The 461,373-nt window shown below is 37.7% G+C and carries 405 protein-coding genes, 6 tRNA genes, 3 rRNA genes, 6 pseudogenes and 1 riboswitch (1 of these 421 cut by a window edge); of the genes and pseudogenes, 247 read left to right on the forward strand and 173 right to left on the reverse strand.

The features are described 5' to 3' along the window. The first annotated feature begins 101 nt into the window (after positions 1 to 101). The 7 genes and pseudogenes from TOL5_RS07200 to TOL5_RS22715 form a co-directional block, all read left to right on the forward strand. Positions 102 to 1,208, forward strand: a complete 1,107-nt coding sequence (locus TOL5_RS07200; RefSeq protein ID WP_004829096.1) for a sugar ABC transporter substrate-binding protein — start codon at positions 102 to 104, stop codon at positions 1,206 to 1,208. A gap of 45 nt (positions 1,209 to 1,253) precedes the next feature. Then, a complete protein-coding gene (locus TOL5_RS07205; protein ID WP_228740313.1) occupies positions 1,254 to 2,783 on the forward strand; it encodes a sugar ABC transporter ATP-binding protein in 1,530 nt (509 codons plus the stop codon). A gap of 30 nt (positions 2,784 to 2,813) precedes the next feature. Then, on the forward strand, positions 2,814 to 3,809 hold the full coding sequence (locus tag TOL5_RS07210; RefSeq protein ID WP_121773890.1) for an ABC transporter permease: 996 nt from the start codon (positions 2,814 to 2,816) through the stop codon (positions 3,807 to 3,809). 28 nt (positions 3,810 to 3,837) lie between these two features. After that, positions 3,838 to 5,352: an aldehyde dehydrogenase (NADP(+)) gene (locus tag TOL5_RS07215; RefSeq protein ID WP_121773889.1), complete on the forward strand. Its 1,515-nt coding sequence runs from the start codon at positions 3,838 to 3,840 to the stop codon at positions 5,350 to 5,352. Between the two features lie 198 nt (positions 5,353 to 5,550). Continuing rightward, positions 5,551 to 6,732: a maltoporin gene (locus tag TOL5_RS07220; protein ID WP_121773888.1), complete on the forward strand. Its 1,182-nt coding sequence runs from the start codon at positions 5,551 to 5,553 to the stop codon at positions 6,730 to 6,732. A 99-nt stretch (positions 6,733 to 6,831) separates the two neighbouring features. Further along, on the forward strand, positions 6,832 to 7,896 hold the full coding sequence (locus TOL5_RS07225) for an NAD(P)-dependent alcohol dehydrogenase (protein ID WP_121773887.1): 1,065 nt from the start codon (positions 6,832 to 6,834) through the stop codon (positions 7,894 to 7,896). 312 nt (positions 7,897 to 8,208) lie between these two features. Beyond that, a pseudogene (locus TOL5_RS22715) lies at positions 8,209 to 8,316 on the forward strand (IS5/IS1182 family transposase); the annotation flags it as partial. A 93-nt stretch (positions 8,317 to 8,409) separates the two neighbouring features. On the opposite strand, the pseudogene TOL5_RS07235 reads toward TOL5_RS22715, so the two are convergent. Further along, positions 8,410 to 8,838 (reverse strand): annotated as a pseudogene (locus TOL5_RS07235) (IS982 family transposase); the annotation flags it as partial. 577 nt (positions 8,839 to 9,415) lie between these two features. Here TOL5_RS07235 and TOL5_RS07240 point away from each other — a divergent pair. The 8 genes from TOL5_RS07240 to TOL5_RS07275 all read left to right on the forward strand — a co-directional run bounded on the left by TOL5_RS07240 (position 9,416) and on the right by TOL5_RS07275 (position 16,602). Then, positions 9,416 to 9,952 carry a spore coat U domain-containing protein gene (locus TOL5_RS07240; protein WP_035300341.1) on the forward strand — a complete coding sequence of 179 codons (537 nt, stop codon included), beginning with the start codon at positions 9,416 to 9,418 and terminating at the stop codon, positions 9,950 to 9,952. Positions 9,953 to 10,014: 62 nt separating this feature from the next. Then, positions 10,015 to 10,569, forward strand: a complete 555-nt coding sequence (locus TOL5_RS07245) for a spore coat protein U domain-containing protein (RefSeq protein ID WP_121773886.1) — start codon at positions 10,015 to 10,017, stop codon at positions 10,567 to 10,569. Between the two features lie 9 nt (positions 10,570 to 10,578). Continuing rightward, positions 10,579 to 11,085 (forward strand): spore coat U domain-containing protein, encoded by a 507-nt coding sequence (locus tag TOL5_RS07250; protein WP_035300338.1) that lies wholly within the window; start codon positions 10,579 to 10,581, stop codon positions 11,083 to 11,085. A 4-nt stretch (positions 11,086 to 11,089) separates the two neighbouring features. Then, the gene (locus tag TOL5_RS07255) at positions 11,090 to 11,905 is read left to right on the forward strand and encodes a molecular chaperone (protein WP_121773885.1); all 816 of its coding nucleotides are present in this window, start codon (positions 11,090 to 11,092) and stop codon (positions 11,903 to 11,905) included. Then, positions 11,905 to 14,415, forward strand: coding sequence for a fimbria/pilus outer membrane usher protein (locus TOL5_RS07260; protein WP_121773884.1), 2,511 nt, complete (start codon positions 11,905 to 11,907; stop codon positions 14,413 to 14,415). Before TOL5_RS07255 ends, TOL5_RS07260 begins: the two co-directional genes overlap by 1 nt. After that, positions 14,412 to 15,452: a spore coat U domain-containing protein gene (locus TOL5_RS07265; protein WP_009584571.1), complete on the forward strand. Its 1,041-nt coding sequence runs from the start codon at positions 14,412 to 14,414 to the stop codon at positions 15,450 to 15,452. Before TOL5_RS07260 ends, TOL5_RS07265 begins: the two co-directional genes overlap by 4 nt. A 315-nt stretch (positions 15,453 to 15,767) precedes the next feature. Next, positions 15,768 to 16,352 carry a recombinase family protein gene (locus TOL5_RS07270; RefSeq protein ID WP_121773883.1) on the forward strand — a complete coding sequence of 195 codons (585 nt, stop codon included), beginning with the start codon at positions 15,768 to 15,770 and terminating at the stop codon, positions 16,350 to 16,352. A gap of 1 nt (position 16,353) precedes the next feature. Beyond that, positions 16,354 to 16,602, forward strand: coding sequence for a hypothetical protein (locus tag TOL5_RS07275; protein ID WP_004829055.1), 249 nt, complete (start codon positions 16,354 to 16,356; stop codon positions 16,600 to 16,602). Positions 16,603 to 16,792: 190 nt separating this feature from the next. Here TOL5_RS07275 and TOL5_RS07280 read toward each other — a convergent pair whose 3' ends face one another. The 4 genes from TOL5_RS07280 to TOL5_RS07295 form a co-directional block, all read right to left on the reverse strand. Further along, positions 16,793 to 17,626 carry a phytanoyl-CoA dioxygenase family protein gene (locus TOL5_RS07280; protein WP_121773882.1) on the reverse strand — a complete coding sequence of 278 codons (834 nt, stop codon included), beginning with the start codon at positions 17,624 to 17,626 and terminating at the stop codon, positions 16,793 to 16,795. 54 nt (positions 17,627 to 17,680) lie between these two features. Then, positions 17,681 to 18,313 carry a TetR/AcrR family transcriptional regulator gene (locus TOL5_RS07285; protein WP_042086608.1) on the reverse strand — a complete coding sequence of 211 codons (633 nt, stop codon included), beginning with the start codon at positions 18,311 to 18,313 and terminating at the stop codon, positions 17,681 to 17,683. Positions 18,314 to 18,819: 506 nt separating this feature from the next. Beyond that, positions 18,820 to 20,268 (reverse strand): amino acid permease, encoded by a 1,449-nt coding sequence (locus TOL5_RS07290; protein ID WP_121773881.1) that lies wholly within the window; start codon positions 20,266 to 20,268, stop codon positions 18,820 to 18,822. 370 nt (positions 20,269 to 20,638) lie between these two features. Then, on the reverse strand, positions 20,639 to 22,141 hold the full coding sequence (locus TOL5_RS07295) for a PLP-dependent aminotransferase family protein (protein WP_121773899.1): 1,503 nt from the start codon (positions 22,139 to 22,141) through the stop codon (positions 20,639 to 20,641). Positions 22,142 to 22,671: 530 nt separating this feature from the next. Here TOL5_RS07295 and TOL5_RS07300 point away from each other — a divergent pair. The 4 genes from TOL5_RS07300 to TOL5_RS07320 all read left to right on the forward strand — a co-directional run bounded on the left by TOL5_RS07300 (position 22,672) and on the right by TOL5_RS07320 (position 29,245). Next, positions 22,672 to 23,850, forward strand: a complete 1,179-nt coding sequence (locus tag TOL5_RS07300) for a hypothetical protein (protein ID WP_121773880.1) — start codon at positions 22,672 to 22,674, stop codon at positions 23,848 to 23,850. Positions 23,851 to 24,216: 366 nt separating this feature from the next. After that, a complete protein-coding gene (gene gabT / locus TOL5_RS07305) occupies positions 24,217 to 25,479 on the forward strand; it encodes a 4-aminobutyrate--2-oxoglutarate transaminase (RefSeq protein WP_121773879.1) in 1,263 nt (420 codons plus the stop codon). A gap of 15 nt (positions 25,480 to 25,494) precedes the next feature. Beyond that, entirely contained in the window at positions 25,495 to 26,943 is a 1,449-nt protein-coding gene (locus tag TOL5_RS07310) for an NAD-dependent succinate-semialdehyde dehydrogenase (RefSeq protein WP_198114686.1), read from the forward strand. 622 nt (positions 26,944 to 27,565) lie between these two features. Then, positions 27,566 to 29,245, forward strand: a complete 1,680-nt coding sequence (locus TOL5_RS07320) for a M43 family zinc metalloprotease (protein ID WP_009584563.1) — start codon at positions 27,566 to 27,568, stop codon at positions 29,243 to 29,245. Between the two features lie 51 nt (positions 29,246 to 29,296). Here TOL5_RS07320 and TOL5_RS07325 read toward each other — a convergent pair whose 3' ends face one another. Together TOL5_RS07325 and TOL5_RS07330 are read right to left on the reverse strand one after the other, a co-directional pair. Beyond that, the gene (locus TOL5_RS07325) at positions 29,297 to 30,655 is read right to left on the reverse strand and encodes an amino acid permease (protein ID WP_121773877.1); all 1,359 of its coding nucleotides are present in this window, start codon (positions 30,653 to 30,655) and stop codon (positions 29,297 to 29,299) included. Between the two features lie 124 nt (positions 30,656 to 30,779). Beyond that, positions 30,780 to 31,685 (reverse strand): acetoacetate decarboxylase family protein, encoded by a 906-nt coding sequence (locus TOL5_RS07330; protein ID WP_171428621.1) that lies wholly within the window; start codon positions 31,683 to 31,685, stop codon positions 30,780 to 30,782. A gap of 419 nt (positions 31,686 to 32,104) precedes the next feature. On the opposite strand from TOL5_RS07330, the gene TOL5_RS07335 reads away from it, so the two are divergent. The 6 genes from TOL5_RS07335 to TOL5_RS07360 all read left to right on the forward strand — a co-directional run bounded on the left by TOL5_RS07335 (position 32,105) and on the right by TOL5_RS07360 (position 39,059). Further along, entirely contained in the window at positions 32,105 to 32,935 is an 831-nt protein-coding gene (locus tag TOL5_RS07335) for an alpha/beta fold hydrolase (protein ID WP_121773876.1), read from the forward strand. 633 nt (positions 32,936 to 33,568) lie between these two features. Further along, positions 33,569 to 34,108, forward strand: coding sequence for a fimbrial protein (locus TOL5_RS07340; RefSeq protein WP_009584595.1), 540 nt, complete (start codon positions 33,569 to 33,571; stop codon positions 34,106 to 34,108). Positions 34,109 to 34,186: 78 nt separating this feature from the next. Then, entirely contained in the window at positions 34,187 to 34,918 is a 732-nt protein-coding gene (locus tag TOL5_RS07345; protein ID WP_004829024.1) for a molecular chaperone, read from the forward strand. Positions 34,919 to 35,056: 138 nt separating this feature from the next. After that, the gene (locus tag TOL5_RS07350) at positions 35,057 to 37,630 is read left to right on the forward strand and encodes a fimbria/pilus outer membrane usher protein (RefSeq protein ID WP_046761515.1); all 2,574 of its coding nucleotides are present in this window, start codon (positions 35,057 to 35,059) and stop codon (positions 37,628 to 37,630) included. After that, the gene (locus tag TOL5_RS07355) at positions 37,627 to 38,637 is read left to right on the forward strand and encodes a fimbrial protein (protein WP_005032557.1); all 1,011 of its coding nucleotides are present in this window, start codon (positions 37,627 to 37,629) and stop codon (positions 38,635 to 38,637) included. Before TOL5_RS07350 ends, TOL5_RS07355 begins: the two co-directional genes overlap by 4 nt. A gap of 116 nt (positions 38,638 to 38,753) precedes the next feature. Next, the gene (locus tag TOL5_RS07360; RefSeq protein WP_004829019.1) at positions 38,754 to 39,059 is read left to right on the forward strand and encodes a hypothetical protein; all 306 of its coding nucleotides are present in this window, start codon (positions 38,754 to 38,756) and stop codon (positions 39,057 to 39,059) included. A gap of 125 nt (positions 39,060 to 39,184) precedes the next feature. Here the strand turns inward: TOL5_RS07360 and TOL5_RS07365 are convergent, their stop codons facing one another. Continuing rightward, positions 39,185 to 40,105, reverse strand: coding sequence for a LysR family transcriptional regulator (locus TOL5_RS07365; protein WP_005032554.1), 921 nt, complete (start codon positions 40,103 to 40,105; stop codon positions 39,185 to 39,187). Positions 40,106 to 40,207: 102 nt separating this feature from the next. Between TOL5_RS07365 and TOL5_RS07370 the strand changes: the two genes are divergently transcribed. The 3 genes from TOL5_RS07370 to TOL5_RS07380 all read left to right on the forward strand — a co-directional run bounded on the left by TOL5_RS07370 (position 40,208) and on the right by TOL5_RS07380 (position 44,757). Next, on the forward strand, positions 40,208 to 41,584 hold the full coding sequence (locus tag TOL5_RS07370) for an aspartate aminotransferase family protein (protein WP_121775705.1): 1,377 nt from the start codon (positions 40,208 to 40,210) through the stop codon (positions 41,582 to 41,584). 51 nt (positions 41,585 to 41,635) lie between these two features. Further along, complete coding sequence (locus TOL5_RS07375; RefSeq protein WP_373467635.1) at positions 41,636 to 43,201, forward strand: CoA-acylating methylmalonate-semialdehyde dehydrogenase; 1,566 nt, start codon at positions 41,636 to 41,638, stop codon at positions 43,199 to 43,201. A 164-nt stretch (positions 43,202 to 43,365) separates the two neighbouring features. Further along, on the forward strand, positions 43,366 to 44,757 hold the full coding sequence (locus TOL5_RS07380) for an amino acid permease (RefSeq protein ID WP_121775704.1): 1,392 nt from the start codon (positions 43,366 to 43,368) through the stop codon (positions 44,755 to 44,757). Positions 44,758 to 44,928: 171 nt separating this feature from the next. Here the strand turns inward: TOL5_RS07380 and TOL5_RS07385 are convergent, their stop codons facing one another. Then, positions 44,929 to 45,270, reverse strand: a complete 342-nt coding sequence (locus TOL5_RS07385) for a DUF6616 family protein (RefSeq protein ID WP_058967487.1) — start codon at positions 45,268 to 45,270, stop codon at positions 44,929 to 44,931. A gap of 63 nt (positions 45,271 to 45,333) precedes the next feature. After that, complete coding sequence (locus tag TOL5_RS07390; RefSeq protein WP_058967486.1) at positions 45,334 to 45,828, reverse strand: MarR family winged helix-turn-helix transcriptional regulator; 495 nt, start codon at positions 45,826 to 45,828, stop codon at positions 45,334 to 45,336. A 608-nt stretch (positions 45,829 to 46,436) separates the two neighbouring features. On the opposite strand from TOL5_RS07390, the gene TOL5_RS07395 reads away from it, so the two are divergent. Further along, positions 46,437 to 48,539, forward strand: a complete 2,103-nt coding sequence (locus TOL5_RS07395) for a TonB-dependent siderophore receptor (protein ID WP_121775633.1) — start codon at positions 46,437 to 46,439, stop codon at positions 48,537 to 48,539. Positions 48,540 to 48,674: 135 nt separating this feature from the next. Here the strand turns inward: TOL5_RS07395 and TOL5_RS07400 are convergent, their stop codons facing one another. After that, positions 48,675 to 50,189 (reverse strand): PLP-dependent aminotransferase family protein, encoded by a 1,515-nt coding sequence (locus TOL5_RS07400; RefSeq protein ID WP_121775632.1) that lies wholly within the window; start codon positions 50,187 to 50,189, stop codon positions 48,675 to 48,677. A 416-nt stretch (positions 50,190 to 50,605) separates the two neighbouring features. Between TOL5_RS07400 and TOL5_RS07405 the strand changes: the two genes are divergently transcribed. From TOL5_RS07405 to aguA, 7 genes are all read left to right on the forward strand, one after another. Continuing rightward, on the forward strand, positions 50,606 to 52,333 hold the full coding sequence (locus tag TOL5_RS07405; protein ID WP_121775634.1) for an amidohydrolase: 1,728 nt from the start codon (positions 50,606 to 50,608) through the stop codon (positions 52,331 to 52,333). Positions 52,334 to 52,491: 158 nt separating this feature from the next. Continuing rightward, positions 52,492 to 53,247, forward strand: a complete 756-nt coding sequence (locus tag TOL5_RS07410; RefSeq protein ID WP_121775882.1) for a TorF family putative porin — start codon at positions 52,492 to 52,494, stop codon at positions 53,245 to 53,247. Positions 53,248 to 53,580: 333 nt separating this feature from the next. Next, on the forward strand, positions 53,581 to 54,840 hold the full coding sequence (locus tag TOL5_RS07415; protein ID WP_046761507.1) for a Zn-dependent hydrolase: 1,260 nt from the start codon (positions 53,581 to 53,583) through the stop codon (positions 54,838 to 54,840). Between the two features lie 77 nt (positions 54,841 to 54,917). Further along, entirely contained in the window at positions 54,918 to 56,318 is a 1,401-nt protein-coding gene (locus TOL5_RS07420) for an aminotransferase (RefSeq protein ID WP_121775585.1), read from the forward strand. A gap of 190 nt (positions 56,319 to 56,508) precedes the next feature. Beyond that, positions 56,509 to 57,924, forward strand: coding sequence for an aldehyde dehydrogenase family protein (locus tag TOL5_RS07425; RefSeq protein WP_221260688.1), 1,416 nt, complete (start codon positions 56,509 to 56,511; stop codon positions 57,922 to 57,924). A gap of 103 nt (positions 57,925 to 58,027) precedes the next feature. Further along, the gene (locus TOL5_RS07430) at positions 58,028 to 59,356 is read left to right on the forward strand and encodes an APC family permease (protein ID WP_151781002.1); all 1,329 of its coding nucleotides are present in this window, start codon (positions 58,028 to 58,030) and stop codon (positions 59,354 to 59,356) included. A 96-nt stretch (positions 59,357 to 59,452) separates the two neighbouring features. Beyond that, positions 59,453 to 60,538 carry an agmatine deiminase gene (aguA, locus tag TOL5_RS07435; protein WP_100885580.1) on the forward strand — a complete coding sequence of 362 codons (1,086 nt, stop codon included), beginning with the start codon at positions 59,453 to 59,455 and terminating at the stop codon, positions 60,536 to 60,538. Between the two features lie 100 nt (positions 60,539 to 60,638). Here aguA and TOL5_RS07440 read toward each other — a convergent pair whose 3' ends face one another. Then, the gene (locus tag TOL5_RS07440) at positions 60,639 to 61,655 is read right to left on the reverse strand and encodes an ABC transporter substrate-binding protein (protein WP_121775588.1); all 1,017 of its coding nucleotides are present in this window, start codon (positions 61,653 to 61,655) and stop codon (positions 60,639 to 60,641) included. 3 nt (positions 61,656 to 61,658) lie between these two features. Then, positions 61,659 to 62,246, reverse strand: coding sequence for an ANTAR domain-containing response regulator (locus TOL5_RS07445; RefSeq protein WP_121775589.1), 588 nt, complete (start codon positions 62,244 to 62,246; stop codon positions 61,659 to 61,661). A 450-nt stretch (positions 62,247 to 62,696) separates the two neighbouring features. On the opposite strand from TOL5_RS07445, the gene TOL5_RS07450 reads away from it, so the two are divergent. From TOL5_RS07450 to TOL5_RS07520, 15 genes are all read left to right on the forward strand, one after another. Next, entirely contained in the window at positions 62,697 to 64,076 is a 1,380-nt protein-coding gene (locus TOL5_RS07450; RefSeq protein WP_042085968.1) for an MFS transporter, read from the forward strand. Between the two features lie 46 nt (positions 64,077 to 64,122). Beyond that, positions 64,123 to 66,669 carry a nitrite reductase large subunit NirB gene (nirB, locus tag TOL5_RS07455; RefSeq protein ID WP_121775590.1) on the forward strand — a complete coding sequence of 849 codons (2,547 nt, stop codon included), beginning with the start codon at positions 64,123 to 64,125 and terminating at the stop codon, positions 66,667 to 66,669. Between the two features lie 17 nt (positions 66,670 to 66,686). Continuing rightward, entirely contained in the window at positions 66,687 to 68,312 is a 1,626-nt protein-coding gene (nirD, locus tag TOL5_RS07460; protein WP_121775591.1) for a nitrite reductase small subunit NirD, read from the forward strand. Positions 68,313 to 68,510: 198 nt separating this feature from the next. Further along, positions 68,511 to 71,303, forward strand: coding sequence for a nitrate reductase (locus TOL5_RS07465; protein ID WP_121775592.1), 2,793 nt, complete (start codon positions 68,511 to 68,513; stop codon positions 71,301 to 71,303). Then, positions 71,300 to 71,938, forward strand: coding sequence for a molybdenum cofactor guanylyltransferase (gene mobA / locus TOL5_RS07470; protein ID WP_221260689.1), 639 nt, complete (start codon positions 71,300 to 71,302; stop codon positions 71,936 to 71,938). The genes TOL5_RS07465 and mobA overlap by 4 nt, the downstream gene beginning before the upstream one ends. A 187-nt stretch (positions 71,939 to 72,125) precedes the next feature. Further along, entirely contained in the window at positions 72,126 to 73,271 is a 1,146-nt protein-coding gene (moaA, locus tag TOL5_RS07475) for a GTP 3',8-cyclase MoaA (protein WP_121775593.1), read from the forward strand. Between the two features lies 1 nt (position 73,272). Continuing rightward, a complete protein-coding gene (locus tag TOL5_RS07480; protein WP_009587086.1) occupies positions 73,273 to 73,581 on the forward strand; it encodes a MoaD/ThiS family protein in 309 nt (102 codons plus the stop codon). Between the two features lies 1 nt (position 73,582). Continuing rightward, the gene (locus TOL5_RS07485; RefSeq protein WP_121775594.1) at positions 73,583 to 74,191 is read left to right on the forward strand and encodes a molybdenum cofactor biosynthesis protein MoaE; all 609 of its coding nucleotides are present in this window, start codon (positions 73,583 to 73,585) and stop codon (positions 74,189 to 74,191) included. A 58-nt stretch (positions 74,192 to 74,249) separates the two neighbouring features. Continuing rightward, positions 74,250 to 75,173, forward strand: coding sequence for a bifunctional molybdenum cofactor biosynthesis protein MoaC/MoaB (gene moaCB / locus TOL5_RS07490; protein ID WP_046761495.1), 924 nt, complete (start codon positions 74,250 to 74,252; stop codon positions 75,171 to 75,173). Continuing rightward, entirely contained in the window at positions 75,170 to 76,420 is a 1,251-nt protein-coding gene (locus TOL5_RS07495; RefSeq protein ID WP_121775595.1) for a molybdopterin molybdotransferase MoeA, read from the forward strand. The genes moaCB and TOL5_RS07495 overlap by 4 nt, the downstream gene beginning before the upstream one ends. An 11-nt stretch (positions 76,421 to 76,431) precedes the next feature. Continuing rightward, positions 76,432 to 77,187 (forward strand): molybdate ABC transporter substrate-binding protein, encoded by a 756-nt coding sequence (gene modA, locus TOL5_RS07500; protein WP_121775596.1) that lies wholly within the window; start codon positions 76,432 to 76,434, stop codon positions 77,185 to 77,187. An 11-nt stretch (positions 77,188 to 77,198) separates the two neighbouring features. Further along, positions 77,199 to 77,897, forward strand: coding sequence for a molybdate ABC transporter permease subunit (modB, locus tag TOL5_RS07505; RefSeq protein ID WP_100885569.1), 699 nt, complete (start codon positions 77,199 to 77,201; stop codon positions 77,895 to 77,897). Then, positions 77,884 to 78,525, forward strand: a complete 642-nt coding sequence (locus TOL5_RS07510) for an ATP-binding cassette domain-containing protein (RefSeq protein ID WP_004828971.1) — start codon at positions 77,884 to 77,886, stop codon at positions 78,523 to 78,525. The genes modB and TOL5_RS07510 overlap by 14 nt, the downstream gene beginning before the upstream one ends. Positions 78,526 to 78,859: 334 nt before the next feature. Further along, entirely contained in the window at positions 78,860 to 79,855 is a 996-nt protein-coding gene (locus TOL5_RS07515) for a carboxymuconolactone decarboxylase family protein (RefSeq protein ID WP_121775597.1), read from the forward strand. A 174-nt stretch (positions 79,856 to 80,029) separates the two neighbouring features. Continuing rightward, entirely contained in the window at positions 80,030 to 81,418 is a 1,389-nt protein-coding gene (locus TOL5_RS07520; RefSeq protein ID WP_121775598.1) for a methylenetetrahydrofolate reductase C-terminal domain-containing protein, read from the forward strand. A gap of 6 nt (positions 81,419 to 81,424) precedes the next feature. Here TOL5_RS07520 and TOL5_RS07525 read toward each other — a convergent pair whose 3' ends face one another. Continuing rightward, complete coding sequence (locus tag TOL5_RS07525; protein WP_121775599.1) at positions 81,425 to 82,087, reverse strand: epoxyqueuosine reductase QueH; 663 nt, start codon at positions 82,085 to 82,087, stop codon at positions 81,425 to 81,427. A gap of 334 nt (positions 82,088 to 82,421) precedes the next feature. On the opposite strand from TOL5_RS07525, the gene TOL5_RS07530 reads away from it, so the two are divergent. From TOL5_RS07530 to uca, 4 genes are all read left to right on the forward strand, one after another. Next, positions 82,422 to 83,336 carry a LysR family transcriptional regulator gene (locus TOL5_RS07530; protein WP_004828965.1) on the forward strand — a complete coding sequence of 305 codons (915 nt, stop codon included), beginning with the start codon at positions 82,422 to 82,424 and terminating at the stop codon, positions 83,334 to 83,336. A gap of 1,069 nt (positions 83,337 to 84,405) precedes the next feature. After that, a riboswitch (guanidine-I (ykkC/yxkD leader) is annotated at positions 84,406 to 84,508 on the forward strand. Positions 84,509 to 84,538: 30 nt separating this feature from the next. Next, a complete protein-coding gene (locus tag TOL5_RS07535; RefSeq protein WP_121775600.1) occupies positions 84,539 to 85,294 on the forward strand; it encodes an urea amidolyase associated protein UAAP1 in 756 nt (251 codons plus the stop codon). A gap of 14 nt (positions 85,295 to 85,308) precedes the next feature. Next, positions 85,309 to 85,977 (forward strand): urea amidolyase associated protein UAAP2, encoded by a 669-nt coding sequence (locus TOL5_RS07540; RefSeq protein WP_004828962.1) that lies wholly within the window; start codon positions 85,309 to 85,311, stop codon positions 85,975 to 85,977. A 2-nt stretch (positions 85,978 to 85,979) separates the two neighbouring features. Beyond that, the gene (gene uca / locus TOL5_RS07545) at positions 85,980 to 89,585 is read left to right on the forward strand and encodes an urea carboxylase (RefSeq protein WP_221260690.1); all 3,606 of its coding nucleotides are present in this window, start codon (positions 85,980 to 85,982) and stop codon (positions 89,583 to 89,585) included. A 60-nt stretch (positions 89,586 to 89,645) separates the two neighbouring features. Here uca and TOL5_RS07550 read toward each other — a convergent pair whose 3' ends face one another. Continuing rightward, positions 89,646 to 90,182, reverse strand: a complete 537-nt coding sequence (locus TOL5_RS07550; RefSeq protein ID WP_121775602.1) for an NAD(P)H-dependent oxidoreductase — start codon at positions 90,180 to 90,182, stop codon at positions 89,646 to 89,648. 94 nt (positions 90,183 to 90,276) lie between these two features. Here TOL5_RS07550 and TOL5_RS07555 point away from each other — a divergent pair, with 94 nt between their 5' ends. From TOL5_RS07555 to TOL5_RS07570, 4 genes are all read left to right on the forward strand, one after another. Then, positions 90,277 to 90,636: a winged helix-turn-helix transcriptional regulator gene (locus TOL5_RS07555; RefSeq protein WP_121775603.1), complete on the forward strand. Its 360-nt coding sequence runs from the start codon at positions 90,277 to 90,279 to the stop codon at positions 90,634 to 90,636. Positions 90,637 to 91,047: 411 nt separating this feature from the next. Then, the gene (locus tag TOL5_RS07560) at positions 91,048 to 91,482 is read left to right on the forward strand and encodes a CopG family ribbon-helix-helix protein (RefSeq protein ID WP_121775604.1); all 435 of its coding nucleotides are present in this window, start codon (positions 91,048 to 91,050) and stop codon (positions 91,480 to 91,482) included. Positions 91,483 to 91,491: 9 nt separating this feature from the next. Then, positions 91,492 to 93,306: an allophanate hydrolase gene (atzF, locus tag TOL5_RS07565; protein WP_171428676.1), complete on the forward strand. Its 1,815-nt coding sequence runs from the start codon at positions 91,492 to 91,494 to the stop codon at positions 93,304 to 93,306. Continuing rightward, positions 93,303 to 94,325 carry an ABC transporter substrate-binding protein gene (locus tag TOL5_RS07570; protein WP_121775606.1) on the forward strand — a complete coding sequence of 341 codons (1,023 nt, stop codon included), beginning with the start codon at positions 93,303 to 93,305 and terminating at the stop codon, positions 94,323 to 94,325. Before atzF ends, TOL5_RS07570 begins: the two co-directional genes overlap by 4 nt. Before the next feature lie 785 nt (positions 94,326 to 95,110). On the opposite strand, the gene TOL5_RS07575 is transcribed toward TOL5_RS07570, so the two are convergent. From TOL5_RS07575 to TOL5_RS07600, 6 genes are all read right to left on the reverse strand, one after another. Beyond that, the gene (locus TOL5_RS07575; RefSeq protein ID WP_121775741.1) at positions 95,111 to 95,443 is read right to left on the reverse strand and encodes a DMT family transporter; all 333 of its coding nucleotides are present in this window, start codon (positions 95,441 to 95,443) and stop codon (positions 95,111 to 95,113) included. Positions 95,444 to 95,459: 16 nt separating this feature from the next. Further along, on the reverse strand, positions 95,460 to 96,347 hold the full coding sequence (locus TOL5_RS07580) for a hypothetical protein (protein ID WP_121775740.1): 888 nt from the start codon (positions 96,345 to 96,347) through the stop codon (positions 95,460 to 95,462). Then, complete coding sequence (locus TOL5_RS07585; protein ID WP_121775739.1) at positions 96,344 to 97,348, reverse strand: isopenicillin N synthase family dioxygenase; 1,005 nt, start codon at positions 97,346 to 97,348, stop codon at positions 96,344 to 96,346. The genes TOL5_RS07580 and TOL5_RS07585 overlap by 4 nt, the downstream gene beginning before the upstream one ends. Positions 97,349 to 97,428: 80 nt before the next feature. Continuing rightward, entirely contained in the window at positions 97,429 to 98,310 is an 882-nt protein-coding gene (locus TOL5_RS07590; protein ID WP_009587090.1) for an ABC transporter ATP-binding protein, read from the reverse strand. After that, on the reverse strand, positions 98,310 to 99,254 hold the full coding sequence (locus tag TOL5_RS07595) for an ABC transporter permease (protein ID WP_121775738.1): 945 nt from the start codon (positions 99,252 to 99,254) through the stop codon (positions 98,310 to 98,312). Before TOL5_RS07595 ends, TOL5_RS07590 begins: the two co-directional genes overlap by 1 nt. Before the next feature lie 764 nt (positions 99,255 to 100,018). After that, the gene (locus TOL5_RS07600) at positions 100,019 to 100,252 is read right to left on the reverse strand and encodes a hypothetical protein (RefSeq protein WP_004828949.1); all 234 of its coding nucleotides are present in this window, start codon (positions 100,250 to 100,252) and stop codon (positions 100,019 to 100,021) included. Positions 100,253 to 100,529: 277 nt separating this feature from the next. Here TOL5_RS07600 and TOL5_RS07605 point away from each other — a divergent pair, with 277 nt between their 5' ends. From TOL5_RS07605 to TOL5_RS07655, 11 genes are all read left to right on the forward strand, one after another. Continuing rightward, a complete protein-coding gene (locus TOL5_RS07605; RefSeq protein ID WP_042085885.1) occupies positions 100,530 to 101,141 on the forward strand; it encodes a LexA family protein in 612 nt (203 codons plus the stop codon). 274 nt (positions 101,142 to 101,415) lie between these two features. After that, the gene (rutD, locus tag TOL5_RS07610; protein ID WP_009587056.1) at positions 101,416 to 102,207 is read left to right on the forward strand and encodes a pyrimidine utilization protein D; all 792 of its coding nucleotides are present in this window, start codon (positions 101,416 to 101,418) and stop codon (positions 102,205 to 102,207) included. Between the two features lie 5 nt (positions 102,208 to 102,212). Continuing rightward, complete coding sequence (locus tag TOL5_RS07615) at positions 102,213 to 102,800, forward strand: malonic semialdehyde reductase (protein WP_004828946.1); 588 nt, start codon at positions 102,213 to 102,215, stop codon at positions 102,798 to 102,800. A gap of 329 nt (positions 102,801 to 103,129) precedes the next feature. Next, complete coding sequence (gene rutA, locus TOL5_RS07620) at positions 103,130 to 104,245, forward strand: pyrimidine utilization protein A (RefSeq protein ID WP_121775290.1); 1,116 nt, start codon at positions 103,130 to 103,132, stop codon at positions 104,243 to 104,245. 5 nt (positions 104,246 to 104,250) lie between these two features. Then, entirely contained in the window at positions 104,251 to 105,021 is a 771-nt protein-coding gene (gene rutB, locus TOL5_RS07625; protein WP_392390143.1) for a pyrimidine utilization protein B, read from the forward strand. A gap of 87 nt (positions 105,022 to 105,108) precedes the next feature. After that, positions 105,109 to 105,492 (forward strand): pyrimidine utilization protein C, encoded by a 384-nt coding sequence (gene rutC / locus TOL5_RS07630; RefSeq protein ID WP_004828938.1) that lies wholly within the window; start codon positions 105,109 to 105,111, stop codon positions 105,490 to 105,492. A gap of 94 nt (positions 105,493 to 105,586) precedes the next feature. After that, positions 105,587 to 106,144, forward strand: coding sequence for an NADH-dependent FMN reductase RutF (rutF, locus tag TOL5_RS07635; protein ID WP_058967501.1), 558 nt, complete (start codon positions 105,587 to 105,589; stop codon positions 106,142 to 106,144). 24 nt (positions 106,145 to 106,168) lie between these two features. After that, entirely contained in the window at positions 106,169 to 107,527 is a 1,359-nt protein-coding gene (gene rutG / locus TOL5_RS07640) for a pyrimidine utilization transport protein G (RefSeq protein ID WP_042085877.1), read from the forward strand. A 16-nt stretch (positions 107,528 to 107,543) separates the two neighbouring features. Next, on the forward strand, positions 107,544 to 108,443 hold the full coding sequence (locus tag TOL5_RS07645) for an NAD(P)-dependent oxidoreductase (protein ID WP_082186468.1): 900 nt from the start codon (positions 107,544 to 107,546) through the stop codon (positions 108,441 to 108,443). Between the two features lie 201 nt (positions 108,444 to 108,644). Beyond that, the gene (locus tag TOL5_RS07650) at positions 108,645 to 108,884 is read left to right on the forward strand and encodes a hypothetical protein (protein WP_004828927.1); all 240 of its coding nucleotides are present in this window, start codon (positions 108,645 to 108,647) and stop codon (positions 108,882 to 108,884) included. Between the two features lie 315 nt (positions 108,885 to 109,199). Beyond that, positions 109,200 to 109,952, forward strand: coding sequence for a class II aldolase/adducin family protein (locus TOL5_RS07655; RefSeq protein WP_058967458.1), 753 nt, complete (start codon positions 109,200 to 109,202; stop codon positions 109,950 to 109,952). Positions 109,953 to 110,052: 100 nt separating this feature from the next. On the opposite strand, the gene TOL5_RS07660 is transcribed toward TOL5_RS07655, so the two are convergent. Continuing rightward, positions 110,053 to 110,742 carry a pirin family protein gene (locus TOL5_RS07660; RefSeq protein WP_004828923.1) on the reverse strand — a complete coding sequence of 230 codons (690 nt, stop codon included), beginning with the start codon at positions 110,740 to 110,742 and terminating at the stop codon, positions 110,053 to 110,055. A 173-nt stretch (positions 110,743 to 110,915) separates the two neighbouring features. Then, a complete protein-coding gene (locus TOL5_RS07665) occupies positions 110,916 to 112,145 on the reverse strand; it encodes a L,D-transpeptidase family protein (protein WP_004828919.1) in 1,230 nt (409 codons plus the stop codon). Positions 112,146 to 112,417: 272 nt separating this feature from the next. On the opposite strand from TOL5_RS07665, the gene hemE reads away from it, so the two are divergent. The 4 genes from hemE (at position 112,418) to TOL5_RS07685 (ending at position 117,029) form a co-directional block, all read left to right on the forward strand. Then, positions 112,418 to 113,491 carry a uroporphyrinogen decarboxylase gene (gene hemE, locus TOL5_RS07670; RefSeq protein WP_009587053.1) on the forward strand — a complete coding sequence of 358 codons (1,074 nt, stop codon included), beginning with the start codon at positions 112,418 to 112,420 and terminating at the stop codon, positions 113,489 to 113,491. 21 nt (positions 113,492 to 113,512) lie between these two features. After that, entirely contained in the window at positions 113,513 to 114,319 is an 807-nt protein-coding gene (locus TOL5_RS07675) for a DUF817 domain-containing protein (protein WP_171428664.1), read from the forward strand. Positions 114,320 to 114,463: 144 nt separating this feature from the next. Beyond that, on the forward strand, positions 114,464 to 114,934 hold the full coding sequence (locus TOL5_RS07680) for a DUF3015 family protein (RefSeq protein WP_121775288.1): 471 nt from the start codon (positions 114,464 to 114,466) through the stop codon (positions 114,932 to 114,934). A 163-nt stretch (positions 114,935 to 115,097) separates the two neighbouring features. Further along, the gene (locus tag TOL5_RS07685; RefSeq protein ID WP_121775287.1) at positions 115,098 to 117,029 is read left to right on the forward strand and encodes a DUF4105 domain-containing protein; all 1,932 of its coding nucleotides are present in this window, start codon (positions 115,098 to 115,100) and stop codon (positions 117,027 to 117,029) included. A gap of 22 nt (positions 117,030 to 117,051) precedes the next feature. On the opposite strand, the gene TOL5_RS07690 is transcribed toward TOL5_RS07685, so the two are convergent. Continuing rightward, the gene (locus TOL5_RS07690) at positions 117,052 to 117,870 is read right to left on the reverse strand and encodes a helix-turn-helix domain-containing protein (protein WP_121775286.1); all 819 of its coding nucleotides are present in this window, start codon (positions 117,868 to 117,870) and stop codon (positions 117,052 to 117,054) included. Between the two features lie 303 nt (positions 117,871 to 118,173). Here TOL5_RS07690 and eat point away from each other — a divergent pair, with 303 nt between their 5' ends. From eat to TOL5_RS07730, 8 genes are all read left to right on the forward strand, one after another. Further along, positions 118,174 to 119,604 carry an ethanolamine permease gene (eat, locus tag TOL5_RS07695; RefSeq protein ID WP_121775291.1) on the forward strand — a complete coding sequence of 477 codons (1,431 nt, stop codon included), beginning with the start codon at positions 118,174 to 118,176 and terminating at the stop codon, positions 119,602 to 119,604. A gap of 2 nt (positions 119,605 to 119,606) precedes the next feature. Beyond that, entirely contained in the window at positions 119,607 to 120,989 is a 1,383-nt protein-coding gene (locus TOL5_RS07700) for an ethanolamine ammonia-lyase subunit EutB (RefSeq protein ID WP_004828909.1), read from the forward strand. Between the two features lie 14 nt (positions 120,990 to 121,003). Continuing rightward, positions 121,004 to 121,819 carry an ethanolamine ammonia-lyase subunit EutC gene (gene eutC / locus TOL5_RS07705; RefSeq protein ID WP_121775285.1) on the forward strand — a complete coding sequence of 272 codons (816 nt, stop codon included), beginning with the start codon at positions 121,004 to 121,006 and terminating at the stop codon, positions 121,817 to 121,819. 265 nt (positions 121,820 to 122,084) lie between these two features. Beyond that, positions 122,085 to 123,260 carry an acyl-CoA dehydrogenase family protein gene (locus TOL5_RS07710; RefSeq protein ID WP_004828905.1) on the forward strand — a complete coding sequence of 392 codons (1,176 nt, stop codon included), beginning with the start codon at positions 122,085 to 122,087 and terminating at the stop codon, positions 123,258 to 123,260. 61 nt (positions 123,261 to 123,321) lie between these two features. After that, entirely contained in the window at positions 123,322 to 126,393 is a 3,072-nt protein-coding gene (locus tag TOL5_RS07715) for a peroxisomal multifunctional enzyme type 2 (protein WP_221260691.1), read from the forward strand. Positions 126,394 to 126,501: 108 nt separating this feature from the next. Beyond that, positions 126,502 to 127,683 (forward strand): lipid-transfer protein, encoded by a 1,182-nt coding sequence (locus TOL5_RS07720; protein WP_004828901.1) that lies wholly within the window; start codon positions 126,502 to 126,504, stop codon positions 127,681 to 127,683. Positions 127,684 to 127,829: 146 nt separating this feature from the next. Beyond that, positions 127,830 to 128,702, forward strand: a complete 873-nt coding sequence (locus TOL5_RS07725; protein ID WP_005032431.1) for a metal-dependent hydrolase — start codon at positions 127,830 to 127,832, stop codon at positions 128,700 to 128,702. A gap of 403 nt (positions 128,703 to 129,105) precedes the next feature. Then, a complete protein-coding gene (locus TOL5_RS07730) occupies positions 129,106 to 129,792 on the forward strand; it encodes a TetR/AcrR family transcriptional regulator (protein ID WP_004828897.1) in 687 nt (228 codons plus the stop codon). Between the two features lie 24 nt (positions 129,793 to 129,816). On the opposite strand, the gene TOL5_RS07735 is transcribed toward TOL5_RS07730, so the two are convergent. The 11 genes from TOL5_RS07735 to TOL5_RS07785 form a co-directional block, all read right to left on the reverse strand. Next, positions 129,817 to 130,560, reverse strand: a complete 744-nt coding sequence (locus tag TOL5_RS07735; protein WP_121775283.1) for a hypothetical protein — start codon at positions 130,558 to 130,560, stop codon at positions 129,817 to 129,819. 314 nt (positions 130,561 to 130,874) lie between these two features. Further along, on the reverse strand, positions 130,875 to 131,234 hold the full coding sequence (locus tag TOL5_RS07740; RefSeq protein WP_004828890.1) for a cupin domain-containing protein: 360 nt from the start codon (positions 131,232 to 131,234) through the stop codon (positions 130,875 to 130,877). Positions 131,235 to 131,311: 77 nt separating this feature from the next. Further along, on the reverse strand, positions 131,312 to 131,860 hold the full coding sequence (gene folE, locus TOL5_RS07745; protein WP_171064926.1) for a GTP cyclohydrolase I FolE: 549 nt from the start codon (positions 131,858 to 131,860) through the stop codon (positions 131,312 to 131,314). Between the two features lie 128 nt (positions 131,861 to 131,988). Next, positions 131,989 to 132,690, reverse strand: a complete 702-nt coding sequence (locus tag TOL5_RS07750) for a Smr/MutS family protein (protein WP_005032424.1) — start codon at positions 132,688 to 132,690, stop codon at positions 131,989 to 131,991. Positions 132,691 to 132,804: 114 nt separating this feature from the next. Next, positions 132,805 to 133,788: a hypothetical protein gene (locus TOL5_RS07755; protein WP_042085855.1), complete on the reverse strand. Its 984-nt coding sequence runs from the start codon at positions 133,786 to 133,788 to the stop codon at positions 132,805 to 132,807. A gap of 248 nt (positions 133,789 to 134,036) precedes the next feature. Continuing rightward, positions 134,037 to 134,843 (reverse strand): indole-3-glycerol phosphate synthase TrpC, encoded by an 807-nt coding sequence (gene trpC / locus TOL5_RS07760; RefSeq protein ID WP_121775282.1) that lies wholly within the window; start codon positions 134,841 to 134,843, stop codon positions 134,037 to 134,039. Positions 134,844 to 134,861: 18 nt separating this feature from the next. Continuing rightward, positions 134,862 to 135,908 carry an anthranilate phosphoribosyltransferase gene (gene trpD, locus TOL5_RS07765; RefSeq protein ID WP_121775281.1) on the reverse strand — a complete coding sequence of 349 codons (1,047 nt, stop codon included), beginning with the start codon at positions 135,906 to 135,908 and terminating at the stop codon, positions 134,862 to 134,864. Positions 135,909 to 135,923: 15 nt separating this feature from the next. Continuing rightward, positions 135,924 to 136,511: an anthranilate synthase component II gene (locus TOL5_RS07770; RefSeq protein WP_121775280.1), complete on the reverse strand. Its 588-nt coding sequence runs from the start codon at positions 136,509 to 136,511 to the stop codon at positions 135,924 to 135,926. Between the two features lie 485 nt (positions 136,512 to 136,996). Then, positions 136,997 to 137,434 carry a hypothetical protein gene (locus TOL5_RS07775; RefSeq protein WP_121775278.1) on the reverse strand — a complete coding sequence of 146 codons (438 nt, stop codon included), beginning with the start codon at positions 137,432 to 137,434 and terminating at the stop codon, positions 136,997 to 136,999. Between the two features lie 599 nt (positions 137,435 to 138,033). Further along, entirely contained in the window at positions 138,034 to 138,462 is a 429-nt protein-coding gene (locus tag TOL5_RS07780) for a hypothetical protein (protein WP_121775876.1), read from the reverse strand. 213 nt (positions 138,463 to 138,675) lie between these two features. Next, positions 138,676 to 139,077, reverse strand: a complete 402-nt coding sequence (locus tag TOL5_RS07785; protein ID WP_227561474.1) for an EF-hand domain-containing protein — start codon at positions 139,075 to 139,077, stop codon at positions 138,676 to 138,678. A gap of 445 nt (positions 139,078 to 139,522) precedes the next feature. Here TOL5_RS07785 and TOL5_RS07790 point away from each other — a divergent pair, with 445 nt between their 5' ends. From TOL5_RS07790 to glnA, 10 genes and pseudogenes are all read left to right on the forward strand, one after another. Then, positions 139,523 to 140,098: a hypothetical protein gene (locus tag TOL5_RS07790; RefSeq protein ID WP_046761591.1), complete on the forward strand. Its 576-nt coding sequence runs from the start codon at positions 139,523 to 139,525 to the stop codon at positions 140,096 to 140,098. A gap of 219 nt (positions 140,099 to 140,317) precedes the next feature. Continuing rightward, a pseudogene (locus TOL5_RS22430) lies at positions 140,318 to 140,617 on the forward strand (transposase); the annotation flags it as partial. Between the two features lie 137 nt (positions 140,618 to 140,754). Then, positions 140,755 to 140,831 (forward strand) — tRNA-Met (locus TOL5_RS07800). Between the two features lie 326 nt (positions 140,832 to 141,157). Further along, on the forward strand, positions 141,158 to 141,409 hold the full coding sequence (locus tag TOL5_RS07805) for a transposase (RefSeq protein ID WP_121775878.1): 252 nt from the start codon (positions 141,158 to 141,160) through the stop codon (positions 141,407 to 141,409). A 208-nt stretch (positions 141,410 to 141,617) separates the two neighbouring features. Then, complete coding sequence (locus tag TOL5_RS22435; RefSeq protein ID WP_042086456.1) at positions 141,618 to 141,818, forward strand: hypothetical protein; 201 nt, start codon at positions 141,618 to 141,620, stop codon at positions 141,816 to 141,818. A gap of 514 nt (positions 141,819 to 142,332) precedes the next feature. Then, positions 142,333 to 142,593, forward strand: coding sequence for a hypothetical protein (locus TOL5_RS07810; RefSeq protein ID WP_121775879.1), 261 nt, complete (start codon positions 142,333 to 142,335; stop codon positions 142,591 to 142,593). Positions 142,594 to 142,705: 112 nt separating this feature from the next. Beyond that, positions 142,706 to 142,831, forward strand: a complete 126-nt coding sequence (locus TOL5_RS22440) for a hypothetical protein (RefSeq protein WP_009586673.1) — start codon at positions 142,706 to 142,708, stop codon at positions 142,829 to 142,831. A 687-nt stretch (positions 142,832 to 143,518) separates the two neighbouring features. Beyond that, on the forward strand, positions 143,519 to 144,460 hold the full coding sequence (locus TOL5_RS07815) for a hypothetical protein (RefSeq protein ID WP_121775148.1): 942 nt from the start codon (positions 143,519 to 143,521) through the stop codon (positions 144,458 to 144,460). A gap of 121 nt (positions 144,461 to 144,581) precedes the next feature. Beyond that, the gene (locus TOL5_RS07820; protein WP_034707885.1) at positions 144,582 to 145,115 is read left to right on the forward strand and encodes a GTP-binding protein; all 534 of its coding nucleotides are present in this window, start codon (positions 144,582 to 144,584) and stop codon (positions 145,113 to 145,115) included. A 409-nt stretch (positions 145,116 to 145,524) separates the two neighbouring features. Then, a complete protein-coding gene (gene glnA, locus TOL5_RS07825) occupies positions 145,525 to 146,940 on the forward strand; it encodes a type I glutamate--ammonia ligase (protein ID WP_009586679.1) in 1,416 nt (471 codons plus the stop codon). 458 nt (positions 146,941 to 147,398) lie between these two features. Here glnA and TOL5_RS07830 read toward each other — a convergent pair whose 3' ends face one another. From TOL5_RS07830 to TOL5_RS07850, 5 genes are all read right to left on the reverse strand, one after another. Next, the gene (locus TOL5_RS07830; RefSeq protein ID WP_004824664.1) at positions 147,399 to 147,806 is read right to left on the reverse strand and encodes a DUF3106 domain-containing protein; all 408 of its coding nucleotides are present in this window, start codon (positions 147,804 to 147,806) and stop codon (positions 147,399 to 147,401) included. Next, a complete protein-coding gene (locus tag TOL5_RS07835) occupies positions 147,796 to 148,122 on the reverse strand; it encodes a hypothetical protein (RefSeq protein WP_004824662.1) in 327 nt (108 codons plus the stop codon). The genes TOL5_RS07830 and TOL5_RS07835 overlap by 11 nt, the downstream gene beginning before the upstream one ends. Continuing rightward, entirely contained in the window at positions 148,115 to 148,729 is a 615-nt protein-coding gene (locus TOL5_RS07840) for an RNA polymerase sigma factor (protein WP_162987715.1), read from the reverse strand. The genes TOL5_RS07835 and TOL5_RS07840 overlap by 8 nt, the downstream gene beginning before the upstream one ends. A 156-nt stretch (positions 148,730 to 148,885) precedes the next feature. Beyond that, the gene (locus tag TOL5_RS07845) at positions 148,886 to 149,662 is read right to left on the reverse strand and encodes a TrmH family RNA methyltransferase (RefSeq protein ID WP_004824658.1); all 777 of its coding nucleotides are present in this window, start codon (positions 149,660 to 149,662) and stop codon (positions 148,886 to 148,888) included. 108 nt (positions 149,663 to 149,770) lie between these two features. After that, positions 149,771 to 150,745 (reverse strand): class 1 fructose-bisphosphatase, encoded by a 975-nt coding sequence (locus TOL5_RS07850; protein WP_121775150.1) that lies wholly within the window; start codon positions 150,743 to 150,745, stop codon positions 149,771 to 149,773. Between the two features lie 174 nt (positions 150,746 to 150,919). Between TOL5_RS07850 and TOL5_RS07855 the strand changes: the two genes are divergently transcribed. Both TOL5_RS07855 and TOL5_RS07860 read left to right on the forward strand, forming a co-directional pair. Further along, positions 150,920 to 151,105 carry an NF038105 family protein gene (locus TOL5_RS07855; RefSeq protein WP_004824653.1) on the forward strand — a complete coding sequence of 62 codons (186 nt, stop codon included), beginning with the start codon at positions 150,920 to 150,922 and terminating at the stop codon, positions 151,103 to 151,105. Positions 151,106 to 151,186: 81 nt separating this feature from the next. After that, complete coding sequence (locus TOL5_RS07860) at positions 151,187 to 151,792, forward strand: SMI1/KNR4 family protein (RefSeq protein ID WP_121775151.1); 606 nt, start codon at positions 151,187 to 151,189, stop codon at positions 151,790 to 151,792. Between the two features lie 125 nt (positions 151,793 to 151,917). Here TOL5_RS07860 and pal read toward each other — a convergent pair whose 3' ends face one another. The 10 genes from pal to TOL5_RS07910 form a co-directional block, all read right to left on the reverse strand. Then, a complete protein-coding gene (gene pal, locus TOL5_RS07865) occupies positions 151,918 to 152,487 on the reverse strand; it encodes a peptidoglycan-associated lipoprotein Pal (RefSeq protein WP_004824646.1) in 570 nt (189 codons plus the stop codon). Positions 152,488 to 152,537: 50 nt separating this feature from the next. After that, positions 152,538 to 153,821, reverse strand: coding sequence for a Tol-Pal system beta propeller repeat protein TolB (tolB, locus tag TOL5_RS07870; protein WP_199934812.1), 1,284 nt, complete (start codon positions 153,819 to 153,821; stop codon positions 152,538 to 152,540). Between the two features lie 221 nt (positions 153,822 to 154,042). Beyond that, complete coding sequence (locus TOL5_RS07875; RefSeq protein WP_121775153.1) at positions 154,043 to 154,522, reverse strand: cell envelope integrity protein TolA; 480 nt, start codon at positions 154,520 to 154,522, stop codon at positions 154,043 to 154,045. A gap of 71 nt (positions 154,523 to 154,593) precedes the next feature. Next, positions 154,594 to 155,040, reverse strand: coding sequence for a cell envelope integrity protein TolA (locus tag TOL5_RS07880; protein ID WP_227544072.1), 447 nt, complete (start codon positions 155,038 to 155,040; stop codon positions 154,594 to 154,596). A 63-nt stretch (positions 155,041 to 155,103) separates the two neighbouring features. After that, complete coding sequence (gene tolA, locus TOL5_RS07885; protein ID WP_221260692.1) at positions 155,104 to 156,423, reverse strand: cell envelope integrity protein TolA; 1,320 nt, start codon at positions 156,421 to 156,423, stop codon at positions 155,104 to 155,106. A gap of 3 nt (positions 156,424 to 156,426) precedes the next feature. Then, entirely contained in the window at positions 156,427 to 156,876 is a 450-nt protein-coding gene (gene tolR / locus TOL5_RS07890) for a protein TolR (RefSeq protein ID WP_004824636.1), read from the reverse strand. Beyond that, positions 156,876 to 157,574, reverse strand: coding sequence for a protein TolQ (gene tolQ / locus TOL5_RS07895; RefSeq protein WP_121775156.1), 699 nt, complete (start codon positions 157,572 to 157,574; stop codon positions 156,876 to 156,878). Before tolQ ends, tolR begins: the two co-directional genes overlap by 1 nt. 23 nt (positions 157,575 to 157,597) lie before the next feature. Beyond that, a complete protein-coding gene (gene ybgC / locus TOL5_RS07900; protein ID WP_004724526.1) occupies positions 157,598 to 158,005 on the reverse strand; it encodes a tol-pal system-associated acyl-CoA thioesterase in 408 nt (135 codons plus the stop codon). Between the two features lie 582 nt (positions 158,006 to 158,587). Then, positions 158,588 to 158,782 (reverse strand): hypothetical protein, encoded by a 195-nt coding sequence (locus tag TOL5_RS07905; RefSeq protein ID WP_121775157.1) that lies wholly within the window; start codon positions 158,780 to 158,782, stop codon positions 158,588 to 158,590. Between the two features lie 52 nt (positions 158,783 to 158,834). Beyond that, the gene (locus tag TOL5_RS07910) at positions 158,835 to 159,287 is read right to left on the reverse strand and encodes a hypothetical protein (RefSeq protein WP_121775158.1); all 453 of its coding nucleotides are present in this window, start codon (positions 159,285 to 159,287) and stop codon (positions 158,835 to 158,837) included. Between the two features lie 449 nt (positions 159,288 to 159,736). On the opposite strand from TOL5_RS07910, the gene TOL5_RS07915 reads away from it, so the two are divergent. The 5 genes and pseudogenes from TOL5_RS07915 to TOL5_RS07935 all read left to right on the forward strand — a co-directional run bounded on the left by TOL5_RS07915 (position 159,737) and on the right by TOL5_RS07935 (position 164,315). Next, positions 159,737 to 160,273: a PAAR domain-containing protein gene (locus TOL5_RS07915; RefSeq protein WP_121775894.1), complete on the forward strand. Its 537-nt coding sequence runs from the start codon at positions 159,737 to 159,739 to the stop codon at positions 160,271 to 160,273. After that, positions 160,260 to 160,793, forward strand: a complete 534-nt coding sequence (locus tag TOL5_RS07920) for a hypothetical protein (RefSeq protein WP_121775895.1) — start codon at positions 160,260 to 160,262, stop codon at positions 160,791 to 160,793. Before TOL5_RS07915 ends, TOL5_RS07920 begins: the two co-directional genes overlap by 14 nt. A gap of 9 nt (positions 160,794 to 160,802) precedes the next feature. Continuing rightward, positions 160,803 to 161,180 (forward strand): hypothetical protein, encoded by a 378-nt coding sequence (locus TOL5_RS07925; RefSeq protein ID WP_199934813.1) that lies wholly within the window; start codon positions 160,803 to 160,805, stop codon positions 161,178 to 161,180. Positions 161,181 to 161,238: 58 nt separating this feature from the next. Further along, complete coding sequence (locus TOL5_RS07930; protein WP_121774664.1) at positions 161,239 to 161,529, forward strand: hypothetical protein; 291 nt, start codon at positions 161,239 to 161,241, stop codon at positions 161,527 to 161,529. Positions 161,530 to 162,122: 593 nt separating this feature from the next. Further along, positions 162,123 to 164,315 (forward strand): annotated as a pseudogene (locus TOL5_RS07935) (TonB-dependent receptor domain-containing protein). 157 nt (positions 164,316 to 164,472) lie between these two features. On the opposite strand, the gene ruvB reads toward TOL5_RS07935, so the two are convergent. From ruvB to TOL5_RS07955, 4 genes are read right to left on the reverse strand one after another with little or no spacing between them, the layout of a single operon-like run. Continuing rightward, complete coding sequence (ruvB, locus tag TOL5_RS07940; RefSeq protein WP_121774662.1) at positions 164,473 to 165,474, reverse strand: Holliday junction branch migration DNA helicase RuvB; 1,002 nt, start codon at positions 165,472 to 165,474, stop codon at positions 164,473 to 164,475. Between the two features lie 17 nt (positions 165,475 to 165,491). After that, positions 165,492 to 166,094 (reverse strand): Holliday junction branch migration protein RuvA, encoded by a 603-nt coding sequence (gene ruvA, locus TOL5_RS07945; RefSeq protein WP_005032363.1) that lies wholly within the window; start codon positions 166,092 to 166,094, stop codon positions 165,492 to 165,494. Positions 166,095 to 166,117: 23 nt separating this feature from the next. After that, positions 166,118 to 166,783 (reverse strand): hypothetical protein, encoded by a 666-nt coding sequence (locus tag TOL5_RS07950; protein ID WP_121774661.1) that lies wholly within the window; start codon positions 166,781 to 166,783, stop codon positions 166,118 to 166,120. Further along, positions 166,783 to 168,123 carry a deoxyguanosinetriphosphate triphosphohydrolase gene (locus TOL5_RS07955; RefSeq protein ID WP_199934814.1) on the reverse strand — a complete coding sequence of 447 codons (1,341 nt, stop codon included), beginning with the start codon at positions 168,121 to 168,123 and terminating at the stop codon, positions 166,783 to 166,785. Before TOL5_RS07955 ends, TOL5_RS07950 begins: the two co-directional genes overlap by 1 nt. 311 nt (positions 168,124 to 168,434) lie before the next feature. On the opposite strand from TOL5_RS07955, the gene TOL5_RS07960 reads away from it, so the two are divergent. From TOL5_RS07960 to TOL5_RS07985, 7 genes are all read left to right on the forward strand, one after another. Continuing rightward, complete coding sequence (locus TOL5_RS07960) at positions 168,435 to 169,520, forward strand: hypothetical protein (RefSeq protein WP_121774659.1); 1,086 nt, start codon at positions 168,435 to 168,437, stop codon at positions 169,518 to 169,520. Then, positions 169,517 to 170,254: a hypothetical protein gene (locus TOL5_RS07965; protein WP_121774658.1), complete on the forward strand. Its 738-nt coding sequence runs from the start codon at positions 169,517 to 169,519 to the stop codon at positions 170,252 to 170,254. The genes TOL5_RS07960 and TOL5_RS07965 overlap by 4 nt, the downstream gene beginning before the upstream one ends. A 185-nt stretch (positions 170,255 to 170,439) precedes the next feature. After that, positions 170,440 to 174,273 (forward strand): phosphoribosylformylglycinamidine synthase, encoded by a 3,834-nt coding sequence (gene purL, locus TOL5_RS07970; protein ID WP_121774665.1) that lies wholly within the window; start codon positions 170,440 to 170,442, stop codon positions 174,271 to 174,273. A gap of 85 nt (positions 174,274 to 174,358) precedes the next feature. After that, complete coding sequence (locus TOL5_RS07975) at positions 174,359 to 174,838, forward strand: hypothetical protein (RefSeq protein ID WP_042086852.1); 480 nt, start codon at positions 174,359 to 174,361, stop codon at positions 174,836 to 174,838. 139 nt (positions 174,839 to 174,977) lie between these two features. Beyond that, the gene (locus tag TOL5_RS22610; RefSeq protein ID WP_009584508.1) at positions 174,978 to 175,103 is read left to right on the forward strand and encodes a KGW motif small protein; all 126 of its coding nucleotides are present in this window, start codon (positions 174,978 to 174,980) and stop codon (positions 175,101 to 175,103) included. 235 nt (positions 175,104 to 175,338) lie between these two features. Then, positions 175,339 to 175,851 (forward strand): hypothetical protein, encoded by a 513-nt coding sequence (locus TOL5_RS07980; RefSeq protein ID WP_121774657.1) that lies wholly within the window; start codon positions 175,339 to 175,341, stop codon positions 175,849 to 175,851. A gap of 3 nt (positions 175,852 to 175,854) precedes the next feature. Then, on the forward strand, positions 175,855 to 176,262 hold the full coding sequence (locus TOL5_RS07985; protein ID WP_121774656.1) for a hypothetical protein: 408 nt from the start codon (positions 175,855 to 175,857) through the stop codon (positions 176,260 to 176,262). 538 nt (positions 176,263 to 176,800) lie between these two features. Here TOL5_RS07985 and gltP read toward each other — a convergent pair. From gltP to TOL5_RS08010, 5 genes are all read right to left on the reverse strand, one after another. Next, a complete protein-coding gene (gene gltP, locus TOL5_RS07990; protein WP_121774655.1) occupies positions 176,801 to 178,090 on the reverse strand; it encodes a glutamate/aspartate:proton symporter GltP in 1,290 nt (429 codons plus the stop codon). Positions 178,091 to 178,360: 270 nt separating this feature from the next. Next, positions 178,361 to 179,476 carry an ABC transporter permease gene (locus TOL5_RS07995; RefSeq protein ID WP_058967428.1) on the reverse strand — a complete coding sequence of 372 codons (1,116 nt, stop codon included), beginning with the start codon at positions 179,474 to 179,476 and terminating at the stop codon, positions 178,361 to 178,363. Beyond that, complete coding sequence (locus TOL5_RS08000; RefSeq protein ID WP_121774654.1) at positions 179,469 to 180,602, reverse strand: ABC transporter permease; 1,134 nt, start codon at positions 180,600 to 180,602, stop codon at positions 179,469 to 179,471. The genes TOL5_RS07995 and TOL5_RS08000 overlap by 8 nt, the downstream gene beginning before the upstream one ends. A gap of 2 nt (positions 180,603 to 180,604) precedes the next feature. Next, the gene (locus TOL5_RS08005; RefSeq protein ID WP_121774653.1) at positions 180,605 to 181,837 is read right to left on the reverse strand and encodes an HlyD family secretion protein; all 1,233 of its coding nucleotides are present in this window, start codon (positions 181,835 to 181,837) and stop codon (positions 180,605 to 180,607) included. A gap of 14 nt (positions 181,838 to 181,851) precedes the next feature. Further along, on the reverse strand, positions 181,852 to 183,357 hold the full coding sequence (locus TOL5_RS08010) for a TolC family protein (protein ID WP_121774652.1): 1,506 nt from the start codon (positions 183,355 to 183,357) through the stop codon (positions 181,852 to 181,854). Between the two features lie 186 nt (positions 183,358 to 183,543). Between TOL5_RS08010 and TOL5_RS08015 the strand changes: the two genes are divergently transcribed. The 4 genes and pseudogenes from TOL5_RS08015 to serC all read left to right on the forward strand — a co-directional run bounded on the left by TOL5_RS08015 (position 183,544) and on the right by serC (position 186,061). Next, positions 183,544 to 183,954 (forward strand): SRPBCC domain-containing protein, encoded by a 411-nt coding sequence (locus TOL5_RS08015; RefSeq protein WP_004824604.1) that lies wholly within the window; start codon positions 183,544 to 183,546, stop codon positions 183,952 to 183,954. Between the two features lie 85 nt (positions 183,955 to 184,039). Continuing rightward, positions 184,040 to 184,126, forward strand: a pseudogene (locus TOL5_RS08020) (LysE family translocator); the annotation flags it as partial. Between the two features lie 218 nt (positions 184,127 to 184,344). Beyond that, entirely contained in the window at positions 184,345 to 184,836 is a 492-nt protein-coding gene (locus TOL5_RS08025) for a GNAT family N-acetyltransferase (protein ID WP_121774651.1), read from the forward strand. 145 nt (positions 184,837 to 184,981) lie between these two features. Continuing rightward, a complete protein-coding gene (gene serC / locus TOL5_RS08030; protein ID WP_005032331.1) occupies positions 184,982 to 186,061 on the forward strand; it encodes a 3-phosphoserine/phosphohydroxythreonine transaminase in 1,080 nt (359 codons plus the stop codon). 877 nt (positions 186,062 to 186,938) lie between these two features. Here serC and TOL5_RS08035 read toward each other — a convergent pair. After that, complete coding sequence (locus tag TOL5_RS08035; RefSeq protein ID WP_010591375.1) at positions 186,939 to 187,868, reverse strand: hypothetical protein; 930 nt, start codon at positions 187,866 to 187,868, stop codon at positions 186,939 to 186,941. A 270-nt stretch (positions 187,869 to 188,138) separates the two neighbouring features. On the opposite strand from TOL5_RS08035, the gene TOL5_RS08040 reads away from it, so the two are divergent. The 7 genes from TOL5_RS08040 to TOL5_RS08070 all read left to right on the forward strand — a co-directional run bounded on the left by TOL5_RS08040 (position 188,139) and on the right by TOL5_RS08070 (position 196,378). Further along, a complete protein-coding gene (locus TOL5_RS08040) occupies positions 188,139 to 188,609 on the forward strand; it encodes a YaiI/YqxD family protein (protein WP_004824594.1) in 471 nt (156 codons plus the stop codon). Positions 188,610 to 188,713: 104 nt separating this feature from the next. Continuing rightward, a complete protein-coding gene (locus tag TOL5_RS08045) occupies positions 188,714 to 189,628 on the forward strand; it encodes a DMT family transporter (protein WP_005032330.1) in 915 nt (304 codons plus the stop codon). Between the two features lie 209 nt (positions 189,629 to 189,837). After that, positions 189,838 to 191,229 carry an LLM class flavin-dependent oxidoreductase gene (locus TOL5_RS08050; RefSeq protein WP_009584506.1) on the forward strand — a complete coding sequence of 464 codons (1,392 nt, stop codon included), beginning with the start codon at positions 189,838 to 189,840 and terminating at the stop codon, positions 191,227 to 191,229. Between the two features lie 339 nt (positions 191,230 to 191,568). Continuing rightward, positions 191,569 to 192,819, forward strand: coding sequence for an SfnB family sulfur acquisition oxidoreductase (locus TOL5_RS08055; RefSeq protein WP_121774648.1), 1,251 nt, complete (start codon positions 191,569 to 191,571; stop codon positions 192,817 to 192,819). Between the two features lie 32 nt (positions 192,820 to 192,851). Beyond that, entirely contained in the window at positions 192,852 to 194,108 is a 1,257-nt protein-coding gene (locus tag TOL5_RS08060) for an acyl-CoA dehydrogenase family protein (RefSeq protein WP_121774647.1), read from the forward strand. A 353-nt stretch (positions 194,109 to 194,461) separates the two neighbouring features. Next, positions 194,462 to 195,289 carry an SDR family oxidoreductase gene (locus TOL5_RS08065; RefSeq protein ID WP_121774646.1) on the forward strand — a complete coding sequence of 276 codons (828 nt, stop codon included), beginning with the start codon at positions 194,462 to 194,464 and terminating at the stop codon, positions 195,287 to 195,289. A 138-nt stretch (positions 195,290 to 195,427) separates the two neighbouring features. Continuing rightward, positions 195,428 to 196,378, forward strand: coding sequence for a LysR substrate-binding domain-containing protein (locus TOL5_RS08070; protein ID WP_005032325.1), 951 nt, complete (start codon positions 195,428 to 195,430; stop codon positions 196,376 to 196,378). A 52-nt stretch (positions 196,379 to 196,430) separates the two neighbouring features. Here TOL5_RS08070 and TOL5_RS08075 read toward each other — a convergent pair whose 3' ends face one another. Further along, positions 196,431 to 197,051: a TetR/AcrR family transcriptional regulator gene (locus TOL5_RS08075; RefSeq protein WP_004824579.1), complete on the reverse strand. Its 621-nt coding sequence runs from the start codon at positions 197,049 to 197,051 to the stop codon at positions 196,431 to 196,433. A gap of 492 nt (positions 197,052 to 197,543) precedes the next feature. Between TOL5_RS08075 and TOL5_RS08080 the strand changes: the two genes are divergently transcribed. From TOL5_RS08080 to TOL5_RS08090, 3 genes are all read left to right on the forward strand, one after another. Further along, positions 197,544 to 199,325, forward strand: coding sequence for an acyl-CoA dehydrogenase C-terminal domain-containing protein (locus tag TOL5_RS08080; RefSeq protein ID WP_121774219.1), 1,782 nt, complete (start codon positions 197,544 to 197,546; stop codon positions 199,323 to 199,325). A gap of 83 nt (positions 199,326 to 199,408) precedes the next feature. Further along, positions 199,409 to 200,584 (forward strand): thiolase family protein, encoded by a 1,176-nt coding sequence (locus TOL5_RS08085; RefSeq protein WP_171428637.1) that lies wholly within the window; start codon positions 199,409 to 199,411, stop codon positions 200,582 to 200,584. 105 nt (positions 200,585 to 200,689) lie between these two features. Beyond that, a complete protein-coding gene (locus TOL5_RS08090) occupies positions 200,690 to 202,189 on the forward strand; it encodes a succinate CoA transferase (protein WP_121774217.1) in 1,500 nt (499 codons plus the stop codon). Between the two features lie 66 nt (positions 202,190 to 202,255). On the opposite strand, the gene cysS is transcribed toward TOL5_RS08090, so the two are convergent. Next, entirely contained in the window at positions 202,256 to 203,677 is a 1,422-nt protein-coding gene (gene cysS / locus TOL5_RS08095; RefSeq protein WP_004824572.1) for a cysteine--tRNA ligase, read from the reverse strand. Between the two features lie 196 nt (positions 203,678 to 203,873). On the opposite strand from cysS, the gene TOL5_RS08100 reads away from it, so the two are divergent. From TOL5_RS08100 to TOL5_RS08190, 9 genes are all read left to right on the forward strand, one after another. Further along, a complete protein-coding gene (locus TOL5_RS08100) occupies positions 203,874 to 204,866 on the forward strand; it encodes a KpsF/GutQ family sugar-phosphate isomerase (RefSeq protein WP_005032317.1) in 993 nt (330 codons plus the stop codon). Between the two features lie 3 nt (positions 204,867 to 204,869). After that, entirely contained in the window at positions 204,870 to 205,409 is a 540-nt protein-coding gene (locus tag TOL5_RS08105) for a KdsC family phosphatase (protein WP_004824568.1), read from the forward strand. Between the two features lie 39 nt (positions 205,410 to 205,448). Continuing rightward, positions 205,449 to 205,994: an LPS export ABC transporter periplasmic protein LptC gene (gene lptC / locus TOL5_RS08110; protein WP_004824565.1), complete on the forward strand. Its 546-nt coding sequence runs from the start codon at positions 205,449 to 205,451 to the stop codon at positions 205,992 to 205,994. Then, on the forward strand, positions 205,981 to 206,547 hold the full coding sequence (lptA, locus tag TOL5_RS08115) for a lipopolysaccharide transport periplasmic protein LptA (protein ID WP_004824563.1): 567 nt from the start codon (positions 205,981 to 205,983) through the stop codon (positions 206,545 to 206,547). The genes lptC and lptA overlap by 14 nt, the downstream gene beginning before the upstream one ends. Then, positions 206,547 to 207,290, forward strand: coding sequence for an LPS export ABC transporter ATP-binding protein (gene lptB / locus TOL5_RS08120; RefSeq protein WP_004824561.1), 744 nt, complete (start codon positions 206,547 to 206,549; stop codon positions 207,288 to 207,290). The genes lptA and lptB overlap by 1 nt, the downstream gene beginning before the upstream one ends. 571 nt (positions 207,291 to 207,861) lie before the next feature. After that, entirely contained in the window at positions 207,862 to 218,631 is a 10,770-nt protein-coding gene (locus TOL5_RS22445) for a BapA/Bap/LapF family large adhesin (protein ID WP_228740314.1), read from the forward strand. A gap of 111 nt (positions 218,632 to 218,742) precedes the next feature. Then, a complete protein-coding gene (locus TOL5_RS08180) occupies positions 218,743 to 219,339 on the forward strand; it encodes an IMPACT family protein (RefSeq protein WP_121775264.1) in 597 nt (198 codons plus the stop codon). Further along, positions 219,332 to 219,949, forward strand: a complete 618-nt coding sequence (locus TOL5_RS08185; RefSeq protein WP_121775265.1) for an acyltransferase — start codon at positions 219,332 to 219,334, stop codon at positions 219,947 to 219,949. The genes TOL5_RS08180 and TOL5_RS08185 overlap by 8 nt, the downstream gene beginning before the upstream one ends. 129 nt (positions 219,950 to 220,078) lie before the next feature. After that, entirely contained in the window at positions 220,079 to 220,921 is an 843-nt protein-coding gene (locus TOL5_RS08190) for a universal stress protein (protein WP_004824550.1), read from the forward strand. 414 nt (positions 220,922 to 221,335) lie between these two features. Here the strand turns inward: TOL5_RS08190 and TOL5_RS08195 are convergent, their stop codons facing one another. Beyond that, positions 221,336 to 222,001, reverse strand: coding sequence for an O-methyltransferase (locus TOL5_RS08195; RefSeq protein ID WP_004824548.1), 666 nt, complete (start codon positions 221,999 to 222,001; stop codon positions 221,336 to 221,338). Between the two features lie 206 nt (positions 222,002 to 222,207). Continuing rightward, positions 222,208 to 223,260, reverse strand: coding sequence for a Rieske 2Fe-2S domain-containing protein (locus TOL5_RS08200; RefSeq protein ID WP_121775267.1), 1,053 nt, complete (start codon positions 223,258 to 223,260; stop codon positions 222,208 to 222,210). A gap of 855 nt (positions 223,261 to 224,115) precedes the next feature. Between TOL5_RS08200 and TOL5_RS08205 the strand changes: the two genes are divergently transcribed. The 4 genes from TOL5_RS08205 to pstB all read left to right on the forward strand — a co-directional run bounded on the left by TOL5_RS08205 (position 224,116) and on the right by pstB (position 228,924). Continuing rightward, positions 224,116 to 225,123, forward strand: a complete 1,008-nt coding sequence (locus TOL5_RS08205; protein ID WP_121775268.1) for a substrate-binding domain-containing protein — start codon at positions 224,116 to 224,118, stop codon at positions 225,121 to 225,123. A 103-nt stretch (positions 225,124 to 225,226) separates the two neighbouring features. Then, positions 225,227 to 226,606, forward strand: coding sequence for a phosphate ABC transporter permease subunit PstC (gene pstC / locus TOL5_RS08210; protein WP_004824542.1), 1,380 nt, complete (start codon positions 225,227 to 225,229; stop codon positions 226,604 to 226,606). Beyond that, positions 226,603 to 227,997 (forward strand): phosphate ABC transporter permease PstA, encoded by a 1,395-nt coding sequence (gene pstA, locus TOL5_RS08215; RefSeq protein ID WP_005032298.1) that lies wholly within the window; start codon positions 226,603 to 226,605, stop codon positions 227,995 to 227,997. The genes pstC and pstA overlap by 4 nt, the downstream gene beginning before the upstream one ends. A gap of 15 nt (positions 227,998 to 228,012) precedes the next feature. Continuing rightward, positions 228,013 to 228,924 (forward strand): phosphate ABC transporter ATP-binding protein PstB, encoded by a 912-nt coding sequence (gene pstB / locus TOL5_RS08220; RefSeq protein WP_004824538.1) that lies wholly within the window; start codon positions 228,013 to 228,015, stop codon positions 228,922 to 228,924. A 358-nt stretch (positions 228,925 to 229,282) separates the two neighbouring features. Here the strand turns inward: pstB and TOL5_RS08225 are convergent, their stop codons facing one another. After that, the gene (locus TOL5_RS08225; protein ID WP_009585284.1) at positions 229,283 to 230,629 is read right to left on the reverse strand and encodes a dicarboxylate/amino acid:cation symporter; all 1,347 of its coding nucleotides are present in this window, start codon (positions 230,627 to 230,629) and stop codon (positions 229,283 to 229,285) included. A 660-nt stretch (positions 230,630 to 231,289) separates the two neighbouring features. Here TOL5_RS08225 and sohB point away from each other — a divergent pair. From sohB to TOL5_RS08240, 3 genes are all read left to right on the forward strand, one after another. Continuing rightward, complete coding sequence (sohB, locus tag TOL5_RS08230; RefSeq protein WP_257790589.1) at positions 231,290 to 232,261, forward strand: protease SohB; 972 nt, start codon at positions 231,290 to 231,292, stop codon at positions 232,259 to 232,261. A 559-nt stretch (positions 232,262 to 232,820) separates the two neighbouring features. Next, the gene (locus TOL5_RS08235) at positions 232,821 to 233,963 is read left to right on the forward strand and encodes an acyl-CoA dehydrogenase family protein (protein ID WP_005032291.1); all 1,143 of its coding nucleotides are present in this window, start codon (positions 232,821 to 232,823) and stop codon (positions 233,961 to 233,963) included. Positions 233,964 to 234,250: 287 nt separating this feature from the next. After that, the gene (locus TOL5_RS08240; RefSeq protein WP_121775270.1) at positions 234,251 to 234,556 is read left to right on the forward strand and encodes a DUF1905 domain-containing protein; all 306 of its coding nucleotides are present in this window, start codon (positions 234,251 to 234,253) and stop codon (positions 234,554 to 234,556) included. Between the two features lie 88 nt (positions 234,557 to 234,644). Here the strand turns inward: TOL5_RS08240 and TOL5_RS08245 are convergent, their stop codons facing one another. Beyond that, the gene (locus tag TOL5_RS08245; RefSeq protein WP_005032287.1) at positions 234,645 to 235,163 is read right to left on the reverse strand and encodes a DJ-1/PfpI/YhbO family deglycase/protease; all 519 of its coding nucleotides are present in this window, start codon (positions 235,161 to 235,163) and stop codon (positions 234,645 to 234,647) included. Positions 235,164 to 235,415: 252 nt separating this feature from the next. Here TOL5_RS08245 and pheA point away from each other — a divergent pair, with 252 nt between their 5' ends. The 4 genes from pheA (at position 235,416) to TOL5_RS08265 (ending at position 239,941) form a co-directional block, all read left to right on the forward strand. Beyond that, complete coding sequence (gene pheA, locus TOL5_RS08250) at positions 235,416 to 236,522, forward strand: prephenate dehydratase (protein ID WP_004824524.1); 1,107 nt, start codon at positions 235,416 to 235,418, stop codon at positions 236,520 to 236,522. 32 nt (positions 236,523 to 236,554) lie between these two features. Further along, on the forward strand, positions 236,555 to 238,801 hold the full coding sequence (locus TOL5_RS08255; RefSeq protein WP_121775271.1) for a bifunctional prephenate dehydrogenase/3-phosphoshikimate 1-carboxyvinyltransferase: 2,247 nt from the start codon (positions 236,555 to 236,557) through the stop codon (positions 238,799 to 238,801). A gap of 134 nt (positions 238,802 to 238,935) precedes the next feature. Continuing rightward, positions 238,936 to 239,316, forward strand: a complete 381-nt coding sequence (locus tag TOL5_RS08260) for a hypothetical protein (protein WP_004824521.1) — start codon at positions 238,936 to 238,938, stop codon at positions 239,314 to 239,316. A 40-nt stretch (positions 239,317 to 239,356) separates the two neighbouring features. Beyond that, positions 239,357 to 239,941 carry a GAD-like domain-containing protein gene (locus TOL5_RS08265; protein WP_009585273.1) on the forward strand — a complete coding sequence of 195 codons (585 nt, stop codon included), beginning with the start codon at positions 239,357 to 239,359 and terminating at the stop codon, positions 239,939 to 239,941. A gap of 77 nt (positions 239,942 to 240,018) precedes the next feature. Here TOL5_RS08265 and TOL5_RS08270 read toward each other — a convergent pair whose 3' ends face one another. The 10 genes from TOL5_RS08270 to TOL5_RS08315 form a co-directional block, all read right to left on the reverse strand. Continuing rightward, entirely contained in the window at positions 240,019 to 240,462 is a 444-nt protein-coding gene (locus TOL5_RS08270) for a DUF2147 domain-containing protein (protein WP_005032276.1), read from the reverse strand. A 196-nt stretch (positions 240,463 to 240,658) separates the two neighbouring features. Next, a complete protein-coding gene (gene rtcA, locus TOL5_RS08275; RefSeq protein WP_121775272.1) occupies positions 240,659 to 241,690 on the reverse strand; it encodes an RNA 3'-terminal phosphate cyclase in 1,032 nt (343 codons plus the stop codon). Positions 241,691 to 241,792: 102 nt separating this feature from the next. After that, on the reverse strand, positions 241,793 to 241,876 hold the full coding sequence (locus tag TOL5_RS22450) for a hypothetical protein (RefSeq protein WP_227544100.1): 84 nt from the start codon (positions 241,874 to 241,876) through the stop codon (positions 241,793 to 241,795). Positions 241,877 to 242,427: 551 nt separating this feature from the next. Next, on the reverse strand, positions 242,428 to 242,889 hold the full coding sequence (locus TOL5_RS08285) for a DIP1984 family protein (RefSeq protein ID WP_042089631.1): 462 nt from the start codon (positions 242,887 to 242,889) through the stop codon (positions 242,428 to 242,430). An 18-nt stretch (positions 242,890 to 242,907) separates the two neighbouring features. After that, positions 242,908 to 243,312, reverse strand: coding sequence for a DUF7684 family protein (locus tag TOL5_RS08290; protein ID WP_171428663.1), 405 nt, complete (start codon positions 243,310 to 243,312; stop codon positions 242,908 to 242,910). 15 nt (positions 243,313 to 243,327) lie between these two features. Beyond that, on the reverse strand, positions 243,328 to 243,741 hold the full coding sequence (locus TOL5_RS08295) for a hypothetical protein (RefSeq protein WP_151806529.1): 414 nt from the start codon (positions 243,739 to 243,741) through the stop codon (positions 243,328 to 243,330). A gap of 4 nt (positions 243,742 to 243,745) precedes the next feature. Next, on the reverse strand, positions 243,746 to 245,005 hold the full coding sequence (locus TOL5_RS08300; protein WP_121775277.1) for an RtcB family protein: 1,260 nt from the start codon (positions 245,003 to 245,005) through the stop codon (positions 243,746 to 243,748). Between the two features lie 723 nt (positions 245,006 to 245,728). Then, positions 245,729 to 246,010: a hypothetical protein gene (locus TOL5_RS08305; protein ID WP_058970784.1), complete on the reverse strand. Its 282-nt coding sequence runs from the start codon at positions 246,008 to 246,010 to the stop codon at positions 245,729 to 245,731. A 942-nt stretch (positions 246,011 to 246,952) separates the two neighbouring features. After that, complete coding sequence (locus tag TOL5_RS08310; RefSeq protein WP_121775275.1) at positions 246,953 to 248,584, reverse strand: TROVE domain-containing protein; 1,632 nt, start codon at positions 248,582 to 248,584, stop codon at positions 246,953 to 246,955. Positions 248,585 to 249,573: 989 nt separating this feature from the next. After that, positions 249,574 to 250,530 (reverse strand): ribonuclease Z, encoded by a 957-nt coding sequence (locus tag TOL5_RS08315; RefSeq protein ID WP_121775336.1) that lies wholly within the window; start codon positions 250,528 to 250,530, stop codon positions 249,574 to 249,576. 270 nt (positions 250,531 to 250,800) lie between these two features. Here TOL5_RS08315 and rtcR point away from each other — a divergent pair, with 270 nt between their 5' ends. Further along, positions 250,801 to 252,411 (forward strand): RNA repair transcriptional activator RtcR, encoded by a 1,611-nt coding sequence (gene rtcR / locus TOL5_RS08320; protein ID WP_121775337.1) that lies wholly within the window; start codon positions 250,801 to 250,803, stop codon positions 252,409 to 252,411. Positions 252,412 to 252,452: 41 nt separating this feature from the next. Here rtcR and TOL5_RS08325 read toward each other — a convergent pair whose 3' ends face one another. Continuing rightward, positions 252,453 to 253,085: an alpha/beta hydrolase gene (locus TOL5_RS08325; RefSeq protein WP_004824499.1), complete on the reverse strand. Its 633-nt coding sequence runs from the start codon at positions 253,083 to 253,085 to the stop codon at positions 252,453 to 252,455. A 125-nt stretch (positions 253,086 to 253,210) separates the two neighbouring features. On the opposite strand from TOL5_RS08325, the gene yaaA reads away from it, so the two are divergent. Continuing rightward, positions 253,211 to 253,990: a peroxide stress protein YaaA gene (gene yaaA / locus TOL5_RS08330; RefSeq protein ID WP_004824497.1), complete on the forward strand. Its 780-nt coding sequence runs from the start codon at positions 253,211 to 253,213 to the stop codon at positions 253,988 to 253,990. A gap of 31 nt (positions 253,991 to 254,021) precedes the next feature. Here the strand turns inward: yaaA and TOL5_RS08335 are convergent, their stop codons facing one another. Next, a complete protein-coding gene (locus TOL5_RS08335; RefSeq protein ID WP_121775338.1) occupies positions 254,022 to 254,600 on the reverse strand; it encodes a hypothetical protein in 579 nt (192 codons plus the stop codon). Positions 254,601 to 254,657: 57 nt separating this feature from the next. Between TOL5_RS08335 and TOL5_RS08340 the strand changes: the two genes are divergently transcribed. After that, entirely contained in the window at positions 254,658 to 255,302 is a 645-nt protein-coding gene (locus TOL5_RS08340) for a metal-dependent hydrolase (RefSeq protein WP_046761172.1), read from the forward strand. A 121-nt stretch (positions 255,303 to 255,423) separates the two neighbouring features. After that, complete coding sequence (locus tag TOL5_RS08345; protein WP_121775339.1) at positions 255,424 to 256,083, forward strand: hypothetical protein; 660 nt, start codon at positions 255,424 to 255,426, stop codon at positions 256,081 to 256,083. 34 nt (positions 256,084 to 256,117) lie between these two features. Here the strand turns inward: TOL5_RS08345 and TOL5_RS08350 are convergent, their stop codons facing one another. Continuing rightward, complete coding sequence (locus TOL5_RS08350; protein ID WP_005032254.1) at positions 256,118 to 256,555, reverse strand: PaaI family thioesterase; 438 nt, start codon at positions 256,553 to 256,555, stop codon at positions 256,118 to 256,120. A 99-nt stretch (positions 256,556 to 256,654) separates the two neighbouring features. Continuing rightward, entirely contained in the window at positions 256,655 to 256,900 is a 246-nt protein-coding gene (locus TOL5_RS08355; RefSeq protein WP_009584645.1) for a hypothetical protein, read from the reverse strand. Positions 256,901 to 257,083: 183 nt separating this feature from the next. Here TOL5_RS08355 and TOL5_RS08360 point away from each other — a divergent pair, with 183 nt between their 5' ends. Then, a complete protein-coding gene (locus TOL5_RS08360; RefSeq protein WP_121775340.1) occupies positions 257,084 to 257,500 on the forward strand; it encodes a GFA family protein in 417 nt (138 codons plus the stop codon). Positions 257,501 to 257,591: 91 nt separating this feature from the next. Here TOL5_RS08360 and TOL5_RS08365 read toward each other — a convergent pair whose 3' ends face one another. The 6 genes from TOL5_RS08365 to TOL5_RS08390 form a co-directional block, all read right to left on the reverse strand. Next, positions 257,592 to 259,604 (reverse strand): lipase family alpha/beta hydrolase, encoded by a 2,013-nt coding sequence (locus TOL5_RS08365; protein ID WP_046761094.1) that lies wholly within the window; start codon positions 259,602 to 259,604, stop codon positions 257,592 to 257,594. Positions 259,605 to 259,707: 103 nt separating this feature from the next. Next, positions 259,708 to 260,634 carry an ABUW_2363 family tetratricopeptide repeat lipoprotein gene (locus TOL5_RS08370; protein WP_121775341.1) on the reverse strand — a complete coding sequence of 309 codons (927 nt, stop codon included), beginning with the start codon at positions 260,632 to 260,634 and terminating at the stop codon, positions 259,708 to 259,710. 235 nt (positions 260,635 to 260,869) lie between these two features. Further along, a complete protein-coding gene (gene cysE / locus TOL5_RS08375) occupies positions 260,870 to 261,694 on the reverse strand; it encodes a serine O-acetyltransferase (RefSeq protein WP_004824485.1) in 825 nt (274 codons plus the stop codon). Further along, positions 261,694 to 262,527: an RNA methyltransferase gene (locus TOL5_RS08380; RefSeq protein ID WP_004824483.1), complete on the reverse strand. Its 834-nt coding sequence runs from the start codon at positions 262,525 to 262,527 to the stop codon at positions 261,694 to 261,696. The genes cysE and TOL5_RS08380 overlap by 1 nt, the downstream gene beginning before the upstream one ends. Positions 262,528 to 262,566: 39 nt before the next feature. After that, the gene (dnaE, locus tag TOL5_RS08385) at positions 262,567 to 266,139 is read right to left on the reverse strand and encodes a DNA polymerase III subunit alpha (RefSeq protein WP_121775342.1); all 3,573 of its coding nucleotides are present in this window, start codon (positions 266,137 to 266,139) and stop codon (positions 262,567 to 262,569) included. Between the two features lie 290 nt (positions 266,140 to 266,429). Continuing rightward, complete coding sequence (locus tag TOL5_RS08390) at positions 266,430 to 267,302, reverse strand: ATP-binding protein (protein WP_004824480.1); 873 nt, start codon at positions 267,300 to 267,302, stop codon at positions 266,430 to 266,432. A gap of 199 nt (positions 267,303 to 267,501) precedes the next feature. On the opposite strand from TOL5_RS08390, the gene TOL5_RS08395 reads away from it, so the two are divergent. From TOL5_RS08395 to TOL5_RS08415, 5 genes are all read left to right on the forward strand, one after another. Then, positions 267,502 to 269,013 (forward strand): DUF3336 domain-containing protein, encoded by a 1,512-nt coding sequence (locus TOL5_RS08395; protein ID WP_004824479.1) that lies wholly within the window; start codon positions 267,502 to 267,504, stop codon positions 269,011 to 269,013. Next, on the forward strand, positions 269,010 to 269,822 hold the full coding sequence (locus tag TOL5_RS08400; protein WP_121775343.1) for a protein kinase domain-containing protein: 813 nt from the start codon (positions 269,010 to 269,012) through the stop codon (positions 269,820 to 269,822). Before TOL5_RS08395 ends, TOL5_RS08400 begins: the two co-directional genes overlap by 4 nt. A 108-nt stretch (positions 269,823 to 269,930) precedes the next feature. Then, positions 269,931 to 270,015: transfer RNA gene (locus TOL5_RS08405), tRNA-Leu, on the forward strand. Positions 270,016 to 270,051: 36 nt separating this feature from the next. After that, a tRNA-Trp gene (locus tag TOL5_RS08410) sits at positions 270,052 to 270,125 on the forward strand. A 37-nt stretch (positions 270,126 to 270,162) separates the two neighbouring features. After that, positions 270,163 to 270,247: transfer RNA gene (locus TOL5_RS08415), tRNA-Leu, on the forward strand. Between the two features lie 142 nt (positions 270,248 to 270,389). On the opposite strand, the gene TOL5_RS08420 is transcribed toward TOL5_RS08415, so the two are convergent. The 6 genes from TOL5_RS08420 to TOL5_RS08445 form a co-directional block, all read right to left on the reverse strand. Continuing rightward, complete coding sequence (locus TOL5_RS08420; RefSeq protein WP_004719296.1) at positions 270,390 to 270,593, reverse strand: hypothetical protein; 204 nt, start codon at positions 270,591 to 270,593, stop codon at positions 270,390 to 270,392. A 1,085-nt stretch (positions 270,594 to 271,678) separates the two neighbouring features. After that, entirely contained in the window at positions 271,679 to 272,413 is a 735-nt protein-coding gene (gene gloB, locus TOL5_RS08425) for a hydroxyacylglutathione hydrolase (protein ID WP_042089646.1), read from the reverse strand. A 191-nt stretch (positions 272,414 to 272,604) separates the two neighbouring features. Beyond that, positions 272,605 to 273,234 (reverse strand): hypothetical protein, encoded by a 630-nt coding sequence (locus tag TOL5_RS08430; RefSeq protein ID WP_121775344.1) that lies wholly within the window; start codon positions 273,232 to 273,234, stop codon positions 272,605 to 272,607. A 159-nt stretch (positions 273,235 to 273,393) separates the two neighbouring features. Next, positions 273,394 to 274,089 carry a methionine ABC transporter permease gene (locus tag TOL5_RS08435; protein ID WP_004824474.1) on the reverse strand — a complete coding sequence of 232 codons (696 nt, stop codon included), beginning with the start codon at positions 274,087 to 274,089 and terminating at the stop codon, positions 273,394 to 273,396. Beyond that, positions 274,086 to 275,111 (reverse strand): methionine ABC transporter ATP-binding protein, encoded by a 1,026-nt coding sequence (locus TOL5_RS08440; protein WP_121775345.1) that lies wholly within the window; start codon positions 275,109 to 275,111, stop codon positions 274,086 to 274,088. The genes TOL5_RS08435 and TOL5_RS08440 overlap by 4 nt, the downstream gene beginning before the upstream one ends. Positions 275,112 to 275,186: 75 nt before the next feature. Continuing rightward, positions 275,187 to 276,059: a MetQ/NlpA family ABC transporter substrate-binding protein gene (locus TOL5_RS08445; RefSeq protein WP_004824470.1), complete on the reverse strand. Its 873-nt coding sequence runs from the start codon at positions 276,057 to 276,059 to the stop codon at positions 275,187 to 275,189. 1,034 nt (positions 276,060 to 277,093) lie between these two features. Here TOL5_RS08445 and TOL5_RS08450 point away from each other — a divergent pair. Next, entirely contained in the window at positions 277,094 to 277,714 is a 621-nt protein-coding gene (locus tag TOL5_RS08450; RefSeq protein WP_042089649.1) for an RBBP9/YdeN family alpha/beta hydrolase, read from the forward strand. A 157-nt stretch (positions 277,715 to 277,871) separates the two neighbouring features. On the opposite strand, the gene purD is transcribed toward TOL5_RS08450, so the two are convergent. The 7 genes from purD to TOL5_RS08485 all read right to left on the reverse strand — a co-directional run bounded on the left by purD (position 277,872) and on the right by TOL5_RS08485 (position 285,308). Beyond that, the gene (gene purD, locus TOL5_RS08455) at positions 277,872 to 279,155 is read right to left on the reverse strand and encodes a phosphoribosylamine--glycine ligase (protein WP_005032218.1); all 1,284 of its coding nucleotides are present in this window, start codon (positions 279,153 to 279,155) and stop codon (positions 277,872 to 277,874) included. A gap of 135 nt (positions 279,156 to 279,290) precedes the next feature. Continuing rightward, positions 279,291 to 280,865 carry a bifunctional phosphoribosylaminoimidazolecarboxamide formyltransferase/IMP cyclohydrolase gene (purH, locus tag TOL5_RS08460; RefSeq protein ID WP_004824458.1) on the reverse strand — a complete coding sequence of 525 codons (1,575 nt, stop codon included), beginning with the start codon at positions 280,863 to 280,865 and terminating at the stop codon, positions 279,291 to 279,293. A gap of 94 nt (positions 280,866 to 280,959) precedes the next feature. Next, complete coding sequence (gene fis, locus TOL5_RS08465) at positions 280,960 to 281,229, reverse strand: DNA-binding transcriptional regulator Fis (RefSeq protein WP_001086304.1); 270 nt, start codon at positions 281,227 to 281,229, stop codon at positions 280,960 to 280,962. A 374-nt stretch (positions 281,230 to 281,603) separates the two neighbouring features. After that, positions 281,604 to 282,461 (reverse strand): zinc-ribbon and DUF3426 domain-containing protein, encoded by an 858-nt coding sequence (locus TOL5_RS08470; protein WP_046761099.1) that lies wholly within the window; start codon positions 282,459 to 282,461, stop codon positions 281,604 to 281,606. A gap of 21 nt (positions 282,462 to 282,482) precedes the next feature. After that, a complete protein-coding gene (gene prmA / locus TOL5_RS08475; protein WP_004824454.1) occupies positions 282,483 to 283,385 on the reverse strand; it encodes a 50S ribosomal protein L11 methyltransferase in 903 nt (300 codons plus the stop codon). 125 nt (positions 283,386 to 283,510) lie between these two features. Next, positions 283,511 to 284,389: a bile acid:sodium symporter family protein gene (locus tag TOL5_RS08480; RefSeq protein ID WP_009584495.1), complete on the reverse strand. Its 879-nt coding sequence runs from the start codon at positions 284,387 to 284,389 to the stop codon at positions 283,511 to 283,513. Positions 284,390 to 284,882: 493 nt separating this feature from the next. Further along, positions 284,883 to 285,308, reverse strand: a complete 426-nt coding sequence (locus TOL5_RS08485) for a hypothetical protein (RefSeq protein WP_004824452.1) — start codon at positions 285,306 to 285,308, stop codon at positions 284,883 to 284,885. A gap of 255 nt (positions 285,309 to 285,563) precedes the next feature. Here TOL5_RS08485 and mnmG point away from each other — a divergent pair, with 255 nt between their 5' ends. Both mnmG and TOL5_RS08495 read left to right on the forward strand, forming a co-directional pair. Then, positions 285,564 to 287,444 (forward strand): tRNA uridine-5-carboxymethylaminomethyl(34) synthesis enzyme MnmG, encoded by a 1,881-nt coding sequence (gene mnmG, locus TOL5_RS08490; RefSeq protein WP_004824451.1) that lies wholly within the window; start codon positions 285,564 to 285,566, stop codon positions 287,442 to 287,444. A gap of 125 nt (positions 287,445 to 287,569) precedes the next feature. Beyond that, positions 287,570 to 288,514, forward strand: coding sequence for an ADP-ribosylglycohydrolase family protein (locus TOL5_RS08495; protein ID WP_121775671.1), 945 nt, complete (start codon positions 287,570 to 287,572; stop codon positions 288,512 to 288,514). Positions 288,515 to 289,013: 499 nt separating this feature from the next. Here TOL5_RS08495 and TOL5_RS08500 read toward each other — a convergent pair whose 3' ends face one another. Beyond that, entirely contained in the window at positions 289,014 to 290,009 is a 996-nt protein-coding gene (locus TOL5_RS08500) for a helix-turn-helix transcriptional regulator (protein WP_004824446.1), read from the reverse strand. 303 nt (positions 290,010 to 290,312) lie between these two features. Between TOL5_RS08500 and TOL5_RS08505 the strand changes: the two genes are divergently transcribed. From TOL5_RS08505 to TOL5_RS08530, 6 genes are all read left to right on the forward strand, one after another. Beyond that, positions 290,313 to 291,914: a circularly permuted type 2 ATP-grasp protein gene (locus tag TOL5_RS08505; RefSeq protein ID WP_121775672.1), complete on the forward strand. Its 1,602-nt coding sequence runs from the start codon at positions 290,313 to 290,315 to the stop codon at positions 291,912 to 291,914. Positions 291,915 to 291,950: 36 nt separating this feature from the next. Continuing rightward, on the forward strand, positions 291,951 to 292,559 hold the full coding sequence (locus tag TOL5_RS08510; RefSeq protein WP_004824443.1) for an alpha-E domain-containing protein: 609 nt from the start codon (positions 291,951 to 291,953) through the stop codon (positions 292,557 to 292,559). After that, complete coding sequence (locus TOL5_RS08515; RefSeq protein WP_005032206.1) at positions 292,556 to 293,335, forward strand: transglutaminase family protein; 780 nt, start codon at positions 292,556 to 292,558, stop codon at positions 293,333 to 293,335. Before TOL5_RS08510 ends, TOL5_RS08515 begins: the two co-directional genes overlap by 4 nt. 70 nt (positions 293,336 to 293,405) lie before the next feature. Further along, complete coding sequence (locus TOL5_RS08520) at positions 293,406 to 294,140, forward strand: proteasome-type protease (RefSeq protein WP_004824440.1); 735 nt, start codon at positions 293,406 to 293,408, stop codon at positions 294,138 to 294,140. Between the two features lie 90 nt (positions 294,141 to 294,230). Beyond that, positions 294,231 to 294,650 (forward strand): BLUF domain-containing protein, encoded by a 420-nt coding sequence (locus tag TOL5_RS08525; RefSeq protein WP_121775673.1) that lies wholly within the window; start codon positions 294,231 to 294,233, stop codon positions 294,648 to 294,650. 89 nt (positions 294,651 to 294,739) lie between these two features. Continuing rightward, positions 294,740 to 295,150 carry a BLUF domain-containing protein gene (locus TOL5_RS08530; protein WP_121775674.1) on the forward strand — a complete coding sequence of 137 codons (411 nt, stop codon included), beginning with the start codon at positions 294,740 to 294,742 and terminating at the stop codon, positions 295,148 to 295,150. Between the two features lie 297 nt (positions 295,151 to 295,447). On the opposite strand, the gene alr is transcribed toward TOL5_RS08530, so the two are convergent. Beyond that, positions 295,448 to 296,521, reverse strand: a complete 1,074-nt coding sequence (gene alr, locus TOL5_RS08535) for an alanine racemase (protein ID WP_121775675.1) — start codon at positions 296,519 to 296,521, stop codon at positions 295,448 to 295,450. A 293-nt stretch (positions 296,522 to 296,814) separates the two neighbouring features. Here alr and TOL5_RS08540 point away from each other — a divergent pair, with 293 nt between their 5' ends. Further along, positions 296,815 to 297,237, forward strand: coding sequence for a DUF4259 domain-containing protein (locus TOL5_RS08540; protein WP_004824431.1), 423 nt, complete (start codon positions 296,815 to 296,817; stop codon positions 297,235 to 297,237). A gap of 36 nt (positions 297,238 to 297,273) precedes the next feature. On the opposite strand, the gene dnaB is transcribed toward TOL5_RS08540, so the two are convergent. The 4 genes from dnaB to rpsF form a co-directional block, all read right to left on the reverse strand. Further along, complete coding sequence (dnaB, locus tag TOL5_RS08545) at positions 297,274 to 298,719, reverse strand: replicative DNA helicase (protein ID WP_004824429.1); 1,446 nt, start codon at positions 298,717 to 298,719, stop codon at positions 297,274 to 297,276. Positions 298,720 to 298,939: 220 nt separating this feature from the next. Continuing rightward, positions 298,940 to 299,386, reverse strand: coding sequence for a 50S ribosomal protein L9 (rplI, locus tag TOL5_RS08550; protein ID WP_004824427.1), 447 nt, complete (start codon positions 299,384 to 299,386; stop codon positions 298,940 to 298,942). Between the two features lie 9 nt (positions 299,387 to 299,395). Beyond that, positions 299,396 to 299,623 (reverse strand): 30S ribosomal protein S18, encoded by a 228-nt coding sequence (gene rpsR / locus TOL5_RS08555; protein ID WP_004719336.1) that lies wholly within the window; start codon positions 299,621 to 299,623, stop codon positions 299,396 to 299,398. 11 nt (positions 299,624 to 299,634) lie between these two features. After that, positions 299,635 to 300,021 (reverse strand): 30S ribosomal protein S6, encoded by a 387-nt coding sequence (rpsF, locus tag TOL5_RS08560; protein ID WP_004824425.1) that lies wholly within the window; start codon positions 300,019 to 300,021, stop codon positions 299,635 to 299,637. A 258-nt stretch (positions 300,022 to 300,279) separates the two neighbouring features. Here rpsF and TOL5_RS08565 point away from each other — a divergent pair, with 258 nt between their 5' ends. Next, a complete protein-coding gene (locus TOL5_RS08565; RefSeq protein WP_121775676.1) occupies positions 300,280 to 300,765 on the forward strand; it encodes a hypothetical protein in 486 nt (161 codons plus the stop codon). A gap of 422 nt (positions 300,766 to 301,187) precedes the next feature. On the opposite strand, the gene TOL5_RS08570 is transcribed toward TOL5_RS08565, so the two are convergent. Next, the gene (locus tag TOL5_RS08570) at positions 301,188 to 302,153 is read right to left on the reverse strand and encodes a GlxA family transcriptional regulator (protein ID WP_042089665.1); all 966 of its coding nucleotides are present in this window, start codon (positions 302,151 to 302,153) and stop codon (positions 301,188 to 301,190) included. A 109-nt stretch (positions 302,154 to 302,262) separates the two neighbouring features. Here TOL5_RS08570 and TOL5_RS08575 point away from each other — a divergent pair, with 109 nt between their 5' ends. Then, a complete protein-coding gene (locus TOL5_RS08575) occupies positions 302,263 to 302,901 on the forward strand; it encodes an HD domain-containing protein (protein WP_042089666.1) in 639 nt (212 codons plus the stop codon). 227 nt (positions 302,902 to 303,128) lie between these two features. Here the strand turns inward: TOL5_RS08575 and cyoE are convergent, their stop codons facing one another. The 7 genes from cyoE to ppsA all read right to left on the reverse strand — a co-directional run bounded on the left by cyoE (position 303,129) and on the right by ppsA (position 311,809). Further along, positions 303,129 to 304,007, reverse strand: coding sequence for a heme o synthase (cyoE, locus tag TOL5_RS08580; protein WP_042089667.1), 879 nt, complete (start codon positions 304,005 to 304,007; stop codon positions 303,129 to 303,131). A 6-nt stretch (positions 304,008 to 304,013) separates the two neighbouring features. After that, complete coding sequence (cyoD, locus tag TOL5_RS08585; protein WP_026040388.1) at positions 304,014 to 304,340, reverse strand: cytochrome o ubiquinol oxidase subunit IV; 327 nt, start codon at positions 304,338 to 304,340, stop codon at positions 304,014 to 304,016. After that, positions 304,337 to 304,957, reverse strand: coding sequence for a cytochrome o ubiquinol oxidase subunit III (gene cyoC / locus TOL5_RS08590; RefSeq protein ID WP_004824417.1), 621 nt, complete (start codon positions 304,955 to 304,957; stop codon positions 304,337 to 304,339). The genes cyoD and cyoC overlap by 4 nt, the downstream gene beginning before the upstream one ends. Before the next feature lie 4 nt (positions 304,958 to 304,961). Continuing rightward, positions 304,962 to 306,953: a cytochrome o ubiquinol oxidase subunit I gene (gene cyoB / locus TOL5_RS08595; RefSeq protein ID WP_004824415.1), complete on the reverse strand. Its 1,992-nt coding sequence runs from the start codon at positions 306,951 to 306,953 to the stop codon at positions 304,962 to 304,964. Positions 306,954 to 306,956: 3 nt separating this feature from the next. Beyond that, a complete protein-coding gene (cyoA, locus tag TOL5_RS08600) occupies positions 306,957 to 308,021 on the reverse strand; it encodes a ubiquinol oxidase subunit II (RefSeq protein ID WP_004824413.1) in 1,065 nt (354 codons plus the stop codon). Positions 308,022 to 308,315: 294 nt separating this feature from the next. Further along, positions 308,316 to 309,092 carry an RDD family protein gene (locus TOL5_RS08605; protein ID WP_005032196.1) on the reverse strand — a complete coding sequence of 259 codons (777 nt, stop codon included), beginning with the start codon at positions 309,090 to 309,092 and terminating at the stop codon, positions 308,316 to 308,318. A gap of 338 nt (positions 309,093 to 309,430) precedes the next feature. Beyond that, entirely contained in the window at positions 309,431 to 311,809 is a 2,379-nt protein-coding gene (gene ppsA / locus TOL5_RS08610; protein WP_121775677.1) for a phosphoenolpyruvate synthase, read from the reverse strand. 154 nt (positions 311,810 to 311,963) lie between these two features. Here ppsA and TOL5_RS08615 point away from each other — a divergent pair, with 154 nt between their 5' ends. Both TOL5_RS08615 and TOL5_RS08620 read left to right on the forward strand, forming a co-directional pair. After that, positions 311,964 to 312,800, forward strand: a complete 837-nt coding sequence (locus tag TOL5_RS08615; protein WP_004824407.1) for a pyruvate, water dikinase regulatory protein — start codon at positions 311,964 to 311,966, stop codon at positions 312,798 to 312,800. A gap of 112 nt (positions 312,801 to 312,912) precedes the next feature. After that, positions 312,913 to 313,665: a hypothetical protein gene (locus TOL5_RS08620; RefSeq protein ID WP_121775678.1), complete on the forward strand. Its 753-nt coding sequence runs from the start codon at positions 312,913 to 312,915 to the stop codon at positions 313,663 to 313,665. A 43-nt stretch (positions 313,666 to 313,708) separates the two neighbouring features. Here TOL5_RS08620 and TOL5_RS08625 read toward each other — a convergent pair whose 3' ends face one another. From TOL5_RS08625 to TOL5_RS08645, 5 genes are all read right to left on the reverse strand, one after another. After that, positions 313,709 to 314,269, reverse strand: coding sequence for a flavoprotein (locus TOL5_RS08625; protein WP_121775679.1), 561 nt, complete (start codon positions 314,267 to 314,269; stop codon positions 313,709 to 313,711). 977 nt (positions 314,270 to 315,246) lie between these two features. Next, positions 315,247 to 315,726, reverse strand: a complete 480-nt coding sequence (gene yiaA, locus TOL5_RS08630) for an inner membrane protein YiaA (RefSeq protein ID WP_042089671.1) — start codon at positions 315,724 to 315,726, stop codon at positions 315,247 to 315,249. Between the two features lie 227 nt (positions 315,727 to 315,953). Beyond that, positions 315,954 to 316,967: an LLM class flavin-dependent oxidoreductase gene (locus TOL5_RS08635; protein ID WP_121775680.1), complete on the reverse strand. Its 1,014-nt coding sequence runs from the start codon at positions 316,965 to 316,967 to the stop codon at positions 315,954 to 315,956. Between the two features lie 176 nt (positions 316,968 to 317,143). Continuing rightward, positions 317,144 to 317,695, reverse strand: a complete 552-nt coding sequence (locus TOL5_RS08640) for a glycine zipper domain-containing protein (protein WP_121775681.1) — start codon at positions 317,693 to 317,695, stop codon at positions 317,144 to 317,146. 606 nt (positions 317,696 to 318,301) lie between these two features. Continuing rightward, positions 318,302 to 318,733, reverse strand: a complete 432-nt coding sequence (locus TOL5_RS08645) for a hypothetical protein (protein WP_004824395.1) — start codon at positions 318,731 to 318,733, stop codon at positions 318,302 to 318,304. A 391-nt stretch (positions 318,734 to 319,124) separates the two neighbouring features. Here TOL5_RS08645 and prfA point away from each other — a divergent pair, with 391 nt between their 5' ends. Both prfA and prmC read left to right on the forward strand, forming a co-directional pair. Beyond that, positions 319,125 to 320,213 carry a peptide chain release factor 1 gene (prfA, locus tag TOL5_RS08650; RefSeq protein WP_005032188.1) on the forward strand — a complete coding sequence of 363 codons (1,089 nt, stop codon included), beginning with the start codon at positions 319,125 to 319,127 and terminating at the stop codon, positions 320,211 to 320,213. Then, the gene (gene prmC / locus TOL5_RS08655) at positions 320,213 to 321,031 is read left to right on the forward strand and encodes a peptide chain release factor N(5)-glutamine methyltransferase (RefSeq protein WP_121775682.1); all 819 of its coding nucleotides are present in this window, start codon (positions 320,213 to 320,215) and stop codon (positions 321,029 to 321,031) included. The genes prfA and prmC overlap by 1 nt, the downstream gene beginning before the upstream one ends. Positions 321,032 to 321,605: 574 nt before the next feature. Here prmC and TOL5_RS08660 read toward each other — a convergent pair. From TOL5_RS08660 to TOL5_RS08680, 5 genes are all read right to left on the reverse strand, one after another. Next, on the reverse strand, positions 321,606 to 322,517 hold the full coding sequence (locus TOL5_RS08660; protein WP_121775814.1) for a bestrophin family protein: 912 nt from the start codon (positions 322,515 to 322,517) through the stop codon (positions 321,606 to 321,608). 110 nt (positions 322,518 to 322,627) lie between these two features. Further along, complete coding sequence (locus TOL5_RS08665) at positions 322,628 to 323,443, reverse strand: ABC transporter permease (RefSeq protein ID WP_121775813.1); 816 nt, start codon at positions 323,441 to 323,443, stop codon at positions 322,628 to 322,630. Continuing rightward, entirely contained in the window at positions 323,443 to 324,414 is a 972-nt protein-coding gene (locus TOL5_RS08670; RefSeq protein WP_121775812.1) for an aliphatic sulfonate ABC transporter substrate-binding protein, read from the reverse strand. The genes TOL5_RS08665 and TOL5_RS08670 overlap by 1 nt, the downstream gene beginning before the upstream one ends. A 277-nt stretch (positions 324,415 to 324,691) precedes the next feature. Continuing rightward, positions 324,692 to 325,039: a hypothetical protein gene (locus TOL5_RS08675; protein ID WP_004824377.1), complete on the reverse strand. Its 348-nt coding sequence runs from the start codon at positions 325,037 to 325,039 to the stop codon at positions 324,692 to 324,694. A gap of 237 nt (positions 325,040 to 325,276) precedes the next feature. After that, the gene (locus TOL5_RS08680; RefSeq protein ID WP_100885430.1) at positions 325,277 to 326,314 is read right to left on the reverse strand and encodes an AraC family transcriptional regulator; all 1,038 of its coding nucleotides are present in this window, start codon (positions 326,312 to 326,314) and stop codon (positions 325,277 to 325,279) included. Between the two features lie 190 nt (positions 326,315 to 326,504). Here TOL5_RS08680 and TOL5_RS08685 point away from each other — a divergent pair, with 190 nt between their 5' ends. The 4 genes from TOL5_RS08685 to TOL5_RS08700 all read left to right on the forward strand — a co-directional run bounded on the left by TOL5_RS08685 (position 326,505) and on the right by TOL5_RS08700 (position 333,218). Then, positions 326,505 to 327,275, forward strand: coding sequence for a 3-hydroxyacyl-CoA dehydrogenase (locus tag TOL5_RS08685; RefSeq protein ID WP_004824374.1), 771 nt, complete (start codon positions 326,505 to 326,507; stop codon positions 327,273 to 327,275). Between the two features lie 215 nt (positions 327,276 to 327,490). Further along, the gene (locus tag TOL5_RS08690; protein WP_121775240.1) at positions 327,491 to 328,624 is read left to right on the forward strand and encodes an acyl-CoA dehydrogenase family protein; all 1,134 of its coding nucleotides are present in this window, start codon (positions 327,491 to 327,493) and stop codon (positions 328,622 to 328,624) included. A 264-nt stretch (positions 328,625 to 328,888) separates the two neighbouring features. Then, complete coding sequence (locus TOL5_RS08695; protein ID WP_121775241.1) at positions 328,889 to 330,535, forward strand: AMP-binding protein; 1,647 nt, start codon at positions 328,889 to 328,891, stop codon at positions 330,533 to 330,535. Between the two features lie 229 nt (positions 330,536 to 330,764). Beyond that, the gene (locus TOL5_RS08700) at positions 330,765 to 333,218 is read left to right on the forward strand and encodes an ExeM/NucH family extracellular endonuclease (protein ID WP_121775242.1); all 2,454 of its coding nucleotides are present in this window, start codon (positions 330,765 to 330,767) and stop codon (positions 333,216 to 333,218) included. A gap of 53 nt (positions 333,219 to 333,271) precedes the next feature. Here the strand turns inward: TOL5_RS08700 and TOL5_RS08705 are convergent, their stop codons facing one another. From TOL5_RS08705 to TOL5_RS08715, 3 genes are all read right to left on the reverse strand, one after another. After that, a complete protein-coding gene (locus TOL5_RS08705) occupies positions 333,272 to 335,215 on the reverse strand; it encodes an ATP-binding protein (RefSeq protein ID WP_121775243.1) in 1,944 nt (647 codons plus the stop codon). Next, a complete protein-coding gene (locus TOL5_RS08710; RefSeq protein ID WP_121775244.1) occupies positions 335,161 to 335,853 on the reverse strand; it encodes a response regulator transcription factor in 693 nt (230 codons plus the stop codon). The genes TOL5_RS08705 and TOL5_RS08710 overlap by 55 nt, the downstream gene beginning before the upstream one ends. Before the next feature lie 242 nt (positions 335,854 to 336,095). Continuing rightward, a complete protein-coding gene (locus TOL5_RS08715) occupies positions 336,096 to 337,562 on the reverse strand; it encodes a SulP family inorganic anion transporter (protein ID WP_100886301.1) in 1,467 nt (488 codons plus the stop codon). Between the two features lie 216 nt (positions 337,563 to 337,778). On the opposite strand from TOL5_RS08715, the gene gstA reads away from it, so the two are divergent. The 3 genes from gstA (at position 337,779) to TOL5_RS08730 (ending at position 339,537) form a co-directional block, all read left to right on the forward strand. After that, positions 337,779 to 338,390, forward strand: coding sequence for a glutathione transferase GstA (gene gstA / locus TOL5_RS08720; protein ID WP_004824362.1), 612 nt, complete (start codon positions 337,779 to 337,781; stop codon positions 338,388 to 338,390). Positions 338,391 to 338,598: 208 nt separating this feature from the next. Beyond that, the gene (locus TOL5_RS08725) at positions 338,599 to 339,180 is read left to right on the forward strand and encodes an NAD(P)H-dependent oxidoreductase (protein WP_058971623.1); all 582 of its coding nucleotides are present in this window, start codon (positions 338,599 to 338,601) and stop codon (positions 339,178 to 339,180) included. A 42-nt stretch (positions 339,181 to 339,222) separates the two neighbouring features. Further along, the gene (locus tag TOL5_RS08730) at positions 339,223 to 339,537 is read left to right on the forward strand and encodes a putative quinol monooxygenase (protein WP_121775245.1); all 315 of its coding nucleotides are present in this window, start codon (positions 339,223 to 339,225) and stop codon (positions 339,535 to 339,537) included. 42 nt (positions 339,538 to 339,579) lie between these two features. Here the strand turns inward: TOL5_RS08730 and TOL5_RS08735 are convergent, their stop codons facing one another. The 8 genes from TOL5_RS08735 to TOL5_RS08770 all read right to left on the reverse strand — a co-directional run bounded on the left by TOL5_RS08735 (position 339,580) and on the right by TOL5_RS08770 (position 344,732). Beyond that, on the reverse strand, positions 339,580 to 340,287 hold the full coding sequence (locus tag TOL5_RS08735) for a hypothetical protein (protein WP_121775246.1): 708 nt from the start codon (positions 340,285 to 340,287) through the stop codon (positions 339,580 to 339,582). A 90-nt stretch (positions 340,288 to 340,377) separates the two neighbouring features. Beyond that, positions 340,378 to 341,076, reverse strand: coding sequence for a hypothetical protein (locus tag TOL5_RS08740; protein ID WP_221260693.1), 699 nt, complete (start codon positions 341,074 to 341,076; stop codon positions 340,378 to 340,380). After that, the gene (locus TOL5_RS08745; RefSeq protein ID WP_308469056.1) at positions 341,060 to 341,728 is read right to left on the reverse strand and encodes a hypothetical protein; all 669 of its coding nucleotides are present in this window, start codon (positions 341,726 to 341,728) and stop codon (positions 341,060 to 341,062) included. The genes TOL5_RS08740 and TOL5_RS08745 overlap by 17 nt, the downstream gene beginning before the upstream one ends. Before the next feature lie 155 nt (positions 341,729 to 341,883). Then, positions 341,884 to 342,684 carry a thiazole synthase gene (locus TOL5_RS08750; protein WP_005032163.1) on the reverse strand — a complete coding sequence of 267 codons (801 nt, stop codon included), beginning with the start codon at positions 342,682 to 342,684 and terminating at the stop codon, positions 341,884 to 341,886. A 14-nt stretch (positions 342,685 to 342,698) separates the two neighbouring features. Next, positions 342,699 to 342,896 carry a sulfur carrier protein ThiS gene (gene thiS / locus TOL5_RS08755; protein ID WP_004824354.1) on the reverse strand — a complete coding sequence of 66 codons (198 nt, stop codon included), beginning with the start codon at positions 342,894 to 342,896 and terminating at the stop codon, positions 342,699 to 342,701. A 50-nt stretch (positions 342,897 to 342,946) separates the two neighbouring features. Continuing rightward, entirely contained in the window at positions 342,947 to 343,312 is a 366-nt protein-coding gene (locus TOL5_RS08760) for a DUF423 domain-containing protein (protein WP_004824352.1), read from the reverse strand. A gap of 157 nt (positions 343,313 to 343,469) precedes the next feature. After that, a complete protein-coding gene (gene rpoH, locus TOL5_RS08765) occupies positions 343,470 to 344,339 on the reverse strand; it encodes an RNA polymerase sigma factor RpoH (protein WP_004824351.1) in 870 nt (289 codons plus the stop codon). Between the two features lie 138 nt (positions 344,340 to 344,477). Further along, the gene (locus TOL5_RS08770) at positions 344,478 to 344,732 is read right to left on the reverse strand and encodes a sulfurtransferase TusA family protein (RefSeq protein WP_046761133.1); all 255 of its coding nucleotides are present in this window, start codon (positions 344,730 to 344,732) and stop codon (positions 344,478 to 344,480) included. 379 nt (positions 344,733 to 345,111) lie between these two features. Between TOL5_RS08770 and TOL5_RS08775 the strand changes: the two genes are divergently transcribed. Together TOL5_RS08775 and rhlB are read left to right on the forward strand one after the other, a co-directional pair. Further along, positions 345,112 to 345,324: a cold-shock protein gene (locus TOL5_RS08775; protein WP_004824348.1), complete on the forward strand. Its 213-nt coding sequence runs from the start codon at positions 345,112 to 345,114 to the stop codon at positions 345,322 to 345,324. Positions 345,325 to 345,431: 107 nt separating this feature from the next. Then, on the forward strand, positions 345,432 to 346,583 hold the full coding sequence (gene rhlB / locus TOL5_RS08780; protein WP_004824345.1) for an ATP-dependent RNA helicase RhlB: 1,152 nt from the start codon (positions 345,432 to 345,434) through the stop codon (positions 346,581 to 346,583). Positions 346,584 to 346,659: 76 nt separating this feature from the next. On the opposite strand, the gene TOL5_RS08785 is transcribed toward rhlB, so the two are convergent. Beyond that, on the reverse strand, positions 346,660 to 347,040 hold the full coding sequence (locus TOL5_RS08785; protein WP_121775248.1) for a hypothetical protein: 381 nt from the start codon (positions 347,038 to 347,040) through the stop codon (positions 346,660 to 346,662). 296 nt (positions 347,041 to 347,336) lie between these two features. Between TOL5_RS08785 and TOL5_RS08790 the strand changes: the two genes are divergently transcribed. The 9 genes from TOL5_RS08790 to TOL5_RS08830 all read left to right on the forward strand — a co-directional run bounded on the left by TOL5_RS08790 (position 347,337) and on the right by TOL5_RS08830 (position 356,503). Beyond that, a complete protein-coding gene (locus tag TOL5_RS08790) occupies positions 347,337 to 347,912 on the forward strand; it encodes a nitroreductase (RefSeq protein ID WP_005032158.1) in 576 nt (191 codons plus the stop codon). Between the two features lie 84 nt (positions 347,913 to 347,996). Then, positions 347,997 to 349,070, forward strand: coding sequence for an NAD(P)H-dependent glycerol-3-phosphate dehydrogenase (locus TOL5_RS08795; protein WP_004824339.1), 1,074 nt, complete (start codon positions 347,997 to 347,999; stop codon positions 349,068 to 349,070). Positions 349,071 to 349,149: 79 nt separating this feature from the next. Continuing rightward, entirely contained in the window at positions 349,150 to 349,605 is a 456-nt protein-coding gene (gene sixA / locus TOL5_RS08800) for a phosphohistidine phosphatase SixA (RefSeq protein WP_004824336.1), read from the forward strand. 37 nt (positions 349,606 to 349,642) lie between these two features. Further along, positions 349,643 to 350,785 (forward strand): type II secretion system protein GspL, encoded by a 1,143-nt coding sequence (gene gspL, locus TOL5_RS08805; protein WP_042089691.1) that lies wholly within the window; start codon positions 349,643 to 349,645, stop codon positions 350,783 to 350,785. Further along, complete coding sequence (locus TOL5_RS08810; RefSeq protein ID WP_010591075.1) at positions 350,785 to 351,264, forward strand: type II secretion system protein GspM; 480 nt, start codon at positions 350,785 to 350,787, stop codon at positions 351,262 to 351,264. The genes gspL and TOL5_RS08810 overlap by 1 nt, the downstream gene beginning before the upstream one ends. A gap of 90 nt (positions 351,265 to 351,354) precedes the next feature. Next, the gene (locus tag TOL5_RS08815; protein ID WP_009585152.1) at positions 351,355 to 352,359 is read left to right on the forward strand and encodes a quinone-dependent dihydroorotate dehydrogenase; all 1,005 of its coding nucleotides are present in this window, start codon (positions 351,355 to 351,357) and stop codon (positions 352,357 to 352,359) included. A 2-nt stretch (positions 352,360 to 352,361) separates the two neighbouring features. Beyond that, entirely contained in the window at positions 352,362 to 352,955 is a 594-nt protein-coding gene (locus tag TOL5_RS08820) for a CvpA family protein (protein ID WP_121775249.1), read from the forward strand. A gap of 24 nt (positions 352,956 to 352,979) precedes the next feature. Further along, a complete protein-coding gene (gene purF, locus TOL5_RS08825) occupies positions 352,980 to 354,524 on the forward strand; it encodes an amidophosphoribosyltransferase (protein WP_046761136.1) in 1,545 nt (514 codons plus the stop codon). Positions 354,525 to 354,610: 86 nt separating this feature from the next. After that, a complete protein-coding gene (locus TOL5_RS08830) occupies positions 354,611 to 356,503 on the forward strand; it encodes a M48 family metalloprotease (protein WP_046761137.1) in 1,893 nt (630 codons plus the stop codon). 152 nt (positions 356,504 to 356,655) lie between these two features. Here the strand turns inward: TOL5_RS08830 and bioB are convergent, their stop codons facing one another. Beyond that, a complete protein-coding gene (bioB, locus tag TOL5_RS08835; RefSeq protein ID WP_121775250.1) occupies positions 356,656 to 357,645 on the reverse strand; it encodes a biotin synthase BioB in 990 nt (329 codons plus the stop codon). Between the two features lie 298 nt (positions 357,646 to 357,943). After that, the gene (gene queG, locus TOL5_RS08840) at positions 357,944 to 359,044 is read right to left on the reverse strand and encodes a tRNA epoxyqueuosine(34) reductase QueG (RefSeq protein ID WP_046761175.1); all 1,101 of its coding nucleotides are present in this window, start codon (positions 359,042 to 359,044) and stop codon (positions 357,944 to 357,946) included. 44 nt (positions 359,045 to 359,088) lie between these two features. Here queG and TOL5_RS08845 point away from each other — a divergent pair, with 44 nt between their 5' ends. The 4 genes from TOL5_RS08845 to TOL5_RS08860 all read left to right on the forward strand — a co-directional run bounded on the left by TOL5_RS08845 (position 359,089) and on the right by TOL5_RS08860 (position 362,110). After that, a complete protein-coding gene (locus TOL5_RS08845) occupies positions 359,089 to 360,564 on the forward strand; it encodes a bifunctional ADP-dependent NAD(P)H-hydrate dehydratase/NAD(P)H-hydrate epimerase (RefSeq protein WP_046761139.1) in 1,476 nt (491 codons plus the stop codon). An 8-nt stretch (positions 360,565 to 360,572) separates the two neighbouring features. Next, entirely contained in the window at positions 360,573 to 360,845 is a 273-nt protein-coding gene (locus TOL5_RS08850) for an acylphosphatase (RefSeq protein WP_004824321.1), read from the forward strand. Positions 360,846 to 360,966: 121 nt separating this feature from the next. Next, entirely contained in the window at positions 360,967 to 361,767 is an 801-nt protein-coding gene (locus tag TOL5_RS08855; RefSeq protein ID WP_227544092.1) for a hypothetical protein, read from the forward strand. Position 361,768: 1 nt separating this feature from the next. Next, positions 361,769 to 362,110, forward strand: coding sequence for a hypothetical protein (locus TOL5_RS08860; protein ID WP_005032140.1), 342 nt, complete (start codon positions 361,769 to 361,771; stop codon positions 362,108 to 362,110). Between the two features lie 173 nt (positions 362,111 to 362,283). On the opposite strand, the gene ruvC is transcribed toward TOL5_RS08860, so the two are convergent. Next, positions 362,284 to 362,829, reverse strand: coding sequence for a crossover junction endodeoxyribonuclease RuvC (ruvC, locus tag TOL5_RS08865; protein ID WP_004824318.1), 546 nt, complete (start codon positions 362,827 to 362,829; stop codon positions 362,284 to 362,286). A gap of 121 nt (positions 362,830 to 362,950) precedes the next feature. On the opposite strand from ruvC, the gene TOL5_RS08870 reads away from it, so the two are divergent. From TOL5_RS08870 to TOL5_RS08880, 3 genes are all read left to right on the forward strand, one after another. After that, the gene (locus TOL5_RS08870) at positions 362,951 to 363,271 is read left to right on the forward strand and encodes a hypothetical protein (protein WP_227544095.1); all 321 of its coding nucleotides are present in this window, start codon (positions 362,951 to 362,953) and stop codon (positions 363,269 to 363,271) included. 140 nt (positions 363,272 to 363,411) lie between these two features. Further along, positions 363,412 to 363,981: an FxsA family protein gene (locus TOL5_RS08875; RefSeq protein WP_004824315.1), complete on the forward strand. Its 570-nt coding sequence runs from the start codon at positions 363,412 to 363,414 to the stop codon at positions 363,979 to 363,981. A gap of 304 nt (positions 363,982 to 364,285) precedes the next feature. After that, the gene (locus TOL5_RS08880) at positions 364,286 to 364,918 is read left to right on the forward strand and encodes a LysE family transporter (protein WP_026040320.1); all 633 of its coding nucleotides are present in this window, start codon (positions 364,286 to 364,288) and stop codon (positions 364,916 to 364,918) included. On the opposite strand, the gene TOL5_RS08885 is transcribed toward TOL5_RS08880, so the two are convergent. Then, positions 364,912 to 365,100, reverse strand: coding sequence for a hypothetical protein (locus tag TOL5_RS08885; RefSeq protein WP_042089700.1), 189 nt, complete (start codon positions 365,098 to 365,100; stop codon positions 364,912 to 364,914). The two genes, TOL5_RS08880 and TOL5_RS08885, sit on opposite strands and share 7 nt — an antisense overlap. Positions 365,101 to 365,408: 308 nt before the next feature. On the opposite strand from TOL5_RS08885, the gene TOL5_RS08890 reads away from it, so the two are divergent. Further along, positions 365,409 to 365,660 carry a hypothetical protein gene (locus tag TOL5_RS08890; protein WP_004824312.1) on the forward strand — a complete coding sequence of 84 codons (252 nt, stop codon included), beginning with the start codon at positions 365,409 to 365,411 and terminating at the stop codon, positions 365,658 to 365,660. Between the two features lie 193 nt (positions 365,661 to 365,853). On the opposite strand, the gene metK is transcribed toward TOL5_RS08890, so the two are convergent. After that, positions 365,854 to 367,020 carry a methionine adenosyltransferase gene (metK, locus tag TOL5_RS08895; RefSeq protein ID WP_004824311.1) on the reverse strand — a complete coding sequence of 389 codons (1,167 nt, stop codon included), beginning with the start codon at positions 367,018 to 367,020 and terminating at the stop codon, positions 365,854 to 365,856. Positions 367,021 to 367,541: 521 nt separating this feature from the next. Here metK and tkt point away from each other — a divergent pair. Together tkt and TOL5_RS08905 are read left to right on the forward strand one after the other, a co-directional pair. Next, positions 367,542 to 369,530, forward strand: a complete 1,989-nt coding sequence (tkt, locus tag TOL5_RS08900) for a transketolase (RefSeq protein ID WP_046761144.1) — start codon at positions 367,542 to 367,544, stop codon at positions 369,528 to 369,530. Positions 369,531 to 369,714: 184 nt separating this feature from the next. After that, positions 369,715 to 369,930, forward strand: a complete 216-nt coding sequence (locus TOL5_RS08905; protein ID WP_004824308.1) for a hypothetical protein — start codon at positions 369,715 to 369,717, stop codon at positions 369,928 to 369,930. A gap of 64 nt (positions 369,931 to 369,994) precedes the next feature. Here TOL5_RS08905 and TOL5_RS08910 read toward each other — a convergent pair whose 3' ends face one another. Further along, positions 369,995 to 370,405: an OsmC family protein gene (locus tag TOL5_RS08910; RefSeq protein WP_009584254.1), complete on the reverse strand. Its 411-nt coding sequence runs from the start codon at positions 370,403 to 370,405 to the stop codon at positions 369,995 to 369,997. A gap of 309 nt (positions 370,406 to 370,714) precedes the next feature. On the opposite strand from TOL5_RS08910, the gene TOL5_RS08915 reads away from it, so the two are divergent. From TOL5_RS08915 to TOL5_RS08925, 3 genes are all read left to right on the forward strand, one after another. Continuing rightward, the gene (locus TOL5_RS08915; RefSeq protein WP_004824302.1) at positions 370,715 to 371,299 is read left to right on the forward strand and encodes a YceI family protein; all 585 of its coding nucleotides are present in this window, start codon (positions 370,715 to 370,717) and stop codon (positions 371,297 to 371,299) included. Between the two features lie 1,005 nt (positions 371,300 to 372,304). Then, positions 372,305 to 372,736 carry a hypothetical protein gene (locus TOL5_RS08920; RefSeq protein WP_121775251.1) on the forward strand — a complete coding sequence of 144 codons (432 nt, stop codon included), beginning with the start codon at positions 372,305 to 372,307 and terminating at the stop codon, positions 372,734 to 372,736. A 155-nt stretch (positions 372,737 to 372,891) separates the two neighbouring features. Beyond that, positions 372,892 to 373,572: a superoxide dismutase gene (locus TOL5_RS08925; RefSeq protein WP_009584250.1), complete on the forward strand. Its 681-nt coding sequence runs from the start codon at positions 372,892 to 372,894 to the stop codon at positions 373,570 to 373,572. Positions 373,573 to 373,672: 100 nt separating this feature from the next. Here the strand turns inward: TOL5_RS08925 and TOL5_RS08930 are convergent, their stop codons facing one another. The 4 genes from TOL5_RS08930 to TOL5_RS08945 form a co-directional block, all read right to left on the reverse strand. Next, entirely contained in the window at positions 373,673 to 373,852 is a 180-nt protein-coding gene (locus TOL5_RS08930) for a hypothetical protein (RefSeq protein WP_004824296.1), read from the reverse strand. A 452-nt stretch (positions 373,853 to 374,304) separates the two neighbouring features. Beyond that, positions 374,305 to 374,547: a DUF333 domain-containing protein gene (locus TOL5_RS08935; protein ID WP_392390169.1), complete on the reverse strand. Its 243-nt coding sequence runs from the start codon at positions 374,545 to 374,547 to the stop codon at positions 374,305 to 374,307. Between the two features lie 228 nt (positions 374,548 to 374,775). Continuing rightward, positions 374,776 to 375,492 carry a glutamine amidotransferase gene (locus tag TOL5_RS08940; RefSeq protein WP_004824292.1) on the reverse strand — a complete coding sequence of 239 codons (717 nt, stop codon included), beginning with the start codon at positions 375,490 to 375,492 and terminating at the stop codon, positions 374,776 to 374,778. Positions 375,493 to 375,571: 79 nt separating this feature from the next. Next, complete coding sequence (locus TOL5_RS08945) at positions 375,572 to 376,126, reverse strand: TetR/AcrR family transcriptional regulator (protein WP_121775252.1); 555 nt, start codon at positions 376,124 to 376,126, stop codon at positions 375,572 to 375,574. Between the two features lie 89 nt (positions 376,127 to 376,215). Between TOL5_RS08945 and TOL5_RS08950 the strand changes: the two genes are divergently transcribed. Next, positions 376,216 to 376,962 (forward strand): SDR family oxidoreductase, encoded by a 747-nt coding sequence (locus TOL5_RS08950; protein ID WP_121775253.1) that lies wholly within the window; start codon positions 376,216 to 376,218, stop codon positions 376,960 to 376,962. 75 nt (positions 376,963 to 377,037) lie between these two features. Then, positions 377,038 to 377,631 (forward strand): 2-hydroxychromene-2-carboxylate isomerase, encoded by a 594-nt coding sequence (locus TOL5_RS08955; RefSeq protein WP_042089712.1) that lies wholly within the window; start codon positions 377,038 to 377,040, stop codon positions 377,629 to 377,631. A gap of 205 nt (positions 377,632 to 377,836) precedes the next feature. Here the strand turns inward: TOL5_RS08955 and TOL5_RS08960 are convergent, their stop codons facing one another. Further along, positions 377,837 to 378,754: an AEC family transporter gene (locus TOL5_RS08960; RefSeq protein WP_121775254.1), complete on the reverse strand. Its 918-nt coding sequence runs from the start codon at positions 378,752 to 378,754 to the stop codon at positions 377,837 to 377,839. Between the two features lie 137 nt (positions 378,755 to 378,891). Here TOL5_RS08960 and TOL5_RS08965 point away from each other — a divergent pair, with 137 nt between their 5' ends. The 3 genes from TOL5_RS08965 to TOL5_RS08975 all read left to right on the forward strand — a co-directional run bounded on the left by TOL5_RS08965 (position 378,892) and on the right by TOL5_RS08975 (position 380,663). Beyond that, entirely contained in the window at positions 378,892 to 379,764 is an 873-nt protein-coding gene (locus tag TOL5_RS08965) for a LysR family transcriptional regulator (protein ID WP_035300093.1), read from the forward strand. A 29-nt stretch (positions 379,765 to 379,793) separates the two neighbouring features. Continuing rightward, the gene (locus TOL5_RS08970) at positions 379,794 to 380,243 is read left to right on the forward strand and encodes a hypothetical protein (protein WP_227561481.1); all 450 of its coding nucleotides are present in this window, start codon (positions 379,794 to 379,796) and stop codon (positions 380,241 to 380,243) included. A gap of 81 nt (positions 380,244 to 380,324) precedes the next feature. After that, entirely contained in the window at positions 380,325 to 380,663 is a 339-nt protein-coding gene (locus tag TOL5_RS08975; protein ID WP_121775256.1) for a hypothetical protein, read from the forward strand. 578 nt (positions 380,664 to 381,241) lie between these two features. Here the strand turns inward: TOL5_RS08975 and TOL5_RS08980 are convergent. After that, entirely contained in the window at positions 381,242 to 382,753 is a 1,512-nt protein-coding gene (locus TOL5_RS08980) for an aldehyde dehydrogenase family protein (RefSeq protein WP_004824281.1), read from the reverse strand. A 358-nt stretch (positions 382,754 to 383,111) separates the two neighbouring features. Between TOL5_RS08980 and TOL5_RS08985 the strand changes: the two genes are divergently transcribed. Further along, positions 383,112 to 384,293 (forward strand): transcriptional regulator, encoded by a 1,182-nt coding sequence (locus tag TOL5_RS08985; RefSeq protein ID WP_005032098.1) that lies wholly within the window; start codon positions 383,112 to 383,114, stop codon positions 384,291 to 384,293. Positions 384,294 to 384,345: 52 nt separating this feature from the next. Here TOL5_RS08985 and TOL5_RS08990 read toward each other — a convergent pair whose 3' ends face one another. From TOL5_RS08990 to mdh, 3 genes are all read right to left on the reverse strand, one after another. Further along, positions 384,346 to 385,308 (reverse strand): alpha/beta hydrolase, encoded by a 963-nt coding sequence (locus TOL5_RS08990; protein ID WP_121775258.1) that lies wholly within the window; start codon positions 385,306 to 385,308, stop codon positions 384,346 to 384,348. 92 nt (positions 385,309 to 385,400) lie between these two features. After that, entirely contained in the window at positions 385,401 to 386,243 is an 843-nt protein-coding gene (locus TOL5_RS08995) for an SDR family NAD(P)-dependent oxidoreductase (protein WP_046761158.1), read from the reverse strand. Between the two features lie 204 nt (positions 386,244 to 386,447). Continuing rightward, on the reverse strand, positions 386,448 to 387,620 hold the full coding sequence (mdh, locus tag TOL5_RS09000; RefSeq protein WP_005032094.1) for an iron-dependent methanol dehydrogenase: 1,173 nt from the start codon (positions 387,618 to 387,620) through the stop codon (positions 386,448 to 386,450). 673 nt (positions 387,621 to 388,293) lie between these two features. Here mdh and TOL5_RS09005 point away from each other — a divergent pair. The 3 genes and pseudogenes from TOL5_RS09005 to TOL5_RS09015 all read left to right on the forward strand — a co-directional run. Beyond that, positions 388,294 to 389,244, forward strand: a pseudogene (locus TOL5_RS09005) (OmpW/AlkL family protein); the annotation flags it as partial. Between the two features lie 76 nt (positions 389,245 to 389,320). Further along, a protein-coding gene (locus tag TOL5_RS09010) for an IS3 family transposase (protein ID WP_085944219.1) occupies positions 389,321 to 390,465 on the forward strand; the annotation gives its coding sequence in 2 pieces (ribosomal slippage) (positions 389,321 to 389,585 and positions 389,585 to 390,465; 1,146 coding nt in all). Positions 390,466 to 390,484: 19 nt separating this feature from the next. Then, positions 390,485 to 390,697, forward strand: a complete 213-nt coding sequence (locus TOL5_RS09015; protein WP_267461061.1) for an OmpW family outer membrane protein — start codon at positions 390,485 to 390,487, stop codon at positions 390,695 to 390,697. Between the two features lie 148 nt (positions 390,698 to 390,845). Here TOL5_RS09015 and TOL5_RS09020 read toward each other — a convergent pair whose 3' ends face one another. Continuing rightward, positions 390,846 to 392,381 (reverse strand): acetyl-CoA C-acetyltransferase, encoded by a 1,536-nt coding sequence (locus tag TOL5_RS09020; protein WP_121775683.1) that lies wholly within the window; start codon positions 392,379 to 392,381, stop codon positions 390,846 to 390,848. Between the two features lie 225 nt (positions 392,382 to 392,606). On the opposite strand from TOL5_RS09020, the gene TOL5_RS09025 reads away from it, so the two are divergent. The 3 genes from TOL5_RS09025 to TOL5_RS09035 all read left to right on the forward strand — a co-directional run bounded on the left by TOL5_RS09025 (position 392,607) and on the right by TOL5_RS09035 (position 396,373). Then, on the forward strand, positions 392,607 to 393,998 hold the full coding sequence (locus tag TOL5_RS09025) for a 3-oxoacyl-ACP reductase (RefSeq protein WP_005032088.1): 1,392 nt from the start codon (positions 392,607 to 392,609) through the stop codon (positions 393,996 to 393,998). A 181-nt stretch (positions 393,999 to 394,179) separates the two neighbouring features. Beyond that, complete coding sequence (locus TOL5_RS09030; protein ID WP_005032086.1) at positions 394,180 to 395,034, forward strand: MaoC family dehydratase; 855 nt, start codon at positions 394,180 to 394,182, stop codon at positions 395,032 to 395,034. A gap of 76 nt (positions 395,035 to 395,110) precedes the next feature. Continuing rightward, entirely contained in the window at positions 395,111 to 396,373 is a 1,263-nt protein-coding gene (locus TOL5_RS09035) for a serine hydrolase domain-containing protein (RefSeq protein WP_121775684.1), read from the forward strand. Between the two features lie 14 nt (positions 396,374 to 396,387). On the opposite strand, the gene TOL5_RS09040 is transcribed toward TOL5_RS09035, so the two are convergent. Then, positions 396,388 to 396,972 carry a TetR family transcriptional regulator gene (locus TOL5_RS09040; protein WP_121775685.1) on the reverse strand — a complete coding sequence of 195 codons (585 nt, stop codon included), beginning with the start codon at positions 396,970 to 396,972 and terminating at the stop codon, positions 396,388 to 396,390. Positions 396,973 to 397,086: 114 nt separating this feature from the next. Between TOL5_RS09040 and TOL5_RS09045 the strand changes: the two genes are divergently transcribed. The 4 genes from TOL5_RS09045 (at position 397,087) to TOL5_RS09060 (ending at position 403,165) form a co-directional block, all read left to right on the forward strand. Further along, complete coding sequence (locus tag TOL5_RS09045) at positions 397,087 to 398,574, forward strand: SmvA family efflux MFS transporter (protein WP_121775686.1); 1,488 nt, start codon at positions 397,087 to 397,089, stop codon at positions 398,572 to 398,574. Positions 398,575 to 398,760: 186 nt separating this feature from the next. Beyond that, positions 398,761 to 399,504: a hypothetical protein gene (locus TOL5_RS09050; RefSeq protein WP_121775687.1), complete on the forward strand. Its 744-nt coding sequence runs from the start codon at positions 398,761 to 398,763 to the stop codon at positions 399,502 to 399,504. Between the two features lie 67 nt (positions 399,505 to 399,571). Beyond that, positions 399,572 to 401,803: a DNA polymerase III subunit gamma/tau gene (gene dnaX, locus TOL5_RS09055; protein ID WP_121775688.1), complete on the forward strand. Its 2,232-nt coding sequence runs from the start codon at positions 399,572 to 399,574 to the stop codon at positions 401,801 to 401,803. Positions 401,804 to 402,445: 642 nt separating this feature from the next. After that, the gene (locus TOL5_RS09060; RefSeq protein WP_005032074.1) at positions 402,446 to 403,165 is read left to right on the forward strand and encodes an MgtC/SapB family protein; all 720 of its coding nucleotides are present in this window, start codon (positions 402,446 to 402,448) and stop codon (positions 403,163 to 403,165) included. A 59-nt stretch (positions 403,166 to 403,224) separates the two neighbouring features. Here the strand turns inward: TOL5_RS09060 and TOL5_RS09065 are convergent, their stop codons facing one another. From TOL5_RS09065 to TOL5_RS09075, 3 genes are all read right to left on the reverse strand, one after another. Beyond that, positions 403,225 to 403,659 carry an acyl-CoA thioesterase gene (locus tag TOL5_RS09065; protein WP_121775689.1) on the reverse strand — a complete coding sequence of 145 codons (435 nt, stop codon included), beginning with the start codon at positions 403,657 to 403,659 and terminating at the stop codon, positions 403,225 to 403,227. A 483-nt stretch (positions 403,660 to 404,142) separates the two neighbouring features. After that, positions 404,143 to 404,949, reverse strand: coding sequence for an OmpW/AlkL family protein (locus TOL5_RS09070; RefSeq protein WP_221260694.1), 807 nt, complete (start codon positions 404,947 to 404,949; stop codon positions 404,143 to 404,145). A 711-nt stretch (positions 404,950 to 405,660) separates the two neighbouring features. Beyond that, the gene (locus TOL5_RS09075) at positions 405,661 to 406,815 is read right to left on the reverse strand and encodes an iron-containing alcohol dehydrogenase (protein WP_121775691.1); all 1,155 of its coding nucleotides are present in this window, start codon (positions 406,813 to 406,815) and stop codon (positions 405,661 to 405,663) included. A gap of 122 nt (positions 406,816 to 406,937) precedes the next feature. Between TOL5_RS09075 and TOL5_RS09080 the strand changes: the two genes are divergently transcribed. From TOL5_RS09080 to TOL5_RS09130, 11 genes are all read left to right on the forward strand, one after another. Then, entirely contained in the window at positions 406,938 to 407,450 is a 513-nt protein-coding gene (locus tag TOL5_RS09080) for a low molecular weight protein-tyrosine-phosphatase (protein ID WP_046761167.1), read from the forward strand. Between the two features lie 30 nt (positions 407,451 to 407,480). Next, a complete protein-coding gene (gene murB, locus TOL5_RS09085; RefSeq protein ID WP_121775692.1) occupies positions 407,481 to 408,509 on the forward strand; it encodes a UDP-N-acetylmuramate dehydrogenase in 1,029 nt (342 codons plus the stop codon). A gap of 14 nt (positions 408,510 to 408,523) precedes the next feature. Then, positions 408,524 to 409,672: a YdcF family protein gene (locus tag TOL5_RS09090; protein WP_005032067.1), complete on the forward strand. Its 1,149-nt coding sequence runs from the start codon at positions 408,524 to 408,526 to the stop codon at positions 409,670 to 409,672. Beyond that, complete coding sequence (locus TOL5_RS09095) at positions 409,672 to 410,700, forward strand: alpha/beta hydrolase (protein WP_004824246.1); 1,029 nt, start codon at positions 409,672 to 409,674, stop codon at positions 410,698 to 410,700. The genes TOL5_RS09090 and TOL5_RS09095 overlap by 1 nt, the downstream gene beginning before the upstream one ends. A gap of 445 nt (positions 410,701 to 411,145) precedes the next feature. After that, a 16S ribosomal RNA gene (locus TOL5_RS09100) occupies positions 411,146 to 412,684 on the forward strand. Between the two features lie 59 nt (positions 412,685 to 412,743). Continuing rightward, positions 412,744 to 412,820, forward strand: a tRNA-Ile gene (locus TOL5_RS09105). A gap of 44 nt (positions 412,821 to 412,864) precedes the next feature. After that, positions 412,865 to 412,940: transfer RNA gene (locus tag TOL5_RS09110), tRNA-Ala, on the forward strand. Between the two features lie 414 nt (positions 412,941 to 413,354). Continuing rightward, a 23S ribosomal RNA gene (locus TOL5_RS09115) occupies positions 413,355 to 416,245 on the forward strand. 170 nt (positions 416,246 to 416,415) lie between these two features. Continuing rightward, positions 416,416 to 416,530, forward strand: a 5S ribosomal RNA gene (rrf, locus tag TOL5_RS09120). The 16S, 23S and 5S rRNA genes sit together here with 2 tRNA genes alongside, the layout of an rRNA operon. A 220-nt stretch (positions 416,531 to 416,750) precedes the next feature. After that, on the forward strand, positions 416,751 to 417,254 hold the full coding sequence (locus TOL5_RS09125) for a DUF2004 domain-containing protein (RefSeq protein ID WP_042085621.1): 504 nt from the start codon (positions 416,751 to 416,753) through the stop codon (positions 417,252 to 417,254). 167 nt (positions 417,255 to 417,421) lie between these two features. After that, positions 417,422 to 418,612 (forward strand): hypothetical protein, encoded by a 1,191-nt coding sequence (locus TOL5_RS09130; protein WP_121775758.1) that lies wholly within the window; start codon positions 417,422 to 417,424, stop codon positions 418,610 to 418,612. A gap of 65 nt (positions 418,613 to 418,677) precedes the next feature. Here the strand turns inward: TOL5_RS09130 and TOL5_RS09135 are convergent, their stop codons facing one another. From TOL5_RS09135 to TOL5_RS09155, 5 genes are all read right to left on the reverse strand, one after another. Beyond that, complete coding sequence (locus TOL5_RS09135) at positions 418,678 to 419,784, reverse strand: porin (RefSeq protein ID WP_004830376.1); 1,107 nt, start codon at positions 419,782 to 419,784, stop codon at positions 418,678 to 418,680. Positions 419,785 to 420,003: 219 nt separating this feature from the next. Continuing rightward, entirely contained in the window at positions 420,004 to 420,420 is a 417-nt protein-coding gene (locus TOL5_RS09140; RefSeq protein ID WP_004830377.1) for an HIT family protein, read from the reverse strand. Positions 420,421 to 420,448: 28 nt separating this feature from the next. After that, positions 420,449 to 420,715, reverse strand: a complete 267-nt coding sequence (locus tag TOL5_RS09145) for a YARHG domain-containing protein (RefSeq protein ID WP_004830378.1) — start codon at positions 420,713 to 420,715, stop codon at positions 420,449 to 420,451. 81 nt (positions 420,716 to 420,796) lie between these two features. After that, complete coding sequence (locus tag TOL5_RS09150) at positions 420,797 to 421,669, reverse strand: NAD(P)-dependent oxidoreductase (RefSeq protein ID WP_004830380.1); 873 nt, start codon at positions 421,667 to 421,669, stop codon at positions 420,797 to 420,799. Between the two features lie 9 nt (positions 421,670 to 421,678). Further along, on the reverse strand, positions 421,679 to 422,770 hold the full coding sequence (locus TOL5_RS09155) for an alpha/beta fold hydrolase (protein WP_121775760.1): 1,092 nt from the start codon (positions 422,768 to 422,770) through the stop codon (positions 421,679 to 421,681). A gap of 141 nt (positions 422,771 to 422,911) precedes the next feature. Here TOL5_RS09155 and TOL5_RS09160 point away from each other — a divergent pair, with 141 nt between their 5' ends. The 10 genes from TOL5_RS09160 (at position 422,912) to TOL5_RS09205 (ending at position 432,889) form a co-directional block, all read left to right on the forward strand. After that, positions 422,912 to 424,099, forward strand: a complete 1,188-nt coding sequence (locus tag TOL5_RS09160) for an O-succinylhomoserine sulfhydrylase (protein WP_005032055.1) — start codon at positions 422,912 to 422,914, stop codon at positions 424,097 to 424,099. 111 nt (positions 424,100 to 424,210) lie between these two features. Further along, entirely contained in the window at positions 424,211 to 424,540 is a 330-nt protein-coding gene (locus tag TOL5_RS09165; RefSeq protein WP_004830383.1) for a YbaB/EbfC family nucleoid-associated protein, read from the forward strand. 10 nt (positions 424,541 to 424,550) lie between these two features. Further along, positions 424,551 to 425,147, forward strand: a complete 597-nt coding sequence (gene recR / locus TOL5_RS09170; protein WP_004830384.1) for a recombination mediator RecR — start codon at positions 424,551 to 424,553, stop codon at positions 425,145 to 425,147. Between the two features lie 350 nt (positions 425,148 to 425,497). Next, on the forward strand, positions 425,498 to 426,640 hold the full coding sequence (locus TOL5_RS09175; RefSeq protein ID WP_005032052.1) for a ribonuclease D: 1,143 nt from the start codon (positions 425,498 to 425,500) through the stop codon (positions 426,638 to 426,640). A gap of 204 nt (positions 426,641 to 426,844) precedes the next feature. Continuing rightward, positions 426,845 to 427,150, forward strand: coding sequence for a YcgL domain-containing protein (locus TOL5_RS09180; RefSeq protein WP_004830387.1), 306 nt, complete (start codon positions 426,845 to 426,847; stop codon positions 427,148 to 427,150). Beyond that, complete coding sequence (locus TOL5_RS09185) at positions 427,116 to 427,556, forward strand: hypothetical protein (RefSeq protein ID WP_042066816.1); 441 nt, start codon at positions 427,116 to 427,118, stop codon at positions 427,554 to 427,556. Before TOL5_RS09180 ends, TOL5_RS09185 begins: the two co-directional genes overlap by 35 nt. Before the next feature lie 20 nt (positions 427,557 to 427,576). Continuing rightward, a complete protein-coding gene (locus TOL5_RS09190) occupies positions 427,577 to 428,428 on the forward strand; it encodes an AAA family ATPase (protein WP_009584783.1) in 852 nt (283 codons plus the stop codon). 15 nt (positions 428,429 to 428,443) lie between these two features. Then, the gene (locus TOL5_RS09195; RefSeq protein ID WP_042085608.1) at positions 428,444 to 429,631 is read left to right on the forward strand and encodes a vWA domain-containing protein; all 1,188 of its coding nucleotides are present in this window, start codon (positions 428,444 to 428,446) and stop codon (positions 429,629 to 429,631) included. A 403-nt stretch (positions 429,632 to 430,034) separates the two neighbouring features. Further along, positions 430,035 to 431,243, forward strand: coding sequence for a tryptophan synthase subunit beta (gene trpB / locus TOL5_RS09200; protein ID WP_046760820.1), 1,209 nt, complete (start codon positions 430,035 to 430,037; stop codon positions 431,241 to 431,243). 212 nt (positions 431,244 to 431,455) lie between these two features. After that, a complete protein-coding gene (locus TOL5_RS09205) occupies positions 431,456 to 432,889 on the forward strand; it encodes a MoeA protein (protein ID WP_121775456.1) in 1,434 nt (477 codons plus the stop codon). 80 nt (positions 432,890 to 432,969) lie between these two features. Here TOL5_RS09205 and TOL5_RS09210 read toward each other — a convergent pair whose 3' ends face one another. The 3 genes from TOL5_RS09210 to TOL5_RS09220 form a co-directional block, all read right to left on the reverse strand. Continuing rightward, entirely contained in the window at positions 432,970 to 433,401 is a 432-nt protein-coding gene (locus TOL5_RS09210) for a CBS domain-containing protein (protein WP_121775457.1), read from the reverse strand. A 147-nt stretch (positions 433,402 to 433,548) separates the two neighbouring features. Continuing rightward, positions 433,549 to 433,926, reverse strand: a complete 378-nt coding sequence (locus TOL5_RS09215) for a DUF2750 domain-containing protein (RefSeq protein WP_004830394.1) — start codon at positions 433,924 to 433,926, stop codon at positions 433,549 to 433,551. A 178-nt stretch (positions 433,927 to 434,104) separates the two neighbouring features. Further along, on the reverse strand, positions 434,105 to 434,338 hold the full coding sequence (locus tag TOL5_RS09220) for a hypothetical protein (protein WP_004719607.1): 234 nt from the start codon (positions 434,336 to 434,338) through the stop codon (positions 434,105 to 434,107). Between the two features lie 223 nt (positions 434,339 to 434,561). On the opposite strand from TOL5_RS09220, the gene TOL5_RS09225 reads away from it, so the two are divergent. Together TOL5_RS09225 and TOL5_RS09230 are read left to right on the forward strand one after the other, a co-directional pair. After that, positions 434,562 to 434,921, forward strand: coding sequence for a hypothetical protein (locus TOL5_RS09225; RefSeq protein ID WP_004830396.1), 360 nt, complete (start codon positions 434,562 to 434,564; stop codon positions 434,919 to 434,921). Between the two features lie 260 nt (positions 434,922 to 435,181). Further along, a complete protein-coding gene (locus tag TOL5_RS09230; protein WP_121775458.1) occupies positions 435,182 to 435,508 on the forward strand; it encodes a hypothetical protein in 327 nt (108 codons plus the stop codon). Positions 435,509 to 435,518: 10 nt separating this feature from the next. Here TOL5_RS09230 and TOL5_RS09235 read toward each other — a convergent pair whose 3' ends face one another. Together TOL5_RS09235 and TOL5_RS09240 are read right to left on the reverse strand one after the other, a co-directional pair. Next, on the reverse strand, positions 435,519 to 437,129 hold the full coding sequence (locus tag TOL5_RS09235; RefSeq protein WP_042085600.1) for a M16 family metallopeptidase: 1,611 nt from the start codon (positions 437,127 to 437,129) through the stop codon (positions 435,519 to 435,521). 13 nt (positions 437,130 to 437,142) lie between these two features. Then, entirely contained in the window at positions 437,143 to 438,504 is a 1,362-nt protein-coding gene (locus TOL5_RS09240; RefSeq protein ID WP_121775459.1) for a M16 family metallopeptidase, read from the reverse strand. 208 nt (positions 438,505 to 438,712) lie between these two features. Between TOL5_RS09240 and ftsY the strand changes: the two genes are divergently transcribed. The 5 genes from ftsY to TOL5_RS09265 all read left to right on the forward strand — a co-directional run bounded on the left by ftsY (position 438,713) and on the right by TOL5_RS09265 (position 445,157). Further along, positions 438,713 to 439,822 (forward strand): signal recognition particle-docking protein FtsY, encoded by a 1,110-nt coding sequence (gene ftsY, locus TOL5_RS09245; RefSeq protein WP_004830400.1) that lies wholly within the window; start codon positions 438,713 to 438,715, stop codon positions 439,820 to 439,822. 415 nt (positions 439,823 to 440,237) lie between these two features. After that, positions 440,238 to 440,831, forward strand: a complete 594-nt coding sequence (locus TOL5_RS09250; RefSeq protein ID WP_004830401.1) for a nitroreductase family protein — start codon at positions 440,238 to 440,240, stop codon at positions 440,829 to 440,831. Positions 440,832 to 441,421: 590 nt separating this feature from the next. Continuing rightward, a complete protein-coding gene (locus tag TOL5_RS09255; protein WP_121775460.1) occupies positions 441,422 to 443,584 on the forward strand; it encodes a malate synthase G in 2,163 nt (720 codons plus the stop codon). Between the two features lie 178 nt (positions 443,585 to 443,762). Then, positions 443,763 to 444,383: a 2OG-Fe(II) oxygenase gene (locus tag TOL5_RS09260; protein WP_004830403.1), complete on the forward strand. Its 621-nt coding sequence runs from the start codon at positions 443,763 to 443,765 to the stop codon at positions 444,381 to 444,383. A gap of 108 nt (positions 444,384 to 444,491) precedes the next feature. Then, the gene (locus tag TOL5_RS09265) at positions 444,492 to 445,157 is read left to right on the forward strand and encodes an SOS response-associated peptidase (RefSeq protein WP_100885382.1); all 666 of its coding nucleotides are present in this window, start codon (positions 444,492 to 444,494) and stop codon (positions 445,155 to 445,157) included. A gap of 9 nt (positions 445,158 to 445,166) precedes the next feature. Here the strand turns inward: TOL5_RS09265 and TOL5_RS09270 are convergent, their stop codons facing one another. Beyond that, complete coding sequence (locus TOL5_RS09270; RefSeq protein ID WP_004830405.1) at positions 445,167 to 445,631, reverse strand: MarR family winged helix-turn-helix transcriptional regulator; 465 nt, start codon at positions 445,629 to 445,631, stop codon at positions 445,167 to 445,169. Positions 445,632 to 446,582: 951 nt separating this feature from the next. Here TOL5_RS09270 and TOL5_RS09275 point away from each other — a divergent pair. Beyond that, on the forward strand, positions 446,583 to 448,124 hold the full coding sequence (locus tag TOL5_RS09275; protein ID WP_004830406.1) for a TerC family protein: 1,542 nt from the start codon (positions 446,583 to 446,585) through the stop codon (positions 448,122 to 448,124). 117 nt (positions 448,125 to 448,241) lie between these two features. Here the strand turns inward: TOL5_RS09275 and TOL5_RS09280 are convergent, their stop codons facing one another. Then, positions 448,242 to 449,108, reverse strand: a complete 867-nt coding sequence (locus tag TOL5_RS09280) for an alpha/beta fold hydrolase (RefSeq protein WP_121775193.1) — start codon at positions 449,106 to 449,108, stop codon at positions 448,242 to 448,244. Positions 449,109 to 449,229: 121 nt separating this feature from the next. Between TOL5_RS09280 and TOL5_RS09285 the strand changes: the two genes are divergently transcribed. After that, the gene (locus tag TOL5_RS09285) at positions 449,230 to 449,688 is read left to right on the forward strand and encodes a hypothetical protein (RefSeq protein ID WP_005032019.1); all 459 of its coding nucleotides are present in this window, start codon (positions 449,230 to 449,232) and stop codon (positions 449,686 to 449,688) included. A 41-nt stretch (positions 449,689 to 449,729) separates the two neighbouring features. Here TOL5_RS09285 and TOL5_RS09290 read toward each other — a convergent pair whose 3' ends face one another. Further along, complete coding sequence (locus TOL5_RS09290; protein ID WP_121775192.1) at positions 449,730 to 449,966, reverse strand: hypothetical protein; 237 nt, start codon at positions 449,964 to 449,966, stop codon at positions 449,730 to 449,732. A gap of 633 nt (positions 449,967 to 450,599) precedes the next feature. Beyond that, positions 450,600 to 451,892 carry a branched-chain amino acid transport system II carrier protein gene (gene brnQ, locus TOL5_RS09295; RefSeq protein WP_035300475.1) on the reverse strand — a complete coding sequence of 431 codons (1,293 nt, stop codon included), beginning with the start codon at positions 451,890 to 451,892 and terminating at the stop codon, positions 450,600 to 450,602. 337 nt (positions 451,893 to 452,229) lie between these two features. On the opposite strand from brnQ, the gene map reads away from it, so the two are divergent. After that, on the forward strand, positions 452,230 to 453,024 hold the full coding sequence (map, locus tag TOL5_RS09300) for a type I methionyl aminopeptidase (protein WP_121775191.1): 795 nt from the start codon (positions 452,230 to 452,232) through the stop codon (positions 453,022 to 453,024). Positions 453,025 to 453,988: 964 nt separating this feature from the next. Here map and TOL5_RS09305 read toward each other — a convergent pair. From TOL5_RS09305 to TOL5_RS09320, 4 genes are all read right to left on the reverse strand, one after another. Further along, positions 453,989 to 455,161 carry a benzoate/H(+) symporter BenE family transporter gene (locus TOL5_RS09305; protein ID WP_121775189.1) on the reverse strand — a complete coding sequence of 391 codons (1,173 nt, stop codon included), beginning with the start codon at positions 455,159 to 455,161 and terminating at the stop codon, positions 453,989 to 453,991. Positions 455,162 to 455,524: 363 nt separating this feature from the next. Continuing rightward, positions 455,525 to 456,178 carry a leucine efflux protein LeuE gene (gene leuE, locus TOL5_RS09310; RefSeq protein ID WP_121775188.1) on the reverse strand — a complete coding sequence of 218 codons (654 nt, stop codon included), beginning with the start codon at positions 456,176 to 456,178 and terminating at the stop codon, positions 455,525 to 455,527. Between the two features lie 116 nt (positions 456,179 to 456,294). Next, the gene (gene tal, locus TOL5_RS09315) at positions 456,295 to 457,278 is read right to left on the reverse strand and encodes a transaldolase (protein ID WP_009584807.1); all 984 of its coding nucleotides are present in this window, start codon (positions 457,276 to 457,278) and stop codon (positions 456,295 to 456,297) included. Positions 457,279 to 457,366: 88 nt separating this feature from the next. Next, the gene (locus tag TOL5_RS09320; protein WP_004830417.1) at positions 457,367 to 458,257 is read right to left on the reverse strand and encodes a LysR family transcriptional regulator; all 891 of its coding nucleotides are present in this window, start codon (positions 458,255 to 458,257) and stop codon (positions 457,367 to 457,369) included. A gap of 156 nt (positions 458,258 to 458,413) precedes the next feature. Between TOL5_RS09320 and aceI the strand changes: the two genes are divergently transcribed. The 3 genes from aceI to TOL5_RS09335 form a co-directional block, all read left to right on the forward strand. Next, the gene (gene aceI / locus TOL5_RS09325; RefSeq protein WP_004830418.1) at positions 458,414 to 458,839 is read left to right on the forward strand and encodes a chlorhexidine efflux PACE transporter AceI; all 426 of its coding nucleotides are present in this window, start codon (positions 458,414 to 458,416) and stop codon (positions 458,837 to 458,839) included. A gap of 241 nt (positions 458,840 to 459,080) precedes the next feature. Continuing rightward, entirely contained in the window at positions 459,081 to 461,150 is a 2,070-nt protein-coding gene (locus tag TOL5_RS09330; RefSeq protein ID WP_121775187.1) for a hypothetical protein, read from the forward strand. Positions 461,151 to 461,261: 111 nt separating this feature from the next. Beyond that, positions 461,262 to 461,373 carry the 5' end (the start) of an AAA family ATPase gene (locus TOL5_RS09335; protein ID WP_004830420.1) on the forward strand. The gene runs 1,604 nt beyond the window's last position, so only the first 112 of its 1,716 coding nucleotides appear in the window; its start codon is at positions 461,262 to 461,264; its stop codon lies beyond the right edge, outside the window.

Genomic DNA, 461,373 nt, shown 5'->3' on the forward strand with positions numbered 1-461,373 from the left:
AGTTGCTCAGAATATTTAGAAATATTCAGCAGGCTTTGTTATTGACAGTGTATTTTGAAATGTAGTATTACTACATTCAAGGAATAAAAGGAGATGTTCCCATGACAAAATCAAATCAAGATGGAATTACCCGCCGTAATTTAATTATGAGTGCAGTAGCAGCGGGGATTGGGTTGAGCTTAGGTGGCAGTTTAACCGCTTGTAGTCGTTCTACATCATCGACTCGACTTTCAATTCCATATTCAAATAAAAGTTTGGATTACTATTTTTTCGTTATTCAGGAAGAGGCGGTTAAGCGAGCCGTTAAAGCCAATTCTGGTGAGTTCCAAGCCACCAATGCAAATTTTGATAGCACGCGTCAGCTTGAACAGTGGCAAAGCCTGCTTTTATCAAAACCGTCTGCAATTATTTCTGACTCAATTGACAGTCAGGCAATCATTTCTGCAATCCAACGTTATAACCAGCAGAAAATTCCTGTAGGTATTATCGATACACCAGCAGATGGGGGGGATGTCGCAATTACGGTGAGTTTTGATAATTTCCAAGGTGGTGTAATGGCAGCAGAGGAAATTGTAAATCAACTGATTAAAAAGCATGGACAGCCTAAAGGTAAGGTCTTGAATTGTTTTGGTGCTTTGGCTTCTGTGGCTTGGCGTTTACGCAAAGAAGGCATGGATTCAGTATTTGCCAAGTACCCAGAGATTACCTATCTATCTCGACCAACAGAGGGGCAGTTGGACAAGATGTTGGCAGTGACGTTATCAACATTGTCTGAACACCCAGATCTAGATGCGATTCATGCGCCTTCAGACTCTCCTGCACGTGGGATTGCCACGGCATTGCAGCAACGAAATCGTTGGAAGAAAGTTGGAGAAGAGGGGCATGTTATTTTTGTGACGATTGATGGTGAACCCATTGCATTGAAATGGATTCAGGAGGGGTATATGGATGCCTGTGTCTCGCAAGATCCGATTGCTTATGGTGAGATTGCAGTGGAAATGCTGACCAAACATGCTTTAAAAAATGAGTCTGTCCCCTTGGGCGAATACCAAAATAAAAAATACTTTTGGGAAAAGGGCAATATTGTGAAAGGGAAAACGGGTCCAACACTGATCATTCCAGCATTCATCATTAACAATAAAAATGCCAATGATCCTCGGCATTGGGGCACTGTTGCCGAAAAAGATTGGGGCGTTGCATATGCTTGATTGATGTTTGAGATACGTGCTTGTTCCAATGTTGATAAATAAGGAATGTTGGTGAATAAAATGGGTTTACATGAGCGCAATATTGAAAAAGTAGTTGAAAAGCAAATTCTTAAAATAGAAAACATTACCAAAAGCTATGGTCCTGTTCAGGCATTACGTGGTGTTTCGTTAACCATTCGAAAAGGCTCTATTCATGGATTGCTGGGTGAAAATGGTGCAGGTAAATCTACTTTGGTCAGCATCATTTCAGGACAAATTCCCCCAACATCAGGAAAGATTCTGCTCAATGAACAAGTGCTTGAGCGTGTAGATGTCAAGGCGATGGAAGCGGCAGGTGTGTTCTTGGTGACTCAAGAACCCATGATCATTGACAACATGACGGCTGAAGAAAATTTGATGCTCGGGATTTGGCCAAATAAGCATGGATGGATAGATTGGAAGGCTTTAACTGTCAATGCCAATCGAATGCTTGCTGAAACTGGTATAGATGCCAAAGCATTAGCAGGCAAGTTGGATGCAGTTGCGAGACGAAAACTGAATATTTTAAGAGCCATGTTTTCTGGCGGTAAAGTCATTATTTTAGATGAACCAACCGCTGCATTGACTGTTGCAGATCGCCGTCAGCTTTTTGCTTTTATGAATGAATTAAAAGCGACTGGTGTGACGTTTATTTTTATTTCTCATTATAACGATGAAATTCTTGAAATTTGTGATGCGGTCACAGTATTGCGAGATGGGCTTTTGGCTGGTGGTTCAGAGCATGTATCGAAACTGAGTTCTGAACAGTTAACTGAATTGGTCATAGGACGTGATCTAGAACTGTTTCAAAGAGAACGGCGAGATTATCGTGATTTAACACCGTCGATAAGTTTACGTGGAATATCTGGGAAATATTTAGATTTAGCACAATTGAATATTGGGCAGGGGGAAATTATTGGTTTCACAGGGTTGCCGGGTGCAGGTGCCAAAGAAATTACCCGTGCAATATTTGGTTTACACTCAGCGAGTGGCACGATCTCGATGCATGGTGAACCGCCGATGGCTTTAGCGACTTCACCACGAGAAGCTTTTGACATGGGGATCGCCTATTTATCGGATGATCGTCGTCATGATGGCGCTGTAGGCCAGATGTCTATCGGTTCCAATATCGCACTGTCGTCGCTTTCATTACGTTCAAAATTCGGTTTTATCAATCAAAAAACTGAAGACACTGTAATTTCACACTATTTTAAAGCGATGGATATTAAAGCATTCAGTGCTGAATATTCGGTGGATACTTTGAGTGGCGGTAATCAGCAAAAAGTTTGCCTTGGTCGTGTACTGGCGGCTCAACCCAAGTTGCTCATGGTGGATGAACCAACTCGGGGAATTGATATCGGGGTTAAACAAGATGTACTGCGTATTCTGGATGAACTGAGTCGTGCAGGCGTTACTGTGATTATTGTATCGACCGACTTGGATGAGCTGATTCGAGTTGTAGATCGGGTCTGTATTTTTGATCAAGGCAGGATCAAAGAAATTTTGGCAGGAACGGATATTACTGTCGAACGCCTACGTACATCGGTTCAAGCGTGATGCATTGAGGCATGTCTGAGAGGAACAGAAATGAATAATGAAATGATAAGCAAAAGCGTAGTCTCAATTGCACCTAAGAAAAATACACGGGAAATTTTAGGCTGGATATTACACAACGTGGTTTGGATTTGGCTGATCGCACTGGTGGTGATCTTTGGTGTGTTCAATGAGTATTTTTTCACCATATTCAATCTGCAAAATATTATGGTTCAAGCCACGGTGCTTGGACTATTAGGCTTGGCAGTGGCTTTACCGTTATTAATTGCTGAAATTGATCTTTCTATTCCAGCAAATGCAGGTTTTTCAGCAGCGGTTGGTGCAATTGCATATTCAGATTGGGGACTGCCTTGGGTGATTGCCATGTTACTGGGACTTATAGTTGGTACGGCAATTGGCTTTTTTAATGGTTGGTGTATCACGCGCTTAAAAATGGTGGCATTGATCGAAACCTTAGCCATGATGATCATCCTGCAAGGCGCACTGTTGGCATTCACTCAAGGCAAAACACTGAATAATTTTGCTGAAGGTTACACGTGGATTGGACAGGTGACAATTGCTGGATGGCCTTTGATGCCGATTGTTTTCTTATTGATGCTCATCATTGTTGGCATTCTTTTAAAAAATACGGTGTTGGGACGTTCAATTTATGCGGTCGGTGGAAATCCAGCGGCATCTCTTTCGGCAGGTATTCGCGTGAATCGCGTCAAAATCATGACCTATACCTTATCTGGTTTTCTTGCAGCACTCGCAGGATTTCTCTTGGCGTCTTGGCAAATGGCAATCACCTCAAACCAAGGTTCAAGCTATTTACTCTATGCCATTGCAGCACCCATTATCGGTGGAATCAGTGTATTTGGTGGTCGGGGCAATGTGAAAGGTGTGTTGGGGGGGGTGTTATTACTCACCGTCATTCAAGTCGGTTTAGCCATCGTCAATGTCCCGTCATTCTACGTGGGAATGATTGGTGGAATCATGATTTTTATTGCGGTCGCAATTGATGCAATTCGAGTGAGATACTTTGGATAATTTATCTATCTAAATACAGGAAGTTACTATGTCTTTTAAACCACAGGGCAAACATTTGATTGCTGGACAATGGGTTGCAACTGAGCAGACATTTGTCAGCCAGCCCATTGAAGGTCCTACTTATCATTTTTCAGTGGGAAATATTGAATTGGTCAATCAAGCATGTGAAGCTGCGGAGGATGCCTTTTGGAGTTATGGTTACTCAACAGTCGAACAACGCGCTTTATTTTTAAATACCATTGCAGATGAAATAGAGGTACGTGCAGATGCAATTACCGAAATCGCTAAGCAAGAAACTGGCTTACCGATTGCACGTTTGCAAGGTGAGCGTGGGCGTACAGTTGGACAACTTCGCCTTTTTGCAGCACATATTTTAAAAAAGGATTTTCTGGATCGCCGTCATGATGTTGCACTGCCTGAAAGACAGCCTTTGCCACGTCCAGAGCTACGTCTTATCCAACGTCCTATTGGTCCTGTTGTTGTATTTGGTGCATCCAATTTCCCCTTGGCATTTTCTACCGCAGGTGGAGACACCGCATCAGCTTTAGCGGCGGGATGTCCAGTGATCGTTAAAGGTCATGAGGCTCATCCTGGGACAGGAGAAATCATTGCTGAAGCCATTCATCATGCGGTTCAAAAATGTGGACTACATCAGGGGGTATTTAATTTTGTCCAAGGTGGAACATACGAGATCGGACAAGCACTGGTGCAGCATCCATTGATTAAAGCTGTAGGTTTCACAGGTTCGCTACGTGGTGGTCGCGCTTTATTTGATCTGTGTGTTACACGTCCAGAACCGATTCCATTCTTTGGTGAGTTAGGCTCAATCAATCCGATGTTTATATTGCCAAGTGCAATCGAAAATCGTGGCGAGGACATTGCTAAAGCTTGGGCAGACTCTTTGACCTTGGGTGCAGGACAATTTTGTACCAATCCCGGTGTGGTTGTTTCGATTGAAGGAGAACTTACCCAGCTATTTATTCAAACGGCAACCACAATGCTCTCTTCAATCAAATCACAAACTATGCTTAGTAAGCATATTGCAGCTTGTTATCACACAGCAGTGAAACGTTTTGCCGAGACCCAAGGTCTCAATCAATGCCTGATTGCATCAGAAGAAATTCGTCAGGCATCACCGTCAATGTTTACGACGACAGGTCAAGAATGGCTAAAAAATATTGATTTAGCCGAAGAAGTATTTGGTCCATTGGGATTGATTGTAGTGGTTAAAAATGAACAGGAAATGATGCAAATTGCAAAATCTCTACAAGGACAAATCACTTGCACAATTCATCTTGATGAAAAAGATAAATCGTTGGCAAAGATGTTATTGCCTGTGCTTGAACGTAAGGCAGGTCGTATTCTTGTCAATGGCATGCCAACAGGTGTAGAGGTTTGTGATGCAATGGTGCACGGGGGACCTTATCCAGCTTCGACTAATTTTGGCGCGACTTCTGTTGGGACAATGGCAATTCGCCGGTTTTTAAGACCCGTGAGTTATCAGAATATTCCAGAAGACATGCTTCCTAATGATTATCTATAAATAAAAATGAAGCTTTTAATCGGACGCGAAGGATCAATATTGGCAACAAATACTGAATAAAACCAAGGATCGTGTTTTATTCAGCTGTGATGAATAATTAATTTATTCAGATCAATTCAACACAATCGAAAAACTCTCATCTCTATTCATGATGAATCAGGGATTGGAGAAACTCATACTTAAAAAAAGGAATTAAACATGAAAAAAACTGCATGGATTGTTGGAACAGCGATTTTTATTGTCTCTCAAATTGCTTCAGCACTTGAGTTTCATGGCTATATGCGCGCTGGAATGGGAGCAACAGAGGATGGAAAAACACAAGAATGTTTTAAACTGACTGGCGCATCTTCAAAGTATCGTTTGGGGAATGAATGTGAGCAATATGCAGAATTGTTTGCTAAACAAAATCTTATAAAGTTAAAAGATAACTCAGAACTCAGTATAAATGGCATGCTTCAATTTTATAACCAATATGGGCAGACTTTAAGCTTTAATGATGACAATGGTTTTGCGCGATTAAATCAAATTTATTTAGATTGGCGCAATGTATCTTATCTGAATGGAGCGAATTTATGGGCAGGGCGACGTTTTTACAATCGTAGCGATATCCATATGTCTGATTTGTTTTATTGGAATCAAAGTGGTACAGGTTTTGGTATTGATGATTATAAAATCAATGATTTATCATTTAGTTATGTATTTTCAAGAAAAGATAACGTATTCCAAAAATCTTATGTAAATCGACATGATCTTACTGTTAAAGGTTTCGAGTGGACACCTAAAAATAAACTCAATACAGGGCTTTCTTTGATTGATGCAGATCAACTAGGTTGGTCACTCACTGTACAAAATATCACCTCAGATGTTTTAAATGGTAAAAATACCTTGGTCTTACAATATGGTGAAGGTGCGGGTGTGGGGCTGAGTTATACAGGAGATCCGACACTTGAACGTGACAATACATCACTGCGTTTCATTGAGGCGTTGGACTGGGAGTCAAACAATAAGAAACTCAATGGACAAGCCTTGGCACTTTATCAAAAAGATCAATTTAAGGATCAAGATAACCGTGATTGGATCTCATTGGGTTCACGAGTTGCCTATGTGGTTCAAGATCACTTTAAGGTTTCCACGGAAATTGGTTATGACCAGATCAAACAAAATGATCAAACACGTAACTTAACTAAACTTACACTTGCGCCAACATGGTCGATAAAAGGTACAGGGTATTATGACCGTCCAGAACTACGTCTGTATTATACCTATGCGTTTTGGAATGATGAAGAACAAAAATTACGAGCTTTGACCCAGCCCAATAGTCGTTTTCAAAATCTAAGCAATGGGTCGAATTTTGGAGCACAGTTGGAATATTGGTGGTAATCGACTTCTTTTATACAGTGCAGTGGATATTTTAAAAAATATTCACTTTCGCTGTGTAAAGGATGAGGCAGATCGATAACGTCATAAAAGGACATCATGATGAAAGCATTGGTACTAGAGGAAAAAGCAAAACTTCAAATTCGAGACATTGATATCAATGAAAGTTTAGGTGCGCAGGATGTACGGATTAAAATCTCGAAAGTTGGGATTTGTGGCAGTGACATTCATTACTATCAACATGGACGTATTGGTGATTTTATTGTCAAAGCACCAATGGTTCTTGGACATGAAGCCAGTGGCATCGTGACTGAGGTTGGGAGAGAAGTCAGCCATCTGCGTGTCGGAGATCGGGTATGTATGGAGCCAGGCGTTTTTGAACATGACTCCTCAGAAGCAATACAAGGTCATTACCACTTAGATCCCAACATTAAATTTTGGGCAACACCTCCTGTGCATGGTGTATTACGTGAAACGGTGATACATCCTGCACATTTAAGCTTTAAATTGCCAGATCATGTCAGTCTTGAAGAGGGGGCGATGGTTGAACCATTGGCTTCAGGTGTGCATGTGGCATGCAAAGTTGAAATTTCACCGGGTGATGTTGCCGTGGTTTCTGGTGCAGGAACAATAGGTGCATTAATGGCGCTTACTTTACTTGCTTCAGGCTGTAGTCAGGTCATCATCACCGATGTTAAACAGGAAAAACTTGATTTTTTAATACAGCATTATGGTCAACGTTTAATTCCTTGTAATGTCATTCATCAAGATTTAATACGATGTAGCCAACATCATTTTCCAAATGGAGCAGATTTATTTATAGATTGCAGTGGGAATCCAGATGCTATTGCTGTTGCACCCGCATGCCTAAAGCCATCTGGTAAAATAGTTTTTGTAGGTATGCCTCAAAAACCTGTACCGATAGATATCGTTGCCTTGCAAGTGAAAGAAATCGAATGTATTTCAATCTTTCGCTATGTCAATAATTATGACCGAGCACTGGCTTTAATTGCATCAGGGCAAGTTGATGTAAAGCCATTAATTTCGAAACGTTTTCATTTCAATGAAAGTATAAGTGCCTTTGACTTTGCAATATCTGCGCCTCCAGATGTCATTAAAGTGATGATCGACTGTGATGATCCAATGGACATTCGGCAAACAGAGTAAGTATCGTCATATTGGATGATTACATCGTCGATATCACCTTGTTTTTATCGTGTTGGTGCTTGGCTTATAAATCGTGCTGTTAAGATAAATCTGACAGTCAATGCAATGGGATAAAATGGTCAAATCATATTGGAACCAATACATAACCAGAGTTCAATATAAAAAAGCCTTAGTGTTTTTAATATATTGTTTATTAATATAAAATATTAGAACATAGGGCTTCCCCATGGATAATATTACTGGATTATTTGGTATAATTTTTGCAAAAGTTGAAAGCTATTTTACGTAATTTATCCATTCGCCATAACTCAATTTTGTGGATTAAAGTAATTTCGAGGAATAGCCACTTGATTTGACAAGTTAAAAAGGAACTATGAAAGTTCTGTCGCATTACTTATATATTTTTGGCTCCCCTTATAGGCTAAATTATGAATCCTGCATGTCAACAGACCCTAATTTATCGATGATGTTTGATATGGCTTGATTAAAATAACCTGAGTTCGAAGAAATATTTTAGCCATTTAGCATATTTCGGAAAGTTGGCTTATTCGGATTCAAGCAATAAGCGACTACAGCAGCCATCATATTCACCATAAAGTTATTCACTGAACGATGACGTGAATGTTCAAGTTGATGTAAATTTTTCAACTGATCATTCACTGTTTCGATTAGTCCTCTTTTGCAAAGCAGTTGTTTTTCTTCTTCCGTTCGAATGGGCTTATTTTTCATATTGCGGCGTGTAGGCTTCAATAGCTTTAATCCTCTTTTCGCTAAAGCATCAGTTTTTGCTTTGCTCAAATAACCTTTATCTCCGAGTAAAATCCCTTTTAGCTCTTGAGTCAGAGATTCCAATACAGCAACATCATGAACATTTCCTGATGTAAGTTTTAGATTAATGATTTCACCTAAATGATTGATTACCATATGCAATTTAAGCCCATAAATACAAAATAATTCGGTAATATAATCCATAGAAAAGCCTTGTGTTGTAATTTTTGTCTTTAGAACCAGAATATTACTAGCATAAGGCTTTTTTTTATAATTATTTTTTGATCGAACTCAGGTTAAAATATTTTCCAGCATTGAAAATCACTTCTTTAGACTATTTTCGCAAAAATCTAATACCTAGCATGTCGCTCATTCTTTGATCATTGAAGTCGCTGAATCAATACAACTCTTGATCATCATTCGATGAAGTCTTATTTTTAAGCTAACTATAAAAAAAGAATATAGGGAGCTGTATTTTTTGTTATATTTAATTTATTGATATTAAATAATAATTTTTAATTTTTTTACTAAAATTCTGATTGAAATATGTTTTATTCATATGTTTTAAACTATTGTGTAATTTAGTACATATGATTTTTTAAATTTTTATATAAAAATCAATAGTTTGTTTTGCATTTTTTTCTATTCTTTTGGGTGTTTATTGAGCGGTATTGAGTCGCATGTAATGATTTGTTCGCATTCACATTTAATGTGTCGCAGTTAACAAATAATACATATCATGGGATTTAGTATGAATATTCTTAAAAAATTAACACTTTCTTTACTGTTGGGCACAGGGTATATCGCAACTGCACAAGCGGCTGTTACTGGTCAGGTAGATGTTAAACTCAATGTTTCAACAGGTTGTACTGTAGAAGGCTCTACAGTTGCAGGCAGTATCAACCAGTTTGGTACATTGGATTTCGGAAAAACATCGGGCAATTGGGACAACATCCTGACTGCACAAGTTGCAGCTTCAGCAACGGGCAGTCATCTCAATGTAAAATGCGACAGTACGACACCTGTTAACTTTACCGTAGCGATTGATGGTGGGCAACGCGCTGATCGTAGTCTTAAACATACAACAGGTACAGACTTAGTCAGCTATAACGTATACCGTGATGCGGCACGTACAACGGCCTATGCAATCAATACACCGCAAAGCTTTAGCGCTGCTTCTGGCGTATCTGAACAGGTGCCAATTTTTGGTGCGATTGCTGCAAATAGCGGTACAGCAAAAGCACAAGGCGACTATCAAGATACTTTATTGGTGACTGTTAATTTCTAATCCGTATACGTAACAGTGAGCAGATTTGTTATGCGTAACAAATCTGCCTAGAGGAGGAGCGTATGCATCTATTTTTGAAACAATGTTTGGGGTTTCTAACTTGTGGTTTTATTGCAATGTTTGTACATGCAGGGCAGTTGGGTGCCAAGCTCAAATTGCAGATAGAACTTGAACCATCTTGTCAGGTGAATAACCAACCCATGAATAGTGGATCAAATGGGTTAAATCTAGGTCAATTGGATTTCGGCGAAACAATGGCTTCATTTAATCACGTTATTGAGACTCGCTTAACTAATGCTTCTGGTTCAGGTCTAACGATTCAATGTTTGACTAATTCGCCAATCAAAATCACTTTCGGAAATGGTCAAAATGATGGGCAAGTGCCATTGTCTTTCCGTACAAATTACTTCCGCGCAATGAGTAATGGCACCGATTATCTTGCTTACAACATTTTATATGGAAGTAATAGAGATGTGCTTAGACCAAATCAATTCATTACTTTGAATAACAATGGTCAACCACAGACACTTGATTTAATTGGGCAGACTGTCAATAACGGACAGCCAGTTTCTCTGGGTTATTATACCGATACGATTCCAATTACTATTGAATTTTAAAGAAAAATCATGAAAAAAATAGCTTTGAGTATTCTACTGATGTTGAATGCAGCGGGTGCTTACTCACAAACTACAGCCACTTTTCAGGTTCAAGCGACCATAGAAAAAGGGTGTGAGCTGAGCAAAGTTGAACAGTTAATTGATTTTGGTCGTCATCCTGTGATATCGCAGGATAAACTTTTGTGGGGTGGATCAAATACTGCACAAAGTTGGAATATTCGTTGTACTGATCAATTGCCTGTAAAAATTATGTTGAGTAGTGGAGATTACTTTTCAAATTCCTCTCGACGGATGAAACATGCTCAAGAAAATGAGTTTATATCTTATCAACTATATCGAGATACTAATATGCTGAGTGAGTATGTAAGTGGAAATGCCTACACACTTACCCCAACAACTGTTTCAGATCCGCTATTGAATTTTTCTGTATACGCTTTTGCAGATTTAGATAACAACAATCAACCACGATCGGCTGGACTTTATAAAGATATGGTCGCAATAACGATTACTTGGTGATGACATGAACGTATATAAAATGAAATTATGGTCAGGCAGAACATTATCTGCTGTATTTGTGTCGATAATGGCTTCATCTGTATTTGCCCAAGCGACTTTTTTGATTTGGCCCATTTATCCAAAAATTGAAGCAAACGAAAAAGCATCAGCAGTATGGTTAGAAAATACTGGGAAATCTGATGCAATGGTTCAAGTTCGAGTCTTTAAATGGGATCAAACGGATCAGCAAGATTCCTACCAAGAGCAAACTGAAATCATCCCAAGTCCGCCAGTCGCCAAAATAAAGGCGGGTGAAAAACATATGTTGCGATTAACGAGAGCGATCAACACGATTGCTGGAAAAGAAGATGCTTATCGAATCGTAGTTGATGAATTGCCCATTAAATTGGATTCAAATTCAGATCAGAATACGTCCACTGTAAGTTTTCAGATGCGTTATTCCATTCCGCTTTTTGCTTATGGAAATGGATTGGGGAGTGGTTTGAGTGAAAGCTCACAAAAAATAAATGCCAAAAATACATTGGCAAAGCCGATATTGAGCTGGTGGATTAAAAACAACCCACAAGGTGTACCAGAGCTTTATATTCAAAATAAAGGAATGAAATTCTCTCGGCTTTCGGGTATTCAGTTGAGTCCCAATTCAGAGCAAATCGTACTCGGGAAAGCAGCCTTTGGATATATCTTGGCAAACAGTACGATGAAATTTGAGTTGGATCAGTCAGTATTTACGCGTTTAAATCAGCAGAATACTTTGTATGGTGTAGATACCTCAGGTGCTAAACAAGATCTCATTGAAATGAAAAAAGAAGGAGGGCAGTAATGCGCTATATCTCCGACTCAAATCCACCTTCTTTTTTATGCAGAAGTCTCGCACTTATTTTGATGTCTAATCTTCCTGCATTTGCAACGCATGTATATGCAAATAGTTTACCACCACCACCGAAAGATGTTTCTGAAGTCAATGGGCTGTTTAAACTTTATTTAGACTTAGTCGTCAATCAGCATGCAACTCAACAGGTGGTTCCTGTGATTGTTAAGGGCGATTATTATTTTATTCAACAGTCTAAATTAGATGAATTGGAAATCAAAATCCCACTTCAAAATATAGACAGCCAGCCTGAAACAATACTGACTGATTTAGAGATTTTTACATTAGGGTTTTCAGGGAAGGCATCAGACTGGGTTGCCTTAAACCAAATCCCTGAACTGAAATATGATTACAATTCAGCAAAACAGTATTTTAGTGTGGATATACCTGCCAGTTGGATGCCTGTGCAAATGCGAGGACAGGATTCTTGGTTTAAGGCACAAACAGCAGAGTCTGGAACAGGTTTACTGAATAACTACGATTTTTATAGTTATCGTCCTGAGAAGGGGGGAAATAGTACATCACTATTTACTGAACAGCGTTTTTTCTCTCCTTATGGTGTACTGAAAAATACCGGTATTTATCAAAAAACAGATTTAAAATCTATTGTAAATGACTCGAAACTTAATCATGATGGCTATCGACGTTATGATACGACTTGGCAATATGATGATCCAACCACGGTATTGTCCTATTTAGCAGGCGATGTCACGACTGGCAATAAAAACGCTTGGGGGAGTTCTGTTCGCTTAGGTGGCTTACAAATTCAACGTAATTTTGGTACACGACCAGATTTGATTACTTATCCTTTGCCACAGTTTAAAGGAGAGGCGGCATTACCGAGTACAGTTGATTTACTGATTAATGGGCAAAAAACCAGCACTTCTGAAATACAATCTGGACCTTTTATTTTAAATAATATGCCTTTTATCAATGGTAAAGGCGAAGCTGTGATTGTGACGACTGATAGTGTAGGGCGTCAGGTATCTACTGCAGTTCCATTTTATGTTTCAAATACTTTGCTTAAACCTGGACTATTGGACTATTCATTATCCTTAGGGCAGATTAGAGAAGATTATGGAATAAAGAATTCTTCATACGGTAAATTTGCAAGTTCTGCCGATGCGCGTTATGGCGTAAATGACTGGTTAACCACTGAGGGGCGTGTAGAATTTTCAAATGCTCTTCGATTGGCTGGCGTTGGTTCAGTCATGAAACTTAAGCATTTTGGAGTGTTGAGCAGTTCTGTTTCTCAGAGTTGGGCTGACCGTGAATTAAACCGTTTTGAAAATAAAAATCTCAATGGAAATCAATATACATTGGGCTATAGCTATAATCAGAAACGTTTTGGTTTTGGTTTAAATCATTCTCAGCGTGACAAAGAATATGCTGATCTTTCAAAGCTTCAATACAGCAATTTGATTTCTGCAAATAGTACCAAAAATTGGGTAGCGAATACTTATTTTGCAACTGAAAACTCAGGTAGTTTTGGTGTTGCTTATATCCGTTCCAAAACCAATGATATTGAAAATAAATTAATGAATTTATCTTGGGCACCGATCTTACCTTCTTACATGCGCGGTGCAACTGTATCGTTAAGTGCTAGTCGTGACTTTGTTGAAAAAGATTGGAGTGCTGCATTTCAATTATCGGTACCCTTATCAAAACGCAATACCTCAACAAGTTTAGGTTACAGTAAACAGTCAAATGGAGACTATGGTTATATTAATTTTAACCAGAATATTCCAATGGGCGGTGGTTTTGGATTTGATGTGAGTCGACGTTACAATGAAAATAGCGATGATTTTAATCAGGCACGTGTAAGTTACCGTAACCGATATGTGAATACTGATGTTGGTATGTCAGGGGATAAAAATTATAACTACTGGTTAGGTCTAACAGGTTCAGTCATTTTAATGTCTGGAGACATATTTGCTTCAAATCGACTTGGACAATCCTTTGCTTTAATTGATACCAATAAAGTCGCTGATGTACCCGTACATTATGAAAATAATCTGATTGGACAGAGTAATTCTAAAGGTTACATTTTTGTACCCACTGTGACCCCTTATTACGCTGCTAAATACACTATTAATCCAATTAATTTAGCTTCTAACTACAATACAACTCAGGTTGAAAAACGGATTGCTGCAAAACTAGGCTCTGGTGTCGTTGTGAAATTCCCAATCAAACAGTCTTATGCTGCGAATGTTTATCTGGTTCAGGAAAATGGACAGCCGATTCCTGTCGGTGCCGTGGTTCATCGCGCTGATCATGAGTCGAGCTATGTGGGCATGGATGGGATTGCGTATCTTGAAAATTTAAAAGCTGAAAATAGCATCAGTATTCAACTATCAGATCAAAAACTCTGTAAAGCTAACTTTTTATTGGATCTCAAACAAGCACAACAGCAAATTGCTGTTGTTAAGCCTGTTGTTTGCCATGAGGTTGTACAACCATGATCTTTAATATAAAAACCTTTAATTTAAAAAAATTGATACCCACCAGTATCTTTATCACTGGGTTGATGCTTATGTCTAGTCAGAGCCAAGCGATTTGTTCAGTTAATTCCAGTGGAAATACCAGTATGGGAAATATTTCATCGATCAGTTTGCTGGAAAATGGGACACAATCCAATCAATTTAGTGCAGGCTTATCATGTGTAGGTTTTAGCTTAGCAGCAGCGAATAGAACCTATTTAAAATATATGGTGAGTGAAATGCCGACCAATTTTATTAATGACCAAACAGGTGAGGTTCTGATCGTCAATTATTTGGATATCAATAATAGTCCGATTGTTGTCGGTGAAGAACGAGATCTGAGTACTTTTTCATTGATTAATATTTTTTCCTCAGTTGATGGTTCATTACCATTTTATGCGAAAATAACACCTGGACAATCTATGCCTCCAGGAACATATAGAGCCAGTACACCTTTCAAAGTAAAGTGGTATTATTCTGTGCCTTTTCTTGCTGTAGGTGGAATAGGATTTTTTGAGGAAAGCCCTGGTTTCTATCGCGGTGTCTTTGGGGCTGGAATGAGTTGGGGTTCGGGACGTGATGCATCTCTGAACCTTAGAATTAATGTTTTACCAGATTGTCGTATTTCGACCAATGATATTAACTTTGGAACAGCTGCATTTGCCAATGAGTTTGAACCTGTACAGACTTCTATGGGTATTCGTTGCTCAGCAAAAACACCTTATATGGTGAGTTTGGATGATGGTTTATATCTACAAAATGGGTTTCAGCGTGCCATGAAGTCAAATAGTGGAAATAATTTTTTACTTTATGAAATTTATAAAAACTCAACGACTGAGCGATGGGGGAATTGGGGCAGTGAACGATGGTCAAGTGCCAATGCAACAACCAATGCTGGTAATTATGATGCAATAACGCAACAAGGATATGCATTTACAGCAAAAGTGCTTGATTTTAATCCAGATAACTTACCTGCAGGTAACTATAGCGATAAATTAACTGTTAAGGTCGAATTTTAAGATGAAAACCCCAAGATTAATTTATGAATAGATAAGTCATATTATCTGTATGATATGACTGATTATACTTAGAGCAGATTTAAATTTTTATTTAAAGCGCTGCTCTAATTGTGATTGGTAATTAAATTATATAATAATTAATAAATAAAATAAATTTTTAAACAATATATCTATCAGTTTTATAATGAACCCTTATTTTTGGTTAAGATTGTCTTGCTGATAAATAAATGTTCCATATGTGTTTTTAAATATTAGATGGTTCTAAATATTTCTTGAATTTTGGATGTAGGTATTGTTGTTTAAAGAGGAACTATTGTGCGTGCTTATGCATATTTTAGAACTGATGAGGTCTCAAAGGAGGATTTTAATTATGTTGATTATCTTAAAAAGTATGGTTATGAAATTCCAAAAAATAGATTTATTTTTGAGCAGGTAAAGATCGGGATACCATTAAAATTTAGACAAAAGTTAATTATATTAATTAATTATACACTTGAAAGTGGAGATCTTTTAATCATTGATGGAATAGATTCATTAGGAAGTGATTTTAAAGAAATATATTCAAATGTCAGTACTATTTTTAAAAAGGGGATACGTTTAGTGTGTTTAGAGTTTTCAAAAAAAGAAATAAAAGGAGATGTTAAAAAAATATTCTTCCATTTTTTAAAAATGTGTTCTGATTTTGATCGAAAAGTTAAACTCGAAAAAATGGGCGGGCGTAAAAAGATAAATAAAATAGGTCGACCCGAGATATTAACTAAAAAGAAGAAAAAAGAAATTATAGAAAAATTTAAAAATGGGCACAGTGTATATGCTTTAGCTCGACAATACGCTGTAGCTAGATCGGTTATTCAACGACTACTTTCTCAGGCAACTGCAAATATTAATTATGAGGATTAAAATGAAAAAGAAAACCAAAATAAATCGTTTAGTAAGAGCTAGGCATAAAGACAATATAGAAAAAACTATGGCTGTTCAATTAAGATATCATTTTAATAAAAATCCTTGGGTAAGTGATAAAATTCATCAAATTGAGATTTACTCTGTAGATGGTCTGATTAAGTATAAGGTTTTAAATGTTGCTTATGAGGGAAGGCGTATTACTTTTTTATATGGTTCTCTCACATATGCTGTTGATTTGAGAAATTAATTTTATATTTAACTTCTTTGATCAAAACATTTGTGTGTTGAGTGATATAAATATCGAAGGTAACTTCTCTCGATGAGAGAAGTTTAGGATAAAAGGAAAATTCATAATAAAAGCTACTATAAAAGTAAACGCATGAAGCCCTATAACCAAATGACGACATTCATTTGGTTATTTTAAAACTTAAAACCCATTATTCCAATGTTCTAAGTGGGTGCATACCATCGACCATGCCCATAAAGGGTGGATAGATGGAGTATCCTACTAGTGCCTGAAGGGTAGGTGAAAGCGATTTTACAGTCTCTTTTGATAGCTCAAGCAAATAGTTCTCTTGCTGTCGTAAATAAGCCTCACAGTACTGATGTGTCACCGCTAAGCGAGGTGCTTTGGTCTGGTTTTCTCCTCCACCATGCCATGTTGTACCCAGAAAAAACAATACAGAGCCTGCTGGCATTACAGCAGATATTGCTGCTGATCTTTGAGCAATTTGATCGTCACCCCAACAATGACTTTTCGGCACAACCACTGTCGCTCCATTGTGTTCAGTAAAGTCATCAATTGCCCAAATTGTTGCTGCACCGAGTGCTTTTCTAGGGCGAGGTAGGCGATAGAATGCATCATCATAATGTAAATGTTGTGCTGACTCTTCTGGAAGAATATTGATCATTTGGCTTTGTGAAAGTAGAAAGCCTGGTTCAAACAAACGATCCATTAAACCTAGAATTTGTGGGTGTACTGCAAGTTGATCAGTGATGCGCGTTTTAGCGAGGACATTATATACACGTTGTGTTTGCAGTCCCTCGAATGAATTTCGTCCTTTTCGCTCAAGCAAGGCATATGCTTCTTGTTTAATTGCTTGGCAGCTTTCTTGAGAAATTAAACTTTTGATAATGACATAGCCATCGCGCATCAATTTTTCGAAATCTTGATCAATTTCGGCTGTATTTCGCTCCGAACCTGTCTGTAACTGACGATATGTTTGTGCTTGATCACGCTGTTGATATTCATGAATATTGAATTGCTTCATCCTTCAAAACTCCCTTTTTGATGTTCCTTAAAACAAAATATTGATGCTCAGTATTTAGTTCAGTTTTTTATTCATAACTACTTTGGATGTATGGGGTGTTGGGATAGGTTCAAGTTGTAAAGTATTGCTGATCAGTAACCAAAGCTGTTCCAACAATGTTGTATCCGATGGCTTTTGCTCTGTAAGCAAAGCTTGATCTATGGCAAGGCGTAAGCCACCCATTAACATGGCTACTGTGATTTCAGGATCAAGAGTAAGAGGAATTAGTCCTAACTTTTGCCCTTGAGCAATATTGCGAACACCTTGTTCGATTAAAGCTTGGATATGTGCACGTTCGATATCGAGTACTTCAGGTTCACGAGCAAGACGACCTGCAATCAAGGGCGCTAAAGGATGACTATAAAAATAATCAATGATTGCTTTGGTACGTGCCTTTTCTCTTTCACGCCACTCAAGGTCTATTGAAATCCCGTTACCTAAAGCAATTTCTCTGAGTGGTTCATAAAATTGGTCAACAACTGCAGCGATTAAACCTGTTTTGGAACCAAAGTGGTGATAGGTGAGTCCTACAGAGCTATTTGCTCGTTTAGCAATCGCACTAATTTCCATATGACCATTGTTTGCGATTAACTCTTGTTCTGCCGCAGCAATGAGACGAAGGTAAGTGTCCATCTTTTTATCAGTCATTTTTTGTTCTTTAAAAATTGAATTGAATTCAATTTAGTTTGATTTTAGAAATAGATCAAGCCAATAGCCGTTATTTCTTAATTACATTTTTGTAATACACTAAAGCTTAATAGGTCTAGAAAAATGATCAGTCCTGTTGAATAGCGATGAGTCAATGATTAAATAGATCGGTTTCTTTATAATTTCTGGAAAGAAAGGAGAATAAGTACCCAAGCTATACATAGAGAATGTCTAGGCTTGTATGACGAACAAATGTTTGTTGTGTATTTATTTTGATGAAATGATGATTAGTCTTAGAATCTATATGACGCACTTTATATGAGTCGTAGTTGAGTTACTGTGATGCAATTTAATTCGACTTAGAGTCTATTGACACTTCGCTGTTGCAAGCATCTGTGAAGTGTCAACAGACTTTATCTATTTTCAAAATGCATAAGCCATATCTAAAGCGGTTTTAGCAATAAAATGGTGTTAGGGCTTGTGAATTTTTGTGCTAAATTGACTCTTCAAGAATGATCAGTTAGGTTGATTTTGTCTTGCTTCGTTTTGTTGAGAGAATCTTTACCCCAATTAAACTTTTGAGCACAGATGCCAAGAGCAACAATAAATACCGCAAGAAGGGTTGTATAGGAAACCTCTTTAAAATAAGTTCCTTCAATGACCATCGTAATTAAAGCAACAACAATAAAAATGATCACCACATAGGTTAGCCAAGGAAAGAACCACATTTTGAATGGAATTTCTTTTCCTTCAGCTTCAAGTTTTTTACGCAGTTTTAACTGTGAAATCGCGATAACGAGGTAGACATATAACGAAACGGTACCTGTTGCTAGCATAAGAACGTCATAAATATTCATACTTTCTGTTGCAGTTAGATATGCAGCAATAATTGAAAATATACTTGAAAAGATGACCCCAATCCAAGGACTATTATTGCGATTCGTTGATGCGAAACTTTTGGGCGCATCACCACGTTTTGAAAGGGAATACATCATCCGTGAACAGGTGTATAACGCAGAGTTAAAGCAACTACATACAGAGGTTAAAACGACAAAATTGACAATATGTCTAGCTTCTGGGATACCAAGCGCAGTTAAAGTTACACTGTATGTTCCCCAAGTCGGGTCTTTGAGTAAAGGGTTATTGTAAGGAATCAAACAAACAGTAATGAACATTGAACCAACGTAGAATAATATGATTCGCCATACAATTGAGTTTGATGCTTTTCGAATTTCTTTCGCAGGGTTATTTGTCTCGGCAGCTGCAACAGTGACAATTTCTGCACCCATGTAAGCAAACATAACACCAAGTAATGCCGTGATCACGGCTGAAAATCCATTGGGCATAAATTCATTAGAAGTCAAATGAGTAACACCACCTAGCATAGAGGCATCACCCCAAGGCCAAAGGTGTAAAACTGCTAAACTTCCGATCACCAAGAAGAGGACAATCGCAACTACTTTAATCATGGCAAACCAGAATTCAAACTCACCATAGTTTTTGACATTGCGTAAATTTACCCATACTAGGCTTATTGTCACCAGTAACATATAGCCCCAAATCGGAATAAATGGAAACCAACTATTAAGGATCTTTCCCGCAACAAATGCTTCCCAACCCATTAATAAAGTCCAAAATGACCAATATAACCACCCGATAGAAAATCCTGCCCAACGACCAATTCCTCGGTCTGCATAGGTTGAAAATGATCCACTGTCTGGGTTGAGTACAGCCATTTCACCTAACATTCTCATAATTAAAAGAACGAGAAGCCCTCCTAATGAGTAGGCTATAAGCGCAGCGGGCCCTGTGGAATAAATCACACTTCCTGAACCTATAAATAAAGCGGCGCCTATTACTCCAGCAATTGAAATCATTGTAAGATGACGTGGCTTTAGTCCACTTTTTAGACCTTGAGATGAATCATCTATTGAGTTAGGTTGATTTGTTATCATATTATTTCCCTTAATATTCTTTATATGGTTGCAAGGTATTGCTGTCTCCATCCTTGAACTACTTATCCATTGAAGCGATGACTGATGGCTTAAGTATCGACTTAAAATTTAGCCAGCTTAAAATGTGATAACACTACTGTTTGCTTGAGTGGTAACTGCTGCTATCTGATTGTTTTAAGCTATAGTGTTGGTAATCTCTCTTTTTTGTTATGAGGTGACTAGAGCCATTTTTTATGTATTTAAAGGAGCCAATTTATTTAAATAATGAAAAGTGTATTAAAAAACGAATTAGGCAGCGCATGAATAGAAAATTTATAAAGAGATTTTTTAAAGCTGAATTATGATTAAAATACTGAGTTACGATTATTTCTTAATTTAAAGTTTGAATACCTGCATCACGTAAACATTCTAATAAGATACCGAAAGCAATCAGTATCTTTTGTTCATTGACACAAGCAAAACCAAGCAATAGCCCCTTATGCTGGGTAGAATATTGTTTGGTGTAATATTGAGAAAGGGCTCGAACTTTTACGCCTTTCTCTAAGGCATTTGCAGCAATCAATACATCATTACTGTCACTTGGTAATTTTAAAATAAGGTGCAAACCCGCTGCTGTATTGTATTCGTGAAGAAAATTTTGTCCCAGATGCCTATGGATTAAGTCAACCAAGAAGGCATGGCGTTTACTGTATAGAAGGCGCATCCTGCGAATATGTGCTTCATAATGCCCTTCACGAATAAACTCAGCCAATATGGTCTGATCTAGTAAATGACCTCCTCGATACAATTCTGCGGCAGCCACTCGTAAAGGTGAAAATAGTTTTTTAGGGACAACCAGATAACCTATACGTAATGCAGGGTAAATTGTTTTACTGAATGTTCCCATATAAATGACGGGAGAATCATCTTCTAGACCTTGTAAAGAGGGATAAGGTTGTCCTGAAAATCTGAATTCACTGTCATAATCATCTTCGATAATCCAACTTTTGTGCTGACGAGCAAATGCGATGAGCTGCTTGCGTCGTTCAAGGCTCAAATGTGATCCCAAAGGATATTGATGCGAAGGCGTGACAAAGATTAACTTTGGCGATTCTTTAACATCAAGGTCAGGAATAATGCCATGTTGATCCACAGGCAGAGCACGTATGTGAACACCATTGATGCGTAAAATATTACGAATTCCCCAATAGGCAGGGTCTTCAATCCAGACATCATCTCCTAAATCACTTAAGGTACGTGAAACTAAATCAATGGCTTGATGTGTGCCTTCGGTAATGATGATTTGATCTGCATCACACTGCACAGACCGTGCAATCGTAAGATATTCGGCAAGTGCTTGACGTAATTCAATAGATCCACCTTCATTACTGTAAATCAATTGACTAACACTGGGTTCACGGCTTAAACGGGTCTGGATTCGACTGAATATATGATGCGGAAATTCGGTTACGTCGGGTGCACCTGGAACAAAAGCTCCCCATTGATAAGGAGATGCTGCCGAATAACCGACCAGATAAGAACCTCTTTGAGATAGGTTATAGGACTCGTTTTGTTTATTTTCTTCAGTGAGGCAAATGTTATTTTCTGCTTTTATCAAGAAGGATTCGGGTATTTTTTCTGCAATCCAAGTCCCTTGCCCTGTGCGGGCTTCAACATATCCTTGTGCTCTTAATTGTTCATAAGCACTTAACACTGTATTACGTGAGACTTTTATTTCTTTTGCAAGATCTCGTGATGCGGGTAAGCGAGTCTTGGGAGCAAGGACACCCTGAATAATGGCATTGCGCAAACAGCGAAAAACACGCAATTGTAGTGTTCCTTCAACATCTTGCTGCAAGCGTTGTAGTAAATAATCTCCAAGTAAGCTTTGCAAATTGGCTCTCTCCCAAAAATAAAAAGTGGCTCTCGCGAGCATAATATCAGCGATGCAAAATAATGAGATTAGGTCAATGCTCTGCGTATTTTTCTTAACAATCACGGCAAATATGATTTTTTTATATGTCAGAGCATATACAGACTTTTTGAGAAAAGCAAAAAATCTGAGCTTAATTTTTAGTAACACAGATTGTGTTATTAAAAACATGAGGCAATCAATTTATAGGTCCATTACTCAAAATGAATCACTTTTGCTGAGGCAAGGAAATGCAACAGCAGATAAAAAATAGGAATAAATAATGAACACTTTATCGCAATGTTTCTTAAAGCAACGGCTAATCGCGAAGGCTATGAAGCAAGATCTAAAACAGCAAGTCTATTCAAGGCAAGATTTTATTAATCCCACTAAAAGGCAGGATATTTTTCCTGTTGGATAAAATTCAATTTTGATTATTGAGAATGATTGAAACTCGAAATTCTAATTTTATAAATAATTTGATTTAAACATATTTTCATTAGGGAACTTTTATGACGTCACCACATTTTTTTATAAAGTTATTTGTATTGGTAAACAGTGCTGCATTAGTCACTATTCCAACTCTAGCAAAAGCGGAAATCGTGTCATGGGGCAATGCAGATACAAATTTAGGTAAACTTACGGTATCAGGATGGGTGAGGGCGAATTATCAGGATAAAGATTATTCTGATAATGACCACAAATTAAAATTCAATGCAGCCAAAATTGACTTGAAATATGATGCAAAACAATTTTATGGAAATGTGGAGTATCGTTGTTATCAAGAAGATACTTTGTGTGATTTTTCAACACTCGTGAACGCGAATTTAGGATATAAACTGACTGCTGATAGTCGAATCACGGTTGGTCTACAAGACATGCCTTTTGGTATTAGTCGATTTTGGACGAGCAGTTGGTATGGTAGTTCTCTGGATAATGTAGGGCTAGAAGACACTCATAATCTAGGGATAAATTGGCAGCAACAACTTGGACAAAATACTCGCTTAGATTTGGCTTATTTTGCTCGAGATGGGGGAAATTATGGAGGTCTTGGGGGCGCTGCTCGCTATTCTGCAAACTATGTTAAGCCTGATAATCCAAGTCTCGATGATACGATTAAAGAAAAAAATATGTGGGTGGCTAGAGTTAATCAAAAAATTCCACTAGATAGTTCTCCAATAAAACTGAATGTAGGAGGATCTTATTGGTATTCCGATTTAGAAAACAACAATGGACGAACAGGTCATCGAAATGCATGGAATATTTTTAGTCATTTAAATTATCAAAAGGCAAATTTGACAGTGACAGCTGGGCAGAATCGCGCCAAGAATGAATCTTTGGTTGAACCAAACTATACAACAGTAGGTTCATTCGAATCAAAATATTATGTGGCGAACAAAGCTAATTATTATGTCGCAAATTTTGATTATCACATTGATGATTTTTATAAAGACTATGATTTATCACCCTATATCAGCTATGCAGTGTTTGATAAAGATCAATCAGGTTTTGCGACATCTTTCCGAACTATTTTGGGGGCTCAATTGGATATTCATCAGTTTTCGTTAGTTACTGAATATATCATGGGCAAAAATGATGTATTTATTGGGGGAGATGCGAATTCTTTGGCTAAAGGGGATTTTGCTGGGAATAGTAAGTTGTTGAATTTATTGTTTATCTATAAATTCTAATTTTAAAGTTATAAACTTATTTTTAATATAAGCCAACAAAAATAATCCTTCTGCCTAAATCGTTTAGGGAGAAGGCGCTTTCAATATCTAAATGCTTCACTGTTCATACTTATCTTAATTCATAATAGCTCAACAAAAAAGCATCTATAAACAGATACTTTTTTGTTCAGAGCTTCGCAATTGATTAACTTTAAAACTTTATACATCTCTGAAAAATTATAAATTGGTTCTCTTTAACTCACCCAAAGTGGCTCTCGTCTCTTATTGCTAAAAGTGCAAAATTGGATCAATGACCTGCATCTCATCAACCATATGATCGAGATACTAAGATTTACCATTTATGAATGAAAAATAATGAGGTATGACATGAGTAGTAAGCACATTTCAATAAATACACGTAAACAACAAGCAACACCTCGAGGTGTTGGTGTGATGTGTCAATGGTATGCTGAAAAAGCTGAAAATGCGACAATCTGGGACATGGAGGGTAATCAATTTATTGATTTCGCTGGAGGAATCGGTGTATTAAATACAGGGCATCGCCATCCCAAAGTTATTAGTGCTGTTACTGAACAACTATCAAAATTCACCCATACCGCATATCAAGTTGTACCTTATGAAAGTTATGTCTCTCTTGCTGAGCATATCAATGAACGTGCACCAATTAATGGCAAGGCAAAATGTGCATTCTTTTCAACAGGGGCGGAAGCTGTAGAGAATGCAATAAAAATTGCCCGTTCATTCACTCAGCGTCATGGCATTATTACTTTTAGCAATGCTTTTCATGGTCGTTCATTTATGACCATGGCAATGACAGGTAAGACCGCGCCTTATAAAAGTGACTTTGGTTTAATGCCTGGAGGCGTCTTTCATGCACGTTATCCATCCGAGTTGAAAGGTATAACGGTAGATGATGCGATTCGAAGCATTGAAGATATTTTTGCAGAGGATATTGCTGCACATGATGTTGCAGCGATCGTACTTGAGCCTGTACAAGGCGAAGGCGGTTTTAACGTAGTGCCTGCTGAATTTTTAAAGCGTTTACGTTCCTTGTGTGACCTACACGGTATTTTACTGATCGCTGATGAAGTGCAGTCTGGTTTTGCGCGTACAGGTAAATTATTTGCGATGAACCACTATGAAACGAAAGCAGATTTAATCACCATGGCAAAAAGTCTGGGTGGTGGTTTTCCAATTTCTGGTGTTGTAGGGCGAGCAGATGTCATGGACGCTCCAAATCCTGGGGGGCTAGGTGGGACTTATGCTGGAAGCCCAATAGGTGTGGCTGCAGCACTTGCTGTTCTAGATGTGATTGAAAGTGAAGACTTGTGTAATCGTGCAAATGTATTAGGGGCAGAGTTAGTTGCACTTCTAAATACGATTAAAGCGACAACACATATGATTACAGATATTCGTGCACTTGGATCCATGATTGCAGTTGAATTAGAGACAGCTGAACAAGCCAAAATCATACAAAGTTATGCAATGGAAAATGGTTTATTGATTTTGACTTGTGGTCGTCATGGTAATGCGATTCGTTTCTTATATCCATTAACGATTCCTGCTACACAATTTAGCCAAGCATTGAATATTTTAAAACAAGGATTTGCAAACTTAATTGCATCATAAGCAAAAGGACTTGAAATGCTTCAAAATCACTTAAGATATTTATTACAGCATTCAGACGTTTGTTTCGAAATGCCTAAAGATGGCTGTTATATCGAAGTCAAAGATGCTGCAACACATCAATCATTAGCATGGATAAAAGCTTACAATCGTGAGGCTGTAGAGGACGTTATTACGCGTTCACAAACAGCACAAACGACTTGGAAAGCTCAAACAGCATTACAGCGCGCGGATATACTTTGGAATTGGTATAAATTAATCATAGATAATCAAGAGCATTTAGCGCAGATATTAACTGCTGAACAAGGCAAACCTTTGGCAGAGGCACGAGGTGAAATTGCTTATGCAGCATCGTTTATTCGATGGTTTGCAGAGCAAGCGCGCCGTATTGACGGTAATGTGCTTACACCAACGCAATCACATCAACGTTTATTGGTTATTAAACAGGCTATTGGTGTGACTGCAGCAATAACTCCTTGGAATTTTCCAGCAGCAATGATTACACGAAAAGCAGCTCCTGCTTTAGCCGCAGGTTGCTCTATGATCGTGAAGCCTGCTGAGCAAACGCCTTTAACTGCCTATGCTTTGGAAGTTTTAGCAGTTCAGGCAGGTTTACCACACGATGTATTACTTCATATCAGTGGTGATGCGATTGAAGTTGGTAAAATGCTGTGTGAAAGTGCCACTGTAAAAAAACTCAGTTTTACAGGTTCGACACAAGTGGGGCGTATTTTAATGCAACAATGCGCACCAACAATTAAAAAACTGTCCCTTGAATTAGGTGGCAACGCCCCAGTTCTGGTTTTTGATGATGCAAATCTTGAACAAGCTGTTCAAGGTATTATGCAGAGCAAATTCCGTAATAGTGGTCAAACTTGTGTGTGCGCAAATCGTATTTATGTACAAGATGGGATATACGATCAATTGGCTGAAAAATTAACTGAAGCTGTCGCAAAGTTAAAAGTTGGTGATGGTCGCCTTGAGGGTTCAACCCAAGGTCCATTGATTGATGAGAAAGCTGTTGCTAAGGTGCAATCTCATATTCAGGATGCAGTCAGTAAAGGTGCCAAGATAAAAGTGGGTGGGCATCGTTCAGTTATAGGTGGAACTTTTTTTGAACCTACTGTTTTGACTGAAGTGACTCAGGATATGGATGTAGCGAAGGAGGAAACCTTTGGTCCTTTAGCACCATTGTTCCGCTTTAGTCATGAAGAACAAGCTGTGGCGATGGCGAATTATACTGAGTTTGGACTAGCAAGTTACTTATTTACGCAGAATACTGCACGTCAATGGCGTGTTGGTGAAGCACTTGAGTACGGTATGGTCGGGATAAATACCGGTCTTATTTCAAATGAAGTTGCACCATTTGGTGGGATTAAGCAATCAGGTTTGGGACGTGAAGGTTCTCAATTTGGGATTGATGAATACCTCGAAATGAAATATCTCTGTGTAGATTTATCGGTATAAGCAATTTTTATAGTAGACCTCTTTCATAAATCAAAAAATGATTATGTTAAACCAATTACATGGGTTTCGATTTATTCCAAGTCATGACTTGGAATAATCCCAACTTAAAGCAAATAAAAATCATGGACTCTATAAAGCTTTGTGTCCACATCATATATAAAATCATCACGATAAAGAACAAATCACACTAATTTTCATATGACCATTGTTTGCAATCAACTCTTGTTCAGCTGTAGCAATGAGACGAAAGTAAGTGTCCATCTTTTTATCAATCATTTTTGCTCTTTAAAAATTGAATTCAATTTGGTTTGATTTTAAAAAGAGATCAAGCCAATAGCACTTATTTCTTAATTACATTTTTGCAATACACTAAAGCTTAATAGGTCTAGAAAAATGATCAGTGATTATGAAAGAATAGCATCTTTCATGTGATATATATCTAATTGATCATGCTTATGCACTATTCAGTTAATATTATTTGATATGAAAATTAGAATTTTATTTCTAAAGGGTTGAGATTATAAATATTTTTATTAACTACCACTTACGGTATCTTAATTTAGAATCACAACAATAAAATTTAAAAAACTCTCATCAAAATTCAAAAATTAAGGATTAATTCATGAGTAAAATTGAATCTAGCCCTAAATTAGGGACTTTAAGCGCAGATTGTGTAAGAAATTTTACTGTCCATTTTAGACGTCCATATGAAATTGGTCGACCTTCTGATCGATATCATGGAGAGTTTGGGTTTGATTGGGTGCGTGATGAATATATCTATCCTTTGCTTAATATTGAAGGGAAAAAAGATACGGTTCTAATCGTTCCTAACTACAGTTCACTTTATCAAGTTATGTATAGTAATACGGATAGTACTTATCATCTTAAAGATAATTTTTCATATTTCCCATCTTGGCTTTATTTTTTTGCTTCAAATTATAAAGGAATATATGGCAGTGAGGAAATAAATAAAGATGGTGTATGTTTAGATATAGAAATTCATCAGCAATTTACTGACAAAAATGACCCAGGACTGATTGATGAAAAAGAACCTCTGACAGATAATGGAACTATTCTAAAGTTTCAGGCTTCGAGTAAGTTCATCACACTATCAACATTTAATAATAATCAAAATGCTCAGACAGTATTTGAAAATGAAAATAGTATTGAATATAAACCCTTATGTGAACCTTTAAGTAGCTTTATCAACACAAAACGAGAATTTAAAAAACTAGATGCTCGTGAAGACATAACAACAGTTAATGGTGAAACTGTTAAAAAAATTGTAGAAACCAATAGATATAGTTATAAAAAAAATAATGCAATTACAATTCGTTGTTCGGGTGCAGTATTAAAAAAGAATGAATACATTAAAGTTATCGCATCACGAAATGGATGCCCGGATAAAGAGGTTGGGGTGATATATATTGGTCAAAATTCTGCGATCAGCGTCATTAGTATGGTTGAAGTTGATGTTAAAGTTAAAGGAGAAATTTTAGAAAAACCCAAAAACTATGAGTGGGAACTTAAAAACAGATATTTTAATCAATCTCTGATGGTATTTAAGGTTGTGAAAAGAGAGCTTTTTGATTTAGATTTATTGTCAAAAACAGATCCAGAAGTCCGAAGTTTTGTAAAAAAATGGTGGGAAGATGAGATAAAGAGTAAATATGGCATCAAATATTTGGAAAATATAACTGGTGAAAATGAAATTAAGGAAAATAATTTAAAAAGAAAGAAAAAGTTTAATCTAACTGAGGCTATTTATACAGAATTTATTAGAGAGTTAAAAGAACTCTATTGGCGTAAAATGTGGGTAGAATTACGATCGCCATATAGTGATTTAGAAAGAAGAACATTTATTTTTTTCACACCGATTCGTATGAGAGCTGTACCACCTGAAAATCGAAACGATAACTGGGGTGGAATCTCAGGAAGTGCAAGTTTTAAAGCTTATCCAAGTCTAAACTATTTTAAAGGAGAACTTTCTAGTCAAGATGAATTTGATAATGCTATTGTTTTCTTTAAAGATGGTGTTGAACAAGGCTTTTTGGAAACGTATGCCCATGAGCTTGGTCATGCATTAGGATTAACGCATATTTTTGAATATGGGGAATTATTTGAATCGTATCAGGGGTATACAGATAATTTAATGGATTATGACTATACTACAAGTAATGCTATATCTAAGTTTAAAAATAGAGTAAATATATTATCTAAATATCAAATTGATAATATTCGTCTAAATCAACGTATTACAGGTATATTATGGATTTGGGTCGGAAAAGAGGCTAATTATTGAATTGTAAAGAAACACAAACAGGCTTATTTTTCCTCATAAGCCTGTTTTAAATTAGTGTGATTTGTTCCAAGTCATGACTTTAAATAATCCAAACATCAAGCAAATCCAAATTGGAATTAAAATGACGGACTCTTTAAAGCCTTGTGTCCACATGATATATAAAATCATCACGATAAAAGTCAAGACGAGATAATTACTGAAAGGCGAAAATAACGCAGGGAATTTAGTCTGAGTACCTTCTATCTGAGCTATTTTTTTAAACTTTAAATGGGTAAAACTGATAATTGCCCAATTTAAAACCAACGCAGCAACAGCCATATACATAAGATGGCTCAATGCTTGTTCAGGTATAAAATAATTCAGCAAAACGCAACCAAAAATAAGAACTGAGGAGAATACCACCGCAGGCACGGGTACGCCTTGTTGCGTTACTTTGGCAAAAATCATAGGTGCATTACCTTGAATAGCAAGTCCGTGGAGCATACGGCTATTGGCGTACATACCACTGTTATAAACAGAAAGTGCTGCGGTCAAAATAATAAAATTGAGCAGATGAGCTGCCCATTCAATACCAAGCTGACTAAAAATCATCACAAATGGACTTTTGTCCAAACCACCCAAATCAAGTTGATTCCATGGAATCAAAGACATGATGATGGCAAGAGAAGCGATATAGAAGATTAGGATTCTAAAAATCACTTGATTGATGGCTTTAGGAATACTTTTCTCAGGATTTTCTGCTTCAGCAGCAGTCATACCAATCAATTCAATACCACCAAAGGCAAACATTAAAAAGGCAAGCATATAAAATAACCCTGAAAATCCATGCGGGAAAAACCCGCCGTGTTGCCATAGGTTATTAAAACTTGCTGTTGAATCTGCGCCTGCTGTAAGTAATAAGTATAATCCAAACACAATCATTGAAATGACGGCAGTCACTTTGATAATGGCTAACCAAAATTCAGATTCACCATAAAACTTAACATTGCCTAAATTAAAGCCTGTAACCACGATAAAGAAAAATAAAGTGGATACCCATGCAGGTATATGTGGCCACCAATAATGGATGTATTTGGCGATTGCGGTGAGTTCAGTCATCGCGACTAAAATATAGACGACCCAATAATTCCAGCCAGATAAAAAGCCTGGAAATCTTCCCCAATATTTCTGTGAAAAATAACTAAAAGAACCAGCCACTGGCTCTTCTACAATCATTTCCCCCATTTGACGCATAATTAAAAATGCAATCAAACCCACGATGGCATAGCCCAAAATAATCGAAGGTCCAGCAGATTGGATGACTTGTGCAGAACCTAAAAATAGTCCAGTACCCACAGCGCCGCCCATAGCGATCAATTGGATATGACGATTTTTAAGTCCACGTTTTAATTGGGGAGAAGATTGGTTCAAAATACAATGCGCTGACTAAAAACGGGTATTGTAATAGATAGATGATCAGCCGCCTAGTTCGAAAATGCGCTCAGTGCATGGATATTTTGGGTGAAAATTAAATTATATTTACATTGCAAAAAACTCATTTCAAATTGACTTGAGTTGGCAAATGCAGCACCACTTGTGCATCCTCAACAACATCTAAGCGTAAGATGGTGGATGCATCTAATTCATTTAATAACTGACTTAGTGGTCCACCATGACGAATCAATTTAACATGTTTTGGCAAGAGTTTTTGAGTGAATGAAAGTGTGTTGGTCAAAACCTGAGTTTGCTGCCATTGATGATCAACTTGATGCAACATCGTTGTTTTACTGATTCGAGATTCTGGTTTTAGTTTCTTTAATTTCGGTGTTGTTGTCGTTAAACTAAGATCTGGTTGACCTATAGTATCTGTGAGATATGCATGGATTGTCGATGTATTGATATTGACATGAATTTCAGTCAGCCATTTAGGAAGTTGATAGCCATGTACTCCTCTGATACGTGCAATTTCAGTATCTACAGGGAGCGCGACAACATGAGCATAGAAATGGCGTTGACGCATGGAACGGAATAATTCTAAGGCATGTGAAACTTTTGCTTGTGGTTGGCGTACAACAATTGCGACTGAAACTTCGTTATATGGGTCATTATCACAAACATCATAATGGAAAAATGTCAGTGCCACTAAGCCATAACCAGGGAGTGCTTGCAGTGGCTCTAATGGTTGTGGAAGTTTATTTCTGAGTTGTCGAATGGGTGCCAACATTAAAAGTTGAACATTTGAACTCTTATAATAGAAATTCGGTGCCCAAACCAGTCCGACTCTCGATGCTATTTGCTTCTTAGGAATTTTTCGAAAAAAATCGATATTTCCAACAGTAGCGTCTTGAGCGACTTGATCCAAATCGGGATTCATCCTAAAGCGATCATAATATCCACCTGCTGGGACTTTGACCTTATATTGTCCAAATTCAACTTCAGTAAACTGCTTATCAGTATTCATTTTAGTTAACCTTTACATGGGAAGCAGGACTAAACCATATGGATTGACTGGCTTAGAGCTTGATGTAATCACTATAAGTTTGAAGTGGACTTTAAGGTCAAGTCGAAAAAATATAACAAATAAATATCCTTGGGAAGCATGTTGCAAGATTGTAAAGTGAAGACCTTTTTTAAAACTGGAATTTAAAAATAAATTGATAGCGATTAAGGCTCAAACATAAAACTGTTATTTTCAACTGTTTTTTTGATTTACATTTTTGCTATCAGGCGATAACTAAAAGTGTTGACCATCAAGTTTACTTTAATCTTAGTATTGAAATGTAATCCAACAATTCATTTCCAATAGGAATGGGATTTGTACGCATTGATTAAAACATAGATCAACAATTGAAATGTAAATCTCAAACGGGAGAAATAAGCATGGCATATGTTACAACAAAAGATGGTGTGGAAATTTTCTATAAAGATTGGGGACCGAAAGATGCACAAGTTTTGTTTTTTCATCACGGATGGCCGCTTAGCTCGGATGATTGGGATGCACAATTATTGTTCTTTTTAAATGAAGGCTTCCGAGTCGTTGCCCATGACCGTCGAGGACATGGGCGATCAAGTCAGGTTTGGGATGGGCATGATATGGATCATTATGCGGATGATGTCGCAGAAGTGGTTAAGCATTTGCGAATAAAGAATGCTGTACATATTGGACATTCTACTGGCGGGGGTGAAGTTGTACATTACATAGCACGACATGGAGAGGAGAATGTTGCTAAAGCCGTCTTGGTCAGTGCAGTACCACCATTAATGTTAAAAACAGAAAATAATCCAAACGGTTTAGCTAAAGAAGTTTTTGATGATTTACAAAGTCAGTTATTTAAAAACCGTGCGCAGTTTTATTACGATTTACCAGCCGGTCCTTTCTACGGATTTAATCGTCCAAATAGCAAAAGGTTAGAGCCTGTGATTTTAAATTGGTGGCGTCAAGGTATGATGGGAGGTGCAAAAGCACACTATGATGGCATCGTGGCTTTTTCCCAAACAGACTTTACGGAAGACCTTAAAAAAATTTCAGTGCCAGTTTTGGTCATGCATGGCGATGATGATCAGATCGTACCCTATGAAAACTCAGGTGTTCTTTCTGCGAAACTGGTTCAAAATGGCACATTAAAAACCTATAAAGGTTACTCACATGGCATGTTGACCATTAATGCTGATGTGATCAATCCTGATCTTTTAGCATTTATTCGTGCTTAATCAAATCGACATGAATTTAAAATAGAGGCAGTGATGTCTCTATTTTTTTTGCTCGGTTGATGTAGTAAGGAGAAGAGTAATATCATCTAAAATTTAATTTAAGTGTTTGAAATTATTTTTAATTTAATTTTTATTCTGATTTTTAAGTGTATTATTTAATATATTAAATTTAATTTATAAAAACACACAATATTTGATCTCAATTTTGCGGCTCGTAATACAATAAAAAGGAAGTATTAATGTATGCTTTGTTTATTTTTTGTTCATTTTGGCCATTCAGTTATTTGCTAAGAAATAGCATGATTTTTATACATTAATAAGTAATCTATTCAATTCATTGAGCTTTTTAACTTGCTTATTAAAACTTCAATCTAAAGTTAAAATCACTTGAATTATGCTTGTTTACAACTCAGTTACAAAAAAATAATAATTTAATTAAAACTGAAAAATCAATTTAATGATTATTTAAGATATTAAAAAATATAAATAAATAATTTATCTCAAAAATTGATAGTTTTGCTAGGAATCGTATCTCTTTCTTTAAAAAGTGTGACATTGTTTACATTTTTGTCTGAGTGTGCATAATACACATCGACCAACACTAATCATTTTTGTTTGTATAGGACACTTGGTATGAAAAAGATTTTTTTAGCGGCATCAGTTGCAGTTTTAGGGGTTTCTAGTGCTTTTGCAGCAGATGGTACAATTACAATTAACGGTTTAGTTACTGATAAAACTTGTGACATCGTTACACCACAAGGTAAAGACTTTACAGTAAGCCTTCCAACTGTATCTAAGCAAACACTTGCTAAAACAGGTGATGTTGCTGGTCGTACTCCTTTCACAATCAACTTAGCAAACTGTTCAGAAGGTAAAGTTGCAACTTACTTCGAACCAGGTTCAACTGTTGACTTCGGTACTGGTCGTTTAAACAACCAAAATGCTACTGCGAACGGTGCTAAAAACGTTCAAGTTCAACTTTTAGGTTCTAACAACCAATTCATTCCAGTACTTGCTGCTGGTGCTTCTGGTGCGCAAACGAACTCTCAATGGGTAGACGTTGCTGATAAAGGTTCAGCTGATCTTAACTACTATGCTGAATACTATGCAACTGATGCTTCTGCTGCTGGTAAAGTTACAACTTCAGTTCAATATACTATTATCTATCAATAATTTTTATTGAATTGTGCAGAGCTAAAGTGGGTCAGCCCACTTAGCTCTTTTACTTTATTTTAGGTAGAGATAATCGTTATGTTCTTGAATCATTCCTTTTTTAAAAAAGGTTTACTGGCACTTTTAATTCCGTTTGGTGCAGCAAATGCTGAAATCATTATTCATGGTACTCGTGTGATTTATCCATCTGATTCACGTGAAATTACCTTACAAGTGAGTAATAACGGAAATAATCCTGCATTGGTTCAAGCATGGATTGATGAGGGGGATGCTAAATCTACACCTGATCAATCAAAAGCCCCTTTTATGATTGCACCACCGATTTCACGGGTGGAAGCAAAAAAAGGACAGTCTTTACGTATAAGCAGTATGCCTAAAGCAAATGAATTAAGTAAAACTCAAGAAACGTTATTTTGGTTGAATATTTTGGATATTCCACCGAAGCCTTCCGCCAAAGATCAAAATGTTGTACCAGAGAACTTTTTACAACTCGCGATTCGTTCACGTATTAAGTTTTTTTATCGTCCGAGCGGAATTAAAGAAGATGCTGCTTTAGCACCTGAAAAGTTGCAATGGAGCAGTAATGGAACACAGTTGGCAATTAAAAACCCGACGCCATTTTATATTACCTTGACTTCGATTATGCAAGATCAGTCAGGTAAACGCGTTGATTTACTTGCTGAAGGTTTAATGTTGAAACCGTTTTCTGATGGAACTGTGAACTTAAAAGGTTCGAATGTCGCAAAAATGACTTTCACCACAATCAATGATTATGGTGGTCGTGTAGAGCGCAATATTAAATTGCCTTAAATTGGCAAGGCTTTAAATTTCACTGTGATGCGTCATTTAAAGCACTTTTGAATAATGATGAAACACCTTTAATCATTCCATTTAACTGAGAGTAAGCGAATTAAAAACCTATTCATTTGTCAATAGGCAGACTTCTTTATGCAAAAAAATGAACAAAGCTATAAGTGGATCAAGCGACATATTCGTTATTATGTGGCTTGTGGCGTGATTACACTTAGCATTCCAGCTCTAGTTAATGCAACTGAAACTGACTTAGACGGGACAGAACAGTCTCCGACTGCTGCAGAAGCAGAATTTGATTCGGCTTTTTTAATTGGCGACGCTAAAAAGATTGATGTAAATCGTTTTAAATATGGTAATCCTGTTTTACCTGGCGATTACAATGTCGATATTTATGTCAATGGAAATTGGTTTGGCAAACACCGTATGGTGTTTAAAGCCACTGAAAATAATCAAAATGCCTATACCTGCTTTAACTCAAGCCAACTTTTAGAATATGGCGTTAAAGCAGAAGTATTAAAAAAAGGTGAAAGCACTTATCCAACTGGATGTCAGAAAATTGAACAGTGGGTAGAAGATTCGTTTTATGAATTTGATACCTCACGTTTACGTGTTGACATCTCTATTCCACAAGTGGCTATGCAAAAAAATGCACAAGGCTATGTTGACCCAAGTGTTTGGGATCGTGGCATTAATGCTGCATTTCTTTCTTATAATGCCAGTGCCTACAAAACTTTTAATAAATTGCAGGGTGGTGAAGAAACCACCAATGCCTTTACTTCAGTAACTGCTGGGGCAAATTTAGCGGGTTGGCAATTTCGTCACAATGGTCAATGGCAGTGGCAAGATCGAACAACGGTTGATCATACTTCTAAATCAAGTTATGACGCGATCAGCACTTATGTTCAACGTGCGTTTCCTCAATACAGAGGTGTATTGACCTTAGGTGAAAGCTTCACTGATGGTGAAATCTTTGATTCATACGGCTATCGTGGTGTCGATTTCTCCAGTGATGACCGTATGCTTCCAAACAGCATGATTGGTTATGCACCACGTATTCGCGGCAACGCAAAAACCAATGCAAAAGTCGAAGTACGTCAACAAGGTCAACTTATTTATCAAACGACGGTAGCGCCGGGTAGTTTTGAGATTAATGACCTCTATCCTACAGGTTTTGGTGGTGAGCTAGAGGTTTCTATTTTAGAAGCCAATGGTGAAGTTCAGCGTTATTCGATTCCTTATGCATCTGTTGTACAAATGCTACGTCCGGGAATGAGCCGTTATTCTGTTTCAATGGGGCAATTCCGTGATAAAGATATCGACCTTGATCCATTTATCGTACAGGGTAAATATCAACGCGGGGTCAACAACTCAATTACAGCGTATGGTGGTGTACAGTTCTCTGAAGATTATTCAGCTGTGACACTAGGAAGTGCATTTGCTACACCGATTGGTGCAGTCGCACTCGATGTGACACACTCTCAAGCTGATTTTGAGCGCCGTAAAAGTGAAAGTGGGCAAAGTTTCCGAATCAGCTACAGTAAGTTGATTACCCCTACAGATACCAATTTAACTTTGGCGGCTTATCGATACTCTACTGAAAACTTCTATAAGTTACGTGATGCTATCTTAGTTCAAGATTTAGACAAGAAAGGCATCAGTTCTACGCATGTTGGCAAACAGCGTAGTGAATTTCAGATCACGTTAAATCAAGGACTTCCAGAAGGCTGGGGGAACATGTACGTGACAGGTTCATGGGTAGATTATTGGAATCGTCAAGAAACGACACGTCAATATCAGGTCGGTTATAGCAATTCTTACCGTGGTTTGACTTATGGCTTGTCAGCGATCAATCGTAATATCGAAAATAAAGCCACAAAAGTAACCAGTAATGATACTGAGTATATGCTGACATTATCATTGCCATTGTCCTTTAAGAAAAGCTCAGCCAACTTAAACTCAATCATGACGCAAGATAATGCGACAGTGGGTGTGAGTGGTGTGGTTGGTGATCGTTTTAACTATGGTACGTCTGTATCGACGCGTTATGGCGACAATCCAAGTGCTAACTTGAATGCACAGTATCGTACAAACTATGCAACTGTAGGTGGTTCTTATAGTGTTGCTGATGGTTATGAACAAGCAATGTTGACAGCACGTGGTAATATTGTTGCACATCCTCAAGGCGTATTGTTTGGACCTGATCAAGGTCAAACCATGGTCTTGGTTTATGCTCCTGAAGCAGCAGGTGCAAAAGTCAATAATGCGACGGGTTTAAGTATCAATAAATCAGGTTATGCCGTTATTCCATATGTGACACCTTATCGTTTAAATGACATTACACTTGACCCTGAAGGTATGTCTGCGGATGTTGAGTTGGATGGTACCAGCCAACGTATCGCTCCTTATGCAGGTTCAATTTCACAAGTCAGTTTTGTGACTAAACTGGGTAAGGCAATTTATATTCACAGTATGAAAGAGAATGGTGACACGCTACCTTTTGCAGCAGAAGTATATGATACAAAAGGTGAAAATGTCGGTATGGTTGCGCAGGGCAGTATGGTTTACTTGAGAACCAATACCACGGCAGATACAGTAACGGTTAAATGGGGCGAAAATGCCGATGAGCAATGTCGCATTCAGTATGATGTTTCGGCGCAAGCAGCAGACAAAAAGCAAACCATGATCATGGCGGAAGGTGTGTGTCAATGAACTATAAAGTTTTAAACAGTGTATTCCTGCTTTTAGCTGGAGCAGTCAGTTCAGGGGCTTATGCTGCTTGTATACCTGATCGAGGGTTCTCAACAGTAGATGTCAGTATGGCAGTAGGACGTGTGGTTGTTCGACCAAGCGATGCTGTTGGCAAAGTTTTGAAAAAAGCGTCCTTTCCAATCAAACCGAATGGGTCAACCTATAGTTGTGGCAGTTCTGGTACGCTTGAGGCAGTTCATACTCAAAATTATTCATTGAGCCCTATCGGTAATTCTGTTTTTAATACCAATATTGATGGTATTGGTATCCGTTTATATCGAGAAGCACCGTCAGCTCCAGGTTTTGCTGATTATTATCCTTACCGACGTACTGCAACGGGTAGACGTGTTTTGGCTGAAGGTTTTTTTATTGTTGAAATTGTAAAAACTGGAACTTCTACAGGCTCGGGTGCACTTGTTCCGGGTACATATAGTAGCTATCGTTCAGCAGATCGCCCAAACCCACCTTGGTTAACCAGTACAGTTTATGGCAATGCCATTACCATTGCTTCGTCTTCATGTGAAATATTAGGTAATATCAATAAAACGGTAAACCTTCCAACCGTGAATAAAGCTGATTTCAAAGGTGTCGGTTCTACCCAAGGCGAACAAGCATTTGACCTGAACATTTTATGTAATGGCGGTAAAAATCCAACAGGTTATGAAGAAACCAATAAAATTAGCCTAAGTTTTGATTATGATGCGGTGAGTAGTAGCATGCAGAATGTCCTTGCCAATACTAACGCTACTGGAACCAGCGCTTCTGGTGTGGGCGTACAATTGCAGTCTCAATATAAAAATGCCAATCGTGTGATTGCTAAAAATGACAAGCTGGAATTGGGTACTTTAAAGTCAAATGACAACATTCAATACAATGTTCCAATGACTGCACGTTACTATCAAACAGCAACCAAAGTGACCCCCGGAAAAGTCCGAGCTATGGCAACCGTCACAATTGAATATGATTAATTGAAGTAAATCATATTTTACTTCAATTATTTTTTTATTTATCCACTGGATAATCTTGTATTAATAATAAGGTTATGTAATTAATTAACTACACCATTTCTTTAAAGGGGATTGAGATGGAGTTAATTAAAAAATTAGCCTTTTTATTAATAACATTTAGTATATCGATTTTAAGTTTAAATGCATCTGCTGAGGAGATCATGTTTTACGGGGATATAGTAGAATTTACCTGTGAAAGAGATTCAAATAATTCAAATTGCAAAATGATTGATAGCACTGTTGAAGCGATTAAAAGCAAAGCAAACGTTGATAGCCTTAGCTTTAACAGCTTGATTGAAAAGCAAGGCAATAGCATGGTTCACCTCAATATAGAAGATTTAGAAAGTGATCTACATAAAATATTGGTTGTGGATTATTACTAAATAGAAATTATGTTAATTGCATCACGTTTATTTTAATATTTATATTATGTTTGGCTTTAAATATGGTTTAGTTTTTAATTGGATTATATTTAAAGCGCTTTTTAATATATTTGTTGAAGTAAACATTATTGAATCGGTGGAACTATTCTTTTTAAAATATCCATAAAAGTCTTTAAAATAATATTAACATTTTTGCCTTTATGTGTAATAAGACATATAGGTGTACTATAATGCATAACATTTTGCATAATAGGTTTCATAAAGCCATCTACGACCCATTTTCTCGCATAGTGATCGGGTAAAAAACCAATAAATTTACCAGTCAGTATAAGAAAAGCGATTCCTTCTCGATCACTTGCAGTAGCAGAACAGTTTAATAACTGATGTAACTTCATTGCTTCTGGGCTGATGGCATAGTTTGGAAGCACTGTATTCCATTGCTTGAGGTCTTTTGGGTTGATTTTACCTGTGTGGTTGAATAAAGGATGATTTTCCCCACAATATAAAAATGAGTTTTCTTGATATAAATGAAAGTAATCCAATCCTGACAGTGGACTGACCAAGGGAATGGCACCTGCATGTAAACGGTTATCTAAAACACGACATTCGATATCGGACAATGTACTCATGCTGATATTGATCACCACTTCTGAATTTTCTTCAGCGAGTTGCGCCAAAGATTTGGTGATATAAGCACTTTGCATGGTGACCAGATTATTAATGATCCCAATGTTGAATTCACCTTTCAATTGATTGTGCATTTGATTGATTTTGGCACGAAAGTCTTCAATCGAGGCGGTCAACATTTCAATGTATTGTAAAACCTCACGCCCTTCATCGGTGAGTGCAAAGCCCGCTCGCCCTCGTTGGCAAAGCCGAATACCTAAACGATTTTCAAGATCACTCATATGTAAACTAATCGCAGATCGGCTAATGCCAAGGATACTTTCGGCAGCAGTAAAGCTGTGGCAATCACATACTGTTTTAAAAATTTTAAGCAACTTTATATCAAAATCAGTCACTTGGTTTAATTTTTTCGGTTTCATTTAGTTTTACTTTTTTATATCTAAACTCAAGATAATTTGAATTTATCAAAACTATATCGCTTTGTACACTCAAGACATAACCCTAAAACAAGAAGAGTGATTATGTTTGAGATCGATACATCAACTGACCGTGACTATGCAGCGGAAGCAAGTCAATCCAATACGCAGATGAATTTGAACTATCAAGCTTACTGGATGCCGTTTTCTGCAAATCGTAATTTTCATCAAGATCCACGTATGATCGTTGGGGCACAAGGATCGTATTTAATTGATAGCCATGGGCGTGAAATTTATGACTCATTGTCAGGTTTATGGACCTGTGGTGCAGGGCATACGAGAACTGAAATTCAACAGGCAGTCAGTCAACAACTGGCGAAATTGGATTATTCACCAGCGTTCCAGTTTGGTCATCCTCTGGCTTTTCAATTGGCTGAAAAAATTATTCAGCATATGCCTGAAAAACTACAACATGTTTTCTTTACGGATTCAGGTTCAGAATCCGCAGATACCGCGATCAAAATGGCACGCGCGTATTGGCGAATTCAAGGAAAACCAAGTAAGACCAAATTGATTGGTCGAGCACGTGGTTATCATGGGGTAAATGTTGCAGGTACCAGTTTAGGTGGCATTGGTGGGAACCGCAAAATGTTTGGGCAATTGATGGATGTTGATCATTTGCCTCATACTTTACAATCCCATTTGAGCTTCACCAAAGGCTGTGCAGAAACTGGTGGCGTAGCGTTGGCGGATGAATTGCTCAAGCTGATTGAGTTGCATGATGCTTCTAATATTGCAGCAGTGATTGTAGAACCAGTGTCTGGCTCGGCAGGCTGTATTGTGCCACCTACAGGGTATCTACAACGCCTAAGAGAAATCTGTGATCAACACGATATTTTACTTATTTTCGATGAAGTCATTACTGGTTTTGGACGTATCGGAAAATGGACTGCGTCGGAATATTTTGGGGTAAGCCCAGATATATTGACCTTTGCTAAACAAATTACCAATGGTGCAATTCCTTTAGGTGGCGTGGTGGCGAGCCATGAAATCTATGATGCCTTTATGCAACAAGATCTGCCTGAACATGCGGTTGAATTTACCCACGGCTATACCTATTCAGCGCATCCAGTGGCTTGTGCTGCAGCATTAGCAACCTTGGATGTTATCGAAAAAGAAAACTTAATTTCTCAGTCTGCAATTTTAGCGCCAAGTTTTGAAAAACTGATTCATGAATTAAAAGGTGCACCTCATATTCTTGATATTCGTAACTGTGGATTAATCGGTGCCTTACAATTAGCTCCTCGTGATGGAGATGCGACAATTCGTGGCTTTGAAATAGGAATGAAGTTGTGGAAAGCAGGCTTTTATGTTCGCTTTGGTGGTGACACCATTCAATTTGGACCGATGTTTAACAGTACTGAAGCACAGCTATCTCGATTAATGAATGCTGTTGGAGATACCTTATACCAAGTGAAATAAGTTTTGTAAATGAAATCAAAGCTCATGGAAAATGACGGTAGACAAGGAAAAGTGATGAATAATTTAGAAAATTTTAGTCCAGCATCATCAGATACAGATTTTACAGAAACAATCGAAACGGTTGATATCGTTGGACATTTTATTCAAGGTGGTCTGGTTGCTAACACCACCAGAAAACAAGCTGTGTATTATCCAGCAACAGGTCAGGTTAGCAAACAGGTAGCACTTGCTGATACTGCACTGGTCAATCAAGTCGTTGAGCTTGCGCAACAAGCATTCCCGGAATGGCGTGATACACCTGTGATTAAGCGAGCGCGAGTAATGTTTAAGTTTAAACAATTACTTGAAGAAAATGCGGACAAACTCTGTGAATTAATTGGACAGGAACATGGCAAAATTTGTCATGATGCCAAAGGTGAATTGCAACGTGGCATTGAAAATGTTGAATATGCTTGTGGAGCACCTGAATTTTTAAAAGGTGAATTTTCAAAAAATGTCGGTCCAGATATTGATTCATGGAGCGAATTTCAACCTTTAGGTGTGGTTGCTGGAATTACCCCATTCAATTTCCCTGCGATGGTGCCACTGTGGATGTTTCCAATGGCAATTGTCTGTGGCAACTGCTTTATTCTGAAACCCTCAGAAAAGACTCCATCCGCAGCCCTATATTTAGCTGAATTGTTGAAACAAGCGGGTTTACCAGATGGTGTGTTCAATGTGGTCAATGGTGATAAAGAAGCAGTCGATGCTTTGCTCCATCATCCAAAAGTACAAGCCATGAGTTTTGTTGGTTCTACCCCGATCGCTGAATATATTTATCGTACAGCAACCTCAACAGGCAAACGTTGTCAGGCATTAGGCGGTGCAAAAAATCATGCCATTATCATGCCCGATGCGGATATTGATAATGTAGTCAACTCATTGTTGGGTGCTGCTTTTGGCTCATCTGGTGAGCGTTGTATGGCATTGTCTGTCGCCGTGGCAATCGGTGATGAGGTTGCCGATCTTGTGATCGAAAAACTCAAACTGGAAATGCAACAGTTAAAGTATGGGCACTATGCCGATGAGCAAAATGACTTTGGACCGCTCATTACACAAGCACATAAAGAGAAAGTAGAAGCTTTTATCCAAAGTGCTGAACAACAAGGTGCTAAAATTGTTGTGGATGGACGCAATGCGAAGCCATTAGGTTATGAAACAGGTTTTTTTGTTGGTCCTACTTTGATTGATCAAGTCTCATCAGAAATGGTCAGCTATCAACAGGAAATTTTTGGTCCTGTTTTACAGGTGATCCGCGTAGCAACCATGCAAGAGGCGATGCAATTGATTAATGAGCATGAGTATGGAAATGGGACTTGTATCTATACACGTGATGGAGAAGCCGCACGTTATTTTACCAGCCATGTTCAAGTAGGCATGGTGGGCGTAAATGTACCATTACCTGTACCAGTCGCCTACCATAGTTTTGGTGGTTGGAAGCGTTCATTGTTTGGTGACTTATATGCTTATGGTCCAGATGGTGTGCGTTTTTATACGCGTCGCAAGACCATTACCCAACGTTGGCCCTCAGCTCAAATCCGTGAGTCCAAACAATTTGCAATGCCAACTTTAAATTAGCGTTGCGATCCAGAGAGAAAATCCTTAGTTTTCTCTCTTTATTTTTAATAGGAATTTAAAAATGTAATTCAAAGTTTTATAAAAGCATGACCATTTTCCAAAGCGTTGCGACAAAGCTCAGATTTGAAATGGAAACTGCTGCTGATTATTTTAAGGAATAAAATATGAATAGTGCAAAAACAACAAAACTAGGTGAAGGACTTTCCAACCGACATATCACGATGATTAGTATCGGTGGTGTAATTGGTGCAGGTTTATTTGTTGGTTCTTCTGCTGCAATTGCAAAGGCGGGTCCTGCTGCTGTACTTGCTTATATTATTACCAGTGTGATCGTTTTTTTAGTGATGCGCATGCTTGGAGAAATGGCCGTAGCTCAACCCGATACAGGTTCTTTTTCTACCTATGCACGTAAAGCGATTGGTCCTTGGGCAGGTTTTACTGTTGGATGGTTATATTGGTGGTTTTGGGTCTTGGTGATCCCGATCGAAGCGATTGCAGGTGCTGAAATTTTACATGCTTGGTTTCCACAAGTCTCCAGTGCGATTTATGCTTTTGCATTTATTATTTTACTGAGTCTTGCCAACTTCTTTAGCACAAAAAGTTTTGGCGAGTTTGAGTTCTGGTTTGCTTTAATCAAAGTGATTGCGATCTTGTTGTTTATTGTGATTGGTGCAACAGCAGTATTTGGACTTTGGCCTTTGGCTCGAGATGTAAGTGGTGTGGGAAATTTATTTTCCAATGGTGGATTTATGCCTCATGGCATGGGCGGTGTGTTGTCAGCGATCCTAATCTCAGCATTTTCATTTTTTGGTATTGAAATCCTCTCTATCGCAGCAGCCGAATCAAAAAATCCACAGGAAAAAATTAAACGTGCGACTAATTTAGTGCTCTATCGTATTATTTTATTTTTTGTTGTTTCGATATTTCTTGCCGTGGCCTTGGTCGATTGGCGTTCACCCGACTTACAAAAGTTAGGTACATTTCAGTATGTATTAGTGAGCCTAAATGTCCCTCAAACTAAATTGATTATGGATATGGTGGTGTTCATTGCGGTTGCGAGCTGTATGAATGCGGCGGTTTATACTTCTTCAAGAATGCTGTTTGCTTTGGGAGCACGCAACGAAGCACCAAGACTGGTCACTAAAATTAATGGTTCGGGTGTACCAACAATTGCAGTATTTGCTTCGACTTTTATTGGCTTGATTTGTTGTGCTGTGAATTATATGTTCCCAGGACAGGTTTTTGGCTTCTTACTGTCAACTACAGGCTCTATTGCTTTGGTGGTTTACTTGGTGATCGCTGTTTCGCAATTGCGTTCACGACATCAGTTGGAAAAAAGGGGCGCGCAGATTAGCTTTAAAATGTGGATGTTCCCTTGGCTGACTTGGTTTGTAATTGCCATCATCATGAGTGTGTTGTCTTATATGTTTTTATCACCACAGTACAGTTATGAAACAACCTTGTCCTTGGGTGTAACTTCTATCGTAGTGATATGTGGTGTACTGGTGACCCGTAAGAATAAAACAACCAAAAGAGTAGTCGTACAAGTAGATTAGAGAATTTGCTCCAGTTTGTTTAAAAGATCAAACATTGCTAAAGTGATTTAATTGAGCTGTCAGAATTTATCCACTTTGAAGCCTCTATTCGTTGGCTGATAAAGTGGATAAATTTTATTTAAAAAATAATTTGATTCGTTCAATCAATTGTAGGGATATTCTTGAGTGTTTCTACCCACCATTGACCAAAGCTTGAATATGTTGAGGGAAATTTGCTTCAGCACCTGCAGCATTCACATGGTCAAAATATTGATACCAACCACTGTTACGAATACCATCAAGGAGTGCTTCGCGCGCTTGTGAATTGGAAAAACGCCAAATTCCTAAATATTGATGAGCTGTACTTTGGTCAATTGGAGAAATGGTTTCCGTCAGAGTCAAAACTTCAACACCCATACTTGATAAGTTTCCTAAAGCCTCGCCAACTTTACTCAGATATTCCATTCTTTGTTCATTTGGAAGTGCCTGCCAAGTGGTCTTTGGTGTATATAATTCAACGAGATAGTGGTACATATTGTTTTCCTTTCTTGGGTCGTTTTAAAGTTTTAAATAGAGGTTTTGTTAGATCTTGATATTTTAAGCTTGTGGATGAATCAAGTTTTGAGAAACTTTCTCCAAAAGTGCGGTGAGCTGTATGCGTTCTTGTATCGTTAAGTTGCCAAAAATCTGTGCAATCCAACGACTATGTTGTTCAAACACAATTTTCGCTGTTTGTTTGCCTTGCTCGGTCAGATGAATCTTTAAAGCGCGTCGGTCATCATGGTCAGCATGACGTATGATCAGTTCATCCCGTTCTAATCCATCCAACAAACCAGTCACTGTTGCACGTGTAATACCTGCTTTCTCAGCAATATCTTTTGGAGCTAAACCTTGAGGTGATGCATCTAATAAGAATAGAACGATAAAACGACCTTCGGTTAAACCATGTGGGGCGAGTTGCATTGCACAGTCATGATCAATCAAAGATGCGAGTGAAAGGGTTTGAAAGCATAGTTTTATACTTTCAAGGTTCGCAATGTTTTGTTTGCTCGCTTCCTCCAAGAGGGCTCGGTATTTTTGTTCTAGCTTCATTTTATTAGCTGCTATATAGTATGGTGGCTAACTATATGCGTCATATCAAATATTGTCAACTTAATTGAGTCAAGGTTTAGTTAAATTTGAGTCAAAAAATATTGATGAAATTGTTGAATTTTGATTTAAAGAATAAATTTAAAATGATGTGTTTTAAGTTTTTTATAAAGATATTTTTGATAATCAAATTTTGATGATTGAATAAAAGTGGGTGATTGGATTGCTTTTTTGATCTTTATTTTTTTGGAGTCTAGAAATCAGTCAAAATAGGTATTTGCTAAAGTGGATCAAAAACAATCATGGATAGAGTAGTTAAAAGCTTAGAAAATTTGATAGGTTTTTTACAATTACTCTAAATCAATTAGAGCAGAATAGAATGAAAACCTTGGAGTGAGCATATCTTTAAGCTCATGGGTAGGTGTTAGATACGATTCAAGATATGTCCTGAGTTCAAGAATAACTATGAATATGTCAATAACTTAGCATTTCTATATTTTATTTAAAGGGCTAAATTTAACGATATTGAAAGTCAGTTTTTCATGTAAAATTATTAGAAATTTAAATGAAAATGATTATAATTGCGATTAAATTTTTTTGGCTGTTGTTTAATGCAATTTAATAAATCCTCCCTGACATTTTCTGTGCTTGCCATCATGGCAAGTACTGCCTATGCACAAACTGAAGTTGGTCTTGAACAGCATGCAGATACTCAGAAACTCCCCACCATTACGGTTCAAGCAGAAAATAATCAGCAGCCTTATGCAGCAAAAACAGCAAATGCTGTTTTAAGATCGAATACGCCTTTATTTGAAACAGCTCAGTCGATTAGTGCAATCGGTCAGCAACAGATTGAACAAAAGCAAGCGAAAACTGTGGCTGAGGCATTGGAAGGTGTGGCAGGGGTCACGTCAGGACAATATGGTCGCCGTGGGTGGGATGACTTTATTATTCGTGGGCAGATTTCAAGTTCGCAAACTTTTATTGATGGTCTACGGATACAGGCATCTGATAATGTTTTGCGTGCTGAAGATATTTCGGGTTTAGAATCCATCGAAGTAGTCAAAGGACCAACTTCCGTGGGCTTTGGACTTGCCTTGCCTGGAGGACTGGTAAATTTAACGACTAAGCGTCCACAAGCTGAAACAGCCTATAAAGCAACACTGAGTTATGGAAGTTATGGTTTAAAAGAAGGGACATTTGATCTTAACTATGCACCCAATAATAGTGCAAAAGGTGCTTTTCGAGTTGTCGGACGAGTATCTGATCAGGATGACCCTACTGATCACGTTTATTTTAAAAATCAATATATCGCACCATCTTACAATTTTGATTTAGGTGATAAAAACGATCTTTCTGTCATTGCCAGTTATCAACATCGTGAATATATTCGTCAACAAGGCATTCCATATAGCAAAGGCAATTATAAAAACTATCCATCAAGCCTATTTTTTGGTGAAACTGATCATGGTTATGATGTTGATGTTTATCGTCTCGGTGCAAATTATGCCCATTATTTTGACAATGACTGGGTGTTTAAACAGAACTTTGCCATCACTAAAACAGATACACAGGGCAATCCGATATTGGCATCAGGAAGCAATACATTACCGACAATAAAACGTGCAATTAACAACCAAGATAAACAGGACTTGAACTATACCTTAGACAACAATTTGCAACGTAATTTTGATCTTGGAAAGGTCAATTATGATGTGATGGTTGGGGTCGATATGATGCGTGAACGAAGTGATTATGCACGTCGAACAGATACCATTAATGCTTTTAATGCAGATCGTCCTGTCTATGGAATCACCAGCACAAAATTAGGTACGCCAACTCAAGCATTGACTTATAGTCAGTACGCAGGGCTCTATCTCCGCAATACCATTAAGGTGGATGATCATTGGATTTTCGGGCTATCAGGTCGTCATGATTGGACACAAATCGAAATTGATAATGTTTTAAAAAATACCAGCACTAAGAACTCAGATCGTGCATTTACTGGTAGTGGTTCAGTGATGTACCGCATCAATGATATGTTTGCACCTTACATCAGCTACTCTACTTCATTTATGCCTGTGACCGATGCAGGAGAAAATGGACAATTATTGAATCCTGAAAAGGGTAAACAAGCCGAGGTTGGGGTTAAATTACAAGCACTTGATCAGCGTTTACAAGGTTATGTAGCCTATTATGATTTAACTCGCAGAAATGTCACAGAAACAGATGCTTCTGGAAATTTTTCGATTCAAACAGGTGAACAAGTCACTAAAGGGTTTGAAGCTGAAATAGCAGCAGCAATCACCAATCAATGGAATATTTCAGCGAATTACAGTTATATCCCAACCGCAAAAGTGACTGAAAGTGTGATCAGCAGCGACATTGGTAAGCGTAGTAACCATGTGCCTAAAAATGCCAGTTCATTGTCGACTCAATATTATTTTAGTCCAGATAAATTAGGTTGGAATATTGGTGCTGGCATTCGTTATCAAAGTTCTCGAACTGCACAACGTAATGCTGACTTCGTCTATCTACCAAGTTATGCATTATTTGATGTCAATGCAGGATATGAGGCTAAAAATTGGGGTGCAGGGCTGAGTATTAAAAACTTATTTGATCGAGAATATCTAGCCGGAACGACACCGAATGCTCAATTGGTCAATTGGGGTGATCCAATGATGGTGCGCTTGAATGTGAAGTTTAAGTATTAAATAAAAGGCTATTTTCTAAATATAACGCATTATTTTAGTATTCAACTCAGTGGGTATACCTAAAACATATACCCACTTTGTATTTGAGCATTCAAAAATTTAGTTAGCCTGTTATAAAATTATTTTTTGATTGAGTTATACATTGATTTTTGGAACATTTGAATGAACACCATTTTCAATTAAACATTGTCGTAAAATACTAAATGTAAAAGTCATATCTTGTTCTTGAACACAAGCAAAACCAAGTAATAACCCTTGCTGAATAGGTGTATGAGTACCTGAATAATATTGTGAAAGTGGACGAACATTAATACTGCGAGAAAGTGCTAATCTGCAGATTTCAACATCATTCGCATGTTCAGGTAATTTAAGAACCAAGTGTAAGCCTGCATCATGATTATATTCATGTAAAAATTCTTCACCTAAATAACGATGAATCAATTCAATCAGGTATTTGTGCCTTTTAGCATAAAATAAACGCATACGACGAATATGTGCAGCATAATGACCTTCAACAATAAATTCAGCCAAAGCCTGTTGTGTCAATAAGTGTCCTCCCCGATATAGTTCTGCTGATATTGTTCGGAGGGGATGTACAAGTTGTTTAGGAACCACCATATAACCAATACGAAGAGCGGGATAGATCGTTTTACTAAAGGTTCCTATATATATGACGGGTGTATTTTCTTCTAAACCTTGCAATGAAGGATAAGGCTGACCTGAAAAGCGAAATTCACTGTCATAATCATCTTCGATGATCCAGCTATTGTACTTCTTTGCGATATCCAGCAATTTTCTTCGTCTCGATAAGCTTAAATGTGAGCCTAATGGATATTGATGTGAAGGCGTAACAAAAATCAATCGAGGAGTGATCTGGGGTTGTTCTTTCGGGATAATCCCCTCAGCGTCTACAGGAATTGGGGTAATAGATAAACCATTGATACGAATAATGTTTTTTGCACCCCAATAACCTGGATCCTCAATCCAAACCTCATCGTTCAAATCACACAAGGCACGAGATATAAGATCAACAGCTTGATGAATACCTTCTGTAATAATAATTTGATCAGTTTCACAATTGACTGAACGAGCAATCTTTAAATATTCAGCAAGCGCCTGTCGCAATTCAATACATCCACCTGCATTACTATAGATCAAATTTGAGATTTCAGGCTGGCGACTGAGGCGTGATTTAATACGATTAAATTCAACATGTGGAAATTCAGTGACATCAGGTACACCAGGAACAAAAGCACCCCATTGATAAGGGGATGCAGCTGCATGTTCAAGTAAGCCTACAGCACGGTCAGAAAGTGTAAAATTTGGCTCAATTTTGGCTGTTGAGATGGAAGTAGATGTTGAACCAACCTCAATATAGTGATCTGGTAAGGTTTCAGATACCCAAGTTCCGCGTCCGGTATGCGCTTGTATATAACCTTCAGCTCGTAATTTTTCATAAGCATTTAATACAGTATTACGTGAAACATTAAGTTCATTTGCTAAATCGCGTGAAGCTGGAAGGCGAGTATTGGGTAAAAGAACGCCTTCTAAAATAGCATCTCTCAAACAATTAAAAACTCGAGTGGGTAAAGTACCTCCACAGGTTTCTTGTAAATGTTGTAATAGATAGTCTGCTAATAGCGTATGCAATTGACTCTCTCCTTGAGCCCTAAAATGGTCTCTTTATTTGTTATAAAAGATACGCATTAATTCAAAATTATGCATTTGCGTGTTGTTTCCATATCGTTTGTTTAAAGCTATTTAAAATGCCGAATATTTTATTATTTTTATAATACAGCCATTAAATGGATACATAGCATATTGCAATAAATGTTCGTAAACAGCAAGCAAACTCTGGTAGTGTTGAAATAATACATTATCCAAGTCATCTAATTTTGCTGTTTTTCTATTTCATTATTGAGTACATAATTGGAGCGCTTTAACTGGCTTATCTTTTTGATGGTTTAAATGGTACCCATTATTTAATTAAATTGGTTCTCGGTTTTATTTCCAAATTAGTGACAATAAAAGACATAAATAAAAATATGGAAGATGGAAATAAAATGATGAAAAGTAAATCATGGCTAAGCCTAAGCCTCTGTCTCATGTCAGTTGCCACTCATGCGCAAGAAAGTCAGGTTGATGTCATTGTGATTAATGCTGATATTCGAACTTCTAATCCAGCTCAACCTAAAGCACAGGCTTTTGCAGTCAACAAAGGTAAATTTATAGCTGTTGGAAATAATGCTTTTATTAAAAATATGGCAACACAGAAAACGAAGATTATTGACGCAAAAGGCAAAACAGTGCTTCCAGGGCTGACGGATGCGCATACTCACTTATTAGGCGGTATAGAGTTGTGGCAGGGAGTAGATCTATTTGGTATTAAAGACCGTAAACAATGGTTCAAAATAATTGCAAAACGAGATAAAGAATTAGCAAAAGGCACTTGGTTAGTTGGAGGTCGTTGGGATGTAAGTGATTTGGATGACCCGAGTATGCCAACTCGTCAAGAACTAGATGCTATAGTCCCAGATCGACCAGTTGTATTACAGGATATTGATTACCATACAGTGTGGTTGAATAATAAAGCTATGCAATTATTGGGAATTGATAAAGATACACAGGCACCACAAGGTGGTGAAATTATTAAAGATTCTACAACAGGAGAACCAACTGGAATTTTTAAAGAAACAGCGGCTAATCAACTGGTTTTGTCACATCCTTTATATACAGCAGCCATACTTTCTGGGAATGATGCAATTCCAACTTTGCATCAGATCGTCGCACATTTTAATAGTTTAGGAATCACTTCTGTACATGATATGTGGGCTGAATTAGCAACAGTTTATACAACACTAGCTGATTCACAAAAGCAATTACCAATGCGTATTCACTTTGGGTTAATGGTCGCAGATGACCAAGCAAATTTAATCCAGTTACAGCGTTATGCTAAACAACGTGATGAGCTCAATCAACGATTTATAGAAAGAGAAAAACAGTGGCAGAATGGACCCACGTTCCGTTTTGGATACATGAAATATTTTGTTGATGGTACTTTGATGAGTTATACGGCTGCACTGAATAAACCATATTCAGATCGTCAACATTTTAATATTGATCCTATAACTTCACAGATTAAGCTCAATGAATTAGTAAAAAATACGAATGAAGTTGGATTTCCTGTTGCTATTCATGCAATTGGTGATAAGAGTGTTGATATTGCTTTAAATGCAATTGAAAGTACATCAAAGCATCTCCAGATGGCTAATCGTATTGAACATATTGAAGTTATTTCTAAGGTTGCTACTTCCCGTTTCGCTGAATTAGGCGTGGTTGCGTCAATGCAACCTGATCATGCTATTGCTGGAAATTATCAAGAATCTCGACTTGGTGCAGACAGGCTACCATACAGTTATGCTTGGAAAACATTATTAAGCTATGGTGCGTCAATGGTTTTGGGAAGTGACTGGCCGACGGCTCCTGAAAATCCAATGATTCAACTCAGTGATGTGATATTCAGAGAGTACAATGGTAAGACACGTTATAGCGATGATGCTTTAAGTCTAGACGAGGCTTTATATGCATATACACAAGCACCAGCGAATATCGCTGGCTGGGGGAATGAGATTGGTAGTATTAGTGTTGGAAAATGGGCTGATTTCTTGATTTTACAAGATACACTAAAATTACCATTAAATAAGAATATTAGAGATTGGAAAGTAATTCAAACTTGGTTTGCTGGTCAGAAGGTTTTTGATAGACAACTAAAACTAAATAATACCGAAAAATAAAAAAGCCAATCGGCTTTTTTATTTTTAAATGATTGTTTAAGTAATTTTAAGTGAGTATTTAAATGGTACCCATTATTTAATTAAATTGGTTCTCGGTTTAATTTTTAAATGAACGAAAATAAAAATTCAAAATAATTATCGACTCAAGGAATAAGTCAATGATAAAAAATACAGTGATGCTTGGGGTTTTCGCATCAACAATTGTCTCAAGTCTTAATGCCAAAGCGATTGAGGATAAGATATTAAAAGATCAGTTTGTGATCAGTGGCTCACTTTCATTTTTAACAGAATATTATTGGCGAGGAGCAACGCAAACACAAGGTAAACCTGCAGTTCAAGGTATTCTAAGAATGGATCATGATACAGGTGTATATGCACAAATTTTTGCATCAAATATACAGCTTGGAATTGGAAGTAGTTTAGAGTTTGATTATTTTCTTGGATATAATTATTCACTCAATGATCACTTAAAATTAAATTTACAGTATTTGGATGTGAACTATCCTGGCAAAGACAAAACTTTGCCACAGGTGGATTTTGAGGAATATTCACTCGGGTTAGCTACTTCAGATTTATTGCGTAGCGATGATCAACTGGACTTTTCGTTTTATTATTCACCTGACTACACTTTAGAAACGGGGAAAATGTTACGTTACGAAGCGGGTTACCGCTTTCCAATCAATGCAAAGTGGGGAACTTATACTCAAATTGGATATAATAAATATTCTAGTCTAGATGCGTATGCACGACTTTGGGACACGGATAAAAAGAAATATTTTTACGACTATAAAGTTGGAGTTGACTTAAGCTTTCAGAATTTTATTTTTGATTTGTATTATGCTGATGCAAATATAAATAAAGCTTTATCAAATGCAGATTCTACTGTGGTGTTTAGTTTAATTAGGATATTTTAAATAGGTGATAAATATAATATGGTTTAAAAATAATGATTTTATTTGCAAGCTTATGGATGGGTTGATTTTATATTTTTGTGTGAGAAATGACTCAAGAATGAGTTGGTTGATTATAAGATTATTTTAATTTTTTATATTTTCTCAATAGTATTTTATATGCTAAATAGTGTTTTAGTGCCAGTTAATTACACGTTTGTAATATATTTTTTTTGCTTGTTATTTTTAAATTGGTTCCTAAAAATGTAATGGAATTGGTACTCGTTTTTAAACTAATTATCTTTCAAAGTACATATTAAGCTAATTCTAAAAATATTTAAAAAGGATGAATAAAAAATGAGAGTAAATGCAGAGCGATTATGGCAAATGCTGATGGAAATGGCAAAAATTGGCGCCACTGACAAAGGTGGAAATACACGTCTTGCACTGAGCGATCAGGATATTTCTGGACGAAACTTACTTTTAGAATGGGCAAGAAAAATTAATCTTTCAGTACATTATGATGAAATAGGGAATCTAATTTTACGCCGTTCAGGTCAAAATGATGAGCGATTGCCCATTGTAATGGGAAGTCATTTAGATACTCAACCTAAAGGTGGACGTTTTGATGGTATCTATGGTGTTTTAGCTGGAATGGAGGTATTGCAACGGCTTACAGAGGAGAACATCACAACATCTCATCCGCTTGAACTTATCGTGTGGATGAATGAGGAAGGGGCGAGATTTACACCAGCGATGATGGGCTCAGCGACATTTGTTGGAATATTACCTAAACAACAAGCCTATGATACGACTGACAAACATGGTATCTCAGTATATGAAGAGCTCATACGTACCCAGCAATTGGGTAAATATCCGTTGGCGCGCCCATTTCAAGCCTATTATGAAGCCCATATAGAACAAGGACCAGTGTTAGAAAACAATCAAATTGCAATTGGTGTTGTGACTGGTGGACAAGCGATTCTTTGGTTAGATGTCGAGACCAAAGGTAAAGCTGCGCATGCAGGCACCACGCCTATGAATATGCGCAAAGATACCATGGTGGGTACTGCTGAAATGATTGTTGCATTAGAGCAACATATTTTAGAGAAGTTTCCACAAGGCTTAGTGACCTTTGGTGAAATGCAAGTTGCAAACTCTTCACGCAATACTATTCCGGGGCATCTTCAATGGACCATTGATTTACGTCATCCAGAGGATGACATATTAAAGGCAATGGAAGTTGCAACGCGTAACATCTTACAGTCATTCGCTATTCAAAGAGGCTTAGAGCTTCGGATTTCACAGCATTGGCTCAGTCCAGCCACTTATTTTGATGCTATGTGTGTTGGTACGGTTCAAGATGCAGTAGATCAACTGGGTTATAGCCATCAACCGATTGTCAGTGGTGCAGGTCATGATGCAATTAATATTGCAAAACATTGCCCAACCACCATGATTTTTATTCCTTGTATTGGTGGTTTAAGTCATAACGAAGCTGAGGACGTGCATTTCAAAGATGCAAGCCAAGGAGCTGATGTTTTACTCAATGCAATTCTAAATTATGACCAAAAGTGTGCAGGATCAATGCGACAAAAACAAACAGAAGCAATTTAACAATTCTAACAAGACGCAAAATGTAAGAAATACAGGATTTTAAAACGAAGTATTTTGATGAAAAAGGATAGATCATTATGAACTCTAAATTACCCGTTGCAATCGATATTCAAGAGATTTGGCAAAAAGATAAAGATCATGTGATTCACCCATGGACAGATTTTTCGACCTTTCAAGATGAAGGTTGTTTAATCATGTCTAAAGGTGAGAATGCTTATGTATATGACGCTCATGGTAATAAATACCTTGATGGTATAGGTGGATTATGGTGTGTCAATATTGGCTATGGTCGAAAAGAAATTGCAGATGCGGTTGCCGAACAAATCATGCAATTGCCTTACTATTCACCATTCGGTCATCAAACCACAGTACCCGCTGCAAAACTTGCCGCAAAGTTGGCTGAGTTGGCACCTGGAAATTTAAATCATGTCTTTTACGGCTGTGGTGGTTCAGTCGCAAATGATACGGCGGTGCGTTTAATTCACCATTATTTTTATCAAATTGGCAAACCTTCTAAGAAAAAATTGATTGCTCGTAAAGATGCTTATCATGGCAGTACTTATATCAGTATGACACTTACTGGAATCGAAGCAGACCACGTTGGATTCGAAATTCATAATGAACTGGTTCATCACGTTTCCTGCCCAAATCCATACCGCAAACCAGCATCACAGTCGATAGAAGATTTTTGTGATGAAAAAGTCAAAGAATTAGAAGATACAATTTTAGCATTGGGTCCAGATAATGTCGCAGCTTTCTTTGCTGAACCTATTATGGGAGCAGGGGGAGTAATTGTCCCGCCAGAAGGTTACCACGTTAAAACTTTGGCGATTTGTAAAAAATATAATATTTTATATGTCTCGGATGAAGTGGTTACTGGATTTGGTCGTCTAGGTCATATGTTTGCTTCTGAAGCCGTTTTTGGCATTGTCCCAGATATTATTACCTGTGCAAAAGGTTTGTCTTCAGGATATTTGCCTTTAGGCGCGACAATTATTTCAGATGAAATTTATGATGCGATAAGTAAACCACATCATGACGGAGGATTATTGACGCACGGTTTTACTTACTCAGGGCATCCTGTCAGTTGTGCAGCTGCGCTTAAAAATATTGAAATTATTGAAAATGAAAATATTTGTGAACATGTCCAAGATATGGGCTGCTACTTCGAAGAACAATTGAAGACTTTAGATGATCTAGAAATTGTAGGAGAAGTACGTGGTAAAAAATTCATGATGTGCATAGAAAATTTACGTGATAAGCAAACTAAAGAACTATTTGATCGTTCTGTAGGTGTGGGGAAGCGTATTGCCAATCATTGTCAAAAACTCGGTTTAATTGTACGTCCTGTAGGACATATGAATGTCTTATCACCGCCATTAATTTTAACACGCGAACAAGTTGATTTTATTGTGCAAACTCTACGACGAGCAATTCAAAATACGATTCAGGAATTAAAGTCTGAAGGCTATTTATAAATATATCGTTGTTTTTCAATTTTATTGGTCGATCAACCTGTCCAAAGTGAATGTTGATCGCCCAATGTGAACATGCTAAAGAAGTAGCGCGAAAAACGTAAAAATAACAACTAATTGAATGATTTATAGTTTTTAAAAAATACCAAAAAGTGAATGCCTAAAAGTGTATCGAAAAATGGAGAGTCAGCAGATGCAGAATTATATTAATGGAAGGTGGCAAAACACCACAGGAACATCAGAAATTGAACTGATCAATCCCTGCAATGAACAAGTGCTAATGCGCTATTTCACTGCTTCGACACAAGATGTAGATGCTGCTGTATTAGCCGCTCATCAAGCGTTCCATAGTTGGAGTTTGACTACACCTTTAGAAAGAGCAGATTGGTTAAACAAAATTGCGAACCAACTTGAAAAAGTACAATCTAAATTGATTGAACTTTCACATTTAAACAACGGTAAGTCATCTGAACAGGCACGAGTTGATATTGAAAACAGTATTCATTGCTATCGCTATTATGCAGATTTAGTTCAAAAAATAGCATTTAGCCAAATTACGCAGTGTGAAGATGGGACTGAATTGATCCATCAAAAAAATCCAATCGGTGTTGTTGCACTCATCACACCATGGAATTTTCCTTTAATTACCAGTGCATGGAAAATTGCGCCTGCACTTGCTGCTGGTTGTACTTTGGTTTTTAAGCCATCTGAGCTTGTTCCTTTACCTGAATATGAATTCACAAAGATGCTAGATGAAATCCAGTTTCCACAAGGTGTGTTTAACTTAATTTTAGCTGAAGCGGTTGCTGCACAACATTTAGTTGCCCATGATGAAGTTAATAAAGTCTCGTTCACTGGAAGTACAGAAGTTGGGATACATGTTATGCAGGCAGCCGCTCGATCAGTCAAACGTGTCACTTTAGAGCTTGGGGGAAAATCACCCATTTTAATTTTACATGATGCAGATTTGGATGAAGCAGTAGATAAAGCATTAGGCGGGATGTTTTATAACAGTGGTCAAATGTGTTCAGCTACTTCGCGTTTATTGGTACATCAGTCGATTGCAGATCGCTTTTATCAAAAGTTCAAAGCAGCTGTTGAATCCATGACTCTAGGCGCTGATCTCGTTGGACCTTTGAGTATGGGACCAATCACCACGCAGAAACAATTGAACAAGATACAAGAGTATTTAATGATTGCGCAAAATGAAAAACTGCAATCTTTAATTGATTTGAATCAAATTCAGTTGCCGAAATTAGGCTTTTTTATCAAACCTCATGTATTTATCGATGTGCCTACAGAAAGCAGACTTTGGAAAGAAGAAATTTTTGGACCCGTAATCTGTTGTCGAACATTCGAAAGTGAAGACGAGGCAATCCACTTAGCCAATGATTCAGATTTTGGTTTGGCTGCGACCATTATAACGGGTTCAGTTGCGCACGGTAAAACGCTTGCCAAGCGACTACGTTCAGGTCACATCTGGATTAATTCTTTTCAAATGATTCAACCCAACTCGTTATGGGGTGGATTCAAAAAAAGTGGTATTGGTCGAGAACTTGGAGAGTCTGGTCTCAGCGGTTATTTAGAAGAAAATGTGATCACAATTTAGTTTTTTAACACGTACCTGATTGAGAAAAGGACTTCTCTTTCAAGTACTCGATAGTCAATAAAAATCTACAAAAAGTATTTGCACGAATACAGGAGAAATATGCATGGAAAGCGAGAATAATCATAGAGGGCTTTCACTTTGGCAAGTCGTTGTGATCGGTGTGGCCTATATGGCACCCGCAACAGTGTTTGATACCTTTGGTATCATTTCAAGAGTCACTGAAGGTCGTGTACCTTTAGCTTATATGTTGGCATTGATCGCAATGTTGTTAACGGCTTTTAGTTATGCCCGTTTTAGTCGGTCTTCGCCAAAATCAGGTTCAGCCTACACTTATACCACTGAAACTTGTGGTAAGACGGCAGGTTTCTTTGTAGGGTGGTGCTCACTCATCGATTATCTATTGATTCCCCTCGTCAATGTTTTATTGGCATCATTTTATCTCAATGCCTTGATACCAGACGTATCTTACACGGGATGGGTCATCATCATGGTGGGACTTCTCACCTTGATTAATAGCTTTCGCATTAATATTCTTGCGAATTTTAGTTTTGTATTCATTGCTGCAACACTTTCAATGATGTTGGTTTTTATCTTTTTGGTTGTAACTGGGATTGGCAAATCAGAGGGGTATAGCCGTGTGATGACTTTAAGACCGCTTTTTAATGGTCATTCTGAATACCTGACCATACTGACCGGTGTTTCTTTGGTGTGTTTTTCTTATTTAGGTTTTGATGCTGTATCTACGTTGGCACATGAGAGCAAGAACCCAACCAAGACGATTCCTAGAGCAATTATGCTCACCACGTTATTGGGTGGTGTTATTTTTATTACAGTTTCATGGTTTGTTCAATTGTCATTTCCAACACTTGAGCAATTTAAAAAGCCAGATGAAGCATTACCTGAAATTGCTTTGTATGTGGGTGGTGTACTCTTTCAGTCAGTATTATTGACAGTACAAATTATGAATGCCTTTGCTTCAGGTTTGGCATCGCATGCCAGTGCTTCACGTTTGCTCTATATCATGGGGCGAGATGGAGTATTCAATAAAAGGATATTTGGTTCGGTAAATGCAAAATTAGGTACACCACTATATTCAATATTTTTTGTGGGTATTGTTTCTTTATTGGCGATTGTTATTGATTTAGCAACAGCTGTTAGCCTAGTGAGTTTTGGTGCCTTAATCGCTTTTACCATGGTGAACTTTTCAGTATTTATGAAGTTTTTTGTACTTCGTAAAGAGCGCGCAGGATTTAAAAACATTTTCTTGAACTTATTACTTCCTATGGCTTCAGTGTTGTCATTATTAGGGTTGTGGTTGCATTTAGAAAAATCTGCGTTGGAATTTGGTGCAATGTGGTTAGCTGCAGGAGCTTTATTATTGCTTTATAAAAAGTTGAGAAAGCAACCGATTTCTTTTGGGGCAACCACCTAAAATACTTAAACTCAAAACTTTGAAAGATTTAAAAATGAAAATTGAATTAGATGAATCATTATTTCTAAGGATGAAATTGTCGTGGATAAACAGAATATGGAACACAAAATAAATACACCGACTCAAGATGGTTTTCATATGCCAGGCGAATGGGACACTCAAGAAGCTGTATGGATGATTTGGCCATACCGTACAGATAATTGGCGTGCAAATGCTCAACCTGCGCAACATGCTTTTTCCCATGTTGCGAAAGCAATTGCTCAAACAACGCCAGTTTTTATGGCAGTACCAAGGGCTGAAATGGATAAAGCACGTGACCTCCTAACAGATCAGGTGGTGCTTGTTGAGATGGAGAGTGATGATGCATGGGCACGTGATATTGGTCCGACAATTGTGAAAAACATACAAGGTGAAAGGAAAGCAATTGACTGGGTATTTAATGCTTGGGGAGGAGAAAATGGAGGGTTATATTGCCCTTGGGATCGAGACCAGTTAATTGCAAGAAAAATTGCTGATATACATGGTTTTTCCACATATCCAACGCCTTTAGTGCTTGAAGGTGGTGCAATTCATGTTGATGGGGAGGGCACACTTTTGACTACAGCAGAATGTTTGTTACATCCAAATAGAAATCCTCATCTTAGCCAACATGAAATTGAGAAAATATTGACAGAATGTTTAGGTGTGACCCATTTTATCTGGCTACCTTTAGGTGTTTATAATGATGAAACGGATGGGCATGTCGATAATATGTGCTGTTTTGTTCGTCCTGGAGAAGTTGCTTTACATTGGACAGATGATATAAATGATCCGCAATATCTTCGTTCAGTTGCAGCATTAGAGGTGCTTAAAAATACCAAAGATGCTCAAGGAAGAAGCTTAAAAGTTTGGAAATTACCAGCACCCGGTCCACTCTATACTTATGAAAGTGAAACGATTGATATCGAAAAGGGAAATGCAATTGAACGTTTTGAAGGAAATCGTTTGGCTGGTTCTTATGTGAATTACTTGATAAGTAATCAACAGATTATTTTCCCGTTACTCGACCATAGGACTGATGAACAAGCGAAAGTGTTATTTCAAAAGATGTATCCTGACTATCTCATTACTGGTGTTCCTGCACGAGAAATTTTATTAGGTGGAGGAAATATTCACTGTATTACCCAACAGATTCCAGCTTAAAACTTATTGGAACAGCTATATCATTTTCTGATATAGCTGTTATTTCAGCATATAAATTTATAGTTAAAAACGACTTCGTTGTAGCGGTAATTCTATACATTCAATTAATAATATTTTTAGATGAAGTATTACTTTCTTTTCCTACACATTGAACAGCAATTGCTTTAATTTGTGATTGATCCAATTTTAAATTTTCCCACGCACACATCTGTTGCAATATCCATTCAAAATCTTCAGCTTTGGGTGCATCTTGCATTCCAAAAGATCGAATAATATTTTGAATCTTATAAAAGGCTTGGGTATGAATCAAATCAGAACAATTAAAACGGATAATTTCACTGCGTTCTAACATATCCCAGACCAGTTGTAGAGATTCAAGTGATCTCAAGTCTTGTTGTGCTTGTTGGATGGCAACTTCAAGTGCATGTAACGTATGAGGATGTGTTTGTGCCCATTCTTGCGTCGTTGCTAAAACTTTGTCTGCAACTTCAGGAATAATTTGCTTGCTTTCCGCAATGACCAGACCATGACCTTGAATTTGTGCTTGAATATTCCAAGGCTCACCAACACAAAAGCCATCAATCAGTTGAGTTGAAATGGCATCAACCATATAAGGTGGGGGGAGCGTTAACAGTTGATGTGTTTTTGCAATGTCTAAATCTGCCAAAGCTAACCATTCTCTTAAGCAATAGTGGTGAATAGACTGTTTAAATACATGCGCCAATTGGATTTGATGACCTAGTTTGATTGAATCAACAATTTTCCTTGCAGACTGTTGTGGTGTGTCTTGAGCAGAGATGTCTAAATCATAACAGAGCTTTTGACTGAGACTGATAAATGCGCGATTGGTGCTGAGTACTAATGTGCTTTGTAAAGGAATTCCCAATTGATCATTGCCTGTTGCAGCGGCTGGAAGCATTGCCGATAAACAATGTGCTGCATCTAAAAGACCAAAAGCCAAACGGTCACGCAGACTTGCCCAAGATGGCTCTTTGACCAATGTGACATTTAAACCTTGCGCCGTGAAATAGCCTTGATGCTGTGCCCAAAGGATTGCGGTACAGTCCAATAGTGGAATATAACCTAATTGAATATCAGTTTTTTCAAGTGCTTGCATAGGTTATTCCTTAAATTGGGATTGAAGCAACGCTTGAGCTTCAATTAATTTTCGTGCCATTTCGCCCATTGTCATGCGATGACTCATGGCATTTTTACGCAATAAACTGAATGCTTTTTCCTCTTCGATTTGATGCATGTGCATCAACATTACTTTGGCTTTTTCAATATCTTTACGGTCTGCAAGTTTGCATTTGGTCTCGTTTAAATCTTTGAGCAATTTTTTGTGTTTTTTAAATTGTTCGATTGATATCTCTAAGATACTTTCTAATTTTTCAGGATCGATTCCATCCACGATGTAGGCAGTTACACCTGCTTCAATGGCACTTTTTATGGTGTCTTTTTGCGAATTTTTAGTAAATAAAACAGTCGGCAAATCAAACTGACTGACGCAACTTTCGATGATGTCGCGATGAGGATGATCCATATCGAGCAAAATTACATCAGCATGTAACTGTTGTAAGTCTGTACTATTTAAATGGTCAATTATTAGGCAAGCAACAACCTCGAAGCCATGTTCGATTAACGATGATCTGATAAAAGATGCGCGTTCTATATCATCATCAATGAGTGCAATTTTTAATTTTGACATGCAACGACTTGAGTGTGTCTAGAGAAAAAGATTCACTCAATAATAAGCAATTAAGATGCCAATTTTTTTACAGCACTCTGACTTGTTTATGGATGATGGATTGGTTTGTGGATGATGAATTGGAAAAAGGGAAAAATAAAATGCACTCTATTGAAGCAAATCGCATTCTAAACATGCATGTGCAATGAATACAAAGGGGAGATTAGTGTTTAAGTCTTTATATTTTAATTCTGAAGTCATGATTATTTTTATTTAATAAAACCTAAAGGAATTAAATTAAATTTAAAAACAGTGGTTTAAAAATATTGGCACGAACTATGCTTATATCTGAGCAAGTCAAAGAAGACTTTCAAAATTTGTAAGACGGCCAACGACGTCCGTTCTGATCGTTACTGATATGCCTTGTGCATAGCAGCAACTTGTATGCGTTCAGTTCAGGAGATCGAAGCTATGTCTTCAAATTTAGATGCTAAAAAAGCAACAAAAATTAATCTGTTTAGTTTCAGCAGCGCAGCAATGCGAGCCTTCCATATGAGTTGGCTCGCTTTTTTTGTCTGTTTTTTTGCATGGTTTGCCTGTGCACCTTTAATGCCTGTGATTGCGGGTGAATTTCATTTAACCAAAGATCAAATCGCCAATATCAATATTGCTGCTGTTGCCATCACTATTTTAGTCCGTCTGATCGTTGGACCCTTATGTGATAAATACGGTCCACGTAAAACGTATACGGCATTGTTGATTATCGGCAGTATTCCAGTATTTGGCGTGGCTTCTGCAAATAGTTATGAGTCCTTTTTATTTTTTCGATTATTGATTGGTGCAATTGGTGCCAGCTTTGTCATCACGCAATACCACACCAGTATCATGTTTGCCCCAAATGTCGTAGGTACAGCAAATGCAACAACCGCAGGTTGGGGAAATGCAGGTGGTGGTGCAACTCAAGCATTGATGCCGTTGATGCTCGCTGCATTAGTTATGTTTGGTGTAGAGCAAGCGATGGGGTGGAGAGTTGCACTGGTTGTACCGGGTGTGCTGATGCTGATTGTTGGAGCGATGTACTGGAAGTTCACGCAAGATGCACCACAAGGGAATTTTAAAGAACTCCGTGCACAAGGACTACAGGTAGGCAGTGACAAGAAAGGCGGTATGGCGATTTTAATACATGCTGCAAAAAACTATCGAGTGTGGATCTTATTTGGTGCTTATGCAGCATGCTTTGGGATAGAAATTTTCATCCATAACATTGTCGCAATGTATTACGTAGACCATTTTAAATTTGGTTTAAAAGAAGCAGGAATGGCGGCAGGTATCTTTGGTTTATTGGCACTCTTTGCACGTGCCTTCGGTGGCATTGTTTCAGACAAAGTTGCGACCAAGAAAGGTTTAGACGGGCGTACGAAAGTGCTGTTCGCCATGATCTTGATGGAAGGTGTTTTTCTCATCGTGTTTTCACAAATGAATACAGCGATTTTAGCGATCCTTGCAATGACAGTATTTGCTTTATTTACCCATATGGCTTGTGGTGCAACCTATGCACTGGTGCCATTTATCGATCGTGATGCATTGGGTGGTGTTGCTGGAATCATTGGTGCTGGTGGAAATGTGGGCGCAGTCGCAGCGGGTTTTTTATTAAAAGGCATGTTGGATATTCAAACCACATTGATGGTATTGGGCGGTTTAGTGGTGATCGCTGCAAGTTGTGTGTTGATGATCCGCTTCTCAGTTGAACATAAAGAGAAAGAGCAAAAGTTATTTGAAGCCGCTGTACTTGAACGCAATAGCATGGAACAAAATGCGACCACAAGTATAAAACACAACAGTGCGGCTTAATTGAGTCACAAATAACAAAAGCAAAAGTGAATTGAGGAGAATGAAGATGAAACTTGTCATGATTGGTCATGGAATGGTTGGACACAAATTTATTGAATCTGTGTTAGAGCATGCGGGTGATGAAATTGAAATTACGATTTTGGCAGAAGAACCACGCCTCGCTTATGATCGGGTACATTTAACAGAATATTTCACTGGAAAATCAGCAAAAGATTTAACGCTTTGTCGCACAGACTTTGCTGATGCTTATGGCATAGATCTTCGTTTAAGTACCAAGGCCATCGCAATTGATACAGTCAATAAACGTATCACCACCAATCAGGGAGATGTCATTGCCTATGATAAATTGGTACTTGCCACAGGCTCTTATGCATTTGTCCCACCTATTCCGGGAAATGAGCGTGAAAACTGTTTTGTCTATCGAACCATTGACGACTTGGATGCAATTCGAGCAGCGAGTTTAAATGCCAAATCAGGTGTTGTTATTGGTGGTGGTTTGCTTGGTCTTGAAGCAGCAAAAGCTTTAAGAGATTTAGACCTTGAAACGCATGTGGTTGAGTTTGCACCTCGTCTTATGGCTGTTCAAATTGATGATTTAGGCGGTAAGGTTTTACGGGCAAAAATCGAAAATCTGGGTGTAAAAGTACATACCCAAAAAGCCACTTCTGCGATTGAAGCAGGTCAAAACAGCACGCACTTGATGAAATTTGGTGATGGCTCTGAACTAGAAACAGACATTATTTTATTCTCAGCAGGAATTCGCCCACGTGACGAATTAGCCCGTCAAAGTGGTTTAGTGTTGGGGGAACGTGGCGGTATTGTGATTAATGACTATTGCCAAAGTTCCGATCCAGACATTTATGCGATTGGTGAATGTGCATTATGGAATAATAAAATTTATGGTTTGGTTGCGCCTGGTTATGATATGGCACGTATTGCAGCCAAACACGTGATGCAACAAAGTTGTGGTGCCTTTGCTGGTGCAGACATGAGCACCAAGTTAAAACTGATGGGAGTAGATGTTGCATCCGTGGGCGATGCGCATGCTATGACACCGAATGCTTTAAGCTACTTCTACGCAGATGAAGATGCGATGGTTTATAAAAAAATCGTCGTCAATGCTGAGAAAACACAATTATTAGGTGCAGTACTGGTGGGCTGCGCCAAAGAATATAATGATTTATTGCAAATGATGCTGAATGGCTTGGCTGTTCCAGAAAATCCAGAAAGCTTAATCATGCCGGGATATGCTCAGTCTGCTGCTAAAGCAGGCGGGAGTGGAGTCGATCTATTGCCTGATAGTGCCACTATTTGTTCGTGTAATAACGTATCTAAGGCAGATATATGTCAAGCAATCGCTGATGGTTCGACTTCATTAGGTGCGTTGAAAAAATGCACCAAAGCTGCAACGGCATGTGGTGGCTGCGCACCTTTAGTTACACAAGTTTTAAAATCAGAGTTACAGCGTCAAGGCGTCACAGTCAATAACCATCTTTGTGAGCATTTTGCTTACTCTCGTCAAGAGCTGTATCACTTGGTTCGGGTCAATAAAATTAAAAGCTTTGATGATTTGATTCAACAGCATGGACATGGTTTGGGCTGTGATATTTGTAAACCAACAGTCGCCAATATTTTAGCCTCATGCTGGAATGATTTTGTATTGAAAGCAAATCATGCTGGACTGCAAGACAGCAATGACTATTATCTGGGCAATATCCAAAAAGACGGCTCTTATTCTGTCGTACCACGTATGGCAGGTGGTGAAGTAACACCAGATGGTTTAATTGCCATAGGTCAAATTGCTAAAGAATATGGTTTATATACCAAACTTACAGGTGGACAACGTGTTGATATGTTTGGTGCGCAAGTGCATCAATTACCTGAAATTTGGCAAAAACTAATTGATGCAGGTTTTGAGTCTGGACATGCCTATGGAAAGTCATTACGAACAGTAAAGTCATGTGTAGGCAGTACATGGTGCCGCTATGGTGTCGATGATTCTGTAGGTTTAGCAATTTTTCTTGAGAACCGCTACAAAGGCTTACGTTCACCACATAAATTAAAAATGGCGGTTTCAGGCTGTACTCGTGAATGTGCAGAAGCACAAAGTAAAGATGTGGGAGTGATTGCAACTGAAAAGGGTTGGAATCTCTATGTCTGTGGAAATGGTGGAATGAAACCACGCCATGCCGAATTACTGGCTTCAGATTTAGATACGCAAACTTTAATTCAATACATTGACCGATTTTTTATGTTCTATATCCAAACAGCCGATCGTTTACAACGTACTTCAGTGTGGCGTGACAATATGGAAGGTGGTTTGGATTATCTAAAAGATGTGGTGATACATGATTCTTTAGGCATTGCGACAGAATTAGAGCGCCGTATGAGCCATGTGGTTGGAACTTATCAAGATGAATGGCGCACTGCAATTGAAGATCCTGAAGTTCGTAAGCGTTTTGTGACATTTATCAATGCCAAGTCGCAACAACAACAAGACCCACATATCCAATTTGCAGAGGTTCGTGGACAAATTCGCCCTAAAACACAAGCGGAACGTGATCTTAGTCGTATTCCTGTAGTTGAAGCTTAAAGAAAAGGGAGAGTCTCATGACAATTTTAAAAGAAATGAATGAATTAGATTGGTTGGATATTTGTGCTTTGGACGATATCACACCGAATACTGGTGTCGGTGCTTTGTTAAATGAGCAACAAGTGGCAATTTTTCGTGTAGGGAATGAAAAGCGAGTATATGCGCTCAGTAACCAAGATCCATTTAGCCAAGCATTTGTAATGTCACGTGGAATTATTGGTGATCTTCAAGGTGAGCGTGTCGTAGCTTCACCCATCTACAAGCAACATTTTAGTCTCGCCACAGGACGTTGTTTAGAAGACAAAGACCAAAAGTTGTTGGTCTTCCCAAGCAAGATTGAAGATGGTCGAGTCTGGATTAGCCCAACGCCACAAAAAACCTATATCACTAACAATGGCATGACTCAGGAAAAAATGAAGCTGGTTTTGATTGGCAACGGTTTAGCAGGGATGCGTTGCTTAGAAGATCTGTTGGATATGGCACCTGAGCGCTACGAGGTCACGGTGATTGGTGAAGAACCATGGGGGAACTATAACCGAATTATGCTGTCACCTGTTTTATCGGGAGATAAAACGATAGAAGACATCATGTTACACCCACATGCATGGTATGCCGATAAAAATATTCGTTTCATCGCAGGTGATCCAGCCGTGCGTATAGATCGCCCTCGTAAGCAGATCTACACCCAAAAAGGTTTAATGGTGGATTATGATCGTTTGATTTTGGCCACAGGTTCTAAACCATTTATCCCACCTGTTCGAGGTTCTGATCTCAAAGGAGTATTGAGTTTTCGTGACATTTATGATGTCAACAAGATGCTTGAATATTGTCAGTCCAAACGCAATGCGGTGGTGATTGGTGGTGGCTTATTGGGCTTGGAAGCTGCTTATGGATTAAAACAACGTGGCATGAATGTCACAGTTTTACACTTGATGGATCGTATTATGGACCGTCAATTGGATGCCAAAGCCAGTCAAATGTTGCAAACAGCAATCGAGCAAAAAGGTATTTCAATTATCACGCATGCCAATACAGAAGAGCTGTTGGGTGAAGATGGTCATGTCAGTCAAGTGCGCTTAAAGGATGGCACGATATTGGCTGCCGATTTGGTTATTTTTGCCGTTGGTATTCGTCCAAATATGGCTTTAGCACAAAGTGCAGGATTACGTTGCAATCGCGGTGTGTTGGTCAATGACACCATGCAAACCTATGACCCGAGTATCTATGCTGTGGGTGAGTGTATTGAACATCGCCAGCAAACCTTTGGTTTGGTTGAACCACTATGGGGGCAAGCCTTTATCTGTGCATCACATTTGGCAGAGCATGGCAGTTTGACTTTTAAAGCACCCACTGTTCCAACTCAACTTAAAGTCAGTGGTTGTGATGTTTTCTCCGCTGGACGTATTGATATCGAAAATAGCCAAGAGAATGAAGGCTTTGAAGATATTGTGTTGAATGATGAAAAACGACAAATCTATAAACGCATTATTATTCAAAAAGACCATGTTGTGGGTGCGGTGTTATTTGGAGATACAGAGGACGGTGCATGGTATGCAGAGTTGATTGCTGATCAAACTCCGATTTCTGCAATTCGCAATAAGCTACTATTTGGTCGAGATTTTGCATTGAAAAAAGCAGGCTAATTTTATTCATGATTTTATCCCACCCACGCTGTATATGGCGCAGCTCAAGTGTTGTTTAAGGCAATTACAGCATTTAACTTCTCTGATTTTGAATACTTCGTTATGAACGAATGTTATTGATCCAGTCTAGTTATAGCGTGGGAATGAAAACCTCTAAAAATTGTTAACTCCATGCACAAGATAAGGAGCACCGCAGAAATGAATAGTATCCCTGTCGTGGAACTGCATAGCTCTACAGAAACTAACATCAAAATCACCCACACCACATGTCCTTATTGCGGTGTAGGTTGCGGTGTGAGTGCGACAGTTGAAGAGACTGCATTTGGGCAAAAGCTGTCTGTTGCAGGAGATATCGATCATCCATCCAATTATGGAAAACTTTGTATCAAAGGAAGTAACCTTGCTGATACTGTTGGTTTGGAAACACGTGTTTTACACCCCATGCTTGGAGGTAAAACAGGACGTCAAGAGAGTGACTGGGATACTGCAACTGATTTGATTGCAGATAAATTTCAACACTATATCCAGCAATATGGGCCCGAAAGTATTGCATTTTATGTCTCTGGGCAGTTATTGACTGAAGACTATTATGTGGTCAATAAATTTGTTAAAGGTTATTTGGGAACAGCCAACATCGACACCAACTCAAGGTTATGCATGTCTTCGGCCGTTGCGGCACATAAACGTGCTTTTGGTGAAGACTTAGTACCTGCCAGTTATGAGGATTTTGAACATACAAACATGGTGGTGTTGGTTGGGTCAAATACGGCATGGTGTCATCCTGTGTTGTATCAACGAATCATGCAAGCTAAAGAGCGTAGACAACAGCAACAAGATGATTTATTTGTGGTGGTCATTGATCCACGGTTTACCGCAACATGCGAAGCAGCTGACTTACATCTACCAATTCAAATTGGACAAGATGTCGCACTGTTTAATGGGTTACTCCAATATTTATATCAACATAACTATACCGATACCGAATTTGTAAATGCCCATACACAAGGGTTGAACGAAGCATTACAAAGCGCTGAAACGGAATCAAGCTTAGAAAATGTTGCGAGAAAAACAGCAATTTCACAGGAAAAATTACAGTTATTTTTTGAAAAATTTGCACACACAGAAAAAGTGATGACGCTTTTTTCAATGGGCGTTAATCAATCCTCTCGAGGTGTGGACAAAGCCAATAGCATCATCAATTGTCATCTGTTGACTGGAAAAATTGGAAAGTTAGGTGCAGCGCCATTTTCGATGACGGGGCAACCAAATGCCATGGGTGGACGTGAGGTGGGGGGACTTGCCAATATGTTGGCAGCACATTTGGATTTGGAGAATCCTCTTCATCAACAATTGGTACAAACATTTTGGAATAGTCCAACGATTGCTCAACAGGTGGGTTTAAAAGCAGTAGATTTATTTGAGGCAGTTGAACAAGGGAAAATTAAAGCCATTTGGATTATGGCAACTAATCCTGTGGTGAGTTTACCCAATGCAGATCAGGTTAAACGTGCTTTAACTCAATGTGAGTTTGTGGTGGTATCCGATATATGTAAAGACACAGACACTACAGCATTTGCAGATGTGCTTTTACCTGCTTTGGGGTGGGGAGAAAAAGATGGAACAGTGACCAATTCAGAACGGCGTATTTCAAGGCAACGGGCTTTTTTAGCAGCACCTGAACAAGCAAAAGCAGATTGGTGGTCTGTGTCGCAAGTGGCAAAAAAATTGGGTTTCTCAGGATTTGATTTTGAAAATAGCCATGAAATTTTTAAAGAACATGCACAGTTATCTGCATATCAAAACCAAAGACTGTCATCTCGTTCAGAGACCGGCACATTTCGATATTTTAATTTGGCAGGTTTAACTGGACTTTCATTTCAGCAATATCAAACGCTTGCACCAGTACAGTGGCCTATTTGGGATTCAGAACATCAGCAGGATGTTGCTCAATTATTTTCTTCTGGGCAATTCAGCCATACCAATGCACATGCCAAATTTATTGCTACAACAGCGATTGATCCAGTGCATTCAACAACACATGAATATCCTTTAATTCTCAATACAGGGCGGATTCGTGATCAGTGGCATACCATGACTCGCACAGGTCTTTCTGCAAATTTGTCTAGCCATAAGGCAGAACCTTTTTGTGAAATCCATCCTAATGATGCATTGAAGTATGGGGTGAAGGACGGTGAACTGGTTGAGATCAAATCCGCATGGGGCTTGTGTGTTTTAAGAGCAATACTGAGTGACAAAATTCGCCGTGGACAAATTTTTGCACCAATCCACTGGAATGATCAGTTTGCATCAGATGCACGGATTGGAAAAGTGGTCAATCCAGTTGTTGATGCGATCTCAGGAGAGCCTGAATTCAAGCATACTCCAGTGATGATTCAACCATTCTATACACAATGGCAAGGCGTGTTTTATGTACGAGTGGGTTATGAACATCTGGTTCAAAACAGTATCGAAAGTACAGTTTGGTGGACCAAAATTAAAACCATTCAGGCGATACGTTATGAATTGGCAGATCGGCGTCGTTTTGAACAAATTACCCAGCATTTAAAGCAGCTTTTACCTTTTCAAGATGAAAGCTTTGAATGGCTGAATTTAGAAGATCAAACCGCACATATCAGTCATAGTGTGGTGTTAAAAGATGGTCGCCTGATTGCGAGTTTATATATCGCACCAAAAGCTTTATTACCTGATCGGGACTGGGTTGCCAGTTTATTTAAGCGTGAACGACTCAGCGCAATGCACCGAAAAGCACTTTTGGCAGGACAAGCCATGTCGATAGCAAACAGTGATGGTCCTCAGGTTTGTAGTTGTTTTAAAGTGGGTAAAAATCGAATTATTGCCACCATTAAGGAAAAAAACATCCAACATGAAAAACAAGTAACTGCATGCTTAAAAGCAGGTGGTAACTGTGGTTCCTGTCTACCTGAGATACGTGGACTGATTAAAGCCTGTCAAGCGGAGGCAATAGAATGAAAAAAAATAGTGCAATAACAACAAAGCTGTCGACATACCCTCAAACTGATTTGGTGATCCTTGCCGGTGGTCAAGCAAGACGTATGAATGGAATAAATAAGCTTTTGCAAAAGTTTGATGATCAAATTCAGTTGCTAAAAATCCATCAACAACTGAAACATCAAGTTGCACAAGTCTGGGTCAACAGTCATCGTGATTATTCGATTTATCAAAAACTTATTCCCAATATTTATTGCTATCAAGATTATGAAAGAGGCTTTTTAGGTCCTCTCATGGGAATGAAAAGTGCGTGGTCTTATGTGAAATCTGACTATGTGTTGTTTGTGCCCTGCGATGTGACATTTGTTCCAGTACAGGTGGTTGAGAAATTACATCGGGCTTTAGCACGTGTCCCGTTGGCAGAGGTGGCTTATGTTGAGTTCAATGGCAAAGCGTTATACCCATTCTGTCTGTTAAAGCGTAGTGCATTCGCCATGATACGCACTCATCTTGAACAGGGACAGCGTAGTTTAAAACAGTGTTTTAGTGATTTGCACGCTCAAAAGGCAGCTTTTGAAAATCATGCACTATTTTTTCACAGTATAAATTCTTTAGATGAGCTACAGCAATATCGCCAGTTAAAACTGTTGTATTAAAAAATAGATTATTGTTTGAAATCATTGGGTTAGTTTTTGGTGAAAACAACAACAGTGGTTTTATTTTAAGTTCGCTTCGCAATGATTAAAGTTGGAACACTTTTTGCAATTTTAAGCTTAAGAAAATAGCGCAAATTTCAAGTTCAAGAACATTTTGAACTTAAACAGTGCTTCAAGGGATGTGTGTATGAATGCAATGACACCACATAAACAGAATACTGCCTTTATCGACCAACATGGTCGCATTAAGCGTAAGCTTCGAATTTCAGTAACTGATCGCTGTAATTTTAAGTGTGTTTATTGCATGCCTGAACATCCTAAGTGGATCAAAAAACATGATTTACTCAGTTTTGAAGAGCTGTATGTTTTTTGCGAATTTATGGTGCAGCGTGGAATCGAGCATATTCGTATTACAGGTGGAGAACCGTTGATGCGTCAAGGTGTAGTACATTTCATCGATGAATTACAAAAATTGAAAAAGCTGGGTCTAAAAAGAGTTTCGATGACCACCAATGCTTATTATCTTAAACAACACGCAGTGCAGTTAAAACAAGCAGGACTTGATGATTTAAATATCAGTCTAGACAGTTTGCAACCTAACCAATTTAAAGATTTGACCAAAAAAGAATTATTGCCTGTACTTGAAGGAATTCGTGTTGCACAACAGGTCGGATTAAAAATAAAGATCAATGCGGTACTCATCAAAGGTAAAAATGAAGATCAAATTTTACCTTTGGCACATTGGTCGATTCAAAATAATTGCGTCGTGCGTTTTATAGAATTTATGCCTTTAGATGGTGTAGGACATTGGACACAATCAGATGTTGTGAGTGAACAGTATATCTTAGCGCAATTAAAGCAAGATTTTGAAGTCAGCTTACAACAGGGGCAATCCTCTGAGCCTGCTCGACAATATTTAATTAATGGTTATCCGATTGGGATTATTTCAACCATCACTCATTCATTTTGTGGTACTTGTGATCGTGTGCGTCTGACAGCTCAAGGCGATTTCTTCAATTGTTTATTTGCCCCTCAAGGTATTGCCCTCAAGGCACAAATTAGAGCATTACAACAATCATCAGCTCGGATGCATCCAACATATTTCGCTCAAACACCTTCGGTGCAAACCATATCTTTTGCGGTACACGCTAGATTGCCTCAACGCTTTACTTTTTTTCCTAAGACTTTCAATTTACAGTCTAATTTACAACTTCAACAGACTCTGACTGATTATATTTGGCAGAAAAAAAGAGGTTTTCATGATATCGCTCAACAAGCAAAGTTAGATCACTCCCCATCCCGAAAAATTAGTATGTATATGATTGGAGGCTAATATGTTGAATTCTCTCGTTCTTTCAAAAACAGCAATAGACCATGATTCAAAGCAATCATCGTCAACGATTGAGATTAAAATTGAATGTTTTGGTGCGATAGAACGTTTATTACCTTCAGATTTAAGTCTGCAAACTAAATCTGGAATGACAATCTCAGACGTTTTAGATGACCTAATATGCCGTTATCCCAAGGCAGAATCATTGCTTGATCGTTGTGCCTGCGCGATTGGTGAAGACATTATTCCACGTCAAACTTTATTAGAATCAGACAGTACCGTGGTTTTACTGTCTCCAGTGGCTGGAGGTTGATATGAATACTTTTAAACATAGTCTCAAACAATTTAACCGTATTCAGGATTCAGCACTGAGCCTAGAAAGTTTTGACCCGATTCAAAACTTTCCTGAATGTGGTGGAATTGGTTTTTTTATTGGAACTGTGCGGAATCATCATGAAGGTAAAGCGGTTAAGTCATTAAAATATACTTCCTATGCGCCTGTTTCTGAAAAAATGATTCGTCAAATTGAACAAGAAATCCAACAGCAGTTTGCTGTGTCTTATGTTCGAGTGATCCATCGGATAGGGACTTTGGAGATTGGTGAAAAAGCCATTATTGCAGTGGCTTATGCAGCACATCGTCGTGAAGCTTTTGCTGCGTGTGAAGAAGCTGTAGAGCGAGTAAAACATGAGGTTCCTGTGTGGAAAGAAGAGTTTTATCAAGATGGAAGTAGCCAGTATGTTGCAGGCTGTTGTATCCGTAAGGACTATGTAGGATCAAGTCAAGTTTCACATAATGAATCTCACATGCAACAGCATTGTGAACATCAACATTCAGCACATAAATCATTGCAGTCAGATCGTGAGCAAAACGCTGTAATGAATAAGACCTGTGAACAGACTATTTATCAATGGCATATGTAAAGCATATTCAGCACAACACGATTTGCCTTGGAAAATATCGCAATAGAAGGAAGATGTAATGAAAAATGTGGGCATGAAAGCAGAAAGCTATCGTACAGCGGTTGCAACAGGAATATTACATGCACCTTCGCATTGCATCGAACTGTTAAGAAATGGCAATACTGAAAAAGGTGATGCATTAAAAACTGCCCGAATTGCAGGAATTTTGGCAGCCAAACGTACCGATGAGTTAATTCCACTGTGCCATCCTTTGCCAATCTATCGTGCAGATGTGGAATACGAGTTAAATGAAACCTATGTGGTGATCATGGCTACAGTTGAAACAATAGGTCCAACTGGCGTAGAGATGGAAGCATTAACAGCAGTGAGTTTGGCAGGTTTAACTTTGTACGATATGTTGAAACCGCATTGTGAACCCGAGGACTTATGCCTAGATCAATGCAAATTACAAAAGAAAAAAGGTGGGAAATCACACTTTACGCGTGTATTGAAAGAATCTTTGGCAGCTTCAATTATTGTTTTATCTGATACTGTTGCTTCAGGCAAAAAACCAGATACTGCTGGGCAAAATGTATTGGAGATCCTCGAACAAGCCAATTTTGTGGGAATTGACTATCAAGTGATTCCTGATTCACCTGAACAATTATTGGCTTTAATTGAACAACAAAAAAATCAATATCCACTGATTTTAACAGTGGGAGGGACAGGGTTAGGGTCAAAAGATCTTACTGTGGAAACCATTCAACCCTTACTTCAGCGTGAAATTCCCGGTTTGATGGAAGCTTCACGCAGTTTTGGTCAGCGCCGTACACCTTATGCTGCCTTGAGCCGTGGGGTTGCTGGCTATATTGAAAAAAGCTTGGTCATCACCTTGCCGGGAAGTAGACAAGGTGCGCAAGAATCATTGATTGCGATTTTACCTGCTTTGGTTCATCTCTTTGATGTGCAAAAAAACATCCCACATGCAGGAGGCTATCAATGAATCAACACGTTGTTAGTCAGGGTTGTGGTGTAGAGAAGGGCTTAATTTCTATTGATCATGCTTTAGCGCTTATTTTGACACATAGCCATTGTTTAGATACAGAAGTTTTACCACTGAGCCAAGCGCTTAATCGATATCTTGCAGATGATATTTTTTCAAAGATTGACTTACCTTTGTTTTCGCAAAGTGCTGTTGATGGATATGCATTATCTAGTCAAGAACTGGTAGAAGCAGGTACACAGTTTGATGTTGTGGGTGAGGTGCGTGCAGGGGAAACAGTCGATGTGAAACTGATACAAGGACAGGCCCTACGAATATTCACAGGAAGTCAAATACCGATAGGAACTACTACAGTTGCCCGTCAGGAAATTGTGGAAGTGCTTAGCACGCAAGTGATTAGAATTGATGAAAAATTAAAACAATATGCAGATATTCGTGAGAAGGGTGAAGAGGTGACGCAAGGTCAGCGACTTGCGCCTGCTGGTCAGAAGCTAAATACAGGGGTGATTGCTGCGTTGAGTATGGCAGGAGTAAAGCAATTAAAGGTTTTTAAATACCCTAAAATTGCTGTAGTAATAACAGGGGACGAAGTTGCTGAGACTGTCGAGTGTTTAAACTCAGGTAAAATTTTTGATGCAAATGGACCTTTGATTCAAGCATGGTTTCAAACACACAATCAAAGCATAGATGTGATTCATGTTGATGATCAACAACAACAAGTCCTCAATTTATTTGACGAACTCAAAAATCAATATGATTTGATTATTAGTACTGGTGGTGTCTCTGTTGGGGACTATGATTTTGTTAGACCTGTTGCACTCAAGTTAGGTTTTGAGCAAATTTTTTGGAAAGTCAAACAAAAACCTGGCAAACCGATGTTGTTTGCTAAATATCAGCGCAAAGATCAACGTCATTGTTATTTATTGGCATTACCGGGAAATCCAGCTGCGGTCTATATCGGTATGCAAGTCTACGTCTCAACTTTACTTGGCGCTTTGCAAGGGCATCAATCTCCCCCACATTGGCAAAATGGCATCATCAGTCACGCACTTAAATCTGATGCACGTGAACGATTTTTAAGAATGAGTGCTGTCTTTGAACAAGGTCACTTAAGTTTAAAAAATTTAGCAAAACAACAATCTCATATGCTCAGTAATCTCATCCATGCCAACTGTATTGTACGGGTTCCCGCAGAGCAAGACATACAGAAAGGACAGATTTTACCTGTGTTATTCATCCAAAACTGAGAGAACCAAAAATGCGTAGACCGATCAATTTTGTGCTTGCTTTCACGCTATTTTCGACGTTGTCACATGCTGAAACTGTTAAGGTTTATGCGGCAGCAAGTTTGACCAATGCTGTTACAGATATTGCCAAAGTATATGAAAAGCAAAATCCTGAGATTAAAATCGTGCCTGTGTTTGGTGCATCATCAGCTCTGGCAAAGCAGATTGAAGCAGGTGCACCCAGCGACATTTTCTTTTCTGCCGATCAGGATTGGATGAATTACTTGGTACAAAAACAAAAAATTCAACACAACCAAGTGAAGCCTTTTCTGTTTAATCAGCTGGTTTTAATCAGCCCAGTTCAAAGTAAGCAACAGTTTAAAGCTGTACCACAGTTCAATTTTGCGCAATCCTTTCAGGGTCGCTTGTGTACAGGACAAATGGAATCTGTACCCGCAGGTAAATATGCCAAACAAAGCTTAATTAAATTGAATTGGCTCGATAGTTTGAATGGTCGAATTGTTGGCACTGACGATGTTCGCTCAGCCTTAGCATTTGTTGAACGTGGCGAGTGTCAGGTGGGAATCGTCTATAAAACAGATGCGTTGATCAGTAAAAAAGTCAAAATTTCAGGAGTTTTTCCAAGCAATAGTCATCAACCCATCGTCTATCCGATTGCTTTGACTCAACAGGGACAAAATAATCCATCTGCAGTTAAATTTAATCAATACTTAAAGGAAAATCCGCAAGCTAAAAAAATACTGCTTCAATATGGATTTACACTTTAAGGTCATCGTCTATGTTAAGCCCTGAAGAGTGGAGTGCGCTGTATTTATCGGCAAAAGTTGCGATTTGTGCAACTTTATTCTGCCTGCCTTTTGCTGTGATGCTGGCTTGGATACTGGCGCGTTATGACTTTAAGTTGAAGTTTGTTGTTGAAGCATTACTACAGATGCCAATGGTCTTACCGCCAGTTGTTTTAGGTTATTTACTTTTAATCTTATTTGGTGCACAGGGTTGGATTGGTCAATATTTGAATCAACTCGGTATTCAAATGGCTTTTAATTGGAAAGGTGCAGTTTTAGCATCGATGGTGGTGGCTTTCCCACTTATGGTACAGCCGATTCGATTGTCTTTTCAAATGATCAATCAGCAATTAGAACAGGTGGCAGGCTCTCTAGGTGCCAGTCCATTCAAGGTGTTTAGAAGTATTAGTTTGGTTTTGGCGCTACCCGGAATTTTAATCGGGAGTATTTTATGTTTTAGCCGTAGTTTGGGGGAATTTGGTGCAACCATTACTTTTGTCGGGAATATTCCAGATGAAACACGCACTATCCCAATCGCCATTTATTCCTTGATTCAACAACCTGATGGTGAGCAGGCTGCCATGCGTTTGGTGGTGCTGTCTTTGTTAATCGCTTTCTCAGCATTGATTGCAAATTATTATATTTTGCAGAAGTATCAGCGAAAACTAGGAGGCAAAGATGCTGCAATGTGATTTTCAGTTTCAATATGCTGACTTGAATCTACAGGTACAGTTGCACATGCAACAACAATTACTCGGGATCATGGGACCTTCAGGATGTGGTAAATCAACCTTACTTAAAAATATCACTGGGTTATTACAACCGAGCCAAGGCTCAATATTACTGAACAAACAAGTATTATTTGATGATCAGAAAAAAATTCGTGTCCCGATGCATCAGCGTCGTATTGCTTTGGTTTTTCAAAAGGCATGGTTATTTCCACATATGAATGTTCAACAGAATTTAAAATATGCCGAACATTTACGCACTGATCTCGATAAAAAATTTGCTTTTGAGCAGATTGTGGATTTATTGGAACTAAGGAACTTACTTAAGCGCCATGCACATCAACTTTCTGGTGGCGAGGCGCAACGTGTTTCAATTGGACGAGCACTGTTGTCTTCTCCAGATTTATTATTGCTAGATGAACCTTTAACAGGTTTGGATCAACGCTTAAAACAGCAAATTTTACCTTTCCTTGATCGGGTAAAAACCCAGACTCAATTACCGATGATTTATGTGACACATCACGCCGATGAGTTGGCTTATTTAAATGCGCAAGTGCTTTATATGGATCAGGGAAAAATCTTGAAAATTTAAAAACAATTTAGCTTTGCCAAAAAAGTGCTGCTGTGTTTAATAGGCTATTGATTTGTTCCACTTTGAGACCTGAGGAGTGGTATAAAATGTTACAATAATAAGAATCTCTACACTTATATTTTAATAATATTTATATTTCTGTGTTAATTTAATCCATTGATAAGACATCTTGATGCAAGCTTATAAAAGTCGCCATATAAAAAATTAGCATTGAGAATTCAGCATGACTATTTAACTTTATATCCATCTGACTTTATTGGTCAGAAAAATATTCTTATTGATTTACATAGCAAATTAATAAACACAGCTTTATAAACACAGCAAAGAGAAAAAGATGTGCTTTAAACATGCAGTCATTTTGACCGTTTATTTTATCGGAATAGCATTGGCTCCATCTGTGCAAGCGATAAATGAAATCAATATAAACACCGATGGTCGTCTATCGATGCACCCATTCAATCATCAAATCAAAGGAGAAAAGATTATGCAGAAGAGTACACTGCCTGATTTTAGCCGCCCTGTTAAAAGCGAAATGCAATTAAGCCGATATGAAAGAGGTTGGGAAAAACTCAAAGAAATTGATGGCGAAGCAGGTGAAAAAGTCATTCAAAGTCTAAAAGATGTCTCGCCTGATCTAGGCACATACATTATTGAATACGCATTTGGTGATGTTTATTCAAGAACTGGGCTTGACCTTAAGTCTAAAGAAATCGCGGTTGTTGCTGCGTTGACGGCAATGGGTAATGCGCAACCACAATTAAAAGTTCACATCAACGGGGCATTAAATACAGGAACTAGCATCAATGAACTTAAGGAAGTCATTTTACAAATGTCTGGATATTCAGGTTTTCCAAGTAGCATCAATGCAATGAATATACTCAAAGATGTTTTAGCAGAAAGAAAAAAACAGGGTATCCATGATGAAATAGGTAAAACAGCGAGTAAAATTAATCATGTTGATCGATTAAAATTAGGGGAAGATGAATTATCACAGTTGGATAGTCAGCAAGTAGATCGGCTAAAAACAGCATATGCTGAATTCTCTCCCGAATTGCTCAAGTTTATCCTTGAGTATGGATATGCCGATATTTACGCAAGAGATAATTTAAGCAAGCAATACCGACAAATTGCGACGATTGCGGCATTAACTGCATTAGGAACAGCACAACCCCAACTCAAATTCCATATCCATGCAGGGTTGAATATTGGATTAAGTGAAACGGAAATCAAGGAAATTATGCTTTTGATGTCAGTTTATTCAGGTTTTCCCTCTGCAATCAACGGAACTAATGTACTTAAACAAGTCTTAGCAGAACGTATAAAAAACTAAAATTTTATAAAGAGTCTGATCGGAAATTTTTAGTATGGTCGCTTTCAGTTTATAAACAGCCCATTTGAAAAACTGCATGCCCGATAAAATTGTGTCTAAGCACAGTAATTTGATGCAAAACAATCTATAATTCTGACTTAATTTTTTGTTGTTTGTCCTTTTACATTTGCAATTATGTCTAAGCTTTCCCAGTATTTTGCTCAAAATCAATTTTGTTGCTTAGTAGAGTATCTCCCTACAAAAAATCAGGTACTGCCTGTAAGGGAAAGTTTGGCTGGTTTTCCAGCCTGTATGACCTTATCTGATCGTGTGCGCTCTGATGAGGATATTGCCCCTTTGATCGCTGCACAAGCATATCCAGATCATATCGAGAAAGTTTTACATTATGCCGGTAAGGGAAGAGACATTGATGATTTTAAATTATTTTTAAAGCAAGCAGATTCAGTCGGATTACGAGATATCTTGTTACTGACAGGTGATAAGCTTAAACAACACCATGATGGTCAGGGGCAACATGCCAGAACCCGCTATTTAGAATCGGTCAATGCGGTTATGGCTGCTCATCAATATGGCGGTTTCCATATTGGTGTAGCTTTTAATCCCTTTAAATATACGCCAGCTGAACAACAAGCACAGTATTTAAAACTACATAAGAAATTAAATGCAGGTGCAGATTACATCATTACTCAATTGGGTTTTGATTTGTCCGCTTTAAAACAACTGCAAACTTTTTTAGCCCAAGAAAAATATATCCAAAAAACGCTCGCTTGTGTCATGCCACTGACTTTAGCGCGAGCACAATTTATGGTGAAGCATAAAGTTGCCGGTATCGTGATTACCCCGCATATGCTAGAGATTTTAACACAGGATCAAGTCAATCATTGCCCAGAAAATGTGTATAAGCGCTGTGCTTTACAAATTCTGATTTGCCAACATTTGGGTTATGCCGGTGTACACCTTTCAGCATGTCATAAAGCTGATGAGCAAATGCTATTAGAACAGTATATTGAACAATATCGCGACCTGAATTTGTCTCAATGCGAGATACTTTGGAATCAATTGTGGCAGTTGGCAGAGGGTGAACAACTTCGACCAAAAGTGGCGGCTAAACGGATAAAGTCAGCATTGAACAACAAGGTGAAATATCAGTTTTTAGACCTGATTCATCGTGCTATGTTTCAGTCTAGCTTTATGAAAGGGGTGGGTACTTTTATTTTTAATGCCAGCTTCTGGAATAGAAAAACTGCCGCCAAAGTACTCTTACAGACTGAATATTTAAGTAAGCATTATTTGCTGGGCTGTGAAAGTTGTGGTCAATGTCGTTTGGCTGAAACTTTATACATTTGCCCAGAAACTTGCCCCAAAGGATTAGCCAATGGTCCATGTGGCGGTACCGATTTAGATCGCTGTGAGTTTGGCGATAGGGAATGCATCCATTCGGTTAAATCCCGTTTAGCGCATGATGTGGATCAAATTCAACTGTTAAAAGAACAACTGATTCCAACTGTACCGATCGAGGTACGAGGAACCAGCTCTTGGAAAAATTGGTATAAAGCAGAGTAGTTGAATTTAGTGCTCTTCATCCATAGCATTGCTATAGAATTTTTCACCTAATTTGATTCGATCACGACCATTTTTCATACGCCAGCGATTGGTATCACGTAACGAATACACACAGCCACAGTATTCCTGCTGGTAAAATTCTTCCCGTTTACTGATTTCAATCATACGATGCGCACCACCATTTTTGCGCCAGTTATAATCCCAATATTCAATTTCAGGATAATGTGTTGCTGCTCGGATTCCACAGCCATTGATCTGTTGCATGTCTTTCCAACGAGAAATACCCAAGGAACTACTGATTAAGCGAAAACCATGTTCATAAGCATATAGGGCTGTTCGTTCGAAACGCATATCAAAACACATGGTACAGCGAATACCTTTTTCAGGTACGTTTTCCATGCCTTTGGCACGGGCAAACCAATTGTCGGTATCGTAATCGCAGTCGATAAATTCAATATTGTGCTTCTCGGCAAAACGAATATTTTCTTCTTTTCGTATCAGATATTCTTTTACTGGATGAATATTGGGATTATAAAAAAAGATCGAAAAATCAATTTCTGATTCAATTAAGGTTTCCATCACCTCACCTGAACACGGCGCACAACACGAATGAAGCAACAATTTATTGTGACCTTGAGGTAATTCGAGTTTTTTTCGTTCCAGCGTCATGTTGAACAATATAAAAAGTGATGGATTGAGTATTGTAAAAGTTATTATGCGATATGGGATTGCGATTAGATGAAATGTTTTCATGTTAAACTGAATGATTTTATATTTAATCCTTTTTATTGAGAATTTTAACCGTTATATCTCAGTGCTTTATTTTAAAGTTGATGCACTTTAAAAGCTAAATAGAATATCGGAGCAGATTATTTCATTGTGCATTAAAGTGAAAAAAAATAATTATAATGAGCATTAGGTGAAAATAATTAAACATAACTTCAGTGAATCAGTTATGCTATAGGCAATAATCTGCGTCACAAACTCATCTGGTAATGACTGAATGTTAGAACTTCGACATCTAAAAACACTGACTGCTCTTCGTGAGCATGGCTCATTAGTGGCAGCCGCAGGAGATCTGTGTTTGACCCCATCGGCATTGTCGCACCAGCTCCGAGAGCTGGATCAATGGTTTGGTGTAGAAGTGGTTAACCGTCGTTCACGACCTGTCAGTTTTTCCAATGTAGGGCAGAGATTATTAAAATTGGCAGATGATATTTTGCCTCAAGTACAAATTACTCAATCTGATATTACCCGTATCGTACACGGTCAAACTGGACGAATTGTTTTTTCTTCTGAATGTCACAGTTGTTTTGACTGGTTAATGCCGTTGTTAAATCAATATCGTCAACAATATCCTGATGTAGACTTAGACTTTGCTTCTGGCTTTGAAGCAAATCCACATGAATTATTGCAAACAGGTGAGTTTGACCTGTTAATTACTGCTGATCCAATCGCACTGAAAGGCATCGAATATTTCCCAATTTTTGAATATGAATCACGTTTGGTTTTATCTCAGACCCATCCTCTGGTACGTATGAAGGAAATTACGGTTCAGGAATTAGCAGAAGAAACTTTGGTAACCTATCCTGTAGATAAGCATCGTCTTGATATTATGTCTAGACTGTTTATTCCTGCCAATATTCAGCCCAAACATATTCGTACTACAGATCTGACCCAAATGTTGATCCAGTTGGTTGCCAGTGGTCATGGTATTGCTGCTTTGCCAGATTGGGTGGTAAATGAATATGAGCAAAAAGGCTGGGTGGTGTCTCGACGTCTCGACTGCGTCGCACCTGAAGGTTTACGCCGAACTTTATATGCAGGCTATCGGATTGAAGAAAAAGAAAAAGATTATTTTGATGGTTTTCTTAAACAACTGGATAAATTTTCTAAGAAAAGAGCAAGTTATTATTAATTAATTTCACTTACCGTTGCTTGTCACTATTACAGAGCTAGGAGTAGTAAAACCTGATTGCTTGTAAAAATGGATCAGGTTTCTACCATAAATATGCTCATTTCTCTATAAACCTAGCTTTAACTTGCTATAAAAACTATGAAGAAATGTCTGAGTTTATAAAGTAGAAAAAATAACAATTTATAAGCCATGATGAAACATCCTTTCTTAGATGATTTATGAGAGACTTTTTATGACCGAACAGAATCATTCAGATTATCAAAATTTAAAAACCTTCATCGGTCAGACTTAAAAATAGTGTCTATCACAAAAGCAGAAGCAGTGAAATAAAACTAGATATGCAAAGTCGCTAAAACTTGTCTTTCACTTTTTTGATTCAGTAAAGTCATGACCGAATGTTTTTTAATGGCTTTACCTATCGAATCTATTCATCTAAATAACGTGAATTCGATACAATTAAATATTCAACTCATTGAAAAATAATAAATCTATGTGGATTTTTTCTGGATTTTCATCCGATTTTGGATCAGCCTGCGGCTCGACATACTTGTTTTGGCATGAGGAGCGAAGCTCCGTAAGCGCAACCATCAATATAGCTTCATTTCTCTTGATCAATAAAATGAAGGCGATCAATAGATTGTTTGATGATCTAAAGCTTGCACTGCCACGCTTTACTTCTAAAGTTTAAATTCTTTTGCGTCGGCGATGCCTCACTTTTCAGAGATGAAAAGTGACAAAAATCTTTCGTTGAGCGAGGGGTACATCCTTTACCTCCGCTCAACATGGCGACATCCATGTCGCCTCACGATAGCAAGACCATCAATGATTCAAAAAGTACAAAATAAATGAATCATCCAAATCACTTGTATGAATAATCAGGCGGTTTGACTGTATCATCTTTCATCAAGGATTTTTATCGAACTCAGGTTAAATAAAACGATTTTTGATCATAAATGGCGCTTCATTTTTAAAATAAGCCTAAAACGCACCCATATTGCTCAAAATAAGTATGACAAAAGCTGAAAATCGTAATACTGAATTGGCATAGCCTTTGCATTCCTTAGCCCTATAAAAAGTGATCTAGGGTTCCGATATTTGTACCATACAAATATGTCTGGACCGAGAGTTCGCGGTTCGCAAGAACTACACGGAGGGATAAAAGCCCGGGAGGAAGTCAATCAACTATCCGAACAGGAGGGGCTATGAACACGACACATTATCATGATCAGAATGAGATTTGGTCTGAAAAATTACCGGGTGGACATCACTGGTCAGGTCGTATTCCCAAAGGAACTGTACTTCAACTTAAAGCTTTAGCTAAAAATGCAAATGTGTCTTTGTTTTGTGTCAATGCGAATGACAGACTCGAACGCTTCAATATGCCCGACAGCCTAAAAGGGCAACATACTGCATATTTAACACAAGGTCATGTTTTATATTCTGATTTGGGACGAGTCATGGCATCAATTGTTCGTGATGATCATGGCTGGAATGATGTTTTATGTGGTGCAAGTCGACCTGAACAAATTCAGCGCACTTTTGGAACGAAAAGCTTTCAAGATGCCCGAAATCAGATGTATCAAAATGGTTTGGATGGTTTACTGATCGAAATGAGCAAGTATTCATTGGGACAAATTGATTTAAGTGCCACGATTAACTTATTTTCAAAAGTCAGTCCAGATCAAACAGGTGCATTGAGTTATGTTGCTTCGGATAATCAGGATCAAATCATTCAGCTCCGATTTGAAATGGATAGTTGGGTGTTTTTATCCGCTGCACCACATGCTTTAGATCATTCTGCGGATTATGCTCCAGCAGCTATTGCTTTAAGTCTTTTTACTGCTTTGCCTTTGTCAGAACATGATATCTGTCGGGATTCTTGTCCACAAAATCAACGCGCATTTAACAACAATGATCGTTATTTTGCACGCCATTCATCACATAACATTAACGCATAAAGAGGGCAACGATCATGACCATATTCAGTTCAATCGAGCATCGTGTGTTCGACCAAGTACTTGTTGATGACGTATGCCTTGCAGGTGAGGCATGGATGGGCGAAATTAAAAAAGGACAGTATTTTCGCATTGTTGATTTGGAAGGCAATCAAGCAGTCGATACTTTGTTCATATCTGCAGAAAACCCAGCTGAACGTTATAGTGCGACGGATACGTTGACCATCAATCAACATATATATTTAGAAAAAGGTACCACTTTATATAGCAATCATGGTCGTGCGATTGGCGTGATTCATGATGATAACTGCGGTCGACATGATACCTTGGGCGGTGCATGTTCATGTGAAAGTAATACAGTACGCTATGCACATGAGACTTATCCAATGCACAGTTGCCGTAATAACTTTATGTATGCATTGGCGAAACATCCGATTGCACAAAAACACCAATTGAATGTTCGACATATTGGTCCAAATATTAATTTCTTTATGAATGTCCCTGTGAGCTCTGAAGGTCATTTGACCTTTGCTGATGGTATTTCGGCAGCAGGAAAATATGTTGAAATCAAAGCAGAAATGGATTTGATTATATTGATTTCGAATTGCCCCCAATTAAACAATCCATGTAATGGCTATAACCCAACCAAAATTCAATTGATTGTCCATACTGGTACGGAGGCTTAATTATGTTTAAAAAAGTTCTCATTGCCAACCGTGGTGCAATTGCCTGCCGTGTCATACGCACACTGAAAAAATTAGGCATCGCTTCCGTTGCTGTTTACTCAGAAGCCGATCAAGATTCTTTACATGTGACCTTGGCAGATGAAGCATTTTGTATTGGTGCAGCGCCTGCGCAACAGAGTTATTTGAATATTGAAAAAATACTGGAAGTTGCAAAACAAACTGGCGCTGAGGCAATTCATCCGGGATATGGATTTTTATCTGAAAATGCGGAGTTTTGTGATCTTTGTGAAAATCAGGGGATTGCTTTTATTGGTCCAACATCCAGTCAAATGTTGGATTTTGGCTTAAAACATACTGCACGTGAACTTGCAATTCAAAGCCAAGTGCCTTTATTGCCGGGAAGTGCTTTGCTGGCTAATGAAAACGAAGCCATTACTGAAGCTACACGGATCGGTTATCCAGTCATGCTGAAAAGCACCGCAGGTGGTGGCGGAATTGGGATGCGTTTGGTTTGGAATGAAGCTGAGCTCAGAGATGCCTATCAAACTGTCTCTTATCTCGCTCAAGCAAACTTTAAAGATGCAGGTGTGTATTTAGAAAAGTTTGTTGAGCATGCTCGGCATATTGAAGTACAAATTTTTGGTGATGGTACAGGACAGGTATTGGCTTTGGGAGAGCGTGATTGTTCTGTACAACGCCGTAATCAGAAAGTCATCGAGGAAACGCCAGCACCTCTTTTAAATGCTGAACAGCGTGAATACATTCAAAAAATTGCAACTCAATTGATGCAATCAGTCAATTATCGTTCGGCAGGGACTGTTGAATTTGTCATGGACACGGAAACAGAGCAATTCTATTTCTTGGAAGTGAATACGCGTTTACAAGTCGAACATGGGGTGACTGAACAAGTTTATGGTGTTGATCTGGTTGAGTGGATGGTGACTTTAGCCAGTGGTGACTGGTCTGCTCCACAAGAAAAATTAGTCCCGAAAGGGCATTCGATCCAAGTACGTTTATATGCTGAAGACCCGATTAAGCAATTTCAGCCCAGTGCAGGATTATTGACGTATGTGCAATTTGATTCGCAGGCGCGGGTCGAAACATGGGTCGAAACCGGTTCTCATGTTTCTTCATTTTATGATCCGATGCTGGCCAAAATTATTGTCACAGCAGCAGATCGAAACTCAGCAATACACGCAATGCAAGCCAGTCTTGCAGTAACTCAAATCGCGGGTATTGAAACCAATTTGGAGTATTTGCAGAATATTATTGCAGGCGAAGTGTTCCAATCAGGAATGCAAACCACGCGTTTTTTAAATACTTTCGTATGGAAAACTCAAAAAATCGAAGTTTTACAATCAGGTATTCAAACTTCGATTCAAGACATCACTGGTCGTTTAGGCTACTGGGATGTTGGTGTACCACCGTCAGGTGCAATTGACCCTTTAAGCTTAAATGTTGCCAATCAACTTTTAGCAAATCCATACAACACGGCAGGACTAGAATGTACTTTACAAGGTCCAACTTTAAAGTTCCATTGTGATAGTCAAATTGCCATCACAGGTGGAGAGATGGCGGTTACACTTGATGGTATCGCTCTACCGATGTGGCAAACAATCAATGTTAAAAAATCTCAAGTCTTAAAGTGTGGCGCAATCAGCACAGGTTGCCGTAGTTATATTGGGATTAAAGGCGGATTTGACGTTCCAGAATACTTAGGTTCAAAAGCAACCTTTACCTTAGGTCAATTTGGTGGACATGCAGGTCGTAATTTATTGATTGGAGATATGCTTCCAATCACTGAGTATTGTTCTGCAGACAGTAAGTGTTTAGCCCCAGATCAAATTCCATGCTTTAGCCGAACTTGGGAAATCGCCGTGATGTACGGTCCGCATGGTGCTCCTGATTTCTTTACCACAAAAGACATTGATCAGTTTTTTACCAATACCTTTGAAATTCATTATAACTCCAGTCGCACCGGGGTACGTCTGATTGGACCAAAGCCTGATTGGGCACGCGAAGATGGCGGTGAGGCTGGCTTACATCCTTCCAATATTCATGACAACGCCTATGCAATTGGTGCAATAGACTTCACTGGGGATATGCCCATTATCTTGGGACCTGATGGTCCAAGCTTAGGCGGATTTGTATGTCCCGCAGTAGTAATTCATTCTGAACTTTGGAAAATTGGTCAGTTGAATGCAGGAGATAAAGTCAAATTTATACCTGTAGGTTATGCGCAGGCAAAAAGTCTCGACCAAAAATATCATCAAAGTTTAATCGCTACAGACACGACTACTGTTGATTTCCATCCTCTGATTCAGCCTGAGCATGAAACTTTAAGCAATGCTGTACTCGCGAACATAGAGGGGCAAGGCAAGTTGCCAAGTGTCTGCTATAGACCCGCAGGAAACAGTTATTTATTGGTTGAATATGGTGAACTGGTTTTAGATTTGAATTTACGATTCCGCATTCATGCCTTGATGCAATGGGTAAAAGCTCAAAATATTCAAGGGATTATTGATCTCACACCGGGTATTCGTTCTTTACAGATCCATTTTGATTCAATTCAAGTTGATCAATTGGAATTGTTAAAGATATTGCAAAGTGCTGAAGCTGAACTCGTTGATATTGATCAGATGCAAGTTCCTTCAAGAACAGTTTATTTACCGTTGGCTTGGGAAGATTCACAAACGCAGTTAGCGACTGAACGCTATACCCAAATTGTGCGTCCAGATGCACCTTGGTGTCCTGATAATATCGAGTTTATCCGTCGTATCAATGGTCTAGCTTCTAAGCAGGCAGTGAAAGATGTGGTATATAGTGCACATTATTTGGTGATGGGTTTGGGAGATGTATATCTAGGTGCGCCCGTAGCCACGCCACTTGATCCACGTCAGCGTTTGGTCACGACAAAATATAACCCTGCTCGAACTTGGACACCTGAAAATGCGGTGGGTATCGGCGGTGCCTATATGTGTGTTTATGGAATGGAAGGTCCGGGAGGATATCAGTTCGTTGGACGAACTACACAAATGTGGAGTCGTTATCGTCAAAACGCAAATTTTGAAGCAGGCAAACCATGGTTATTGCGCTTTTTTGATCAGGTAAAATTTTATGAAGTTTCCGAGTCAGAACTGCTGAAAATGCGTGAAGATTTTAAAGCAGGTCGTTTGCAACTTCGAATTGAAGAGGGCGTGCTCAACCTTAAACAATACAATGACTTCTTAGCCGAAAATCAAGACAGTATTCAGGCATTCAAACATACGCAACAAACCAATTTTGAAGCTGAACGTCGTCGTTGGCATGCGGCTGGTTTACAAGAATATGTTTCTGAAAGTCTGGATGCTGTAGACGATGCAGAAGCCGTCATTATCCCGCAAGGTGGGTGTGCTGTTGAATCACATATGCCCGGTTCAATTTGGAAAATAGAATGTGCTTCAGGTGACATTGTGGAAGAAGGCGCAACCCTTGCAGTGATCGAAGCCATGAAAATTGAAATTCCAATCATCGCGCCTGAGCGAATGAAAGTTGAAACTATAACCATCGAAAAAGGGCAGACAGTTAAAACAGGGCAGGTGTTGTTTACCTTAGCACCGGTGGTTTGAAAAAACCTCTAAAGAGAGAACAATACTAAAACAAAGGGCATCATTAAGATGCCCTTTTTATCAAGTATGAAGTAAATGTTTAAGAATTTTGTCACCGTGTTCGACCGCTTCCCGTTTGATTTTAGACGCTGAGTGACCAGATAAGGGGGACACATCAAAGAGTAAAAAAGTGCCACTTAAATTCATTTGACTATATTGAATGGAGTGATGAACAGATTTTAAAAAGCTTTCGATTAAATTTTCGTGTTCATTGATTAAATTTTTTTCTGGCTGTCCAACGGTCATACTCAGCAAAACTTTTTTATTTTTCAATTTATCTCCCTGTGAACCATAAGCAAATTGATAGCTAAAAACTTCATCAAACCATAATTTTAAAATAGCGGGCATATTAAACCAAAACATTGGATATTGCAGAATGACCGTTTCATGTCGCAGTAATGCCTGCTGTTCCGCAGCGACATCAATTTGATAATCAGGGTAGCGTTGGAAAATATCTCGAACTTCTAAATCTGGATACTTGTCTGTCAGTTCATTGACAATGGTCTTGTTTGCAATCGACCGTGTGTAGTAGGGATGCGCCAAAATGAGCAGTGCCATAATATGTACCTAGTAACTATAAAAATAATAGTCACTATATTTTTTATATGGATGGCGTACAATAACTATCAAAGTTGATAGCTTAGAGATATTGATGGAAACTGTTGAAAATAAATGTGAAATAAAAATGAATGGTAAAATCTATCCATGTCATATCAGTATGGCAATGGATTTAGTCGGGGGGAAATGGAAAAGTGTAATTCTTTACTATCTCAAAGATGGAGCAAAACGCTTTAATGAAATTAAACAATTGATGCCAACAATTACTGAGATGACACTCAGCCTGCAACTTAAGCAATTAGAACAAAGTGGATTGGTTTCTAGAACCGTGTACGGAGAAAAAGCACCAATCAAAGTAGTCTATGAAATGACCGATTTAGGACATTCTTTTAAGCCTGTTTTAGAATCATTGTCTATTTGGGCACATGGCATGCTTAATGAAGATTTAGATTAAAAAATAATTAAATGCTATTGCGGAATAGGACTAAAAACAAATCTGATTGAAGAATATAAAGACTTGAATATTTTCGCCCCATCACTGCGCATGGGGCATTTTTTTGCCCACAAAATAGTCATAAATTTTGATCAATCGCAGTAAAAGTACGCTTAGAAATTGGCACATTTTCTGCATCTATAGGGGCGTAATACAAAAATTTAATTTGGTAATACTGATGTCTATTCTTCTATGTGTACAAATGGCAGATGGTCATCAGACTCTTATGTAGGAGTGGTGCGATGAATCATGTAAAAACAGCAGACAAAAAAGTACATCCGCTCAAAACATTTTTTGTCGAATTATTCAGTGTACGCGCTGGTCTGTATATCAAACAAACACACTCAGTCCATAAATCAAAAGGATAGCACTGTGCCTAAACAAAAATTGGCTCGGATCAGTATTACTGTACCTGAAATGACACTCAATGCCCTCGACCAGAAAATTGTTGATCAACACTATGAAAGCCGATCACAAGCAATTGTGGACATGATCAACAAACATTTGATTGCAGAGCAGGTTCAAGCCAATGAAGTGATGGTGGGGACATTAACCATTCTTTATGATGCAGGGCAGATGCCACTTAGAAATCAACTAATTGATTTACAACAACAGTTTTTAACCCAAGTGATCAGTTCACTACATATTCAACTTGATCAGCAAAAAATCTTGCAGGTGATGTTGATGCAAGGTGCAAGCTCAGAGCTCAAGCAAATTAGTCAGCAATTTATTGCACTCAAAGGCGTGATTAAAGGGCATTTAGAACTTATGGATGCAGTGATGCCTCCGATTCTACAAAATGATTAAATCAGGAGTATGGTCATGCAAGACTTATGGACGATCCAAGATTGGAAAAATGCGTATGCAAATCAGCAAATCGATATTGATGGTTTAATCGACTATGTTAAAACCATAAAAAATGATGATCATGCTTGGATTGAAATCGCATCTTCAGCACAAATACAGATGCAAATTGAGTATTTAAAAACTCAAAATTGCGATGATCTACCTCTCTATGGTGTGCCCTTTGCAGTCAAAGACAATATTGATGTTGCTGGTTTTCATACAACAGGTGCATGTAAAGAAGCTGAATATTTAGCAAATACAGATGCTTTCGTTATTGCTAAGCTTAAACAAGCAGGTGCAGTCGTTGTTGGAAAAACTAATTTAGATCAATTTGCAACAGGTTTAGTAGGGGTACGTTCGCCGTATGGTGCAGTAAAAAATAGCTTTAATCCAGAATATATCAGTGGTGGTTCTAGTTCTGGATCGTCTGTGGCTGTAGCGAATGGAATTGTACCTTTTAGTCTAGGTACAGATACGGCAGGTTCAGGTCGAGTCCCAGCAGGTCATAACAATATAGTTGGATTGAAACCTACAAAGGGATGGTTTTCCACCACAGGTTTGATGCCTGCGTGTAGAACACTGGATGTGATTTCAATTTTTGCACTGACCAGTGATGATGCTTGGCTGGTTGCAACATTGATGCAAGGTAATGATAAAACAGATGCTTATTCGCGTAGTCATCCTGCCAATGTTGAAACACAATTTTCTAAAGGTAAAATTGCGATACCTGCTCAACTTGAGTTTTATGGTGATATTGAATCCGAGAAAGCATTTAAAATTGCCGTAGAACGTGTTCAGGCACTTGGATATGAGGTTGAATCTATTGATTTTACGGATTTCAACCTTTTGGCGAGAGCACTTTATAATGATGCTTGGGTTGCAGAGCGAACGGTTGCTGTCGAAGCGCGAGTCTCTCGGCAACAAGCGCATCCAGTGATTGCACAAATCATTGCGCAAGCAGATCAGTTTAAAGCTTCAGATACATTTAAAGCTGAGTATCAACGGGCTGAATTAGCACAAAAAATTAATCTTCAGTTACAAGCCTATGATGCATTGTTGGTACCGACTTCACCGACGATTTATCGGATCAGTGAAGTTGAAGCAGATCCACTCAATAAAAATTCACATATGGGGGCATATACCAACTTTGTAAATTTTGCTGATCTAGCTGCGATTGCCTTACCCAATATCATTCGTGCAGATGGTCTGCCAAGTGGCGTGACTTTTATTGCATCTGCTTGGTATGACCAAGCATTGGCAAAATTTGCCCAACAATGGCAAACACTCACAGAACTTCCTCTTGGCACGTCATCATATCGTTATCAAAAAAGCTTTGAAATTGAATCACAAAACTCGGTAAAGCTCGCTGTTGTCGGTGCGCATCTTTCAGGGATGCCTTTGAATTTTCAATTGACAACCCGGCAAGCGACATTGCTCGCAAAAACCCGAACGGCTAAAAGCTATAAGTTATTTGCTTTGAAAAATACTGTTCCACCGAAACCGGGATTGCAATTTGATGTTGATGGTACTGCGATAGAGGTTGAAGTTTGGGAGATTCCTTTGGCGAATTTTGGGGCAATCGTCGCTGAAGTTCCATCACCACTAGGCATTGGCAATCTACAGCTTGAAGATGGGACATGGGTGAAAGGTTTTATTTGTGAAGCTTATGCGATTCAAGAGGCTGTCGATATCAGTCACTTTGGTAGTTGGCGTGCCTACATCAAGTCACTCAGTCCGTCAAATACAAAATTTAACTGTGAGAACGTTGGGGGAGTTTCGGTATGATTCGTAAATCTTTTTTATCTATATCCATTTTAACTACAGTTTTAATATCAGGTTGTGACAACACAGCAAAAGTGCCAGAAGCCAAAGAAAATAAGCAAACCACAGCAAACGCACAACCGATTACGATTGGTTATAGTGATTGGCCGGGATTTGTTGCATGGCAAGTTGCGATTGAAAAGGGGTGGTTAAAAGAAGCGGGATTAAATGTTGATTTTAAATGGTTTGATTACTCCGCATCGCTTTCAGCTTTTTCAGCAAATCAATTGGATGCGGTATTTGTCACCAATGGAGATAATTTGGTGACTGCTTCAGGCGGTACGCAAGGCATGATGATTATGGCAACAGATTATTCTGCTGGAAATGATGTCATTATTGCCAAAGAGGGGATTAATCATATTCAGGATTTAAAAGGCAAATCGGTAGGTGTTGAAAAGGGATTGGTGGACCATTTACTGCTTGCAACAGCGATGTCAGATCAGAAAATTCCCATTAATGAAATCAAATTGGTGAATTCTGCGACCAATCAATTGCCTCAAGTGTTTTCAAGTCCTGATATTTCAGCAATTGCAGTTTGGCAGCCTGTTGCCAGTCAAGCATTAAAAGCCGTTGCAGGATCAAAAATCATTTATACATCGCAAGATAAACCGGGTTTAATCTATGACACATTAACGGTCAATATGAGTCATTTAACTGCGCATAAAGAGGAATGGAAAAAAGTTCTGCAAGTGTGGGATAAAACGGTGAAATATATCAACGATCCGGCTACACATGCAGATGCAGTCAAAATTATGGCAAATCGTTCAGGTGTCGATCCGAAACAATACGAAACGATGGTGAATGGTACACATTTACTGGATATTTCAGCCAATAAAAAAGTCTTTAGCAAAGGTAATGGTTTTGATTCGATATATGGTTCGTCCTATCATGTGAATAAATTTAATGTACAGAATGGCATCTATAAAACTGAGCAAAATGTAGATGGTTTGATTTATCCAACCTTATTACAAGACTTACCATAAAGGGATTTGCGCTAATTGGATTGGTCTGGAGAGACATCTTTATGACCAATCGCGAATTAGCTAAAGACCCAATAGCCTAAGCAGTATCCTTCTGGAAACTTAAATAATTAGATAAGAAGCTTCACTGCTTCTTATTTTGTGAAAAGCTTTGATCAATTAGTGCAGACGATGCCTTAGTTTTCAGAGATGAAAAGATACCATCTCGAACATCGAGCTAATTTATTCAAAATAACTCGAACGCATATTATTTTCTTCCTCTACTCATATTGATCCGTATCATCGCCTGACTCAGTTGGGCTTTTAATTGTTTAGATCAAATCAAGCATAACAATATTTAAATCTGTTCATTCAGTATTATCTTTTTAAATATAGTCAAACTGTTGAAAAATTCATACAGTAGAATATCATTTCTCTTGATCAATAAAATTAAAGCGATCAATATATTGTTCGATGAAATAAGCCTAGCACTGCCACGCTTTAGCTCTAGAGTTTAAATTGTTTTGCGTAGGCGATACTTTACTTTTCAGAGATGAAAAGTAACAAAAATCTTCTGTTGAGCGAGGGGTACATCCTAATACCCCCGCTCAACATGGCGACATCCATGTCGCTTCGTGATAGCAAGACTGTTTATGATTCAAAAGTACAAAATAAATGAATCATCCAAATCACTTGTATGAATAATCAGGCGGTTTGACTATATGAGTCCAAATTGACTAAAAAGGATTTAAAAAAAGAAGATTGAGGCAAATGAGTAAGCCTCAAAATTTCATCAGCATAAACTTTACTTAAGCGAGTTCTGTGCTGTTTGAGAAAAGATGAATAATTGAAATCCCAATAATCATCAGGGAAAGTCCAAGAATAGCAGCTAAATCCAAGTGCTGTTTATAATAAAAAAAGCCAACCAAAGACACCAAAATAATGCCAGCACCTGACCATAAGGCATAGGTAATACCGACTGGAATGGTTTTCATGGTCAGGGATAAGAAATAAATCGCCACGGCATAGCCACAGATGGTGATGATTGAAGGAAAGAGTTGACTAAATCCTTCTGAAGCTTTCATAGCAGAGGTTGCAATGACTTCTGCCACAATTGCAATAATTAAATAGATAAAAGACATGGTTAAAATATGCTTCCTAGACACTTATTTTTGCATGATGGAAAAGGTGGTTGTGTTCCTGATCAAACCAAGCAAGGCTGGCATTTGATGTTGCTGTCTCTGTGGAAAAACAAAAATCTTGCTCAAAAGTATCAATGGTGAAATATAACTGGCAACGTTGTCCTTGAATAAAGCGTTGCTGTACCAATGTGTTGTCATCCAACTGAGTAAAGTGATCAAGTTCCATTTGTGTGCCAACTTGCTCCGTCACAGTACTGAGATCAATCATTTGCTGTCCAAAACTAATCGATACTTCGTAATCTTGGATATCTTGAACAGTGAAATCTTGCTGAGCAAAGGCTTCGGTCAAGGATTTCTCCATTTCTAAACGTTGTTGGATCTCAGGACGGCGTGATCGTGCAAAGGCAATAAAATGATCACAAATAATTAAGCCACCATCCGCAGGGTAACTTGTATTTAAATCCATATTGTCAATTTTAAATAAACGTAAACCCAGAAAAAGCCCACGTTTGGCTTGCTGACGCCAATCTTCAACATAAGCATGGCTCGGGGAAAATTCTAAAATGGCATTGCCAATCGCATAAAGTTTTGCTGGTTCAGGCCATTGAACATGATTTTGATAATTACTGGTGATTTGCCAAGAAAGTAGTTGCTGTTGCTCATCCCACAGTGTATTGCCAACCCAGCCTTGTCGCTCCAAAACGGGTGTTGTGTTTTGGCTTTTTAAACGTAAATCGATGGTGAATGATTTAGACTGAAACCAATAGACCAGGGTAGTTTCGTCAGTGAGCCCATTGGCAAAGCTAATACTTTTACGGCGAAAAGCACCCAACAAATACTCAGGGAGTAGGCATGTTGAAGTAGCAGATACTTTGAGTTGAGTACAGAGTGTTATGAGATTCATTGTGACTCCTCGTTTTGGTTTAAACCAAAGGAGTAAAGTGGTCTGGCATTCTCAAGTTGAATTTCACCACGTGCGACTTTATCTTTGAGATATTGAAATGTTTGCGCTGTTTGATTAAATAAATGCTCCCCACCTTTTAATGGCGCATAGTGAGCAGATTCAGGATTGATCAATGGCTGAATGATGTAGTCATAATCACATGAGAAAAAGAATGGAAAAGAATAACGTTCCTCAGCCACTTTCTTCACCCGATGTTTGGTGGCTAAATAACGTCCATTGGATAAAATCTCCATCATATCGCCAATGTTCATAATCAAGGTATTTTCAAGCAATGGTACATCTATCCATTGTCCAGCTTTATTGAGCACTTGTAAGCCAGGTGCGGTCGGGAGAAGTAAGGTAAAACATTCATAATCCGTATGCGCACCTATACCTTCTTTATCCTGAATATCCGCAATATATGGATAATGTATTAAGCGAAGTTGACTGGGCGCTTTTGAAATATGTGCATCAAAATAATGCTCATCCAAGTCCAATGCTAAGGCAAAACTTTGAAAAATTTGCTGCCCAATTTTTTTAATGTGTTGATAATAATTGGAAACATGCAATTTAAAGCTAGGATCATCAGGCCACTGAGTTGGACCTACCAGTGGGCGTCGATCTTCCAAACTGAGGTGATCATAATTCACATCATAAGCTTCTTTGAGGTCATAGGTATTTTCTACAAAACGTTCTTCCCCAATGGGCACATAGCCACTGTGATTCTCCGATAGACCAATATAATTCTGCATCTTTAAGGCTGTATCTTGGGCAAAATACTGTTGCGCCGTTTGATGGAGTTTTTCAAATAATTCAGGCTTAAATTGTTCACCTTTTAGATAAAGAAAACCAACATCTTTACAGGCTTGATCTAAAGCACGTGCGACTTTCAAGCGTTCATTACGATCAGCGCTACACAATAAAGAAATATCCAAAAGTGGTAAAACATAGCGATTTGTCATGAATATCACCAAAGTTGGTCGTCCAACAAAGAACTAAGCAATTTGGGTCGTCCCAAATGCGATAAGAAAGCGTTTATGGCTTATTTATCCGTACTGATTTGTGTCATACGTGGAATTTTCGGTAAATTTTGTAGTGCTGGATCAAGTTCATCTTCTTGAGCATGCACTAACTGATCAACGCGAGCTCTGAGTTGTTTGAATGCAGAGCTGTTGATTAAGTCTGTTGAACGTGGACGAGGTAAATCGACTTCAATGATCTCTTTGATTTCACCGGGGTTGGCTTTGAGTGCCACAATACGATCAGCCAACAATATGGCTTCATCCATATCATGGGTCACAAAAATAATCGTGATGTCTATGTTTTGCCATAAATCCATCAGATGTTTTTGCATCTTTTGGCGAGTATGCGGATCTAATGCGCCAAAAGGTTCATCCATCAATAAAATTTTAGGTTCATTGACCAAAGCACGTGCAATAGCGACACGTTGTTTCATCCCACCTGATAACTGATGAGGATATTGATTTTCATATTTTTCTAAACCAATGATATTAATCCATTCACGTGCATGGGATTCAGCAGAGATTTGACTGATACCTTTCATTCGTGGGCCAAACATGACATTTTCTTTGACTGTTTTCCAAGGAAATAGCGTATAGCCTTGGAACACCATACCCCGTTCAGGACTAGGACCTGTAATACGCTCGCCATCGACCAAGACCTCGCCACTGTGATAAGGATCTAAACCCGCAATCACACGGCTTAAGGTGGATTTCCCGCAACCAGAAGGACCAATCACACAAACAAATTCTCGTTTATGGATTTTTAAATCAAGCTGTTTTAACACCACTCGTTCAGACTTGCCATGTTTAAATACTTGGCTGAGTTGTTTGGTCTCTAAAATGACAGGACGTGCATAGATCTTTTGAAAATATTCATGTGAGTTAAAAGTTGAATCATTCATTATTTTGCTCCTATTTTCCATGCAAACATACGCTCACCCAACTTCATCAACACCCAATCACAAACTAAGCCGATCACCCCAATAATTAAGATTGCGGCATACACATTGTCAAAGTTTTGATAGCGCGCTTGTTGGGTGATAAACCAAGTGATACCAGAGGTTGTTCCGATCAATTCAGAGACGATTAAATAGGTCCATGCCCAACCCAGTAGCACTCTTAAATCGCGGTAGATATCAGGAAATGCGGCGGGAATAACGACATAAAACAGACTTTTCAATTTATTGGTTCCTAGGGTATAACCCGCTTCAACCAATCCTTGATCAACCATGCGTGTGGTGTTGGCGATAATCAAAATTTGCTGAAAAAGTGTACCAATGACAATGATTGCAATTTTCGGTGCATCATTAATCCCTAAAATCGCTACAGCCAAGGCACCGAATGCAGGTGCAGGCAAATAGCGAAAGAATTCAACAAAAGGTTCAGTGAGTAGAGATATTTTTTGTGAGAAGCCACAAAGAATTCCCAGTGGGATACCAACAATTGAGGAAATCAGAAAAGCTGAAAAAACAATTTTAATACTGTGCCACAAACTTTGATGAAACCAAGGCGTATCAGGTTGTTCGGGTGGCGTGGTAAAAGCAGTTACCAATGCTTTAGCAACTTCATGTGGAGCTGGTAAGTAAATTGGATTGACCAAAACACCTTGTGGCGGTGCAGAATGGTGATCTACAGCATTTTGTGCCTCACTATAGAACACATTTTTATCGACACGGCTTCCGACTTGCAGATATGAAACACTTCCTGAATCGGTAATTTGCACTTGTGGATGCCAAATAAAAGGTAAATAACTAACAGCACACCAGAGACATATAGGGATCAGAAAAGAGCACAAGCTTAAGATCAGCTTGTTCTTTTGACCCATATCCTTTGCGACATAACCCATATTTGTCATCCTCATTCTTTGCTTGAGTATTACGATTATTAAAAAACGTAATATTGATTAAGCAAAATGAGTGCCATAAGGCAAAAGACATGAGATTGAAGTAAATAAAAAAGTAAGTGATGTGTTCAAACAGTTGAGAGGTTTGAAACATGATGCTTTTAAAAAGCATTTAAAATAAACAGATAATCAAATAGTGTTGAATGAAATTATTGAGAATGAAATATAGTCAAAACGTCTGATTATTCATACAAGTAATTTGGATGATTCATTTATTTTGTACGTTTTAATCATAAACAGTCTTGCTATCACAAGGCGACATGGATGTCGCTATGTTGAGCGGGGGTATTAGGATGTACCCCTCGCTCAACAGAAGATTTTTGTTACTTTTCATCTCTGAAAAGTAAAGTATCGCCTACGCAAAACAATTTAAACTCTAGAGCTAAAGCGTGGCAGTGCAAGGCTTATATCATCGAACAATATATTCATCGCTTTAATTTTATTGATCAAGAGAAATGATATTCTACTGTATGAATTTTTCAACAGTTTGACTATAGATAGAGTATTTAAGAATAAAGAGGACAAGCGTTGTGCGCTTTGAGGATGCTGTTCATGAATTGAATTCACACTTGTTGTTAAAATTGAACCATAAAGAAGCCGTTCTATTCAATTGAATACAACGGCATTTTGATTGCACAAAAATATAGATCATGATTCACTAAAGTTGAACATCAAAGCATATTCAATTTAGGTGGATAAAATTTAATTTAAAATGGAAGCGGTTCTAATCCTTTGACGATATCGTTAAATTCAGAACCGTTCAGCCAAAATGATTTCTTTAAAAATAGTGTAGTCATGATACTTTCAGCATCATCACTGTTGGTGTTTTCACAGAACAAACCATATTGACTGCCAAGCACATTATTGTCTTCAATTAAACGAATATAGTACGCATGTTGTTCATCAGCATAACCAAGAATTGCATCACGTTGAGTAGCCATTTTTATGTCTCCACATAGAAAATCAATCAAATAAGTGCATAACGATGACCAGAGAACTTGTTCAAAGAAATCAATAAAATAACATTGAGCTTATATTGTAAATTATTGATTTATGATAAGTATATTGATTGTCTTTGACATCCTTGTTCAAAGAAATGTATCAAAACTGATCGATAGGGTTATTGTTATTCAAAAAAAACTTGCCGTCAACTTGAATTTGTAACTTTTTCAAGGTATATTGATTTTACTGGTTTTTATGTAGCATACAGGATAAAAAATGACTAAAAAAGTAGAATTTGAACATGGAGGTGCGAGAGCCAATGCTGGACGAAAAGCACAATTCAGTGAGCCTACCAAAGTAATCCGTGTGCCTGAATCCCAAGTTGATTTTATCAAAAATTGGTTACTGAAAAATTTCAGCAATGCACAGCTAAGTGATTTTAGCTCGACTATGCATATCCAAACAGTTCAAGCAAAAAACGATAAGATTTATCAAATTCCTTTAGCGACCGAACGAGTTGCAGCAGGTGTGCCGTTTTCTGTTCAGGACACGATTGAACAATCTTTGGATATGAATGAATATCTGATTCGAAATGAAAGTTCGACTTTTATTGTTAAAGCCAATTCTCTTTCAATGTTGGATGTGGGGATAGATATTGAAGATCCGTTGATCGTCGATCGCAGTATCACGGCAAAGTCTGGTGATATCGTGATTGCGCGTATTGACAATGATTTTACCGTGAAGCGCTTAATGATTGATAAGCATTTTGATCCACCTAAAGTTTGGTTAAAAGCAGAAAACCCTGAATTTAAGAATATTTATATTGAAGAAGGGCAAGAGTTTGAAATTTGGGGTGTCGTCACCTATAACTTAAAGCGTATGCGTTGATGAGCTTCTTTTTTAATTGTCTCTAATTACTCAAGCTAGCAACATTCGTGTTGCTTTTTTTGATCGAATTTTAAGTAAAGTGAATGCATTACATGAAAAAATGAGTTGATATATTCACTACATTAAAAACCTGCCTTTAGCTGAATTAGCTGTTTATAAACATGCTCGCTTCAAGCAAGCATGCTCAAAATTCATAAATACCAAAATTTAAAAAATATTAATTCGGCATATTTCTTGCTGTTGTTCGCTTAATTAATTTATCGAATGGTAAAAAATGAAAGAGAAGATTTTTCCTTGTAGCAACGGACAAGATGCCGAATTCGTCATTTTGTCTTCAGGTTTAGGTGGACATGCAACATTCTGGCAACCGCAGATTGAGCCGCTAACGCAATATTTTCATGTCTTGGTTTATGATCAAGAAGGCTGTCATGCAGATTCAGCCCATTTGCCTCAATACTATTCCATTCAAAATATGGCTGAACAAGCCCTCGCAATTTTGCAAAAGTATAAAATCGATAAATGTCACTTTATTGGGCATGCCTTAGGTGCAGTGATTGGAGCTGAACTGGCTGTGCTGGTACAAAATACTTCGATTTCTTTATTGGGTTTAACCATGATCAATGCTTGGGATACTTTGGATCCCCACACACAAAAATGTTTTCAAACTCGAATCGCTTTATTAAAAGATTCTGGGGCAGAAGCTTATGTGCGTGCACAGGCTTTATTTCTTTATCCTCCTGCTTTTATTTCAAAAAATCACCAAGAAATACAACAGATAGAGAATATAGGACTACAAGACTTTCCTCCATCGCACAATGTAATGGCACGATTGAAAGCACTGATGGAATTTGAAATTTTACCCATTCATCGAAAGGCTTTATTGAATACAGACTTGTATTACATTGCCAATAAAGATGATTTTCTAGTGCCTTATCAAAAAAGTCACGATCTTCAAGCAGCATTAGGGCATGGGGACTTAACCGTATTGGACTATGGTGCACATGCTTCAACAATCACTGACAGTAAAACACTCAATTATTTGTTGATTAAAAACTTAAAAGGATAAGCGCGATGAGTAAGCAAGAAAATATAGATTTAGATCAATTGTTTCATCAAGCCAGAACACATAATGGCTGGTTAGATCAGCAAATCTCAACTGAACAAATTCACAAAATCTATGACTTGGTTAAAATGGGACCGACATCAGCCAATTGTTGTCCTGCACGATTTGTATTTTTAACGACGGCTGAGTCAAAAGCCCAGCTTAAACCTGCGTTGTCTACAGGAAATATTGAGAAAACCATGTCGGCGCCTTTGACCGTATTAGTCGCCACAGATCAAAAGTTTTATGATCAATTTGGTAAATTATTTCCGCATGCCGATGCGAAGTCTTGGTTTACGTCAAGCCCTGAACTGACACAAGAAACAGCGTTTCGTAACAGTTCAATGCAGGCTGCTTATTTGATTTTAGCTTGTCGGAGTTTAGGGCTAGATACGGGACCAATGTCTGGCTTTAATCCTCAAAAAGTAAATGATATTTTCTTTAAGAATACGGATTATCAAATTAATATGATCATTAATATTGGATATGGAGATCATACAAAAATATATTCAAGACTACCTAGGTTAGATTTTTTGGAAGCATGTAAAATATTATAAATAATATTTAAATAAGAAAGAATTAAATTAAACCGTATCTATTTTTGATGCGGTTTTTTATTTGATGTAAGTATTTAATTGAGAAGTTTTAGAAATGATCTAATTCGGCGCATTTTGCACCATTTTAGTTTATTGGTGTTTCCATAATATAAAACTATTTTTTACCAAAAGGTAAAATAAAAATTGAATATTAAAAATTAAATATAATAAACAATAGGATAAATTTAGTGGCACGCACTATGCATTATTAAAAATATCAAAGCATCTAAATTTTAGTTTATGGCGAAGTGTTTTTGATTAGAATATTTTTTATGCAGTGAGGTTTAAAGATGAAAATAGGTGTATTTTGTCCGATTGGAAACAATGGCTGGTTGCTTTCAGAAAATGCTCCGCAATATAAACCAACATTTGAGTTGAATAAACAGATTGTACAACGCGCTGAATATTATGGTTTTGATTTTGCGCTTTCTATGATTAAACTCCGCGGTTTTGGCGGTAAAACTGAATTTTGGGATTATAACTTAGAAACTTTTACATTAATGGCAGGTCTTGCGGCTGTGACCAGTAAAATTAAAATTTTTGCGACAGCAGCAACGTTGGTGATGCCTCCAGCAATTGTGGCACGAATGGCTTCAACCATTGACTCAATTTCGAATGGACGATTCGGTTTAAACGTTGTTACGGGATGGCAACCAACTGAATATACACAAATGGGCATGTGGCCTGAGAATGATTATTTTGCCAAGCGTTATGATTATTTGTCGGAATATGTCGAAATTTTACGTGAGTTATGGGCAACAGGAAAATCAGATTTTAAAGGTGAGTTTTTCCAAATGGATGATTGCCAAGTCAAGCCAACACCGCAAGCGGACATGAAAATTATCTGTGCAGGGCAGTCTGAGACAGGTCTCGCGTTCTCTGCACAATATGCAGACTATAACTTTGTTTTTGGAAAAGGGCTAAATACACCAACTGCCTATGCTGAAATCAATGATCGCTTAAAAGTACATACAGATCGAACAGGGCGTGAGGTTCAAACTTATGTGCTGTTTATGGTGATAGCAGCTGAAACAGATCAAGAAGCAATGGATAAATGGAAAAATTACAACGCAGGCGCAGATGTAGAAGCAATTAACTGGCTGATGAATCAAGGAGGTAAAGATCAAACATCTGGCACAGATACCAATATTCGTCAAATGGCGTCTAGCGTATCTCCTGTGAATATCAATATGGGTACGATCGTGGGGGCGTATGACAATGTTGCCAAGATGCTGGATGAAATTGCTGAAATAGATAGGACGGAAGGGATTTTATTAACTTTTGATGATTTTGTACAAGGTGTGGAGGATTTTGGTCAGCGTATTCAACCCTTGATGAAAAGTCGTGAAGCTGTTGTTGCAAGTTATCAAGAACCTAGCCAAACCATTTTGGAGAAAAGCGCATGAATATGATGGAAAACAAACAAGCTCTATCGAACATTGTTTGTGCTGATTTTACCTCTCAAGCAGGTACGGGAAAACTTTTAAAGGCTGAACCTGAATCTATTCAACTGGCACCTGAGCATACAGCACTTATTGTGATTGATATGCAAAATGCTTATACCTCGCTCGGTGGTTATTTAGATCTGGCTGGCTTTGATGTTTCAAAAACTCAACCTGTGGTCGCAAATATAAAAAAAGCGGTTAATGCTGCACATACTGCGGGTATCCAAGTGATCTATTTTCAAAATGGTTGGGATGATCAATATCAAGAGGCAGGTGGTTTAGGTTCACCGAATTTTCATAAATCCAATGCATTAAAAACTATGCGTAAAAAACCAGAGTTGGCAGGCAAATTATTGGCAAAAGGTGGCTGGGATTTTGCATTAATCGATGAGTTAAAACCTGAAGCTCAAGATATTGTTATTGAAAAACCTCGTTATAGCGGCTTCTTTAATACTGCTTTAGATAGCATGTTACGTGCTCGTGGTATACGAAATCTGGTTTTTGTCGGCATCGCCACCAACGTTTGTGTCGAGTCAACCTTGAGGGATGGTTTCTTTTTGGAATATTTTGGCATCGCGCTAGAAGATGCTTGTTATCAGGCAGGTCCAGAAGAAGCTCAAGTCGCAGCTTTATATAACATTAAAACTTTTTTGGGATGGGTATCAAATACCACTGCATTTGTAGAAACTTTTCAATCACCTCAAGAAACTACAGTGGTTTTAAGTCAATCTGCCTAAGTATTTTTTAATGATTTATCCATTTTTGCCACCTGTTAATGATTCAGTTTATGGCGGAGATGGACTTTGTAAAATAAGGAATTTTAAATGTCTAAACAAGTTGTAATCCCAGCAGGAACTTCTAAACCACTCGCCCCTTATGTTCCTGCAACTAAAGCAGACAATATCGTTTATGTTTCAGGCACTTTGGCATTTGATGAAAATAATGATGTGGTTTATGTCGGCGATGCTGCGGGACAAACTCGGCATATTCTAGAAACCATCAAAAGAGTGATAGAAACAGCGGGTGGAACGATGGATGACGTCACGTTTAATTCAATCTTTGTCAAAGATTGGGCAGATTATGCTGCGGTGAATACAGTTTATGCTGAATATTTTCCCAATGATAAACCCGCACGCTACTGTGTTCAGGTGGGGTTAGTCAAACCCGATGCTCTCGTTGAAATTGCATCTGTTGCACATGTGGGATAAGCCTTCGTTCAATTTTATTAATCACCTGAATTTAATTTCTCAACGATATTTTTAACCCCTTTGAACATTTGTGCATCGGGGTGGGAGAGCCATGATGCAAATGATCAAACCAACCAACACAGTCGTAGGTGAAATAATTGAATTCACTCAAGCCAATGTTCATTTAGAAGTCGATCAAACCTTATTCAGACAGGGGATGTCCAATTTAGGTGCGGCAGTCAATGTAATCACCACTAAAGGCAAGGCAGGGCAAGCAGGTTTTACAGCTTCCGCAGTATGTAGTGTGACTGATACACCACCCACTTTATTGGTCTGTTTAAATCGATCTTCTTCTGTATACAGTACATTTTCAGAAAATAAAGTTTTATGTGTCAACACATTAGGGTCAAATCAGGCAGATTTATCTAATTTATTTGGTGGAAAAACACCCATGCAAGAAAGATTTGCACAAGCCAACTGGAGTGAGCTGATCACTGGATCACCCGTGTTGGAGAGTGCATTGATTTCGTTTGATTGTGAAGTTGTTTCGAGTCAATCCGTAGGAAGCCATGATGTGCTGTTTTGCCAAGTCAAAGCGATAAGACACAATCCAGACTTAAATGCGCTTCTGTATTTTAAACGTAACTATTGTGAACCTCAAAACGTATGTTGATTTTTAAATATGGGGAATTAAAAAATGGCGACAAAAGAACCGTGGTTTGCTTCATTTAAACCTTATACAGGAAATTTAGACCAAACACCTGTGCAGATTGACGAGTATTTACCAGCAGGAAAAAGCATCGTACTGGGCTTACAACATGCTTTTGCAATGTTTGGTGCAACTGTTTTAGCACCTTTATTGATGGGTTTTGATCCGAACTTAACCATATTCATTACAGGGATTGGCACAATTTTATTTTTCCTCATGACTGGTGGAAGAATGCCGAGTTATCTCGGGTCGAGTTTTGCATTTATTGGTGCTGTAGCTGCAGCAACAGGTTACGCAGGTGTTGGAACAAATCCCAATATCGCAGTAGCTTTGGGAGGAACTATTGCCTGTGGTTTGGTTTACGCTGCCATCGGTTTAATCGTGATGAAAACAGGAACAGGTTGGATAGAAAAACTGATGCCTCCGATCGTTACTGGGGCAATTGTCATGATCATTGGACTAAACCTTGCACCGGTCACCATTAAAAGCGTTTCAGCCAATTCTTTTGATACTTGGATGGCAATTCTCACAATCGTGTGTATTAGTATCATTGCTGTGTTTACCCGAGGGATGATGCGTCGACTTTTGCTCTTGCTGGGATTGGTCTGTGCATATGTCTTGTATTTTATTCTTGCCAATGTCATGGGACTGGGCAAAGCCATTGATTTTGCCGTGATCAATAATGCCGCTTGGTTTGGATTACCACATTTTGTTGCACCGACATTTAATGCCAATGCGATGCTTTTGATAGCACCTGTTGCCATCATTCTTGTTGCGGAAAACTTAGGTCATTTTAAAGCGGTCTCTGCCATGACTGGGCGAAATTTATCACCTTATATGGGGCGCGCATTTTTTGCTGATGGTGTTTGTACAACTTTATCAGCATCAGTCGGTGGCACAGGAATGACCACTTATGCTGAAAATATTGGCGTGATGGCGGTGACCAAGATTTACTCGACGACCGTATTTGTGATTGCTGGTATTTTTGCCATCTTATTGGGGTTATCACCTAAATTTGGTGCGGTCATCAGTACCATTCCAGTCGCTTTACTGGGCGGAGCGTCTATTGTGGTGTTTGGTTTAATTACTGTGGCAGGCGCAAAAATTTGGATAGATAACAAAATTGATTTTACTAAAAATAGTACCCTTATCATTGCTGCTGTCAGTCTGATCATGGGAGCGGGGAATTTTAGCGTGCATATTGGTTCGTTTGATTTAGGCGGTATCGGTACAGCCACTTTGACTGCAATTATTCTAAATTTATTCCTCAACCGCGGCGAAAAGCCATCTGGTGCAGTGCAGACGGAATCTGATGAAAGTATCAAGTCATTTACGCATAGTGCTTAAAACGGAGATGGATGTGATGAGCAATAATACAAAAGACAGTGAGTTGCCCCATGTCGCATTCATCGGGCTTGGGGCAATGGGATGGCATATGGCTTCCCATCTGCCAAAGGTATGTAAAACAGTAAAAGTCTGGAATCGAAATTTTGAAAAAGCCCAACAACATGCGCAAAGCTTTGGAACAATTGCTGTAAATTTACAAGAAGCAGTACAGGCAGACATTATTTTTTCTTGTTTACCCACCAGTGCAGATATTGAAAACTTGATTGCAAGGGTCAGTTTAAAAGCTGGAAGTATTTGGGTGGATTGTACCAGTGGGGTTCCCAGTTCAGCGTGTCAATTGGCAGAAAAGCTAAAAAAGTTAAATATTGATTATTTGGATGCACCTGTTTCAGGACAAACCATCGGAGCAGAAAATGGCACTCTGACCGTGATGTTGGCAGGTCATTATGATGCCTGTCTACGTGCAAAGCCATTTATTCAAGCCTTTGCTGATCTCATTGAATATGTGGGCGAAAGTGGTTCTGGTTTTGCAGTAAAAGCTGTTAACAATAGTTTAATGGCTGTGAATCTTTGGGCAGCCGCCGAAGGGCTAAGTATTTTAAAAGCCCAACAAGTGGATTTAGCAGCGGCGCTTAACTGTATCAATCATTCCAGTGGGCGAAGTGGTATGTCTGAAACCATCGTTGCACAGAGAATCTTGAATGGTGCATTTGATCGAAGCTTTGCTTTAAACCTGCTTCAAAAAGATATGGGGATCGCTATAGATTTAATGCGTCATAGCCAGCTCGAACTTCAAGTATTGCAAACAACCCATGCTTGCTATGATCTGATTAAAACAACAGATGCAGCATCCATGGACTTTTCAGCAGCAATACAACGTTTGGAGCAAGACACAGGCTACAAATTACGGTTTTAATGACTTGGTTTTAAATATTTGAAATTTAAATAATATTTAATTTATCTTATTGCTATTCTAGCAATAGAAATATCTCAAAAATGTTGATCTCTATATTGAATGCCCTGTGCGACAATTTTTGTCGCACAGGGCATTTTTGTATCTAGTAATAGTTTTCCCAATTTATATAATAGAACCTGTAAGCACGATGAGATTTAAAATATGAATGATTTAATTAAAGTACGCGACGTTTTAAAGAATATTCAAAATCAACATAATAAAAATCGAGCCATTTCTTTGGTAGGAATGGTTGATTTAAATGAACTTGATATTACATGGTTGATTGAAGAAAATTATATTGAAATTGATGATGCTATTTCATATTTAGATAATAAAAACATTGTTTTTATTAAGGATTTAACTTTTAAAGGTAAAAAATTACTCTACCAACTTAGTGTCTAGTTAAGTTTTATAAAAACAATAAGACATGAATAAGAATAAGATAAAACAATAATCGTTTTTTATTTTTTTTTGAAAAAAATAATAATAAGAATATGGCTGAATAACAATAAGTGAAAAAGAAAAATAAATAACAATAAAATATGATAATTGATAATTTTAAATCCAAATCAATAGGTCAATATTGGTTTGGATTTTTTACGTTTAAAATAAGCAATATTATGCATGGGCGCGTCATTCACGAATTAAAACTTGTATCGTGGTGGAACACTGGTTAAAAATGAATAACGATCAATCGATACTAAAAAGGATTTTAGGATGAAACGACCAAAGTATATGCAAAAATCAGAATGGGAAGCACGTTGCCAGTTGGCAGCACTGTATCGTTTAATTGCATATTTTAAAATGACAGATTTGATTGATACACATATCAGTTTACGCGTTCCCGATGAATCTGATCATTTTCTGATTAATCGTTATGGCGTGACTTTTGATCAAATGACTGCTTCTGATTTGGTCAAAATTGACCATCAAGGCAATATCGTGGCGAAAGGTGATCAAGGTAAGATGGTCAATGTTGCTGGATTTGTGATTCATTCTGCCTTACACCATGCCAATGATCAGATTAACTGTGTGATTCATACCCATACAGCAGATGGTATTGCCGTTTCTGCACAAGAAAAAGGGTTATTGCCTTTGTCTCAACATGCACTGAAGTTTTATAACAATATTGCCTATCATGAGTATGAAGGGATTGCTTTTTCAACCGAAGAACGTGAGCGTTTAGTTAAAGACCTTGGTGAGCATCGTTGTATGATCTTACGCAATCATGGTTTATTGGCAACAGGGAATAGCATAGCTCGAGCATTTCATGAAATTTATTTTCTTGAACGTGCCTGTCAGATTCAGATTAAAGCCATGAGCAGTTCAAAGTTACATTATCCGAGTAGAGAGGTTTCAGAATATACTGTGAAGCAATTTGAAAGTGAAGCTGCTGAACCGATTATCTGTGCAGCTTGGAATGCTGCATTATCATTGATCAAAGATCAGAAAAAGGATTATTGTCGTTGAGTGGGGGAGTACTCGCCCTATCTTGAGCTGAATAGGCAGTTTTGAAATAGTATAAAAAAACCTCCATATATTGCATATGGAGGTTTTTATTTCAGCAGGATTAACTGTTTAAATCAAACCAAATAAATTGGCTGTTTTCATGTGCAGTGAGTGTTGAATCTTCATCAAATAAGTAAGCATCGCCTGCTTTCAGTACTTGACCGGCAATATCAATCTCACCTTCGATCACATGCACATAGTTAAATTTTTGAGTCGCTTTAACGTCTAAGCTGCGATCTTTTTCCAAATACGCTGCTTTGATTTCAGCATTTTGACGAATGTGCATAGGAGCATCATCATTTGGACCAACAATCAATTGCCATTCATTCGGTGATTTTTTAGGATCACGTTCGATTTGTTGATAATTCGGTTCAGCATCACGAACATTTGGAATCACCCAGATTTGAAGCATATGAACAGCTTCATCACCTTGGTTAATTTCGCTGTGTTGTACACCAGTACCTGCACTCATCAATTGCCATTCACCTGCATTGATATGACGTTCATTTCCCATACTGTCTTTATGTGAAATTGTGCCTTTCAATACACAGGTCAAGATTTCCATATTGTCGTGAGGATGAGTACCAAAGCCATTGTGTGCGGCAATCGTATCGTCATTGATTACACGTAAAGATCCTACACCCATGTATTTTGGGTCATACCAGCTACCAAATGAGAAGCTGTGTTTGGTGTCCAACCAACCCATTTTGACATGACCACGATTTTCGCTGTGATGTAAAAAAGTATTCATCTCAAATCTCCAATTCTTTATTTTTTAACATGAGTTCATATTAGTATTTAAATAATTGAGATGAAATAATGAAATTACAACACATTGTTTTGTTTTTGCAACGCTGTTTAACAGGTGCTTTAAATAAAAAAACCAGTGCATTAGCACTGGTTCTATACGGTTAAAGTCTTTGATTATTCAAGGAACTTAACGGTAACACCTGATTTCACTTTTTTACCGAGATCATTTGCATCCCAGTTGGTTAAGCGGATACAACCATGCGATGCAGTCTTAGAAATCGCAGATGGGTTTGGTGTACCATGAATACCAAATGATTTTTTGCTTAAACCAATCCAGATATTACCTACAGGTGCATTAGGACCAGGTGGTAATGACAGTGGTTTCAAGTTTTTACCTTGTACAAAGTTGCTCGGTGAGTAGCTGTACCACGGATTACGTGCTACACCAGTTACTTTATAAGTACCTGTTGGTGACGGAGTATCTGAACTACCAATGGTTGCAGGGAACGAGCCAACCATTTGGTTTTGCGCATTAAACAAATACAACTGTTTGGCGCCTTTATGCGCAACGATCAAATGAATGTTCTCAGGTAATTCGTTACGGATATTGGTAACAATGATTTTTTCGCCAACTTTGTTGAAGTTCGCTTTGGGATTAAGTTTCTTTAAGAAATCTTCATCCATATGGAACTTTTCGCCCAACATTTCTGTAACACGTGTGTAGTACAAACCCGGCATTTTTGCTTGTAATGCATAATCATGTGGGATTGATTTTGCATATGGACCTTTTAAGTCCTCCGCAGTGATAGCGTATTCAACAAAAGCTGGTTTGTTGCCTTGTTGAGTCACAAGTGCATCCCAAGTTTCTTTGGTTAATTCACCTGTCGGTTTAATACCATTCATTTGTTGGAATGAAGCAATGGCTTTCAAGGTGTTCATACCACTTGAACCATCAATAGCACCAGGAGAAGCGTGAGCATTATTTAACATGACATGCGCACGTGCATAAACAGGGAATTGTCCTCTGCCAATATTTTCATACCATTGAGCGTTGTTTATTCCGTCTAAAGTCCAAGATGCTTTAGCTGCATTTGGATTTGTAGGTGTTTTCGCTGGCGTAGTTTGTGGTGCAGATGGCGAAATTGCTGTATCTGAAGTTTTATCCTCAGTTTTTTCTAAATTCTGTAGCGTGTTTGCTGCTTTGTCCAAATCTTGTTGCTCTTGCGGACTGATCTGTGCTTCTACACTTGAAGCAGAACTGTCAATGGCAAGTGGATCGATAGGATCTTCAACAGGAGCAGCAACTTTTTTAGGCGTTAGCGGTTGCTCAGCTGTAGATGCAGCAAATGCTGTACCTGTTAACACACAGCTTAAACTCAAAGCAAGAATTGAGCGAACGAACATGTAGATCAACCTTAAGAATTATTCATAATTTATGACTAAAAATCTGCTTAAGTATTACAGAATTTATAAGGTGTTGCAGTATTTGTTTTGTGTTAATCATTTTTTTCTATAGACATTTTTGTCCCAGATGAGTTTTGTTTTGTTTTCGTATACAAAATTGCTGCTCAAATCAATAAGCTCAAAACTTTATTGAGAAAAATTTTCAAGAAATGAATATCAGTGGGACCTTTTTGTTATGATGGTGCGAAATTAATATTTGATTGGGAAAGTAAATGACGACCTTAAAAAATGATCGTTTTCTACGTGCCTTATTGCGTGAACCTGTAGATACCACACCAGTTTGGATGATGCGTCAAGCAGGACGCTATTTACCAGAGTATCGTGAAACACGTGCTAAAGCGGGTGATTTTCTTTCTCTTTGTAAAAATACTGAATTTGCTTGTGAAGTGACGTTGCAACCATTACGCCGCTATGAATTGGATGCTGCCATTTTATTTTCAGATATTTTGACAGTACCTGATGCTTTAGGTTTAGGGCTTTATTTCGAAACAGGTGAAGGACCTAAATTTCATAAAACTGTGCGTACCGAACAAGATGTCGCAAATTTACCCAAATTTAATGCCAAGTCTGATCTTGCCTATGTCATGAATGCAGTTTCAACTATTCGTTCTGCATTGGCGGGTCAAGTGCCTTTAATTGGTTTTTCAGGCAGCCCTTGGACATTGGCTACCTATATGGTTGAAGGTGGTTCAAGCAAAGACTTTCGATTCACCAAGCAAATGATGTATGCGCAACCCGAAGTCTTACATGCATTATTAGACCGTCTCGCTGATGCCGTAATTGATTATTTAAATGCCCAAATTGAGGCAGGTGCTCAAGCTGTTCAAATTTTTGATAGTTGGGGTGGTACATTAGCACATCGTGAATATCTAGAATTTTCACTGAAGTATATGCAAAAAATCGTTGCTGGATTAAAACGTGAAAATGAAGGGCGTAAAGTGCCTGTAATTTTATTTACTAAAGGTGGTGGTCAATGGTTGGAACCAATGATCGCGACAGATGCAGATGCGTTTGGTTTAGATTGGACAACACCTTTAAATGTTGCACGTCAAACAGTGAATGGACGAGCAGCATTACAGGGTAATTTAGATCCTGCAACGCTCTATGGTTCAGCCACGACGATTGCAAAAGCAACTCAGGCAATGTTGGATGATGCCTATGCGAATGGTGAAAAAACAGGTTATGTCGCCAATTTAGGTCATGGCATAACCCAGTGGGTGGATCCTGATCATCCAAAAATATTTATTGATACTGTACATGATTATAGTGCGAAATATTTAGGCTAAGTGTTTTTTATTAATCATATGATGAACTACTTTAAATCATTGTTTGAATTTCTATCTAAGGCAGCTTCAGCTGCCTTATTTGGTATTTTATTGCTGATCGCATTTATCATCACGGCTAAAATGGGAAGCCAAGAGTTTTACGGTTTTTTCCGTTATGACTATCTATTATTTTATGCACTCATTATTCAAGCCTGTTTGCTTTATCTAAAATTAGAATCATGGGCAGAAGCTAAAGTCATTGCTTTGTTCCATATCATGGCAATGGGCATGGAAATTTTCTTGACTCATCCGCAAATTGCTTCTTGGCAATACCCTCAACCTGCTGTATTTAAAATTTTAACTGTGCCTTTGTTTGCAGGGTTTATGTATTCAGCAGTCGGAAGTTTCTTTGCACGATCATTGCGCTTATACCAAGTCTCATTTTTAAATTTACCTCGTTTTGGCAATATGCTGAGTTTAGCTGTGTTGTCTTATATCAACTTTATGAGTAAATTTTTTATTCCAGATTTTCGCAATGTGCTTTTTATCTGGAGTGTAGTAATTTTCTGGAAAACTAAAATATCTTTCAGATTACAACAACATGAGTTTCAGCTTCCAATGTTGCCTGTACTGATTGTTTTGGCATTTATCATTTGGATTGCTGAGAATATCAGCACTTTCAATAAAATATGGCTGTATCCGAGTCAGGTCGATGCATGGCATATGGTGGGTTGGGGGAAACTCGGTTCTTGGTATCTGTTATTGCTTTTAAGCTTGGTCTTGGTGCTTAAGATTTTGGGAAATCGAATGGAAAATGGTGATTGGTCACTTAAAAAATACAATAATTAATTTTTAAGTGATTAAATTTTGATTTGCTTATCTGAATTTATGTGATAAATCTACGTGGGTGTAACATCCGTTGCATAGTTTGCAAAACAACAATTCACATATGTTGTATTAAAAATAATACATATGAAAATTCTGGAGACTTATATGTTAAAAAAAATCGCTTTAGCTACTGTATTGGCTGCGGGTTCTAGTGTTGCTATGGCTGATCCAGACGTCGGTTGTGGTGTGGGTTCTCAAGTTTGGGCTGGTCAATCTGGTAAAGTGCCTAAAATTTTAGCAGCTACCACAAATGGGCTGTTTACTAACCAATTACTCGGTATTACTTTTGGTACTTTAGGTTGTAATGGTAATGGTAAAGTGACTGCGCAAGTGGTTACTTTTACGAATGAAAACTCTGAATCACTGGCACGTGATATGGCTGTCGGACAAGGTGAAAGCTTAACTGTACTTGCATCTTTGTTAAATGTTAAAGATGCTGATAAGGCACATTTCTATGCTGTGGCTAAATCTAACTTTGCCAATATCTATTCAGTAGAAAATCAAAATTCTCTACAAGTATTGGCATCACTTCAACAAGTGATGGCAAATGATGCTGTTTTAAAAGCTTACGTTTAAGCCAGAAAAAACCCTGCTTTGGTGCAGGGTTTTTTTATTCAAAATTATTGCTCAATATACGATTGAAAATGAAACAAGATAAGCTACATGAAACAGGGAAAGTCGTGAGTTGATCCCAACTTATAATTACCGCATTTTATAACCATGATAAATTGATGATTGAATGAAATACATATCACTTAGTTTTAGCGTATTCAGCACATTACTGACCATTTATTCCCATGCAGAAACACCAACATTAGAACAACAGACCTTAGCGAACTATTTGCAACTAGCTCAACAAAAACAATTGGCTGCACAGGTAACATGGAAACGTTTACTTTATGCTGATGGCACTGCTGAACATGGATCAAATCAAAAAAAGCGCAATCAAAGTGAAGTCAGCTATTCAGGTTATTTCTATGCTCCAGATGGGCGAACCAATATTCAACATGAGTTAGATGCCGATATCAAAGCATTGTTCCAAAAGGCTGAACCGAATCAATCCATTCGCTGTAAATTTCCTGCCCGAAGCCAGTGGTTGATGCAGCAGTTAAATATTACTGAACAACAGTTACCTGTTATTTCTTGTCCGGAATTTGATCAATGGTTTGGACAAATTAAACCTTATAAAGCCACTTTGATCTATGCGACGGATTTTATGGGAAATCCAAGTTCAATGTTTGGACATACCTTACTTCGGCTTGATCCAAAAGATCAGAAGCAATTGAATTTGGTATCCTATGCAATTAACTATGCTGCCACCGTCAATAGTGAAGACAACTGGTCATATGCGTGGAAAGGTCTGGTTGGAAAATATCCAGGTGAATATTCATTAATGCCGTATTATCGAAAAGTAAAAGAATATGGTGATTTTGAAAGTAGGGACCTTTGGGAATATGAACTGAGTCTAAATCCAGAAGAAACAGCATTTTTAGTCAAACATATTTGGGAAATGCAAAAAGTTAATTTTCCTTATTATTTTGTCAGTGACAATTGCGCTTATCGATTGCTTGGTTTACTTGATCTTGTTCGCTCCGATTCAAATTTACGAAAAAAATTTACTTATGCTGCCATACCGATTGAAACCATTAAGGCAATTGATCAACAAGGGTTAATTCAAGAAACGGTGTATCGTCCTGCATTAGAAACACAATTAAATTCGCAAGCCAAACAGCATGGTCATCGGCTAGCTAAGATAGCACATGAAGTTGCATCATTAGAACCGCAACAGATGCCACAAGCGATTGCTGCCTATAATGAAGCAGATCGAGCTAAAATTTTAGAAATGGCGTATGACGATTTATACTTACAGTTTGTAGCGCGACAAGTCGATGCAGGCTATACACAGCCACGTTTTAGACAATTGCTCGGGTTGCGTAGTCAGATTTCAATTGCAAAGCAACGTCAAGCGCCCGCTGAACCTAAGATCAACCCCGTCAAAGGGCATGATGCACGTAAATGGTCAGTTGCTGTAGGTGAGGTTCAAGGAGATAAGTATGCTGAGCTTGGTCATCGACAGGCTTATCATGACTTAACTGATCCACAAGGTGGTTTCCGAATAGGGACGCAATTACAGTTCTTAGATGGTGCGGCGCAGTGGCGAAATGACCGTTTAAAGCTCGAACATCTTGATCTACTCACAGTGAACTCGTATAACCCGATCACCCCTTTTAAAACACCAATAACCTGGGGCTTTACTTTGGGTTGGCAACAAGAAGCAATTCAAAATGGGCAGTTTACGGACCAACAACAACATGGTGTCATGAGTGCAAAAGCGCAGTCTGGTTATACCATTGCAGATGATGATCGGAAACATTTGTGTTATGCCGAGTTGCAAACTCAGTTGCAAGCAGGAAAGTCATTGGATAAGGGATGGCGGCTAGGATTAGGTCCAACTGTAGGTTGTCAAAATATTTGGTCGGATCGGCTGAATAGTGTAGTTCAAGTGGAATTGCCATATTGGCAAGATACAAGTCAGTGGAATTTACGGGTGAATAGCTTGTTTCAATACGCAATAGATTCACAAAATAGTGTGCACCTAAAATGGGAATATCAACAACAAAATCAAATAGATTGGCAGAAAGTCGGTTTGGGTTTTATTCACTATTTTTAGGCAGTTACAATCATCGAAAAAATTATCCAAGTAGGTTTTGGATTCGTATTCGAAGAATTTGTTGCCACTTGCGTAAAAAAGGGCTTTTGCATTTTGTAAAATAATCACCTTGATCAAGCTCTCGGATTGTATCGAGATAACCTGCGTCAAGTGCTTCTTCGAGTAGTTTAAAATCCGCAAAAACTTCAGCCTGAATTTGATAAGTTCGGGCGCAGATCAATTCGCCAACTTTATTTTTTAAATATGAAATTTCAGATTTTAGTGTGTTGAGGCTGATATTTTCATCCTCATATAGATAAAGGTGTAATTGTTCTAAGCTTAAGCCCATCGGATTGAGAATTAAAATACAGATGATTTCAAATTGGCGTGGTGTTAGAAGTACAGGCTGGTGATTGATTTTTATTTCATATTGGTTTGAATAAGCTTGGATGGACAAACACTGTATTGGTTCTTGATTTATTTTTTGTACAATCATCTCTGCACATTGCGTTGCAGCCAATTGTCCAAAAATATTTTCTTGTTTAAAACGGTTAAATAAAATCACCTCGCCATAAATATAGTGAGTTTTTATGTCGAGAATAGGAGCTTTGTAAACATATTCATTCTGTGATTCAAAGGGATACTCTATGTGTTGTTGTGAAGGCAATTGACTCGGATGGGATGTACACCAAAACAAACCTTTATACATATCCCAAATTTGTATCGTAATTAAAGCCAAGGATGCGGTATTGAGTAAGTCATTTTTACAGGCAATTAACGCAAATCTTAGCTTTTGATTTGCAAGTGAATCCTTCTGTGTTTGTTTTAGATTTTGATTCAAAGCATCAGTTTTTTCATCCATGGTCTTGGTCACATTGCACTTTATTTGTGTATAAAATCTAAATACTATATTAATTTTATTAAATAAATAGCAACTATGTATTTTTACTCCTTTTAATTTTTGCTTGATGATCGTTTTGTCCAAGTTCTATTTTTAAAATGTTCTTCAACTTTTTTCCTACCTTTGTTTGTTAGATTGAAATTGAATCTGTTTTAACGGAAGAAACAGAACACTGATTAAAACAAATGAATAAAAATTGATGTGACCCAAGGAAAGGCACTTTTTTTGCTTATACAAGAAAAGGCAATTAAAAAAGGAACGATGATGAGCGATCACAATGAACCATTATCTGTCGGTAGGGCGGGTGATTCCAAAGATTATTTTGCACAAAGAGAACTTAAAAAAGGCGCAGTCGGCTGGCTGTTATTGGTTGGTTTGGGTGTTGCCTATGTGATTTCAGGAGATTTTGCGGGTTGGAATTTCGGGATTGCACAAGGCGGTTGGGGCGGGATGTTTGTCGCGGTTGTTCTTGCTGCCATTATGTATTTATGCATCTGCCTTTCCATGTCTGAAATGTCGACCATGATGCCCACAGCAGGGGGAGGTTATAGTTTTGCTCGGATGGCTTTTGGTCCATTTGGGGGTTATCTGACTGGAACTGCGATCTTGATTGAATATGCGATTGCGCCAGCAGCAATTGCGACATTTATTGGTGCATATTGTGAGTCCCTATTTGGTATTGGAGGGTGGATCATCTATTTGATGTGTTATTTGGTCTTTATGGGGCTTCATTTAAAAGGTGCAGGTGAAGCGCTTAAAATCATGTTTGTGATTACTGCGATCGCCGTCGTTGCAGTTGTGGTGTTTTTAGTGGCTATGGTTCCCCATTTTAATAGTGCGAATTTATTTGATATCGCAGTTGATTCATCAAAAGTAGGTGCAAGCAGCTTTTTACCTCAAGGCTATTTAGGCATTTGGGCAGCAGTTCCTTATGCGATTTGGTTTTTTCTTGCAGTTGAGGGTGTTCCTTTGGCTGCGGAAGAAGCAAAAAATCCTGCACAATCTTTACCTCGTGGTTTGATTGGAGCCATGTTGATTTTAGCTGCATTTGCTATTCTGATCTTAATTCTTAGTGCTGGCGCAGCAGGTGCAAGTGTATTGAAAGACTCAGGTGCGCCGTTGGTGGATGCACTTGTTAAAGTTTATGGGCATGGTTGGTTAGCCAATTTTGTTAACTTTGTCGGTTTGGCTGGTCTAATCGCAAGCTTTTTTTCCATTATCTATGCCTATTCACGACAAATTTTTGCACTTTCTCGGGCAGGTTATTTACCGACTTCGTTGTCTTTGACCAATAAAAACAAATCGCCTTATTTAGCCGTAATTATACCGGGCATTATCGGTTTTTTATTATCACTAACCAAACAGGGTGATCTGCTGATTTTAATCGCAGTATTTGGAGCAACGATCTCATATGTATTGATGATGATGGCACATATTAAGTTGCGCATTTCTCAACCTGATGTATATCGCCCATATCGAACTCCAGGAGGGATTGTAACCTCAAGCATTGCTTTGATTTTGTCGGTTGTTGCTGTGGTTGCAGGATTTCTTGTTGATCCTAAAGTTTGGTTTATTGCTTTGGGTATTTATGTGGTGTTTATTCTGTATTTTCTAGTATATAGCCGCCATCATTTGATTTCAGGGACACCCGAAGAAGAGTTTGCCAGTATTAAGGCAGCAGAGCAGGAATTATAACTATGGCTTATCGGCACAATGTTGCACAGCAACAATTTATTTTCCAAGACTTAAAAACTTTAATGGCAAAGGCGACACCGCTGCGTTCTGGAGATGAATTGGCAGGCGTCGCTGCTAGCAATGCTACAGAACGAGTAGCGGCACAAATGGCGCTTGCCGAAGTCCCGTTAAAAACCTTTTTAAATGAGGCTGTCATTGATTATGACAAAGATGACATTACGCGCCTCATTATGGATGAGCATCGCGCAGATTTGTTCGCACCAATTTCACATTTTACTGTAGGTGACTTTAGAAATTGGTTGTTAAGTGAAGAAGCAACGGCTGAGACACTGGCAAATTTAGCTAAGGGGCTTACACCTGAGATGGTGGCTGCTGTCAGTAAAATCATGCGCAATCAAGATCTGATTCTGGTGTCCAGTAAATGCGAAGTGGTCACACAGTTTCGTAATACGATTGGCTTGAAAGGGCATTTATCTACACGCTTACAACCCAATCACCCGACCGATGATGTATTGGGAATTTCTGCAAGTTTATTGGATGGTTTAATGTATGGGAATGGTGATGCGGTCATTGGCATTAATCCTGCCACAGATAACTTACATAATCTATCTGAGTTGCTCAAACTGCTTGATCACATTATTCAAGAGTATGAAATTCCAACCCAATCTTGTGTATTGACTCATATCAGTTCAGGCATTCAGCTTGCAGAACGAAATATTCCCATTGATCTGATGTTTCAATCAATAGCAGGAACACAATTAGCAAATGATGGTTTTGGAGTAACGCTCGACTTGCTCCAAGAGGGCTATGAAGCGACTTTGGCACTGAACAGGGGAACAATTGGTCAAAATGTCATGTATTTTGAAACAGGACAAGGCAGTGCCTTATCCAGTAATGCTCATCATGGCGTAGACCAACAAACCATTGAAGCACGGGCTTACGCTGTCGCACGTAAATATAATCCTTTATTGGTTAATACTGTAGTGGGTTTTATTGGTCCTGAATATTTGTATGACGGCAAACAAATTATTCGAGCCGGTTTAGAGGATCATTTCTGTGGCAAGTTACTCGGTGTGCCTATGGGATGTGATATTTGTTATACCAACCATGCCGACGCAGATCAAAATGATATGGATGTGCTGTTAACTTTGTTTGGTGCGGCAGGCATCAATTTTATTATGGGCATTCCAGGTTCAGATGATGTGATGTTGAACTATCAAACCACTTCTTTCCATGATGCGCTGTATTTACGTCAGTTAATGGGCTTAAAACCTGCCCCTGAATTCTCAGCTTGGTTGGATCATCAGGGCATTTTTCATCAAGAACAACGCCAGATTCAATGGCCGAATAGTATGCCTAAAAATTTTGCTAAATTATTATCGTAAAAGGAGCATCAAGCATGAAGCTCTCCAAATTTGAAACGTTCTCTAATGGTCTGTATGAAGACCCGTGGCACAAACTCAAACAATATACCGATGCACGAATTGCAATGGGGCGAGTCGGCTGTAGTATTCCGACTCAAGAATTACTTAAATTTCAGCTGTCACATGCTCAAGCCAAAGATGCTGTTTTTCATCAATTGAATATTGAAGATATGCAGCACAAGCTGACGGATTTAAACTTTCAAAGCCTCGTGGTCGAAAGTAAGGCAACAAACAAAGAAATTTATTTAAAACGCCCAGATTATGGACGTCAGTTATCTGAACAATCGCAAATGCAATTAACCAATTATGTGGCTGACCATCCGCAACAATATGATGTATGTATTGTCGCAGGTGATGGACTTTCCGCACGTGCCATTGAGGAGAATGCAATTGCCTATATCAACTCGTTACGGGAGCATATTGTTGCTGAAGGATGGACACTTGCCCCGATTGTGATCGCGACAGGAAGTCGAGTTGCCTTAGGAGATGAAGTAGCTCAAACGTTCAATGCCCCAATGCTAATTATGTTGATTGGCGAACGTCCGGGTTTAAGTTCACCTGATAGTATGGGGATTTATTATACTTGGAAAGCTCGGAAAGGCTGTTTGGACTCAGGTCGAAACTGCATTTCCAATGTACGACCTGCGGGATTAAGCATTCAAATTGCAACTCAGCGTTTAATGGCACTCATGCGAAATTCATTTAAATTACAACTTTCAGGCGTTGATTTAAAAGATGATCATGTGGTGCCTTTGCAAAATAATCAACAGCCTCCCAAATTGTTATTTTAATTGTCAATATTACTTTTTCATTACAATTTTAAGTACCAAGCAATACCTGAATCTTATTGGGTATTGCTTTTTTTCTTCTCTGGCAAAGCCTTAGGGGGCATCTTGGCATAAAACGTCACTGTGCAATACTTTGGTGAAATTTTATACAATTGAACAATCTCTGAGCGCAGTATAAAACAATAAAACAAGTTGTACGTCCGTATTGTAAATATCAAATGAGCTACTCACTGCTAATTGTTAAGAAAAATAAATACAAGGAGTTGAAATGTCTGCTTTAAATATACCCCAACCGATGACTGCCATGATTCCACGTACGTTGTTTGATTCGGAACATGAACAATTTCGTCAAACAGCCCGTCGTTTCTTTGAAACAGAAATTGCACCTTATCGGGAACAGTGGGAAGCACAGCAACATCTTGACCGTCATTTATGGCAGAGAGCTGGAGAATTAGGTTTGTTGTGTTGCACGATGCCAGAACAATATGGAGGGTCGGGTGTTGATCGATTATATTCAATGATTTTAATGGAAGAACAAGCCAGAGTAGGTGACTCAGCTTCGGGTTTTGCTTTGCACTCGGATATTGTTGCGAATTACCTTAATAATTTTGGAAATGAACAGCAGAAGCAACAATGGTTGCCACTTATGGCAACGGGTGAGGTCATTGGAGCGATTGCAATGACAGAACCAGGAACAGGTTCAGACTTACAAGCGATTCGGACCACTGCAATAGAAGATGGAGACGATTATATCGTCAATGGATCTAAGATTTTTATTACCAATGGCTACCTATGCGATATCGCTATTGTCGCAGTCAAAACGGGCAAAGGGGAAAGTGAAGCACAAAATGTTTCATTGCTGATTATCGAAGCAAGTCGTACTGGTTTTACTAAAGGTAAACCACTGAAGAAAATTGGTTTGCATGGACAAGATACTTGTGAACTCTTTTTTGATCAAGTTCGTGTTCCGAAATCGAATCTTCTCGGTATGGAAGGTTTGGGTTTTATCATGTTAATGAAAGAATTGGCTTGGGAGCGGATGATGATCGGAATCATTTGTGCTGCAGGCGCAGAGTTTGCCTTGGCAAGTACTGTTGAATACACCAAGCAGCGCAAAGCTTTTGGCAAACCGATTTCCGTATTTCAAAATACACGGTTTAAATTAGCCGAAATGCGCGCAGAGATACAGATTGCACGGACCTATATTGATCAATGTATGCAATTGGTCTTAAAAAATGAATTGTCTATAGAGGCTGCCTGTACCGCTAAATACTGGGTTTCCGATCTTGCTTGCAAAGTGGTAGACGAGTGTCTGCAACTTCATGGTGGGTATGGTTATATGCTGGAATATCCTATTGCCCGTGCCTATTTAGATATTCGACCAAATCGAATTTATGGTGGTACCAATGAAATCATGAAAGAACTGATTTCACGTACGATTTAGCATTACAACTACAGTCATTGTTCAAAGTTCAAAATAACAAGATATCAGTCAAGGAATCGAAATGTCAGAATTACGCTTTGATGGTCGTGTTGCCATTGTTACAGGGGCAGGTGGCGGCTTAGGACGCCAACATGCGCTTACACTTGCTGCCCGAGGTTGCAAAGTGGTTGTCAATGATCTTGGTGGTGGTGCACATGGTTCTGGTCAATCCTCAACTGCAGCAGACAAAGTGGTCGAGGAAATCCGGGCAATCGGTGGCGAGGCGGTCGCAAATTATGATTCTGTTGAAAATGGTGAAGCGATTGTGCAAACAGCTTTAACGCATTTTGGAACAGTGGATATTGTGATTAATAATGCTGGTATTTTAAGGGATGTCAGTTTTACCAAAATGACCGAACAGGATTGGGATTTAATCATGCAGGTACATTTAAATGGATCAAAAAGTGTATCTCATGCTGCATGGTCAATTATGCGTGAAAAAGGTTATGGACGAATCATCATGACCACATCTGCCGCAGGTATTTATGGTAATTTTGGTCAGGCAAATTATTGTGCTGCCAAACTGGGGATACTGGGTTTAGCAAATTGCTTGGCGGAAGAGGGACGCAATAAAAATATTTTAGTTAATACAATTGCGCCTTTGGCAGCATCCCGTTTGACAGAAACTGTGATGCCAGCAGATTTGCTTGCCTTACTTCAACCAGAAGCTGTGAGTCCTTTGGTTGCTTGGCTCGCTCATGAAAACTGTAAAGAAACGAAGGGTTTATTTGAGGTGGGTGCAGGTTTTATGGCAAAACTACGCTGGGAACGCAGTGAAGGTTATTTCTTTCCAAATCAGCATGTATTGAGCGTTGATGATGTTGCCCGACAGTGGGACAAAATTACTGATTTCACGACATCCACTCACCCAAGTTCAACCACAGAATCATTTACCCCAATTCTTGAAGGTATTCAACATCCTAACTTAGGGGGGAATGAATTTATTGACTTAGATGTCGCATCTAAAGCCCAACTCGAAATTGAGTCAAGTTATGATGAACGTGATTTATCTTTGTATGCACTCGGGATTGGGGCAGCTCAAAATCCTTTGGATCATTCAGAACTTGCCTATGTCTATGAGTTGGGGAGTGAATTTCAAGCTTTCCCGACTTATGGTGTGATGCCTCAAATGAATGCCATGCTGAATATGGCTAAACAGGGTATTACCTTGCCAGGCATGAATTATGGTTTTGATCGGGTCTTACATGGTGAACAATATACTGAGATCAAACGACCACTGCCACCGCATGCAAAATTAACACATACCTTTAAGTTAAAAACTGCTTATGATAAAAATCCGAATGCAGTGATTACTTTTGCGATTTCTTCTAAAGATGAAAGTGGTGAAGAATTAATTTATAACGAAATGACAGCATTTGTCCGCGGCGCTGGGGGATGGGGAGGTGATCGCGGTGACTCCTTAGAGACCAATATTGCCCCTGATCGTGAACCAGATGCTGTCATAGAAGAAAAAACGGATATCAACCAGACTCTATTGTATCGTTTGTCAGGAGACTGGAATCCATTGCATGCAGATCCAGCTTTTGCCAAAGCTTTTGGCTTTGATCGTCCAATTTTGCATGGTTTGTGTACTTTTGGTTTCAGTGGAAGACATGTGATAAAAGCATTTAGCAACAATGATGGTCGCTATTTTAAAAGTATTAAAGTACGTTTTGCGAAAAGTGTTTATCCTGGAGATACACTATTGACCAAGATGTGGAAAATTTCTGACACTAAAATTATTTTTGAAACATGGGTCAAAGAGCGAAACGAGATCGTCATCAAAAATGCAGCGGTTGAATTGTATAGCGAAATTCCACAAGCCAAAGTTCATGCTCCAGATATGGCACAGTCTTCAGAGAAAATAGCGGATCCCCCTCAAGAAAGTTCATCTGAGCCAACACGATTAATCGCTGAAGATGTATTTAACGTCATTGCAGAACAAATCGCACAACATCCTGAGTGGGTGGATAAAACTAAAACCCAATTTTTATTCAAACTCAAAAATCCAGATTCAATATGGACGTTGGATTTAAAAAATACGCCTGCTTCATGTATACAAAGTGAAACTGCCCATCCAGATGTCATCTTGGAAATGGACGAAGTGCATTTACAAACAGTGGTGACAAGCACTTTAGCTGATGTACAGAAACTTTTTTTTGGGGGGCAATTAAAAATTTCTGGCAATGTCATGGCATCGAATAAGCTCATGATATTACAGAAAATTGATCCTTCAAGTTTTGAAGCGGCTAAAAAGCAGCGTATGGCTACGGCAAAAGAGCATTTATCAACCGCTTCTGATTCAGATACTTTAACTGCTATGCATCGTGAGATTACGCTTGCAGATGTTTTTACAGCTGTAAACGAATATATCCACATGCATCCAAACATGGTCGAACGCACGAATACAACATTTCAGTTCAAGATTAAACATCCTGAATCGTCATGGTTTATCGACCTAAAACATGACTTGGGCGGTGCAGGTGCTGGGGAGATTGCTGTCCCTGATGTGACCTTAGAAATGGATGAGCAACATGTAGAGACTATATTTAATGGCTCGCTTGCTGATGTGCAAAAGTTATTTTTTAGCGGACAGCTCAAAATTTCAGGAAATGTGATGGCATCCAATAAACTGGTCATATTACAGGATATGGATAAAAAACTGATTGCTCAGGCAAGAGATCAACGGGTAGCAGCAGGTCAAGCGCCAATACAAGCTTCGATTTCTTCTCATCAGCAGACGACAACTAAACAGCAAGCCAAAGCATCTGAATTTTTGAGTAAGTTGCAAACCTGTTTTCAAATACATGCTGAAGTACCTTATGTTTATCAGTTTCATATTATTGAACCACAGCAATCTTGGAAGATAGACTTTGCCAATGGCACTGTGCAACAAGGTGATGATTCCAATGCTGATGTGATTTTAACATTAACGGATCAGCATTTTTATGCACTGGTTTCAAAGCAACGAGATTTACGTGATTTATATCAGCATGGTGAGCTGATGATAGAGGGTGCTATTCGATATATTCAGCATCCTGCATTTTTGCAAATCCTGACAGACAGTTTTGCGGCTACAGCAGATCGTATATGAAGTTAAAAATAAATAAGCGTTGAATAGATACAACTAGAAATATCCAAATAATGGCAATCAGCACAGGACAATTGTTGATTGAATTTAAAAAACAATGAGGATTAAGGAATGCTAAGACGCGTTAATGTGATTGGTGTGGGTATGACCAAGTTTACCAAACCGGGAGCGAGTGAAGAATATTATGTCATGGCAAAAGAAGCAGGAGAGAAAGCTTTAAAAGATGCAGGAATTGGCTATCAAGAGATTGAGCAAGTTTTTGCAGGTTATGTTTATGGTGATTCGACATGTGGGCAACGGGCTGCTTATACATTGGGTTTAACAGGAATTCCAATTTTAAATGTCAATAATAACTGTTCAACAGGTTCAAGTGCTTTGTACCTGGCAAGACAAGCTATAGCGGGAGGGCTGGCTGAGTGTGTGTTGGTTTTGGGTTTTGAAAAAATGGAAAAAGGTGCCTTAGGTGCAAAGTTCAATGATCGTGAACCACCTATGGGGCAACATGCACAAGTCATGTTGGATGTTCAAGGGTTTAATTCATCACCACCAGCGGCACAAATGTTTGGTGGAGCAGGACGAGAGTATCGTTGGAAGTATGGTACAAAAAAAGAAACCTTTGGAAAAATTGCTGAAAAAGCACGCCGCCATGCCAGCCATAATCCTTATGCTTTATTTGGTCAAACACTTTCCTTAGAGGAAATCATGGCTTCAGAAGAGGTGTTTGATCCGCTCACACGTTTTCAATGTTGCCCACCGACTTGTGGTGCAGGTGCCGCTATTCTTTGCTCAGATGAGTTCGCAAAAAAACATCAGATTTCTAATCCAGTCTATATAGCAGCACAATCAATGACCACGGATTATGCATCAAGTTTTGACGAAAAGAGCATGATCAAAATGGTGGGATATGACATGACGAAACAAGCCGCTCAACAGGTATATGAGGCTGCAGGTATCGGTGTGGATGATATTGATGTCATTGAATTGCATGATTGTTTTACTGCGAACGAATTATTGACCTATGAAGCTCTCGGTCTATGCCCCGAAGGTGAGGCTGAAAAATTCATTTGGGATGCGGAGAATACCTATGGAGGAAAATTTGTCACCAATCCTTCTGGTGGACTGCTGTCAAAGGGACATCCACTTGGGGCAACAGGTTTGGCTCAATGTACCGAATTGGTTTGGCAATTGAGAGGAACAGCAGATCAGCGTCAGGTCAATCATGCCCGTATTGCATTACAGCATAATTTGGGATTAGGCGGAGCATGTGTCATTACCATGTATCGGCGAGATTAATTTTTTCTAATAAAAGCCATAAAAGGGATGCAATGACATATAAATGAGTCGAAATGACCTATGGAATTACATTCAATTGGGTAAAATTCTAAATACAGCACCAGCTAAATTAAAAAAATGATAATCAGCCAGAGGCAGGATGAACCATGGGAATATTAACGAAATTTATTAAATCTGCGGTATATCATGAACCATTACCGATTCGCCGTGATGTAAGATTTAACTTGCCCGCAGAGCGAATTGCAGATTGGCACACACCGGCAGGTCCAATTTTTACGGCATTATTAAATACATTTTCCATTGTATTGCCTATTGGAGAGCGTTTCTTTATTGATGCTGTTCGAGCACACCGTGATTTAGTTCAGGATCCTGAATTGCAAAAAGCAGTCACCGCATTTATTGGACAAGAGGCAATGCATGGTCGAGAACATGAAGAGTACAACAATGCTTTATTTGCTCGATCACCCATTGCGCCAAAATTCGAAGCGCTCGTACTGGATATTTTTGGGCTGATAAAACAGCATTTACCCGCTTATTTTTGGTTGAGTGGGACGATAGCGTTAGAACATTTTACGGCGTTATTGGCCGATTCAGTGTTGCGTACACCTGAATTATTTGATGGTGCAGAACAACATTATGCCAATATTTGGCGCTGGCATGCCTATGAAGAAACAGAACATAAAGCAGTGGCTTTTGATGTATGGAACACCGCAATGGGACAGGGTCCTTATGCATATACAATCCGTAGCTTTGGTTTGGTAATCGCAACCATTGTATTCTGGGGATTGGTGATTCCTGTGTTTCTTAATATCGTCAAAGGAGAAGGAAAGCTCAGCGATATTTCAAGTTGGAAAAAAGCCTATCGTTATACTTTTGGTGATATAGGTGCACTGAGAAAACAATTGGGAAATTATATTGATTATTTTCGTCCTAATTTCCACCCTTGGGATCACGATAACCGCGAGTATATGCAACAAATGGAACAATTGATTTATCAATTGTCAGAAAAAAAGCAATAAGGAATATCACAGTCTGTTGACCATTTGTCTATGTTTGCGACTAGGTGTATTTTTAACCGATCCTACGCGATGAAACCTAGAAAATAGTCGCACTATTTTCTAGGTTTAATGCTTACGATGTATAGGTTTTATGCTCAATTTTAACCTACAGCCAAGCCATTTATGAAATATCAGCAGACCTAGATCAAGCACAATGCGTTTGATGAGATCAGCAAACTTTGATGAGTTGCTCAATCCATTGTGCTTTATCGAAATATTGGACTGTGTTGTAAATATTGATTTATAAATATAGAGTAAGGCACATGACATTGCACCCAGCTATGAATTGCCGACATCTATCAATAACAACAAATCAGGTCTTATTCGGCTCAAATTACTCATAAAATAAGGTTGCAGAATATTGATGAATATATCTCATTCAAATGCTATTCGACGCAGTCAAAATGAACGTAGTGAAGCAATGCGAGCACGTTTGATCGAAGCGACATTACAAAGTTTGATTCAAGAAGGCTATGCGAAAACTACAATTAGTAAAATTATCCAAATTGCACAAGTCTCAAGAGGTTCGCCAGTTCATCATTTCCCATCCAAAGCTGCACTGATGGAGTCAACAGCAGAGCAATTGGTACGTCGTATATACATTGCCTTAGGGAAACTGATTAAGAATATGCAACAATCGGATGATCGTTTACATGATCTTGTTTCAGCAGGCGCAAATTTACTCAAAACACCTGAGATCACAGCATTATTAGAATTATTGGTGGCGAGTCGTCAAGAACCCGAACTTGCTGAGAAATTACAGAAACTATGGATGGCTTCGTACCATACTGTGCATAGTGCTGCAGCACACTATCTTGAACCGATTACTGAGCAAGATCATGTTGGTGATTTAATGATTATTACACTATGGTTTTTAAGGGGAATGGCGGAAGATCGACATCTAAGTCAAAATATTCAGCAAGCTGATGAATTTTTTAACCGTTATATACAATTATGGACATCTATTTTAGCCAACCATTTACAGGCTAAAGTGAATGTGAGCTCACCACCACCCAAACCTGTATTTTGGGATCATCTTACAGAATCCTGACTAGCTAGGTACAACTGAAAATTATTAAAATAAATAGCCATTTTGACTAAGTACTGTTTTGGCTTTTAAAGTGACTTCTAGTTGCACGTCAGGCGTTTCACTTGTACCCAACAGATTTCGATAAATTATATATTGATAACCACCACTGTTAAAAATATAGTGATGATCTCCCCCTGAACCATCCATTACAACTTTACCCTGATTTAAAATTAAATCAGGTTTTTCAGTTTGTGATTGGTTCACTCCCCATGCAGCATAACGATATTGACCATTTGGCATTTCATCGATACGTATTTGAAATTTGGTTGTTTTGAACTGTAAATCTGGTTTGCTGAAATTTCTCAGTGACGGATATAGTTTCTGTTTTTGTTGGGATATAAGTTGTGCCTTTAATTTTTGTTCTGCATCACTACTATAGTTGACGGCTTTAATCTGATGACCTTCTAACCAAACTGTACCGCTATCCAGCATGACACCACGCCAACCCACACTTTGCCACTGTGATGGCTTGGAATTGGCGATATTTTGAATCAGTTTAGCGTCAAACACTTGGTTAAAGCGTTGTTTCATTTCAGTGGGGTTTTGGATACTTGGAAGTGGTTCTTCACGTGCTAAGGGATAAACAATATGATTTGAAATCGCTGAGATATTTTTTTGTTTAAACAACGCAATTACAAGCTGAACATCCTTGAGTTGTTGACTATTTAAGTTGTCAGCAAATGCTGTAGAGGCGCTTAATATTGTGATAAAAATTAATAAATTTTTCATTTATAAAAAGAACTCAATTTTGTTTTTCTAAAGCATACATCTGAACTGAAAATAGAGTCAAACCTTTTGCCTATTTAGACAAGTGATTTGATTTCAATCATTCTTATCCAATAGACTTTATGGTTTGTATAAAAATTTTAAGAAGATTTGGTGATCCATTTATTTGGTACTTTTGAATCATCGATGGTCTTTCTATCGTGAGTCGACACGGATGTTGCCATGTTGAGCTGGGGTATATGAGCAAAAACAAAGCACTGCTTTGTTTGCAGCGAAGGAACCCTGTTAAACAAAACATATTTTTTAGATTGCTGTAATTAAACTTCAACCACTACAAAATATTTTTTTACGGCTTCTACAACTTCAAATGTTCCTTTAAATCCGGGAGGAATAATACCTGCTTCGCCGGCTTGGATTTCTATAAATGTTTGGGTTAGTTGATCATGTAGACGAACAACGCCTTCAATCATTTGGAAAAATTCTTGTTTATTGTCTGCAAATTGAATATGCCAAGCACCAACTTCACATCGCCAAATACCACAGTTCATATTGGGATGTTCATATAAGCTTTCTGTAAGGCGTTTTGGATTTCCCTGTACCAAACGGTCTGCACGAGGATGGTCTACACTCGTTTCACTTTGTGTTAATCCATAACCAGCAAGCCAAATTGAAGACATGATAAAATCCTAAGTAAAATAAAGCCTCAGTAGATTGAGGCTTTAAGAATTATATTTGAAGCAATCAAATAAACGTTTTAATGTGCCTCTGGAACAGCAGAAAGAAACTCGCGACGCGCTTCTTTATCAGTTTTAAAGTCACCGACAAATGAAACTGTACGTGTGGTTGACTCTTGTTTACTTACACCGCGCATCATCATACACATATGTGCTGAATCAATCACCACAGCAACACCACGTGCTTGAGTCACTTCAGCAACAGCATCCGCGATTTGTTTGGTCAGTTGTTCTTGAATCTGCAAGCGACGTGCAAACATTTCAGTAATTCGTGCAAATTTGGATAAACCGAGTACATTACCAGACGGAAGATAGGCAATATGTACACGACCATGAAATGGAAGTAAATGGTGTTCACATAAAGAATAGAATTCAATATTTTTAACCAAGACCATTTCGTCATTATCAGAAGGGAAGACCGCATTATTGGTCACTTCTTCAAGCGTTTTGCTATAACCAGACGTCAAGTACGAAAAAGCTTTAGCCGCACGCATAGGCGTATCTTTCAGACCAGGACGGTCTAAGTCCTCGCCAACGGCAGTTAAAATATTTGCGTAGGATTGCTGCATAGACATAAAACGTGTTCACTTATACGGTTTGAACAAGGACGGCATTGTAGCAGAAAAATCGATAAATTTTTTCAATTACAAGATAAACCGCCACTGTGGGAGATTTTGGGATTGAATCAAATAAAGGATTATGAATTACGATTAAACTTTGGATTTTTTTCAGCACGTTTAAGTAGCACTAAAACAGCACCAGTACCGCCTTGTTTTTCAGGAGCACTCACAAATGCCAGAACATCGCGGTGCTGACGAAGCCACCCATTAACATAAGTTTTAAGAATTGCTTCAGGACCTTTGCCATGCACAATTTTAATGACATTTTGATTTTCATCTTTTGCCATTTGAATGATTTGTAAAACTGCGGAACGCGCTTCTTCAACAGTACAACCGTGTAAATCAACGGCCTCAAACCAACGAAGATTTCCAGCCTTTAAATCTTCAAAAACCTTATGTTGCAGTGTTGCAATGCGATAACTTAATGCAGCTTGACTGGCAACAGGGTTGAGCATTGCTTGAGTATCTGATAATTCAGCATCATCAGCTTCAAATGCACCTTCAGCGGCAGCACGTTTTGCGAGCGTTTTTGCATCTGGCTTTTTTCTGACATCATTACGCTCAATTTTAGCAATATTGCTGTTATCCAGTTTAGTCACACCTGTTAAAGCAGTTTTAAACAAATCGGCATCGTTAACGTCATCTTCATGGGATGAAAGCACATGTTTGGTTTCAGGTTGTGCTGCAACTTTTGAAGTGTGTGGATGAGTGATTTGTTTTTTGAACTGCTTTAATAAATCCAGTTGAGACTTGGAAAATGTAGAATCAGACTTACTCATAATTGCAAAAAACAATGGACGGCGATATTTGATGCTAATTATAGTCTGAAAGTGATTAAATTTGAACTGAATTGCATTCACAGGATGGTGTGAAATTTAATAGTGCCAAGAAGTTTATGGTTTATTGAGATATGATTCGATTAATTTTAGTACACGTTTATTTTTATATTTCTTTGCAACTTCTAATGCTGATTGTTGCTCATTAAATTTTGAAATACAGACTTTTTCTATTGAAGCGCCTTTGTTGAGTAAAAGGGCAACAGTTTGAAATTGATTGAGGCGTATTGCTTTACCCAGTGGTGAACACATCGTGAAATAATATGTGTAGGGTTCGATTTCATCTATCACGATTTGGTTGAGCTGTCTAAGTCTCATATTATTTAAAAAATCCAGATCATGATGTTCGATGGTCGCCATAATTAAATCAATATCATTAAACTCAGTATTTTTGATTAAATATTGAAGATATAAAGCTTTGGCTTTTTTATAATCATTGACGTCCTGACTTTGAGTGAGATTTTTAATTAGATTTTGCATAAATTCATTCATATCATCGAAACGATTGATCGCCGCATAAAACATTAATGTATTCAGCATATAAGGTTCTGCTGACAAATTTTTACCCAGCCAATCTTGAGATTTGACATTAAAATTTTGTTCAAACTGATTTAGTATTTCGAATGAAATCGGTTGAGATTGAATGTTGATTGCTTTGCGCAATCTACGTTCTTGTCCTTTATAAACAAGATGGTATGTTGATTTTTGAACTTTTTTATTTTCGGTGTCGATAGTAAAGTCAATATGGATGGGTGGTCCTTGATAACTGATAATTTGAATTTGGTTGTTTTTAAACAGGTAGTTTTTTTGCTCAAGAAACTCTATATCTATATTTGGAAAAATTTGATCAAGATCAAGTTGAGCAGCAATGATACCTTCAGATGGTTGGGGGATATTAAAATAGAGTATCCGTTTTGAATCAATATAATAGGGTGAACCAGTGTAAATGGGTATTTCCTTTGCCCAACTCATTTGCTGTAACGAATACAACAGCACTAACAATAAAAAAACAAAACTGCGAGTTATAGATTTAGATTTCATTCTTCTCAATTCTCAATTCTCAATTCTCAATTCTCAATTCTAAGCAGACTTAAAATAAATTATATTGTTGGTATTTGTGAGAACAATCTATGTAAATATTACTTATATTTAAAATGTAAAACCATAATGTAACAATCAATAAAAGATGAAAGTTAAATAAACTACTTTTCAATCATTAAAAAAATTCTATCAATAGAGGCTAACTATACAGGTGTAAAGGGTGAGCAAGCTCACCCTTTACATGAGATTTATATGTTTTCAGGTGTGCCAAAGAGCGCTGTAAAAGCATGATCAGGTCGAGGTTGTTTCATAAAGCTTTCACCCACCAAAAATGAATGAATATCATGTTCTTGCATCATCTGAACATCACTTGGTGTTGCAATACCACTTTCCGTAACCAACAAACGTGTAGGTTCAAGTAATTTTTTCAAACGCAGTGACGTATTTAAATCAACATCAAAGGTTTTTAAATTACGGTTGTTCACCCCTAATATACAACGATCTGAAAGTTTTAATGCGCGCTCAAGTTCAGCTTCATCATGGACTTCAACTAAAACATCTAAATTGTGTTCAAATGCCGTTTTTGACATTTCTTCAAGTTGCTGATCAGACAAGCAAGCCACAATTAACAAGATGCAATCTGCATGTAGGGCACGCGCTTCAATCACGCCATATGGATCAATTAAAAAATCTTTACGAAGGGCGGGTAAATTACAGTGATTTCGTGCAATTTGAATATTTTCATCAGCGCCCTGAAAGAAATCAACATCTGTTAAAACGGACAAACACGCAGCGCCTGCTTGTTCATATTGTTGAGCGATTTCGGCAGGATCAAAATTTTCACGAATAATGCCTTTTGATGGCGAAGCTTTCTTAATTTCTGCAATCACACCTGGGCGTTTACTATGTAACGCTTGTGCAAAATGCCGAACAGGGCTTGCTGCATGAGCAAGCTCCTCAACATCCTTTAAACTACGTTGTTTTAAACGAGTAGTAAATTCTTCATGTTTACGATCAACAATTTTACCTAAAATCGTATTGGCAATATCTAGCATGGTCAAATCCTTCTATCCTTAAGCTTCATATTCTTTAAGCGTTTTGGTAAATTCAGACAAAATGCTCATTTTTTCCAAAGCTTGTCCACCGTAGATAATATCATGTGCTAAAGCGACGCCCTGTTTATAGGTACTGGTTAAACCTGAAACGTAGATGCCTGCACCAGCATTTAAAGCAATCATACTTGCTGCTTTTTCACCTTTTGCTGATTTTTTCTTGCCCAACGCATCTTTTATTAATGCAAGGCTTTCGGCTGAACTTTCGACTGAAAGCCCTGTTAAGGTTTGCGATTCAATATCGACTTCTTCTGGTTGAATTGTCCACTCTGTCACTTCACCATTTTTCAACTCAGCCACATAGGTTGAGGAAGCTAGACTGATTTCATCTAGACCATCTTTAGAATGGACCACCATCGCATGTTCAGCGCCTAGTTGCTTGAGCACTTCAGCCAAAGGACGGCATAGTTCTGTCGAAAAGACACCAATTACATAGCGTTTTACCCCAGCCGGATTCGTAAGCGGGCCGAGGAGGTTGAAAATACTACGGAAACCGAGTTCTTTACGAGGACCCGCTGCATATTTCATTGCTTTGTGATGATTAGGGGCAAATAAAAAACCAACCCCCATTTCTCGAATACAACGTTCGGTTTGTTGCATATTCAAATCAAGATTGATGCCTGCTTGTTCCAAAAGATCAGATGAACCAGACTTTGATGACACACCACGATTGCCATGTTTTGCTATCGTTGCACCAGCAGCAGCAATGACGAATGAGGATGCTGTCGATACATTAAATAGATTTTGTCCATCACCACCTGTACCTACAATATCGACTAAATGAGGAATGTCACTGACTTCAAGTTTAATCGCAAACTCACGCATGACACGCGCGGCAGCCGTAATCTCGTCAATACTTTCACCCTTTAAACGTAAACCCATCATGAGTGCGCCTATTTGGGCATCAGTCGCTTCACCTTGCATAATGGTGCGCATCACTTCTTCCATTTGTGGTTGAGTGAGTTCAATATTTTTGGTGATATTATTTAAAGCTTGTTGAATATTCATGATCTTGTACTACGCTCATTTCGCATAAATTTCTAAAAAGTTTTTAAAGATTTGATGGCCATGTTGACTCAGGATCGACTCAGGATGAAACTGCACACCTTCGATGGGTAGTGTCTTATGTTTTACACCCATAATTTCTTCCATTGAGCCATCTGTTTCATTGGTCCAGCAGGTAACTTCAAGGCATTCAGGAACTGTGGCTTGATCAATCACGAGTGAGTGATAGCGTGTCGCTGAAAAAGGTGAAGGTAAATTGCTGAAAATCCCTTGATCGCTGTGATACATGTCAGATAAACGACCATGCATCACTGTTTTGGCACGAATAATATCGCCACCAAAAGCTTGACCAATTGCTTGGTGTCCTAAACAAACGCCAAGTGTAGGAATTTTTCCAGCAAAATGTTGAATTGCTGGAATAGAAATCCTTGCCTCAGTTGGAGAGCAAGGACCAGGACCAATGACCAGATAGTTTGGTTGCCATCGTTCAATATCCTCTAAAGTCACGGCATCATTGCGAACAACTTTTACGTCTTGGTTTAACTCGCCAAAGTACTGGACAATGTTATACGTAAAGCTATCGTAATTATCGATCATTAGAAGCATATTGATACTAACCTATAGAAATTTATCAATTTATTTTGTTTGATGATTTTGGATACCCGTTAGGGTACCCGTTTTGGCAAAAGTACCTAGTCACAGCACAAAATAAAAAAAGCCTGCTAGGTGCAGGCTATAATATCAGATTCTTGTTTAAATTCTTCCACTTTTTGCTTTACATAGGACTCATACCAGAACACATTTTTTTCCAAAATTCGATTGGGCTGTTTGATATTTCCTTTGTTAATTTCAGAGTAGAACTTTTTGCGAAAATATCGAAATATCTTTATATACCAATACTTTTATAGTTTACTTTTTAATTATGAATTTTCTTCAAAGAACTCTTATACATCCCGTATTTCTTAAGAAATATATCCATCTAAGAATATTTCATCATAATTTGCAACTTGAAACTACCGGGTAGCATTAATTTAACTTTGATGTGGTCAAAATTTTCCTAATTAAGAAATAGTTTGTAAATTTATAACTTTTTATTGTTTTGATAATATTATTTTCTGATCATCATTATAAAAGATTAATATATAGTTTTTTAATGATTTTCCATTTGAGTCTATACGGAATTTTCCAGTAACAGGAATTTTCCATTGAGATTCAATATTGCTTAATAAACCAATCCAAGCATACCCATTAAAAATTAGTGTTCGGTTATTTTCAATGTGAAAATCTTCAAAAAAAATCGCATCACACCAAAAAATATTAGATTTACCAAAGCCTAATTTATTGAATTTCCAACAACTTAAAAATGCAAAGTTATTTTCAAACCATCTATTTTGGTAGTTTAACTGAATATAATCATGAATTTCTTTAGCAATGGACTTTTCTAATTTTAGAACTCTTCGTTGAATACGTCTTTTACTCGAGTTAATAAACTTTGAATATTTCTCTTCTTGATATTTATTTCTTTCCATAGTTTTAAAATTAAATTTTAGTTTGTCTAAGCTTATCATAATACAGTATAAGTGAAAATTTAGGTAACTTTTAATTTTAATAAATGAATTGCACCTTTTACTCAATTAATCAAAGTATGATAGAGAAATTTCATTTAGGATATGTACTCAATTCATTAGATAATTTTATGACAGAATTTAAAATAGTTGACATCATAAGTAACTAGAGTTTAAGGAGGAAATCTACATTAGATTTTTTATTAAGAGCAGGTAAGGATAATTTTAAAATTTATTCATCTGATAAACGAAAAAATTTAAAACTTCTATGCTTTTTTATTTGTAATAGTTGGTAAGATAAACTAAAATCAAAACTTGCGAAAATTATTTGAGTAGCAATTACTAAAAAATCATCGCATTGAGCTTCTTAAAAATTTAACCATTTTTGAGATAAATTTAACTTTTTTTATTTCACATGAATTATTATTGTGATTAATAAAATGTTTTAGCATCATCTCGATTAGATCATGCTCCAACATTAGTTAAGAAATTATCAAGAAGTAATTTTTTTTGTTTAGATTATTGAATAGTTATTTTAATATTTAAAGCCCCTTTTAGCTTAGTTAATTAGCAGATATTCTAATTCTAGCAATGACACAGAAAGCCCCGCCTGAAATAAATCCGCAAATTAGGGAGAAGATGATCCCATAGATGTCAAACATCCGTTCTGGTCCACTATTTAGTAAATAAATGTAGAGATAGAATGCAACTGGCCCAATTAGAGTACACCAAAGACATAATTTTAAAGAAGTGAGAGCATTTATTTTACGAAGAAAAATGGCCATCGGTAAAACTAGTGCAAAAGTAATAGTATATGTAAGGGGAAGTCCAAACATAAGACATAGAAAAAACATAGCAAAAGCGCCAGTAATATCTCCTTGGAAAACAATAACTGTACCATATACTATTCCAATAATTAAAGGAACAACCAATGGGGAGATAGATGCACTTTGTTTCAGACTTTCACGATGCTGAATTTCATATTTTTTCATAATATATATTCGTCAATCAAGTGCTAGTTTGATTAGTTTTTCAATTAAACAATTTTAGCATTAAGCAAAGTTTTATAAAAGATTTTCAATTAGATAAATAAATTTATTGAGATTTAGTAGTTCCACATAGTAATGGTGATTTAATGATTTGATTAAAGCCGAGTTATCACAGTCCAGTTTTTATACTCTCGTAAGAAGACTATTCAATAGTGGTTAGTTTTTAAATAAAATATTCATAAATTTATCCCATGTAGAATCTGGTTTAATTTGCTCTCGATATTCTAATTCCGCACATGGATTTGTAAAATAGTAACTATAGACACCTTCAGCAAACTCATTTTTACTGAGTTTCCCATTTTTATCATCATCTAATTTCTCGAATATACTTAACCGATTGGGGTCTTTTTTTGATGGTGGATCTACCCATGGCATTGGCTCTTTTAATAGATTTAGTGCAACCCACTCATTTTTTTCAAGAAGTTTATTTTTGTTTTTATCAGCAGCTTGAAAAAGCATTGCCCAATCAGGTGTTGCAGGTTCACAGCCGTAAACAAAGTTACTTGCGGTTGTACACAACATTATCAATATATAGTGTCTTATTTTAGAAATTTGCATACCAATTCACTGTTAAAAGATGGAATCAATAATGCCAAATGTCGTTTTAGCTTACAATAAAGAAAAAATTAGCAATTTGCCCTGAACACTTTCTAAGATCATTTTTGTAAATCAATTAAAAATGGGCGTATCACATGACTGACTCAATCAAAGTGGTTTTTATTTTAGAAGATTTAAATTAATGAAAATTTAATTTCTGATGTACTTTAGATGGAAACTCATTTAAATAAAGTGTTAATAGTTTTACACATATTTAGTCGAATAAATATTCATTTTTTCTTTACACTTTGTTACATTGAGCGCACTTTATAATAAGTAGTCATGATATGGAAAAAATCACATTTGAATTAACTATTGTGCTGAGCTTTGTTTCATTTACCGATTTGGTACGTGGTCACCAATTGTTGAATCGTACGTTTTCTATGACCATGTGAGTGCACAGATTGTGAAATATATTGTAGGTGTGCTCATTATTATCGTGTTATTAATAGGATATTTCATCAATAAAAACAACAAGGAAGACATGGCACGATTAAAGATGGCTGAAATTCAGCAAAATACAAGACTTATGCAGAATAAGATAGATGAAGTTCAAGCTCAACGAGAATCAGAAGCGAGAATAAAAGCAAAAGCGCTAGAACAATCGGTGAAAGAAAGACAAGAAGCTTACATTTATGAAGCTCAACAGTACTCTTCAAATGAAAGTTATCATGATATGAATAAACAAACTGAAAACGAGTCGATTCCAAATCGATATAGTGAACAAGAGTGGAAAGATATTTGTAGATCTGCGTCATTGACAGCAAGAACGGTAATGCATAACAGACAACGTGGTCATTCAATGAGTGATCAATTTGATGCATTATTACCGAATTCAGAACCTCAAATCAGAAGTTTAATTGAGAATATGATCAAACTAGCATATGGAAGGACACGATATAGTACACCTGAGAGTATGAAAAGGGCTGAATTAGAGTTTGAAAACGAATATCACTTAATTTGTTTACGCTCTTATACTTAAAAAAAGGCTTTGTTGCACAAACTTGTTCTTAAAGGCTTCTTTATTAATATAATTTTTGAATAAAGAAGTCTATCCCCGAAAATCTATCGTACTAAGAATTGGTCATCGTACAACCAAGCTCTAATTAGTCGTGGTGATTTCATCATTTGGTTTGATCCAAATACCCAGTGGTAAGCTAAGGAAAATGGCAAACAAGGGCGAACTCCAACCTATTCAGATGCAGCTTCGATAATTCCACCCAGGAAAAATACCAAGCTTTGGAAAGATAAACGAGCGAATTCAATTGAACGTAATGCACTATTTGATACAGTAAAACGTCTAGGCAGAACAATATGGAAGAAATAGGCAGGGTATTATTGCAGAAGTTTGGTTGAGACCAAGATGCACTGCATCAAATTATTAGGCGATAAATTGCATGCAAGGAACTTCGAAAGTCAGGTCAATGAGGTTCATGGATGTATTGCCGTATTGAATAAACTTACTGAATTAGGTCAACCACATACCCAGATTGTATCTTAAACTCGGTCAACCTAAGAAAAATTGGCTTTTTTATGTTTGTGTAACAAAGCCGATAGGCGGAAATTATATTTTTTAACATAACTAAAAAATAAACATTGTGTTACTGTTCTATTCAGCGTATAACTGTGACTCATTGCTGCGGGATGGAGCAGTCTGGTAGCTCGTCGGGCTCATAACCCGAAGGTCGTTGGTTCAAATCCAGCTCCCGCTACCAATGAAAAATTTAAAGTTTATAGCCTAGTTAGCTCTATGCTTTCTAGGTTTTTTTTATTCAATGCCGTACTTATTAGTAATTAGTTTAGAATATCGGATAAGTTATTTTGGTTAAAGTATTGAAAAATATATTTTTCTATTGATTAGAATTTAAATCAGGGTTGGCTATGTTCCAACTCATATATGTATTCCCTATAAATATGCTGATGTAAAAATTGGAAGTTTAATTTTAGGCGCAATTGCCTCTCACAATTGGATTTTAAAATATCTCTCTCAAATAGTGAATGACTGAACTGTTTTACAAAAGCTCAATGAAATGAGTAAAAAATGAATTTAATAAATGGATGGACGATTGCTAAAGCAGTCAATGGAGATCAAATTCAAGTCAGAATTATTCCACTGAAGCGTAAACAAAATAATGTTGGCGGCATTTCTTGGGTTGAAGTAGGCAAGCAAATTCAACTCGAAACAGGACAGAAGTGTAATTTTAATCTCGATGGACGATCTTTCTATACTGGATTAAATAAGCTTTATCGAATAACACATCTAAAATGTTCCATGTACCTTTGTTTTGATTGAAATTATCTTATGGCTTGCTTTGGCTTCTTAATTATTCAAATATTTTTGCATTGTTGAGTTAAAGATTAACTTGGAAAATTTATAATTTTTTGATAAAGAAAAGAACCATAATCGAGAGGGGGTATTTGAATCATATCTCGCTTATGGTCAAGAAAGATTATCAAATGATGAGCTTTTCTATAGCCGTCATATATATTAAAATTGAACCATGAAAAGATTACAGAAAAAACTCCAAAGTCCTCTATCGAATTGGACCACGGATCAAGACTGCTATTTGATTGAAAATAGTGTATTACCTATAGAAAGTTTAGTTCAGCATTTACCTTTTACCGAGGAAGAAATCCGTAAAAGAAAAGAAACTCTTGGATTGGTTAGAAGACAAAGACAAATGATGAAAGCAATTCAATAGAGATATATTTATTTAATTCAATGTCTTATGTTTATAAAATTGAGGTGGTTGATCTAAATTATTCACTTTAAATGATAATCATTTGCATTTATGTTGAGTCAATAGTATAGTCTCTAGCAAGAATTAAATAGAATAAAACAAGACATACTAGACCGCCCAGCTTGCATTCTCCTCAAGCTGGGCTTTATTTAAACTGCCTATTCTCATATCAAAAAGCGGGACTAGTTTTAAATTAGATTAGGTGCTATCAAATTTAAGTATTTAGAATGCATCCTGTTTGCAGGAAAGTAATCTCTTTTATTTTTTAATGGAAAAATCTTCAAATAATGTCGCATTTTTATAACTTAATTTAAACAAAGTAAAAGAAAAGATTCATGTTTTTTATAATTAATTGATATAAATTAATGATTTAATATGTATTTTTGAAGATTGTTGTAATTTCATTATTTATACTGAATTAGGTGTTGCATCCCTCATAATCAAAGATTGTGCTTATTAATATGAGATTTTTACCATGTTTACTCCTGCAATTACTGAAACGAGAATGCACCAGAATCAATCACAATATTTTTCAATTGAGCAACTCAAAAGTTTTTTGAAGAAGCAAATCAGATTAAAAGCAGATCAAGGCGAATTGTTTGTGAGCGAATGTCTTGCAAAAGATTTCGCTCTTCATGAACTAGACAAATTAAGTGAAGAGTTTAAGAAAGCTGGATACAAGGTAAAGCTTAAAATGATAGGAAAAGAAAAAATATTTTCTGTTTTCTGGAATTGATAGGCGATTATTTTTTTTCAGCACAGTAAAAAAAATTGTGAGTTTCACGAATTCAACAATTTGATTATTATTTTCTGCTATTGTTTAATTTTTAAGCAAGATTGGGCTAGATATGAAAATCATTTCGATTGTAAGTTTAGTTTTATTATTGGGCTTAACTGCGTGTCAAAAAAGAGATTCGGATACGCAAAAACAAGATCAAACCACGACACCGCATTCGGTAGATAAAGACAGTTAGATCTTCATACTGTTCATTTTAACAAACAAAGTAGATTACATTGGATTACTGTCAGGTTGTTACTCTTAATGAATGTAGCCTCGTTTTGCGAGGCTTTATACCAATATCATATATGATGAAAGATTTGGCAGTACAAAATAAGAATAGTTAACAATTCACATCTCAATAAGCAATCACAAGTCGCATTCGAACAATTCAATTTGATCTTATTTAAAAGCCTTGTGACTCAATAATATATCCTAGGATGCAGTCTGATTTGTACCAGCAAATCAGGAACAACGATTTTATAGAATCTTTTAGTATATGAGAATGAGAGATTATCTCACTTAAGCTCAGCATGAGAATGATTTAATATACAAATGTTATTAATATTTTTAAATAAAATATTAAGTTTCATTAAATTTTTTAATTGATTAATATGTACCTTCGGTGGAGTCGGGGGTAAAAGAAATTCAGGTGTTATAATTAAAATATTGAATTTTATGTGTTTTATAATAAATAATTTATTTTATTTATTTTAATGAAAATATTTTATTTAAAGCTCAGTTATTATATTCTTGTATTTGAAACATTAAATTGTATATTAACTTTGCTACAATTTTTTCGCACTAAAGATAGTGTTTTTTGTTTTATTTTTTGATAAAAATGATAAACTGGTCACACTCTATACGAGGCCGTGGGGGCTAAATGAAAGAAGAAGTAAAAATTGCGATATTTGGCTTGAGCTTAAATGTACTTGATGCAATAAAGCAGAAAATACGATTGATGTATGATGACTCACTTCAAGTAAGTTGGGCAAACATTGCTGATCCGCATTTAGATATTCTTCTTGTGAATGATATGTTTTTTAGTTCTCCTACAATTCAAAATTTGGTGGGTGTAAAAAAAATACCTTATCTAAGGTTAATCAATAAAAATGAAAAATCAGGGCAAATCGAAGGGGATAAGTTGTATTTACCTTTTTCTGCCACTGATGAAATTAGAAAATGGTTTAAAGATCGTTATTTCAATGTGCCTGTTAGCCATAAAACAGTGCATATTGTTAATCAAATTTCAAAAACTTTAGATCTCACAAAAATTGTTCCAGAGTTTTTTAATGAAAGAAACGGTAATGTACAAGTTTTTGATGCCAAGGGTAATATTGCATTAGTGAATATTCGAACTCAGCAAGTATGGGTGGATGCATTACGTAAAATTCAAGGCACTGATGTTTCTTTAAATTTTACTTATGCCACCATGCAAATGGCGCAATCAGTGAGTTCAAATCAAGGTATCGAACTTAAGTCTTGGTTGTGGAATCTATTGTGGTATTCCAATGATATTAATACCACAATCCACAAAGGGGACTATTATCAACTTATTGATTGGCCACAGCCTAATCATCAAAATGAAAGACAAATGATTTTTAAAATAGCAGCTTGTTTTGAGCAAGGAGCGACTATTGCCCAAGTGGTGCAAAAAACGGGTTATAGTAAAGATCAGATTTATAAATTTGTCTCAATTGGTTTATTGAGCAATATGCTCAAAAATATACCTGAAGAAGAAGCAAAATTAATTGTTGAGGAAAAACAGTCGGCAGGTGTTCTACGTGGTTTCTTTGGTAAATTACGAAAAAAATTAGGGCTGTGATTTGGTAGCTGATTGTTCAACTTGAAAATTGATTGCATAAACATGGTTTTTTTAAAGTTGAAAAATAAGTAATACAACTTAATCAATGTGTAGCAATAAGAACTTGAATAAAGGTGATAATGTGATTTTACAACAGTATAAAATTGTATTTGGTGGCAAGATGGGGGCAGGTAAAACTGAAGCGATTAAGTCTTTGTCTGAAATTTCAGTTTTATCTACGGAAGCACAAAATACTGATGAACAATCACACAGTAAAGCGTTGACCACTGTTGGGATTGATTACGGCGAAATCCGTTTAGAAGATGGTGTTGTTGTAGGTTTATATGGAACACCAGGACAAGACCGATTTGATTTTGTCTGGTCAGTGATCTGCAAAGGTGCAATAGGTGCTGTAGTATTGATTGATCACTCTCAAAAAGACGCAATTGAGGATTTGAAGTTTTACTTTCAAAGCTTCAAAGAATATGTAAACAACATTGTTGTCGGGGTAACGCATGTCGACGAAAACCCGCAGCAGTTGCTAAAACAATATAAAGATTGGATGAGTTTAAATCAGGTCAACATGCCCATTTTCGCTGTAGATGCGAGAAAGCAAGATGATGTATTGTTAATGGTTGAAGCATTGATTGCTCGAGCAGAAGTTGAATTTGGATAAAATCATCAGCTCCTTATAATAATACGTTCAATATGAACGTATTCTGTCTGAATACACAGCGTATCCATTTTATGGATACGCTTTTTTAATGTGCTTGAAATGATTGAATGTCATCATCACTGTGAAAAATTTGAAAGTAAGCACCAAGATAAACCATTTTAACGAATATGCACAAAAATAGTGCGTTAAAATAGTGCTGAATGATTTTAAAATAAGAAGTGTGTCTGAATATGGTGCAATTCTATTTGCACTGAGTATAATAGAAGCGAAATAATGGTTGCTAAGCTTATTTTCTGATAAGAAATTCAATAAATTAGCAATTATTTTAAAAGTTGGTATGCTAATTGCTTTATAGATACCAACTACTAACACGCACTTCACAAGTGCAACAAAAATTCATTGGAGCAAAATGAGCATGGCGAACAAGGTCCTTCAACTCATACAAGAAAGTGGCGCAAAATGGGTCGATTTTCGCTTTACTGATACTAAGGGTAAAGAGCAACATGTAAGTTACCCTTCAGATACTATCGATGAAGATACTTTCGAAGATGGTAAAATGTTTGATGGTTCTTCAATCGCTGGTTGGAAAGGCATTGAAGCATCTGACATGATTTTACGTCCAGATCCTGAAACTGCTTTCCTTGATCCGTTCTTTGCTGAAGCGACAATTGTCGTGACTTGTGATGTTATTGAGCCTTCAACTGGTCAAGGTTATGACCGTGACCCTCGTTCAATTGCTCGTCGTGCTGAAGAGTATTTAAAATCTACAGGTATTGGTGATACTGCATTCTTTGGTCCAGAACCAGAATTCTTTGTTTTTGACGAAGTTAAATGGGACATCGACATGTCTGGCGCTCGCCATACTTTGATCGCTGAAGAAGCTGCATGGTCTACTGGTAATTCTTACGAATCTGGTAACTCTGGTCACCGTCCACGTGTGAAAGGTGGTTACTTCCCAGTTCCTCCTGTTGATTCTCATCAAGATATGCGTGCTGAAATGTGCGCGCGTATTGAAGACATCATGGGTCCTGGTCGTGTAGAAGTACATCACCATGAAGTTGCATCATGCCAATTAGAAATTGGTGTGAGTTTCAACACGATGGTTCGTAAAGCAGACGAAGTTCAACAGTTCAAATATGCAGTGTGGAACGTTGCTCATCAATATGCAAAAACTGCAACCTTTATGCCTAAACCAATGGTAGGTGATAACGGTTCTGGTATGCACGTTCATATGTCGATCTCTAAAGATGGCAAAAACTTGTTTGCTGGTGATGAATATGCAGGTCTTTCAGAGATGGCATTGTACTTCATCGGTGGTATTATCAAACATGCTCGTGCGTTGAATGCAATTACTAACCCTTCTACAAACTCGTACAAGCGTTTAGTACCACACTTTGAAGCGCCGATCATGCTTGCTTACTCAGCACGTAACCGTTCTGCGTCTATCCGTATTCCTTACGTTTCTAGCCCTAAAGGCAAACGTATTGAAGCACGTTTCCCAGATCCAATGATGAACCCGTACTTAGGTTTCGCGGCATTGTTGATGGCTGGTCTTGATGGTATTCAAAACAAGATTCATCCAGGTGAAGCTGCTGACAAAAACTTATATGATCTTCCTCCTGAAGAAGAAGCAAAAATCCCAACAGTTGCTCATAGTCTTGATATGGCGCTTGAAGCACTTAAAGCGGACCATGACTTCCTTCTTAAAGGTGGCGTGTTCACGAAAGAAATGTTAGATGCCTATATCGAACTTAAAACTGAAGATGTTCGTCGTTTAAATACAACGACTCACCCAGTTGAATTTGATATGTACTATAGCTTGTAATTCAGATCTGAATTTAAGCGATAAAAACCTGCCTCGTGCAGGTTTTTTTATTGATTAATCATTCAAATTAATCTCTATAATTGATTCAAAGCGCAGTCAATCTGTGAAAGAGACATACAGTAAAATTTAATTTCTTTTGATCAATAAAATGAATATTAAAAGTACGTAGTTTGAGATATAAAACTATCAATGTCATGTTTTACGTCAAAAGTTTAAATAGATTGATGAAGGCAATATCTCAACATAGAAAGACGCATCTATGATGCAAAAGTACAAAACAAATTAATCACTAAAAGATTATAAGAGTTTGTACTAAATTGTGCAGTATTTGATTTTAAGATATTGAAATTTAATTATTTTTAAATTGACTGAGGACTTTAGTTGTATTTTTGAAAGAATAAATTTGAGTAAAAAAAGCCAGTACAATGACTGGCTTTAGTACATATGGATAGATGATGTTAATGCGATACAACACTACTTGGTTGGTATTTTTGAATATATTTTTCACGAATTTCATTGCGTTCATCTGATGTAGATGCTTTTTGCATTTTTTTCCGCATTTCATTACGTTCAGATGTGCTCATTTGTTGCCATGCTTCACGCATTTTTTGCTTTTCTTGTTCAGGAAGTTGAGTAAACCAGTCCATACGTTGTTGTAAAGCAGCGCTTTGTTCAGTTGGGAGCTCTTTTAAATTTTGGTAGCGTTTGATTAATGCTTTTTGTTCATCTTCAGACAGCGCATCCCATGTTTCATTGACTTGCGTATTCGCATCTTTGGAAAAAATCCAAAAACGTTCAAATCCAGCAAAACTTGTTTGTAGAAAACCAAAAGCACAAAATGCCAATGCTAATTTTCTAGCTACCATGAGAATTTTTATCCTCACCAAAAACAGATAACATATCTAAATCTTCCATCATTTGTGGTGAAAGTTTAGGGCTAATCACCACTTGTTGCGGGGTATGAGCTTCATTGGAAACATCGAAAGCATTTGGTACAACAACAAAGCCTGTAATTGCTGCTGCAAGGGCAAAGCCAGTCATTTTCCAATTGCTAAAGCGTGATGTTGGCTGATCTTGGATACGATCTAACACATTATTCATCACCACTGCTTTATTGCGGTGATGACGTGCAAGTTCATCCAGTTTTGCCGTCACTTGTTTGGTGAAATCATCATTATTCATGTGATGAACCTCCATACGGATTTAAATGTGATAGCGCAGTTCTCAATCCTTGAATTGCTCTATGGTAATGGGTTTTTACACTACCTTCGCTACAGTTCATAATTGATGCCGTTGTCTGTGTATCAAAGCCTTCCCATGCACGTAGCATAAATGCTTGTTGTTGGCGTACAGGTAATTCACTAATCGCGTCTTGAATTTCTTCAATAGTGACATCTTGATGTAAAAACTGAAGCGGGTTTGGCGTAGATTCATCAACAATTTCCATCGCTTCTTCATCATCAGAATCTAAATCGATTTTTCGAAATAGGGAAAAAGGAGATGCTCTACGTGCTTCTTTACGACGCCAATCTTGTAGTTTGTTATTTAAAATAGTGTAGAACAATGGATACCATTCTTCTGTGGACTTATCCGCGTAAGACTTATGTAAGGAAATAAATGCTTCCTGTACCAAATCCATTGCAATCCCATTATGACCTTGTGTTGCATTTTCCATCATGACCAAGGCACGGCCTGTCACATCCTGCATAAAAAAACGCAGGCGCTGTTCACTGGTACTCGTTTGAGCACTGGCTGTTTCAGTCTGTGACTTCTTTGGTGCTAAGTCCATAGAGATGGAAAATCCCGTCATTGGGTACCCACCATTATTTTAAATTCATATCACTATAACGTTTAAAAAATGGTTTGGGTTGACACGTAAATCAATTATTTTTTTCAGTTTAAATGATTTTTTTCAATAACGGGCGATATTTAAAATAATTTAACCTTATAGTCGTTGACGAACCATTTCAAAGAAACAAATTGAGCCTGCAACAGCGACATTGAGTGATTCTTGACCGCCTGGTTGTGGAATAGATACAGCTTCTGCACGTTTCAATGCAAATTCTGAAACGCCTTGACCTTCATTACCCAAAATCCACACACATTGTTTACGTAAATTTTTGGAATACAGACTTTCTGCTTCATGTGAGCTGGTCACATAAACAGGAATTTTGAATTGCTTTAAAATATCCTCAAGTACAACATTCTCATAGGTTTGTAAGGAGAAATGTGCGCCCATACCCGCACGCAGAACACGTGGTGACCATAATGAAGCAGAGCCTTTTGTACAGACAATTTGTTCAATGCCCGCAGCTGCGGCGGAACGCAATAGCGTTCCGACATTACCAGGGTCTTGAACATTTTCAAGAATTAACGTGTCTTCGCTAAAATTCAATGCTTGTGTTGAGCTTGGCAAATCAACGATTGCAAGGCAGGCAAGGGTGGTTCCTAAGGTGCTTAGGTCCTTATATAATGCTTCACTGATCACGAACACCATCCCTTGGTATTGGTCAATGATCTCACCAAGATCCTCATGATCCAACGCATGCTCAGTGGTGAAAATCGAATTAATTTTGCGTCCCTTTTCTAACCATGCAAGACTCAGGTGTGTGCCTTCAAGTACAGTTTGTCCTTGTTTCTTACGATAAGTATTTTGTTCAATCAAACCTCTTAGGTGTTTAATTTTAGGATTGTCTTTTGATTCAAGGAAAATTGTAGGCATGGGAGAGTAGATCCAAAAATAAGTAAGATCTGTTGATCATTCCAAAATGAATTTACAACAGACCTTTACTGGTTTTACGCGCTTAAAGCGCACGTAAAAATGAAAGAATTAGTGATGATAGCTTGTAACAAGTTCAACTTCATTCTTAGAGCCAATCACGACTGGAACACGTTGATGTAACTCAGTAGGTTGAATATCTAGGATACGCACGCGACCTGTTGTAGATGCACCACCAGCTTGTTCCATTAACATGCTCATTGGGTTGGCTTCATACATCAAACGCAGGCGACCTGCTTTTTGAGGGTCTTTGGTGTCGTATGGATATAGGAAGATACCACTACGACATAGAATACGGTGAATATCACCCACCATACATGCTACCCAACGCATATTGAAGTCTTTTTCGCGTACAGAAGTTTTACCTGCTTGTAGCTCATCAATATAACGTTTTACAGGCGCTTCCCAATGACGTTGATTTGAAGCATTGATTGCGTATTCTTTAGTATCCGCAGCCACTTGAACATTTTCAGAAGTCAGTAAAAATTGTTGAGTTTCTGGATCGAAGGTAAAAAATACAACACCTGCACCAACTGTAAGTGCCATCATGGTTGATGGACCATAAAGAACATAACCAGCAGCAGCTTGTTGTGAACCTGCTTGCATGAAATCTTCTGCTTGTGTAATGCTATTTTGAGCAGGAAGGATCGAAAAAATTGTACCTACACACATGTTAATATCAATATTACTTGAACCATCCAAAGGATCAAATAAAACAAGATATTTGCCGTTTTCTTGCGCTGGGGTAAACTCATCTAATTCTTCTGATGCTAAGCCGCCCACATTTGAGTTAGCTTTGAGTGCAGCAATTAAATAATCATTTGAAATAACATCAAGTTTCTTTTGTTCTTCACCTTGTACATTTTCATGTTGAGCACTGCCCAGTACACCTGCTAACGCACCTTTTTGTAGCGCCTGATCAATGGTTTTACATGTGTTGGCAATCGTTTCAATCACATTGGCAAGTTCAGGTGTTAAATTCCCTTGTTGTTGTTCTAAATATTGGGATAGAGTGCGATATGACATATCAGAGGTGCTCCAAAAGCGATAAATTTTGACACATTAAACAATAGCGGTATTTTAGATGAGTTCAGCTCAAAATAAAAATTATCCTGTGTTATTTGTCGTGAAATTACCCTTGCAAGTATTTTAGAAAGTGTTATGTTGGATATACGGATAATAACGTAAAGGAGCACTCACATGACAACGGCAAAGTTTGAAGCGACTCCGACTCAAAATGAAGGTATTGATCTTAAAGAGATTAGTGCTGAAAATGTGAAAGAAGCATGGAAGAATTACGAAGCTAAACCTGAGTTCAAAGAATTCAATAAGCACGATATGATTGAATCCATGCAAAGTCCCAAGCCAGACGAGTCAAAGGCTTAATCAATAAGAAGCGTTTATCACTTTGATAAGCGCTTTTTTATTTTATAATCCAAGTAAATTTCGAAGACTATCGCATCAATCATGATTGAAATTCATCATAAAGCAGATATCGTCTTTCCATTTCATCAAATTGGAGAGCCAGAGTGGGAGGTAAAAACCCAACGCATTTTGCAATCATTTGCAGATTTAAATGATGATGAAGTTGCATCTCCAATAAATATTGATGAAATTGATCAACTTGAACTGCGCTTAAAAACCACTTTGCCAGTTTCTCTAAAAATTTTCTATCAAACATTTGGCATTGCGGATATTGGTGAAGAGCTACAACAGTTTGATGATATTGGCTATTTAAAAGATATATGGGCTGCCGCACCAGAATATGCACCTGAATTCACTTCAAAAGATGTAGAAGTTTTACCGCATTTGATTACTTTTAGTGACTATCTCGGTAATGGCAATATGTTTTGTTTTCATGACATAAGCAAAGAAGTCTATTATTTTGATCATGATGATAGACCTTATTTGACAAAAATCTTTGATGATGTCGATGAATATCTCAAATGTTGTTTAATCTTGTTGCAGTCGGATTTATTTGGTGATGCTACCCCTGATCAAGTTGAGCAATGGGTAGAAGATATGGTGATTGAGCTCATCGGTGATCAAAAGCTCAAAAAATGGCGGTATTGATTTTAAATCCAAAGAAAGTCTAGTTTTAATATTTGAACTTTTAAATATCAAAATGATCAATTGGTCGGCTAGCCTAATATAAAAATGCCCAATTGAATTGGGCATTTTTATATTGTTTTTAAAAATTATTTTAATAACGGTGGAACAGCTTCATAGTTAATTTCGACACGACGGTTTTCTTTCCATGCAGATTCATCATGTCCTGCATTGATTGGCATTTCTTTACCATAACTTACCGCTTCCAATTGGTTTGGCTTAACACCGTTAGTGATTAAGTAGCTTTCTACAGCTTTTGCACGACGTTCACCCAAAGCCATATTGTATTCACGGGTACCACGTTCATCCGTGTGACCTGTTAGAGCAACTTTTGAATTTGCATTGGCGATTAGGAATTGTGCATGCGCTTGAAGTGTCTGATAGTCATCATTTGAAAGATCACTACTGTCATAGTCAAAATGTACAACACGCTTTGCTAAAAATGCTTTGTTTGCTTCAGTTACACCTTTTGCTGAAGCGCCTGCTAAATTTTGTGCATTTAAAGCTGCATCTTCACTTAAGCCCGTCGTGTTTACCGTAGTCGCACTATTGGGATTTGTTCCAGACTCTACTGTTGCAGCAGGTTTACGGCTGGCACAACCAGTCATGACTAAGCTTGCTGCGAGTAATGGTAACGTTAAATATTGAATAGCCTTCATGTTGATCTCCGATACTTCCTTTTTAAATTAAGTCATGCGACATGGGTAAATCATTTAGGTGCCCAAGCAGGCTCACGTACTTCACCTTGTTCACTCGGTAAATTCATACGGAAACGACCATCTGTTGACATGATTGCCAATAAGCCACGACTGCCTTCACGCGTTGCATATACCACCATTTGCCCGTTTGGAGAGAAGCTAGGTGATTCATCGAGACTTGTTGGAGTCAGAATATTGGTAATTCCAGTAGAAATTTCTTGAATTGCAACCTTGTAATTGCTGCCAGAAGGGCGATGTACCAATGCAACATACTTGCCATCTGCACTGAGCGTACCACGGGCATTGAATGCGCCACGGAAAGTTAAACGTTTTGTTGAACCGTCATCAAAGCTATAGCGATAAATTTGCGCTGAACCACCACGGTCAGAGGTAAAAATAAATGATTTCCCATCAGGTGCATAGCGTGCTTCTGTATCAATTGCACTGTCATTGGTCATTCGTTTAACTTGACGAGTGTCTAAATCCATTTGATATATTTCAGGATTGCCGTGCATAGATGCGGTGAACAACATAGATTTTCCATCAGGAGAAAAACTAGGTGCACCATTCAAACCACGGAATGAGGCTAATTTCTCACGAGCGCCAGAAGCCAAATCTTGAACATAAATGGCTGGACGTTTTGTTTCAAATGATACATAGGCGATCTTTTTCGCATCTGGTGTCCAAGCAGGAGAGAGAATAGGATCTCTTGAGCTCAATACAGTTTTAGGTTGTTCACCATCGGTATCTGCGATTTGCAAAGTATAACGTGTATCAGGTGTTGCAGGATTGCGTAGCACATAGGCGATACGTCCAGTAAAGTCACCTTGGATACCTGTTAATGCTTGATAGATAGCATCACTGATCATATGTGCTGCGGTACGTACACGCGAAGCAGGAACTGTGAGCAATTCATTGAGCAAGAATTTTTGCTTTTCGACATCATACAGTTGGTAATGTACAGCCAATGAACCATCAGCATTTACTTTTGACTCACCTAGAACGATATAAGGAACACCAGCGGCTTTCCAAGCTTCTGCATTCACATTATTTACGCTGGCAGTTGCTGGTAAGTTTTTAGAAGAACTGGTAAAGCGACCAGAACGATTTAAATCCTGTTCGATGATCGGATAGATGGATTGATCATTGCTAAAAGGAAGAATGGCAATTTTAGGTGCGGACTCAGGTGCTTTAGCAATTTCTAAATGCAATTGTGCATACGATGGAGTGATCAATGCTGGGCTCAATGCAACAATTATCGCTAATCCTAATAGATGTTTAGGCATGATTTTCATTGGACTTCATGTACTCAAATATCAATTTTTAACTATGCTTAGCTTTGTAGCATAAAGACATTATTTTAATCTATATAAAGCATGTAATTATGAATAAAAGATGATAATTCGCTGTTTGTTGATAAAAAATAAATCTAAATGTATGACGCAGATGAATGACAGCTTAATAGGGTATCTAAGCAAATTGATAAAAATCATAACCGTTGACGAAAAATAGGATATTATTCACTGACAGCGAAATGGAGAAGAATTTCTTGAAATTGTTTTTTAAGCGATTGTTCATTAGGCATTTCAAAGGGAGCAGCTTTATAAATCGCTGTTTTGATTGAACGCGCAAATTCATCACTAAACTGTCCACCCACGAATAGAATATCTTCAACATTTCCTTGTTCATCTAGATAGACCCGAACATTGGCTTTCTCTGCTAAATCTGTTGCAGGGCGTTTCCAATATTTTGTAATACGATTCATTCTGCTTTTGTAAATTTGACTGGTGATTTGATTTTGTCTAAGTTGTTCATTTTGTGTAGGTGTATTTTTTTGCTGAGATAGAGCAGTTGGTGGCATTTCATGTGTAAATGGGTTAGAAGGTATTTGTTGCCTGTTAACCTCAATTGGCGGGTTGATTTGATTTTTTTCAGCAAATGAAAATGTTGAGAAACAAATAAGAAAGCTGCTAATCAGCAATGTTTTAAATTGCATTTTATTTTTCCAATGTGTCTATATGACTTGGTTGATAATAGATATTGTTTTAACTATAGAGAATGCAAATTCTATTCTACAATAAAGTTGACTGAGAAACTTTGTACATCTCTCCTAACTTCTGGTTGAGTGGGCAATGTGAATGGCGCTGCATCGTAGATCGCTTGCTCTATACTTGTTTTGACATCTGGAGCTGCTGAACTGACAACGATTGAGTCAATGGAGCCATTTTGTGTAAGCTTTATACGTGCGTTGGCTTTTTGTTCTGTTGCACCTGTTGGTATATGCCAAGCCCTTAGAATTTTATGGACAAATTCTTTTTTTATGCTGAATGCCAGTTTTTTAGCCTTAGCTTTTTGCTCGTTGGCAAGATAACTTTTCTTTTCAAGGGCTGAGGCAGTTGTATTCAATTCCGTTGGATGGATTGATGCAAAATTAGTTTCAGTATTTTGGCTATTTTGATTTGCAAGCGTGCTTTGATAGATCAATGCAGGAAATATAAATAAAAAAAATTTCACAAATACCTTATCCATAGCGTGAATCAAATAATAACCCTGCCAAAGCAGGGTATATTACAAAAATTATTTCACAGTAAAACTCGCAGTAAAGCTCCGTGCCTCGCGTCGAGCATCAGGATCAGAAGGCATTGGGAAGGGGGCTGCGTTACGTACAGCTTGTTCTACACTTGCTTTAACATCTGGATCAGATGCATTCACGATAACCGATGCAACAGCTCCACTATCTGTCAACGTGACACGGGCAGTTGCCTTTTGACCAGATGAGCCTGCTGGCATACGCCACGCATTTCGAACCTTATTTTCAAAGTCCTTTTTCGCTGAAGATGCAATTTTTCTGGCTTCTGCCTTTTTATTCGCAGCTGCTTCTTTTGCTTTCTCAGCAGCAGAGTTCTTTTCTTCCTCTAACTCGCGAGCAAGATCAGCTTTGCGTTTTGCATCTGCTTTGGCTTTAGCATCTGCATCAGCCTTGGCTTTAGCATCTGCCTTGGCTTTCGCTTCTGCATCAGCTTTGGCTTTTGCGTCTGCCTTAGATTTTGCCTCGGCTTTGGCTTTTGCCTCAGCATCAGCCTTGGATTTTGCATTCGCATCTGCTTTACGTTTAGTTTCAGCATCTGCTTTGGCTTTAGCATCGGCATTACGTTTGGCTTCAGCTTCCGCTTTGCGTTTAGCTTCGGCATCAGCTTTGGCTTTTGCATCCGCTCTGACTTGAGCTGCTTTTTCAGCAGCTTCTTTTCTCACTTTTTCTGCTGCTTCCGCTTTACGTTTAGCTTCAGCATCAAGACGAGCTAATCTTGCTTTCTCAGCAGCATCGGCTTTAGCTTTTTGGAGGGCTTCTTGCTTCGCTTTAGCCGCCGCTTCAGCTTTAATTTTTGCATCAGCTTCAGCTTTGGCTTTTTCAGCTGCATTTTTTGCCTGTTTCACTTTTTCAGCGGCTTCTTGTTTCGCTTTCTCCGCGGCTTCAGCTTTTGCTTTTGCTTGTTCTGTGGCTTTTTCCTGAGCAGCTCGCGCTGCAGCGAGTGCCATTTTTTGTTCTAAAGCGGCTTTAGCTTCATCAGCTGCTTTTTTTATATCCACTGCTTCAGTATCAGGCTTTGATTCGACTGGAATTTCAGGCGCAGTTTGGTCTGGTTCAGCAGTTTGTTGGATATTTTCTGAAACTTTTGAGTCAGCTGTTTCCGTTGAATCACTGTCTACCAATGGTTTCGGTTCTGGAGGGGGTAAATCTTCAGGTTTGATAAGAACAGTTTTAATTTGCTTCGGGGGTTCTGGTGGTCGACTAAGACCTAAAAAGAGTAAGCCTGTAATCGCCACCACATGAATACCAAGGGTAAATCCAAGTGCAATCGCTTTATCTTTAGATTGTGGCTTTTGAGTATTTTTCATAACTTACTTTACAGACTCTGTCAGCAAGCCAACTTGGCTTAAACCCGCATCTTGTAATGCAGACATAAGTTTCATCACTTCACCATATGGGCGTGACTCACTACCATTAATCAAAACACTCAATTGTTTGCTGTTTGCTTGAGCTTGCTTTTGATTTTCTGTAAGGACAATTTTAAGCTCTTCTAAAGTAAGCACATCATTGTTATGTGTTTTATCTTCGAGCTGGATGCTTCCATCCGCATTAAGCGTCACGATAGCAGGTCGATCCTCAGATTGAATCGGGTTGTTATTGGCTTGTGGCAAGTCAACTTTGACACCCGTCGTAATCATAGGTGCTGTAACCATAAAAATGACCAATAAAACCAACATAACGTCGATATAGGGAACAACGTTCATATCACTTTTTAAAGGCTTTTTGACACGGTCAAAACGTCCTGAGCGTTGGATTGCCATTATTCAGCTTCCTGTGTAGTTCCCACAGACTGACGTTGTAACAGCGCCACCATTTCTTCGGCAAATAATGCACGATCTGAGTAAATTTCTTCACCTTTTGCAGTGTAATGGTTAAATGCCAATACTGCTGGAATTGCCGCAAATAAACCAATCGCAGTTGCAATCAGTGCTTCGGCAATGCCTGGTGCAACAGTGGCAAGAGTTACTTGTTCAACCTGTGCCAAACCGATGAAGGCAGTCATGATGCCCCAAACAGTACCAAATAACCCTACATAAGGAGCGACAGAGCCTATGCTGGCTAAGGCACTCAAACCTTGTTCTAAACGACCTTGATCACGACTTAAGCCTACTCGCAAAATACGTTCTGTACCTTCAATCATGGGTACAGTATCAGCTTGGCGCTTTTTCAATTTCAAATATTCACTTAAACCCTGATAAAAGATGTCTTCCAGACCATCGCGTTTAGAGTTAAGTTGCGCATTGTTATAGAGGGTATTCAGTTCAGCGCCAGACCAAAATATTTTTTGAAAATGGTCGTCGCCTTGGCGTGCTTTCTTATAGCCCATATGTAACTTGGCAATCAGATACCAACTAAAAACAGATGCAAGTACTAAGACCAGCATGACCAATTGAACCACAGGGCTCGCTTGTAAGATTAAATCAGAGATGTGCAGAGAAGATTCTAGTTGTGTTGCCATAGTTACATGTGCCAAAAGTATTTTTATTCGTGGGCTAATTCTCGAAGAATTAAATCACGGATTTCGTCAGGAATTCTACGAGGTTTCATATCTGTACTTAAACATGCCAACTCTACCTCGCCAGAAGCAAGCATGATTTCACCACGATATATATTTTGTTGCAACACAAATGACGAAGCTTTACATGAAACTACACTTGCTGTAACAGTAATCAGGTCGTCCATCAGTATAGGACGTGAGTATTTCAAAGCAATTTTATGGACGACAAAATTGTAATCTTTTTGATGCCAGTAATGATCAATCCCAGAAGCACGTAGCCATTCAGTACGAGCACGTTCCATGAAGCGAATATGATTGGCGTGATAGACGATGCCGCCAGCATCTGTATCTTCAATATATACACGGATTTGGAATTCGAATTTATTACTCATGTTGCTGTGCATTCCTGTGTTGTTTATTGCATATCTATCAATAGTTTGTCAGTACTTACTTGTGCTGATTCAATTTCAGATTATCTAATCGGAAAAAAGAAGAACTTTAAATGACGAACCAAATAGCTGAATTGAATTTTACAAGATCTATAAAGAAACATCTCAATAGTGCCTCAGCAGCTATGTGGTTTTTTGAGCGGCATAGGTATCTACATGAACAACGATGGATTGTTTGAACAGTATCTGTACATAGGCTATAAAATTAATATTGCAGAAAAAAATTGATTCGGTCCACTTATAGATTTTGACAAGAATTCAGCACTGACTTTGGCGCAAATTTTAGCACAAGGTATGTTTTCTCAAATGGCACAAGATTACATTCCAAATTAAGAATGAAAGGCTGATGGTGATTAGATTGAGTGTTTCTATAAATCAAGTGGTATTAAAGAGTAACAAATTGCTCGTAGGGATCTACTCGAAAGTTGTATTATAGAAAATGGTGTAGTAGTGGCAAAAAAACTGATGTTGAAAGATTAAGTAAAGCTCATTTCACTTAACACCCATTATGTTAAATGCAGAGTGTTATTCTTTTGAGTTTTCACAATTTAATAAAATACATTTCCCATTAATTTTACCAACTAAGCTTATAGGTTTAGATGTATCCCCATCGTCAAAAGATATTTCAACTAATAAGTTTTGATCCTCGAAAGATTCTAATTCTTTAATTAATTGCTTGATGCTTTTACCACAAGTTACCCATTCTGGATCTTTAGGCATATTATTTCCAGTCATTAAATATTTTATAATACAGCTTATACGAAATTCTTTGCTATTTTTCAAATTCTGTAGTCATGGAAACTTTATGATCAGTCATAAATTGATAAATGGGTGCTATTGTATTTGGGTCTGATCTTGTATTTTGATAAATTTGGACATTTGGGGTGCCCAATGTTCCATCAATATTTTCTATGTATGCGGCATAAGAATATTTATTTAAGTTGTCAAAAACCACAATTGCAGCATCAGTATCACATAGGTGTGCTTTACAACCTTGTAATACGACATATTGACCATCTGTTGTAACTTTTGCACCTACAGACAGTCTGTCTTTAAGCTTTTGGAAGTCTTTTTTGGGAATGTTATTTGGAAGAGCTTGTAAAGCAAGTTTGTTTTGAATGGCTATATAAGGGTGCTTACCGACCAAATAGGACATATCATTTTTAAAATTAGCTGCAATTGCACTTGAAGCTATAACTATTAATAAAACACATAAATATTTCATGTTAAGCCCTTTATAAAATGTTAATTATTCTGCCTTGATTATATTGTGAACTATATTTGAGATACTTTAAATTAACAATAGGAGCTGTTCATATATCCATCTGATCCTTCAAGTTCCATAAATAAAGATCATTTATATAAAGTCGATTGATTTCTCAAATAAATAAGAAGTTTTTGTTCATTACTTAAATTACATTTAAGTAATATTAAATTTTAAATGTATTAATTCTTCACTATTTCTGATAATTTTTGTATAGTTTTGATGCAAATGAGAATTCTTATTATTTTTTTTGCATATTTCTCAAATCTGATCTCGTCAATCTCATGGAATTTTATGTATGACAAATTTTAATCTTTGACCAAATACAATTGCGCTTTTAGGTATTTTTATAAAAAGAAAATAAGTTTTAAATTTAGTAATTTCAATTATTTATTTTAAGGTAATCAAAGATGCAAGCATTTATAACAAAAGATTGCTTTATTGACCATGGTGGGCGAATTCTCGAAGGTGATGATTCTTGGATCGTTGAAGGCAAGGGGGTTCATCTTGAAGGAATGACACATTATTGCCCAAAATGTAAAGTTTTATCTAAGGCTATTGCAACACAAAGAGGATTTATACAAATTAATGGTCGCAATCTTATTGTGGCTGGTGATACTTCAACTTGTGGGGCTAAATACATAAAAATATCTGATTTGGCTGTTCGTTGTAGAGGTCTGCAAAATAGTTCAATAATGAAAATAATACAATTGATGAATGAACAGCTTTTTTCTGATGAATTTATGCTGATTGATGTGGAAACAAGTAGCATTATTGCAAATATGCCCTATAAGATACATAGAGAGAACGGACGTATAGAAGAGGGGGTTACTGATGAGAATGGTTTAATATCATCACTACAAAATACTAATCGTGCTGAAAAACTTAAAATAGAGATTGTTAATAATTTCTTTAACTTAAATGATTTTTTAGATGAACATTTTTAATAAAACACTTACAATGTCAGGAACAGGAGCTAAAGCCCCAGTTAAAATAGCGATTAAAACAAACTATAGAATAACCATTATGGTCAATGACAATACAGTTATCCTTGGCACACATGCTGGGATGTTATTGATAGGACCAAATACATTTGAAATTTATGACCCTAATGGTAGCTTTCATTATCCTGGTATTTCGGGAGGATCTTTAGGATTAGTCCCTGTTGATGACTTAGGTAAACAGCATGACGTTTTTAAAAAATATCTTGAATATCAGTTAATTAATGGTGAGAGAGTTTATTTGTATTCATTTTATGTATCTAGAAAAGAGTTCTATCAAATTGAAGAAAATATTCTAAATCAAGTTGGCTGTGGACCAGTTTTAAATTGTACTCAATGTACCTCTGGTGCAATATCTGGAGTTGGTATTTTTAAGAATATACCATCTGGTATTTTTCTTCCTTCTAATTTAAAAAAGGAAATGGATAAAATTTCAAAACCTTTAAAAATCATAACAGGAAATTAGGGTCTGCTTATGAATAAATATGTAAGTTATATTGTTTTAAATACTCAACTACTTATAGGTTTTATTTTTTCATACAATTTTATAGATAGGGCGTTAATTAAAGAAAATTTTTTTATATATATACTTCTTGTTTTTATTTGTTCAAACATATTATTTTTTATGGCTAATTTCATTAAATATTTCTCAGTTAAAGTATTCTTATCAATTTTTATTTCTAGTTTTTTTATTACCTTGATTGTTCTTAAATTTAATAAACCTGAGATGGAGTTAAGACCTATTGATTATGCGTTAGTAATGGGATATTTAATTGTAATTTTAAAGCTTTATATAACGACTCCCATAGTTTTAATCATAGAAATTTTATTAAAGAAAAAGTATAAGTTTTAATACTTCTTTAGTGCTGAAAAAATCCCTGCCTTAATTGTTGAGAAAAAGAAGTAATTTCATGAAATTAAAAATATTATTTTGGCTTTCTACTTTAAATCTGTTTGGTATATTTTTAGTTTATATACTTTCATTTATGACAAGAAATAATCACTATGCCATATCTATAGATATGTTTTTTGTAGGTGCATCAGTTGTTTTATTTGCATTAGCACTATTACTCAGAAACACAAAAGCAATATCAATTAGTTTGTTATCTATAGGGCTTGCGGTTGGTATGAATTTTTTTAATATCAGTATTAGCTATCAGAAATGGATTGAACGTGAGCAACCTGAATTAGGACATAGATAGGCTTTTCACTGTTTTGAAAAAGTGAATAATGAAAAAAAAATCTTAATGATTATTGAAGAAGAGCATAATAGCTCAGTTTCTGCAATGATTTTTTATGGTATCTCCATAAAAAATACAGCGAGCCTAACACTTAATAAGCACAACATAAATTTAACAGTATATCCAGCCTAAATATGGGCTGTTAAAAATTTTTTTGGTGGATCATCAAGCATCAACCTTCACTCAATTAAGACAATGTTATCTGATTAAAATTAACTCCCTATTCCCCAGAATTGAATCCCATGGAGAAAGTCTGGCAATTCATCAAGCGGCATTGATTATTAAATCGCTGTTATAAGCGTGATGAGGCTATTGCTCATCAAGCTGTCATAACTTGGAATATGATCTGTTGTAGATAACAAGAAAGATAAGCATTGATTGCAGTCTATTTATGATTATTAAAATTACATTTAAGTAATATTTAATTTTAAATGTATTAATTCTTCACTATTTCTGATAAGTTTTGTACGGTTTTTGATGCAAATGAGAATACTTATTATTTATGTTTGCATATTTTTCAAATCTGATCTCGTCCATCCCATGGAATTTTATGTATGAGAAAGTTTAATCTTCGTCCTGTTTCGATAGCACTTTTAGGTATTACAACAAGTACGGTCTACGCGAATAACAACGCAGAAGTAAATTCTGCTCAACAACTTGCTACTATTGTTGTTTCAGCTGCAGGCTACGAGCAAAAGTTAAAAGATGCACCAGCCAGTATCACGGTGATTACCGAAAAAGATTTAAAAGATAAACGTATAAACTCTATTGCAGATGCGTTAGTCGATGTTGAAGGTGTTGATATTAGCCCTCAAGCTGGAAAAACAGGGGGACTGAATATTCGAATTCGAGGAATGGATGCTGAATATTCTTTGGTGCTAATCGATGGTCGCCGTCAAAACAGTACAGGAGATATTACTCCCAATGGATTCGGTGAATCCAACAATAGTTTTATTCCGCCGATTTCAGCAATTGAACGGATTGAGGTGATTCGAGGACCTGCTTCTACACTTTATGGTTCTGATGCAATGGGTGGTGTGGTCAATATCATTACTAAAAAAGTATCCAATGAATGGACAGGTAGTTCGACCATAGAAGCAACCTTACTGCCAAACAGTTCTAATTTTGGTAATCAACGTGCTGTAGATTCTTTTATAACAGGTCCAATTATTAAAGATTTGTTGGGGTTACAGCTTCGTACACGAACAGCTAGACGAGCTCAGTCCGATGTCGGTTATCTCGACCAAAGTGATAATGCTGTAATACTAGATAGAGGAGATAATCCGACCAAATCAGCGATTGATACTGTTGGTGCTCGTTTAGCACTGACACCAACAAAACAGCATGATCTTTACTTAGAGTATGAAAAAACTGAGCAATGGTATGACAACAGTAAAGCTCAATTGGGCACATTGGGTGCAAATGGAGGCTATGACAAAGCTCAAGAATATAATCGAGATCGAATTGTACTTGCGCATACATGGCGCAATGATGTTGGGACCTTAGATTCGAGTATTAGTAATACACAGACAGAAACAATAGGTCGACTTATTCCTGCACGTGCTCAAGCGGGATCAACTGTAATTAACCCGCGTCTTCTTGAAAGTAAAGATACGATTTTTGATATAAAATTTGCTAGCCAATATTTTGATGCCCATAACATTACTTTGGGTGGACAGTGGTGGGATGCCAGTATTAAAGATGGATTAAGGGTAAATAAAGAGGTTTCTTTTAAACAGATTGGTGTTTTTGCAGAAGATACATGGGCACTTACTCCAAGTTTGGCTCTCACAACGGGTTTGCGTTTTGATAATCATGATACCTTTGGCTCCTTTTGGACACCTAGAACCTATTTGGTGTGGAATGCAAATGATAATTGGACCCTTAAAGGTGGCTATAGTGAGGGATATAAAGCACCTCGCTTAGAACGTCTAACCAATGGGATTTATAATGTTGGTGGGCAAGGACGAACGCCACTTTTTGGTAATCCAAATTTAAAGCCGGAAACAAGCCGTAACCTCGAGTTCGGTACTTATTTTACGAATGAGTCCAATTTTGATGCCAATATCACTACATTTTATAGTCAAGTGAAAGACAAAATAGTCAATGGACCTATCTAAAGAACCTGTGATGCCAAGAATGTTGCTGATAAAAAGTCTTGTGAAGAATATATGTCAAGCATTGGTACGCCATGGTTAATGCAATCTGGCGACACTGGCACTCGTGCTTGGAGTGTTAGGCGTCCAATTAATGCACAAAAAGCTAACATCTATGGTATCGAAACAGGATTGAATTGGGAGTTTGTACCAACCTGGAAATTGGGTTTGAACTATACGTGGACTGAAACAGAGATTCAGGATAAAGCGATAGGTAATCCACCTCTAAATGATACGCCGAAACATATGGCGAATGCATCACTGAAATGGCAAGCCGATGATAAAATTCAATTATGGGCGAGAGGTGAATATCGAGGTAAACGTGCTCGTTTTACACCAGATTATTATAATAGTGTACCTGTTGTTAATGAAGCTGTTTATAATGCTTTAGGGGATTTTAAAGCCTATGCTTTGATGCATGTAGGTTCGAACTTTAGCGTAAATGAGAAGGTAGATATCGGTGTTGGTTTATACAACGTATTTGATAAAAACTTTGTTGATTATCAAAAAGTAGGTGGAGATTATTATAATCGATATAAAAATACTCAAGAAGGGCGCAGAGTTCAATTGAGTACTACCTTTAAATTCTAGCATGAGCTTATATCGAAACTTTATCCTGATAGAGTTTCGATATTTTATAAATTAAAGCATTGATTTTTTGTATTTAAAATTAATCCAAAGAATTTTTATCTTGATGGATACAAAACCATCAATAGGGATCGGGAATATTAAATATTCCCGATCTAACTTACTTGGATTCGGGGGGCGTCATACCAAATTGCAAATAAGCTTGATTAGTCGCAATACGTCCGCGTGCTGTACGCATCGCATAGCCTTGCTGAATCAAATAAGGTTCAATCACATCTTCTAAAGTACCAGAATCTTCAGCCATCGCAGCGGCTAAAGCTTCAACACCTGCTGGACCACCATCAAAGCGTTCTAATAACATCGACAAATAACGACGATCGAGAGTATCTAATCCATCTTTATCGACATTCAGCATATCTAAGGCACGTTGCGCCATTTCTTGAGTGACTTCACCTGTTCCTTTCACTTGTGCATAGTCGCGAACACGACGTAGCAGGCGATTGGCAATACGGGGTGTTCCACGTGAGCGTCGAGCCACTTCTGTTGCACCTTCAGCGGTCATGGGAACATCCATCAAATGTGCTGAACGGGTCACAATATGGGTCAGATCTTCAACGGAATAGAATTCAAGACGTTGCACAATCCCAAAACGATCACGTAATGGAGAAGTGAGTAGACCTGCACGAGTTGTTGCGGCAACCAAGGTAAATGGTGGTAAATCCAGCTTAATTGAACGTGCGGCTGGACCTTCACCGATCATAATATCAAGCTGATAATCTTCCATGGCAGGATAAAGGATTTCTTCAATCACGGGTGAAAGGCGATGAATTTCATCAATAAAGAGCACATCGCCTTCTTCAAGATTGGTCAGCATGGCTGCCAAATCACCTGCACGCTCTAAAACAGGACCAGAAGTTGATTTAAGATTTCCACCCATTTCACGTGCGATGATATTGGCTAAAGTGGTTTTACCTAAACCCGGTGGACCAAAAATTAAAGTATGATCAAGTGCTTCACCACGACCACGTGCAGCGCCAATAAAGATTTCCATTTGCTCACGGACTACAGGCTGACCGATGTAGTCATCCAATGATGTTGGGCGTATGGCACGATCAAAATGATCTTCAGGTTTTTCAGTCCCACTAATTAAACGGTCTTGCATGAGTATTTTGATCTGTCTTATTTATTCATGGATTTGAGTGCAGCACGGATGATGTCGCTTGCTTCAGTATAGTCTGCTTTCACGGCATTAATCAGTTTTTGTGCTTCTAAAGGTTTATAACCTAACGATTGTAATGCTGCTTCAGCTTCAGCAACAGCAGAATTACCTGTAAATTGTATTTGAGCTGTAGTCGAGTTATTTGAAGTGCTGCCTGTCGAAAATGCCTTAAAACGATCACGAAGTTCAATCATTAAGCGTTCCGCTGTTTTGGTACCGACACCTGGAACTTTAACCAAAGTTTTGACGTCACCATTTTCAACAGTATGTACTAACATTTCTACACTTAAGGTAGAAAGAATACCCAAAGCCATTTTAGGACCCACACCGTTTACTTTGAGTAGGGTACGAAAAATGGTTTTTTCTTGCGCATTTGAAAAGCCATATAACAATTGAGCATCTTCACGAACAGCTAAATGCGTCCATAAGGTGACCTGTTGTCCTTTTTGCAGTTGGCAAAATGTTGAAAGTGGGGTGTCAATTTCATAGCCCACTCCATTAACATTTAAAAGTACTGTTGGTGCTTCTAAAGCGAAAACTTCACCGATAAGACATCCGATCATTGCATTGGTTCACTTAATTTTGTTCATGGTTGAATAGTAGATGCCATTTGCTCTAAACGCAAAATTGCTTTGAGGATTTCTTTACGATTTCGTGCAGATTTTATCCAAGCAGGTAAGCGAGAAAAATAACTGGAATTTCCTGTATGTTGTGTTCTTTCACGTAAATCAGCGAGAATAAAGGATTTGAGTACTTGTAAATGCTCAGGATTGTGTATGTAGAGATTGCCAAGTCGGGTATGAGCAGTCAAATACAGTTTAAGCCCAAATTGCGTATGCTTAAGTCGATTTGCGTTGGCATAGTCGATATCTCGTGGTTTTACGCTGAGTTGAGAAGTCTTATTGCATATAGGACAAATTGCCTTTACATGTGTCACTGGATTTTTAAGATGATATATTTTCTGGTTTACACTGAGTTGAGTTCCACCACAAAAATGACAGCGTTCGGTAACATAAACATAGTAATGACCATTAAATTCTTTATTGTATTCTTTAGAATGACTGTCTAAGTGACGGTTGCATTTACGACACGTAAATACAAAATGCGAAGTGCATTCACAACTGAACGTTGTTTTGTCTAACTTTTGATAATGGATGATTCCTGGGGTTTCGCAGTCAGGGCAATGCACCCATTGATCGGCAAAAATAAACTGAGATTTATACACCCCATCATCAATATAGCGTGATGTCATCAGAAAAAACCTACCTTATTCCCTTGAAGTTCTTGCGCCAAATTATAGGCTTGGTGATCTGAGAACTTACTGACAATATCAAGAACTTGCATAATATTGTCATAGTGGTTATCACTAAAGCGTGCGCCAAAACGTTCTAAAATGGACATCAAGCGGCCATCTTTAAAACTTAAAGTTTTATGTGGTGTGGTCAGTGGAATAAATGCATCTAAGATATGTTGCAGGCTTTGATGTGCAATAATTTCCAACCCTGACTTTTGTGGATGTTCAAAGATCTTTTCACGAGCGAGGTTTTTGGCACGATCTATTCCCAGTTCAATATCTTCAGAACAGTATTGCAATAAAGAGCCTTTGAGTTGTCCTGATATAATTTGGAAATGTTGCTTTGCAAAAGCAGTCGTGACTTCTTCAACCAAACGTTTCATCACACGACCACGTAATGCTGCAATCTTTTGTTGCCAAGTGGTGTAGGGCATATTTAATTCAGCAGGTATACCAAAATCTCCTAATAAATCAAGAAAAATAGGTTCAACTTCTTCATAAGAAAGCATGTTGAGAATAATCCCGTCTTCTAAATCAATTAAGGCATAGCAAATATCATCTGCAGCTTCTAATAAATAGGTTAAAGGATGGCGACACCAGCGATATTCACCTAATTGAATTAAGCCAAGTTGGTCTGCAATTTGTTTGAGGATTTCTTTCTCAGCTTGATAACAGCCAAATTTTGCCCGTTTACTAGCAGGTGTATTACCTTGAGATTCTATGGTTTGGGATAACCACGGATACTTTAAGTAAGCTCCTAACGTTGCGTAAGTTAAGCGCATTCCTCCATCATGAGGATGGTAGTCAATTTTGGTCAGCAAACGTAATCCTTGCGCATTACCCTCAAACTGACGAACATCTGCTTGTTGTTCAGGACTTAAGTCTTTTAAAAAATCAGTATGTGCTGCATCGTCAAACCATTCGCGAATGGCATATTCACCAGCATGCCCAAAAGGTGGATTACCAATATCATGTGCTAAACATGCTGCTTGTATGATTGCGCCAACATCGGCTGGGGAAATCCAGATTGGAAGTTCTTTTTGTATTTTTTCGGCTGCCAGCATACCCAATGAACGACCAATACATGAAACTTCTAGAGAGTGCGTGAGTCGTGTATGGATACCATCGTGTTGAGTCAGTGGATGGACTTGAGTTTTACGATTCAGTTGTCTAAAACTTTGTGAAAATATAATGCGGTCATAGTCTTTATGAAAAGGGCTTCGTGCTTGTTCTGTACTTTGTTTCTTACTTCCTAAACGAACAGTTGAGAGAAGTTCTAACCAACGCATTTGAGTCATTTATCATTTATCATTTTTTCGTTAATTGTATGATGCCAAATTTATGAAAGATGTACTAGAGGCGGGCGACATAAGTTGTCATGTTGTTGATTTATTTTCATATGAGAAACATAGCAGGATGCAATCAGAATGACCTATATCTGGTAAACCACCTAAATTTAAACAATTATAGGGACTTTGGCTTTCTATTTATTAAATTAACTAAAAATAAGAGTATTACCAATTTGACTTTAATTTTACAGTGATTGAGTAATTTAAAAAATAAATGCTAAAATTATGATTTATAAATGATAAATAATTAGGTTTAGTAAATGACTTTAATAAATCAATTCATAAGTTTTGTGGTTATTTTATGTTTAGCAATCATTTATGCCCATGCTAAAGACTATTCTATTATTGATCCTTCAAAAGAAATTTCTACTACCGAAAATGCATTGGGGCTACGCTCATTTGAAGAACGTACAATAATTGATTACACATTTTATCCTCACAAGCAAACTGGGCAAAATCAGGTATTTAATTCAGATGAGATGAAACAAATAGAATTAGAAAGTTTTGAACTCAAGAATATAGTTAAAACTTTGTATCCTTTTGAGATTGTACAAATGAATGATTCACAATTTTCACATTCAAATACAAAGTTATTTACTGCTGTTGAATATAAATACTATGAAAAATGTAATTGTGTTGAGGGTAAAAAACTCATTGAGAAAAATATCGTCGTTTTCCCCCATAAAGTTATTAAATTCAAAAATATAAAAAAGGAAAAGCGTTTTTTACTTCCAGTCGAAATATTTGAAATGAACGGTACTGGACGAGAAATACGCATTACAGATCCTAAATTGGAACTTTATCTATTTAAGCAATTAAAAACTGGAAAATATCAATTGGTTACTCGAACACCAATAAATTATGAAGGCATTGATTCTTATGAAGGCTTTGAAATCTCCCTAAGTAAGTTGAGTGTACCTGAAATTGCTTCAAATATTAGGTTAATTGGCGCAGATAGAAAGGGAAGTTTTTTCAGATTATATGCTATAACAAATAATGGAGCGCAGTACTCAGATTGGTACGTCTTAAGTCTGAAAGAGGATGAGTTTCTACGGAGCTATTTAGTCTCAAATGCGAGTGAGGACACAACAGAAATGTTGTATAGACCTAAAGCGCACAAGTTTGATTCAAAACTTTCTTTTATTCCTGTAAAAGACCAGTCATATTATCCAATAAAGATCCAATATAAAGGTAATAAATTTATTTTTTCTAACTATAAATTGGAAGATAAAAATCAGATAAATAGAGTGGAATTTGATCCAAACTTAGGGATTTATAGCTATGATTCGCCGACTATGCAACGTATGTTGTTAGAGCAACGCAAAATAATGAAGGGTATTCAGTGAATAATAAATTTATATTGCTATTCATAATTTTTTTGTCAGGATGTAATCAAACTGATAAAAACTTAAGCAGCCAAAATAAACAAATTGAAACTCAGAAAAAAACCGAAGAAAGTAAATTTGAAATCGAAGAAAGCATTCCCGTGAAGCCTGAACCAGCAGATCAAGCTTTAGCAACTTTTGCTTTTCAGAAAACCTCAGATGGTCATCTAACCAATAATTGTATCTGGACAGATGATCCAGATGCACAAGGAAAAGTGTATTGGAGCATCATACCGAGCAGTATGTTGAATGGAAAATCTAAATTTACTGCAGAGGATATTACGCCAAGCAAAGTAAAAATTGGACAACCAATAAAAAACTGCAATGAAGGTTATCAAAATGAAGCAGCAAAATATGCTTATGCGATAGATCATGATGGTGATCTAGTGAATACGGTTGCCCTCAAATTAGACAGGATGACAGAAACAGCAGACCACCTTTATACATTTGATCTGAATAAAAACGCACATCCTGAAAAAATTTATGTTTGCTATAACATGGAAAGTTTAGATGTATTTTTTATAGATTCTGTGTCCAAAAATCCCGATTTAAGACATGTAAATGTTGAATTGTCCTATGCAATTGATGGGGAAATTGAACCAGATATTTCATGTGGAAAAGTTTTTTATCAAAAAAGTGGAATCATCGTAAAAGAAGATCCGAAAACAGGGGACTACACATATAGTGCTCAATAATTCAATTGTTACGAATCATGTTTAAAGACGAAAGTCAAAGTAAATCGAATGTTTAAAAGCAAGATTTCAGTATTTTTTAAGTTGGATATGACTAGCTGAAATCTTGCTTTCACAGTAGAATATGCGCTCTCTTCAAGTCACATTGAGGTAGGTTGCCAAAGCCTGCCCGTGGAGCCAAAAACAGCATGTTTATCGTTGCCGGTGCACCTGCACACTCTTCTTTTAAGCAAACACAACTATTAACACGCCTTGCGTCAATCAGTTCTGTTCAATCAATAGAAAGCCAATGGGTTTACCTTTTCGACCAAGCGCTCAACGAGCAACAACAGCAATCTGCTTTACAGCTTTTAAACGATGGTGCATCGTTTGAACTACATCAGGCAACCAGTGATGAAGTACAGATTTTAGTCACACCACGTGTCGGTACAATTTCGCCGTGGTCGTCTAAGGCAACCGATATTTTTGCCAATTGTAATACGCCTGTACACCGCTTAGAACGCGGTGTTTTGTTTACTTTAAAGGGTATTTCTGAAGTATCTGAAGAAGTGAAACAAGTTTTACATGACCGTATGACAGAAAGCGTTTTCAATAAAATTGATGATGCATCCGCATTGTTCTCAGAAACTGCACCTAAGCCGTTAAACTCAATTGATATCTTAGGTCAAGGTAAAGATGCACTGGTTAAAGCGAACTCTGAATTCGGTTTTGCATTATCAGATGAAGAAATTGATTATTTAACAGCAGCATTTAATAAATTAGGTCGTAACCCACACGACATCGAGTTGATGATGTTTGCGCAAGCAAACTCAGAACACTGTCGTCACAAAATTTTTGGTTCTGAATGGACAATTGATGGTGAAAAACAACCATTGTCATTGTTCCAAATGATTAAAAATACCTATAAAGAATCTCCGACAGACGTATTATCAGCCTATAAAGATAATGCATCGGTGATTGTTGGTTTTGATACGCAACGTTTTTATCCTAAAAAAGATGAAGCAACTGGGCATTATGTTTATAAATATAAGAGCCAAGCTGCACACATCTTAATGAAAGTGGAAACCCATAACCATCCAACTGCAATCGCACCATTTGCTGGCGCGGCAACAGGTTCAGGTGGTGAAATTCGTGATGAAGGTGCAACTGGTCGTGGTGGTAAACCAAAAGCTGGTTTAACAGGCTTTACAGTGTCTAACCTGAATATTCCTGGTTTTGAACAACCTTGGGAAGAGAATTACGGTAAACCATCACGTATGGCTTCACCACTTCAAATCATGATTGATGGTCCATTGGGTGGTGCTGCATTCAATAATGAATTTGGTCGTCCAGCACTTAATGGTTACTTCCGTACTTTTGAACAAAAAGTAAATGGTGAGGTAAAAGGTTTCCATAAACCGATCATGATTGCAGGCGGTTACGGTAACATTCGCCCTGATCATGTCGAAAAAGATGCGATTCAACCAGGTGATTTACTGATTGTCTTAGGCGGTCCTGCAATGCTGATCGGCTTAGGCGGTGGTGCAGCATCTTCTGTAGACAGCGGTAAATTGGGTGAAAATCTAGATTTTGCCTCGGTTCAACGTGAAAACCCAGAAATGGAACGTCGTTGTCAAGAAGTGATCGATGCATGTTGGAGAATGGAAGATTTCAACCCGATCGTATCTGTGCATGATGTTGGTGCTGGCGGTATTTCCAATGCAATGCCTGAATTGGTCAACGACCATGAATTAGGTGCAATTCTTGATCTTCGTAAGATTCCATCACTAGAACCAGGCATGTCGCCAATGGAAATCTGGTCAAACGAAGCACAAGAACGTTATGTGTTGGCAATCAAACCTGAATCATTAGAGTTGTTTGAATCAATCTGCGCACGCGAACGTTGCCCATTTGCAGTATTAGGGGAAGCAACAGAAGCACGTCAACTTACTGTCAATGATCCATTGTTTGATAACAAAGCAGTGGATATGCCAATGCAAGTCATGCTTGGTGGTACACCACGTATGAGCCGTTCATATGAAACGATTGAACGTAAAGGTAATGCATTCGATGCTTCCCAAGTTGACTTGAAAGATGCAATTTTCCGCGTATTGAAAAATCCAACTGTTGCGTCTAAATCATTCCTGATCACCATTGGTGACCGTTCGATCACAGGTATGGTTGCACGTGATCAAATGGTGGGTCGCTGGCAAGTTCCTGTTGCCGATGCCGCAGTAACCACAACCAGTTTGCAAGGTTATACAGGTGAAGCAATGGCAATGGGGGAGCGTCCACCAGTCGCATTGTTAAATCCTGCCGCTTCTGCACGTTTAGCAGTTGCCGAAGCAATCAGTAATATCATGTGTGCCAATATTGAACAGATGAGCGATATTAAATTATCAGCAAACTGGATGGCGGCAGCAGGTCAAAAAGGTGAAGATCAAGCATTATTTGAAGGTGTAAAAGCCATTGGTATGGAAATGTGTCCTGCCTTGGGTATTGCGATCCCCGTCGGTAAAGACTCACTGTCTATGCGTACCACTTGGAATGATCAAGGTGAAGATAAATCAGTCACTTCACCAATGTCAGGTGTGATCACTGCATTTGCACCTGTATTAGATGTGCGTAAAACATTAACCCCTGAATTGAAAAATGAAGATTCCGTTTTAGTCCGTATTGATTTATCTAAAGGTCAGTTCCGTTTAGGCGGTTCGATTCTTGCTCAGGTATATAAAGCAATTGGTTCTGTAACGCCAGATGTTGACAGTTTTGACGATTTCAAAGCATTCTTTGCTTTAGTGCAAGACTGGAATAACCGTTGTTTAATCAAGGCTTATCATGACATTGGTGATGGTGGTCTATTGGCAACTGTTGCTGAAATGATGTTTGCTTCACGCTTAGGTGTGTCACTTGAAAACCAAACGAATGAAAGCTTATTTGCTGAAGAAATCGGTGCAGTATTGCAAATTTCTCAAGCAGATTGGGCAACTTTGGCTGATGAGGTTGCAGTCTCAAGCTTAAGAGATGCGATTGCTGTAGTTGGTACAGTCGATGATTCTGATCAGCTCACTGTCAATGGTCTAGTGCTTGAGCGTGCTGAATTACAACAAGCTTGGACTGAAGTTTCTCATCAAATCCAGCGCTTGCGTGATAATGTAGAAACTGCTGACTCTGAGTTTGCATTGATTGGCGACCGTGAGCATAAAGGCTTAATCGCATTACCAACATTTGATTTAAATGAACCTGTTGAAGCGCCATATATCAACGAACGTCGTCCAAACATGATGATTCTACGTGAACAGGGCGTTAACGGTCATGTGGAAATGGCTGCTGCATTTGATAAAGTCGGCTTCAATACTGTTGATGTCCACATGAGCGATTTACTTTCAGGTCGTGTTGATTTAGATGATTTTGAAGGTTTGGTTGCTTGCGGTGGCTTCTCTTATGGTGACGTTTTAGGTGCAGGTGGCGGTTGGGCTAAATCTGTATTGTTCAATGCGAAGTTGCGTGATCAATTTGAAAAATTCTTTAATCGTGACAATACTTTCTCAGTAGGTATTTGTAATGGTTGCCAAATGTTGGCACAGCTTGCACCACTGATTCCAGGTGCAGACAACTGGCCACGTTTCCGTCGTAATACTTCAGAAGTATTTGAAGCACGTGTAGTCAATGTAAAAGTTGAAAAAACGCCTTCTATTCTTTTAGAAGGTATGGAAGGTTCTATTTTACCTATTGCTGTTGCACATGGTGAAGGTCGTGCAGAAACTTCTGCGGAAAACTTTGCTTCACTCAATGCGGGTAATCAAGTTATTTTACGTTATGTTGATAGCTTGGGTAATGCAACTCAACAATACCCATTGAACCCAAATGGCTCGCCTGAAGCGATTTCTGGTGTAACTTCAAAAGATGGTCGTGCAACGATTATGATGCCACATCCTGAACGGAATTTCCGTGCAGTTCAACATTCTTGGAAACCGGAAGAATGGACTGAAGATGGTGCATGGTTACGTATGTTCCGTAATGCACGTAAGTTTATTGGTTAATTAGATCTATACCAATGAATTGTAAAAGCCCCGTAAGGGGCTTTTTTAATTTATGATGTTTGAAAATATTGAATACGTATGAAAAATGAAAAAAAGATTATTGGATGTGACAAGAGTTATTTTGGATAAGTTTAGCAATCGCTATCATGATTATGATGAGTTCTGGGGTATAGGTGTATTGTATAGCCATGCAAAGCATTTAAATACATCGAGCTTTACTTTTAAATTGTTGAATCAACACCATGATATTAACGATGTTTTTTTAGAGAAAGTTCATCAAAAATTCTCTAAACATTTAGTTCATTATTTAAGTATTCATCATAAATTTCTGACTGATTTAAGTTTGGCTATGATTAAAATTGACTTCGATCGTGATCATCTTTTAAAGCCCTCAACGTTATATGGGGATTATTTTTATGTGCAAGTCGAGCTTATAGATCAAAAAGGTCAGTATTTTATTGCTGAGTTGGATGGCTATTGTTGTCCTCACATTGAATGGATTCAACAAAGAAAATTGATTGATTCATTGCCATTAGAACAAAAAAAATTTTACTGGGAAGCTTAGAGTGAACATCAATAAATGCATTGATAATTTGTTACATTTTTTGAGTTGGTTTATTTCTTGCTTGTTATAAATTGTCTATTAAAAGACCAATGTTTTGCCCCAAAGGTGTTCCAACATGTAGCAAGAATGAGGTGATAAAATGATAAGAACAGTAAATTATTCAACAGCAGAAAAGGTCATCCTTCGCCAAAAAGGATGGAAATGGTTTGGTGCAGTTTTACTGCTACAAATAGTGATTATTTTGAGCGCATATTTTATTGCTTAAACAATACTTTTATTCACATTTAATCGCAAAAGCCACTTGATTGTGGTTTTTTGTATATAATTTTTATAAAGGATGCTAAGTATATGCAAATGATAAAAAAACATGATGATTTATAAAGTTAATCTTATTTCAAAAAATATTTAACGCTATACTTTCACAATTAATATTATTTTCAATATCAGACAAGCTTATCGCGCTGAAGAAATAATGAGAGTAAATAAAATAGGATTTCGATATGACAAGAATAATCTTTGCAATTTCAGTACTTTTTGGGTGGCAATTTACGCATGCTCAAGGCGTTCAAATTGGATCATTAATTGACATCAAAGCTTTGAATTGCGACATGATTTTTCAAAAGCCTGAAAGCAAAATTGCGGGATTATTGCGTGACTTTAGCGCAAATGGACCAAAGCAGGTCATATTAAATAAATCAAAACAAATGATGACGATTGGAGGGCATACTTATCTGGGAATACAAGGTCATCAGTATTATAAAACAGCACATACTGAACAGGATGATTTAGCGGTTGATACTGATGTTTTTGGGGTTCGGCTAATCAAAATTGCATTACAAAAACATCAATTGGCAAATACGCAATCCAAGGTCTATTATTTTGTTTTTCGAGGGGAGCCAACCACAGTACTTTATCATTTACGTAAGGTTGTAGGTGATGAATGGAATATCGAAAATGCTATAGATGAAACACCTCAAGGAAACTCAAAATTAAGCTGTGGTTATACAAGGTAAATCATGAATAGAGCTATACTTTTAATTTCCTTTTTCATCTTTTTAACAGGATGTTTTCCTGTTTATAAAACACAAAAGCCGCAACTGACTGTAAATGTTGTAAATGAACGGGGAGTCGCTATTCCTAATGTAAAAGTCGTCTTAGTGACCAGTGTGCGTCCAGCAAAAATAGATGACCAATACGATGAAAAGTATAGCAACCAAATAGGCGTCGTAAACTTTGAAAAGCAAGCGCAATGGAAAGTTGAAAGTCTAATGATTCATGGTGTGCAGTTTTACGATTGGCATTTATGTGTGGCAAAAGAAGGCTATATCACTCAAGATTTTATTGATGTCACTAAAAATGAGCAGATTAAAATTATTTTAAAGCAGGGTAATACACCATCAAGACAATATGCTTATCAGTGCTAAGATGTTAAATATTAATGCTGATTATCATACTTAAAGATAAATAACTCATAATAAAGCTTGTTCTCTCCTAAGCATTTAACAAATATAGTCAACTTGATGAAAAATTCAGACAGTAAAATATCATTTCTCTTAATCACTAAAATGAATGCTATTGAGATATTGTTTGATGACCTAAAGCATGCACTGCCAAGCTTTACCTCCAAAGTTTAAACCGTTTTGCGCAGGCGATACTTTGCTTTTCAGAGATGAAAAGTAACAAAAATCTTCCGTTTAACAGGGGGCTTGCGCTGCGAACAAAGCAATCCTTTGTTTTTTTGCTCATATACCCCCGCTCAACATGGCGACATCCATGTCGCCTCACGATAGCAAGACCATCAATGATTCAAAAGGGCAAAATATATGAATGATCAAAATCTTCTAAGGAGTATATAGGTTATTGAATATCAATGATTGATCGCAAAGTACTTGTATGAATCATTAGACGGTTTGACTATAGGCATAAAAAAACCACCCGGAGGTGGTTTTTCATCTTAAAAAATTAATATGTGGCATCAAAATTATAAGATTTTTGTTTTTCAGTATCGAATTTGCCTTCCCATTTACTGATCACAAGAACAGCAAGTGCGTTACCGATCACATTTAATACTGTACGTGCCATATCTAAGATACGGTCAATACCCGCAATAAATGCTAAACCTTCTAGTGGAATTCCTACAGTATGAAGCGTAGCTAGTAGCACAACGAAAGATACACCTGGAACACCTGCGATCCCTTTAGAAGTTACCATAAGAGTAGCTACTAAAAGAATTTGTTGGGTGATGGTTAAATCAATACCATAAAGTTGAGCAATAAAGATTGCCGCAATACTTTGGTAAAGTGTAGAACCATCTAGGTTAAATGAATAACCAATCGGTACAACGAAACTGGTGATAGACTTAGGCGCGCCATAAGCTTCCATTTTTTCCATCATACGTGGTAAAACGGTTTCAGAGCTTGCGGTCGAATAGGCAAGAATCAATTCATCTTTTAAGATTTTAATAATTGTCCAAACACTAAAGCCACAGAATTTAGCCACTAAACCAAGCACGATAAAGATAAAGAATAGAATTGCTGCATAAACCAATACTGCCAGTTTAATCAGTGGTACCAATGAACTGAAACCAAAGTTTGCGACAGTGGCAGCGATCAGACCGAATACACCAAATGGTGCAAACATCATGATCATATGCGTCACTTTAAACATGGTTTCAGAAACAGCTTTTAATACATCGATTAAAGGCTGTTTGGTTTCTTTAGATAATGATCCAAGACCGATACCAAAAATCACTGCAAAGAAGATGACTGGCAGCATATGCCCATCGCTCATTGCAGCAAAGATATTCGGAGGAATAACAGATAAAATAATTTTGATTAAACCATGACCCTCATGGTCTACTTCCTGTGTCGTTTCTTTATATTGAGAAATATCAGAAGTTGTCAGTGTAGACATATCAATGCCTGCGCCTGGCTGGAATACATTCGCAGCAACTAAGCCCACAATGATGGCAACGGTCGTAATAATCTCAAAGTAAATAATGGTTTTTAAGCCTAATTTACCGACACTTTTACTGTCACCTGCATTGGCAATCCCTAAAATCAGCATGGAAAGCACAAGTGGGATTACAATCATTTTGATCAGATTAATAAAAATCTTACCTAATGGTTGTAGAAAGTTTGCAACGATGTCATTACGAAGTTCAGGAGAGTTGTGCAAGAATGCACCAACAAGGATACCTAAGAAGAGCGCAATAACAATTTGCCAAGCTAGGCTAATTCTCATTTTCTTCATACTGAGCCCTTAAAATTCAGATTTTGGCGAAAAGAAAACTCTATCAAAAAAATGAAAAAAAAATCCCGCTAAAGTATGTGGGTACTTTAGGGTGGGAGATTCTGAACATTCAGAGTATTTTGAAAATGGTGTATTCTGACGCTATTTGACTCTGTAATACTAATATTTTTATTCAAAATGCGTTCAATTGATTAAAAATAATTCAGTTTGATTAAATTATTCGATTTTATTGTGAAATTTTATTAATTATATAAATTATATTTTACATATTCATTCTATTTGTTTATGTCTTTTGCTGAGTCGGAGATAAGCCCATATCATCAAAATTGCAAACAGAGATCCAAGATAGATCAACTTAGGAATAACGATGAAAGTGGGTACACCCATTTGATTGAGTTGGATAAACAAATTGATGCCTTGTGTGGATGGTAAAATATGAGCAAACGCTTGCATCCAATGCGGCATTGCGGCTAAAGGCCAAGCAGCGCCAGATAATAAAAATAAAGGAATTGATGTAAAAACAATAACATGTCCAGCCCGTTCTGAAATATCCAGATAACTTGCTAGAACCATTGCCATTGCAATCACACAGCTAATAAATATAGGTACTGCAAATAGCATTCCCCAAAAGTTTCCACCTCGTGGATAATCATTGAGCCAATAGGTAAAACCAAATAAATAAAAACAACCCAAACAACCGATGGTTAAAGCGGCTAAATAAATCGCAACAAACTCAGGCAGGGTAGCACGCCAGTATTGTTCACGATAACCAGCAAGCAGCATGCATAAACCTAAAACGATGGTCTGATGGATAATTAATGGTGCAATTGCTGGAAAAATATAACTGCCATATCCAGATAAAGTATTAAATAGTGGAATTTGATGAACAGGAATTGAGGGTTGAAAGTGTGAAATTTTCCCAAACCTTTCTGCATGCTCTGCAATTGTATTTTCAATCGAAGTCGCTAGACCTAAACCAATTTGTTTAGTTTTAAGAAAATAAGCACTACTTAAATATAAACCGATACCGCCTTCTTCGCCTCGTACAACACTATTGGACAAGTTCTCAGGCAACAATAAAATACCATCGGCTTTTTGTTGTTGAACCATTTGTTTAGCATGTTCAAAATTACCCGTAATTTCTGTAATTGCTACATTGGGGCTTTTAGAAACTTCGACAATAATTTCATGACTGAGAAAGCTTTGTTCCTCATCTACAATAATGATCGGTAAGTTTTCTGCTGTCTGGGCTTTATAGGCAGTAGGATAAAAAAAACTATAAAAAAATACTGAGAGTATCATCGTGGTCAATATGGACGAATTTTTCGCTATATTTTTAAAAGTGGCAAAATAGTGTTGAACGAGTGCTTTAAAGAAATTAATCATATTGCGCCCCTTGAACCACTTTTTTTAGGAGCAAAGTAGAGATTGCACCATATAAAATACAATAAATGGTTAAAATTCCGAGAGGAAGCATCGAGATAAAAATGGGACTGCCCACGACCCATTGTTCAGTTTGTAATTTTGCATAAGGTGTATAAGGGATAATATTGGCCCAAAACTGAGTGAAGATAGGGGCATTATTCAAAGGCAGGGTGACACCTGCAAAACTCAAAGAAGAACCGCCATAGACTGCAATAAAGCCAAAGGTTTTAGATAAATTTTTGGTTGCAAGTACAACTGTGCTACTGATTAGGGCATAAGCTGTATAAAGTAAAAATTGTCCAAGCAAGATCATCCATAAACTTCTAGCAATAAACCAACCTCGAATTTCAACCAGCCAAAACATCCAGACCCATGTCCAAAAACAGAAGATCAATACATAGAGCATATTTTTAGCCAGCAATGCTGTAAAGACAGATCGTCCTTGAACCCATTGCTTAACACTTGCGTATTTCAGTTCTTGACCAACTGCAAAAGCAACGCAACAACAAAGCAAGAGGTGCAAAATTGCTGGAATCATAAAAGGTTCTAGATAGAACTCATAACTCAGATTTGGATTAAATAATGGTGAGATTTTAACATTCGGTGTCGCGATTTCAGCATAAGGAATTTTGTTTTGATAATAAGAGTGTTGTGCAAAATCACCGATTGCTTCAACTGTTGAGAGTAACATTGCAGATGAAATGCCATTTCCGATACTGAAATAGGACTGGTTAAATGCAATGCTGATTTGCGCATCTTGTGCTTGTACCAATCTTTGTTCAGCACCTACAGGAATATGTACATAACCCCAAATTTTGGTTTGATTTACTAAGTGTTCAACTTGATTTGGATCATTTGAAATGGTGTAAATCGAAAGTGTGTGGTTGTGACTGAGATATTTCTCGATATTACGACTTAACTCACTTTGATCTTGATCAATAATGGCAATCGGTAAATGTTCTGCTTTGCCTGCATAAAACATGCTACTAAATAAAATAATAACAAACAAAGGAGCGAGTGTGACTAAGCATAAATCCCACTTATGTGTAAACAGATATCGAAGCTCTCTTCGCATGCTCACCCACATATTTATTGATGCTCTTGAAGTTTAAAAATCACACTCATGCCGACCTTTAAGTCAGGCAATGCTTCAGCAGGCGTCAATTTAATTTTGAAACTACGAATATCATAACCGCCTGTTTGACGTGTGGTTTTAATGGTTGCAAATTCACCTTCTGCATCAATGTTTTTAATGTGAAATGAAATAGTTTTGTTTAATGCAGGTATAAATCCATCGAGTGATTTTGCTTGATAAACCTGTGCATATTGATCTTCTCTAACATTTAAGCTGACCCATTTTTCTTCATCTTGGATAATACTCACCACAGGGACACCAATCGCAACCAATTCAGATGGTTTGCCATAGGTTTTAGATACAGTGCCATTCACAGGTGAATAGAGTTTGGTTTCTGCTTCTAGCGCATTTGCTTCTGCAACAGCTGCTTTAGCAATCTCAACTTGTGCATCAGCACCTGATTTTTGTTCAGCAGTGCTGCCACGTTTGGCACGCGCATATTGTTGATAGGCAGCTTCACTCATTTGCGTGGCGGATTGGGCAGCAGCAAACATTTCATCACGGCGTTGGCGTGAAATTACGCCCTGAGCAAAAAGAGTGGAACCACGTTGATAGGTTGCTTTAGCAAGATTTTCTTGTGCCTTTACACTTTGCCAATTGGCATAGAGGGTATCAATATTTTCTTGTTGCGAGCCACGATCAGTTGTGGATTGCAATGCCAAAGCTGATTGTAGGGTGGCAAGAGCCTGCTGTTTTTTTGCTTCAATTTCTGGACTGCTCAGAGTAACTAGAAGTTGACCCTTATTCACTTTTTGTCCATCACTGACAAAGATACCCTCAATTCGACTGGGCACTTTGGTACTGACATGCAGTGTTTCTGCTTCTACACGACCTTGCACATCTACAGTTTTAGGTTGGTAACTTTTCCATAATCCAAATGCAATCAATCCGATAAGAATGATGAGAATAATCAAACCAATTGCAATTACAGTTCTTTTTTTAAAGGCATTTTCCTTGACTGTAGAATGCTGAATTACTTGTGCTGGATCGTCAGTTGACTGAGATAATGTGGAGTTTTCAGCCTCATTGGTTACACGATCATCCTGTGACCTTGAGTTGTTCTGATGTTCCTGAACTTGATCTGAGGCTTGGGTATTGGCGATGTTGTCATGCGACCTTTCAGCATTTACCTTAGCGTCTGATGTTGAATCATTATGCGTATTCTGATGGTTATTTTCTTGTGACATTTTTAGCTCCATCTTCATCGAATAAAATCGGTGTTGGTTTGATTAACATAGTCTTTGAACTGAGAAATTGAGCCATGACTTTGCAGTAGGGTCGCCAAAGCCATTACATATTTATAAGCATTGAGTGCTTTTTCAGTTTTTAATACACTCAATTGATTCTGTGCATCAATCACTTGGCTCGCTGTCCCCATATCTTCTTTAAATGACAATTGCTGAATACGGAGATTTTCGAGCGCAGCTTGTTCATTTTGTTGTAAAAGTTGGTTGGATTGTTGGGCTGTACTTAACTCACTATAAGATTTGTAAATAATATTCTCAATCTCTTGTTGGGTACGTGCAGTCATCAATTCAGTCGCATATCGCTGCAATTCAGCAGCTTGTACATTTTTATTTTTATCAATGCCTGAGAATAAGTTGTAACGGGCAGCAACTCCTACAATCCAGTTTTGATTGTGATCTAAACTATATTCCCCAAAAGCAAATAACGTAGGTTTCTTGGTTGCACTTTGAATTTTGACATTTTGATTGGCCAACTGTGTATCCATCTGCATCTTTCGAACTAGACTTGATGTTTCAGGATAAGAATCAAGCAATTGATTTAGGGATTGGCTTTGTTGACGATTGACAAAAAGTGGGGTTGTTAGTTGGTCTATACTGGATTTATTGAGTAAATTTTTTAGTTGAAACTGACTGGATTGTAAATTCGCTGTGGCATTTTGTTCAGTTCGCAAGGCATTATTTCGTGCAACCTCAAATTGCATGCGCTGTCCTTTGCTGACAAAACCCTGTTTCTCCAGTTTGAGGGCATTGTCATAGTGTTGTTGCATTGCTTTAAGGTTGAAACGGCTGGCATCTGCAAGTTGTTGTTGTAATTGCACATTAAAATAAGCCTGTATCACTTCAAAACGTTGCGTATCTTGTTGCTGTTTGGCATCCAACTGGCTACGTTCAGCTTTTAAATTTGCAATTTGTTTGGTGCTGGATGTAACACCACCAGTATAAATTGGCATCATTACTGAAACTGTTGGGCGAACAACTTCATCTTCTAATACAACGTTTGCTGTGTCTGGAATTAAACCAATACCACTATGAATGCCTTGTGTTAATCCCTGTTTTAAAGGATCCGTGATCGTGGAAAGAATATTTTGTTCTGATTGCCATTGATCAACACGTTCATTGACACCTTGCGATAAGGTTTGTTCGAGATTATTTTTCACACCGTTTAATGGAAGGTCTGTTTCAGTATGAAATTTATAAGCACGGACATTCAAGTCTACACGTGGTAAACCAATATTTTTTACAGCCTCAGCTTGAAGTTTTGATGCTCGATTTAAAGCGTCACTGGCTTGAGTTGTATAAGAGTTTTCAAGTAAATATTGTTCTGCTTGGCTGTAGCTTAAATTTTCAGCAAAACTCATTTGCCCCAAGATCAGGCTGTAAAAAACATATCCGAAAGTTGAAAGTTGAAGTGTTTTGGATAATGCTTTTCTATTTTTAAGGTGTTGTGATTTGATCAGCATAATCTTTTGCATCTGACTAAATTTAAAAACTATTTTACATGGAAAAGGCTGGAGTAAATAATCTAAATAGCCCTAAGAATATGTGTAGTTTTGTAGTTTTATACAGTACATAGGGTTGATTAAATTATAATCGCTAATGCGATATTTAAATAACAATCGAATCGTAAAACAATCATGGAGAACAAAATGTCAAAAATTACCGTGGAATCTTTAGTTAAGGCGCCTATAGATGTGGTATGGCGTATTTATAATAACCCTCAGGATATAGAGCAGTGGAATACAGCTTCACCTGATTGGCATACGGTAAATTCGAAAAATGATTTACGCATCGGTGGCGAGTTTTCAAATCGTATGGAAGCTAAAGATGGCAGTATGGGCTTTGATTTTGCTGGCACTTATACAGAGATTATTCCAAATGAAAAAATTGCATACTCATTTGGAGAGCGTCAAGCTGAAATTACCTTTACTCAACAGGACCAAGCTATATTGGTTCGCATAAGCTTTGATCCTGAAACTGTATACCCTGTTGAACAACAGCGTGCAGGCTGGCAAGCCATATTAGATAATTTTGCGCGCTATGTGGAAAACGAAAATTAGCACTGCACAAACGTACAATACAAAATATTTTAAAGTACTTAATTTAATGATCTGAAACTATTTTAGATCGAAGTTGAGTACTATTTTGGAAATCTTATTGTATACCTTGAGTGTGATGTATAGCCCTGGTCCAGTCAATTTTATTGGTTTAAATTCAGGATTAACTGGCAAAATTTCTTATTTCGTGTCTAGTATCAGTTAAAAAACACGTGTAGTCGCAAACATAGACGAATTATCAACAGACTCTAGTAGTAATTGATTGAATTATAGATTATAAACTTAAAATACATGGCAATTTTGACCAATAAGTCTACTACAAGCTAAGACGGTTTATGGCTATATCCATCTACTTGATTGCAAACCAACAATATCTCTAAAGAATCAAAATATATGATCAGTTCAACAAGATTATGTTTAAAACCGTTTACTTCTGATGACGCTGATGAGTGTTATGCCTGCATTACGCCGACATTGACAAAGTATATGTCCTGGGACCCACCTCAAGATCGAAATGCTTTCGAAAATATTTGGCAGACATGGTTAATCACCATTCAAGATGAGTCAGATTGGGTTTTTGTCATTCGAGATCAATTGAATGATGAATTTTTGGGTTTGGTTGGCTTTCATCAAGCAAAGCAGTCTAGACCTGAGTTAGGTATCTGGATTAGAGAAGATCGCCATGGCTTTGCTTATGGAAAAGAAGCCGTGAAAGCAATTGCCGATTGGGCTTCAAGACATTTTAATTTTGAAGCTTTCATTTATCCTGTTGCAATTGAAAACTATGCAAGCTGTCGTATCGCTGAATCTTTAAATGGAACGCCCATCTATTGTTCGCAACAACCAAAATATAAATCAGTGACCTACTTGATCCCTAAAATTTAAACAATATTCAAATTTTGTTATTGAAAACTTAGCTCTAAATATGCAATTACATTGAAATATTGACTGATAAAGCTACTGCAAGAAAAGGCGATTTGTGGTTAAATGCGCCTATTTCATTCGTTTCACTTTATAAAAGGGAAAAATCATGCGCGCGTACAATTTCTGTGCTGGTCCTGCTGCATTACCTACTGCCGTTTTAGAAAAAGCTCAAGCTGAGTTATTGGATTGGCATGGTAAAGGCTTATCCATCATGGAAATGAGCCACCGTAGTAAAGACTATGTGGCTGTCGCTGAAAAAGCCGAAGCAGACTTACGTAAATTGATGAACATTCCTGAGAACTACAAAGTATTGTTCTTGCAAGGTGGCGCATCACTTCAGTTCTCCGCAATTCCACTTAATTTATTGGGCAAAAACTCAAAAGCAGATTATATCCATACCGGGATTTGGTCTGAAAAGGCTACTCAAGAAGCGCAACGTTATGGTGATATTCATATTGTTGAGGCGGGTACAACAATTGAGGGGAAATTAGCCATCTCTGAACAAAGTACATGGGATTTGTCTGATGATGCTGCTTATGTTCATTATGCCGACAATGAAACGATTGGTGGGATTCAATTTGCCAATATTCCTGAAACCAATAAACCTTTAGTTTCAGATCTATCATCAAGTATTTTATCTGCACCACTGGATGTTTCAAAGTTTGGTCTGATTTATGCTGGTGCGCAAAAAAATATTGGTCCTGCCGGTTTAACTTTGGTGATTGTTCGTGATGACTTGTTGGATCAAGCAAAACCTGAAATTCCAAGTTTACTGAAATACGGTGCACAAGCTAAAAATGATTCTATGGTCAATACACCTGCGACCTATGCATGGTATTTGTCTGGTCTTGTGTTTGAGTGGTTGCTTGAACAGGGGGGTGTAGATGCAATGCATAAAACCAACCTTGAAAAATCTAAATTGCTTTATGGTTATATTGATTCAAGCGATTTTTATAACAATCCAATCGCAGTTCAGAACCGTTCGATCATGAATGTACCTTTTACCTTGGCTGATGCTGCACTTGATAAATTGTTCCTGAAAGAGGCGGAAGAAAATCATTTATTAAATCTTGCAGGTCACCGTTCAGTAGGTGGAATGCGTGCAAGTATTTATAATGCTGTACCTTTAGAAGGTGTACAGGCATTAGTCAACTTTATGGATGATTTCGCTCAACGTAATGGCTAATAGGCTGTTCTGAATAAAAACATGCCATCTTTTAGAGATGGCATTCTTTCTTTAACTTCAAGATTAGAGAAAGGAAGGGCGAAGATTAAAGCGAATAAAAATCCCTCTGATCATCATCAAGAGGGATTTTTTATGTAAATAGATCATGTTGCGCATTAAGTCGTTGGAAAGATGCCTAATATATGGATCAATATTGCAGCTAAAAACATACCCAGAACAAAAAAGCAACATGCTCCTTTATCCAAACGTAAGTGAAAACCACTAACTTGATTGATTAGACTAGTCGATTGTTCAGGTATAATTTTCATTACTGAGCCTAGATTTTAAATTATTGTTAAATCCTACGGGTTCGTCGTATTTTTAACATAATTGGCTGGTTAAATAAAGCGCTAAATCTAATTATTATAATTTTTGAGAAATTATTATCTCTAAAAAAATATAAACAGTATGAATTTAAAATATGACTTTTGTGGATGGTTTGTGGATAACTTTGGCTGTTTCAAAATTTTATCGGAAAAAATACGCAGAAATGCATGCTAAACGAGCTTAGCCTATACACAAATCAATGATATTTAATAAATTAATTTTTATGTCTAAATGTTTGTTTTTAAATTTATTTATAAATTCATAAATCTCTACTTTGAGAAACATAGGGATCACTTGATTATTAAAATAATTCCTTATATTGCTTAATTTATTAACAAACAAATTGGGGGAGATTAATTCATTTTGAATTTAAATTGTGGATAAATCGTTATTTTGAATTCAAAACAAGGAAAATTGAACAGCAAAAAATCAATATATCAAAAATGTTACAAAACGTGTAATAAAAAAGCATGATGGACCTTCATCATGCTTTTTCTAGTGCTATGCAAGTTTATGCAGCAGAATAAATATTGGCTTGAATCCAAATATTGCCACGAATGTATTGACCAATTTCGAAATTTTTATAAGCAGGGTCTTTGGTTGCAATTCGAACAAGAATCGCAGGTTGATTTTCTTCAAGAATCAAGGTCACATCGTAAAGTGTGTAATCTTGTTGCATAAACTGCATTTGGGTCTTTCCAACGACTTTGCCTTGGAACCATGCTTCATCTTCTTGTCCGAGTGTTTCACCGTACAGATATGCTACCATTTTTGAAAAATCAACGGTTACAGGAGCTTTATCGTCCTCAGATTTGGGTTCCCATGCATCGATTTGCTCTTGCAGGTTTTCTGGAGCAACACCATTGTTTTGTGAAAGAATATCATTCAATGCACGATGATGTTTGATTGAAGCAGGGTCATCAACAATGATTTGTTCATGATCAGAAACTTTCTCTAGTTCATATGCCCATGCATTTAATTGAACTCTATACTGCTGATCTTGTAGGTATTGATGACTGTTGACACTGTATAAACTATCAAAGGCGTAGACCACACTGTTAGTTCCAACTTTTAAACTCAGTACTGCTTGAGTATTGGTTTTACAGGTGATAATACGATCAATAGAAGCATTTAATTGATATGGGCTTTCAAAACTAGGAAATGCGGTTTTGACGGCTTTAGGCTTATTATTTTCAACATCGATGACTTGACATAATTGCACAGCAGAGCCATTTGGACCTTGAATCAGCCAAGTTGATACATCCATATCGCACTCTTGTGAACATAGACCCATCGGCATAACAGGCGCATCTAAAGCAAGACCTAACCATTTGGGCACTTCTGTTGTTGGATTCTCAGTTAAAAGATTCCAATGTTCGACATGGCTACCAAAATTTTGATCTTCGATGATAATTGTTTCAGGTCTGTTTTGATTGTTCATTTTCACGTATTAAATGCCTCTCTTATTCTATTAAATCGAGGATGATGTATAAATTTCAAGTCACGAAATGTAAAATCATAAGAAAAACCAGAAGATTAAAGCGAATTTTCGACAAGAATGGCTCGGGTTGTATTTTAAATGAACAATATAAGAATCTTCTTGTGAAGATTAATAGGATATTGAGGTAGCACAAACAAATAAAATAATAAGCATAGGACACGCCATAAGCATTTTGCTAAAATACTTGAAAATCTTGATTAGAGATATTTTGTGCTGCCATTTAAACTTTGGGTCGATGCAGATGCACTTCCTAAAATTCTTCGTGAAGTGATTTTACGCGCTTCTGATCGTTACCAACTCGAAGTCACTTTTGTTGCCAATCAACCTGTTGGAATCACGCCTTCGGTTCGAATTAATTCAATTCAGGCGATGTCTGGTGCTGATCAAGCCGATCAAGAGATTGTTGAGCGTATGGGTGAGCATGATATTGTGATTACTCAAGATATTCCTTTGGCTGCTCAAGTTATTGAGAAAGGGGGTGTTGCAATCCACCCACGTGGAGAGGTGTATACCTCAGCCAATGTAAAAGCTCGACTGCATTTACGTGATTTCATGGATACTTTGCGTGGAGCAGGTGTACAAACAGGTGGACCGCCGCCAATTTCTGAACGTGATAAACGTGAATTTTCGAGCAGCCTAGATCAAACAATTCAAAAGCAGAAACGGAAAACTTCGATTTAAGCCATTTTCATTCGCTTTTTATTTTGAATTTTTATAATTTTTTGATCTTATCATCTCTAACTCGACAATCCATTGAATTGAACTGATGACTTACAGGACAAATTATGCCTTCCAAATCTAACCTAGTGACGACCTATATTTTATTGGTCTTCATTTGGGCAAGCACGCCTTTGGCGATTGTTTGGAGTGTGGCTGATTTGCATATGATGTGGGCGTTGGTATTGCGTTTTTTTATCGCATTGCCGATTGCATTACTTTTACTTTTAATCCTCAAAGTCAAACTACCGCTCAATAAAATTGCTTTGCATAGTTACCTTGCAGGATCATTCAGTTTGATTGGTTCGCAGATTTTTACTTATGCAGCAACCAGTTATTTGAGTTCAGGAATTATTGCGTTAATGTTTGGTTTAGCACCGATTATGGCGGGATTGATTGGTCGCTTTGGTTTTGGTCAACGCTTGCTTGGAATTCAATGGTTAGGCATGCTGGTCGCGGTATGCGGTTTGGCAATCATCTGTATGAGTGGTAGTGCAAGTCAACATGTACATCCTATCGGTATCGGGTTGATGTTGATGAGTGTATTTACTTATGCTTTGTCAATTTTTTGGGTCAAAAAGGTCAATGCCGATGTGCTACCCATGGCACAAGCAACAGGTTCAATTCTTGTTTCAACCTTAGCAGCAAGCTGTCTTATTCCTTTTATCTGGCAACATGCCCCAACACATATCCCAGAAACTAAATCTTTATTTGCCCTAATTTATACGGTGTTGATGGCATCATTGTTGGCGATGTTCTGTTACTTCAAATTGGTTCAAAATATTAAAGCAACGACTTTATCCTTAACAACGGTCATGACACCCATGATCGCCATGTTTTTGGGTGCAATGTTGAATAATGAAAAACTGACAATAACGGTATTTGTTGGCGCAGCCGTATTAATTTGTGGTTTATTTTTATATTTCTATAAAGATTTTAAAGCCAGTCGAAGACTTGCTGAAAAAATCAAAACTTCATCTTGATTATTTATACTCAGTAAATTGCAGTATTACCCTCAAAGTTATATATTTTTGTTTTAAACACAGCAATATGAAAAGATGTGAGAAAACAATATAAATAAGCCATAAAATAATATAAAAAATTTCATGATAATCATCGAAGATATTAAGATAAAAGAATAGACATAAATGGCATAGGATAAAAATAATATGAATACCGATGTTGAATAGAAATGACTAAGCAAATTAGCTTCAATGCCTTTGAGATGAATTGTATTGCGCATCAATCTCCGGGTTTATGGCGCCATCCATCAGACCGTTCTACAGAATACAAAGATATTGAATATTGGACTGATCTTGCCAAGATTTTAGAAAAAGGCTTATTTGATGGGATTTTCATCGCAGATGTGCTGGGAATTTATGATGTATATCATCAAAGTGCTGAGCATGCTTTAACAGGAGCAGTACAGGTTCCTGTAAATGATCCGCTACAAATTGTTCCAGCAATGGCAGCAGTGACACAGCATTTAGGTTTCGGCGTCACCACCTCTATTTCATTTGAGCACCCTTATCCCTTTGCGAGAAGAATCAGTACTTTGGATCATTTGACTAAGGGGAGAGTAGGTTGGAATATTGTCACTTCTTATCTAGAAAGTGGCTCTAAAAATCTGGGGTTAAGCACACAACTCAATCACGATGACCGTTATGACGTTGCAGATGAATATTTAGAAGTACTGTATAAGCTTTGGGAGGGCTCATGGGAAGAAGGAGCAGTTTTAAGAGATAAACAAGCTGGTCAATTTGCAGACCATACCAAAGTTCATCCGATTTTGCATGAAGGTAAATATTTTAAAGTACCTGGTATTCATATTTGTGAACCATCACCACAGCGTACGCCTGTATTGTACCAAGCAGGGGCTTCATCTCGTGGACAAAAATTTGCCAGTCAAAATGCGGAATGTATTTTTATTGCACCACCTTCAAAAATTGCTGCAAAGAAAATTGTTCAGAGCATTCGTCAGAAATTGCGTGAGGAAGGGCGAGACCCTTATGCTGTTAAAATTTATACATTATTGTCTATTGTGACTGATGAAACCGATCAAAAAGCACAGGATAAATTTAAAGAATATCAAAGTTATGGAAGTTATGATGGGGCGCTAACATTAGTTTCAGGCTGGTCTGGAGTAGATTTCTCACAATATCAAGCAAAAGATAAAGTGGAATATATTGAAACCAATGCTATTCAATCAATGTTAGATGCTTATGTTAATGCAGATCCTAATCGTGTATGGACGATAGAAGAAATTGCACAATGGAATAGTGTTGGTGGAAATGGTCCTGTAATTGTCGGTTCAGCTCAAACGGTTGCTGATGAATTGCAACACTGGATTGAAGAAACTGACGTAGATGGTTTCAATCTGGCTTATATTTTGGCACATCAAACTTTTATCGATGTGGTGGAGTATATTGTCCCCGAATTACAACGACGTGGGGTCTATCAAACTGAATATCGGACTGGAACATTAAGAGAAAAATTATTCGGACAGGGCGCACATCTGGCAGAAAGTCATCGCGGTGCACAATTCAGAAAAGGAATTAAAGACAAATTTGCACAAGCCAGTTAACTGTTTCTGCTTGGTTTTAGAGGTCTTTTTAAAATTGACTATTTAGTTTCTAAATTGCCTTAATTAAAGCGAGTGTTTAGGGTTTTATTGAAGCTTCTGTGATATTTAAATGTTTCTGCTTCATAAAACAATAGGCGAGATGCATCTCTTAGAAATACAACACGATAAATTCAATATTATGCCCACTTCATGTGGGCATTATTTTTTGATTTTCTTAATTATGAATTTTAATGATAAATATATGATTTTATTTTGAATATTGAATGCATTTATTGATATAAATGATTGAAAAGAATAATGCTAGTTTAATGTCATGCTTATTTTAAGAGAGTGACAACAATGACTGATTTAAACCAAGAAAAATTTTCTTCGCAGACGGCGGTACCTTTACATTTTTTTGAGCTCAGCCAAGATGCGCATGTGATTCAATCGGATGCAGAAGCTGTTCAAGTAGCTCAAGCTTTGGCGAAAGAGTTTGCCAAAGAAGCTTCACAACGTGATTATGAGCGCCGTCTCCCTCTTGCTGAAATACAACAGTATTCACAAAGTGGTTTGTGGGGAATCAATATTCCTAAAGCTTTTGGTGGAGCAGAAGTCAAATATCGGACTTTAGCAGAAGTGGTCAAAACGATTTCAAGTGTTGATCCATCCTTGGGGCAAATTGCACAAAACCATTGGGCATTCATTGAACATTTACGTTTGGATGCAAGTCCAGAACAGCAAAAGTTTTTCTTTGGAGAGATATTAAAAGGGCGTCGTTTAGGAAATGCCTTTTCAGAAAAAGGTAGCAAAACAGTTGCTGATTTGGAAACGAGAATTCATCAAACAGCACAAGGCTATGAAATCAACGGGCAAAAATTTTTTGCCACGGGTGCATTATTGGCGCATTGGGTCCCTGTAGTTGCGGTCAATGAAGAAGGTTTGCCGGTCGTAGCTTTAACACCTCGAACCACAGCTGGACTAGAGGTGATTAATGATTGGTCCGGTTTTGGACAACGTACCACAGCAAGTGGCACAGTGGTATTGAAACAAGTACAAGTGGATGCCCAATATATTGTGCCGATCTATAAAGCATTTGAAAAACCAACAGTGGCTGGAGCAATTTCTCAGTTTATTCAAGCTGCCGTCGATGCAGGAATTGCACGTTGTGCGATTGAAGAAACCATTCAATATGTCAAATTGCATTCCCGTCCTTGGGTAGACTCTGGTTTGGAAAAAGCATCCGATGATCCTTATACCATCGCCAATATTGGTGAATTAAAAATTAAATTAAGAGCAGCTGAAGCCGTTTTAGACTTGGCAGGTGATGCAATTGATTTAGCAATTGCTCAACCTTCAGAAGAGCATGCCAATGAAGCGACATTGTTGGTCGCTGAGGCTAAAGTGCTAACTACTGAAATTGCAATTTTGGCATCCAATAAATTATTTGAGTTATCGGGTACTCGTTCAACTTTATCTGAGTTGAATTTAGATCGTCATTGGCGCAACGCACGTACCCATACTTTACACGACCCAGTGCGTTGGAAGTTTAATTTGGTTGGTAATTATTATTTAAATAACATCCACTTGCCACGCCATGCGTGGAGCTAAGAGTGATAAGAATAGGATAATGGAGAGCCAGCATGAGTGAACAAAATATTCAAACCAATATTAATGATGCTTTATCAATCACAGCCAATTATGAAAAAGTTGCAGCAAAGTATCGTCCAATTTTCGAAAAAATTGCCGAAGGAACTCTCGCGCGTGAACAGCAACGTTCATTGCCATATGAACAAATCAACTGGTTAAAACAAGCGGGTTTTGGGGCACTTCGTGTTCCTGTGAAGTTTGGTGGCGATGGTGTCTCCTTACCCCAACTGTTTCAGTTACTTATCGAACTTGCCAAAGCAGATTCTAATATCGTGCAGGCATTACGGGGGCATTTTGCCTTTGTCGAAGATCGTTTAAACGCGCATAAAGTTGCTGATCAAACGCTGTGGTTTAAACGTTTTGTTCAAGGTGATCTGGTGGGGAATGCTTGGACTGAAATTGGTCAAGTCAAAATTGGGGATGTGATCACTAGGGTAAAACAAAAAAATAATCAACTGTTGGTCAATGGGAAAAAATATTATTCAACAGGCACTATTTTTGCCGATTGGGTAGACTTATTCGCCTATGATGAAACAACAGATCAACATGTGATTGCTGCTATTTCGCGCCATGCTTCAGGTGTGCAGGTATTGGACGATTGGGATGGTTTTGGACAAAAGACGACGGGTAGTGGTACGTTAAGCTTAACTGATGTTGCAATTGAGCGTGATCATATATTGCCTTTTGAACAACGATTTAAATACCAAACAGCATTTTATCAAGTCATTCATTTGGCGACCTTGTCGGGTATTGCTCAATCAGCTGTTGCAACATTTATTCATGAAGTACAAAAGCGTGATCGTATCTTTAGTCATGGCAATGCAGATCTGGTTCGTAATGATCCGCAAATTTTACAAGTGATCGGTAAAGCATCTGCACAAGCTTATGCTAGTGAAACCATTACCTTACGAACAGCAGAAGCTTTACAAAAAGCGTATCTTAGCCATTTTGGAGAGTCTGAGATCAAAAATATTCAGGCGAATAATGATGCTGAGCTTGAGTCGGCACAAGGTCAAGTTGTGATCTCTGCGTTGGTGTTGGAGCTAACCAGTCAATTGTTTAATGCATTGGGTGCATCAGCCAGTACAACATCTAAGCAGCTTGATCGCTTTTGGCGAAATGCACGAGTCGTGTCTTCACATAATCCTTTAGTTTATAAGGAAAAAGTGATTGGAGACTGGGAAGTGAATCATGAGCCTTTACCTTTTGTATGGCAGATTGGCGCGAGTCCGAAGGTTGGGGCAGCTTAAATTTTTCATGGGAATATATCAAAAGCTTGCATATGCGAGCTTTTATTTTAGAGGCGAGATAAAATTAAAATAATTAATGTACTGGTGAGTACATAAATTGGAAGTTTTAATACTATAAGAATAAAATAAAATTTAGTAGATTAGAGTTTGTTGACATCTCAACCATGCATTGTTTGTGGTAGTTTTAATCATAACCTCATGGGACGTGAATATTTTGTTGCTCGAGCTTTGGTTCTTGCTGATTTAGAACGATTGAGTTTGAAAAGCCTTGTGTCGGTTAAAAATGTCGAATCTCGCCAGCATCTATGAAGTGTCAACAGATCTAACCGTAAAACAAATACAAAGAGGATGTTATGTCACTTCAAGGAAAAACACTTTTTATCACGGGTGCAAGTCGTGGAATAGGGCGTGAAATCGCACTAAAAGCTGCTCAAGATGGCGCGAATATCGTGATTGCTGCAAAATCTGCAGAAGAACATCCAAAATTGGGCGGTTCGATTTTTACTGTTGCGAAAGAGGTCGAAGCAGCAGGTGGGAAGGCGCTGGCAATTCAATTGGATGTGAGAGATCAAATTGCTGTGGCAGCAGCCATGCAACAAGCCGTCGCGCAATTTGGTGGGATTGATATTTTAATCAATAATGCGGGTGCAATTAAATTATCTGGTGTTGAACTACTTGACCCAAATCGTTTTGATTTGATGTATCAAATCAATACCCGTGCGGTGATGGTATGTAGCCAAGCAGCATTACCTTATTTAAAAAATAGCGATAATCCGCATATCCTCAATCTTTCTCCGCCCTTGAATCTAGATGAGAAATGGTTTGCTAGTTATGCACCATATACCATTACTAAATATGGTATGAGTATGTTGACTTTGGGGATGAATCAAGAGTTTGCTAGCTATGGAATCAGTGTAAATTCACTTTGGCCAAGAACGATTATTGCAACTGCTGCAATTGAGTTTTCTTTAGGTGGTAAGACGTTGTTCAGTAAGGCACGTAAACCAAATATCATGGCGGATGCTGCTTATCATATATTGAATAGCCAACAACGTGCATTGACTGGGCGATTGTTGATTGATGAAGATATTCTTCGAGAATCAGGCATCTCAGATTTTTCTGAATATCGTTATACAGATTCAGACGATGAATTAATGGTTGATTTATTTGTAAAAGAATAGAAATGAATATAAGTAAAATGTACCGATTTTTCATCACTGGTCTGATTGTTTAAAATCGGTACATTAAAACATTGGAAATTTTTATAAAAAAGCAGAAGATATAGCACCGAATACAAAAAATGTGAGAGTTGTAATTTCGTGTTTGAGTTAGATTGTAAGTTGCTCAGTATTTTTTACTATATCTACAAATTTAAAAGTGTGTCTGTTGCTGCGGACCATTTAGCAATGAGCCAACCTACAGTAAGCAATATTCTAAACAAAATTCGTGCTCACTATAACGATCCGTTATTTTTACGGATTGGTAATGAAATGGTGCCTACAGAATTGTCGAAACAGCTTTATCCTCTGGTGAGCGAGGCTCTGAGCAAAGTTGAAATTATCAATAACTTTAGTGTGAACTTTGACGAAACAGCATCGCATCAACAGTTTACTGTTGCTATGACGGATGTTTCGCATTTGGTTTTGCTTCCAAAGATTTCTCAATACCTCAAACAACATGCACCTCATGTTAAATTAAATGTTCGTGCCATTACTTCTGAAACCAGCTATCAAATGGCAAATGGAGAAATTGATTTAGCCATTGGCTTTTTACCGCAATTGGAAAATGGCTTCTATCAACAAAAATTATTTGAACAGTTCTATGTGGTGATTGCTTCAAAAGACCATCCACGTTTAAATCAGCAAAGTATGACTGTTGAACAGTATTTGAGTGAATCTCACATCGATATTGATGCAGGGGTGGGGCATTATCACATTGCCAATGAGCTATTGAATTTGGATTTAAAACGCAATGTGTTGATGCGCATTCCAAGTTATCTCGGTGTAGGCTTGGTGGTACAAGATACTGACTCGATTGCAACCGTTCCGTATTATTTGAGCGAAGTTTTGTTGTCTCGAGGAAATTTACAGATTTTTCCTGCACCTATCTCGTTTCCGACCTATTCGATTAAACAGTATTGGCATATGTCCTGTCACCATAAAACCAGCCATCAGTGGCTCAGACATATGTGTTATGAAATTTTTAGTCAAGTTAATTCCATGCCATTACCTAGTCAGTTACTCAGCCCTCAAAACGAATTAGATATATAGCAAATCATAATGTCTTAACTAAACAGTGGATCTGATCAGAAAACAATGAATATCAGTCATTTGAGGTTTCTGAATCAGTTAATTTATCAGGTGTCATCAGGGCTTGATTGACATAAAGTTTAATCAAGCGTTCACGAGAGCCAATTGACTTTTGATAATGGGTTGAATTTAACAGTAGGGATGCGCCATAGGTGACTGTCCAAATATAAGACAGATAATCACGGATCGACATAATGCTGTTTAATGATTTGAGATGTGCACCAAAGAGGTCTTTAATTTCTAAAATTCGTTGCTCACGGATTGAATAAAGTTCTTCAAATAAATCTTTGAGCTTGCGTTCATTGTTGGTTAAGCGCTCTTCGATCACATGTAATAGAATCGTACGATTCGAATTCAGCATGTTATACAGCATATATTGAGAGACATAAATTTTAATGTCGTGATGGTAGGCTTTGGAAATATCTAAGAGTCTTTTTTCATTTAAGATAATCAGTTCAAGGTAGAGTTGATTTTTACTTTTAAAGTGCTTGTAAATCGTGCCTTTAGCAATATCAAGTTCTGCGGCAAGCTCACTTAAAGTAATATCCTGATTATTATCAAGCAATAAGGTTTCTGCCATTGCTAAAATTTTCTCTTTACGGAGAAGAAAATTTTGTTGGCGCACTGAACTCATTCTATTAATCCAAAACCACTGATGAAGAACTAGAATCAGAGTATATCAGCTATTTGAGTTATTCAATAAAACTATAGTCGTCATTTTCAAGAAAATATTTCAAAAGAACCCTGAGATTCCAAGTCAAAAATCATTGATTTATCAATTGGCAAAAGATAAAGAATTTTCTTTTTTAAAGTCAATAAAATTGAACCTATGAGGTCAAATTATGTAAATATGTTTCCATTATTTTAAGAATTGGATTATTGTTTTTTGACTTACTTTTGCCTTAAAAATCTTATGATTTATTTATTTTTATAAATTATATAAGGCTTTAGCTAAGGGGTGTTTAAAGAAAACAAACTTCTAATGTTGATCAATCTTTGTAAATTTATATATGTTTTATATATAAAATAGCTAGGTTGATGAATGAGGTGTTTGTTTTTTTAATGCAAAAAGATTTATACACGGCTTTAGTCGCAACTGAAAAGTCATGTCACAAGGAAAGCAATCATGCCAATTTATAATGCACCACTGAAAGATATGCAATTTATTCTTCAAGATGTGTTTAAGGCTGAAACGTTCTGGCAAGAGAACGAGAATTTAGCGCATTTGGACATGGCAACTGCCAATGCAATATTAGAAGAAATGGCAAAATTTTCTAAAAATGTCATTCTGGATTTAAATCGTAGTGCGGATGAAGAAGGCGGTGCTGAATTTAACCAAGGTGAAGTTAAAACCCCACGTGGTTTTAAAGAAGCTTTTCAACAGTTTGCCCAAGGCGGTTGGATTGGTTTAGGTGCCAATGAAGCATGGGGTGGTCAAGGCATGCCTAAAATGCTGACCGTGCTTGCAGATGAGATGATTTGGAGTTGCAATCCTTCATTTATGTTGTATCCACTGTTGACTGTGGGTGCAGGGATGGCAATTGATCAAGCGGCATCAGAAGAACAAAAAGCCACTTACTTACCAAAATTTTATACAGGGGAATGGTCAGGGACCATGTGTCTAACTGAACCCCATGCAGGTACTGATTTAGGGATTATCAAAACAAAGGCAGTACCTAATAATGATGGTTCATACAATATTTCAGGAACAAAAATATTCATTACCAGTGGAGAGCATGATCTCAGTGAGAATATTATTCATCTTGTATTAGCCAAAACGCCGCATGCACCAACAGGTTCCCGAGGTATTTCTTTATTTATCGTACCGAAATTTCTTATCAATCAAGATGGTTCATTGGGTAAGCGTAATACGGTTACTGCAGGTTCTATTGAACATAAAATGGGAATTAAAGGCTCAGCAACATGTGTCATGAATTTCGATGCTGCTCAAGGATATCTTGTAGGTAAAGAAAATGAAGGCTTAGCAGCCATGTTTATTATGATGAATTATGAGCGCCTTTCTATGGGGATTCAGGGAATCGGTGCGTCAGAGTTTGCTTATCAAAATGCAGCGCAATATGCCACAGACCGTTTGCAGGGGCGATCTGCATCAGGTCAACAATCTCCAGATAAGCCTGCTGACTCTATTCTGGTTCATGCTGATGTGCGCCGTATGTTGCTCAACTCACGTGCCAATAATGAAGCATCACGTGCATTTGCTGTGTATGTTGGACAACAACTTGATATCACCAAATTCTCAACAGATATTGATTGCATAACAAAAGCCAATGAGCGTGTGGCATTGCTAACACCTATTGCAAAAGCATATCTGACCGATAAGGCACTGGAAGCGGCACTTGAAGCGCAAATGTGCTTCGGTGGGCATGGTTATATTCGTGAATGGGGAATGGAACAATGTATTCGTGATTTGAGAATTTCCCAAATTTATGAAGGAACCAATGGTGTTCAAGCACTCGATCTAATTGGACGAAAAACAATTAAATCGAATGGTGCCTTTATCGCAGACTATCTGACAGAAATACGTGAATTTGCCGACAGTATGCAGGACGCAATATCAATTAAGGCGGTCACATTGGATGTCTGTGCTCAAGTCGACGAAATCACGAAAATAATTATTGAGCAGTCAAAAGTGAGTCCAGATTTTCCGAGTGCAGTTGCCGTAGATTATTTACATGTGGTTGGCTTGTTGAGCTTTACTTATATGTTTGCACGAATAGCTCAAGCGGCTCAAAGTAAATCAGAGACTTTTTATCAAAACAAATTGGTCTTAGCACAGTATTATGTTGCTAAAGTGCTTCCAGACTTAGCGACAAGAATACAGCGTATCCAAGCTGGTGCTGATCTCATTATGCAACTGCCTGAAGATTATTTTACAGCACAGGCTTAAAAATTGTGATTGACAATGGCAAACCATAAGGTTGTTTACTTCTTTGTGGTTTAAAACAAGATCTAAAATCAATGGACAGGGAGATAAAAATGATCGTAATTGTTGAAGCAGTACGTACAGCAATGGGGGGATTTCAAGGTGCTTTATCAGCTTGTACAGCCCCGGATTTAGGCGCAGTTGCCATTAAAGAAGCAATTGTTCGTGCAGGTTTACAGCCTACAGATATTGATGAAGTGATTTATGGTTGCGTGCTTCCTGCGGGTCTAAAACAGGGTCCTGCACGTCAAGCCATGCGCCAAGCTGGATTGCCAGATTCAACGGGTGCAACCACGATCAATAAAATTTGTGGCTCAGGTATGAAAGCAGTCATGCAAGCTGCTGATGCAATTAAGGCAGGTTCGGCGAATATTGTTGTTGCGGGCGGTATGGAGTCTATGACAAATGCACCATACTTGCTTGAAAAAGCACGTGCTGGTTATCGAATGGGGCATGGTAAGGTCATTGACCATATGTTTCAGGAAGGTTTGGAAGATGCTGAAACAGGGTTGTCCATGGGTATTCTTGCGCAAGAAATGGCAGATCAAAAGGGCTATACACGTGAACAGCAAGATGCTTATGCAATTGGTTCTTTGAATAAAGCGGTAACAGCGATTAATAATGGTTATTTTAAAGCTGAAATTGTGCCTATTACAGTATCATCTCGCAAAGGCGAAGTTGTGGTTGAGCAAGATGAGCAGCCATTGAATGCCAAAGCAGATAAAATTCCAACTTTACGTCCAGCATTTAAGAAAGACGGTACCATTACCGCCGCGAATTCAAGTTCAATTTCTGATGGTGCTTCGGCATTGGTGATTACCTCAAGTGAAGAAGCCAAACAACGTGGTTTAAAGCCACTGGCACAAATATCAGCATATGCGACACATTCTCAGCACCCCTCTGAATTTACGATTGCACCAGTCGGTGCGATTGAAAAAGTATTAAAGAAAACAGGCTGGAATGTTGAAGATGTTGATTTATGGGAAGTGAATGAAGCTTTTGCAATGGTTGCCATGTTGGCGATAGATGCTTTCCAACTGGATGCAAATAAAGTCAATATCCATGGTGGTGCTTGTGCATTAGGGCATCCGTTAGGTTCTTCTGGTTCACGCATTATTGTCACGCTTATTCATGCTTTAAAACGCACTGGTGGTAAGAAAGGTATTGCAGCATTATGTATTGGTGGTGGTGAAGCTACAGCAATTGCCATTGAATTAATTTAATCCTATCCCTTTCATAAACGAATAATTCAAAATCTACTCCATCCCTGTTCGCAGGGGTGGTGGGCGCTTTCATGCTTTATTTTCATATTTTTGAGATTTATTTAAATGATTAACGGTTTGGAACGTGTACGCTTAAATTGCCTGCACAGTAAAATAATGTCTGCTGAACAGGCTGTGAATTTAATCAAAGATGGTTCAGTGGTCGGTGTAAGTGGTTTTGGCGGTGCAGGTGAAGCAAAAGCAGTCCCTTTAGCATTGGCAGATTATGCGCAACTGCATCCTTTGAAAATTACTTTGGCGACTGGTGCAAGTTTAGGTAACCGTATAGATGGTCGCTTAACTGAAGCGCATGCTTTGGCACGCCGTTACCCTTATCAGGCTGATCCTATTTTACGTAAAGCAATTAATGCAGGCGAGGTCATGTATATTGATCAACATCTATCTGAAGTTGCAGATAATATTCGCCATCATAATTTAGCAAAAACCAATGTGGCGATTATTGCAGCCACTGCGATTACTGAAGATGGACAAATCATTCCAACAGGTTCATGTGGAAATGCAGCAAATTTTGTTGAAATGGCAGATCAGGTAATTGTTGAAATTGACACAACTATTCATCCGATACTGGAAGGGGCGCATGATATTTATCTTCCAAAGAAGCGACCTTATCGCGATCCAATTCCTCTTACTCAAGTGAGTGATCGCATTGGAACTTTTGGTATTCATATCGATCCTAGTAAAATCTCAGCCATTGTTTTGAATGATATTCCAGATACTTCATTTAAGATGGATCAAGCAGACGATGAAACACTTGCTATCGCACAGCACTTGATACACTTCTTTGAAAATGAAGTAGCACTTGGGCGTTTACCTGAAAACTTAGGTCCATTACAGTCTGGCGTTGGTTCAATTGCAAATGCTGTTTTTGCTGGTTTTGCACATTCAAACTTTCATGATTTAGAAATGTATTCAGAAGTTTTGCAGGATTGTACATTTGAATTAATTGACTCTGGCAAAATGAAGTTTGCTTCAGGTTGTTCAATGACTTTGTCTGATGAATGTGCTAAGCATGTGATGACAAATTTTGAACGCTATAAAAATAAAATCGTGTTACGTCCACAGGAGCTGTCGAATCATCCTGAAATCATTCGGCGCTTGGGAATCATTGCAATCAATACCGCATTAGAGTTTGATATTTATGGAAATGTAAATTCAACACATGTGGGAGGTAGCAAAATGATGAATGGTATTGGGGGGTCTGGGGACTTTACTCGCCATGCCCATTTGGCTATTTTTGTGAGCAAGTCGATTGCCAAAGATGGTGCAATTTCTTCAGTTGTACCTATGGTCAGTCATTGTGATCACGCAGAACACGATATTGATGTTTTAGTGACAGAACAAGGATTGGCTGATTTAAGAGGGTTAGCTCCTCGGGAGCGTGCGCTTAAAATTATACAATGCTGTGCACATCCATCTTATCGGAATGAATTGACGGATTATTTTGAACGGGCATGTGTATTAGGTGGGCAAACACCACATCTTTTACGTGAGGCTTTGTCTTGGCATGCGCAGTTTGAAGAAACAGGAACGATGAAATCTGCTTAAAACATAAAGCCAATAAAAAACCTGATCTTAATCAGGTTTTTTATTGGAAAATACTACATGATTGAATTAATCAGCGCGACGCCAAATTGTACCTTGACGAGTATCTTCGAGTACCACTCCTTGAGCAAGTAAAGACTGGCGAATTTCATCAGCACGCGCAAAGTCCTTATTTTTTTTGGCATCTACACGTTGCTGGATAAAATCTGTAATATCAGCTTCAGATAAGCCTAATGCTTCTTGCCCAATATCAGACTTTAAAAACTCATCAACATTGTACTGAACTAAACCTAGAATATTAGTCAAATGGCGTAAAGTCGAATAATAAAGCGTTGCTTGCTCTGCATTTTCTTCTTTAACTGCACGATTCAGTTCTTTAATGATTTCGAACAATACTGCAATTGCTTCTGAAGTATTGAAATCATCCCGCATCGCGATATTAAAGCGTTCCACAAATGTTTCATCAAGTACATCTGTAGATAGATCAGCATACACTTGCTGATATGCCTTAAATGCATGATAGAAACGAGAAAGTGTTGTTTTTGCTTCTTTTAATGCAAAGTCAGAAAAGTTCACTGGGCTGCGATAGTGTGAAGAGACAATAAAATAGCGAATCACTTCTGGGTGGAACTTCTCCATCACATCACGAATGGTAAAGAAGTTGCCTAATGATTTAGACATTTTCTCACCATCTACATTGATAAAACCAACATGCATCCAGTAATTCACATATTGTTCATCTGTAGAAGCTTCTGATTGTGCAATTTCATTTTCATGGTGTGGGAATAAAAGGTCTGAACCACCACCATGAATATCGAAATGATTGCCTAAGCAGCAGGTCGACATTGCTGAACATTCAATATGCCAACCAGGGCGTCCATTGCCCCATGGTGAAGCCCATGAAGGTTCATTTTCTTTGGCATGTTTCCAAAGCACGAAATCGAATGGATGTTTTTTCTCAACGTCTATATCGACACGCTCAGAAGCGCCAGCTTGCATATCATCCAGTTTACGTCCAGAAAGGCGACCGTATTTGGCAAATTTCTCAACTTCAAAATACACATCACCATTTGCAGAAGGGTAAGCAGCACCTTTATTGACTAAATGACCAATCATATTTTGCATCTGATCAATATAATCGGTAGCACGTGGTGCTTCATCTGGATGTAGACAGCCCAGATTTTCTGCATCTTCATTCATCGCTTGAATAAAACGGTCTGTTAATGCCGTAATACTTTCACCATTCTCGTTGGCACGTGCAATGATCTTGTCGTCAATATCGGTGATATTTCGAACATATTTTACATTCCAGCCTTGGCTGCGTAGAAAACGAATGATGTAGTCAAAAGCAACCATCACTCGAGCATGTCCAATATGACAGTAATCATAAACTGTCATACCGCACACATACATGTCGATATGTCCTTCTTTACGGGGAACAAATTCAACTTTTTTACGTTGCTCAGAGTTGTAAAGAACAAATGGTTGCATAGGTTTTCTAAATGTTTCAACAAAAGGGTGATTTATCTTAACCTAAGCTCCATATTTCATAAAGATTTATACGTTAATTTTCTAAGAAAATGAAATTTATACATTTAGGAAAGCAGGCTATTGTATTGCTATGCTAAAATAGCAAAAATATTCCGTTTGATATTCAAAACTCGTCTAGAGTTAAGGTAAGTCCATTTTGAATTCTGAAAATAAGTCAAATCATGTTGATTTTCAAAAAGTTGCGCTTGAAACCTTGCGCATTGAAGAGCATGCCTTAGAAATTTTAGCGACCCAAATCGATGAGCGTTTTACCCGCGCCTGCGAAATTATTTTGCAATGCCAAGGTCGTCTAGTGATTACTGGGATGGGAAAATCAGGGCATATTGGACGGAAAATGGCTGCAACTTTTGCCTCTACAGGAACGCCTTCATTTTTTATGCATCCTGGCGAAGCTGGTCATGGTGATTTGGGCATGTTGGTTAAAGGTGATGTACTGATTGCGATTTCAAACTCTGGAAAGAGTGATGAAATTATGATGCTGATGCCACTCATTAAATATTTGGAAGTTCCATTAATTACCATCAGTGGTGATGATAAAGGTCCGATGCCACAAAATGCCGATGTGGCGCTAACATTGGGAAATATTAAAGAAGCTTGTCCGTTGGGCTTAGCACCGACATCGAGTACAACTGCAACATTGGCATTAGGTGATGCTTTAGCAGTGGCATTGTTAGATGCACGTGGTTTTACTGCGGATGATTTTGCGATGTCTCATCCCGCTGGAGCGTTAGGTAAGCGTCTGTTATTGCATGTGAAACATTTAATGCACACAGGCAATGACTTACCCAAAGTATTACCCAATACACCTATGAATAAAGTACTGTATGAAATTTCTAATAAACGTTTGGGTTTAACCACGATTGTCGATGAAAATGACACCTTATTGGGTATCTTTACCGATGGTGACTTGCGTCGTTTAATTGATAAGCAACAAGGTTTTGATGTGAATTTAGCTGTGTCTGAGGTGATGATTAAAAACCCATCAACGATTTCTAAAGAAGCACGAGCTGTGGAAGCTTTGGAAAAAATGAATGAAAAGAAAATTAGTCAATTTGTGGTTGTCGATGAGATGCATAAAGTGATTGGGGTTATTAGTATGCATGATTTGATTCAAGCTGGAGTAAATTAATCAATGGCTTCTTATGTTTTATTAGAACAAGCGCGTCATATTGAAGCATTGGTTTTAGATGTAGATGGAATTTTGAGTGATGGTTTTGTGACTTTGACCAATTCTGGAGACGAAATCAAATCATTTGATATTCGTGATGGATTGGGCATGAAATTGGTCCAAAAATCTGGGATTAAAGTCATTATCATTACTGGACGTAAAAGTCACATCGTAGAAAAACGTATGTCTGATCTCGGTGTCGATTTGATTTTCCAAGGCCGAGAAGATAAGGGTGTTGCGCTTAGAGAAGCATGTGCACAACTTAATTTAGATCCTGAAGATTGTTTATACATGGGCGATGACTGGCCTGATCTTTCAGCATTTGCACTGGCTGGAATGAAAGTTACAGTACCTAATGGTCATGTTGAAGTTCGCCGTCGAGCAGATTTAGTCACACAAGCAATGGGTGGACGTGGGGCGGTACGGGAAGTTTGCGATATGTTGCTAATGGCTAAAGGCACTTACCAAGAACTACTTGAAAAATATACAGCTATACCGCATTAATAGCTTAAATTCAGATTGATCAAATGTTGAATATAATTTATGGATACTAAGGTTCTATATGTGACCGCTGTTGTCATTGCGGCAATTAGTGGTGGCTATTACTATTACAGCGGGAAAGGTAAAAAGCTGGATGGAAATTCAGCACAAAGCATGACCTATTCTGCTGAAGGTATTCAGTTGGTCCAGACCGATGAAAAGGGCAATCTTTATGTTCGTGCTCAAGTTGATCATCTAGAACAAGATTTACAAAGAAAAACGTCTAAACTCAGCAATCTCAATGCTTCAATGTTTAATCAAAATCAAGTTGATTCAACTTTTTTTGCCAAAGAAGCAAGAGGATTTAATGACAATGAGAAGGTTGTTTTATCTGGACAGGTTAAAGCAACTAAACTTGGTGAACGTGGGACGATGGAATTTCAAACAGATGAATTAACAGGCTATCCTAAAACTCGTCAGTTCGAAACGACTCACCAAGTTACTGTCAATGCACCTGATGCAGAATTTATTAGTCAGGGTTTAAAAGCTGATTTAAACCAAGGTCAATATGAATTTGCAAATATTCGAGGAAAGTATGTACCTAATTAAGATCTTTTCACTGAAACAATCTTTCCTGAGAAAAGCGATCTGTACGATCAGTATGTTGAGCTTGTCAGCAACGGCATTTGCATTACCATCAGACCGTAATCAGCCTATTTCACTTGTTGCTGATAAAGCAACGTATAGTGAAGCGACAGGTGTTACAACCTATACCGGCAATGTCATTATTGAACAAGGTACAATGAAGCTACAAGCGTCTTCAATTGTTGCTCAATTGAATAAAAGTAAACAAATTAGCACTATTACTGCGACAGGTGGACCAGCAAAATTTCAGCAGCAGGTAGACAGTGCAAAAGGCGTGGCGCGCGGTGAAGCACAAAAAATTGTTTACAATGCTGAGACTGGTATTATCAACCTGATTGGAAATGCTTATCTATACCAAGATGGAGCAAGTATTCGAAGCAGCACTTTAAAATATAGTATGAACAAAGGTGATGTTGAAGCTTCGGGTTCATCGAATACAACAGGTTCATCTAAAGGACGTGTGCAAATTATTATTCCACCAAACAGTGCTAAGTCTTTCCCTGGAGCACGTGATTAATGACAGCTTCGAATCAAAGCCAAACACTGTGTATTAAACACTTAGCCAAAGTTTATAGTAAACGCTGGGTGGTAAAAGATGTTTCTTTTAGTATGCAAAGCGGGCAAATAGTCGGATTGCTTGGTCCAAATGGTGCTGGTAAAACAACAAGCTTCTATATGGTTGTTGGTTTGGTTCGTATGGATAAAGGCGAAATTCATTTAGATAATGAAGATATTTCCGACTTAGCCATGCATCAACGAGCACGTAAAGGAATTGGTTATCTGCCACAGGAAGCTTCTATTTTTAGAAAGCTCACGATCGCTGATAATATTATGGCAATTCTTGAGACTCGAAAAGATCTCAATAAACAACAGCGACAACAACGTCTAAAAGAATTGTTGGAAGACTTTAAAATTACCCACATCAAAGATTCATTAGGTATGAGTGTTTCGGGCGGTGAGCGTCGCCGTGCTGAGATCGCAAGAGCTTTGGCAGCAGATCCCAAGTTTATGCTATTGGATGAGCCTTTTGCAGGGGTAGATCCAATTTCTGTTGGAGATATTAAAGATATTATTCGGCAGTTGAAAGATCGCGGTATTGGTGTTTTGATAACAGATCACAACGTTCGTGAAACTTTAGCAATTTGTGAGCATGCTTATATTGTGAGTGAGGGAGCAGTCATTGCAGAAGGCACTCCTGAAGAAGTATTGGCAAATGAAACAGTACGTCAAGTTTATTTGGGTGATGATTTTACTGTTTAATTAATATTATTAAAAGAATGGAGTTTTATACTCCATTTTTTTGTTTAATACAAACTATTGGTTAAATAAAAATAAATTCTTAATTTATTAAATTTGCATAATATGTTTTTTTTGCAATATTATTTACATTGATAAAAAAAATTACATTTTTTATATAAAATTTAATTTATCAATAATTTTTAAGTTTCAATAATACCCGTAAATTTTAAATGGAAATCACTTGTCTATAAAAATCATGGTTAATCAGCTTACGCTGTAGATGGTTTTTATCAGAATGTAAGATTATTAATAAAAGATTAATAAATTTGTAAAAATGATGAAAGAAACAGCAAATGATGAATATAAAGCGATAATTAAATTTAATTGCGTATAGATAGTCTAAAAATATTGAATAAAAATAAATAAATGATAAGCACATCACGAAATTCTTTTAAATAGATTAGTTATTATAGACAACTAATATTTTTTATAATGTTATTCATTTTTATTATTAAAACTATACACTTGTGAATTTTGTCGCACTTATTTATCTTTTTTGCATAAGAGTGAATTATAAGACGGAAGAACTATTATGAAAAACATCACAATTTATGAAAAAGGAACGGCTAAAATTCTGACTCAGGATTTAGTGAATAAACATCACGCTGTTTATAAAGTCAATTTAGATAGTGCTGAAATAGCCAAAATTGTTAAAGTTAATAATAATCTGGAGGTGTATTTACAAAGCGGAGAAAAAGTTGTTATTGAAGACTTTTTTATTGGAGAAAAACCAAAAGAATTTACTATAGAAACTTCAGATGGAAAACATTATTTACTTGAATTCCTTGAATTTGATGCAAATGGCACTGTGACTAAAATTGATTATCTGGGTATTAATGATTTTCATGAATATTTGGTTGGTGAGCATGCAGCAGTACCAGTATGGGCATGGGTTGCAGGTGCAGCAGGAATTATAGGTATAGCCGCAGCTGCAGGAAGTAGTGGTGGAAGTTCAAATCATTCTGGAAATGGTGATAAGACTGCTCCTAAAATAACACATCAGATTTTAGATAATCAAAAAATTAAAATAGCTGCGGATGAAGCAAGTAAGATAACCATAGTTGATTCTACTGGAAAAACAATTGGTAGTGGTCAATTAAATCAGGCGGGTTCGCTGGATATTACTTTGACCAGACCATTGGTCGATAATGAAAAAATTACAATTACAGCAATTGATAATGCTGGAAATAAAACAACAGAAACAATAAATGTTGGGGATGTTACAAAACCAGAAGTTGAAGTAAATATTGTTGATAATAACACTGTTCATATTGTTTCAAATGAACCAGGTAGCAAAGTTATTATAAAAAATGAAGCTGGTCAAACAATTGGAGAGGGAGTAATTGGTTCTAATGGGGAGCTAAATGTTGATTTAAATACTACATTAACTGATGGTAGCAAAATTATTGTAGATGTTATTGATACTTCAGGTAATCAAACAGAAAAAGTAATAACGGTAGGAGATGTAACACCACCGATTATTGAATCAAATATTAAAGACGCAACTCATATCGAAGTTACCTCAAATGAATCAGGGCAAGTAAAAATTACCGATAGCAATGGCAATGTGATTGGTACAGGCACGATCACTGGGAACAACGTGGTTGATGATATTCAACTGACTCGTCCATTGGCTGATGGTGAAACGGTCACAGTGACAGTAACAGATGCTGCGGGCAATCCTAAAGCTCTTGATATTACTGCTGGGGATGTAACTGCGCCAACAATCACTTCTACGGTTCAAGATGCGACGCATATCGAAGTCTCGTCAAATGAAGCTGGTCAAGTAAAAATTACTGACAGCAACGGTAATGTGATTGGTACAGGCACGATTACTGGGAACAACGTGGTTGATGATATTCAACTGACTCGTCCATTGGCTGATGGTGAAAAGGTCACAGTGACAGTGACAGATGCTGCGGGCAATCCTAAAGCCATTGATATTACTGCTGGGGATGTAACAAACCCGCAATTTGAATCTGCAAATGTTGATAATAGTGGGACACAGTTAACGCTGACCTATAGTGAAGCTCTTGATTCAACAAATTTACCAACACCAGATAGTTTTGTTGTAACTGCGGGGGGGCAATCCGTAACTGTTACTGGCGTATCAATTAATGGCAATAACGTTATATTGACTTTAGCTCCACCAATTACAACAGGGCAAAGTGTTCAAATAGCTTATACCGATCCAACGACAGCCAATGATATCAACGCGATTCAAGATGTAGCTGGCAATGATGCAGCGAGCTTACCTGCAACAACAGTGACCAATGATTCGACAGTTCCAGGTACGGACACTACACCCCCTATTTTTGTTAGTGCTACAGTGGACAATACAGGAACTCAATTAGTTTTAACTTATAATAAAGATCTGGATAGTGCTAATTTACCTTTGATCAATAGTTTTGCTGTAACAGCAGATGGTCAGATTGTTGCAGTGACTGGTGTGAGTGTGAATGGTTCAACGGTGGTGTTGACCTTGGGTACAGCAGTGACAGCAGGTCAAGCGGTTGAAGTGGGTTATACCGATCCAACGGCAGGCAATGATGTCAATGCAATTCAGGATGCAGCAGGCAATGATGCAGCGAGCTTACCTGCAACGCCAGTCAGCAACGATTCGACGGTTCCGGGTGGAGATACGACAGCCCCAACCTTTGTCAGTGCGGCAGTAGATACGACAGGTACATCGTTGACTTTGACCTATAGTGAAGCGTTGGATGGAACCCATCCACCGGCTGTAGGTGACTTTACTGTGACAGCAGGTGGTCAGGTGGTGACTGTCACCGGTGTTACCGTTGTCGGTTCAACGGTGGTGTTAACCTTGGGTACACCGGTGACAGCAGGTCAAGCGGTTGAAGTGGGTTATACCGATCCAACCGCAGGCAATGATCTCAATGCGATTCAGGATGCAGCAGGCAATGATGCAGCGAGCTTACCTGCAACACCAGTCAGCAACGATTCGACGGTTCCGGGCGGAGATACGACAGCGCCAACCTTTGTCAGTGCGGCAGTAGATACGACAGGCACATCGTTGACTTTGACCTATAGTGAAGCGTTGGATGGAACCCATCCACCGGCTGTAGGTGACTTTACGGTGACAGCAGGTGGTCAAGTAGTGACAGTGACCAATGTTGCGGTTGTGGGTTCAACGGTGGTGTTGACCTTGGGTGCACCAGTGACAGCAGGTCAAGCGGTTGAAGTGGGTTATACCGATCCAACGGCAGGCAATGATCTCAATGCGATTCAGGATGCAGCAGGCAATGATGCAGCAACACTACCACCAACTTCAGTAAGCAATGGTTCGGTGATTCCAGGCGGAGATACCACAGCACCAACCTTTGTCAATGCGACAGTTGATCCATTGGGTACGACCTTAACGCTGAACTACAGTGAAGCGCTTGATCCATTAAATCCACCAGTTGCAGGCGACTTCGCAGTGACTGCGGATGGTCAAGTGGTTGCGATCACGAATGTATTAGTGGTGGGCAGTAGTGTGGTGTTAACCTTGGGTGCTCCAGTGACTGCAGGTCAAGCGGTTGAAGTGGGTTATACCGATCCAACGGCAGGCAATGATGTCAATGCAATTCAGGATGCAGCAGGCAATGATGCAGCGAGCTTACCTGCAACGCCAGTCAGTAACGATTCGACGGTTCCGGGTGGAGATACGACAGCGCCAACCTTTGTCAGTGCGGCAGTAGATACGACAGGCACATCGTTGACTTTGACCTATAGTGAAGCGCTTGATCCATTAAATCCACCAGTTGCAGGCGACTTCGCAGTGACTGCGGATGGTCAAGTGGTTGCGATCACGAATGTATTAGTGGTGGGCAGTAGTGTGGTGTTAACCTTGGGTGCGCCAGTGACAGCAGGTCAAGCGGTGCAAGTAGGTTATACCGATCCAACAGCAGCTAATGATCCGAATGCGATTCAAGACATTGCGGGCAATGATGCAGCAACACTACCACCAACTTCAGTAAGCAATGGTTCGCTGATTCCAGGTGGAGATACCACAGCACCAACCTTTGTCAATGCGACAGTTGATCCATTGGGTACGACCTTAACGCTGAACTACAGTGAAGCGCTTGATCCATTAAATCCACCAGTTGCAGGCGACTTCGCAGTGACTGCGGATGGTCAAGTGGTTGCGATCACGAATGTATTAGTGGTGGGCAGTAGTGTGGTGTTAACCTTGGGTGCGCCAGTGACAGCAGGTCAAGCGGTGCAAGTAGGTTATACCGATCCAACAGCAGCTAATGATCCGAATGCGATTCAAGACATTGCGGGTAATGATGCAGCAACACTACCACCAACTTCAGTAAGCAATGGTTCGCTGATTCCAGGCGGAGATACCACAGCACCAACCTTTGTCAATGCGACAGTTGATCCATTGGGTACGACCTTAACGCTGAACTACAGTGAAGCGCTTGATCCATTAAATCCACCAGTTGCAGGCGACTTCGCAGTGACTGCGGATGGTCAAGTGGTTGCGATCACGAATGTATTAGTGGTGGGCAGTAGTGTGGTGTTAACCTTGGGTGCGCCAGTGACAGCAGGTCAAGCGGTGACAGTGGGCTATACCGATCCAACAGCAGCTAATGATCCGAATGCGATTCAGGACATTGCGGGTAATGATGCAGCAACACTACCACCAACTTCAGTAAGCAATGGTTCGCTGATTCCAGGCGGAGATACCACAGCACCAACCTTTGTCAATGCGACAGTTGATCCATTGGGTACGACCTTAACGCTGAACTACAGTGAAGCGCTTGATCCATTAAATCCACCAGTTGCAGGCGACTTCGCAGTGACTGCGGATGGTCAAGTGGTTGCGATCACGAATGTATTAGTGGTGGGCAGTAGTGTGGTGTTAACCTTGGGTGCGCCAGTGACAGCAGGTCAAGCGGTGCAAGTAGGTTATACCGATCCAACAGCAGCTAATGATCCGAATGCGATTCAAGACATTGCGGGCAATGATGCAGCAACACTACCACCAACTTCAGTAAGCAATGGTTCGGTGATTCCAGGTGGCGATACCACAGCACCAACCTTTGTCAATGCGACAGTTGATCCATTGGGTACGACCTTAACGCTGAACTACAGTGAAGCGCTTGATCCATTAAATCCACCAGTTGCAGGCGACTTCGCAGTGACTGCGGATGGTCAAGTGGTTGCGATCACGAATGTATTAGTGGTGGGCAGTAGTGTGGTGTTAACCTTGGGTGCTCCAGTGACAGCAGGTCAAGCGGTGACAGTGGGCTATACCGATCCAACAGCAGCTAATGATCCGAATGCGATTCAGGACATTGCGGGTAACGATGCAGCAACACTACCACCAACTTCAGTAAGCAATGGTTCGCTGATTCCAGGTGGCGATACCACAGCACCAACCTTTGTCAATGCGACAGTTGATCCATTGGGTACGACCTTAACGCTGAACTACAGTGAAGCGCTTGATCCATTAAATCCACCAGTTGCAGGCGACTTCGCAGTGACTGCGGATGGTCAAGTGGTTGCGATCACGAATGTATTAGTGGTGGGCAGTAGTGTGGTGTTAACCTTGGGTGCTCCAGTGACCTTGGGTCAAGCGGTGACAGTGGGCTATACCGATCCAACAGCAGCTAATGATCCGAATGCGATTCAGGACATTGCGGGCAATGATGCAGCAACACTACCACCAACTTCAGTAAGCAATGGTTCGCTGATTCCAGGTGGAGATACCACAGCACCAACCTTTGTCAATGCGACAGTTGATCCATTGGGTACGACCTTAACGCTGAACTACAGTGAAGCGCTTGATCCATTAAATCCACCAGTTGCAGGTGACTTCGCAGTGACTGCGGATGGTCAAGTGGTTGCGATCACGAATGTATTAGTGGTGGGCAGTAGTGTGGTGTTAACCTTGGGTGCTCCAGTGACAGCAGGTCAAGCGGTGACAGTGGGCTATACCGATCCAACAGCAGCTAATGATCCGAATGCGATTCAGGACATTGCGGGTAATGATGCAGCAACACTACCACCAACTTCAGTAAGCAATGGTTCGCTGATTCCAGGCGGAGATACCACAGCACCAACCTTTGTCAATGCGACAGTTGATCCATTGGGTACGACCTTAACGCTGAACTACAGTGAAGCGCTTGATCCATTAAATCCACCAGTTGCAGGCGACTTCGCAGTGACTGCGGATGGTCAAGTGGTTGCGATCACGAATGTATTAGTGGTGGGCAGTAGTGTGGTGTTAACCTTGGGTGCTCCAGTGACAGCAGGTCAAGCGGTGACAGTGGGCTATACCGATCCAACAGCAGGTAATGATCCGAATGCGATTCAAGACATTGCGGGCAATGATGCAGCAACACTACCACCAACTTCAGTAAGCAATGGTTCGCTGATTCCAGGTGGAGATACCACAGCACCAACCTTTGTCAATGCGACAGTTGATCCATTGGGTACGACCTTAACGCTGAACTACAGTGAAGCGCTTGATCCATTAAATCCACCAGTTGCAGGCGACTTCGCAGTGACTGCGGATGGTCAAGTGGTTGCGATCACGAATGTATTAGTGGTGGGCAGTAGTGTGGTGTTAACCTTGGGTGCGCCAGTGACAGCAGGTCAAGCGGTTGAATTGGGTTATACCGATCCAACAGCAGCTAATGATCCGAATGCGATTCAGGACATTGCGGGTAATGATGCAGCAACACTACCACCAACTTCAGTAAGCAATGGTTCGCTGATTCCAGGCGGAGATACCACAGCACCAACCTTTGTCAATGCGACAGTTGATCCATTGGGTACGACCTTAACGCTGAACTACAGTGAAGCGCTTGATCCATTAAATCCACCAGTTGCAGGCGACTTCGCAGTGACTGCGGATGGTCAAGTGGTTGCGATCACGAATGTATTGGTGGTGGGCAGTAGTGTGGTGTTAACCTTGGGTGCTCCAGTGACAGCAGGTCAAGCGGTGCAAGTAGGTTATACCGATCCAACAGCAGGTAATGATCCGAATGCGATTCAAGACATTGCGGGCAATGATGCAGCAACACTACCACCAACTTCAGTAAGCAATGGTTCGGTGATTCCAGGTGGAGATACCACAGCACCAACCTTTGTCAATGCGACAGTTGATCCATTGGGTACGACCTTAACGCTGAACTACAATGAAGCGCTTGATCCATTAAATCCACCAGTTGCAGGCGACTTCGCAGTGACTGCGGATGGTCAAGTGGTTGCGATCACGAATGTATTAGTGGTGGGCAGTAGTGTGGTGTTAACCTTGGGTGCGCCAGTGACAGCAGGTCAAGCGGTGCAAGTAGGTTATACCGATCCAACAGCAGGTAATGATCCGAATGCGATTCAAGACATTGCGGGCAATGATGCAGCAACACTACCACCAACTTCAGTAAGCAATGGTTCGGTGATTCCAGGTGGAGATACCACAGCACCAACCTTTGTCAATGCGACAGTTGATCCATTGGGTACGACCTTAACGCTGAACTACAGTGAAGCGCTTGACCCATTAAATCCACCAGTTGCAGGCGACTTCGCAGTGACCGCAGATGGTCAAGTGGTTGCGATCACGAATGTATTAGTGGTGGGCAGTAGTGTGGTGTTAACCTTGGGTGCTCCAGTGACAGCAGGTCAAGCGGTGCAAGTAGGTTATACCGATCCAACAGCAGCTAATGATCCGAATGCGATTCAAGACATTGCGGGTAATGATGCAGCAACACTACCACCAACTTCAGTAAGCAATGGTTCTGTGATTCCAGGTGGCGATACCACAGCACCAACCTTTGTCAATGCGACAGTTGATCCATTGGGTACGACCTTAACGCTGAACTACAGTGAAGCGCTTGATCCATTAAATCCACCAGTTGCAGGCGACTTCGCAGTGACTGCGGATGGTCAAGTGGTTGCGATCACGAATGTATTAGTGGTGGGCAGTAGTGTGGTGTTAACCTTGGGTGCTCCAGTGACAGCAGGTCAAGCGGTGCAAGTAGGTTATACCGATCCAACAGCAGGTAATGATCCGAATGCGATTCAAGACATTGCGGGCAATGATGCAGCAACACTACCACCAACTTCAGTAAGCAATGGTTCGATTGTTCTTCCGCCACTTAATGCTGTAAATGATGAATTTGCATTAAATCTAGGTCAGGAAGTCCGAGTAAACCGTACTGAAGTTGCAGGTTCAGATATCGCAGTTGTTGATATCTTGGGGAATAATGCTACTGGTTTAAATTTCTCAATTCCACAAACACCAGGAAGTGCAGGTAAGGGAGCGACAGGTAATATTTCTGTCACAGTGTCACAACAAGACCTGATTTCGGTCGGTGAGGCTGTTCAGATTGTTATTTATCAGCAAACTAGCAATGGACCAGTGGAAGTTGCACGTGGTACGAGTCAAGGTGGTATTGTCACTGTGGGTGGTATTGGAATCATTGGTGTCGTGAATAGTAACGACTCAATTAAGCTTGATTTCACTAATTTACCTGAGGGTAATTATACGGTTGCAGTTCAGGCTGATGATAGTGCTCTAACAACTTTACTCAAAGACGTTGCGATTACTGACCTTGGTGGCGAAGGAGAAATTCTGGGTGCTTCAAATGCGGCAGCTATCGAGGCAGCAATTAATGCAGTACTTGGTCCATTAGGTGCTCCAGTTCTCGCTTTAGTCAATACAATTTTAATTCCTGTAAATACACTCGGTTTACCGCTTTCAAGTGTCGTTAACCAACTATTAAATGTATTGCCAATTAGCGTAGTTGATTACATTGTTGATGCAGCTGTTGCTCCTCTATTGTCAAACTTATTAACGATTTACGAAAAAACAAATATTAGCGTAACTGGAACTGAAGAGGTTTTTGCAAACTATGCAGTGACAGGTAATGTTTTTGCTGATAATGGAAATGGTCAAGATGTAATTGGTGGTGGTTCAATCACTGAAATAGATGGTGCACCTGTTGCACAAGGTAGTGTTACAATTCAAGGAGAGTATGGAAGTCTTGAAATTAACACACTAACAGGAGTCTTTACTTATACTGTGACAGCTGGAGAATCGGCTGTTGGAAAAACTGAAATATTTGATTATAAGCTGTCTAATGGAGCAACATCTGATACGGCTCAAATCATTATAAATATTGCAGGAACACCAGCAGACCCTGGTGACTTAACACCACCAGATTATGTTGATCAGGTTGTTGCAAATGATGATCTTGCAACTGTTAAAAATTATCAAGAAACCGTGGGTGATGATGTAGGAGTACAAGGAAGAGCTTCTCAATTATTAGGCGTAAATTTACTAGGACTTAATGTTTCTTTAGGCAACACAGTTCCATTTAATTTTGAAGTTGAAGAGAACAGTACTTCTAGTATTAATGTAAATGTGAGTGGAAGCTTTGTAAATGCTGCACTTGGTGGGATTGTTGGCACTTTATTAGGTACCTCTGGTAAGGTATTTAATGCTGTACTTGAGCGTCAATATTTGGATGAGAATGGTGTCGCGCAAAAAGAATATTTTATTGTGCAAGATGCCGTTAAATTGACAGCAACAGGTCTATTGGGAGCCGTATTTACTTATTCTGGTCAGATTAATGTGGATAGTTTGCCGCCAGGTGTTTATACAATTGCATTGCAAGAAAATCCAACGGATGCTGGTTTATTACAACAGATACTAAATCTTTTGGATTCAACTTTATCTGCACAATTGTTCGGCGGTGTCGAGTTGACCATGCAAGCGCAAACCAACAAATATTTGGGTTCAGGCAGCATAGAAGGTAATGTTATTTCAAGTGTAGATGGTGCAGATGAAGTTAATACAACGACATTTGTGACACAAGTCGAAAATGAAATTGGTGGTCCAATTGTGACATTGTCTGGTGCAAATACAGTTGTGGTTGGGGCTTATGGAACATTATATATCTCTCCAAATGGACATTATAAATATGTAAGCAATGGTGCACCTGAGGACATTGGTAAAGTAGATACCTTCACATATACAATTCGAGATTTTAATGGAACTCAAGCTACTGCCCATTTGAATATTCGTATTGATGGAGATAACTCTGGTGTGGTTTGGGATAATGCAAATCCTCAAAATGATGTGACACTTCCTGCTCCAATAGTGCTTGATAATTCAGATCATGCGGTGATTGGCGCTGTGACAAATATTCATCAAACAGTTACATCGACTCAAGGTGAACTTAAGGTTGCATCGGGTCTGTTTGGTGCTGGTGGAAATGGTACTTATACTCCGACAACATTTAGTATTGCAAATACAGATTCCGCTCAGGTGGTTGTAAAAGTAAATATACCTGCACTTTCAATTGGTGTAGCACCACAAATTATCCTTACAATAAAAGATCAAAATGGCGTTACAGTCGGAACAATTACGCAAACACCTGTTCTTACGGTATTAGGTGGAACAGTCACTGTAGATATTCCTAATTTAGGACCAGGAACTTACACAATTACATCATCTGCTTCAGGAAATACTGGTCTGGCATTTAATGCAGCAGTGACAGTCGATCAAAACATTACCCACTATAATGATATTGCTCCAGTTACTGCGGCTCCTATAACAGGTAATATGTTAACTGACGATACCTATAATCATGCTTATGCTAAATTTAGCATAGATACGGGGAATGGTCAGTTTACCGAAGTTGGGTACAACGGTATTACCATACAAGGCGACTATGGCAGTCTATTCGTGAAAAGTGATGGAAGCTATGTTTATACACCGAAGGCTGGTGAAATTGGTCGTCAAGAGGTATTTGATTATAAGCTGACAGTTTTCGGTCAAGATCATATTGCTTCACTTACTGTGACGATTGATGCAGTTACGACTGGTGATGCTCTACGTAATACGCTCATTAGTGGTGAGCTGAATGATAGTTTCACTGGTAATGGTGGCTCCGATGTACTTGTTTATCATGTACTTGAAAGTGCAAGTGCAAGTGGTGGAAATGGTACGGATCATTGGACAGATTTCCATGCTGGAAATGTGAATACTGATACGAATGCAGATGTCATTGATATCTCTGATTTGCTCATTGGTTTTAACAGTGCAAATATCACCACTGATTTAACAGCATCTGCAAACTATTTGAAAAACTATCTTGGTGTAAGAGTTGATGGCAATAATGTCACACTCACCCTAGATCGTGATGGTGCAGGAACTACCTACACTGGAAAAACTGATTTGCTTCAATTGGATAATTTGGCGCAATCAGGTGCTGCATTTAACGGCAAGACAGAGGATGATATCTTGAAACTCCTGCTTCAAAATCATCAACTTGTTCTCTAATCATCCAGTTGTGCTTAAACCCTAAGTTCGCTTAGGGTTTTTTATTGCCCAATGTTTTTAAAATCCACGTTATAATTAGAACATATTGAGTTTGAATGTTTTATTTTCATTATGGTTTTTACACTTGCATCCGAAACGTTTTTTGAAGAAGAGATCAAAAAAAGTCGATTTCAAGCCATTGCAGCGCCAGTTGAAAATGAACAACAGGTTAAAATGTTTTTAGAAAAGCATTTAGATCCTACAACCACTCATCAGTGCTGGGCATGGAAAATAGGACACAATGTTCGTTTTAATGATGACGGTGAACCTTCAGGTACAGCAGGTCGCCCGATTCTTGCAACCATTGAAGGAAATGATTTAACCAATTCAATTGTATTGGTCAATCGATGGTACGGTGGTATCAAGTTAGGTACAGGTGGCTTGGTTCGTGCTTATGGAGGCTGTGCAGGGCAGTGTTTGGTCTTAGCAGAAAAAATAGAACTAATTGAAAAGAAAAAAATATATTTTCAATGTCAATTCAATGAGTGGGCAATATTTCAGTATGAATTAAACACACAACATATTGAATACAATGAACAATATACTGCTGAAGGTGTCGAGGTTGAAGCATTGTTGCAAATACATCAACTCGATCCATTACGTTTAAAAATTCAAGATGTTACACGCGGACGTGAACAGCTTAAATTAATGGATGAAAGCAATGACTGAACAAGATCCATTATTAAAATATCGAGAACAGCATAAACACCGTTTAAATTATATGCCTTGGCTATATTATTCACTTAAGCAGAAAAATCGAATTTGGGCTGAACAGTGGCAACAAGAATATCAAACATATTTAATGGAAATGGAAACTGTCGAAATCGGAGAAAATTGCTTTATATCTCCGCTTGCACATATCTTTGCTGAGCCAGGACGAAAAATTAGTATTGGAGACAATACCTTTATTGCAGCTGATTGTACCTTACATGGTCCTTTAGAAATTGGCAGTGAGGTTGCGATTAATCATCACTGTATTTTAGATGGAGGTCGTGCAGGGATTAAATTACATGACCAAGTACGAATCGCAGCCTATTGTCATCTCTACGCATTTGATCACGGTATGGCGTTGGACCAACCAATTTATCAACAAGCAGTAAGTTCTAAGGGCATTGAAATTGGTCAAGATGTTTGGTTGGGTGCACATGTCGGCATCAAGGATGGAATTAAAATTGCCTCACATGCTGTAGTGGGTATGAATAGTATGGTAACTAAAAATATTGCTGAACGAGAAATCGTCGCAGGCAATCCAGCGCATTTGATTCGTTACCGTGAATAACCGCACAATTTGTACAAATACATAATTAAATTATGGAATTAATTACATAAAGCTGTCCAATTTTATAGAAACTTATGCTAATTTAAAATCAAATAGACCCAAGGCGATATCGCCAAAGTGAGGTTAAAAATGAATAGAGTAGTTGCTTGTATTGACTCTTCTCCTTGTATTAATGCATTGGCAGAAGCAGCAGCTTGGATTGCTCAGAAAACTGGTCGACAACTGGTTTTATTGCAAGTATTAGACTATTACCCTGCAAGTTATCATTTAGGGGAAATTAGTGGGGTAATCGGTTTTGAAAGTAATGCAATGTTACTCAAAGAGCTTGCAGAACTTGAGCAAAAACAAAGTGAATTAGCACTCGATTATAGTAATAATCTTCTTGAACATATTTCTGAAATGATTCAGGAAAAGTATGGTATTACCCCTGGGCGAATTCAGGCGAAAGGTGATTTTCTTGAGCAAAGCTTTAATGAGTTGACTGAGGATGATATTGCAGTCATTGGTCGAGTTGGCGAGCGTTCAGCTGAAAAAAATAAAACACTGGGAAGTAATGTAGAGAATTTCATTCGTGGTGCTAAAAGTACGGTATTGACAGTAGGTCAAACTTTTAAACCACCAACACGTTTTATTTTTGCTTATGAACTTTCTGAAGCATGCCAAAAAATGCTGAAACGTGTAGAAAAAAGTGACTTATTAAAACTTTTACAATGCCATTTACTTTATGTGGGAGATCATCCTGAAATCCTCAATGAACCCGCACAACGACTGAAAGATGCAGGCTTAGATGTCGTTGTTGAATATCGTTACGGGGATGTTGCTGAAAATATTTTGGATTATCAAAATCAACATCAAATCCAATTAATTGTATTAGGTGCATTTAGCCACAGTAAAATACATCAATTTTTCTTGGGCAGCGTGACAACGACAATTTTTAGGAATTCGGCTGTTCCGTTGTTGGTGACTAAATAATGAGACTGAAAAATGTGATCATCAAATTAGCTTTTTTTGAATATTGATTACATTTTTCTCTATCCAAGTTCCTGTGATTATCAACATAGAAAAAAGCCATAAATCAGAGAATTTATGGCTTTTTTCTATTAAAAAATTTTGAATAAATCTTGCATTTCTAAAAGCAAGTGCTTTTGAAACTGTAATGAATTTAACTGGTTGAAAATTAATCTATCATTAAAATATATTATTTTTCATTGAGTTATTTGGTAATACATAAGTTATCCACAATTCTACAAACAAGTTCAGGGGATAACTTTAAGAAAAAAAATCATGATCTAAATTTTAGTAGAAAAGTAGGCAATAAAAAACCGCCATTTTTGAATTGGCAGTCTTTTGTCATTACATCTGTATTTCAGCAGGGTATTTGAATATTTATTTGACGATCGCAATTGCAAATCCATCATGCCCTTTACTGCCTACTGTTTGTAAAGCTGTGCATGATAAAATTTGGGGATGATTCTGCATCGCTTTATACATATCTCGAATGCCTTCAATGCTTGGTTTAATGTTATTTGGATCAAGAATATCTCCTGCGCGGATCACATTATCCAAAACAATCACTGTACCTGAATGTGATCGCTTTAAGCTTAATTCTAAATATTCAGGATAACTTTGTTTATCTGCATCGACAAAAATAAAGTCAAAAGGCGCAGTATCTTCAGGCAAAGCTTTTAAAATATCAGCAGCACGCCCACACTTTAATTCAACAGTTTGTTTAAGTTTTGCGAGGTCAATATTTTCTTGACCTAAAGCTGCATGCGTATCACGTCCTTCAATTGTTAAAATATAACCATCTTCAGGTAGGGCACGCGCTAACCACATGGTGCTATATGCTGCAAAAGTCCCTAACTCTAAAACACGTTTACATTTGTTCATTTGAATCAGCATTTGCAACAGCATGCCTTGATTTGCAGCAACAGCGAGATGGTCTGGAAAGCCTTTATCCGCAGTATTTTTTAATGTTTGTGTGAGGATCGGATCTTCAGGAATTAAATGTGATTCGATATAAGCATCGATGTCTGACCACATTTGTTGCATGTTCTACCACCTCATTGGATCTGTGTTAGATGCATTTTAATCGTTTAAAAGAAGAGTGCAATTTTAATAAAAGCTTTTGGATTAAATTTAAGCATTCTCAATTGTCCTTATCGTTAAATCGAGAAATGAAGGATCGTGAAACCTACTTATATAAAGTTAAAAAGAAGTCATCAAGACCTCTTTCTTAAAGTTAATATTTAATTGAGCTAGGCAGCGAGTATTTGACTAAATCCAGCTTTTCTAAGCAGCTTTCTATACATGCTTGAACTGCGATCAGCAGGAAAGTGTGCTTCCATGGACAGGTCTAAAGGTAAATATTCTGGTTTCTGCATTTCAACAATCAAGCGGTCTTCTTCAAAAATCTTAAGGTTGTATCCATAGGCTTCTTCAATGGGTAAATCTTTATCGTAGTTACGACAAATTGGGGCAAATAATCGTGTGCTTCGTGCCGTCATTGGTGAGGCAGCATTCATGATGACTTGTTTGTAATCATTGGGAAAATGTATTGTGAGCGTTGCTGTAAATGGTAAATGAACCTCAAAATGACGTAACCATTGGAATCCTTCTTGTCCGAATTGATCTAAGCCAATTGGATAACGTCCAACATGACTAAGATAATCTGCACTGAAGCCATAATGGGTTTCTTGAGTTGTATAGTCAGCTACCTCAGGATGTTCTGGATCTCCAAATGTATCAGCATGAACCCAAGCAAAATGAGCGACGTCAATAAATCCTTCCAATTGTCTACCCGCAAAACACTTTAAATCAACCCAAGGACAAACCAATTGTTGATATTCGGTTTGATCCCAATAAGGCATATCGGGAATATTTGGGCTATCTTGTTCATCTGCCAATAAACAGCACCAGATTAATCCATATCGTTCAATGGTTGGATAAGTTCTCAAGTGAAAACGATCAGATATTTTATGGTTTGGGTGGGCAGGAATTCGATTGCATTTACCTTCCTCACCAAAGCGTAAACCATGATAACGACAAACAACCCCTTGACCATCATGTGTACCAAGACTTAACGGTACGCCTCGATGTGGGCAGGCATCCTTTGCAACAATAATCTCATGATTAAATTTGTAGATGACCAAAGGCATATCCAATAACATGGTAGCTTGAGGTTGTTCTGATATATCACGTGCTAAAGCAATTGGATACCAATACTGTGCCAATAACAACCAATCCTGTTGCGAAAAAGTCATATGGACAGGAAATTCGGAATGAAACAAGTATTCTGTGCGACTATTCATATACAAATCTTCTGTTTAGAATTGATTTGAATATAAAAGAATCCAGTGTTCTTAGAAATTTCAATTATCGCGATCAATATTTGCAAAAATTAGAACAGTACTGTAGATCAAGTTAAAAACAATCAGTTGATCAAAACATGCTAGTTGTAATAGGTTTTTAACATTTGGGTAAAATTGAAGAAAAAAGAACTTAATACAATGAGAGCAATAGAAAAGCTACTACAAAAGAAAATTAATTTTTGATAAGTATGCGCACAACTATTCATTAAAGGTAAATAATAGACATGGTACATTGAACGTAATGTTTGCATGGTTAAGATAAACAAGCTGATAAAACTAAAGCTACTCACTATGTTTTGAACGATAAAATATTGACTAATTTGTGACAATAATATGTAGATAATCAAACAGCTCATATAGATAATGAAGGTGATCATACTTGCCGAAGCGACCATTTTCAGAAAAGTCTCATGCCATTCTTTTCGGTTTAATGAAGTCATTTTAGTTGCTCTTTTTTTTATTAATTTTAAACCTTATCACATTAAAAATTAAGCTAACTGCGACATGAAATGTCGCGGTATCAATAGGGGGATAATAGAAGTTTTGTGACATTCACATGAAATATTACAATTTGAAGGGCATTATTCTAAATTTATAAAAATAAAATACAGTTTATTACATATTGAATTTTAAAGATTTTTAATAAAATCAAATGCGAATCATCAATTATCATAAAAGCGTCATAAAGCTGTAACTTATTTGTCATATTTTAAAATCAAAATGCAGTTATCCGAAAAGTACAACACAAAAAGAAGTGGCGTACTTCAAATTGCAGTTTATTTAAGAGAGAAAAGAATGCGCATTAACCATATCGCACTTGCATTAGCAGTTTCAGGGGCAGCAGTGGCAGCAAACGCTCGTGATACCATCCAAATCGCTGGTTCTTCTACTGTACTTCCTTATGCAAGTATTGTTGCTGAAGAATTTGGTAATACTTTCCCTCAATTTAAAGCACCTGTAGTGGGTTCAGGCGGTAGTTCTGCTGGTCTTAAACAGTTCTGTTCTGGTGTTGGCGATAATACAATCGATATCGCGAATGCTTCTCGTAAAATCAAAGATACTGAAATTGCAGCTTGTAAAAAAGCAGGCGTAAATAAAATCCAAGAAATTAAAATTGGTTATGATGGTATCGTTTTTGCATCAAATGCAAGCAAACCAGCTTATAAGTTACGTCCACAACACGTATTTGCAGCTTTAGCAGCTGAATTACCATCAAATGGTAAATTGGTACCAAACCCGTATACACGTTGGAACCAAATTGATAAATCTCTTCCAAACGAACCCATTACTTTAGTGGTTCCAGCATCTAACCACGGTACTCGTGAAGTATTCCAAGAGAAAATGGTTGAAGCAGGTTGTGAAAGCTACGATTACTTCAAAAAGTTAGATAAAGATGCTCAGAAAAAAGCATGTTCTGCTTTCCGTAAAGACGGTAAAGTGATCGAAATCGCGGGTGACTATACTGAAACTCTAGCACGTTTAAAAACATCTCCAAGTGCGGTAGGTGTATTTGGTTTAGGTTTCTATGACCAAAACAAAGATAAATTACGTGTTGCGACAGTAAACAATGTAGTCCCTTCAGAACAAACTGTTCTTAATGGTACTTACCCAGTATCGCGTCCTTTATACTTCTATGTTAAAGGTGAACACTTACAATCTATCAAAGGCTTAAAAGAATATACTGAATACTTCTTAAACAAAAAAGTATCTGGTAAAGGTTCTAAATTAGACAAAGCTGGCTTGATCTCATTGTCTGACTCTGAGCGTGCAAAAGTACTTGCTGGTTTCAAAGCTGGTAAATAATAAAACCGTAATCATGGAGCTGATGGTGGGAGACTACCATCGGCTTTCATTGCTAAGCAGAGTTTTTTCAAATAATTAAGATTGAAAAAACGGTGGAGAATACATGAATCTGCTACTCATTGGCGTGTTATTAGCTTTAATTGCTATCGCATATCAAATTGGGCTACGAAAAAGCCGAAGCCTAGCAGGTAAGGGAAATAACACTGCAGTTTTACATTCACGTCCAGGCTATTATGGTTCTTTGGTGGCGTTGTGGTGTGGAATCCCAGCTTTTTTAATTTTAATTGTTTGGAATTTGGTAGAACCAAGTGTTTTACAACATTTAATTCTAAAGAATGTTCCAGCAAATGTTGCTGCATCTCTTGATACGGCTGGAGTAGATGTACTTGTAGATCGCATCAAGGCAATTGCTTCTGGTTTTGGTGTAACAGATACGCCTGCAGCCTATGAAGTTGCCGCTGCAGAACAATTAGCAAAGTTTGAAAGAATCAGTTCTTTTGCCAAATTTGCTGTTGTGGTCTGTGCAGCAATCTTGGGATTAGTGTGGGCAAGAAAAAGAATTAGCCAACAATTCCGTGCACGTAATGAAGTTGAAAAAACCATTAACGTAGTTTTGATTTTATGTTCTGGCGTTGCAATTCTTACTACAGTAGGCATCGTGATGTCGATGTTCAGCGAAGCGATGCACTTTTTCCATTTTGTCAGTCCAATTGACTTCTTCTTTGGTACAGAGTGGAATCCAGGTTTTAGCACTTCAGGAAATGCTGAAGGTAGTTATGGTTTACTACCATTACTATGGGGAACACTCATGGTCAGTGGTATTGCTTTATTGGTTGCTGTTCCATTGGGTTTAATGATTGCAATTTATCTCGCTGAGTATGCATCACCTAGATTCCGTTCATGGGCTAAACCAACGATTGAGGTTTTGGCAGGTATCCCAACCATCGTTTATGGTGTATTTGCCATGATGGTGATCGGTCCAATCTTTAAATCAATTGGTGATTCAATTGGTATTGAAGTGAATGCAACCAGCGCACTTACTGCTGGTTTTGCAATGGGAATCATGATTATCCCATTTGTATCTTCACTTTCAGATGACATTATCACTCAAGTCCCTAGATCATTACGTGATGGTTCTTTGGGTTTGGGAGCGACCAAGTCTGAAACAATACGCCAAGTGGTACTTCCTGCGGCGTTGCCGGGGATTACTGGCGCATTCTTGCTTGCTGTATCACGTGCTATTGGTGAAACCATGATTGTTGTACTTGCGGCAGGAAACAGTCCTTTACTACATATCAATCCACTTGAAGCTGTTTCTACGGTAACCGTAACGATTGTAAAACAGTTAACTGGCGATACTGATTTTGCAAGCCCACAGGCATTGGTTGCCTTTGCATTGGGTCTGACGCTATTCACTATTACATTGTGTCTAAACATTGTTGCACTTTACATTGTGCGTAAATACCGTGAGCAATACGAATGAGTACATCAAATACATCTCCAGTGGATCAAAATGTATTTGATCCTCAAGTTGCCGCAGAACTACGTGAAAAGCGTAAAGCTAAAATCGCAAGTTCATTATCAAAACGTCATCGTAAAGAAAAGACATTCCGTTTTGTTGGCTTTTCTGCCGTGATTATGGGACTGGCATTTGTCGCGATTTTGTTTGGAAGTATCTTATACAAGGGGCTTCCTGCATTTTGGCAAGCAAGTATGACCGTACCTGTCTATTTTGATCCAACTGTGATTGATGCGGGTCCAAAACCAACACAAAAAGTCGGCGAGTCTCCAGCTGTGTTTCAAGAGCGCTATGTAGACTGGCAAACTAAAATGGGTATGGTGGATTGGGATGCGTTGATTGTAAACGGCATTATTTCTAAAGATCCATCACTTGAAAGTCGTCGTGACGACCTTTCTAGCCTTTATACCAGCTCTGAAGCATATCGTATTCGTGATATGGTTTTTAAAGATCCATCTTTAGTGGGTAAAAAAGTTGAATTAAATTTCCTTGCAGACGCAAACATTGATGTTTGGTTAGCAGGACATATCGATCGTTCATTACCAGATGATCAGCAACAGTTAAGCCCTGAAGTACGTAAGCTTTCAGATGATTTGGCTGCGAAAGGCATTATCAGTCGTACGTTCAACACGCAAATGTTTACCAACCCAGATTCACGTAGTTCACCAGCAACGGCTGGTTTGGCGGGTGCATTCATGGGTTCATTATTCATGATGTTGATTGTGATTGTGATTTCTATTCCATTGGGTGTTGCAAGTGCGATTTACCTAGAGGAATTTGCACCAAAGAACTTTATTACAGACATTATTGAAGTCAACATCAATAACCTTGCAGCAGTTCCATCGATTGTATTTGGTCTGCTGGGTGCAGCGATCTTTATTGGTTGGATGCATCTGCCTATATCAGCACCGCTGGTCGGTGGTTTGGTGCTCAGTTTAATGACTTTACCAACGGTCATTATTACTACACGTGCTTCACTTAAAGCAGTACCCCCATCAATTCGCCAAGCGGCACTTGGTATAGGCGCTTCGCGTTTGCAAACCGTATTTCATCATGTACTTCCTTTGGCATTACCGGGAATTATGACAGGTGCGATTATTGGTATTGCTCATGCACTGGGTGAAACAGCACCGTTGCTGTTAATTGGTATGAGTGCATTCGTTGCGAATATTCCAGTATCTCCACTCGATCAATCTACAGCTTTACCTGTTCAAGTTTACTTATGGCAAGGTAATGAATTGCGTAACTTCTTTGAAGGTCGTACAGCTGCTGCAATCATTGTGTTATTGGCACTAATGGTGGGTTTAAACAGCTTTGCAATTTGGTTACGTAAGAAATTTGAAGTTCGTTGGTAAAAGAGGGCAGAATAGATGAATACTGTAGAAACTAAAAATTCCTTAAAACAGGATACAACCGTGAATTCTGAACAATCTCAATTTACATCCACTGAGCATCAACAAAAGCAAGCAAATACATCTTTTGTCTCTCAGTTTGAATCTTCAACACCGAAGAAAGAAAAAAATACGACAGTCAAACTTAGTGCTGAAGATGTACATGTTTACTATGGTGAATCAGAAGCGATTAAAGGTATTGATCTTCAAGTTTATGAAAATGAAGTGATTGCATTTATTGGTCCATCAGGTTGTGGTAAATCAACATTTTTACGTACTTTGAATCGTATGAATGATACGATTGATAGCTGTCGTGTGACGGGTAAAGTACGTTTAGATAACCAAGATATCTATGACCCAAATCTTGATGTGGTGCTGTTACGTGCACAAGTCGGTATGGTTTTCCAAAAGCCAAATCCATTTCCGAAATCAATTTTTGATAATGTTGCTTATGGTCCAAAACTACACGGTTTGGCAAAAGATAAGTACGATTTAGAGGAAATTGTTGAAAACAGTTTGCGTAAAGCAGGTCTGTGGGATGAGGTTAAAGATCGACTAAGCCAACCGGGTACGGGTCTTTCTGGTGGTCAACAACAACGTTTGTGTATCGCACGTACCATAGCTGTAAGCCCTGAAGTGATTTTAATGGACGAGCCGTGCTCAGCTTTGGACCCAATTGCAACTGCAAAAGTTGAAGAGTTGATTTCTGAACTTTCTACTCAATACACTATTGCAATCGTGACTCACTCAATGCAACAGGCAGCGCGTGTATCTGATCGAACTGCATACTTCCACTTGGGTGATTTGATTGAAGTGAATTCCACAGAGAAAGTATTTACACAACCAGATCATCAATTGACTGAAGCTTATATTACAGGTCGTTTTGGTTAAGTTCAGCGAAGTATTAAAATGAAAGAGCCGAAAGGCTCTTTTTTATATTTAAAAAATATTGTTTTGATCCGCAGATGAATAATCAATACCTATTAAATAATGCTGTGAAATAGATCAATCCAGACTGTTTGAGTAAGCAAATAAATCAATCTAATTGGCATGAATGATCATCATTGAATGAAAAAGGAATATTTTTATTTAGGACACCGACTGATTTCAAAATCAGATGAGTATATTGGGGATATATGCATGATTGAAGCACCTGTATCGGCGCAGTTTAAACGAATCAATTGTGTGGTCATTAAATTTAGATCAATAAAAAAGAGCCTGATGGCTCTTTTTTATACTCAATTTTTAACTAGTCCATTGGGTCTTCACGATGTTGTTCTACTGCTTTTTCATCATAATGTGACTTTGGTGGGTGAGCGAATGCGGCAGCCAATTTATCTTTGTCTAATGCATTGTCCCAACGCGCTACAACGATTGTTGCGCAAGCATTACCGACTAAATTGGTTAGTGCGCGACACTCTGACATAAAGCGGTCAATACCAAGGATTAAAGCCATACCCGCAACAGGCACAGCAGGAACGACAGAAAGTGTTGCAGCCAAAGTAATAAAACCTGCGCCAGTTACACCAGCAGCACCTTTAGAGCTGAGCATTGCTACAAGTAACAAAAGAATTTGATCTTGAATGCTCAAATCAATATTACATGCCTGTGCGATAAATAGGGCAGCCATCGTCATATAGATATTGGTACCATCCAGATTGAATGAGTAACCTGTTGGAACTACGAGTCCCACCACAGATTTTTCACAACCAGCTTTTTCCATTTTACGCATTAACGATGGAAGTGCTGCTTCAGAAGAACTCGTTCCAAGCACCAGCCACAATTCATCTTTGATATAACGAATCAGGTCTGTAATTCTAAATCCATTATAGCGTGCAACAGCACCTAAAATAACCAGAATAAACAACAATGCAGTAATGTAGAAAGTCATGATTAAAAGTAAAAGATTACCAATACTTTCAATACCATATTTACCAATTGTAAATGCCATAGCACCGAATGCACCAATCGGTGCAAATTTCATCAGCATTCCCACCAAGTGAAATACTGGTGCTGTTAAGTTATTTAAAAAATCAACAATAGGCTGACCTTTTTCACCCACCGCAGCAAGAGACAAACCAAATAGTACAGCAACAAAAAGGACTTGCAGAATGTCACCACTGGTTAGCGGGCTAAGGATGGTGGTAGGAAGGATATTCATTAAGAAATCAACGATAGACGCATCGTGTGCTTTCTCAGCGTATTCAGCCACTTTGTCTGATTTTAATGTTGTTGGATCAATATTTAAACCATGTCCAGGTTGAATAATATTGGCAACAATCATACCGACAATTAATGCCAGTGTAGAAAATGTTATGAAGTAAAGCATCGCTTTACCAGTAACACGACCTACTGTTCCCATATGTTTCATGCCTGAAATTCCTGTGACCACTGTCAGAAAAATTACCGGCGCAATAATCATTTTAACCAATTTGATGAAGGCATCACCTAAAGGTTTTAAACTCGCACCAATATCAGGCCAAAAGTGCCCTAAAAGGATACCAAGTACGATTGCAAAAATGACTTGAACATACAGGATTTGATAAAACTTTTGCTTTTTAGGTGGTAGGTGTTCATCGTGTGAAGAGATATCCATACTCATTCCTTATCCTTGATGTTGATAAAATTCAACATTTCCTAAAGAAATGATTATTAAAAAACCATAAAATTAAAAAATGTGATTCTCGTTTTAACGTGTTGATTTTAAATAAATAAATTAAAATAACAAATATGTTATTTAGATAAAAAAATGTGATAAATATCAAATTATCAATAAATTAAATACCTAGTATTTTATTTTTGTATGATGTAGTTGGAAAAATCATGTCTATGTTTTTTTTGTGAATTTGTCCTACAAAGATTGGCATAAGGTTATATAAAAAGCATTGAAAGCTGTTTTGTATCATTGATGACTATATTTTTATGAATTAATCATCATTTATTTAGACGTAAAAACGATTAATAAAAAGTGGATTATTTTAAGTAAAAGTATCGTTAATCTTGGAGGTAGTTAATTTTTTATAAAAAAAATATATACGTTTTATAACTAAAATTTTGGATTGCTGATCTGCGTTAAACAAATTGGAAAACATCTATAATTTTTACACCTGTATTTTAAACCTGAATCGGTGTTAGCAAAACAATAAGTGGCACGTAAAGTGACTAGAGATTTGTCGAATTTTTCAAAATATGTATTGAAATTTATTCAATCCGTCCGCATCTTAATGGAAAAGCATTTATCCAGATATTCGAGATTATAAATTCTATGTTATTTCATTTACCTAAAGTTCCCGCAGAAATTCGTATTAGTCATTTAAATGCACGAATTAATGAACAAAGAAAAAGAATTGCTCAATCAACTGCATCTAAACTTGAGCTTTTGCAGTTGACACAACAATTGGTCAAAGAAGCACGTGTACGTAAAAAGCATAATCAAAAAATCTATGTTTTAGATTTTAAAGGTGATGTTCAAGCTTCTGCTGTAGAGAATTTACGTGAAGAAATTACCTTGATTTTAGCAACAGCAAAAGCTGGGCGAGATCGAGTAATCGTGCGTTTAGAAAGCCCAGGTGGAATGGTCCATGGTTATGGCTTGGCAGCAGCACAATTGGTTCGTTTACGTGATGCTGGTTTTCACTTGACTATTTGTGTGGACAAAGTTGCTGCTAGTGGCGGTTATATGATGGCGTGTATTGCCAGTGAAATTGTTTCTGCGCCATTTGCTGTAGTGGGTTCGATTGGTGTGGTTGCGCAAGTGCCTAACTTTAATCGACTGTTAAAAGAGCACCATGTTGATTTTGAACTATATACCGCAGGGCAGTTTAAACGTACCGTGACAATGTTTGGTGAAAATACACCTGAAGGCAAAGCTAAATTTGAAGAAGAACTACAACAAACCCATCAATTATTTAAACATTTTGTTGAAAAATATCGTCCGCAATTGAATGTGGAAAAAGTAGCCACAGGCGAGCATTGGTATGGTGAAGATGCACGTGATTTGAACTTGGTCGATAAGTTACAGACTTCGGATGAATATTTACTGAGTTTGCTCCCACAACACGATGTTTATGTGATTCAAACACGTCGTAAACCGACATTGGGTGAGAAACTTGGTTTACAAGCAGCGCAAATGGCAGATGCCTTAATTCCATCTCTTGTCGGAAAATTATTCAATGAAGTGACTAAATTGAATTCTTCACTTCCTATGCTGAGAGACAATAAGTTCTAATTCGTTTGTTTTAATCTATAGTCAATCTGTTGAAAAATTCATACAGTAGAATATCATTTCTGTTGATCAATAAAATTAAAGCGATCAATATATTGTTTGATGATATAAAGCTAGCAATGCCACGCTTTAGCTCTAAAGTTTAAATTGTTTTGCGTAGGTGATACTTTACTTTTCAGAGATGAAAAGTAACAAAAATCTTCCGTTGAGCGAGGGGTACATCCTAATACCCCCGCTCAACATGGCGACATCCATGTCGCCTCGTGATAGCAATACTGTTTATGATTCAAAAGTACAAAATAAATGAATCATCCAAATCTATTGTATGAATAATCAGGCGGTTTGACTATAAGCAAATGATCGAAATCTCGATATATCACCAAAGAGCAATTGGTTTAAACCAATTGCTCTTTTTTTATAACAAAGTCTTATAAAGCAGCTTTATGGATTGGCAAAAGTGCCAAAAAAAAAATGACCTCATGCGATCATGACAAGCTTAAAAAAAATGATTAGGATGCTAGACATCATAAAATCAAAAACTCAGGTTGAAAGGAATATAAACATGTTGGCATATGATGCAGATTTAGAACTTTTTCGTGATAACTTCAAACGCTTTATGGCAGAACATGTTGCTCCATTTTATGAGCAATGGGAAAAAGAAGGCTTGATGCCACGATCAGTGTGGTCATTATTGGGTGAAAATGGCTATCTTTGTGTCGATGTTCCTGAGCAATATGGCGGTTATGGCGTACCAACGGAATACTCTTTGATGTTGGTTGAAGAGTCGGCGCGTGCAGGTTATGGTGCATTATCTACAGCAATCTCTTGTCACTCTGAAATCGCAGCGCCTTATATTTTGCATATTGCCAATGAAGAACAGAAGCAATACTGGTTACCTAAAATGGTCGCTGGTGAGGTCGTCGGTGCTATTGGGATGACTGAACCTGGTGCAGGTTCGGACTTACAAGGTATGCGCAGCAGTGCTATTTTGAATGGTGATCATTATCTATTGAATGGTTCTAAAACCTTCATTTCAAATGGTCAGCATGCAGATTTAGTCGTATTGGCAGCAAAAACAGATCCACAAGCTCGTGCCAAAGGTGTTTCATTGTTATTGGTCGATACTCACTTGGATGGTTTTAAAAAGGGAACCAATCTCGATAAAATTGGGTTGCACTCTCAAGATACTTCGGAATTATTCTTTGATAATGTGAAAGTTCCTGCCAACCAGTTATTGGGCAATGCTGGTCAAGGTTTTGCTTATTTGATGCAAGAACTTCCTCGTGAACGTACTGCAATTGCTGCAACAGCATTGGGTGCGATTCGTGGAGCAATTGATGTAACGACTCAATATGTGCAAGAGCGCCAAGCATTTGGTCAGAAAATTGGTAGTTTTCAAAATACTCGATTTGTTTTAGCACAAGCTAAAATTGACGAATTGGCAACTGCAGCATTTTATAATCAGAATTTAGCATTGTATAAAGAAAATAAATTGGATGTCGAAACTGCGGCGGCTTTGAAAAGTTTCAGTACAGATATGCAAATGAAAATTATCGATAGTTTGCTGCAACTCTTTGGTGGTTATGGCTATATGACGGAATATCCAATTTCTCGTTTCTTTGTAGATGCCCGTATTCAACGTATTTATGGAGGAACAAATGAGATTATGAAAGAAATCGTCGCTCGTGGAATCATCGGTCGTTAATTTTTTTAAGAAAAATGAATATCTAAACTGTTCATGCTTTTTAGGGAGCATGTGCAGTTTTTATTTTTATGATCAAGACTTGAAGTGGTTTAAATTAAACGATTAAAAATAAGAATTTTATAAAAGTAGTTCTGCCTCAAACAGTTACGGATGTGTTTTTGAGTATGATATTTTATCAAGAATTTTATATCGAATTTAGGATAAGGTAATCATATTGATTGTTCTTAGAGGGGTGTAAAAGGAATACATATAATCATGAGGAAAGTTTAAATTTTAGAGAAAATTAAATGATTGACAATGAAATACAATTTTCAGTTGAATCCACCGTTCAACGCTATTCTGGTGCTGGTGGCTGGCACTATGTGATTATTCCTAAACATCAAGCCATGGAAATAAAAAACTATCTACTTCAAAGGCAAAGTTGGGGTCTTATATCGGTTACTGTGATAGTAGGGCAAAGTGTATGGAAAACTTCAATATTTCCAGACAAGCAATCAGAAGGTTATTTGCTACCACTTAAAGCAGAAATTCGTAACAAAGAAAAAATCTACTTAGGCGACAGTATTTTATTCTCAATTGCTTTATCTATTTAATCAATAACAAGAAATTATCAGGTTAAATTTGAATGCAAGGCTTAAAATGTATCTTTGGTTTAATGCTGAACAGTGAATAAAAATTCAATTAAACGCTCAGTACATTTAAACATTCATCGATAAAAACGGGCAATTCATAGGTCGAACGTGAAGAAATATAAAGATTATTGTCGTTCACAACTTCACGATCAAAAATAACCGCGCCCGCATCTTTTAATTCTTTGATCAATTCATCAATCGAGGTCAAACGACGACCAATTGCAATCTGTGCGTCGATCAAGAGTTGAGGGCTGTAACAACACAGAAAAATCGGTTTTTGTGCATTGGCAAAACTGCGGAGAAAATCAATGAAACGCGGATCTTTCTTTAAATGATAAGGTGATTGCCCGCCTGGAATCATTAAGGCATCAAAATCTTTAACTGAAATATCATCTATACCTAAATCTATACTGACGGAAGATTTACGTTGTTGGCTATAGACAATGTTGCCTGCGGATTTTTCTATATTTCGAACAGAATGACTTGCGGCACGAAAAGCTTCTACGGGATGATGATATTCCGTATCTTCGAAATCATGGGTGATGAGAACAGCGATTTTTTTATTCATTTTCTTTGTCTCGAAATCCGCTTTTAATTTTAATCATAGTGGGCAATGCTTAAAATTCCATAGCTACTTTGTAAGTAATGGATAGCGGAGTTTGTTCATACATTGCTGATATTTTATTCAAAGTGGTGGCAATAACGGAATCATCGATAAAAGCGTTATTGCTCAACAAATTTAACTGAACTATTGTTATACTGTTTTGGGTCTAAAACTTAGACTTTTCGTAATTCTTGACTTTCAAAGGGCGATATAACAATGATCAACGATGATCAAAAAACGACTTCTCTAGATCTTGCTCAAATCCGTGAAGATATTGATTCTGTAGATCAACAAATTCAACAACTCATCAATCGCCGTGCAAAACTGGCGGAAGCAGTTGCTAAAGCAAAATTTGCATCAGAAGAGAATCCGTTGTTTTATCGTCCAGAACGTGAGGCACAAGTTTTACGTAAAGTTATGGAGCGTAATGAAGGACCCTTGTCAGATCAAACAATGGCTCGTTTATTCCGTGAAATTATGTCGGCATGCTTAGCACTTGAAGCACCACAAAGTATTGCATTCTTGGGTCCAGTCGGAACGTATACTCACTCAGCAGTCTTAAAACATTTTGGTCAAGATGCTGTGGTTCGCCCATTGCCAACAATAGATGAAGTATTCCGTGAAGTTGAAGCAGGAAGTGCGCACTATGGTTTAGTACCCGTTGAAAACTCATCAGAAGGGGTTGTTAACCACACATTAGATTGTTTTAAAGCATCGCATTTGAATGTGATTGGTGAGGTTGAATTACGTATTCATCATCAATTCCTGATTTCATCAAATACACGTAAAGACAGCATTAAACAAATTTATGCGCATCAACAAACCTTAGCACAATGTCGTAAATGGCTTGATGCTCATTATCCGGGTGTGGAGCGTGTTGCTTTAAGTTCTAATGCGGAAGCTGCTCGTCGTATTCGTAATGAATGGCATTCGGCAGCAATTGCATCTGATGTCGCTGCAAGTATTTATGACTTGGAAATCTTGCACGGCAATATTGAAGATAATCCTGAAAATACAACACGTTTCTTGGTGATTGGGCGTGAGAAAGTTCCACAAAGCGGTAATGATAAAACGTCATTGTTAATTTCAGCACATGATCGTGCTGGTGCTTTGTTGGAAATTCTTGCACCATTTGCCAAGCACAATATTAGTCTGACCAGTATTGAAACCCGCCCAGCATTGCCTGAGAAATGGGCATATGTATTCTTCATCGACTTAGAGGGTCATGTGGAACAAGACAATGTTAAAGCTGCGATTGAGGATATACGTCCGTTAGTTAAAGAAGTACGTGTACTGGGTTCTTATCCAATCGCTGTACTTTAAAGTTGTTGTGAAGAGGGTAGTTTAAAATCGTCATGTCACAACCTTTATTTAAAAAAGTTGCTTTTATTGGACTTGGGCTGATTGGCTCAAGTTTGGCGCGTGTGATCGCAGCAGAACATCTTGCAGAAAATGTTGTTGCTGCAACACGTTCAAAAAAAACCTTAGAAGATGCTAAAGCTTTAGGGATTATTTCTGAAGGTTTTAGTGATCCAGTTGATGCAGTTCGAGATGCAGATTTAATTGTTTTGGCTTTGCCTGTTCGTGCAACGCAAAAAATTCTCGAAACAATAAAACCTTATCTATCTGAAAATGCGATTATTACCGATGTAGGCAGTACCAAAGGCAATGTGGTCGAAGCTGCACATGCTGTATATGGTCAGAATATTCCGGTCGGTTTTGTACCCGGACATCCTATTGCTGGTGCTGAACATACGGGTGTTCATGCAGGTAAGGTGGATTTATTTGCCAATCACAAAGTGATTTTAACGCCGTTACCGAGTAGTGCGGAATGGGCTGTTGAAAAGCTGATTCAACTTTGGAAGGCAGCTAAAGCTGAAGTGATTTGTATGGATGTTGAAAAGCATGATGAGGTTTTGGCGCATACCAGTCATTTACCGCATTTGATGGCATTTAATCTGGTTGAACAGCTTGCAAACCGTGAAGATAATTTAGATATTTTCCGCTATGCAGCTGGTGGATTTCGAGATTTCTCACGTATTGCAGCCAGTGATCCACAAATGTGGCATGACATTTTTTTTGCCAATAAAAAAGCCATACTCAAAGCTGTAGATGGATTTGAAACGCAACTCGCAACTTTGCGTCAACTGATTGAAGATGAAAATTCACAAGCCTTGATGGGATTGCTTGGTCATGCACAAGCGGCACGCCAACATTTCAATCATATGCTCGCCAATAAACCTTTGATGGAGAAAAATAAGGTGACACAACAATTTACCATTTTGCCGGGTGAGAAGACATTTAAGGGTAAATTTACCATACCAGGTGACAAGTCAGTGTCTCATCGTTCCATCATGTTTGGAGCGATTGCTGAAGGAACTACACATGTGACGGGCTTTCTTGAAGGTGAAGATGCTTTAGCAACACTTCAAGCGTTCCGTGATATGGGGGTAAGTATTGAAGGTCCGAAAAATGGTGAAGTGACCATTCATGGTGTGGGAATCAATGGCTTAAAAGCGCCTAAAACAGCATTGTATATGGGGAACTCGGGCACCTCAATGCGTTTGCTCTCAGGAATGTTGTCTGCACAACAATTTGACTCTGTTATGACGGGTGATGCTTCTTTGTCTAAACGTCCAATGGAGCGTATAGCCAAGCCTTTGCGTGAAATGGGCGCACAGATTCAAACTACGGGCGAACGTGGTACACCGCCTGTTTCTATTACGGGTGCTCAAGCATTAAAAGGAATTCATTACGATTTACCTATGGCTTCTGCACAGGTGAAATCAGGAATTCTGTTGGCGGGTTTATGGGCTGAAGGTGAAACATCTGTTACTGAACCAGAACCAACACGTGATCATACAGAACGTATGTTGCGTGCATTTGGTTATGAAGTAAAAACAGAAGGAAATCGTATTTCACTGCAAGGTGGTGGAAAGTTGGTAGGAACTGAGATTCAAGTTCCTTCAGATATTTCTTCTGCTGCTTTCTTTATGGTGGGTGCTGCGATTACAGAGGGTTCAGATGTTACGCTTGAAGCCGTTGGGATTAACCCAACACGTACAGGTGTGATTGAAATTCTTAAACAAATGGGTGCAGACCTCACTGTTGAAAATGAACGCATCGCTGGCGGTGAGCCGATTGCAGATATTCGTATTCGTGGTACGCGTACGTTGAAAGGTATTCATATGCCTGAAGATCAAGTGCCATTGGCGATTGATGAATTTCCATCTTTGTTCATTGCTGCTGCATGTGCTGAAGGGCAAACTGTTCTGACAGGTGCAGCTGAATTAAGAGTCAAAGAATCTGACCGTATTCAAGTGATGGCTGATGGTTTAAAGACTTTAGGTATAGATTGTACGCCTACAGATGATGGCATCATCATCGAAGGAAAAGGTAAGTCAGGAGACTGGTCTGCGATTTTCACTGGTGGTGAAATTGAATCACATCATGATCATCGTATTGCAATGAGTTTCTCGATGGCTGGTTTACGTAATTCTGGCGAGATTAAAATTATGGGAACTGAAACAGTTGCCACTAGTTTCCCTACATTCACTCAGCTTTCGAATCAGGCTGGACTTGAGATTCAAGTTTCTGAATAAAGTGGAATCGTGTCTCGATAATACTTGTCTAATATTTGTATAATTAATTGAAAACAGCCAAGCAAAAGCTTGGCTGTTTTGTTTATATTGCTTATTCTAAAACCATACAACTATAAAGCCTTTTGGATGAAGCAATGAGAACATTACAATTTACTGCAAACTGCGAAAATCATGTTAAAAGCAATGGTTATGGTCAAAATGCATGCCATGTTACTCAGGCGTATGTAACGGATTTATTGTTAAAACAACTTTCTCAATATGGTTTTAAGGCGGAAACGACATCTTCTCATGAAGATTTGGCAGTGAGTGTGGAAAATCATCCGATAGGTTTAGGTGTGAATTGTCGTTTAAATGATCAAGGTTTGTTGACCTGTGAAATTTCTGCACATGCAGATGAGGAGCAGGTGTGGTTTAAAAAAATAGCCACTCAAAGCATGATTAAGCAATTGGCAAATGCTGTGGAAAATTCTTTAAAACAAGATAATGCCTTTAGTGGTTTTGAGTGGAAAGGCTAAGCTTGAGCCTTGGTTAAGCAATTTAGGTTTGAGAATAACAATGCAATTACAATCATTTATTGATAAGTTTCCTGTAGATCAGGTGGGCAATACAGTCAACATTGAAATTATTAAAAAATATCAATCTTATTTACCAGATGCTTTGCTTGAGCTCTGGCGTGAGCATGGTTTTGGTTTCTATGGGAATGGTCTAATTCAGATCATTGATCCTGAACGTTATCAGGACGTATTGTGGTCATGGTTAATGAAAGATGAACTTGATATGACGCGGTTGCCTATTGCAATATCTGCTTTTGGAATAGTGTTCTACTATCGGCGTCTAAGCGATGCAGGCGATGAAGATATTTCATTTATGGATCCACACAATTCTGATATTGGAGTAACGGTTTGGTCATTGAATGACTTTTTTAATGAATGGTTGTGTGATGATGAAATCATAGAGCAGTTTTTAGAAAAATCAGCGCTGAGCCAAGCACAAGAAAAATATGGAAAATTAGCGCATGATCAAATGTATTGTTATCTGCCTGCACTTCGATTAGGTGGTCGTGCCAGTGATTTGAATTTGGATAAGGGGGATGCTCCCACCCATTTGGATTTTTTATATCAACTTGCTTTAGACAGTTAAATCTAAGTGTTCAGCGTTATTATTGGGGTGAAATAAAAAAGACAGCTTATATAAGCTGTCTTAATGAAAAGGTTAAATTACTCTACACGTAACCAAGTTTGGCTACGACCTACGACTGAAATACCTAAATAACCACGAAGAAATAATTTTTTACCATTCGGGCTGATCTTGCCTTTTAGGCGGTAGATTTTTCCAGAAACAGGATCAATGATTTTTCCATCGGTGTAATTCACATGATCATCTGTTTTTAAGCCAGAGATTACTTGTAAACCAATGATCGGTTTATTGGTATAAGGGGCAGGGCAATTGGTACAAAATTCTTTAGGTGTATAGCCTGGACGTGGTGTTGCTTTTAAAGCTGTTCCTGCATAAGTTCCATTACTTTGTTTTTCGATTTTAACCAAACCTTTGGCTTCACCTGTTTTGTCGTCAATATAACGCCAAGTCCCTGTGATATCCTCTGCAAAAGCTGAAGATGTAAAAAGCACCATAGACATTGCCCCAAATAAAACTTTCTTCATTTCCCTTATCCTTTATTTGAATATTTTAGTTCAATTTAAAAATACATTGATCTAAGGTATTGATTATATAATGGATAGTCATAATAAATATTTACATAATGTGCCAATAAACATGAAAATTAATATGAATTGGCACATTAGGATAAGTGATTAAAAGGGTGGGCAATTTAATGGTTAAGCCATCATAAGGCAAAGATTAAGTCACCACACGAATCTTAAAAATATCGTTTAATGCTTCGATCTGAATATCACAGTCTAAAAATTTTTGAATCATTTCAGCTTGGGTTTTAGTGTGATCGCTCAATACTTGTGCTGTAAATTCACCACCTTTGCCTAAAGCCAAAGGTAATAAAAGTTGGTCGGCTAAATATTCATCAACCACAGCATGTGAGTTCAAATAGGCTTTCACCTCTTTGGCTAAATCATGTGCCACTTTTTCAGCACATTTTTTCTTTTCACCTAAAGCTGAAAAGACTTGCTGATGGTGTTCATAATTTAAGATAACAAATGCAGTGTTGCCTTGACTGATCCCTTGAAAATTAATACGTTTACGTTGATTTAAACCAAGTTTATTATTCAAGACATCTAACTCTCGATCTGCAATATCTTGTTGGATGTTTAAGGCTGCTGCAAAACCATTTATTTCCAGTAATTTACCCTTGGTTAAAATAGATTGCTCAAGTTTATTGTTCCATGGATGAATGGTGATATTGATTTGACCTGCACCAATCGGAAAAAAGCCAGCGCGTTCGCATTTAAAATCAACTTCTATGCCAAGCTTTTGAATAAAAGGCAGGAAACAATGTCGAATAAAATCTGCTGTGGGTGCCAAAGGGTTATGTGTTCCGCCGTGAATACTCAATTGACTTACTTCTGGTTGCATCATTAAAGCTGGTAATAATGTTTGCAAAACCAAAATTGTGCTACCTGCGGAACCGATATGAAAATCATATTTTCCTGGCTGAACCTGTTGAGGTTGAAAATACAATTTTTGTGAATTTAACTCAGCACCTTCAACAATTGCATGACTGATACGTTGAGAAGCTTGCACGCAAACCAAATGCTGACGCATTAAGCCAGGTTTCTTTCGACCTGCACGGATATTGATAAGCTCAAAAGGAATACCTGTTAGCATAGATAGGGAAAGCGCAGTTCTTAAAATTTGCCCGCCGCCTTCGCCCAGTGAGCCATCTATTTGGATGGTTTTATTTTTTACTAATGTGTTCATTTTCTATTTCATCATTTCTTGCTAAATCATTTGGTTTTCGGACATGTTTTATAAAATGTAATTCATTTACACCATATTATGGATCGTTATACTGTGCCTCAGCTAAAGAGATCGCATTCGCTCCACTTTTGAATTTGCATCATTGTTTTCTACACAGTCATATTCCCAAAGACAAATGGGACAAATTTCATAGTCAAAATTACCCGAGGCTGATCTCGAGTGTCATGATGACAATAAGAACAGGGGTAATTCATTCAAACTCCAAAAAAAAGGTGAACATACTGTCAGTACATGGTAATGCTAGGTGCATTGTGACTTTGCTTTCACAAAGGTTTGCCTTGTTTGTAGTGATGGGTTGATTTGTGCTTATGGTTTTAAGCTAACCCGCTCGCTCATCAAGCCACTACACTATTTTCAATCCTGTGTTGTGGAGGTAAAGGATCTTGCACTCGCCCAGTATGTTCGGGTGATCTCAAATGACGAATCATTTGAGAAAAAGTGAAATATATTGTCAGTACGTGGTAATGCTATATAAATAGTCACTTTGATTCACAAAGGTTTAAATGATGCTTAGTGATGGATTGATTGGTTCGTTTCCGCCCTAAATCCGCTTCGCTGTCATTACCCAAAAATGATGCTGACTTTTATTTCAATCTATACAGCCTTAGATCTTGTACTCGCCCAATATATTCCAAATCTGATCGGCTAAAGCCGATCAAAGCTTTTAAATGATCGCTTTAAACGTCCAGTAAATCAACTTGCCAGTTTGTGGCTTGTATTAATACATTTAAATCACGTAATTTGGCACTAATATCATCGGATTGTTTTTGCAAAGATGATACTGGAATTACCTTATGCCATTTGATTTCACGTGCACTATAGCGATCTGGTTCACGTTGAGTGTTGCTGATGGCAGACGTTAAAATTTTATGGCGCTCCACAAGCTCATCACGTTGAGTCAGTAAAGCCAATAATGAACGACCATCCGTTAATTTTGCCAAAGCATTGGTTTGATGAATGGCATAAACAAGTTTTTGAGATTCTTGAGTTAATGCAAATACTTGCTTTAATAACTCGTTTGGATCTTCCGATGGTTCATCACCGTCTTGTACCAATACATTTGCATTGATACGTTGTTTCAATGAAGCGATTTTCTTTTGTTGATCGCTTCGTAATAAAAGTGCTTCTGCAAGTTTCATTTTATTTTTCCTATATCTTTAATTGATATTTAACACCACAATTTCATATAAGGTTTGCTGAGGCAATGTATCAACGGGGATTGATTCGGCAAACTCTATAACATCTTCTAAATTTTGATTTTCATGCCAAGTTGTCATGAAATTATAATCATCGTCTTCAGGTAGATCATAATTACAAAATTCTAAATAAGAGTAATCTAATGCATCATCCCAAATTGAACATTCATGCCCCCAAGCTAAAGCCCAATAGCATAGTTTAGATTTTACAATCCAATCACTGCATTGATTGCGCCAATCATTAGTTACATTATTGTTATGTATTGCTAGCACAACAATGTAGGGCTTTTGTGGTAATTCAAAATGGATTGCTTGGTTCGCCAAAAGATTGTAACGAGTGATTTCGATTTGTTTATAGCGATCCATTGGCATTACTCACATTCATTTTGCAGCGATTTGGGAAAGACAAAAAGCTTTATGATATATAAGTCCTTTTTCAATCCATACAGCATATGAAAAAGAGTGAATATTTCGTTGTAAGGCTATAATATCATTTCTCCAGATACGAATATCTCCATGCTTTATCTGTTTAGACTCACTCAAATACCGATGTAAAATCAAAGTTTTTTCAAAGGGGTCACTTAATCTTTTAAATTGATAAGCAACCATATAATAAAGCAGATACTTAAAATAATTCTGCTTATTGCATTTGTGGTCTATTGCAAGCTCCAAAAAAAGTAATAACTCATCTTTCCAGATCAAATATAAATCCCATTCTGTGGTAGGCAAATATGTATCAGAAAATGCCCATGCTCGAATTTCAGTTATGCTCGGATTGGAGATATTGGTGATCACGATATTATCCCTTTACACAAACAACCTGACTTAAAGTGTAAACCACTTCAACCAAATCGCTTTGTGCTTTCATCACATCTTCAATTGGCTTATATGCCGATGGAATCTCATCAATCACGGCTGCATCTTTACGGCATTCTACACCTTGGGTCTGTTCAATCTGATCTTCTACAGTAAACAACTTTTTCGCTGCAGTACGGCTATGTACACGACCAGCACCATGTGAACATGAGCAGAAAGATTCCTGATTTCCCTTACCTTTGACAATAAATGACTTAGCACCCATTGAACCCGGAATAATCCCATACTCACCCAAACGGGCACGTACAGCACCTTTACGTGTTACCAGTACTTCTTGACCAAAGTGTTCTTCTTTATCCACATAATTATGATGACAATTAACCGCCTCAACCTTAGCATTAAAGGGTTTATTTATAATGATACGCAAAGCTTGTACAGCCGCTTCCATCATTAACTCACGGTTTTTCATGGCAAAACGTTGTGCCCATCCAACCGCAAACCAATAGTCGTCAAAATGCTCCGTACCTTCTACCAAATAAGCTAAATCTTTATCAGGCAAGTTAATAAAATGCTTTTGCATATCTTTACGTGCCAGTTCGATAAAGTGATTACCGATTGCATTTCCTACACCGCGAGAGCCTGAGTGTAGCATGATCCACACCTGTTGATGTTCGTCTAAACAGATTTCAACAAAGTGATTCCCAGTCCCCAAAGTACCTAACTGTTTATGGTTATTGGTATTTTTTAAACGCGGGTGCTTCGTACAAATGTATTCAAAATCAGTCACTAACTCAGCCCAAGCTTGGTCTACTCGCGCTGTTGGTGTATCCCAAGACCCACGATCTCGGCGACCACGACCTTTGGTCATTCCATGTGGGATCAAGCGTTCAAGCTCTGTACGCAGTGCATGTAAATTATCGGGTAAGTCTGATGCAGTAAGCGAGGTACGTGCTGCCATCATCCCACAACCAATATCTACACCAACAGCAGCGGGAATAATTGCACCTTTGGTTGGAATAACACTCCCAATTGTTGCTCCGATTCCGACATGTACATCTGGCATCACTGCCATCCATTTATAAATAAATGGCATTTGCGCTGTCTTTAATAATTGTTCTTTTGATTTTTCATCGACAGGCACACCTTTGGTCCACATTTTTATAGGGACACCTTTTTTATCCTGAATAATATTATAAGCACGCTCATTGGATGCTTGTTTTTCAATTTGTTCTGATACTGACATAGTCATAGCTTTTATCCTTTGCAAAACCTGCCTGCCAAGCGGTTGCAGGCAGGTGATATTTATATACATCTCATGATGTATGCTCTATATATTGCAGAGAGTGTGCCAACTTTGTTTTTTAATTGATTTTATTTTATAAGATATTGATGTTTAATTAATAAATGTATTTAAATTTTTCTTTAAATACATATTTTAAAAAAAATTATGCAAATTTAAATATTATTTTAGATAGTAATCTATCTATTTTTATATTTTAAATAAAATATAAAACAACCAATGCCTAAACATAATAAGAAAAGTAGGCTAAAACCAATAGAAAAGATGAGGTTTATTTTAGAGCCTTGTAAATATGCAAATAAAGTAGTTGAAAACATTAGGTTATAAATACTACTCAGCAAATATCTTCCACAATGTGGTGCAAATTTAGTGGTAAAATAGCCAAACCAAATTGCAATTGGAAAGATTGATATAATTGAAAAATAATAAATTTTTGAGCAGGTTGGGATGTTCTCTTGATGGAAGCCGCAACCCAAAGTGAGTGAAAGCAAAAAAATGACATAGAAGAAAAATAAAAATACAAAAATGAGTAAAGGGAATAAGAGGAAAGCAAACCAAGCACGCATTGTTATTATTCAGGGTATCTATCATGTTGTAGAGTATAGTACGAAATCTAGCTTGGGAGAATTTCTTCTCCCAAGCTGAGTTTGATGAAATCTGTGATTCTTAATCTTTGCTCATATCCCATACCGTATGATCATCAGTGGGTTGATAATGTTCTTCGATATGGATTTTTAACCTGAGTGAGAGAGGATCATCTTCTAGAATTTGGCTGTGCCCATGTAAAAGTTTCAGTTCGTTTTTTTTACGACTTTTACTTGGCGGTTTTTCATGATAATTCTGGCATTTCTTATACCAGTGGTTGGTTTCTAAATAGTATTTTTTAACTCTTAGTTTCTCTAAAGCAAGATCGAGATTGTCGTCTTTCACGAGGACTTTAATAGACATGTTTTGCGTTTTAAAGACTGACACCTGTCTCTGGTTTTAAATTGAACGATTAAACTAGCAAATCGTCGATCAATTCACAAGCGATATTCTTAAAACACGGGCTTGATGCAGTTTCATCTGTATGAGGTTTACCTACATTCGATAAAACTTTTAGTAAAATAAAATACTTGGATGTGTTATCCGTAACTATCTGAGACAGTATGATCCAAAGAAAGAAAAAAGCGCAGTAAGACTCCGCTAAGAACATTATTTTTCAATCATTTGAAGATGTCGTTACTTTCAACTTACGTTAAAAAAACGCAATCACAACAAATTTTGATCAGATTTTCGTGAGTCATCACGATCGGGACTTGAACCCTGCGCAAAAGCGTTACCATGTAATCCGATCTGCATTTGTAATTGCTTAATTACAACATGATTCATGATGACCAAGTATATATTAACAAGGAGTTGAGGACGGTCGTGGCTCTACCGACTGAGCTACTGTGTGTTGCCACACAGGGTGGTATCGAAACACCGACAAACGAGTAATGTAGTCCTCATTGCATTTGATGTACTTGAATCATGGTTACCGCATTGCATAAACAAAATGTTGAAGACGTTTCGTTGCTCTATCCAGCTGAGCTACTTTTCAATCTTAGCTAAGAATGAAAAGGATGGATTTGAACCATCGACCTACGCATTAAAGATGTAGTCCTCAACGCATTTTATGCATTAAATATTGCCAACAAGTTTTCGATAAAACATCAATTATTCAAAGTAATGTAGTTCTATCTGCATTTGGCAACAGTTTTACTCAGCACAACAACTTTATATAGAAACACTTCATTCTGGAAAAATGTAGTTCCTATGGCATTTGTGCTTTTTATCTAACATCATTGCCTCAAGTTACATCATTTGATGCAGAGACTTGAATACAAGATGTTAAATGAGGGAGCAAACTCAGCTAACATGTGACTGAATTTGCGTTAAGTCTATGTTTTCGATTTCACTTATCCAATGATTTACATGCATTTCATTATTGGCAAAACTTTCAATCAATTTAAATACGTTATCTGAAAATCCACCAATGTTCATGACATCTTTATGCTCGGGGAGTTGAGTTGTCGCATAAGGTTGTAAATCAACACATACCAGTTTTGCATCAGGATTAAGTTGTTTTAACTGTTTCCAATAATGCATTATCCCTGTTTGGCGATGCGCTCTTGGGATTTGATCTGCCCAAGATTCATTGTCCGAGAAATAAATCACCATATCGACTTTGGCATTTTCTTTGACCAATAGTGCTAATGGCTTAGAACAATCCGTTCCTCCACCACACATATTGGCAAATTTTTTTGCCAGAGCAAAAATATCAATTTCTAAATTTGGCTGTTTCATCAGATTTTTTCTTTTCAAATATTCTTGCACTTTGCTTAAATTGGATAACTGACGTACTTCAGTATCAAAAGCCATCAAGCGAATATTTGGATTTACATATTTAAATGCACTCGCAAATAATGCTGCTACATCCACACAACGCAATTGTGAGGTTGCTCCCTGACGGTAACCAGTGATGGAACTTGACATCGAACCAGAAACATCAATCGCAATCACAACATTACCTTGGAGTTTAGGTACATTTGAAATTGAACATTGCACCGCAAACTTTAATGCTTTGGCAATTTCAGGTGGCATACCTTCAGCAAGTGCAGACCATTCCATCATCAATTGATAGGGGAATACACGACTTTTTTTAATCGCTTGTTCATCCATCAATTTATCAGAAATGATTTTAGTCATTCCTTTGATTTTGAAGACATCGTGACGTAAGAACGTATTTAAGTTCATACGAAGCATTTGCCAAGAACCATGACAGGCAATTTCTGCCCACTGCTGTGTAGTAAGATTCAGATGGGTTAAAAGTTGCATAGGTACTTTGGGCAATTCTGTGCTTACACCTGATCGAAACTTTTCCAATGCCTGTACTTGAGCAGGGAGCTGTTCAAACTGATATTCTTTACCCAATACATAAGCAAAAAATGCATCTTGTTCAACAGTCTTCGGTTTTGGATGCGTCATTTTTAGTACATCAGCAAGTGAAGGGCTGTTCCCAACATTGGCAGCAAGCAATTGTTGAGCAGATGCAGAGAGAATCCATTCGTTTACCATACGTTTTGGTAATGAACCTAAAGACTTACGTCCGATCATTCCTGAACGCATGATTTGTACAAAATTTCTAAGCTGTTTTCCATTATCAATAATTAATGGAAAGATTTGCTTAAAGAGTTCCGTATCTAGCTCAGACAGTAATGCCAATAATACGACAGGTGTATCTTTCATCTGTGCTTTTTGACGTGCATAAATTGCAGTTTTAGCAACAAATGCAGGCTCTACTTCAAGTGCGAGGTTGAGAATATGATCAAGTTGTACTTGTGCATTTTGATAAAAAGTCTGATTCAGCGTACCTGTCGCTGTGAGTTGTGCTAATGCGGCACGAGATTTTAATGTATATGCACGCCCACCAGCTTCATTATATTCAATGGTTTTTGGCTTTGCCTGTTGTTTCGAGGCAAAAATTGTCTTGTTCGCCATGACAGCATCCTCAAGTAAATTTTAATATCTTGATGGTTATATTGCAGAGAGTGTGCCAAGTTTGCTTTTTAAGGTGAAATATATTTTTAAATTTTTGATTTTTATAAGATAAAATTGTTTTATAAAATTTAATTTTCAACTTTTTAATTGTTTAGAACATAAATTTAATATCTTTATTTATATGATTTTATCTTTATTTCTATTTTTCTATAATTAAAAATTAAAGTCTCTAATGTTGTGTAAATAAAAAAGATAGCCAACACCTATAGAAAAATAGTGGTATCAGCGCAATATATAAATATATAAAAAAGTGGGTCGAAAAGTCCAAATTGCAAAGACTTGAGAAAAAAGTTCATTTTGAGCGGTGTAGCATATTTTCTAAATAGATGATCCAATCAAATCGCCAAGACAAATCATGCGGTAAATAAATATAGTCAAACCGTCTGATTATTCATAAAAGTGATTTGGATGATTTATTTATTTTGTACTTTTGAATCATAAACAGTCTTGCTATCACGAGGCGACATGGATGTCGCCATGTTGAGCGGGGGTATTAGGATGTACCCCTCGCTCAACGGAAGATTTTTTGTTACTTTTCATCTCTGAAAAGTAAAGTATCGCCTACGCAAAACAATTTAAACTCTAGAGCTAAAGCGCGGCAGTGCAAGCTTTATATCATCAAAAAATATATTGATCGCTTTAATTTTATTGATCAACAGAAATGATATTTTACTGTATGAATTTTTCAACAGATTGACTATGGTTAGTGGCTTTTTTTTACACAACTTGGAATTCTTGATGAATCCTATCTATAGCTGATCAAACCAAGAACAATGATGAAAATAAATAACAAGCTTAATACAATCCAGAGGATATATAGGAATTCTAAAAAGTTTTTGATCTAAACTATTTATCTTTTATAGGCGGATATTTAAAACGAATATAGCATTAAAGAAGTCTTGGGAAAATCACTTTCCCCAAGGCTAAAGTTATTTAATAAGCGTGAGTTCGCCGCTCGCACTGAGTGTATAGCGATGGAAATCATCAGCAATATAAAAATGACCATGATAATACTCTGCAATTTCATCATGAATTTTTTGAACACCATCAGCATCGTGATAACGCGCACTGAGATGCGTGGCAATCAAATTCGGCAGGCTCATCATTTGCGCAAATTCTGCGACTATTTTTGCAGAGCTGTGCATTGGACCAGAACCAACTTTATCTAATACCGCTTGTGTGTAGGTGGTTTCATGAATTAACAGCGCCACATTTCTACACGCATTTTTCAATAATTCAGGTTGGTCGTTATCGCCACTGACAATAGCAGATACATGCTGCGTATTTTCAATTACAAAATCTTTCCCATGAAGAGATTGTCCATTCCACTCGATAGTCAGTCCTTGTTGTAAATCACCCCAAAGCTTACCTTTCGGAATTTCTAATTGAACTAATCGTTGATGATCCAGTTTGCGCTGAAATGATGTTGCTTTAAAAGCATAAGCATAACTAGGTACACGATGATGTAAGGGGTAAACCTTAATCGAAATTTTTTCATCCAATTCAAAACTGCTATTGAATGTATGGGAGTCAATAAAATGAAGCGGATAGGGTAGAAACAACTCAGTTAAATGACGAGTTGCTTCGAACCAGTCTTGAATCTCTTTAGGTGCAATGATGGTGATAGGATCTTTACGTCCGTTCATGCCTGCACTTGCGAGCAAGCCCATCAAGCCATAACAATGATCGCCGTGAACATGAGTAATGCAAATTGCTTTTAAGTGCTGTAAGGATAGTTTGGCTTGTTGAACTCTATGCTGTGTTCCTTCACCGGCATCGACAAGAATCCAATCTTTAGTTTTGCCATAATGAATGGCTAAGCCTGAAACATTGCGTGTTAATGTGGGTACACCTGAAGATGTCCCTAAAAAAGTAAATTCTAACATGGGAAATTTATGCCTGTAGTAAAATCTTATCTGTGGTTATTGTTGTGACAAAGCAAGGCAGTTCCATCAAAAGAAGTGTCGAATCAGACAAAGATGGAGGAAAATAAGTAAAAACTTTGTACGTCAGTAGTATAGCATGATCATGTATATGAAAATAAATAGTGATTTTTAAAAAATATTAGGCTCAATACAGCGAATAATATTTGCTTATTGATAAAATAAAACTATGATTTAGACAAGATATATAAATTTTTATAGATTTATAGAAATATGCAAAAATTTAAAAAAACAGTTGTGATTGGTTTTGTTGGTTCTACCTTAGATCAAGGAAAAAAGCCCGAACGATGGCAACGATGGCGTCCTACGATAAGTTTGTTGATGCATGATGATTTAGTTGTTGATGAGTTGGTGCTATTACATGATCGACGTAATGCCGGCTTGATCGCGCATTTACAGCAAGACGCCTTTGAAATTTCCCCACAGACCAAAATCACAGGACACAAAGTCAATATTCGAGATCCTTGGGATTTCTCGGATATGTATGGAGCACTCTACGATTTTGTAAAATCCTATCCTTTTGATACCGATAATAATCATTATTTACTGCATATTACGACAGGTACACATGTCGCTCAGATCTGCTGGTATCTCTTGATTGATGCGCACTATTTGCCTGCAAAACTCATTCAAAGCTCACCCACAGGAAAACAGCAGCCTGAAGGTGAATACCGCATCATTGATTTGGACTTGTCACGGTATGCAGCATTAACACAGCGTTTTGAACATGAGCAATCCGAAAATTGGCAACAGTTAAAAGCCAATATTGCGACAAAAAATAAAGGTTTTAATCAACTCATTCAAGAGGTTGAATTGGTTGCCACCCGTTCAAGCGCACCGATTTTAATTATGGGTGCAACTGGTGTGGGCAAATCACATTTGGCCAAGCAAATTTATCAACTGAAAAAGGAAAAATTTCATCTCGCTGGTCGATTTATTGACGTGAACTGTGCAACTTTGGTGGGTGATAGTGCAATGTCCACTTTATTTGGTCATCACAAAGGCGCATTTACGGGCGCGATTGCAGCACGTACTGGTTATTTAAAAAGTGCGGATAACGGCATCTTATTTCTCGATGAAATTGGTGAATTAGGACTGGATGAACAAGCAATGTTACTTAAGGCACTGGAAGATAAATCTTTCTTCCCTGTGGGAAGTGATAAAGAAGTTCAAGCTGATTTTCAATTGATTGCTGGGACTAATCGAGATTTACGTGAAGAAGTTAGAGCAGGTCGCTTTCGAGAAGATTTATGGGCACGCTTAAATACATGGACATTCTTCTTACCCAGTCTAAAAGATCGTGTTGAAGATATTGAACCAAATATCACATTTGAATTACAGCGCTTTGCTACTGCACATCAACGACAATTGCGCTTTCATAGTGATGCACTTGAAAAATACTTAAAATTTGCTCAATCAGTAGAGGCAATTTGGCAAGGCAACTTTCGAGATCTTACTGCAAGCGTGACTCGAATGGCGACATTGGCAAATGGGGAGCGGATTGGCTTAAACGAAGTAAATACTGAAATTCAACGGCTTCAACGTATTTGGAATATCTCTGAGCAAGAAAAGGGCAACAAGCCTTCTATATTGACAGATATTTTAACCCGTGAACAAATAGCGCAAATTGATGAGTTTGATCGTATTCAGTTACAAGGAGTCATCGAAATATGCCAAAAGTCGAAATCCATGGCAGACGCAGGACGGCGATTATTTTCTGTATCACGTGAGCAGAGGCAAAGTACCAATGACAGTGATCGTGTGAAAAAGTATTTAGCGAAATTTGGGTTACAGTGGGATGATATAAACATATCAATAAGGTGAGTGAACCACCTTATTGATTTCATTTTTTCTGTAATACTGCGTTAAGGCACTAATAAGAAACGTGAAATTGCAACACGTAATTGTTTTAAATAACCTGTAAAGAAATGGTTAGCGCCCGGAAGAACGGTGATCAAATGGCGTTGTGGTTTTGCCCATTCAATTAAATCACTGAGTTTAGTGGTCGGGTCTGCTTCACCATGAACAAAGAGAATATCGCCTTTGATCGGTGGTGTAACATAATGGCGTAAACCATCAACTGTAGAAGTTGGCAAGCCACATAAAATCACTTGTTTGGGTTTAATTTCGTCAGGTAAGGCATGATAGGCTTTTGCCATCACATGCGCACCAAAACTAAATCCGCCAACATAGAAAGGTAGACTTTTGTGTAATTGTCTAACGTATTTGATGACATCTAAAATGTCTTCAGTTTCGGCAAAACCTTCATCATGGACACCATCACTTTGTCCTGAACCTCGAAAGCTTGGGCGATAAACGACACAACCTTGTTCGTTGAGAATTTGTGCAAGTAAAGCTGGAACTTTATGTTGAGGGGTACCACCTTGAAGTGGGTGAGGATGACAAACGACAGCAAATCCTTTTACTTCGCCCACAGGATAGTCAACAAAAACTTCGATTTTGCCAACCGAACCTTGAATGAACAGTTGTTCGGACATAATTTAAACGATCATAAAGCAGGGAAGTGATATAGTTTACCGATTCTGCTCACAGAAAACATGAATTGGAATTAAAATATTCCGACTGTTATAGTTTGATTAGTTATTTTTTGATCAGGAAGACCATGCTCGCCTTAATTTCCCCTGCTAAGACGCTCGATTACGAAACCGCACTGCCGACTGATAGCCACACTTTACCAAGACTATTAGACCAATCTCAACAGCTTATAGACCTAAGTCGTAAACTATCTGCATCCGATATTGCTCGTTTAATGCATGTTAGTGAGAAGATTGCCAATTTAAATGTTGAACGTTTCCGTGATTGGAATGCTGATTTTGATTTTTCTAATGCTCGACAAGCCATTTTTGCATTTAAAGGCGATGTATACACTGGGCTAGATGCTTATAGTTTGTCGCAAGATGATTTAAAGTTTGCACAAGATCATTTGCGTAGTCTTTCAGGATTATATGGTTTATTGCGTCCATTGGATTTAATGATGCCATATCGTTTAGAAATGGGGATTAAACTTGCCAATGAGCGTGGTCATAATCTTTATGATTTTTGGGGAGAACGCATCACTCAACTCATCAATGAAGACTTGCAGCAAAGTAATTCAAAGTTGTTGGTGAATATCGCTTCTGATGAATATTATAAATCAGTTAAGGAAGCAAAAATTCAGGCAGATATCATTAAACCTGTATTTTTAGATCAGAAAAATGGTCAGTATAAAGTGATCAGCTTCTATGCCAAAAAAGCACGTGGCTTAATGGCACGCTACATCATACAAAATCAATTGGAAAAATTAGATGATTTAAAATCATTTAATCTGGACGGTTATTATTTTGATGCTGAAAGTTCATTGAAAGGTGAGCTTGTATTCAAGCGTGATGAGCAAGCAGCTTAAAAGATCATTGATTTTGAGAATTGGCTTAGCATTAAGCCAATTCGCGTTCAAAAATACGATATAGATTACCTAAAGAATTCATCACCATGATTTGAATAAAATCAAATGCATTTGCCTTAAGCTGATCTACTGAAATAATTTCCCCTGAAATGAGTTCAATTTCCCCAACTGGATTGGCTAAACTCTCGATTTCTTCAATGTCATTGTAGTCAATATTGTGATAGACCTTTACGATGACATTAAAAACAGTTTGATCGTCCTGATCTTTATATTCATGTATTAATGGTCGGTTAGTCAGTTGTTCGTTGGTAAACTCATCGCAAAACATTGGATCGTAACCATGTTTTGCCCCATCAAAAAGTAATATTTCTTCATTGCTTTCAATATCGAACGCGTATATCAATTCAGGTGCAAAATCTGTCCCACAAATGAGCTGATATTCTTCAAACAGCTCACCATAATATTTAATCTTAAAGCGCTTATTCTGTGTAGAAGATTGTATTTGTCCTCGCCATTCGATCTCCATTAGGTCATTAAAATAAGCTTCATGTTGATAAGTGACAAAATGATTTAAATGTGTAGGTGCTGAAAATTTTGATTTATTGATCATGTGATTACAGCCAAAAATGTTGTATTAATAGATAAAAGTAGCATGTATCCTATACATATGATCATAGATAGCACTGAAAGTATCGTCAATTTATTCCATAAGTATTGGCTTGAGTTTACCCAAAAAGCCGAGATGTCTAAAGTACAAGATAATCTTTTGTATGAAGTTTTATTGCGTGCTTATACTGAGCCTCAACGGCATTATCATACACTGCAACATATTGTGGAATGTCTGAATTTATTTCATCAAGTGAAGGCTTACTTAGACGATCCTACGGCTGTTGAGTTGGCGATTTGGTTCCATGATGTGGTGTATAACCCTCAAGCCATAGACAATGAAGTGCAAAGTGCTGAACTTATGTTAAAGCGCTGTCAGAATACGTTTAAACAGTCTGTTGTTGAAAAAGCGTATCAATGGATTATTGCAACTCAAAAGCATCAGCCCTCTCAAGAAGATGATCTTAATTATTTATTGGATATTGATCTGGCGATTTTGGGGAGCTCTGAGGCACGTTTTCTGCAATATGAACAGCAGATTCGATTAGAGTATGCATGGGTAGAACAAGAGCTTTATCAAGTAAAAAGGGCAGAAGTGCTACAGCATTTTTATCTCATGCAACCTTTGTATCAGACTGAATATTTTAGAGCGCATTTGGAAGAAAGTGCTAAAATGAATTTATCTAAATCTTTATCATCTTTATAAATAATGGCTTATTGTTAAAAAATGATATGTCAAAAAATCAAAATGATATTGTCAACGTAAATTGCGATTCGGCATCTTTATTCAATATCAAATATATAGAAACACTGAATGAGAGAATATTTTGAAAATTTTAAATCTTGTTGTGCTGAGCAGTATCTTATTTTTGACGGCTTGTCAGAAACATAAGCAATCTCAAGAAGATATAAAAACACAACAGCAGTCGATTGATTCTCAAGCAGTCGCAAGTCAAGTGAAAAGCGAACCTGAAGTAGAAATCCCACCGACTGTTTCAGAGCCTAAAAAGAACGCCAATACTTCAACTATTACTTATCCAGAAGCCTTGATTAAACAAGTGACTGAGGCAGAACAACGCTGTCAAACACCTGAAAAACAAGATTTGAACAGTATCATAAAGATAGTCGATTTAATGGGGGATGAACAACCAGAATATATCTATGAACCTGATTCAATTTATTGTATTGAGGATGGAGTATTTAGAGGTCATGGTGGTGATCAACTGGTGATCTATCAATCTAAAGATGGTAAAAGCATTCAAGAGATTTTTAACAGCACTGTTTTTTCATATCAGGTTTTAGAGTATCAACCCAAGGCGATCGTGCAAATCGAAGTGGGGGGTGGCTATTGCGGTCAAAATATGGATGAAATCAGTCGAGCCGAAGCAATCATGTGTAAACGTAATTTAGAATGGGATGATGCATCTAAGCAACTTAAAATGGGTAAAATCCAATTGATAGAGAAGCAGCAGGCTGATACAGAATAAGTGCTATTCATGATGAATAGCACAACTGATTCGTTTATGGACGAATAATCATACAGGTCGCTGTGGCATGTGCATATAACTTGCCATCTTCATCAACCAGTTTTGCCTCAGAAATTGCCAGATTTTTACTTGAATTAATGACTTGACCAGTGGCAAGTAATTCTTTGTCTTTCGGGACAGGGCGGCACATTTTTACATTTAAGTCGATGGTGCCATAACCAACACCTGCCTCCAATGTGGTATGTATCGCACAACCTGTTGCTGAATCTAATGCGGTAGCGGCAAAACCACCATGTACGCCACCTAAAGGATTTAAATGGCGTTGATCCGCTTTGACTTTAAAACAGGCATAACCTGGGGCGATTTCATGTAAATCCATCGGTATTGTTTCACTGATGGATGCTCTTGGAATATCCCCATTTGCCATGGCTTGTAAAAATTCTAGTCCAGTCATTTCTTGTAGCTGTTTCATCACTTCGTCCTATTATTAAAGTTCTAAAAAGGAACTTAAATATTAAAATAAAATGCTTGATGATGGCTGTCAAATATTTTTGGAAAAAGGAATAATTTTTTAGTATTCGATATCGTAAAATTTTTCGATATGATCGGATTTGTGCAGTATTTTTAACGCTATTTTTTCACCTGTTGCCCATGTTGCAACCGATTGACTTAAATCCACATCAATAATATCTAATTCTTTACACAAGGTCTGATGGCTTTCAATCACAATAAACTGTGGTGATTGAGTTTTTAGACATTTTGCAATATACCGTTGAATATGATGAAGCTTATAAACATCTATAATCTTATAACGCATAGTTTTCCAACTATTCTATTTAAATTGTAGTGATTATTAATCTAGAGCTAATTATGTTAGTTTTCAATTATAATTAGATTACAAAATTCAGATTTGTATAAAAAATCTATGCTTCACCATAACATCAACAGTTAAATATATATAGTACCGTAACTGGAAATTTCTAAAAACAAGGATATATCTATGAAAGGGCAATGTGTCTGTGGAAAAACAACATTCAATGTGGAATTAAAAAATCATCATGTACATGCTTGTCATTGCTCAATTTGTCGCAGACAAACCAGTGGTGTGATCATGACCATTGATGTCGAACAGGGCGGATTAAACTTTATTAACAACGATCATTTAAGTATTTATGATTCATCAGAATGGGGTGAGCGCGGTTTTTGCAATGCTTGTGGGACCAATTTATTTTGGCGTACTAAAGATCAAAGCTACTGTAATATCAATGCTTTTGCTTTAGATGAACAACCACAAGATATTCACTTTGATATGGAAATTTATATCGACAATAAACCCGCTTTTTATAATTTTGAAAATCAGACCAAAAAGCTGACTGAAGCTGATGTTGTCGCCTTATTTACAGGAAATGGTGAATAATTTTTTTTGTAGTTTGTTTTCGTCAAAGAAAATTTTAAACGCATACTCGTTAAAAACGCCAGTCAATTTGACTGGCGTTTTACTATGTTTCTTAGGGTTTATATATACCAAGTTCAATCAGATGTAATCTTAAAATACGGCGAAGTTCTAATACTGCTTCAGGTGTCTCTTGAATTGAATGTCCACCTTTGATGATTACTTCAGAAGCGGCACCATCAAGGTGTGAACTGGTATAAGGAACGACACCATCAGTCATGACTTTGGGGTCTTTACTGTCCGTAATATTGCCCATGATTGAATGATAGACCATTGCTTTTTTTGGCATTACATTTTCAGTTAATTGGGTAAATTTGGAATTATGGCTTAGATCACTTGGTCCATTCTGAATAATTCCATGACCTACATCTTTTAAAAAGTTTTTCGCATTTAGATCACGTTCATCAATCGAGTCTGCTAAAGCACCGAGAAACGCGCCTGGTAGTTTGATGATACGCCGAGCAGCCAATGTAAACCATCGGTCAGCAAATGCTGTACCACGGTGAGGTGCTGAAATAAAAATGGCACGATCAAAGTTGGGTACGGATTGAATGGTTAAACGTGCTTTAAAGATCGGATCATCTTTGAATTTATCAAACTTACGGTTATTCAGCATTTTTAATGCAGGCTGAGTGAGATCAGCATCACTGACCAATAGGCGTGCGATAATGCCACCCATACTGTGCCCAATCAATACGGCATCTTTTGCAGAGGCTGATTTTTGGTCAATTGAGGCAAAGCTTTGATTGATGATCGCATTGATTTGATAACGACTTTCTAAAATTGGCATATTGGTTGAATAGAAAATTTGCCAAACCTGATAGTGTTCGCGGAGGACATTGTCTCCCATAATATCGTTGGTTAGTCGAATCCATGCTTCTGGGCTACTGGCTAAACCATGCACCAATACAATGACTTTCTTATTGGGGTTATAGGGTTCAAGCATGTATAAGTGTGGCATGGTCAAGCTTTGATCGCGATCAATTAAGCTAAGATATGCAGCGATTCCTAAATTATTTTGTGCAAGCCATAAACCATATGGTGCAGAAAAATTAGCTGCAAGCGGGTATTGTTTACCACCAATTTTAATATTTTCGACACTATAAGGATCATAAATATTTAACTGGAAATTTGGGCTATGCAAGATGTTGTGCAATGATTCATTGGCATTTTCAGGTTGAGCCGCAATACTCACCGATAAATAACGTGGTTGGTGGATGTTGGGATTTATGCCGTGTTTATATTGGTATTCAAACGGATTGACAATATATTTGTTTTCTTCAGGGGCATCAGTTTTCGGTAAAATCGCAACAAACTCTGCGCCGAAACCATCTCTACGGTTGATCGAGCGTAAACCTGAAAAGTTTAGATTGTAACTGGAGACGAGATCTTCTAACTCTGTATTGGCAATTGCAGGATAGCCATTAAAATTGATGCGGTATGTACTTGTTCCCACTTTGATTTGTTTGGCGACTTTTTGATTTTTATGTCGTGTCGCATAGGTGGAAATGAGCTTTGCCAATGCCTGATTGTAAAAATCACGTATTTGAACCTGTCGGTTATTGAAAATACGATCTTGGGGTTGGCGTTCTGTCTTAAATAAATAAGCATAACTATAACGAATGCTGTTATCCAACATGACCATTTGTTGGTCTAAACATTGTTCATAATTTTTCTGGGTGCTTTGCTGCTTTTCTGTAGATTGATGCTTAGAAAATACGCTGATTTTACAATTGGATGAGTCAGCTAAATTAATTGCTTTAGTCAGATAGATTTCGCTGGCTGTAGACAGCAATTGTTCATCTTGAATCTGTGGGATTTTAGCCAAATCTGCAACACATTTTTCAGGTTCTTCTGCACATGATTTTGCTTCACGACCCGTCATGGAGAGCACATTTAAACTTGCCTCACTCATTTTGGAGCGTGTTAAAATGCTATCACGCTCATTGGCGATCGTAACATTAACCTTTTGATTTTTTACACTTACAACCTGACATCCAGAGAAAATCAATGGGCTGATGGCTAAAACATAGAGCAAAATTTTATTTTTTGAGTTTTGCATAAACATTAACGAGATCAATCTTTTCTGAATAATACGATAGTTTTCTAGAATTTCAATTTATAAGCAAAAAAATAGACTGAATGCTCAGTCTATTTTTTCAGCCTAGAAATTATTTCGCGAGAGCTGGGTTTTTCATCACTTGCCAAACATTATAACGACCTTGTTTTTCAATTTCTTGAATCAAGCGATCAGCAACTTCCGCTTCTTCTGGGTATTTCACTTTATAGTTTTTCAAAGTTTGGACAGCATTTTTCTTTTGTTCCATACCAATATAATTATTGGCAGAAGATAGATAAGCCTCTTGAACACCAGCTTTCATTGCTTTGTCTAAATATGGTATCGCTTCTTTTTGACCACCACCTTCAGATAAAGAGAAACCAAACCATAAGTTTGCCTCTGGGTCTTCTTTATTGATCTTCAGGATACGTTGTGCATAATCCAATGATTTGGTTGTATAAGAAGAACCAAGGTCAAGGTTACGCCCGAGAATACTGGCTTTAAATGCACGAATCAGAATATCAAAAGAAGCATTCGGTGCAGCAGCAAGTTGGTCGAGTTGAGTAGACACTTCTTTTAATTTGCCTTCAAAACCTTTACGTTCTTTACGGTCGCTAAATTGTGGTGGGTAATGACGCGCTTTACCTTCAACCATTTGCAAGAAATCATCAATCGCCGTAATGTCAATTTCATTGCTACCTGCTAAAACAGCATATTTCATAGCACGTTGCGAGCTGTTCACTGTAGGTACAATTAATTTATTGGTATCCAGTACAATTTTTTGATTTGGATTCGCTGGATCGGTCACTTCTAGTTTATTGACAGGTTGGGCAGCAGCTTTTTTCAATTCAATTTCAAAAACAGGTGGTTGCGTGTAGTCGAATGGATTTAATGCATAAAAGGGTGGTGATAATTCTGGTTCAGTATAAATGAAAGGCTCATTTGCATCTATTTTGTTACTTTGTTTGGTCGGTGTAATAGAACACGCAGTAAGTAATGATGTTGCGAGCAATGCATATGCCAAAGGCTTAATCGTCATGTGTTTCTTCCATTAATTTATATTAAAAAAACTGCATGCGCATCAGTCTATGAAAAGACGTCTGAACATGCAACTTGATTTAGTTCGTATTATTAAAAATTATACATGAGGATTTGTTGTCAATTCGTCATGAAATTTAAAAACAACGCTAGTATTTGGTTATTTTATGCTGAATTTTAGACTACAACGCAAACCATTTAGCCAACATCAACAGATTAGAAAATATCAATATGCCCTAAGCTTTTGAAGACGTTTTTTGTGCTTCACATTCGCGTCTAACTTCTTCAATGATTTTGATTTCTTCATCGCTTAAAGGTTGTTCTATCGTTTGTTGTAAATTAAATGTTGGATCTAAAATCGATAGGCGTGTACATAAACTATGGATACGTTGTTCGTTTTGTTCAAGCCGATCTAACAACACGCGCATACCTTCAAGCATTGGGTCGGGTTGTTCTTGAGTTGCTGCATAGGCTTGGAACTCAGTATTTTCAACGGTATTGGCAATTTGCTCAGGACAACGCGGTTCTGCGGTTGTAATAACTTCTTTGTCTTTAGTAATAAAGCGAGCAGGGTTGCCTACGGCTGTTGCACCATCAGGAACTGCTTTAGTAACTACTGCATTTGAACCAACCTTGGCATTTTTACCTACCACAAATGGACCCAAGATTTTTGCTCCGGCACCTACGACTACACCATCGGCAAGTGTTGGGTGGCGCTTACCAGTATTCCATGTTGTACCACCGAGCGTAACGCCATGATACAAGGTCACATCATCTCCAATTTCAGCAGTTTCACCGATAACCACACCCATGCCATGATCAATAAAGAAACGTTTGCCGATCTTAGCACCGGGATGAATTTCAATTCCTGTTGCAAAACGACTGAAAGAAGACAAGATTCTGGCTGAAGTTTTACAATCTTTTTCCCATAATTCATGAGCGACACGATGCATAATTAATGCATGTATGCCTGGGTATGTGGTTAAAACTTCAAATGTATTTCGCGCAGCAGGATCTCGCGCAAATACAGCTTGGATGTCTTCTTTAAGCTGTTTTAGCATTAGTTTTGATCCTCATGTTTTGACTTTTTCCATGTACCATTATTTAGGGCTTGAACTCGGCTAAAAATGCCCCTTAATAAATGATATTCCATCTTATCTAATTGTATACGCCCAAATAATCGACGCAACCGTAAAGGAAGAAGACGAGGGTTTTTAGGGTCTAAAAATTCAATTTCAGCCAACATTTTTTCGATGTGGGGATAAAATTGTTCCATCTGTTCATGTGTGACCAGTGGTTCATCCCAGTGCATATCAGTTGAGTCTGTTACTTGCATCACGGCTTGCGTATCAACAGTTTTCTCTGCCAGTGCCAAGGTCGCCATACGCATTTCATAGCAGATCACCTGAATAGCTTGAGCGACATTCAATACGCCATAATCACTATTCACAGGAATTGTGACATGGTAGTTTGCTAGTGCAAGTTCTTCATTGGTCAGTCCACGGTCTTCTCGACCAAAAACGACAGCAACCTCCTGTTGACTGTGAATCACAGACTGCATTGATTTTTCTGCGGCAGGGCGAGCATCTAACAACGGCCATGGAATAGTACGGCTACGTGCGCTGGTACCAAACACTAAATGGCAGTCTTTGATTGCATCTTCTAGGCATTCTACAATTTCAATCTGTTCGATTAAATCTGTTGCGCCTGCTGCCAAAGCGTCAATATCTGGATGTGGATAAGTTTTAGGTGCGACTAAAACCAATTTAGATAATCCCATTGTTTTCATTGCACGTAAGGCGCTACCAATATTTGCAGGCAGTGTGGTATTGACCATCACAATACGTACATGACTTAAATGCTGTGAAATCACAGCATTGTCAAAAATGTCCATTGATGTTCCAAAAATTAAATAAAGAGAAGATAGGGGATGTTAGGAGTATTGACTTGCATCAGCGAGATACTCATCCATTGCATCATCCATGCTCATATTGTCTGGAGGTGGTGCAACTTGAGTAGTTTGTGCCAATTCACGATGGTCAACTGCCATAGCCGCCTTAGATTTGACATGGTATTCAATATGAATCGACTCCTTACCAAAATAGTCTCGTAATTTTGATAAGAGTTCATCTAAAGGTGCAACTTTCCATTGTTGTCCAAAATGCAAATCAGCCGTTGCATAATCATAGTCCAGTAAAATGTGTATAGGGATATGTTGGCACATATCTACATTGCAAAATGGCAGTAAAATTTTTTGAATATCTGAGGCTAAGGTTTTGCTGATGACTTCTGGGTTTAATTTAATCGCAATATTATTGGCACGTTTTTGACGAATTTCATTGAGTGTAAACGCTTTGGTTAAGCGCCCCATTGGACGATCAAAGCCTTCTCGTTCATAGATTTCACCTTCAATCACCACCACTTTTTCATTCTGAATGATATCTTTAAAGCGTTGGAAACGCTCATGATTGGAGGAAACTTCAATACGTGCTGTACCATCATCCAATGTGATGACCATACGATTGGGGAAGTTAGCCACATCGACCACTAAGCCGGCAAACACTGTAGTTACACCACGACGTGTTGGTGTCAGTTCATTAATCTTATGAGGGATAAATGCTTTTAATTCAGGACGATATACATCAATTGGGTGACCAGTCAGGTATAAGCCAAGCGTATCTTTTTCACCTTTTAAGCGTACCTCATCTGACCACGCTTTCACAGGTTTGGCTGGTTTACGTTGAACTTCTTCAACTTCACCAAACAGATCCATAATGCCTGTTTCACGGTTTGATCGGGCCTGTTCTGCTGCTTGAACAGCTTCAGGAAGTTGAGCCATTAAGCTCGAACGTTCAATACCTAAACAATCCAGTGCACCTGCACGGATTAAGGCTTCCAAGGTTCGTTTATTGATTTTTTTCAAATCTACACGGTGGCAAAAATCAAATAAATCTTTGTATGGACCATCTTGTTCACGTGAGTCAATCACGGACTGCATGGCTTGTTCACCGACACCTTTAATTGCCCCTAAACCATAAATAATGGTTGTCGCATCACTGGCATAGAACTGATAGAACGACATATTCACGGATGGAGGCAATACAACTAAATTGTTGATTCGACAGTCATCAATTAGAAATACAATATTATCAGTATTTTGCATTTCCGAAGACATGACCGCAGCCATAAACTCCGAAGGGTAATGTGCTTTTAACCAAGCGGTTTGATAGGCAACTAAAGCATAGGCTGCTGCATGTGATTTGTTAAAACCATAACCTGCGAATTTTTCCATATAGTCAAAGATATGGTTTGCGGTAGCCTCATCAATATCCTTTTTCGCAGCACCTTCAATGAAGGTGGCACGTTGTTTGACCATCTCCTCGACTTTCTTTTTACCCATTGCACGACGAAGTAAGTCCGCACCACCGAGGGTATAGCCTGCACAAAACTGTGCTGCTTGCATAACCTGTTCTTGGTACACCATAATCCCATAAGTCGGTTCAAGTACACCTTCGAGCAGCGGGTGTAAATATTCAAATTCACCGCCATGCATACGATGAATAAAGTCAGGAATTAGATCCATAGGACCTGGGCGATATAAAGAAACGAAGGCAATAATTTCTTCAAATTTACTCGGGCGAGCTTCTTTGAGCATTTTTTTCATGCCCACGGATTCAAACTGAAACACCGCTGTTGTATTTGCATCAGCAAAAACAGCATAAGCTTTTGGATCATCCAAAATAATATTTGAAATGTTTAATGGTTGATCCGATTGAATTCGCTTATTGATATTTTGAACTGCATCTTCAATTACAGTAAGGTTACGTAGCCCCAAGAAGTCGAATTTAACTAAGCCTGCCGCTTCGACATCATCTTTATCGAATTGTGCAACTCGACCCGTACCGTCAGCTTCACAGAGGATTGCTGAATAATCAGTAATCTTGGTGGGTGCAATCACTACACCACCAGCGTGTTTACCTGTATTTCGGGTAATACCTTCAAGCTTAAGCGCCATTTCCCAAATTTCAGCAGCATCGTCATAATCTGGATTGGATGGATTGGTGACGATATCTTTGAGTTGGGGTTCTGCTTCAATAGATTCTTCTAAAGTTAAACCTAAAGGTTTTGTTGGAATCATTTTGGAAATACGATCAGCCAAACCGTAAGATTTTCCTAAAACTCGAGCGACATCTCGAATTGCACCTTTAGCCGCCATGGTACCGAATGTCGCAATTTGTGATACAGCATCACGACCGTAGTGGCGTGCCACATAATCAATAACTTTATCTCGCCCTGCGATACAGAAATCAATATCAAAGTCGGGCATGGATACCCGTTCTGGATTTAAGAAGCGTTCGAAGAGTAGATCATAACGAAGTGGATCTAAGTCGGTGATTTTTAAACTATATGCAACCAGTGAGCCTGCACCCGAACCACGTCCCGGACCAACTGGAACACCATTGTTTTTTGACCATTGAATGAAGTCCATGACGATTAAAAAATAACCAGGGAAATCCATTTTGTTAATGATGCCCAACTCATAAGCCAGTCGCTCATCATAAGGTTTACGAATTTCCGCCCAATCTTCATTTCGTGTTTCAACAGGATAAAGAAAGTCTAAACGTTCTTCTAAACCAATTTCAGACAGATGCTCGAAATAGGAGTGAATGGTGTGACCTTCAGGAATCGGATAATCAGGCAGGTCATGGAAGCCTAAACGCAGAGAGACTGTGCAACGTTTTGCAATTTGCAGTGTATTTTCAATAGCACTTGGAAGATCAGCAAATAGTTCAATCATCTCAGCAGATGTTTTAAAATATTGTTCAGGACTGTAGTTTTTTGGACGTTTATTGTCACCTAACACATATCCATCGGCAATACAGACGCGCGCTTCATGCGCTTCATAATCTTCTGCGGTGATAAAATGCACATCATTGTGTGCAACCACACCAATCTTATATTTTGCGGCAAGTTTAACGGCTTCTTGATTGAAGTCTTCTTCAAGTGGACGACCTGTTCGAGTTAGCGCCAAATAGACCCGATTGCCAAATTTTTCAATCCACTGCTCAAGTAAAGGTTCAGCTTTTTCTGGGTATGCTGAACAGAGCATTTCACCTACATCACTGTGTAGACCTAATAGAACAATGATATCTTCGGATTGTTCAAGTATCCATTGCTTTTGAATACATGGAATTGAAAGTTGTTGACCTTCAATAAAACCTCGAGAAACGATTTCTGTCAGTCCACGCCAACCTTTATTGGTCATTGCAAGCAGGGTTGCTTTATGGTTGGCATCATTGAGACGAATCACACTGCCGAAAATAGGCTTAATGCCTTTACCTAATGCTTTATTATAAAACTTGACTGCGGCATGCAGGTTAGAGAGGTCAGTGATGGCTAAAGCAGGCATTTCATCAGATGCAGCAGCTTTAATCAGATCAGGTATACGTACAATCGATTCGGTAATCGAAAATTCGGTATGAATACCAAGATGAACAAACTGCATAGACCAATCCTATATGAAACTGCGTGCTATTTTATCACGCCTAAACTACGATGTGCTGAAATATCATCAGCTGACGAAATTAGTAGTGGAATTTTAAATGATTGAAATATATATAGAATATAATGTTTTAATATATTTGATATTCAATTGCATGTAATTCCAACAATTCTGATATGTAACGTGTTGCTAAAACATGATTTGTTTTGAGTAAAGAACAACATAATCAACAAAATACCCTGATATTCGAATCAGGGTATTGGTTGGCAAATACTTGAAAGACAGGATAAAGATTAGACTGATTTTAATCGCTCAGAACCAATCCAGTGCTTAGAAAACTGATATGCGGCACGTCCTGAACGTTGTCCACGCGCTTGACACCATCTCAGTGCTTCAGCGCGAACTTCCTCGCCAAAGGGCATGGATTCTTTTTTAAGATAATGTTCAACAATTTCCAAATAAAGATTCTGATCCATGGGATAAAATGACAGCCACATTCCAAAGCGATCAGATAAAGAAATCTTTTCTTCAATGGCTTCTTGAGGGTGGAGTTCTTTATATTGAGGTACATCGACTTTAGTAACGGGGGTGTTCTCGTGCATAAACTCCGGCAATAAATGACGACGATTACTGGTTGCATAGATCACAAAGTTACTCGAACCGGACTGTAAAGAACCATCTAAGACACTTTTTAAACTACGATAATTTTCATCTTCAGCATTAAATGCCAAATCATCACAATAAACGATAAATTTTTCAGGACGATTTTGGATAATTTTTTGAATTTCTGGAAGATCTGATAAGTCATCACGTTCAATTTCAATTAAGCGTAAACCTTGTTCAGAATACTGAGTTAACAAGGAGCGTACAATAGAAGACTTCCCAGTACCACGCGATCCAGTCAGTAGAATATCATTTGCAGGTAATCCATGCAGGAACTGTTCGGTATTTTGTAAAATTTTGGCTTTTTGCCTTTCGATTCCTTTAAGATCATCTAGGTGAATGGCTTTGGGATTGTAAATGGCTTTGAGTTGTTGATCATGCCATCGAAAAGCAACTGCCGAAAAGTCAGGTTCTTGTTTGGTTTTAGGTAAAAATTGCTGTAATTGATCAAGAACTTGAGATAATTTTTGGATGATATTGTCTGGTAAATCTAAAGTTGCCATATCCGTTCGCTATTTTCAGAAATTACAAAGTATGGATGATATTAGCACAGTAATTTTATTGAGCTCATCTCAATTGGTGATTATTGGCGTTGATTGCCAAAAAATTAAATGACTTGTGGTAATTGATTATCTGCTTATTTTTAAGCATAGTTTACAGATGAGTCTTCATCCTCGGGTTGAAATCAAAGGAAAATTAGAAATGCTATTAGAACTCACTCAGGATTTAAATCCGCACCAAGCCTATCGAATCAAAAAATTAAAGCGAAAACTTGAACATGCGGAGAATTACGAAGAGTGGAAGTCGATTGCATTAAAACTAGATGAAGAAACCGGTGCGCAAGAATGGAAATTTGACAATGGGTCTCCTTATTTTGATGCTGAGATCATTTCACATCGTTTAAACCTTTTACGACGTTATCGACAGCAAAATCGTACACATGACTTGATGTATATCCTCAGAGAAGGATTTAGTCACGATGTTGCAAATATTGGGCATCCAATGTTGTTCGCACATACCTATGTAGGGACTAAAAAAATCATAGAAGACTATATAGATGAAGTGAGTAACAGTTTGGCATTTATCGCTTCTGAAAGTTGCCATTCATTATGTTTAAACAGTAAACGAGATTTTTTTAAAAACTGTGAAAAAGCCTATGGTCAACCTGCACTGATGTTTTCAGGTGGTGCGACATTAGGTTTATTTCATAGTGGTGTGTGTAAAGCACTTATGGAACAAGATTTGATGCCAAAGGTACTTTCTGGTTCAAGTGCTGGAGCGATCATGACTGCGCTGTTAGGTGTCAATGAACCAGTAGAAATTCCAAATCTTTTGTCAGGTGATCAGTTCTATAGTGAGGCTTTTCATTTTCGTAGTTTTAAAGAATTAATTAAAGGTAATGGTGGTTTTGCAGATGTGCGTTATCTGAAAAAGTTTTTGATTGAAAACTTAGGTGATGTAACTTTTGAAGAAGCTTTTGAAAAATCTGGTTTAGACATTAACGTTACTGTTGCACCATATGATGTATCTCAAGAAGATGCACGGATTATGAATAAATATACTTCGCCAGATTTATTGGTATGGAGTGCGGTGTTGGCTTCTTGTGCAGTACCGATTTTATTTCCGCCAGTCCGTTTAATCAGCAAACGTTATGATGGTGTTCATACGCCGTATTTAGCCAATACGCGTTGGGTTGATGGTAGTGTACGAAGTGATTTTCCTCAAGAACGTATGTCTCGTTTATATAATTTAAATTATACCATTGCCAGTCAAGTGAATCCGCATATTGTCCCCTTTATGCAGAACGATGAAGAACGCTATCGTAAAGATCTATTGAGTTGGCCAGAACGTATCGTTCGGATGCAAGGACGAATGGCGGCAATGGGGGTTATGGATTTTGCTCGTGGTCGAATGGGGCGTATACCTTCAATGAGACGTCTGCTTGATCATGGTTATGGCGTGATTGACCAACGCTATTATGGTGATGTGAATATCATTGGAAATTATAGCCTGCGTCATTATAGTTATATGCTACAAAATCCGCGACCTCATTTATTTAAGTTATTGCAAAGAGAAGGGGAGCGGGCTACATGGCCGAAGATATCGAGTATTGAAACACATGCCCGTATTGGTAAGACAATTCAACACTGTCTGGAAGTGCTGAACCATTCTATAAATCATTCTCAAGCTGTTGGGCAGCTATCGGAAGTATGAGCCAAAACAAAATTATTCTTCCAGTCGCATCAAATTCAATTCAAAGTCAAAAATTTGGTCGCCGTGTTTATCAGCTTAAACAGGGCGATCAATTTTTTTGGCTAAAGCTACAAATAAAAAATATCAATCAGGATTATGAGCAAAGTTTTTTAAACGAGTTAAATTGTTATACACAATTAAATGCTTTAGAGACAAAGACTCATAAGGTGCTGTGCGATTTTTCAATCATTGATCCGTATCTACAATTTCAGTTAGATGAAGCGATAATTGAACAGGCGATCTGGATTAAAGATACTGAGCTTTTGTTTAAACCTGTGAGTGATCAATTCCCCCAAGAAGATGTCTACGGTAAATTGATGTCGAGCTTGGTGGTGCTGGAAAACTTGCATAACTATGGTTTTATACATGGTGATTTAAAACTTCAGCACTTTCGCTCTCAACAACAGCGCAGTTATCTGATCGACTTTGAGCAAGCTTGCAGTATTGACCAAAATCGCTATGGATTGAAGCCGATAATAACTGCAACGCCTCGTTATATGGCACCTGAATTATTTCATGCACAACAGAAAACGTTTCAATCTGATATTTACGCATTGGGCATTATTTGGTTGGAATGGTTAACACAGCGACGTTTGTCTGCAAAAAGCTATCAAGACTGGGCAATTTTGCATTGTCAAAAGCTGAATGTGTGTTTACCAGATCGTTTTAAATATTTAGAGTGCATTTTAAAAAGTATGTTGAACAAAAAAAATGAGCAACGTTGCTCAAATATTTATCAAATAAAACAAGTATTAAGCCAAATTGTTTAAACAAAAAGCAGTATTTGCAGCTTTTGTTTTTTATTTAAACAAACGAGTGGTTTTTTCGAAAAAAGGGCTTGTCATAACAAAACGATCTCTATAATATACACAGCCATTGGGGACGTGGCGAAATTGGTAGACGCACTGGATTTAGGTTCCAGCGCCGCAAGGTGTGAGAGTTCGAGTCTCTCCGTCCCCACCAAGCAATTCATTTTGTGGTATCAAAATGAAATGTAATAGAGGATTGGTGTAATGGTAGCATGACGGTCTCCAAAACCGTTCGTCAAGGTTCGAATCCTTGATCCTCTGCCAACTTATTTTAAACTATATTCGTATAGTTGTTTTATCCGGGGACGTGGCGAAATTGGTAGACGCACTGGATTTAGGTTCCAGCGCAGCGATGCGTGAGAGTTCGAGTCTCTCCGTCCCCACCATATTCGAAAAAGCATGATTTTTATCATGCTTTTTTATTGCCTGTAATTTTATATTTAAGGCAATAAAAAAGACCAAATCAAAAAACAATTTGGTCTTTTTCAGAGAGACTTCATTAAATATTAAAAATAATAGAGACTTGAATTAAGCTTTTAAGTGATCCTCAAATTCTTCACCCAGTTGCATTGCCAAATTATTACCAGATAAATCACAAGTCACTAAACCATATTCTTTTTTAAAACTGAAAGTAAATCCTTTACCATCCGCTAAGTTTTTGACTGAATAGCCTAATTTTTCTAACCAAATACGAAATGCAATTAAATTTTTTGCCTTAACAACTTTTTTCACAGAAGATCTCCTTAATTCCTGCCTACAAATTTAATAGGGATGACCTTTAAACTTTTAAAGGGGGAATTTGTTGAATTTTATTTTTTATATCAATATTTGAGCACTTTGAGAAATGACGCTTTTGTATCAATGCGTATTTTTTTGCTATCAGTATGAATGTAATATGAATAGTTGTTAAAATACTAAAATAAAACAAATGGTTATATTTATTATTGAAACATGTTTGTAATATTTTGATGCAAAGTTATGGTTTTTTAAAAGCAGAAATTTTCTCATTCTCGTTGCTTTAAATGTAAGTAAATTTAACAAAAATAGAGGGGATTCAGCTTATATTGAATGATATTGTTGTAAGAATTCTAAAATATCGCCAAAAAACTGTGTTTGATCAACTTCAAGTGTCATGAGATGTCCTGTATTGGAATAATTCTTAATCTTTTTTTAGTAAAATTCACATGATCATAAATTGTATGAGCACTCGATTGATAGAGTGCATCATCAAGTTCTTCATATAATAAAAAAATCGGTGCTATTACCGACGCAGTGTCTTTAATTGTCGTCTGAATGAGCTGTTGAAGTGTTTGAAGCTGGTTCATCGATTTTTTTGCTCAGTCTAGTGAGTTGAGCGTTGTCTTGTTATTTAGAAACTGATTAAGGTAGTTGTTATATTGCTCTAGGTGTTTAAAAAGATCATTTACCTTTCATTCTAGTGGTGCAGACATGCTAATGCATGCAGAGACAGGGAACTTTTTACTGAGTTCAAGGGATAATATCGCGCCCAAAGATACACCGATGACAGCAATTGGCTCATAACCTTGTTGTCTTAAGAATTGATAAGCCTTATGGCTATCCTGTAATCAATCTATTGAGGTGTAATTTACAAAATCATCAATCGCTAAGCCATGTCCTGAATAGGAAGCTGTGTAACATGTGTAGCTGTATTGATGCAGAAATTCTGCCAATGCTTTCATATCTCGCACAGCACTGGTATAGGCGTGTAGTCACAATACTGCGCATTGAAAGGCTGGTAAAAAAATAGGTTTGGGTTGGCTTAGCTTGAATATGCAAGTTTGGCTCAGTATAACGCGTTAAAAATTATCTTTAAGCGCCCGAATTCGAGCAAATTCTTCAGCACTTTCAACACGTAAAAATGGATTGGTTTCAAGTTCGATTTCAATGCTGCTGGGTAAGGTAATTTTTCCTTGTTGTCTCAGGTGTTTAATTTCTTCTGCTCGTTGTTGAATGGCGCGATTCTCAGGTTCAATGTGTAAAGCAAATTGTGCATTTGAAAGAGTATATTCATGGGTGCAATATACTTGAGTTCTTGGTGGGAGCGCTGCAAGGCGATTGAGCGAATGATAAAACTGTTCTGGCGTTCCTTCAAACATGCGACCGCAACCCATAGCAAAAAGCGTATCTCCACAAAATACGCTATCGAGCGCATCTATGAAGTAAACAATGTGTCCTAAGGTGTGTCCTGGTACCGCGATAATATCAATTTTGACTCCATGGAATTCAAATTGATCATCATGTTGTAGTGGGTGAGTTATAAAGGGGATATGACTTAGTTCTTCACGTGGTCCATATACAGGAATATTGCGATTCGCAATCAGTTCTGGAACACCACCAATATGATCTTTATGCCAGTGTGTGAGCCAAATTTGCTCTAAATTAAGTTGCTGTTCTTTACAATAATCCTCAACCAATGATGCTTCAGTCGGATCAATCGCAACAACATTATGGCTTTGTTGGTGTTCGATAAGCCAAATATAGTTTTGTAATTGGTTTTTAACATCGATGACGTGAATTTTAAATTGCATCATTGTATTCCCTGTATACGCTGACTTAAATTTAATATCAAATTCACTCAATAGACAAGTTGGAAAGTCACTAAATCATCTCGCTAAGCATGCATTAAAGCAGGGAGTGAGAATGAGAAAGTAGGCTGTTGGTTGATCTGAAGGATTTCAATTGTCAAGCATAGCCAATCAATGATCAGCTATGCTAAGTCAACTTAACAAGTCATTCCTTGGTTGATTTCAAGTTTATTTAGCTTACCGTTTTTGAAATCAAAATGGACATAGGCGGTATAACCTATTTCAAATTCGGTGGATTTTTTTAAATATTGTTTCGCTTCAGCACTGGTTAAAATCAGAACGTCTGTGCCGTTCTTTGCGCTGTTTGGAAAATCTTTTTTAAATTGATTAAGTGTGTATTGATGGGTGATGGCTTGGTTATTCACGAAAATACTGTCATTGATGTTCTGACTATTTGACCAAGATAACCAAACACGCCCTTTGGTTGTTCCCAGTTGTTGAAAGTTTTGTTTATTTTTATAAAAACTGTCAGATTTAATTTGTGGGTTGTCTTCAGCAAATATTTCAAATTTCAATTTTTTTCCAGATGGTGTAGAGGTTGAATATTCATAGTTTCCTGTACATTCTGCGTACTCTTTGGTGATCTTTTGACTATTTTTCCCTAATAATTTGTCAACTTGTACTGCACTAATTGCTTGATTGAGTTCTATTCCATTTACTTTTACTGTTGTGGTGTAATCTTCGGAACCATGTGCAAAACTTCCCATCGTAAAAAGAAAAAGTGTTGATATAAGTGTTCGATTAAATATTTGGTTAAGTTTATTCATTTTAAAGACGCCTTAAATTTTCCATAACTTACTTAGTTATGAGTGTTTGATCAAGAGACTAGCGAGTAAGGACTAACTTTTATAGGGTTCAATTCAAATTATACTGAGTGCAATCAAAAAAATACCCTCAAGGTGGAGGGTATGATTTCAGAATCACGATTATCTCAGTTTAGATAACCAATTTCCTAAGCTTTGAACAATTTGGACTAGAACCAACAATACAATAACAGTGAGATAGACCACACTTTGGTCAAAGCGTTGATAACCATAAGAAATAGCTAAATCACCAATACCGCCAGCACCAACGGCACCTGCCATAGCAGTTGCACCAATCAAACTGATCGTCGCTGTGGTTAGACTCAGGATCAGAGAACTGCGTGATTCTGGAATGATAAATTTAAAAATAATCTGCCAAGGAGATGCACCCATTGCTTGAGCTGATTCAATAATTCCTTCATTTACTTCGAGTAGCGACGTTTCCACTAAGCGTCCAATATATGGACCAACATAAATCGTTAACGGAACGATTGCTGCCCATGTTCCGATGGTAGTACCCACCAGTGCTTTTGTCAGTGGGAATACAGCAATAAGCAGGATAATGAAGGGGAGTGAGCGTAAAGCATTTACGATCGGGTTCAGAATTTGATAAACGGCACGATTCGGCAGAATACCATTTGGGCGAGTGACCAATAAGATAATGGCTTGAATAAAGCCCCAGATTGTACCGAACAACATCGCAAAGAAAACCATTTGTAGGGTTTCTTGCATTGCTGTAACAAATTGGTCAATGCTGAGTGAACTTTTCCAAAAGGGAGCGGTCAAAGTTGTTAGCCACTGTACAATGAGCTCTCTCATACTCGCACTCCTGACTGTTCAACTTTTACACCATTTCTTTCAAAAAATTCAATCGTCTGACGAATATTTTCTGCATCACCGAGAAGCTGGATAAACATTTGACCGATCACTGAACCATTAATTTCAGTCATATTGGCAAATAATATATTCAAACTGACATCAAATTGTTTAATTGCAGCTTGAACGACAGTTTCTTGAGCAGACGTGCCAAGGAATTGTAGGCTGTAAATACTTTTATGATTTTGATTTTCTAAATTATTTAAAATATTTACAGGCAATTGTTGCTGTAAAACAGTCTGTATGAAGTTTTTTGTCGTAGGATGTTGTGGTTGGCTAAAGATTTCAAGAGTTGAACCCGTTTCGATGACTTTACCTTGTTCCATGACAGCCACATAGTCACAAACAGATTCGATGACATCCATTTCGTGGGTAACCATTACCACAGTAATTCCTTGTTCCTGATTAATTTTTTTAAGCAAAGCAAGCACAGATTTTGTGGTTTGTGGATCGAGTGCAGAAGTTGCCTCATCACAAAGCAAAATTTTTGGATGATTTGCTAAGGCACGAGCAATACCGACACGTTGTTTTTGACCACCTGAAAGCTCATCGGGATACGCATCTTTTTTATGCTTTAAGTCAATAAACTCAAGCAACTCATTTAGGCGTTTTTCACGTTCAGACTTGTTTGCGCCCAATAATTTCAGAGGCATTTCAATGTTGTCTGCCACTGTTTTGGTTTGTAGTAAATTAAAATGCTGAAAGATCATCCCGATGTTTGCACGTTCTTGACGTAATGTACGTGCATCAAGTGCTGTAAAGTCTTTTTGATTGATAATGACCTGACCTTCATTGGGGCGCTCAAGCAGGTTAATCAAGCGGATTAAGGTACTTTTACCAGCGCCACTATAGCCAATAATGCCAAAAATACTGCCCGCAGGAATTTCCAGATTAATCTGATCCAACGCACGTATGGTCTGACCTTTTAACTCATAGTGTTTTGAAATGTTTTTAAATTCAATCATATCGTCAAAAACTATACTAAAAAGAAAAAACAGGCAAAGTCGCTTTGCCTGTTTTGTTTATAAGCCATTATAAGGCTATTTTGCTTCTGTAAGGTAGCTTACTGGTTTATTCACATCTACTTTAGTACCACCAAAGTGTTCTTGAACATATTTACCAACAGCTGCAACATGATATAACTCACCCACTTTTTTCAAGATAGGATCGTCTTTACGCGCATCAGCTACCGCTAATACATTGACATTCATTTTGGTGGTTTGGTCTACTGGTTCATAGTAAATTGAATCTTTAAGTACATTTAAACCACCTTCCATTGCGAGCGTGTTGCCTAAAACAATCGCATCAACTTCATCTTTAGCACGAACCGCAGTTGCCATTTGAATCGGTTTGATCACGATTTTTTTAGTATTTTCTGTAATGTCAGCAGGTGTACCTTTAACAAGATCAAAGCCATCTTTTAATTTGATTAACCCAGCAGATTGAAGCAACAATAAAGCACGTGATTCGTTTGCACCATCGTTAGGAATCGCAATCGTTGCGCCATTTGCGAACGCTTCAACTTTTTTAACTTTGCTAGAGTAGATACCCATTGGCTCTAAATAAGTTGTAGAGATCGGTGCAATTTTTTCTTTGTTAGAATCATTGAAAGCCACAAGGTAAGCGTACGATTGGAAAGCATTAATATCGACTTCTTTGTTGGCAACAGCAGTGTTCATTGCAACATAGTCAGTGAAATTTTTAACTTCAAGCTTAATCCCTGCTTGTTTGGTTTCAGGAAGTGTTGCGATATAACGCCAAATATCTGCATCCGAACCCGTTGAAGCCATAGTTACGACTTGTTCTTTTCCTGCATCTGCTTGAGCAGTGTCATTTTTTGGAGCTTCTTGTTTTCCACAAGCAGAAAGGGTAAGCACAGATGCGCTGAGTAAAACGCCAAACAGCTTTTTCATGAATCAGTCCTAAGTAGGAAATGCAATCGAAATGAGTCCCTTGCATTCTCGATGGTTTAAATCGAATTTTTAACATCTTTGAAAATAAATAATGCGCTGACGTACATGTCGTATTGCGCTATCTATGATCTTTACATTTGGGAATTAGAGTGAAGTTTTAAAGGAATTTTAATTGTTTAAAACTGCCCCTAAAGATTGATTAATCATATCAATAAATCAATGTTATACATAGTGGTTGTTTTTTAACAATGTATCATGCTGCATCAGATTAAATATCAATTTTTTTATTAATTTATGAGGTAAAACAATCGCTTTTGTTGAATTTTTTCATAACGTTGTTTAAATTTTATGCTTATTCATTATATATAAATTTTTTAGGATTTTTTATCTCAATTTTAGATATAGGAATTTTATAGGGATAGCCAAAACAAAGGGAGTATTCAAGATATTTTTATATCTCGTGCTTAGTTAGTCTCATAAAAATATCAGTTTGAATCTATTGACTGGCTTGTCTCATTGAATATTTTAACCTGAGTTCGATAAAAACTCTTGATGAAATTTGATACTCGGAAACGTCATCCGCAACTGTTTGAGGCAGGACTACTTCTACAAGGTATTGTTTCTGCGATTGATTAAATATGTTGCTGGTGGTTGACGAGTTTTGCGGTGAGCAGCGATACCGCTGCGCAAGATGGTTGCCCTTGCGGAGCTTCGCTCCTCATGCCAAAACAAAAGTATGGCGAGCCGCAGGCTGATCCTGAAATTGGGTGAAAACTCAGCAAGACTCCGCCGAGACTTAATGTTTTTCAATAAGTTAAAGATGTGGTTACATCGAACTCACGTTATTTTAGATCATAACGTCAGTTGGGCATATATTTCATGATTTAGCTTTTTCGCTGGCTCGGAATGAGTTTATTTCTGATGTGAATTAATTTGTTAGTGTGATGTTCTCAATGCGGTATGAATTCACTTGACACTCACACTACTGTCATACTTTAGCATGATGAATGTCCTGTCAACAGAGTGCTAAACTTATGAGATTTATCATTGTTGTATTCAGTTTTTTTCTATTGACCAATGCAGCATTTGCGCAAAATAATATTTATATTATTCATGGCTACGGTGCAAATGTGAATGATCATTGGTTTGGTTATATTGAGCGTAACATAAGCGATCAAAATAACCGTGTTATAAAAATTGCTTTACCTGATTCAAGCCGTCCTCATCTTTTAGCGTGGAATAAAACGTTAAAAGACAATATTCCTCGAATTGATAAACATACATTTTTCGTTGCGCATAGTTTGGGCTGTATCACCTTACTTGATTATCTTGCACAATCAAACTTTCAGCAAATCGGTGGGGTGGTTTGTGTGTCAGGATTTTCTGAACGATTGAAAGCCTTACCTCAGTTGGATGGATATATTCTTGCTACGAAAAAAGACTTTTCTTTTAAAAATAAAATTCTGCATGGGCAGATGTTTATTTCTGATCATGATCAATATGTCCCCAAAGAATTAAGTCTAGCGTTGGCTCAAGAACTTAACTTTGCTTATACAGTGATACCCAATGCTGGACACTTCCTTGCCAGTGATGGTTATATTGAATTTCCACAATTGCTAGATTGGTTAAGAAATGCAACTGAAGCTCATGATTAATTTGAGGGGGCTAATTTAATAAACGAAATTAAAATTTGTGCTTGAATTAGCAATAAAAAACCCGCATTGAAGCGGGTTTTAAGCTTCTTTGAGATTAAAAGCGATGACACTTAAAAACTGTCTGCTGCCGCAGGCATTTGTGAAGTATCAAAAGATTTTAGGCATTTTCACGTGCAATTGCGCGGTAACCAATATCTTTACGATATTGAACACCATCAAAAGTCACTTTTTGGCAAAGTTCTAAAGCTTTCGCCTGTGCTTCGCCAATTGTGTTGCCTAAAGCAGTCACGCAAAGTACTCGACCACCCGCAGTGACAATCTCACCATTGGCATTTTTAGCCGTGCCTGCATGGAATACTTTTGCATCAGCCATTTCTGTATCTAAACCAGAAATGACATCATCTTTACTCGAAGTTTCAGGATAACCTTTCGATGCGAGAACGATCCCTACAGTTTTACGCTCATCCCATTCAGCTTCTGCAGGAAGTTGACCGTCGATACCCGCTTCAACCAAATCAACCAAAGACGATTTTAAACGCATCATGATCGGTTGTGTTTCAGGATCTCCAAAACGACAGTTGAATTCAATCACACGTGGTTGACCTTCATCATCAATCATTAAACCTGCATAGAGGAAACCTGTATAAACATGACCATCTGCTTTCATGCCATCTACAGTTGGACGCATCACTTCTTTCATCACTTTATCAAAGACTTCAGCAGTGACCACAGGGGCAGGAGAGTATGCACCCATACCACCAGTATTTGGTCCTTGATCGCCTTCAAAAATACGCTTATGGTCTTGTGATGTTGCCATTGGAAGAATGTTTTCACCATCAATCATACAGATGAAAGACGCTTCTTCACCTGCAAGGAATTGTTCAATCACAACACGAGAACCTGCATCGCCGAACTTATTGCCTGCAAGCATGTCATCAATCGCATCAAATGCTTCTTGATTAGTCATTGCAACAATAACGCCTTTACCTGCAGCAAGACCGTCAGCTTTAATCACTATCGGCGCGCCATTTTTTTCTACGAATGCTTTCGCCGCATCTACTTCTGTGAACACATCATAGAAGGCGGTTGGAATATTGTGGCGTTTTAAGAAATGCTTAGCAAAAGCTTTTGAACCCTCAAGCTGAGCAGCGAATTGAGTAGGTCCCCAAATTTTAAGTCCAGCAGCTCGACCTGCATCTACAACACCATTTACAAGTGGTGCTTCTGGACCAACAACAATTAAATCGACTGCATTATTCTTAGCAAAGTGAATAATTGCAGGGTTGTCGAGGATGTCGAGCGCAACATTTTCACATTTATGCTCTGTAGCTGTACCTGCATTGCCAGGTGCAACAAACACTTTTGTGACTTTTTCATCTTGAGCGATTTTCCATGCAAGTGCATGTTCACGACCGCCATTACCCAAAACTAAAATGTTCATTGAATGTATCCTTTTTAAATTCTTTCCTCTCATTTATTGGTGAGGGGGGAATTTAAAGCGTCCTATATTTCGTAACAAATCCCCCTTTTTATAAAGGAGGATTTGGGTGAATTTTCTAATTTGATTTATCGTAAATTAATGACGGAAATGACGCATACCTGTAAAGACCATAGCGATTCCAGCTTCATCAGCTGCTGCAATGGTTTCTTCATCACGCATAGAACCGCCTGGTTGAATAATACATTTAATACCTGCTTTTGCAGCATTATCAATACCATCACGGAATGGGAAGAATGCATCAGATGCCATTACAGCACCTTCAACCACTAAGCCAGCATGCTCAGCTTTAATAGCTGCAATACGTGCTGAGTTGACACGGCTCATTTGACCTGCACCTACACCGATAGTTTGACGACCTTTAGCATAGACAATCGCATTTGATTTAACATATTTCGCAACTTTCCATGCGAAGATCAAATCATCAATTTCAGCTTCAGTAGGAGCACGTTTTGTTACGACTTTAAGATCATCTTTGGTGATCATGCCAAGATCTTGGTCTTGAACAAGTAAACCGCCATTAACACGTTTATAGTCATATTGTGCAGCACGTTCATCAATTTTTGGCAATTCGCCACAAACTAAGACACGAACGTTTTTCTTGGCACCAGTCACTTCAAGAACGCCATCTGCAATGCTAGGTGCAATGATCACTTCAACGAACTGACGATCGACGATCGCTTGAGCAGTTGCTACATCAAGTTCGCGGTTAAATGCAATGATGCCGCCAAAAGCTGATTCTGGATCTGTTGCATAAGCAAGATCATAAGCTGTTTGAATCCCATCAAGTGATACAGCAACACCACAAGGGTTGGCATGTTTCACGATCACGCAAGCTGGTTTAGCAAATGATTTCACACATTCTAAAGCTGCATCTGTATCAGCGATATTGTTATAAGAGAGTTCTTTACCCTGTAACTGTTTTGCAGTAGAAACTGATGCTTCAGTTGCAGTTGCTTCAACATAGAAAGCAGCAGACTGGTGAGGATTTTCACCATAACGCAGGTCTTGTACTTTATTTAATTGTGTATTGAAAGTACGTGCAAATTTATCTGCTTGACCTTCTTCTTTACCTACTCGAGCGCCTAAGTAAGATGCAATCATGCCATCATATTGTGCAGTATGTTCAAAAGCTTTTACTGCCAAATCAAAACGAGTTGCATAAGATAGCGCACCCTCAGTTTTGAGTTCATTGATCACCGTTGCATAATCGGCTGCGTTTACCACAATGCCCACAGATGCATGATTTTTTGCAGCAGCACGAACCATTGTTGGACCACCAATATCAATATTTTCAATTGCATCAGCAAGAGAACAATTTGGTTTAGCAACAGTTGCGGCAAATGGATAAAGGTTTACAACAACAAGATCAATCGCATCAATATTGTGTTCAGCCATGACAGCTTCGTCTAGTCCACGACGAGCCAAGATACCACCATGAATTTTTGGATGTAATGTTTTTACGCGACCATCCATCATTTCAGGGAAGCCAGTGTGCTCTGAAACTTCAACTACAGCGACATTGTTGTCTTTAAGCAACTTATATGTACCACCAGTAGATAAAATTTCTACCCCAAGAGCAACAAGGTTCTGGGCAAATTCAACGATCCCGGTTTTATCAGAAACAGAGATTAAAGCGCGTTTAATAGTCATGATCTTCGTCAACAGTTTTTAAGTCTAGAGATTGAACAGGTAGGCAAAACGTAGGTAAAAAAAATGCCCACGCAAGCCGTGAGCATTTTATCATTTATTCACTCATTAAACCGTGAGCTTTTAACTTTTTGCGTAAAGTTCCGCGGTTTAGTCCGAGAATTTCAGCAGCGCGTGTCTGATTCCCGCGCGTATATTCTAGAACGACAGATAAAAGAGGTTTCTCCATTTCTGCTAGCACCATATCGTACACTTGAGATGGTTGCTCACCTTGCAATTGTGCAAAATAGTGACGAACTGCGCGATCTACGTGAATACGAAGAGCGACATCAGATTGTGCAGTAAAAATAGGAGATTTGCTATTCATGCGAGTTAATCCGAAAAATCAAAATATTGCTTGGGTAAAGCAATATAAATGTGGTCTAAAAAAATCTGAGCCCCGTTTTAGATCCTAAAACGGTTGGCTCTAAAACAAGAACAATTAGCTTGCCACAAATCGTCGAGTTGAGTGAAAAATAAGCGTAACAATAGATTAATATTTGTTACTACACTCTTTTAAACAAAAAAATGTTCTACTTGCGCGATATTGGATATAAAGCACATAACAAAACAGTAGTTTTTGTGAAAAATTGCGAGGAGTTTGCAGGACAAAGCTTTCGTGGCGCGTATGATAGCATTGTCTCAGAAAAAATGAGCAAGAAAACTACATTTTTTTTCATTTTTTTGTAGTTTTTTTTAATTTTATGGATGAATGACGTCTAATTGATAGTCATCAAAACTTTTTCTAGGCTCTGTAATGACAAATTTAAAAGGATATGGGCTATTTTGTGGAATTCGTTTAATTCCTATCAAACTCTTGATGAGATAGTCTTCAGCTGGGATTGAATAGGTTTTGACTATTTTATCATTTGCTTTGAGTGTGACCTTTATTATCGGGAGCTCTAAACTTTTAGAGTACTGATTATTGATTTGACCTGAAAATTGAGTTTGTTGTGAATCAATTGCCTTTACTCTGAGATTACTAATCACGATATGTTTGTAACGTTGATCGACAGTATCACAATGAAAAACTGAACATGCTTTGGTGAAAACAGTATTGATTGCAGGATAGCGGTCAGTCAAGTTTGGGTTAAACCAAACAATTTGGAACATTAAAATGCTAAGCAATGAAAGATTGATGAAACTCCAAGCCAAATAATACAAAGTACTTTTCGGTTTGAGTAGATCATCGCCTTTGTGATTGAGTCCCTTCGATAGATTTAAACTGGGAATATTATGAACAGGTTCATTATTAAAGTAGTTCAAATTATTTAAGTAGGTTCTCAGATCTATATTGGAATGTTCAACTTTACGATTGAATATATCCAGCACGCTGGTTTCATTCCGACGATTATCAAAAGACTCCTGATTCAATTTGTGTTCTGTTTCAGGGGTATTTATCGCTTGCTGGTCAGAAGGAGAGGGCTGAAGATGAACCAGTGCATTAAAGTTATCGCCACATTTTGGACAACAAACCATACCTTGCGCAACAGTAAGCTGTGTAACTGACACTTTATAAATTGAAGCACAATTAGGGCAGCGGGTTTGTTTTTCAGCCATAGATAGTTAAATATTCATCGATTAAAATTTCTTACGCGAACCAGAAATTCTGCACCAGTTTTCTTCGCGTTTCTCTACCTCTACTATATCAAAAAATTCAGAATAAACACTAGAAACATCAGCAACTTGCTCTTCAATTACACCTGCAAGTGCGAACTCGCCCTCAGATTTAATTAAAGTTGAGAATTCTTCGGCAAGGGACATCAATGGACCAGCAAGAATATTTGCAACCAGTACATCTGCTTGTTGAGCCTTAAACGTTTCGTTAAATTCTTCTGGAAGCCCGACATAAAGATTTTCAAGTACACCATTCAACTCAGCATTTTGTTTTGTCGCTAAGACTGCTTGTGGGTCAATATCAGTTGCATAGACTTTTTTTGCACCTAATAACAATGCTGCAACACCCAAAATGCCTGAACCACAACCATAATCAATCACAATTTTGTCTTTAACATCAGTTTTACCCAGCCATTGCAAGCAAAGGAAGGTGGATGCATGGTTGCCTGTACCAAAGGCTAAGCCCGGATCAAGTTTGATATTGACAGCATCAGCTTCAGGAGGCTCTAACCACTCAGGTACGATCCAGTATTTTTCACCAATTTGAATAGGTTCATAGTAGTCCATCCAAGAGCGTTCCCAAACTTGGTCTTCGAGGAACTCACTTTTCATTGGGGCAGTCGGGAGTTGAGTGCGAATAAATGTCTCTAAAGCCGCTACATCGATTTCTTCATGGTCTTCTTGAGCGTAAATGCCTGTAACAATGACTTTATTCCATAAAGGTGTTTCACCTGGAAGAGGCTCAAGCAAGTCTTGATTTTCAGCATCATCGAGCGTCACACTTACTGCACCTAAAGAACTTAATAAAGTTTCAGTAAAATCAACTTGAGCTTGTTCAACTGTAATATGAATTTGTAACCACTTCACGGGAAAGACCTAAATCGTTTTCTTAAAGCCAATATTGTAACGGAAACTGTCAAGGTGCGCCTAGCTTCAGCCAAAATAAAAAAGTGGATGTATCAACATCCACTTCGGTTTTATGGGATCATCTTTCATGCACGTTCAATTACAGATTCTTGCGTGGCATGTCTTGAAATCAATGCACCAAATATCGCTGCAAAAATATACATAAATATCGAATAAACTGCAGCAGGCATTGCCACTGTTGAATTTGCCATGACCGTCAGTGCGATGGTCATTGCCAAGGTACTGTTATGAATACCTATTTCAAAAGCGCAAGCACGTGCTTGCGCACTATTGATACCTAATAATCTTGGGACAAAATAACCGATGAGCAAACTACAAATACAGAAAATTACTGTGGCTAAACCGACTTGAGTGAGATATTCCAGAATATGTGCGCGCTCTTTAGCAATTGCTCCGATAATGATGAGTATCAAGAAGACCACTGAGAAAATGCGCAATGGTTTATTTAATTTTTCCGTAAAATGAGGTGCATAATGTCGAATCAGCATACCGATACAGACAGGAATTAAAATAATTGCAAAAACCTGAAGAATTTTGCTGAACTGCATACTGATTTGCTGCCCATCATTCATAAAGTATTGAATGGAGAAGTTAACAATCAGGGGGAGGGTAAAAGCTGCGATTACAGAATTAATTGCAGTCAAGGTAATATTCAGTGCAATGTCACCTTTAAATAAATAGCTAAATAAATTTGCGGTACTTCCACCTGGTGATGCAGCGAGTAACATTAATCCAACTGCGAGTAAAGGCGGTAGGGCGAGTACTTTACAGATGACAAAAGCGATACCGACCAAAAGTACCAATTGACAAAATAATGCAATCAAAACCGCTTTCGGATGTTTTGATACCCGAGCGAAATCTTTCGGAGTGAGCTCTAAGCCCAAACCAATCATAATGATGGCGAGGGCGAGTGGAAGCATGATGGTGATTATTCCTGAATCCATAGTTTCATCCTTTTTGTTGTTTTAAATCATTTAAACAGGTGAATATTCCTTACTCAAAATTGAGTGTAATCGAAACAATCAAAATATAAAAATAAAAAACATGACTGATGAATAATTAAAAAAATACTCTTTTAGAGAGTAATGAATTTTATTAAAAAATTAATAAATACAATATCTTATATTTATAATAAGTGGAGTGGATTCAAGTGGTCATTCAAAGACTATCCCTAATTTTAAATCCCAAAAAATAAATGAATCACCAAAACTTCTAACAATCTGTATAAAGCATAAAGTTCATTGGATATACATGATTGAAATTAAATCACTTGTATGAATAATCAGGTGGTTTAACTGTAGGATCCCTGAATATAAAAAAAGAGATCCCGTTAAACGGAATCTCTTTTAATCTCAACATTTATCCATTTTTCAACATAGATGAATGAAATTATCACTCACTCCATCAAGATAAGAAGAAGTGTTGAGTTAGAGGAAATTATTGAGCTTGAATTGGGTCTTCACTTGGTACAGCTTGGCTAGGTTGTTCAACCGCTGGCTGTTCCGCTTGAGAAGCGTCATTGGTTGCAGGTGCATCAGCACTTGCAGGAGCAGCTTGTTCTACAGCAGGACGATTTTCCATCGCAGGTTCTGGCGCTGCAGCAGCACCTGTTGTGTTACTGCCTGCTGGTGGTGCAGGGAAGCTAAATTGAAGCTTACCATTTTCATTGGGTTCACACGTACCGTTAAAAGTTACACCTTTATTGGCATAAGTGACCCAATCACCTTGCTTTTTCTTAGCACAAACCTGAATTTGCTTTTTCACTTCAGCTTTACTGGTGTTTTCCTCAGCAGCATGAGCAAAACCAATTGCCATACAACTCAACAATGAAGCCGTCATCATCTTAGACAATGTATTTTTCATAATCGTATTCCTTGTATTCATGATGGAAAATTTAATTATCTGAGTGATTCTCATGGTATAGCGGTTTTTTGCTAAGTTAAATTTGATTTGTAGGGACTTACTGAAACGAAGTGTCAATTTATGTTGCCTATGTATCTAAATGTTTAATTGGAAATAAGTGTGATTTGTGAGATAAATTTTTGTAAAACCGCCTAAAACTGAGCGTAAATTTTTGCTATAATTTCCTGTCATTCTTTTTATCTCTCATTTATCACTATGCATTATCCTAAAGTTTACGATGTCATTGTTATCGGTGGCGGTCACGCAGGTACGGAAGCAGCACTTGCTGCGGCGCGTATGGGTCGACAGACTCTGCTTTTGACTCATAACATTGAGACTTTAGGGCAGATGAGCTGTAACCCTGCTATTGGTGGGATTGGTAAATCTCATCTGGTTCGCGAAATCGATGCGTTGGGTGGAGCAATGGCTCTCGCTGCTGATAAAGGTGGTATCCAATTCCGTATCCTGAATTCGCGTAAAGGCGCTGCTGTCCGTGCGACACGTGCTCAAGCTGACCGTATTCGTTATAAAGCTGCAATTCGTCATACTTTGGAAAATCAAGCTAACTTAGACATTTTCCAACAAGCCGCTGATGATCTTATCGTTGAAGGCGATACGGTGAAGGGGGTCGTCACTCAAATGGGTATTCGCTTCGATGCGAAAACAGTTGTGTTGACAACAGGTACATTCTTGGGTGGAGTTATTCACGTTGGATTGAATAATTCGTCGGGCGGTCGTGCAGGTGATCCTCCTTCTATTTCTTTAGCTGCGCGTTTACGTGAATTAAACTTACCAGTGGGGCGTTTAAAAACAGGTACGCCACCACGTATTGATGCTCGTTCAGTTGACTTTTCTGTGATGATCCCACAACCGGGTGATTTTCCATCTCCAACCATGTCATTCATGGGAGATGTGTCTATGCATCCAGAACAGGTGAATTGCTATATTACACATACCAACGAACGTACCCATGAAATCATTCGTGGTGGTTTGGATCGCTCACCGATGTATACAGGTGTGATTGAAGGGGTTGGTCCACGTTATTGTCCATCAATTGAAGACAAAATTCATAAATTTGCTGATAAAGACTCGCATCAGGTTTTCTTAGAGCCTGAAGGCTTGGACACCCATGAACTTTATCCAAATGGTATTTCAACATCATTGCCATTTGATGTTCAGTTTGAGTTGGTACGTTCAATTCGCGGTATGGAAAATGCACATATCCTTCGTCCAGGCTATGCAATTGAATATGATTATTTCAATCCGCAATCGTTGAAATTCTCGTTAGAAACAAAATCCATCAATAACTTGTATTTTGCTGGTCAGATCAATGGTACGACAGGCTATGAAGAAGCTGGTGCGCAAGGTTTATTGGCAGGTTTAAATGCTGCTCGTCGTGCTTGGGATCAAGAGCAATGGACACCTAAGCGTGATGAAGCATATATGGGTGTTTTGGTTGATGACTTGATTACTTTAGGGACTAAAGAACCGTACCGTATGTTTACCTCGCGTGCAGAATACCGTTTGATGCTTCGAGAAGATAATGCAGATCAGCGTTTAACAGCGATTGGTCGTGAAATGGGCTTGGTTGACGATGAGCGATGGGCTGCATATTGTGAAAAAATGGAAGCAGTTGAAAAAGAAACAGGTCGTTTGCAACATCTATGGGCGGCACCAAATAACCCGATGGGTAAAAAATTCGTTGAAATGACTGGTGCAGATCTTTCCAAAGAGTGTTCTGCGATTGATTTGCTTAAACGTCCAAATATCAATTTCTCTCAAATTGCGGAATTGACAGGCTCTGAAGTATCTGCATTTGTGGGTGAGCAAATCGAAATTGCGGTGAAATATGCAGGCTATATCAACCGTCAGCAAGAAGATGTTGCTCAAATGAAGCGTTTGGAAGATACCAAAATTCCTGCTGATTTTGACTATGACGCTGTTTCAGGTCTTTCTCGTGAAATTACCATGAAACTTAAAAATGTATTGCCAGAAACGCTTGCACAAGCGAGTCGTATTCCAGGGGTAACACCTGCGGCTGTTCAATTGGTGATGATTACGATTCGTAAACATAACCAAATGAAAAAATCTGCTTAAGTTCGAATCCTTAAAAAAGCCCGCTTTTTGCGGGCTTTTTTATAACCCAAAGAATGTATAGTTGCTTGTTGAAAATATATGGTCTTTATGACAATATAAAATAAATGAGTAGTTCTGAGAATAACATGAACAAGCAAGATCGAATTAAAGGTGCAATTTATGGGCTATTGATTGGAGATGCAGTCGGTGTGCCTTATGAGTTTAATCTGCCTGAACAGTTACCTGAATATAATCAAATTGATATGCTTCCACCTGCTTATTTTTCTAAGACTTATCCAGAAATTCCACTAGGGACATGGTCGGACGATGGTGCACAAGCGCTAAGTTTGCTCGATTCACTCCTGTATAAGCATAAAATGGATGCAGAAGATCTCATGAAGCGGTTGTGTAATTGGTATCAGTATGGATATATGGCAGTTGACTATCAAGTTTTCGATGTTGGTGTGCAAACTGCTGAATCGATAAGAAAGTATTTAATGGGTGTCCCTCTATCTCAGGTTGCTAAAAATGATGAACATGCCAATGGTAATGGTTCACTTATGCGTGTATTGCCTTTAGCGTTGTGGCATCAAGGTTCAGATCAACAGTTGATTGAGGATGCATATACTCAGTCTCATATTACCCATGCACATCTAAGGTCAAAGGTATGTTGTGCTTTGTATTGCTTATGGGCTAGATCAATTCTGAACGGATTGGATATTGAGCCTGCGTGGTCGGATGCAGTTGCAAGACTACGCCAATGTTTACAAGATCGACCAGAAGATTTGCAACAGCTTGAGTTATATATTCGTCCTGATGAATTCGTTCAGGGGACGGGGAGTGGTTATGTGGTTGATTGTTTAAATTCAGCAAGATATGTCCTCCAAAAAAAGTCATATCAAGATGTGATTAAAAGCTCGATTGCATTAGGCAGAGACACCGATACAACTGCATGTGTGGCTGGTGGTATAGCTGGATTGTATTTTGGTTATCATGCCATTCCTCAGCTATGGTTGAATCAATTAAGAGGCAAAGCATTGGTGGAACCTTTATTGGAAAAACTCAGTATTTACATCGCATCTTCAAAATGAATATTTATATCAATTGAAAAGTCATTTGAATGATGAAGCTTTGATTTTATCAGTAGATTCATCAAGTAAGCATATCTCGATAAAGATTTTAGTTGCGCATCTTATTGGTTTTTGTTGGTGATAAATTCTAAATAATTAGATTGAATCTAAGGTTATACAAATAACGCTTAAACAGAATTGGTGAAAAACAAAGCAGTTTTAATTATTTTTCAGTTTGAAAAATCGTGGTTATAGTCAATCTACATTCAAACGAGAGGTGGTTACTATGACGATGAAATCAATCCGTTACAACAATGCTGAACTTGCGTGCTGTCTGATGTGATGTTCAACTTACTCCAATGAAAACTCATGTCTTGTGGACATGTAAAAATGTGACATGAGTTTTAATCAGCGCAAAATAATAAAATTTAAAAACAAAAACAATAAGATATCAGAGCCGAGAGGCTCTTTTTTATTGGGGCTTGTATGTAAAACTTGTATCTATGCTAGTTAATATTGATTATTCAATTTCATGAACTGCATTAAAAACTTCTACAGGTTCGATTCGAACAATCTTTTTACCGAAGCTTCTCAGCCACCATACCAATTGTGAGGTAAAGGGAACTACTGCACTCACTTGATACAGTTGTTCATTTAATTGTTCAACTTTTTGCTCTTTGCTGAGCTGACTTTCTGTAAAGTACTGCGCATCATCTTCGTGCATCACCAGTTTTAATTCAACATTCTTGGTTGGTTGAGAAAAATCAACTCTAAAACCAAGTGCACCTGAATCAATATACTCATCAATATCAAATTTAACAGGATGTAATGCTCGCAAGTCTAAGACTGTTGCTGATTTAAAACGATGTAAAGCAAAAGTTTGGACTTCGGTTTTATCATGTCTGGTACAAATCAAATAAATGATCGCACCTTTTTGCACCAAGCCTAAAGGATTGAGAATATAAGTTTTTTCCTCACCTTGATGACCACGTGAACGGTAAATACATTCAATTTGCTTGTCTTGGAGTAATCCTTCATAGATTGCCTGTTGCGCCTGTCTCTCAACCAAAGGAGGGATTACAGGCTGACTAGCAGGAACAATACGCACTCGATTAATCCATTGTCGAACATTATTCTGAGTTGACAAACTGCGACGAGCTAGATCAAACCAAGGATTCATTTCATCAATCAAACTTGGTGGTAACAGGTGCTTTAAATGTTCCTCAACCATCATAAATGTGACTGCCTGAGAGCTGGTCATATGAGGCAAGCTTTGAATTGGTGCATCTGAGCGCCAACGCCAACCTTGAGGCACAGTCTTGTTGCTTTCGATGGGAAAGCGTTGCGCAATTTGATTGAGATCACGTTGAATAGTACGCAAACTGATCTCAATTCCTTCACGCTCTAAGACTTCTTGTAACTCACGTGTGCCCATCCATTTACCCGTAGAAAGTCGGGACAAAATTTGCCATTGGCGATAGAGGCTGTTGGAGGTTTCTTTTTCTTGTGCAGACATGTCAAATATCGTTGAAATCGTGAAGGTTTAAGGGAAATAAATCTGCTACACAATAGAAAAATAAAAAACTTTCTGCAAGTTCTATCCTTAAATTAATTTGTTAGACCTTGAAAACACACACTAAAAAATTTTGAAACAAGTTCGATCAAAACTCACATTGAGCTAAACAATAAACAATGAATTAATAAAAGCTGGTTAAAAGATTTCAAACCTGATGCTGAAAAACATTTTAAGACTCAATGATTGTTGGCATTGATATTGCTTGATTCATCCTGCCACCAGAGAACATAAGAAGAGGTTTGTATGCTAAAAGAAACGATGGATACAAATTCAAGTAATGAAAATTATGCAGAACGTTTTGCTGTGTCAATGATTGAAGAGCAGATTCAGTCGAATACAGGTGAATTAAAAGAGATAAAAAATATTCAGGCAGCTGTTCATTTAAATATTGAGATGCAGCAACCAGCAGTGCATTTACTTAAACAACTCGATTCTATTTTCTTTAATGAAATGACCGATGATCATGTTCTTTCACCTGAAACTGCGGAAAAAGTTGAGCATTGGTTATCTCAACATAGTATTTATGAGCTTGAAAAACTAAATGAAACAGCTAAAGCGCATTTTTTATATCAAGGAATTACCTTTGCTGTATATGGAGAGAAATCTGGGATTGATCGCACCATTCCTTTTGATTTGATTCCCCGAGTGATTGCCAAACAACAATGGAACAAAATCGAGGCAGGATGTACGCAACGTATCAAAGCTTTAAATCTATTTCTTGCTGATATTTATCATGAGCAAAATATTTTAAGAGAAGGTTTTATTCCTGAGTTACCAGTGCTTTCACATGAAGCGTATCAACCGATCATGATGAATCACAGTTTAAATGGAAATATTTATAGTCAAATCAGTGGTATCGACATTGTCCGTGATCGACACGGGGAGTTCTTTGTCTTAGAAGATAACTTACGAACCCCTTCTGGTGTGTCTTACATGATTGAAAGCCGTAAGATGAGTCAAAAATTGATGCCTGAATTATGCAATCAGCAAGTTGCAAGTATCGAGCAATATCCACAGCTTTTGCGTGAAATTCTCGCTGAAAATTCAAGAGTCACTACACCCACAATCGTGGTGCTGACGCCGGGTCGTTACAATAGTGCATATTATGAGCATTCATTTTTAGCAAGAGAGATGGGTGTACCCTTGGTGACATCTCGTGACCTTTTTGTTGAAAACGACAAGGTTTATGTGAAAACCATCCGAGGACGTCAGCAGGTTGATGTAATTTATAGACGTTTAGATGATGGTTTTTTAGACCCTTTATGTTTTAGACCTGACAGTACTTTAGGTGTTGCAGGGCTGATGTCAGCTTATTTGAGTGGTAATGTGGTCATTGCAAATGCACCAGGTACAGGGGTTGCTGATGATAAGTCAATTTATCCTTATGTGGATCAAATGATTGCTTATTATCTGAATGAAAAGCCAATTTTATCAAATGTACCCACTTATCAATGTCGTGACGCTGATGCATTGGATTATGTGTTGGCAAATCTCGATCAATTGGTCGTAAAAGAAGCTCAAGGTTCTGGTGGTTATGGGATGCTGATAGGTCCTAAAGCAACTGAACAAGAAATTGATTTATTTAGAATTAAATTAATGGCTTCACCTTCAGCATATATTGCGCAACCGACATTAGATTTATCAGTAGCGCCAACATTAACCTCACAAGGAATTGCTGAACGTCATATTGATTTACGACCATTCATTTTAACCTCACCTGAACGTATAGAAATCGTTCCGGGTGGTTTGACCCGAGTTGCAATGCAACAAGGTTCATTGGTGGTTAACTCATCACAAGGTGGTGGAATTAAGGATACATGGGTGATTGATGAATATTCAATTTAATCAGTCCTTAGCAATCCCAACCAAAGGAGAGAAAAGATGATTTTACTCAGTACAAATGCCCAAAATATATTTTGGCTCGGGCGTTATTTGACCCGCATACAATATTTATGTAGCCAGTTCCCTTTTAAAACCAATGAATTGGCATTAGATTATGCAAATGCATTTTGCTTACCTGCATTCGATGCCAGCTCCTTGAATGAACTCATTTTGGACACTGAGCAGCCTGCTTCATTTCACCAACAGTTTTTATGTGCCAAAAATAATATTCATGACTTGCGTGGGGTTATTTCTGCGAAATCATTTGCTGAGTTGAATCAGCTTTTACACCAAGCCGAACAAAATGCCAGTTTTATCTGTGATGTCTGTGAGGAGTGTAATGATGTTCTTGAAGCAGAAGATGATGAGTTATTGTTCTTATTCTTTAGTCTTGGGCAAAAAATGGAACAGTTCGACCGTCAGTTACGGCTAAGCCAAGATAAATCGCTAACATTGACGCAATTAAATGCGGTGATCAGTAGTTTGAATCAACATGGGATGTGTAGCTTGCCAGAAGTGTGGGAGGAGCTAAAAAAACAGCCTAATCGAATGAATTATTATCATTTTAGCGATCATATTGATTCTTTATTTGAATTGGATCGCTTATGAAACTCATGATTAATCATCAAACCCATTATCAATATTCTGACTGGGCAAAAAATAGCATTCAGTATATAAAAATGACCCCGCAATCGAATTTACATCAACAAGTGACGGGGTGGCAAATTAGTATTCCTGGAGAAAAACAATATAAAAAAGATGCTTTCAATAATATTTGGTTGACCAGCTCGCAAACAGAACCTTATCAACAAATGTTGATTATGGCGCAAGGGATTGTTGAAATTAATACAGACAATCAACTTGGTTTACAGGATACACTTGCTCCCGCCGTATTTTTACAACCTACAACTGCAACGCTGTGTAATGATGAAATGATTGCATTTGCAGAATACTATTTACCGCAAAAAAGCTGGGCTAATTTTCAAAAATTAGCCGAAGCATTGCTACAGTACATGCCATATATCACCGCAAGCACAACGGTTACGCATACGGCTATAGCATCCTTTTCAGCACAACAAGGGGTTTGTCAGGACCATAGTCATGTATTGATTGCAATGGCAAAAGCTTTGGGTATTCCTGCACGCTATGTCTCAGGGTATTTGTATGTCAATAATCAGTCACATTTGGCAAGCCATGCTTGGACAGAAGTCTACTTAGAAGGACAATGGCATATGATTGATGTCAGTAATCAGCTTTTTAGTCCACAATCACATGTCTATGTCGCTGTTGGTCGAGATTATTGGGATGTTGCTCCAGTTCGAGGTATACGTGAAAAAGGGGGTGCAGAATCAATGTATTCTATCGTTCAGGTACTTGCATGCTGATGCAGAATGATCAATAGTGTCATGCATTGCAAAATGATTAATTTCGAATTTTAGTTGTATAGGTAGCTCCATGACGTATTGCTGTGCTTTAAGACTCAAACAAGGTTTAGTATTTATTAGTGATACTCGAACTAACGCTGGAGTCGATCACATTTCGGTATATCGAAAGCTCTATACTTTCGGGATCGAAGGCGAACGTTTTATCTGTATACAAACTTCGGGTAATCTGGCGACGACTCAAGCCGTGATTGGGCATTTGGAAAATCATTTAGCTCTAAAACAAGAACCCAATCTATATAGCGTCAACACCATGTTTGAAGTTGCTGGCTTAATTGGTCAGACTTTACGAAAAGTGATTGCTGATGTGACTGAAGATACCCAAGAGCAAAGTAATTATTACTGCAGTTTGTTGGTGGGTGGACAAATCAGCGGTGAAGAAATGCAGCTTTATAATATCTATCCACAAGGGAACTTTATTTCTGCGACCAGTGATACGCCGTATTTCCAGATTGGAGAAAGTAAGTATGGTAAGCCGATTTTAGATCGGGCATTGAGTTATGATATGCCTTTGGATGAAGCTTTACGGTGTAGTTTGATTTCATTTGACTCCACACTACGTTCGAATGTTTCAGTCGGTATGCCATTAGATGCCATGATTTATGATAAAGACAGCTTAAAAATTCCTAAAGGAAAGCGTATTGTTGAAGATGATCCATATTTTCAGCATATCAGTAAGCAATGGTCGGAAACCTTAAAAAAAGGATTACAGGATTTGCCAAAACCTACTGTGGACTATTTTGAGTAAACTTCTCAATAGATGGGAACGTGCATTAATTAAAATTTAATCTCGATCCATTATTTTAATAAGTACTCTAATTTTTTAAATGTAAAGAACATGGAATTAGTTCAACTTTGTTATGTATCAAGCATAAATTTAAAAGATTTGCGTTTAATGGCTGAATTTAGGAATGCGATGCTTCGTGCAGCCACTTTTTTTACTGAGCAGCATATACATGGTGTTTCATTTTATGCAAATGAACACTTCTTACATTGTTTTGAGGGTGAAGCGGAATCAATAGATTTAATTTATCAACATATTTTAAATCATCAAGATCAGAATTATCGTTTTTGTTTCCTTAACAATATTGAAGAGTTTCACTTTGAAGCTTGGCAAATGAAGTATGTCGATCGTAATGGAGTAGTCAGTATTTTCTGTAAAAAATGTGGCTTAAATCATTTTAAACCCATGAGTTTAACTGATCAACAAATCGACGAACTTATGCAAATAGTGTCTGTTAGAACAGTATCAAAATAGAATTAAATATCTAAATAATAAAAAGTTAAGGCTTGTACATTAAATGATAATTGTTTATAACAATATAAAGATAAAAATAGAAGAATTACATGACTTTTCAATTATGCTGTGCAAGTAAAACAACATCACCTCATCATCAATTACTGAATGATCTAAGAGAAATTCTTGGTGAAGCGAGAGACTTTAATGTACTGCATCAAGTTCGAGGCGTACTTTATTTTGCCGATGAGCATTTTTTTCAATGCCTTGAAGGCGAACAGTCGGTAATTTTACGTCTGTTGGAGAAATTATATAAAGATCCTAGACATCATCAGATAAAGCTATTTAGAGCTTTACAGGTAGAAAGAGGGCATTTTTCTCAGTGGTCGATGAAGTATGTCAGGCGAAACAGTAAAATTCAGCAGTTTTTTGAGCACAAAGGTTTTCTGCGTTTTCAGCCATTAAATTTAGATAAGCAAGATATACCCAATTTACTCAAATTACTTTATGAGATCGAATAATTTGAAGACATTGAGGATGATTTTGTTTAAAGCCATTTTTTAATGCTATTTAAAAAGTACTTTTGTGGGCTGTGCTTTGAGTATGAGTTTTTTTAAGATGATAAAATTAAACATTCAATCCTTACTTTTGTGTTAACAGTTAAATAGGCAATCGCAGATATTGAGTGAATCTTATCTGACTTTTTTGCCTATACTTCAGAGAGTATTTTTTCTAAAAATGATAGAGATATTAAGTGTATCTCTATCATATACATGGCTTTTATTCTGCACGATGGGTACAATTTGGTATAAAAAGATTTAAATCTTTTTACGTTTTGGACGACCTGTCATACGACATAATAATTCATAGCCAATCGTACCATTTGCTGTCGCAACTTCATCAACTAAACGGTTTTTACCCCAGAGTTCTACGACTGTCCCGATTGGTGCATTCAATCCAGTGACATCAATGGCAATCATATCCATTGCAACACGACCAATAACACGGGTTGCTTCCCCATGAATAGAAACATAATTCTGCGTGAGGTAGGCACGAGGATAACCATCTCCATAACCAATAGAAACGATTGCGATATCCATCTCTTGGTCTGAAACGAAAGTTGAACCGTAACCGACAGATTCACCTGCTTGAATATGATTTAAAGCAATAATTTCAGCGGTAAATGTCATTACAGGACGAATATCGAGATCATGTGCAGATTGGTCTGCAAATGGTGACGCACCATAGAGCATGATTCCTGGTCGCACAAAATCAAAATTTAGTTCAGGCCATTTAAAAATAGCGGCTGAGTTACAGCACGACGCCAAAATAGGTGAACATGCTTCTTTAACTTGCAAAAATTGTTGCTTTTGCAATTCATTTAAGGGGTGATGATCGACATCAGCGTTTGCGAAGTGCATAGCAAGTACACAAGTAAAACCTTCAGCTTGTAATGAATGGATCACTTCAATAATTTCAGCTACTTTAAAGCCTAAGCGATTCATACCACTATTGAGTTTGACCCAAACTTTCAGTCCTTTTTGGATATATTGGTCTTTGTAGGCGTTTAACCAATCAAGCTGCTGTTGATGGTGAATCATTAGCTCAAAGTTACTGTCTAGAACAATTGGCATTTCATCTGCATTGAAAATACCTTCAATCAGAGTAATCGGTTGTTGATAACCTAATTCACGAATTTCCAAAGCTTCTTCAAGGCAGGCGACACCGAAAGCATCAGTTGAACTTAAGGCGGCTAAGCAATCCTTGACGCCATGACCATATGCATTGGCTTTTACCATACTGACAATTTTAGCGGTTGGGGCAAGTTGTTTGACACGGTTTAAATTATATTGCAGCGCTTCGCTGTCAATATAAACTGTTGCTTGGCGCACCCTCGTTACTCCTTGGGAATGGCAAATACAGCATAAAATTGATGAAATTATGCGGTTAGAAATGTAATGATGGTTCTATATTGTCTTAAAAAGATCATGATCAAGAACCAAGATTATTGTAGTCCGATCAAGGCTAAATGGACACGAACATTTGTGTTTTTAATGAGTTATTGATTTTGTATCGATAAAATTCTTGTATTTTTGCTTAAACATAATTTGTAAAAATATTGATCTTTATTTTTTTTACAAAATCGTACATTTTATATTCAATTTCATGATTAAGGTATACGTGTATGGGAACATGGTCTCATGAACCTTTTGGCAATGATACAGCCAGTGATTGGGCATATGAATTCGAAGAACATAACGGTTATGACGTGATTGAGGATGCATTTGATCAAATCATTGATATGACCACAGAAGAGTTTATTGACGCTGATTTGGGATGTATTGCGCATGCGGCAGCAGAGGTTTTGGCAAAATCTTTTACAGCGAGTATAGCTGACAACGAATATTATCCTGAACCTGTAGAAAAATGGCTAGAGCAGAATAGAAATAAGCAAAATTATGCATTGATTCCAAAAGCCCTACTTGCATTAAACTTATTGACTTCTGAAAGCTCTGAATTGGATGAGCTATGGCAAGATTCTGATGATTATGAAGACTGGATCAGAAATATTGATGAATTGAAAGAGACTTTAAAATCCAAGATCTGAGTCCAAAGTCTCTTCATTATTTATTGGTGATAAAGCTTATTCTTCGTCTTCGTATTGAGCATAGTACTCAGGAGATAAATTACTGAATCGGGTGTATTGACCTTCAAAGGCTAGACGTACTGTACCAATTGGTCCGTTACGTTGTTTACCAATGATAATTTCGGCAGTGCCGGCTTCTTTTGATTCTTTGTTGTAAACTTCATCACGGTAAATAAACATAATTAAATCGGCATCCTGCTCAATCGCACCAGATTCACGTAAGTCTGACATAACAGGACGTTTATTTGGTCGATTCTCTAAAGAACGGTTAAGCTGAGACAGTGCGATAACAGGACACATCATTTCTTTTGCAAGCGCTTTTAAGCTTCGTGAAATTTCACCGATCTCACCCACACGGTTGTCACCCATACCAGGGACTTTCATTAATTGGAGATAATCGATCATGATACACCCCAATTTACCACCATGTTGTTTGGCAATACGCCGTGCGCGTGCACGTACCTCTGTTGGAGGAAGTGCAGAGGAGTCATCGATATAAAGGTGCTTTTCTTGAAGTTGTAAAATCGTACCAGTTACTTTAGACCATTCATCACCATCCAGTTTTCCAGAACGTAGATGTCCTTGATGAACTTTGCCGTAGGCAGAGATTAAACGCATTGCAATAGAGTCTGCTGGCATTTCCATGGAGAAAACCAGTGCGGGTAGGTCACAGTTGAATAAAACGCTTTCGACTAAATTCATTGCGAAGGTCGTTTTACCCATGGACGGACGTGCCGCAACAATAATCATATCACCAGCTTGCATACCTGAGGTTTTATTGTCCAATTCCATAAAACCTGTGGTTAAGCCAGTGATATTGCCATCTAGCTGAGATAATTCATTTAATTTATCAAAAACGTCAGCAACCACGGAAGTAATTGCTTTAGGACCTTGTGCCTTTGCATTATTATTGTGTTGCTCAGCAATAGAGAAAATGTTGGTTTCAGCAAGATCTAAAATCTCACTGACATCACGACCTTTGGTGTCATAGGCATTCTGCAAAATTTCATTGCCGACTTTAATCATATTTCTCAAAGTCGCAAACTCTTTGATTTTTCCAGCGTAAGTTTCTAAATTATAGAAACTTGAAGGGGAGTCTGCCATCAATTGCATTAGATACTCTTCACCACCAATTGCATCGAGTAAATTTTGCTTTATCAGCCAGTCATTGACCAATACCGCATCATAAGGTGAGCTTTCTTGAGCAAGTTTTTCGATTGCACGAAAGATATATTTATGACGCGTTGCGTAAAAATCATTTTCACTTAAAGTATCGCTCACTTGTTCAAAAGATTCAGCGACAGTCATTAACGCAGCAAGTACAGCTTGTTCAATTGCCAAATTGTGGGGTGGCGTACGAAACTCTTTTAACTGCGCATTGTCTTTATTTTTTGCATCAGCATTGAAAGAGTTTTGTTGAGCAGTGGCGGTTGCCTGAGACATAGAAGACCTTGTTTTAAATCTTGCGAAAACATTATTTAAAATAATGTATGGAGACACTTCAGTACTTACTTATCTTAATGCAAAATTTAGAAAGTATCTAACAGTAATACCGATAAGTAGAGACTTAATGAAGTGAAAAAAACAACTGTAAAGTGTGAAACTAAAAGTTTAGAGATAAAAAAAGAGCATACAAAAGTATGCTCTTTTTTTTGCTTGAAAATTACTCAGATACGATAGTAACGAGAACTTCAGCAACAACATCATGATGCAATTGGATTGCGATGTTGAATTCACCAGTGTGACGAAGCGCACCGTTCGGTAAACGAACTTCTGCACGGTCTACAACAAGACCAGCATTTGTTAACGCGTCAGCAATGTCACGAGTACCGATTGAACCAAATAGTTTACCTTCATCACCAGCTTTCGCAGTGATAACGATATTTACTTCGTTCAATTGATCAGCACGTGCTTGAGCAGCAGCTAAAACTTCAGCTTCAGCTTTCTCAAGTTCAGCACGACGAGCTTCAAAAGCAGCAGTGTTTGCTTCAGTCGCAGCAACTGCTTTACCTTGAGGGATCAAATAGTTACGACCGTAACCAGCTTTAACTGATACTTTATCGCCTAATTTACCAAGGTTTTTAATGCGTTGTAATAAGATAATATCCACGGCTCAACCTCACTTATGATTGTCAGTGTAAGGAATCAACGCTAAATAGCGAGCTTGTTTAATAGCAAGCGCTAATTGACGTTGGTAACGAGCTTTAGTACCTGTAATACGGCTAGGAACAATCTTGCCATTTTCAGTGATGTACTGTTTTAAAGTGTCGATATCTTTGTAGTCGATGTACGTAACGTTCTCAGCTGTAAAGCGGCAGAACTTGCGACGACGGTAAAAACGTGCCATTGATGTTCTCCTTATGCTTCAACAGAATCTTGAGCTTGTTGTGCTTCTTCACGTTGAGCTTTACGCGCACGTTTTTCTTCAGCACTCTTAGCAAGTAATGATTCTTCAGTGATTGCGTGTTCACGACGGATAATCACGTTACGAAGGATTGCATCGTTATAACGGAACAATTCTTCTAATTCATTAAGCGTAGTTTGGTTACATTCGATGTTCATCAAAATGTAGTGCGCTTTATGAATTTTGTTAATTGGGTAAGCCAATTGGCGACGGCCCCAATCTTCAAGACGGTGAATTTGACCTTCAGCATCTTTGATGTGAGAAATGTAGCGTTCTACCATTCCCACAACTTGATCGCTTTGGTCTGGGTGTACCAGAATTACGATTTCGTAGTGACGCATTGTCAGCTCCTTACGGTTTATACAGCCCCATTCAAAAAAATGAAGCAAGGAGTCACAATCTGTAATGCTTTAAACAAGAGTTAAAAGCAATAGATTATGCCGCAAAAATTGCGAGCGCCTATTATAGGAAAGTTTATGAGCAAACACAATTTAATATTCAATTATTTATTGGAAAAGCCACTAAATTTTTATAGAGGGTGAATTGAATTTTGTATTGTCACTATTTAGATTAAAACTAAATAAAAAAGGATAGCAACAATGACAAACTACTGTATTGAGAAACTTGAAACCATTGAATCTTATATTGAAAATCCAACACAAGAGTTTTACTTTGAGGTATTTGATGGTCGTTATGACATTGTCATGGTGGTGGATTGGGGTGAGGAGGATGATGCAATCATCACATATTGTGAAAAAATTCTAGAAACTGGACAACTGTCTGCAAAATTTGAAGCTGCCGATAATAAACAAGGTTTTACCATTACGATTCAGTTGGGTGAAAAAACATTACTGATTCCTTATCAAGGTGAGGGTGCTGATCGTGATACAACTTTACGAGCACTCAATGAAATTTTACATCCAGACTATGAAATCCGTTTCTGTAAAGCTTCTGATGGTTCAGACACATTAGAATTTATCCCACTGCCCCAAAAATTATGGCATCAATTAGATCTCAAATATGCTGAAAAAATGGATGATTTGTTTGCTCGGTTTGAGCATGATTCTGTATTTTTTGGAAGTTAATTTAACTTTTTAAATCAGTCATTATACTGATCAAAGGTTTGGTTTATTTGGGTGTTGCTTGAATATTGAATATGTTAAATAGTCTTTAGGATTGAGGTTGAATAAAATCCAATTAAAAACAAGTTCTTAGGGTGGGATGTAGATGTTTTTATATATGCTTTTGGAAAAAATGTTCATTGTTCGCTTTGAAATAAGTATGTCGCTTTTTAAATTATAGTCACTAATTTTTAGTAAGCTATGTGTTGAAACTGCATTGCTGTTTCTTTGTTTTTATATGTTGCCTTTTTAGGCTGAAAAGTAGTATTGAATAATTAAATCTACAAGTCGAGTAAATACACAACAGTGTTAGCGCACAAGCTTTTTTTAGAAGATGGAGATTTGATTAAATCGTTATTTTTGAAGCTATAATTAAATCATTGTATTTATACTCGATATTGATAGAGTTTTTTATATTCAACAGGACTCATACCTAAATTTCTCATAAATAACTGCCTTAAAACCTGTTCATGATTCAAGCCACATTCCATTGCAACTTGTTTAACAGCCAACTGATTTTCTCTAAGAAGTTTTTTAGCATATTCGAGTCGGATGCCTTCTAGCCATTTTGCTGGAGAAAGTCCGAATTCTTTTGAAAAAATTCGTGACAGGTGACGTGTGGTAATGCCAAATTTGTCAGCTAAGATTTGCGCATTAATTTGCTGTTTGAGATTGGCTTTCACCCATATTTGTAAATCATTTAATACCGCTTTGCCATGATTGCTAAGTTCAATATCATCGCTAAACTGTTGTTGAGTACCTTTTCTTTTGAACAAGGTGACCAGATGCATTGCAGTTTTTCTGGCTATTTCAGCTCCAAGATCATGCTCTACAATCGTCAAAGCTAAATCCAATCCTGCGCTAACACCAGCTGAGGTAAATAAATTTCTATCTTGTATACAAAATGCCTGATTATTGATATTTAATTTGGGAAATTGAATTTTTAACTGTTCTATGAATGCCCAATGCGTTGTAACGTGTTTGCCATCTAACAAGCCAGTCTGTGCTAATAAAAAAATACCTGTGCAAATTGACCCGTAACGTTTTGAGCTTTGACATAATTTTGTTAATTGCTCAATCAAGCTTTTATTGACTCGAACACCTGCCATAAAAGGTGAACCTGCAATTAAAAAGGTATCGATAGCATCTAAATCACTATAGATACAATAATCTGGCAATAATTTAATGCCACAAGACGTCTTTAAGGGCTCAGCTGTGGCTGCAATTAAAATCGGCTTATATATTTCTTGACCAATCTGCCGATTCGCCTCTGAAAAAACATCTATTGGACCAGCAATATCGAGTAATTGCACTTGAGGTAATGCAAAGAGTGCAACGGTTTTAGCTGTCATCTCAGATCCATAATCTAATGAAAATGTCCTAATTTTACGCTTTTAATAAATTTAAGACATTGGTTTTTCCATCTATATTGAATATCAATATCTTCAAAGGAAAACTTCCATGGAAAGCTTGGATCATTTATATATACCAGATAGCAAAGTAGTACAGGATGTACAGCAACTCATACGTGATTGTGAATCAGAGTTGCTGTTCCACCACTCAAGCCGTGTATACCATTGGGGAGCTTTGGCTGCTCAACGTAAAAATATCAAAGTCGATCATGAGTTACTCTATATTGCTTGTATGTTTCATGATCTTGGGCTTACACAACAATATTGTAGTTGTGATCAGCGTTTTGAAGTGGATGGGGCAAATGCAGCAGCGGACTTTATGAAAAGTCGTAGCTTTTCTCAGCAAGAGATTGATAAAGTTTGGACAGCGATTGCATTGCATACAACACCTGGAATTCCTGAATTTATGGCAGCAGAAATTGCAATGGTCACCGCAGGCGTTGAAATGGATGTGTTGGGAATCAAGTTTGATCAATATAGTCAACAGGAACGTGATCAAGTCATCCAACTGCATCCTCGTGAAACAGGATTTAAAGAAAAAATCATTCAAGCATTTTACGAGGGTATAAAAAATAAACCTGAGAGCACTTTCGGTAATGTAAAAGCAGATGTTATTGCCGACAAGCAGCCAGAGTTCGATGCTATTAATTTTTGTTCAATCATCAGAAACTCTAAATGGTCATCTTAAATATATCTTATATGCTCACACCTTTTTTACTTTATCAAGGTGGGAGAAATGAACAAGACAGTATTTTTGGAAAATAATTGCTGTGTTAAAAGTTAAAATTTTGCTTGTGGCAAAGCTTTTTACAGCATCCATATTTTCAAGAACAAATGAGATTTGAATTATTTTCGAGAAAGCAACTATTGAGAATTAAAAGATCAAAAAAAAAGATAGAGTAAACTCTATCTTTTTTAAAACAGTGGCAAATGTGGTGCAGGGGAGACGTAACTAAAACTAAAGCTAAAACTGAGCGCTGTAATTAGAATTACTGAATACAAAAAATATTTTCTTGCCCAAACCTGATCATTCTCTGCTTTAAAGCCAACAATGGACAAATAGAGCCAATAGGCACACAAAGCATTAAAGGTAATTAAAAAGAAAATGTTGGTATAGCCAAAACAATATAACCCATTTAAAACTGCAGCAAAAAGTACAACATAAATTAAACTTTCAACTTTGGTTCGAAAAATCGAACGTGCTACAGGCAAAATAGGAATATCTGCATTTTTATAGTCATCGAAACGATAGATTGCAATTCCCCAAGAATGTGGCATTTGCCAAAGTGCATATGCTAAAAAAATCAGCAAAGCGGCAATATCAAATTCATTGGAAACAGCAGTATAACCAATCACAGGAGGGCTTGCGCCAGAAATACTTCCAATCAAAGTTTGATGAATGGTAGTACGTTTACTCCAAAGACTATAAAAAATCACATACACAACAAAGCCGAGTACAGCGAAGCCAAATGCGTAGGCGTTGACAAAAAACCACAACAAAGCAAAGCCAATTAAACCAAGCACAGCAGAAAATATTAAAGCGACTGTTGGACTGATGGTCTTTTTGACAAGCGCACGATTCATTGTGCGTTGCATTTTTTGGTCAATGTCTTGGTCAATGACGTTATTCACAACACAGCCAGAAGCAACAACAAGTGTTGTACCGATGAGTGTGATGAGAAGTAAAAGGAAATCTACTGAACCTTGAGCGGCTAAGAAAAAGCCGCCCAAAGTGGTAACGAAGTTACCAAAGAGAATTCCTGGTTTAGTCAGGAATAGATATTTTTTCAACATGACACCCTAGAGCATCATGTTTGAATGTAAGTAGTTCATGATCCATACAGAACCAATTAAGAGAACGGCAATCGTCAGAATCGTATAGATGAATGCAATGACGTTCCAGCGTTGTTCAGAAGATGAATTCATGTGCAAGAAGAAAATCAACTGTACAAGAACCTGAGCAACAGCAGTGATCGCAATCGTTGCAACAACAGCACCACCAGTCATGCCTTTCATCACCATCCCAAATGGGATGATGGTCAAAACGACAGAAAGGATGAAGCCGATAGAGTATTGTTTGATGTTTCCGTGCGACGCACCAGCAGCATTATGATCATGACTCATTATAAAGCTCCCAGTAAATAAACTACGCTGAATACACAGATCCAAACGATGTCAAGGAAGTGCCAGAACAAGCTTAGGCAAGCAAGACGACGCGTGTTTGGTAATGTCAAACCATATTTCTTGATTTGAACCATTAACACGATCATCCAGACTAAACCAGAAGTTACGTGGATACCATGCGTACCAACTAGAGTAAAGAACGCAGATAAAAACGCACTGTGGCTAGGACCATGACCCTCAAGAACTAAATGATGAAATTCATAAAGTTCCATGCCGATGAATGTTGCACCAAAGAGCCAAGTGATAATTAACCACATCAGCACTTGGTTGACATTTTTCTTGTATGAAGCAAGAACCGCGAAACCAAAAGTCACAGAAGAAATCAAGAGAGCGAAAGTTTCTACAAGTACGAAACCTAAAGACTCACCAAATAACTCTTTTGGACTTGGAGTACCAGGCGGAATATGACTGCTTAATACAGCGAACGCGATGAAGAGTGTACCGAATAAAATCAAGTCACTCATCAAGTATGTCCAGAAACCAAAGACTGTGATGTCAGTATCATCGTGATGATGATGCTCATCGTGTCCATGGTTGTCGTGATGAAGTACTTCAGCCATATCCTTAGTCCTTCTTCAAGTGTTTTTCAAGTAAAGCATAACGCTCATTTTCGATACGTTCTACTTCAGCAGCAGGTACATAGTAATCCACTTTCTTCGTGAATGAACTTACGATGAAGCTAATAACAGCACCAAGGAAAGTTACAACGACTAACCACCAGATATGCCAGATTAAAGCAAAGCCCATTGATGTAATGAACAACGCAATAACAAAGCCTGCAGCACGGTCGGTTGGCATATGAATATCTTCATATTTCTCAGGACGCGCATATGCAACACCATTCTCTTTGTCATTCCAGAAAGTATCAATACCATTGATTTTTGGAATTTCAGCAAAGTTATAGAACGGAGCAGGGGAAGAAGTAGACCATTCAAGTACACGACCATCCCATGGATCGCCAGTGTGGTCCATGTTGTCATGACGCTGTAAGAAACCTACGATCACTTGCATTAAGAAACAAGCAATACCGATAGCGACAAGTACAGCACCGAATAAAGCGATAGCTAGGTATGGATCCCATTCAGGGTTGTCATATGTATTCAGACGACGAGTCATACCCATGAAACCAAGGATATAAAGTGGCATGAATGCAAAATAGAAACCAAAGAACCAGAACCAGAAAGATGCTTTACCCCAAGTCTCATTTAACTTCCAACCAAACATTTTTGGCCAGTAGAAAGTGATACCTGCGAACATACCGAATACAACACCACCAATAATTACGTTATGGAAGTGAGCAATCAAGAATAATGAGTTGTGTACTAAGAAGTCAGCTGGTGGAACAGCCATTAATACACCAGTTAAACCACCGATACCGAAAGTCACAAGGAAACCAAGTGTCCAGTACATTGGTGATGTAAATGTAATACGACCCTTATACATGGTGAATAACCAAGAGAAGATTTTCACACCAGTAGGAATCGCAATAATCATGGTCATGATACCGAAGAACGCGTTAACGTTGGCACCAGCACCCATGGTAAAGAAGTGGTGTAACCATACGACAAATGCCAGTACAGTAATTGCAATTGTTGCATACACCATAGATTTGTAACCGAATAACGTTTTACGAGAGAACGTTGAAACGATTTCTGAGTAAAGACCAAAAGCAGGCAATACCAAGATATAAACTTCTGGGTGACCCCAAGTCCAAATCAAGTTCACGTAAAGCATTGGGCTACCGCCAAGCTCGTTGGTGAAGAAGTGGAAATCGAAGTAACGGTCAAGTGTTAACATTGCAATAGTTGCTGTTAATACTGGGAACGATGCGATGATCAAAACGGCTGTACAAAGTGCAGTCCAAGTAAAGATCGGCATATCCATAAGTTTCATACCAGGCGCACGCATTTTAATGATGGTAACAAAGAAGTTAACACCTGTCAGAAGCGTACCTAGACCCGAAACCTGGAGTGCCCAGATATAGTAGTCAACACCAACACCAGGAGAATATTGAATGCCTGAAAGTGGAGGGTAAGCCATCCAACCAGTCGCAGCAAATTCACCTAATACAAGTGAAACCATCATCAAACCAGCAGCACCAGCAAATAACCAGAAACTTACAGAGTTCAATAATGGGAATGCAACGTCACGTGCACCAATTTGAAGTGGTACAGTAATGTTCATCATACCTACAACAAGACCCATGGCTACGAAGAAGATCATAATTACACCGTGTGCGGTGAAGATCTGATCGTAGTGGTCTGGATGTAAATAACCTTCACCGCCACCTTTTGCAAGGAACAGTTGAAGACGCATCATGATTGCATCAGCGAAGCCACGAAGTAGCATCACTACAGATACAAGGATATACATGATACCGATTTTTTTATGGTCTACTGATTTAAACCATACATTCCAGAGATATCCCCATTTTTTGAAATAGGTGATACCGCCTAAAACTGCAATTGCGCCAAGGGCCATAACGACCATTGTCACAAGTACAATAGGCTCTTTAGGGATCGCGTCCCAATTGAGTTTACCTAATAACAAAGACATGTCTTATTCCCCTACAGAAGCAGTTGCATGTTCAGCACCTGCATGTTCAGCACCTGCATGGTCTGCACCATGATAGTTGCTCATGTAAGTGTTGATAATGCTCTTGAACAAGTCAGGCGTAACTGAAGAATAATAAGTCACAGGATGAGGCTTAGTAGGGAATGGACCTTTACGTTCAGCTTCGTGTGCAGCTTTAATTTCTTCTGGCGTATGCGCATTGTTCAGCATTGCTTCAATTTGGTGTTTAGAACGGTCACCATCTTTGAGCGTAGCAAATTCAGTCGCATCAAGCGTGGTTTTTTGGATTGCTTCAGGATTAATTGAAGTTCCTTTACCTGCTTTGATTGCGTCTACCCATGCGTTGAAATCAGCATCAGAAACAGCGTGCGCACGGAAACGCATTTGCGTAAAGCCATAGCCGCTATAGTTCGCTGAGAATCCACGGTAGCCTTCTGCTGGACTTGGATGTTCTGCAAGCATATGTAACTTAGTTTGCATACCTGCCATTGCATAAACCTGACCTGCTAACTTAGGAATGAAGAAAGAGTTCATTGTAAAGTTAGAAGTGATTTGAAATTCAATTGGTTTATTGACTGGGAAACGAACTTCGTTAATTGTAGCTATCTGTTGTTCAGGATAGATAAATACCCATTTAAATTGTTCAGCGACAGCTTGAATTTTTAAATGTTCTTCCATCTGACCTTGAGTATTTGTTAATGGTCTGTAAGGATCATACTTATGTGAACCCCACCATGTTAAATACGCAAGAATAGCAATAATAATACACGGGATACCCCATACTACAATTTCAATTGCAGTTGAGTGTGCCCATGTAGGTTTATAGTCTGCATCTTTATTCGACGCGCGATATTTCCAACCAAACCACAATGCCATTAAGATCGAAGGAATTACGACCAAAAGCATTAAATAGATCGCAGTCATCATCAGGCTACTTTGACCTTCAGCAACTGGACCTTTCGAGTTTAGAAGTACTAAATCACCACCACACCCAGTTAAGAGTGCAGCCATCGCAGATAAAGACAATACAGCTAAAGTCGTTTGTCTCATTTTACAACCTCGGTGAAGAGTCCCATTCCCTATATAAATATGGGATAGCGATTAAAGTGTCGCATGATTGAAAATGACTATTGTTTACAAATAGAAAACATTCTCAATGATCTGACACCGCTACGTTGTAGGGCATTATGCCTCATATCGGCAAACTTAGCTATAGATAGGGCATGAATATATTAATGTAAAAATACCTGATATTTTTAGTCGGAATTATAAAAAAAACAAAAACATAAATTATTATTTTTTCGTGATTTAGTATCAAAAATGGCGGGGTCACCGCCATTTCATTTATTCTGCAAGATCAATCACTTTGGTTTTTGCCAGGCGATCATGGAGTGCATAGTTGTTTTTTGAAAAAAACATAAATAAATCAACAATAAATACAATTGCAATAAGCGGAACAATGCTCATCAACTGAGAGAGAATCAGAAATAAAAACGAACGTACAAAAAAGCCTCTGAATGACCCCGGTAGTTGATTGGTATTCACATCAACGATTTGAAGTTTGAATATTTTTTTACCAATCGACTGCCCCGACTTGGTAATCATAAAACATTGAATAATCAAGATTGCCAATACGAATACCATTAAACCAATATTGACATAGTTTGGTATGCTTTTACTGATTATTTCAGCGATCTGCATTTGGCTTTCTCTAGAAAATCCACCTTCAGCAATGTTGACTGCACTTTCAGGCATAAAATAAGCAATAGCAAGAATTTGCGGTAAAAACAATACTGCAAAATCGACGAGTTTTGCTGAAATACGTTTACCTACAGGTGCAGCTTTAATTGCTTTTTTAGTGGATCTTTCAACTTTTATGTTGGTAATTGCTTGGTTTTGTTGAGTGGGATGTTCAGGGGTAAAAGTAGTCGGTGTAATATAACCAACAGGTTCATAGACAAGTTTACCTTGTGTAAGTTCACCAAGTGCTTTCCATTCAGTCATTCCTTGATGCCAAGCTAAATCAGTTAATAAGACTTGCTGACTCGCAAGCATTTGATTCAGTTGTTCTATGGAATAGGGTCCAGCTTGTTGGTTATTTCTCGCCAAGTAAATTTGCATAAAACTCAATTCTCAAAATAAATCTAAAATACAAAAAGCGTAGATGATCAACGATAGCGTTATCATCAATATTCATCTACATTGTAATCCACTATGTATACTCGATTTTTGCACATATTAATATTAAATTTACACGAAATCTTAAAATATGAAGCAATATCATGTTGCTTTTATAAGGAATTAATATCGTGAAAATGTGTTTAACTTTAAAACTTAGCGATGGAAATTTTAATACATAACTGCGTATTCAGCAGTTGAATTCAAATGAATTGAAGTTATAAATATTATTTCAAAAATAAAAAAGACCCTACATGAGGGTCTTTTTTAGAGCATACAAATTAAGCTTGTTTGGTTTTTTCTTCTGCAAGGAAGAACCAAGTATCTAACACTGAGTCAGGATTTAAAGACACAGACTCAATACCTTGTTCCATTAACCATTTTGCAAGATCTGGATGGTCAGAAGGACCTTGACCACAAATACCGACATATTTCCCAGCTTTACGGCATGCATGAATCGCCATAGAGAGGAGGGCTTTAACCGCAGCATCACGCTCATCAAATAGGTGAGAGACAATACCAGAGTCACGGTCTAAACCAAGAGTTAATTGTGTTAAGTCATTTGAACCGATTGAGAAACCGTCGAAATGTTCAAGGAATTGTTCAGCCAATAATGCATTGGTTGGCAATTCGCACATCATGATGACTTTAAGACCATTTTCGCCACGTTTCAGACCGTTTTGAGCCAATAACTCAATAACACGCTTCGCTTCAGATACAGTACGTACGAAAGGAATCATGATTTGAATGTTGGTTAAGCCCATTTCATCACGTGCTTTTTTCAATGCGCGGCATTCAAGTTCAAAACAGTCACGGAAGTTGTCAGAGACATAACGGCTTGCACCACGGAAACCAAGCATTGGGTTTTCTTCTTCAGGCTCATATAGCTTACCACCGATTAAGTTCGCATATTCGTTTGACTTAAAGTCAGACATACGAACAATCACTGGTTTATCTGCAAATGCAGCTGCAAGCGTAGAAATACCTTCAACCAATTTTTCAACATAGAATTCGATTGGAGATGCATAACCTGCAGTACGTGCCATAACAGCAGCACGAGTTTCGCGTGGCAGGCTGTCAATGTTGAGTAATGCTTTAGGGTGTACACCGATCATACGGTTGATAATGAACTCTAAACGTGCAAGACCAATACCTTCGTTTGGAATTTGAGCGAAGTCAAATGCGCGGTCAGGGTTACCAACGTTCATCATGATTTTGAACGGAAGTTTAGGCATAGATTCAATAGAATTACGTTGGATTTCAAAATCTAACGAACCTTCATAAATAAAGCCAGTATCACCCTCAGCACAAGAGACAGTCACGTCCTGTCCATCGACAAGCACTTCTGTGGCATTACCACAACCTACGATGGCAGGAACACCTAATTCACGAGCAATAATGGCTGCATGACAAGTACGACCACCACGGTTAGTCACGATTGCTGCTGCACGTTTCATTACTGGTTCCCAGTCTGGGTCAGTCATGTCTGAAACGAGTACATCACCTTCTTGTACTTTGTCCATTTCTTTAATCGACGTCACGATACGGACTTTACCAGAACCGATACGTTGACCGATTGAACGTCCTTCACAAAGAACCGTACCTTTTTGTTTAAGAAGGTAACGTTCCATTGTGCCAACATTTTCACGGCTTTTTACTGTTTCAGGACGTGCTTGAACGATATAGATTTGACCATCATCACCATCTTTTGCCCATTCAATGTCCATAGGCGCTTGATAATGTTCTTCAATAATCAATGCTTGTTTAGCAAGCTCTTGAAGCTCTAAATCATTAAGAGCAAATTGTTGGCGATCTGCTTTTTCAACATCAACCACAACGACAGATTTACCTGCAGCACCTTCTTCGCCATAAATCATTTTTTGGTGTTTAGAGCCAAGGTTACGACGGATAACAGCATGTTTGCCATTTTTGAGAAGTGGCTTTGAAATATAGAATTCGTCAGGATTGACTGCACCTTGAACAACCATTTCACCTAAACCATAAGAAGCAGTAATGAAAACTGCTTCACGGAAACCAGATTCTGTATCGAGTGTAAACATTACACCCGCAGCACCAGTTTCAGAGCGAACCATACGTTGAACGCCAGCAGAAAGGGCAACGATGTCGTGTGCAAAGTTTTGGTGTACACGGTAAGCAATCGCACGGTCATTATAAAGAGAAGCAAAAACTTCTTTAATTGCGATCAAAACGTTATCGATACCACGAATGTTCAAGAAAGTTTCTTGTTGACCAGCAAATGAAGCATCAGGTAAATCTTCAGCAGTCGCAGAAGAACGAACAGCAACTGCAATGTCAGGATTGCCATTAGAAAGTGCAGCAAATGCTTCGCGAACTTCAGCCTCTAGACCTGTAGTAAGTGGAGTTTCTACAATCCATTGGCGGATTTTTGCGCCAGTTTCAGCAAGTGCAATTACATCATCAACATTTAATGTTGCAAGTTCTGCATTGATTTTAGCATTTAAGCCACTTTGCTCTAGGAATTCGCGATATGCATCAGCAGTCGTTGCAAATCCACCTGGTACAGATACGCCAGCATTTGCTAAATGACTGATCATTTCCCCAAGTGAAGAGTTTTTACCACCCACGATCTCAACGTCGTGTTTACCTAATTTTTCCAGACCGATTACGCGTGCTTCCAAAGTTGTTACTCCACTTATGCAGTATTAATCACTATCTTGGCATGAAATTATAACAAAAAACTTAGCATTTTGATTCAACTAAGTGATAGTCATGTAAGATGGGCTTACTATAAAGATTATACATCGCTAAGACAAATGTTTGAGGAGATTTTTAATGTCAGAAAGTAACCAAATAAAGCGGAGCGTATTTTTTATTTCTGATGGTACGGCGATCACAGCTGAAACCCTTGGGCATTCATTATTAGCGCAATTTCCCCATGTAAAGTTTGATATTCATATCATTCCCTACATTACATCTGAAGAAGCGGCGATGAATGTGGTCGAAGAAATCAATCGAAGAGCTGATAAAGATGGTCAGCAACCATTGGTATTCGATACTTTGGTTGACCCTTATGTGCGTGACATTATTAATACTGCAAATGCAGTGAATCTTGATGTTTTTGAAGGGCTTATTAGTAAGTTGTCTGATGTTTTAGGAACTCAGCCTACAACTTTAGTCGGACAAACCCATGCTGTAACCGATTCTGAGTCTTATAAAGCACGTATTGATGCTGTACATTTTGCTTTAGACAATGACGATGGTGCGCGTACGCGACATTATGATAAAGCGGATTTGATTTTGATTGGGGTTTCTCGTTCAGGTAAAACACCGACGTCTATTTATTTGTCATTACAATTTGGAATTCGTGTTGCTAACTATCCGCTCACTGAAGAAGACTTGGACGATAATCGTTTACCTGCTGTACTCAAAGAACATAAACATAAACTATTTGGTTTAATGATTGATGCTGAGCGTTTGGTTGCAATTCGCTCAGAACGAAAAGCCAATAGTCGCTATGCAAGTTTTTCACAATGCCAGATGGAACTTCGCGCTGTAGAGGGTATTTATATTTCTGAAGGAATCAAATATCTCAATGTTTCTGAAATGTCGATTGAGGAAATTTCAACACGCGTCCTACAAATGACAGGCTTAAAACGCAGAATTGGATAAATTGTCCTTAGCTTTGATCTTGCGAATATGATGGAATGGCTGCTAAGAGCAGAATGCGCATTTTGCTCTTATAAAATATGTATGGATGATCATGATAATGTTGAGTTGTTATATGAAAAAGATATTAAAAATAAGTTCATTTTCGATGTTTTTTTGTGCGCAGGGCATGATACTAACGCAGTTGCATGCCGAATCCTTAAAGGATTTCGAAACAACATTGATTCAGAAATATTATCAAGATAGTTGTACGTCGCGAAATGAATGTGATCAATACAATGAAAATATTTCTAACGCGATAGAAACAAAAATAAAAAAGGACCCTGCAAGTTTCACTTATTCTTTTCCTAAACTAACCGAAAAGAATATGTTGAAAATTCATTACAGCCCAGATCACAAAATTAAATCTTATACAATGGATATTTCTGCTGGCGGTACGATGCGAGACTCCACGAATTTGATTCAATTAAAAGGCAAAAAAGGTCCAATCACTCAAGATTTAACGACAGTTGGATTTATCGATAAAATTGAGCAAGTTAAAATAAAAAATCGAGATGTATATTTAATCACCAGTGTTTTTATTGGTAGTACGTGTTCAAGAAGCTATCGTATAAATTCTTTTGTCGTAAATAGTGATAAGTTCTCTCCAGAATCGATTTTTGAAACGAAAACAAAAAATTTGGACTCAATAGACGTTGCAAACGATTGTCAGGACTGGGAACGTCCATTGGAAGATTTTATCCGTATTTCTAAAGATTTAAAGAATATCGATATTATGCTGATCAATAACGCTGGAAAACTGACGAACAACTACTTGCGCTATCAAAAGACTGCCAATAGTTATCGCTATATCGGACAGACAAAATAAAAGGAGGCAATACATGCCTCCTTCAATTAAATTTTATTCAAATCTATGATGTATAGGTAGTAATAACAACATCAACGACATACTCTGTTCCATCCATACCGTGTATTGAATTGGATGTAATTTTAACAATTGGCCAAGCAATGTGCTTGCACCGAGGATGTTGCAAGGCTGAATAATAATTATCGGATTTCAAAAAGACTTTATTTTTCATTGCCAGATTAGGCGTAAGCTGGCGTTTTAACCACTGGTCTTGGACTTGAGCATCTAAATATCGAATCGCCAACATTGCTTTAATTCGATGATTAAACAAACGACGATTTTTAATAATTAATGGATGCGAAATGAGTTTGTGTATGCCACGTTCTGTTTGTGGTAATACAAAAACAGGCGAAATCTGAAAAACTTTGACCAGTTCGGCTTGCTTTAATAACTGATCAAGTTGCATTACAGTAAATTGATCAACCCCAATAATTGCAACTTTTAAACCAGAAAAGTCATGCAGTTTCATGTCTGTGGACGCAATGATTTTACCTGTATATGGCTTAAAAAACTCGGATTGGTTTTGAAAAAAACCTTCGTTTTGGCTCTTGTTCCTGGTGAGCATATTTATTCCTTTTTTTATTTATAGGTCGCTGAGAATCGCGACATTTATTGATATAACCAACTTAATCACAGAGGTAAAGTCTTTTCAAAATCTCACCAGTCATATTTTATAGATGTAACGCTGTAATGAAAAAACACACAAACTATATCGAAAATATGATTTTGCAATTTTGAGGTTTAAAAAAAACTATTTCTGATGTACTTGAATATCCATATTCGTCAAGATTTTAGTCAATAACACCAGAGTTGAATTCAATTCTTCTGCGTGATGAATGGTCAATATTGTTATTTATTCTATTTCATCTCATTTTGAAAAGATTGGCGAAATTATTCATTATCAAGAGATGAAAATATCAACTCGATAACAACTCAGTGAATTATTTGTCATATGAAAAGATTGTTGAGACATATAGTCATCCTGATGAAAAAACCATGTAGTGAAATATCATTTTTCTTAATCAATAAAATCAATAGATTGTTTGATGATCTAAAGTTTGTACTGCCACGTTTTAGCTCTAAAGTTTAAACCGTTTTGCGTACGCGATGTTTTACTTTGTCCAGCCCATTTTTATCCAATAGCATTATTTGCGCTGCAAACAAGCAGTGCTTTGTTTTTGCTCATATACACCCGTTCAACATAGCGACCTCTATGTCGCTTTACAATAGCAAGACCATCTATGATTCAAAAGGGCAAAATATATGAATGATCAAAATCTTCTAAGGAATATACAGTTTATTGAATATCAATGATTAATAACAAAGTACTTGTATGAATCATTAGATGGTTTGATCATAGGGCTAGACGAGGTACTTTTTTGGAGGCACATTTCGATAATTTCTTCTGTATTTTCATGCATTAAAAAAGCCCAACAAAAGTTAGGCTAAGCGTTTTCCATGATTTTATCTGTTGAAATTGAATCGCGTGTCTCTCAATCTGATTAATTTATCAATACCTAAATTATCAGTGCCTTGAACAAATTATAATTTATCATCCTGTGTTTCGATCTCTTTTATTTCCACTTGGGATGGAAGAGAATGAGTTAATTCAGGTTGTGTATGTGTTCTCAAATACTCTAAATCACGAATGTTTTTCTGTACTGCAACAGCTCCGAATAGGCTGAGTAAAAATGCCATAATATAAAAGCCTTTTTCGCTCAAAGTCATGTTGGCATTCCATAAACCTAGTGCTAAAAGTACAACACAAATCACCACTGAGACCCAACATAAGCCATAGTAAATAGCGGTAACTTGTTGTCCTTCTAACTTATCTCGAACAATTTTTTGCAATGAAACAGCAGAAAATAATCCATAAAGAATCAAGATGAGGTAATAGCCTTTTTCGTTTAAGAGAATTTGTGCATTAAACAGACCCACACAGTAGGCGGCAGCGCCAGCAAGTAGTGCCACCCAGCTCACTGCAACAAAAGCAGGTGTTGGCTTATTGATATATTGATTCATTGTTGTTCCTAGTTGATATTCTACTGATTTTTATATGTTCTATTATGCTGATTTGAAAAGAGATGGCAAATCTTTTCATTTTTTCTGTTGTATTAATCTATGTTTTAAAGCATAAATCACTGTAAATCTATATTTAAATTAAAGACTTAGTAATATTTAAATCAAAAAAAACCAAAATGAAAATTCATATTTCATTTTGGTAAAGAGGAAAAGATAATGGGTTTGTATTATTTTTTTAAATCCATTAATAAACTAAAGTTATCTAAACGTTTTGATGTGTCATAGATGTCACAAGTGAAAATAAATTCATCCACTTGATATTGTTCAAGCAGTCGATTCAAACCTTTTTTCACTGTTTCTGGTGAGCCAATTTGCGCCATTGCGAGGAAATTTTGCACAGCCATTTTTTCTGAAACAGACCAGCGACCTTCCATACTTTCAACCGGTGGTTTGAGTTTTAAACTTTGCCCTGTCAGCAAAGCTTGAATTCGCAAATAGACACTGGTTGCAAGATATTCAGCTTCTTCATCTGTTTGAGCGACGACAGTAGGTACACCCATAGAGACAAAAGGTTGATCCAAATATTCAGAAGGTTGAAAGTTTTCACGATAAAGCTGGATGGCTTGTCCCAACATTCTCGGTGCAAAATGTGAGGCAAATGAATAGGGAAGCCCTAATTTTGCTGCAAGCTGAGCGCTGAATAAACTTGAACCTAAAAGCCAAACTGGAACATGCGTGCCTTGTCCAGGTGTTGCCTTAATTCTTTGGTTTGAATGAGCATCTGCAAAATAACTCAATATCTCTAAGACATCTTGTGGAAATTGATCTTCAGTTTCTTGGCGACCACGTCTTAATGCACGCATAGTCAGAGGATCTGTACCGGGTGCACGTCCTAAACCTAATTCAACGCGATTCGGATAAAGTGTTGCCAAAGTACCAAATTGTTCAGCAACCACCAGTGGTGCATGATTAGGTAGCATGATCCCACCTGAACCAACTTTGATGCGATGTGTATTTGCCAAGATATAACCCAAGAGCACAGCTGTTGCGGAACTGGCAATGCCATCCATATTATGATGTTCAGCTAACCAAAGACGATCGAATCCTAACGTTTCAGCATGTTGAGCAAGTTCTAAGCTATGTTTAAGAGAAAACTCAACCGTTTGATCTTCACGTACAGGCGCAAGCTCTAAAATAGAAAACTTGGTATTTTTTAATGCTGAATCTGCTAAAGATGTCATTTTTTAACTCAATATAACCATATATCGAAATACTACGATATATGTTGAGTAATGTATATCGAAAATTGTCGATATTTGTGTTTAAAGCTGAGAAAATACGACGGATAAAAAAAATCAAGCATCGGTAAATGCTTGATTGAATATATTGTTATATCAGTAGAAGCGGGAAATTAATTCTACCAACGGTTTTTATATTGACCATAGTGATGCCCGTTGTCATGGCGATAATTACGATTATTATAACGATAGTCTACATTGCGGTATCCGTTACGATCATAACGGTCATTATAGCGTCCATAGCGGTTGTCATAACGGTCATTATAGCGTCCATAGCGGTTGTCATAACGGTCATCATAACGACGATCTTCACTGACTTTTTTACCTAAAGCTGAACCACCAGCAGCACCAAGACCTGCACCGATATATCCACCTGTGGATGTACCTGTCACATTACGACCAACAGTATAACCACCTGCGCTACCTAAAGCGCCACCAATGATTGCACCATTTCTATCGCGTTTATTCGATGCCGCACCAGCGCCAACACCACCACCGATCGCTGAACCAATCATTGCTCCAGTGGAGCCACCCATTTGTTGACCAATTGCTGCACCTACAACACCACCAAGTGCAGATGTTAAGGCTGTATTGGTTGAATTACCTGCATGTGCAGTTGTGACTAGAGTTGCTGCAAGAACAGTTGCACCAAGTATTGCTTGTAGTTTCATTTCAAACTCCTTGTCGAAGCTTCTTCAAATTATTTAACTTGAGCTTAGAATAACGAAACAATTAGCAATAATTATGGATGTGGATGTAAGCAATTTCTGTGTTTTGTTTCTAGATTGTATTTCTTGCTCTTTAATTGGTTCATATTATGTGAATGTTAAACTTTATTCTCAGCGCGATTGATCAGAGAGCATTCATATTAAAATTATGCAACAAGCGAGACAAAATAGAAGATTGAACTCTAAATGCGACTATCACAGCCTAGCACCGCATAGCAAAAATAAGTCGGGTGAGCCGTCAGTTAGATTTAAAATTAGATGAAAATTTAACATGAGTTCGTGAAGATTATTGTTATCTCAATCCGCTAAATAACTTGTTAAATTAATCATATAGGGCTTAGGTAGCGACAATATTATTGACTTAATATAGATGAAATGTTCTTTGCTTTTTCCATCAGCCAATTCTAGCTGATGCCATTATCATGTTGGGTGGCATGGATACAGTCGACCATTAAAGGCGAGTTGTAATCATTTTTAAATATTGAGTGTAAAAGGCTGATATAACAAATAAAAAGCACCCGAAGGTGCTTGATGTCATTCACGGATCAATTAGTGATGACGACGATGTTTTTTGTAGTACTTTTTATTGTACTTGCGTTGATCTGCATGACGGTCTTGAGATACTTTTTTACCTAAAACGGAACCACCCGCTGCACCTGCTGCTGCACCAATATAGCCGCCAGTAGTGCCACCCATATTTTTACCAACAGTATAACCACCCACGCCACCTAAACCGCCACCGATTGCAGCAGCAGTACGATCTCTTCTATTGGTTGAAGCTGCTGCACCACCAGCACCACCCACGGCTGAACCAATCATTGCACCAGTGTTACCGCCAATTTGTTTACCTACGGCTGTACCAACAACACTTCCTAAAGCCGAAGTTGCTGCAATACGTGTTGAGTTGTCAGCATGGGCACTTACTGTAAACATTGAAGTTACTGCTAAAGCAGTACTAAATAAGATTGTATTAAATTTCATCTGTTGCTCCATGTCCTTAGATGGACAGCTCTATCTGTATTCGATGAAGCAAATGTAACAAAAGTTTTTCCAAAAAATGTGGAGATGAACCCGAAAATTGATAACGTTTGGTATCTGAATGTATGTTTTCTATTAAAAGTGATTTTAAAACATGCAAACGCTGGGACAAAAAGGAGAAATGATGAAGATAATACGGTTATGAATAAGCATAAAGCTCGTAAATTGGCAGATAAATTCGTTAAGTTCACGGCAGAGCGCCTATATAAATGTGTCATTTAAATGGCAGAATCGGTAAACTATGCACAATTTTAGAATTTTCTTAGCCATGTGATTGAGGTTGTATTTTAAATCTTAAAATGTGGTTAAGGCTTAGCTTGAGAATGTATTTAAAATGAAAGAATCGTTACGTTTACGATTAGATCAACTTTGTGATCGGCATGAGGAATTAGAGGCATTATTGGCAGACGTTGAAGTCATCTCTGACAATAAGCGCTTTCGTAATTTATCACGTGAGCATAATGATTTATCAGAAATTACTGAAGTTTGGAAAAAATATAAGCAAGCTGAAGAAGATATTGAAACAGCTGAAGTGATGTTAACCGATCCAGATTTTAAGGATATGGCTGTTGAGGAAATCAAAGAGAATAAAGCTTTAATTGAGCAACTCGAATCTGAGTTGAATATTCTCATGATTCCAAAAGACCCGAACGATGCGAACTCGGCATATTTGGAGATTCGCGCCGGCACAGGTGGTGATGAAGCGGCGATCTTTTCAGGTGATTTATTCCGTATGTATAGCAAATATGCTGAGTCACAAAATTGGCGTATTGAAATCTTATCTGAAAACGAGGGTGAGCATGGTGGCTATAAAGAAATCATTTGCCTCGTCAATGGTGAGGGCGTTTATGGGCGCTTAAAGTTTGAAAGTGGTGCGCATCGTGTACAACGTGTACCTGCCACAGAGTCGCAAGGGCGAGTACATACTTCTGCATGTACAGTTGCAATTCTTCCAGAAGTTGATGTAGATACAACGGTTGATATTAATCCTGCTGATCTGCGTATCGATACATACCGCGCATCTGGTGCAGGTGGTCAGCACATTAACAAAACTGATTCAGCAGTCCGTATTACTCATATTCCAACGGGAACAGTTGTTGAATGTCAGGATGAGCGTTCACAGCATAAAAACAAAGCCAAAGCGATGGCGTTATTGGCATCACGTTTAGAAAATGCAAAACGTGCTGCGGCAGATGCTGCAACTTCTGAAATGCGCCGTGACTTGGTCGGTTCTGGTGACCGTTCAGAACGAATCCGTACATATAACTATCCGCAAGGTCGTATGACAGATCACCGTATCAATTTAACCTTATATAAGTTGGATGCTGTTATGGAAGGTGATTTGACTGAACTTTTAGATAGCTTGCATCGTGAATATCAAGCTGATCAGCTGGCAATGCTTGCTCAACAAAACGGTGGATAATGAATATTGCACAGGCATTAGCCTTACGTGGAGAGCCAGAAAGTTATGAGCGTCAAGAGAATGCTTGGTTACTTGAGCATATTCTAAAAATTGATGCTTTTGATTTGTCACTTAAATCAGCCCAGGAATTAACCACTGAACAAGAACAGCAATATACGGATGGTTTAGCACGTATTCAAGCTGGTGAACCTTTGGCTTATGTGACGGGTTCACAGCCGTTCTGGACATTGGATTTAACAGTGAGCAAAGATACTTTAGTTCCTCGTCCTGATACCGAAGTTTTGGTGGAAACTGTACTGCATTTAGATTTACCAGAAGATTGTCGTATTGTAGATATGGGGACAGGGACTGGAGCGATTGCTTTATCATTGGCAAGTGAACGTCCGAATTGGTCTGTAACAGCGACAGATGTTTATGAGCCAACTTTAGAAGTTGCACTACACAATGCTGAAAAACATGATTTACCACAGGTGAAGTTTTATTTGGGCAGTTGGTTCAATGCCTTAAATCGGCAATATTTTGATGTGATTGTTTCCAATCCTCCTTATATTGATGCTGAGGATGAGCATATGCCACAGCTTGCTTCTGAACCTGAACGTGCTTTAGTTGCCGATAAACATGGTTTAGCAGACATTGAACATATTGTTCAGCAGGGTAAAAAGTGGCTTGCAACACAAGGTTGGATCGTGCTTGAACATGGTTATGATCAAGCTGAGGCGGTACAACAGATATTTAAAGGTGCAGGTTTTAAACAGGTTCGAACTGTAAAAGATTATGGCGGTAATGATCGTGTGACTTTAGGTCAGTGGCCCAATTAATTTCTTTCTGTATCAAGAAGGCTTTACTAGGTGTTTGGGTAGACAGATGGTAAAGCCTTTTTTATTTATTCTTGTTTTTTATTCTATAGTCAATCTGTTGAAAAATTCATACAGTAGAATATCATTTCTGTTGATCAATAAAATTAAAGCGATCAATATATTGTTTGATGATATAAAGCTTGCACTGCCACGCTTTAGCTCTAGAGTTTAAATTGTTTTACGTAGGCGATACTTTACTTTTCAGAGATGAAAAGTAACAAAAATCTTCCGTTGAGCGAGGGGTACATCCTAATACCCCCGCTCAACATGGCGACATCCATGTCGCCTCGAGATAGCAATACTGTTTATGATTCAAAAGTACAAAATAAATGAATCAGTCAAATCACTTATGTGAATAATCAGGCGATTTGACTATAAATATTAAAGTGAGTGCCAAAAGCAGTTTTATTTTTCTTAAAAAGTTTTGCACACTCATTTTCATAAGTTCAAGCCAATTATATTACTGATGATCTGCATGACGTGCATATATTAAACTGCTATGAAGTTAAAAATCCGATCAATTAAAAAATCCATATTAAGTCAAATTACTTTTAACCAATTGAATCGGTTCGAGCAATTCCTCGCCCAGAGAACTCAGCATTTCTCTTTCGATTAAACGGGTAATTGCATCTAATGGCAAATCATTTTCTTGTAAGCCAAAAGGTTCTTCGAGTTGCGCACTCAATGCATCCAAGCCTAAAAATAAATACGCAATTAAGCTAACAATCACAGGTGTCCAGATACCCAGACTGGCTTCTAAACTAAAAGGTAGAATTAAGCAGAAGCAATACACGGTACGATGTAGTAATACTGAGTAAGAATAAGGTAGTGGCGTACTCAAAATACGATCGCAACCAGCCTGAATATTTCCCAAAGCAACAATATGTTGATTTAAACCTTGGTAAATAATATCTGAAATTTCACTTTGGTGAAGAGATGATACCATTGTTTTTTGAATCTGCTCTAAAACATATTGTGAGGCATTGATGTGATGAGGCAGTTGATCGAATATAGAGTCATCTAAGGCAACTTTGTTTTTATAGAACTCAATGGCTTGATTCTGATTGCGTAGGCGATTTCTGAGCAAGCAAGTAAAAAGCATGACACGATACATGAGGACTTGACGTTGCTGTTCAGGTAAAACATGACCGTCTCGTGAAATATGGCGAGATGTGGCGATCAATGCACCCCACAATTTGCGACCTTCCCACCAGCGGTCATAACAAGCAGTATTTCTAAAGCTTAAGAAAATTGAAAGAATAATACCAAATACAGTAAATCCAATTGCGGGTACGGCAGGAAAGGTAAAATAATGATGGGAAGATAAATAGACTAAAATTGTGGAGATCAGCACAACGAATGCCAATGCAGGCAAGACTTTGGGAAGAATGGTGCCATGCCAAGCAAAAAGTAGGGCAAAGCTATTACTTTTATCGCGAATGATCATACTGTCTACCTAAATGTAACGGCAACAGTGTTCCATAGGAAAAACCCTAAATGCAAGTTTCAGATAAGGAAATTAAAAAATACGGCTTAGAAAAGCCGTATTTGATTGATTTACGTCCGCCAACGTAACAACCAGTTTTCAATCCATTTCATCATGGTGTCTGTTAATTTACCAAGAACAGCCAATAAAATAATCGCGATAATTACAATATCTGGTCGTGAAGTTTCGCGACCATCACTAAGTAAATAACCAATCCCTTGTGTTGCTGCAATCAGTTCGGCTGCAATCATAAACATCCAAGCCAAGCTTAAACTATTTCTCAGCCCCACTAAAATTCCTGGTGAAGCTGCAGGAAGAATGATTTGAAAAATTATTTGCATATGGCTTAGTCGATAGACTTTTGCGACTTCAAATAATTTTTTATCTACATTATGAATGGCTGAAACGGTATTGGTATAGGTGGGGAAGAATGCACCGATGGCAATTAAAGTAATTTTTGAAGCTTCATCTATTCCTAACCACAATAACAATAATGGAATCCATGCAAGGCTCGGGATTGATTTAATTGCAGAAAATGTCGGTTCTAAAAATGCTTCAATATGTTGGTTTAAACCAACAGCGATTGCAAAGATAAGCCCAAGTGCACTTCCTACAAAAAAGCCAAAGAAAACTCGCCATGTACTGGTATATACATGCGTGAATAAATCACCCTGTGCCAAATCTCGAAAAGATGCGAGTAAACTGCTGGGTGCTGGCAGTAAATAGGGTTCAATCCACCCTGTGCGAACAAGGTATTCGCACAAAAAAATGATTAAAACAGGGAGGGTGATTGCTTTTAGCCATTTCAATAAATGAGTTTTGACTACAGCGTTTTTAACATCTGTAGTCACAATTGTATGTGATGCTGAAGCAGAAATTTTATTCATTATTTCCCTACAACTTTTTGCGCATATTTACTGTCAAATAACTGATCGATGACTTGGTTAACATTGGTACCTTTACGTACTAACTCCTCTTCATTCAAAATCGCTCCTGCCTTCTTTAAGGCATTCAAATGTTTTGTGGTTGGAATATTTTGATCGAGGTTGGTTCGGCTAAGTTGAAGTTTAGCAACTTCAAGTGGTAATTTTGCTTCACGTGCTAACAGTTCAGCAACTTTGTCAGGGTTGGCTTTTGCCCATTTACGTGCTTGTTCATAAGCCTTAATTACGGCATCTATAGCTTCAGGACTTTGTGTTGCAAACTGATCTTTAACACTCAAAACACTATAGCTATTAAATGAAATATTACGATAAAGCAGCTTAGCACTTGATTGTAACTGTGCAGAAGCCATAAGTGGATCAAGCCCAGCCCAAGCATCGACCTGTCCTCGTTCTAAAGCAGTTTTACCATCTGGATGTTGTAAATGTACCAGTTGTACATCGCGTTTACTTAAGCCAACTGTTTCAAGTGCTTGGAGAGTGAAAAGGAATGGATCAGTCCCTTTGGTTGCCGCTATTTTCTTACCCTTTAAGTCCTTTAGTGATTTGATGGCTGAGTTTTTAGCCACCACCAACGCTGTCCACTCAGGTTGGCTTTGAATATAAACAGTTTTAATTGGGCTTCCATTGGCACGACTTAATACTGCAGCCAGCCCAGCTGTTGATGCAAAGTCGATACTGCCACTGTTTAGATATTCGAGCGAACGGTTACTCCCTTGGCTGAACACCCATTTGATCTCTGTTTTTGGCAAGGCTTTTTCTAAGAGTTTTTGCTCTTTGACGACTAAACTTGTTGGAGCATAATAAGCATAGTCGAGTTTTAATATTGTTGGGATGGCAGCGAAAGATGCTGTAACTGTTAAGCTAAGAGCAACGCTAGACACTAAAGCTGTTATTTTTTGACCAAAAGATTTCATAAATACCCCATAAAATTCAAAGAGAAAAACAGAGTAGATATGTATAGTTTTTATGGCATCAGTACAAAAAAGAATAATAGATAAGCACTTCAATAAAACAGAATTATCATTTTTTTGCGATTAATTGATTGATTTTTATATACAATAATTATCCTAATCTGTTTTTGATGTATTTAGTAGATTAGTAGAAAGCGATAGTAAAAAAAATTCTTAGCACTTTTTGCGATTTAAACATAAAAAACGGCTTGATTTCAAACCGTTTTTTATTGAACTACTTTTATATTGGATAATCTTCGAGGCTATCTGCAATTTCAACTTGGTCTAAGGCATTGGTTTCAAGTGCAAGACACAGTGCTACAATTTTCGCTGTATCTGCAATATTTTCTTTTTTCATTGCCAAACCAGATTGGATCGCTTCAATACGCTCTTGCTGGATATCGAGTGCTTGAGCAAGATCTGAAGCATTGTTGATGTTCAGAAAGTCATTGATCGCATCTGCAACATCACGATCTGAAGCTTTTAAAATTCCTTCTATCAACTCATCTAAATGTTCAGTTTGAGCAGAAAGGGAATGGATAAAATTTTGAACTAGATTTTGCTCTAGTACATCAATCATCTTAATCATGTTAGTGACCTGAAAGCTGATTAAAGGGGAGGAGGGTACCACAGGAAGTAAGCAGAAAGACTGCTTTGAATTGAGTGAAAAATATACTAATAATGGCGAATTTGCAACCATGTTCAGATAAGCTGTAAAACTTTATACAAGCTTTTCAAATTTATAAGAATAAAATTAAAATACCTTTAATACATACTTGAGTAAGAACATGAAATCATTTTTGCAAAGCCATTTAAGCTTATTCTTTTAACCTAAATGTTTATGTTCGCGATAAGCACCAGGGCTTACACCAGTCCATTTTTTAAAAGCACGGTGAAATGCACTTGCATCTTGAAAGTTTAATAATTCGCTGATGTCTTGTAAGGTATGCGTTGTTTTGGTTAAAAGATCAATTGCCATGTCACAGCGAATATCATTTTTAAGCTGTTGATAGCTTGTACCTTCGCTTTTTAAACGACGCTGAATTGTTGCTTCAGAAATATTCAGTTGTTCAGCTAAATCACCTAACTCCAACCAAGCACAAGGTGAAAGAGAAAGTAATTTTTTTCGTACCATAGAACTCAATGCCAAAGGATTCTTAAACCTTAATAGCAAGTTTTCAGGACTGTTTTTGATAAATGTATACCAAGATTTTTGGTCACGTTTAATCGGGATACTTAAGTAATTTGCATCGAATTGCAGATAGTTTTCGTCTGTTTGATAAGTGATATGTTCACAAAAGCGAACGCGATAATCTTGATCGTCTTCTGGAGCTGTGCATTTTAATTGTAATTGTTTGAGTAGAATACGTTGATCAGCTAACCAACAAATCAAACTATGAATCAGCATAATGTAGGTAGCATAACAAAACATGGCTTTAGTTTGTAATTTATCTGTAATGACAATGTAGGCATAATTTTCATCAATTACCAATTTACTGGAAAAATCATCAAGAACAAGATTAAAAAATTGTAGGATTTGTTCGATGGCAATGTGAAGTGTATCGGCTTGCATCACCATCTTCGTGAGTAATTTATAGCAGCCACGGCGCATTTGATGAGAATCCATACCAAAGAATTCATCATTCATTTGATCTGCAATTTCAGTCCAAAGTTTTGCATAGCTTGAAACAGCAATTCTTGCTTTGGGCGCATTGAAAAGTTCAAGCGGAATCTCGGCATTGACTAAGATTTTTTCAATATCGAAGCCTTTGTTTTTTGCACCAATCAACGCCTCATGTACGAGTGCAATTGAGATGGTTCCTTTACTTTCAATGAAATGTTGATTGTTCACAGTATATTCCATTATCTTGTGAGCGCATTAAAGACGTGGTTAAGTGACCCAAAAATTCTAAATTGTCCAAATCCATCATACAGGATGCAACTTTTGGAAATTGTACTCAAGCTGGACTATGTTTACTCTTCATCTTAAGTCGAAAATGGGTTTAATTTAAAATCTATAGCTATTTATTTAAACAATGAATTAAGGAAGAAAAATGAAAATTGAAGGAAAAGTCTTTGTGGTAACAGGTGGTGCATCTGGACTCGGTGCTGCAACGGCAACACATTTGGTGGCTCAAGGCGCAAGCGTGATCATGGTAGATATGAACCATGAACTGGGTGAAGAAATGCAAAAACGTCTTGGTGAAAAATCCAAATTTGTACCATTGGATGTGACCAATGAAATTGCGGTAGAACAATTCTTTAAACAACTCGAACAAGATTATGGACAACTTAACGGTTTAATTAACTGTGCAGGTATTGGTCCTTCTGCAAAGGTATTAGGGAAAAACGGTATCCATGCTTTGGATGCATTTCAGAAGGTTTTAAATATTAATGTATCAGGTACATTTAATATGCTTCGTTTTGCCGCAGATGTTATCTCACGTTATGAACTTGCAGCTGGTGAAGAAGATCGTGGAGTCATTATCAACACAGCTTCAGTGGCGGCTTTTGATGGACAAATTGGGCAAACTGCATACGCTGCGTCCAAAGGAGCTGTTGTCGCAATGACTTTACCTTTGGCAAGAGAGTTGTCGCAACATGCAATTCGTGTCATGACCATTGCTCCCGGCATTATGGAGACACCGATGTTGAAAGCTTTGCCACAAAATGTTCAAGATGCTCTAGGGGAAATGGTTCCTTTTCCAAAACGTCTTGCCAAACCTGAAGAATTTGCACAACTTGTTGGGCATATTTGTGAAAATAGTTATTTAAACGGAGAAACAATTCGTTTAGATGGTGCGATTCGTATGCAACCGAAGTAAGTCACATCCCTTTATGCTTTTAGATGGGATTAGCTTCAACTGTTGATCACGCCATTTATAAAGCAAAACACCTGAAAAATAATTGTCCCATACTGCTTAAAAGGCGGTATTGGGCAAATTTGACTTTAAATTTTGTTGATCCGTTCCTGTGCTTGATTTTGAGATAGGAATTTAAATATTCAAAATTGTTAAAAACGAACTAAAAGGGAAGCTCGATGATACTCAATGATGATCAAAAGATGGTTCAAGAAATGATGCGGAATTATGCTCAAAATGAACTCAAGCCAACTGCTGCTGAACGAGATAAGCATTCACAATTTCCGAAACAGCAATTAGCAGCATTGGGAGATTTGGGTGCATTAGGAATGACTGTATCAGAACAATGGGGTGGTGCAGGTTTGGACTATATGTCCTTGGTCGTTGCAATTGAAGAGATTGCGGCTGGTGATGGTGCGATTTCTACCATTGTGAGTGTACAAAACTCATTACCGTGTGGGATTATCCAAAAATATGGCTCAGAGCAGCAAAAACACGATTATTTAATCCCTTTGGCAACAGGGCAATGGCTTGGTTGTTTTTGTTTAACAGAGCCACAAGCAGGTTCAGATGCTGGTGCTCTATTATGTAAAGCTGAACGGGATGGAGATACATGGGTCATTAATGGCACCAAGCAGTTCATCACTTCGGGACAAAATGCCCAAGTTGCAATTGTATTCGCCATGACGGATAAGACTGCTGGAAAAAAGGGAATTTCTTGCTTTATTGTTCCAACTGATACGGAGGGATATATTGTTTCCCGTATTGAAGACAAAATGGGGCAACACTGTTCTGATACTGCGACGATTGTTTTTGAAAACTGTCGGATTCCTGCTGGAAATTTATTGGGAAATGAGGGTGAGGGCTACAAAATTGCCTTATCCAATTTAGAGTCAGGACGAATTGGCATTGCATCGCAATGTGTAGGTATGGCTCGTGCGGCATTGGATGCCGCCGTTGAATATGCCAATGCACGTAAAGCTTTTGGTGTGGAACTGGTTCAGCACCAAGCGGTGGCATTTCGACTGGCTGACATGGCAACTCAAATCGAAGCAGCCCGTCAATTGATTTACCATGCCGCAAGTTTGAAAGATGCTGGCTTACCTTGTTTAAAAGAAGCATCGATGGCAAAACTTTTTGCATCGGAAATCGCTGAAAAAGTTTGTTCAGATGCCATTCAAATACATGGTGGCTATGGCTATGTTTCAGATTTTCCTGTTGAACGGATTTATCGAGATGTGCGTGTTAGTCAGATTTATGAAGGTGCATCAGATATCCAACGTTTGGTCATTGCACGTGCTGTGATTCAATAACACACAACTGAGTAAACTCCTTTTAAAAGCAATACAAAGACCAGCTAAATGCTGGTCTTTGTATTGCTTTTAACGTGGAGGTAGTAGTGTCCAAACACCGCAGAATAATTGAGGCATTTGGAAATTGTGTATGATTTCTAATCATGTTTATCTATACGCATAGGAACAAATGCTGAATGATTCGGCATTTTAATAAGAGCTAGAACGCAGATATATGGAATTGCACATCGAGATGATGTGTGTAACAAATACAAGGATATTGCCATGAAAACATTGCAACAAGCTTATCTAGAATTCGACTATGCAAAGTTGATCGATGAACAACTGGCTGGAAACCCTCAATCAATCAATGCCTATGAAGAGTGTTGTGGGCGCTTTATTGGTTTAAATAAAGTTGCTTTGATCTGGGAAGGAAAAAATGGTGAATCAGCACAATGGACGTTTGAGCAACTTGCAGAAGCTTCTGGACAGCTGGCAAATTATTTTCAATCGATTGGTTTAAAAGCAGGAGATTGTATTGCTGGATTATTGCCACGTACACCAGAATTACTCATTACTATTTTGGCAACATGGCGAATTGGTGCAATCTATCAACCTTTATTTACTGCATTTGAATCTAAGGCAATTGAACATCGTATAACAACAGCCAATACGCAGTTAATGGTCACTAATCAAGAACAACGTAGCAAATTAGATCAAATTGAATTACCTCATATTCTGACAGTCCATCTCAAGGACTCAAGTCAGATAAAAGAAGCTGATTTTTGGGAAGCGTTAACCAAGCAATCAGCCATACATAATCCGGTCATGTTAAATTTTGAAGACGATTTTTTAATGATGTTTACATCAGGAACTACGGGTTTAGCTAAATCAGTTCCTGTGCCACTCAAAGCTGTTTTAGCATTTAAAGAATATATGCGTCATGCCGTTGATTTACGCGAAGAAGATTCATTTTGGAATCTTGCCGATCCAGGTTGGGCATACGGTTTATATTATGGTATTACAGGTCCGCTGGGACTCGGACACAGTATTATTATGGATGAGCATGCATTCAGTGTCGATCATGCCTTAGAGGTTATACAGAAGTATAAAGTCAGTAATTTAACAGGTTCTCCTACGGCTTTTCGAATATTCTTTGGTTTTAAAGAACAATTCGATGGTTCAATCAAAGACCATTTACGTGTGGTCAGTAGTGCGGGAGAGCCTTTGACCCCTGAAGTGATTCATTGGTTTAACCATGATCTAGGCGTTAATATATATGATCAATATGGACAAACAGAGTTAGGCATGGTGATTGGAAACCATCACGCTTTAGCACATCCAATCAAGGTAGGTTCGGCAGGTTTTGCAAATCCTGGGCATCGTTTTGCAGTTTTAAATCAAGATTATAAAGAAGTGACAGTGGGCGAGATCGGAACTTTGGCGATTGACTTCAAGCAATCACCGCTCACTTGGTTTAAAGGATATGGTGGGAATAACCGTAAATCTTTTATGGGAGATTATTATTTAACTGGAGATACAGTTCGACTTAATGAACTAGGTGGGATTGATTTTATTGGTCGTGCAGACGATGTCATTACAACGTCAGGCTATCGTGTTGGTCCGTTTGATGTAGAAAGCACCCTGTTGGAGTGTGCAGAGGTTTTAGAATCAGCCGTGATTGGTAAACCTGACCCTGAACGAACAGAAATTGTAAAAGCTTTTATTGTACTAAAACCTCAAGTTGTTTCATCTGATGAATTAAATGCAAAATTGCAAAACTATGTTCGATCACGTTTATCCAAGCATTCTTACCCACGTGAAATTGAATTTGTGGAAAGTTTGCCAAAAACATCCAGTGGTAAAATTCAACGTAATTTACTCAAGCAACAGGAAGTGGCTAAGTTACAGCAACTGCAATTGGAGGCTTAATCTGTAATATTTTATAAAGTTGTTAAAGCCCCATGCTCTTGCACCCGAAAGGGTGCTTTTTTTGTAAGAGAGCATTTGAAAATTTCCGCAATTTTGAGGGCTTATACTCACCCATATAATGTTTGATTATTCATCAATAAATAAATGCGTATAAATCTATCATTCAAATTCACGATATTGTCATTAATAAAAATTAATCTGCTGTAAATTTCAACAAACGTTAAAAATCATGCAAATTTTAAAACCTCATACGCTATGTTTAAGCCTAGCTTTATTGGGCTGTTCATTTCCAAGTTATGCTCAATTGATGTTTAGTCAATATATTGACGGCACAGCAAATAAAAAGGGATTAGAAATTTATAATCCAGATGCATCCACCATTAACCTTGCAGATTATGAAATTCAACAATATACCAATGGGGCAACGAGCAAAACTGCAACATATACTTTACAAGGAAATTTAGCCAGTAAAGCAAAATTCATTCTAGGTCGTAGTGAATTACAGGCAGAAATTGGGAATAAAGTAAATCAGGTCGCTGGTTTGGCATTTAATGGTGATGATGCATTGGTGCTTTTATATAAAGGAACCCCAGTCGATCGTTTTGGGCGTATTGGTGAAGCTCCAACAGGTGGTTGGGGAACAACATTTAAGAGTGCTGGAAATAGCCTAAGCAGAATAAAAAATAAAAATGATGTGAGTTCAGTAGATCCAAATAGTGCTTTTGACTTGGATAGTGAATGGACAAAATGGTCAGATCGTAATGCCTTTAGTACCTATTTAGGTGCAGATACAGCGACACCACCAGCAACAGCAGTGAGTTGTAGTACAGCAGATACACCCATCGCAGATTTGCAATCTGCAACTCAGAATCAGCAGTATGTTGTTCGTGGTGTAATCACAGCTGACTATCGTTATCAAGATGGATTTTCAGGTTTTTATATCCAAACACCTGACACAAAAGCCAAAGCGAATTTAAGTAATGCCATTTTTGTGTATATTCCTGCTGGAAGTACAGTCACTGGTGGAAAAGTGGGGGAGGAAGTTATTCTGAAAGGACGTTTAACGACCTATCAAAATCAGTTGCAGCTTGATCAACTGAGTAACAATATTGGCACTTGTAATAATCAAGCTGCTAATTTGATCAGTGCAACACTGATTCAACTTCCATTTTCAAGTTTAACGGACGCAACTGGTCATTCACCTAAACGTTATCAGGGAATGTTGGTGAAAATGCCACAAACCTTAACGGTCAGTGAAAACTATGATTATGGTCGTTATGGTCAGTTGTCATTAAGTTTAGGGCGTTTATATATCCCGACCAACTTATATCCAGCAAAATCAGCCGAAGCAGTCGCATTAGCTAAAACCAACCTTCTATCAAAAATCATTTTAGATGATGGATATAATAATCAAAATAGAACACCTTGGCTTCCAGCGAATTTTAATGCTGCCAATACTCTACGTACAGGTTATCAGTTAAAGAATGTTGAAGGGATTTTAGAATATCGTTTCAATGCGTGGCGCATCCAACCCATTCAAAATAAAACACCTCCAGAAATTGTTAAAGATACCAACCCTCGTAATTCAAATGTTCCGGCTAAAGACACTAAGCAAGTCCGTGTTGCGGCATTTAATGTATTGAACTATGACAACTCTCCATTGATTGGTGTCAAACCTGATCGTGGTGCGAATACCCCTTCAGAATTTAATCGTCAACACGCAAAAACGGTGAGTGCGATTAAAGCAATTGATGCTGATGTTTATGGTTTGATGGAAATTGCCAACAATGGTTATGGTGATAAAAGTGCAGTCGCTTATTTGACCAAGGCTTTGGGGGCAGATTGGAAATATGTTATTCCACCCAATATGGATAAATTAGGTACTGATGTGATCGCAGTTGCGATTATCTACAACAGTAAGCGTGTAAAAACTGTGGGTAACCCAGTAGTTTATGATGACTTGACCCAGAAAAACCGAGTCACTATGGCGCAAAGCTTCCAAGCGCTAACTGGGGGTAAAACCTTTACGGTCATACCGAATCATTTAAAATCCAAAGGCAGTTGTCCTGATGATAAAACGTCACCTGAAGCCAATCAAAATGATGGTCAAGGCTGCTGGAATCCAACCCGTGTAACTGCTGTACAAAAGTTAATTCAATGGATTGCAACAAATCCAACCAAAGCTGAAAAGCCTAATTATTTATTGGTTGGAGATATGAACAGTTATGCCAAAGAAGACCCAATCTTAGCCTTTGAAAAAGCCAACTATAAGGTATTGTTAAATGATGAAAAAATTGGTCAAGGTAAATTAGCATATAGCTATGTCTTTGGAGTTGCGAGTGATGCAACGGGTAATGGCGGCGCGGGTAATCTAGATCATGCCATAGCAGATGCAAACTTATATCCAATGGTTAAACGTACTTTTGCATGGCACATCAATGCAGATGAGCCAACAGCTTTAGATTATAATGAAGAGTTTAAAACAGAAGAACAAATTACATCTTTCTATAGTGAAGATGCATTCCGTTCTTCTGATCATGATCCTGTTGTTGTAGATTTAGACTTAAATGAATCAACTACAACAAGTGGAAAAAGTAGTGGGGGAAGTACTGGTTTATGGTCTTTACTTGGCTTGATGTTATTGACAGCAACATCGGTATTGGCACGCGCTAAAAAGAAATAAACTTGAACAGTCCAAACCAAGAGAAACTAGAGATCTAGTTTCTCTTTTTAAATTCAGTCATTTTTATCTTTTAAGGGCAAGATAGCACGGATGAGTGTAAATCCTTGCTGTGAATGTATTTCAAAACTTCCTCCAATTCGTTTCACACGAACCTGCATGCTTTGTAAGCCAACATGTAACCCTGACTGAACCTGATCTACTTCAAATCCGATGCCATTGTCTTGAATGGTTAAAATCAATTGCTGGCGTTCATTTTCAACTAGGGCGACCTCAACATCTGAAGCTTGACTATGTTTTATAATATTGGTCAATGCTTCTTCCGCTACACGCGACAAGGTTAAACAAATCAAAGGCGGTGGTTTGAGTAGCCAATTTTCAGCAAATACCCATGTCGATTCAATTTCCATTTCTTCGAAAAGTTGAACAAATCGATGTCTTAAAGGTGCAGCCCACATGATTGGATTTTCAGGAACTTTTTCACCTAAACTTGTACCTGAGTCAATCACTTGTCGGAGATCATTCCGTAAAAGTTTAAACATGGAGAGCACTTGTTGTTTTTCGATATGTTCACTATGCTCGAGTAAAATCATTGAACGTACAATTGAACCACCCAGCCCATCATGCAATTCATGAGACAAGTTTAAGCGTTCTTGTAAACGCATATTATCGATTTGCAGTTGGTGCTTTTTCTCTAAAGACTGTTCTAAATCAAAAGTAACTGTCTCAACTGTTTCTTCAAGCGTTTGATTGAACTTTTCAATTCGAGAAACGTTTTGTGAAATTCGATAAGCGAGAATAAAGGAAATTGCCAAACTTGTGATTGGTGCTGCAAATGGCGTCCAATAGAGCTCCTGATCATCATGATGGAGCATGATGTAGAGGTCATGAACAATAATCACCAAGTAAATTAGAAAAATAAAGGCTAAAAGTAAAATGTCGACTTTGGGTTTTTTAAAAGCAATCCATTGAAACAGCAGGCAGTTAAAAATAAACACCAGACCTGCATAAAGAAATGTAATCAGTAAGCTTTTGGTCAAATATGCGTTAGGCGTAAAGAGTAATGCTATGATGCAAATCATGAAGCTTGCGAAAAGCAAACGTTCAAGATATTTGTATTGTTGAAGTGCAAAGCGCCATGCAAATAAACATAGACAATATACATAACCCACTAAAAAGACTAAATTCAGTCGAGCTGTGAATAAAGTATCTGTAAATGGAAGGGGTACGGTGGATATAATGTTATAAGCAAATAACACCCAGAAAAATGAGGTTAAGCCAAACCATCCAAACGCTTTTTCTTCACGCCGAAACAACCAAATCGTAAAGCCAATGGTTCCTAGAACAAAGCTGATGATAATATTGATAAGAAATAAAGTACGTCGTTCGAAAATCAGTTGATCATTTTGATTGACAATATCTTCTGCACGCCCAAATCGAATTTTGCCTAAGCCAGAATGTTGTGATGAAACACCAACAACACGGACTAAAATTTCATTTTGCTTATTTTGAACAGAGGAAGACGGAAGAACCCAATATCTTGGCATGTTCCAACTTCTTGATAATGGTTCAACGAGAGACTTATCTTTCCATAACAATTCATTATTACTATAAATTGCACCAGCTAAATTAATACGTTCTATCAAAAGTGCAACGGCTTGATGGTCTTGATTACATTGGTAACGCCATTGAATTTTATACCATGCGCTACCCGTATAGTGAGCCCAACGCTTTTCCCAGTCATCTGGTAATTGAACACGCTCCCAGCCAGATTGAGGAACATGTTCTGGTTGATTCGCCGTCGCTTGTGCAACCTCTATATTAAGAATTTCAAAATGACAGCTGCTATTTGCTTCAAGATGTTGATTTAAGAGATTTGCTTGAGCAAAAGATGCATTTTGCAACATAGCGAAAAGCAAATACAGAAAACCAATAATATTGAGAGTTAATCGAGTAAGCCCATGTTGCGTGCTGTATCGATGGCTTTGGCTCTGTTGCATACCGCAAGTTTCCGATAAATATGTTTAATATGAGATTCAACGGTATAGCGAGATAAATTGAGTTGATCTGCAATTTCCTTATTGCTTAAACCCTGTGAAACCAGCTCTAAAATTCCAAGTTCTCTTTTTGATAAAATACTCTCATTTTCAATTGATTTTTGGCTATTTATCGGTTTATTTCCATTGTTTTTTTCATTGAAGTGTAATTGTTTTAAAATTTTTTGCGCGATAAATGGATCTATAGGCGCACCGCCACGTAAGACACTTTTAATTGAAAGTGCGACTTCAATATCATCACGTTCTTTAAGTACATACCCTGTTGCGCCAGCACTTAATGCGTTGAGAATCACATCTTCAGTACTCCACGCCGAGATTACTAAAACCGTAATGGTCGGATCATAGTTCTTTAAAATTTCAATAAACTCAATCCCATTTCCGTCAGGGAGACCTAAGTCAACCAAGGCAAAAGATGCAGATTGTGTTTCAAGTAATTCTTTGGCTTGCGCTAAACTTTGGGCAAAAGCTAAGTCTGATGTTGAATAGCCAATATTCACCAATATATCTGCTAGCCTTTTTTGTATAAGCGGTTCATCCTCTACTATGATGACAGGTACAGGTAAACTTAACTCATTGTTCATGATGTGAAAAAGCTCATTGATGCTTAATGTATCTAGTTTTTCAGATATTTAGATACTTCGCTATACCTGATAATAGGTATTTTTACGATTTAAACATGATTTAGAACATGAAAATTATAGTTTTTTTGGAAAATGTCTACGGAAAGCAAACAGCATACAACCTAAGTTGATGCCGTTTAAATTTTAAATATGCAGTTTACTCGCAGTAAAAGTACACCACATGCTTTATACCACTTCTCAAATCATGAAGTAGCGCTTCCTGTTGATGAACTAAATTGATCTACAAGCGTACGGCTTGCTTCATTCATACCGATCACTTCAACTTGAACATTATTCTGTAGAAATTTATTTTGTACTTGCTTTAACATATTGACCGAGGTGATATCCCAAATATGCGCATGAGTTAAATCAATAGTGACTTTATCTGTTGTTTCATGAAAATCAAAAAATTGAAAAAACTTTTCGGCACTGCTAAAGAAAATCTGACCATAAACATAATAGTGACGGCTTTGGTCTTCGGATAATTCAGAACGAACACTGACTCCGCTTTCAAGTTTATTTACCAAGAACAGTGCAGATAATAGAACGCCAACCAATACACCCAAAGCTAAGTTGTGGGTCATCAATACAATAACAACCACTGTGAGCATGACTGTATTACTTTGTTTAGGATGTTTGGAAAAGTTTTTGAGCGAATCCCAATTAAAAGTTGTGAATGCCACCATAATCATAATTGCTACCAAAGCAGCCATTGGAATATATGCCAACCAATCTTTTAAAAAGACCACTAAACACAGTAAAAATACTCCAGCGACCAGCGTTGACAAACGTGTACGTGCGCCAGAAGAAACATTGATAATCGATTGTCCAATCATTGCACAACCTGCCATACCACCCATAAATCCACTGGCGATATTGGCAATACCTTGACCACGACATTCTTTATGACGATCGCCTTCAGTTTGCGTGACTTCATTGACAATTGTGGTTGTCATCATGGTTTCAAGTAAACCTACAGTTGCCAATGTAACTGCATAAGGAAAAATGATTTTTAAAGTATCAAGGTTAAGCGGTATTTCAGGAATAAGAAAAATAGGCAATGTATCGGGAAATTTGCCTAAATCACTCACAGTACGCATATCTGTGTTGAACAGCATTGCGACCAGACTAAGTACAATGATACATACCAAAGGTGAGGGAATCAGTCTGCCAATTTTTGGAATATATGGAAATAAATAGACAACAAGAAGTCCTAATCCAACAAATAGATAGGCGGTCAAATCCATTCGTTGCAATTCGGGAATTTGTGCGACAAAAATTAAAATTGCTAATGCATTCACAAATCCATACACCACAGATTGAGAAACAAAACGCATTAATTTTGCGACTTTGAAATAGCCCGCGAGGATTTGAATAATGCCTGTTAAGATTGTGGTAGCAAATAAATATTGTAGACCATGATCTTTGACCAAAGTCACCATAAGCAATGCCATAGCGCCTGTAGCAGCTGAAATCATGGCTGTGCGACCACCAAAAAAAGCTATGGTCACCGCAATACAAAATGAAGCATAAAGCCCGACTTGAGGGTCAACACCCGCAATTGCAGAAAATGCAATAGATTCAGGAATAAGTGCTAAGCCAACGACTAATCCAGCGAGTACATCTGTACGAATATTGGAAAACCATTCTGCTTTTTTCAGACTAATCACTACAAACCTTTCATCATTCTTTAAAGATGCGTATGTTAAAACATCTTTTAGTGAAAATGCAGCTAAGTTTGACTTGAAAAAGTCTTCGTTTTGCTGAATATTCAAGTTGTAGCAGTTTTATAAATTTAAGCTGATTTGCAAATTTCTATGTTTCTTAACTTGAAATTACCGATGAAGCCATTTACAACTTAAACAGTCATATAACAAGGATTAGATATGAAGTTATATTATTCACCAGGTGCATGTTCTTTAGCTGCTCATATTCTATTGAATGAAATTAATGTTGATTTTGATCTGGAACGTGTTGATTTAAAAACGCATAAGACAGAAAAGGGTGCTGATTATTACGAAATTAATCCAAAAGGCTATGTTCCCGCTTTAGAAATTAATCCAGGTTTGATTTTGACTGAGAATGTCGCGGTTCTTCCTTTTATCGCTCAACATGATCCAAAACAAGATTTGATCCCACCATCTGGTTTGGGACGTGCCAAAGTATTGGAATGGCTAGGTTATTTAAACTCAGAACTACATGATGAATATGCTGTATTTTTTGATCCAGCAATAACAGAAGATGAGAAAGTGCGTGGCTATGCTACATTAGATAAAATGTTGAAATATATTGATGATTATTTGGCAGAATCAGAATACGATTATTTGGTTAACGACCGTTTTGGTCCAGCAGATGCATATTTATTCGTGCTAACCAACTGGTCGAATTATATTCAACATGATTTAACGCCGTTTACCAATATTGTAGCTTTACGCAATAAAGTGGCTGAACGCCAATCTGTGCAAATTGCAATGCGTGATGAAGGGCTGATTCCTTGATGTACTGATCATTTTAAAAACACCTTCGGGTGTTTTTTTATGCATGATCTATTGCCATCGCATTTCGAACAGTACTTTAAATCATGTGTTAATCATAATTGTTGATTTTTAGTCAATAATATTTTGCTTATTTTTGCATTTTTTGCGATAAAAATTATCACTATAGTGGCGCCATAAACTTAATACATAGCTGAGACACAGGTGAGCAATGAGTAATATTTTGATTGTAAATGGCGCAAAACAGTTTGCACATTCAAATGGTGAATTAAACGATACCTTGACCACTTTAGCTGAACACGTATTATCTGATTTAGGGCATAACGTTAAAATCACTCGTACAGATTCATCTTATGATGCTCAGGAAGAAGTAGAAAAATACCTTTGGGCAGATACCGTGATTTATCAAATGCCAGGATGGTGGATGGGCGCACCGTGGACAATGAAAAAGTATATTGATGATGTATTTACCACTGGTCATGGAAGCTTATATGCCAATGATGGTCGAACTCGTTCTGATGCTGCTAAAAAGTATGGTTCGGGCGGCTTAATTCATGACAAAAAGTATATGTTGTCACTGACATGGAATGCACCTATAGATGCATTTGATGACCCAGAACAATTCTTTCATGGCGTGGGGGTAGATGGTGTTTATTTACCTTTTCATAAAGCCAATCAATTTTTAGGTATGCAAAGTTTGGATACGTTTATTGTGAATGATGTCATTAAAGCACCTCACGTTGAACAATATGAGCAGCAATATCGTGATCATTTGAATCGCCTTTTTGCTTAAGTAATGCAAATTAATAGCCCATTGACAATGCTGAGGAAGAAAATGTTAACGATTATTGCTGAAATTTATGCTCATCCGAATGGCATACATAAACAACAGATTATTCAAGCCTTTAGGAAAATCACGCCAACAGTACTGCTAGAACAGGGCTGTCATGGCTATCAGCTTTTAGTTGATGCCAATGTCGATGTGAATTATCAAACTCAGGATGCTGATTTGATTGTCATGCTTGAAAAATGGGAAAGTATTGAGCATCTTAATGCTCACTTACAAACAGAGCATATGCAAGCATATCAGCTTGCAGTCAAAGACCATGTGGCTGAAGTTAAAATCCGTATTTTAGAGCACGGGTTCTAATACTGCTTTTCTTCAAACTGTTGCTTCTCCCTTTAGGAGAGGCTAACGGTGAACATAAAGCGCAAAGTTGATCTGTTCCAATTTGAGTAAAGGTGCTTTGTTTAATTTTGACTGTGATATTTGTGGTGAACGTTTAAGGTCAAGCTCAGGAGTGCTTAAGCTCTGTTTGAATTTTCTGGTTAAAAAATCAGTACTTTCACTACGACTATTGCCTGATGGTCGATCAAAGTAATGTAAATCGTAGCTAATTAGATAAAATGCTTGGTTTTGATAACGGAAGCTATATAAATTATTAAAAACCTCCCATGACTCACAACGAAACCCAAAATTTAGAGAGATTTTGAGTAATCCATTCTGGATAATGGGGGAGTGGTCTACGATCAGAGGGTCAATTAGGCATTTCTTTTCATTGCTGTTTTCCCTTGGCAGTGAATCGTTACTGGCGATTTGATGGTAAGTTTGATCATCTTTAAATAAAACCAGTAATTTTCGTTCATTTAGGTTCAGTCTTTGATTTTCTGAATTTTTATCATATGAGTCATGATGAACAATATTTTTGGGGTCAGTATTTTCAATAATCAAAGCAAGATCGGGTTGTTGATCACCATTTAAATCACCTTCAGCTTTACCCAGTATTTTCCAACCTTTGGGAACAAAGCCTTGAAGATCTGTTTCAATGCTATTTGCCAAAACTAAGTTTGAGCAGTTTGAGAGCGCAAAAAATAGACAGAATAAATTTTTACGATACATTGTTTTGATCCCATATAATTTTTATTAAACCTATAATGAATTTGTTTTTATCATTCATTTAATGTCGGCTTGATCAAGTTTAAAACGTTTTTATTCATATTCTCCATAGTTTTTAAAGTCAATTCGTTCCAGTGTGAGTGCATATTTTTGTTTTAACTTTGACCATGATACTTGGGCAGTTTGCTTTTGATCTTCAAAGCCATTGCCACCCGTAGTTTTTTTGATTTTTCCTGTTAAAAAATTGATACTTTTTGCATTGGTTTCACCAGACGCACGATGGAAGTCATTAACATCATATCCAATCAGCTGAAAAGATTGATTTTGGTAGCGAAAAGTAAAAACATGATTGCTCACATACCATGAACCACAACTGAGCCAATAATGTAAATTAATTTGCACTAATCCATTTTTGATGGTGTGTGGATTACCTTCGCCTAAAGGGTCGGCAAGACAAGGAGATTCTTGGTCTCCTTCGCTGGGTAAAGTGGAATTACTTGCTGCAAGACGATAGCCTTGAGGGGATTTTAGTAAAATTAATAGCTTTCGTTGGTTTAAATTCAGTTGAGGGTTACCTAAGCGATCATTGGTCACAATATTTTTGGGATCAGTATTTTCAATAATCAAGGCAACATCAGTTTGCCGGTCACCATTTAAGTCACCTTGTGCTTGGCTCAATACTTTCCAGTTTTTAGGAATAAATGATTGATAGGGTGTGGTGTTGTTTGCACAAGCTAAAGTTGAACAGGTCGTCAATGCACGAAATAAAACTAAATCAATTTTGTTTTTCATTATTTTTTTCTCCAATAAATTGAGCACTAAAATTGAAAACTAACGCTTCATTCTCCCAAGGTATAGTTTCCACAGTGTAGCTTTTGGCTGACTTGATTGTTTTCCAAATCACTTTAGGTGGCGTTTCAACTTCAGCAAAAATATTTGGAGTTGTGCTGAGTTTGGCTTTATGTGTCAAAAAGTTAATACTAATTTCGTCTTGTTGACCAGTAATTTTATCCAGATAAGATGAGTCATAGCCAATTAAATGGAAGTGATTTTGGTTTAGTTTAAAACTATATGTGGTAATTAAACCATAGGTATTGCTACACGATGACATACTATTGAATAACAATTCCAAACGTTGATTTTTTATGTTTAAAGATGAATCATCAAGCGCATCTTCCGCACAAGGCTCATTTGCACGGTAGGTCCACTTTGGAATGTGTTGACTTAGTTTGAGTTGTAATTGCTGATCCGTTTTTAACAATATCAAAAGTTTACGTTTGTGTAGATGTTTGTTTTTCGCTTGGATGAGCAGTGCAATATCTTCTTTTCCATCCTGATTCAAATCACCCTTGGCTTGAGAAAGTATTTCCCAATCATGCGGTACAAATTTTTGTAGAGCGCCTGTTGATTGATTTGCAAAACTTATGACGGGTAAACAAGCCATCATGAAAAGACATGTATTTATTATTTTAAAAATCATTTTTCTCAATTGATTTATTAACTGTTTATTAAGATATTTTCAGTCTAAAAGAATTTCGAAAAACCCTTTTAGACAATCTAAGTCTTTGAGTGAATCATCAACAAGCGATTTGGTTGAAGTTATTTAAAGAAATAACCTGTTTCAGGTGAACTTGCATTTGCCATTCGCTTACGTGGCATGCGACCTGCCAAATAAGCTTCACGACCCGCTTCGACAGCTTTTTTCATTGCTGAAGCCATCAAAACAGGATTTTGTGCAGCAGCAATTGCTGTATTCATTAATACACCATCACAACCCAATTCCATTGCAATAGCTGCATCACTCGCTGTACCAACACCAGCATCGACCAACACTGGAACCTTTGCATTTTCTTTGATGATGGAAATGGTATGTGGATTTAAAATTCCAAGCCCTGAACCAATGAGGCTGCCTAAAGGCATAATCGCGACACAACCCATACTTTCAAGTTCTTGTGCAACAATTGGATCATCCGATGTATAAACCATCACTTCAAACCCATCATCAATAAGCGTACGTGCTGCTTCGAGTGTTGCGGTCACATTCGGGTACAGGGTTTTTTCATCACCCAAAACTTCAAGTTTGACCAAGTTGTGTCCGTCCAAAAGCTCACGTGCCAACATACAGGTACGTACCGCACTATTGGCATCAAAACAACCTGCGGTATTTGGAAGGATGGTATATTTCTCAGGTGGAATCACCGACAATAAATTCGGTTGATCTGGATTTTGTCCAATATTTACACGTCGAATAGCAACCGTCACGATTTCAGCACCACTCGCTTGGATGGCTAAATCTGTTTCCTGCATGTCTTTATATTTGCCTGTGCCGACAAGAAGACGAGACTGGAAGGTGCGTGAACCAATAATAAGTGGCGAGTTTTTAGTCGTTAAATCTAGCATGGGAGAGCTCCAAATTAGCCGCCACCAACCGCATGAATGATTTCAATACGATCTTTTTCAGCAATAGGGGTGAGTTCAAGTTTGCTTTTAGAAATGATCATTTCATTCATTTCAACCGCAAAGCGTTTACCTTCCAGTGAAAGTTCTTGAACCAGTTGTAAAAGATTTTGGCAAGAGGTTTCTTGGGGCTCACCATTTAAGAAAATTTGCATAGACATTCCATTTGATTGCGCAAATTGTGATTTCAAAAGTTAAAACAGAATTATTTTGCGTATTTTAATGCATTCCAGGCAAGCACCAACCATCCAGCAATCATCAGTGCACCGCCAATCGGTGTAATTGCACCTAAGCCACGTGGTAAGCCAAGTGCCATGATATATAGCGAACCGCAAAAAAATAGAATTCCGATTTGGATCAGCATAAAACTGGCTTTGATTGGAAGTTGAGGAATGACTTTACTGAGTATTGCCAATGCCAATAAACCGAGGGCATGATAGAAGAAATAATCAGTTGCTGTTTGCCACCAAGTCAACTGTGCTTCTGTTGCTCGGGTTTTTAAACCATGCGCCCCAAATGCACCTAAGATTACTGCAAGTGCTAAATTCAGTGCTGAAATTGCAATCCACATAAGCCATTCATCTGCATCAATTTGCGCATAACCATAACATAAAATTTAACTCGGATTAAAGGCAAAATCTATGAAGATACGAGATTCAATAAAACTTTAAGCAAAATAAAAGGGCAGATCGCCCTTTTATTAAAACCGATGTTTTCACGGATAGAAGTTAGTTGGATGACATGGCAATCTTAATTTTATCCATGGCATTTTTTTCTAATTGGCGAATACGTTCAGCTGAAACATTATATTCTGCCGCTAACTCATGTAATGTAGATTTATCATCATCTAACCAACGGCGTTGCAAGATATTTCTTGAACGATCATCTAACTGTTCCATCGCATCATGTAAAGCCGAAGTACTTTGTTCTTCATAATCTTCTTCTTCAACCAAACGCGCAGGATCATAACGGTTATCTTCTAGATATAATGCAGGGGCAACATGGGTTGAACCTTCATCATCGTCATCACCTTGAGCTTCGAAAGCTGCATCATAAGCAGTCAATCGACCTTCCATTTCCAAGACTTGTTCTGGTGTGACATTCAAGTCTTTGGCAATTGATTGTGCTTCTTCAAGGGTCAGTTTTTTGCTCGACTTTTTAAGACTACGTAAATTAAAAAATAATTTACGTTGCGCCTTTGTGGTCGCAATTTTGACAATTCGCCAGTTGCGGATCACATATTCATGAATTTCAGCCTTAATCCAGTGCACTGCAAAAGACACTAAACGCACACCCATATTAGGATCAAAACGTTTAACAGCTTTCATTAAACCGAGATTACCTTCTTGAATTAAATCACCTTGTGGCAAGCCATAACCTGCATAACTGCGGGCAATATGAACCACGAAACGTAAGTGAGACATCACTAACATTTTTGCAGCATCTAAATCTTGATCATAGAAATAACGATCAGCTAACTCTTTTTCTTGCTCAGCTGTCAAAATTGGAATCTGATTTACGGTGCTGATATAAGCACCTAAGTTAACACCTGGTGCAGATAAGGACAGGGGCATCAACTGATTGCTGCTGTCACTCATGAGTTCTCCTTATAGGAATTTCGTCGTATTACTAATGCATTCATCTTAATTCGAATATTGTACATAAGTAAGAAAATTTGGGTATAGAAATGTAAATATATATGCCAATTTGCAAAAAAAATTTTTAATTGAAAATAATTAAGATTCAATTAAGTAATGAAATTCATGCTCGGATACTTGAGTCAATTGACAGTCGAGCTGATGTATTTCGCAGTAACGGGCAATGTCGATCATACTATGTGGGTCAGATGACTTTAACAAGAACATTTGCTGAGGCAGTGCTTTTTTTAATTCACGTTTCAACATTAACAAAGGCATAGGGCAGGGTTTACCCATACTGTCAATTTCAATTGGATTTGTATCAATAGGCATTTGACCTAAAGTTTCATTCATTTTATGGCAAAAATATAACACTGTTATGGAAGTATTATTTTAGCAAGTTTCTTAGAACTACCCAACACAATTTGCAATATTCTTGCGTTGATAAAAAATAATATTTAAGGTGTTTAAAAAATAAGCTTGATATCGAAAATAATTATCAAAAAAAATTCTATTAATTGTCATAAACCCATGTTAAGCTCGTTGCGTATTTAGGATTTGTCAGAAACAATTGTTGTTTTGAACCCTATTACAAATGGATGTAACCGGGATTTTGTTAATAGTTTTACAGAATGATTACAAGCTTTGAAATTACAAAATATTTTAAAACTTTGTTTGCTCTGCTGTTTGCAACACCGGGTGGTCCCTTTTCTTAATAACTGAGGATTAACTTATGACAGCTCGTGAACAAGGCGTAGTTAAATGGTTCAACGACACTAAAGGCTTCGGCTTTATCCAACGCGCAGGCGGTGATGACGTTTTCGTTCATTTCCGCGCTATTCAAGGTGAAGGTCATCGTTCACTTCGTGACGGTCAACGTGTTGAATTTAGCGTTGTACAAGGTCAAAAAGGTTTTCAAGCTGAAGAAGTTCAGCCTTTAGACTAATCTTAAATTTTTAAAAATTTAAGTGGCGCTCCAATTTTTTATAAATTGGGGCGTTTTTTGTTTATAATGGGCGCAATTCAAAGTGTCTACAGTTAGAGCTCGTATTTATGTCATCAGGTTTCGAAACCCTTAATTTACATCCGCAACTTAAACAAGCGATTGATGCTTTAGGGTTTAAAGAAATGACCCCCATCCAACAAAAAGTATTGAAGTATACTTTGGCAGGTCATGATGCAATTGGGCGTGCTCAAACAGGTACTGGAAAAACAGCAGCATTCTTAGTCAGTATTATTAATGATTTGCTCAATAATCCGATTCAAACACAGCGTTTTCGTGGTGAGCCACGTGCTTTGATTCTTGCACCTACACGAGAGCTGGCGATTCAAATTGAAAACGACGCCAAAGATTTGGTGAAATATAGCGGTTTAAATGTCGTCACTTTGGTCGGTGGTGTAGATTTTGACAAGCAGAGAAAGCAGTTGGATCAAGGTTTTGTTGATATTTTAGTCGCAACACCAGGGCGTTTAATTGATTTTACTGAACAAAAAGAAATCTGGTTAGATCAAATTGAGTTTTTAGTCATTGATGAAGCTGACCGTTTATTGGATATGGGCTTTATCCCTTCAGTAAAACGCATTGTGCGTTTTTCTCCACGTAAAGAACAACGTCAAACTTTAATGTTTTCAGCTACTTTTAGTTATGACGTACTTAATCTTGCACAACAATGGCTTTTCGAACCTGTCACTGTAGAAATTGAACCTGAAAAGAAAACCAATGCTGATGTTGAGCAACGCGTTTATGTGGTCGAAAAGAAAGACAAATATAAGTTATTACGTGAAATTTTAACGGATGAACCAATCGAAAAAGTGATGATTTTTGCGAATCGTCGTGATCAGGTCCGTAAATTGTATGATCATTTGAAGGCGGATGGTTATAAAGTGGTCATGCTGTCTGGCGAGATTGCACAAGACAAGCGTTTGAAAATGCTAGACCAATTTAAAAATGGTAAACATAACATCATGATCGCAACAGATGTTGCAGGTCGTGGTATTCATGTAGATGGTGTATCGCATGTGATCAATTTCACGCTACCTGAACAGTCTGATGATTATGTACATCGTATTGGGCGTACTGGGCGAGCTGGAACACAAGGGGTAAGTATTAGTTTCTTGTCGGAAGATGATGCCTTTAATTTGCCAACGATTGAAAAAGCCATTGGACAGAAATTACCTTTGACCCGTTTAGAAGGTTATTGCTAAACACATAAATTAACTTGGCATAGATCAAATTAAAAATCCCACTTTAATCGTGGGATTTTTAATTCAACTCATCGTATTAGTTGGCTTTACAGCTAAAGGTTAAAGTGCTTTGGTAGTCAGTATCTTTTTCAATACCATAATTTTTACCCATAACCGAGCCGATTACGCCAGCCGCAGCAGTGATCATTTTACCGGTCTGCTCATCGACCACACCATTTAAACTGCCATGATATTCAGTTTTTTCATTGATTAAGACAGGTGCCGCTTTTTTGCCACAAGTTTTGTTGGCAGCAACAATGGCGTTATTTTTTGCCGTAATTTGATCTTTACCTAAGCCTGTGACTTCATATTGATTGTCGGCTTTTTGAATTGCTAATGTTTGTGTTGGGTTTGATGCACATGCACTAAGAAATAGTGCAGAACTGGTAAGGAGCGAAAGAGCTGTAAATTTATTCATATTGACTCCGAATCATCAGTGAAAAATAAAAAGAATTTTATTAATTAGCTATGATTTGAACATAGAATATGTGCTAAATATTGAAAAACATGTATAAATTTTGCAGTTTTTATGGGACTTATTGCTAAAAGCGCCTATTTGTTGGTCATGATAATTCTCAGAAAATAAAGTTTTGTCTGAGAGTTATTTAAAAAAATAGACATAGCTGTTGAGTAAATTTCTGCTGAGATAGCGTAATGATTTTAGAGTGTGCTAATCTTACAAACAGTTCATTTAAATAGATTACAGCTAGCTCAATGTCAGATTTAAATTTCAAAGCAGTACATGACAATATCCACAAACGTCAGTCCATTGGTCATTTGATTGAACCTGCGCCCTCACATGAGCAACTGAATGTGGCATTTCAGGCAGCGCTTACAGCACCCGATCATCATCGTTTAAAACCGACACAATTTATTGTGATCGAAGGTCAACAGCGCGAAGCTTTTGGTGAGTTATTGGCTCAATCTATTGCGGACTTAGGGGAAACTGACCCAGTTCAAATTGAACGGGTAAAACATCATCCATTTCGAGCACCGATTTTGGTTTTGGCTGTGACTAAATTTCAAGATCATCCCAAAGTTCCATTTTTTGAACAGACATTAAGTAGTGGCGCAGCGATTCAAAATTTTTTATTGTCTTTACAAGCACAAGGTTTTGCAACAATGTGGCGTAGTGGGGCAGTGGTTGAATCTAAACACTTAAAGTTAGCACTTGGTTTAGATGAACGTGATTTAATTTCAGGTATTGTCTATGTGGGTACTGCTGCAAAAGAAATTGCACCGCGTCCCGAAAGTGACACTCAAGCATATGTTCATTTTTGGCAGAATTAATCACAAAAATAACGAGATCTCAACTGTGAAAACTCGTTAAACATTTACATGTAATATTTAGGATAGGTTTTTAGGATAATAATAATGTCGGATTTACGCTTTAAAGATTTAATTGAACCCGTGGTATTGGATCAAAAAACAGCATTACGTGTGACTGTACTCGGTGGTGGTAGTTTCGGCACAGCAATGGCGAACACAGCAGTACGCAATGGTTGTGACACCATGATTTGGATTCGTGATGAAGCTATCGCGGCAGAGATCAATGCGACACATATCAACAAACGCTATCTTCCAGACTTTCAATTAGAAGCAGGGCTACGTGCTGAGTCAAATTTGGAAAAGGCTGTACGTGACCGTGACATTATTCTGGTTGCTATTCCTAGCCATTCATTTCGTGATGTGTTGCGCCAGATCAAGCCGTTCATTAGTGCACAAGCTGTGGTGTCTTTAACCAAAGGTATTGAAGCCAAAAGTTTTAGTTTCATGAGTGATATTATTCGTGAAGAACTGCCAGAAGTACCTTATGGTGTACTTTCTGGTCCAAACTTAGCCAAAGAGATTGTGGCTGGACAACCTGCAGGTACAGTCATCGCAAGTGACAGTGAGTTGGTGCGTTATGCAGTACAACAGGCTTTACACAGTGCATTATTTCGGGTCTTCGGCAGTGATGATGTACATGGTGTCGAGCTTGGCGGTGCATTGAAGAATATTTACGCTGTGGCAATGGGTATGGCTGTGGCGTATAAAGTAGGTGAAAACACACGAAGTATGATTTTAACCCGAGCATTAGCAGAAATGAGTCGTTTTGCTGTTAAGTTGGGTGCTAATCCATTGACATTCCTCGGCTTATCTGGGGTTGGGGATTTATTTGCAACCTGTAATAGTCCATTGAGTCGAAACTATCAAGTTGGTTTTGCATTAGGTTCTGGAAAGACACTGGAACAAGCGACGAAAGAACTGGGGCAAACCGCAGAAGGCATCAATACCATTGTACAAGTAAATGCGCGTGCTAAAGAATTGGACGTTTATATGCCGATTACCACAGCACTTTATGAAGTTATTTTTGAAGGTGCACCACCACTCAATATCGCAGTTTCCTTGATGAAAAATGGACATCGAAGTGATGTGGAGTTTGTGTTGCCACACAATGAGGTTTAATTGATTACAATTTGAGGTTGAGAGATAGATTTGTAACAAAGGCTCGTTATAATCAGTGCGGTATTAAAAAGGAAATCTTATGCAACTGACTTTGGTGCGTCATGGTGAAGCAGCCCCAGCAATCAATGGTGTGGACAGTAAACGTCCTTTAACAGAACGTGGGCATTTACAAGCGGAACAAACAGCACAATTTTTAAAAGAAACAGTACAACCAGATGTATTTGTTGTGAGCACGTTATTGAGAGCACAGGAAACATTGTCCCATATACAGGCTTATTTTCCTGAAGTATCAGTATTGATCTGTGACAAAATTAAGCCTGAAGATGATGCAAAATTAGCAATTGAATGGTTGTCACAATTACCATTTGAACGTATTGTGGTGGTATGTCATATGAATGTGGTTGGGCATATTGCTGAACAACTGACACATGAGCATTTTAATCCTTTTGCCTTGGCAGAAGCTCGTATTTATGAGCAAACGGTCATTGCAAATGGTCTATCTACTCAAAATAAAGCCTTTATTCCAACTGTATAAAAGCATTGTTAAAAGAACACACGGCAGAAAACGATAAATGTTGTACTTATGGATGCCTGAAGCCAATGGGGTTTGGCAATGGTCTCGAGGAAGTGATTGGACTACATCTTCGAGTCTGGAACAATTAATACAAGATATTAAACTTTACCAAGGTGAAGAAGCGGTTGTGTTCTTTCCAAGTCGTGAAGTGCAAATTCTTCAACAAAAGTTTAGCAAAGCTCAATATAAACAATTGGGCGCAGATGGTGTTAAATATTTACTTGAAGAATATGTCATTTTACCGATTGACCAAATGAAAGTGTTTTCGCACTTTCAGCAACCCGATCAAGTTTCAGTATTGGGTGTGAATCAACATACGATCACTACAATTCAGCACTCTTTGTCTTTGATTCCTTTAAAGATTGTTTCTTTATTGCCTGACTTTCTAATGTTGCCTATTCCAGAAGAAAATCAGCTGATCTTAGCCAATGTCAATGGGCAATTGTTGGTGCGTGAGAATGAGTTTCTAGGTAATTCAATCGATGATCTTGGTCTGTATTTGGATTTTGCAGATCGAGAAAAAACTTTTTTATATAGTGCGTTGACTGATGCACAAGCGACCAGTTTATTTGCTGTAGCGACAGCTGAACAACGTGAGCCATTTAATTATCAGTTTACTGAAATTAAAAAGGCAAAGCAGCATCCATTTAATGTCTTGCCTAAAGCCAAACAGGCAAATGACGGAGTGTCTCGTTATTGGCAAGCATGTGCAGTTTTAGTGGTGGCTTTGATTGTTGCACAGCTGAGTTATGATGCTCTGCGCTGGTTTAAACTGAAAAAAGTTGCCGATCAAACAGCATTGATTGCAGTAGATCAGTATAAAAAATGGTTTCCCAATGAACAGCGAATTACTGAGGAATCTGTTCAACGTCAGTTTAAGAATAAACTAGAACTTAGTCAGGGTGCCAATACACAGGCATTGCAATTGCTCAGTCGTGTTGGTCCAATTTTGATGCAGCATCAGATTATTGCCAATCGGGTTAATTATGAAACTTCTGTCTTGAATATGGATTTAGTTGCCAAGAGTTCAGAAGCATTACAGACATTGGTCACGCAGTTAAACCAACAAGGTTTTAAGGCGGAGCTGGGTAATATTCAGACACAGGGTGCGACTGTGGTTGGTTTAGTGAAGATACAATGATGAAAACAATGGAAAGCTTTCAAAACCGTTTAGACACGTGGTCCGAAAAGATGACTGACAATTTAGAAAAAATGTCAGCACGTGAACGTATTATGGTTATTTTCACAACGATTTTTGTAATAGTTGCCGCCGTTGGTGCAGCCTTGTGGTATACCCATAAAGCTGCTGAAAAACAGCAGTTGCGTTTAAATGAAATGAAAGACCTCGTGGTTTGGATGCAAAGTAATGTAGTCACCATGAAACCTGCGGATGATTTAGCATTAACCACCGCAGATAAAATTCAACGTGTTGCACAACAACAAGGACTTTCAGTGGCTTCACAACAGGTTGGTGAACAATTTCAAATTGTTGCACAACATCAAAATTATGCTGTTCTGGCAAACTTTCTGACTCAAATCGCGCAGATGGGTGTTAGCTTGGAAAAGATGGAACTGGTTAAAGAGGGCGCACAGATTAAATTAACAGCGACGGTACAGTAAGTACTGAAAATAAACACTGTTCAAGCATAGCCTTTTCAGCATACTGTGCCTATAATGTGGCAACTTAAAAAGCAGTAGACTTTTATAGCTATGTTGTATTCACTTGCTCGCCCTTTGTTGTTTTCTTTAGCACCAGAGCGTGCACATGAACTCACATTATCCATGCTTAAATCTGCCCATAAATTGGGTGCGATGCGTCAAGCTGTTGCGTCAAAACCAGTCACCTGTATGGGGATTGAGTTTCCTAATCCAGTTGGATTAGCTGCAGGTTTGGATAAAAATGGTGCATATATCGATGCCTTAGCGGGTTTGGGTTTTGGTTTTATTGAAATCGGAACCATTACACCTAAACCACAAGAAGGCAATCCACACCCACGTCTTTTCCGTATTCCACAAGCAAAAGCCATCATTAACCGTATGGGTTTTAACAATGATGGGGTAGACAAATTGGTTGAGAATGTCAAAGCAGCAAAATTTAAAGGCATTCTTGGAATCAATATCGGAAAAAACGCCACAACGCCTGTTGAAGACGCTGTTTCAGATTATTTAATTTGTCTAGAAAAAGTTTATCACTACGCATCCTACATTACGGTGAATATTTCTTCACCGAATACGAAAAATTTGCGCTCTTTACAAAGTGGTCATGCACTGACTGAACTTTTAGAAACCCTCAAAAAACGTCAGTTAGAGTTGGCTGAGGAATTACAGCACTATGTTCCGCTTGTTCTCAAAGTTGCACCAGATTTAGATGCAACAGATATTGAATTTATTGCTTCACAATTGTTGCAGTTTAAAATTGATGGGCTTATTGTAACCAATACAACTTTATCTCGTGAAGGTGTCGAAGGTCTACCATTTGGTGATGAAGCTGGTGGGTTATCTGGAGCACCTGTATTTGAAAAGAGCACAGCTTGTTTGGCTGCCTTTTCAAAACTATTACAGGGTAAAATTCCGTTAATCGGTGTTGGTGGAATTTTATCGGGTGAACACGCTGTTGCAAAACAACAGGCAGGTGCGAGTTTGGTTCAAATTTATAGTGGTATGATCTATACAGGTCCTACACTGATCAAAGACTGTGTTAATGCTATGACCTAAATATGAATACCCTAGACATTATTATACTGATTATATTGCTCATTGGAGGGCTAAACGGTTTGCGACAAGGATTCGTGAAAGCCTTTGCGAACTTGATAGGATGGATTTTTGCACTGATTGTTGGTGCTAAATATGCCAATATCATCGCACCTTCCATGTCTGCACTCAGTCAAGATCCTGTGGTGCAAAAAATTGCAGCATTTGCATTTATTGTCTTGGTTATTATCGTTTTAACATGGATTGCAACAGCAATTCTCAATCAAATTTTAAAGACCTTAAAACTAGGTCCTTTAAATCGTTTGGCAGGTGGTGCACTGGGGACCTTGAAAGGTTTATTCATTGTCCTCATAACAATGCAAGGATTAGGTCCTTGGGTTGACAGTTCGCCAACGTGGAAACAGTCAAAATTTATTCAAACACTTTTGCCGTTTGCACCCTTAGCTTCAGAAATTTCTAAAGATGCTGCAAATGAAGCATTAAATCATATACAGTCACAAGCGCATTCCGATGACGCTGCTGTGAGAAATACTGAACGATCATCAACATCTGAAGAGGATGATCAATCAGCACATTCGACAAAAAATCCGTTTTATTAGTCCTAGCTGGTCTGCGAGGTAGTTATGTGTGGAGTCGTTGGTATAGCAGGTAAAGCACCTGTAAACCAAATGTTATTTGATGCGTTGACGATGTTACAACATCGTGGACAGGATGCAGCTGGGATTGTGACTTGTCATAATGGTCGTCTTTTCTTGAGAAAAGACAATGGTATGGTTCGTGATGTATTCCATACTCGCCACATGCGCGCATTGCTCGGTAACTATGGTATTGGTCATGTTCGTTATCCAACTGCTGGTTCTTCAAGCAGTGCTGAAGCGCAACCTTTTTACGTCAACTCACCTTATGGGATAACTTTGGCGCACAATGGTAATCTTACCAATGCTGCTGATATTCATGATGATCTGTTTAAAACTGACTTGCGTCATATGAATACAGATTCTGACTCTGAAGTTTTGCTGAATGTATTTGCACACGAATTACAAAAATGTGCATCATTAAAGCCATCTCCAGACGATATTTTCCATACAGTTAAACGTGTACATGAGCGTTGCAAAGGTGCCTATGGTGTTGTTGCAATGATTACTGGACATGGTTTGGTGGGGTTCCGTGATCCAAATGGTATTCGTCCATTAATCTATGGTTCGCGCCTGACTGAAAATGGTGAAAAAGAATATATCATTGCTTCAGAGTCAGTTGCGATTACTGCATTGGGCTTTAAAGTTGAGCGTGATATTGAGCCGGGTGAAGCGGTATTTATCAACGCTGAAGGTGAGTTCTACTCCCAGCAATGTGCCAGTCAACCACGTTATCGTCCGTGTATTTTTGAATACGTGTATTTTGCACGTCCAGATGCCACTATAGATGGAATTTCTGTCTACAAATCACGTTTGAAAATGGGTGAGACGCTGGCGAAGAAAATTCTTCGTGAATGGGGTGAAGCGCATGATGTTGATGTGGTTATCCCGATTCCAGATACAAGCCGTACATCTGCTTTAGAATTGGCGAATATTCTCGGGGTGAAATTCCGTGAAGGCTTTATGAAAAACCGCTACATCGGTCGTACCTTCATTATGCCAGGTCAACAACAACGTAAAAAATCTGTACGTCAAAAGTTAAACCCAGTTGAACTTGAGTTTAAAGACAAGAATGTGTTGTTGGTGGATGATTCGATCGTACGTGGTACGACCTGTAATGAAATCATTCAAATGGCACGTGACGCAGGTGCAAAAAATGTTTATTTTGCCTCTGCTGCACCGATGGTGAAATATCCAAATGTGTATGGGATCGATATGCCAGCTAAAGCAGAATTGATTGCATCTCATCGTAGTGTTGAAGAAATTCAAAATATTATTGGCGCTGATCGTTTGATTTTCCAAGATTTGGATGATTTAAAAGCTGCGGTGAGAACCAGTAAAGTACCAGAAGTTCAAGAGTTTGATTGTTCGGTTTTTGATGGCGTTTACGTGACTGGCGATATTGACGAACAATATTTAAATGATCTTGAGCAAAGTCGTAATGATACTGCGAAAAAGCAAAAAGATGGTTATATTGATGTCAATATTGATGCATCTTCGGTTGATCTATGTGGTATTAAAGAAGAGATGTAAATCAGAATTGATTTTCATTGAGAAAAAGCGGGAAGTTCCCGCTTTTTTCATTTATAGTGTTTTGCAATGTAATGAGGAATTTTACATTGAAAGATGTCAGCCATTATTTGATAAAAAACAAGAATATGTTGTGGTCTGCGAGTATCTGTTTGCTTGCAGTCATATTGACTATTTTTATTCTCAATACCGTTTTGGGGTTATTGGTACATTATGTCGATCGTGAACAGCAAATTTGGTGGCATGTTTTAAGCCCTTACTGTGTTGGGTTGATTATTATCATTATTGGCTGGTCAATTGCCTATGAATTTTATGTTTTTCGTACTGGTGGGCACTCATTAGCCAAACAGTTAAAAGCACGTCGTTTAAGTCAGATCGAAAGTACCCCAGAAGAAAGTGTAGCAATTCATCTTGCAGATAAATTTGCAGAAACCTTTGAGATTGATGCACCGACTTTATATGTTTTACCGGATGAAGTTGGTGTTAATGCCTTAACTGCAGGTTTCCACCCAAGAGATACGGTAATTATTTTAACTTGGGGTGCATTGCAGAATCTTGATGAATTAGAACTTTACGGGTTGTTGGGGCATGAGTTTAATCAAATTTTGTCTGGCGAAGCCCGTGAAAATACTCGACTTAAGATTCTTTATAGCGGACTGATTACATTTAGTCAGTTAGGAAGCAAAATTGCCAAGCAAGGTTTTAATCGCTACAACGCCAAAGGCAATCATCATAAATTTGAAACCAGTTTTGTTGCTGTGGGCGGTGTGATTTGGCTATTGGGTAGTATGGGAATTTTAATCAATCGTTTGATTAAATATTTCACATTGGGTGGACGTACTTTTTATAATGACTACAAAACGAAGAAGTTATTGCTGAATAATGCTAATGTGCAGACTTTATTACGTATTTATGTGCATCATGCAGGTTCGCAAATTCATAGTGAATTTTCAGAAGCAATTGCGCATATGTGCTTTGCCAATTCACTGAGTCCACAAAGCTGGTTGAATATTCACCCCAACATTGAAGATCGGATCTATGAGTTGAATCCGACTTTATTGCAAGATTTGCAATTAGAAAATTTAAAAAAGTTGCGCAGTCAGCCGTTATTTAGCTTGTTGCGTCCATTAGAAGAGTCTTCTGGTGAAGTTTATAATCCGTGGGTGTCACCACAGCCATTGCCTTTGTTACGTTTATCGCCCATTAGCTTTGCCCTGAATGATGCGATTAAACCCTTAAATCCAGAAGTGCGCCGTCAAATAGAACGCTCAGATTTAATCCAGCGTGCAATGCAGACTGCGACTGGGTCACGTGAGGTTATGGTTGCAATTTTAATGATTCGGCAATATCGCGAGTTTATTCCATCTGATGCTGCGGTGAGTCGAGCCATTATTGACTCATTGTTAAGTATGGATGGGCGTATCCACATCCAAATTTTTCATGATGCTTGTGAAAATCTGGGGAATATGCCTGCAACGAGTGCGCGTCAATTTGTAACGAAACTTGCGAAAATTATTCAGGAAGATGGCGAAATAGGCTTGTTGGATGCGCTGTTAATCGAGCGGGTAAAAGCTGAATTACATTTGCTACCGATGCATACACCTTCATCACTTGAAACAGTGAAACCTCAGATTGTGCGTTTAATTGATGCCTTATTGCACGTTCAACAAATCAACAGTGCCAATCAGCTTGATGTGCGTTATGAGATTTTAGAACGTGTTTTATCTAAAGATGAATTAGAGCTATTTGAAGAAATATCTGATGAGCCGATTGATTTAGGAGAAATCTTAAATGACATTGCAGGCTTGTTGCTACGTGATCGTTTAAGTATTCTTGGTGTTGCAGAAATTTGCTTATGGAATGATCGGATTATTACCCAAGATGAATTGGATGTATTGCAATTATTGTATTGGCGACTTGGTTTTAAGTCAGATGATATTGTAGATCAAATGCAGAAGAAGAATAGTGTAATGATTATTTAAGTAAGCTTTTAGAAACAGCGCTTTTAGATTTAGAAATACAACTTTTAGAAATAGAGTTAAGGAAGAAAGCTAAGCAAAAGTGAAGCATTTTAAAGCAAAGCAATGGTTCTAACACCGTGCACAGAGACATGATGTTAGAACCGAAGCTTTAATTAACTTGCCATTGCATCTACAGAAAGTTCAGCAACAGTTGGTTTGGCTTTTTCAGCTTTTAGACCTAATTTATTAAATAACTGTTTGTCTTTGCCTTCACCAGCATTCGGTGTGGTTAATAACTTTTCGCCACTAAATAACGAGTTTGCACCAGCCATAAATGCCAAAGCTTGATCTGAGTCGGTCAGTGATTCACGACCAGCAGAAAGACGAATATAGCTATGTGGCATGATAATACGTGCAACTGCAATGGTACGAATCCACTCAGTAACATCAAGCTTTTCTACATCAGCAAGCGGTGTTCCTTCTATTGGAACTAACATATTGATGGGTACAGATTCAGGATGTACAGGCAGGGTTGCTAATTCATGTAATAAACCAATGCGGTCATTGCGGTTTTCACCTAAACCCACAATTCCACCACTACAAACTTTCATACCTGCGTTACGCACATGATCTAAAGTGTTTAAACGATCATCAAAAGTACGGGTGCTGATAATGTGTGAATAATATTCACGGGAAGTATCTAGGTTGTGATTGTAATAATCTAAACCTGCTTCATGAAGACGCTCAGCTTGTGATTGGTTGAGCATACCTAGCGTCATACATGTTTCTAGACCGAGTGCTTTCACTTCACGCACCATTTCTAAGACATATGGCATATCGCGTTCATGTGGATTACGCCAAGCTGCGCCCATACAGAAACGAGAAGAGCCGGATTCAAGTGCTTCTTTGGCTTCACTGATGACTTTCTCTACGGCGATACGCTTTTCAGCTTCTAGTTTTGAGTCATAGCGTGCAGATTGCGAACAATATTTGCAATCTTCAGGGCATTTTCCTGTTTTAATTGAAAGTAGAGTACTGACTTGAATGCTATTTGCTTCAAAATGCTCACGATGAATTTGTTGAGCCTTAAAGACTAAGTCTAAGAAAGGCTGTTCATATAAAGCTTGAATTTCTTCACGAGCCCAGTCATTACGTACTGTCATTAGTTTAATCCATGATCATCATTATCTATCCCTGTATATAATACATAATTCATGCCAATTCCATAGGGCAAAAATGTCCAAATATGATGGTAACTTACGATTGAAAAGTTCAATCATATAGAAAACTAAAATTATAAATATAGTCGCAAAGTTAACCAGATTTCTTGAAATTTACTTACTAAATTTTATTTTTAAGATTTTAAAATTTCTGCGTTTTAGTCATTAAAAATTAAAAAAAATAACAACTTTGCAAAGATCTGAACATTAAAAGTCAGTCGTTCGATAGACCAGAATATATTTATAATGAAGATTTTTTATTCAGCTGCTCTGCAATAGCCCAGTCAATATGGACTTGCACAACTTCATCATGCGATGTGCGATGTTGGGTCAAAGCTTGAATAATTTCGCTTGAATATGGTGCATTGCCTAAACCTATTACGATATTTCGCATAAAACTTTGATAACCTGTGCGGCGAAGTGGGCTACCTTCAGTGCAACTTAGAAATGTCTGTTCATCCCAGTGCCAGAGGTCTAATAAACTCATTTGGTCCAAACCATGTCGAGGGTTAAAATCTGTGATGGATGCGGTTTTAGCAAAACTATTCCAAGGACAAATCAGTTGGCAATCATCACAGCCAAATACACGATTTCCTATACCACGCCTCAAGTCTTCAGGGATGATTCCTTTATATTCAATGGTTAAATAGGCAATGCATTTGCGTGCATCAAGCATATAAGGTTCGACAATGGCTTGAGTTGGACAGATGTCAATGCAGGCAGTACATGAACCACAATGTGACGTTGCTGGTTCATCAAATGGTAAATCCAGTGAAGTGAAAAGTTCACCTAACACAAAAAAGGAACCTGATTTTTTATGAATGAGTAGGGTATGTTTGCCTGTCCAACCCATTCCTGCATTTTCAGCAAGTGATTTTTCAAAAACAGGCGCGGAATCTGCAAATGGGCGTGATACAAATTCACCCACTTTATCTTTAATGATTGTGGTTAAAGTTTTTAAACGCCCACGCATAATTTTATGATAATCACGCCCACGAGCATAACGTGCGATGATGGCCAAATTAGGCTCATCAGGAACATAGCGTGGTTTAGGTGTTTCGACCAAATAATTCATTCGCACACAGATGATACTTTTTGTGCCTGGAACCAATAAGGTAGGATCAGCTCGTTTTTCTAAATTTTCCTCTAAAAACTTCATGTCACCATGATAACCACGCTTTAAATATTCTTTAAATCTTGGTAATTCAGCTTGAGCATCAGGACGTGCAATGACACAATCAGCAAAGCCCAATTGCAAAGCCTGTTGTTTGATCCAAGCTTTTAATTCTTGAGGATCAAGCTGTTGCAAAGAAATTGATGAAGTGGTTGATGTTGCTGACATAGTGATCAATGTGCTGGAAAAAGTGAAAATAAAAGGATAAATACATGCAAACTGAAGTTTATCATAGCCATGAAATTCAAGCATGGGAACGTCGATGGTTTAGTCAACAAAATAGTGCTTTTGGTTTAATGCAACAGGCAGCATGGTCGATTGTTCAGCATTTGCTTCAACTCTTTCAAAATAACTACCCCGAAGTTAAAACGATCGCAGTTTGGTGTGGTCATGGAAATAATGCAGGCGATGGTTACTGTATTGCTAGTTATTTAAAGCAAAGTGGCTATGCTGTAGAAATATTTGCCGCCGAGATTGGTGCATCGACTGACTTGAAGCAAGCCATTCAACTGGCTGAACAAAATCAATTAAAAATTCATTTGGATTTTGATCTTCAAGCATCTTTTGATTGTCATATCGATGCCTTGTTTGGTATTGGTTTAAATCGTGATTTAGATCAAGCATGGCAAACCATCATTCAAAATTTTAATACGCAAACAGGGATTAAAATTGCCGTCGATCTACCAAGTGGTTTAAATGCCAATACAGGTCAACCACAACCTATTGCGACCAAAGTAGATTATACGTTTACTATTTTGGGGCTTAAAGCTGGACTATTTACAGGGCAGGGTAAAGAATATTCTGGACAAATTGAAACGATTTCTCTGATTCCAACTGACTCAGCACTAAAAGCAGTAGCACTATTAGCGCCTCAACAAATTCAATTGCCACAACGTCAAGCCTTTGGACATAAGGGCAGTTATGGGCATGTCTTGGTCGTTGGTGGTCATGCAGATATGGGGGGAGCAGTGATCTTAGCTGCTGAGTCTGCATTTTGTGCGGGTGCTGGAAAAGTGAGTATTGTCTGTCACCAAAAACATCATACGGCTATTTTGGCGCGATCACCTAATATTATGGTCAAAGATATTAATGTGTTTACTGAAGATGAGATTCAATCTTTAATCAATCATGTGGATGCAGTGAGTTTTGGTATGGGCTTAGGTCGAGATGATTGGGCAGAACAACAATTTTCAAAATGGTTTAAACCCATCTGTGCAAGTACACATTTACAAGTAGTTTTTGATGCGGATGCGTTATGGTTTTTGGCAACGCAAAACACCCAACTCAGTCCAAACACTTATCTGACACCACATCCCGGAGAGGCAGCGAAACTACTCGATTGCTCCATTGCTGAGATTGAGTCTGATCGTATAGCTGCCATCCACAGGCTAAAAAAGAAATACTCAGGCAAGTGGGTATTGAAAGGAGCAGGCAGCTTAATTCTCGAAGATAAGCTGTGGATTTGTACTGCAGGCAATCCTGGTATGGGCACTGGCGGAATGGGAGATGTTTTGGCAGGAATGATTGCCAGTTTAAAGGCTCAATTTGCCGAAAATGTGCAATTACATGATATTGTCACTTTACATGCACAGGCTGGTGATTATCTTGCACAACAAGGTATTCGTGGTTTACAGGCACAACATATGGCACATGCTGTGTACCGTGTGATTAATTCGTGTCAGGAGTAAAATAGACAATGTATGCGGTTAAACTGTTGATATATGGTAATGTACAAGGTGTTGGCTATCGTCGCTGGTTTGAGAAAGAAGCGCTACAGTTAGAACTCAAAGGTTATGTCAAAAACTTAGTATCCGGTGAGGTTGAAGCGGTTGTCGTTGGAGATGAGCAAGCAATTCTACGTTTAATTCGTCATTGTTATGTCGGACCGTTAAGGGCTGAGGTCACCAGTATTGAACAGTACAAAATCAATCATGATTTAGATTTTACTGATTTTGAAATGATTCGTTAAATCAGCCATTTGGCATAAAAATACTTGTAGATATATTAAAATGATCACTAAAATATTTTTATTCAGTTGCTTTTTGATGTGTAGTATTCACAGTAGTGTTGTTGCGCAAACAAATGAAAAAATGGCTGAAAATCATCATGCTAAAACTATTCTAAAAGATTTAGACTTTAAAACAGTGATCAATACCTTTTATCAAAAACAGCTTCAAACTACAAAGATTGATCAATTGGATCAGCAAAATATTTCCTATATCGGCATTAAAAATGCAGAATATACCAATGCTTTAAATAGTGATGATGCGGTGGTGGTGTTTAGTCCCGCTCGTACCTATCGAAATGCACAAAATGAATTACGTTATGTGTTCACAACGACTGAAGTTTCAGTAGATAAAAATAACCATGAGCTTAATTTTTGTGGGGCATGTGCGACTTTTACCCGAGTTTACATCTTTAAGAAAAATGCTTCTTCACAATTTGAACTGATCAGCCAAAGTCAGGATGAAAACAGTTGGATGAATGCTGATTTTAATTATTTGCCATATCCGACCTCAGATATTGTAAAAAATATTCGTAAAGTGGGACCACAAATCAAAGCCTATGTGGAAGAACAAGAATTTAGTCGTCAAGGTTACTCAAGCACCACTTTATATATCGTTCCTTTTGATGAAAAACCGTATATTAAAAAGTTAATTGTTGCAGAAATTGGCAATGACAATGAAGTCTCAGGGAGTGAGCAAATTTATAATACCCAAGGTGATTATCAATTCCTAAGCACCGTACATGATGGTTTATATGATATTGAAATTGCCTATACAGGTACCCAACGAATTTATATCGCAGATCGTGCTAAAATTATCCCTATAAATGAAACCCATGTTTATCACTACAATGAGAAACAGCAAAAATATATTCGAGTGAAATAAAATGTTAGAGAAGTATTTAATTGTTGGAATTGTTTTTGCAGCATGTATTGTGTTGATTATATACACGCAGATGGATAGTCGTAAAAAAGAAGATAAAACACTGAGCTTCAAAGAGAAGTTACAGAAAGAGTTTCCGAATTATAAAATTCTTGAACGAAATCAAAGTTTCATTATTTCTCGTGAGGGTAGTAACCCACGTATTCCAGAAGAATTGGTCTTAATTCGAGTCGATCCAGAACAGAAGAAAAATTTGAGAAACTCAGGAAAGATGTTGATTGCAACGTACTCTAAACAACCCAGTATTCGAGAGGTGCGTAAAGATGCACTGCCTTATTTAAATTAACTGAGGCGATTGAAATATAGCGAAGTGGATTCTTATTTAAAAATTTTCTAATTCGATAAAATATTTTGGCTTGATCTAAGAACGTATAAAACTTAATTTTGTATATTTACAGGCTAGGTACAGATGAGGCTTCATCTGTACCTTGATTTATAAATTGTAGATTGTGTGAATTATTAGCGTCTACGACTACTATTGCGGCTACGTCCTCGTGCCATACCACCTAAGGCATTCAGTACAGCTAACTTACTCATACTGCCTGAAGCATGTGCGTGGCAAATTGCGGCTGCAAGCGCATCAGCAGCATCTTGTTGAGGCTTCACTGAAAGATTCAAAAGCTTCATCACCATCATTTGCACTTGTTCTTTGTCTGCAGCACCATAACCGACAACAGATTGTTTAATTTGCCGAGCAGTATATTCAGCAACTTGCAGATCTAAATTGACCAAGGCTGCAATAGCCGCACCACGGGCTTGACCTAGCTTTAATGCTGAGTCTGGGTTTTGTGCCATAAACACTTGTTCAACCGCTGCTTCTGTCGGACCATGGAATTGAACAATACGATCGATTCCTGCAAAAATTCGTTTTAAACGTTCAGGCATTTCGGTTGTTTCAGTACGAATCGTACCTGCATCAATAAAAGAAAGCTTTTGACCATCTTTTTCAATAATCCCGTAACCTGTTAAACGTGAGCCGGGATCAATTCCAATAATTAAGGGCATAATACTGTTTATCGTAAATCTTGTTTTGATTATATGATGCTATCCAGCGATTGTAAGTAAAATTTTAACTTATTGGCTGTATAATCAAGCAACAAACAGGAGTGCTTGCTTGAAGAGTTTTGTGCAAATTAAAAACCAGCATGTGTATTGGATTCATCGTTTAATCACATTGATCTATCTGCTGGGTTTTATCTTACTCGGTTTTGGAATATTGCAGAAATTTGACTTAGATGCATTGATTGCCTTTTTGATATTAGTATTCGTTTTCGGCTGGATGATGTATTTGCATTTTATCGCCTCATTAGAAGCTGAAAAAGGTTCAGAAAGAGGGCGTCGTATTTCGCGATTTATTGCAGTGATTTTAGTGTTTCTATTTCCGATTGGGACAATATTGGCACTGTATTTATTTTACAAAACATCCTCTAATGAATGGCAAAAATAAAGAAATTAGAGATTAAACACAAAATTACCCTTTAAAAATTTGGGAAAGCCCTTATAAATATATCAGTGATGAAATTCATGGCATTTAATGTATGACTTTCAAAGCTGAAATTTAATTTATCTTTGAGATGCTTTGTTTCGATGAAACTTTTTCCTATTATTTTGATTGGTATCATTCTTGAAATTGCTGTGTGGATTGGCGTTGCACAATTCATTAGTGGTTGGTACGTATTCTTCTGGTTTATCATTGCTTTTGTGATTGGTTTAAATCTATTACGTTCCAGCACTTCAACCATCATGCCACAATTACAGCAAATGCAAATGACAGGAATGATGGGAAATGATCCTGCGATTGCTAAAAAAATGGCAACAGCATTTGCGGGCATTTTATTGATGATTCCTGGTTTGATCACAGATGTTTTAGCCTTGTTGGTGATTTTACCGCCTGTTCAGAATGCAATTAAAAATGCAGGAATGAAATATATGGCGAAAAAGCAGCAAGCCATGATGAATAATATGATGGGTGGAATGGGTAATATGGGGGATGCGCAAGGGCAAAATCCATTTGCAGATTTAATGCGTCAAATGCAGGATATGCAAAACCAACAATCTGGTGGTCAATATCGTGATTCCACAATTATTGATGGTGAAGCACATGAGGTTGAACCAGAACATAAGCAAATTGAACTCAAAGATGTGAATAAAAAATAAAACCATCTCAAATATGATTTAATTTGAAAGCTGAGTTGAAAGATTCAGCTTTTTTTATCGCTAAAATTTGTAGTTTTCAATTCAATATGTTTGATCAACAAAATATTGATCATATCGGGTGACGATTTTTATTGGGTTGAATGATGTAGCTTTGATTGAGATCGACATCGGAATATTAGGTACTTGATTGTTTAGGTACACTTTCTGAGCGAACAAACAATATCACTATTCAAGATGTAGGATTATTTCTTAAATGATTGATCAAACGGTATAATTGGCTCGCCCTAAGCGATAAGATTAAATTATGTCGATGTTATTGACCATTTGTGCACTACATTTTGTAGCACAACTCAGTCCAGGACCAGATGTTTTATTGGTTGCTAAAAGCTCAGCGTCTACTACACGTGCCAATACACTTAAAATTATATTGGGCATATCTGCAGGTGTCGTGGTTTGGGTGATTTTAACGCTATTGGGCTTTACGGTTTTATTAGAACATTGGCCTTGGATTCAGCAAGTGTTGATGTTGATTGGTGGATTCTTTTTGGCTCGAATGGGTTACGCCATGCTAAAGGGTGGTATTGCCACACTTAAACAAAATACCAATCTCGATGGGGTCATTGAACATGCACCTAAAAATTATTTCCTTTTGGGACTTTTTACAAATTTAGCTAATCCTAAAATTGTGATTTATTTCAGTAGTGTTTTTTCATTGGCGTTAAGTTCAAGTGCAGGATTAAACTTAAAACCACAATTGGCAGTGATCATTCCGATTCAGACATTTCTAGTGTTTAGTCTATTGATGTTGATTATGTCGGTTCCTAAAATAAAAGCAATCTATCAACGTTCTGGAAGCTATATCGATATTCTCTCTGGAAGCTTCTTCTTATTATTTGCAGCCTTCCTTTGGGTGGATGTACTTAAAATGTTTTATTGATTTTCATTATTTTGAGAAGTTGTTTTTTCATCATCGACATGTTTTGTTGGGTTCTCGCCAAGCTGTTCTTGGGTCTGATAACGATGTGGATCTAAAGTTTTGATATTGTTTTCGGACTCAGCGTATCTTCGACTACGGTTGGCGCGTTCACGTAAACCACCTTTTTTGATCAGTTGTACCAAAATAATCTCCAAAAAAATTTAATATTTGTCTAGGGGGGAATTATACATAGAATGTGCATGATACAGGATATTGAATACTGGTAGTGTGTGGTGTATAGGTTTGAATTGAGAGTGTTTTTTGGGTTTTAAGCTAAATTTTATCTAAGTTTATGAATTTTAAAGCAAATAAATAGAAACAAAATTTGCTTGTCAAACATTACTATTCATGTAAACTAAAAATGTAGTTAAATTTTTACATTACTTATATGGATATAATAGTAGTGTAATAAATAAAAACAATAATAGTGCGACAAGAAGGAGATCCAAAGATGATTTTACAATATCATTGTGCTTGCTGTAATGAAACAGTGACTTCGACACAAAAAGTTTGTCCGAAATGTGGCTCTCAGCATATCAAAAGCCCATATGGCTTATGGACTTTTTGCTTAGTGGCTTGTTTGATTGTGGCTGTCACCTTTAAAGTTGGGCATTTATATATTCAAAATCATAATACTGAAGCGCCTGAACAAATTTCAATATTGAGTGTTTTACAACAGGATGCTAAGCCTGGTTCACAGTAATTGATTTTTTATTTTCCAAAATAAGATGAAGTACATGCAAATAATAGAGATAAAAGGAAGATAAGTGTTTTTTGATTTAATTTAAATTGAAACTGCTAGAGAGGAGGGAATTTTTTGAGGTATATATTTCCATATCTTTAACAAACAAAAAAGCTCGCATCTGCGAGCTTTTTTACGATGAATTTTTGAGAAATTATAGATTTGCTGATGCTTTAAGCGCTTCAACTTTATCTGTTTTTTCCCATGTAAATGCAGTGTCTGAACCTTCGCGACCAAAGTGCCCATAAGCAGCAGTTTGCTTATACATTGGCTGAATCAAATCAAGCATACGGGTAATGCCATAAGGGCGTAAATCGAAGTGTTCACGTACCAATTGAATAATCAATTCATCGGATACCTTACCTGTATTGAAGGTATTGATTGAAATTGAAGTTGGTTCAGCCACACCAATTGCATAAGACACTTGGATTTCACACTTATCAGCAAGTCCTGCTGCAACAATATTTTTTGCCACATAACGACCAGCATACGCTGCTGAGCGATCAACTTTTGATGGATCTTTACCAGAGAAAGCACCACCACCATGACGAGCCATACCGCCATAAGTATCGACAATAATTTTACGACCAGTTAAACCACAGTCACCCACTGGACCACCAATCACAAATAAACCAGTTGGGTTAATATGGAATTTGGTTTCAGCATGGAACATTTCGGCAGGGATGATCTTTTTCACGATTTCTTCAATCACTGCTTCTTTTAAATTCGCTTGTGAAATTTCAGGATCATGTTGAGTAGAGAGTACCACCGCATCTAAACGAACAGGCTTACCATTTTCATAAGCAAACGTAACTTGGCTTTTGGCATCTGGACGTAACCACGGCAATGTGCCATTACGACGTAATTCAGCTTGTTTTTCCATTAAGCGGTGTGCATATGAAATAGGTGCTGGCATAAGCACATCTGTTTCACGGCTCGCATAGCCAAACATTAAGCCTTGGTCGCCTGCACCCTGATCTTCAGGTTTTTGACGATCGACACCTTGCGCAATTTCAGGTGATTGTTTACCAATCATGTTGATCACAGCACATGTTGAGCCATCAAAACCAAGATCTGTATGGTGGTAGCCAATACCATTAACCGTGTGACGAACAATCGATTCAAAATCGACATTTGCTGTCGTGGTGATTTCACCCGCAAGAATCACCGCACCAGTTTTTACTAATGTTTCGCAGGCAACCCGTGCATATGGGTCTTCTTTTAAGATTGCATCCAAGATAGCGTCACTGATTTGGTCAGCCATTTTATCTGGATGGCCTTCGCTCACAGATTCCGAAGTAAAAACAGCATACTCGCGCATGAAAGTCCTATCACAGTAATTTATAAAGACGCAATATGTTACATCGACTTCAGCCTGAGGACTAGCATTACCTGATTAAAAATCATGAATAAAATTCATTTTTATGTGTTTTTAATTGATATGTTCATTAGGAAAATTGATAAAGGTGCCTGATTTGGGCACATATTGCCGATTTTTAAAAAACAACAAGTTGTTTTAATTGAGCTATTTATTGGTTTTGCGATTAAATTAAACTTTGCTTAGCTCTCTTCATTTTTCATTGTAATTGTGATGAAAACTCACTTTAAAAATTTAATATAGTGCTTTGAGTTTATATAACGATTGATGAAAAATCATAACGGTTATCGATCAGTTTTAATGTCGTTTCTGCTGTATTTCGTTTATTTTTTAATTAATTTGCAACCAAAAGGGATAAATATAGACTTAAGTCTTTACCCTGATCGTTTTTTTTAAGACAATACATCACAGTTTTTGAATATCTATTCATCTTCCTATATTTTTTATTTATTGGACTCTGATCTATGACAACCCCGTTGAATGAACGTCGTATAGCTAACGCAATTCGTGTATTGGCTATGGATGCTGTGCAAAAAGCCAATTCTGGACATCCAGGTGCACCAATGGGGATGGCAGATATCGCTGATGTCGTATGGCGCGAATTTTTAAATCATAATCCAACAAATCCGCAATGGGCAAACCGCGACCGCTTTGTATTGTCAAATGGTCATGGTTCAATGTTGCAATATGCGCTGTTACATTTAACCGGTTACGATCTTTCTATTGAAGATATTAAACAGTTCCGTCAATTACATTCTAAAACTCCAGGTCATCCAGAATTAGGTTATGCACCAGGTATTGAGACGACGACTGGTCCATTGGGTCAGGGTATAGCCAATGCGGTTGGTTTTGCTCTGGCTGAAAAAACTTTAGCTGCGCAATTCAATAAAGATGACATTAAAGTTGTAGATCATTTTACTTACTGTTTCTTGGGTGATGGTTGCTTAATGGAAGGTATCTCTCATGAAGCATGTTCACTTGCTGGAACTTTAGGGCTTGGAAAACTGATTGCTTACTATGATGACAATGGTATTTCTATTGATGGTGAAGTAGAAGGCTGGTTCTCAGATGACACTGAAGAGCGTTTTAAAGCTTATGGTTGGCAAGTTCTTCGTGTAGATGGTCATGATGCTGATGCTATTCGCGCTGCAACAGTTGAAGCACGTGAAGAAATTGAAAAACCAACGTTGATTATCTGTAAAACCATTATTGGTTTAGGTTCACCGAACAAGCAAGGTAAAGAAGATTGTCACGGTGCGCCATTAGGTAATGATGAAATCACATTAACCCGTGAAGCATTAGGTTGGAAAGAAGAAGCATTTGTTATTCCTTCTGATATTTATACGGCTTGGGATGCGAAAGCGAAAGGTTCAGCGACTGAAGCAACTTGGAACGAAACTTTTGCTGCCTATGCTGCAAAATATCCAACTGAAGCAGCTGAATTTAAACGCCGCGTAGAAGGTGATTTACCAGCAGATTTCTTGGCTCAAGCAGATGCATATATTGCTGAAGTCAATGCCAAAGGTGAAACAATTGCAACGCGTAAAGCGAGTCAAAATGCTATTCAAGCGTTTGCACCTTTACTTCCTGAAATTTTAGGTGGTTCTGCGGATTTGGCAGGTTCAAACTTAACCTTGTGGAAAGGTGCCAAAGGTGTTGAGTCTGATCCTGCAGGTAACTATGTACATTATGGTGTACGTGAGTTCGGTATGACTGCGATTGCCAATGGTGTTGCCTTACATGGCGGTTTCATTCCTTATGTTGCAACATTCCTGATGTTTATGGAATATGCACGAAATGCAGTACGTATGTCTGCTTTGATGAAGCAACGTGTGATTCATGTCTATACACATGACTCAATTGGTTTAGGTGAAGATGGTCCTACACACCAACCAGTAGAGCAAATTGCTTCTCTACGTGGTACTCCAAATTTAAATACATGGCGCCCATGTGATACGGTTGAAGCTTCGATTTCTTGGAAATCTGCATTAACACGTAAAGAAGGTCCAACAGCATTAATCTTCTCTCGTCAAAATTTACCATTCCAAACACGTACTCAAACACAAATTGAGAATGTTGCAAAAGGTGGTTATGTATTGGCTGAAGAAAAAGGTGAATTAAAAGCAATCATTATTGCAACAGGTTCAGAAGTTTCATTGGCGATGGAAGCACATGTACAACTTGAAGGTGTACGTGTGGTATCTATGCCATGTGCAGAAGAGTTTGTTAAACAAGATGCTGCGTACCGTGAAGCAGTATTGCCATCAAACATCCGCGCGCGTGTTGCTGTTGAAGCAGGTCATGTGGATTACTGGTGGAAGTTTGTCGGTTTAGATGGCAAAGTTATTGGTATGACAACTTATGGTGAGTCTGCTCCTGCAAAAGACTTGTTCCAATTCTTTGGGATCACTACAGAAGCTGTGGTTGCTGCTGTAAATGAGTTAACTGCTTAATATTCAGCTTTTTAAAGCGATATGAACGCCCCAAAGTGGGCGTTTTTATTTTGTAGATAGTTTTTTAATGTTGTCGGTAAATTCAGCAAATTTTAGTAGCAGTTTTTAGCAAAAGGTATATAGTTGTGCCATTCATTCTGTATTCATGAAATATGGTGATACATATACCATAAGTGAGGAAAATATGAGCCTTTATGAACAGATTAGTGATGAAATCACTTTGATGGATGCGGGTGAGCAAAAGTGGATTGGGCAGGATTTACCACTTGAATCCATGGTTGCAGTAGAGTTGCTATTACAGGACTTTCAAGAAGACAAAATCATCAAGATTCGACGCAAAAACCATGAAAAGCACTCTGGCTTAAAACAGGTTGATCGTGTCTTGGTTGAAAAGCTTTAAGACTAAAAAGCCCCGAAAGGGGCTTTTGATTGATATAGATGAATATAAATAAATCTAAATTGTACTAGCTCAGATCTAGCTCAGTCTGAATCTGAATATTTGAGGTTAATAGTTTATGAACAGGGCAACTTTCTGCAACTTTGAGTAGGCGTTTGTGTTGTTCTTCAGTGAAATCGCCTTTCAGTTGAATTGTTCGCGTAATAATGTTTTGCCCAGCTTCTGGTTCATCTTCTGGATTTAATGCTAAATCAAGTTGCACATGTTCAATTTTCAATCCTTTATGCTTGGCATACATTTCCAATGTGATGACTGTACATGCACCTAAAGCAGATAAAAGAATTTGAATAGGATTTGGTGCAGTATCTTGTCCTCCCTTGTCGTTTGGCTCATCGGCATACCAGATATGTCCTTGAGGGTTGGTTAATGTGACCTGATAAGGGATTTGCGTACTTTGAGCTTGAGCAATGTTTACCATAAAATTATTCATCACATAAAAGACATGTTCTATAAATATAAAATTTTCACTTGATGATCTAGTGAAATTTATTTCATTCTTGATTCCATGTACTCAAACGAAGTGTGGATTTTTGATCATTTGAAATGCCAATTTTTCATTAAATGTATATAAAACAAAGCATTGTATGGGTAGATAAGGTTCAAAGTTATGCATCATAAGATAGCAATTTGAATCGTTGCATATATGCAACATATCGTATTATCAATAACAGTGAATTTGTGTTGGAAGCGTATAGAATAATAGTCATTCGATAGCGAGATTAACAATATGAACTTTAAAGCATTAACATTAGGTTTGGCGGTAGCTTCAGTTGCAACTTTTAGTGTTGCAAAACCAGTTGATTATAAAATTGATCCAACGCACACAGCGACAGTTTTTACTTGGAATCACTTTGGTTTTTCAACTCCATCAGCAAATTTTAGCGACATTCAAGGCACAATTTCTGTTGATAATGCAAAACCTGCTGACTCATCTGTCAACGTGACCATTCCATTGGCAAGTTTAAATACCAATGTAAAAGCTTTGGATGAACATTTAAAAACTCCTGATTTTTTTGATGCTGAAAAATATCCAAACATCACTTTTAAAAGTACCAAAGTACAAGCTTTAGGTAAAAATAAATACAAAATCACAGGTAATCTTACTGTGAAAGATGTGACTAAACCTGTTGTTTTAGATGCTGTTTTAAATAAACAAGGTGTGCATCCAATGACCAAAGCACAGTCTATTGGTTTTAATGCAACAACTTCGTTTAATCGTTCAGCATTTGGTGTAGGTGCATATGTGCCAAATGTGGGTGATAAAATCACTGTGAACATTACGACTGAAGCTTCTGTTCCAGCAAGCAAGTAATTATCAAAACTGGCTTACATTGACAAAAATCAATGTAAGCCTTTTTTTTTGATTTGTCGATTAAGTGGTCTGATTATTTTCAATAAAACAATATTTAATATTAGCCAAAATACCCTATTAAAAATCAGCATTGTTCTTAACGATTTTGAAGGTTTGGGCTCAACAATTTATACATCACTTTTTAAGGTCAATTATAAGTACAAGATTTGAAACTATTCCAATAATGTAGTTTTGATCATTCTATTCATATGAATGAGCTGTAGTTATAGAGCATAAAAAAATTTTTTATTCTAAAGCATCCTATTTCAGGAACGCTCTAAGCAAGCTTATTATTGATCAAGTCAGTGGATAATCAATAACGGTTCAAATAACCGAATGAATTATTTTCATTTTTGGCTGAATTTTTATAATTATTCTTTATACACGAATTAGGCTAATATGGCATGGCGCAATGGACTTGCATATTTATAATATCTCATCACTAAAATAAGAGATTGCGCATACCAACTTTAGCAAGTTGGTTTTTTTTCGATGCAACTTTTATATCATCAGCTGTTGTTAATCAATCTCTTAGGGGATTGTTTTTTGTGCAAAGAACTTTTAGCTAAATCGCTGCCGAATCAAAAGAATACTTATGATAATTCGCTTGCATTTTGATACTTCGCCTGTTTAAGAAATATACTGTAGCTTTATAAAGCTTATGGTTTATTTTAATCTTTAAAAGGCTTATTCATACAGGAAAAAATAAGGCTAAAGCTTGCTTGGTTAAAGCTTGGGATTAGCTGAAGATTCTTATCGATTATGCGCATTGTTGTTGGTGCTTGGCATCAAATGAAATCAAATTTTAAATGTACTGTTTTTCTTTATTTTAAGATTTAGATGAATTTATGGATTAGATTGTTATGGCAATATCTATTTTTAAATAAAAAGTCTAATGTTTGATTTTTAGCTTTGTTTTTATTCATCATTTTTTAAATCAATTAAAAGTAATAAGGAAGATTCTCAATGTTCACTACAGCAAATAGCATTCTAATCATTGTTGCATTATTTGATGCTGCAGCTGCAATCGCACATTTGGCTTGTCTTGCTATCGGTGGTTCAGCCTTTCGATTTTTAGGGGCAGGTGAACGTCTAGCAGGTGAATTTGAAGCGGGTAAAATTCAACCGATTTTGGTGACCATTTTGATTGCGCTCATTCTTTTTTCATGGTCTATTTTTGCACTTTCTGGTGCTAGGGTAGTGGCTCTACTCCCATTCACGAAATGGATATTAATGGCAGTTTCAAGTGTATTAATCATCCGTGCTTTGGGGTTTTCCTTATTGAAACCCTATTTTCCTGAAAATTCGATGAAGTTTTGGCTTATTTCATCAGGCATTTGTTTTGTAATGGGAATCGCTCATTTGTATGGCGTAATGTCACTATGGAATCAATTATAAATCATAGGTGAAAGAGGGAGTTTTAATTTAGCTTTGGTTATCACCATGAATCATTAAAGTTTGTTTTGATCTAGAAATGGCTTTTCGATTTGACATGTATCGGAAAGGATTATATTTTGTAAATGATTTTAATTATCATTTAAGGTTTTAATCCAATGAACATGAAGTTAAAAATTGCAGTGCTGGCAATGACTATGGGATTCAGTTTCTCAGCAAATGCCGACTTTAAGCAAGCACCTTTACCATATAGTGTTAACGCATTGGAACCCGCAATAGATGCAACGACAATGGAAGTTCATTATGGTAAACATCACAAAGCCTATGTTGATAATTTAAATGCGCAAATTAAGAATTATCCTGATCTAGATCAGCTCAGTATAGAAGCGGTTCAAGCACAAATTTCAAAATACAATACAGCAGTGCGTAACAATGGTGGTGGACATTTTAATCATGCATTTTTTTGGGAAAGCTTATCTCCAACAGCATCTTCAGGAAAACCTTCAACGAAATTATTAAAACAAATTAAAAAAGATTTCGGTTCATTTGAAAATTTTCAGACAAAATTTAATGAGGCTGCAACCGGTCGATTTGGTTCAGGGTGGGCTTGGTTGATCGTGCAACCGAATGGCAAATTGGCAGTGAGTTCAACACCCAACCAAGATAATCCTTTGATGGATGTTGCAGAAGTAAAAGGGACACCGTTATTGGGATTGGATGTATGGGAACATGCTTATTATTTAAAATATCAAAATCGTAGAGCAGATTATACTAAAGCATTTTGGACAGTTGTGAATTGGAAAAAAGTCAGTGATCGTTATGCGCAGGCAAGCAAATGATCCACAATTAAAACCACTTTCAAGTGGTTTTTTTAAACCTTGGCAAAAGGAGGGAAGGCGAGAAATAAAATTATTTTTATTGAATGCATCTATTGAACCTTTAATGAAAAGGGTTGTAGCGATTTTTCCTCAATTCAAGAAATGCTAACAGTGTTGCTACAATCGCTAGAATCCCAACAGATAATATGATGAGATCAGACAAGTAAAGTCCAGCTAGGATACCGAGTAAGGCAATAATAAAAGATATGATTAAAATAACTTTGAGTACAATACTGCTCATGAGACATTCCTCGCTGGATAAGTAGAATAAGGTTTAACTGATAATGATAATCAATAACAATATTTTACATTAATCTTAAATCTAATGAAATCTAAACGAAAGATGTTAAGTGCATATGAATAAACTCATTAAATCTACTATTTCAATGGATTTACGTGGTATCTCAACTAAAAACAACGCAAAATTTGTAAGTTTATTTGAGCAGTGAATAGTTCTTTTATTTAAGCTTATGTTTTTGCGTAAGAGTTTTTTACATTCTAAATTCGTTAAAAATTATATATTTTCTAGCACTTTTGTTATATTGAAGAAGTATAAAAGCAAAATTCCGTTGAAAATTTCATTTGCTCGTTGAGCTTATCAAAACTGAAATTTTATAGGAATAAGAAAAAATAAAGCCATTACAATAAGATATTGTAATGGCAATAAAACATTAGGTATTCATTTAAAGTTTATTATGGCTGCGCTTTTGAATCTTCTTGCTGAGCACTTCTAAATAACTCCCATTCCTCGACGACTTTGCCATCTGTTAAACGACAATATCCAACTTCATTGCCACGAGAATCTTTCTTCACGATTGATGTGCCGCCAACTTTATTACAATAAACACTGGCAGGATTTGCCATACCAAGCGATTGTGGTTCTGGTGTCTTCACTTCAGGTGTTGAACAAGCTGAAACTAGCAAGGTTGTGAGCAAAGATGCTCCAATCAGTATTTTTTTCATTGCAAGATGGATATAAGTTATGAAGTATAAATTATAAAACGATCACCTCAACCCAATGTATTTAATATGTTATCTATTACGCATAAATTAGACATTCTATTCGCTAATAGAAGATCAACGATTTTGATATTGATCGATCATAATCATTCATTTGAGGCAAATATTGTTGATCTTAATATTTGCCAAACCTTCAAAGCAAAACTATTGATCAAAGTTTTTGAGATAATGTTCAATAACAAGTGGTGCTTGTAATTCTAATTGTGGGGCATATTTTTCATTATCTGCTCGCAATTGCGGAATATTTAAACCCGCTTGACGAAGTTCACTTGTATGACCAATCAACCACTTTTCCATATACTCCGCTGCAACTTCTAGATGAAATTGTAAGGCGAGAATATTTTGTCCTACTCTGAAAGCTTGATTGGTATAAATCGATGAGCTTGCGAGTAATTCAGCAGTCACAGGTAAGTCAAAACTATCCCCATGCCAGTGTAAAACTTCGTGATTGGCTAGAGGCAATAAAGGATTATTTTTTACCAAACTGAGTCTTAATTTACTCCAACCAATTTCTTTTTGATGTCCTGGATAAACTTTTGCGCCCAAGGCATGCGCAATTAACTGAGCGCCTAAACAAATCCCTATAGTTGGGAGATTTTTAGCGATACGCTGCTCAAGATATTTAATTTCATCATTTAGGAATGGGTAGTCTTCGGTCTCATAAACCCCAATCGGTCCACCTAAAATAATGGTCAGTCCTTCAAACTCAAGTGCAGGTTTTAAATTATCTACACCCGCTTCAAAGTAGCGAACACGATAGCCGAGTTCATAAAAAGTATCTTCGAGTGTTCCCAGATCTTCAAACGCTAAATGTTGGATGGCATAGATCGTTTTGGGAAGCGTTGTATTAGAGGTAGCCATAATTTGACAGTGGATAGAATAAGGTTATTGCTATTTATACCAGTTTATACTTCGTTGAACACGTGGTTTATGCTGTAATTTATAACATTGCCTGTATCGCTTTTTTACTCGACTCTAAAATGATCAATTTAATGCTTTCATCAGCGATACTGCGCGCCATTAGAATCGCACCTACCAATTGACATAAAACAACCCAAGCTTTTTCTTCACTGCCTAAATGTTTCGAAAATAGCGCATGTCCACGCTGTAATTCTTTTTGATAGAGTTGTTTAATTTCTAGATCTGAACGGGAAATTTCAGTGGCTAAGGCAGGTAAGACACAGCCACGATCAGCGTGTTCAACATGTGAAACTGTGAGATATCGATTCAATTCGAACTCTAGCCATTGTTCTGCTTGGTCATAAGGGTTATTTTCCCATTTTTCGATACTGTCTTTCAGTTCATTTTCAACAAGTGCTTTAAATAAATCCTGTTTGGATGAGAAATGTGAATAGAACGCGCCGCTTGTTACGCCTGCAGCTTTCATGAATCCATCAATACCAGTTACGGCAAAGCCATTCTTTTTAGCGAGTTGTCCACTAATTTCAAGAAGTTGCTTTCTTTTTTCTGCTTTATAGCCGGATTGGTATCGCATAGTTTTACATCAATCTTTTCTTGACCTTGTTTTAAAACTATAACATAGTAATCGTTATAATAACGATCGTTATGTAAAAGGATGATATTATGCAAGGTCATAGTCAAGGACAAAGTAATAGAGTCGCGCTAGTCATTGGTGCTGGAGATGCAACAGGAGGTGCGATTGCCAAGCGCTTTGCTCGGGGCGGTTATATCAGTTGTATGACCCGTCGTAATGAGGAAAAGTTACAACCGCTGATCGATGAGATCGAGGGAGCAGGTGGGCGAGCCTATGGTTTTGCTTCAGATGCACGAAAAGAAGAACAGGTTGTTCAATTGATTGAGGATATTGAAAATAATATAGGGCAAATCGAGGTGTTGGTTTTTAATATTGGTGCAAATGTACCTTGTAGTATTCTTGAAGAAACAGCACGTAAATATTTTAAAATTTGGGAAATGGCATGTTTTGCTGCTTTTTTAACTGGACGTGAAGTTGCAAAGCGTATGGTTACACGACAACAGGGAACCATTATATTTACTGGCGCAACAGCAGGTTTGCGTGGCGCTGCATATTTTTCTGCATTTGCTGGGGCAAAGCATGCACTTCGAGCGCTTGCACAAAGTATGGCTCGTGAACTTGGTCCACAAAATATTCATGTGGCGCATGTTGTTGTTGACGGTGCAATTGATACCGATTTTATCAAAAATTCTTTTCCACACATTTATGAAAAGAAAGATCAAGATGGTATTTTAAATCCTGAACACATTGCTGAGAATTATTGGCATATTGCTCAGCAACCACGAGATTCATGGACACATGAATTGGATTTAAGACCTTGGATTGAGAAGTGGTAAGTCACTTTCTAGAAGAAAGTTTGATTAAGGGATTTTTTAAAATAATAAGCCGAGTAGGCTAAAGGATGATAGAACATGAAACAGATTGAATTTTACTTTGATCTAGGAAGCCCATACAGCTATCTTGGTTTTTATCAGATTCAAAAAATTGCAAAGCTACATCAAGCACAGATTGTATGGAAACCGATATTACTCGGTGGCGTATTTAAAGCGACAGGGAATAGTAGCCCCATGACTGTGCCTGCCAAAGCACGTTATTCGATGGTTGATATGCAACGGTGGTCAAATCTCTGGGATATTTCAATACAAATGAACCCATATTTTCCAATCAATACGCTGAATTTGATGCGCATAATTACTGCGGTCCAGCTTTATCGCCCTGAATGTTTTTTGACAGTACTGAATGCTTTATTTGATGCGATGTTTGGGCATCCACAAAATTTAAATGATATTGATGTATTAATGAATTTGATTGAATCTCTTGGCTTTAGTGCTGAACAGGTGCAAATATGGCTATCTGATGATCAAGTTAAAATGCAACTGAAGCAAATCACTGAAGAGGCAATCGAACGCGGTGTGTTTGGTGCACCTACATGGTTTGTAGGGAAAGAAATGTTTTGGGGTGTCGATCATCTCCATTTTGTTGAAATGGAATTGAAACAACAATAAGCTTATCATTTGGACTAAATATTTAATATTTCATCAATTAATCACTTCAATAAAGAAATTAAATCGTTTCGTTTTTTGCTAAAAGTGCTGTAATTAACCACAGCACTTTTTATTGGTAATTGAGTAGGCTTTAAAATATTTTACACAAGTTAGAAGTTCTTTTTTCATATTGAGTAGATCAAACTCAGAACCTGTTGTTCAACTGCTAATGATAAAAATACTGCAATAAACTCAAAATTAACGCCAAACTAAATACAGACAATACCGTTTGCATACTGATGGTTGCAGCCATTAGTTGATAATCACCATTTAATAATTTTGTTAAAATATAAGCAGATGATGCCGTTGGAATCGAAAAGAAGATCATAATGGCAATGACTGCTGAAGCATTAAATGCAAATAATTGCATCATGATAAATGCCAGTAGTGGAATAACAAGTAATCTGATTAGGCTAATGATGAACGATTTTTTCAGATAATATTTGAGCGTTGTAAATTGTATTGCTGTTCCAACACATAACAGTCCTAGCATGAGACTACTGCTGGAAAAAGCGCTGAGTAAATTCGCAAACCCTGACCAAATCGGGATATGCAGTAAGTTAAATATAATACCAAGAATACATGAGCTAATCAGTGGATTTTTAATCAGGGAGAAAAAGATCGCTTTGATATTTAATTGATTTTTAGGACTTAAAGAAAGGATAGAAATGACATTGACCGCAGGTATGGCAATCGCAAGAATATTGACCAAAATGCTTTTGATTTCAGGATTATCTAAACTTGTCGCAATGGATAAACCCAAATAGGTATTAAAACGAATCAAACTCTGTATATACACTCCAATTTGTGCCACAGGGGTATGATTCAATTTTGCAAATAAATAGACAGCGACGACGATCAGCGCCATTATTAAAAAAATCATAGCTAAAATACTGTGCAGATGTCCAATATTCATATCTGCATTGGCAAGAGAGCTAAATAACAAGGCTGGAAATAAAATATAGTAATTGAGCTTTTCTGCACCATTCCAGAATTTTTCATCAAGTGTGCCAGATTGGAATAGATAAAAACCTAAACCAATTAATGCAATGGATGGAAACAGAATTTGAATCATTTGCAACATGCTGAATGCTCTATACAAAATTAGCCGAACAAGTGATTTAGATATCAGTTTAGGCGTGACTTATGTAACTTTAGATAAAGAATATGACTTATGTCGATTCATGGTAAAATGAGTTTTTACTCATGGATAGAGTAGCCATGACATTTACCCAACTCAGCATCTTTGCCATGCTGGCTGAACAAAAAAGCTTTACAGTGGCAGCACAACGCTTGCAAATCACTCAGTCTGCAATATCACATGCAATTAAAGGTTTGGAGCAAGAGTGGGCTGTAACACTTTTTTATCGCAATCATAATGAAGTTGAGCTGACTGAAGTAGGGATTAGGCTTTTAGTTCATGCCAAAGAAATTCTAAATACATCTAATCTTTTAAAACAAGAAATCTCTGACATACATGGTTTTCATTCAGGAACATTAAGAATTGGATCATTCGGTGCATCTTCTTCTAATGTACTCATTCCCTTAATATTAGAGAAATTTAGTTTGCAGTTTCCAAATATTGAAGTGTTTATCAAAGAGGGAACTGACAAAGATATTTCACAATGGATTCATGATCGTACAATTGATGTGGGTTTTGTGGTATTGCCTGAAGAACGTTTTGATACTTTTCCAGTAATTGAAGATATTTTTATTGCCCTCATTCCAAATTCAAATCCATTGGCTCAACACAGTGCAGTGAGATTAAATCAACTGGTTGAATATCCTTTTTTAATGACCTCTGCGGGGAGTCAGAATCACGTGACTGAAATGTTTAGAAAAGCAAATTTAAGTCCAAAGATTAAAAGCTATTTTTCTCAAATTTTAACCATTATTAATATGGTGAATAATAATGCTGGTGTATCAATTGTTGCAGATATGGCGCTAAATAAGGATTTGATGACTCTTTTTCCAAATGTACAAAAGATGCCGTTGTCTCCAAATGTTAAGCGATCTATAGGTTTGGCTGTAAAAAATAAAAAGCAAATCAGTCCAATTGCGCAAGCATTTATTGATATTGCTCAGACGGTTTAACAGGTTTTTGAAACTAAAAATCTCTTTGGATGTTTTTGCAAAAAATAGGTAGAAAGATGATGGCTCAATTATTCTATAAATTATTAGAACAACCAAAAAAAGCATTTATATTTTGCCTGATTATTGCCAATCTTTGTTTATGGGCAATTGGTTTTATCAAAGGTTTTGAGGTTTTATGGGTATTTGGCTTTCTTTTTTTTACTGCTTTTTCTGCATTTTTTATGTCTTTGGTATTGGCTGATACCGTAGAAAAAAAGTTTAGCTATAAAATATACTTTCAATTATTTTTTTATGGATTATTTTTTATTTTATATTTGGCATTGAACAAATATAAAACACTTGGTGAGCAGAACTTCTATACGCAACGTATTTTCATGTTTCTGGTTGTATTTTTAACCATGTTATTGATGTTGAATTTAAGAGCAACGTTAGGCTATAGCTTTGAAAGCATAAAATTCTTGTGGCGTAAATATAGATGAAGCATTGAATAGCACTATCGTAACGTTACTGTTTTATAAGCAAAAAAGTGGGTGTTAATAAGAGTTTATGGATTTTGATCTATGCGTTTAGAAGGTTTACAAAAACAAATTTGTGAAAAATATAATTCAAAATATATCCAGCTTGATGATATGGAGATGGTGGCTTTTGCAATGCAAAGTTTAGGTCAACAACCAATTTATGCAGTACGTATGGTTCTTGAAAAAGAGGAAAATGTATCTTGGTTTATTCATTGTGGTGAATATTCTTCAGCGTCTGATTTTTATCAAGCGATACATGTCTCTCATTTACATCAATATTTACCTGAAATTTTACCTTATTTGGCGCTTGAACCAGGTTTTCAGGTGATTATTGATAAACAGGGTTATGAAGATGTTTGGTTAAATCCTATAGCTAAATAACCTGAGTTCGATAAAAATCTTTGATGAAAGATGATACAGCCAAACCGCCTGATTATTCATACAAGTGATTTGGATGATTCATTTATTTTGTACTTTTGAATCATAGATGTTCTTGCTATCGTGAAGCGACATGGATGTCGCCATGTTGAGCGGGGGTATGAGGATGTACCCCTCGCTCAACGAAAGATTTTTGTCACTTTTCATCTCTGAAAAGTGAGGCATCGTCTACGCAAAACAATTTAAACTTTAGAAGTAAAGCATGGCAGTGTAAGCTTTAGATCATCAAACAATCTATTGATCGCTTTCATTTTATTGATCAAGAGAAATGAAACGCTATTAATGGTTGCGCTTGCGGAGCTCCGCTCCTCATCCTAAAATTGGATGAAAACGCAGCAAGACTCCATGGGGATTTATTATTTTTCAATGAGTTAGATATTTAATTACATCGAACTCAGGTTAAATAAAATAATAACTGTTTAAGCTAAAATGATGATTAAACCTGTATAAATATTTAAATCATGTAATTAAAAAAGCGAACCGTAGTTCGCTTTTCTATGAATCAAAACCAAGCTAAGAACTTAGAAGAAACCCATTGCTTTGGTTGAGTAGCTCACCAATAAATTTTTGGTTTGTTGATAATGATCTAACATCATCTTGTGATTTTCACGACCAATACCTGATTTTTTATAACCACCAAATGCAGCATGTGCAGGGTAGATATGGTAGCAGTTGGTCCATACACGACCCGCTTCAATTGCACGACCTGCACGGTAAGATGTATGCGCTGAACGTGACCATACACCTGCACCTAAGCCATACATGGTATCGTTGGCAATTTTGATTGCTTCATCATAATCTTTAAAGGTTGTAACCGACAATACAGGTCCAAAAATTTCTTCTTGGAAAATTTTCATGCTGTTGTCGCCTTTAAAAATCGTTGGCTCAATATAGAAACCTTGTCCAACTTCTTGGCGATCTCCACCACCAGTAAGCAGTTGTGCACCTTCAGCACGACCTGTTGCAATACAACCCAAAATTTTATTTTGTTGTTCTTCAGAAGCTTGTGCACCAATCATGGTGTCTGTATCTAAAGGATGACCTGTCTTGATACGTTTTACACGTTCGACTGCCAATTCCAAGAATTTATCAGCGATACTTTCTTGAACCAATGCGCGAGATGGACAAGTACACACTTCACCTTGGTTCAATGCAAACATTGCAAAACCTTCAAGTGCCTTGTCTAAATAGTCATCATCTTTATCCATCACATCTTCAAAGAAGATGTTTGGAGACTTACCGCCGAGTTCAAGCGTAACAGGAATAATATTTTCGGTTGCATATTGCATAATCATTTGTCCAACAGCAGTTGAACCTGTAAATGCAATTTTAGCAATGCGTGGATTGGTAGCCAGTGGACGACCTACTTCAACACCGTAACCATTGACAATATTGAGTACACCTGGCGGTAAAATATCTTGAATCAGTTCAGCAAGCACCAAAATACTCGATGGTGTTTGTTCAGCAGGTTTTAAAACAATACAGTTACCTGCTGCAAGTGCAGGTGCAAGCTTCCATGCAGCCATGAGAATTGGGAAATTCCATGGGATAATCTGACCCACTACACCTAAAGGCTCGTGGAAATGATAAGCAATCGTATCTTCATCAATCTCAGATATGCCACCTTCTTGAGCACGTAAACAACCTGCAAAATAACGGAAGTGGTCAATCGCCAAAGGAATATCCGCGGCAAGTGTTTCGCGAATTGGTTTACCGTTTTCCCATGTTTCAGCAACTGCCAATAACTCTAAATTTTCTTCTAAACGATCTGCGATTTTTAACAGTAAATTAGAACGTGTTGTTGGAGATGCTTTGTTCCAAGAGGCTTTCGCTTTATGTGCTGCATCTAAGGCAAGTTCGATGTCCTCAGCGGAAGAACGTGGAATTTTAGTAAAAGCTTTACCATCTACGGGTGAGATATTGTCAAAGTATTGACCTTTAACGGGTGCTACCCATTTGCCATCAATGAAGTTTTCATATTGAGCTTTAAACTGAACCTTTGAACCAGGTTGGTTTGGATCGACATAACGCATAAGAGTATCCCTTTACTTATTTTCATGATCATTCATGATTTGCTGGATATTGCATGTATGAACAGTGATTGTTTACATGATAGCTTGAGCATAGAGAGTCAAAGGTAGGAGAAAGGTTGGATGAAAATCTAAAGAAATTTGCGCTATGATTTAATTTTTGAAAGTGTTTTCTTGTTTGTTGAAAAGCAGCTAAATATTGATAAAAAAGATTTTATTCTAACGCTTTGGTATTAGTTGTGTTGACCAAGGTGAATGTAAAGATGATAGTGTGCTAGAGTGATTTATAAGCAGTTCCGTTGGATAAAAATAACAGAAGGGAATCGGATATTTTTGGACAAATTACAGAGGAATGTAGCGTATGTTAAGCCAACAAGAGTTAGCACATAAACGAAGTTTAATCGAACAGTTACGTCAAAGCAGTAGTTTGTCTTTAAAACACGCTGATCAACTCGGACAGAGTATTTTAAGTTCATGGCAGCGTTCTAATTCAGCTGCAATTCCTAAAGATCGTGAAGCTGCACCTTTAATGAGTGTCAAGCAAGAACGTAAAACTGTATTAGAAAGAGCGATTGAACATTGCAGTGATGAGTTGACACATATTGCGGAACAATCTGCAATGGTCGCTGCTGTGGGGGATATAGGTAGTACCATCATTTGGTCGGCTGCTAGTGGTCAAATGCGTAATGCAGCAGAACGCGTACATTTTATTGCAGGGGGACAATGGCGAGAGGATTTGGTTGGAACCAATGCCTTGGCACTTTCATTGAAAACCCAGCAATCGAGTTGCGTGTTTTCTAACGAACACTTTATGTCTTCTGTACATGATTGGGTATGTTATGCATCACCGATTATAGATCCATATTCCAAACAAGTTTTGGGTGTCATTGATCTTTCGACTACATGGAACTATCACAACAGTTTGGGTTTATTGGCTGCTGAACGTTGTGCTTCAATTATCCAATCTGCATTACTTGAATTTCAACAACAACATTTATTTATTCGTGCCTTCGCTGTTCCGCAAGTTTTATTCAATGGCAAAATTGTGGTCTTGACGCCACGTCAAATCGAGATTTTGACTATACTTGCATTATGCCCCCAAGGTATGAATTTGGAAAATTTACATCAAGCTTTATATGGCGAGCGTAAAGTCAGTGTGGGTACTTTAAAAGCTGAAATGTCTCAATTGAGAGATATTTTAGGGGGCATGTTAGGGTCACGACCTTATCGTTTGTTGGCTCATGTTGAAGCTGACTTTTTACAAGCTGAAAATGCATTGGATGCAGGATATATCGAATCTGCATTAAAATTATGCAAAGGTGTTTTTTTAGCTAAAACAGAAAGTCCGTTTTTATCTGCATGGCGAGATTGTTTGGAATCACGATTGAGTGAAGCAATTTTTAAAGCCAATGAAACAGATGTATTACTGAAACATTTGGCGCATTTCCCCGAGGCAATAGATGCGGTGGAGCGCTTGATTGAGTTAACACCAGTCGGGCACCCAGCCCATCAGATGCTCATGAAATATAAAGATGAGCATTGATTGGCAAGTTCTGAGTGCATCATCAAACAAAAGGGCGATGAACTCATTCAGCTCAACTCTGTTTTTGCGTAAGCCATGCAAACAGTCGCTGGTAGACTTTAGCTCTGACTGGCGGTGCAGATAAAACTAAATCATGTAAACCATTCTGTATGGTCATCACATTAACATCACCTTGGATTTTATTGGCATATTTGATGATGTCTTTCACTTCTAAAATGACATCTGTAGATTGTGCATCCTGATTAAATTTTTTAGGATACGTGGTTTTATGTGAATGCATAATTAAACTCGGTATATTGAGGCGTACACCATGATGAATTTCTTTTTGCGCTTCAAAAATTGCATGGACAAAGCTTAAATACACTTTCGGATAAGTTTTCTTTTTCCATTCTAAACTAAAGTTCCATTCGCCTTGCAAATCTTGATGCAAACTGGTGACATACCATTTATTTAATTCACTTGGGAATTTTAAATTGGGTAAACGTTTACCCAATGCACTGAGTCTTGGAAGTGCCAGTTTCTTTTTCCAAGAGGGCATATTGAAGTCATAAAATGGGCTGTTACACCATAAAGCATGAAGGAGTGGGTGTTGTGGGTTGTGAGCAGCATATAAGGTTGCAATCAAGCCACCTGTCGAATGTCCTGCCAAAACAATCTCTGTATGACCTTCTTGCCCAATTATTTCTAATGCTTGAGCTATTTCTGCATCATATTCGCTCAGATTTAACACATAGTAATATTTTTGATGAGGGAGATGAGAACGTCCATATTTTCTTAAATCAAGCGCATAAAAGTCATAACCATGCTGGTTGAATTGCTCTGCCATCTCAGTTTGAAAGAAATAGTCAATAAACCCATGAATATACAGTACGGCTTTCTGTGTAGATTGAGCTGCTTGCTTGCGAACTAAAGTTGCGGTGACTTTACCATCATAATCATCAGGAAAATTTAAAGTTAGTTGTTCATAACCTGCACCAAGAATATCTGCTTGGTATTGTGGAATTTGAGTGGTCATGGTGAATTCCTGTATATTTATTTAATTAGAGCCTGTTAACACTTCATAGATGCTTAGATGAAATGTCAACAGACTTTTATAAAATCCCAAAATTACAGATAGTCTTTTACAAGATGATAAGAGACATCATATAGTTTTTGAGCAAGTTGCATATTTTTCGCTTTTGTTGAACGAAAAGCAGGCGTTTGCAAACTCGCATATTCACCATTACGTTTTGACCATGATGGATCAAATGCAATTTTTTTGATTAATTCAGCAGGCTTTGAGGGTGGAATGAGTCCAAGCTTGATGATGGCATATTGCCATTTTGGCAGTTCGCGATAAATTTCTGAATCAACTCCACCTGGATGTAGTGCATTGCTGGTGACATTGGTTCCTTGTAGTTGTTGGGCAAGAATATTGCTGAATAATAAATTAGCAAGTTTACTGTTTGCATAACTCAATACACCATTATATTTTTTAATTTGATCCGCTTTAAAAATTTCTGGTTTGATATTGCCTAATACGTGCATCATAGATGCTAAATTGATAATGCGCCCTTGTTCTGACTTTTGAACAAGCGGAAGCAGTTTAAGTGTCCATAAGAATGGACCGAGAAAATTCACACCAATCTGCTTTTCAAAACCATCTTCTGTTGCTTCGAGTTTCGGTGTCATCATACCTGCATTATTCACCAATACATCTATTTTAGGATATTTAGAAATAATTTCATTTGCTGTCGCATTGATTTGCTCCAGACTATTCAGATCAAGGGTAATATGATCGACTTGACCTGTGCCAAAAGATTGTAAGTATTGTTGAGCTGCTTGAGCTTTTTCAGGATTACGGCAGGCAAGAATAACGTGATGACCTTCTTTCACAAATGTTTCTGCAGTTGCGAGCCCAATCCCTGTATTTGCACCAGTGATGATGATGGTTTTGATTGTTGTTGTCATTGCTGAAATAATCCGCTTATGTTTTAAGCATCATAGACAGGGTTGTTGATCTTTTCAATGTTTATGACAATCAGTATTGTCACATTTAGGTTAAAATTAAAAAAGGACATAAAAAAAGGAATATTGTCGAAACAATATTCCAGAACACAACATGGACTAACAAAAAAGCTGTTAGTTAAAGTAGTAAGGTGAAATACAAATGAATTACATTGCAGATTCGAAGATCGCAATCACTTGCGCATCAGTTGCTTTACGTGGATTTGTTAACATACAGGCATCTTTTTGAGCATTTGATGTCATCACAGCATGATCTTCAGCTTTAACTCCCAGTTCTGCTAAACCAGATGGAATACCAATGGATGCTGATAATTCACGGATTGCATCAATTGCAGCAAAAGCAGCTTCAGTGGTGGTTAATCCGTCTGTATTCACACCCATTAACTGTGCAATTTTTGCATAACGATCAGGGCAGGCGATTAAGTTAAATTCACATACGTGTGGTAATAAAATCGCATTACATACGCCGTGCGGGAGATTATAAAAACCGCCAAGTTGATGCGCCATTGCATGTACATAACCGAGAGAGGCATTGTTGAAAGCCATACCCGCTAAATATTGTGCATATGCCATTGCATCACGTGCTTCGATATTTTCACCATTCGCCACCGCTGGACGTAACCATTCACTGATCATTGAAATTGCTTTTTCTGCACAGGCATCTGTAATTGGGTTTGCAGCAGTAGATACATAAGCCTCTACAGCGTGGGTCAGTGCATCCATACCAGTTGCAGCTGTTAAAGCGGCAGGTTTTGCAATCATCAGTTTTGGGTCATCAATTGCAACAAGTGGGGTACAACGCCAGTCGACAATTGCCATTTTAACATGGGTATCTGTGTTGGTAATAATACAGAAACGAGTCATTTCAGAAGCTGTCCCTGCTGTTGTATTAATTGCAACAAGCGGAGTCATCGGTACTTTACTTTGATCAATCCCTTCATAATCACGGATATGACCACCACCAGCTGTAACTAGACCAATCCCTTTTGCACAATCATGAGATGAACCACCACCCAGTGAAACGATAAAGTCACAACCGTTTTCATTATACTCATTCACACCATTGTGAACGTTAATATCTGTAGGATTTGGTTCTGCGCCTGGGAATACGTGACTTTCTACACCTGCTTCCTTGAGGTATCCAACAATAATGTCAGCAACGCCAAATTTGAATAAACCTGCATCAGTAACGATGAGCGCTTTCTTCGCCCCTAAATTTTGAGCTTTTGTACCGACTTCTTTGGCACAGCCAGGTCCAAAAAGTGATACACAAGGGATATAAAAACCGTTTGTTTGATCTGCAATATTTTTAAAAGCCATGGTGCGATTCCTTCTACCATTGTTATTTCATGTTTCCAATAGGTGTTGTTCACCTTGAGATTGAGTATCAATATTGCAGACCAGATTGCATACCTACTAAAAACCTACCAAACACCCAACTATCTTTTTTCTAAATAAAATGATGATTTATATGGTTTAAAAAAAGATATAAAGTTTTTCTTTATAATCTTACAGACCAAAATTAGCGAGTTTGAATTAAAACAAGTCAAAATGATCAAAAAACAATTTTATTTGGCATTTTTTGTTTTGACAGAGGGTGAAATGTCAAATAAATGAATATTTATCTTATATTTTTACAAGATAGAAAGGAATCTATAAAAAAATCATTAAATTCTCACTTTTTGATAATGTGTTGAATTGATATAAAGTGAAATTTTATGTGAGATATTTAATATTTTTATTTTAATCTTTTTTATGGAAAATAGACTTTATAAATATCATATAATTGTTAATTTATGCTAAATGGTAAAATTAATATATTGTTATATAGGTAATATTAAAATTTATTTTTAAAAAATAAATAATATAAAAATATCTTTTATCAATTATTGTGAATGTTGTTGATCAGAATTTAAACCATAAATATTGTTTTTTATGTATGTTTTTTAGGCGGACTACCAAGGTTGGGTAATCTCAAATTTAAGGATAAAAAATGAAAAAAACATCTGCTTTAAAAAGAATAGTTATTGCAAGTTCATTATTCGCTATTGCCAGTTTGAGCTCTGCACAGGAATACAAACGTTTTTCAGTATCAGCAGGTTGGTTACATGTCATGCCTCAAGGCAAAGCCAATCCATTTAATATTGATACCCGTGTCAAAAATGGTACGAATGCAACGGTCGGCAGTATTTCAACAACCAGTTTTTTAAACTCTGTTGATCCGAATGCGATGGGAAAAGACTTAGGCGGAGTTCCATTCAATCAGAAAGAGGTTTTAACTGAGTTTCTTAATGATGACTTTATGAAGACGTTGTTAACCGATGGTAAGGGAAATATTTTGCCAGAGGTTGCTGGAAGTGCAAATATTCATGGTCTAGAGCATTGGCAGTCAGCAGGTACAGGATTAGAGGCTGATGATGTCGATACCTTAGGGTTAACATTGAATTATTATATTAATGATAATGTTTCATTACAATTGATTGGAGGGATTCCGCCAAAAGTTGATATCAAAGGAAAAGGGGAGATCTTTGCACCAATGACGGGTTTAGCAACTTCACCCAGTGAGCTGGTTGGCATCTTATTCCCAGATGGTATTGATTTAAATCAGGCAATACCAATAACCAATTTAGGCAATAAATCTAAAGCTGCATCAGTTCGTGCTTGGACACCAGCAGTTGAAGCACAATATCAATTTGGACAAACAGGGGTAAACAAACTTCGTCCATATATTGGTGTGGGATTGATGTATTCACGTTTTACAGATATTAAATTAAATCATCAGATTAACAATGATTTGATTGCAGCTGGGCATATGATTCAGAATGTTATGGATGGAAAGGCAGGGGCTGCCTTAGATGGGAAACCGTCCAGCGCCAATCCTTATGTTCGGGTCAAAACAACTGATGCAATTGCTCCGATCGTGAGTTTGGGTGCGACCTATGACAGAGGTGGATCAGGAAATTTGAACAACACTTATAAGTGATATTTTGCTCCCCAAATGATGTTATAAACATCAATATATGGAGTATTTTATGGCACGTAGACCAAGAAGAAATCATTCAAATGATTTTAAAGCTAAGGTAGCACTTGCTGCGATTAAAGCAGAAAAAACACTTGCTGAATTGAGTGCTGAATTTGATGTTCATCAAAACCAAATTATCGACTGGAAAAATCAACTGATTTCAGCTTCCTCGCAAGCTTTCGATCAATCAAAAGCTCCAACAGAACCACCCATCGATCTAAAAAAACTACATGCAAAAATCGGTGAGCAGGCATTAGAAATTGATTTTTTAGAAGGTGTGTTGAAGAAACTGGGCCGCTTCAACCACAAAAGTTAATCGATGACTCACTTCAGATTTCAGTATCTAAGCAAGCTCAGCTGCTGAAAGTCTCCCGTGGTTGTTATTACTATCGCCCAAAACCTGTGAGTGCATCAGATCTGAAGCTGATGCGGTGTATGGATGAGTTACATATGCAATACCCTTTTGCAGGTAGCCGTATGATGCGTGATTTGTTGAATCGTCAAGGACATCATATAGGACGACGTCATACACGTACTTTAATGAAGAAAATGGGCATTAATGCGTTATATTGCAAACCAAATTTAAGCCAGGCTAATCAAGCTCACCGCAAATATCCATATCTGCTCAAAGGATTGGCTATTCAGCGCAGTAATCAAGTGTGGTCTACGGATATAACGTATATCCCTATGGCAAAAGGCTTTGTTTATTTATGTGCTGTGATTGATTGGCATAGCCGCAAGGTACTTGCGCATAGAGTATCGATTAGTATGGAGGTTACATTTTGCATAGAAACATTAAATGAAGCTATTGAAAAATATGGTCGACCTGAAATATTTAATACAGACCAAGGCAGTCAGTTTACCAGTGATGCATTTATTGATGTATTGAAATCAAATGACATCCAAATCAGCATGGATGGTAAAGGTCGATGGGTTGATAATGTGATGGTTGAACGATTATGGCGGAGCGTTAAATATGAAGAGGTGTATCTCAAAGCCTACAGCAATGTTTTGGATGCGAAGAAGCAATTAAACGCATATTTTGAATTTTATAATTTGAAACGACCTCATTCGAGTCTGGACAAAATGACTCCAGATGAGTTTTACTATGACCAGCTACCACAACAAAATAAGGTAGCTTAACTAGAGCAGAGTATCACTTATAAATAAGCTTTTAGTTGTTCAAACATGTGGGACCACCTCTGACATTGACAGTAATTGGTTTGGGATCGCTTCGGTGTCTTATGCTAAATTAAATAATCAAGCCAAAATAGATGTGATTGATGCCAATACTGGCAATCGTTTAATTCATTCAAAAACCAAAGTAGATATTGACCCCTTAATCACTTATTTAGGGATAGGGTATCGTTTTTAAAATCAACACTATTTTCCCTAAGAATAGTGATGGTTTTAAATGGTTGGCTTCGGCTAACCATTTTTTATAACTTATAAAAATGAACATAAAAAAAGCATCCATTACGGATGCTTTTTTAAATTTGATTATGTTTTAAGATGAATTCAACTTATTTTTCTACAATAGCTGTTACGCCTTGACCACCTGCAGCACAGATTGAAATCAATACACGACCTGAGCCTTTTTGATTAATCAGTTTTGCAGCAGTCGCTAGAATACGACCGCCTGTTGCCGCAAATGGATGCCCAGCAGCTAAAGAAGAACCTTTAACATTAAGTTTGCTACGGTCGATTGAACCCAATGGTGCATCTAAACCTAAACGTTCTTTACAGAATTTTGGATCTTCCCATGCTTTTAATGTTGAAAGTACTTGAGATGCAAAAGCTTCATGAATTTCATAGTAATCGAAGTCTTGAAGTTTAATGCCAGCGCGATCCAACATACGTGGAACGGCATAAGCAGGTGCCATCAATAAACCTTCTTTTTTACCAATAAAATCAACGGCAGCAGTTTCGCTGAAGGTTAAATATGCAAGAACTTCATGACCATTGGCTTTTGCCCATTCTTCAGAAGCTAAAAGTACTACAGAAGCACCATCTGTTAGTGGTGTAGAGTTACCTGCAGTCATTGTTGCAGTATCACCTTTACCAAATACAGGTTTGAGTTTAGCTAATTTTTCCACTGAAGAGTCTGGGCGTAGGTTATTGTCTTTGTCTAATCCCATGAATGGTGTGATTAGATCGTCAAAGAAACCTTCTTCATAGGCTTTCGCCATTTTTTGATGTGATGATGCTGCGAGTTCATCCTGAGCTTCACGAGGAATACCCCACTCTAAAGCAGTAATTGCTTGATGGTCACCCATAGATAAACCTGTACGAGGTTCACCATTTTTTGGCGCGTCCATCAAATCTTTAACATTGATTTTTGCCAATGCTTTAAGACGATCTTTACCTGTTTTCGCAATGTTGAGTTCAAGCAATGCTTTACGCAGACCATCACCAAATGCGATTGGAGCGTCAGATGTTGTATCAACACCACCAGCAACGCCGACTTCAATTTGACCTAATGCAATCTTATTGGCAACCAAAAAAGCAGCTTGTAAGCCAGTACCACACGCTTGTTGAATGTCGTAAGCTGGTGTTTCAGGAGCAAGCTGTGTATTGAGAACACATTCGCGTGTCATGTTAAAATCACGGCTATGTTTTAAAACAGCACCTGCGACAACTTCACCCAAGCGTTGACCCTGTAAGTTGAAACGTTCAACCAAGCCGTTTAAAGCGGCTGTTAGCATATCCATGTTTGAAGCACGGAAATATGGACCATTTGAACGCGCAAAAGGAATACGGTTACCACCGATAATTGCGACACGACGTACAGTGTTTTGACTCATAGTTTTGTCCTGTTGACCAGAAGTTTGAGTTTTAGTAGATGATGGGGTTGCTTTTTTTGTGGTTGATGCAGCACTTTTACTACGTGAAGCTGTAGTTGTAGCACGAGCCGGTTTTTTTGTCGTGCTCGCTGCAGTTGCTGCTACAGAAGTTGTGTTTGCAGTCTTGGTCGTACGAGTACGAGCTTTTGATGTATTTGACACAGATTCTGTTGCAGAATTTTCAACATTTGAATTGTCTTGAGTTGTTTTGCTCATAAGGCTTTTCCAAGCATGTTCGCAATATTCTTAGGGCTTACATTAACATATTCAAGGGTTGCTCGAATTGACTAAAATGACATTTGCATATTCTTTCAGGTCAAGTCATCATTTTGGCAACTCAAGTATGATTTAACAGAAACTTATGGATCATAGATATTACACTGAAGTTTAAAGATAACTTATGATCTATACAAAATTAATTTGAGATGAGAGATAACAAACATGTCTGACCAATACCAAGCATTTGCAAAATCTCCAATTGGTAAATTTGTCATTAAAAATCTAGGCTTACCTTCACCAATTCAATTAGAGCGCTTTGAATCTGCGACGCCTGTGGTAAAGGGTGCTGTGTTGTTTGGTGCAGCACCAAAAGGACATTTTACCAGTGAAATCGCTCAGGTTTTAAGTAACATCCATGCGAATACATATGCAGGTAATAATGCAGAGCTACAGCAAGCTGCTGCAAAATCAGGGTTGAATGTAGGTGCTTTTAACGAAGGTGATAAAGAGTCTAAGTTTAAAGCCGTTGTATTTGATGCATCTGGTATTCAAAATTCAGAACAATTACAAGAATTACACAAATTTTTCAATCCTATTGCACGGCAAATTGCGACTTCTGGTCGTGTTATCGTCATTGGTTTAACACCTGAAACTGCACCAACGATTAAACAGGCGATTGCGCAACGTGCATTAGAAGGTTTTGTTAAATCTGTTGGTAAAGAATTTAAAAAGGGTATCGCTGCTGATCTTATTCTGGTTGATGCAGATGCTGCACAAAACTTGGAGTCAGCGTTACGTTTTGCTATTTCTCCACGTTCAGCTTATGTTTCTGGACAAGTGATTCGTGTTTCTAAAGGTGACCTTGTTGATGTGGATTGGGCGAAACCACTTGCAGGTAAGACCGCGTTAGTGACTGGCGCAAGTCGTGGTATCGGTGAAGCAATTGCACATGTATTGGCGCGTGATGGTGCGCATGTGATTTGTTTAGATGTACCGCCACAACAAACAGATTTAGACCGCGTTGCTGGTGAAATCGGTGGTTCAACTTTAGCGATTGATATTACAGCTGCAGATGCTGGTGAAAAAATCAAAGCTGCTGCAGCTCAGCACGGTGGTTTGGATATTATTGTTCATAATGCCGGTATTACACGAGATAAAACTTTGGCAAATATGAAACAAGAGATGTGGGACCTTGTCATCAACATCAATCTTTCTGCTGCTGAACGTATCAACGATTATTTACTGTCTAATGATGGGTTAAATGCCAATGGTCGTATCGTCTGTGTATCTTCAATTTCTGGTATTGCAGGTAACCTAGGTCAAACCAACTATGCCGCTTCTAAAGCTGGTGTGATCGGTTTAGTTAAATTTACAGCGCCTGTACTTAAAAATGGAATTACCATTAATGCTGTTGCTCCTGGTTTTATTGAAACTCAAATGACAGCTGCCATTCCATTTGCAATCCGCGAAGCAGGTCGCCGTATGAACTCAATGAGTCAAGGTGGTTTACCTGTGGATGTTGCTGAAACTATTGCACTATTTGCTTCTTCAGCTTCTACTGGTTTAAATGGAAATATCGTACGTGTTTGTGGTCAAAGCTTATTGGGTGCATAATCCCTAAAGCAATGTCCTGTTTTAATGTGCAGGAAATGAGAGGTGTAGTTCATTGATGTGAATCAGCCTCTCATTAAATTCTGTATGAAAACACTGCATTTTCTAACTGATAATTCGTGATTTCCAACGTTAGTGTTGGATTTTTTAATGTTGAATAAGAATTAATTTGCAAAGGTCTAGTATGAATACTCGCCATTTTAGTCAACTTCCAAAACCATATTTAGCTTATCCAAAAGTCATTCAGGGTTTGGTTTTTAAAAAGCCAAAAGGTGAAAAGGTACTGCCGCAAGTTGAATATGTGGTGGACTCATTTAAAATCGATCCAAACCATTTAAAAGCTTATAATGAAGTATGTGGTTTTAAGAACAATGGATATATTCCAGCAATTTATTTGGCTGTTTTATCACAAAGTTTGCAAATGCATATGATGACTTCAGAAGCATTTCCTTTTGCAATTTTGGGTTTGGTGCATATCCGCAACCAAGTAAAACAGACACGTAAAATTGGTGTGAATGAACAGTTAACTTTATCGTGTCAATTTGGTGAATTAAAACCGCATGATAAAGGTGTTCAATTTGATTTTGTAACTACTGCAAAAGTAGGTAATGAGATCGTTATGCAAGGTTTAACCACTTATTTGGCACGTCAAAAAACACAAGGTGTGGTTTCTGAAAAGGCAAAAGAGTCCAAAGAGCCTAATTTCCAAGTCGCTGCGGTATGGGAAGTTTCTGAAAATACAGGTCGTCGTTATGCAATCACATCAGGCGATTTTAATCTGATTCATATTCATGCGTTGACTGCAAAAGCCTTTGGTTTTAAACAAGCGATTGCTCATGGGATGTGGAGTAAAGCAAGAGTTTTAGCGAGTCTGAATTTACCAGATGCTTATGAGGCAGATGTTGTCTTTAAGTTACCCATGTATTTACCTTCAACGGTTGAATTCTTGACAGCAACATCAGGCAAAGATACTGATTTTCTGATTCGTAATCAAAAGTCACAAAAACCGCATGTATCTGGTGTAGTGAAAACTTTATAAGATAAAATACAAAGCCTAAGTCGAGATGATTTAGGCTTTTTTAATAAAAAGGCATGAATAAAAATAGGGTAGGAAAATGAGTAGCTTGACGGATATTATTTTTGCAAATACTAAAAATTATCAAGGTTATGTAGATGAGCGTTTTGAAGATCTTGCAATTCAATTTAGCCGTTTACAGGATGGTCGATGTGAAAATGGTGGAGCTGCTTTAACTGTATATTTCCAGCAAGAGAAAGTTATAGATATTTATACGGGGCAGAAATCTCTAACAGAACAATGGAATGAGCATACATTATCTGTTTGTTATTCCACAGGAAAAGGGATTCTTGCGACCTTAGCGCATATTCTCGTGAGTGAAGGCTATTTAGATTACGATACGCCTATTGTAAATTATTGGTCAGAGTTTGGTGAAAATGGTAAACAAAATATGACTTTACGTCATATTCTCAGCCATCAAAGCGGCTTGTATGATATCCGAAATATCATCAACAGCGCCGTGGAAATGGCGGATTGGCAGCATATGCTTAAAGTGCTTGAAAAGGCGACTCCGCGTTTTGCAATAGGTACAGATATTGCTTATCAGGCACTCACTTTTGGTTGGTTGGTTGGAGGTGTATTGGAAAAAGCAACTCAACAGCCACTTACTGTGTTAATGCAAAAATACCTAGTGGAACCACTGCAACTTGATGGTGCATATTTTGGTGTACCTAACACCGAATTAAATCGTGTGGCGCGTTTGATTCAGAAAGCAATGCCTGAACAAAAAGCAGAAGGTAAATCAACTAAAAACAAAGCCAAGCAACGCAAACCCTCTTTTTCAGATAAATTGGTGGAATTAACTGGTCAGAATCCGCAAGACTTTTTAGATGCGATGGTGCCAAAAGGAATGCGCGAGTTTAGTTTTTTCAGTGATCAAGGATTGCAAGCGATTATTCCAGCAGCCAATGGTGTATTTACTGCAAATAGTTTGGCAAAAGTTTATGCCATGATGGCAAATAAAGGTGTTTGGGATGGAAAAGTATTTATTCGCCCTGAAGTTTTTGCTGAATTAAGTCAAATTCAATCGATTAAAAGAGATCGTGTCATGCCAATTCCAATGAAATGGCGTCTAGGCTATCATCGTGTCATTAGCATGGGGAAGCGTGCAAAACAAGGCTTTGGTCATATTGGTTATAATGGTTCTGGAGCTTGGTGTGATCCACAGCGTGAACTCAGTTTTGCTTATACCCATAATTTTGCAATTGGTTCAATCACAGGTGACTATCGTCTGTGGGGATTGACTCAGGAAACGCTGCGTTGTGCGGATAAGCTTTTAAAAGGCAGTAAAGGGTGGTTTTAATTGAGTCCTTGTTATTAAAATAATTCCATTTTAAGCACCAACTCTACATGGTGCTTAAAAGAATGATTATCCAATCCTTTTAAACCCAATTCATAAATGCCTTCTAATCCACAGACAAATGCAATAAGCCGCCATGCGATATCTTGGCTTGAACTCGAAGTAGATATCTTGAATTCTTGTTGACCTCTTCCATATTCAATCGTTGTCACTAAAGCAAGATGCCATTTTTCCATCGCGATATTATAGGCTTTTTTAATTTCTTGATCCTGATCAATCAAAACTTCTGCTTCGTTCCATAAACGTAAATAAGGTTGGGTTTGTTCAATATTTTCAATACCGAGTAATAAGCATAAACGTTCGACACTACTCTCTGTGGTAATGAGATTTTCAACTTCATCAAGCTGATCCATTAAAGCGATGAATACCTCTGCTTTTAAGTGTGAGCTAGATTCAAAATGATGATGCACTTGCCCGGTAGAAACTTGGGCTTCACTCGCAATTCGACGTACCGTTAAACCATTTAGTCCATCTTGAAGCGCCAAACGTTTGGCTGCATCCAAAATCATCTTTCGACGTTGCTCGCGATTTAAATAATTCATAATTTGACTTTCAACATAATTTACAAAACAGATATTAAACAAAGTTGGACACTAGTTCAAGTGTGGGTATAATGAACTATCTTGAACAAGTGTCCAACTTTAATTAGGTGTGTTATGTACCGCAAATGGGTGATTCTCGCAATCATCGTACTCATTTATTTACCTGTTTCAATTGATGCTACAGTACTCCATGTTGCCATTCCAACATTGAGCACGGCATTATCATTATCCGCCAATGAGATGTTATGGGTAATTGATATTTACTCCCTAATCATGGCAGGTTTGATTTTACCAATGGGTGCATTGGGTGACCGGATTGGTTTTAAACGTCTGATGTTGATTGGTGCCAGTATCTTTGGTGTGGCTTCCTTAATGGCTGCTTTTGCGAATTCAGCCTATATGTTGATAGCAGCCAGAGCATTTTTAGGTGTCGGTGCAGCCATGATTTTACCTGCAACTTTGGCAGGTGTTCGGAATACTTTTTTGGATGAGAAGCAACGAAATTACGCATTGGGTGTTTGGGGAACTGTCGGCGGCGGTGGGGCAGCCTTTGGTCCACTATTGGGTGGTTTTATTTTAGAGCACTTTAGTTGGGGCGCTGTTTTCCTGATCAATGTACCGATTATTATTCTTGTGCTAATTTTGACCTTATGGTTAGTCCCTAAACAAACAGTACAAACAAAGCAACCTTTAAACCTATTACAAGCCTTGATCTTGGTTAGTGCCATATTGATGTTGATCTATTCGATTAAGACATCAATATATGCGTTCAATCTGTCTATAGTATTGGTTTTTGTTGTGGGCTTGGGTTTACTGACGGGTTTTGTTCGTCATCAACTTCGTACTGTCCAGCCGATGATTGATTTTACTTTGTTTAAGAATCCTGTAATTTCAACCAGTATTGTGATGGCAATGGTTGCCATGATTGCATTGGTTGGATTTGAATTATTGCTTTCTCAAGAATTACAGTTTGTGTATGGTTATACGCCACTTGAGGCTGGACTATTCATCTTACCATTTATGATCGCAATCAGTATCGGAGGTCCTTTTACCAGTATCTTAATGAATCACTATGGTTTAAGACCTGTAGCAACAATTGGAATGTTGATGTGCGCGGTCTGCTTTTTTGGTTTGGCAATGACTGATTTTAATGCTCAAAATATTCAAGCATGGGTATGGATGGTGTTTATGGGAATTAGTGTTGAAATTGCTTTATTGTCATCTACAGCTGCAATTATGTCAGCTGTGTCTCCAGAAAAAGCGACTGCTGCGGGTGCGATTGAGGGAATGGCGTATGAATTGGGTGCTGGTTTAGGTATTGCTATTTTTGGTTTGTTGTTATCTATATTCTATGCGCAATCCATTGTTATACCATCTACACTTCCAGAGAGCTTGGTGGCTGGAGTAAGTTCATCCATAGGTGAGGCTTTGTCTGTGATTCAGCATGCAGATCCTGCATTGATGCAACAAGTAAAACAAGCCGCCTCAGAAGCATTTATCCATTCGCATAGTAAGGTATTAAGTATTTCTGGTGTGATGTTTTTAATTTTGTCAGTATTTGTTTGGCGTGCGTTACCCGATAAGAAACAAATAGTAAATTAGTTGCATTTATAGTCTTGTAGTTAGAGCTTAATAGCAGTGTTTGATTAAGCTCTAACATTTTATCATTTGAAGTTGATAATAGTTTTGGCTAATTTTAATTTTTAAATGACTTTGGTTGGATTCATAAACTTTACGCTGTGAAAGCATTGTGCTAAAAAGTGCAAAACTAACTTCGATTTTAATTAAATGATAAAAAGAGAATTATCAATTACAGAATTATTCGGTGTCTTGTCTGTTGTTGCATTAACCATATCTGTATTTTCCAATGCATATTTTTATTATTCTTTAGATGCAATTTGGGTCATGTCGATTTTATCACCTACATTTTATATTTTTGAAATATTGAAAGTTCTTGTATTAATGGCAGGAAGTATTCTTGTTGTTGGCTTTTTAATGGATATATTTAAATGGATGATTAAAAAATCATATAAGTTTAGACAGAAAAAACGTTTCAAATTATCCACTCAAAATATTTTAACTGACTGTAAATATAAAGAAATTTTTAAACAAAATGAATCATTTCAATTTTGGCAAACAACATTTGTCATTGTCATTGTCATTTGCACCATTATCGTTGTTTTATTCACCTTGTTTGGTTTGATTAAGTTCAATTCAATGCTGTGGAATAGTTTTCTCATTGGATTGACCTTAGGAATATTCACAAATAAGGAAATAAAAAAAGATAAAGAGCTTAAACTATTTGTATTCATTGTCTTTTTTGCATTAACAACTTGCTTCTCTGCACAAATTAAATTAAATGATATTGAAAAATTGTCGGTTGCGAAGTTGAAAAATGACAAAGAACTTATAAATTGGTATGTTTTAGATGGAAGCCAAGACAAGCTAATTCTCTTACAACAAAGTTCAAGAAATGTCATTAAAATTGTCAAATTTGAAGAGATTGATCGAATTATCTCTAATAAAAAATAACTCTACAGTTCTTCATTCACTAATTGTCAAAAAAACAGTATCCTTAGACCTGTAACTAGGAGCTTCCATGTATCAGGTACTTGCACGTAAATATCGCCCACGCAACTTCAATGAATTGGTCGGACAGAACCACGTTTCTCGTGCGCTGACCAGTGCTTTAGATCGTGGACGTTTACATCATGCTTACTTATTTACAGGAACACGTGGAGTTGGAAAAACCACAATTGCGCGAATTTTAGCAAAATGTTTAAACTGTGAAACTGGCGTAACTTCGACACCTTGTGAAGTTTGTGCAACATGTAAAGCTGTGAATGAAGGGCGTTTTATTGACCTCATCGAAATTGATGCAGCATCACGAACCAAGGTTGAAGATACCCGTGAGCTGCTTGATAATGTACCTTATGCGCCTACACAAGGTCGCTTTAAAGTATATTTGATCGATGAAGTGCATATGCTCTCTACGCACTCATTCAATGCCTTGTTAAAAACATTGGAAGAACCACCAGAGCATGTAAAATTTTTATTTGCGACAACCGATCCGCAAAAACTTCCTATTACCGTGATCTCCCGTTGCTTGCAATTTACATTACGACCTTTGGCTGTGGATGAAATTACCCACCACCTCAGTAGTATTTTAAATAAAGAAGAAATCTCAGCAGAGCAAGATGCGATTTGGCAAATTGCGGAATCTGCACAAGGTTCATTGCGTGATGCCTTGTCTTTAACTGATCAAGCAATCGCTTATGGTCAAGGTGCAATTCATCACCAAGACGTTAAAGAAATGTTGGGCTTGATAGATCGAACCATTATTTATGATTTGATTTTGGCAATACATCAGAATCAGCGGGAACGTGTCAGTCAGTTGTTATTACAATTTAGACAGCAAGCTTTAGATGTTTCATTGGTTTTGGATCAATTTATTTCAACATTACATGAGTTGGCAATGTTGCAATATTTGCCAGATCTCAGCCTAAAATATAGTGCTGAAATAAATCAAAAAATTATGCAGTTATCGAAAATCGTCTCTGCTCAAGATTTACAGCTCTATTATCAAATTGCATGTAAAGGGCGGGCTGAGTTGCAACTTGCTGTGACACAAGAGCAAGGTTTTGAAATGACGGTATTGCGTTTACTTGCTTTTAGACCAATGCAAGTCAATGAAGTTGTAATTTCTCAACCACAACAGCATATTGAAAAGCAAGCACTTTCAGTTGAAACTCAAGATAAACCTTTGGATATTGAACCTCATCAGACTGTAAAATCATTTGCACAAGCAAAAGATCAGACGCTGATTGATACCAAGATAGACGATGAGGCAAAGATAGATGCTGAAGTTGATATAAAAAGTGAGACTATTGAACCTGATCTATCCCAACAACAGTTGGAGCCATTAAAATCTGATCTTGCTGTAATGCCACAAACACTCTCTGTAGTGAGTGATCCTGCTTTTGATGCAGTTGAGGATGAGTTATCACAGCAGATTATTGAAGACCATGAGCCGAATAGTGACGATGCTTTTAATGAGCAATTCATTGAAGATACTGATAGCACAGTAAACACAGCACAAATACAGACTGTGGTTACTGAACCGTCTCTAATCATTGATCAGCAGGCAAATCATAATGTTCAAAATGAAATGTCTATTGATACTAGTGCACCAGATTTGACGCTCTTCGGTGCTGAGCTTCATTCACAAAGTACAAATGAAAATTCTTTAGCATCAACAGCAAATCAGGATGTGTTCTTTTTAGCTCCTGAAGCACAAGATCAACAGCTTAATATTGAAAATGCTGAAGCTATCCAAAAACAGCAGCCAAGTGAAAATCAAGTTCAGGTGGTTAAGTCTGAGAATCAATTAGGCTCCTCTGATAATGCGCAAACACCGCAACAAATATTAACGTTACAATCTCAAGATTTAGAAGGAGATTGGACTGTTGATAAATGGGAATATTGGTTTAGAAACAGCTCGCTTTCTCCTGCTGTTCAAGAACTGGCACAACATGGTTTGATGATGGGTATGATTAATGGTCAGTCTATTTTTCAAACTTCACCAAAATATGAAAAATTACTGAATCAAGCGCAACATGATCTAGAAGCAGCTTTAAAGCAACAATGGTCACAAACGATATTTACAGTTCAGTATGGTGAGGTCGAGTCGATTACACCGTATATGATGCAAAAAGAACGTAAAGTGCGTGCTTTTGATCGTGCAGCTGAAATGCTTCAACAAGAGCCCGTAGTAAAAAGTTTGATTGATGCATTTGATGGTCAGATTGAAAATATTCAACTCAAAAGTTAAATACATTCTTCGATAACATTTGATCTGCATTCAATATAATCATATATAGAGGATGGGTGATGTTTAGTGTGCAACAGGGAAGTTGCCAGTGCATCAAACAAGGCTGACTAAAACTTGAAGTGCGACTGTATACAAAATTTTAATATTGTTGAATGATCTTATAAAATAAATATCAATTAAAAAAATGCGGTTTTTATTTAATGACTTTGTGGTTATAATCGCGCCAATTTCAACAAAGGGGTATCTAAAAATGCCAAATAGTTCGTCGAGGTGCTGTAGTTTATCTATAGTGATTCTAACTTATTAAGCAAGGTACTTTTGAGAATGTTGTCTTGCAATAAGATCGCATTTCTATTTTTAAATTACATTTCCTCCTTAAATAAAATACCTACTCAAGGTCTGTTTTTATATCTCTCGTTTTATCATCCTGTTATTCATGTAAAGAAGGCAACTTTGGTTCAAATATCAGACTATTTATATCTAACTGATTTTTTGAAATTGAAAATCTTTAAAGTGTTGAGTTTTAATACTTTGCAATACTTTTGTCATTTGCATGTGATAAAACAGTGAAGGATTTTTATTCCGTTATTCATGAGATATAAAGATATAGACCATAAATTAAAATAACTGTGGAGCGTATAGATGCAACTCCAATTTATGCAACATTTAGAATTAACAAACATGCTTGATACATTGATTAGCCTTTTTTCTGCCTTTATTTTAGGTGGTTTGATTGGATTTGAGCGACAGTATAGACAACGTACAGCTGGTTTGAGAACCAATGTTTTGGTGGCTGTGGGTGCTGCTATTTTTGTTGATATTGCCAATAATTTAACTGGCGCTGATGGTTCTGTTCGAGTAATTGCCTATGTTGTTTCTGGTATTGGCTTTTTAGGTGCAGGCGTGATTATGCGCCAAGAGGGTAATATTCAAGGTCTGAATACGGCTGCAACGCTATGGTGTTCTGCTGCCGTGGGTGCAGCAGCAGGCTGTGATCGTATTGTTGAAGCATTATTGGCAACACTCTTTATTTTGGCTGCAAATACTTTGCTACGTCCGATTGGTCATATTATCGACCGGAAACCACTCAATGTTGAGTCAGAAATGCAACATGAAATTTATGTGGTGTGTCAAAAAGAACATAGTAAGTATGTTATGGATGAGTTGAGTAAAGCTTTAAAGCATTATCACTTTCCAGCCAAAGATTTTGACGTAGAGCCTTTTGGAGAACAAGATGTTGAGATTAAGGCAATTTTGATTGCAAACTCGGTTGAGGAAAAAGAAATTCAGCCCATTATTGAAATGTTAAATCAAATGCCTGAAGTCAGTCAGGCTTTTTGGGATCAAAATACTTTAGCTTAAAATATTATCTTTGAAATATAGTTTATTCGATCTGGCTTAGCTATAGAGCTTAAAATGAATTATTCACTGAGATAAATCTGTAAAGCATCTCGCATATCTTGAGGGATTGGGGTGCTTTTTTTTGTCTTACGAGAGACAAATACATGAACAAATTGCCCCTGAGCTGAAGCTTGGGGTTGTCCTTGTTTAAAAATTGCTAAATCATAAGTCAGTGATGCGTTTCCTATTTTTGAAATGGCAACGCCTACTTCAATAATTTCGGGATAAGTGAGTTCTTGAAAAAAATCACAAGAAGAATTTACAACTAAGCCAATGATTGGCGATTGATGAATATCAAAGTCCGCTTTTTGAATTAATAAAGCATTGGCTGCGGTATCGAAATAACTATAGTAGGTTACATTATTCACATGACCATAAATATCATTGTCAGCCCAACGTGTTTGAATTGGGAAAATAAAGGCATATTGATCACGTAATTTTATTTGTGGTTTCATTTTACTTTACTCTGCGCTATACGGACATTTACATTAAAACAATGACAGTGTGAATAAGAAGCGATGTACATCAAATTTAATCAATTTCTCATCATATCATTCAACAAGAGTGAATAGATATGACGATGTTTTTCGTATAAAGCGTATCTTTTATCCAATTTTAGATTTATTTATCTTACTGATACCATCTAAGAAAACTTGGATAATAGAGATCAGGCATTTTCACAGCCTTATATTTTAACAAAAAATTTGATTAATTTACTTCAGTGATGTCTTACTTTCCAGAGATGACAAAGATCTTTTATGGGATGAGAGCGTTGTTTGTTTTTATTCAAAATGATGATGGTTTTAAAGCGATCCTATTTTGTTGGATACATCGCAGGATGATATGTATAAAGGATGATTTAAAAAAATAAAAAGCTCATTAAGTATGACTTAATGAGCTATAGAAAATGAAGACTGATCTCAATCAGACTTCATTAATTAGAAACGGTAGCCTAGACCTAAATAAGTCACAATTGGTTTAATTTCAATACTGCTTTGACCTGAGATCAACGTTGTTGTTCCAGCTGGTGTAGTCGCATTTACATTTAATTTAGCTTTAGTCGTAAGGTGTGCATAAGACACAGAAGCTGTTGCATACCAGTTTTTATTGATGTTGAAATCAGCACCAAGAATAGCCACTGGTGCAAAAGCATCATCAACTTTTACTTTACCCAATTCTGGATTGAACGTAGCAAGATAAGGATTTGCCTTCAGTGCCTGATTAATCGCAGGGTCAGTTTCAACATTTGAGAAGTGAGCATACATCAATCCAGCACCAACATAAGGGCGGATTTTATTGTTGATCGAGCCAAAGTGGTAACGACCAGAAATGGTTGGTGTATAGGCATCTGTAGTTGCAGCTTTGTCATATTTGCTGAGGTCAATGACATTGATCCCATGAACTTTAATGCTGCCTTTACCTGCAAGTTCCATTTCAGGAGGTGCGCCCAAAGTTAATTCTAATGAAACGTTATCATTGACGAAATAATCAAGCATCAAACCTGCAGTATCAGCATTTTGTACTTCAAAACCAGCATCAGGATTAGCTGCTTGTAAATTAGCCAAGGGACCTAAGTAAGGTGAATTACCTGTTTTCCCATTGACACCTTGTCCCTTACTTTGTGGCATTACATGCAACCAACCTGTAGAAACAGCAAAAGTTTTACCGTCTGAAGTCGCTGCATGAGTAACAGTGTTTAAGCCAAACGCTGCTAATGGTAAAATCGCCAATGCAAGTTTTTTCATAGAATCATTTCCAATACTGTCTGTTATCTTAATTTCCCGATTAAGATCGTCGGCGATTTTAGAGTAATTATTTTAGAAGTTAAACGGAAAACACGGTAAATTATCAACCAGTCAGTCATACAAATAATGAGTAATTAAAATAATATTATGATAATTAAAGTTATAAATAGATATTTTTTAAAATACGCAATAATCTATTTGATTAAAAAATAGAATTTTATTGACTGTTTTTTGCACATATTGATAATTTAAGGTTTTTCTTGTGACAGTTTGTTTGCGATTTTTAGCAATTTCTTATGCCAGAGGAATCAGGCTAGTCTTTTATGATCAAAAGACAGTTTTTAATTTTTGTTTGAAATGTAGTGCATTACCTAAGCAAATCGGTTTATAGCTTAACGATATTTAAAGATGATTTTACAAAATCAATCGCAAGCATTCTGATGATGTGTTTTAAGTTGGTTGATACTTTACAGATGCTTGTGATAAAGATTTTTTAGATATTACTTGGCAGGTTTTGTGAAACTCAGTGGTGCTAAGTCAGCAAAACCTAAGGTAGACCTCGTAAAATATCTCTATTCAGTTGGTTGTGATTAAAGTCTTCCTCAACTGCATTTCGAAACTCGACCATAGTATCGCGATTGTTGGTATTTCACTTCTTGTTTATGTCGTATTAATCGATAACGCAATGTGCTGTTGAAATCTCAATAGACCCTAATAAATTGCCTGATAAATGTTGAGTGCATCGGTGTAGTTTAAAACCTTAGGATTGTTTTGTAATAAGCGTGTTTGAAGCATTGCATCTTCTGCAAGGACTTCAAGTTGTTGAGGTTGTACATTTAACTCTCTCAGTTTTAGGGGCAAGCCGCTATTGTTGAGATGGTTTTGCATATGGTCGATAAATAAATCACAGAGACCTTCAACACTGCCTTTACTATAAGGATCTAACCATTGCATCAGTTCAGCGTAGTGAGCTTTGGCTTCAGAGGCATTAAATTTTAAAACCTCTAATAGAACCAAAGCATTGGTGTGTCCATGAGATAAGTGGAAATGTCCACCTAATGGATAGGCAAGGGCATGAACAGCGCCAACAGGCGCGTTGGCAAATGCTTGACCTGCTAACATCGATCCCAATAACATATTTTGGCGTGCTTCAAGGTTCATACCATCCGCCAAGACAAGTTTCAAGTTTTTATTGAGAAGTTTCAGCGCTTGTTTTGCCAACATGTCAGCATAAAAGTTTTTCTTTATTTTTGAAGTATAGGCTTCGATGGCGTGCACCATTGCATCAATGCCAGTTGCGGCTGTGATATGTGATGGTAGACCAGTGGTAAATGTGGCATCAAGGATTGCGATATCCGCATATAAGATCGGTGAGACAATTCCAGTTTTTGTAGTTTCACCTGTCGTAACAATGGAGATCGGCGTAACTTCAGAACCAGTACCGGCAGTGGTTGGAATCAGAATTAAAGGAAGTCTTGGTCCATGAACATTATTGATACCGTAGATCTCTTGAATACTTTGGGTTTGTTGAGCATGAGCCAATACTGCAATAAGTTTGGCAACATCCATTGAGCTGCCTCCACCAAAACCAATCACAACATCGACTTGATTTTTTTTGGCAAACTCCACTGCGGATAGAACAATATGTTCTGCAGGATCAGCCTGAACGTCAGCGTAAATTTCATAAGCCAAATGAGCATCTTCTAAAATTTTCAGTACAGGTAAATGCAGTGCATGTTGAATCATCCCTGCATCTGTTACAAGCAAGGCTTTTTTATATTTGTTAGCTAAAATTGTCTTTAATTCTTGGACTGATCCTAGCCCAGAAATAATATTGGCTACAGTTTGGAATTGGAAATGCTGCATTGTGTACTATCCTTAATCTGTCATCACAAAATTAACATTATTGTTTTAAGGTTCTATAGGATTCACTTGCTAAATAACTTAACATAAGCGCTTATAAAAGAAATGATCATTTGAGGCGGTTTATGTTATCCAAAATGCCATACAAGGTTTTATGTGTGTGCTTAGGAAATATCTGTCGTTCACCTACAGCAGAAGTCGTCTTGCGACATTATTGTAATGAACAGAAATTGAACGTGATTGTGGATTCAGCTGGAACGAGTAATTATCATCCCAATAAATCACCTGATCACCGCAGTCAAAAACATGCAATAAAAAGAGGCTATGATCTTTCAGATTTGCGTGCTAGACAGTTAAAAATACAAGACTTCTTAGATTTTGATTTAATTCTTGCAATGGATCATGAAAATTTAGCGAATATCAAATCTTTGCTTCAACAAGCGATTCAACAATTTGGTGTACAGTCTGTTAAAGCGCAAGTTGCGCTGATGAGTGAACATGATGCTGATTTTCCGAAGCAAGCCATTCCTGACCCTTATTATGGTGAAGCGGATGGATTTGAGCGTGTTCTTGATCAATGTGAGTCAAGTAGTCTAGCGTGGGTGCAAGTTTTTCAGCAACAGTTTCAATATAAGTAATTGATATACATTAGGAATGAAATTTAAGTTATGAATATTGAATCTCAGGTTCAACTTAAACCATTTAATACACTCCGTTTAGACTCAGTTGCATCACATTTTGTCAAAGTACAATCTGTTGCTGACCTTCAAAATGCACTGCAATTTTCCAAACAAAATAATTTAAATGTGCTGGTTCTTTCAGGTGGAAGCAATATGATTCTTCCTGAGCATATTCATGCCCTGGTTGTTGCGATCGATATACAGGGGATTGAGTTTATCGGTGAAGATGAACGGAGTAAAACAATAAAGGTGGGTGCAGGGCAAGTCTGGCATGACTTTGTATTGTGGACGACTTCACAGCATCTTTATGGTTTACAAAACCTTGCATTGATTCCAGGTTTGGTAGGTGCTTCTCCTGTACAAAATATAGGGGCTTATGGCGTTGAAGCAGGTGAGTTTATTGAATCTGTGGAAGTATATGATCGTGAATTAGAGCAAATGCATTCCATCTGTGCTCAGGATTGTCAATTTTCTTATCGTCACAGTATTTTTAAAGATGATCCAAATCGTTATGTTATTACTCATGTGATTTTTAGATTACTGAAACAGGCTGATTTAAAAATCAACTATGGTGATTTAAAAGCAGCAATGGCAGATGACTTGAGTGCGGAGAATTTGCAAAAACAAGTCATCCAAATTCGACAAAGTAAACTTCCTGATCCTAAAGAATATCCAAATGTCGGAAGTTTCTTTAAAAATCCGATTATTGGGCGAGATGTATTTTCACAATTAATTGCAAAATTCCCTAATATTCCACATTATCCTCAAACAGAGGATCGCGTTAAAATTGCAGCTGGTTGGCTGATTGACCAATCAGGATGGAAAGGTAAGCAACTTAATCAAGTCGGCATGTTCCATAAACAAGCTTTAGTTCTGGTGAATTATGCGGATGCAACATTGACAGATGTTCAAGCGGCTTATCGAGCTGTTCAGCGGGATGTGTTTGATCAGTTTGCTGTGCAGTTAGAGCCAGAACCTGTACTTTTTAACGAAATGGGATTAATTCAGAACCATTAACATTGAGTCTATATATGGTTAAACAACATTGGATGGTCAGATTTTTACGGATGGTTGCAATACTATTTGTACTTTTTGGCTGTCTGATTGTATTTTGGTATACGCCATTTTATTCGAACCTTATGGTGAGGATTCTCAATACGTTTGTGCCTGTTGAAGTCAATCAGGTTGCCGCAAAAAGCCAACAAAATGCGGCATTATCTGAAACAGAAAACTTAGAACCAGGTTCGGATTTGTGGATTGCTCGTCAAGCTTATCTAAAGTTGATGGAAGAACTGTTAAAGAACAACGATGCGAAGGATTTGCTTGCTCTTCAATTGCGTTATCGAGCTTTACAGGAAAAAATTGCCAAAGAACAAAAAGAAGATGATGAAGAGCAAATCAAGCCAGTGATTCCTTTAGTGTCTGAACATGCAGCTTCTGATGCTGTAGAAGACCAGCCTAATGATGTGGTTAAAAACTTATTAGATTTAAATAGTGAAGACAACAAGGCGCTGATGGATGAATATTTAACTTTCTTAAAAAAGTATAAGGTTGATGATAAGGCTTTATATGAAAATCCCTCAGCTTCTGCTGTTGAATTATCAAGTTCACAAGTACAACAAGATTTAGAAAGCTTACCCAATAAAAATAGTGAACTCCCAAAACCAGTCAGTCAACCTTATGCCATTGTGGTTTTGGGTGGTGGTCTAACTTTAGATAAAAATCAGAAAGATATCATTGTCAATGATTACACTAAGCTAAGACTGGAAACGACTATTGAACTAGAGAAAAAAATCAAACTGCCTATTGTGTTGAGTGGCGTTGAAGCACCTTATATGCAAAAGTGGTTGGCTGAACGTGGGGTGCAGGCAAAATTATTGGAAAATCGCAGTATGAATACCTGTGAAAATACACGTTTTAGCTCATTACTATTACAAAAAAAAGGTGGAGCACCTACAGTCATGTTGATTACAGATCGTTATCACATGCCTAGAACACGTCGTTTATTTGCGTTGAATGGTATAGAAACCATTCCAGTGGACGCACCAATGCCTACTCAACTTACAGAATGGCAACCAAGCAAACAGAATTATGATCATAGCCGCAGAGCCAACTATGAAACTTTAGCAACAATTCGAGATATGTTGTTTGGTTCGAGTGGCTGTAGAGAGGTGCCTTAATGGCGGATATCCCATTTTTAAATCCTACAATTTTAAAACAACTTGATTTGCCAGTACCAAGTCGTGATACCACACCACAACTATTAGAAGCTTTAAATTTAAATCGTGCCTATGTGCCAAACCAAGAAATAAAGGCTTATCAACGACTTTATGGTTTTGATCAATTAGATTGTGTTCAATGGCAAGGCTTTATTGACATGCCGTTGTTTAAACTGCATGTTCAGGTATTTAAGCCTAAAATTGAAAAAGTAAAAGGAACAGTCTGTTTATTACATGGTTATTTAGAGCATAGTGGTATCTATCAACCGATTGTTAAAGAAATCCTTGAACAAGGCTTTAGTGTTATTACTTATGATTTGCCAGGGCATGGTTTAAGTAATGGTTCTCCAGCAAATATTAAAAATTTTGACCACTATCAACAAGTGCTGCATGCTGTTTACCAATATGTTAAAAACTCACAGCATCTTCCTAAACCTTGGTTGGGGGTAGGACAGAGTACAGGTGGTGCAATTTGGATGCATCATTTACTTGAATATGCACAAAAAAGAGAAAATCCAATTGTTGATCGTGTTTTACTCTTATCACCTTTGGTGAGACCAGCTAAAACCGCATGGTGGCACAATTCTATTGGTTTGGGCATTATTCGTAGAATTAAAAGAGAAGTTCCACGTCATTTTAAACGCAACAATCATAATCCAGAGTTTTTAAGATTTGTACGACTAAAAGATCCTTTGCAACCCCGTATGATGGGAATGGACTGGATTCTAGCAATGTCGAAATGGATGCAGGAAATGGAAGAATTTCCAAAATGCCGTATACCTGTGTGGTTGGCACAAGGTGCTCAAGATCAAACAGTGGATTGGAAATATAATATTGATTTCGTACGTCGCCAATTCAGATTGCAAACTTTATTAATTCTTGAAGAAGGATCACATCAACTTATTAATGAGCGTGCAGATATTCGGGCAGCATTAACGGGATTAATCCCTGCTTTCTTACATGCACATTCTTCAGGTGATTATTTTTGAATAAGAATCAAATAAAGACTATTAATTGATGAGGTCTTTTTTAAGATTTTAAAAGCATGAGTTTAAAGAAGTGCTAAAAAATGAGTGAAAAATGCAGTTTTTTGCGCTTTTTGTTGAAAAAATAACCATGTGGTTGAAAAAGTTCAAAATAGGGGTTGCGTGTCTATAAAAAATATATAGAATACGCAGCATCCCGACGCGATACAGCAAACGAACTTAGCTTAGAGGGTTAAGTTGTTGAATGTTTATTGCGTCTTATTTATCACTGACGAGGTGGTAAATTGATCATTAAGAGAATATGAAGAACAACTTGTGTGGATTTTTACTGATTGATTGATCGAAATATTATCATTGATTGATTGGTTTAAGTTACTCGAAGTTTATTTGAGAGAATTTGTCAGTACATTGATGAGCCAGAATTGTGACCTTAAGTCACTAATGATTTTAACTGAAGAGTTTGATCATGGCTCAGATTGAACGCTGGCGGCAGGCTTAACACATGCAAGTCGAGCGGGGGATGTTGCTTCGGTAACTGACCTAGCGGCGGACGGGTGAGTAATACTTAGGAATCTGCCTATTAATGGGGGACAACATCTCGAAAGGGATGCTAATACCGCATACGCCCTACGGGGGAAAGCAGGGGATCACTTGTGACCTTGCGTTAATAGATGAGCCTAAGTCGGATTAGCTAGTTGGTGGGGTAAAGGCCTACCAAGGCGACGATCTGTAGCGGGTCTGAGAGGATGATCCGCCACACTGGGACTGAGACACGGCCCAGACTCCTACGGGAGGCAGCAGTGGGGAATATTGGACAATGGGGGGAACCCTGATCCAGCCATGCCGCGTGTGTGAAGAAGGCCTTATGGTTGTAAAGCACTTTAAGCGAGGAGGAGGCTCTTTTGGTTAATACCCAAGATGAGTGGACGTTACTCGCAGAATAAGCACCGGCTAACTCTGTGCCAGCAGCCGCGGTAATACAGAGGGTGCGAGCGTTAATCGGATTTACTGGGCGTAAAGCGTGCGTAGGCGGCTTTTTAAGTCGGATGTGAAATCCCCGAGCTTAACTTGGGAATTGCATTCGATACTGGGAAGCTAGAGTATGGGAGAGGATGGTAGAATTCCAGGTGTAGCGGTGAAATGCGTAGAGATCTGGAGGAATACCGATGGCGAAGGCAGCCATCTGGCCTAATACTGACGCTGAGGTACGAAAGCATGGGGAGCAAACAGGATTAGATACCCTGGTAGTCCATGCCGTAAACGATGTCTACTAGCCGTTGGGGTCTTTGAGACTTTAGTGGCGCAGCTAACGCGATAAGTAGACCGCCTGGGGAGTACGGTCGCAAGACTAAAACTCAAATGAATTGACGGGGGCCCGCACAAGCGGTGGAGCATGTGGTTTAATTCGATGCAACGCGAAGAACCTTACCTGGTCTTGACATAGTAAGAACTTTCCAGAGATGGATTGGTGCCTTCGGGAACTTACATACAGGTGCTGCATGGCTGTCGTCAGCTCGTGTCGTGAGATGTTGGGTTAAGTCCCGCAACGAGCGCAACCCTTTTCCTTACTTGCCAGCATTTCGGATGGGAACTTTAAGGATACTGCCAGTGACAAACTGGAGGAAGGCGGGGACGACGTCAAGTCATCATGGCCCTTACGACCAGGGCTACACACGTGCTACAATGGTCGGTACAAAGGGTTGCTACCTAGCGATAGGATGCTAATCTCAAAAAGCCGATCGTAGTCCGGATTGGAGTCTGCAACTCGACTCCATGAAGTCGGAATCGCTAGTAATCGCGGATCAGAATGCCGCGGTGAATACGTTCCCGGGCCTTGTACACACCGCCCGTCACACCATGGGAGTTTGTTGCACCAGAAGTAGGTAGTCTAACCGTAAGGAGGACGCTTACCACGGTGTGGCCGATGACTGGGGTGAAGTCGTAACAAGGTAGCCGTAGGGGAACCTGCGGCTGGATCACCTCCTTAACGAAAGATTGACGATTGGTAAGAATCCACAACAAGTTGTTCTTCATTGATGTATCTGAGGGTCTGTAGCTCAGTTGGTTAGAGCACACGCTTGATAAGCGTGGGGTCACAAGTTCAAGTCTTGTCAGACCCACCAAGTCTACTGAACACAGAAGAGCAGATATATTAAGATCTTAAGCTGGGGACTTAGCTTAGTTGGTAGAGCGCCTGCTTTGCACGCAGGAGGTCAGGAGTTCGACTCTCCTAGTCTCCACCAAATTTGAGGGAAAACAAAGCAACGCTTTGTCCGAAAATTTAAGCAAGAAGCTGTGCTTCGCGCAGGCATCCATTTGAAAGATGAAATTGATTATAGAAATTAATGAACTGAAGTTTATAGAGTTTATTAACTTCTGTGATTTATCACAGTGAACTACTTGCTGACGAGGCGGTAGAGAATCATTAACAGAATATATTTGAGTTGAAATAATTGTTTAACTCGTTTTATGAAGCTTAACAAGCAATTGTTAATGTGGAGTGAAATGAGAACTAGCGATAAAACTGAATCAAGCGTTTTGGTATATGAATTAAATTGAAGCTGTACAGTGATTAAGTTCACAAGCAACAAATAGAAGTGGTTAAATCCACATTGTTGATCCTCCTTGTAGGGATTAACGACTGTTTGGGGTTGTATAGTCAAGTAATTAAGTGCATGTGGTGGATGCCTTGGCAGTCAGAGGCGAAGAAAGACGTAATAGCCTGCGATAAGCTTCGGGGAGGCGGCAAATATCCTGTGATCCGGAGATTTCTGAATGGGGAAACCCACTTACCATAAGGTAGGTATCGCATGATGAATACATAGTCATGCGAGGCGAACGAGGGGAAGTGAAACATCTCAGTACCCTTAGGAAAAGAAATCAATTGAGATTCCCTCAGTAGCGGCGAGCGAACGGGGATCAGCCCATTAAGTTATATGTGTATTAGCGGAAAGCTCTGGGAAGTGCTACCGTAGAGGGTGATAGTCCCGTACACGAAAGTGCACATATAATGATGACGAGTAGGGCGAGGCACGTGAAACCTTGTCTGAATATGGGGGGACCATCCTCCAAGGCTAAATACTCCTGACTGACCGATAGTGAACCAGTACCGTGAGGGAAAGGCGAAAAGAACCCCTGTGAGGGGAGTGAAATAGATCCTGAAACCGCATGCATACAAGCAGTGGGAGCCAACTTGTTTGGTGACTGCGTACCTTTTGTATAATGGGTCAGCGACTTATATTCAGTAGCAAGGTTAACCGTATAGGGGAGCCGTAGAGAAATCGAGTCTTAATAGGGCGTTTAGTTGCTGGGTATAGACCCGAAACCGGGTGATCTATCCATGAGCAGGTTGAAGGTTGGGTAACACTAACTGGAGGACCGAACCCACTGTCGTTGAAAAGCCAGGGGATGACTTGTGGATAGGGGTGAAAGGCTAATCAAACTCGGTGATAGCTGGTTCTCCCCGAAAGCTATTTAGGTAGCGCCTCGGACGAATACCATAGGGGGTAGAGCACTGTTTCGGCTAGGGGGTCATCCCGACTTACCAAACCGATGCAAACTCCGAATACCTATGAGTACTATCCGGGAGACAGACTGCGGGTGCTAACGTCCGTAGTCAAGAGGAAAACAATCCAGACCGCCAGCTAAGGCCCCAAAATTATAGTTAAGTGGGAAACGATGTGGGAAGGCATAGACAGCTAGGAGGTTGGCTTAGAAGCAGCCACCCTTTAAAGAAAGCGTAATAGCTCACTAGTCGAGTCGGCCTGCGCGGAAGATGTAACGGGGCTAAAACTATATGCCGAAGCTGCGGATGTATACATTGTATACGTGGTAGGGGAGCGTTCTGTAAGCCGATGAAGGTGTGTTGAGAAGCATGCTGGAGGTATCAGAAGTGCGAATGCTGACGTGAGTAACGACAAAACGGGTGAAAAACCCGTTCGCTGAAAGACCAAGGGTTCCAGTCCAACGTTAATCGGGGCTGGGTGAGTCGACCCCTAAGGCGAGGCCGAGAGGCGTAGTCGATGGGAAATTGGTTAATATTCCAATACTTCTGTGTAATGCGATGAGAGGACGGAGAAAGTTAAGTCAGCCTGGCGTTGGTTGTCCAGGTGAAAGGTTGTAGGCATGCATCTTAGGCAAATCCGGGGTGCTCTATGCTGAGAACTGATAGCAAGCGAGTTTACTCGTGAAGTGGCTGATACTATGCTTCCAGGAAAAGTCTCTAAGCTTCAGTTACACAGGAATCGTACCCGAAACCGACACAGGTGGTCAGGTCGAGTAGACCAAAGCGCTTGAGAGAACTCTGCTGAAGGAACTAGGCAAAATGGTACCGTAACTTCGGGAGAAGGTACGCTGCTGACGGTGATAGGACTTGCTCCTTGAGCTATTGGCAGCCACAGAAACCAGGCCCCTGCAACTGTTTATTAAAAACATAGCACTCTGCAAACACGAAAGTGGACGTATAGGGTGTGATGCCTGCCCGGTGCTGGAAGGTTAATTGATGGGGTTAGCGTAAGCGAAGCTCTTGATCGAAGCCCCAGTAAACGGCGGCCGTAACTATAACGGTCCTAAGGTAGCGAAATTCCTTGTCGGGTAAGTTCCGACCTGCACGAATGGCATAATGATGGGGGCGCTGTCTCCAGCAGAGGCTCAGTGAAATCGAAATCGCCGTGAAGATGCGGTGTACCCGCGGCTAGACGGAAAGACCCCGTGAACCTTTACTGCAGCTTGACATTGAACTTTGATCTTACTTGTGTAGGATAGGTGGGAGGCTTAGAAGTAGCGACGCCAGTTGCTATGGAGCCATCCTTGAAATACCACCCTGGTAATATTGAGGTTCTAACTCTGTCCCGTTATCCGGGACGAGGACCATGTCTGGTGGGTAGTTTGACTGGGGCGGTCTCCTCCTAAAGAGTAACGGAGGAGTACGAAGGTGCGCTCAGCGTGGTCGGAAATCACGCGTAGAGTATAAAGGCAAAAGCGCGCTTAACTGCGAGACCCACAAGTCGAGCAGGTACGAAAGTAGGTCTTAGTGATCCGGTGGTTCTGTATGGAAGGGCCATCGCTCAACGGATAAAAGGTACTCTGGGGATAACAGGCTGATACCGCCCAAGAGTTCATATCGACGGCGGTGTTTGGCACCTCGATGTCGGCTCATCTCATCCTGGGGCTGAAGCAGGTCCCAAGGGTATGGCTGTTCGCCATTTAAAGAGGTACGCGAGCTGGGTTTAGAACGTCGTGAGACAGTTCGGTCCCTATCTACCGTGGGCGTTGGAAATTTGAGAGGATCTGCTCCTAGTACGAGAGGACCAGAGTGGACGAACCTCTGGTGTACCGGTTGTGACGCCAGTCGCATCGCCGGGTAGCTATGTTCGGAAGGGATAACCGCTGAAAGCATCTAAGCGGGAAGCCTACCTCAAGATAAGATTTCCCTAGGACTTTATGTCCTCTAAAGAGCCGTTGAAGACTACGACGTTGATAGGTTGGATGTGGAAGTGCGGTGACGCATGAAGCTGACCAATACTAATTGCTCGTGAGGCTTGACTATACAACACCCAAGCAGTTGTATATGAAGCATCATTTGATTCATAAAAGATCAAAGATACTTGATTTAGTTGTAAAGCTAGTTACAATAACCAACTCAAATGTTCTTCTGTTAAACTCATTTGGAACAAAGTAAGGCATACCCATAAGACCCGAAAAAGTCCATAACAGTTTGCTGGCGACAATAGCAAGAGTGAACCACCTGATCCCTTCCCGAACTCAGAAGTGAAACCTCTTAGCGCTGATGGTAGTGTGGGGTTACCCATGTGAGAGTAAGTCATCGCCAGCTTTTAATTCTTAAAACACCCTCAACTAACTGTTGGGGGTGTTTTTTTATGCGTAAAGAAAAGTGAAAAAGTCCCATAAAGAACAAATATAGGAAAATATGAAATAGAATAGCAAAAATATACCATTCATATATTTTAACCAATAGTAAATAGTGTCTAAAATAATTTAATCTGGTTAAGCCGAATACATCATTTAAACACAAAAGCATGAGGACTATAAAAATGCCAGCATATACTTTGCCGTATTTTGGAACTATAAACTCAGAAAACTTAGAAGAATATTATGAAGTCGATGCTGAGGTGAATGGAAAAGTGGTTCAAATCGATTTGAATTTTGAAGCGAATACTTTGAGTTTAGAAAATTTTGAACGAGTTAAATCATTTATAGAAAATATAGAAAAATTTGACCAAAACAACCACGCTTATATTCAACAAAATTTTGAAGGTGAGCATGACGGTACTGTCAAAGAATATGTGGATTTTCATCTTGATGAATTGGGTGATGATTTCTTAGCACACATCGGGATTTCCAACTCAATAGACAAGACACAACAGTTTTTAAACAAGTTATATTTAACAAGGATCGGGCTTTATCCAGATGGGAAATATGACACATCGTATTTTGCAGTATTTGATTACACAGTTAATCGTGAATTATCTGATCAACTGATGGTGGTCAAAACAGATCATCAAGGTCATTTAGATCATTTGAGTTGGGAGAGCTGATATACAGAGTTAAACCTAACATGTTCATAACTTTGCTAATATGAAACAAAGCTAAAGCTTTAAGCTTGATATATTTAGTATTGAGTTTATATACTTATTTGCACAATCATCAGTACTCAAGTTTTAGCTGAAAAATGAATAGTGCAGTTTAAAAATAATGGATGAACATGGACAGAGATACTCCCATTTATATTTCTTTAACAGGCACGGATAGCCATCAAATCAAAATTCCTGCTGGTCAAGGGAGTTTCTCGATTGGGCGAATTGGCATGGACAAGAAAAAGTTTGATGTTCTTGTCGGTGAAAATGCTGTAATCGATTGGGATGTCTTTAATACCTTTTATACGCCACATGGTCAACAAAATGCGCATTTGCATCCTTATGGAGATTGGCCAAGATTTTTTTACTATTGGGGAAATGATATTGGTTTTGTGGAGTGGTCGAAGAAGAGAGTAATTGAAAATTTCTTTTGGCAACCCTCTCGCTCGTTGTGTCTTGATTTGAGTGATGCCCAAATTCGTAATCTTGCAATAAAAAGTAATGATGATCTGATCAAATTGACTTTGGATCAGAGTAATAATATTGGTTTATATTCACTTCATCTCTCTGGAAAAATTGAGCTTTTTGAAATTAAGACCAAGCAAGAAATTCATCATATTCGAATAGAACCAAATACTGAGAAAGATCAATCTGTATCCGCGTACCATCTTCCAATTATTCCTGACTTGGCAAAAATTAGTTCACTCGATGTAATTGTTAAACCAATTGGTCAGGCTTTTGATTGTGAAAGCTTATTACAGTTTCCAAATTTGAAAAATTTGAACTTAACCGGGAATATAACCAATACAGCATGTTTAAAACAACTTCACCAACTTGAACGTATTGGAATACGTTATGCAGTAAATTTGGAAGGCTTTCCTGCTTTAAATACTTGGGAAAACTTAAGCTCTTTCATTGCATGGAATATTGATGAAAAAACTGGGAAAAGATTAAATACCCAATTAAAGCATTTAGCTAAAGAAAAACAATTGGATTATTCTTCGGTGTCTAAACTGAGAAGTCCAATATGGTTTAGCACTGAATATGGAATTCCATTTGAAAACTGGGAAAACAAAAATGCAAAAATTGCGATCAAAGCATATAAATCTGCTTTAAAAAAAATCTCCAAAGCACAGAATGAGCAAGATGTGAAAGAATCAATTATTGAACTTATAGAGATGATTAATACATTACCCAATATTGAAACTGTTGAAAGGGAAGATACAGGAGTTGCTGTACAGCAACTTGTTGAAGCCTCAAAATTTGATATAGACCAAGAAATAGTAAATGTATGGTTCGATAAGGTTCGAGATTTTTAGAAAATGTGTTAGTAAAAAAAACGGCAAGTAAACTTGCCGTTTTTATGTAAACCTTCGATTCGATATTAGAAGTTGTATTCCATACCTAGACCAATAACTGTTTTTTTCTTCTCTGGTGTTGAAGTTGCAGTCCAATCACGCTTTTGTTGACCTACTACACCGTAGAAACGAGCTTGTTTGTTGATGTTGTAGTCTGCACCAATACCATATAAGTCTTGTTTACGGTCATCACGACCATCTAATTCAGTTGTTGCAGAAATATATTCAGCTTTCAATTTAATTGGCGTAGATGGAATTACATAAGCAGCAGTGATGCCATATGCATTTTCTTTTAAGCCTTTAAAAGATGTAACTGTTGTACCAGATGTTGTTGAAACTGTGTCATCTGTTGGTTTAGCAGTTTGCCATAAAGCACCAAGTACTAAACCATCGATACCTGCTGGTTTCAAGTCGATAGAACCTGTAACACGAATCGCATCAGAATAAATTGTGTTGCTACCTAATTCTGAGTTGTAAGCATTATATTTAGATGCTACACCGAAGTTACCTGCAACTGCTGCTGCTAAACCGTAATCTTTGTTGTCATAAGTAAGTGATGTTGAAATACCATCACCAAACCCATCGCGGCTGCCTTTTTGACCTTTTGCTGAGTTGTTTAATGCAGAAGATTCTTCACCTTGTTGGAACATGATATTAAAAGCTAAACCAGCCAATAATTTTTTATCAGTTTCAAAACCAATCACATTCTTTAAACGATCTTCACCGACCAAAATTGCAGTCATATCAAGTTCATTGTGATCGTTAAAAATATCTTGGTTGTTTCCTGCAGCATTTTTAAAGTATGAATCAAACTGACCCACTTTCAATGTTGCAATGCCGTCTGATTTAATCCCCACAAAGCGGTTACGGTTACTGAATGCATCACCGTCACCATCAGCACTGATTTGCCATTCTGCTAAATATACAGCAGATAATTTATCAGTTAATTTTTCTTCACCTTTTACACCAATACGAGAAGCATTCGAGTTTACTTTGGTTACGCTTTCGTCTTTAAAGCCATTATTATCGATTTGATCTAAAGTTACGTTGAACTTACCATACAATGTTGGCGCTGCTTGAGCTGCGCTTATGCTAAGGGTGGCGATTGCTGCAGCGAGTAGCACTTTTTTCATTGAGATTTCTCCAAAACATGTTCAATGCGAGTTTGCTGTTACTTTTTTTTACTCAGTAAGTCTTGTTTTGAACATGACTTACTAACTTGCATGCAGTATCTGTAAACTTTGTTACATATAAGTGAAGAATAAATGACAATTTGATGACGTAAACTTTATATTGATGTAATTTTGATAAAAAAAATGAGGCAATAAATGCCTCATTTACAAAGAAAAATTTTATATCAGTGCGGACTTAATTTTTTCAGCCAATACTTTAATTTTTTCTTGATCGCCCATTTGTACAGCATGACGACCTAATTCGTGTACAGAGCTTGGAATAAGATGAAAGTGTACGTGTGGCACAGTTTGTCCAGCTGATGCGCCAGAGAGTTGCATTAAAACAATCCCTTTTGCATCTAAAGCTTTTTCAATTGCCTGAGCAACTTTTTGTACAATTTTAATGGTATAGGCAGCAGCTTCTGGTTCTAAGTCCAATAATGTAATGGCTTTGGTTTTTGGAATAACTAAAGTGTGACCATCTGCCTGTGGCATGATATCCATAAATGCAAGTACATGATCATCTTCATAAACTTTTAATGCTGGAAGTTCGCCACGTAAAATTCGAGCAAAAATATTCTGATCATCATAAGCCATATTTACTTCCTTAAATGTATGAATGTAATTATTTACAATTCAATTCTTTCTGACGTTCCTTGATAGAGTCAAGTTTTTGTTGCTCTTTTTCAGTAAATTTAGGCTTACTTGTATAACAATTGTCATTATTATATTTTGCCTTTGCCTCAGGATCTTTAAAACAGAAACCTTTTGATGCATAAATCACATTGTAATCATCCTGCAATTTTTTGCATTCTTGTGCATTATCTGCGAAAGCTTGTGTGCCCACAAAAATGGATAAAGCAGACAGTGTAGCAATAAAATATTTGTTCATGAGTTTGCCTCAAAATTGACATAATCGTGTGTCACTTGATTAGATTATAGGGGCTGGTTGTGATTATTCAATGACGAAAAATTAATCTAATGTAATTTTGCTCCATGATTCATACATTTTTACCGCAGTTGAAAAGTCACTGTCGGGTGTTGCAAGGCTGTTTGCTGCTTGGATTAGGCTTTGTGTTAAACCAAGAATTGGTGTAGAGAGTTTCGCCTCGCGAACTAAATCAATGGCAATTCCTGTATCTTTTGCCAATAAAGGTAGCCCAAAGGTTAGTGGAAAACTTCTGTTGAGAATACGCTGCGGAAGGATTGATTCAGTAACACCACTTTTTCCGCTTGAAGCATTAATACAATCTAATGCCTCATGTAAATTTACGCCATGCGCTTTGAGTGTGGTGAAACCTTCTGCGGCGGCACATAAATGAACTGCCATCATCATATTATTAACAGCTTTAACCGCAAATCCAGCACCGGAATCGCCAACATGTTTAATTAGTTTTCCCATTGCTTGCATTGCAGGCAAAGCGCGTTGGAATGCATCATTCGATCCGCCCACCATGAAGGTGAGTGTGGCATTTTCAGCACCAATGGTTTGTCCGCTTACAGGTGCATCCAAGAATTCAATATCAAGTTGTTTAAGCTGTAATGCTTGTTGACGTGCTGCATCAGGCACACCGCTGGTGCAATCTACCCAGATCGCACCTGATTTAATTTTTAGTCCCTGAATTAAATCATCAACATCTTGACTGGTGGGTAAGCATGAAAAAATTATATCAGCCTGAACAGCCTGTTCTAAAGCTACCGCCTGAGTGCCGAACGCAGTTGCATGTTGTTTGGCTTTTTCAAAATTTCGATTCCATACATAAACAGTATCAAAATGTTGAGGCAAATGTGCTGCCATACGATAGCCCATAGCACCTAAACCGATAAATGCAACTGTAGTATTCATAACTGTCTCTTAACTTTTAGTCGATCGTTGTTCTAACCATTTGGATAATGTAGGCCAAAATTCTTCTGCACTTTTTTGGCTAGACATCAGTCCTAAATGTCCTCCAGGGATTAGAGTAAACGTGACATCGCTACTATTTGTCAATTCGATTAAAGGCTTAACTGCATCGGCGGTGACCATTTGATCACTTTTTCCAGCACCCACCAACAAAGAACAATTGATATTTTTAAGTTCTATTTTATGTCGGCTAAGTTGTATAACACCATTTTTTAGTGGATTTTGAAGCCATACATTAAACAACATATCTTGATTGACACCCCCAGGATAATCCACCATATGATTGAGAAAATTTCCCAGTGTAGCATGCTCATGTAAAAGTGCTCGATCATCTAAATTGAGTAATAATTGTTTGTGACCTTCATACCAGCCTTTGGGATCAAGAATTTTAAATCCAATCGCATTTAGTAAACCAGGAGTATGGATCAGTTTTCTCGGTAAGCCTCCTTTATAAAGTGTATCTTTAAGTTTTTGGTTTTTGATAATCAGACCATTGATACGTTGATACAGTTTTCCAATTCCACCAGAAGCATAACTGTCGATAGGACTGGCGAGTACAATGAGATTTTTTACATGATTGGGCTGACGTAAAGCACTGTATAGTAATACAAAAATTCCAGCCATACTCCACCCATGCAGTGAAATTTGATCACTTTGTGAATGCTCTCGGATCTTGTCGATACATAAAGGCATGGATTCGTCGATAAAGTAAAGGAAGTTTAAGTCACGATCTTGATAGCTTAATTTTCCCCAATCCAATAAATAAACATCAAAGCCTTGTTCTGTAAAATATTTGATTAATGAGCGATACGGATATAGATCATAGATCGCCATATTAATCGACAACGGTGCGGTAAAAACCAAAGGTTCTTTAAACTTTTTTTCTGGCGCAGCATAGTAACGTACTTTGGTTTGATGATGCTCTGCAATGACTTCATAAGGTGTACTTTGAGATAAAACCAGTGACTTGCCATTGAAAATCCGTGTCGTCAAATTTTTTAACTTGGCTTTCCTTGCTTGGAACTTGGCTGATACTTGGGTCATAAGCGATGTTTGTCTCATTTTTATACAGATTTATGCGAAGTGTATGTGATAATTTGCGATTTTACCTTGACCTTAAATACATAGGACGCTCAAAATGTTGGCAATATTTTACAAAGGCAGTTTTAGGACTGAGCAGTTGAAATGAGCCAGCACGACGACATTGAATACCAACTTGACACCTTAGCGATTCGTACAGGTCATACTCGTAGTTTTGAAGGGGAACATGGAGAACCGATTTTTCTGACTTCATCATTCGTTTATGAAAATGCAGCTGAAGCAGCAGCAAAATTCTCAGGTGCAGAGCCAGGCAATATTTATTCACGTTTTACCAATCCGACGGTTACGATGTTTGAAAAGCGTTTAGCTGCTCTTGAAGGTGGTGAACGTGCTGTGGCAACAAGTTCAGGTATGGCAGCGATTATGGCTGTAGCGATGTCTTTCTTGAAAGCTGGCGATCATGTGATCTGTTCACGCGCTGTTTTTGGTTCAACAGTCGCGTTGTTTGAAAAGTATGTTGCTAAATTTAATGTTGCCGTGACTTTTGTTGATTTGACCGATCTAAGCGCATGGCAAGCAGCTGTTCGCCCTGAAACAAAATTACTTTTTGTTGAATCGCCATCCAATCCATTGGCAGAAGTAGCTGATATTCAAGCCTTATCTGATTTGGCACATGCAAATGATGCTTTGTTGGCGATTGACAATAGTTTCTGTACGCCAATCTTGCAACGTCCTCTACAATTTGGTGCGGACTTAGTGATTTATTCAGCAACTAAATATTTGGATGGTCAAGGTCGCGCATTAGGTGGTGCTGTTGTTGGTAGTCACAAACTTCTAGAAGAGGTATTTGGTTATGTAAGAACGACAGGACCGTCGATGAGTCCTTTCAATGCTTGGGTGTTTTTAAAAGGTTTAGAGACGCTACGACTGCGTATGAAGGCGCACTCTGAAAGTGCACAGATCATTGCTGAATGGTTGGTTAAACACCCGAAAGTGGAAAAAGTTTACTTTGCTGGATTGCCCGAGCATGTTGGTCATGAGTTGGCGGCAAAACAGCAAACAGGCTTTGGTGGGATTGTTTCATTTGAGGTGAAAGGTGAGCGAGAAGGGGCTTGGAAAGTCATTGATCACACCCAATTTATTTCAATTACTGGCAACTTGGGCGACGCCAAATCGACCATTACTCATCCTGCAACAACAACACATGGTAAGCTTTCGCCTGAAGCAAAAGCTGCAGCGGGCATTCGTGAAGGTTTAATTCGTCTGTCTGTTGGTTTGGAAGACGTCAATGATATTATTCGCGACCTTTCTCATGGATTAGATTTAATTTAAGATAAGCGTCATTGCTCAAATACAGTCTTGCACCCATTTGTGATTTTTGAAAAAAATAGCCAATGTGTGCAAGACAAAAATTTATTTAAAGACTTTTGTTCGGAGTACCTTATGAACATTAATATGTTGATGCAACAAGCACAGCGCATGCAAAAAGACATGGAAAGTAATGTTAAGAAAGCTAAAGAAAAACTTGCTCAAACTGAAGTTCAAGCAGAAGCGGGTGGTGGTTTAGTCAAAGTAACGATGACTTGCCGTAATGTTGTTAAGCGTATCGAAATCAGCCCAGATTTATTACAAGATGATCCAGAAATGATCGAGGATTTGATTGCAGCTGCAATGAATGATGCTGCACGTCAAGCAGAGGCTATTTCAGAAGCAACCATGAAAGAAGCTAATTCAGGAATGGGTCTACCGCCTGGTCTTTCAGGTTTGTTCTAAGGAATCTTAGGTGTTTAGCGACCGTTTTGATCAGCTTGTACAAGCGTTACGGATCTTACCAAGTGTTGGACCAAAGTCGGCTCAACGCATGGCATTACATCTGATTATGAAAAACAAAGAAGGCGCGATTGGTTTGGCGCATGCGTTAAATGAAGCGACTTCTTTTATTCATGAATGTAGTATTTGCCACTCTCTGACAGAAAATGAAGTTTGTGATATTTGTTGTTCGAATGATCGTGATGATCAACTGCTTTGTGTAGTCGAATCTCCAGCTGATGTTATGGCAATTGAACAAAGCGGAAGTTTTCGTGGAAAATATCATGTATTGGGTGGTCATTTATCGCCTTTAGATGGAATTGGTCCAGAAGAAATTGGTATACCTTACTTGGTACAACGTTTGAGTGATGGCAATATTACTGAAGTGATTTTAGCAACCAATGCAACTGTAGAAGGGCAAGCGACAGCACATTATCTTGTTGAAGCAACCAAACATCTTTCACTACAGATGACAAGAATTGCTCAAGGTGTTCCACAAGGCGGTGAGCTGGAATATGTGGATAGCCATACATTGAGTCAAGCAGTACACAATCGTATGCGGATGAAATAATACTTTTTGTCTTCAACAGATGTTGGGTTTGTTTATTTTCAGTCACTTTATTTTGAATTTAAGGTGTTTAAAAGATAAACAAACTCGATTTTATTTAAAATTATTTACATAACTTTGAGAAAAATTAGGTAAACTCCCTTAGATAGAACGGTCAGTCTATGATTCGTTATTTTTCTAAAGGATTAATTCATTAAGTTCTAAAACCTATATATAAAATGGATATTTTAAAAATAATTTTATTGAAAAATAAGACATTTATCTCAAATTAGTTCAAAAATATTATATTTAAATTTTATATATTAAGGTAAAATCATATTTCATTTGAATGTAACATTTTGACTTAAACTGACATGTTCCAATTTATTAATCAACAGACTGAACTTGAATCTGTGTTGAATTTAATGCAACACACATCAACATATGGTCTAGACACTGAATTTATCAAGGTTGATACATTTTGGCCTAAACTCGGTGTATTTCAAATCAATGTCAATGGTCAAGTGTTTTTACTCGATGGTACCACGCTCAATTTAGATCAGTTCTGGCATCGACTTTTTCAAGCGCAGCAAAATATTTTTCATGCTTGTGGTGAGGATATTGATTTAATCTATCATTATGCCGATAAAAAGAATCTTGAGAATGTGTTTGATACGCAAGTGGCGTTATCTTTCCTAGGACATGGCTTACAGGTCAGTTATCAAAATGCCTTAAAACTGATATTAGACATTGAGATTGATAAAGATCAGACCCGTTCAGATTGGTTAGCTCGTCCTTTGACCACTGAGCAGATGAATTATGCTGCAAATGATGTTCTATACATTATGAGATTGGCTGAAAAAGTTAAAGCTCAGTTGGAACAGAAGAACTTATATCAACAAGTATTGGAAGATTGTCAAAATCTTACCTTTGAAATTGCTTCAGAAACACCAAAAGAAAAGTTGTATAGTGATATTGGTAACTATCGTCATTCGCGCAAACAATTGATGCAATTACAACAATTGTGTGTGTGGCGCGAAGAAATGGTCAAGGCACTGAATCAACCCCGCAGTTTTATTCTTAAAAATGCCACGATGATTGATTTGGTTGAAGTTAATCCGAAGAATAACTTTCAATTGTCTAATGTAAAGGGCATTCGACCTAATATTGTTCGTGAGCACGGTAAAACCATTTTAGACTTATTAAAATTTTTACCAGAGATGGATGAGTGGCCATTACGAATTGCACGACCAATTAAACACTCCTCGCAAGGGATCACAGTTGAAGTTGATGAGTTAATTTCACAAATTTCATTGGATATGCAAGTCCCTAAAGAAGTACTCATGCGTAAAAAGTGGTTGAATGCTTTGTATCATCATGTGGTGTTTCAAGGCAAAGAACAAGATTTACCACGCTATCTACTGGGTTGGCGTTATGAACAATTGACGCAACCACTGATTCAGTTATTACATGCCGATGTTCACTATTTAAGTATGCAAATGAAAGTGAATGAATAACTTGATGTCATGTTTTGATGGTCTGTTTGCTTAGCTTTTCAACAAGATCTGTGAATGCTGTGTCATGATATGTGATGCTTTATTTTTACTCAAAGATTTCACAAATGATCATAAATAACGACTGATACGTTAAATTTCGATAATGTATCTGTCGTTTTTTTCATGTATGCTGTCACATAAGTTTTATAGAAGCTGTTGTTTAAAATGCATTGTGATATTTATAAATCGAGCAAGAAAGATGAAATGTATCTTTATGTGGCTCGTCCTAATCATCCAGACCATGACGAAAGTGCAGATCCTTTAGATGTACTATCTGAACCTGTACGTATTGCTTTTGGTCGTGCAACGCATGTCATGCACCTTGAACTTAATGAATCAAGAAAATTAGCACGAGTAAATGTTTTACATGTGATTGATTCACTGACGACGAAAGGCTTCTTTATTCAAATGCCGCCAGAAGGTTTAATTAATCCTAATGCGGCAGAACCAGAGGGATTACGCGGTGCTTGATCAGTTATCAGGAATATGGACAAGTTTTTTAGATCTATTGGATTCGATCCCAGAAGATAATATTGCAATTTCTGTCTATATTCTTGGGACGCTCTTAATTTTATGGTGCTGGTATTCGATTTCAAAACGATTGCCATCACCACTTGGTGGGATCACATGGATTATTGTATTTGCAGTTCTTGCAACGCCCACCATTTCTGAAGGACCGAACTCAGCAATTGCACCTGCAATATTTGGCTTGTTATTTGGTATTTTAACCAAAGATTCTGCATTGATTTGGTCAAACATTGCCTTGATTGCATTTGTGATGGGGCTGGGATTAATCATCGGATTTTTTTGGTCTAAATACAAAACCAATAAAAATACGCAAGCCAACGCCGTCGCTAAAAATATTTCACCACTTTAAATAAAAAATAAAGGTAATCTATGTCTGTTGATGCTCAACAATTCACTGGTACTGAACAGTATATCGCAACTGATAGTTTAAAATTAGCCGTAAAGGCTGCTCGCGCACTTCAAAAACCACTACTGGTTAAAGGTGAACCTGGGACAGGTAAAACTTTACTGGCAGAACAGGTTGCTGAAAGCTTAGGACTTAAACTGATTACATGGCACATTAAATCGACAACAAAAGCACAGCAAGGCTTATATGAGTACGATGCTGTGTCACGGTTACGTGACAGTCAGTTGGGTGATGACCGTGTCTATGACATCAAAAACTATATTAAGCCCGGAAAGTTGTGGGAAGCGTTTACCAGTGAATCACGTTGTGTATTATTAATTGATGAAATTGATAAAGCAGACATCGAGTTTCCGAATGACTTGTTGCATGAATTAGACAAGATGTCTTTTTTTGTTTATGAAACAGGTGAAACGATCACTGCTACGCAGCGTCCTATCGTGATCATCACTTCAAATAATGAAAAAGAACTTCCTGATGCCTTTTTACGTCGTTGTTTCTTCCATTATATTGAATTCCCTGATGAAGCGACCATGCGTGAAATTATTGCAGTACATTTTCCCAATATTTCTGGAACTCTGGTTTCTGAAGCTTTGCAAGTCTTCTTTAAATTGCGCCAAGTTCCAGGCTTAAAAAAACCACCCTCAACGTCTGAATTGATTGATTGGTTGAGTTTACTCATGGCAGATGATATGCCAGAAGATGTTTTGCGTAATCATGATAAAGCGAAAGCAATTCCACCCTTGTATGGCGCATTGATTAAGAATGAGCAGGATGTTCAATTGCTTGAACGTTTAGCCTTTATGTCACGTCGTTAATGAGGAGATCGCCATATGTTTGTGCGATTATTTTATACCCTCAGAAAATATGGTGTACCTGTATCTACCCGTGAATTGATTGATCTCAACCAAGCGGTGAGTGAGGGCTTGGTGTTTGCTGATCAAGATGATTTCTATCAATTGGTGAAAACGGTCATGGTCAAAGATGAGCGCTTCTTTGATAAATATGATCGTGCCATGAAAGATTATTTTGAAGGAATTCACACCTTTGATATTGATGATTTGCTCAGCAAAGTTCAAAAACTGCCAAAGGATTGGTTTGATTTAGAGCTACTTGAAAAGCATCTGACACCTGAGCAACGTGCTGAATTAATGAAAGCAGGTTCGCTTGAAGAATTGATGAAAATGTTGGAAGAACGTTTACGTGAACAACATAAAAAGCATCAAGGTGGTAATCGAATGGTGGGTACTGGAGGTACTTCTCCATTTGGTGCCTATGGTGACCACCCAGAAGGTGTTCGAATTGGTGGACCAAGCCGCAAAAACTCAGCAGTCAAAGTATGGGAGCAGCGTAAATACCAAAATTTGGATGATGAGCAAATTTTAGGTACACGGCAAATGCAAATGGCTTTACGTCGGTTGCGTAAGTTTGCTCGTCAGGGTGCTGCTGAAGAATTGGATATCAACAGTACTATTTATGAAACTGCCAAGCAGGGCATTTTAGATGTACAAATGGTCCCTGAACGGCGTAATCGTATTAAAGTTTTGATGCTATTTGATGTGGGTGGCTCGATGGACGCTCATATTGCACAATGTGAAAAATTATTCAGTGCAGCAAAAACAGAATTTAAAACTTTAGAATATTTTTATTTTCATAATTGTTTATATGATTACGTTTGGAAAGATAATCATCGCCGTTCTTCTACACGAATGAACACATGGGATTTGTTTAATACCTATGGTAAAGACTATCGTGTAATTGTTGTTGGTGATGCCAGTATGGCACCCTATGAATTAAAATCGGTGGGCGGTTCCGTTGAATATATGAATGATGAAGCTGGTGACGTATGGTTACGTCGCTTACGCAATCATTTTGAAAAAACAGCGTGGCTGAATCCAGAAGAACAGAATTACTGGCACTACACGCAAACCATTGCCTTGATTAAGCAGATATTTGAGGACAATATGTTTCCAATGACCCTTAAAGGCATCGAGGATATGACCAAGTATTTGTCACGATAAATTTGGGATCGTATCAAGGTCTAGTTTGTTTTTTGGGTTGGTAAAAAAATAGCTTCTGAAGTAGGCTAAAATTGCGCATGAGATGTATATGGCGTGAGACATGAAATACAACAATAGTGAAGCTATTTTTAAATTTCATGTCGATGCCTATGATCGTCTAAGATAATTTTAGCCATAGGCTGAGCCAGAATAACGCAAGGTCGAGCTTGTAGCATCAAGTATAGTGAAGACTAAAATGGTTCTACTATGGGCTTGTTGCCTTGTGAAATAATATTTTTATCATTTAGAATAATTCAATTTCGTAAGTTGTGCCGTGTATGAGTTAAAACATTGAGTCGAAAATATTGCATAACTGTCAATAGACCCACTCATTCAACGGCTTATATTTTAATGAGGGATAGATATGGATCATCAAATTAATGGTATTGCACTGCCAAATGAACAAGGATTTTTTGGTGAATATGGTGGTCAATTTATTCCACCACATTTAAAAGCGGCAATGGACGAAATCAACATTGCTTATGAAGAAATTCGTCAAACTGCTGAATTTCAGAATGAGTTAGCGGATTTATTTGCCAATTATGTTGGTCGCCCAAGCCCTTTATTTTATGCCAAACGCCTTTCTGAGCAATTGGGCGGTGCACAAATTTATTTAAAGCGTGAAGATTTAAATCACACTGGCGCACATAAAATTAACCATTGCTTAGGTGAGGCTTTACTTGCCAAGTATATGGGTAAAACCAAAGTGATTGCAGAAACGGGTGCGGGTCAGCATGGTGTAGCCTTGGCGACTGCTTGTGCACTTGTAGGGATTCCATGTGAAATTCATATGGGACAAGTCGATATTGAAAAAGAGCACCCAAATGTTGTCAAAATGAAAATTTTAGGCGCTAAATTGGTTTCAGTTACGCAAGGTACGGCAACATTGAAAGATGCGGTAGATAGCGCATTTGATGAATATTTAAAAGATCCACAAAACTTTATTTATGCGATTGGTTCTGTGGTTGGTCCACACCCATTTCCAAAAATGGTACGTGATTTCCAATCTATTATTGGCAATGAAATTAAAGTTCAAGCACAAGATCGTTTTGGTGCTCAACCCGATTATGTGGTTGCCTGTGTAGGTGGCGGTTCAAATGCAATTGGCGCATTTACGGCATTTTTAAATGATGCAGAGGTTAAACTGGTTGGTGTGGAACCTGCTGGTCATGGTTTGGATACTCAACAGCATTCAGCAACATTGACTTTAGGAAAGCCAAGTCAAATTCATGGTATGGCTTGCTATGTACTTGAAAATGAGCAGGGTGAGCCGTTGCCTGTGCATTCGATTGCATCAGGTTTGGATTATCCTGGTGTTGGACCACAACATAGCTTTTTGAAAGATTTGGGACGTGTGGAATATTCAACTGCGACTGACCAAGAATGTTTAGATGCATTTATGATGCTGTCCCGTGTAGAAGGTATTGTACCGGCATTGGAAAGTTCACATGCTGTGGCTTGGGCAATTCGTGAAGCACCGAAATTATCGAAAGAAATCAAAATTGTGGTCAATCTTTCTGGGCGTGGTGATAAAGATGCAGACTATGTTGCTGGCAAGTTAAATCTCAACTGATTTAAAATTCAACAATCTAAAACCTGGCTTCGGCTGGGTTTTTTATTTATCTGTTATCATAATGAAATTATTGAACTTTATTGGAGAAAAAGAGTTTAAACGACGCCATTAGCATAATTTATTTGATATGTAAATTATATCAAATAGCATATTTTTAATAAAAATCATTGAAGCATCATCGCTTAATTTTATAACATTGTTGAGTTATTACATTGGAAATCAGAAACCGTAAATATATAAATTATAATTTATGGCAGCAAGAGCATATTGCTCAAGTCATGCCTATTTCAAATTTAACAGAAAAAATTTCCTTAAAAAATTGTTTAGGTAGAAAGCTTGCAGAAGATATTTATGCTAATTCAGCACATCCGACTGTAGGATTATCAGCAATTTATGGGAAGTTTTTGAATATTCAAGATGATATTACTACTGTAGAACAGTATAAAGAAATCGAAACGATACATTTCTTTCGAAATTTAATGAATGGGGAAAATCCATTTGCAATTAAACAGACAAACACATTCCTATCTGATATAGCTCCATATATGAAAATAGGAGATATAGCAAATACGGTGATACCCTTAGAACAACATTTACCTTGGTTTAGAGCAGCTTATCTTAGTCCTGAAAAAGGAGATGTGTTGGCTGATATAAAAAAAGGAACGGGCATTGTCAATATTGGGGCTGACTACCAAGAGAAAGATTTAGTTTTAAAAAAAGATGATATTATTACAAATTCCAAAAAAGCCTTATTAAGACAGGCTGGCATAAGTGAAATAAAGGTTTATAAAAAATTAAGATTTGCTGTGCTATGTGTAGATTATGACCTCGAAAATTTGAATAAAAATTTTGAAATGGAATATATTCAAGATTGCATGCAAAGTTGGGGTTTTGATTTTGAAGTAATTAAAATAAAACCATTCAAGAATGTCCCGCTAGATAAAAAAACTACGGATGACAGCATTGCGACTAGTTTTGAAACTTATTTAAACAATATTCAGCAGGTGACCCAAAACTATGATTATATTGTTGCGTGCGGTTTAGCAGATCATCGTTTTTTCAATCAATTGGGTTTGTTTAGATCTCTGAATGAGTTAAGAAGACTATATTCTCAAGGTGAATATAATCAAAAAATTCAATCGTCTGGCAATCATTTCAGATTATTTTCAGGTGATTTAAGAAACCCAGTATGCCGAGAAGAGGTAAAATTCTACAATGAACAAGGACGTTTAATTGTCCAAAGGACGATGAAGTATGAAGATAAAGCGTTGATGGGCTATATCTCAGGTTATATTCTTGACATCATTGTAAATATGCATTTACTGGTAAAGCCAACAATATTGCAACGGATGTACCGAAAACCATTTTTACCTGAATGGAAAGTAGGAGTATTATCCCATGATTATAGTTTTGATATTGACCGAGAATATAAATACAAAATTTTATGGGCTTATGTATCACGTACGGCTTATGATGAAAGGTATAGAATTGTGACCAAAGAGATTCCAGAAATTAAAATAATCAATGTAGAAAATGAACGTCCTGATATGCTGAATTTCTTTAAAGAATGTAATTGTTTTATTCCAGTATTAAATGAAGATCATCAGTTAAAAGCAGGTGATTATTTTTACTATCTAGAAATTTGAAAAATGATTGAAATATTCATTATGATTTATAGCTATTGATCATATAGCCCTCCATTTGAAGGGCTATATCAATCTTTTTCTTAACCTGAAATATATTGTTGTAATTGTTCAATTAATTTTCTTTGATCTTCCATCGTGGCTTTAACAAGATCACCAATAGATACAAAACCAACTAATTTTTCTGCTTCAATTACCGGTAAGTGACGTAAATGACCATTGGTCATTAGACCTAAACACTGCTCGACAGTATGGCTGCGTGTTACAGATATAACTTTGGAGGTCATAATCTCAGCAACAGTTGTATGATCTGAAGTACGCTGCATAAGGGCAATTTTACGCGTATAGTCACGCTCAGAAAGAATGCCGACAACTTTGGTGTCTTCTGTGACTACGACAGCACCAATACCTTTGTTTGCCATAAGTGTAATGGCTTCTAATACAGTGGCAGAGGGGGAAATCGTGTAAATTTCGTGACCAATTTTATCTTGGATGACTTGTGCTACTGTCGTCATAATTATTCTTCCTTTTCTTTGGTGCTGATCAATCTGCACCTCTTTAAATTAACTGTATTTTCTAACTTTGCAAATACTCTACAGTCACAAAATATAAAGTTTATTTTTTACAACATTTTGAAAACATCAAAATATACTGCTTGTTCTTTACGCCGTTTGAAATTGAGCGGTATTGTGAAAAAAGAAATGATCCATTTGAGTGGTTGATAGTTTGAATTTCCGAGATGAAGAATTAAATAATGCAGGCATGATGTTCAAGCGGGTAAGCGTCGGCAATAAGGATTCTCTAAAGTCTTTTGGTGTTATTTTGCGGGGTGTATAGTGAGGCCAGTGAATCTTGGCATACTGATGTGCTTGAACCGCATTGAGCCAAAATGGGAAGTAGACTTCTTCTGAAGCTGATTTCATTGCCCATCCTTCATGGTAAAGCCCCCAAAGTACACCACAATACATCAGTGATTTTAGAATAGAAATTTTAATAAACAATTCGTTCGATATTGGTTGGAGGTGGATATACTTCTTCATAGTCGATAGTCTGTTTATGTACCAGTGTTATTGTAATAGAAATACATTTAAGAACTGTGTGTACTTTATAGTGAATCGTAAGCATTTATTAAAACAATAAAAATTGTATCAAATGCGTAAGTATTTATTAATCAAAAAATCTTCAGGCATTAAAAAACGCCACCTAGGTGACGTTTGCTTATGCTTGCATCGTGGCCATCTTTTGCCAGTACTGCGCTTTTAAAGAATCACGTTCTACGCGGAAACCTTGGTAGTAAAGTTCTGCAAGAAACATTGCTGCTTTACCATGTCCAGCTTTTGCTGCATCTTCTAATGCTTTTACTGCTTCTACAAAGTTCATTTCACATTGGATTGTGTTTACAGCATCCGCATATACATGTTCTAAGTCTTGATGAGAGATTTGGTGAATCATAGGTAACTCCTTATTGTAATTATGATCTTTTAACATAGCTCCCCATCGGAGCTTATACTTAACTAATCTAACTTAACTTTATTAAACTAATATTACAGTTTGCGTTACTTGTCAAGTAATTTGAAATCTACACTTGACGAAAATAAGATTACATGATTAAACATTAAACAGAAATAATATTTATTAAAATCAATATGAGAATTAAGACAAAGGGAGAGCAAAAATGACAAACACGATAGATGGCTTTACTTTTGATGTACCCGCTGCTGAGTCTCAGATTGTTGAATTAGCTCAGTATCATCGTCGGCAATTGGATGAAGCAATTTATCATCAAGAAATTCATCTTGGTGATTATTGTTTAGCCCAACGAAAACGTGTTTACGATTATACCAGAAATTTAGACCCAGTGCAAAAAAAGAACTTTTACCATGTTTATGATGGGGAATTAAGACGTCTCGCTGATGATGACGATCTACATCCTGCACATGCTGAAGGCGGTGTAAGTATTTTTGCTGTATGTATAGCTTTAGCAATTATTGCAATCATTCTATATTTTGCATTCTTACGCGCAACCATTCTTTGATTGTTGTGTCTTGAACTTATTAACAGCTTTATCTGAATTGATCTCAAGCCCTTTTCTAAAATAGAAGAGGGCTTTACATGTATATTAGTCATGGAGCAGTTGAGAGGGTAAAAGGTCATATTGCATGTTCTGGGAGTCAACTCATCTTGTCATAGAGCAAAGACTAAACATCGATCTTTGCAGTGTTGTTCAGATGTCGCTCAAAAAGCGCTATATTTTTATATTCAGAATGATAAACTATCTGTAATTAGAGGTAGTTCATGCAAAAAATCAAAGATTATTTTCAAAAATTATGCTGTTCATTTCCTGTGGAAAAAATCTTGAATTCTTTTGTTGTTGTGATCATCGCACTGATGATTGTTTTTGCAACATTGGCCCTATTGCGTCCAATAGGCCCAGAACAATATCAATATGTGATTCAATATTCCCAACAAGCCGCTTATCCTCAAACCCAAAATATAGCTAAACAATTACAACATCAGGATCAAATCAGTGTTGCTGATTATCTGCGTTTGTTGCGAGCTTATCACTTTGAACATCAGCGTGTTAGAGAATATCCTGCTGTGGATATCACTGATACTGAATAATCCTCAAAAGCTATTTAAAAGACTCCTCTTGAGGGCGAATGGTTTTTTTGATGATCAATGCTGGGATATCTGGCATTGGGTTTTTCTTTATTTCGTGAGTTTGACCTGATTGGATTTGAGGATTGGCACCTATATCATCTTTCAGCATTTGTTTAAGTGCTTGTTGATCCAGTGTAGGTGCAACAACAACCAAAGTGAGACGATCCGCGCGGAGATGCTTTTGGATTGCTGTTTGAACCTGCTTGACGGTAATTTGACTCAATTGTTTCTGATATTGGGCTAAATAATCGGCAGGCAGTTGATAAAATCCAATTGATGCAATCTGTGCATTAATATTAGCATTTGAACTAAAGGTCATTGGAAAGGAACGTAGCATCCCTTCTTTGGTTTCCTCAAGTTGCTTCTTTTGTACAGGTTTTTTGACAAAATCACGCAATGCTTGATGTGCAACTTGAATACTGTCCATCAATTGATTTTGTTCAGTTGCATAGTTCAAGCTAAAAAAGCCTTGTGCTAAAGTGGTCGCTAAGGTGCTATATGCGCCGTAGGTATAGCCACGTTTGACGCGAAGTTCTTTCATAAGTACTGAATTAAAACCACTACCGCCAAACATTTGGTTAGCCACTTCTAAAGCTATTCGATCAGGATCACTTCGTTTTACACCTAGATGCCCCATCATGACATTGGCTTGTGTAGAATTAAATGGAATGTAATGAATATTAAAATCATGTTGTTCTTGCGGTTCTGGTAATACTTCAGCTGCTTCACCTTGCGTCATATTTTGGCTAATGGTATTGGCAAGTTGAGTCGCATCAGCAGCAGTTAGATTCCCTGTAATGGCAATATTCATATTTTGAGCGACAAGTAATTTTTGTCTAAATGAACGTAGTAGCTCTGGCGTAATTTTTTTTAAACTGCCGTTGGTGCCAACAGTGGGTTCAGCATAAGGATGTTGTCCATAGAGTGCGCGATAAAAACGGATGTTCATCATTCTGCTTGGATTTTCTTGAATTTGTTTTTGCCCAACTTTGGTATTGTTGAGGATAAGATTTAAACCAGATGGATTAAACTGGGCATGATTGAGTACATGTAACATCATATTGACAGCTGGATTTAATTTTTCCGGATCTGACAATACGCGTAATCTTACGACAAACATATCTCGATATGCGGTTACATTGAATTGTGCACCTAAGCCTTCAAAGGTTGAGGCGATTTCTTTTGCAGAATATTGATCTGTACCTTCTGTAATCAGTTTGGCAGCCATATTCGACATACCAAATAAGCCCTGTCCCAATGCTTGATCTTGAGAAGAACCTGCATTGAATGTCAGTTGAATATCGACGATCGGGAGGTCCGTGGTCGAAACGAATAAAGTTCTGACTTTTTGGTTATTTTCCAAGTCTTGAACAAAAGGTGTTTGATATTGCTGCTGTTTATCTAAATTTTTTAAGCTTTGTAAGGTTGAATTTGCCTTTAATGTGGAATCATCCATCACGTTTTCACTTTCATCATGATTATCGATTTCGACTTCAGCATAGTTGACACTTGAGTAGAGCAAGGTGATCAATACGAGTAATGGTGTTTTAAATGAATAAATAGAGAATGGTTTGAAATTCATAATGCTTCCTTATTTATTCTTTTGAATCTTCGGGTAATAAATACAAACTACTGAGATTGTCTTTGACAAAATAAATATTGGCAATCCGTTTTAAATCCTGTGGTGTTACTTTGTCGTAGTGTTTAGGTAACTCATCCATCAAACGAAAACTTAAGCCATTTACTTCTAGATTGCCAATCATGTTGGCCTGACCACCAATATCATCTTGGCTGTAGATTAAGTTGGAAACGAAGTTATTTTTTACGCGATCTAGTTCGGCTTGATTAACCAATTCTGTTTTAAATAAGTTCATTTCTTTTTCTATTGCTTTCTGCGCATCTGGCAGGGATACACCATCGCTCGGTATTGCCGAAATCATAAATAAGCTGTCACCTCGATTATACGGATCATAACTGACACTAATGGCAGTAAGCACTTTTTTATCGCGAATGAGGCGATCTTGCAAACGTGCTGAAATTCCACCATCGAGTAAGGATTGAATGATGGTCAATGCATAAGCATCTTGTGGGTTTTTTGCTGTAGCGATAGATTTAACATTCCATGCCATAAACAAGTTTGGAACTTGTACTGGAAGGTGAACTTCCATATGTCGATAACCCATTCGATCAAATTCCAGCACATCATTGCGATCAGGAAGTTCTTTTTTCGGGATTGCTGCAAAATATTTTTCGACTTGTTTTAATGCTTGTTCTGAGTTGACATCTCCTACAATAACGAGCGTTGCATTATTGGGTGTATACCAAGTTTGATACCAATGTTTGAGATCATCTAAACGAATATTTTGTAGATTTTTCATAAATCCAATCACGGGTTGTCGATGATGGCTGGTTGGATAGGCAATCCATTTAAAACGTTCAAAAGCAAGATTACGTGGATTATCATCTGTTCTTTGCCGTCTTTCCTCCATAACGACTTTGATTTCTGGGTCAAAGTCCTGCTGTCTCAACACCAAATTGGTCATTCGATCTGCTTCAAGTTCTAAAGCCAAGGGAAAATATTTTTTAGGATAAAGTTGATAATAATTGGTGTAATTGGTATAGGTTGCTGCATTAATACGTCCACCATAAATTCGGCTTAACCGAGCAAACTCATCATCTGGAACTTTCTTGGTTCCCTTAAACATCATATGCTCAAGTACATGAGAAATACCGAGCACATTCCCAGATTCATCACTACTGCCGACACCATACCAAATTTGAGTCATGACAATAGGGGAGCGGTGATCTTCGCGGATAATGACTTTTAGACCATTCTTTAGCGTGGTTTCAAAAGTTGTACGTGCAAGTTGACTTTCTGGGGCTGAATGAAGCTGAGTATTGAAAGTATAAGTGCATAAGAATAATAAAGGTGCAATAATAACTTTGGAGTGTTGCATAAGTTGTAAGAATTTAGATTTCAAAATATACACAGATGACCTAAAAAATTATTCTAAATTTATAACTATTCTTAAAAAATGAACCATTTAAAGCAAGACGATAATGTTGCATTTTGGTTCGCTTGTTTTATCGCTGCTTTAACGCTAAAAATGTTTCAATCTATGCTAAACTCATTGTTTTTAACGCTATGCTTTTCAAGGAATCGGCATGCAAGAACAGCAAAATAAATTCTTGATTGATGCGGATATCGGGGATGACGATGTCACATTACCTAGTTTACCAGCCGTCAATGTGCCTATTATTGAAAATAATAAAGTAGAAATACCGAAAACGGAATCTACTCAAGCTGATAGTCAAGAACAACAGATTGAAGCGACTGAAGAAAAAGCCAAAGGTGGTTTTTTCAGTCGTATGAAAGAAGGTTTGTCTAAATCACGCAAAAGCTTCGCAGATGGTATGGTCAACATATTGATCGGCGGGAAAGAGATTGACGATGAATTGCTAGAAGAAGTTGAAGAACAGCTTTTAGTTGCTGATATTGGTGTCGAAGCGACAAAAACCATTATTGCGAATTTAACTGAGCGTACTGAACGTGGAGATTTGATCTATTCACATTCATTGTATAAAGCTTTGCAAGAAGAGTTGGTGACATTACTTGCACCACGTGTAAAACCATTGCATATCGACCCAAATAAAAATCCATTTGTGATTTTAGTGGTTGGGGTAAACGGTGTGGGTAAAACAACTACAATTGGTAAGTTGGCAAAACGTTTACAGGGTGAAGGCAAAAAAGTCATGCTTGCCGCAGGTGATACATTCCGTGCAGCAGCAACTGAACAGCTTCAAATCTGGGGGGAGCGTAATAATATTGCTGTTGTTGCTCAAGGTCATGGTGCTGATAGTGCATCTGTGATTTTTGATGCTTTTGAAAGTGCTCGTGCTAAGGGAATTGACGTTCTTATCGCAGATACCGCTGGACGTCTACACAATAAAAGCAATTTAATGTCTGAACTGACCAAAGTAAAACGTGTAATGCAGAAAATTGATGCGACTGCGCCGCACGAAGTGATGTTGGTTGTGGATGCGGGTACAGGACAGAACGCGATTAACCAAGTAGAAATGTTTGATGAAGCTGTAGGTCTTACAGGTCTAACGATTACTAAATTGGATGGTACTGCAAAAGGTGGAGTGCTATTTAATATTGCCAGTCGTACACATGTACCAATCCGTTTTATTGGTGTTGGTGAAAAAATAGATGACTTACGCCCATTCTCTGCTAAATCATTTGTAGCTGCTTTATTTGAAACAGATAAATGATTGTAGTCTGATTCGCTGATTTGGAAACTCCGCTTGATGCGGAGTTTTTATTTTTCTGTTTAAATTTATGCTTTAAAGTATTTAGCGTACCAGATGCTGAGAATAGATTGATCTGTGTTGAATTAAAGATGATTTTTACCTTAATTTCTTTTGTGGTCTACGCAATAACAATTTGAAGAAAATGGCAACACTGTTTTTTTAAAATTAACTGCATGGATTTAATTTTTATAAAAATCAAAATATTAATGTGATTTTTGATAAAGCTATAATTGTTTAAAAGTCTTTCTATTTCTAATATTGTTCTAAATATAGAACACATTGTTATGTATTTATGCATGGAAACAGTCAAAATCATGCAATAAACTTTGTCTATGTTAAAGAAAACGGCGTATCGCGCCAAAGAAGGATTATCATTATGTCATTTTTAAATCAAATCAAACAACGTCGTACAATTTATGCATTGGGTAAAGATATCAGCTTAGACCAAGCAAAAGTTGAAGAAATCATCAAAGATGCAGTAAAACATAGTCCATCTGCATTTAACTCACAATCTTCTCGCGCAGTAATTTTATTTGGTGATTCACACGTAAAATTCTGGACAATTGTTTTAGAAACTTTACGTAAAATTGTTCCTGCTGAAGCATTTGAAGGAACTGCTGGTAAAATTAACAGCTTTATTGCTGGCGCAGGTTCAGTGTTGTTTTACGAAGATTTAAGCGTAGTGAAAGGTTTGCAAGAGCAATTCCCACTTTATGCGGATAATTTCCCAGTTTGGGCTGAACACTCGACTGCAATTGCACAATTTGCAGCTTGGACAGCTTTATCTGAAGCAGGTATTGGTGCTTCATTACAGCATTATAACCCGATCGTGGATGATGAAGTTGCAGAAACTTTTGAAATCCCTGCGGATTGGAAACTTCGTGCGCAATTGGTATTTGGTTCAATTGAAGCACCTGCTGGTGAAAAAGCATTTATTGATGATGCTGCACGTTTCAAAACATTTAACTAAATTTCTATCAGATCGAAGAAATCAAATCTCAAATCTATCTTTGATTGATGTCTGATTTTTGTTTGATCATATCTAACCTGCTTAAGAGACCAATTTTAAGCAGGTTTTTATTTGCGTTGATTTTATCAAATTTTAAAACAAAACAACCAACCATAGAGTGTCTCAGTTCACTTTAGTGACTCCTTAAAAACGAGTTGATCATACTTTCCAGACAATCATTGAGCTAAAAATTCAAGCCATAAAGGATCGAACAATTCTTTACATAGAAATATCACTTTACTTTATCGACATTTAGCTTTATTCGTGGCTTAATCTTTGCTCAAGGAAAAAAAGTGTATTAAAAAATGAGTAAATTAGCGTAGATTCAGCACTTTGGTCTAATTTAGACATTTTAAAAAATTTATACACTGTAAATAGCCATTCAAGTTGATGATATTGTCGGATTTCTGATCGTTATTTTTTTAGTTAATGTATGTATTTATTTTAATTAAAATGATCACTATTTAGGAATGTGATAATACTATTCAGCATGGTTTAAATCGGTATACTAGAAACTCTTGTTATAAAAAGTAGCAATATCAGGAAAGACAATGACTGCACGTATTCAAAAAGGCAAGTTAGCGATTGCTAAAGAACTTTACGATTTCATCGAAAATGAAGCACTACCAGGTTCTGGTTTAGACAGTGAAACATACTGGAAAAACTTTGAGCAAGTTGTTGTCGATCTTAGCCCTAAGAATAAGGCGCTTTTAGCAAAGCGTGACGAGATTCAGGCTAAAATTGATGAATGGCACCGCAACAATAAATTTGAACTTGAAGCTTATAAAGCTTTCCTAAAAGAAATTGGCTACTTATTACCAGAAGTAGAAGATTTTCAAATCAGCACAGAAAATGTAGATGAAGAAATCGCATTATTGGCTGGTGCGCAGTTGGTTGTACCTGTGCGTAATGCACGTTACTGCCTAAATGCAGCAAATGCCCGTTGGGGTTCTTTATATGATGCACTTTACGGCTTTGACGTGATCTCTGAAGAGGGTGGCGCAGAAAAGGGTAAAGGCTATAACCCTGTTCGTGGCGACAAAGTTATTGCATTTGCAAAGAACTTCTTAAATGAAACATTCCCGCTTGCAAATGGCTCTCATGCAGATGCAACTCGCTATGCGGTTGAAGATAAAAAATTAGTGGTAACGCTAAAAGATGGTTCAACAACCACTTTAGCAAAAGAAGCTCAATTTGTGGGTTTCAATGGTGAAGAATCTGCACCTGTTGAAATCGTACTGCTCAATAATGGCTTGCACGTAATTATTGAAATTGACGCAAATAGTCCAATCGGTAAAACAGATGCGGCTGGCGTTAAAGATCTTGTGTTAGAAGCAGCAGTAACGACGATTCAAGATTTGGAAGATTCCATTGCAGCTGTAGACGCAGAAGAAAAAGTTGAAGGCTACCGTAACTGGTTAGGCTTGATGAAGGGTACTCTTGAAGAATCTATCGAGAAAAACGGTAAAACCGTTACCCGTAAATTAAACAAAGATCGTATCCACAAGAACCTCATTGGTGGTGAAACGACACTTCATGGTCGTTCTTTGATGTTGCTTCGTAATGTGGGTCATTTAATGACAAACCCTGCGATCCTTGTAGATGGTGTTGAAATTTACGAAGGCATTATGGATGCTTTAATCACGCCATTGCTTTCTTTTGCGGACATCAAAGGTCAAAACGAAAACAAGAACTCTCGTAAAGGTTCTATGTATATCGTTAAACCAAAAATGCATGGTCCAGAAGAAGTTGCTTTCGCTGTTGAATTGTTTGAACGTGCTGAACAAGCATTGGGTCTGCCAGCGAAAACTTTGAAAATCGGGATTATGGATGAAGAACGCCGTACTTCTGTAAACTTGAAAAACTGTATTGCTCAAGCAAAAGATCGTACGATTTTCATCAATACTGGCTTTATGGATCGTACTGGTGATGAAATCCATACATTCATGGAAGCAGGACCATTTGTTCGTAAAGGTGAAGTAAAAGCGCAAATTTGGTTCCCAGCATATGAAAACCGTAACGTGATGGTGGGTCTTCAAGCTGGATTACGTGGCAAAGCACAAATTGGTAAAGGCATGTGGCCAAAACCAGATATGCTTTTAGACATGTACAAAACCAAGATCGAGCATCTTGAAGCTGGTGCAAGCTGTGCTTGGGTTCCATCTCCATCAGGTGCGGTGATTCATGCGATTCATTATCATCAGTGCAATGTTTCAGCTCGTCAGCAAGAATTGTTGAAAACTGAAGCTTTACCTTTAGATGATTTACTTACTCCACCTTTGGCGACTGATACAAACTGGACTGAAGAAGAGAAAACCAAAGAGCTTGAAAACAATCTTCAAGGGATCTTGGGTTATGTTGTACGTTGGGTTGACTTGGGCGTAGGCTGTTCTAAAGTGCCAGACATTAATAATGTTGGTTTAATGGAAGATCGTGCAACATTGCGTATTTCATCTCAACATGTTGCGAACTGGTTACGTCACGGCATTGTAACTCAGCAACAAGTTGAAGAAGTTATGCAACGTATGGCAAAAATTGTGGATGAGCAAAATGCCAATGATCCAGAATATACCAACATGGCACCAAGCTTCGATGGTTATGCTTACAAAGCTGCTTATGATCTAGTCTTTAAGGGCGGTGAGCAACCATCAGGCTATACTGAACCATTATTGCATGCATACCGTTTAAAATTAAAAGGTTATACAGGTGATTAATTTTACACTGTAGATTTTAAATCAAACATAAAGCCTCTTCGGAGGCTTTATGGCTTTCTAAAGTGGCAAAAAGACAGTTTTAAGCCCAGAAAATTTGTTTTCGCTGATTCTGGTTTAAGCCAACAACATGAAAACTCTGCTACAATTTAAAGGAGTTAATTATTATGTTGAATTATAAATGACATCAATTCTGAAATTAGATGCGCTGAAAAATGCTGAAGTCGTCACGACACCTTATCCGTTTTTTGTGGTTGAAAATGCGTTGGCAGACAGTGAAGTTCAAGCAGTGATCAAAGACTTCCCAAAAATTGAACAGGGTGGAAGTTTTAATATTGAAGATGTGGAAATTAAACCTAATTTTGATCGTTTTTTAAAATCTTTAGATACACCAGAGTTTCGCCAAATTCTGACAGATAAATTTGATGTTAATGTGATGGAACATCCGATGATGATCACTTTGCGTGGTTACTCTCGACAAAAAGATGGTCGTATTCACAGTGATTCTAAAAGTAAACTATTGACTATTCTGATTTATCTAAATGAATCATGGGATGCACCGAATGGTCGTTTACGTATTCTAAATGACGACAAAGATATCAATAACTATGTCGCTGAGATTGGTGCTGGTCCTGGCTCTTTGGTTGCATTTAAAGTTACTGATAATGGTTGGCATGGCTATATTCCTTATGAAGGGCAACGCCAATCGATTCAAATTAACTTTTTGACCAGTGAAAAAGCCAATGCTAAACATAAGTTTTTCCATGGTTTAAGTGCGAAAGTTAAAAAAATCTTTGGATAGGCTATTTTAGACGGACTTTGGTTAATTCTGAATATATCAGGAGTATTGAGTTGGATCACATTCATAGAATCAAGAGAATGAATGTGATCAACCCATTATCATTTTTTTATGTGCGCTAATTTTAAACCGATCACAGCCACACAAGTAAAACAACTTGGCTTACCTGCTATTCCTTTTACATATCAACCAGAAGTATTTCCTAGTTTTGAAATGCCATTACTTTTTAACGCTCAAAAAAGTCTTGAGTGGCGTTTGGTCAATTTTGGTTTAATTCCAAAATGGGCTGAAGATAAAGAGGCGGGGAAGCATACTTATAATGCGCGTAATGAAACCTTGATAGAAAAACGTAGTTTTACAGAAGCATTGAGTAAATGCCAATTCGGGGTTATTCCCGTTACTGAGTTTTACGAGTCTAAATATGTCAATGGAAAGCCACAGCGATGGGGTGTTAGACGGAAGGATGGTCAGGCATTTTATATTGCAGCATTATACGAAATTGCACGGTTAAAAAATGGTGAAGTAATTCGGTCAGCAACTATGATTAGCATGGATGCTCATTTTCATCCAATGATGAGAGAGTTTCATGAGCCAAGAACAGATAAGCGTTCTGTTGTTGTGATTCCACATCATCGCTTGGATGCGTGGCTGAACTTGAAACAGCCTGATATTTCGAGTTTTATAGAGGGATTTCCTGTGGAGGAGTTTGAATGCTTTTATTGTCCTAAACAACGTAATGACATCAACTCTCCACAGTTAAGTATATTTGATGAATAATTTTCAACATCAATGTGCAAGATTTTTAAAAATAATTTTTAAATTCTCTATGGTTTTTTCAATTTGAAGTGGGGTAAGTCCTTCAAAGGATTGCTCTAAAATTACACCCATTAAGTCATTGATTTTTTGGGTTATTTGTTTCCCTTCTTCAGTTAAACAGACGCGTGTAATCCGTTTATCTTTTTTGCAAGAATACGTGTCTACCAACCCTTCTTCTTTTAAACGGTATACAATTTTTGTGGTTGTCGACATTTTAGAGACAATCATTTCGGAAAGCTCAGATACACTGGCATCAGGTTTGGCTTCTAAGGAAACCAATAAACGACGCCGTGAATTATCAACTCCATACTTTTTGAGCACTTGATCTAAGTTTAAGACGTACTGAGCATGGACTTGTGTAACCCAATAATAAGGAAAATTTTCAATATTAAAATTTTCCGCAGAAGGCAGAAATTTTGAATATTTCTTAGTCATCTGAATGTCCCTGTTTTTTTGTAATTATTGCCATATGTTAAGCACTAATAATATTTTATTTCGAATATCTGAATCAATATGTGCGTCACACTTAATGCCAAAAAACTAGAAAAATCGACGAAAAATAGATCCATCTAGAAAATTAACTTAAGTTAAACTATTCCAAAAATACATTAAAATGCAGTTTTTATATGAATAGGTGACAACTTCATATAGCGGAAAATAGTTGCTTCTTCATGCAATTGCTTGATTACCAGTTTCATGTTTTACAGTCTTTATAGTGCATTATAATTTTTTTAAAAAAACTGAATTGATTAGTTACTCTTAAAAAAATCATACTATAATCGACAGTGAACCCCTTTGATTATTGCTAATCAAAATGAAAGATGGTTTAGCCATTGTTTGAAAAACAATCATGAAGAACTTTGTTCAACGTTTGATTTCCATGATTCAAGCCATAAATTTCAACAATGTTTTGCAACAAAATAGGTTTATTTGTTAAACAAATTAACATCAATTGTTATTATATCTGAAAAATAAAAAAACCAAGTTGGCTTTATGAAAAATATTGTCGATTGTAGCTAATGAATTTCACAATTTTTTTGTATAAATGCAAAATATATCAATTTTTAATTTAAAAAAATCAATAAAATCAACAGGTGAAAAATAATTAAAATTTATCGAAATCTTCGACTATTTTCTAAAGTTATTGAATCTCTTATTGGCAACAGCGCGAAAGCTTGATAATCAGATGTAGCTTTGAAAAAATCGATAATACTTAAAGATTAAATAAATGTAAAAATTTCATGAAAAATAATTACAAGTCGTCGATATTGTGCATAATTAAAGTAATTTAGTTGAAAAGGTATCATTCATGGATCCGTCGCCGTGTAGGTTAAGCTTATTTTTCTCCAATTTATATACTTATAAAAATAAGCGGGAGATCTAATAATGGAATTTTTATTAGACCCTGGAATTTGGGTTGGACTTTTAACCCTTATCGTTTTAGAAATTGTACTGGGTATCGATAACCTGGTATTCATTGCCATTCTTGCAGATAAACTTCCTCCAGAACAACGAGATAAAGCACGTGTCATCGGTCTTTCTTTGGCCTTGATCATGCGTTTAGGTTTATTGACGATTATTTCTTGGTTAGTCACTTTAACTAAACCTTTAATTGCATTTGGGGGACTATCCTTTTCAGGACGAGACTTAATTTTATTATTTGGAGGATTGTTCCTCGTTTATAAAGCTGTCACTGAATTACACGAAAAAATGGAAGGGAAGCCTGAAGTCAAAAGTTCAGGTGCTGCTGTATATGCCAGCTTCTGGGCTGTTGTTGCGCAAATCATTGTTTTAGATGCCGTATTTTCACTAGATTCGGTGATTACTGCGATTGGTATGGTGGATAATATTTATGTGATGATGGCGGCAGTTACGATAGCTGTAATTGTAATGTTAATTGCATCTAAGCCATTGACCACATTCGTAAATAAGCACCCTACAGTGGTGATTCTATGTCTAAGCTTCTTATTGTTGATTGGGGTTAGCTTGATTGCGGAAGGTTTTGGTTTTCATATTCCGAAAGGCTATATCTACTCAGGTATTGGTGTCGCAATCTTAATTGAAGCATTTAATCAATTCTCAAGTCGTAATGCTGAAAAACATCAAGCTAAAACGCCATTGCGTCATCGTACTGCGGATTCAATTCTAAAATTGATGGGCAGTAAGTTAGATGCTGATTTATTACAAAGCCCTGAAGCTTTAGCAGCACAAAAAGCGTTTGGTGATGAAGAACGTTATATGGTCGGTGGCGTACTTACCCTTGCGGAACGTTCTGTAGCATCGATTATGACACCAAGAACTCAGATCTCATGGATTAACCTAGAAGATGATGCAGAGAGCATACGTCAACAAATTTTGGCTGTACCGCATAGTTTATTCCCTGTCTGTCGTGGGCAATTAGACAAAGTGGTTACGGTTGTTCGTGCTAAAGAGTTAATTGATGTATTGGATGAGCCAGAACAGCTTCAAGCTTTATTAAAACGTAATCGTCCCATCTTTATTTTTGAAAAAATGAAGGTCATCGATGCAATTCATACACTAAGAACTTCCAAAGGTTCATTGGTTTTGGTGAGTAATGAGTTTGGAAATATTCAAGGTTTGATTTCTCCGCTTGATGTGTTTGAAGCCATTGCAGGTGAGTTTCCAGATGCAGATGAACAGTTGGAGCTGATTAAAGTGGATGAAAACACTTGGAAGGCATCAGGTATGCTTGATTTGTATCAACTTGAATTGGAGTTGGGAATGCTTGACCTTGTTCAAGAGGATTCTGGCTACTTTAGCGTCGCTGGATTAATTCTCGATAAAACGCAAGGCGATGTGCATTTGGGTACGCAAATAGAGCACGAAGGGATTTGGTTTGAAGTGATTGAAATGGATGAGAATCGAATCAAAACGGTAAAAATTACTCGTCCAGAACAGTTTTCATAATCATTGTTTGTAAAGTGATTTAAATCATTCATCCTTGATAAAAATGCCTCAGTCCTGAGGCATTTTTTTTGAATAAAAAGAGCACTTAAACAGGATTACGTATTTAAGTGCTGAAAACTAAAGTTTTGGATTAAATATTTTTTGGGTCATGATTGGCCAGAGATTTTGATGGCTTTTCTTAAACATTAACATATGCCCAATCACTTTATGACCATGTTGTTGTGGGCTCAGCTCGATCATATCAGTTGTGGCTCTAGGGTAAAGACGAAGCAGGTCTTTTACATTAGCGGAAGTTGCAATCTCATCATCTGAAGACCAATAAGAGGTGATAGGGCACTCGATCTCATGATGATAATCTTCAAATACGGTTTTACCTACAGCATTTATTACATAACCTGGTTGGCTACAGAATTCAGCCCATTGCTGTGCTACTTTTTGCGGTAGATTCTCTCCCATACCGAGTATTTTAGTTGCACCATAGCCTTTGATGCGATTGGAAATTGGGAAGACTAAATTAAACATGACAGGTGCTAAGCGTTTAGTGCGACCTTTAAGTCCTTTTACGTGACCAGTAGAGCCAGATATCGAAATAACTTGTGCGACTTTCTTATAATTTGGAACAATACCGAGTAACTGACCGCCTGCACTATGACCAATGAGAGTTAGTTGATTCTTTCCTGTCTTGTTTAAAAGTGACTCAATGGCAGCCGGAATGTCGAGCTGTCCCCAATCTTGAATACTTGCTTTGGATTGAGATAATGGTCCATGTAATGAGTCACCAATACCACGGAAATCAAAGACCATCACATCTAGGCCTTGTTGGGTCAGCCATTCGATAAAATGATGATAAAAGCCCTGAGTAATTCCTGTAGCAGGGCAAACCAGTACAGGTAAGTGCTGAGTTGATTGTTTTGCCGAATAAAAACGTGCACTTAAGCTATAGCTATCTGCGCAGCTTATGGTTAAATTTTCATATATTGTCATAGCACAATCCAAAGCTGTTCAATTTAAAACTACTTTACACAAGTTCTAAAAAGAAACTTGATTGAAAGATGACTATTAAGTCAGATCTGAATGTGATAAGGAAAAATAGGAACTTTATTAAATGGATTTAATCACTTTAAATTTATCGGTAAAACTGGCACTTATTTTTAGTGGGGTTTATTTGTGGGTAGGGATGCTCACAGGTGTCTGGAAGTACGTCCAGATCAGTCGTTCAGAACTTGCCAGAGCACACTACTATGTCGATATAGCACATCGAAGTAGCTTGCTTTACGCGCCTGCTAGCTTGATTTTAGCTGTGATGGCGTATTGTTCGAGTTTCCAGGAAATAATTAATTTACTCTGTGTGATCGTAAATTTAGTTTTTTTTAGTTTTTCTATTGCAAGTTATGTTTTACATGGTTGGCTCAAAGATACGACCAATCAATTTAAGCAACCTCATCAATTAGGTGCTGTACATTTACCGAAAATTTTACTTCGTTTAGCGATGATTTTATTGGTGATTGGAGAGATTTTTGCGACAGGAATCTTGCTTTTAGGGATGATTAAAGGATTATTATAATTTTTTATTATTGATGAAGATGGATGCTTGGCATCCATCTTTCAGTCAGTGATTTTTGCGAGTTTTCGCGATTTATGATCTACAACGTCCCAAATATAGAAAGCCGCAGATACCGCTAACGCATAAGCAAAATATTCAGGTTTTAAATTGCCTTGAATAAGTCCGTGGATGAGCAGGGTAGCCAAAAGGGCAATCGTTGTACTCAAATATGTGACTAATTTTGTGTTTGCCTTCAAAGAATTAATGAAGACTTGCTTGTTGAAATGTAATGATAACATCTCCATCCCTCCTGTCTGCTCGACAAAAACCTAATTGTTTTAGTCTGGATTGGTTTATTCAGTTGTACCATATCTAGTAATTATTTCAAGAGCAAATACTCTTATTATTTAAAATAATTATGACATATTTATTACAAGCATGACTTATTTTATAAAAAATGAAAATATGAGTGATTTTTTTCTTAAATAGTGTATTTATTGTTGAAGAAGTGTGAAGTGGTTATCAAATTAAAATACAGCAACTTATAACAAGTGCAAGAGAATTTTGACTAAAGTCGATGAAAGTTATGCAATATTTATGCAAATTTTATAATAAATTATGATCAATGATGAAAAATTATATTTGATTGCAGCAAATTGTAAGTTAATATTTTTTATGGTTAAACTTTAATCAGTTGATTGCTGTGTATATTCAAGGAATGTTCTTGCCATCTAAAGAATAAAAATGATCGACAAAACTGAGAATGCAAAAGTAATTTTTAGCAGTGTGTGATTAATCACATGCAATACATTGAATGATTTTAAATTGTGTCGCAAACAATAACAGTCTGTTGGGTAAACATGACAATTATTGATCACAGTTAAAATTAGATTTGGGTAAAATCAAATTTTAAGGACGATGGCTAAGACGCTTTATTTCTTAACTTTATCGATAACGACACAAATAATTAAAACAATCAATGATGGAATAAGCCAAGCAAGGTTTTGTTCATTTAACGGTAAGTTTTGGATCAATAGCGGTAAACTATCTTTAAATTCCGTTACTTTAATACCTTCAATAATTCCAAATAAGAATGCAATGCCAGTTACTGGTGCAACCACTGTTGCTGGATTATTAAATTTGCTCCAAAAGAAACTCAATAGAATAACGACAATAGCGGGCGGGTAAATCGCACTGAGAACTGGTACAGAAAATGCAATCAATTTAGTCAAACCTAAATTTGAAATGACCAAAGAGAATAAAACCAGAATGATCACTAAAACTTTGTAAGGAATCTTAGTCAACTCAGAGAAATATTCAGCACATGCACATGTTAGACCGATCGCTGTGACCATACATGCGATAAAAATCAAAGCAGTAAGAAATAATGAGCCAAGATCACCAAAAGCGTGCTGAACATAAGCATGCAAAATCACGGCGCCATTTGCTGCATTTGGTGCTGCATCATGGCTACCTAAACCTAGCTTAAATAAGCTGATATAAACCAGTGTTAAGCCTACGCCAGAAATTAAACTTGCAATGATTGCATATTTAGTTACCAGTTTTTTGTCGGTGACACCACGAGAATGTATGGCATGGATAATCACGATACCGAACACTAATGCACCTAAAGTGTCCATGGTTAAATAACCATTTACAAAGCCTTCAGAAACAGGGCTAGTTGCATAATTATTGATGGCAGGAGAGATTGAACCAGTCGGGATGATAAAGGCTGCAATACCAAGAATGGCAAGTGCAATAATTTTAAGAGGTGCAAGAATATGACCTACGGTATCCAACAGTTTGTTTGGATAAAGAGACACTAAAGTAACAAAGGCAAAGTAGATCACACTATAAATAAATAGCGGAGTACCACCTGTACCAAAGTAAGATGAAAAACCGATTTCATACGAAACTGTAGCGGTACGTGGTGTAGCAAAAAGTGGACCGACTGATAAGTAACACACTACAGTCAAGATTAAACTTGCAACTTTGCCTAAAGGTGAACTTAAAATTGCAATCGAACCTTCAGTTTTTGAAAGCGCCATAATGGTGATGACAGGTAAGCCTACAGCGGTGATTAGAAAACCCAATGCTGCTAGCCATACATGTTCACCCGCTTGTTGAGCGACAATGGGTGGAAAGATAATATTGCCTGCCCCAATAAATAAGGCAAAAGTCATGAACCCTAGAGCAATAATATCCTTGGTACGGAGATTAGTCATAAAGTGTGGTTAAAAACGCAAAACAGCGATTTTAGTGGAAATGCGAGATTTTTTGTATTTTATTTTATGGGTAATATTCCTGTTTTTTATAAATTTTAACCAATTAACCATATGAGTTATATTTATGTGGATGATTCAGCGCTTAATTTGGTTAAATTTGTACAAGCCAATTTTAAAGAAAATTTTATAGGATTAAAAAACGCAAATTCGTAGTTTAAAGCTTATTTTTATAATTATGCATACCAATCGACATTTTTAACTCTCATCATCAACAAGAAAAAGCCCTAAAGCAATCGAAAAAGCATATAATATCGGTTCACTTTTGCGGACAGATCCAATGAAAGCTTCAACAGTCACCATCAAAACTGAACAAGACCTTGAAAAACTCAGAGTGTCAGGGCGTTTAGCTGCCGAAGTTTTAGCAATGATTGGTGCATATGTTAAGCCAGGGGTAACGACTGAATATTTGGATGACATCTGTAATGATTATATTGTGAATACACTCAAAGTTATTCCAGCCAATGTGGGGTATTATGGTTATACAAAAACCACCTGTATCTCTCCCAATGAAGTGGTATGTCATGGTATTCCATCTAAAAATACTGTTTTAAATGATGGTGATATTATTAATATTGATGTAGCAATCATTAAAGATGGTTATTTTGGTGATACCAGTCGTATGTATTATGTGGGTACTGTAAAGCCTGAATCTAAAAAATTAGTAGAAACTACATATGAGGCAATGGTTGCAGGTATTCATGCTGTAAAACCCGGTGCAACACTTGGAGACATTGGGTATGCCATCCAAAGTGTAGGTCAACGTGAAGGCTATAGTATCGTTCGTGAATATTGTGGTCACGGCATTGGTAAAATTTATCATGAACAGCCCAATGTATTGCATTATGGAAAACCAGGACAGGGGCTAGTGCTTAAACAAGGCATGGTATTTACCATTGAACCTATGATTAATGCGGGTAAAGCCAGTGTCAAAGAATTAAAAGATGGTTGGACTGTTGTGACAGCAGATAAATCTTTATCGGCACAGTGGGAACATATGGTTGCTGTGACAGAAACAGGGTTTGAACTGTTAACACCTTGGCCTGAGGGTACAGGTAACTATCCAGAAATCTAATACTTTAGTCTTAAGTTTGGAAAGTTTGATGATTGTTATATATTTTTATGCTTAAAAAGCGTGATGTGTTTAGTGTTAATTTTTTACAATTGTGAACAGTTTAATTTTATTTTGTAAGAAAAACTATTCACTAAGTTTTTTTAAATATTGGTTTGAGTAATTATTCATCACTATAATCTGCACCAGATTCTTTTTTGAAGTTTCTATTGTTGTTTCAAGTTTCGAGCTTATCCATCCTAGGGTAAGCTTTTTTTTAGCTAAAATTCCCTTTCTTTGTATTGGTGTTTTTACAGTCAATATGCTAAAAAACATGCATAAATATAATTTTTAGATCAATAAATCAATGTGATGAGTCTATTGTTTGATAATATAAAACTTGTAATGCCATACTTTAGATCTAAAGTTTAAATCGATTTACGTATGTGGTGCTTCACTTTACATAAACAATTTTTTTGTTGAACATTATTCTTGCGCAGTAAACAAAGCAGTGTTTTATTCTTACTCATATACCTCTGCTCAATATGATTAGTTACTGACGTTACGCACTTGATTTAAATTAAGTAGGTGAAAAAGAAAAAGCTAAATTTACACGACGGAGTCTTACATCCAAAGTTTAAATTTATGGAATAGCCTTCGGCTCGAGGTACTTTTGTTTTGGCATGAGGAGCGAAGCTCCGCAAGGGCAACCATCTTGCGCAGCGGTATCGCTGCTCACCGTAGAACTCGTTCACTATCGTCAAAATATTCAAAGTTTCGCAGAAACTTTACTTATTAGAAGGAGTCCTGCCTCAAGCAATTGCAGATGACGTTTTCGCGTATCCACATTCTTCTAGCTCCAAAATTTAATTTTAGAGTTACTGCGTAACATCAGTTAGTTATTGTTTTGAACAGTAGAGGTGTGAATACATTTATTCAGTTAAATTTTAGATAAGGTAAGTCAAGCAACTCACCTTATCGGGTTTGATTATTTTCTGATTCTAAAATTTAAGATAAACGAAACGGCAAAACCAAATAAAAGTCCCCAAAAAGCAGAACCTATACCGAAAAATTGTATTCCTGAGGCACTCAAGAGAAAGGTCAGTAATGCAGCTTCTCGGTCTTTAACTTCATGGAATGCAATCGCAATGTTGTGGCTGATCGTACCAAATAGAGCAATACCTGCTAAAGCAACGATAAATAAGTGCGGGAACGACATCAATAAGCTGGTTAAGGTGGCAGCAAACAAGCCCATTAAAATATAGAAAAATCCACAACTCATACCAGCAATATAACGTTTAGATGGATCGGGATGCACTTGATCATCTAGGCTTACTGCGGCACTGATTGCAGCAATATTCACGGTATAGCAGCCAAAAGGTGAAAGTAATGTTTGAGCGGTTCCAGTCCAACCTATTAACTGATTGACATGCGGTTGATAGCCATAACTTTTAATCATCGCTATTCCAGGTAAGTATTGAGATGCCATATTGATCACAAATAGTGGTAGCGCTAGCCCTAAAATTGCTGACCATGTAAATTCAGGCATCATCCATACAGGTTTTGCTAATCCCCAATGCAAAGTTGGAACATGAAACTCCATAAAGAATGGGCAGATGATAATCCCTGCAATCACTGTGATGACAATGCAATAACGTGCCCATAAACGTTTTGTAATCACATACACAGCCAATAAACTGAGGATAAAAGCCCAGTCATTTTGCATGCTGGCAAATAAGGCAATTCCAAATTTTAGCAATACTCCTGCCAACATCGCACTGGTCAGACTTTGTGGAATATAATTGATGATTTTTTCAAAAATACCTGAAAATCCAAGTACAGCTGTAAGCAAACCTGATACTAAAAAAGCGCCAATTGCTTCATAAAGTGAATAACCACTTGCTGTTGCTATGATTAATGCGAGTGCAGCAGTAGACCATGAGGTTGCAACAGGATATTTAAATTTCCAAGACAGAATTAAACCTGAGAGACCAATACCTAGACCTAATGCCCAAAACCAAGAGGTAATTTGTTCTGGATTCGCGCCAAGTAATTGTGCAGCTTGGATCACTAAAACAGCTGAAACACTGATACCGATAAGGAAAGTAATAAAGCCTGCAAATACGGCAGGTACTGAGAAGTCTTGGAGAAGCTTTTGCATGATCCCTTGCTTTTAAATTTGATTGAATGGTTGAAAATGCATCCATCATACATGGATCATTTTAAAGCTGACAGCGTTAATTAGAATTTAATATCAAAAGCAAATAGAAAAATTGAATTTATTATCATTGCTGGATAATTCAAGCTTTTTATGATCAAGCAAATCTACACATTAACATTACTTGATCCTGACTTAGGCGATGCTTCACTTTGCTTAACTACTTTTTTTTGTTTAACCCCATTATTGCATTATAAACAAAGTAATGCTCAATTTTAACCTTCAAAGCAAGCCATTTATAAAATGTGTATAGACCCAATGTGTAAGACGCTTTAAATTTAAGCGTACCAAACACATTATATGCTTTTACATGGTTGAAACTGCGAGCTTTATACCGAAGGCGCAAAACAATAGACCGACCGCTGCAACACATCCTGCCGCAACTTTATAGCGGGTGTTAAAGAAGGTTGCGAGTTTAACCCCAGAAAAAATTAAAATGGTTAAATAACTCATGCTAATGATTTGTAGAATCACAGAAAGAGCAGCAAAACTTAGCGCTGGGTAAGGATAATCTGGGTCAACAAATTGCACAAAAAAAGACAAATAAAATAAAATCGCTTTCGGATTTAACAAGCTGATCGTCAATGCTGTGCGAAAAGGATGAAATTGTTCAGTCGTGGTTGATGAGAGAGCATCTGATTGAATCGTTTGTGGTGTGCTACGCCAAGTTTTAACACTGGCAATTAATAATCGAATTCCTAGATAGGATAAATAAGTCGCGCCGATCACTTTAAGAATTACAAATAACCAAGGAAAGGCATGTAATAAGGATGCAGCACCCAATACGGTACAAAGGATCAGGATTAAATCACCAGTAAAAACACCAAACGCGCCGATATAGCCTATTTTAATCCCAAATCTTGACGCAATGGACATCACATAGAGCGAGTTTGGACCCGGGAGAATGACGATAAAAATTGTCCCTAATATATATGTCACGACATCCGTAATACCAAACACAATATTCTCACAGTTTAAGAAAAGCGAATAAAAAAAGCCGAGTGCTTATGATAACAAACTCGGCTTTAGAATGTGAGCAATTTTAGTGCATTTTAAACACTGTCAATGATTGAAACTCAATCAATAAAATCAGCTTCAAGCCCAAAGGATTGGCGTAATAATAAAGCCAATTGTTCACGGGCTTTAATAAAGCCATCAATTCCACTTTGTAATAATTGGAATGCCATCAAGTCTGATTCGAGTTGCTGTTTAAATTCAGCTTTAGAAATTTCTTGATGTGGTTGATCTTGATGTGATTGTTCATGGTTCAACTGAGCGCTTACTGTACGTTGATCATTTTCCAGTTTTTCAAGCAGTGCAGGAGCAACAGTCAGTAAATCACAACCAGCAAGTCCTAGAACTTGATCTACGCTACGGAAGCTTGCGCCCATAACTTCTGTTTTAATTTGGTTCTGTTTGTAGTAGTGATAAATCTGTTTGACAGAGCGTACACCCGGATCTTTCTCAATCGGGTAGCTGTCAACATTTTCAGCTTTTTTATACCAATCTAAAATACGCCCAACAAATGGAGAGATCAGCGTGACTTTAGCGTCAGCACATGCTTTGGCTTGATGTAAACCAAATAATAAAGTCAGGTTACAATGAATGCCTTCTGCTTCAAGTGCTTTAGCCGCCTGAATACCTTCCCAAGTAGATGCAATTTTAATCAAAATTCGATCTTGATTGATTCCGTAGCTTTGATACAGCGCCAATAGTTCTTTGGCTTTCGCAATTGTTTCTTCGGTATTGTAAGAAAGTGCCGCATCAACTTCCGTAGAAACTCGTCCTTCAACAAGATTTAAAATTTCTACACCGAGTTTTACTGTCAGAATATCAATGGTGCGTTCGACCAGTTCATCAAGTGCATAGCCTTCTTGTTTAGCTTGTGCATAAGCATCTTCAATCAAGGTGCGACTTTCAGGCTGTTGTGCGGCAGCTGTAATCAGTGAAGGGTTAGTCGTTGCATCTAGCGGGCGAAATTGTTGAATAGCGTTTAAATCACCTGTATCAGCAACAATAGTGGTTAAGCGTTTTAATTGGTCTAATGCAGATTGAGTCATTACCGGTTATTTCTTAGTTAAAATATTTGTGATTTAGTTATAACACAATGCCATTTCAGCAAAATAGGAAAATGTACTGAAAGACATATTATTTTGTATGAATTCTTTGATTTCGAATGTGATTAATCAAAAAACGAGCAGCTGAACCTAAATTACTCTCACGACTCCAAACCAAATCAACAAAATATTCAAATTTTGGTGTGAAATCGAGCAAATCAAGTATTTTTAACTTATGTTTGAGCTCTGGGTTTTCATTAAACATTTCTAAGGGAAGTACTCCCCAACCTAATTCCTTTAAGATCAGCGAACAAGCTGAGTGATGATTGTCAGTACGCCAGTAATTTTTAGAATAGAGTAACTCGGGTTTAATCGTGCGATCTCGGCTGGCGACAACAATTTGTCTGGATTGCAATATTTGTTCAAAACTTACTTTTGAGTGGGCAGATAGAGGGTGATTGATTGCAGATACAGGCACTAAAGCTTCTTTTTTTAACTCAACAAATTGTTCGCGGCTTTCTAACATTTCACGTTCAAACATCAACGCCAATTGCGCTGTCTGATTCATAAGCATTTTAAGTGCATCTTCTTGTGGCGCAGAAAAAATGTTGATTTGTAAACTTGGAAACTGTTGGGCAAGCAATGCAATATATTCGGTCCAATCGGTATGTACCAACTCTGAAACCACCACAATATTCAGTGAGGATTCCAAACCTTCGCTGAGGGCAATTGCTTGTTGTTTCCATTGATTCATTTCAATTAGAAGTTGTTCGGTTTTTTCATATAGAAGCTGTGCCTGTGATGTTGGTATAGGTTCGCGTCCGACCCGTTTAAAGAGTTTAAGATTTAAATCAATTTCTAAGTTGGCGATCGACATGCTGACCGCAGATGGAACTTTTCCAAGCTGTCTTGAGGCAGCAGAAAAAGAACCCGTTTCCATGACTGTTTTAAAAATCATCAACTGTTCTTGATTGATATTCATATTGGACTGCCATTAGTAAATGAGATCATGTGAAAATGAAAGAAATATCGCAAAGAGAATAAAGCTAATCTTTCAATAAAGTTGAAAGAATCTGACTCGATTGATCAATATTATAAAAATATAATGCAACAGTCGAAACAAAAAGAGTAGTTTTAAATGATGATTTCCAAAAGAAGGATTATTCATGCATTGAGCTATGAAATCATCCTATTGGTGATCATAGCGATTGCATTAAGTTTTATTTTTGAAGTTCCAATGGAAGTTACAGGTGTATTGGGTGTGGCTATGGCTGTGACATCTGTAGTTTGGAATATGATTTTTAACCATTTCTTCGAGAAATTTGAGCATAAAAGAAAGCTTAAACGTACTATTGGCGTGCGTATCCTACATGCCATTGGTTTCGAAGGTGGCTTGATGTTGGCGACTATTCCAATGGTTGCTTATGCAATGGATATGACATTGTGGCAGGCGGTCCTATTGGACTTAGGGATGACCACATGTATTTTAATCTATACCTTTATTTTCCAATGGTGTTACGATTTGATTGAGGATCGTATGGGAATCAAACCAGTACATTCTTAATGAAACTGTAAACATGTAATTTGAAATTCTGTCAGAATTGCCACTGTTGCTTGAAAGGGTTCTGCTGTTCAAAATAGCAGAGCCAATTTCGTTTAAACCCACAATGTAAATCGTTTGTGAAATTCTCCACAGAGACTTAACAAACTTTTGCAAAAGATAATCTAATACGATTTGTTTTGTTAAATGGTTCGCATAGAATATTCAACTCGATAGAATTTTAAAGAGATGGATTAAGCAGATTATGGTGCAGACAGTTCAAGATCAGCTGCCAAACAGACACCAACTTGCTGCACAAGAATTAATTCAAGTTTCAGCAAGCTTAGAGCGTATTTATCTTGATCAGCTTCACTATTTAAAAGCGGTGAATGCAGATAATTTTTTCCAATTTGATCATGCACAGCACAAACTCGGTATAGCCAACCAATTATTGCAGATTAAATTTGATGAGACAGCAGGGCTGTCTTTTGAGTTTGATCAGGATAAGCTGGCACATTTATCTGAGTCACCGCATTATCCTAAGCGACTGATTCAATATGTGTCGCAAGAGGTATTTTTTTATACCAAATCTTATGATGCAATTCATCCCACTGATTTAAAAACCAAAGCACAAATTCTTCGTCAAACATTGATTGAGCAGATCTTTGATTGGATTGATGGTGAAAACAGAGTAGAGCAGTATTTGTATAATATCAATCAAGCAGATGCTGAGCAGATTGATCGAATTTTAATCCATTATAACTATTTTGATCATGCTTATATTTCTGATTTTGCTCAATATGGTAAAGCTATTCCGTTAAGTGTGGAAATTAATATTAAGCATTTATTGCTGATTAATTCTGTCTTGGGGCAAACGTTCTTATCTATCCAGCAATTTATTCCAAAATTCCATCAGGCTATTTTTGCATTAGACCAGTTCCTACCCAAACATTTTTTTCGGATTTTTAAAGTTTTTCACCCCGAGTCATTACGTTTGTGCGAGATTGAGCAATATTTTACAAGTTATCAATTATTGTCGAAACATGCACAAGAGTTTCCACAAATGCTGGCATATGCCAAGCATATGAAACGTGGTTTTTGGCAGTATCAGGACTTATTGAGTAAACAACATTTTTTGCAGGCAGAGGATGAATATTGGGAGTTGGATCAACTTGTAAAATTGCCGATATTTGCTTTAAAACGTACTGTGAATTGGCTATATAAACAAAATGAACAGGTTAATGATTGGATTAGTCGGCATATTACAGATGTAAACGTTAGAGTGACAATCACGGTATTAAGTCTTATTGATACTTCAAAAATCTCTCCTGAAGTCATATTGGCTGTATTAAAATATTTTAAAAATAGTGCTGCACGTTTATTCTTAATAGAATGCCATTCATTTGCCATTACAAATGAATGGCAAAATCATCCCAAAAATAGCCGTTACCGCTTTATAGAATCGGTCACTGAACATAAATCACAGCAAAAGTTGATTTCAAATTCTTATTTATATATCGAAGAATGGTTGGATTTCGCTACTTTGATCCTTGGTGATCAAGCCCAATCTTATAAGAAAATATTTGTCAAAATCAGTCGTGTTGTTCAGGAATTTATGTTGTTTGTTCAGCATATTGCCAATCAATTACCTGCGCCATTAATCAGATTCATCGATCCTCAGTTGCAGCAACATCCTGATTTTTTTATTCAAATGCGCGAACATAATATTCAGGTAGATGATTTTCGTAAGAAGTTTAAACATATCAATACCGATCGAATGCCGCATTATAGTATTTATGACAGTTTCGTTCTGGACTATGTGATACATTTATTTAATACACATCATGAAATCGAACGTAATGTGACTTGGTCTGGTCTTTATCAACAAGCGAAGCGATGGCATTTGCACAATGATCTTGTTGCCACAATGTCGAAACTCAAAGAAAAAATTACTGTGGATTCGTGGGATCGCATTGCGCCGATGCAAAAGATTTATTTTGAAAATTGGTGTTATGAGGAACTCAATAGTCTACAACGAATTACTCAAGAGTCAGTCGTTTTCAAACATTGTTTAGCTGTCTCCTACAGCACAAGAATAGTGGAGCGTGAATATGCAGCATTCCATATGTCAAATATAGCTGAACCCAATCAAGTCATGACTTTAGGTTGTTACTATAAATTAGGGCAGTTGAGCTTTGATCAGCTTCGCTTGCCTAATAATCATATTCCAGATCAATCTTATATAAGCAAGGCACTGGCATTTATCGAAAATGTGAATCAACATTTAAAATGGAAAAGTAGTATTCAACCGAATGAAGAACTCGGTAACTTATAAACATCGTCAACAGGGTCTATTCTTTTTTCTAAGCTATTTTTGGCTTAACTTTTTAATTAAAAATCGTTAGGCTATAGCCGTCCCATCCTGTTAAGGTAATTCAAGGCTGTTATGAAACAAGAAACTGCACTCAAACTCATGAAAGCGGGTGAAAATGTCTTTTTGACTGGCTCTGCTGGTGCAGGAAAAACCTATACGTTGAATCAATACATCAATTATTTAA

It is taken from the genome of Acinetobacter sp. Tol 5 (assembly GCF_019702905.1).
GTDB lineage: Bacteria > Pseudomonadota > Gammaproteobacteria > Pseudomonadales > Moraxellaceae > Acinetobacter > Acinetobacter bereziniae.

Coding starts and splice junctions, on each gene's coding strand:
- TOL5_RS07200 (WP_004829096.1), top strand. CDS start 102: ATGACAAAATCAAATCAAGATGGAATTACCCGCCGTAATTTAATTATG.
- TOL5_RS07205 (WP_228740313.1), top strand. CDS start 1,254: ATGTTGGTGAATAAAATGGGTTTACATGAGCGCAATATTGAAAAAGTA.
- TOL5_RS07210 (WP_121773890.1), top strand. CDS start 2,814: ATGAATAATGAAATGATAAGCAAAAGCGTAGTCTCAATTGCACCTAAG.
- TOL5_RS07215 (WP_121773889.1), top strand. CDS start 3,838: ATGTCTTTTAAACCACAGGGCAAACATTTGATTGCTGGACAATGGGTT.
- TOL5_RS07220 (WP_121773888.1), top strand. CDS start 5,551: ATGAAAAAAACTGCATGGATTGTTGGAACAGCGATTTTTATTGTCTCT.
- TOL5_RS07225 (WP_121773887.1), top strand. CDS start 6,832: ATGAAAGCATTGGTACTAGAGGAAAAAGCAAAACTTCAAATTCGAGAC.
- TOL5_RS07240 (WP_035300341.1), top strand. CDS start 9,416: ATGAATATTCTTAAAAAATTAACACTTTCTTTACTGTTGGGCACAGGG.
- TOL5_RS07245 (WP_121773886.1), top strand. CDS start 10,015: ATGCATCTATTTTTGAAACAATGTTTGGGGTTTCTAACTTGTGGTTTT.
- TOL5_RS07250 (WP_035300338.1), top strand. CDS start 10,579: ATGAAAAAAATAGCTTTGAGTATTCTACTGATGTTGAATGCAGCGGGT.
- TOL5_RS07255 (WP_121773885.1), top strand. CDS start 11,090: ATGAACGTATATAAAATGAAATTATGGTCAGGCAGAACATTATCTGCT.
- TOL5_RS07260 (WP_121773884.1), top strand. CDS start 11,905: ATGCGCTATATCTCCGACTCAAATCCACCTTCTTTTTTATGCAGAAGT.
- TOL5_RS07265 (WP_009584571.1), top strand. CDS start 14,412: ATGATCTTTAATATAAAAACCTTTAATTTAAAAAAATTGATACCCACC.
- TOL5_RS07275 (WP_004829055.1), top strand. CDS start 16,354: ATGAAAAAGAAAACCAAAATAAATCGTTTAGTAAGAGCTAGGCATAAA.
- TOL5_RS07280 (WP_121773882.1), bottom strand. CDS start 17,626: ATGAAGCAATTCAATATTCATGAATATCAACAGCGTGATCAAGCACAA.
- TOL5_RS07285 (WP_042086608.1), bottom strand. CDS start 18,313: ATGACTGATAAAAAGATGGACACTTACCTTCGTCTCATTGCTGCGGCA.
- TOL5_RS07290 (WP_121773881.1), bottom strand. CDS start 20,268: ATGATAACAAATCAACCTAACTCAATAGATGATTCATCTCAAGGTCTA.
- TOL5_RS07300 (WP_121773880.1), top strand. CDS start 22,672: ATGACGTCACCACATTTTTTTATAAAGTTATTTGTATTGGTAAACAGT.
- gabT (WP_121773879.1), top strand. CDS start 24,217: ATGAGTAGTAAGCACATTTCAATAAATACACGTAAACAACAAGCAACA.
- TOL5_RS07310 (WP_198114686.1), top strand. CDS start 25,495: ATGCTTCAAAATCACTTAAGATATTTATTACAGCATTCAGACGTTTGT.
- TOL5_RS07320 (WP_009584563.1), top strand. CDS start 27,566: ATGAGTAAAATTGAATCTAGCCCTAAATTAGGGACTTTAAGCGCAGAT.
- TOL5_RS07330 (WP_171428621.1), bottom strand. CDS start 31,685: ATGAATACTGATAAGCAGTTTACTGAAGTTGAATTTGGACAATATAAG.
- TOL5_RS07335 (WP_121773876.1), top strand. CDS start 32,105: ATGGCATATGTTACAACAAAAGATGGTGTGGAAATTTTCTATAAAGAT.
- TOL5_RS07340 (WP_009584595.1), top strand. CDS start 33,569: ATGAAAAAGATTTTTTTAGCGGCATCAGTTGCAGTTTTAGGGGTTTCT.
- TOL5_RS07345 (WP_004829024.1), top strand. CDS start 34,187: ATGTTCTTGAATCATTCCTTTTTTAAAAAAGGTTTACTGGCACTTTTA.
- TOL5_RS07350 (WP_046761515.1), top strand. CDS start 35,057: ATGCAAAAAAATGAACAAAGCTATAAGTGGATCAAGCGACATATTCGT.
- TOL5_RS07355 (WP_005032557.1), top strand. CDS start 37,627: ATGAACTATAAAGTTTTAAACAGTGTATTCCTGCTTTTAGCTGGAGCA.
- TOL5_RS07360 (WP_004829019.1), top strand. CDS start 38,754: ATGGAGTTAATTAAAAAATTAGCCTTTTTATTAATAACATTTAGTATA.
- TOL5_RS07365 (WP_005032554.1), bottom strand. CDS start 40,105: ATGAAACCGAAAAAATTAAACCAAGTGACTGATTTTGATATAAAGTTG.
- TOL5_RS07370 (WP_121775705.1), top strand. CDS start 40,208: ATGTTTGAGATCGATACATCAACTGACCGTGACTATGCAGCGGAAGCA.
- TOL5_RS07380 (WP_121775704.1), top strand. CDS start 43,366: ATGAATAGTGCAAAAACAACAAAACTAGGTGAAGGACTTTCCAACCGA.
- TOL5_RS07385 (WP_058967487.1), bottom strand. CDS start 45,270: ATGTACCACTATCTCGTTGAATTATATACACCAAAGACCACTTGGCAG.
- TOL5_RS07390 (WP_058967486.1), bottom strand. CDS start 45,828: ATGAAGCTAGAACAAAAATACCGAGCCCTCTTGGAGGAAGCGAGCAAA.
- TOL5_RS07395 (WP_121775633.1), top strand. CDS start 46,437: ATGCAATTTAATAAATCCTCCCTGACATTTTCTGTGCTTGCCATCATG.
- TOL5_RS07405 (WP_121775634.1), top strand. CDS start 50,606: ATGAAAAGTAAATCATGGCTAAGCCTAAGCCTCTGTCTCATGTCAGTT.
- TOL5_RS07410 (WP_121775882.1), top strand. CDS start 52,492: ATGATAAAAAATACAGTGATGCTTGGGGTTTTCGCATCAACAATTGTC.
- TOL5_RS07415 (WP_046761507.1), top strand. CDS start 53,581: ATGAGAGTAAATGCAGAGCGATTATGGCAAATGCTGATGGAAATGGCA.
- TOL5_RS07420 (WP_121775585.1), top strand. CDS start 54,918: ATGAACTCTAAATTACCCGTTGCAATCGATATTCAAGAGATTTGGCAA.
- TOL5_RS07425 (WP_221260688.1), top strand. CDS start 56,509: ATGCAGAATTATATTAATGGAAGGTGGCAAAACACCACAGGAACATCA.
- TOL5_RS07430 (WP_151781002.1), top strand. CDS start 58,028: ATGGAAAGCGAGAATAATCATAGAGGGCTTTCACTTTGGCAAGTCGTT.
- aguA (WP_100885580.1), top strand. CDS start 59,453: ATGGAACACAAAATAAATACACCGACTCAAGATGGTTTTCATATGCCA.
- TOL5_RS07440 (WP_121775588.1), bottom strand. CDS start 61,655: ATGCAAGCACTTGAAAAAACTGATATTCAATTAGGTTATATTCCACTA.
- TOL5_RS07445 (WP_121775589.1), bottom strand. CDS start 62,246: ATGTCAAAATTAAAAATTGCACTCATTGATGATGATATAGAACGCGCA.
- TOL5_RS07450 (WP_042085968.1), top strand. CDS start 62,697: ATGTCTTCAAATTTAGATGCTAAAAAAGCAACAAAAATTAATCTGTTT.
- nirB (WP_121775590.1), top strand. CDS start 64,123: ATGAAACTTGTCATGATTGGTCATGGAATGGTTGGACACAAATTTATT.
- nirD (WP_121775591.1), top strand. CDS start 66,687: ATGACAATTTTAAAAGAAATGAATGAATTAGATTGGTTGGATATTTGT.
- TOL5_RS07465 (WP_121775592.1), top strand. CDS start 68,511: ATGAATAGTATCCCTGTCGTGGAACTGCATAGCTCTACAGAAACTAAC.
- mobA (WP_221260689.1), top strand. CDS start 71,300: ATGAAAAAAAATAGTGCAATAACAACAAAGCTGTCGACATACCCTCAA.
- moaA (WP_121775593.1), top strand. CDS start 72,126: ATGAATGCAATGACACCACATAAACAGAATACTGCCTTTATCGACCAA.
- TOL5_RS07480 (WP_009587086.1), top strand. CDS start 73,273: ATGTTGAATTCTCTCGTTCTTTCAAAAACAGCAATAGACCATGATTCA.
- TOL5_RS07485 (WP_121775594.1), top strand. CDS start 73,583: ATGAATACTTTTAAACATAGTCTCAAACAATTTAACCGTATTCAGGAT.
- moaCB (WP_046761495.1), top strand. CDS start 74,250: ATGAAAAATGTGGGCATGAAAGCAGAAAGCTATCGTACAGCGGTTGCA.
- TOL5_RS07495 (WP_121775595.1), top strand. CDS start 75,170: ATGAATCAACACGTTGTTAGTCAGGGTTGTGGTGTAGAGAAGGGCTTA.
- modA (WP_121775596.1), top strand. CDS start 76,432: ATGCGTAGACCGATCAATTTTGTGCTTGCTTTCACGCTATTTTCGACG.
- modB (WP_100885569.1), top strand. CDS start 77,199: ATGTTAAGCCCTGAAGAGTGGAGTGCGCTGTATTTATCGGCAAAAGTT.
- TOL5_RS07510 (WP_004828971.1), top strand. CDS start 77,884: ATGCTGCAATGTGATTTTCAGTTTCAATATGCTGACTTGAATCTACAG.
- TOL5_RS07515 (WP_121775597.1), top strand. CDS start 78,860: ATGTGCTTTAAACATGCAGTCATTTTGACCGTTTATTTTATCGGAATA.
- TOL5_RS07520 (WP_121775598.1), top strand. CDS start 80,030: ATGTCTAAGCTTTCCCAGTATTTTGCTCAAAATCAATTTTGTTGCTTA.
- TOL5_RS07525 (WP_121775599.1), bottom strand. CDS start 82,087: ATGACGCTGGAACGAAAAAAACTCGAATTACCTCAAGGTCACAATAAA.
- TOL5_RS07530 (WP_004828965.1), top strand. CDS start 82,422: ATGTTAGAACTTCGACATCTAAAAACACTGACTGCTCTTCGTGAGCAT.
- TOL5_RS07535 (WP_121775600.1), top strand. CDS start 84,539: ATGAACACGACACATTATCATGATCAGAATGAGATTTGGTCTGAAAAA.
- TOL5_RS07540 (WP_004828962.1), top strand. CDS start 85,309: ATGACCATATTCAGTTCAATCGAGCATCGTGTGTTCGACCAAGTACTT.
- uca (WP_221260690.1), top strand. CDS start 85,980: ATGTTTAAAAAAGTTCTCATTGCCAACCGTGGTGCAATTGCCTGCCGT.
- TOL5_RS07550 (WP_121775602.1), bottom strand. CDS start 90,182: ATGGCACTGCTCATTTTGGCGCATCCCTACTACACACGGTCGATTGCA.
- TOL5_RS07555 (WP_121775603.1), top strand. CDS start 90,277: ATGGAAACTGTTGAAAATAAATGTGAAATAAAAATGAATGGTAAAATC.
- atzF (WP_171428676.1), top strand. CDS start 91,492: ATGGTCATGCAAGACTTATGGACGATCCAAGATTGGAAAAATGCGTAT.
- TOL5_RS07570 (WP_121775606.1), top strand. CDS start 93,303: ATGATTCGTAAATCTTTTTTATCTATATCCATTTTAACTACAGTTTTA.
- TOL5_RS07575 (WP_121775741.1), bottom strand. CDS start 95,443: ATGTCTTTTATCTATTTAATTATTGCAATTGTGGCAGAAGTCATTGCA.
- TOL5_RS07580 (WP_121775740.1), bottom strand. CDS start 96,347: ATGAATCTCATAACACTCTGTACTCAACTCAAAGTATCTGCTACTTCA.
- TOL5_RS07585 (WP_121775739.1), bottom strand. CDS start 97,348: ATGACAAATCGCTATGTTTTACCACTTTTGGATATTTCTTTATTGTGT.
- TOL5_RS07590 (WP_009587090.1), bottom strand. CDS start 98,310: ATGAATGATTCAACTTTTAACTCACATGAATATTTTCAAAAGATCTAT.
- TOL5_RS07595 (WP_121775738.1), bottom strand. CDS start 99,254: ATGGGTTATGTCGCAAAGGATATGGGTCAAAAGAACAAGCTGATCTTA.
- TOL5_RS07600 (WP_004828949.1), bottom strand. CDS start 100,252: ATGGCTACTCAACGTGATGCAATTCTTGGTTATGCTGATGAACAACAT.
- TOL5_RS07605 (WP_042085885.1), top strand. CDS start 100,530: ATGACTAAAAAAGTAGAATTTGAACATGGAGGTGCGAGAGCCAATGCT.
- rutD (WP_009587056.1), top strand. CDS start 101,416: ATGAAAGAGAAGATTTTTCCTTGTAGCAACGGACAAGATGCCGAATTC.
- TOL5_RS07615 (WP_004828946.1), top strand. CDS start 102,213: ATGAGTAAGCAAGAAAATATAGATTTAGATCAATTGTTTCATCAAGCC.
- rutA (WP_121775290.1), top strand. CDS start 103,130: ATGAAAATAGGTGTATTTTGTCCGATTGGAAACAATGGCTGGTTGCTT.
- rutB (WP_392390143.1), top strand. CDS start 104,251: ATGGAAAACAAACAAGCTCTATCGAACATTGTTTGTGCTGATTTTACC.
- rutC (WP_004828938.1), top strand. CDS start 105,109: ATGTCTAAACAAGTTGTAATCCCAGCAGGAACTTCTAAACCACTCGCC.
- rutF (WP_058967501.1), top strand. CDS start 105,587: ATGCAAATGATCAAACCAACCAACACAGTCGTAGGTGAAATAATTGAA.
- rutG (WP_042085877.1), top strand. CDS start 106,169: ATGGCGACAAAAGAACCGTGGTTTGCTTCATTTAAACCTTATACAGGA.
- TOL5_RS07645 (WP_082186468.1), top strand. CDS start 107,544: ATGAGCAATAATACAAAAGACAGTGAGTTGCCCCATGTCGCATTCATC.
- TOL5_RS07650 (WP_004828927.1), top strand. CDS start 108,645: ATGAATGATTTAATTAAAGTACGCGACGTTTTAAAGAATATTCAAAAT.
- TOL5_RS07655 (WP_058967458.1), top strand. CDS start 109,200: ATGAAACGACCAAAGTATATGCAAAAATCAGAATGGGAAGCACGTTGC.
- TOL5_RS07660 (WP_004828923.1), bottom strand. CDS start 110,742: ATGAATACTTTTTTACATCACAGCGAAAATCGTGGTCATGTCAAAATG.
- TOL5_RS07665 (WP_004828919.1), bottom strand. CDS start 112,145: ATGTTCGTTCGCTCAATTCTTGCTTTGAGTTTAAGCTGTGTGTTAACA.
- hemE (WP_009587053.1), top strand. CDS start 112,418: ATGACGACCTTAAAAAATGATCGTTTTCTACGTGCCTTATTGCGTGAA.
- TOL5_RS07675 (WP_171428664.1), top strand. CDS start 113,513: ATGAACTACTTTAAATCATTGTTTGAATTTCTATCTAAGGCAGCTTCA.
- TOL5_RS07680 (WP_121775288.1), top strand. CDS start 114,464: ATGTTAAAAAAAATCGCTTTAGCTACTGTATTGGCTGCGGGTTCTAGT.
- TOL5_RS07685 (WP_121775287.1), top strand. CDS start 115,098: ATGAAATACATATCACTTAGTTTTAGCGTATTCAGCACATTACTGACC.
- TOL5_RS07690 (WP_121775286.1), bottom strand. CDS start 117,870: ATGGATGAAAAAACTGATGCTTTGAATCAAAATCTAAAACAAACACAG.
- eat (WP_121775291.1), top strand. CDS start 118,174: ATGAGCGATCACAATGAACCATTATCTGTCGGTAGGGCGGGTGATTCC.
- TOL5_RS07700 (WP_004828909.1), top strand. CDS start 119,607: ATGGCTTATCGGCACAATGTTGCACAGCAACAATTTATTTTCCAAGAC.
- eutC (WP_121775285.1), top strand. CDS start 121,004: ATGAAGCTCTCCAAATTTGAAACGTTCTCTAATGGTCTGTATGAAGAC.
- TOL5_RS07710 (WP_004828905.1), top strand. CDS start 122,085: ATGTCTGCTTTAAATATACCCCAACCGATGACTGCCATGATTCCACGT.
- TOL5_RS07715 (WP_221260691.1), top strand. CDS start 123,322: ATGTCAGAATTACGCTTTGATGGTCGTGTTGCCATTGTTACAGGGGCA.
- TOL5_RS07720 (WP_004828901.1), top strand. CDS start 126,502: ATGCTAAGACGCGTTAATGTGATTGGTGTGGGTATGACCAAGTTTACC.
- TOL5_RS07725 (WP_005032431.1), top strand. CDS start 127,830: ATGGGAATATTAACGAAATTTATTAAATCTGCGGTATATCATGAACCA.
- TOL5_RS07730 (WP_004828897.1), top strand. CDS start 129,106: ATGAATATATCTCATTCAAATGCTATTCGACGCAGTCAAAATGAACGT.
- TOL5_RS07735 (WP_121775283.1), bottom strand. CDS start 130,560: ATGAAAAATTTATTAATTTTTATCACAATATTAAGCGCCTCTACAGCA.
- TOL5_RS07740 (WP_004828890.1), bottom strand. CDS start 131,234: ATGTCTTCAATTTGGCTTGCTGGTTATGGATTAACACAAAGTGAAACG.
- folE (WP_171064926.1), bottom strand. CDS start 131,860: ATGCAGCAATCCTACGCAAATATTTTAACTGCCGTTGGCGAGGACTTA.
- TOL5_RS07750 (WP_005032424.1), bottom strand. CDS start 132,690: ATGAGTAAGTCTGATTCTACATTTTCCAAGTCTCAACTGGATTTATTA.
- TOL5_RS07755 (WP_042085855.1), bottom strand. CDS start 133,788: ATGAAATCTAAATCTATAACTCGCAGTTTTGTTTTTTTATTGTTAGTG.
- trpC (WP_121775282.1), bottom strand. CDS start 134,843: ATGCTAGATATTGCCAATACGATTTTAGGTAAAATTGTTGATCGTAAA.
- trpD (WP_121775281.1), bottom strand. CDS start 135,908: ATGAATATTCAACAAGCTTTAAATAATATCACCAAAAATATTGAACTC.
- TOL5_RS07770 (WP_121775280.1), bottom strand. CDS start 136,511: ATGCTTCTAATGATCGATAATTACGATAGCTTTACGTATAACATTGTC.
- TOL5_RS07775 (WP_121775278.1), bottom strand. CDS start 137,434: ATGGAAAGAAATAAATATCAAGAAGAGAAATATTCAAAGTTTATTAAC.
- TOL5_RS07780 (WP_121775876.1), bottom strand. CDS start 138,462: ATGAAAAAATATGAAATTCAGCATCGTGAAAGTCTGAAACAAAGTGCA.
- TOL5_RS07785 (WP_227561474.1), bottom strand. CDS start 139,077: ATGCAAATTTCTAAAATAAGACACTATATATTGATAATGTTGTGTACA.
- TOL5_RS07805 (WP_121775878.1), top strand. CDS start 141,158: ATGAATTTAATAAATGGATGGACGATTGCTAAAGCAGTCAATGGAGAT.
- TOL5_RS22435 (WP_042086456.1), top strand. CDS start 141,618: ATGAAAAGATTACAGAAAAAACTCCAAAGTCCTCTATCGAATTGGACC.
- TOL5_RS07810 (WP_121775879.1), top strand. CDS start 142,333: ATGTTTACTCCTGCAATTACTGAAACGAGAATGCACCAGAATCAATCA.
- TOL5_RS22440 (WP_009586673.1), top strand. CDS start 142,706: ATGAAAATCATTTCGATTGTAAGTTTAGTTTTATTATTGGGCTTAACT.
- TOL5_RS07815 (WP_121775148.1), top strand. CDS start 143,519: ATGAAAGAAGAAGTAAAAATTGCGATATTTGGCTTGAGCTTAAATGTA.
- glnA (WP_009586679.1), top strand. CDS start 145,525: ATGAGCATGGCGAACAAGGTCCTTCAACTCATACAAGAAAGTGGCGCA.
- TOL5_RS07830 (WP_004824664.1), bottom strand. CDS start 147,806: ATGGTAGCTAGAAAATTAGCATTGGCATTTTGTGCTTTTGGTTTTCTA.
- TOL5_RS07835 (WP_004824662.1), bottom strand. CDS start 148,122: ATGAATAATGATGATTTCACCAAACAAGTGACGGCAAAACTGGATGAA.
- TOL5_RS07840 (WP_162987715.1), bottom strand. CDS start 148,729: ATGGACTTAGCACCAAAGAAGTCACAGACTGAAACAGCCAGTGCTCAA.
- TOL5_RS07845 (WP_004824658.1), bottom strand. CDS start 149,662: ATGCCTACAATTTTCCTTGAATCAAAAGACAATCCTAAAATTAAACAC.
- TOL5_RS07850 (WP_121775150.1), bottom strand. CDS start 150,745: ATGTCATATCGCACTCTATCCCAATATTTAGAACAACAACAAGGGAAT.
- TOL5_RS07855 (WP_004824653.1), top strand. CDS start 150,920: ATGACAACGGCAAAGTTTGAAGCGACTCCGACTCAAAATGAAGGTATT.
- TOL5_RS07860 (WP_121775151.1), top strand. CDS start 151,187: ATGATTGAAATTCATCATAAAGCAGATATCGTCTTTCCATTTCATCAA.
- pal (WP_004824646.1), bottom strand. CDS start 152,487: ATGAAGGCTATTCAATATTTAACGTTACCATTACTCGCAGCAAGCTTA.
- tolB (WP_199934812.1), bottom strand. CDS start 153,821: ATGAAAATCATGCCTAAACATCTATTAGGATTAGCGATAATTGTTGCA.
- TOL5_RS07875 (WP_121775153.1), bottom strand. CDS start 154,522: ATGCAATTTAAAACATTGCTGATTAGCAGCTTTCTTATTTGTTTCTCA.
- tolA (WP_221260692.1), bottom strand. CDS start 156,423: ATGAAAAATACTCAAAAGCCACAATCTAAAGATAAAGCGATTGCACTT.
- tolR (WP_004824636.1), bottom strand. CDS start 156,876: ATGGCAATCCAACGCTCAGGACGTTTTGACCGTGTCAAAAAGCCTTTA.
- tolQ (WP_121775156.1), bottom strand. CDS start 157,574: ATGGCAACACAACTAGAATCTTCTCTGCACATCTCTGATTTAATCTTA.
- ybgC (WP_004724526.1), bottom strand. CDS start 158,005: ATGAGTAATAAATTCGAATTCCAAATCCGTGTATATATTGAAGATACA.
- TOL5_RS07905 (WP_121775157.1), bottom strand. CDS start 158,782: ATGCCTAAAGATCCAGAATGGGTAACTTGTGGTAAAAGCATCAAGCAA.
- TOL5_RS07910 (WP_121775158.1), bottom strand. CDS start 159,287: ATGAAATATTTATGTGTTTTATTAATAGTTATAGCTTCAAGTGCAATT.
- TOL5_RS07915 (WP_121775894.1), top strand. CDS start 159,737: ATGCAAGCATTTATAACAAAAGATTGCTTTATTGACCATGGTGGGCGA.
- TOL5_RS07920 (WP_121775895.1), top strand. CDS start 160,260: ATGAACATTTTTAATAAAACACTTACAATGTCAGGAACAGGAGCTAAA.
- TOL5_RS07925 (WP_199934813.1), top strand. CDS start 160,803: ATGAATAAATATGTAAGTTATATTGTTTTAAATACTCAACTACTTATA.
- TOL5_RS07930 (WP_121774664.1), top strand. CDS start 161,239: ATGAAATTAAAAATATTATTTTGGCTTTCTACTTTAAATCTGTTTGGT.
- ruvB (WP_121774662.1), bottom strand. CDS start 165,474: ATGCAAGACCGTTTAATTAGTGGGACTGAAAAACCTGAAGATCATTTT.
- ruvA (WP_005032363.1), bottom strand. CDS start 166,094: ATGATCGGATGTCTTATCGGTGAAGTTTTCGCTTTAGAAGCACCAACA.
- TOL5_RS07950 (WP_121774661.1), bottom strand. CDS start 166,783: ATGACATCACGCTATATTGATGATGGGGTGTATAAATCTCAGTTTATT.
- TOL5_RS07955 (WP_199934814.1), bottom strand. CDS start 168,123: ATGACTCAAATGCGTTGGTTAGAACTTCTCTCAACTGTTCGTTTAGGA.
- TOL5_RS07960 (WP_121774659.1), top strand. CDS start 168,435: ATGACTTTAATAAATCAATTCATAAGTTTTGTGGTTATTTTATGTTTA.
- purL (WP_121774665.1), top strand. CDS start 170,440: ATGTTTATCGTTGCCGGTGCACCTGCACACTCTTCTTTTAAGCAAACA.
- TOL5_RS07975 (WP_042086852.1), top strand. CDS start 174,359: ATGAAAAAAAGATTATTGGATGTGACAAGAGTTATTTTGGATAAGTTT.
- TOL5_RS22610 (WP_009584508.1), top strand. CDS start 174,978: ATGATAAGAACAGTAAATTATTCAACAGCAGAAAAGGTCATCCTTCGC.
- TOL5_RS07980 (WP_121774657.1), top strand. CDS start 175,339: ATGACAAGAATAATCTTTGCAATTTCAGTACTTTTTGGGTGGCAATTT.
- TOL5_RS07985 (WP_121774656.1), top strand. CDS start 175,855: ATGAATAGAGCTATACTTTTAATTTCCTTTTTCATCTTTTTAACAGGA.
- gltP (WP_121774655.1), bottom strand. CDS start 178,090: ATGAAGAAAATGAGAATTAGCCTAGCTTGGCAAATTGTTATTGCGCTC.
- TOL5_RS07995 (WP_058967428.1), bottom strand. CDS start 179,476: ATGATTAATTTCTTTAAAGCACTCGTTCAACACTATTTTGCCACTTTT.
- TOL5_RS08000 (WP_121774654.1), bottom strand. CDS start 180,602: ATGTGGGTGAGCATGCGAAGAGAGCTTCGATATCTGTTTACACATAAG.
- TOL5_RS08005 (WP_121774653.1), bottom strand. CDS start 181,837: ATGTCACAAGAAAATAACCATCAGAATACGCATAATGATTCAACATCA.
- TOL5_RS08010 (WP_121774652.1), bottom strand. CDS start 183,357: ATGCTGATCAAATCACAACACCTTAAAAATAGAAAAGCATTATCCAAA.
- TOL5_RS08015 (WP_004824604.1), top strand. CDS start 183,544: ATGTCAAAAATTACCGTGGAATCTTTAGTTAAGGCGCCTATAGATGTG.
- TOL5_RS08025 (WP_121774651.1), top strand. CDS start 184,345: ATGATCAGTTCAACAAGATTATGTTTAAAACCGTTTACTTCTGATGAC.
- serC (WP_005032331.1), top strand. CDS start 184,982: ATGCGCGCGTACAATTTCTGTGCTGGTCCTGCTGCATTACCTACTGCC.
- TOL5_RS08035 (WP_010591375.1), bottom strand. CDS start 187,868: ATGAACAATCAAAACAGACCTGAAACAATTATCATCGAAGATCAAAAT.
- TOL5_RS08045 (WP_005032330.1), top strand. CDS start 188,714: ATGCCTTCCAAATCTAACCTAGTGACGACCTATATTTTATTGGTCTTC.
- TOL5_RS08050 (WP_009584506.1), top strand. CDS start 189,838: ATGACTAAGCAAATTAGCTTCAATGCCTTTGAGATGAATTGTATTGCG.
- TOL5_RS08055 (WP_121774648.1), top strand. CDS start 191,569: ATGACTGATTTAAACCAAGAAAAATTTTCTTCGCAGACGGCGGTACCT.
- TOL5_RS08060 (WP_121774647.1), top strand. CDS start 192,852: ATGAGTGAACAAAATATTCAAACCAATATTAATGATGCTTTATCAATC.
- TOL5_RS08065 (WP_121774646.1), top strand. CDS start 194,462: ATGTCACTTCAAGGAAAAACACTTTTTATCACGGGTGCAAGTCGTGGA.
- TOL5_RS08075 (WP_004824579.1), bottom strand. CDS start 197,051: ATGAGTTCAGTGCGCCAACAAAATTTTCTTCTCCGTAAAGAGAAAATT.
- TOL5_RS08080 (WP_121774219.1), top strand. CDS start 197,544: ATGCCAATTTATAATGCACCACTGAAAGATATGCAATTTATTCTTCAA.
- TOL5_RS08090 (WP_121774217.1), top strand. CDS start 200,690: ATGATTAACGGTTTGGAACGTGTACGCTTAAATTGCCTGCACAGTAAA.
- cysS (WP_004824572.1), bottom strand. CDS start 203,677: ATGCAACCATTTGTTCTTTACAACTCTGAGCAACGTAAAAAAGTTGAA.
- TOL5_RS08105 (WP_004824568.1), top strand. CDS start 204,870: ATGGCTTCTTATGTTTTATTAGAACAAGCGCGTCATATTGAAGCATTG.
- lptC (WP_004824565.1), top strand. CDS start 205,449: ATGGATACTAAGGTTCTATATGTGACCGCTGTTGTCATTGCGGCAATT.
- lptA (WP_004824563.1), top strand. CDS start 205,981: ATGTACCTAATTAAGATCTTTTCACTGAAACAATCTTTCCTGAGAAAA.
- lptB (WP_004824561.1), top strand. CDS start 206,547: ATGACAGCTTCGAATCAAAGCCAAACACTGTGTATTAAACACTTAGCC.
- TOL5_RS22445 (WP_228740314.1), top strand. CDS start 207,862: ATGAAAAACATCACAATTTATGAAAAAGGAACGGCTAAAATTCTGACT.
- TOL5_RS08180 (WP_121775264.1), top strand. CDS start 218,743: ATGGTTTTTACACTTGCATCCGAAACGTTTTTTGAAGAAGAGATCAAA.
- TOL5_RS08185 (WP_121775265.1), top strand. CDS start 219,332: ATGACTGAACAAGATCCATTATTAAAATATCGAGAACAGCATAAACAC.
- TOL5_RS08190 (WP_004824550.1), top strand. CDS start 220,079: ATGAATAGAGTAGTTGCTTGTATTGACTCTTCTCCTTGTATTAATGCA.
- TOL5_RS08195 (WP_004824548.1), bottom strand. CDS start 222,001: ATGCAACAAATGTGGTCAGACATCGATGCTTATATCGAATCACATTTA.
- TOL5_RS08200 (WP_121775267.1), bottom strand. CDS start 223,260: ATGAATAGTCGCACAGAATACTTGTTTCATTCCGAATTTCCTGTCCAT.
- TOL5_RS08205 (WP_121775268.1), top strand. CDS start 224,116: ATGCGCATTAACCATATCGCACTTGCATTAGCAGTTTCAGGGGCAGCA.
- pstC (WP_004824542.1), top strand. CDS start 225,227: ATGAATCTGCTACTCATTGGCGTGTTATTAGCTTTAATTGCTATCGCA.
- pstA (WP_005032298.1), top strand. CDS start 226,603: ATGAGTACATCAAATACATCTCCAGTGGATCAAAATGTATTTGATCCT.
- pstB (WP_004824538.1), top strand. CDS start 228,013: ATGAATACTGTAGAAACTAAAAATTCCTTAAAACAGGATACAACCGTG.
- TOL5_RS08225 (WP_009585284.1), bottom strand. CDS start 230,629: ATGGATATCTCTTCACACGATGAACACCTACCACCTAAAAAGCAAAAG.
- TOL5_RS08235 (WP_005032291.1), top strand. CDS start 232,821: ATGTTGGCATATGATGCAGATTTAGAACTTTTTCGTGATAACTTCAAA.
- TOL5_RS08240 (WP_121775270.1), top strand. CDS start 234,251: ATGATTGACAATGAAATACAATTTTCAGTTGAATCCACCGTTCAACGC.
- TOL5_RS08245 (WP_005032287.1), bottom strand. CDS start 235,163: ATGAATAAAAAAATCGCTGTTCTCATCACCCATGATTTCGAAGATACG.
- pheA (WP_004824524.1), top strand. CDS start 235,416: ATGATCAACGATGATCAAAAAACGACTTCTCTAGATCTTGCTCAAATC.
- TOL5_RS08255 (WP_121775271.1), top strand. CDS start 236,555: ATGTCACAACCTTTATTTAAAAAAGTTGCTTTTATTGGACTTGGGCTG.
- TOL5_RS08260 (WP_004824521.1), top strand. CDS start 238,936: ATGAGAACATTACAATTTACTGCAAACTGCGAAAATCATGTTAAAAGC.
- TOL5_RS08265 (WP_009585273.1), top strand. CDS start 239,357: ATGCAATTACAATCATTTATTGATAAGTTTCCTGTAGATCAGGTGGGC.
- TOL5_RS08270 (WP_005032276.1), bottom strand. CDS start 240,462: ATGAAGAAAGTTTTATTTGGGGCAATGTCTATGGTGCTTTTTACATCT.
- rtcA (WP_121775272.1), bottom strand. CDS start 241,690: ATGAACACATTAGTAAAAAATAAAACCATCCAAATAGATGGCTCACTG.
- TOL5_RS08285 (WP_042089631.1), bottom strand. CDS start 242,889: ATGAAACTTGCAGAAGCACTTTTATTACGAAGCGATCAACAAAAGAAA.
- TOL5_RS08290 (WP_171428663.1), bottom strand. CDS start 243,312: ATGGATCGCTATAAACAAATCGAAATCACTCGTTACAATCTTTTGGCG.
- TOL5_RS08300 (WP_121775277.1), bottom strand. CDS start 245,005: ATGTCAGTATCAGAACAAATTGAAAAACAAGCATCCAATGAGCGTGCT.
- TOL5_RS08305 (WP_058970784.1), bottom strand. CDS start 246,010: ATGTCTATTAAAGTCCTCGTGAAAGACGACAATCTCGATCTTGCTTTA.
- TOL5_RS08310 (WP_121775275.1), bottom strand. CDS start 248,584: ATGGCGAACAAGACAATTTTTGCCTCGAAACAACAGGCAAAGCCAAAA.
- TOL5_RS08315 (WP_121775336.1), bottom strand. CDS start 250,530: ATGTTAGAATTTACTTTTTTAGGGACATCTTCAGGTGTACCCACATTA.
- rtcR (WP_121775337.1), top strand. CDS start 250,801: ATGCAAAAATTTAAAAAAACAGTTGTGATTGGTTTTGTTGGTTCTACC.
- TOL5_RS08325 (WP_004824499.1), bottom strand. CDS start 253,085: ATGTCCGAACAACTGTTCATTCAAGGTTCGGTTGGCAAAATCGAAGTT.
- yaaA (WP_004824497.1), top strand. CDS start 253,211: ATGCTCGCCTTAATTTCCCCTGCTAAGACGCTCGATTACGAAACCGCA.
- TOL5_RS08335 (WP_121775338.1), bottom strand. CDS start 254,600: ATGATCAATAAATCAAAATTTTCAGCACCTACACATTTAAATCATTTT.
- TOL5_RS08340 (WP_046761172.1), top strand. CDS start 254,658: ATGATCATAGATAGCACTGAAAGTATCGTCAATTTATTCCATAAGTAT.
- TOL5_RS08350 (WP_005032254.1), bottom strand. CDS start 256,555: ATGAAACAGCTACAAGAAATGACTGGACTAGAATTTTTACAAGCCATG.
- TOL5_RS08355 (WP_009584645.1), bottom strand. CDS start 256,900: ATGCGTTATAAGATTATAGATGTTTATAAGCTTCATCATATTCAACGG.
- TOL5_RS08360 (WP_121775340.1), top strand. CDS start 257,084: ATGAAAGGGCAATGTGTCTGTGGAAAAACAACATTCAATGTGGAATTA.
- TOL5_RS08365 (WP_046761094.1), bottom strand. CDS start 259,604: ATGTTTATGCAAAACTCAAAAAATAAAATTTTGCTCTATGTTTTAGCC.
- TOL5_RS08370 (WP_121775341.1), bottom strand. CDS start 260,634: ATGACGATTAAGCCTTTGGCATATGCATTGCTCGCAACATCATTACTT.
- cysE (WP_004824485.1), bottom strand. CDS start 261,694: ATGCTAAAACAGCTTAAAGAAGACATCCAAGCTGTATTTGCGCGAGAT.
- TOL5_RS08380 (WP_004824483.1), bottom strand. CDS start 262,527: ATGGACATTTTTGACAATGCTGTGATTTCACAGCATTTAAGTCATGTA.
- dnaE (WP_121775342.1), bottom strand. CDS start 266,139: ATGCAGTTTGTTCATCTTGGTATTCATACCGAATTTTCGATTACCGAA.
- TOL5_RS08390 (WP_004824480.1), bottom strand. CDS start 267,302: ATGGCAACTTTAGATTTACCAGACAATATCATCCAAAAATTATCTCAA.
- TOL5_RS08395 (WP_004824479.1), top strand. CDS start 267,502: ATGCTATTAGAACTCACTCAGGATTTAAATCCGCACCAAGCCTATCGA.
- TOL5_RS08400 (WP_121775343.1), top strand. CDS start 269,010: ATGAGCCAAAACAAAATTATTCTTCCAGTCGCATCAAATTCAATTCAA.
- gloB (WP_042089646.1), bottom strand. CDS start 272,413: ATGATGCAATTTAAAATTCACGTCATCGATGTTAAAAACCAATTACAA.
- TOL5_RS08430 (WP_121775344.1), bottom strand. CDS start 273,234: ATGAATAAACTTAACCAAATATTTAATCGAACACTTATATCAACACTT.
- TOL5_RS08435 (WP_004824474.1), bottom strand. CDS start 274,089: ATGAGAGAGCTCATTGTACAGTGGCTAACAACTTTGACCGCTCCCTTT.
- TOL5_RS08440 (WP_121775345.1), bottom strand. CDS start 275,111: ATGATTGAATTTAAAAACATTTCAAAACACTATGAGTTAAAAGGTCAG.
- TOL5_RS08445 (WP_004824470.1), bottom strand. CDS start 276,059: ATGAAAAAGCTGTTTGGCGTTTTACTCAGCGCATCTGTGCTTACCCTT.
- TOL5_RS08450 (WP_042089649.1), top strand. CDS start 277,094: ATGAGATTTATCATTGTTGTATTCAGTTTTTTTCTATTGACCAATGCA.
- purD (WP_005032218.1), bottom strand. CDS start 279,155: ATGAACATTTTAGTTTTGGGTAATGGCGGTCGTGAACATGCACTTGCA.
- purH (WP_004824458.1), bottom strand. CDS start 280,865: ATGACTATTAAACGCGCTTTAATCTCTGTTTCTGATAAAACCGGGATC.
- fis (WP_001086304.1), bottom strand. CDS start 281,229: ATGAATAGCAAATCTCCTATTTTTACTGCACAATCTGATGTCGCTCTT.
- TOL5_RS08470 (WP_046761099.1), bottom strand. CDS start 282,461: ATGGCTGAAAAACAAACCCGCTGCCCTAATTGTGCTTCAATTTATAAA.
- TOL5_RS08480 (WP_009584495.1), bottom strand. CDS start 284,389: ATGGATTCAGGAATAATCACCATCATGCTTCCACTCGCCCTCGCCATC.
- TOL5_RS08485 (WP_004824452.1), bottom strand. CDS start 285,308: ATGAAAAATACATTGTCTAAGATGATGACGGCTTCATTGTTGAGTTGT.
- mnmG (WP_004824451.1), top strand. CDS start 285,564: ATGCATTATCCTAAAGTTTACGATGTCATTGTTATCGGTGGCGGTCAC.
- TOL5_RS08495 (WP_121775671.1), top strand. CDS start 287,570: ATGAACAAGCAAGATCGAATTAAAGGTGCAATTTATGGGCTATTGATT.
- TOL5_RS08500 (WP_004824446.1), bottom strand. CDS start 290,009: ATGTCTGCACAAGAAAAAGAAACCTCCAACAGCCTCTATCGCCAATGG.
- TOL5_RS08505 (WP_121775672.1), top strand. CDS start 290,313: ATGCTAAAAGAAACGATGGATACAAATTCAAGTAATGAAAATTATGCA.
- TOL5_RS08510 (WP_004824443.1), top strand. CDS start 291,951: ATGATTTTACTCAGTACAAATGCCCAAAATATATTTTGGCTCGGGCGT.
- TOL5_RS08515 (WP_005032206.1), top strand. CDS start 292,556: ATGAAACTCATGATTAATCATCAAACCCATTATCAATATTCTGACTGG.
- TOL5_RS08520 (WP_004824440.1), top strand. CDS start 293,406: ATGACGTATTGCTGTGCTTTAAGACTCAAACAAGGTTTAGTATTTATT.
- TOL5_RS08525 (WP_121775673.1), top strand. CDS start 294,231: ATGGAATTAGTTCAACTTTGTTATGTATCAAGCATAAATTTAAAAGAT.
- TOL5_RS08530 (WP_121775674.1), top strand. CDS start 294,740: ATGACTTTTCAATTATGCTGTGCAAGTAAAACAACATCACCTCATCAT.
- TOL5_RS08540 (WP_004824431.1), top strand. CDS start 296,815: ATGGGAACATGGTCTCATGAACCTTTTGGCAATGATACAGCCAGTGAT.
- dnaB (WP_004824429.1), bottom strand. CDS start 298,719: ATGTCTCAGGCAACCGCCACTGCTCAACAAAACTCTTTCAATGCTGAT.
- rpsR (WP_004719336.1), bottom strand. CDS start 299,623: ATGGCACGTTTTTACCGTCGTCGCAAGTTCTGCCGCTTTACAGCTGAG.
- rpsF (WP_004824425.1), bottom strand. CDS start 300,021: ATGCGTCACTACGAAATCGTAATTCTGGTACACCCAGACCAAAGCGAT.
- TOL5_RS08565 (WP_121775676.1), top strand. CDS start 300,280: ATGACAAACTACTGTATTGAGAAACTTGAAACCATTGAATCTTATATT.
- TOL5_RS08570 (WP_042089665.1), bottom strand. CDS start 302,153: ATGACAGCTAAAACCGTTGCACTCTTTGCATTACCTCAAGTGCAATTA.
- TOL5_RS08575 (WP_042089666.1), top strand. CDS start 302,263: ATGGAAAGCTTGGATCATTTATATATACCAGATAGCAAAGTAGTACAG.
- cyoE (WP_042089667.1), bottom strand. CDS start 304,007: ATGTTGAAAAAATATCTATTCCTGACTAAACCAGGAATTCTCTTTGGT.
- cyoC (WP_004824417.1), bottom strand. CDS start 304,957: ATGGCTGAAGTACTTCATCACGACAACCATGGACACGATGAGCATCAT.
- cyoB (WP_004824415.1), bottom strand. CDS start 306,953: ATGTCTTTGTTATTAGGTAAACTCAATTGGGACGCGATCCCTAAAGAG.
- cyoA (WP_004824413.1), bottom strand. CDS start 308,021: ATGAGACAAACGACTTTAGCTGTATTGTCTTTATCTGCGATGGCTGCA.
- TOL5_RS08605 (WP_005032196.1), bottom strand. CDS start 309,092: ATGCAAATTTACTTGGCGAGAAATAACCAACAAGCTGGACCCTATTCC.
- TOL5_RS08615 (WP_004824407.1), top strand. CDS start 311,964: ATGTCAGAAAGTAACCAAATAAAGCGGAGCGTATTTTTTATTTCTGAT.
- TOL5_RS08620 (WP_121775678.1), top strand. CDS start 312,913: ATGAAAAAGATATTAAAAATAAGTTCATTTTCGATGTTTTTTTGTGCG.
- TOL5_RS08625 (WP_121775679.1), bottom strand. CDS start 314,269: ATGCTCACCAGGAACAAGAGCCAAAACGAAGGTTTTTTTCAAAACCAA.
- yiaA (WP_042089671.1), bottom strand. CDS start 315,726: ATGAATCAATATATCAATAAGCCAACACCTGCTTTTGTTGCAGTGAGC.
- TOL5_RS08635 (WP_121775680.1), bottom strand. CDS start 316,967: ATGACATCTTTAGCAGATTCAGCATTAAAAAATACCAAGTTTTCTATT.
- TOL5_RS08640 (WP_121775681.1), bottom strand. CDS start 317,695: ATGAAACTACAAGCAATACTTGGTGCAACTGTTCTTGCAGCAACTCTA.
- TOL5_RS08645 (WP_004824395.1), bottom strand. CDS start 318,733: ATGAAATTTAATACAATCTTATTTAGTACTGCTTTAGCAGTAACTTCA.
- prfA (WP_005032188.1), top strand. CDS start 319,125: ATGAAAGAATCGTTACGTTTACGATTAGATCAACTTTGTGATCGGCAT.
- prmC (WP_121775682.1), top strand. CDS start 320,213: ATGAATATTGCACAGGCATTAGCCTTACGTGGAGAGCCAGAAAGTTAT.
- TOL5_RS08660 (WP_121775814.1), bottom strand. CDS start 322,517: ATGATCATTCGCGATAAAAGTAATAGCTTTGCCCTACTTTTTGCTTGG.
- TOL5_RS08665 (WP_121775813.1), bottom strand. CDS start 323,443: ATGAATAAAATTTCTGCTTCAGCATCACATACAATTGTGACTACAGAT.
- TOL5_RS08670 (WP_121775812.1), bottom strand. CDS start 324,414: ATGAAATCTTTTGGTCAAAAAATAACAGCTTTAGTGTCTAGCGTTGCT.
- TOL5_RS08675 (WP_004824377.1), bottom strand. CDS start 325,039: ATGATTAAGATGATTGATGTACTAGAGCAAAATCTAGTTCAAAATTTT.
- TOL5_RS08680 (WP_100885430.1), bottom strand. CDS start 326,314: ATGGAATATACTGTGAACAATCAACATTTCATTGAAAGTAAAGGAACC.
- TOL5_RS08685 (WP_004824374.1), top strand. CDS start 326,505: ATGAAAATTGAAGGAAAAGTCTTTGTGGTAACAGGTGGTGCATCTGGA.
- TOL5_RS08690 (WP_121775240.1), top strand. CDS start 327,491: ATGATACTCAATGATGATCAAAAGATGGTTCAAGAAATGATGCGGAAT.
- TOL5_RS08695 (WP_121775241.1), top strand. CDS start 328,889: ATGAAAACATTGCAACAAGCTTATCTAGAATTCGACTATGCAAAGTTG.
- TOL5_RS08700 (WP_121775242.1), top strand. CDS start 330,765: ATGCAAATTTTAAAACCTCATACGCTATGTTTAAGCCTAGCTTTATTG.
- TOL5_RS08705 (WP_121775243.1), bottom strand. CDS start 335,215: ATGCAACAGAGCCAAAGCCATCGATACAGCACGCAACATGGGCTTACT.
- TOL5_RS08710 (WP_121775244.1), bottom strand. CDS start 335,853: ATGAACAATGAGTTAAGTTTACCTGTACCTGTCATCATAGTAGAGGAT.
- gstA (WP_004824362.1), top strand. CDS start 337,779: ATGAAGTTATATTATTCACCAGGTGCATGTTCTTTAGCTGCTCATATT.
- TOL5_RS08725 (WP_058971623.1), top strand. CDS start 338,599: ATGAGTAATATTTTGATTGTAAATGGCGCAAAACAGTTTGCACATTCA.
- TOL5_RS08730 (WP_121775245.1), top strand. CDS start 339,223: ATGTTAACGATTATTGCTGAAATTTATGCTCATCCGAATGGCATACAT.
- TOL5_RS08735 (WP_121775246.1), bottom strand. CDS start 340,287: ATGTATCGTAAAAATTTATTCTGTCTATTTTTTGCGCTCTCAAACTGC.
- TOL5_RS08740 (WP_221260693.1), bottom strand. CDS start 341,076: ATGAAAAACAAAATTGATTTAGTTTTATTTCGTGCATTGACGACCTGT.
- TOL5_RS08745 (WP_308469056.1), bottom strand. CDS start 341,728: ATGGCTTGTTTACCCGTCATAAGTTTTGCAAATCAATCAACAGGCGCT.
- TOL5_RS08750 (WP_005032163.1), bottom strand. CDS start 342,684: ATGCTAGATTTAACGACTAAAAACTCGCCACTTATTATTGGTTCACGC.
- thiS (WP_004824354.1), bottom strand. CDS start 342,896: ATGCAAATTTTCTTAAATGGTGAGCCCCAAGAAACCTCTTGCCAAAAT.
- TOL5_RS08760 (WP_004824352.1), bottom strand. CDS start 343,312: ATGTGGATTGCAATTTCAGCACTGAATTTAGCACTTGCAGTAATCTTA.
- rpoH (WP_004824351.1), bottom strand. CDS start 344,339: ATGAGTGACAGCAGCAATCAGTTGATGCCCCTGTCCTTATCTGCACCA.
- TOL5_RS08770 (WP_046761133.1), bottom strand. CDS start 344,732: ATGAATGAAACTTTAGGTCAAATGCCTATTGATACAAATCCAATTGAA.
- TOL5_RS08775 (WP_004824348.1), top strand. CDS start 345,112: ATGACAGCTCGTGAACAAGGCGTAGTTAAATGGTTCAACGACACTAAA.
- rhlB (WP_004824345.1), top strand. CDS start 345,432: ATGTCATCAGGTTTCGAAACCCTTAATTTACATCCGCAACTTAAACAA.
- TOL5_RS08785 (WP_121775248.1), bottom strand. CDS start 347,040: ATGAATAAATTTACAGCTCTTTCGCTCCTTACCAGTTCTGCACTATTT.
- TOL5_RS08790 (WP_005032158.1), top strand. CDS start 347,337: ATGTCAGATTTAAATTTCAAAGCAGTACATGACAATATCCACAAACGT.
- TOL5_RS08795 (WP_004824339.1), top strand. CDS start 347,997: ATGTCGGATTTACGCTTTAAAGATTTAATTGAACCCGTGGTATTGGAT.
- sixA (WP_004824336.1), top strand. CDS start 349,150: ATGCAACTGACTTTGGTGCGTCATGGTGAAGCAGCCCCAGCAATCAAT.
- gspL (WP_042089691.1), top strand. CDS start 349,643: ATGTTGTACTTATGGATGCCTGAAGCCAATGGGGTTTGGCAATGGTCT.
- TOL5_RS08810 (WP_010591075.1), top strand. CDS start 350,785: ATGAAAACAATGGAAAGCTTTCAAAACCGTTTAGACACGTGGTCCGAA.
- TOL5_RS08815 (WP_009585152.1), top strand. CDS start 351,355: ATGTTGTATTCACTTGCTCGCCCTTTGTTGTTTTCTTTAGCACCAGAG.
- TOL5_RS08820 (WP_121775249.1), top strand. CDS start 352,362: ATGAATACCCTAGACATTATTATACTGATTATATTGCTCATTGGAGGG.
- purF (WP_046761136.1), top strand. CDS start 352,980: ATGTGTGGAGTCGTTGGTATAGCAGGTAAAGCACCTGTAAACCAAATG.
- bioB (WP_121775250.1), bottom strand. CDS start 357,645: ATGACAGTACGTAATGACTGGGCTCGTGAAGAAATTCAAGCTTTATAT.
- queG (WP_046761175.1), bottom strand. CDS start 359,044: ATGTCAGCAACATCAACCACTTCATCAATTTCTTTGCAACAGCTTGAT.
- TOL5_RS08845 (WP_046761139.1), top strand. CDS start 359,089: ATGCAAACTGAAGTTTATCATAGCCATGAAATTCAAGCATGGGAACGT.
- TOL5_RS08850 (WP_004824321.1), top strand. CDS start 360,573: ATGTATGCGGTTAAACTGTTGATATATGGTAATGTACAAGGTGTTGGC.
- TOL5_RS08855 (WP_227544092.1), top strand. CDS start 360,967: ATGGCTGAAAATCATCATGCTAAAACTATTCTAAAAGATTTAGACTTT.
- TOL5_RS08860 (WP_005032140.1), top strand. CDS start 361,769: ATGTTAGAGAAGTATTTAATTGTTGGAATTGTTTTTGCAGCATGTATT.
- ruvC (WP_004824318.1), bottom strand. CDS start 362,829: ATGCCCTTAATTATTGGAATTGATCCCGGCTCACGTTTAACAGGTTAC.
- TOL5_RS08875 (WP_004824315.1), top strand. CDS start 363,412: ATGAAACTTTTTCCTATTATTTTGATTGGTATCATTCTTGAAATTGCT.
- TOL5_RS08880 (WP_026040320.1), top strand. CDS start 364,286: ATGTCGATGTTATTGACCATTTGTGCACTACATTTTGTAGCACAACTC.
- TOL5_RS08890 (WP_004824312.1), top strand. CDS start 365,409: ATGATTTTACAATATCATTGTGCTTGCTGTAATGAAACAGTGACTTCG.
- metK (WP_004824311.1), bottom strand. CDS start 367,020: ATGCGCGAGTATGCTGTTTTTACTTCGGAATCTGTGAGCGAAGGCCAT.
- tkt (WP_046761144.1), top strand. CDS start 367,542: ATGACAACCCCGTTGAATGAACGTCGTATAGCTAACGCAATTCGTGTA.
- TOL5_RS08905 (WP_004824308.1), top strand. CDS start 369,715: ATGAGCCTTTATGAACAGATTAGTGATGAAATCACTTTGATGGATGCG.
- TOL5_RS08910 (WP_009584254.1), bottom strand. CDS start 370,405: ATGGTAAACATTGCTCAAGCTCAAAGTACGCAAATCCCTTATCAGGTC.
- TOL5_RS08915 (WP_004824302.1), top strand. CDS start 370,715: ATGAACTTTAAAGCATTAACATTAGGTTTGGCGGTAGCTTCAGTTGCA.
- TOL5_RS08920 (WP_121775251.1), top strand. CDS start 372,305: ATGTTCACTACAGCAAATAGCATTCTAATCATTGTTGCATTATTTGAT.
- TOL5_RS08925 (WP_009584250.1), top strand. CDS start 372,892: ATGAACATGAAGTTAAAAATTGCAGTGCTGGCAATGACTATGGGATTC.
- TOL5_RS08930 (WP_004824296.1), bottom strand. CDS start 373,852: ATGAGCAGTATTGTACTCAAAGTTATTTTAATCATATCTTTTATTATT.
- TOL5_RS08940 (WP_004824292.1), bottom strand. CDS start 375,492: ATGGCTACCTCTAATACAACGCTTCCCAAAACGATCTATGCCATCCAA.
- TOL5_RS08945 (WP_121775252.1), bottom strand. CDS start 376,126: ATGCGATACCAATCCGGCTATAAAGCAGAAAAAAGAAAGCAACTTCTT.
- TOL5_RS08950 (WP_121775253.1), top strand. CDS start 376,216: ATGCAAGGTCATAGTCAAGGACAAAGTAATAGAGTCGCGCTAGTCATT.
- TOL5_RS08955 (WP_042089712.1), top strand. CDS start 377,038: ATGAAACAGATTGAATTTTACTTTGATCTAGGAAGCCCATACAGCTAT.
- TOL5_RS08960 (WP_121775254.1), bottom strand. CDS start 378,754: ATGTTGCAAATGATTCAAATTCTGTTTCCATCCATTGCATTAATTGGT.
- TOL5_RS08965 (WP_035300093.1), top strand. CDS start 378,892: ATGACATTTACCCAACTCAGCATCTTTGCCATGCTGGCTGAACAAAAA.
- TOL5_RS08970 (WP_227561481.1), top strand. CDS start 379,794: ATGTTTTTGCAAAAAATAGGTAGAAAGATGATGGCTCAATTATTCTAT.
- TOL5_RS08975 (WP_121775256.1), top strand. CDS start 380,325: ATGCGTTTAGAAGGTTTACAAAAACAAATTTGTGAAAAATATAATTCA.
- TOL5_RS08980 (WP_004824281.1), bottom strand. CDS start 382,753: ATGCGTTATGTCGATCCAAACCAACCTGGTTCAAAGGTTCAGTTTAAA.
- TOL5_RS08985 (WP_005032098.1), top strand. CDS start 383,112: ATGTTAAGCCAACAAGAGTTAGCACATAAACGAAGTTTAATCGAACAG.
- TOL5_RS08990 (WP_121775258.1), bottom strand. CDS start 385,308: ATGACCACTCAAATTCCACAATACCAAGCAGATATTCTTGGTGCAGGT.
- TOL5_RS08995 (WP_046761158.1), bottom strand. CDS start 386,243: ATGACAACAACAATCAAAACCATCATCATCACTGGTGCAAATACAGGG.
- mdh (WP_005032094.1), bottom strand. CDS start 387,620: ATGGCTTTTAAAAATATTGCAGATCAAACAAACGGTTTTTATATCCCT.
- TOL5_RS09020 (WP_121775683.1), bottom strand. CDS start 392,381: ATGAGCAAAACAACTCAAGACAATTCAAATGTTGAAAATTCTGCAACA.
- TOL5_RS09025 (WP_005032088.1), top strand. CDS start 392,607: ATGTCTGACCAATACCAAGCATTTGCAAAATCTCCAATTGGTAAATTT.
- TOL5_RS09030 (WP_005032086.1), top strand. CDS start 394,180: ATGAATACTCGCCATTTTAGTCAACTTCCAAAACCATATTTAGCTTAT.
- TOL5_RS09035 (WP_121775684.1), top strand. CDS start 395,111: ATGAGTAGCTTGACGGATATTATTTTTGCAAATACTAAAAATTATCAA.
- TOL5_RS09040 (WP_121775685.1), bottom strand. CDS start 396,972: ATGAATTATTTAAATCGCGAGCAACGTCGAAAGATGATTTTGGATGCA.
- TOL5_RS09045 (WP_121775686.1), top strand. CDS start 397,087: ATGTACCGCAAATGGGTGATTCTCGCAATCATCGTACTCATTTATTTA.
- TOL5_RS09050 (WP_121775687.1), top strand. CDS start 398,761: ATGATAAAAAGAGAATTATCAATTACAGAATTATTCGGTGTCTTGTCT.
- dnaX (WP_121775688.1), top strand. CDS start 399,572: ATGTATCAGGTACTTGCACGTAAATATCGCCCACGCAACTTCAATGAA.
- TOL5_RS09060 (WP_005032074.1), top strand. CDS start 402,446: ATGCAACTCCAATTTATGCAACATTTAGAATTAACAAACATGCTTGAT.
- TOL5_RS09065 (WP_121775689.1), bottom strand. CDS start 403,659: ATGAAACCACAAATAAAATTACGTGATCAATATGCCTTTATTTTCCCA.
- TOL5_RS09070 (WP_221260694.1), bottom strand. CDS start 404,949: ATGAAAAAACTTGCATTGGCGATTTTACCATTAGCAGCGTTTGGCTTA.
- TOL5_RS09075 (WP_121775691.1), bottom strand. CDS start 406,815: ATGCAGCATTTCCAATTCCAAACTGTAGCCAATATTATTTCTGGGCTA.
- TOL5_RS09080 (WP_046761167.1), top strand. CDS start 406,938: ATGTTATCCAAAATGCCATACAAGGTTTTATGTGTGTGCTTAGGAAAT.
- murB (WP_121775692.1), top strand. CDS start 407,481: ATGAATATTGAATCTCAGGTTCAACTTAAACCATTTAATACACTCCGT.
- TOL5_RS09090 (WP_005032067.1), top strand. CDS start 408,524: ATGGTTAAACAACATTGGATGGTCAGATTTTTACGGATGGTTGCAATA.
- TOL5_RS09095 (WP_004824246.1), top strand. CDS start 409,672: ATGGCGGATATCCCATTTTTAAATCCTACAATTTTAAAACAACTTGAT.
- TOL5_RS09125 (WP_042085621.1), top strand. CDS start 416,751: ATGCCAGCATATACTTTGCCGTATTTTGGAACTATAAACTCAGAAAAC.
- TOL5_RS09130 (WP_121775758.1), top strand. CDS start 417,422: ATGGACAGAGATACTCCCATTTATATTTCTTTAACAGGCACGGATAGC.
- TOL5_RS09135 (WP_004830376.1), bottom strand. CDS start 419,784: ATGAAAAAAGTGCTACTCGCTGCAGCAATCGCCACCCTTAGCATAAGC.
- TOL5_RS09140 (WP_004830377.1), bottom strand. CDS start 420,420: ATGGCTTATGATGATCAGAATATTTTTGCTCGAATTTTACGTGGCGAA.
- TOL5_RS09145 (WP_004830378.1), bottom strand. CDS start 420,715: ATGAACAAATATTTTATTGCTACACTGTCTGCTTTATCCATTTTTGTG.
- TOL5_RS09150 (WP_004830380.1), bottom strand. CDS start 421,669: ATGAATACTACAGTTGCATTTATCGGTTTAGGTGCTATGGGCTATCGT.
- TOL5_RS09155 (WP_121775760.1), bottom strand. CDS start 422,770: ATGACCCAAGTATCAGCCAAGTTCCAAGCAAGGAAAGCCAAGTTAAAA.
- TOL5_RS09160 (WP_005032055.1), top strand. CDS start 422,912: ATGAGCCAGCACGACGACATTGAATACCAACTTGACACCTTAGCGATT.
- TOL5_RS09165 (WP_004830383.1), top strand. CDS start 424,211: ATGAACATTAATATGTTGATGCAACAAGCACAGCGCATGCAAAAAGAC.
- TOL5_RS09175 (WP_005032052.1), top strand. CDS start 425,498: ATGTTCCAATTTATTAATCAACAGACTGAACTTGAATCTGTGTTGAAT.
- TOL5_RS09180 (WP_004830387.1), top strand. CDS start 426,845: ATGCATTGTGATATTTATAAATCGAGCAAGAAAGATGAAATGTATCTT.
- TOL5_RS09185 (WP_042066816.1), top strand. CDS start 427,116: ATGCGGCAGAACCAGAGGGATTACGCGGTGCTTGATCAGTTATCAGGA.
- TOL5_RS09190 (WP_009584783.1), top strand. CDS start 427,577: ATGTCTGTTGATGCTCAACAATTCACTGGTACTGAACAGTATATCGCA.
- TOL5_RS09195 (WP_042085608.1), top strand. CDS start 428,444: ATGTTTGTGCGATTATTTTATACCCTCAGAAAATATGGTGTACCTGTA.
- trpB (WP_046760820.1), top strand. CDS start 430,035: ATGGATCATCAAATTAATGGTATTGCACTGCCAAATGAACAAGGATTT.
- TOL5_RS09210 (WP_121775457.1), bottom strand. CDS start 433,401: ATGACGACAGTAGCACAAGTCATCCAAGATAAAATTGGTCACGAAATT.
- TOL5_RS09215 (WP_004830394.1), bottom strand. CDS start 433,926: ATGAAGAAGTATATCCACCTCCAACCAATATCGAACGAATTGTTTATT.
- TOL5_RS09220 (WP_004719607.1), bottom strand. CDS start 434,338: ATGATTCACCAAATCTCTCATCAAGACTTAGAACATGTATATGCGGAT.
- TOL5_RS09225 (WP_004830396.1), top strand. CDS start 434,562: ATGACAAACACGATAGATGGCTTTACTTTTGATGTACCCGCTGCTGAG.
- TOL5_RS09230 (WP_121775458.1), top strand. CDS start 435,182: ATGCAAAAAATCAAAGATTATTTTCAAAAATTATGCTGTTCATTTCCT.
- TOL5_RS09235 (WP_042085600.1), bottom strand. CDS start 437,129: ATGAATTTCAAACCATTCTCTATTTATTCATTTAAAACACCATTACTC.
- TOL5_RS09240 (WP_121775459.1), bottom strand. CDS start 438,504: ATGCAACACTCCAAAGTTATTATTGCACCTTTATTATTCTTATGCACT.
- ftsY (WP_004830400.1), top strand. CDS start 438,713: ATGCAAGAACAGCAAAATAAATTCTTGATTGATGCGGATATCGGGGAT.
- TOL5_RS09250 (WP_004830401.1), top strand. CDS start 440,238: ATGTCATTTTTAAATCAAATCAAACAACGTCGTACAATTTATGCATTG.
- TOL5_RS09255 (WP_121775460.1), top strand. CDS start 441,422: ATGACTGCACGTATTCAAAAAGGCAAGTTAGCGATTGCTAAAGAACTT.
- TOL5_RS09260 (WP_004830403.1), top strand. CDS start 443,763: ATGACATCAATTCTGAAATTAGATGCGCTGAAAAATGCTGAAGTCGTC.
- TOL5_RS09265 (WP_100885382.1), top strand. CDS start 444,492: ATGTGCGCTAATTTTAAACCGATCACAGCCACACAAGTAAAACAACTT.
- TOL5_RS09270 (WP_004830405.1), bottom strand. CDS start 445,631: ATGACTAAGAAATATTCAAAATTTCTGCCTTCTGCGGAAAATTTTAAT.
- TOL5_RS09275 (WP_004830406.1), top strand. CDS start 446,583: ATGGAATTTTTATTAGACCCTGGAATTTGGGTTGGACTTTTAACCCTT.
- TOL5_RS09280 (WP_121775193.1), bottom strand. CDS start 449,108: ATGACAATATATGAAAATTTAACCATAAGCTGCGCAGATAGCTATAGC.
- TOL5_RS09285 (WP_005032019.1), top strand. CDS start 449,230: ATGGATTTAATCACTTTAAATTTATCGGTAAAACTGGCACTTATTTTT.
- TOL5_RS09290 (WP_121775192.1), bottom strand. CDS start 449,966: ATGTTATCATTACATTTCAACAAGCAAGTCTTCATTAATTCTTTGAAG.
- brnQ (WP_035300475.1), bottom strand. CDS start 451,892: ATGACTAATCTCCGTACCAAGGATATTATTGCTCTAGGGTTCATGACT.
- map (WP_121775191.1), top strand. CDS start 452,230: ATGAAAGCTTCAACAGTCACCATCAAAACTGAACAAGACCTTGAAAAA.
- TOL5_RS09305 (WP_121775189.1), bottom strand. CDS start 455,161: ATGCAAAAGCTTCTCCAAGACTTCTCAGTACCTGCCGTATTTGCAGGC.
- tal (WP_009584807.1), bottom strand. CDS start 457,278: ATGACTCAATCTGCATTAGACCAATTAAAACGCTTAACCACTATTGTT.
- TOL5_RS09320 (WP_004830417.1), bottom strand. CDS start 458,257: ATGAATATCAATCAAGAACAGTTGATGATTTTTAAAACAGTCATGGAA.
- aceI (WP_004830418.1), top strand. CDS start 458,414: ATGATGATTTCCAAAAGAAGGATTATTCATGCATTGAGCTATGAAATC.
- TOL5_RS09330 (WP_121775187.1), top strand. CDS start 459,081: ATGGTGCAGACAGTTCAAGATCAGCTGCCAAACAGACACCAACTTGCT.